We start from the raw sequence: 392,053 nt of genomic DNA, 5'->3' as shown, positions 1-392,053 counted from the left end.
GGAGAAGGGCGCCTACGGATACACCGAAAGAGTGTAGCCAAAATGAAAGCTAAAATAAAAGAGCTGACATCCCGTAGTAATGGCTGGGGTAATTCCCGAAGAAAAGAAGTCCTTCGCCAGTACATCACTGGTTGGGTGAACTACTCCAAATTGGCAGACATGAAGAATCTGCTTCTTAGAATAGATGAGTGGTACCGAAGACGAATCAGGATGGTGATATGGAAACAATGGAAACGGATACGAACCAGAGTGAAGAATCTTATCAAGCTAGGGGTTGAGAAATCCAAGGCTTGGGCATGGGCAAATACAAGGAAAAGCTATTGGCATACAGCGGATAGTTTTATCCTTAAGACCACAATCACCACGGAAAATCTGAGAAAAGCAGGCTATGTAATGCTGTCAGACCAATATCGAAAGGTTAGTATCAAAACTTAAGGAAGCGCCCAGTACGGATCCGTACGCTGGGTGCTGTGGAAGGTCGGAGCGGGAATTAATCCCGTTCCTCCTATCCGATTTGACGAATCCGGTTGATTTGCCGTCTATGGGTAAAACGTTAAGTTAAGGGAAGGATTTTTGGAGGTTACGCTGGTATTCGTGTGGTCAAGAAGCATAGAAGTCGATTATTTTATAACATTTTCCGTGGCTTTTTAGTGGTTTCAATTTACGATCTGTGGTTTTTATCGTTTAATTTTTAAAGTCAAGACATAGCGCAGCCCGTCCGCATATGCAGAATAATTTTTAGTTGCTCCTATTCAATTTTCTATCTTTTAGCAAAACGCGCCAATTCTCGGGTGGCCCACGGTCATTGAACAACAAAATAGTATGCATTTTCCCTTTTTTACAGACAGGACATCGGCGGTGTAAAAGTGGCTGTATTGTACTGACAGCTTCTATTTTTACAGTAGCCAGCTCCGCCTGTAGTTTTGGCAACTTCTCCTTTTTCCAGCTGCTGCTCAACATACCATAATGCCGTATCCTGGTAAATCCCTTGGGTAAAATATGCAGGGAAAAACGTCTGATAAATTCTGTACTCGACACCGTTAAATTGACTTTCTTGCCTGCACGACGGTAATCCTTGGCTGTAAAGGTTATACTTCTGTTTTTACGATCGACATCCGTAATCCGATGGTTGCTGATCGCTATTTTATGGGTATATCTGCCCAGGTATTCAATGACATATTTTGGACTTCTAAAAGGTTGTTTGGCATAGACCACCCACTTTTTACGGAACACTTCATTGTAAATTTTCTGAGGGATCTTTAAGCCACTCCTTCTAAGCTCTGCGATATATTTTGCCCTGAACACTTGGCTCATTGATTTTACATTGAACAAGTAGTTGCCTTTGTTCTTTACAGTTTTCCATTGTCCCGATTGGCTCTGACCACCGCCTGGCACAATGCAGTGCAGGTGTGGGTGCAGACTCATGTTCTGGCCCCAGGTATGCAGCACCGCAATCATCCCCATCCTGCCACCGAGATGCTTGGGATTGTCACCAAATTGCTGCAGGGTCTGCCAGGCAGCCCTGAACAGACTGCCGTACAGGATTTTGCCGTGGCTCAGGGCATAGCTGTTAAACTCGCTTGGAAGTGTAAACACGACATGAAAGTAGGGGACGTCCAATAGCTCGTTCTCCCGTGCCCTGATCCACTCTTCTCGCTTGTGTCCCTGACAGGTTGGGCAATGCCTGTTCCTGCAACTGTTGTAACTGATGTGGAGCCCGTGGCAACAATCGCATTTATCAATATGCCCGCCCATGGCCTTGGTCCGGCACATCTTTATGGCCTGCAGGGCACGGTAATGCCAGGAGGTCAGGCTCAAGTTTTTGAGCTGTAGCTGTTCCATTTCTAAAATGTCAGCGACCGTATGTTTGGGGCGCATTACCCGTAGAGCTTATCCAGTGGGGAAAACTTGGAACCACTGGGCAGATTGGCCACATGCAGATAGGTCAGGGTCATCTCGATATGCGCATGGCCCAAAAGTTCCTTTAGGCTGACAATATCAACCCCATATTCCAACAAATGGGTGGCAAAGGTGTGCCGCAAGGTGTGGGCCGTAATCTTTTTGGAACTACCGATTTTACTGCGGTTTTCCTTGATCACCCAACGGATGCCATTGGTGGTCAGCCCACGCGACTCCCCGTCTTTGGTGACCTGACTGTTGAAAAGATAACACTGCGGATTTTCCGTGTTGATATACGTCTTTAGTCCTCTGACCAAATATGCGCTCAAGGGAACATAACGGTCGATCTTACCTTTTTTCTTGGGAACAAAGACCGTTCTTCGATCAAAGTCGATGTCTGCCAACTTGAGGTTGCACAGTTCGTAGCTGCGAAGGCCACAGCCATAGAGCATCCCAATAATCAAACGGTGCTTAAGATACTTCGGCGCTTTTAAAAGACGCTTCATTTCTTCCTGGCTTAGAACAATCGGCAGTTTCAAGTCCCGTTTGATCTGGGGCAAAGCCACGCGCTTGGCCTCCATGCCCATGACTTTGTAGGCGGCCCTGAGCCCAAAAATGGTGTGCTTGAAGAAACTTTCGGAAGGGGTTTTGTGGAGTTTTTGGCAATGGTACAGATACGCCTCAATATTTTCCACCGAGAGCGTTTCCGGGCTTTGTTTGTAGTGCAAAGCGAGGTGGGCCAGGCACCGGAGATAATTGTTCAGGGTGCTTTTGGCCTTGCCATTGATGGAAAAGCTCTGCTCCAATCTGTTCTGGAGTGTGCGGAAGCCTGCTACTTCCTCAAAAGCGCGCTGGGCAATGGTTCTACTTTTTTTTAAACATGATATTAGATTTAAAATTTAGCTACAAATTAATAAATCTATTACATTTACGGTAGGGACATCCAATCTGAACTGTTCAGGCGGGCTTCCGACCGGTAGGGAGGATTCGTTCAACAATGGCTATACGTAATGCGGGCGAAAGTGCTGATATGAAAGTAATTACATTAAATAAACCAACTGCTAAACGGAAAGTGAAGTGGCGGTGCCGATATCTCGGCAACCCCGTTCAGAATATTTTTTTGCCAAAAGCACATCTTCTCAGAGCTTTTTAAATTCAAGGTGAAATTGAACAAGAATCTATTGCAATGGAAGTCATAAATCCGCAGGCCGCGGGTATTGACATTGGAAGCCGCTCGCACTGGGTGGCCGTCGGACAGACCGAACAGGATGTTCGGGAATTTGGGGTCTATAATCAAGACCTTTTCGGGATGGCAGATTGGCTGAAGGAAAGAAATATAAAAACCGTAGCCATGGAGAGCACAGGAACCTATTGGCAAAACCTGTTCGCTGTACTTATTTCTAGGGGTTTTCACGTGATACTCTGTAATGGCAAATTCACAAAGAACATCAAAGGGAAAAAAAGTGACGTAATGGACTGTCAGTGGATCCAAAAACTGCACACTTTAGGGTTGCTTTCCAGTAGCTTTTTACCCGATGAGCAGACAGAACAACTGTGTACCTACTGCCGGCATCGCTCAAACCTGATTCATTCAGCAGCTTCTACATCAAAGAAAATGCAGAAATATCTGCGGTTGATCAATCTCAGACTGGATGTGGTGGTTAAAGATATTTGCGGTTTAACAGGATTATTGATTATAAGAGCTATATGCGATGGAGAAAGCGATCCCCTAAAGCTGGCTGCACTTAGGCATGGCAACTGCAGAAAAAGCGAAGAAGAGATCGCTTTGGCATTACAGTCCAATGACAGGAAAGACTATCTGTTTGCCCTCCAACAAGAATTGGAGACCTACGACCATCTTCAACAGAAAATCGAACAGTGTGATGTGGAAATCGAAAAAAAACTTGCTCAGATAATAGATTCAGACCAGGACAAAAGAGAGCACTTTATTGATCCCAAACCCCACAAAAGAATAAATAAAAACACACCCAAGAACATAGATCTAAACCTGAAGTCCTATCAAATGTTCGAAGGCACAGACTTTCTGGCCATAGAGGGAATGAGCTATTCCACCGTATTGGCACTAATGGGTGAAGTAGGCTTTGACGGCATAAAAAGGTTCAAAACAGCAAAGCACTTTGCCAGTTGGCTCAGGCTCGCGCCAAACAATAAAGTTAGTGGCGGAAAAGTACTCTCCAGCAAAATCCCAAAAGGAAGCAACAGATTAAAGATTGCACTTAGAAATGCAGCCAATGCCATTGGGAATTTAAAAGAATCTACACCTTTAAGGGATTTCTTTCAAAGAATAAATTTTCGAAAAGTCAGAGTATCGGCAGTAAGTGCAACGGCAAGAAATTAGCAGTAATTATCTGGAACATGACCGTCAAAGGTGTGCCCTATCTAAATCCTGAAGGCTATCTATATTTACATCAGAAAAGAAAACTGGGATTGGTTAAGAGAATCAAAAAACAAATCGATAAATTCGGGCTGACAAATGAAGAACTAGGCCTAAATTTGGATCCAAATTAAAGCCTTCTTTTTATAACGTTAGTCAGAATTAGAAATCAAGGATTGATTCACACCCATCATATCGAATTAGCCATAAAATATTTAACAGGCGAACAGCTTGAGTATTATTATGCTGCATACCTAAACATGGAGGCGATCAACAAAAATTATGAAAAGGAGTTGGTGACCCTATTCGAGCAATTTAAAAAAGCTTATCCACATAGTGAATACACACATTTTATCGAGTCAGAAATTATCCCTATCATCACTTTTCACAGGAAACAGGATGAATCCTTCAGTGAAAATACTCATATTGTAGACGATGCCGAAAATATAAATTCTCTCAGGGAAGCCGTGAGAAAAATAAATTCCAAACGAGTGTATGTGGATATCTGGGCCACGTGGTGCAGTCCGTGCAAACGGGAATTCCACTTTAATAATAAGCTATACGACTTATTGAAAAGAGAAAATACTACCATGCTATATATATCCATAGACGAAGATGACAAAGCCGAGAAATGGATGGAGATGATGAAGTACTACGAATTGGGAGGGTATCATATAAGAGCCAACGACAGCCTCATGGCTGACTTAAGACGCCTAAGAGGCACCGATTCCTTTGGTATTCCTTGGCATATTTTGACTGATGGCAATGGGAGCATAATTAAAAAATATGTGAGTGGTCCTTCTGACATTGGAACATTGGAACGACAATTAAATAAATGATTGGATGTGTTAATACCGATTCCATGAAAATAATGGCATGATGTTTTGGATATAAATATGATGGAGTTTCTACAGAAGTGAATTATAACATCATATGAAACGTTGATATCCATGTATGAATATTTGTTCATATAATATATGGTTATTTGAATCTATTTAGTATTTTTGCACCAGACGAAACAAATTGGACCATACCCCACGGGAAAAAGGTCACAGATCGTCAACATAGACAAAGAGATTTTACAAGAGTGCTGATATAGGCTGGGATAATCGAACCAAGTTCGAGTCCCGTCCAGACCGCATAATGCTAAGAAGCTCTAAAGGAATTTAGGGCTTTTTTTAGCGAAATTCCCATCGTCATGGGATAAGAAGATGTTGTGTTGTTTCCGTACTCCGATAGCTATCGGGACGGAACGTAGTGATACCAGAGCAATTTGGTATTCCGATGAGAAGCTTTCCTTTTCTGTTTTAACAGAATCGGGATGCTTTTTTGTTTTGGGGAGATTTCTTGATTTCAACAACTTCCGTTAGCCCTTTCCTGAGGTTTAAGGATGAATTGGCAAGATATCATGCATTTCATCGGATTTTTTTGACTTTTATCCCTTAATAATTTTGTTGATAACTTTTTTATAATATCTTTGATGCTCTTAAGTAAGCCCTAACCAACTTATTTCAAGACTATCTTAATCCATTTTTTTACAAGGTGTTATTGCATGTCCTTACTTCCCTCGACATGAAATTGCAATACTTGAGCACTTGTGCTCAGAAGTTAATAATCCATTCCTCCCTCGAATGGCATTTTTATGCCCAATTATTAATTAACTAAAATAGTATATAATCCCTAAATTGTAATTAAATGAAAACTTTAAAAATTACTTTATTATTAGCATTATTCTTAACAGTTTCTAGCCAAACTGAAAAAGCCCCTTCTCAAACTAAAACGGAATCAAATAAGTACGAGCAGTCAAAAACGCAATTTGACTTGCTTGCACATTCAAGAAATGGGATACGCATTCCAACCCAGGGATAGATTGAATGTATTTCTAAAAAGTATAAGCTCTTATTTTAATTAATAAGAGCTTTTGGCGTTGGTATAAATTAAACGGTAGAGATTGAATAAATTATTATAAATTTGGAAGCATTCAAAAAAAATATTCCAACGTGTTCAGGTTAAATTTTCTAATTGCTCTTTTATTTTTTTTCGGATCATGGGTTTATTCCCAAAAAAAGTTGGAGTCGCCCGAATATGATAGTATCTTAAAATTTCAAACCCTTAGCAAAAGCAATGAGTTGTCTCTAGATGAACAATTTGCCTATGCAAAAAAAGCAGTGGAATATGCCAATGCTTTGAAGGTGGATTCTGTTACCATTAAGGCCAACCATAATTATTCTTTGCTCTGCATCTATACCGGTGATTTCGATGAGTTTAAAAGAATTAACTTCAAAACACTAAAGCTTTCAAAATCAATTCAGGATTCTTTGGCCATGGCTATAGCCAGCCATAATTTGGGTTGGTACCATCATCAAAATAGGTTTCAAAATGACAGTGCTTATTATTATTATTCTAAAGCTTATAAGATTTCTGAACAATTAGAACTTACGTCACGTCAGGTAGACATATTAATAAACATTTCTGAAATCCAAGGAGTAGAAAAGGATTATATAGGAAGTGAAGAAAGCGCAATCAAAGCCATAAAATTGGCTGGACATCTTCCTATGGACGAGTATATGAAGGAAAGTCTATGGCTCCTCTATACCAGGCTCGGTACAGGAGCAAGAATCATTAAGATTTTTGATAGAGCGCTCGAGTATCATGAGAAAGCTTTGTTGATTGCCAAAAGCATGAAGGAGGGCATCATATTGCAGCTGTCCTCAGAAAATAATATGGGGCATGTCTATAAGGAAATGGGCGATTATAAAAAAGCATTGACTCTTTATGAAGGCATTTTAGATCATAAAGAACTGTTTGATTTAGAGCCTGAGTTTTATGCCTTGGTTTTGGACAATGTGGCCTACGCAAGGTTCTTGAATGGGAACGACAATTATGAACTCTTGGAACAGATGTTTGAAAGAGCATATTTTATTTCTGACAGTCTCAACGATCCTTTGAATAAGCTCAATGTGACTATTGATCTTTCAAACTTTTACAAAGCTCGTGGCCTGCAAGAAAAAGCATTAAAATATGCCGAAGAATCGTACCAATTGGCCAATGACATTTCGTCTAACGACATCCTTTTAGAATCGATGATCCTGCTCTCTGAATTAAATCCTGGAGAGGAGGGAAAAGTCTATTTAAAAGAGCATATAAAATTAAGTGATAGTCTTTTGGCTTATGAACGGGGCATCAGAAATAAGTTTGCCCGCATTGAGTTTGAAACGGATCAAATAGAGTTGGAAAATCAACGGATTGCCGCTGCGAAAATGTGGTGGACCATTAGTTCCATTGTGTTGTTGGTGGCCTCCATCTTGGTGTATATTATTTTTACCCAGCGCAACAAAAACAAAGCCTTAAAATTCAAACAAGATCAGCAGGCCGCCAACGAAGAAATCTACAATTTAATGCTGTCACAACAAGACAAGGTTGATAATGCGAGAGCTGAGGAAAAGAAACGAATTTCGCAAGAATTGCATGACGGTGTTTTAGGACGTCTTTTTGGCACACGGTTAAGCTTGGACAGTTATAATTTCATGGAAGGCAAAGAAGCGGTTCAGGTAAGATCAAAATACATTTCTGAATTGCAGACCATTGAAAATGATATTCGGAAGATTTCTCACGATCTGAGCATAGATTTTGTGGCAGGTTCAGGGTTTATGGATATTTTAAAAGAGTTGATTGAGAAACAATGTGAAGCGTATCGACTGGATTATGAATTTAATTATACCGATGATATCAACTGGGATGTGGTTCCTAATAAAACCAAAATCAATGTTTACCGAATGGTGCAGGAATCGCTTCAAAACATCTATAAGCACGCTAATGCAAAGACGGTTAAAATTAGCTTTCAATTAAAAAAATCTGTAGTTTGCTTTCTCATTGTTGATGACGGTATTGGCTTTGATCCGAATAAGAGCAAAAAAGGCATCGGTTTAAAAAACATCAATGCCAGAGTTAAGGAACTTAATGGAACAGTAGCATTCCGCTCAAAAGTTAATCAAGGCACAACCATAAAAGTGAAAATCCCCTATACACCCTAAAACCAATGCAACACATTCATATATTAATGGTAGATGACCATCCTATCATAATCGAAGGCTACCAGAATACCTTGATGGCATCCAAGAAAGACAATCAAATTTTACGAATAGATACGGCGAATGACTGTGACACCGCCTATCAATTATTGCAGCGAGCTGCCAATGAAAAGCCATATGATATTTGCTTTTTTGATATTAGCCTGCCCAGTTCTGCCGATGGCAAATTGACTTCCGGTGAGGATCTTGCAAAAATGACCCGTGATATCATGCCCAATGCCAAAATTGTTATCTTAACAATGTTCAACGAATCTTACAGGGTGCATAGTATAATCAAACAAATCAACCCTGACGGATTTTTGATCAAGAGTGATATGACCTCTAGTGAATTGGCTGAGGCTTTTCAGCATATTTTATCCTCGCCACCATATTATAGTAGCACGGTTAGTAATTTTTTGAAAAAATCGGTTACTACTGATATTTATGTCGATGACATCAATCGGAAAATTCTACATCTTTTGTCACAGGGCATCAGGACCATTTCTTTAAGGGAACATATCAATTTATCTATGAGCGCTATTGAAAAGCGCAAAAAGCAACTCAAACTTTTGTTCTCTGTGGAGGACGGAAAGGATGAAACACTCATTGAAAATGCAAGAAAAAAGGGTTTTATATAATTAAAAGTGTTAAAACTTCTGTTTTTGTTGACTTTTGAAAACACTCTAAACCCTTGCTACGCTTGAATACTACGGTTTTTCCGCATCAAGTTTACGGTTTTTCCGTAATAAAATGTCAGATCGGTTTTCTATATTTGAATGTCAACAATAATTAATTAATCCCTCTAAGTAATTTGTTGAATTAATAGCAAAAAAAGTAAAAACCTAATAGTTGACCGTCTGGAAAGCTTTTAGGTTTTTTTAGTGAAACCCCTATCTACCGACAGGCAGGTAAAACGCAAAAGCGAAGCGCATTGGGTTTTGTTGGTTGAACTAATCCCGTTTTCTTGCGGGATGAAACCCACAACCCAAAAACGAAGTACATCCAATTTTTCAACTGCCAAATCTGTAGTTCCTCGTATACAATAACGTGAATTTCCGCTCTTTCATATCTTATTGGTACTCCAAGATATTTATAAATACTTTTCCCACTTCTATATTTATTTTTAAATCTTTTAAACTAAAAGATTAGTTTGAACTGATATTTTAGTTATATTAGCATTGTCAAGTCAGATCCATTTAATTTTTTAACGTCGTGTTAATTTTTATAAAGTATAATATCTGCATCGATTTTAAGGAGCATGAATACGCCATTTAAAATCATAGTCGGTATTAACAGGCTGCAAACTTTTAACCTGATTTATTGACTCAAGATTAAAGTATAACTAAAAACCTTCCTGCTCACGCAGGAAATTATTATGAAACAACTTACCAAAGCCGAAGAAGAGATTATGCAGGTGTTATGGCAACTGCAAAAAGCCAACGTCAAACAAATTATAGAAGAATTGCCTGAACCGAAGCCTGCCTATAATACGGTATCGACCATTGTGCGGATTTTAGAAAGCAAAGGTTTTGTGGATTATGAAAAACAAGGCAAAGGCCATGTGTATTTTCCACTGCTGGCAAAAACGGAATACAGCAACCAAAGTATCAATATGCTGGTGGATAATTATTTTCAAGGCTCGTTTAAAAGTATGGTGTCGTTTTTTGTCAAGAAAAATGATTTGAGCTTAAAGGATATGGAATCCATTTTAAAGGAGATTAACAAAAAAGACGACTAAATATGTTACACTATATTCTACAGACCATTGCGTTTCAAGTGTTCTTTTTGATCATTTACGATGTGTTTTTAAAGAACGAAACTTTTTTTAATTGGAATCGTGCGTATTTGATCGGTACGGCATTCTTGTCGTTTATCCTGCCTTTTTTAAAATTTGAGAGCATTAAAGCCATGGTTCCGGAACCTATGGTCGTGCGACTGCCAGAAGTCATCATTGGAGATGTTTCGCCAACATTTGACAGCCCTGTATTGGTGATGGGATCCCAGCAAATTACAGAGCAAGCGGCAAGTTTTTCATGGACTTACGTTTGGATTGTGGGAATGGTCTTGGCGGCATTAATTTTAGCCTATAAGATCATTATGATTGGCAGAATGCTTTACAAAAATCCGCAACGTTGGCAAGGTGACGCCCTGATTGTGTTTTTATTGAACAGCAGCGCAGCCTTTTCTTTTTTCCACTATATCTTTTTGGGAACTGATCTTTCAGCAGAAAAGAAAGAACATATTCTACAGCACGAAATGGTGCATGTCAAGGAGAAACATAGTTGGGATTTACTGGTCTTCGAGATCTTACGCATCGTGTTTTGGTTCAATCCATTCATCTATATGTATCAAACCCGACTCTCCAATTTGCACGAGTTCATCGCCGATGCAAAAGCCGTAAACTATAAAGGCAAATCGGCCTATTATCAAAGTTTGCTGTCCCAGGTCTTTGAGACCCATCAGGTCTCATTCATCAATCCATTTTTCAAACAATCATTAACCCGCCTGAACGTATTTGGAAAACAATTTACATTCCATAACGGGCAGGTCAAAAAACGAATCCTTATGTTGAGCAAATCAAAATCAAAACAAATCCATCTTATTAAGTACGCCTTATTGGTCCCTATGGTCATGGGTATGTTGATGTACACCTCGTCTTATGCGAGTGAAATAAAAGATCCTTTTCCCGTGTTTGATAATGAAGTTTTGAACCAGGAATTGACTTTTCAGGAGCTTGTGGACAAATATTATAATGAGATTTTAGAATTAGCAAGAAATGGCAATCAATCTAAAATAATCCATGATTATGGGAGCGAAAGTGAAAAGTATATTAAGTCTATGGATGAGGTAGCAAGAAGAAAAGCTTATGATAAATATCATGCAGAATTGTTCGTTGAGCAAGCCAAAAAAGAGGGGACTTACAATGATAGGGAAAAGACCTTTGTTAATAAAGTGCTTAACCAATACAATACATATGAAGCGTATTTGGCGCATCAAAAAACGGATGAAGCTATCTCTAATTGGGAAAGTGGTACAATGGGCGGTGTGTTAAGGTTAGCTGTTAAGGATATGAAAAACTTTACAGTAGCAGAGCAAAAACGTTATGATAAAAAAATGGATATGATTAAAAATGACGACTTTTTCCATACATTAATTATTACCGATGGTAAAATAACTACTTCATTGGATTTTGGTAAAAAAGAAAAGGAAGAGAAAACGGAATCCTTTGAATCTTATGATGTTGAAGTGCCTTACGCCGTAATTGACCAACCACCGTTATTCGATGGTTGTGAAGCAACTGGGTCTAAGGACCATGATAAACGATGCACCTCTGATAATATAGCGCAATTTGTCAATAAAAACTTCAACGTCGATATTGCTACAGAAAAGAACCTTAAAGGAAGACAGCGCATCAACGTCATTTTTAAAATAGGGAAGGATGGAAAGATTAGAGATGTTATGGCAAGAGCGCCACATCCTGCGTTGGAAGCAGAGGCAGTTAGGGTCATTCAATCCATGCCAGATTTCACCCCTGGAAAACAAAGAGGAAATACTGTAACAGTGCCTTATAGCTTGCCTATTTTGTTTCAGGTTAAAGATGATGCGCCAGATACAAATAAGGAGAACACAGATCAGTCTGAACAGGATTATCTTAAAGCCTTGCAATTTAAAGAACAGAACAAAATAGTGGATGAAACGGAAATCCCTTATGCCGTTGTAGATGAAGTGCCAATATTTCCATCTTGTCAAGGTTTAAGTTCGAATAAAGAACGTAAACAGTGTACTTCGGATAAAATCGCCTCCTTCGTCAATAAAAACTTCAATGCCAAACTGGCCAAAGAAGTAGGTTTGACTGGAAGGCAACGCATGACGGTTATATTTAAAATTGGTACTGACGGCACGATTTCAAACATTAGAGCAAGAGCCGCTCGTCCTGAATTGGAAAAGGAGTTAATTCGCGTCATAGAAGCCTTACCAAAAATGCAACCTGGCAAACAAAATGGTGAAGCGGTAATTGTGCCGTATAGCCTTCCGATACTTTTTGAAGTCCAATAAATACACTCTAAATATGTATAAATTTTTTCTACTTATGCTTTTCCCTTTGGGTGTTATTGCCCAACACCCTGGTTATGAAAGTATGTCCGATGAGCAACTTCAATTCACCCTTGAAAAAGAACTCTTGGATATGGAACGTAGAGGCGCCACCCCACCATTGATATTTGAAAAATTTATCGTGGAAACCGATCAATATATGATGTCTCGTGAAGCGTATTACCGATTTGTGGTCCATATGAATTATGTCGCAGATAAAATGTTGGCCATTAAAATGGAAAATGGAAGTGATGCGGCTAGCGATTTTGAAATGGCCAAAAAACTAAAAAAACAAAAGACCTATCAGGACTATGTCAATCAAAGAAAAACTGATAAGGCCAAAGAGCAATGGGAAAATAATACCCAAGATGGCATTTTAAAATTGGTGGTGGATGATTTTGACCAATTCACAGAAGCTGAACAAAAACGTTATGACGGTCTCATTATTTTACTGAATCGCGATCCTTATTTTACCCATCTAAATATTACTGATGGCAAAACCACTAAAAAGATGATGCCCAATACCAATTAACCGCCTCATGATTAAATTTTGTACTTTTTTAATAATTGCGTTGCTCACATGGTCCACACAAGGCCAGGGCACCCTCTTAAAACGCGCGGACAGCCTGTATGCCCATGGCAACTACTCTAAAGCCATTGAGGCTTATAAAACCTATGACCCGCAAGATTTGGTCTATGAAAAGATGGCCAAAGCTTATCTGGCCCTTGGTAACTATGATTTAGCCTTAAAAAACTATGACCTTGCGCTCAATGCTTTTCCTGAGGACGCACTCATTAAATATGATTATGCCAAATTGCTATCCAGAAGCAATAAGCTTAATGATGCTGCGGTGTTGTTGAGTGAATTGGTCTATCTTGATTATAGAAACCCAAATTACCATTACGAATTAGGCCTGGTATTTGAAAAGCAAGGCGATTCCACCGCGATGAACAGATTTCATTCGGCTTATGAGCTCGATCCCACCCACCAAAAAGCCATCGCTAAAATGGCCAGATATTTTTTGGTAAAGCGAAAACATGAGTCATCACTGCACTACATCAATACGGGTTTGGAGAGTTATGCCAACAATGCGGAACTGATCAATTTAAAAGCGCTCAATTATTATTGGAAAGAGGATTATAAAGAAGCTTCACTATGGTTTGAGAAATTATTGGCTCTGGGTGAAAACTCTCAGTTTATCCATGAAAAATTGAGTTTCTGCTATGCTCAACAGGCCTTGTATGAGAAAGCGATTGTCCATGCGAATCAAGCCGTAAATTTCGATCCAAAAAGCGCAACCAATCTTTATATTTTGGGACAGCTGTACGAAACTATTAATGATTATGTATCTGCGGAAAAATGGATTTCTGAGGCTTTGGACATTATGGATCAACCATTAAACGCCGAATACACCAAACTGGCCACGGTCTTAAATCGTCAAGGAAAGTATAAGGAAGCCATTGCGGCCCTTCAATCTGCCATAAAGGAGGATCCACAGGATGAGACCGCACAATTCTTTTTGGTGCGGACAAAGGACGAATACTACGCCGATAAGGATTCCAAGATTAAGGCCTACGAAGTGTTTAAGGAAAAGTTTCCCAAAAGCGTCTATATTCCTTTTGCCAATGGGCGGTTGAAAGAACTTAAGGACGAGAAATTCATGAAATCTGAATAAGTGTCGAGATGCTATATTTTACCGCAATCCCGATATCTAACGGGAGCAAAGGGTAGCGCCGAGTTCGCCATACTTTATTCTATTCGCTTTTTAAAACACGGTGTTCTTTGCGTTACTTGCGTTTTTTAGTTGTGTTCCTTGCGGTTAAGTTTATGCATAAGAACTGTCCCCTAAAACGAAAATGATTTTTTGATCGAGGCCAACCTTGTGTATTAAAACCTACTGGTCGAAATAAATTAAAGAACAGAACAGCTTCGAATGAATTTATTCTCTAAAAAAATTGTACTTTTCAGCTTCAGTACACTATGAAATGAAGCCATTATTACTTGTTTTTTTTATCCTACTGTGCTCTTGTGATTATTTTCAATCCAAAAAGGTGTCCCCCGAACAACTTTTGGAAGAAGAAATACAAGCCATCAACTGGAATGACGTGGATGTGTATCCGACCTTCACTGATTGTGAAGCGGCCACTACCACTCAAGAAAAAAAGGCCTGTTTTGAAAACTACCTTCATGATTTGCTTACGTCGCATTTAGAAAACCAAAAAATTGTGGTGACTGAAGATGTTTCGGATACTGTACTGTTAAAAATTCATATTGATAAGACTGGACGCTTTTCCATCCAAAACATTGATATGGATTCGATAACCAATGCTCAAATTCCACAGCTGGACAGCATTTTGAGGCATAGTTTTGATTCACTTCCTAAAATTTATCCTGCTATTAAACGCAGCCAGCAGGTTGCTACTGAGTTTAGTTTGCCGGTCATTGTCAACATTAACTAATTGACTTTAAATTTGAGTCCGAGGGTAATATCCGAAGAAAAGTTGCCTTGGTTTTTAAAGAATATTGCAAAAATTTGGTTGTAGCTCAGATTGGCATAAATGGCATGACTTAATTTGACGTCAGCACCCAATCCGATAATAAGCGGTAGATCAAATGCTGTTTGGTCAATATATTCTGTGTGGCTAAGGTCATTATCGTCGATATAGGTAACGGTCGCCTTGGTGAAATTCAGCGTTGCAAACTTGGCATCGCCGTACAGACTAAATCTCGGCTTCTGAAAAAACCGATACCGGTACCCTAAGGAAAGCTCTGTCGTTTTATATTTGAATTCATCTTTTTCCGCCACATGTCGCAATTGTAAATAGCCCGAATGCCTATTGTTTACACCGCCAAGCATTTCAATCTCCGCACCAACCACAGTCGAATTTACATTCTGAGGATTGCTTACAAACGGACTATTGGTGATGCCCCCAAAAACCCCTAAGCGGATGTCGGGATTAAAATTGGAGTGCATAGATACATAATCTGGATTGACAAAGCTATTATAGCGGTCTATAAAACGTGCTAAACTTGGCAAGCTCAACTTGACCTTGGAAGCATCTATGCTGTTGTCTGTAAGCTCTTTTAAGGTCGATTTATATTCTTCCTGATAGACATGGTCTGCATTTTTAGTGTTGATCAATTCCACCAATTGATGGTCCTGAGTTTTTATGAAGTAGCGATACTCATCGTCAATAATGGTCCAAAGTAAACCTAAGGGGCCTGTAACTGCAGTTTTTAATTGAACAGATTGACCATCAACAGTATGGGTTTCTTGGGCAATAATCAAAGTGGAGCTGAATAAAAAAACTGCAATAAGAATTGATTTTTTCATAAAACAGGAGTTGGATGATTGTAAATCTACAAAAAGAAATGATAGCGGACTTATTTTTTATAAGTTCTATCTTTCCATCTAAAGTCCTTAAATACAGCTAAAAGCACTACATGAATACCGAAGAGAGGATAGCATAGGGATGATAAAAAGTAATGTTTTAAATGACTTTTCTGATTGAAAAAATGGGCTGCTTTATATATCAATAGAAAATCAACGCCCAATTTTATGATGAACATATATAATAGTGGCTGAGGTTTTACAACACCAGTTAGAAACAGCAATACTAAGCCGACCAAAAGCACATTTTGACTAAAAACGATCAGCCCCACGAGTCTTCCAAAATAATTTTTATAAACACTCGATTTAGCCGCCCATCGTACGCGTTGTTGAATCAAATCGGCCCATGAATTTAATGCTGAAGTGTAAACGATAGCATCTTGGCATTTTAAATAATGCACCTTGCTGGCATTTTGTTCTGTGGCCTTTTCAAGTAAAAACACATCATCCCCACTTGCTATTTCTGAATTGCCTTGAAAGCCGTTCAGTATATTAAAAAGTTCCTTTTTATAAGCCATATTGGCGCCATTGCATAAAAATGGTTGTTTTATGCCGAAGCCGCCAATGGTTGCACCTTGCAAACTCAAGACATCCAAAAGTTGGAAGTTTTGTAAAAATCCTTGGCACTTGGCGTAGGTTATTGGTGCAACAATGAAATCGGGCTGTTGTTTTTGAATGAATTCGTCAAAGCTATCCAACCAATATTTTGGGAGCACACAATCGGCATCTGTCGTTACAATCCAATCGTATTTAGCTTGTGAAATGGCCAAGCTAATGGCATCTTTCTTTGGTGAATGGCTGGTTATTATATTTTCGATCACCCTGAAATCCATTGGAGTACTTTCAGGAATAGTCAAAATTGAATGGATCAGATGAACCGACCTGTCTTCAGAATCGTCATCCACAAAAATAATTTCAAAATAATCCTTCGGATAATTCAAATTTGCAATAGATGCCAAAAGTGCAGGAAGCATTTTTTCCTCATTCCTAAATGGAATGATAAGACTAAAACGTGTAGTTGGTTTCATCTGGCCCAACTCAAAAGTTTTGATACGGTCAAAGCCCAAGCTAAAACCCATGATGAGCATGACGTAAATTAAGGTGATGCCAATGCAGATAAAAATCATGACGTAGTTTTAGGAAATTTAAACTTAAGCACATGGTAACTGCCAATAACGCTTGGAAGTACAAAATTTAAAATCCACATGAAGGTGACAATGGACAACACAATAGACTCTGAAACGCCAATAAGTCCGAATAGATACACCGCAACGCCACCCTTAATAATCACATCAAAAATAAAGATAGAAGGAATAATTGACGATAAAATATACATGCATGCAATGGCAGACATGGCTTCCAAATAGCTCATGTCAATCCCAAATAAGACCAAGAGGTAGTAAAACTGAAAGGTAAAAATCAAATAGCGCAGTAAGGAATACAGAGCTACTTTGAGTATGATTTTGTTAGAAATACGCTTCACAAAACCAAATAGTCTATAAATAGTATTTGCCTGCTTATTTAACCACGTCGTTTTAAAGGTCCAAACCAATAGAAGCCCTATAATTCCAATCCCGGAAAGCCAAATTAGGATGCCGACATAGTTTAATTGGGGCTGATGGTGGTGTGCAAAGTATATCAATCCGACCGTCCCAAAAATAGTGGTAATGCCCATTTGTGTGCAATTTCCGAGTAAGTTCAGAAACATTATTTTTTTGCGATATTGAGGGAGATAATACATTGCCTTTGCACCATAATCACCAATACGGTTTGGAGTGAATAACGAAGCGGTAAGGGCTCCCAAACTTTGTGATTTGGCTTCAACCCATAAAATTTCGGTAACGGTACTTACCAAAGCCTGCCATTTATTGATCTCAAAAAACCAATTAAGGATGCTTAAAAACACTAAAACTACCACAGTATTCGTTGAAAAAGAACTATAATTGATCAGATTTTGGATGAATTCGACAAAACTTAAATCCTTATTTTGAAATAATCTGGAGTATATAAAGTAAAATGCCGCAACAACAAGGCTTATTTTTATTAGTACAAGCAAGAATTGTTTAGTTTTGTAGGAGATCGCGGTTAACATAGACACAAATTAAATGATAATTAGCTTATGGCGCCTTATTTTAAAATACAAAACTTAAGTTGGCTTTTACTTTTAACACTTATGACTAGCTCTTTGAGTATGGCCCAAAAAGATGTTGAAAAGTGGAAACTACAGCTCGCTTTGGGACTTAACAACCCCGTTGATCGTGGAGGAGCAGAGGGCTATTATTCTAAACAGGTCAATTTTCCGACCATTAATTTAGGGGTTCAACATATGTTTTCTAATGATTTGGGAGCGAAACTTGACCTGGGATATAATAGAGCTGCTGCGCATAGCGGATCGTTGCCCTATAAAATGAATTATACCCGCATCAATGTTCAAGCGGTTTATGATTTCAAAGATCTATTAACCTTTTTACCCCCGCCAATTTGGGTTGTGGCCCACGCAGGTCCGGGTGTGAGTATGACCAAGCCTTTGGGTGCCTATGCAAATAACACCTATACGTATGTAAATGTTTTAGGCGGATTGGAAGTGCATTACAGGTTGTCCAGATCCGTATCAATTTTTGTTGATGGAGGCTATGCCTATTCGCTTTCGGGAAGTGATAAATATAATGTGGCGACAGACGGATTTTCTTTTAACGGCGATTTAGCGTATGTTGCTTTCGGGGTATCCATATCGTTGAGCGGATGCCATTATTGTAATTAAATGATAAAGGAAAAAATTATTTTAGGAATCGATCCTGGTACTACGATTATGGGTTTTGGACTTATAAAAGTAGTTGGTAAAAACATGTTGTTTTTACAATTAAACGAACTCGATCTCAAAAAATACGATGACCACTACCTTAAGCTGAAACTTATTTTTGAACGTACCATTGAACTTATTGACACCCATCATCCGGATGAAATAGCTATTGAAGCGCCTTTTTTTGGAAAAAATGTACAAAGTATGTTGAAGTTGGGACGTGCTCAGGGCGTCGCCATGGCAGCAGGATTAAGCAGGGAGATTCCGATCACCGAATATTCTCCCAAAAAAATAAAAATGGCCATCACCGGTAACGGAAATGCAAGCAAAGAACAAGTGGCCAAAATGCTTCAAAGTTTATTGGGATTAAAGACATTACCAAAAAACCTCGACGCCACCGATGGATTGGCCGCAGCGGTTTGTCATTTTTATAATTCAGGTAAGATTGAGATTGGAAAAAGTTATACGGGTTGGACCGCATTTGTAAAACAGAATAGTATCCCAGTTCCAAAGGGAGGTGTACGAAACAATTTGATTGTTGATTTGAGAACCAAGAAAAAGTAGTTGGCAGTTGGCAGTAGGCAGTCATCAGTCATCAGTCATCAGTAGGCAGTCATCAGTCCGCAGTTGACAGTTTGCAGTCCGCAGTTGGCGACCTTCTGTTTTATTCTATTTTAATCCTTTGTGAAACTTCGTGCTCCTTTGTGCAACTTTGTGGAATAGCTTTTTTATTTTCGTAAAACGTTAACCCGCCCGTCCCAAAAACGGTGCGTTCGGGCAGGTCGTAAGTCCTTAATCGTAAATCATCAATCGTAAATCGTTATCATGTCTGGCATCTACATCCACATCCCATTTTGCAAACAGGCCTGTCACTACTGCGACTTCCATTTTTCGACCTCCTTAAAGAAAAAAGATGAATTGGTCAATGCCTTGGCTAAAGAATTGGTGTTGCGAAACGATGAATTCAAAAACCGAATAGTTGAAACCATCTATTTTGGTGGCGGTACCCCAAGTTTATTGTCGATTGATGAGTTAAGATTTTTGATTGATGAAGTTTACAAAAATTATGAGGTTTCTGAAAGTCCAGAAATTACGATTGAAGCCAACCCCGATGATCTTATTAGTGATTCGATCGTATTGAACCCAGCCGAAGTGCGTCCCCTAACAATTTTCCACGATTACAAAACCATCGGTATCAACCGCCTTTCCATCGGCATCCAATCCTTTTTTGAGGAAGACTTAAAACTGATGAATCGCGCACACAATTCAGAAGAAGCAAAAAAATGTTTGGAAGAAGCCACCAAACACTTCGATAATATTTCCATCGACTTAATTTACGGCATTCCCGGTATGAGCAACGAACGCTGGATTCAAAATATCGAGACCGTCTTAGCATTCAACATTCCCCATATTTCAAGTTATGCCTTGACCGTGGAGCCCAAAACCGCATTAGCTAACTTTATTAAAAAAGGCATCATTAAAAATGTGGATGATGATTTGGCGCAAGAGCAATTTCACATCATGATTGAAAAATTGCGAGATGCTGGCTTTATACATTACGAACTTTCCAATTTTGGAAAACCAGAGTATTTCAGCAGAAACAATTCAGCCTATTGGCAAGGCAAACCGTATTTGGGCATTGGACCTTCGGCACATTCTTTTGACGGGAAACATCGTAGTTGGAACGTTAGAAATAATTCAAAATACATCAATTCTTTAGAAAAGAATATACTTCCCATAGAAACAGAAACCCTTTCTACAACTGATAAATACAATGAATATGTGATGACAGGATTGCGAACCATTTGGGGTGTTTCCTTGGAAAAAGTAGAGCAGGAATTCGGAGAAAAATACAAAACCTATCTGCTGGAGCAATCCCAAAAACATATTATTGAACAATTATTGTATCTTGACGATGGCAAATTGCTAGTCACCAAAAAAGGTAAGTTTTTGAGTGATGGCATAGCTTCTGATTTATTTATGTTGAATTAAAGAAAAGATAACTCTCTCAGGAGATAACTCCCTCAGGGTTTCAAACCCTGAGAGAGTTTTGGAGAGAGTTTTGAGAGCGTTTTAAATAATATGGCGTCATTAGATAAAATACAATTCGGTCATTATTACCCTATTTATAATAGGGGAAACAATGGTGATGCTATTTTCTTTGATGAAGAAAATTACAGATATTTTCTTTCACTCTATCTAAAGTATATTTATCCTGTAGCAGATACTTATTGTTGGTGCTTGCTAAAAAACCACTTTCATTTTTTAATCAGGATTAGAGAACTTGATGAAATCAAGATAGAACAATTACATTATTCCACGAACATTAGAATAAACATAGAAAAAGTTAATCCGTCAAAGCAATTTTCACATCTGTTCAATGCTTACACACAAGCTGTAAATAAAAAGTATGACCGAACCGGAAGCGTGTTTGAAAAACCTTTCAAAAGAAAAATAGTATCTTCTCAGGATTATTTCAGAAAATTGATTTTTTATATCCATAATAATCCTGTTCATCACCGATTAGTGGATACAATTTCAGATTATAAAAGGTCTTCTAACCATTCCATCCTATCATCTAAGTCAACTTATATATTAAAAAATGACGTCATTGAGCTGTTTGACGATTTGCCGAATTTTAAAATATATCATTCCAGGAATCAAGATTTTGAAGATATTAACTCTTTAATTTTGGAGTGATTTTTAAGGCCTCTCAGGGGTTCGAACCCAGCCCTCTCAGGGTTTAAAAACCTAAGAGGGCTAAGTGATAAAAAAAATTGAAATACAAGTAAAATGATGAAAACAACCATACAATACCAGTCAAATACTTACGAGATAGATTTATCACAACCACTTGATATTTCAATTCCCCTGCGTGCAACCCAAGACAACGTGAATGCGTGGTATATTGACAACCCAAAAATTGAACCGGTTAAAACACGCGATTGGATTGGAAATGTAAAAGCGGGTGGTGCGGTCAATTTTAACAATATTTATTTCAATCCCCACGCTCATGGGACACATACTGAGTGTATTGGACACATTACGGAGGAATTTCACTCTATCAATAAAAATTTAAAACAGTTTTTCTTTACTGCGGAATTGATTTCTGTCGCTCCGGAAAACTTTATGAAGGACACGGTTATTTCCAAGCAACAAATAGAAATATTATTACAAGATAAAACGCCTGAAGCATTGGTCATTCGTACCCTGCCCAATACGAAAAACAAAAAAAGTCGACATTATTCTGAAACCAATTGGGCCTATTTGACCGAAGAGGCCATGGTATTCATCAAAGAGAAAGGTATCAAGCATTTGTTGATAGATTTGCCAAGTGTGGATCGGGAACACGATGGTGGAAAACTGCTCTCACATAAAGCCTTCTGGGATTTTGATGGCGAGAGAAGGATGGATTGTACCATCACAGAATTCATCTATGTTAAGAACAAAATAGAAGATGGCAGTTATTTACTGAATTTACAAATTGCTCCTTTTGTGAATGATGCCACGCCGAGTAAGCCTGTATTATATAAACTTGTAGATTAATATGAAAGCAAGTTTAAAATTGGAAAAATGGCTAATATTTGGATTGGCCATTTGTGGTCTTTACAGAAAATTAATGGGAATTGGACTTGAAGACAGTCGGGTGAATCCGTATTTCATGAGTTAATTATTTAAATATAAGTGGTTTAAACAAACTCATGATGCAATGCCGTGTTTTTATTTTTCAATCTGTATTTTGTGTATCTTTTAGTTGTAGAACATTTGACCAAACAATACGCTGAATTGAAAAAACTTAAATCTGACTTCACAATAAACGAAATTGGAAAATTCCGATTTTATAGCGGAATTGCAATCGGAATCGGATTCAGCATAGTGTTTAATATTCTATTTCGGGTAATTTTAAAGATGTGTAATGTTGGAGAAGTTATCGCGGACTTAAGCTGGTCGAACTACTATAGTTATGAATTTTCTATTTATTATCTGACTTTAATTGGTTTTGCATCCGTTGGATTTTCATTTTGTTTTACAACCTATTTGTGGATGAGCAAACCTTTTGCGTCCATCAGGAAAAAAACTATAAGATTAAGAATGGCTCAAATTAATCCAATTTGGATTTTATTCGGAACATTACTTTTTCTTTTGCGGATGTTTTGGATTTTTGCTGGAGTGGATTTGACAATTGAAAAGGACTTCGTTTATTTGGGATTTATGATTCCGATTTTTATTTATGTGTATTGTTGGAATTTAATTTCAGATATTTATAAAAGTAAAGAACCGTTTTTTATGACTTCGCTGATTATTATAATTCTCGGATTCATATTAAGCGGAATTTAGAGATTGAAATAAAAACAATTGACAGCAATGTGCATCAGCAACCAGCCCGAAAGAATCCTTCTGACAGGTGCCACTGCTCGAGTACGAAACGTTATCTCAAAACGATTTATCAAAAAGATAGCTTAATACTTCTTGCCGATTCGTTAATCGAAATGGGTTCATATAAGCAAACTATTGCACGGTTACAGAACAAACTTAAAAATTCGTAATAATGCTTCAATCATTTGAGATAGCTGAAGAATAAGGTTTTAGCTTCTGACTTTTATAAGTAAGAAATACTACCAACTATACAGTTTTTTCTACAAACTGTACATTGTTCTATCATTTATATCCCTTTCTGATATAAATTTAATTCGAAATGAAAACTAAAAACTCATGTAAAGAACATGCTCAAAGCTTTAATCTTCCAAGGGAATGATCAGTAGCCCTTTGTACACCCAGAAAATGATTCTTAAGAAGAAAAATGTTAACATTTTTGGAAGCAGAAAGACTAATGAGAAATAAATCTTTATAAAAAATGAAAAACATAACTGTCATCCCGTTAGTACTTAGTCTATTCATGATTTTTACTTGTACGTCACAAGATGAAATGGATGTCCCTGAGATGGGGGTATCCGAATTGAAATCGAATAGAAGCACACAAGAAGCAAATGAGTATTTGTATGAACGCGAAATACACTATCTCAGTACTGTTAGCAAAATCAATACCTTGAAAAAAGAAAAAGAGGATATTTTAATTGCCATTGAAAAAGGTGACAAATCTGCGGTCGAAAAGTTAGAAAGGATTCAAAAGGAGGAACGAAGGCTAAATGGATTTATGGAGTTTTTATTAAAATTACCCGACATGCCAATCAAGTTTCCTCCTAAAGGTTGTCTGGATGTTTCCAATTGTGATCCAAAAAGAGATCTGTCAAATATTGCGGGAATAATCCTTGAAGATAGTTTTAAGGAATTCCACATGGAAATCGCAGATTTTAAAAACAATAGCATGGACACAAAAACCGAAACAATAAAAAATGACGAAGGTCAGATGGTCGTGCTATTTGAAACCAGGTTAGAAGGGAGTGGCCATTTACAAATCAGTTCGAACATCGGAAAATTAGGAAAGATTACATCAGAAATTCCGATATCCATTTCTAAATAAAAATAAACTAAATTTACGTATATTGAAGCTCTCTGTTACATGAGAGCTTTTTTATGAAATACAGTGTTTTATTCCTCATTTTAATCGTTTTTTCTATTCAGAAAGTCGCTTCCCAAAACACTGAAATAGAGATTGAAAACGCATTTAACAAAGCCGTTAAAAATCATTATACAAATAAAGATAGTGCTTATTTCTATTATGAAAAAACAATTCGACTGGCCGATAAAAGCAATGATTTAACCTACATTTTTAATGGTTTTCTTTACTTGATCAATGCAAATGGATATTATCTAGATTTAGAAAATTATAAAAAAAATATCGAACGTGAAGAAAGGTTTATTTTAGAAGATAAACGGATAGCTAATTTTCCTGAGATAGAAACCTATAAAGACTATTTACTATTTGATAGAGGGAATTATCACTACAAGCTCAAACAATATGCAAATTCAAAAACATATTTTCAAAAGTTATATGACAAGATAGATGCTATCCCCGTGGAACAACGTACTGCTATGGATTTAGCAATGATGTCAAGTTTATATAGCTTTTTAGGACTTATCTATCACCATACTAATAAGTACGAATTGGCCTCCTATTCTTTTAAAAGGGATATTGCACACTTAACTAAATATAAAGACAGTATTGCAGAATGGGAGTCGGATGTCAATAATTCGAAGAAGTTGCTTGCCCAAGTGTATACTGCAACCAAGAACTTCAATGATGCCAATCGTCTCTCAGAAGAAGTGTTGGCTTTTTATAAAAAGAAACAACATAATCCTCGATTTAAAAATAATATTTTATCGTCGTTTTTATTGATTGCCAAGAACTACAGCGAGCAGGGTAGGTATGACTTGGCACTGCAAAAATTGGACGAAGTAACGGGATATAAATACGAAGAAAATCCCTATGCAAGTGAATTCGACCTGGTTTATGGAGATAGTTATTTAGGACTGAAAAATTATGAAAAAGCATCCGCTTATTATAACAATAGCCTTGATAAAGCCTTAAAAAAACACAATAACAAAAAACACCAAGACGTTGCTGCCGCCTATGCCAGGTTGGGCAAACTCTATATCTCACAGCGTAACATCAACAAGGGTTTACAGTATTACCAATTGGCTTTGATGCAATTTGACAACGAGTTTAATTCTAAAGATTTAGAATCCAACCCCAATCCTTTGAAAGTAGATTACAAAACTGCATTCATCAAAATTTTAAGAGAGAAATTAGAAGCCTTAAATACCGCCCATGACCAAGCAAAAGAGGTCAACTATCTAAAAATGGCCCATAATACTTCAAAAACCATCATTGTTACCTTAGATGTATTGCGACCAGAATTTGAAAGCAAGTTAGACAAGCAGTTTTTGATCAATGAGACCTATCCCTCGTTTCAAACAGCCGTTTCAGTAGCTTATATACTATATGAGACAACTAAGGATCCTATCTATATTGATGATGCTTTTCACTTTATGGAAAAGAGCAAAAGCATTTCGCTGTTAGAAGCACATCGCAATGCTGAAGCAACAAAATACGGAAACGTGCCCGATGAAGTTCTCGTAAAAGGGCATGAATTCAGAGCCTCTATTTCGTACTTTGAACAGCAGATTTTCAATGCTTCCCCCGATGAGATCCCATCACTGTCGGATTCATTAAGCACTATAAAAAACAATTACTACAATTATATTGGAAAAATAGAAAAGGACTATGCTACTTATTATGCTATGAAATATAACCCTGATGTATCTTCACTTAAGGAGGTGCAACAGCAGTTAGGGCACAATCAGGCGCTTTTTAGCTATTTGAGCGCTGATAAGCATTTATTCTTAATAGTGATAGATGGGCAGAAAAAAGGATTTTTAAAACTTTTATTTAATGATGAAATTAAGACGTCCGTAAAAAATCTATATAGAAAAAGTTCTAAACTTGATATTAGCGATAATTCAATTTACGAGGATAGCTATACTATTTATAAAACTATTTTAGAACCGGGCTTGCTCAAAACCCATGCTTCAGATTTGATAATTTTGCCAGACGATGTGTTATACTATATACCATTTGATGCCGTACAAACTTCAAACAGTGATAAAGCCTCATTTTTAATTCACACACATGCTGTGAGTTATGCCAATTCAGCCACGCTATATCAAAAACAACAAGACGTCAAAAAGGTAAAAAGCAATCGTTTATTGGTATTTGCTCCCACGTTTAAGGACAACCGAAATATTGAACAAGAAAGAGCTGATATGGGGCCACTCTTGTATAATACGATAGAAGCAGAAAACATTGCCCAATATTTTAATTCGAAGGTTTTTAAGAGCAATGAAGCCACCATTTCTAATTTAGAAAATGAAGTTCATTCCTATAATTTACTTCATTTCGCAACACATGCTTCAGCAAATGATGAATACCCAGACTATTCTTATCTGGCATTTTCAAAGGACAGCTCCAATTCGAACTTGCTTTATGTTAAAGACATCTATAATTACACGTTTAATGCAGATATGGCCACGTTGAGTGCTTGCGAAACAGGCTTCGGACAACTTCAGAAAGGCGAAGGTATGTTGAGTTTGGCAAGGGCATTTAATTATGCCGGCGTACCGTCTATTGTGACTACCTTATGGAAAATCAGTGATCAGAGCACCTCAGATATTATGCATGATTTTTATAAAAATTTAAGTGAAGGTCTCGATAAAAAAGAAGCGCTAAGACAAGCTAAAATTAAGTATTTGACTGTAAATGCTGACGATGTGTTGTTGCAGCATCCTTATTATTGGTCGGGTATAATTATTACTGGTAATACATCACCGCTAACATCAACCAATCATGTATTATGGGCAATCGTTGGAATTGTCGGACTAATTATAATCTTATTATTGGTTAAAAAACTACTCAAAAGAAAAGATGCCACGGACCCGTTTGCCGGAGGAGGTAGGTCCACTAATTAATAATATATTGTAGGCTGTAAAAAAAGATCAACACTAATTTTTTTAGATAAAACTATAGATTTTATTCGTGATAATTAAATTTCCCCTAACCAGTTTCATTCGAGAATTAGTGGCAAAAAAAGCTAAACCCATGTCCTGACTTACAGGTTGTGCCAATATAATTTTTTAACGTCGTGTTTAATTCCATAAGGTATCAGTCAAACTCTTTTAATAATTTTTTTGCTTCTTTGCTATTGAATTTTTCCTCTGTAATTACTTGTTGCAATAACTTTTTTGCATTTGCTTTATCTTCGAGTTTTAAATAAGCCAATGCCATATACCACGGTGTTTTATCGGTTAAGCTGTCTTTTGTTTTAAGATGTTCTTTTAATAAAGGTAAGGCCTCATAGGCCCTGTCTAACTTTAATAATGCATTTGCTTTATAGAATAAGTAATAAGGCTCTTTAGTGGAAGTATATAAATTTGTAAATAACCTTACTGCCTCGTCATAATTTCCTTTTTCATAAGCCGTAAAAGCCATTGTTTTTTCATTTTGCTCTGTTGTTCCTCGCTCTATAGGCTCAATAACGTTTCTGTAAGGTTCGAAGTAATTGTTAAAGAGCTCATTAGTATTGGCGGTATTGTTAACATTAAAAAAATAGGATAAACCTAATAATAAAACGATGCTTGCCGCGGCCAACCATTTTGTATTAAATAGTCTTCTTTTTTGAGGTTTTTTAGTTTCGAAACCAGTTACTAATTCTCTAAATGCAATATCGTCTTCGTGTTGAGCGACTTTCTTTATATTAATATGAAATTCCACCTCTTTTTTAAAGGCGTCATCACTTGATAACAAGGTGTCAAATTCGAGCTGTTCGGCTGACGAAAGCCTATTTTGAATATACTTTTCTATTAACTCGTCTTTATTCATTACTTTGGGATTTAATCATTTCCTTCAAGCTTTTTAAACATCTTGACTTTTGACTTCTGACTACACTTCCGTTTGTATAACCTGTAAATTCAACAATGTCGTCGATAGTTAGTCCTCTATAATAGAATAAGGTTAACAATTCTCTGCATTTTTTTCCTAATTTGTTAAAATGGGTTCTCAATAGTTGTTGTTCTATGGTAAGTTCTTCGTTTTCGAATTCTACAGCCACTGGTTCAATATGAGCATATTTTGATACAGTATCTGTGTTTAACGTCGTGGTTTTCTTTTTCTCTTTTAATAAATCATAAATCATGAATTTTCCGATACCAAATAGATAGGTTTTTAAGGAGCTTTTTACATTGGCTAATTTGCCATTGATGGCATGTTTTCTTAAGGCAATAAAAGCTTCTTGGTAGATGTCAATAAGATCGTCATAGTCTAAGCCGTACTTCATTCCAAAGTTCAAAAAAGCATCTTTATGGGTCGTGTAGAGTTCTTGGATCTCTTTAGGCTTTCCATGGATAAAAGATTTAATGTGTTTTTCTTCCATTTAGTATGTAATAATGAAACCTAAGATAAATAATATAAAAATACTTAGAAACTAATGTTAACCTTTAAATTCTATAACCTACTAAAGGTGAATGCAGAAAATAGAACATTATGAACTTTTCTAAAAAATCAAAGCCTGATTAACTTTAGCGTCGAAAACCACTACCGATAGTGGTTTCGTCATTAAAAATTTAAACAACAAATTAAGTTATGTCATGGCCATAATGCTATATAAACATTGAAAGTTCACTATACGCTTTGAAAACTTAAATATTAAAACTAAAAATCGATAGATAATGAAAACCATATTAAAACTCAGTACATTTTTTCTACTAATTTGTTTCTCATCTTCGTGCAGTAAAGAGGATGACAATCAAGACATACCTGAAGCAGTAACCCATGTATATGCGGTGGGACATGAGTACAATGGCGTAAATCGTACAGCTAAAATGTGGAAAAACGGGGTAGCCACTCCATTAACCGATGGAACATATAATGCTGAAGCTAAAGCCATTTATGTTTTAGAACAGATGTTTATATATTAATTATTGAAGAAACTGAAACGTCACTTGTTCCCATATTATGGAAAAATGGTGTAAAAAGTGTATTGTCTCAAGGAACTAATAGCAGTTATGCAGAATCACTTTTTGTAGTTAACAATGATGTGTTTGTTGCAGGAATTGAAGTAAGAAACAATAAATATCACGCCGTACTATGGAAAAACGGTATTAAAACTTCCCTTACGGATGGTACAAATCAGTCTGGAGCAATCTCGGTGTTTGTGGCTAATGGCGATGTGTATGTTGCGGGATATGAGATTATAAACAACAGTGAATATGCTGTTTTATGGAAGAACAATGTGAAATTAACTCTAAACGATGCGGTTAATTCAGATGCATCATCCGTGTTTGTTTCTGGAAATGATGTATATGTTGCGGGCAATGATCACAGTGGTGCAAATAAAGCTCGGATTTGGAAAAATGGGGTCCCTGTTTATTTATCCAACGGATCAAATGATGTGGTAGCAACCTCCGTTTTTGTGTCAGGCAAGGATGTTTATGCATTTGGTCAAGAATATAGAAAAGATAGTAGAATTATAAAAATGTGGAAAAACGGGACAGAAACTTCAATAAGTGATGAAAACGAATTTTCATATATTAATTCCAGTTTTGTTTTAGGAAACGATGTGTATGTGGGAGGAAATAAAAATAATGAACCCTATCCATCGAACGCAAGAATATGGAAAAACGGTGTACCAATCAATTTAACAGATGGCACCGATGATGCGAACGTAAACGGTGTTTTCGTCACAAAAAATTAAAAACAGTCATGTGGTGCCAGGAAGATGTACTCTAATTCTAACATCAGATAATGCTTTAGGGACAGTTGTGAACAATGAATTTGGAACCTTAGACGAACCATCAAATCCCTTAAGAAATTATATAAGAAAACGATAAATTTTATTGAAATACGTCATGTTTTTGATCCTAAAGTAATGGCTTTCTTGGCGCATTTTGCGGGTATTTAGAAATTGTGCAGATTACCGGAACCATCGTGTTTTCTCGCTCAGCTATCGAAAGGATTTCTGGCTATGGACTGGAATACGACACTTCATTTAATGACACATATTTGGGGATTTTATAGAAAATTGACGAAAACTGAATTTGAAAAATAGTAAGATAAATCTGTAATTCATTGAGTTAATTGTTTAAATTTAAGAAGTTTAAACAGACTTATGATGAGATGTCTTGTTTTCGTTTTCCTGTCTATATTTTGGCTGTCTTTTGGATATTCCCAAAGCATTTATCGCAAAGATGCCCTAACCATTCTTGCGGATTCCCTAACCAAGGAAGGTTCTTATAAAAAGGCCATTTCGGTTAGAAAACAAGCGTTAAAACAATATCATAATTCGTCAAAGGATTACAGAGCCTACCTTAACGCAAAGTACCATCACGCCAAATCCTGCGACTACGAATTTGATAGCTACAACTATTACAGACCAGACAAGATAATCACTCAAAAAGTGCAGCAACAATATTTGGACAGTGCGCTTCAATCGGCTTTGAAAGCCAAGGATCTATTAGATGGAATGGAGCGTCCAGATCGAATTTTTCAACATCAAATTCAGAGTAGGGTCTATCATCAAACGGCTTATTTAGGCAATTGGAAACACGCTTTGGAGCAAGCAAAATTGGGTTATGAGTTTTTGAAGGATACGCTAACAAGCTCTGACAAAAATTTTGTGGATCTGATTTATGATATTGGGTACATATACGGACAATTGGGAGATTATTCAAAATCAGTTGAAAATTATCAGATCTCATTAGATTTATATAGGAACAGTATTGGTGAAGAAAATCACGATGTTGCTCTTGCCTATAATAATATTTCCGTTCAGTACAGGAAATTGGGCCTAAGAAAAAGGGAATTGGAGTCGCTATTGAAAGCGCAGAGTATTTGGGAAAATCTCAACGATGAAAGCCTTGAAAAATTTCTACATGTATGCTATGGGAATTTGTTCTTTTGGTATTCCTATTATGGCGATTTTGAAAAAGCCGAAGCCTATATTTTAAAGAAAAATGAGTTAAGAACACGGGCTAAAAATAGAGGAACGAATTCCTTTTTCAGAAACAAGGAGGAAGTTTATAAGAGCCAATTGTCCGAATGGTATGATTTGATGTTGCATTATTCCAGAAAAAAGGATACCGCCAAATCCCTTTCGTATATAGACCATATTTTAAGGACCATTGATTCTGATAAGAAACTTCACAGTTTTGAAACCAACATTTTGAGTTCTACATTAAAGTTTTATGCATCTTTTCTTGATGATGAGAAGCCTGAAGAAGCGCTGAGGGTTATGGATAGGGCCATTGACATCCAACAGCAATATCAAGATGTGTACTATACCAAGCCTCATGAATATTTGTTGTACAAAATTAGATTGTTGTTAAAAGTTCAAAAACAATCTGAAGCTCAGTTATTATTGGAAGAATTGAATGGTTTAAATGAAATAAACGAAATCAATTCCAAATTTGAACTGGCCATTTTAAACGCTGAAACAGCACGGGCATTAAATGATAATGAGAAAGCAAAAGCATATTTTGACGATGCCTATACTCTTTTGAACGATTCCGATGATGAGGTAGAATATGTGGGAACTTCAGGTTCAGGAGCATTGGTTTCTTTCGAAATCATTGAAGGCTTCTTGACTATGGGCGATTTTTATCTTCAACTTTATGAAAGAGAAAACACTAAGGAATATCTGACAAGGGCCAGCCATCGCTATTTTTTTGCAGCAAAAATTTTCAATCAATTGTATTTGGGTCAACGCTATAATGAACGTCTGTTTACAATTTTTGATGATATCAATGAACGTTTGGTAGAAGTGGGACTGATGCAGGAATCAAAACCTATATTATTGTCCAAAATTATAAACACCATTGAAAATAACGGTTCCAAATTGACCCTGTCAAAATTTATGTTTAACAATCAACGTCAGGATATTATTGTTTCTGAACATTTTATAACTATTGAAGATGATATAAAAGCAGAACTTAATTTTTATCAGAGGGCGGTGTTGAAGGTTGATGGCAATTCTGAAGAAAAACTAGCACTGTGGAAGAGAAAAATCTACGAACTGAAAAATGATTTGGTCAAAATTCAGGACTCCATTAAACATGAGAATAAAACCTATTATGATTTAAATGTCAAAAATTTCGAAATTGCTCCGTTGCAAAACGCCTTGAAAAACGATGAATTGATTTTAAAGTATCTTCTTACAGATAAGCACCTGCATACCTTTTTGATTTCTAATAAGGGCATTGAGTTATTGTCGCCACAGGACAAAACCAAGACTCTAAATACCTTAAAAATCTGCTTGGACATTTTAAAGCAAAGAAAACCAGATTATGAGATGTCATTTAATACGATGCGTGATTTATTGTTCAATGCCATCGACTTTAAATCCTATAATAGATTAATTATAATTCCAGACGGTGCCTTGAATTATTTTCCGTTCGAATCGCTTCTGTTGGATGATGAAATGCCTTCAGTCAGTTATGCCTCCTCGTTGTCTTTGTTTCAAGAGCAAAAAAACACCAATTCAAATTTTGAACCTATTCAGGTCGGTGCATTTTCTGCATCCAATAGTAAAAGCAAACTGCCAAAGGCGTCAGATGAGGTGATGGCTATTTTTAAAATATTTGATGGAAAGAGTTATATCAATGCATCAAAAAAAGAGTTTCTTGAAAGTGTTGAGGGTTTTAATATCCTGCATTTAGCCATGCACTCCAATATACATGAATCGCATCCAGAGTTTTCGTCCTTGAACTTTTATGGTGAGACCAATAATCAATTGTTTATTTCGGAACTTTATAATGAAAGTTTAGATGCCGATTTGGCGGTATTGAGCGCTTGCGACACGGGCAGCGGTTTTTATGAAAATGGCGAAGGCGTGATTAGCCTATCGCGTGCCTTCAGTTATGCAGGTGTTCCGAGTACGGTGGTCAGTTTGTGGAAAGTAGATGATGAAGCCACCGCAAAAATCATGATGTATTTTTACGAACATTTAAAATTGGGCGAGACCAAAGATGAAGCACTTAAAAATGCTAAATTGGATTATTTGAAACATACCGACGACGATTTGTTGAAACATCCGTATTACTGGTCGGGATTTGTACTTTCAGGCAATACAGATGCACTTGTTGAAAAACAAAATTACTGGATTTACCTTTCTGTTTTACCGATGCTTGCTTTGGGATTATTCAGAAAAAGGTTATTTAAGTTTTTTAAGAAGTGATTTGGCCTCAGTTTTTTTGAATTTTTCTTCAGAATCAATATAGATCGTGAGTTCTTGTTTTGCTTTATCAAGTTGGTCGGACTTTACATAAGCCAATGCCAAATACCAATGCGTTCTGTTGGTCAAAGCGTCAGAATAGGTGAGGTGGGTCTTGAAAACTTCAATGGCTTCCGTCACTTTGTCCATAGCCAAGAGAGCATTGCCTTCATAAAGCAATAACTCCGAATTTCCCGTTTGTTCAAAAGCTTTTTGAAAAAGCGAGGTGGCCTGTTGATAATCGGCTTCACTATAGGCAATAAACGCCCTGTTTGTAAGGTGTTCATCTTTTTCTGAACGTACAATCGGAGCGCTCACATTTTTCGAAGGTTCAAAATAAGAACTGAATAAGCTGTCATTATTGATGTCTTTGTTCATGAAAAGACTAATGCTTATAGTGATGATGAAGATTGCAGCTATGGCTGAGAAAGGTTTTATCCACTTGGAGTTAAGAAATACCTTCTTTGGCGAAATCTCAGTTTCATAAGTTGCCAATTGATTTCTAAAAAGGGCATCATCTTCGGTTTCAGAAACCCGTTGCACATTTTTCAGAAAATCGACCTCTTGTTTAAAAGCATCATCAGTTTCATAAAGTTTTTTAAATTCCAGAAGCTCTGCTTCTGTCAGGTCATTAGAAAACTTTTTTTCTATTAGTGTTTCATTAATTGTCATCTTGGGGATGTTTTGATCAGGTTTTTCAGTGTTTTAAGGCAACGCGATTTTTGACTTCGTACTACCGCTTCACTTTCATAACCGTATTGTTTTGCTATTTCCTCATTGGTTAGTCCTCTATAAAAGCTCAATGTTAACATTTGCTGGCAACTTTTTCCTAATTGTTTGAAATAATGCCTCAATAGCCTTTGCTGTTCTGTCAGTTCATTAGTGATGTCAACACTGATACTTTCGTAATCTGAATCAGAATTATGGAGATTTCCATTGTAGTGACTCATAGAAGCATCAGCTTTATGCTTATTAAAAATCAAATATTTTCCAATTCCAAAGAGATAGGTTTTAAAACTGCAGTTGACCTCATTTAGCTTCCCTGAGATGGCATGTTTTCTCATGGCTAAAAACGCCTCTTGATAAATGTCAGCACTATCATTTTCTGAGATGCGATATGTTCTTGAAAAACCAAAAAATTCAGCTCTATGTCGCCCATAAAGTTCTCTGACAATCTTGTCGTTATTATCTTTTAAAGCATCCACGTAATTGTGCTCCATATAATTTTGAAGATTTTACTAAGAAAATGTTAACAATAGGTTTTTTCTCACCACTAAAGATAAATCATTCTAAATCAAATCAAAATGAAATCTAAAATTATCGTATGTCTAATTGTATTGGGTTTTGCTGTACAACAAACCTATTCACAGAGGCGACAGTTGAAATCTACCAAAGTGGTATTTGTAGTCCATGAAAAGTCGAACAAAATTGAAAGTTTAGAGCTTTTCGAAAAAGAAAGAGCAGAAATGCTGGTAAAAAAACACCCAAATAAAAAATTCTTTTTTGGGGAGTTAAAAGGCAGTTATAAAATAGCGAATAATATGGTCAGGCCTAACAAAGGAGCGGTCATTACCATGTACACCGATAAAAAGAAATTACCAGGTGATCTGTTTCTTCCCGGAGATCTATTTCTTCCCGGAGATATGTTTTTGCCTGGAGATATGTATTTGCCTGGCGACATGTTCTCACTTGATAGATCAAAGGTTAAAGTTAAGGAAGTGAATGCTTCACAAATCATTTTTAATACCCTATAACTCATGAAACCATTAAAAGTTAAAACAAAGCCGTCCCATTATTTGATATTATTACTGTGCTGTCTGGTTTTTGTGCCAGATGTCAATGCACAATTTCTAAAAAAACTTAAAAAACGGGTGGAACAGCGCGTAGAGAATGCGGTCATTGAAAAAACGGCCGATAAGGCTGCTGAAAAAGCAACCCGGTCCATGGATCAAATATTTGATATCAATCCGTTTGGAGGAAGTAAAGAAAAGGCGGATCCTTCATTGGTTGCCGATACTTATGATTTTACTTGGAAATATACACTAAAAATGTCCACTAAAGAAGGGGAGATCGTATTTGATTATTATCTAAAACCTGATGTAGCTTATTTCGGATTCACTTCTGCCATGATGAACAATATGTTCACGGTCATGGATACCGATCAAAACATTATGGCCGTATTTATGGCGTCGGAAGGTAGCAATATTGGCATGGTCAATCAGATGCCAGATGATTTGGGCATAGAGGAAACCAATGAAGTTTCCGAAAATTTCACTTTTGAAACATTGCCTGACCAGACCATAAACGGGTTTGATTGTAAAGGCGTCAAAGCGGTCAATGAGGACTATGAGATGACCATGTATTTTATAACGGATGCAGAGATAAGCTTTGATGACATTTATAAAAACAGCAAGACAAAAATCCCCGATGCGCTTAAGGATTATTTCAATGAAGACGATAAAATTTTAATGATCCATATGGACATGAAAAATCTCAAAAAGAAAAAAGAGAGTGCCACTATGGAATGCATAGGGCTTGAAGAAATTCAAAAATCGATCAATAAATCTGATTATACATTCATGTAGTAGCCAATTAAAAACCATAACCATCTAAATAATTAAGCCATGAAAAAACTACTACCTTTTTTGCTGAGCGTAACGTTTACAGTTACCCTATTTTCACAAACGACCTATACGGTTAACAGTGTTGACAATCTACCTGATAACAATATCAACGACGCGGTTTGTGCTGATGTCAACGGGAACTGCACTTTGCGAGCTGCCATTCAAAATGCAAATAAAACCAGCACGAAGGATGTCATTCATTTCAATATTCCTGGAACGGGACCATTTGTCATTGCGGTTATGGATGACATATTACCATCTATCACAAGGCCTATTATAGTCGATGGGCGTACTCAACCTGGTTATGCCAATGCACCTCTCATCGAGATAGATGGCAATGCATTGCCAACAGATAGAAATGGATTGCAGCTTGTGGGGAATTCTGAGGGGAGTGAAATTTACGGATTAAGTATTGGTGGCTTTAAACGTTTAGTGGACTATCCATTTAGTCGGGGTTATGGGATATATGCAAATACAGGGAATCATATTATTCAAGCCAATTATATTGGGATGAGGGGAGACGGGACGACCGTTAATGCCAACACGGGTGATGGTATGTATTTCAGAAATTCGGGCGGAAATCTTGTTGGGGGAGTCCAACCAAATCAGGGGAATTTAATTTCAGGAAACCGGGCGGCCGGAGTTACTTTTGAAGGTCTCGCCACAAATTCTGCCGCTACAAATAATAGGGTTCAAGGTAACTTGATCGGTACGGATATTACCGGGACTTTAAATAGAGGAAACGTTTATAATGTTCAATTTTTAAATGCCCACAACAATATTCTGGGTGGCAATACAGAGGCAGCCCGTAATATTATTTCTGGAAGTTATTCTGAAACTGATGACAGGGTAGGAACTGGAATCGCAGTTTCAGGTCCGGAGTCTTATGGTAATAAAATTATCGGAAACTATATTGGAACGGATATTACGGGAACCAAATCCATTCCCAATGTAAGAGGCGGAATTTTTGTGCTGTTTGGAGCCCATGATAATGAGATTGGAACCGATCAAGTGGGAGAAGGAAACCTAATTTCCGGAAATGGACTATTTGGTGTTTATTTTCAAGGTGATGACACTTTAGATTCTGTGAGTTCCAATACTGTTCAAGGAAACTATATTGGTGTTGATGTTACCGGAACTATCGCCCTGCCTAACGGAAGGGGCATAATCATGAATGGAGGACAAACCAATAATAATAGCATTGGTGGCACTTCAGTAAATTCTCGAAATGTGATCTCGGGGAATGATACCGGGATTTCTTTAACTAGTGGTGAGAATAACCTGGTGATCGGAAATTATATAGGATTAAACGCTGCGGGTAATGATGCGGTGCCTAATGCCATAGGAGTATCCATTAGAGCTGCTTCGACAAACACGATCGTTGGAGGTGCTGATCCATCCGATCGAAACATTATTTCTGGAAATAGCAATTTTGGAATTTCAGTTTCCGGGACCGGACACAATATTCAGAATAATTATATAGGATTAAATGCGCAGGGCACAGGAGTCATCAGCAATGGTTACGAAGGCTTAATCTTAGGCGGAACATTAACCGATACCAAGGTATCCCACAATACAATTTCAGGTAACGGAACCATTGTGGGCCGATCCATAAACGTGAGTTTTGTTTTGGCCGAGGAGGTTCATTTCTATAGCAATAAAGTAGGAACATTGCCCGACGGGAATACGGGAGTTGTCAATGTGGGCGTTGGTCTGACATTGAATAGCTCCAGTAATAATAGGATTGGAGGCACTACTGCAGCCGAAGGAAATGTCATAGGCAGTCATGGTACCAATGGCATATTAATGGTTGAAAACTCGAGTAACAATAGCGTAGGGTACAATTCTATAGGAGTAGGTTTAGATGGTACTTCCAATATTGGAAATAGCTATAGTGGCATCTTCATTACAGGTGCCAACACAGGTAATTCCATCAAGTACAATCGTATAGCAAATAACCAAACAGGCATAGAATTAAGTCCTACTTCAGGAATTCCAACTCAAGTATCCATTTTGGAGAACAGCATTTTTGATAATTCATTTTTAGCAATTCATCTAGTGGGGGCAACTAAAAATGATATTGGCGATGCTGACACAGGACCTAATAATCTTCAAAACACCCCAGAAATCAGTACGATTACATATATGGGAGGAGATCAGATAGAAATCACCTATGCCGTTCCAAGTTCCGTGACCAATTCAGCCTATCCTTTATGGATTGAGTTTTTTGGTGCAGCCAATGGTCAAGGCAAGTTTTTTATAGATTCAGATACATATACCGCTCCAGGCGTTAAAACCATAACCATGGAGCTTCCAAGTGGTTATGATCCTGCTGATTATGAGAACATTGTAGCCACGGCCACCGATGCCAATGGGAATACATCAGAATTTGGAGTGAATGTCAGTTATACCCTGTCTGTTACACAATTTGAAAATCAAATGGTCAAATTGTATCCCAACCCCGTTGCCGATAAGTTATTTATTCAATCGCCATCATCAAGACGTTTCAATTTAAAACTGGTCAATAGTTTGGGGCAGCTGGTAATGAGTCAACAAAGTCATAGTGCTTCTGCAGAATTGAATTTGTCTTCCCTATCAAGCGGTTTGTATTTTTTAAATATTGCTGATGACAACAAGAATTCCCAGACTATAAAAATTATTAAAAATTAGTAACAATGCGCGTAAAAACATATTTAAAAATAGTTATGGTCTTTGTGCTGATGACCTCATGCCAAGACCAGGAAAAGGAAGTGTCAAGTTTAAAATCTAAGTTGGAAAAGGAACAAACGTCAAAGAAAAAGAAGGCGGATGTTTCTGAAAATTCAAAACCTCTGAAAACACTCACTAAAGCAGATTTTGAGCGTTTTTTCCCAAAACAAATCGGAGATTATAATCTTATACAAGTTGGTGAAGATAAAATCAACGGGACTGGGTCAGGAACTTATATAAAAGGGAAGGACTACGGTGATTTGATAACTTATTATGTGACGGATGGACATAGAAAAGGATCGGCTGCTTTAAGGAATTTTAAAAGCAGTTACGAATCAAACACGAAAGCACCAGAGGGGAGAGAGTATATTAGAAAGGAGCGTGATGGTTTTAAAACCTTTGCCTTACTTGAACACAAATTTAATTCGTATAAAATATCTGTTATTTATAATAATCGCTTCGAGCTTACAGTGCAAGGTCATGAAAAACCAGATGAACTTTGGGAGTATTTAAAACAAGCTGATTTGCAAATATTGGATTTAAATTAAAATTAAACCCCTTAAAAAATGAGAACTCACATAATCACTTTTAAAAACTTTTTGTTTTCAACATTGCTGTGTTTCGTATTGGTTAGCTGTAAAAATGATGCTCAAAACAGTTCAAATGAAGCGACAGATGCTAACCACGTATCACGGGCCTCAAAGAGCAAAAAACAATCTGAGGAAAGAAAAGTCATAAGTGGAATTGTTGAAGTCCAGTATGACGGTCAAACAGCAAACTTTACTGACTTCGACCAAAACATGTCTACTGATGTCGTTTATCTTGATAATGGAATACAGTTTCGAATCAATACTACGAATAACCAATCCGTTTTAGTCAATATGTATGCGCCGGACTTTTTTAAAAAAATTCCCATCACTATTTCCCAGCAAACATATGCGTTGCCACCAGGAGAGAGCGGTGACGTAAAATCACAAAGTAGATTAGAAGTGATTATTCCAACTGTCCCGGAGAACAAGCGCGATTTTAAAGTTTTATACAAAGGAACAGTAACTTTAAATGAGCTTTCTGAAAACAGGCTTGTAGTCACATTTTCTGGAACAGGCTTGCCCATTGCAGATTCGAAGAACGATTTCTTCCCTTTTGAAGGAAAAATAGTTTTGGAAAGTTTCAATATTTATGATTTCCGTGAATAACAAACCAACACAACTTAAAAATGAAAATTCACTACGTGCCAAGTGGTTATGAGGGAAAATAATGGTTAAGAAAGTGTGAAAAATAAAACCTGTTATCGGAAGGTGGATTTTCAATTGCCGCGGACTAATATGATGCTTTTATTCGAATGATAGGTGTGCTGCCGATCCTAATATTTAGTAACGATAATATGGACGTTTCTATTTTTTTTAATCTCAGAATCAATATGCTCGCATTAATTGTGTTAGTCGCAACAACACCATTTTTGCTGTTTACCATCCGTAATGTCATGCTTTCAAAAGCTTCAAAACGTTGGATCAAAATAAATGGGATGATTACCACTACAGAAGGATTACAGCTGGGTGTAAAATATGGGCTTTACTATGCAAATAACTTAGGCGATCATGCCCTTGTCAGCAGTAGGATTTTTGATTCGAAGATCACCGTCTACATCAAAAGACTGGCCGCCGAATTTGATCATAAATATTTAAAATACCAAATGGTCAATATGTTCAACAATCCTAAAAGACCAAAATTAACAGTGTTTGAACCTAGCGGAACAGATGATGTTTTTTGGTTCATTAGTGTTCTGGGGATTCTTTATATGGTGAGTAGTTTGTCGGTTTTTGTGCCATTTTGGTATATAGAGGTTATGGAGTTTTTAAATCAGTTAATCAATTTAAAATAAGAATTATGAAAAAGCAAGTACACCTCAGAGTTTTAATTTATGCAATGATTTTGTTTGTTGTTCAAAATGCATTCTCCCAATGTTGGCAATCTGTTTACGCAGGAGGTTACCATGTCATAGCGCTAAATGATGATGGTACTCTATGGGCATGGGGAGAGAATAATACGGGGATGTTGGGAGATGGTACCAATATTGATAAAACGGAGCCTATTCAAATAAGTACAGATAAGGATTGGGCATACCTCTCTGTAGGAAATGAATATAATTTGGTAGTAAAAACCAACGGCACCTTATGGGCATGGGGTAGGAGTTTTTATGGACAAGTGGGTGATGGCACCACCAACAGTCTATTTGTTCCCATTCAAATTGGGGCCGAAACCAATTGGTTAAAGGTTTCTGCAGGGGTTAGTCACAGTTTGGCAATAAAAACGGATGGCACGCTATGGGCATGGGGAAAGAATGATTATGCGCAATTGGGCAATGGAACGACTAGCGCATCCAGAGTACCCATTCAAATAGGCACAGACACCGATTGGAAAGAAGTGAACGCAGGCGGCTACGACCATTCTGTCGCCATTAAAACCAATGGTACTTTATGGGCGTGGGGAAGAAATTTTTCTGGGGCGCTGGGTGACGGTACTGATGTTTCAAGAAATGCCCCTGCCCAAGTTGGGATTGACACGGATTGGAAAATTATAACCGCGTCCCACTATTCCAATTTAGCCATAAAAACAAACGGCACTTTATGGGCATGGGGAAGAAATAACAATGGAGAATTGGGAAGTGGAAATAGGGCCCATAAATTGGAACCTACCCAAATTGGTACAGAAACCAATTGGAGCAAAGTGGAAATTAGATATTCGCATGTGCAGGCATTAAAATCTGACGGGATGTTATATGCTTGGGGCTATAATTCGTCGGGGCAGTTGGGTACAGGAAACAATACACCAACACTTTCTCCAGTAGCTATTGGGACTGACACGGATTGGGCTGATATTGCCGCTGGCGACATTTTTTCGGCAGCTTTAAAAACCGATGGTACCTTATGGACTACTGGCGATAATCAATCTGGCAATTTGGGGGATGGTACGAAAACGAGTAGGAATACTTATGGACAGGTAAGTTGCACAGCATTGAGCATTGATCATCTTAATGCATTTAATTTTCAAATTTACCCAAATCCAGTCTCAACCATTTTAACCATTGAAACCCCAATTGGCGCAAATTATCAATTGAACGTTATCAATCAATTAGGCCAACTTGTTTTAAGACAAAACAAGAACATATCATCTACTTCATTGGATGTTTCAGCCTTATCTAAAGGTCTTTATTTTCTAAACATCAACTCTGAGAATGATGGAAAGCAAACGGTCAAATTCATAAAGAACTAACAAAAGTCATGAAAAAATATATTTATGTATCCATTTTTATAGCGCTCTTTTTTTCTTGTAAAGGAAACGGGCAAACTACTGAACCAATATCAAACAATGACAGTCCCAATCCAGATAGTAATTTCGTGTTCAGCGGTGATTACGACGATTTACTCACCTTGGAAATGGCATCCAGAATTACCGGGTTCGATGCATCAAAGGCCAAGAAAATGCATACCATGAAAGGGATGATGGGTGAAACCCTGGGGTATTACTGGGAAAATGGAAGAGAAGAAGTGAAAGAAAAATCGGCTTCAAATCGTAAAACAGTGAGTTACCCGCGATCTGATCTCGTTCAGTTAAAATGGGTGGACGGGGAAGCGGATATGGCATCTTTTTTAGACTTCATCGATCTTGAAGCACATCCAGAATTGGTAGAAATCAATGGCCTTGGCCAACGTGCATATTGGAACCCGGAAAAACAACATTTAGAGGTGTATTATAACGGCGTTTCCTTTACACTACAGGTCGATATATCCAATGATGACAACTTGGACAAGGAAAAGACGATCGAATTGGCAAAACTAATTATTACTGAACAATTTTAATTTCTACAGATGAAACATACATCCAAAATATCAGTTTTTTTGTTGGTACTGTCTATTTTATTTAGCTGCAAAAATGACACTAAAGTAGATGGAGAGGCAAAAATGAAATCGGTAAATACAGAAGTCTCTAAAGAGAAAAAAGACAGCCCGTCGAATTCTGACTTAGAAAAAATAAAAGAAACGCTTATAAATAAAACGCCCTTGACTGATGAACAATTAGTGCGTGCATTTCCTAAGGAGTTGATGGGTTTTCCGTTGGATGAAGTCAATGCTATCCCAGGAATGTCACAAGTTTACGGGCAATTTAATGATGGGAAAATTGCACTTTCCGTTGTCGATGCAGCAGGGAATAAAAATCCTGCCGCCATGACTTTTCTTAGTTTTTATGATTACGTGCCGCCTTCCAATGAAAAGAGTAAACTAATCAAAATTGAAAGAGACGGTTTTAAAACGATAAGTGACTACAAGTATAACGAAACAGAAATGCAATTGCTTCTTGACAATCGTTTTATGGTTAATCTTAGGGCTAAAGCCATGACGCCCGATGAGCTTTGGGAAGCTTTTGATATTGAGTCCTTAAAAAAATATAGAGAATTGAACAGATAAATTTAATCATGGAGAATTCTAAAATTAGAGGCGGTACGAGCCGACGAGAATTTATGCAGCAACTCGCTTTGTGCTATGTTGCGGCACATATTCCATTGAGTTTTTTAGGTTGTAAAGATGATCAACCAACTTTTGTGGGTTCTGGAAAGGCACCCTACAAAGTTTGGGAAGAAATGTTGATGGCTTTAAAAACGAGTCCTGATCATTTAGAAGGACGCATGAATGCGCTGATAGAGTCAAAAGATGCGGAGGCGATGTTTCACTTTGTGCGTGATGAAATTTATTTAATGCCTACCCATAAAACCTATTTACAAAACTTAGGCACCCAATTAAAATGGGGGCTCAAAGGTGTTTTGCGTTCAGGATTCGCAACGCCACGGGAAAAAGCCGAATTGTTAAACAAGATGTATCAGGCTGCTGGTATGGAGTCTAAAGTGGTTTATGAACGGACCGATATAAAAACAGAAGATGTTCCGGCTTATTTTTTTAGACCGATTCAAAGACATTTCGGACTTGATATCTCCAAACAACAATGGAAGCAATGGAAAAATGAACTTGAAGTAAAAGGAGATTCTGAATATGAAATTCCAGTATATGATGAGGGCTTTAATGAATCCACTGATCTCGCTGAAAAATTATGGGAGCTACTTCCCGAAAAAGAGACACTAAATAAATATCCTTTTGATTTTCGCTGGGATAATTACAGAACACCAACGGTGGAATTTATCTTAAATGGTGAGACAAAATTTGCCCATCTATTTGATCCAAAAGTCGCCTTTGGAGCATTGAAAAACGACAATGGCGGAAAGACCTCAAAAGCGGATCCAGTATTGGACAATGAAGAAAAGGTCAGTATTTCTATAAGCTATAGAGATTCTATTCAGCCAACCGTTGAAAGGGAATTGGTGTTTGGAGATTGGCTCGCAACACAACTTATCGGGAATCAGATTAACCTGTCATTTTTAAACGGATTGAGTTTGGAGCAACAGGCATTCACTCCAATTGGCAGTTTACGTACGTTTACCCCAGCTCTCGCTTTTCAGAGTTTTGATGAAGAACTACAGGTCATGGAAGACAACTCCTTTTTGGGCAATCCATTTACTTTAGATGCAAAGGTTTTTGATGTTTCAGGTGAGGAACCAAAAATAAATGGTAGTACGCTACTGAAAAAGCCAAGTATCGACTTACAAAAAAAAGTGACCGCCTTGAAAATTAAGGCTGTTCCGGCTCACTATCCGCTGGTGAAATTGCATGTCACGCCAACTGATGACCATGGCGACTTTGTGGAAGGTTTGTCAACTTCCGATTTCGCCATAACAGATAATGAGATCCAGGTATCAGCTTTGATGGAAAGCAATCGTCAAACACCGCGAATCTTAATCCTTTATGACACCTCTTTGAGTATGCCAAAAGCCTATTATGAGGAGAATATGGATACGTTTATCAATGCGCTTGACCAATCGATCTTAGAAAAATATCCGGCGTCATTTATTACCAAATGGAAAACACCATCAGAATTGTTCATTTGGCTTTTAAAAGCGTCAAAGACGGATTATGATCTGATTATTTATGCAACAGATGGCGATAATGACGATTCTTATGATGAAACGAATGCGGAGATCTATAAAAATGGCGCTCCGGCAATTATACTCAATGTTAATGATGAAGAAGGAAGACATAAAGTTGAGACCTTCGCAAAAATGGCAGACATTACCAATGGAATGGTGCTCAATGCAAAAGATCAGGAAAAAACTCAGGAGGCCATCATGGATTATATCTCTAAAATGGAAATTCCGCCTTATGTTTTTACATATTATGCCGTTGGTGCAACAGAAGAGCACGAAGCCAAAGTTGGGATTGATGCACATAGAATTATGGAAAGGGATCGTTTTAAGTTTATAGATGATAAAAAGGAAATCGGTCAATGTTTGATTGGGCTTTATTGTACTATAAACGTTGGGAAATCGACCATAAAAAGAGTTTTGGCAGGTTGGGATCCGGTCACACAACGGAACGTAAAACCTGATTATTCCCACTTTATAGCCGTCAAAAACACCATTCTGGGAGGTGCCACAGTTTATATTGAAGGGGAAGGACCTACTGTTTCGGCAGCCTTGTCTGATGTTTTAAAATACAGATTAACAACAAGAGAATGGGGAGAGGCACTTATGGAAGATGACCTTGAGAGGGCGAAAGAACATTTTAGTAAAGGTGGCTACATTTATCATCCTGAAATAGTGCCACTCATGGCTCCGTTGGAAAATGCCGTTACCAAAAGTAGTACGACTTTTGCCGCCGGAATTAGAATGGCCATTATAAAACATAGAATAGGGGTTGGAGAAAGCACATCAACAACTTCTTTTGATTATTTACCGTCTTCGAACTATACTACTATAGCAGAAGCGTCCGAGTCTGCGTTTAAGATGACGCTTCAAAAAACGGCCCAATTTGCTATTAGAGAAGGTCATTTTTATCCCACAAATACTTTATCTGAATTAAAAGATCTAAAACTAATTGAAAGGCAAAAAGCTATAGACGACAAATGGTTTCAGGAAAAAAGGGACGCATTTACCAATCCCTATTATTGGAATGAACGCATTTATAGGGGCGATGGGAATTTTAAGATCTTTGATGCGGCTGCTGTCAGTATGGCCTTTTGGCAGATTGATCAAAAGACGGGGGAGTTGTTGGGTATACTAGCAGATGGAACAGGAGGTGGATCCAATAGTATTGAGGAGCAACTTAAAGAGCTTAATAGGGTGATTGATATGTATATGGCTATTTTTTCGGCTATGGGCGTGTCCAATTTAGCCATTGGCATCGTAGCCACTTATGGAAAAACGCTTGTTAAGCTTTATGCCATTGTTACCGAAGTCATTATAATTATGGACCCAACTGGGATGGACGAAAAAGTAATGGCAGCTTTACAAGAATTAGCATGTAATGTCAACAAAGAAATTATGTTTTTTGCCCTTGGAGCAGTAGGAGAGGTGTTTGGAAATATAGACCTGTTGATTTCCCTTATGGGAGGCAGTGGTTTACCTGGAACAGCATGTGGATAATTGAAATTTAGACAATCAAGATATTTGGAATATCAATTTTATATTAGCATAAATTAACTCATAAGATCTATAAATAATGAAAAAAGCATTTGTAATTTTGATGGTATTAGCTGCAAACAGCGTTATGGCCCAATCGGTTGCCAAAATTGAAAATCATCCAGCTGAGTCTATGGATTTGGTGTTGTTCACATTTGGCATGGAGCATTCCGTACCAGTGGGAACAGTTTCTAAGTCAGGAGAATTGAGTTTTAGTTTTCCTGAAAATCTCAATGGCGTTTCCGAAGAAGCAAAATCAAACTTTATGTCGCAAGTTGCTTATACCTTGTTTTCCAAATGTGATAATAGCTCCCACATCTTATCTGAAGATCAAAATGGTAAAGCAGTTCCTGCGGGTTATATTTCATTAAGCACTAAAGTGAATCCTTATGCGGGTTTGCTGTTTATGGTTACTGATGAATTGATGGTGCCTTGGATTGAATCCTATGGCGAGGTTGATGCTGTATTAGGCTCCTATTTTGAACTTATTTATATAGAGTCAGAATTTAATTTTCAAGGTGAATGCACGTCCTCTGTCTCCTATTCTGAAAATAATTATCAAGCCCAATATGTATATGATTTGCAATTAAAACCAGGATTTAATTTTATTGAATATAAAATAGAAAGTGTTGAGGAGCAGAACGTGCCAAGTATGTACGAGGAAAATACTTTTGACAAAATTCAGAAACCGAGTAAAATAGTGGTATCCTCTTCACAATCAACGCCACCAAATACAAAGTGGATTGGTAAATATTTTTAAAAACAACCTCATGAAAACATGTAATAAAATTCTCTTGATACTGCTATTTGTCATTGGACATACCAACTTTGCCCAAACACCTGAACAACAAAAAATGATAGATAAGGCGACGAAAATGCGTGACAGTATCATGGAGAGCATTGGCCTTCAGGAGTTGATTGAGGAAGCAGAAGCGCAACAAAAAGAAAAAAAAATTGAGCATAAAAAAAGTGCTATTCCTAAAACGACAAAAGGGAACGACAAATATTGGAGAAACACACTAGTTAGTAATCACAATACTAAATTGATAAATTGGAATAATGGTGCCGCAGATCTTGTATTCAACTATGCGTACGACTCAAGAAACGATAAGGTCAAGTATGTGAAAGTTGGTGCCATCAAAGCAGATGGAACTGTTGAATTGAACCCAACGGATGATATACCTGAATTAAAACCTTTAAATAACTTCAAAAATAGCAATCCGTTTTATGATATCCATAATCTTGATGCTTTTCAATATACTAGCGGAGACGCAGGATTTAAGCTCAATCCCTACTTATTAGTCTATCAAAACGAACAAAAAATTGGAGTGCTCACAATTGGAAATTCTGAGAAAGTAACACTTAACCTGTTGACTTTGGGAGATATGTATTATGGAGATGAAGGTTATCTATTATCATGGGTTTATGTAGATAAAGATTGCGCGCTAAGAGCCGATGAAAATTGGACAGGCGATTTAACTAATACCGGTGAGCCATTACTTGTAGAAACCAAGGTGAGTTATGATTTAAAATTTAAAGCTGGATGGAATCTAATAAAAACTGAAGTCATAGGAACCTATTTGTTTCCAGACGCTCCAGAAGAGGACAGGTCTCGCTATAAAAAACATGAGCATACAAGTATTGCTGAGGTTCCAAAGGGTGCTATTTATTATTTTAGATCGGCAGAGCAGTATTAACTTGGATGCTTACGAGAGCTCTTCTTTGTCCCACTCGTGGGATTAAACGCCTCGGGACGTATCTCAAGGTTCTTGATTAAGATGAAATGTTCACTAAGATTTATATTTGTTTCGATGATTTTTGTAATTTTAATAATGTTCAACCTGAACATTGATTTATGAACATCGAACAACTTCGCCAATATTGTATTTCAAAAAAGGGAGTCACCGAAGATTTTCCTTTTGATGCCGATACGCTTGTTTTCAAAGTGCAAGGAAAAATGTTTGCATTAATAGGTTTGGAGAAATGGGAAGCAGGCCAAAAAGCCATCAACTTGAAATGTGATCCTGTTTATGCTCAAGAATTGCGTGCTGATTACGAGGCCATCTATCCTGGCTACCACATGAGTAAAAAACATTGGAACACAATCGATTTGACCTTGGATGAAATCTCTCCGAAATTCCTTGCTGAGCTCATTGACCATTCCTACGCGATGGTGGTCAAAGGCATGCCCAAAAAGGTGCGGGATTCCCTCAATTAAAGTGCAAAGTTCAAGGTTCAAAGTTCGAAGTTGATAATTCCAAGTTTCGAGTTTCAAGTTCAAAAAAGCCCTATCTTTGAACAATCAAAATTTTTAATTGGAATTTTATTTTTTTTAATTGGAATTTCAAGTTCTATTAATCTTCAATCGTTACTCTTATGTCGGTTTTACAAATGCTTCAAGATCGAAGCAACAACACTTGCGAACTATGTGGTTCCAAAGAAAATCTATCACAATATACCATCCCGCCATCGCTGAATGAAAATGTAGCCAATGATGTTTTGGTCTGCAAAACCTGTTTGGACCAAATTGAAGGCACTGTTGACATGGATGTCAACCATTGGCGCTGCCTGAATGACAGTATGTGGAGCGAGCATGTAGCCGTTCAAATTATGGCTTGGCGGATGCTTCAGCGTTTACGCCATGAAGGATGGCCAAAAGACTTGTTGGACATGATGTATCTTGATGACGAGGCTTTGGCCTTGGCAAGAGCCACAGGCGAGCACGAAGATGAAGCTAACAAAATTATCCATCGCGATGTCAATGGGGTTATTTTGGAGGCGGGAGATTCCGTCGTTTTGATCAAAGATTTAAAGGTCAAAGGTTCCAGTATGGTTGCCAAACAAGGAACCGCCGTTAGAAATATTCGTCTGGATCACGAGAACGCCGAATTTATTGAAGGTCGTGTTGACGGTCAGCAGATTGTCATCATCACTAAATACGTCAAAAAGAGCTAATTTTTTCAAAAGGATAGGTTGGGGTTTTATACTTTCCAAATTTCAATCTATCCTTATTCTTTTCACATATCACCTGTCTTCATCCTTGTCCTTTCTTTTAAAAATTCCAAAGCCAAAGGGCAACATCAAGAAGAGAAAAAAATACTTTCCGGTAATTACGCCATAGATTGTTATCAATGCGGCAATGGTCAATAGGATCCAAACATATTGTGTTTTCATTCTGTTGTTGTTTTTCGGTAGGCTACTGTAGTCATAGATAAAGTCATTTTCAACTCTCGGTTAAAATTTGAAATAATTGAGGGTTCTGATGCCTACGTAATCTCGGCAATGAAGACCTCATTTCTGACAATATAACTGAGTTGAACTTCTTTAAATGGATATCACTTGTCATAAATAAGTCCAACACCAATCTGGTAAAAACATCCTGATGAGGTTTCGGTACTTTAAAAGTTAGCACTTTCAAACTGCTACAATTAACTAAAACTATTCAAAAACAGTCACATTATTTCGGCAATGGATAACATACTATTAAATTAGGATAAATGTACATTAATAATACCCTTTGAAGAGTCTTAAATTTACATGATTAAAACGGAACAAATTATGAGTGTCCAATGGATGCCAATCATGACTATGGTTAGGTTTGTTGACCACGATAAATTCAATTTCATGGAGATTCTCTGTTCGTTGACGTCTTTTAATCAAATTGGATATTATCCCTAAATTAGTAAAGAATATTAAAATATCTGAATTAAACTTATAAAGTGTTTTGAAAAATGGATGTGTACCTCGTTTGTCATTGCAGTGTGACGAGTTCAATCGGGTCGTAAGAATAATTGAATTCACTTTAAGAAAATAGTTCAAAACCCGGAGTGTAAAAATTTGTAGTGGATAGTCAGAAACCAGTCTGAAGATATGCAGATACACGAATAAATAAAGAAAAGAATAGTCGTGTGAATAGGTTTGTTAAGTTTTAAAAAACAAAAATAATCGAGTGTTAACCTAGAATCACAATAACAGAAAACCCATTAATATAGACTCGTGAATTGGTGGCAAAAAAGAAGAAAAGATGATTACAGGAAAAAATTATATTGGGAATAGACAATCAGCAGAAGGTGGCAAAGTGTACAGAACTTTTAATCCGCAACTGAATATTGAAAATGAAACGGGTTTTACGGAAGCTACTTCAAATGAAATTGATGCTGCCGTTACTTTAGCTTCAAAGGCATTTGAAACCTATAAGAATATATCAGGAATAAAGAAGGCTGAATTTCTCAATACCATTGCAGAAGAGATTTTAGCGTTAGGTGATATCCTGATTCAAACCTATTGCGTTGAATCTGGATTGCCAGAAGGACGAGCCATAGGTGAACGCGGAAGAACAATTGGGCAATTGAAATCGTTTGCCGATGCCTTGGTAGAAGGATCTTGGGTAGAGGCTACCATCGACACGGCCCAACCAGAACGCCAACCAATGCCAAAATCAGACATTCGAAAAATGCTGATTCCTATTGGCCCAGTCGTGGTTTTTGGAGCGAGCAATTTTCCATTGGCTTTTTCAACTGCGGGTGGTGATACAGCTTCGGCATTAGCATCTGGCTGTCCAGTAATCGTTAAATCGCACCCTATGCATTCTGGAACAGGTGAATTGGTGTCATCGGCCATTATAAAAGCAGCGCAAAAGGCGGGAATGCCTGACGGTGTTTTTTCAAATCTCAACGGGAGTGGTATTGAAGTTGGACAACAATTAGTAAAACATCCTAAAGTAAAAGCTGTTGGATTTACAGGAAGTTATAAGGGAGGCAAGGCCTTGTTCGACTTAGCGGCACAACGTGATGAACCAATTCCCGTGTTTGCGGAAATGGGAAGTATCAACCCTGTTGTTTTACTTCCGGAAGCCTTAAAAACCAAAGGGGATACTTTAGCAAAAACCTATGCAGGTTCTATAAGCTTGGGGACTGGTCAATTTTGTACCAAGCCGGGATTGTTATTGGGGATTAAAAGTGATGCCTTATCAGGCTTTATTCAGAATCTATCTGAAGAAATTCTCAAAATTGAACCTACTTGTATGTTGCATCCCAATATTTATGAAACCTATAATAGCAACAAAAAGAAGGCAATCTCACAACATGGAATTGAAGTGCTTGCAGATTATCCATCAGATACAAAGCCAAACCATGCCAAACAAACAGTAGCCACTGTTAAAGGAGATGTCTTTTTGAAAAACACGTCTCTACATCAAGAAGTTTTTGGCCCATATTCTATCGTGGTACAATGTGAAAACGAAAATCAGTTGGAAAAAGTCATTTTAAATTTGGAAGGTCAGCTCACGGGTACTATTATGGCCGATGAAAATGAAATAACAAGATATAGTAAAGTGATTGCCGCCTTGCAAAATAAAGTAGGACGTATCATCTTTAATGGTGTTCCAACGGGTGTTGAGGTATGTCCGTCCATGATGCATGGTGGTCCTTTCCCGGCGTCTACCGATAGCAGATTTACCGCCATTGGGGTTCACGCAATTAAACGGTGGGTGCGACCTTTCAGCTATCAAGATTGGCCAAATAAATTGTTGCCAGAGGCATTGAAAAATGAAAATCCTTTAGGAATAAATCGTTACATTGACGGTATTCAAACCAAAAATAAATTATGAGTTACTTACAGGCTACCATTGTTACATTGTTGCTTTTCCAATTTGGAATAAGTTCTTCAACAGCACAAAACACTATCGTTGTTTTGGATAGTGTGATTAAAAAATATGAGGAACATAAAGGCTATGACCGGAAAACCTATCCTTTGGGATTGTACACCAGAGATTATTTTAAGGCCGAAGCTGAATTTGCCCAACAAGTATTGGATGAACTCAATAAGGTTGAAACTTCCGGGCTGAGTGAAACCCAACAAATTTCGGCCAAACTGTTGGGGTTTGTATTGCAAGATAAAATCGATTATTACAAGTTTGAACAATTTCTGAATCCGCTACTCTCCGATACCGGATTTCACACCAACTTAACCTATCAGGTAAGGCCATTGGCCAACTATGCACAGGTAAAAAGTTATTTGGATCGATTGAATGCCATCCCACAATTCGTTAGCCAGAATCTCATCAATTTAAGGGAAGGTTTAGAAAAGGGGGTGTCACAACCTTTAGTGATTTTTAAAGGTTATGAATCGACATATAACGATCATATTGTCAGTAATTTTGAAGATAGTTTTTACTATTCGCCATTTAAAAACCTACCGAACGACTTGACCATAGCACAGAGGGATTCGGTGTTGGCAGCTGCTAAAATAACTATTGAAACGAATGTTACTCCAGAATTTAGACGGATCAAAAGCTTTTTTGAAACAGAATATTTTCCAAAGACAAGAACTACATTAGGCGTCTCTGAAACTCCCAATGGAAAGGCATTTTATCAAAATAGAATTAATTTTTACACGACGAGTACCCAATATACGGCGGACGACATCCATCAAATTGGATTGCGTGAAGTGGCACGTATCAAAGCAGAAATGAAGCAAATTATCGAAGATTTAAAGTTCGAAGGAAGCTTTGCCGATTTCTTCCATTTTTTAAGAACAGACAAACAGTTCTATGCTGAAACTCCAGAGCAATTGTTGATGATTGCACGTGATATGGCTAAACGGGCAGATGCACAATTACCGCGATATTTTAAAACTTTACCCCGTAAACCTTATGGTGTGGCGCCAGTGCCTGATGCCATTGCCCCGAAATACACGGCAGGTCGTTATATTGGGACTTCAAAAGAAAGTACAGAACCTGGATATTATTGGGTGAATACCTATGATTTACCAAGTAGAACTTTATACACTTTACCCGCTTTAACTGTACACGAAGCTGTTCCGGGCCATCACTTGCAAGGCAGTTTAAACAATGAATTGGGCGATAGTATTCCGAGGTTTCGCAAAAATTTATACCTCTCAGCTTATGGTGAGGGTTGGGGCTTGTATAGCGAGTTTTTAGCGGATGAAATGGGAATGTACACCACGCCTTATGAGCAGTTTGGTCAACTTACTTACGAAATGTGGCGTGCCTGTAGGTTGGTCGTTGATACCGGAATTCATGCCAAAGGATGGACGCGCCAGCAAGTTGTGGATTATATGTCTTCAAATACAGCGTTGTCCATGCATGAAATCAATACTGAAACGGATCGCTATATTTCTTGGCCTGGTCAGGCACTGTCTTATAAAATAGGGGAATTGAAAATAAGGGAGCTGCGTCAAAAAGCAGAAAATGAATTGGGAGCCAAATTTGATATCCGGGAGTTCCATGAGATTATTCTTGAGCAAGGCACCGTGACCTTGGCTATTATGGAAGATAGGGTCAATAATTATATCAAGAAACTTAAAGAATAGCCGGAATCAATTCCATCTACTTTTAGCAAAGGAATGGCTTAAAGGGAACGGAAAGAGTAATAATAATGATATGAAACACACATTTGTCTGTATCGATGCGCATACCTGCGGCAACCCTGTGAGAGTCGTCCGCGAAGGTAATCCAAATCTCATTGGAAATTCGATAAGCGAAAAACGCCAGCACTTTTTGAAGGAATACGATTGGATAAGGAAAGGCTTAATGTTTGAACCACGTGGCCATGATATGATGAGTGGCTCAATGTTGTTTCCGCCAGATAATCCTGAAAATGATTTTGCCATTCTTTTTATAGAAACCTCTGGTTGTTTGCCAATGTGTGGCCATGGGACGATAGGAACAATAACTATTGCAATAGAAGAAGGCTTAGTGCAACCCAAAGCTCCAGGAAGGATAAGAATGGAAGCACCTGCAGGCTTGGTGGAAATTGAATATCAGCAAACGGGAACAAAAGTTGATTGGGTCAAATTGACCAATGTAAAAAGTTATTTGGCAGCTCAAAACCTTACTGTTGAATGTCCAGAATTGGGAGAGTTATCATTCGATGTCGCTTATGGAGGAAATTATTATGCCATAGTGGATGAGCAACAGAATTTTTCAGGCATACAGAATTTTTCTGCTTCAAAAATCATTCAGTTTTCGCAAGTTGTAAGACAGCGTATCAATGAGAAATACCCCAACAAATTCATCCATCCAGAGAATGAGGCTATTAGAGACGTCACACATCTGCAATGGACTGGGGCCCCAATCGATCCTTTATCATCTGGTAGAAATGCTGTGTTTTATGGTGATAAGGCGATTGATCGAAGTCCTTGTGGCACGGGGACATCGGCTCGCTTGGCGCAACTGTATGCAAAAGGAAAACTGAAAGTTGGTGAAGATTATATTCACGAAAGCTTCATAGGTAGCAAATTTGTCGGCCGGGTTGAAAGGGAAACTACTCTCAATGATAATCTTGCAATTATCCCGAGCATAAAAGGTTGGGCAAAAATTTATGGACATAACACAATAACCATTGATTCTGAAGACGATCCGTATGCGTTTGGATTTCAGGTGATATAAAATTATTAAAATGAAAAATTATTATTACGCAGTACTGATGTTGTTTTTGACAATTCAACTTCAGGCCCAAAAACCCACATTAGAAGATTACCAAAGAGCCGTGAGTTTTTTGCCCGAGAATTTAAACAATAAAACGGTTTTTAATCTGTACACTCAAGTCTATTGGTTTAAGGACAACTCTGGAATTTGGTTTGTGGACCATGACAAAAATGGTAAGACCTATAAAACTTTATCTTTTAAAAACAACAGGGTACAACCTATGTTTGACCATGATAAATTGGCACAGGAATTATCCAAACTAGCAGAAAATAAGCTTGAATCAGGTCAATGGTCGCTTTCAAACATTGAGCGGACAAAAGATGGACATCTTAAATTTAATTTTGAATCGAAGACTTATATACTTGACCTTAAAACCTATCAATTACAGATTGAAAAAGAAGAGAAGAAGGAAGAAAAGAACGAATTTGAAACCAAATCTCCAGATGGAAAATGGATTGCTTATAGCAAAGACTATAATTTATATATAAAATCAACCACGACTGGCCAGGAATATCAATTGAGCCACGATGGTAAAAGAGATTATGAATACGCCACCTATTATGGTTGGTATGATATTATAGAAGGTGAAAATGCAGAACGTCCCAAACGCTTCAGAGTAAACTGGTCCAAGGATTCCAAATGGATTGGAGCTGATGTTGTCGACTTTAGAAATGCTGAAAAAATGTATTTGTTGGATCACAGCATCGACTCGCTCTACAAATCAAAATTACTTTCCTACTATCGGGGTTCACCAGGAGATACCACTATGGTTCATGTGAAACCTGTATTTTTTAATGTTGAAACCAAAAAAGAAGTAAAAACAAATTTGCCAACAGGCACACATATAAACTCAGTAGCTATTGAGTGGATGGAAAAGTCAGGCCAACTTTTGGCTGGATATTCAGAAAGAGGGTTTCAAAAGGAATTTCTAAAACTTGTAGATCTTAATAATGAAACCGAGGAAACACTGATTGAAGAAACAAGTGAAACTAATATTGACAATTTTTGGTTTAGAAAGTTGGATAAAAAACAAAAAGTCATTTTCTTGTCCGAACGCAGTGGGTGGCGACAACTCTATATGGTCGATATGATAACGAAAGAAACAAAACCTTTAAGTCAAGGAAATTATTATATCAATTCTGTGGTCCACACCAATGAAGACAAGGAAGAAATCTTCTTTTTGGCGTCGGGCAAGGACCCAAAGATGAATCCTTATCACCAACTGCTTTATAAGGTTGATTTTAAAGGGAACACGACCCTACTGACGCCTGAGAATGCCCATCACATCGTGTCCTTTTCAGAAGATGGAAACTATTTTGTCGATAATTATTCAACGGTCAACCATCCGACCAAAACGGTATTGAGATTGGCTAAATCAGGAAAAATAGTGGCAGAATTGACCTCCGCAGATGCTTCCGAAGCCTTGGCAAAAGGATGGCAATCGCCAGAAACCTTTCAATTGACCGCAAAAGATGGAAAAACGACTATTTATGGTGCTATCTGGAAACCGACCAATTTTGATCCTACCCAATCCTATCCAATAATTGATCATACTTATACTGGTCCACATACACAGATGTTTCCAAAATCGTTTGATAGAGCATTTATGAACCAGTCGTTGGCAGAACTTGGGTTTATCGTAATGATGGTTGATGGATTGGGGACTTCTGGACGCTCCAAGGAATTTCATAATTATTCCTATAAAAATATGGGCAATAATCTTGAAGATCACGTTTTGGCCATTACCTATTTGGGAGAAAAATATCCTTGGATTGATACTGATCGTGTTGGTATATTTGGTCATTCTGCAGGAGGATTCGATACAGGAAGGGCAATGCTCGCTTTTCCAGACGTTTACAAAGTGGGTGTAGCCAGTTCTGCAGACCATGATTTTAGAATGGAAAAAGCCTGGTGGCCTGAAATGTATCAAGGTTGGCCAGTAGATTCAACCTATCATGAGGTGTCCAATATAACGAATGCAAAAAATTTAAAGGGAAAATTGTTGTTGGTGCATGGTGGCATTGATGAGAACGTCAATCCTTCGGCAACGTTTAAATTGGCAGAGGCCTTAGTAAATGCCGATAAGGAATTTGATTTGTTGATATTTCCGAGTCAACGACATGGATATCAAGGGAAGGCCAACAAATACTTCACCAAGAAACGATGGAATTATTTTGTTGAGCATCTAAAAGGAGAAACACCAATTTGGGATTTTAAATGGGAATAAATGAATAAAAGTGTTATCGTTATCGGCGGAGGCATCATCGGTTTGTGTTCCGCCTATTACCTTCAAAAAGAAGGACATCAGGTCACGATTATCGACCAATCAAATATGGACGTTGGTGCTTCGTATGTTAATGCTGGATTTGTGTCTCCAAGCCACATCATCCCATTGTCGGCACCTGGGGTCATGAAGAAAGGCTTGAAGTGGATGTTCAATCCCGCAAGTCCGCTTTATATCAAGCCCCGATTGGATCCTGATTTTTTAAAATGGACCTATGCCTTCAACAAATCCTGTACTGCCGATCATGTGAAAAAGGCAATTCCCAGTATAAAAGATTTGACGCTTCTGAGCCAGGAGTTGTACAATGACATAAAAGCAAATGAGCATTTCACATTTCAGTATAAAAAAGAAGGCTTATTGATGTTATGCCAAACTCAAAAAGCCCTTGAGGAAGAAATGGAAAATGCAGAAATGGCTATAAATGAAGGTTTGGACGTACAGGAAGTGACTCTTGAAGATTTAAAACAATTGGAACCCAATGTCAATCTAAATGTCATTGGTGGTACTTATTATAGAAGCGATTCACATTCCACGCCAAGTGAGTTTATGACTGAAATGAAGACGTATTTAAAGTCAAAAGGTGTAGTGTTCCATCCCAATGAAAAGGTTGAGGACCTCGAATTAAAAGATCGAAAAATAACGGCCCTGATCACTAAAAACCAAAAGTTGAAGGCTGACGAATTTGTATTGGCCGCTGGATCATGGAGCGCCTTGTTGAGTAAGAAAGTCGGAATCCATTTATTATTGCAGGCTGGAAAAGGGTATAGAATCAATACGACAAAACCCACTGGAATAAAATTGCCCGCTATTTTAATGGAATCTAAGGTGGCAGTTACACCTATGAACGGTTTCACACGTTTTGCAGGCACTATGGAAATAGGCGGAATCAACGATAAGATCAATAAAACGAGGGTAAATGCCATTGCGAATGCGGTTACAAAATATTACCCTGAGATAGCTTTAACTGAAATTGAAAAGGACGATGTGGCTTCGGGACTACGCCCCGTGTCTCCAGATGGATTGGCGTATATTGGAAGGTCTTCAAAATGTTCCAACTTAACGATTGCAACCGGTCACGCCATGTTGGGTTGGAGCATGGGTACTGGAACTGGAAAACTGGTATCAGAACTCATTTCAGAAAAGTCGCCGAGTTTAAATTTGGATATGTTTAATCCAGACCGAAGGTTTTAAGTAAACATCGCTCCCATTTTAACGAAGTAAATGGAGTTTATCTTTCGCTAAACCCATGAAAATACCGTTTGTCGAAAACATTGTGTGGTTTTGATATTATTTATGATATTTGGTTCATCCCCAATGATTAATAGCGCAGAATTTATTTTTTTTAACCACATTAATTGACGCTATTATGGATTTAGAAATTATCAAACACCCTGCTTTTTTTCAAGTAAAAGGTACGCTTACCAAATTCAATCTTCATCTCTTCAAAAAGGAATTTTCAAATATTTTTGATAAACGTGATTCCCTGATCATAAATATCGAAGGTCTTACGAGTATTGATCGTTATGGTGTGAATGCTTTAGCTCAGTTGCACAATGAATCTCTTGCTAAACGTAAAAAACTTTCTATAATAGGAATGGGATGCGATGACCTATATGAGCATTTCAAGTCTGAAGAAACCGCAGCCTAATCAACAGGACATGTCTGCTATGATTTTCCAATGGCCATTAATGTATTTGAATACAATAGTGAAAATGCCATTGGCGTTGCCTACGTTTCTTTCCAAATGGTATTCCCCAAACACCAAATAAGCACCGTTTTCAATCTTTGAAATATCAGTGATGACAAACTTGAGTGTTCCAGTCTCATCAGGACTAGGGTACCCATTTTGGTAGTTTAATAATGCCTTGTCCCAGCCGTAAGTAAGCCCTTTGCTCCCGAAAAACCTAAGAGAATCGTTTTTCCAATAACCTTGCATAAAGCCTTCCAAATCATGATTGTTCCATGCAATCTCCTGACTGGCCAAGATTTTTTCTATAGCAGTTTTCGCCTCGTTTTCTGATGGAAACAGATTGTTTTTGTCTTTTGAATTGCAAGAAAATACAAGTAAAATTAGGAGTGCATAAATAAGTTTCATGTTAGAAGGTATTTAGACGGTTGAATTTAGTGTAAGATATTTCTCTTAAAATGGTCTGCTGAAGAAACCTATCAGGTTTGAATATCAGTCGGCTTTGGAATTAGATTTTAAAGCGTCTTCAATCGGATATTCCTCCAATATACTTTGATGCCGCCGCCGTCATGTATTTGTAACGCAATTTTGCCATTTGCCGCGCCTATTTTATCATCGGAGAAATCGACCATTTCCACATCATTTAGCCAGCTAGTTACCTGATTGCCTTTTACTCTTATCTTTAAGTGATTCCATTCGCCGTATTTTAGCGCCGCTTCTTTTTCTAGTGAAGGTTTTATCAGCCAACCACGGCCATAGGATTCATAAATCCCACCGGTGTGAAGATTCGGAGGTGCGACTTCTATCTGCCATCCCGCTATTTTGGTACCTTCAATCTCAGATCGTATAAACACGCCGCTGTTTCCATCGGCTTCTTGTTTGAATTCCAAAGTGATTTCAAAGTCTTTATAATTATCCTTAGTGGCGAGATAGCCATACATCTTGTCTGGACCACTTTCAGAGACCAACAAGCCATCTTCTACATACCATTTTTCGGTGCCGTAGGTTTGCCATCCGTCAAGATTTTTTCCATTGAAAAGATTTTTCCCTGACTGACACCCTGTAAATGTGATACTAAGTAAAATCGCGAACAAACTTATTTTTTTCATATTTTATCTTTAATAGGTCAATGTCTTCTGCATTTCAGATGGCTTGAACCTCGATTTATAAATAAAAATGTCAGCCTAAATATTTCTTAGGCTGACAAATCTTATAATTTTCTGATTTTTATATTTCGAAACCAAATCGGGCTGGCATGATCTTGCAAGCCAATATAGCCTGATTTGAATTTACCGTAATCTGGGCTCTCTTTCCATTTTCCGGAATTCTTTTTCTTATGCCATTCGTCATCCCAAGGCACGAATGAAAGTACCTTTTCACCATTTAACCAATGTTCTACTTTTTCGGGTGTGAAAACAATTTTACTGCTATTCCATTCTCCTACAGGGTTTAGTTTTTTCATGTCGAGATCCGGCCCGTGCATGGCGTAATCGGCAGCGGTTTTATTTAGCGGTTTTAATTCCGAAAGGTTTTCGGTGTGGCCAACACTTTTATTATAACCGGTTAAATCGTGGATTTGGGCATAGTTGTCATCGTCTATGAGTTGATATTCGGGAGCCGAATCGTAGGGAGCGGGGTAGCCTTCTTTAATATGATAAAAAATGCCGCTGTTGCCCCCTTTGGGAAGTTTCCATTCCAAGTAGAGTTCAAAGTTATCAAACTCTTCGGCGCCGTAGATAATGTCCCTTCCGCCTGTGTAGTCTTGTTCCAATCCAAGTTCAGTGTCATAAGTAAGCTCGCCGTTATTGATGACCCAGCCCGGAGGCATTTTGTCTTCGTTATAGCCTCTCCAGCCCTCCAAAGTGGTACCATCAAACAAATACTGCCATTCGCCTTCAGTCTTGTGAATATCGTCTTGGGTTAGCGCTCCTTCTTCAACTTGCTCTTTGGTCTCATTTGAATCTTTACAAGCGATTATTGAAAGTGCCAATAGCACAGTCATTACCGTTTTTGTCATAGTTATAATTTTAGAATTAAATCTGTTTCATTTTTACAGGATCCCAACCTATAAACGCATTTTTCTCATAGCTTTCGTTACAGAGTAATGCTGGGGCCGCCGCGCGAAAACCAAAAAGAGGATCTTCGGCTACAGTACCATTATTTCGGATGGCATCGAAGAAATTCGCGAAATGATCATAATGTGCCCCTTTATAACCGCTTTGGGCGTTATAAACTGTGGTTAGTGGCGGTTCCATTTTTTTTCGATCAGGCTGACTTGATGTTTCTTCCTTGGCTTTTTCGGCTAAAAATGGATCATCACTTTCGCCTCCTGCATTGCGTTTTAAAGTCACACGATCCCATTCAACGTCCATCGATCCTTTGCTGCCCACCAGTTTTAAATAGGTGGTGCCACTGGTGCCATCCACAAAATTACAACGTAAAGAGAGGTTGAATGCTGGATGTTGCTTGGTATCTGGATAATCAAACATCCCTAAAAGGACATCCGGTACTTCCCGGCCATCTTTCCAATAACGCAAGCCTCCCATGGCGGCAATTTTATTGGGGCCCAGCGAATCTGTGATGAAATGCAAACTGGAAAAAAGATGCACAAAAAGATCGCCCGCCATTCCTGTTCCATAATCGAGGTAATTTCGCCATCTAAAAAAACGTAGTGGGTCAAAAGGAAGGTCTTTGCTTATGGAAATATAATTCTTCCAATCTACCGTTTTCGTAGAGGCATCCTTTGGAATTGGATATTGCCAAGCTCCGACAGGAGAGTTTCGGGCCCAAAATCCTTCGGCATAATTGAGCTCACCAATAGCACCCGCTGCCAAAAGCTCCTTTGCTTTTTCGTTGCCTAAGGATGACATCCCTTGACTGCCTACGATATACACCTTGCCTGATTTCTTCCAGGCATTGATGATGTCGTGTCCTTCATCGACACTGTGCACCATGGGCTTTTCACAATAGACGTGCTTGCCGGCATTTAGGGCATCAATGCTTATTTTTTTATGCCAGAAATCGGGTGTTCCTATGATAACGGCATCTATGTCAGCACGTTTTAATATGTCTTTGTAGTTTTTAGTGACCATCAAGTCGCTTCCCCAATTATTTTTGGCGTCGGTTAGCCTTCCATCGTAAAGATCACAAACAGCAACCAGTTCTATGTTTTGATGTTGTAAGGCCGTATTGGTATCGGCAACACCCATGCCTCCGGCTCCTATTAATGCGATTTTTAAGGTTTTAAGATTGTTGGAAGGTAAAGTCTTTCTTTCAAGAAAATTAATTGTTTCCGGTGTTTTAGCAAAGACTGACGGTGTCAATACCGCTGCAGCACCTGCTAAGCCAAGGTTTCTTAAAAATAGTCGTCTGGGTTTTTCCATTGAAGAGGTATTTATAGTTTAATCATAAGTTGAGCGCTTTTAGGAAATGCGGTGAATGTTTTCACTTGCATTTAGCTCATGGTTTAGAATTTCAATAGCACTAATATAATTGAATTTTAGTTAGGGATGTAAACAATTGGTAAATCTACGAGTTTGATGTACTCATCTTTCCGCGCTCTGAAAATCTATTTTTTATTACGAAAGAGTTGTGATGGTCAAATCCTCTGTTATACTTCTTCGATCTCTTTACGTCTTAGTGCCGTGTAACCTAACCGACAAGTATCCTTGTTTTTTTTCGAAATGTGCTAGTTGTATATACAAATCAAAACAGATGATTATTTCTTTAGAAGAATGTCGCTCTTACTTTTTTCCGAGGTATTTTTGTTTTATCCTTTTTTTTCTTTTGGATCTTTCTCTAAATTGGTTGGTGTAATACCACATTAATTGATAGGTTTTTTCAAAATCCTCTTCGCTTAATTTGGCATATTCATCACTCATTATTCTCACCATTTCCTTTTTGGGAGTCAATCTTGCAAAACTTTTCATTCTCGCCTTAAAATCTAATTTAGTGAACGACATTCTGTTTAAATCGACTAAATAAAACTCATAGGTATTGTTGTTTTCGACAATCAGAGTGTTGCCTGGTGAATGATCTTTGAAGTAGATTCCTTTTTCATGCATATCCCAAGTAAATCTGGTGAATTTCCTAAGTATTTCTTCATGATTTTTATAATTGGGCTGTATAACCAAATCGCGATAAGTTAAGTCATGTTTCAAATGTTCACATATATAGTAACTATCTGTAATACCAAATAAGTTAAATCGCTCAAAATAGGCAATGGGTTGTGGTGTTCCAATATTTTTTTTGAGTAGAATATTAGCGAATTCATATGAACGTCTGGCCTTGGATTTCCTGAAATAACGATAGGCTATTTGGTTGATGAAGTTGGGCTTTTTAAAAGATTTTATATTTAAAGTAGTACCTTCTAAATTAAATAGTTTAATAACATTTCGGTGGCCTTTGATGAATAGGATTCCATCAGTTTTAAAATTGTTTACAAACGATAGTAAAACATTGTACTTTGAAGTACTGGACGGATGGACAGTACCTTTCATATGACTATATAGTTAATAAAACAAAAATACATTTTATAATCGATTCAAGGTTTGTAAAAAATTAGCTTTAAGGACTTTGATTATACTTATTTTAATGAGGTATTCTTCAAAATTCATGATATCATGAATCTATTATTTGAATAAATACCTTCATGCTATACCTTTAAATATATGTGCTTGACTTTCATGGCTTATTACAAATTGCGATTGATCAGAAGTATATGTTTTGCAATGATTCACTTGTCTTCTCAACGCCCTTAATATCTGTTGATACGGCATAATCACCGTTAATGATCACTTTGTTATTTACTGTATTTAATGAGCTTTGAGATCCTGCAATCTAAGAGCTACTAAAAAATCATTAAAGATTCAAACTATCATTTATGAGGCAAATTTAAACTTCTGAATCCACGCTTGTGAATGAAATATACTAATTCAATAGCTTTATCTACTAACATGTAATTTTGGTCTATTAAAGTTTCGTATGGAATTTTAAGGGTTTCATAGAACACATTGGACGATGTGTATATTATAGTTTATTAAGTTTTTTTATGCTTGTAATTTGCACCATTTCAAAATGATACGTGAAAGCACGACTCTTAAAGATCTGAACATGGGAAAAGTTAAACGCCAATACCGTTATTTCACTACCAAAGTTTTGGAAGGACATAAAGCAAATGGCACTGATAGAACTCTCTTGTTCACAATTAACCGAGATCAGACCAGTATACTTGCGGATCAAAGCACATCACATGTCGACATCAGCAAAAAATCAAGCGGGCAGGCAACAAAGGAGATCTTGAGGTGGGTGCACATAACAATTAGTTATGCAAGCGGAATTTGGTGGACATTAATTACTAAATATAACGAAAAAAATCTTCAATTATACCTGAACGAATTTGTGCAAAAACTCAATTGCGGATATTTTGGGGAGCAGATCTTCAATAGGCTCGTGATTGCCAATATTACAATGATATGAAGGAAATTTGTATTGCTAAAAAATATTTTTTTAAGACTTACATAATTATACTGAAGAGGTGTTAATAAAATCAGTTCTAAAAATTTATTTATAATGGCTTTGGCTTTTATTATAAACGTTATCTTAAACGTTAGAAAACGCAGAAATAAGTCAGAATTGAGTGGTTTGAGATTGTTGAAGTGAATTACGGAGTTTGCGTAAAGTATAGAGTGTATTGTAGAAAATGGATGACAATTGAATTGATGTAAAAATGGTAAAAAAAAATGAGAGAAATCTATTTGCTAAGCTATATCGGCCTAAGATTGTATCTATAAACATATCTCCCATGATTTATAAACAGCCATTTTAGAAATCCATGAAATCAACTTTGATGGCTTCTTTAGTGAAATTTAATGTACCCTTGTTTTATGAATTATCAGTTTACGATTATAGTTCCAGTCTTTAATGAAGAAGACAATTTAATTCGAGTTGAACAAGCTTTGGTGGATTATATTAAAATTGCAAGCAAAAAAGCCAAAATCCTATTTGTAAATGATGGGTCTATCGACAAAAGCTTGGAGCTTATTGAGAATATTTGTAAAAGACAACCGGATTTTACTTTTATTAGTTTTGACAAAAACAGAGGCTTAAGCACTGCTATAAAGGCAGGATTTGATTATGTTGACACAGAATTGGTTGGCTATATTGATTCTGATTTGCAAACTGCTCCTGAAGATTTTAATTTACTCTTGGAATATATTGGTGAATACGATTTGGTAACTGGTGTTAGAGCCAATAGAAAGGATGGCTTTGTGAAAAACATGTCCTCTACTATCGCCAATAGCATTCGTAGGGCATTTACACATGATGGCATGGACGATACGGGCTGTCCGTTAAAAGTTATTAAAACTGATTATGCTAAACGTATTCCTATGTTTAATGGCTTACACAGATTTTTGCCTGCCATGATTTTATTGCAGAAAGGAAAAATTATCCAAATTCGGGTACAACATTTTCCTAGAATAGCCGGAACAGCTAAATTTGGACTATGGAACCGTTTGTTAGGACCATTAGTTGATTGTTTTGCTTATTTATGGATGAAGAAAAAGTACATCAACTATTCAGTAACAAAAAAAGATAATGAGTAGCTGGTTAATATATAGTATTGGGTTTTTAGCCCAAATGTTATTTTCCTCCAGACTGCTGGTTCAATGGCTAACTTCCGAAAAACAAAAACAAGTTGCTTCCCCATCTCTATTCTGGTTTTTAAGTTTAATTGCCTCTTTCTTATTATTCATCTATGGTTATTTAAGAAATGACTTTGCGATTATGTTTGGGCAATCACTTACTTATTTTATTTACATTAGAAATTTGCAGTTACAGAATCAATGGCAGCGTTTACCAAAATTAATACGGCTCTTTTTGTTTTTTGTACCTATTTTAATTGTTGTATTTTATTACAATAACAATGTGATAGATGTGAAGTTGTTATTTAAAAACGAAGCTATTCCATTATGGCTGTTGGGTTTAGGAATCGTGTCGCAAATTGTGTTTACCCTTCGTTTTGTGTATCAATGGATATATTCAGAAAAACACAAAAAGTCTTCGTTACCCTTAGGTTTTTGGTTATTAAGCTTAATTGGATCTGTTTTGATATTAACCTATGCCATATTTAGAAGAGATCCGGTTCTTTTTTTGGGTCATATTTTCGGAATGGTTGTTTATGTTAGAAATCTTGTATTATTAAACAAATCAATATGATAAAAACAATTAATAAGCATCCTGTATTGAGTATTTGTTTGTTTACAGCCATCATGTTATTGCCAAATTTGGATGTGATACATGTTTCAATTATGGAAGCCAGAAACTTTATTACAGCCAGAGAAATGGTTCAGGATGGCAACTGGTTATTAACCACCATGAACGGAGAAGCACGCTATGAAAAACCACCATTACCGACTTGGTTAACCGCAGTTTCTGGAATGATTTTCGGATTAAAAAGTGTTTTTGGATTGCGTCTGCCTGCTATTTTATTGGTCATGTTGCTTGCGGTATCCATTTTTAAAATATCAATGTTGCTAGTTAAGGACACCGCTCAAAGCTTGCAAAATGCCTTTATTGCCACAACTTCTTTCTATATTATAGGAATCACCATTGAAGGTCCATGGGATATTTTTGCCCATGGCTTTATGTGCTTTGCTATTTTCCAGCTGTTTTTATTGTTTGAGAAAGATAAATCCTATTGGAAACACACTTTATGGGCCGGTTGTTTTATGGGCTTCTCTTTTTTGTCCAAAGGCCCTGTATCTATGTATGCTTTATTGTTGCCCTTTTTATTGGCATACGGGTTTACCTATAAATTTAAACATTTAAAAGTCAAATCTTATTCTTATTTAAGTGTTGTTTTACTGGCACTAATCGTTGGCGGCTGGTGGTATTTGTATGTCCGATTCCAAGACCCGATTACTTTTAATGCCATTACAGAAAAGGAAACTTCTAATTGGTCAAGTTATAACGTCAGACCATTTTACTATTACTGGAGTTTCTTTACCCAAAGTGGACTTTGGACCATTCCTGCATTTATCAGTTTGTTATATCCGTATTTAAAATCTAGGGTCAAGCACTTAAAGGCCTACCAATTTAGTTTGCTTTGGACTCTTCTGGCGGTGCTGCTATTGTCGATTGTACCTGAAAAGAAATCTCGGTATTTGATGCCCGTTTTAATACCATTAGCGATCAATATTGGATTTTATATCAATTATTTAATCAGAAGATTTAAAACTATGACTGATAAACGGGAAACGTTTCCGGTGTATTTTAATTTCGGTTTGATAGCTTGTATTGGCCTTGCTTTTCCGGTGATAGCTTATGTGTTTTTAAAAGATAATATTTCCGGTCATTGGTTTTTATATAGTTTAGCGTCCTTAGTATTATTGACAATTGGTGTATTGATTCTATTTTACTTAAAAAGAAAGAATATGACTTTGGTCTTTAGACTGACTGTTCTGTTTTTTGCAGGTGTAGTTTTAACTGTTTTACCACTTTCTGAAGGTTTAACAAGCGATTCTTACAATCCTATATCAAATCTTAAAACGGAAGTTGAAAACGAAGGATTGAACCTATATAGTGTCAATTATATTGCTCCAGAAATGTTATGGTATTATGGTGGAAAGATTCCTTCCATCTCCTCACTTGATGGCTTGGATAAGCTGCCAAAAGAGCCTGAATTTGGACTCCTCACCAATGAATTGTTAAAAGGTAACACCTTAAAAGAACTTCAACAGGTGTATAACATAGAGAAAATTACTACTTATAATTTAAATCGTGTTTCTGAAGACTCCAAACAGTATAGTGATCGGCTTTTAAATGTCTATTATGTTTTTGAGAGAAAATAAAACTGCTTTTAGGCGAAAATAGATTTGGTATAATAATATTCTTATCATAAACATTTATAAAAAACCTCTCAGATTCAATACTTGGAGATTTCGAGGTCAGATAAAGAAATTGTAATAGGTCTTAATTCTTAAAACGAATGTCCGAAATTTTTGATAGACTTGTTTTGGTTTTTAATTAGGCCAAAAATTGAATTGGTTTGTTTTATGATTTCATCATGTTTACTATATAAATGAAATTGAAACAAAATATAAACAATAAAGATAAATTTTTAGTTAATCAATGTCTTAGATGAATCACTCCTCAACCAGCTTTTGACTTCATAGAAGCTCAGTATTTATTGGCGTTTTGGAGCTTGTTTTATTAGGAAAATAGTCCTTCAAAAATTAATGCTATTAAAAAACCTCTCAGGTTTTTGAAACCTGAGAGGTTTGACAATGATATTAGGTTATTAATCTTGTTGAGCTAAAGTTGCTATTGGTTTTTCTTTATAATTTTTCCATTTTTCAAAATATACCCCTTTGGGTCTGGGGCTGGTGGCAACATTTTAGGAGCAGATTTCTTTTCCAATTCGGTCAACTTTGAATACGCTCTATGCATCTTCATGTATTGCGCTTGAAATATTCTTTGATCACCATCCGACATTTCTAAAAAAATACCAGGATATGCCTTAGGGTTATCTAATAGAGTTATGGTTTTATCGCGCTCTAAAAGATATGATTTTAAATTTTGCGATTGCTCAGTTTGAAAAGTCGTGCTTAATTTTACATCATATCTTTCAATTTCATTTTCAGAAATCGAGTTATACACTTTAGCCAGTTGCGCTTTTAATATCCGGAGTTCAGAGTCATCTTTTTCGTTAGAATTAATAAATGCATTTTCAGTTTTTAAATATTCATTTTTTAATCGGTTATACTTATTTACATTGCTTTTTAAATAATTGTCTTCAAAACCGGTTTTGGTGTATAAATGATTTTGATACGGTTGGGGGAATTTTTTGCTCCGCGCATTATTATATACAAAACTACTTGTGTAGTATTTAAAATCTGAAGCTTTGTAGTCCTTTAAAGTTTCGTTAGATACATGTTTGCCATCAATCCAGATTGCAAATTCGACTTTGTTTTTCCAAGAATCAAATAAGGTTTCGGATGGTGTTTTTGGTTTTACCGTGGCAAGATTTATAACTGGGTTTTCAGGATATTTTTTAACTGTTATACGTTGTGCTTCTGTCATAATATCATAAATTGCAGCAGCTCTATTTATTTTTGGCGTCCAAATTGTATGAGTAGATTCAATGTCATCAATAATAGATTTGTACTCTGTCATCATGGCTTCTGTAGCCCCTATTTCTGTGTCCTGAATTACTACAGTTGACATTGAAGCAACTTCTTTTTCTATTATTTCTGATTCGCTAAAGCTATAAATTAATAGTGCTAATATTGGTAAGAGCAAGATGCTCAAGATCCAAGTTTTCCGTTTTGTGGTGTGTGTTTTCATAACTTTAAACCGTTTTTTGATCACGCTTGCAGCGTGGCGGGTGGATGAATAATTGATGGCGTTTGCCAACGGTGACTCTGACGCATTTGATGAGAATGCCAATAAAATGTGTTGGTAGGTTGGTAATGAAATGCCTTTGTTTAAAACTGCCTGGTCTGCCAAGAATTCGTGGTTCGTTTTTATGGCGTGTTTCACAAAGTAAATAAGCGGATTGAACCAAAAAATAACTTGAAGCAATTCGATAAACAAGACGTCAATACTGTGTTTCTGCTTGGCGTGCGCCTCTTCATGCCAAAATACTTCTTTCGGGATTTCATGTTTTTCAAATTTCTGTCTATTCAAAAAAATGTAGTTGAAAAAAGTATGGGGAGTGACCAGATCATTTAAGAGGACATGGATGACATGTTTCGATTTTTGCTTCGGATTGCGTTTGATCTTAAAAACAATCTGATTAAGGTTTTTTACAAATAATGATCCGAAAACTAAGACACCCAATGCATAAATGCTCCATAAAATAAAGGGTAAGTAATTAGTTTCTTCCACTTGGGGCACGCTCTCGGTATAAAAAACAACGGGTGCAAAGGTTTCTTTCGCCATCGGTAAAGCGGGTACCTCTATATATTGCGTAAAGGTGATCAGTGGAATGGCAAACGCTATGATGAGTGCCACCAACAAGTAGAAACGCTTAAAAACATGCATGTTTTCCTTTTCTAAAAAGAAGGTATAAAAGGCCATGAAAATCGCCAAACATGCGCCAGATTTTAGGAGATAGATAAGCATGATGTGTTGTTTTTAAGTTTGTTAATTGTTATTCGGTCTCATTCCGCCTTAACGGAAATTCCATACTATTCAAAAATCGAATGATCATGGTTTCTTTTTGATTTCGCTGTCGATGAGTGCTTTTAAATCTTCCAATTCTGCTTTGGTGAGATTGGTCGATTTTGTGAAAAACGATGCAAACTGCGTGGCGCTGTCGTTAAAAAAACTTTTGATGAGGCCGTTAACGTGTTTACTGAAATAATCCTTCTTCTTTACCAATGGATAGTATTCCCTTGATTTTCCGTAAAGTGTGTACCCCACAAAATGTTTGTCATGCATCCGTTTCAATAAAGTGGCTACGGTAGATGGTGCTGGCTTAGGATCGGGATAGGCTTCAAGAAGGTCTTTCATAAAGGCTTTTTCCATTTTCCAAAGGTGGTTCATTAAGTCTTCTTCTGTTTTTGTGAGTTCCATTGTTCTACATGTTTAGAATGTGTTCTACAAATGTAGAACAAAAAACAACATGACCAAATAAAATGTTTCTTTTTTATATGTCAAGAACCTATAAATAAGAAGTTATTTTAGAAATTGGGAAGAAAAAAAGCCACGAATTCACGAAAGTTTAAAAACATATTCGTGTATTCGTGGCCTGTAAACTTAGCGCCTCAGCACTTTTGATCCTCCTGCGAGAGAAAACGAAGACTATTTCTTACTCAACTCCGTAAAGTACTTATAAAACAAAGGAATGGTCGAAATCCCTTTCAAATAATTCCAGATTCCGAAATGTTCGTTAGGCGAGTGGATGGCATCACTGTCCAATCCGAAGCCCATTAAAATCGTTTTACTTTTTAATTCCTGTTCAAAAAGAGAAACAATTGGGATGCTGCCACCACTGCGTTGTGGAATTGGCGTTTTTCCAAAAGTTTCTTCATAGGCTTTTGAAGCGGCCTGATATCCAATACTGTCAATAGGTGTCACATAACCTTGACCACCATGATGAGGTTTTACCAAGACTTTCACACCTTTTGGCGCCAGACTTTCAAAATGTTTCTTGAACAATTCTGTGATTTCCTCCCAGTCTTGATGCGGCACCAATCGCATTGAGATTTTAGCAAATGCTTTACTGGCGATAACTGTTTTGGCACCTTCTCCAATATAACCTCCCCAAATGCCGTTGACATCCAATGTTGGTCTTATGGAATTGCGCTCGTTGGTGGTATAACCTTTCTCACCATAGACCTCCTCGATATCTAATGCTTTTTTATAATCCTCCAATGAAAATGGCGCTTTTGCCATTTGTGCACGCTCTTCGTCTGAAAGATTTTCGACTTTATCGTAAAATCCAGGAATAGTGATATGGTTGTTTTCATCGTGTAGGGCAGCAATCATCTTGGTCAATACATTGATCGGATTGGCTACCGCGCCCCCATATAGACCAGAATGTAAGTCTCTGTTAGGTCCTGTGACTTCTACTTCTACATAACTCAAGCCTCTTAATCCCGTGGTAATCGATGGGGTTTCTTTTGAAATCATGCCGGTGTCAGAGATCAAGATGACATCATTCTTCAGTTTTTCCTGATTGACTTTTACGAATTTCGCGAGGTTGACACTTCCTACTTCCTCTTCGCCTTCAATCATAAATTTGACATTGCAGGGCAATTGATTGGTTGAAGTCATAAACTCCATCGCTTTGACGTGCATATACATTTGGCCTTTGTCATCGCAGGCACCTCTTGCATAAATAGCACCTTCTGGATGTAGTTCTGTTTTTTTAATCACCGGCTCAAAAGGAGGTGAGGTCCATAACTCGATCGGGTCGGCAGGTTGCACATCGTAATGTCCATAAACTAAGACCGTTGGTAAATTTTTATCGATTATTTTTTCGCCATAAACAATAGGATAGCCTTCAGTTTCACAAATTTCAACATGATCACAGCCCGCTTTTTCGAGACTTTTCTTGACTTCGTCGGCGGTTCTTAAAACGTCCTTTTTAAATGCAGAATCTGCACTAACGGATGGGATTTTGAGAAGTTCAATCAGTTCATTTATAAATCGATCTTTGTTTTTTTCTACGTAGCTGTCTATGTTTTGCATGTTATACTATTTAATTATTTCCAATGTTTTGGAAGTTGATTTCTAAGTGAATCAAAAGTACAAAAAATGAAGTGAATTTTTCTTTAATAAAGTTATTTGTATATTCAATGGAATGTTTATATTTGCAACCCGATAATAACCTATGCAGGTGTGGTGGAATTGGTAGACACGCTAGACTTAGGATCTAGTGCCGCGAGGTGTGGGAGTTCGAGTCTCCCCACCTGTACAGAAATCAAAGCTTCTCTTTTTAGAGGGGCTTTTTTGCTTTATGATGGAATTGGTAGACACGTCACGCTTTTGGGCGTGATGCCGCGAGGTGTGGGAGTTCGTCCTGATTGCTATCGGGATCCCACCTGTACAGAAATCGAAGCTTCTCTTTATAAGGGGGGCTTTTTTTTGTTTCTAATCCCTACAGCCAGGTCAGTTTTTATGCCTTTCAATTCTATCATAATGATTGATAACCGTTGAAAAATATTCTGTTTCTGAATCCTCATACTTAAAATTAGTCTGTTACGATATGAATGCCCGTTGGCAGATTTCTGTGAGAAAAAATTATTTTTATTTAATCTCGGATATATTTGTCTGATATAAATTCCACATGTATCTTTGCATAAAATTTGTAGATATATTTGTCGACTTACCTCTTGGTGACTTGAAATGTTAGTATTCGCATTTCAGGGTGGCATTTAAATCTGCAAAAATTGCAAATAGCCATGTCATCTTTTATGGTTATTCTGCATAAATGAACTTCATGTTTAAGATGGCGAGCAGTCTCTTAAATATATCTTCTCCAAAGGCAAGGAAAGCCTGATAGAAGGTAAAATACAATACTTATTAATGTTGATTTCTCTTCATGCGCATGCGTGTGGCCGCGGCTTCGTGTGTTTTCAGGAAGATTTGGTCCATCAATAGCCTTGGCGGTTAGGTGTTGGTTTCGTGTACCGAAGGTTGGGCCCACGTGCATTAAAGATGATCGTGCCGTTTGATTGGCAATTCTTGTTTTGGGATGTTAATATTTTTAAGTGGACATTTTTAAAGGCTCAACTATTTAATGATAAAAAGCACTAAATAAAACTTTATGAAAAATTGTAAGATAATAATCTTGTTGTTTTTAATGGCCCTCCCAAATTTGTTGAGTGCCCAGGAGAAAATCACAACAGACAATTGGCTTTCCAGTCCCGGAATTATTGGGACCTTCATCTTAATAGCCATTGTGATGATTGTTGCGATCATCATATTATTCGTGAAATTAAATGGGTATATCGATACGATGAAACGTCGGCAACTCGATAAAAACCGAATGGCTTTTGATGATGAACTGGTGGCGATGGATGGGGCAGATATCGATGCCATTTTAGAGAAACGGAAAGCAGCCTTAAAGTATAAACTCAAAGGGGACGAACTGTCTGGTGGCCATGCAGCCATTGATGAAAAGGGTTTGATTCAGCGAGTTGAAAAGGATCCAAACAATGCTTTTTTTGATGAAAAGAAAAAGACATCACTTAGTCTTGAAACCCCTCAGGAATTAAAGAAAATAGTCATTTATTATATCGGTGCAGCTGCTTTTTGGTTGGTGCTGGGTACCTTGATTGGGCAGTATTTGGGAATGAAATTTCTTTGGCCCGAAATGGACTATCAGTCTTGGCTCAGTTTTGGGCGATTACGGCCAGTGCACACCAATATGGTGTTTTGGGGATGGTCATCCTTAGCGATGATTGGGCTTGGCTATTTTGTGATTGCCCGTACCTCAAACAATAACATATACAATTATAATTGGGCGTGGTATGCCTGGCGGTTGATCAATGCAACAGTACTATTGGGCAGCTTATGTTTGATGGCTGGCATCAATAATGGAGGTGGTGAATATAGAGAATATATCTGGCCGGTGATGTTGCTGTTTGCCATTGGCCTGGTGATTACGTTTTATAATTTTTATAAAACGGTTGCTACCCGTAAGATTTCCGAAATATATATTTCCAATTGGTTTATACTGGCCTCCCTTATCTGGACCATTGTATTGACCATCATTGGGTATTTGCCGTTTTACCAAGATGGGTTGGGCGAAACTGTCATCCAAGGCTATTATATGCACCAGGGTGTTGGCATGTGGTTTATGACCTTTACTTTGGGCTTGGTCTATTATTACTTACCATCGGCGTTGAACAAACCCATTTACTCCTATTCATTGGGCGTTTTGGCATTTTGGACTCAAATGCTTTTCTATACCATGATCGGGACCCATCACTTTGTGTTCAGTCCTTTGCCTTGGTGGTTGCAAACCATTGCCATCGTGTTTAGTGCCGGAATGGTAATACCCGTTGTGGCTGGGACCACTAACTTTTTAATGACCATGAAAGGAAGTTGGAGCCATATCTCCAAAAGTTATGTGTTGCCCTTCTTTTTGGTAGGTACCATATTTTATTTCGTGGGTTCTATGCAGGGAAGTGTCCAGGCGTTTCGTTTTACAAATTTTGTTTGGCACTTTACTGATTTTAACGTGGCCCACTCTCACATGACCATGTATGGCATTATTGCCTTCTTCATGTGGGCTTCCATTTATGCCATTTTACCAAAACTGACGGGAAGGGAGCCTTCACAGGTGTTTGTTGGAGCCCATTTTTGGCTCGCATTTATCGGTCTTTTTGCCTATATGATGTCGCTCATGGCAGGAGGCACCTACAAAGGATTAAGTTGGATAGATGGCGAACCATTTATCGAGTCGGTCATCTTGATGAAACCATATTGGGTTTGGCGTGCCGTTGGAGGTTCGCTCATGTTCGTGTCTCACTTAGTATTTGCCTATAACTTTTATTATATGGTAAAAGGTTATGCTAAGAAGCCGTCGGCAACACAAAAAGTAGAAGAAATAACTGTTTAATAATACGTATCACATGCTTAATTTTCATAAAGAACATAAAAACTTAGTGCTTACGGCAGGAGGTGTGTTTATTGCCTTGAGTATTCTTATCGCTATCCTACCCGCGTTTCAGATGCAGGAAACCCAACCTATTCCGGATGAACAACCTTTGACAGCCCACGAACGAGAAGGGCTTAATATCTATGTTGCCGAAAACTGTATGGCCTGCCACACTCAGCAAGTGCGTAATATTGAAATGGATAATGTATGGGGCAATAGGCCGTCAATCCCATCTGATTATTTTTATAGTAAAAAACGCATGGATTTTTGGAGGCAATCGCCTTCAATTTTAGGAAGTGAGCGTACGGGACCCGATCTGACCAATATTGGGAAACGTCAGCCCAGCGAAGATTGGCATTTGCTACATCTGTACAATCCAAGAGCCGTGGTCCCGGCATCTGTAATGCCCTCCTATCCGTGGTTGTTTAGGGAAGTTGATAGTGCATTTATGTCAAAAGATGCTAAGGTGGTCGCCGTTCCGAAGGAGTTTTTTAATAAGCCAGGTAAGAAAATAATAGCATCTTATGATGCCTTGCGCTTGGTTGATTATTTAAAATATCTGAAACAAACCGAAATGCCAAGTGGGGATATAGATGACTTTATTCCTGCATTGAAAAAAATTCAAGCGGAAAGGGCAGAAGGCGGAAACCAATCCTTGGACGGTGCCAAACTCTATTCTCAAGTCTGCGCGGCCTGCCATCAAGATACAGGACAGGGCATCGCTGGAGCTTTCCCGTCGTTGGTTGGAAGTGCGATTGTGAATGATGAAAACACCGAAACACTCATTAAAATTGTTATGCAAGGGTATAATGCCCGTACGGACTATGGAGTCATGCCGCCCTTTGGCGACCAACTTTCGGATGCTGAAATTGCTGCCATTCTTACTCATGAACGAAGTAGTTGGGGTAACGATTCGGCACCGGTCACCGAAGATGATGTGGCAAAAGTCCGACAATATGTAGAAATGGAACTAAATAAATAGACGATGAAAACGAAATTTTTATTATTTACTTGGCTATTTTTCTTGGGACAATCTATTACTTATGCTTGCGATCTTTGCAAGGAAAATCAACCCAAGGGATTTGAAAATATTACCCATGGCACTGGACCATCGGGAGACTGGGATTATTATATTATTTGGGGTGCTGTAATTATTGTGGCGTTTACGCTCTTCTACAGCATTAAATTTTTGATCAACCCCAAAGAGGATGATCCTGATCATATAAAGAATATTGTTAGAAACGAAGGATTTTAAGACTATGGAAGATAACAGGAACATCACCGTTTTTTTGGACGACGATCCAAAACCGTTCGCATCATTTGCGCCACCGGTTAAAATCGTAGTGGATACGACCAAAATACCCGATGGAAAACATAGGTTAAAAATTGTCGCAAAATCTTCAAATAATGTGGAAGGGATCCGTGAAATCCCTTTTGTAGTGCGTAACGGACCTGAGATTTCAGTTGTGGGCCTAAAGGAAAATGAGATTGTGGACGCACAGGTGCCTATTACCATAAATGCTTACGGAAGTGAGACCTCCGAGTTTTTTATCATTCGTGGTTCCGAAACGCCTAAAGCAATTCCGGCATGGGTATGGGCACTTTTGATCATCGTTTTTGCTTTTGGTTTGTACTATCTGATTATGTACTGGGATTCCGAACTTTATAAATCGTTCTTTTAGGTATGGAACGTCATTTTAAACCTTGATGACATAAGAATTATTGAAGATCCCCATGAAAACAAAGCAGCAGAAGCTAAATGATGCACTCTTAAAATGGCCGCAATAGTTTATTTAGAATTGAGATATGGCTTCAGACAAGGTCGAAACTTTTGATTTAATGCCATAAAGCCTTAACTTGTTTCTAAGTTATTTTGATGTCGAAAATCTATATTAGCTTTAAGAAAACTTTAATTCGGATAATTTTGTCCTAATTAAAATTTGGTGTAACTTTACGTTGTGATTTTGGAAGAAAAAAGATTGCTTTTTCGAAATTGCTTTCAAGTGATGATGTGGCAATCAAAATCCACAAATCATATAAATCCAGGATGATGGAAACATTAAGTAAACCAGAATTGAACCTGTTGCATACAGGAAAAAAGTTAAAGACATTACAGGTCTCTGCTTTGGGTGGAATGATCATGCCGCTACACCATGCCACCAGTGAAACGGTCATTGTGGTTCAAGAAGGACTGGCTGTGCTAAAAATGCCCAACAAAGATCATGTTTTGGGAAAAGGCGTATCTTTTATCATACCAGCACTTATAGATCATAGCTTAGAAGTTAAAACCAACTTTAAGGCCATTGCAATTATGGCGTTGGATTCTGAGATCGAGTTTCTGAAGAAATAATATAATTGCTCAAGAAAGGAATTAGGATGCCCAAAAAGTCGGGACTGATAGGATCAAGTATCAAGTATCAAGTATTAAGAAACAAGAAACAAGAAACAAGAAACAAGAAAATAAGAAACTAAAAACTAAAAACAATAAACCTTATATGAAAACAGCATCATTAATAAACAACATTCAATACCACGAAACGCGACCAACCATTCAAGTGTTGTTGGACACAGAAAACGGCAAGGAAATTCGGATTGCTTTTAAGAAAGATCAGGTGATGAAAGAGCACAAAACGCCTTTTGCCATTGTGGTGGAAATTTTTGAGGGCTGTATTGATTTTGGAGTCAACGGAGAAGTTCATACCTTAAATAGAGGTGATTTAATTTCACTAAGCGGTGGCGTACCTCATGACCTTACGGCGGTTAAGGATAGTATCGTCCGATTGAGTTTAAACAAAGGTGATAGCGCCAAACGTGTGGAAGATGTTGTGAAGGGATCTTGATGCACTAGGAAGAATATAGAACTGAGAATCAAGACCCAAGAACCAAGAACCAAGAACCAAGAACCAAGAAAAAATTATAAAAAACAATAGACTATTATGAAACGGACAGCTAATGCCGTATGGAACGGCTCATTAAAAGAAGGAGAAGGAAAATTAACAACACAAAGCAAGGTTTTGGACAAGGCACAATATTGTTTCAATTCCCGTTTTGGCGAAGGCAAGAGTACCAATCCAGACGAATTACTTGCAGCCGCTCATGCTGGATGCTTTGCGATGGCTTTAAGTCTTATTTTGGGAAAAGAAGGCTATACGCCAGACGCACTTGAAGTGTCCTCAGAGGTGACCATGGATGCTGATAAATTGGAACTTACAGGATCTCATTTGACACTCAAAGCCAAAATCCCGAATATCAATCAGGATAAATTTATGGAATGTGCCAACGCTGCCAAAGACAATTGTCCAGTGAGCAAAGCCTTGAGTTTAAAGATCACTATGGATGCAACACTTCAATAATTAACAACAATTAAACATTAGGATATGATCAATGCAAAAGAGTTAGCCCGTAAAAAAGCAGATTTAGCACCCAAACAAATAGAAGCGTGGCGAAATTTTAGCAGAACGGTTTTTGAGGCAGGTGCTTTGGATGAAAAAACAAAACAGTTGATAGCGGTTGCGGTGGCACACGTCACCCAATGTCCGTATTGTATTAAAGCCCACACCACACAGGCCATGCGTAAGGGTGCCAGCAAGGAAGAGATTATGGAAGCTATATGGGTGGCTGCTGCAGGCAGGGCGAGTGGTGCCTATACCCATGCGTCTATTGCCGTAGATGCTATGGAAGGAAATACGGAAGAACGTTTATATCCTACATCAACTCCAGAAATGGCGCGAAAAAAAGCCGATTTGGCCCCAAAACAGGTGGAGGCGTGGCGACCTTTTAGCAATGCCGTGTTTAGTGCAGGCGCACTTGATGAAAAAACAAAACAGCTTATTGCCTTGGGTGTGGCACATGTCACCCAATGTACAAATTGTATTAAGGGACATACAAAAACCGCAAAAATGAAGGGTGCTAGTAATGAACAAATGATGGAAGCTATCTGGGTTGCTTCTGAAATGCGAGCAGGTGCTGCCTATGCCCATGGCTCGATTGCGATGGAAGAAATGGTGAAAATGGACCAGTAGAGACCTTTTTAAAGTTCATTGTGACTATGTCATCCGTTTTCTGAAGCATCTATAGCATTAGGCTTTTGTTTGAAATGGCTTCAGTTTCAATATTGAAACGCTGAGCCAAGACAAAGAGATGGAGAAAAAGTAATACTAAAACATAATGCAATGAATTTAATTGAAAACATAGTAGAGTTTTTACGAAAGCCGGAAAGTGAAACCGCGGGCAAGACGCCACAGGGAACCTGCCCGGTTTGTTGGGGCTATCAGCAATACGATACCAAGATTCGGGAGGTATTCAAGGACAAACAGATAGACGTCAACAACCATAAGGGCAGTTATATGCGGATCCAAAAATTTGTGAAGAAGTATATTGACGGCATTCGACTAAAGCAGAGTGAAGTCAAAGATTGTCCCACCTGCATTCGCTATTCGGAGACGAATAACAATCCAATAGCAGAATAGTGGATCACTAGGATCGGTTTGCGGTGTCAATTTGTAGGTAATGAGAATTCATCTCAGGTGCGATCACGGTCTTCTTTTTGTACTAAAAAACTTATAGATTAAATAATTAGACCTTATGGCATCTGATACCTATGTCCTTACCTATATTAATGAGTTTGATGAAGAGTGCAAAGCACAATTCAAGACGAACGAGTATCACAGCTTAATGGAGCTCCTTTTTGATAAATATATTGAAGATTGGGGCGATTGTAAAGGGAGGGCCTGGTGCGGAACTTGCCATATACAGATTCTTGAAGGTCATCTTTCCCAAACCATGGATGCTGATGAAAAACACACGCTTTCCAAAGTCGAAGGAACCTCAGAAAACAGTCGATTGGCCTGTCAGATTCCGGTCAATGCCGAATTGCACAATCTCGTTTTTAAAATAATGGAGCGTTCCTAAGATTAATCTTGTTTTCCAAGATTTATCTGTTTTTCTCAAACTTCAATGTTTGAGGATATAGAGAAATTACAGTTCTTCGTTCTTCAGTTGATCATGGATATTTCCCTCTCACTAATAATTTGAAAAACTCACAGACTTATGGGTTATTTTGTGCAAACCTCAGGTAAAGGTGCGTTTGAACGTGTAGGTCGCACATAAATTATTGACAACGCTTCGATACAGCGATAGGTCTTGATTCAATAAGATTATGCTAATTCAATTTCAAAGAAACAAACATCAGCATTAAGATAGTGCGAAGGTAAACCTGAAGCGTCTTTTAATTTTTTAGTCCCCAAGAATTTAAACCCACAACTCTCATAGTGCTTGATTAAGCTTTCATTTTTGCCACAAGTATCCATTCTGATAAATGACTTGTTTTGCTCTTGAGCTAAACTCTTAGCCCAATCGGCAATTAGCTTTACGAAGTTGTTGCCTCTAAAATCGGGGTTTGTGGCGATTCTATGAATAAAAATAGAGGAGTCATTATCAGCATCTTCCCAAATTTGTGGGTCGCTATAGGTAATGGCCCAAACACAAGCAATTTTGTTCCCGATGACTAATTTGAATTGTCGGTTTTCGATCACTTCAGTGGCTACGAGGTCGTGATCAAATTTTGGCCAATGGTTTTCGGGGAATTTTATTTTTTGAAAATCGGTAGCCAATTTATAAAGTCTTAAAATTTCGGGAATATCGTCTTTTGTGCTGTTGGTTATTTTCATTGTTAATTGCTTAAAATTCTATTCGATTTCAAGTTCCGCTATCTTTTCTAAAATTTTGTCGGTTTGGGTAGTGTGGTTTTCATCAGACAGTAATTCCGACTGTTGTAAATCTCGCAATTTTGCGCCAAGATCAACCAATTTCCAAAATCCGAAGGAATCATTGGGATAAGGTATCTCTAAAATATCAATTTTTGACACATCCTTATATTTCTTAAGATGGCGGGGCGAATGTAATACGGCAAATATATAATCTAACAGATCCTTGGTCTCAAAAACATCCCTGTACTCGTCACGTACCTCTGGGCTGTTGGCCATGCAGACCTGATTATCGCTGTCTTTTTCCGATAGAAAGGTCAGCTTTAAGTGTTTCTCTATTGTCTTAATAGTCGTAGTGTCGAGGCCCAAGACGTTCTTGGGCCCATTCGTATTGGTTTGTTTGGGGCTGCCATTCTGAGGGGTATCGGAAAGCGGATAACCTATTTTTGGGTAAGGGCGAAGTGCATCCTTAGGCACTGAAAAAGTTGTGCTTGTCCGTACTGCTTGATTTTCGTTTTTTAAATCCATAAGATCCGGTTTTATGACACTATAAATACGTTTTAATCTTGCTTTAGGAGGCGCAATATAAATGGCAGTCGCCTATATTTTCTTACTTTCGTTTATAAACTTTAATGGGATTGGTATTTTCCCAAGTACCGGCGCTACTGCATTTGCCAGTACCGTTAAGGTTCCATCCCCAAATAATTGTGCAAGGCCTGCCGGCCTTCAGGCGTGACCTCGAGTTCTCGGGAACCTTCAATTTTTTCAAACCAGCCACGGTGGAGCATTTTCTCCAGCAACTCATCCCCGAGTTGTCCAGCCAAATGCGGTCGGCGTTCCGTTCCATCGATGCATTGGCGGGTTAATGGGCGCCGACTTTTTTTAAAATCGTTTTCCGAAATATCAAATTGTGAAAACCATGCCCATCCTTTTTTGGTGACCAGATAAACGGCCTCTGATTTCCTTAAATAACCACGTTCTTCCATAGCATCGGCGATGGCAACACCCACAGAACCTGCGAGATGGTTGTAACAGGTGCGACAGTAATTGAAATTGTTTTTGGCCATTGGTTTACCATTTGTTGAAAGATCTTGTTTCATGCCAAGTTGCGCAAAAGAATACAATTCTATTAAAAATGAACAAACTCCTACGCTAATATAATTAAAACACAAATGAGAAAGTGTTAAACAACTGGTTATATGTGTTATTGAGAGAAATGCTGTCTTCTATGATGTGCTTTGGCTTTGATTATGGTGAAATTCATAAGGTATTGACCAGACGTCTATAGGTCTAAAATCGTAGAGGAAAGCTGGTGTTAAATCTTCCATAAAGTTCAACTTTTCAATTCAGTCAAACTTGTCCGAATTGAAATAATTAATTACCTTTATAAAGGAATTGGCGACTTTTAGACTCCGTGATCTCCAGAACAAAAAATTACACTCTTGTGGCGGTTAAATCATTCAAAACTACACCGCCATGAAAGCGTTTTTTGCGCTAGATAAAGATATTATCGAGTTGGTAAATTCGCTGTAGCAACGCTGTGTCATGAACGAGATTCGTTATTGACATTTCAGTCGAAAATGAATGTCAACTTAGAGTTAGAAATGGTCTGAAATAGATATGATGGGGCGACTCTGAAATAAATTTTTAAAATTTATGATTTATGTAAAATCTAAAAAACAGTCCAAAATCAGCATTCGCAATTCTCACCGCACTCTTATTATTCATGGCGACAAACGCTTTTGCCCAGAGCGCAAAAGTGGTTGTAATGAAAGGCACAGATCAACTTCGATTTACGATTGAAAATAGTCATGCCTCCCCAAGATAAAAGATTAGTATTTCGGTGGTGATTGATGTGCACTTTGTACTGAAATTACCTATGACACTTAGAAATAATATAGGATCGATCGGTGGAAATATCTAAACAACTTGCCCTGGGTTTCGAGATATTTAAAACTACAGGGCTGTAGCCAGCAAGAGCTAAGGTTTTTGGTAGAGAACAGAAGCAACTGCTGATCTGTCCGTTAAAATTGCAATAGAATGACTAATAAAGGACTATAATCCAAAAAAACATGAAAAAACGATTGAATTACCAAGCCGTAGCTCCAGAAGCTCTAAAAGGAATGTTTGAACTTGAAAAGTATGTGGCCGGTTCGGGCTTGGAACACAGTTTATATGAACTCGTCAAACTGCGAGCCTCGCAAATAAATGGGTGCGCCTACTGCATCGATATGCATAGCAAGGATGCGCGCAGAGCAGGAGAAACCGAACAACGGTTATACGCTTTGTCGGCTTGGAAGGAAACATCTTTTTACACCGATCGGGAACGCGCAGCATTAGCTTGGACTGAAGCCATGACGCTCATTTCGGAAAACGACATTTCAGATGGGTTGTATCAAGAGGTCACGAAGCATTTCTCGGAAAAAGAACTCGTGGCACTAACCATGGCCATTGTTGCCATAAATGGGTGGAACCGATTGGCTATAGGCTTTCGGGTAGAACCGGGAAGTTATAATCCAGATAAAGCCGTATAATCTTCAATTAAAATCAAATATGAATCTTGAAAATAAAACGGCTATAGTAACTGGCGCAAGTGGCGGACTTGGTGCCGCGATATCTGCCACCTTAATTCAGAATGGGACAAAGGTTTTTGGTCTTGCACGCAATACACAGGCACTTAGTTCGCTTCAAAACAAATTGGGATCGCAATTTATTCCTGTTTCTTTAGATATTTCAGATTTTGAAGCTGTTAAAAATTGGGTCAACCAAACGTTTTCAGAAAACAAGGTGCCCGATATTTTAATAAATAATGCGGGAGCCGGTTCCTTTGGTAAAATTGACGAGATGCCCTCAGAAGAATGGCACGCTATGATCAATACTAACCTAAATGGCATGTATTATATCACTTCGCAAATTGCCGGTCTGATGAAAAAGAAAAAGGAAGGCGCGCATATAGTCAATATCGGTTCCATTCTAGGGAGTATGGGAAGGGCTGAATCTGCCGCATATTGCGCTACAAAATATGGTGTTCAAGGGTTTAGCGATGCCTTGTTTAAAGAGCTTCGCTTTTTTAATATTAAGGTCACCTGCTTCAATCCTGGCTCTATCGATACCCACTTTTTTGAAAGCTCAGGCATAGCGGCACATTCAAATATGCTACACCCTCAAGACTTGGCCAATACTTTGGTGCATATTCTACAGACGCCAGACAACATGCTCATTAGCGATATTACCGTGCGTCCGTTAAACCCTAAGAAACCCGAAAACTAGTTAACAGTGACATTTGATTTTTCTTTACGCCTTTTTTCTTGATTACATGCAGTATCTGAGTATGGCTCCTGCATATGCTGTTTCTTCTAATTCCATAAAAACACGAATCATTTCCCGCAGATTTGCCTCGTCAGCTCGCTATCGCTCGGGTCGCAGATCGTCGCAGAACTCATATCTTTAAAGTCAGAATTATTTCCGTCGAATCGCGCAGATTTTCGCAGACAATTTTTGAGGAAAGTGAACTTTTTTGATTAGTGTGGATCGTTATAAAAAACTCCTCTATTCGTTAATAAAACTCAACCACTCCTCAACTCACCACTCACCACTGAATTCCACTAATCCCTCATCCCCAGTCCCTAATGCCTTCTTGACTCAACTCTCAAAATCTGCCCCTCATCCCACTTTCCAAAATCTTCAATTATCATCTCTATTTGGCAAATTTTAACGATCCACGTTAAAACTTTCTTAAATAAATTCTTTGTCAGATGAAATTAAATTGATAATATTGCATTATGTATAACATAATACTTTCAGACATTAACTATCCAATTTTAACTAATTCAAATTGTTTAATATGAGAAAAAAAGATTCAAATGTCATTTACTTGATATTTATTTTGCTTTTTGCCTTACCGATCTTTGGTTTTGGTCAGGAAAAAGCAATTACGGGAACGGTAATTTCGTCCGGAGATCAATTGCCTTTAGCTGGGGCAACGGTCATTATAAAGGGAACGAGTACCGGAGCAACTACAGACTTTGATGGAAATTACTCCATCAATGCGAATACGGGTGATATTCTTGTATTTAGCTTTGTAGGGTTCAAAACTAGTGAGGTCACAGTCACAAACCAAACAACAATTGACGTGTCTTTAGCAGAAGATACCGCGATGTTGGACGAAATTGTAATTACAGGTTACGGCAGACAGAGTAGGGCTCAATTAACCACATCGGTTTCAAAGTTGGATACTCAAATATTAGAAACCTCAACACGTTCTAACGTAGCAACTGCCTTGCAAGGTACTATTGCGGGTTTGAGAGTAACCAATACTACTGGTCAGCCGGGCTCTACGCCACAGATTATTTTACGTGGAGGTACGGGTTTTAGCGGTACAGGTTCGCCGTTAATATTGATTGACGGAATTCCAGGATCTTTTTACGCTCTAAACTCTGATGATATTGAGTCTATTGAGGTACTTAAAGACGCTGCGGCAACCGCAATCTATGGAGCACGTTCTGCGAATGGTGTCATATTGGTAACTACCAAAACAGGTAAGGTTGGTAGATCTTCTATTAATTATCGCTATAAATACAGTTCCAACCACGAACGAAATGACCAGAAATATCTTGGTGCAGAAGACCACATCAACTATAACAGACAGTCGATTGCTTGGTATAGGGAAGTTGTGGGTAACCCAAATTCTTTCGGGGCTTTCTTAACTGGAGCCAATAGTATGGGAACTGGTAATAATGCTACCAACGATCCATTTACTACACAACTCTTGACACCTGCCAACAGTTATTTGTTGAATCAGCCGGGATGGAAATCTATTCCAGATATTTTAGACCCGAGTCAGGAAATCATCTTTTATGACGATAAAGATATTGCAGATCGAATTTATCAAAATAGCGCATCTAAAGACCATTATCTGTCTTTTGATGGCGGAAATGAAAAAGGGACTTATTATTTAGGTTTAGGGCTTTTGGATAATGATGGGTTAATCTTAGGATCTGGATTCAAGAGATACTCAGGAAAATTTAGCGGTTCTTATAAAATCACCGATAATTTTAAAGTCAATTCAAATATTCTATACTCACATTCTAATTTAAGTTTAAGTCCATTAGGCGGAGATGATACGGTATTTAGAAGATTCCAAGGCCAAGCGGCTACTTCCAGAACTTACGACAGCAATCCTGACGGAACATGGTCAGACCAATATGCGCCTGGGCAAAATCAAGGTTTTGGTAATCCACTTTATTACCAGGATAAATTTGTCAGAAAGAATTTAGAGCAACGCTTATCAGCTTCAGTGGGAATTGATTGGGATATTTTAGACGATTTGACTTTTTCGTTAAATGGTAGTCATTTCACAATCAATAATCATAACGAAAGTTTTAATAGAGCCTACAGAACAGGTAGCAATACAAGCACCTTGCGCACCAGTCGTGAAGCGGGTGTAAGCTTAGGTAGGACCTTAAGAAATCAATTGACGGGTACTTTAAACTATATGAAAAAGTTTGGTGATCATAATTTTAACGTATTGGTTGGTGGTGAGTATTTTAAGGACAATTATTTTACAACCTATTCTGGAACAAGAAATTCGCCAACTGATTTAATAGAAACACTTAATGCTGGTGCAGAAGCAGATGGTATTCCTTATAGTTTTGAAACAGAATATGTCATCGTATCCACTTTTGGACGGGTGTTGTATGATTATGACGACCGTTATTTATTCGGATTCACATATCGTTATGATGGATCTTCAAGATTAGGAAATAACAAATACGATTTTTTCCCTGGTGTATCAGTTGGATGGAATGCCCATAACGAGCAGTTCTTTAAAGATTCATCAATCAAAGATGTGATTACACGGTTGAAACCAAGATTAAGTTACGGGGTCAATGGTAACCAAGACGTTTTAAGTAACTACGGTGTTTATGGTTCTTACGGGCAGCAAGGTGTTTATAACGGTCAAACAGGGTACGCTAATTCATCCTTGCCAACCTTAGATCTCGTATGGGAAAAATCAACCACGTTCAATGCTGGATTGGATATTTCATTTTTCGATGATAGGATATCCTTTATCGCCGATGTCTATTCAAGAGACATCAAGGATAAATTGGCAAACCTGACGTTACCATATTACACTGGGTTTAGTAGTATTTTAACTAACAACGGAACCATCCGAAACAAAGGATTTGAGTTGCAGTTAAATACCGATATTATTAGAAATTCAGATCTGACTTGGAATTTAGGCGCGACCTTTACCACCAATAAGAATTATGTCATCAATCTTCCAGAAAATGACAATGATCGAAACAGACAAGGAGGTACCTTAATCTGGAATCCAAAAACAGGTCAGGAAGAATGGGTAGGTGGTTTTCAGGAAGGTCAACGATCAGGTCATGACTTGGTAGTAGCCTTTGAACAAGCCGGTATCTATGCTACTCAAGCTGAAGCCGATGCCGATAATGCTATAAGAGATGATTATATGCCTGCAAATAGCCGTAACAAGCGTTGGGCTGGCGATGTGAAATGGGTAGATCAAAATGGTGATGGTATCATCAATAACTTGGACAGAAAGGTGATTGGACGTACCACTCCTGATTTTGTTGGAGGTATTACCACAAATGTCAAGTATAAAAGATTTAATCTCTTTGTCAAGACGGATTTTGCTACAGGACATTTGGTTTGGAACCATATCAATAATAAAGGATATGGTCAAACACAAGGGAACTTGGCACAACCGGTAGTGGTTAAAGATTCTTGGACACCAACCAATACCGATACTGATTGGCCACGTTTTGTTTTTGTTAACGGCTCAAAAAACGTTTGGCGTGCTGGTGAAGGGGAAAGTGATTTGCAGTACTTCGGAAACGAAAAATTCTGGGAAAAAGGAGATTATTTGGCCCTGCGTGAAGTAACGCTGAGCTATGATTTGCCAACGGAATATTTTAACGGAGTCATTCAAAGATTCAGTATTTACGCTACAGGTTCTAACCTACATTACTTTAAGAGTATGACCGGTGATACCCCAGAAATTGGCGGTGTTCAGTATGGAGCGTTTCCGGTACCAAGAACATTTACACTAGGTCTTAACTTAACGTTTTAAATTTTAAGAATATGAAAAAGTATATTTATATATTAATTGCAGTGGTAACTTTGAGTTCGTGTTCAGACGAACTGGAATTAACAAGTCCGAGTGAACTTACTGTACAAGGGTTTTGGGATACCGAAGAAGGTGCGAAAACCGCCCATACAGGCATGTATGCAAACCTAAGGTCATCAACTGGAACTTTATGGTTGTTGGGCGAAATGAGAAGTGATATTTGGGGTGGACGTACTTTTGAGTCACCATTCAACGAAAATTTGATCGAGAATAATATCACGGTGGCTACCGCTCCTTTTGGAGGCTGGGCAGGGCTATATACCCGAATTCACAGAGTGAATGATTTTATCGCAAACTTGCCAGATGTACCATTTACCAATGAGGCTGAAAAGGGCCATTTGATGGGTCAAGCCTATGGATTAAGAGCATTGTATTACTATACGCTCTTAAAAACTTGGGGTGATGTACCTATTATTTTAGAGCCATTGAAGGACGTTGATCCAAATGGCTTAAGCAAGCCAAGATCACCACAGGCAGACGTTATGGACTTAATCAAATCTGATATAGCGGCTTCTTTAAGTTCGTTTGGAGCTGACGAGAGTTTTTGGGAAGGAAAGAAAATATTTTGGTCAAAAGCAGCAACTTTAGCACTAAAAGGCGATGTCTACATCTGGTCAGGTAATTTGCTTGGTGGTGGTGTAGCCGATTTCACAGAAGCGAAAACAGCACTTCAACAAATTTCTTCTATGGGCATAAGCTTAGAGCCAAGTATCTCAAGTTTGTGGGGAGTACCTAATGAAGAAAACGACGAATTTATTTTTGCTGTACAATATCAGCAAGATGAAGCAGAGACTTTTTATAACAGCTTAACTGGTAGAAGTACCGAAATCAATCCTCAGTACAACGATGAAGGAGCGTCCATGTCAGATTTTATAATAGATGGTGCAAATCGATACGGTCAGTCTGAAAAAACCATCCTATTATTGGATGATAATGACGACAGTAGAAAAGATGCCACGTTCATCAGATTGTATATTGATGACAACGGCGGTGCAGGTTATCCAACTTACAATGAGCCAAAATATTTTGGTTCAATATTTAACAAATTCTTGGGACGAGTTGATGGCTCAGTACGTATTTTTGACAATGATATTCCGTTGTACAGATACGCAGATGTCTTGTTATTGTTGGCTGAAGCTAAAAATTTCTTAGGCGAAGATCCTTCAGGAGAAATTAATCTAATCCGTGAAAGAGCTTTGGGCACAAATTATAATGCGGCAACAGATGCTTATGTGAACAGCAATCCAACCGCCAATGCCAACGCTATTTTAAATGAGCGTTATAAAGAGTTTATTGGTGAGGGCAAAAGATGGTGGGATTTGAGACGTGCCGGAAACAGTTTTGTAATTGATAATATTAGTTTTTTAAACCCTGGTGATGAGTATAAATTACTTTTGCCTATCACGCAGGATATGATTGGAAGGAATCCATTGTTAGACCAAACAGCGGGTTATACAGATTAGTAGAGTAATTTTGTTTGAGTTAGCCAGAAAAGAGAGTTTTGTTAATAGCTCAACTCTCTTTTTTTTTAGTGAAACCCAAAACTCAAAAGCGAAGCGCGTTGAGTTTTGATGGTTGAACTAATCCCGCTCTTTAGCGGGATCCAAACCCAAAACTCAAAAGCGAAGCGCATTGGGTTTTGATGGTTGAACTAATCCCGCTCTTTAGCGGGATCCAAACCCCTGTCTGCCGACAGGCAGGCAAAACTCAAAAGCGAAGCGCATTGAGTTTTGATGGTTGTCCCGATAGTTATCGGGATTAGCGGATCCAATCCCCTGTCTTCCGACAGGCAGGCAAAGCTCACGAGCGAAGCGCATTGGGTTTTGATGGTTGTCCCGATAGCTATCGGGATAATCCCTTTTGATTGCTATCGAGATGGCAAATCTCAAATATAAATTTTACGGAGTTAAAGATAATCCTTAAGACATTTTATAAAGTATGAAAATAAAAAACTTGATAGCTGCTACCTACGCACCTATGCGCCAGGACGGTTCATTGAATACCAGTGTCATTCCCGACTATCACCGATTTTTAGTTAGAAATAAAATATCGGGTGTATTTATGAATGGCTCCACGGGCGATTTCGTGTCCTTATCTACAGAAGAACGGAAGGAAATCACAACGGCTTGGTCCAAAAATAAATCGTCCGACCTTTATCTCATCGACCATGTTGGCGATCCAAGTTTGAAAGTCGCCAAGGATTTAGCTACTCATGCCGCAGATAAGGTAGATGCCATAGCCGTTTTAGCGCCCTATTATTTTAAATTGAACAGTATAGAAAAGTTGGTTCATTATTGCAAGGAGGTGGCCGCCTGCGCGCCAGACTTGCCATTTTATTATTACCATATTCCGGTGTTGAGTGGCGCCAACTTGAATATGCTTGACTTTTTAAAAGTAGCATCCAAAGAAATTCCGAATTTGGAAGGCATCAAGTTCACCAACAATAATTTGATTGATTTCTTGCATTGCAAACATTATGCAAATGGGAAGTTCAATATTTTATTTGGATTTGACGAGATTTTTCTTTCCAGTTTGCCATTGGGAGCAGATGGATGGGTAGGGAGCACCTACAATCACATGGCGCCCTTATACTATAAAATAAAAACCTTGTTTGAAGCGGGTAAAATGACCGAAGCGGCAGAATTACAAAGAAAAGCGATCCGTTTTGTTGAAATTTTGGACAGTCACGGCGGATTTAACGGTGTTGCAAAAGGCTTCATGAAAACCTTTGGCATTGACTGTGGCCCGAGTCGATTCCCACATACGACTCTTGGTGACGATGCTTATAAAGGCATTAAAAAAGAACTGGATGCCATTGGGTTATTAGAGCATTTGAGTGATTAATAGCAATTTTTAATTTTGAAGGAAACCAAGTTTGAATGACTATTTAAACTTGGTTTTTTATCTTAAAACAATTTTATGTGATTTGGGATAAGATTGAAAATGAACACTATAAATAGTGCAATTATTTAGGTGTTGATGTATGAATTTGCATTCCGATTAAAGACTTTTATCTATGAACGGCGATCTGTTTTTTAAGTGTGTTTTGATTTTATTTTCAGTCTGTTTTTTAAACAGTGAAGCTTCGGAGAGATCTTTTGATACCATCCCAAAAACAACCGTGTTTATTGCTGGAGATGATGCCATAGATTCTTACCGAATTCCTACGCTTATAACCAGTAAAAAGGGAACGTTGCTTGTTTTTGCTGAAGCTCGGAAAATTAGCTCTACCGATAAGACGCCGACAGATATCGCATTGAAGAGAAGTGAAGACAATGGAAAAAGTTGGTCAGAGATACAGATCTTAACAGACAGTGGGGACGATGCATTCATGGATCCTGTGGCCTTGGTGGATATGGTAACAGGGAGACTATTTCTTTTTACAACCTTATGGCCTTCGGATGATCATAGCAAGTTAAAAAACACGGCATGGGTTATTGTATCTGATGATGATGGTTTAAGCTGGAGCAAGCCACGAAATATTACCAAGGACATTGTTGCACCCAATCATTATATTGGTGGATTTGGTCCAGGTGCGGGCATTCAAATGCAAGGCAGTAGGTTTAAGAACCGACTGATTGTGCCAACACGTCAAACCGACGGAAAAATTTCTAAAAACAGAGCGATATATAGTGATGATCACGGAGAAACTTGGCAAACGGGACATGCTGCACCTGAAGGTGGAGAATATCAAATTGCAGAATCACCCCATAATATTTTGAGATACAATCTTAGAGCGGGCAAAGGTAAGCGAACCGTCTCCGTAAGTGAAGATGGAGGAGTGTCATGGAGTGCTAGCCACATTGATTTTCGCTTGCAATCGTCAGTCGACTATGGGGGCTGTCAAGGGAGTATGTTAGGTATTGATAATATGCTGTTTTATGTTGGACCAGCTGGAGGATTGGGAAGTGCCAACAATGAAGATCGGCAGAATCTGTTTATTTATCGCAGTTTAAACGGTGGTGAAACCTGGGAAAATGATTATTTGCTGTATGATAAATCCGCTGGATATAGCTGCATCACACAATTGTCAGATGGTCGCCTTGCCATTGTCTTTGAGACATCGGATAGTGACGGGTTTCCAAAAATGACTCCAGGCAACCGCCCTCCTGGATGGATGCGTTTGGATGTTATGATTCTTCCTAAGAGGATAACTGACAAAAAAACGTGGTTTTAATATTTTTCTATCTTAAAAACAATTGACAATGATATTGGACAAAATTGAAAATGCAGACCTTTATAAAAACATCCACCCGGGTGTTAAGAAGGCTTTAAACTATATTAGAAACACCAATTTCAATGATTTGCCTATGGGCAAACATGAGATTGAAGGAAATGATCTTTTTGTCATTTTTAAGGAATACCAGACAAAGCAAGTCGATGGAAATCTTCTGGAGTCACATCTCAAATATATTGATGTTCAATATATTGTTGATGGTGTCGAGCAAATGGGAGTCACGATGCACACCGGTCAAGAGCCTAAAAAGAAGTATGATACTGTTGATGATTATATGTTGTTTGATGAGCCTTATGACATCATTACAGTTAATAAAGGGATGTTTGCCATCTTTTTTCCAGATGACATCCACATGCCGGATATCACAACCGGAGATCCGTCACAGGTGAAGAAAGCAGTGATTAAGGTTAAAATTTAGAATTCTACATCCTTAAGGACTCTGTCAAAATGTGGTTCCAAATGACGGGCCAATCCCTTTCTGAATTTTTCCTTGTTACCTTCTTTAAGATAATTCAAAAGTTCACGATGCGTTACAAATTTCTTTTTGTACATATAGGTTTTGGCATCATCCAATTTGTGGTTATGCACATACTGAAAAACAGGAAGCAAGATGTTTTGAAGTCGGTGTAAGGTTTTATTACCCGACATTTCATAGAGTTTGCCGTGGAAAGCAACTTCATTTTTTAGACTGAAAATGTGGGATTCCGGTTTGCCTTTTTCCATGTCATCTACTATTTTGCTCAGTTCCTCTATGTCTTCATCTGTTTTACGAGCAAATAATAAATCGACCATGCCCATTTCCATAATTAGGCGTAGCTCAAAAATATCCTTTAAGGTATCATCGCCCACCAAATTGGTTTCCATGATCTTCTCAAAATTTTCAATAAAATCTGGTTGAGAAAGCACCATGCCCTTATGTTTTTTCGAATCGATAATGCCAATGGTGCGCAGCCTGGTCAGTGCTTCCCTGACAACAGTTCTACTGACACCGAGAGATTCGGCAAACTCCATCTCCTTTGGGATGGTATCGCCCACTTCAAGCTTGTTGGATTTGATATACTCAGTAATGCTTATTTCTACCTTGTCAACTAAGCTCAAATTGGTTATCGGTTTAAGGCCTACACGGTTTTTCATGCTAATTTATTTTGTGCAAATGTAATTTATTATTCTAATTTCCTTAAGTTTGTATTATGTATAACATATCATGTAAATATAATAGTTTACGCTGAAAAATTACGTCTAATTTTCAAGAAATAACGTTTAAATGAACTATTCATCACTCTACAAAAATACACTTCTAAAGAATGTCATCCCATTTTGGGAGAAAAATTCGATAGATTTAACCTACGGCGGTTATTTTACCTGTTTGGATAAAACAGGAGAAGTTTACGATACTGATAAGTTTATGTGGCTTCAAGGGCGACAGGCTTGGACGTTTTCTATGCTTTACAATACCGTTGAGAAGAATGAGAATTGGTTGACATTGGCCAAACACGGTGTTGATTTTATCATAAAAAATGGCATGGACAAGGAAGGCAACTTCTATTTCTCAACGACACAGGAGGGAAAACCACTCATACAGCCTTATAATATTTTTTCCGATTGCTTTGCAGCTATGGCCTTTAGTCAATATGCCATCGCATCTGGTGATGATGAGATCAAACAGCTCGCAAAAAAAACCTATCTTAACATATTAAAAAAGAAGGACAACCCGAAAGGAATCTATGAAAAATCTACCGGTGAACGACCATTAAAAAGTTTTTCCCTACCGATGATTTTGTCCAATTTGGTGCTGGAACTTGAAGGTGTTTTGGATGAAGAGGAAGTCAATAAAACCATCGATTTTAGTATCAATGAAGTCATGAATGTCTTCTTGGATAAGGAATCGGGACTTATCTACGAATTTGTCCGCCCTGATGGTTCACATGAGGATAGCTTTAACGGTCGTCTTTTAAATCCTGGACACGGGATTGAAGCCATGTGGTTTATGATTGACATTGGTGTTAGAAGGAAAGACAAACAACTTATTGAAAAAGCTGCAGACACCATTTTACGGATCTTAGAGTATAGTTGGGACGAAACATACGGTGGTATCTTTTATTTTATGGATGCTTTAGGAAAGCCGCCACAACAATTGGAATGGGATCAAAAACTTTGGTGGGTCCATCTGGAAGCCTTGGTAGCATTGGCTAAAGCTTATGAACACACGGGTAGGAAGGAACTTATGGACTGGTACGAAAAAGTTCACGACTATGCCTGGTCGCATTTTTCGGATGCTGATAATGGCGAATGGTATGGCTACTTAAACAGGCAAGGTGAAGTGTTGTTGGATTTAAAGGGCGGAAAATGGAAAGGCTGTTTCCACGTTCCAAGAGCCATGTATCAATGTTGGAAAACTTTTGAACGTATAGAAAAATAAATTAAATCAATGAAAATGGGAAAATCCATTAGACCTTATGTATTGGCAGAAACCAATTGGAAATCGGTTAAGGAAACCATTTTTACCGTTGCCGTTTTGCCTTGGGGTGCCACTGAAGCCCATAATTACCATTTGCCTTATGCTACGGATAATTATCAGGCAGAGTATGTGGCTATTGCAGCTGCAGAAAAAGCTTGGAACAACAAGGCAAAAGTCATCGTATTGCCAACCATTCCTTTTGGAGTCAATACGGGACAGATGGATATTTCGTTGTGCATGAACATGAACCCCAGTACCCAATACGCGGTTTTAAAAGATGTGGTTGAGGTCTTAAATGCGCATGACATCCATAAATTGGTCATTGTCAATTCCCATGGCGGCAACAATTTTAAACAAATGATCCGGGAATTGAGTTTAGAATTTCCAAAAGTTTTCGTTTGTTCAATCAATTGGTGGCAAGCAGCCAATGCCACTGCTTATTTTGATGAACCGGGAGACCATGCTGGCGAATTGGAAACATCAGCCATGCAACATATTGCACCTCATTTGGTATTGCCATTGGGTCAAGCAGGAAGTGGAAGTGCTAAACAGTTTAAAATCAAAGGACTCAAAGATGGTTGGGTCAGCGCGCAACGCCAATGGACCCATGTCACTGAAGATACCGGAGTGGGAAACCCGAAGAAAGCTACCCAAGCCAAGGGCACCGCATTTTTAGATGTGGTTGTCCATAATATAGCCGAATTTTTTCAAGAGTTGCATCATGCAGATCTATATAATATGTACGAATAAAAACTATAAATTTCATAACCATGAGAAAGCTAATTGCACTATTAATTACAGTATTCCTATTTAATTGCGGTGTAAAAACCCAAAATACCGCCAGTACTGATGGTGCGCCGGTATTTCAAGACCTGTTCAATACCTCTATGACTGAAGGGGTAGAATGTTACCGAATCCCGGCCATTATAACGGCACCAAATGGCGATGTGATTGCTGCAATTGACGAACGAGTTCCTGGCTGTGGCGATTTAAAGTGGAGTAAAGACATCAACATCATTATAAGACGAAGCGTTGATAATGGGAAAACCTGGTCTGATATTGAAACCGTTGTGGATTTTCCTTATGGACAATCGGCTTCAGATCCCTCCTTGATTGTGGATCATGTGACCAACGAAATTTTCATGTTTTACAATTACATGAATTTAGATACGGAGAAAGACATCTATTACCTTCATTATGTAAAAAGTGCTGACAATGGGAAAACTTGGAGCGAACCAGTAGATATCACCTCTCAGATAGCAAAACCTGAATGGCATAAGGATTTTAAATTCATAACTTCAGGCAGAGGTATTCAAACGCGTTCAGGAAAATTACTACATACCATGGTGAATCTCAATAGCGGATTACATTTATTTGGAAGTGATGACCACGGTAAAACTTGGTATTTTATCGACACACCTATCCAACCTGCCGACGAATCAAAAGTTATAGAGCTTGTTGACGGTACTTTAATGATCAATGCACGTGTCAATGGAAAGGGTATGCGTTATGTACACACATCCACCGATGGAGGAAAAACATGGACCACTGAAGAAGCTCCAGAATTAATTGATCCGGGTTGCAATGCAAGTATCATTCGATATACCGCAATTGAAGATGGTTATAAAAAGAACAGACTTCTTTTTTCTAATGCCAAATCTGAAAAAGGCCGTGTTAATATGACGGTTCGCATTAGTTACGACGAAGGCAAAACATGGTCAGAGGGCAAAACCATTTACGAGGGCCCTTCAGCATATTCGGATATGACAATTCTTGCCAATGGCGATATTGGTTTGTTTTTTGAGCAAGACGAATACACAAAGAATCCATTTGTAAGCTTTTCTTTGGATTGGTTAACGGATGGAAAGGATACCTACAGAAAGCCTAAGAAGTAATCTTATAAGTGAAAGTATCCTGCAAGGTTTTTACCTGTCCGCCGAAGGAGGACCTTGTAGGTATTGTTTAATGGGGACTGAGACCTGACAGGTTTCATCCCGAGTGCTATCGGGACTTTGAGGTCTATCCATCGTCCTAAACAAAATACTAAAGATTTGATTATTTTAGCTCCTCATCTCAAACTAGGCGAATTGGCATCTAAATATGCCTATTCTTTTAAAATATCAAATGTTTCGCATGAGTAAAACATCATTTAAAATCCATATAAAAACCATGAATTTGCTCAAGAGCGGGTTGAAAATGCTCAAAGCCTTCCTGATCTTGTTTTTATTCCTTGGTTTGGGAGAATTGATAAATTACTTTGTAGAAATACCAGTACCGGGCAATATTTTGGGAATGATTTTGATTTTTGTGGCATTGAAAGTGAAACTGATAAAACTGGAATGGGTAAAACCCGCCTCAGATACGTTGCTGAACTATTTGGTGTTGTTTTTTATTCCCTTTGGCGTTGGGCTCATGTCTTATTTTGATTTTATTAAATCGCATTGGATCGTTCTGTTGGTTGCTGCGGGAGTAAGTACTTTGATAACATTATACGTGACAGCGCTGATACAGCAAAAACTTGAGAAAAATGACAGCGTTTTATAATCTTCCAGTTTTTGGAATAGTCATAACGCTGGTTGCTTTTTTTGCTGCTCGGGCGTTACGGACAAAAATTAAATTTGTTCTGTTCAATCCAGTGTTGATAGCCATCACCTTAATTATCTTGTTCTTGGTGGTCTTTGAAGTCAGTTTTACCGATTATAATAAAGGTGGAAGGTATTTGACTTTTTTCTTAGGGCCCTCAATTGTAGCACTTGGCGTTTTGTTTTTTGAGAAATATCAATTGATCAAACATAATATCTATCCGTTTTTATTGGCAGTTTGCTGTGGCGGCATTATGAGTATTTTGTCGGTTTCATTACTTACAATTTTCATGAATGCTCCTGAGGTTGTTATTAAATCGATTGTCTCACTCTCAGTCACCACGCCTATCGCCATTGAAATAACAAAGATTACAGAAGGCATTCCATCGCTTACAGCAGGCGTCGTGATTGCGGTTGGGGTATTTGGAAATGCTTTCGGTCCAGGTTTTTTGAAACTAATAGGTATAAAAAGCGAAACCGCTATGGGCACTGCTTTAGGAACCGCAGCGCACGGTATCGGAACAGCACGTGCGTTGGAAGTAGGACATTTGTCTGGTGCCTATAGCGGATTGGCCATGTGTGTCAACGGCATCTTGACTACTCTGATTGCTCCGTATGTTGTTGTTTGGATGGTCGGATGAGTTTGGAAAATACTAAAAAGATGATTTTTATAATGAAGACAATTTCAAATATGCACCAAACTTTTATAGTGTCAATGATATTGCTTTTCTCTCTGACACTATCTTCCCAAACTATAAAAGTTGCTTGCGTAGGAGACAGCGTCACCTATGGCGCTGGGATAGAGGAGCGGGAAGAAAACAGTTATCCAGCACAACTTCAGCAATTATTGGGCTCAAATTATAAGGTAGAAAATTTTGGGTTTTCCGGTGCCACTATGCTGAAAAACGGGCACAAGCCTTATTGGGAAAAGGAAGTGTTTAAAGCTTCGCAGAACTTTGACCCCGACATCGTCATCATCCATTTAGGATTAAATGATCAAGGCAACAACAATTGGCCAAAGCATAAAGACGAATTTGAACAGGATTATCTGGATATGATTTCTGTCTATGAAAATCTGCCATCAAAACCAAAAGTCATTATTTGCAGAATGACACCTACCTTTTCAGGACATCATTGGTTTGAAGAAGGCATGCGCGAAAGTTTTAAGGAAATTCAGTCAAAAATAGAAACTATAGCCAAAAAAGCTTCTGTCGATGTAATTGACCTTCACGAACCTTTGTACCGGTTTCCAGAATATTTCCCGGATAATTTACATCCCACCAAAGAAGGCGCCCAAATTATCGCCAATAAGGTGTTCAGTGCCATCACTGGAGATTATGGCGATTTAAATTTGCCGTTGCTCTATGGAGAAAACATGGTTCTCCAACGAAATGAAACCATAAGTTTTAATGGAACGGCCAACTATAGTGATACGGTGACCATTCAATTTAATCAACAGACGAAAAGCGTAAAGGCTGATTTTAATGGGCATTGGAAAGTTGATTTTCTGTCTATGGAAGCAGGTGGACCCTATCAACTAAAATTTTCCACCGCAACTAAATCCGTGGCAATAAATAATGTGTTTCTTGGTGAAGTTTGGCTGGCTTCGGGACAGTCCAATATGGATTTCATGGTGCGAGATATGGAAAGCGCCACCACCGTTTTAAAAGACTCATTGAATGATCAAGTGTTTTTGTTTTCTATGGATGGAAAAGCCCTGTCAGGAGAAAAATTTAGTGAAGCCGATCTTAAAAATTGCAATGCGGCAGATTATTTTGAATCTTCAGGATGGACCACTTCAAACACTAAGGACCTTGAGAAATTTTCGGCCGTGGCCTATGCTTTTGCCTATTCACTTCAGAAGAAATTAAATGTTCCGGTCGGAATTATTTGTAATGCCATCGGCGGTTCACCTACGCAAAGTTGGATCAGTAGAGAAACTATGGAACAAAAGCATGAAACTGTCAACTTGTTAAACGACACGCGTTTAAATCCGATGGTGGATGCGTGGGTTGCAAATAGAATTGAACTCAATATGGAAGATCATTCCAAAACCAAAATAAATGCCAGGCATCCTTATCAGCCCACCATTTTATTTGATGCAGGTATTATGCCCATCAAGGATTACACTATAAAAGGGGTGATCTGGTATCAAGGGGAATCCAATGCCGACCAAATCGAGTTGCATTCAAAGCTATTTAAGATGTTGGTGAAGGATTGGCGCCATCATTTTCAAAATGAGGAATTGCCATTTTATTATGTCCAATTGAGTAGCTTTATGAGGACAACCTGGGGTGGTTTTCGCGATTCACAACGACGGTTATTGGACATCCCAAATACAGGAATGGCAGTCAGTTACGATGTTGGTAATGAAACCGATGTGCATCCAAGGAAAAAATGGATTGTTGGGAAGCGCTTGTCCAAAATAGCACTTCATAACGATTATAATTTTAACATCGGTTATTCTGGACCACTTTTGGATTTTGTGAACGTCATGGGCAACACCCTCGAAATTCATTTTAAACATGGCGAAGGTTTAAAAACATTCAACAATGCAAGTGTGCAAGATATTTTTATCGCCAACGATCATAAACAATTTGTCCCTGCACAAACTAAGATTGTAAACGGTATCTTGCAGCTATGGTCGCCCAAAATTGAAAATCCCAGATATGTGAAATATGGTTATACGCCGTTTTCCACTGGTAATCTGGTCAATAGTTATGGCTTGCCTGCATCGACATTTTCAAATAGTATAGAATAAATAAAAAATCAAATTCATGAAAGCAAAAATTCTCTTCCTTTTAGCAGTGTTCTTTTTATCACATGAGATTTCCGCTCAAAAATTCGACAATTTGGCAATGACCCCGCCAATGGGCTGGAATAGCTGGAACAGTTTTCAATGTGACGGCGTCAACGAAACGGTGATTAAGGAAATGGCCGATGCCATGGTTAAAAACGGATTTAAGGACGTCGGTTACGAATACATCGTGATTGACGATTGCTGGCAAATAGGCCGTGATGATAACGGGTATATCATCGTGGATAAAGAAAAGTTTCCTTCGGGGATAAAGAGTTTGGTGGACTATGTCCATTCAAAAGGATTGAAATTTGGAATCTATTCTGATGCGGGAACAAAAACCTGCGCCGGCCGACCTGGAAGTAAAGGCTTTGAACGTCAAGACGCTGAAACCTATGCCAAATGGAACGTCGATTATTTAAAATACGATTGGTGCTTTACTGAAGGACAAGATGCGATCACATCCTACACCTTGATGAGAGATGAACTTTTCAAAGCCGGAAGACCTATTGTTTTTAGTCTCTGCGAATGGGGTGAAAATAAGCCATGGGAATGGGCAAAAGATGTAGGACACCTGTGGAGAACGACTTTGGACATTGATATGGGCGCCAGATATGACGGTAATATTTGGGGGAATCTTATTGGATGGTCAGACCTGGTGGATATGCAGGTGGGCTTGGAAAAATATGCAGGTCCAGGACATTGGAATGACCCGGACATGCTGGCCGTTGGAAATAACAATATGCCAGAAAATGAAGCAAGAGCCCATTTTAGTATGTGGTGTATGTTGGCCGCACCTTTGATGGCAGGCAACGATTTGAGGGATATGACTCCTGTTGATCATAGTGTTTTAACTAATAAAGAATTAATTGCCATCAATCAAGACGTTTTGGGCAAGCAGGGTTTTAAGATAGAAGATTATGGCAATTTTGAAATTTGGCAAAAACCGTTGACCAACGGCGATATTGCAATCTGCTTTTTTAATAGAGAAATAACGAGCAAAACCTATGAGATTGATTGGTCCAAAATCAGAGTCAAGGATTTTGAAGGCGATTATAAAATAAAAGATCTGTGGCAAAATGCGATTGTTGGAGCCACGGACACCAAAATGTCTATTGAAGTGCCTTCTCGGGATGTGGTGGTGTTTCGATTGATGAAATAACATAACTAAAGACAAGTAACACCAGGCCTGACAGGTTTCGAAAACCTGTCAGGTCTCTATACCAGTTTGTTGCATTCGTGATCCCGAGCTATCGAGACGTGGCTAAGACCTCACAGGTTTCAACCTGTCCGCCGCAGGAGGAAAACCTGAGAGGTCTGTAGAATTATAAATTAAAATCTTATGGAATCTTATCTTTTCAAAAACAAATTTATTGCAGTCGTTTATTTTATAACTTTAAATCTGTTGTTCATTTTCAACGGATATGCCAATTTGCAACGAGCAAATCCTCTTGAAAACAAATATCCCATCATTCCAACACCACAAGAAATCAGTTATGGGAAAGGCGAATTGACGTTTAAAACCATTCATATTGGTGCCTCGGATTTTAAAAATGAATCTGATGGGTTGAGCGCATTCTTCAAAAAAGAAGGCATTAACGAGTCGTCCAACGGTGTGAAAATTCAAATCATTAAGGAGCAACTTCCAGTCATTAACCCAGATGAAGCTTATAAATTAAGTATTGATAGCGATATTAAAATTTGGGCAACTACTGAGAAAGGCGCATACTACGCCATAAGAACACTTCAGCAAATTTTCAGAAAACAGGGGCAAGGTGGGCTGTTTCCAAAATTGAAAATCACCGATTGGCCCGCATTTAAAGTCCGAGGATTTATGCACGATACCGGGCGGAATTTCCAATCCATAGACCAATTAAAAGAGCAAATTGAGGTCATCTCCCAATACAAATACAATGTTTTCCATTGGCACTTAACCGACGATCCGGGATGGCGTCTGGAAAGTAAACTGTATCCACAATTGCAATCGGAAGAGGCCACGTCACGAGGCAAAGGGAAATTTTATACCCAAGAGGAATTTAAGGACATTGTAGCATTCTGTAAGGCACGTCATATCACGGTGATTCCAGAATTTGATATTCCTGGCCATTCTCAGGCCTTTAGAAAAGCCATGGGGTTTGAAACCATGAAGGATGAACGCGCACTACCCACCTTATTGAACTTGTTTGATGAATTGTGTTCGTTGGCTAGTGCTGAAGACATGCCGTACATTCATATCGGTACGGATGAGGTCAGGAATCGGGAAGAATACGTGGAAGATGGATTTGTAAAACAAATCATGGATCGCGTCAAGGCCCATGATAGAGACCTGATCGTTTGGATGGAAGGTATTGAGGTAAAGGGAGATTCTACGTCCATCAATCAGCTTTGGGCGCAATTTGATCCGAGACCAGGACATCGTTTTATTGACTCCCGCGCCAATTATATCAATCATTTGGATCCTTTTGCGGGCATGTCGCGCTTATTTTTTCAACAGCCCTGCCGACAGCCTAAAGGAGATGAACTTGCTTTGGGAGGTATATTATGTGCTTGGCCCGATAATAACGTAGCGAATGAACGAGATATTCTAAAACAAAACCCTATTTATCCTTCCATCGTTTTTTACGCGGATGCGATCTGGAAAGGTAGAAAAGAAAATAAATTGGAATACTGGGCCAAATTACCTGCGTTAAACTCACCTGAATTACAGGAATTCAAAGTTTTTGAGGATAAGGTCATCGTCCATCGTGATTTCTTTTTTGAGGGCAAGGAATTTCCTTATATCAGACAAACCGATTTCCAATGGAATGTGATTGGGCCATTTGAGAATAACAATGATGTCAATTTGAAGTTTCCAGTTGAAAACACATTGGTTGCTTCCTATAATGTTGATGGAAAAGATTATAAATGGTCTGAACCCAAAGTTGGCGGCACGCTTCATTTCAAACATTTTTTCGGTTTTCCAGCATTGACTAATGAAAAAACTGGGACTTTTTACGCGACCATGGAAGTTTATTCTCCAGATGATCGCCTGCAAGATTTTTGGGTAGGTTTTCAAGGCTGGTCAAGATCTGGGGGTCGGCGTGTAGGTCCTTTTCCTGATCAAGGGCAGTGGCACACCACGAATCCTAAACTATGGGTCAATAACGTCGAAATAGCACCTCCCAATTGGAAACAACCCAATTTGGGGACAAGAACTGATGAGATTCCGTTTATTGATGAGGACTATTTTTACCGATCGCCGACAAAAATCCAACTTAAAAAAGGGTGGAATACCGTGCTCTTGAAAATTCCTCAGGATAACAATTCTTGGAAATGGATGTTTACATGTGTTCCAGTTGATATTGAAAATAATCAAGTAAGAGAGGTGAGCGACTTAAATTTCAGAACGATTTTTTAACATGGTGACCATGTAACTTTAATTTTTTTAAACCGGTTTACCTCCGCACAAAAAATCAAAATAATCGAACACAGACTGAAAATTCAGAAAGATCGAAAATATTCGCTAGGAGTTAATTGTCAAAACTTTCAATTTTTAATTGTAAACAAAAGCTAAAGTTGTGACGGACAAAAACCGACGTAAATCGGTCAGATAATGCCACCATTTTATATGAAATTTGGTGGTGGTTATGATACTATTATTCTGATCCATTTTAACATAAATTTGGCAAAATAACACGAACTACAAGGTTATATGTCGCCCTACTCCTTTGTAAAAACGTCATTAGTCGAAAATATTTACAAATGACGTGTTTATTGTATTCATTTAAGAAATCAAATTAAACTTATAATAAAATTATGACAAAAAAGGTACTTAAATTACTGTTTGTGTTTGGTATTCTATGCACTTATGGTATGCAGGCACAAATGACAGTAAAAGGAACTGTTGTAGACGCTGCAAGCAGTTTGGGACTTCCAGGAGTTAGTGTAGTAATTAAAGGCACTAGCACCGGAACAACAACAGATTTTGATGGTAATTACAGTATTAATGTACCAAGTGGGGAAGGCACTTTGCAATTTTCTTACGTGGGCTTTACTACTCAAGAGATTGCCATTAATGGTCAAAGCACAATCAACGTTTCGCTCGTTGAAGATGTGAGTCAGTTGGATGAAGTGGTAATTACAGCACTTGGAATTAAAAGAGAACGTAAATCCTTAGGATATGCCGTTCAAGAAATTAAGGGTGAAGCCCTAACAGAGGCAAGGGAGACTAACGTCGCCAATGCATTATCTGGGAAAATAGCCGGTATACAGGTGATTAAAGGAAGTAACGGTCCTGCCAGTTCATCAAAAATTGTTCTTAGGGGTAATAGTTCACTTGTTGGAGACAATCAACCGTTGATAGTAGTTGATGGAATACCAATGGATAACTTTACTGGGGCTGACAATACAGACTTCTGGAACCCTTCCCAAGATATGGGGAATGGATTGGGAGATTTAAACCCTGATGACATTGAAACCATGACCGTATTAAAAGGTGCTTCTGCGGCAGCTCTATATGGATCACGTGCTGGTAATGGTGTAATCTTGATTACAACAAAAACTGGTAAGGTAAGAAAAGGATTAGGTATTACTTTTTCTGCAACTACAGGCTTTGAAAGATTGTTCATTGAGCCGGAACTTCAAAATCATTTTGGTCAAGGTACTGAAGGTAGCTATGATGCACAATCAAAATTGAGCTGGGGTCCTAAAATTGAAGGGCAATCAGTAACAGATTGGGAAGGTAAACCAACAACCTTAAGAGCTTATGACAACCTTGGCAATTTTTATGATGGTGGGTTTAACCAAACTTATAGCCTGTCATTCCAACAGCAAGTAACAGAAGGAACATCTTTGTACACCTCTGCTAATTATTTAGATGATGACAGTAATATTCCCGGAGCAACTTTGGAAAGATTGAATTTGACCACACGTGCAGTCACAAAATTTGGTGAAACCAAAAAATGGACGACCGATGTAAAAGTTCAATACATAAATACTAAAGCTGAAAACAGACCATTAAATGGAAATAATAACAATAACGCTTTTGGTACGATAGCACAATTGCCAAGATCTATAGATATTACTCAATTTAGAAACGCTACTGATGAATTTGGAAAAATGAGATGGTTCGTTTCTGAAAACGCTGAAAACCCATACTGGTCTGCAGAAAACAGATTGAGTAACGATGCAAGAGACCGTTTCTTATTAAATGGATCTATAAAATATGACATTACAGATTGGTTGAGTGCTGAGGCAAGAGCTGGTGCAGATATTTACACCACAACTACCGAATCTAAATTATATGCTGGTAGCCCAGGAAATAATACTGGTAGATATAGCTTTGGAAAAGATTCATTTATTGAAAAAAACTTCAGTTTTCTATTGATGGCTGCTCAAGATGACATTGTTGGTAAATTTGGAGGATCTGCTACACTTGGTGGAAATCTCATGGGAAGAAGTTCTAACCATATTAGTGGAAGTTCTGGTGAACTTGTGGTGCCAAACTTATTCTCTCTGAATAATGGGGTCAATAGTCCTAGCGTTGGCCAAGGATCAACTGAGAGAAGAACAAATTCCTTATATGGAACATTCCAAATCAACTATGATGGTTACTTGTTTGTCGATTTTACAGGACGTAACGACTGGTCTTCTACCTTAAGTAAAGAAAACAGATCGTTCTTCTATCCATCTATAAGTACTTCAATTGTATTTACAGAATTATTGACGAAAAATGATGTAGATCTTCCAAGTTGGTTAACCTTTGGTAAAATTAGAGCATCTTATGCAACTGTAGGTAATGACCTTGCACCATACCAACTTTATAACAGTTATTGGATTGGTAATGATGCCAATGGCAATACAACTGCAGGAACAAACAGTACGCTTTTTAACCCTGATTTAAGAAGTGAGTTGATCAAATCGCAAGAAATTGGATTTGAGGGACGTTTCTTCAATAACAGAGTGGGCTTGGATTTTGCTTGGTACAAATCAAATGCTACCAACCAGTTAATTCCATTGCCTTTGGATCCATTGAGCGGTTACCAAAGAAAGATGGTGAATGCCGGTGATGTCCAAAATACAGGTGTTGAGCTAACTGTAAATGCAAGGATCATTGACAATCCAGAAGGATTCAGTTGGGATGCAAGCGTTAATTACTCTACCAACAAAAACACCATTGAAAGCTTAGCTGATGATGTTACCCAGTTTGGATTGGGAGGATTTGACAACTTATCAGTGTTGGCTATAGAAGGCGGTGGCTACGGTGAAATCTGGGGTACTAAATACGCAAGAGTATCAGATGAAACAAGTCCTCATTTCGGAAAAATAATTGTTGATGGTAATGGTTTACCTACTGCTACCAACGAGAAATTCAAATTAGGAAATCAGCAGCCAGATGCAATGCTAGGATTTACAAATAGTTTTAGTTATAAAAACCTATCCTTCGGATTTATGATTGATGCACGAATTGGAGGTGAGATTTTCTCTGGTTCAAACCTTATTCTTCAACAATCAGGAAATGCTGCAGTAACTGTAGTTAACGGTGAAAGAGCTGACATTGTTGTAGATGGTGTTGTAAGTGATGGAAGCGGAGGTTACACAGCCAATACTGAAGGTGTTTCTCCACAAAGATATTGGACAGCAGTAACAGGAAGATCTGGAAACTTAGGTATTAATGAGGCCAATATTTATGATGCCACCAACGTTAGATTGAGAAACATCAATATCAACTATACAATTCCAACTGCGTGGTTAGGAGATTCTGGCATACAGAATGTTAAATTGGGACTTTCTGCAAATAACGTATGGATGATGAAGAACAACTTAAATGGTATTGACCCAGAGTCTGTTTTTGCGACTTCTACCAATGCCACAGGGTTTGAATTCCTTTCACCTCCTACAACAAGTAGTGTGTTTTTAAACCTATCTGTAAGTTTCTAAAATAAATGTATCTATTAAGTTACAAAAATTATAATATATAAGTTATGAGAAAAATATTTAAAAAAACAAGCTTGGTTGGTGGGGTGCTTTTAGCATTTCTGTCCTGCTCTGAGTTTGAAGAAATTAACGTTGATCCAGTGGCGGCAAGTGCTGACCAGGTACAAATAGAATATTTCATTAATAGTTCTATTGGTGGTGCACAGCAAGATCCACATATTTCAGAGCGTATCTTTGTTCTGTATTGGGACGATGCCGGAAGAATGACCAGAGTTGGTACCTTATCTGTTGGAGGCTCAAATGATGGTTGGACTAGCGATTATTACAATGGTTATGTGTCTTCATGGTTAAATAAAATTAATACAGGTATTGAAATTGCCGACGGACAAATTGCCTCGGGTAGTTTTAGAGAGCACACTCCTAATCTTAGAGAAGTTGCCAGAATTTGGCGAGCTTACCTAATGAGTGAAATGTCTGATAATTTTGGACCTATTCCTATCGATGGTTTTCAGGGTGTAAACCCAGAGTATACGGATGTCAAATCTGTGTACTATTATATGCTTCAAGAATTAAAAGAGGCTACAAATGCCTTAGATCTTGACGTTTCGAATCCTGATAATGCTTTGAAAAAATTAGATCCTGCTTATGGATATGATTATGCAAAATGGAAAAAGTACGGAAACTCTTTAAGAATGCGTTTAGCGATGCGTCTGTCGGAAGTTGATCCTGGTAAGGCACAAGAAGAATTTGAAAGTGCCGTTGCTGATGAATTTATTAAAGTTGCGGGCGATAACTTCTCTGTTGCCGAAACAGGTGGATGGAGTGAATATACAGGGGTAATGACCAGAGAATGGTGGGACCATGAAGTATCTGCAACTCTTAATAATTTAATGATTGGTTTAGGTGGTATTCCTTCTGCAGATTTGTTATCAGCAGATAAACACGCTCATATTAAACCAGCAAATTACATGGGACTTAAGTTTGAAAACCACTTTTCATCTATGACCAATGATCCTTCTGCAGGTTTCTTCTTTGATGGATTGCACAATACAATGGATCCTAGAGCATATGATCTGTTTGTGATTCCAGGAGATTTTAATGATCCTGAATTTAATTCATATCCTTCTTGGACCAATGATGCAAGAACTACAAAACGAAATTTAGTAGATGACTCTGACAATGTTGTCAAGGAAATTGATGCTGCATTTACGTGGAATGCATACGCTGGAGGTGATTGGGGTGATAAAGGAGCTAAAAACAAAGTTTATGGATATACGGGTACATTACCTCGTTTAGCCAATAAATATAGAAATGGTACAAACAGAAGAATATTCTTTGCATCATGGGAATCTTACTTCTTGATTGCTGAAGCAGCTGTAAGAGGTTGGGCTGTACCTATGAGTGGCCAAGCGGCTTACGAGCAAGGAATTGCCGATAGTTTTGCTTATAATGGCGTATCTGGCGAGTTAGGTGATTATTTGACTTCTGAAGACTACAATAGAGTAGGGACTTCTGTAAGTTGGGGACATACTGCTGAGCCACCAGCCACTGTTGCAATGACTTATATTGATGGTTATACAAATACACCAGGTGTCCATACCTTGACTTATCCTGAAAACACCATCTATAAGAATGGAACGGTAAAAAATGATCTTTTGACTAAAATTATTACTCAAAAGTTTATCGCTCAAACACCATGGTTACCATTGGAAACTTGGAGTGATCATAGAAGACTTGGGTTGCCATTCTTTGAAAATCCTGTTATCGAAAATGCATTAACCAATATGCCTGCTTTAACTTCAGGAAATTATATGACCAATAGTATTAAGTTTTACGGTCAGAGATTGAAATACCCTTCTAACTTTGGTAGCAATATCCCAAGTGGATATGCGCAAGCCGTTGACAAACTAGGAGGTCCTGATACCGTGTTTACGCCATTGTGGTGGGCACAACAGGAATAGGAAATTAGTTTTCATTTTTTATTTTTATGTTTAGTCGAAAGGGAGAGCTTTTAAAAGTTCTCCCTTTTTGATTTCAGTCACTAAAGCTATGGGGACACTAGCTGTTGTTCAAATACAGTTTAAATACAAATAGGAATGTTTAGAAAATGATTAATAGTGAAGTACGAACTCAATAGTCCTTCTTTCGGAAATTATTCTCATTCCGAATGATATGCATTATTGGAGATTGTAAGTGAGTGTTTTTTCATTCGGAAGCGCCATAGATTTTTAATTTCCGAATTGAAGATATGGTGTCTTAATACTTAATACCAAATAGGATGTAATTAATACTAATCCTCTAAATGGAAGAGTTTAAAATCCTGTCCTTGACCTCGTCAAGATAAGACCGGCCAATGACATATCTCATGCCATCTATTTCAATGCTGTTGCCCTCAACCGCATCAATTTTATTAATAGAAATGGTATACGACCTATGAATCCTGATAAAATCGTTTGAAGGCAATAAATTGGTAAAATCCGATAAGGTGCTATGGATTAAAAATCGGCCATTGGTGGTATTGATTTTCAGATAATCCTTTAAGCTTTCAACCACTAAAATTTCATCTAAAAACACTTTTTTCATTTTTTTCTTATCAATTTTAATGAAAAGATAAGGACGTGATTTGCTGGCCTCTGTACCAGGTTGGTTGATATTCATTCTTCTGTAAACCTTATTCAACCCATTCATAAACCTCGGGAATTCAATTGGTTTTACCAGATAATCGAGGACATCAAGCTCATAGGTTTCGATGGCATATTCCGTATAAGCGCTGGTAATGATGATTAAAGGAGGCTCTTTCAAACTTTTGATAAAATTCAGACCGTCCAAGACCGGCATATTTATGTCCAAGAAAATAACATCAACCTTATGGTGCTTTAAAAAATTTAGGGCATCAATAGCGTTGTTGAAGGTCTCGGTCAATTCAATGTCTTCAATTTTTTGTAAATAATTTTTAATTACATTAACAGCTAATGGCTCGTCGTCAATAATTAAACATTTTATTTTCATGTCATTTGTTTTTAGTACTAAGTGACTTTATAGATAAAACCTTCTTTATAAATTGCTCACTTTAATTTTAAGGTTTACTTCAAAAAGATGTTGGTCGTCTTTTATGGTAAGTTCAAAATCGTCCTTATTATACCCTAAATTCAATCTTTTCTTCACATTTTCCAATCCTATTCCGCTCGAATGATTGATTTCGTTTTTAAATTCGGATACCGCCGGTAATGGATTGGTGATGGTAAAATACAGAAAATCTTCTTCAATCGTGAAATCAATGTCCACTTTAATGACGCCAATGTTTTTGCTAACCCCGTGTTTGAAAGCATTTTCGACAAAAGTGAGCAGTAATATCGGGGCGATTTCTTTATCTTCCATATCTCCTGAAATGGACATATTGATTTCAAGTTGATCATCATGGCGGATTTTCTCCAAATCCAAATAATTTTGAATGCAGATAATTTCCTTTTCCAAAGATTGCCGCTTGGACTTTGTTTCATAAAGCAAATACCGCATTAATTCTGAAAGCCTTAAGATGATTTTGGATGTTTTGTTCGACTTTTCCAATGCCAACGAATGGATATTATTGAGCGTATTGAAAAAGAAGTGCGGCGATATTTGCGATTTTAAAAACAATAATTCCGTTTCCAATTGGTCTTTCTCGAGATCGGCAACTCTTTTTTGTTCCTTTAAAAAATCTAAAGTCACTTTAATGGCCGTCACAAACGTGATGACATAAAGCTCTCCAATCATCATGTCAACCGTGTAGTTAAGTGTCAAGTGATTTATAGGTTCAGGACCTTCTGGCCAGACATTGTTACTTATCAGAAAATAAGTGAGATTGAACTTTGCAAGGACCATCAAATATATCGCTGAGATAATGAGGATGATGTAGGGGATATATCTTCTTTTAAACAAAAACTTTGGCATCAAAAAGTAAATATTAAAATAGCACAAAGTAATGTGGATTGGAAAGCCTATGAGATTTGTTTTTAATGAATATAGATAGTCATTGAAGTAACTTCCCCAACGAAATGTGTTGAACAAAAAATAGACCACCCAAAAAATGATGTGGTGCCAAAATGATATTTTGTAGATGCGTTTGGAGCTAAAGGTCATTTAAATAAAAAATTTCGTGATGTTCAGGAGAGTTAACGTGTTGTCCGTCTAAATTAATTTCAATTGTGGTTAAATTTATGAAAATTTATGGAGTGAACTCCATTTGAAAAATTAGTTTTTAATAAAAAGAGGTTCGGTAAAATAGGTGTAAAAGGATAAAGCCTAAAACACAAAAAGTATCCGATAATTTTAGAATAGAACATAAGCATGAAAAATAAATACCTAATTCTTCTTTCCGCTGTTTTGATTTTTAGCTGTAATAAGCAACCTGAAAATGTTAAAAATGAAGCATCAGCTATAAATTATGTCGATCCGTTTATCGGTACCGGCGGACATGGGCACACCTACCCGGGTGCAACCGTGCCCTTCGGAATGTTACAAGTAAGTCCTGTAAACGGGATCAGTGCGTGGGATTGGTGCTCAGGCTACCATTATTCTGATGATACCGCGATTGGATTTAGTCATTTGAGCCTAAGTGGAACGGGGATTGGCGACTTGGCAGATATTATTTTTATGCCCATTAATAAGGCGGTCGATTTAACGATAAGTCCAATCTCACGCGATAGTTTAGCATACAAGTCCACTTACAATCATAATAACGAAACCGCAACGCCTGGATATTACCAAGTGTTTTTGGAAGACCATAATGTCAATGTAGAATTGACAACAACAGATAGAACAGCTTATCATAAATACACTTTTAAAGAGGGTGATGAACAATCGGTAGTAATAGATTTGGGCTTCGCAATCAATTGGGATAAAGCGGTTGCTACCTCACTTAAAGTGGAAGACCGTTACACTATTAGCGGATACCGTCATAGTACAGGGTGGGCGCATAATCAGAAAGTATTTTTCGTGGCGAAATTCTCAAAGCCAATTGCAGATTATAACATATATGTCGATGGAGAGGTTTTTCAAGAAGGGGAAAATGAAGGTGTTAAAACATCCGCTCAATTATTTTTTGATCCTGCTGAAAAAAGCACCGAATTATTTGCTAAAGTAGCCTTGTCCTCTGTGAGCATTGAAAATGCTAAAGAAAACATGGGAGTTGATGGTTTTGATTTTGATAAAACTAAGGCAGCTGCTGATAAGTTATGGGAATCAGCCTTGTCGACTATTGTTGTTGAGACCCCAACGGATTCGTTAAAAACTATTTTCTATACGGCACTTTACCACGCCCAATTGGCGCCAGTCACATTTAGCGATAAGAATGGCCAATTCCGATTGGAGAATGACAGTATTGTAACGGCCAAAGATTATATAGCCTATTCCACCTTGTCACTTTGGGATACCTTTAGAGCAGAGCATCCGCTCTTGACGTTTATTGCCAGAGATCGAGTGTCAGATATGGTCAACTCCATGCTGGCCTATTATGAGGTCAGAGAAATTTTGCCTGTTTGGACTTTATACGGAAATGAAACGAATACCATGACGGGCTACCATTCCATTCCTGTGATTGTTGAAGCTTATAAAAAAGGCATTCGTAATTTTGATGTTGAAAAGGCCTATGAAGCGATGAAAAACACCATGATGCAGGATGAACGTGGCCTGGATCACTATAAAAAATACGGATATATTCCTTATAGTTTATTGGACGAATCGGTGACTATCACTTTGGAATACGCCTTTAACGATTGGTGTGTGGCCGAAATGGCAAAAGAATTAGGAAAGGAAGAAGACTATCAGTTTTTCTTAAACCGATCAAAAGCCTACCAATATTTATATGATGCAGGATCCGGATTTATGCGTGGAAAATCGGTAGATGGAAAATCGTGGAACGAACCTTTTGATCCCAAACATTCCAACCATAGGGAACAAACCGATTATACCGAAGGTAACGCTTGGCAACACAGTTGGTTTGTACCGCAGGACGTAGATGATTTGATCAAAATCCACGGCGGGAATGACGCGTTTTCAAAACGATTGGAGCAGTTGTTTACAGAAAGCTCTGAAATTACCGGCGATAATATTTCTGCAGATATCACGGGACTTATCGGGCAATACGCGCATGGGAATGAACCAAGCCACCATATCGCTTATATGTTCAATCATGCCAATCAGCCGTGGCGTACACAATATTGGGCGCGCCAAATTATGGATACGCAATACAATACCACTCCAAATGGCTTGAGTGGAAATGAAGACTGTGGACAAATGAGCGCCTGGTACGTATTGAGCTCCATAGGTTTATACCCTATGAATCCGGCCTCGGCAGAATACGAAATTGGAACACCGATTTTTGAAAAAGCAACAATTAAGCTTTCAGATAATAAAACCTTTGTTGTTGAAGCAGAACATGTGTCAGATAAAAACTTCTATATCCAATCCGCAACCTTGAATGGAAAGGATTTTAATCAGACAAGAATCTCACATGAAGATATCTTGAAAGGTGGAACTTTACATTTTGTGATGGGTGACCAACCCAATAAAAATTGGGGAGTTAAAACGAGTTCACAACCATCCAACAACTAACGGCTAATGGATATTATTGACGTATCAATTATTGCAGTCTATATTGTCTTAACATTAGGCGTAGGGATATGGATGTCCAAGAGAGCTTCCAAAGGCTTGGACTCTTACTTTCTCGGTGGCAATTCCATAAAATGGTATTATCTGGGGTTGAGCAACGGCTCAGGAATGTTTGATATTTCTGGAACGGCACTCATGGTAGGTTGGCTTTTCCTTTATGGTACCAAGAGTTTTATGCTCATGTGGCTCTGGCCCATCTGGAATCAGATTTTTATCATGATGTTTTTGGCCGTTTGGATCAGGCGCTCCAATATCATGACCGGATCGGAATGGATCTTGACGCGATTTGGCGACGATAGAGCCGGACGGGCATCTCACAAAATTGTGGCACTCTTTGCGGTGATTGCGTCCATTGGATTTATTGCCTATTTCTTTGAAGGCGTGGGTAAATTCATGACGGTTATTTTGCCGTGGGATTTAGCACTACATATTGGGGCTTCAGAACTATTGACTTCTGAGCAATCTTATGCTCTGATTATTATTTTCCTGACCACAGTTTACACCATAAAAGGTGGGATGTTTTCTGTTGTAGCCACTGAGGTTTTGCAATATGGCATTATGGTTTTGGCAGGAATTTTAATCGCTGCCTATTCGTTTGTGGCGTTTACCGATATTGAAATCACCAGTGTAATTACTGAGGAATGGAAAAATATTTTCTTTGGATGGGAGCTGGATACCCATTGGAGTGAGAAATATCAGGCATTTAATGATTTAGTAGATTCAGAAGGCTATAAAATGTTTGGTGCTTTAATTGGCATGAGTCTTTTTAAGGGGTTTTTTGCCAGTATCGCAGGACCAACCCCAAGTTTTGACATGCAACGTATCCTCTCAACCAAAACAGTTAAAGAGGCGGCGTACATGAGCGGTTTTACCAATCTTGTTCTGTTTATCCCTCGGTATTTATTAATCGGTGGCGTGGTCGTTATCGCGTTGGTAGTTTTAGCGCCGGAGATGGCTGCCAATCCGAATTTGGCTTGGGGCGATTTGGAGATTTTATTGCCACAAGTGGTTAATTTCCACGTTCCTGTGGGTATCAAAGGATTGCTTTTGGCGGGATTATTAGCAGCTTTTATGTCGACGTTTTCTGCTTTCGTCAATGCTGGACCTGCTTATATTGTCAATGATATTTATAAAAAATATTTTAGACCGGAAGCAACGAACAGACATTATATTAAAGCCAGTCATATTGCATCCTTTGCCGTGGTAGGCTTGGGCGTATTCATGGGATTCTTTGCGGATTCCATCAACTCATTGACCTTATGGATTACCAGTTCACTATTTGGTGGTTATGTGGCAGCCAATTTCTTGAAGTGGATTTGGTGGCGATTTAACGGATGGGGCTATTTCTGGGGCATGCTATCGGGATTGATTATTGCCAGTCTCCAATTCTTATTGGATCAGAACAAAGGGCAATTTACGGAAGGTACATTGCTATATGACTTATCACACGTATCGGCGATTTACTTATTTCCAATCATATTTGGGGTTTCACTTTTGGGATCTTTCTTAGGCACCTATCTCACAAAACCGACGGATATGGCAGTGCTGAAATCCTTTTATTCCAACGTGCATCCATGGGGATATTGGAAACCTGTTTTAAATGAATTAAGGAAAGAAGAATCTAAGATTGAACGGAATTCTGAATTCTGGCCTGACATGTTAAATTGTGCCATTGGGATTGTATGGCAATCCAGCATGATTGTACTGCCCATTTACTTTATTATCCGCGATTATCCTAAGGCATTTGTTTCTTTAGGCGTATTTTTGATAACATCGCTGATTTTGAAGTTTACGTGGTTGGATAAGGTGCGGAAGATTCCGAATTAACGAAAAGTATCAAGTATCAAGAACAAAGAACAAAGAACAAAGATTTTTTTACAAAACAAGTTAACCTAAATGTTTCCATTTCCCTTTGGGGTTAGGGGGATGAGGATTATAGAGGTGAGTGGTGAATGACCAATGAACGATGGAAAACTGAGGACTTACAAAGTATCAAGAACAAAAAATAGTGGATTAGAATAAAAAATAATAAATCATTAGTGTCCGATAAAAAATATAAATAGTTAATAGACCTATTTGAAACAAAGGATTTTACGGGATTTTGAAAATGACATTTTACTTTTTAGAAACTATTATAAGGAGAGTGATTGGACAATTTTAATTTAAATACATGTGTTTGTCAATTAGTTACAATCAAGTCTTTGTTCTTTATTCTATAAGCGCAGCGGTCTTGATTCTTTATCGAACAACAATGATAATAAATAATAATAATTAACGTATATGAGTACATTTCCTTGGCAAGATAAACCGGAAGGTTGCAATGATGTAGTTTGGAGATATTCTGAAAATCCTATCATCAATAGATATGATATTCCATCCTCCAACAGTATTTTTAATAGTGCCGTGGTGCCTTTTGGCGATGGCTTTGCTGGTGTTTTTAGGTGTGATAACAAATCGGTTCAGATGAATATTTTTGCTGGTTTCAGTAAAAATGGGATCGATTGGGACATTAATCATGAACCTATCGTGATGCAAGCGGGAAACACCGAAATGATCGAATCTGATTACAAATATGACCCACGCGTTGTATGGATTGAAGATCGTTATTGGATCACATGGTGTAATGGCTATCACGGACCAACCATCGGGATTGCTTATACCTACGATTTCAAAGAGTTTTTCCAATGTGAAAATGCCTTCTTGCCGTTCAATAGAAACGGGGTATTGTTTCCTAAAAAGATCAACGGAAAATACGCGATGTTAAGTCGCCCAAGTGATAACGGCCATACCCCATTTGGTGATATCTACATCAGCTATAGTCCGGATATGAAATATTGGGGAGAGCACCGATGCGTAATGAAAACGACTGCATTTGTTGATAGTGCATGGCAGTGTACCAAGATTGGCGCAGGCCCAATTCCTATTTTAACGGATGAAGGTTGGTTGATGATCTATCACGGGGTTATCACTACCTGTAACGGTTTCCGATATGCGATGGGGGCTGCTCTTTTAGATGAACATCAACCCGATAAAGTGAAATACAGAACCCAGCCCTATTTATTGGGTCCGGCAGAGCTTTACGAAACCACAGGAGACGTACCCAACGTGGTATTCCCTTGCGCGGCCTTGCACGATATAGAAGAAGATAAACTGGCCATTTACTATGGTGCAGCTGATACCGTCGTGGCCATGGCATTTGGAAAGTTGAGTGAAGTGGTGCAGTTTACAAAGGATAATAGTTTATAAAAATTGAGGATATTCTCCCTGATAAAACTGGCGGTATACTAATAGGAATAATAATCCGTAGGATGTTTTAGCCCCGAAGGGGCGACATACCATAGAACGGTGCGAACATACCATAGAAACGATGCCAAACATTATTAAGAGCTCTGAAGGAGCGATATACCATAGAACGGAGTGACATATCAAATAAATAATATATGCCATGATTAAAATTATAACATCTCTATTTTGCACCATGTCCATGCTGACATTCGGACAATCTAAGGGCATTCCCGTCCCCGAAAGTTATATCGCCTACCATACCAGCGAAGCTATAGACGTTGATGGAAGTGATGCCGATGCTTCATGGAATAAAGTAGCGTGGACCAACCTTTTTATAGATATTGAAGGGGTTAAAAAACCAACTTATGACACTCGAGTCAAAATGTTATGGGACGACACCTATTTCTATATTTTGGCAAAAATGGACGAACCACACGTTTGGGCAGATATTACTGAACACGACGCCATTATTTTCTACAACAATGATTTCGAGGTCTTTGTTGATCCTGATGGCGACACCCATAATTATTATGAAATTGAGGTAAACGCCCTCAACACCGTTTGGGATTTGTTTATCAACAAACCTTATCGTGAAAGCAATGTGGTTTTAAACGATTGGACCGCAACAGGAATGAAAACTGCCATCACGATCGATGGAACGTTAAACAATCCTAATGACACCGACAAAGGTTGGATGCTCGAAATGGCGATTCCTTGGGCTGTTTTCAAGAAAGCTTATTTTGAAGAAAATGTTCCTAAAGATGATTTTTGGCGGGTGAATTTCTCAAGAGTCAATTGGGATCATCAAATCACCGATGGCAAATACGGAAGAAAAAAAGATGCCAAAGGCGATTATTTACCTGAATACAACTGGGTCTGGTCCTCACAAGGTGTCATCAATATGCACGAACCTGAAAAGTGGGGCTATGTCTATTTCTCCTCAACAGAAGCAGGCGGAAAAGATACATTTGAAATCCCTAATGATGAAAAAATCAAATGGGAGATGTATAATTTGTTCCGTGCTCAAAAGAAACATTACGAGACTAATAAACAATGGGCAACTTCGGTTGAGCAATTATCGTCATCCCCAATAGTTGTTGAAGGAAAAACTATTCAACCTAAAATTGAAATCCACAGTTTTGGATGGACCATTTCAACTAAAAGTCCGTTTACAGATAAAATGCTGTTCATAAAAGAGGATGGTGAATTTCTAAGTCAATAAATTAGTTAAAGACCTGTCAGTCCCGATAGCTATCGGGACTGACAGGTCTGAAAAAAATTATATTATGAGAGTGATCAAATACATTTTTTTAATCCCACTATTTTTTGCGTGCAACAACACCTCTGAAAAAAAGGAAGAAACAAATAGGGAGGTCTCAGGTCAGGAACAAACCATTGAAAAAAAATCTGACGTAGATTTAAAAATCATTGGCTACGCTGCTGGCTACGAAGATTACGACTTTTCAAAAATTGACGCCACAAAACTCACGCATATTAATTTTGCCTTTGCCAATATTGTAGAAGGTAAAGCGGCCTTTGAATTGGAAACGGATGCGGCTAAAATCGCCACCTTAATTGGACTTAAAGAGCAAAACCCCGATTTGAAAGTCCTGTATTCTGTGGGCGGCTGGGTTTGGTCTGATCAGTTCTCAACTATGGCAGCTTATGACGAATCACGCAAGAAATTTGCAGAAAGCTGTGTGGAACTTTTGAAAAAACACGAATTTGACGGTGTTGATTTAGACTGGGAATATCCTGGGCAACGTGCAGAAGACAATGACTTCCGTCCCTCCGATAAAGATAATTTCACCTTGCTCTTGGCTGAAATCCGTCAAGCATTGGATGTGCAGGGCGAAAAAGACAACACACATTACCTTTTGACCATTGCCACAGGAGCCGATCAAGCCTATATCGATCACACCAATTTGGGCGAGGCACATAAGCATCTCGATTTTATAAATGTCATGTGCTATGATTTTTACCAGGGTTGGATGTTCCAAACTGGGCATCATGCTAACTTATACCCATCGGATCAAGAAAAATACGGCGGAAATAGTGGGGTAGAAGCCATAGATAGACATATCAAAGCCGGTGTTCCGGTTGAAAAATTGGTTTTGGGAATCCCATTTTATGGCAGACAATGGGAGAAAGTAGCACCTACTGAAGTTCCTTTATACGCCAATGCCAATCAAGGCGGATATATTATTTCCTACTGGGAGATTCTCGAAAAATTAAAATCTGGCAAGTACGAAAAAATGTACGACGAATCCGCCAAAGCATCTTACCTCTGGAATCCCACGGAAAATATTTTTATTTCTTATGATACACCCAAAGAAATCAAGTTGAAAGCAGACTATATTAAGGAAAAAGGCTTGGGAGGCGCCATGTTTTGGGAATATAGTTTAGACGAAGACCAAGAGCTATTGAATACGCTTTTTGACGCATTATATTAAACTTTACTATAAAATAAACACTAATGAAAACCAATTTCCTCTTATTTGCGACCTTAATGCTAACTATGGTTGGCTGCAATCAAAAGGAAAGAAAACAGCAAAATCTTTCGGATGCTTCGGCTTCTACCGATGGGCATTTTAAATTTGGTACTTGGATCACTTCCAATAAAAACAAAGCGGATGCCGATTATACAGCCGAATTTAAAAGATATAAGGAAGGTGGTATTGATGAGCTTCTGATTAACACATCAACCGATCCTAAGGAATTGGAACGTTTGGTGCCCTTAGCAGCCAATGAAGGTTTAAAAGTGCATGCGTGGATGTGGGCTGTGAATCGTCCAGGCGATTCTGTTGCTCAAAAACACCCGGAATGGTATATGGTCAGTAGAGACGGTAAATCCTGTTTTGATACCCGTCCGTACGTCAATTACTATCAATGGTTATGCCCGACACGGACTGAATCGAGAAATCATATTTTAAGTTTGATTGAGAAAATGGCAAAAGTAGAGGGCATTGAAAGTGTGCATTTGGATTATATCCGTTTTCCCGATATCTTCTTGCCAATCGGTTTACTTCCGAAATATGATTTAAAACAGGACACTGAAATGGCAGAATTCGATTTTTGCTATTGTGAGGTCTGCATCAGTGAATTCGAAAAAATACATCATAAAAATCCGTTGGAAAGTGAGAACACCGCTATCGATATGGAATGGAAGAATTTCAGGTTGAATGCGATTCGTAATTTGGTGAATGACGCTTATGATATCGTCCATAAACATAATAAAAAATTGACTGCAGCGGTTTTTCCTTATCCTGAAATGGCTGATCATATGGTGCGTCAACGTTGGGATAAATGGAATATTGATGAAGTCTATCCGATGATATACCACGGGTTTTATAACGAAGAAATCGATTGGATTGGTTATGCCACCCAACAGGGCGTCACAGACTTGGAACCTAAAAATGTCGGATTGAATACGGGCGTTTTTTTACCGCCATTTACATCTGCGGAAGAATTAAAGGAAGCCATTTATTATGCCAGGGACCATGGTGCAAAAGGAGTGACCTTCTTTGATGGACCGCAATTAAGCGATGCTTTTCTGCAAACCATTAAAGAAACAAAAGAAAGTTTTAAATAATTAAAAATGAAGAAATTTGGTCTCATAACGCTATTTTTTGCGATGTTTTTGCTTCAGTGCAAGGAATCTGCGGATGTATCTAACCAAGTTAAATTAACCAGTTTTGTAAATCCGTTTATAGGAACTGACGGACCGGGAAATACCTATCCTGGCGCAACCGTTCCTTTTGGGATGGTGCAATTGAGTCCTGATATTGGGATTTCTGGATGGGACCGAATTGCGGGTTATTTTTACCAAGATTCCATTATTACCGGATTTTCTCACATGCATTTATCCGGAACAGGTGCAGGCGATCTCTACGATATATTAGTGATGCCTACCAACAGCCGATTTTCAGATCGCATAGAAGCGAATCACTTTAAGCCTTTTTCAAGTTTTTCACATGAAAAGGAATCCGCCTCGCCGGGGTATTATACGGTCGATTTATTGGATTACGGCATTAAGGCCGAATTGACCGCCACCGAAAGAACTGGCATTCATAGATACACGTTTCCAAAAGACGACAGCACGCAGATTCACATCGATTTGGGTTATTCCTTAAATTGGGACAGTCCCACCGAAACGCATTTTAATGTGGTTGATGACACGACCATTGAAGGCTATCGGAAATCTACAGGATGGGCAAAAGACCAACGGGTTTATTTTGTAATTAAGGTTTCGAAACCTTTTAATTCGTATCAATTATTTAAAAATGATTCGTTATCGAAGTCGCCAGTTACAGGAAAAAACACGAAGATTATTTTAGATTATGCCACTGAAGAAGGCGACCAAATCATATTAAAAACCGGATTATCTACAGCAACTATTAAAGGGGCGTACAAATCTTTGGAAGTGGAAGCACCACATTTTGATTTTGATGAAATAAGAAGCCAGGCAGAAAGCAAATGGGGAACCCAACTCAATAAAATCAACATCACGATAGCTGACGATACCAAAAAGCGTATTTTTTATACGATGCTGTATCAGTCCATGTTGGCACCCACCTTATTGAGCGATCATAATGGCGATTATAAAGGCGCCAATGATAGTATCATGAACGCTCAAGAGTTTGATAGATACGATACCTTTTCGCTATGGGATACCTATCGCGCGGCGCATCCATTATACACCATCATGCATCCAAATAGAGTGTCGGACATGGTGAACTCCATGCTGGCCCATTATAAGGAAACAGGCTTATTACCCGTGTGGTCCATGCAAGGCAACGAAACCAATATGATGATTGGCTACCACGCTGTTCCCGTAATTGTGGATGCTTATTTTAAAGGGATTGACGGTTTTGATGCCGATTTAGCTTACGAAGCATGTATCGCCAGTGCTACAGATGCTTCCCGACAAATCGATGAGTATATGGCTTTGGGATATGTGCCAGCGGGGGAAGATGAAGATGATTGGTCGGTTTCCAAAACTTTGGAATATGCTTATGACGATTGGTGCATTGCTCAATTCGCAAAAGCCTTGGGAAAAACAGACGATTATAATACCTTTATAAAACGTTCGGAAAATTGGCGGAATGTGTATAATACCAACAGCACTTTTATGCATCCAAAATTGAAAGACGGCACTTTTATTTCAGATTTTGATCCGAAAGATTATTCGCCATATTTCTGCGAAAGTAATGCCTGGCAATATTTTTGGTCAGTTCAGCACAATATCGAAGGGCTTACGGAGGCTCTTGGTGGAAACGAAGTATTTGAAAGGAAACTCGATTCCATGTTCACTTTAAACCCGTTGCCAGAAGACATATTACCTATTTTCAGTACAGGAATGATCGGGCAATATGCACATGGTAATGAACCGAGTCATCATGTGGCTTATTTGTACAACTATATTGAAAAGCCGTGGAAGACTCAAAAGTTGGTCCGAGAGATTTTAGAAACCCAATATCAAAATGAACCAAGCGGACATTGCGGCAATGAAGACTGCGGACAAATGTCATCGTGGTACGTATTCAGTGCCTTGGGCTTTTATCCTATGAATCCTGCGCAGGGCGTGTATGCTTTTGGGTCACCACTGGTCGATTCTGCAAGCGTTAATTTAGAAAATGGAAAAGCCTTTACGGTAAAGGCTTTGGATAACAATAAAGACAATATATACATTCAAACCATTACACTAAATGGCGAGAAGATAGACCGAAATTACATAACACATAAAGAGATTATGGCGGGCGGAGAATTGGTTTTTAATATGGGAAATACGCCCAATAAAACCACTAGAAATTCAATGGCACCATCATCTAAACTATATAATTAAAAAATCAGACGATGTCAGATAGAAGGAATTTTATAAAAAAGGCTGCCTTAGGAACAATCGGAGTTAGTACAGTTTTAAGTTGTAACAATTTAACCAGTAAAGAACCTGTTGTGGCAGCTACTGTGACAAATAAAAAAGCAGTGAAGCCCTTGGTGATTTCCACTTGGAATCATGGCTTGCCGGCAAATGACGAAACTTGGAAGCAATTGAAAAATGGAAAATCGGCCTTGGATGCTATTGAGGCGGGTATGAAAATTCCTGAAGCAGATCCTGAGGTGAGAAGTGTCGGTTACGGTGGTTTTCCTGATAGGGACGGAAAAGTAACATTAGACGCCTGTATCATGGACCATAATAGCGATTGCGGATCAGTATCCTTTTTACAAGGTATCAAGCATCCCATTTCGGTTGCCAAAAAAGTACTGCAAAACACTCCTCACGTGATGTTGTCTGGAGAAGGTGCACTTCAATTTGCATTGTCCGAGGGCTTTAAGGAAGAGAATTTGCTGACGCCAGAATCAGAAAGAGATTGGAAAAAATGGATGGAAGAATCCAAATATAAACCCGTGATCAATATCGAAAATCACGATACGATTTCCATGTTGGTTATCGATGAAGACGGCAATATTTCTGGAGGTTGTACCACAAGTGGCGCGGCTTGGAAAATGCACGGCCGTGTAGGCGATTCGCCAATCATTGGTGCAGGCCTGTTTTTAGATAATGAAGTAGGCGCGGCTGCTGCCACCGGATTGGGTGAAGCGGTGATCAGAACTGCTGGAAGTGCCATGGTGGTGGAATTGATGCGTCAGGGCAAATCGCCACTTGAGGCCTGTAAGGAAATCGTGGAACGCATTTACAATAAGCATAAAAACCACAAGGACATGGAATATTTGCAAGTCGGATTCATTGCCATCAATAAAAATGGCGAGCATGCCGGTTATAGTTTGCGTTCCGGATTTAACTATGCCGTCTATGATGAAGCAAACGGCAATCGCATGGAAGATGCCACTTTTAAAATGGCTTGGGAGGAATAGCGTATCTAATGTTTTAAGCTAAACAGTACCGTAGGAGGGACATTAATAGCAATAAATAGGTGAATATTATTAGCCACATCAGGCGACATCTCGCTACAATAAATTAAATTTATGAAAATGAATGTATTAAAAAAAATGATGGTATTGATTATCATCGCCTTAATGGCTTCCTGCCAACAAAGTGGCAAGTTCAAAGTTTTTACGGAGGCGGACATCGCCATTATCCCAAAACCAGTAAACTTGCAACTGGGTAATGGTGTTTTTGAATTTAACGACCAGACCCAATTTGTGATTTCTGATGACTCGCAAAGGGAAATTGCTTCTGTTCTATTGGATAAATTTAAAACTGCAGCAGGATGGACTTTGGGTGTTTCAGAAAAAGCGCCCAGAACTAATTTTATCGAATTTATTGTAGGTGAAAATTTGAACGACGAGGCTTATGAACTGGTAGTGAGTTCTGACAAAATCACGATAAACGCAAAGACCTATTCAGGATTTTTATATGGTTTGGAATCTATCCGACAATTATTGCCTACTGAAATTGAAAGTAAAACAAAATTGGATCAGGTGGACTGGGTAATTCCAAATCTGACCATCATCGATGAGCCTCGTTTTAAGTGGAGAGGTTTACATTTGGATGTGGCACGTCATTTTTTCGAAAAGGAATACATTCTACAAACTATCGATATGTTGGCCATGCACAAAATGAACGTGTTTCATTTTCATTTGGTCGACGATCAGGGGTGGCGAATTGAAATTAAAAAATATCCTAAACTGACTGAAATAGGTGGTTTCAGAAACGATCAAGAAGATGCGCATTGGGATGGCCGTCGTGTGACGACCCCAGAAGATGACGCCACTTACGGCGGATTCTATACACAAGAAGACATCAAGGAAATTGTAGCCTATGCCAAATCAAAAGGCGTGCAGGTGGTTCCTGAAATTGAAATGCCCGCACACGTCATGAGTGCCATTGCATCTTATCCGGAATTGTCCTGTTTTGAAACACCTATTGGAGTGCCATCAGGTGGGGTTTGGCCAATCACAGAGATTTACTGCGCAGGAAAAGAATCGACCTTTGAGTTTTTAGAAAATGTCCTTTTGGAAGTAATGGAATTGTTTCCATCGGAATATATTCATGTTGGGGGCGATGAGGCAACGAAAACCAATTGGGAGAAATGTCCACATTGTCAAAAACGGATGAAAGATGAAGGCTTGGCCAGCGTGGATGAATTACAGAGCTATTTTATCAAAAGAATGGAACGTTTTATTGCTTCACACGATAGAAAGTTGATCGGTTGGGATGAAATTTTAGAAGGTGGATTGGCTCCAGAGGCTACGGTGATGAGCTGGAGAGGTGTCCAAGGCGGAGTTGAAGCTGCAAAGCAAGGCCATGATGTGGTCATGACGCCGACGTCGCACATGTATTTTGATTATTATCAAGGCCCACAAAATGAGGAACCTTTGGCATGGGGCGGTTACATCCCTTTAAGCAAGGTTTACGAATTTGACCCTGTTGTGGAAACGATGACACCAGCGCAGGCGAAACATGTTTTGGGCGGACAGGCCAATGTATGGTCGGAGCAAATTAAAACGGAATCGCATTCACAATATATGATTTATCCAAGGTTAGCGGCATTATCCGAAGCCGTTTGGAGTCCTAAGGAATCCAGAGATTGGGATGATTTTTCAAAAAGAATCTTGACCCTTTTCGAACGTTATGAGTATTTAGATATTAATTATGCGAAAAGTGCTTACCTAGTCATGGCCGATGTGCAAATTGATATGCATACCAAAGAAGCTTCCGTAAGCCTGAAAAATGAATTTACGAATGCAGATATTCGATATACGTTGAATGAAGACGAACTTTCAGATAATGCCATAAAATACACCGAACCTTTAAAAATCAATAAAACGACGACTATCCATGCGTCATTATTTAAGGACGATAAACCGGTTGGTGTGCCATTTAATACGACGGTCGCATTTCATAAGGCCGTTGGTAAAAAAGTGACATTTAAGGAAATTTATGACGACCGCTATCAAGGTGATGGTGAGTTTGGAATGGTCAATACCTTACGTGGCACCAAAAACTTCCAAGACGGCCGCTGGCAAGCGTGGTTGGCCAAAGGTATGGAAGCCGTTGTCGACTTGGGTGAAGAGACTCCAATTCATGAAGTGCTTGTGGGCACCTTAGAAAATCAAGGGCCCGGAATTTATTTTCCAACAGCAGTTAGAGTCTATGTTTCAAACGATGGAAATACCTATAAAGAAGTAGGCGTAGAAAAAAGAGCTTTTGCTAAAAATCCTGCTTCCGATTTGAAAGACTTTAAAGTGTCTTTTGATGAGCAGTCGGTAAGATATGTAAAAGTCGTTGCAGAAAGTTTAAAAACACTTCCCAATGGTGGTGATGTGTGGTTATTTGTTGATGAAATTGTAATTAATTAAAGAGTGAATTTAAAGTCGATACGAATTATATTAGTTGCCTTAATCTTTTTGAGTACAGCCAAAGAGGTTACTTCTCAAACCAGTTATGTGCCGTCCGAAAGTAATTTAGAAGCAAGACAATGGTTTGAAGAGGCAAAATTCGGCCTATTTATCCATTGGGGCGTATATAGTATTTTGGGTGATGGTGAATGGGTGATGAACAACCAAAATATTTCAATTGATGCTTACGAGAAATTGCCTTCATTTTTCAACCCCATTGAATTTAATGCTGAAGAATGGGTGAAGATTGCTAAAAATGCGGGAATGAGATACATGACCATCACTACGAGACATCATGATGGATTTTCAATGTTTGATTCTAAAGCGACGGATTATACCATTGTTAAAAAAACACCCTATGGCAAGGATGTTATAAAAGATTTGGCAGAGGCTTGTGAGAAGGAAGGAATCAAACTTTTCTTTTATTATTCGTTGTTAGATTGGCATCGCGATGATTATTTCCCGAGAGGTTCGACAGGTAATGGGATCGAAGGAAGAAATGAAGGGGATTGGAATGCTTATATAGATTTCATGAAAGCTCAATTAACAGAGTTATTGACCAACTATGGCGATATTGCTGGAATTTGGTTTGATGGCGATTGGGATAAAAAGGATGCCAACTGGCATTATGACGAGATATATAAACTAATACACGATCTACAACCGCAATGTTTAATTGGGAACAATCATCACGACGCTCTTAAACCAGGAGAAGATTTTCAGATGTTTGAAAGAGACTTACCTGGAGAAAACAAAACAGGTTTTGGGACTTCAGAATCCCATGTTGGTAAATTGCCAAGAGAGGTTTGTGCGACCATTAATGGGTCTTGGGGTTTTGACTTACAGGACAAAAAACATAAATCACAGAAAGAGCTTGTTCATTATTTAGTGAGAGCATCGGGATATGGAAGTAATTTGCTGTTAAATGTCGGACCTATGCCGAACGGTAAAATACAAGAGGAACATATTCAATCTCTATCTGAAATAGGGGATTGGTTGAAAACAAACGGGGAGACCATATACGGGACGAAAGCTGGAATTATCCCGCCAAGCAAAGACTGGGTTTCAACCCAAAGAGGAAATGTGCTTTACCTTCATGTGTTAGAAAAACAATCAAAACCTATTATCATTCCAGAGTTTAAGGCAATTATTAAATCGGCTAAATTATTCGCTAATAAAAGTAATGTGAATACCAACCAATCTAAAGATGGATTACGTATTGAAATCCCTGAATCAGACCAAAATGAAATCGATACCATTATAGAAATTACTTTCTAATAAAGATGGTATTTTTAAAAAGATTAGATAAAACAAAAGATATAAACAAATCAATTAAGGATGAAATATTTTAAGATTATTGCGGTATTAGTTTTCTTAGTCGCCAATCAAGCTACGGCTCAAGAAAAGCTAACAAAAGAAGAACGCTTGGAGTGGTTTCAAGATGCTAAACTCGGTATCTTCATGCATTGGGGCTATTATGGCGTCAACGGTATTGGCGAATCTTGGTCGTTGTACCATAAGCAAATCACTTATGACGACTATATGGCACAGGGCAAAAAGTTCACCGCCAAAAACTACGATCCTGAGGCTTGGGCAAAATTGTTCAAGAAAGTTGGGGCCCGCTATGCCGTCTTGACCACAAAACATCATGACGGTGTGGCGTTATGGGATACCAAAGTGAGCAAGTTGAACGTGGTGGAGAAAACCCCAGCCAAACGCGATTTGGTTGGTCCGTTGGTGGATGCTTTGCGGAAGGAAGACTTGAAAGTAGGTTTGTATTATTCGTTGATCGACTGGTCGCATCCTGATTATGACGTCGTATTCCCACGTCCTGATACCCGAAAGGATTATCCTCAAAAGAATCAAAATCAATTATCGCCATGGCAACGCTTTTTGAAATTTAATCACGATCAATTAAAGGAATTAGACCATAGATTCCATCCTGACTTGTGGTGGTTTGATGGCGATTGGGAGCAATCAAGTGAAGCCTGGCAAGCGGAATCTTTGAAAGATACCCTTTTGACGTGGAATCCAGAAGTAATTGTCAATTCCCGACTCAAAACCTACGGCGATTATAGTACGCCAGAACAAGGTGTTCCTATTGTAAGGCCTGATGGCGCATGGGAGTTTTGTATGACCATGAATGATAATTGGGGCTATTACCCTTCAGATACCAATTATAAGCCGATATCACAAATTATCAGAACTTTTGTGGAAGTTATCGCTTCAGGTGGGAATTTATTATTGAATATCGGTCCAAAACCTGATGGTACTATCGGAGATAAGGAAATGGAACGTTTGGAAGCTTTGGGAGAATGGGTCAACAAACACGAATCGGCAGTTTTCGATACAAAAGCTGGTTTGCCTTATGGTCATTTTTACGGTCCGACTTTATTGAATAAAAACGAAACCAAAATTTATTTGGCCCTATTTGATACGCCTAACAATTATATCTCATTAAAAGGGATTCAAAATAAGGTAAAATCCATCAAAGTGGTTGGAAACGGTCAAGAACTGAGTTTTGAAAGAAATGGTGGTGCCGCATGGAATAATATTCCTGGAATTCTAAGAATTGAAGTGCCTCAAGCAAAGAATTTGGATGCCAATGTCACCATTTTAGAAGTGGAGTTGGAAGATCCGTTGAAGTTATACCGAGGTCATGGTCAGGCGGTGGAGTTGAATTAGAAGTATGTATTTAGTATCAAGTATTAAGAATCAAGACCGCTTCGCTTTTAGAATCAAGAATCAAGACCAGTTCGTTAAATTTTAAAAGAGCTTTTTTAAGAAGAATCCCAGAGGGATTCCACATTTGTAGATTCAACGTTTGTAGGAATTCCACAATTGTAGAACAATGAATGTTATTTAGTTTCGACCCAGGTTGGGTCGCACAAAAAAGGTTTGGAATTCAAGATTCAATATTGAAAATGAACATTGAATCCATTGAATTCTGTAGCGAAAAGGTTAAACAAAAATATAATGTCAAATCTAATTTTAAAAAAGTCGTGGGTGCTGTTGATTGCTTTCATATTTGTGAACACAAATTCGGAGGCACAAAACAACGCCTATATCGCCAGTAAGGATTTAGTCGATTTTGTAAACCCTTTAATGGGAACAGATTCATCGTTCGATTTATCCAATGGAAATACCTATCCTGCCATTGCCACACCATGGGGCATGAATTTCTGGACACCAATGACCTCTAAAATGGGCGATGGTTGGACCTATAAATACCGTGAGAATAAAATTCGCGGCATCAAACAGACCCACCAACCAAGTCCTTGGTTGAATGACTATGCAGCGTTTTCCTTGATGGCGGTAACTGGAAAATTGAAATTTCAGGAAGACGAGCGCGAATCATGGTTTTCACATAAGGCAGAAACAGTAGCGCCTTATCATTACTCGGTATATTTGGCCGATTATGATGTGGTGGCTGAGGTGACTCCGACTGAAAGAGCGGCCAGTTTTAAATTTACCTTTCCAGAATCTGAAAACTCCTATATCATCCTCGATGCTTTCAATAAGGGGTCCATGGTAAAAATTATTCCTGAAGAACGCAAAATAATTGGTTACGCCCGGAATAATAACGGTGGAGTTCCAGAAAATTTTCATAACTATTTTGTGGCCGAATTTGATAAGGACTTTGAAATTAATCATACTTGGAAAGATGGATGGCAATTGGTTGAAAACACAACGAAAAGCGAAGGCGAACACGTGGGAGCAATAGTCGGCTTCAAAACCAAAAAAGGAGAAGTAGTTCATGTTAAAGTTGCCTCTTCTTTTATTAGTCCAGATCAAGCCCGATTAAACCTTTTTAGAGAAATTGGACCCGATTCATTTGAAGACACCAAAGAGAAAGCAAAACAAGCATGGGAAACCGAATTGAATAAAATTCAGATTGAAGATGATAATATCGATAATTTAAGAACCTTCTATTCTTCTTTATATCGTGTGTTATTATTCCCGAGAAAATTTTATGAGTTTGATGCTGATGATAATATTATGCATTACAGTCCGTATAACGGCAAGGTTTTACCTGGCTATATGTTTACCGATAACGGATTTTGGGACACGTTTAGAGCGGTCTTTCCATTTTTTAATATGATGTATCCAGAGCTTAATGGCAAGATCATGCAAGGCTTGGCCAACACTTATAAAGAATCGGGTTGGTTGCCAGAATGGGCAAGTCCAGGACATCGCGATGTGATGATTGGCTCCAATTCAGCACCTATTATTGCAGATGCCTATTTAAAAGGGGCAAAGGATATGGATGCTGATATCTTGTTGGAAGCGGTGTTGAAAAATGCCACGGTTGCCGAGGGTAGGCCAGTAAATTCAGTAGGCAGGGCAGGTTTGACCTATTATAATAAATTGGGCTATGTGCCTTATGATGTAGATATCAATGAAAATGCCGCCAGAACTTTGGAATATGCTTACGCCGATTTTACCATTGCTCAGATGGCTCAAAAAATGGGCCAACCTAAATTGGCTAAAAAATATTTCAAGCAATCGATGAACTACAAACATTTGTTCGATCCTTCTACCATGTGGATGCGTGGAAAGAACGAAGATGGCAGTTTTCAAAGTCCGTTCAATCCTTTAAAATGGGGAGATGCGTTTACGGAAGGCAATAGTTTACATTACACCTGGTCTGTTTTTCATGACATCAACGGTTTGATTGGTTTGATGGGTGGGAAGGAACAGTTTGCTGGAAAACTGGATGAGGTTTTTGAAATGCCACCAAAATTTGATGATTCCTATTACGGATTTACCATTCATGAAATCAGAGAAATGCAGATCGTCAATATGGGGAATTATGCGCACGGCAACCAACCCATCCAACACATGATCTATTTGTATAATTATGCAAATCAACCGTATAAAGCACAAGAAAAAGTCAGGGATGTAATGGCTAAATTGTATGCGGCTACTCCTGATGGCTATTGTGGCGATGAGGATAACGGACAAACATCAGCGTGGTATGTGTTCAGTGCTTTGGGCTTTTATCCAGTAACCCCTGGTGTTGATGAATATGTCATTGGAAGCCCGCTGTTTAAAAAAGCAACACTGCATTTGGAAAACGGCAATACTTTTGAAATTACCTCCAAAAATAATTCAGAATCGAATGTTTATATCCAAAGTGCTGAATTGAATGGAAAATCTTATAACAACACTTTTTTAAAATTTGATGCACTCCAAAAAGGAGGAAGTTTAGAATTTAACATGGGCGATGTTCCAAATAAAATATGGGGAACAGCCAAAGAAAGCCTGCCGTATTCATTAAGCATTTCAAAAAACAATCCGAAAAAATGAAACAGTTCAGATCATTATTTATTCTCTTGATTTTTTGCGGCAATTTTAATATTGTCGCACAAGAAGAACCCGCTGATTATGTCAATCCAATTATTGGCACTTCCAATTATGGCGCCACTTATCCCGGACCAATCGCACCAAGAGGTATGGCAAGTATCAGCCCGTTTAACGTTGCTGGTCCGCAAAATTTACCCTTGGAAAAAGACAGTCAGTGGTTGTCCAATCCGTATGTGCATGAAAACACGTTTTTAACGGGGTTCAGTCATGTCAATTTGAGTGGCGTTGGCTGTCCGGAATTGGGTGTTTTACTGCTGATGCCAACCACCGGAGAGTTGGAAACGGATCATTTAAAATATGGTTCCACTTACAGAAACGAATTAGCTAAGGCTGGTTATTACAGTACACAAATTGATAAATACGATGTCAGGGCGGAATTTACGGCTTCGACGAGAGTAGGGGTGAGCAAATTTAGTTTTCCAAAGGGTCAGGCAAATGTATTGCTGAATTTAGGAGTGGGACTGACCAATGAAGAAGGCGCCATGGTACAAATTGTATCCGATACCGAAATTCAAGGCATGCGCTCAGTAGGGTCTTTCTGCTATAACAGTCCGGAGGCAGCATATCCCGTCTATTTTGTTGCTAAGTTCTCCAAGCCGGCAGACAATTTTGGAGTTTGGAAAAAACCTGCGTTTTATGAAGGTGTAGAAGCACAGTGGATGACTTATAATGGAAAAACGAGAATCATGGAAAGGTCGACCAAAATGGTGGTTGGCGATAGCATTGGGAGTTATTTCACTTATAATTTCGACAAGCCAGAAACCATTGAGGTTAAAATCGGCGTGAGTTACGTGAGTATTGAAAATGCACGTGAAAACTTAGAACAAGAAACGGGAGGGAAATTCTTTGAGGATGTTTATAAAGCAACTTATAACGTGTGGAATGAAACGCTCTCTAAAATTAAGGTTGAAGGCGGAACAAAAGAAGATAAGACTATTTTTTATACTGCTTTATACCACACGCAAATCCATCCCAACACCTTGAACGATTGGAATGGCGATTACCCAGAAATTAAAACAGGAAAAATAGGGAACACCAAAGGCACGCGCTATACCGTGTTTTCATTGTGGGATACCTATCGCAATGTACACCAGTTATTATCGCTCGTATATCCGAAGCAACAAAGCAATATGATCAAAAGCATGTTGGAGATGTACGATGAAAACGGCTGGCTTCCGAAATGGGAATTGAATTCTACCGAAACCTTTACCATGGTGGGAGATCCTGCAAGTATCGTCATTGCCGATACGTACTTAAAAGGTATTCAAGACTTTGATGTCGAAAAAGCTTACGAGGCCATGTTGAAAAGTGCTGATCAGCTTGAAAACAATCCCTTGCGACCAGGCCTAAAGGACTATATCGAAAAAGGCTATTTAACAACCGATCATGGCGGCTCGGTGTCAACCACGCAAGAATACAATGCGGCCGATCATGCCATCGCTTTATTGGCAAATGCATTGGATAAAAAAGACGATTATAAGCGATTTAGACATCGCTCGTTATCCTATAAAAAGCTTTTCGATAAAGACTTAAAAATGTTGCGACCAAGACTGCAAAATGGCGAGTGGTACGAGCCTTTCGATCCAAATGAGGGCGCTAACTTTGCTGAAAACGTTGGTTTTATCGAAGGCAATGCTTGGCAATATTCGTTTATGATTCCGCATGATGTACCTGGATTGATCAAATTGATGGGTGGCAACAAAGGCTTTACGGATCAATTACAAAAGATTTTTGACACCGAGCAGTTTGACATGGCCAACGAACCCGGAATTGCGTATCCGTATCTGTTCAATTATGTGAAAGGTGAGGAATGGCGTAGCCAAAAAATGGTTGAGGAACTGCTCAGAAAACATTTTAAAAACACGGCCGATGGTCTTCCTGGCAATGACGATACCGGCACCATGTCGGCTTGGGCGGTCTATTCCATGATGGGCTTCTATCCTGTGTCTCCAGGCGACCCAAAATACACGATTACAAAGCCTCTATTCGATAAAATCACTATTCAATTAGATTCCAAATATTATAAAAACGAGGAATTGGTCATCGAGAAAGTTGGAAAGGGGCGAATCAAACAAATTTTAATCAACGGTAAAAAACACAAAGGCTATTTTGTTAGCCATGACGAATTGGCAAACGCTAAAACGCTTAAAGTCACTTTAGAGTAAATGCACATGTTCAGACCTGTCAGGTTTTAACCTGTCCGCCGAAGGAGGAAAACCTGACAGGTCTTTTTAACTCACATTTTCAAAATATAAAATCATCTAAAAATGAAATTCAAATCCCTACTCATAACATTTCTTTTTGCATCGCTCTTTTCAGCCAACGCACAAAACCCTTCAACCTACAAGATCTTCGAAAAACAACCTATAAACTTTACTGGTGACAAAGGCACGGATACTGATGCCGTCAGATTAATGGACGGACGTTTGGTCTATAAAAAGGTGACCGTTCCTACATTTGCAAATGGAACCGATGTCAAAATCAAATTGACCGTGCGTTCCGCTGGCGATCGTTGGGACAAATCCGGATCTTGTTTTGTAGTCACCGATCCAGAAAAACTATCCATTCTTTCCATTGCGGAAAAGGGCGAAAAATTCCCGACCGATTCTTATGTCGATGATAAATATGCCGGTTTCGTCACTGGCAAAAACTATAATCCTGTTGTAGAACTAATGCGATTTATGACCCCGTTTGGCGTTGGCTATTATAGCGATAACAAGGTGAAATATAGACGACCTGTTTATATTCCATCATGGGAAAAACAAGTGGTTTGGGAACATGATATCACCGATTTGGAAAGCTTGGTCACCGGAACGTTTTATGTGGGCGTCTGGATTGACACTTGGACTTCCGAAGGCTATGATTTTGATATGGAACTCACGTATTCCGATAGAAAACAGCGAAAAGTTTCCGTGTTACCCATAGTAAATACCATTCCTTATGTTGGCGGACAGCAAATCCCCGATAATTTTGCCCATAAAGACTTGGAACAGACCATTCAGTTAAAAAAGGATGCCAAAAATGTCAAACTACATTATATCACAACCGGGCACGGTGGGCATAGCGGTGGAGATGAATTCATCAAAATCAAAAACAGTGTCTATTTTGACGGCAAATTGGTATTGGATACCATTCCGTGGCGTGATGATTGCGCCTCTTTTAGACGTTTCAATCCAACTTCGGGCGTGTGGATCAAGAAAGATTCGGCTTCTTATATAAGTTCGGAAACCAGAAAATACGAAATTAAGGAAATTGAAGAGCGCATTGCTTCTTCAGATTTGTCGCGTTCCAACTGGTGCCCAGGGTCTTTTGTGGAACCGATGGTGGTGGATTTAGGCAATCTGAAAGCAGGAAATCATGATATAAAAATTAAAATCCCGGCGACACCTGTTGATGGTGATAAATTGAATCATTGGCTGGTTTCCGCGTATCTGACTTATGAATAGATAGTCTCTTTATGTGGGGTGTCTTAAAAAGTTATTACCTGATTTTTTTACGGAACCAATTTCGAAAAATTTAATATGTCGTACATAATACTATTTATGGAATATTGCTTAATTTTAACCCGTTTATGATAATGTCAATTGTCACTGGTTCGGAAAGTCATTGATTTAATGCAAGCTTTCAGATCTGCTAAAAATAATAATTAAAATTTTAATCCTTTATTTATATAAATTCTCATGACAATTTTAAAGAAATCGGCTTCAGCTGCCCTCCAATTGGCGCTTGTCTTTCTTGTAGTTTCCAACGGTAATGCCCAAGAAAAAAATCCGATAACGGATTACGTAGATTATATTATGAACGAAGGCGTTATTAGTGAAAATAAGATGGATGCGCACGCCTCATTTACTTCATTTACTTCGGAAAAGGAAGCGTTGAACAATACGCCAAAATACCATCAATTATTGGATGGGATTTGGAAATTCAATTGGGTTAGAAATCCTGCTGATCGGCCAACAACATTTATGGATCCAAACGAGGATGTGTCTTCTTGGGATGATATCAAGGTGCCGTCCAACTGGGAAGTGGAAGGCTATGGGATTCCTATTTATGTCAACCATCAATATGAATTTGCCGATTATAAAGCACCTGTTGCTGATGATATGGAATTTGTGGACCGCATTTATCCTGCACACCCTGGCAAAGTTCCCAGCGAATACAATCCCGTAGGGACCTATGTTCGTGATTTCAATATCGATAAGGATTGGGACGGCAAGGAACTATTCCTACATATTGGTGCCATGAAATCGGGAGGTTTTGTATGGCTTAACGGAAAATATATTGGCTATTCCCAAGGCAGTAAATTACCGGCAGAATTCAATATTACCAATGCGGCAAAACCAGGTAAAAACAAAATCGCCATTCAAATTTTTAGATGGACGGATGGATCGTATTTAGAATGTCAGGATTTTTGGAGAATTAGCGGGATTGAGCGAAGTGTTTATATCTATGCACAGCCAAAAGTAAGGATCCAAGATTACGAAGTAGTATCTGTCTTGGATGGCGCTTATAAGGATGGTGTTTTTGAACTTTATGTGGCCATGGAAAATCATCTTTCAAAAACCGCCAATGGCACTGTTTCTTACAAATTATTGGATGCTGATAATAAAATAGTCGCTTCAGAGAGTAAATCATTTGCAGCAAAAAACTCAAATAATGATCCGATTGCATTTTCTGCAACGCTTCCAAACGTCAAACAATGGAGTGCAGAACACCCCCATTTATACACGCTTCTGATTGAAACAAAAGATCAAAAAGGAAAAACGCTTGAGGTGACCACGTCAAGAATTGGCTTTAGATCGGTTGAAATTAAACAAGGTTTGCTGTTGGTCAATGGACAAAGGATTACCTTAAAAGGTGTGAATACCCAAGAGGCGAATCCGGAAACGGGACATGTAGTGCCTGAAGAGCTGATCATGAAGGACATCAAGCTTTGGAAAGAAAACAATATCAATGCGGTACGTTTAAGCCATTATCCACAACAAAGACGTTTTTACGAGCTATGTGATGAGTACGGTTTGTATGTGGTGGATGAAGCCAATATAGAATCGCACGGTATGTATTACGGTAAATATTCATTGACAAAAAAGCCAAGTTGGGAAAACGCGCATGTAGATAGAATGGTGCGTTTGGTAAAACGGGATAAAAACCATCCGTCGGTAATTATTTGGTCGATGGGGAACGAAGCTGGAAACGGAGTCAACTTCTTCAAAGGATATGACGAAATGAAGAATAACGACAGAACAAAACGTCCAGTTCAATATGAACGTCCCTATAAAGATTATGACGGCAGTATCTGGGACATGGATTCCAATACGGATATACTCGTGCCACAATATCCAACCCCGGCAACTTTTGAAATGATAGGCAAAACCAAAACAGACCGTCCTTATATCCCAAGTGAATACGCGCACGCTATGGGGAACAGTACCGGGAATTTTAAGGAATACTGGGATATCATTGAACTATATGACAATCTGCAAGGTGGTTTTATTTGGGATTGGGTAGATCAGTCTATATGGAAAACTGATGAAAATGGCGAACGTTTTTATGCCTATGGTGGCGATTTCGGCGAAAATATGCCAACAGATAATTCGTTTTTAAATAACGGAATTGTATTCCCGGACCGCACGCCACAACCTGCCCTGCATGAAGTTAAAAAAGTGCACGAGTTCATCAATTTCAAAGAAATGGGAATCAATCACCATGATGAGCTGCGTGTATTACTTGAAAATCTATACGATTTCACCAATTTGGATCAATTTGATTTTGTTGCAGAAATAAAAGCAGACGGAAAAGTTTTAAAAACTATTCCTATTGAGACCATTTCGGTAGAAACACATACTGGGAAACTCATCAGGATCCCTTTAAAAGACGTCGATTACAAAGAAAACACCGAGTATTTTGTTGAAATTTCGGCAAAGACAAAAGCGCCTTGGGGATTACTTCCTAAAGGATTTGAAGTCGCTCATGAGCAAATTCCTTTATCCCAAAAATATAAAAAGAAAATTACTGAGATTGGTAATACAAGCACGTTGAAAATTAAGGATTCGAAAAATAATCTTGAGATCTCCAACAAGGACTTGAACTTGGTTTTTGATAAAGAAAAAGGACAAATTACATCCTATGTTTTTGAAGGCAATGAACTATTGAAAGACGGCAATGGTCCAAAACCGAATTTTTGGCGCGCTCCAACCGATAATGACTTTGGTAGCCAGATGCAGGCCAAAAATATCGAATGGAAAAAAGCCTCACTTTTTATGAAAGTGTCAAAACTGACATCCAAGTCCAATTCAGATGGCAGCATCACTATTGAGGTGATTTATGATTTACCAGGAGTGGATACCACTTTTGAATCGCAGTATCACATTTATGGAAATGGCGTGGTCAAAATTGATAATACGCTAAATGAAACCAATTATACGGGTGACATTCCTCGTGTGGGCATGCGTATGCAACTACCAAAAAAATACGAGAACATGACCTTTTTTGGTCGTGGACCATGGGAAAATTATCAAGACAGAAAAACCTCTGCGTTTATCGATCTATATGAGTCGACCGTAAGAGATCAGTATGTGCCTTATGTACGTCCGCAAGAAAATGGATATAAGGTTGATGTGCGTTGGTCAGCGTTCTCTGATGCCGATAACAACGGTTTATTAGTTGTTGCAGCAAACCAACTTCAAGGTTTGGGCATTGGCGCATTGCATATGCCAAACGAGGATTTTGATACCACTGCTGGAATTGCTTATAGCGGTACGGATGTTTTGGAAGACGAATTTAAAACCGATGGTATTCCGCAGATCAATGCATCCAAACATATCAATGATATTAAAGAGCAGGATTTGGTCCAATTAAATATTGATTTAGGACAACGTGGCCTTGCAGGTGATAATAGTTGGGGAGGAAAACCGATGGAAAAATACCAAATGAAAGGCGAATCCAAGCATACTTATAGTTTTTATTTGATTCCATTTAAAAATGGCGCAAAAGAAGACTTTGTTACTTGGAGTAAACGCTATGGGAATCTGAAATAATCAAACAAAAACTGTTGCATCATAAGTATGAAAAATCTTCTCATCATTTTTTTACTCGCATTTGTAAGTGTTGGTTATTCGCAACAGTATTCCGACCATTATTACAAGCGAAAGGACGTATTTGAGAATACATTGGATACCGAAAATGAAATTATATTTTTGGGAAACAGCATTACTGAAGGTGGCGATTGGAACGCTTTATTTCCCGATATAAATGCCGTGAACAGAGGTATCAGCGGCGATGTTACTGATGGTATTTTATTCCGATTGGATGAAGTGACCTCCTCAAAACCAGATAAGGTTTTTTTGTTGATTGGGACCAACGACTTGGCAAGGGGAAGAAATATGGATTATGTGGTAGAAAATACTGAAAAAATCATTGAACAGATCAAAAGGCAGTCTCCAGATACAAAAATATACTTGCAGAGTATTTTGCCGGTTAATCCAAATGTAGGCGACAAATTTTCTGGACATAAAAATAATCATCAGAAAATAATTGATACTAATAAACGGTTAAAAGAGCTTGCTAAAACTCACTATATCACCTATATTAATCTCCATAGGCCTATGGGAAATGGTAAAAAGTTTTTAAAACCGAAATACACTTATGATGGGCTGCATTTAAGCAAGGAAGGCTATCAAAAGTGGAAGAAAATATTGCACAAATACGTTAATTAGAGACACAAGAACCTAATTGAAAGTTCATTTTAAAGAATAATAATATTAAAAATATATCACAATGAAAATCCATAAATCTTTGCTCCGCGCACTTATAATCTGTTTTGGATTACAGTTCATACATGCGCAAACGCTTGACCCGGTCATCGAAAATCCAGATGTCGTAGGCATTAATAAGTTGGATGCACGCGCCACTTTTTTTCCGTACAATTCTTTAGAATTGGCGAAGGAAGATGACGTTTCAAAAGCGGACAACTATATGTTGTTAAACGGTATTTGGCAGTTTAATTATAGCGATACTCCTGAAGTACGACCAGCCGATTTCTATAAGGAAGATTTCGACACCTCAAACTGGAACACTATTAAAGTACCATCCAATTGGGAAGTGGAAGGCTTTGGAATTCCTATTTATGTGAATGCCACCTACCCGTTTCAAAAGGGCGAATTGAACCCTCCGGAAATTCCAGATGGTGATAACCCTGTAGGCTCTTTCAAAAGAACTTTTGAGCTGCCTAACAATTGGAATGGCAAAGATGTGTTCATTCATTTTGGTGCGGTGAAATCGGCGTTTTATATCTGGATCAACGGAAAGAAAGTTGGCTATAGCCAAGGTTCAAAATTGCCCGCAGAATTTAATGTGACCAATTTTGTCAAGCCTGGAAAAAACAGTATTGCTTTGGAGGTGTACCGTTGGAGCGACGGAAGTTATTTGGAATGTCAGGACTTTTGGAGAATTTCAGGGATTGAGCGCGATGTGTATTTATACGCAAGACCAAAGATTCAATTGGTAGATTATTTTGCCAAAGCAGGATTGGAAAACAACTATACCGATGGTGTTTTTGATTTGTCGTTGGATTTGAAAAGCATCGATTCTAAAAAACAAAAAGGAAGCATAGATGTGGAGATTACTAGAAACAACCAATCGGTTTACAGCACTTCATCTGGGTATGAGTTAACGCCTAATTCGGCACAAAGTTTCAGTTTCAAAAAGGTAATTCCACAGGTAAAAACATGGTCGGCTGAAATTCCAAACTTATACCAGTTAAACATTGTCATTAAAGACAGAAAAGGAAATGTCATCGAGGCAATTTCCAGAAAACTCGGTTTTCGTACGTCTGAAGTTAAAGGCAGCAACTTTTTGCTCAATGGAAAGCCGATTTTATTCAAGGGCGTCAACCGTCACGAGCATGATCCTAATACTGGCCACGTCATTTCGCGTGAAGATATGCTCAGGGATATTCAAATCTTTAAGGAATACAACATCAATGCGGTAAGAACGGCGCATTACCCTAACGATCCCTATTTTTATGAGCTATGTGATGAATATGGGATTTATGTAATTGATGAAGCCAATATAGAATCGCATGGCATGGGTTACGCTTTAGATCGAACCTTAGCCAATAATCCAGCATGGTTAAAAGCTCATTTGGAACGTGTCAATCGTATGGTGGAACGTGATAAAAACCATCCATCCATTGTGATTTGGTCCTTAGGGAACGAAGCTGGAAATGGTTATAATTTTTATGAGGCTTATTTGTCTGCAAAACGAATAGACAATACCAGACCGGTGCAATATGAACGTGCCGTCCATGAATGGAATACCGATTTGTACGTTCCAATGTATGAAACGCCTGAAGACGTAGAAGCTTACGCCAAAAACGACAAAAGAACCAAGCCTTATGTCCAATGTGAGTATGCACATGCTATGGGGAATAGTATGGGCGGATTTAAGGAGTACTGGGATTTATATGAAAAATACGACAAATTACAAGGTGGATTTATTTGGGATTTCGTAGATCAAGGATTAAGAACCGTTAAAAATGGGCGGGAAATCTTTGCTTATGGTGGCGATTTCGGTCCGGAAGGGACTCCAAGCGATAATAACTTTTTAAATAACGGATTGGTGCAACCGGACAGAAGGCCTAATCCGCACATTTATGAAGTCGCGCATGTACACCAAGAGATCAAATTTTATGAAAACAATCTTGCTAAGGGCATTATAGATGTTAAAAACTGGTATTTCTTCAGAGATCTATCAAACTACAAATTAAATTGGGAAGTCATTGCCAATGGTGAAGTCGTAGAATCAGGGACCTTGGATGCTATTGAGATCGCGCCTCAAGAGAAAAAAGCGCTGACGATTCCATTTAAAACCCAACTTAAAAAAGGGGTCGAGTATTTCCTTAATGTGTCTGCCGCATTAAAGTCGGACGAACCTTTATTGAAAGCGGGTTATGTTGTCGCTTACGAACAATTTAAATTACAAGAAGGAACGTTTCAAGCTCCTGAAAGTGCTACCTCATCTGTAAGTTCAAAAACGCAAGGCGGTGTGATCACGGTTACAGGAGAAGACTTTACTATAACTTTTGATCAAAAGAAGGGCACTATCACCGATTATAACTACAAGAATAAGAGTTTATTGGAAAAGGGCCCACAAGTCAACTTTTGGCGTGCACCTACCGATAATGATTACGGTGCAGGAACCCAAAGAAGTTATAAAGTTTGGAAAGAAGCAGGTACGTCCGGAGAGGTCAGCACTTCTGTAAAACAACTTTCAAAAACTCAGGTTGAAATTACATTAACGAGAGATTTGTTCGATGGTGATGCGAAATTAATTGAAACTTTTTTGGTGGATGGCAATGGAGCAATAAAAGTAACCAACGAATTGAAAGCGATAAAAGGGGAGCATCCAAATTTCTATAAGTTTGGAAATACATTGGAACTTCCAGAAACTTATAAGAACATCACATTTTACGGAAAAGGTCCTTTTGAAGCCTATACCGATAGACAGCACGCCGCAAAAGTTGGTCTATACAAACAGACCATTGAAGAGCAGTATTTCCCATATATTCGTCCGCAAGAAACAGGAAATAAATTGGACGTGCGTTGGGCGGCAATTACCAGAGCCGATGGATCAGGAATTAAATTCATGAGTGAAAAGCCTTTTTCGGTTTCAGCATTGAATTTCCGTGAAGACGATCTGCATACTGGGGATGCTAGAGCACAGCATCACGCGGGAGAAATTGATCCGCGCAAAGAAGTGTTCGTCAATATTGATGGCTTCCAACAAGGTTTGGGAAGTATCAATAGCTGGGGAAGATTGCCATTGCCAGAATACATGCTGCCATATAAGGACTATTCTTACTCCTATTGGATGGTACCTATTGAGAAATAAAAAAATAAAATAATGAGAAAATAAACACCATATCGACTTTAGTGCAATACGCAGAAAGTCGATATTGGTTTTTATAAATCAAGTGAAATGATAAAATATGGTCTTTTATTAGCGGTGATAATGCTCGCGTCTTGTAAAAATCAAGAGCAAGACCTAAGACCGATGGATACAGATGAAAATAGTGCTCCTGTCATAAAGAAACCACAAACGCCCATTATGGGATGGTCCAGCTGGAATAATTTCCGTGTGAATATCAATGAAGACGTCATTAAAGCACAAGCAGATTTCATGGTATCTTCGGGGATGGCGCAGGCTGGATACACCTATATCAATGTGGATGATGGATTTTTTGCCGGTCGTGATGATCATGGTAATTTGCTTGTCCATCCGGTACGGTTTCCCAATGGGATGAAAGTGATATCAGATTACATCCATTCCAAAGGCTTAAAGGCTGGTATCTATTCCGATGCCGGCATCAATACCTGTGCTTCCCATTGGGATAATGATACCATTGGTGTTGGTTCCGGACTGATGGGACATGATCGAAAAGATTTGAAACTGATGCTTGACGATTGGAATTACGATTTTATCAAAGTCGATTGGTGTGGTGGCGAGTGGCTTGGGCTTGATGAAGAAACCCGTTACACTCAAATCGCCAATATCATTAAAGAGATTAAGCCCAATACGGTTTTTAATATCTGCCGATGGGAATTTCCTGGAGAATGGGCGCTTCAAATTGCCGATTCGTGGCGTATTTCAGGAGATATTTCCAACGAATTTAGCTCGATCCTAAACATCATCGACTTGAATGCCGATTTATGGAAATACGCTTCTCCCGGGCATGTCAACGATATGGACATGTTACAAGTGGGGAGAGGAATGACTTATGAAGAAGATAAAACACATTTTACCATGTGGTGCATGATGAATTCACCGCTTTTGGCAGGAAATGATTTGCGATATATGAGCGATGAAACCATTGCGATATTGACCAACGAAGAGCTTATCGCGCTCAATCAAGATTCTTTGGTCTATCAAGCGCGCCGACTGGTTGATCGTGGGGATTTGGAAGTTTGGGCAAAACCGTTAATCTCGACCATGAGCGGAAAAGTGGCGGTCACATTGTTGAACAGATCAAAAAAAACGGCAATGATCTCTTTTGATTTAGAGACTGTAGGTTTGGACCCTTCTGAAGGCTATAGCTACCGCGATTTATGGGCGAAGAAGGATTTTGGGACGAGTACGGATAAAGCATTGGGTTTTCAAGTGCCTTCACACGGAGTTGTAGTTTTGACTCTTGATGGCACATCAAAACCATTCAATGTGTTTCAGAATAAATAAGAAATAATTGTATCGTGCGTTGAGATGGCGCTGCTGCCTGCGGGGAGGCCGATGGAGCTCTATTTCCTAAGCATTTTAATCCCGTAGGGATGACACCTTTGTAGAATTAACAATTTAAAAAAAGCCTCTTAGAGGCGACATCTTAAATACCGGTGCTTCGATAATCTGTAAATGATGATTTAATGTGTTGCCCAAATGATATATAAATGTATTTAAAGTCCAAAATGAAGATTACTGATGTTTCTATAGGGCATAAAAGAAGTAAGAACTTGCTGCTCATTGCCCTATGGATGACATTGACCGTATCCGTATTTGGTCAAGAAAAAACCAGAGAGGTCTTGACTTTAGAAAAAAACTGGCGTTTTCATAAAGGCGATGTGGAAAATGCCTACGCACCCGACTTCAATGATTCAAAATGGGAGTCCGTTACTGTACCACACGATTGGGCGATAAAAGGTCCATTTAATAAAGAAATTGATAAACAGACGGTCGCTATTGTCCAAAATGGCGAAGAGGTGGCTACCGAAAAAACCGGACGCACAGGCGCCTTGCCCTATATTGGCGTTGGCTGGTACCGCAATCAGTTTTCCATTCCGAATTTTTCCGCTGAAAAAAAAGTGATCCTTCTCTTTGAAGGTGCTATGAGTGAACCCGAAGTTTTTCTCAATGGCAAAAAAATTGGCAGTTGGAATTATGGTTACAGTTATTTTTATTTCGATATCACAGATCATATCCTTGCCGACCAACAAAATTCCTTGGCTGTTAAGTTAACCAATCGAGAGCGGTCTTCACGATGGTATCCTGGAGCAGGCTTGTATCGCAATGTCAGAGTGATTGTCAAAAATAAGGAAAGTATCAAGCAATGGGGAACCTTTATAACCACGCCATTTATCTCGTCAGAGCTGGCGAAGGTCAATGTCAAGACGAATGTGTCTGGAGAGCATCTGATATTGGTAACACAAATTAAAGATGCTGAGGGGAAAATCGTGGCGACCGATACAACAAAAACGCTTTATGACAACCAGTTTGAGCAAAATATTGCCGTATCCAATCCGAATTTGTGGAGTCCGGAAACCCCTTATTTATATACGTCGATTTCTCAGCTTTATAAGGGAAATGATTTAAAGGACGAAATTTCAACACGCTTCGGCATTCGCAAAATAAAATACGAATCTGAAAAAGGCTTCAGTTTAAACGATTCGGTCATTAAATTTAAAGGCGTTTGTCTGCATCACGATTTGGGCCCGATTGGTACGGCAGTAAATACTGCAGCCTTACGTAGGCAGCTCACCATTTTGAAGGATATGGGTGCCAATGCCATCCGCAGTTCGCACAATATGCCTTCGTTCGAGCAACTCGAATTGTGTGATGAAATGGGCTTTTTGTTTTTAGCAGAAAGTTTTGACGAATGGGCAAAGCCGAAAGTTGAAAATGGCTACCATCTCTATTTTGAAACAGATGCGGAAAAGGACATTGTCAACTTGGTTCAGGCCACCCGAAACCATCCCAGCATCGTTATGTGGAGCGCCGGCAATGAAGTGCCTGACCAATGGGGAAGTGAGGGTGCTAAACGAGCCAAATGGCTACAGGACATCTTCCATCGTGAAGATCCCACCCGGCCAGTCACCGTGGGCATGGATCAGGTAGAAGCGACGATGGCCTCGGGATTTGGAGCGGTATTGGACATTCCAGGGTTGAATTATCGGGTGCATTTATATGAGGAGGCTTATAAAGCCTTTCCACAAGGCTTGATTTTGGGATCAGAAACGGCTTCGACCGTAAGTTCCCGAGGGATTTATAAATTCCCCGTTGTGGAAGCGAAAATGAAACAGTATGACGATTTGCAGTCCTCTTCCTACGATCTGGAAGCTTGCAGTTGGTCTAACATCCCAGATGAGGATTTTGTGTTGCAGGATGATAAACCATGGGTGATTGGCGAGTTCGTTTGGACCGGTTTTGATTATTTGGGAGAACCTACACCTTATGATGATATGTGGCCGTCGCGAAGTTCGTATTTTGGAATCAATGATTTGGCGGGATTGCCAAAAGATCGGTATTATCTCTATCGCAGTCGATGGAATACCAAAGACGAAACCTTGCATATACTTCCACATTGGAATTGGGAAGGCCGTGAAGGCGAAGTAACGCCTGTATTTGTCTATACCAATTATGATAGCGCCGAGCTTTTTGTCAATGGCAAAAGCATGGGCGTTCAGAAAAAAAATATGAGCTCGCCAAAAAACAGATACCGCCTGATGTGGATGGATGTCAAATATCAGCCGGGCACTATTAAGGTAGTGGCTTACGATGCGGATGACAAGCCTGTTGCAGAAAAAGAAACTCATACTGCAGGCAAACCTTATCAATTAGTATTGGAAGCAGATAGAACCCAACTCAATGCAGACGGCAAGGATTTGGCGTTTGTGACCGTATCCGTTGTAGATAAAAGCGGTATTCCATGTCCAACAGCTACCAATCAGTTATATTTTAACGTAAAGGGTGCAGGAACGTATAGAGCTGCTGCCAATGGCGATGCCACCTCATTGGAAATGTTCCATTTGCCGACCATGAAATTATTTAGTGGTAAATTAGTGGTTCTGGTGCAATCGGCTGAAGATGCAGGTAAGATTACGCTAACGGTTTCAGGAAAAGGATTAAAAACAGGAAAAATAAACATTGCAACTAAACATTAATAATATTTAATGGAATGCAAATTGAACAAAAATGAAGCAGTTAATCACAGATAGAAATCTTAAGATCATAAATTCGGTAATAATTTTTTATTTTTTAGGAATTTATATGCTTTATAGATATCAAGTGGATAGTATAATAATTGGTGTTTTTCAAGAAATGCTCACGATTCCTTTTATGCTGGCCCAAATTGTATTTGTATTTATCGGAATACACCACCTTGTAAAACATAAAATAAAAATCCTGACTTTAATTAGTGTTATTGCTTTGGCTATTTGCTTAACCATTACAATTGGTAGCTTTTTTTAGCACAATAAACTCCATAACTCAAAATTGAGGCTAAATGCTTCTGTTAAATATCGATTATATCAAAATAAACAGATCAAAAATGAAACTATTAAGAACCTTCATTCTTTTAATCAGCATGATTTTCATGTGGGGATGTAAAAACGGGAAAGTAGCCAACCAAGAACATGAGGCAATATCCCAAAAACCAAATATCATTTATATATTGGCGGACGACTTGGGTTATGGCGATTTGGGTGTATACGGACAGACAAAAATTGAAACGCCAAACATTGATGCCTTAGCAAACGAAGGTTTGTTATTTACTCAACATTATACGGCATCACCTGTTTGCGCTCCAGCGCGTGCATCATTGTTGACAGGATTGCATGGCGGTCACGCCAGTATTAGAGGAAATGATGAATGGGCAGAACGCGGTGACGTTTGGAGTTATCGTGCTATGATTGCAGATTCGACCTTGGAAGGGCAACGACAGATGCCTAAAAGTACGGTCACCATCGCCGAATTATTAAAAAAAGCAGATTATAAAACAGCAATTGTAGGCAAATGGGGATTGGGAGCACCACAAACGGAGTCCATCCCAACAGAAATGGGCTTCGACTACTTTTTTGGATACAACTGCCAGCGTCAAGCACACACCTATACGCCGGTACATTTGTATGAAAACGAAAACCGAGTGTATTTAAATAATGACACCATTGCGCCACACGAAGGCTTGGCTAAAGGCAGTGATGAGTTTTCTTTAGAATCCTATGCTAAATACACACAACCCGATTATAGTCCGACGTTGATTTTTGATAAGATGATGGGTTTTATTGATGAAAACAAAAAGGACCCGTTCTTTGTATATTGGGCAAGTCCAATCCCACATGTACCCTTACAGGCCCCTCAAAAATGGATCGATTATTACGTTAAAAAATTTGGTGATGAACAGCCGCATCATTTTATTGAGGGAGAAGGTGCTGATTATTTTCCAACCCGATACCCGCACGCTACCTATGCGGCGATGGTTGCTTATTTGGATGAAAATGTGGGCAAATTGGTCGCGTATCTAAAAAAGGAAGGCCTCTATGAAAATACGCTCATTGTATTTACTTCTGATAATGGGCCAAGCTCGGCCGGTGGTGGTGACGCCGTTTGGTTTGACAGTGCGGCGCCATTTGATAGCAGTTACGGCAAAGGCAAGGGGTTTTTGTATGAAGGTGGGATTCGAGTGCCTATGATTGCCACTTGGCCAGCTAAAATAAAGGCCGGTTCGAAAACAGATCATATGTCGGCCTTTTACGATGTCATGCCTACCTTAAACGAGATTACCAAGGTGCAAACCGACTATAAATCTGATGGCATTAGCTTTTATAATACGCTTACAAATACCGAAAAACAAAAGGAACATGAGTATCTCTATTGGGAATTTGCTGGGTATAACGGACAAGTCGCCGTGAGAATGGGCAAATGGAAAATGATCTGGAAAAACATTAAAAATGGCAATAAGGAAGTCGAGTTGTATGATTTGGATGCCGATATCCGGGAGGAACATAATATCATGGACCAACATCCGGAATTGCTGGAAAAATTTTATGATATCGTCAGAAAAGAGCATAGGGCTCCTGAAAATGAATCTTTTAGTATTGAAGGGGTGGAGGCGCTTTTTGAATAGTGGAGATATAGGATTGTTGATTAACGATTGATGATTGATGATTGCGGATTTTAGATTGAAGACTTTTAATCAGTGTTAAAAGTTGTGACACAGAGTTCCACAGAGGTTTCACAGAGATACACAAAGTGTATTTACTATATAAAAATCAGTGCCAATCATAAACAATCCGCGTCATCAGCGTTCCAAAAAGATCAGGTTTAAAAGTTGTTCCACAAAGGTTTCACAGGGTTCCACGGAGAGTATTGGCTGTTGAAACAACATTAAAATAGAAACCTCAATTGGTCAAAACTTAAGATTAAAATACATTAGAACTGCAGATATGGTCGATGATGCCTTGCAAATTTTAAAAACCGAAAAGCATTAAATTAAAAATAAATTTTTCATGAACTATTTTAAACTCTTATCTATTGTCATTAGTGTCTTGTCTATGTTAGCGTGTAAACAAGATAAAACTTCTGGAAAAACAGAACAGGTCACACATGAAAAACCCAACATCATTTTCATTATGTCCGATGATCATGCTTATCAAGCCATTAGTGCTTATGACAAGACCTTGATAAACACGCCCAATATCGATCGGATTGCTGAAGAAGGCATGCTATTTTCCAATGCAACCGTCACCAATTCTATATGTGCGCCGTCAAGAGCGGTCATCCTTACTGGAAAACACAGCCATATCAATGGTAAAATAGACAACTTAAGTGAGTTTGACACTACCAATGTGACGTTCCCGCAAATCCTGCAGAAAGCAGGCTATCAAACCGCCATGTTTGGAAAATTGCACTTTGGCAACAACCCGAAAGGTTTTGATGAATTCAAGATTTTACCTGGGCAGGGTGATTACTACAATCCGCGATTTATTACCCAAAAAGGAGATACGATCATTCAGGGTTACGTCACCGACATTACCACCGATCTGACTTTGGACTGGATGAAAAACCGCCGAGATCCAAACAAACCGTTTATGTTGATGTACTTGCATAAAGCACCTCACCGCGCCTGGTTGCCAAGTGAAAAGTATTATAAGGAATATACACAAAAGACCTTTCCATTACCGGAAACCTTATTTGATGATTATAAGACAAGAGGTACTGCTGCAAAAACTGCCGAAATGGGCATCTTAAAACACATGTCGCTCATCAATGATAATAAATTAACGCCAGAAACGGTGAAGGAACTTGGAATTGAGCAATGGAGCAAACTCGGTGAAAGCTTATACGGTATGACTGCTGAACAACGTGCCAGCTGGGATGCGGTGTATGGACCCATCAACGAAGACTTCAAAAAGCGATATCCTACCATGAACGATTCCACGCTCACAGTATGGAAGTATCAGCGCTATTTGCAGGATTATTTAGGAACTATTGCCTCGGTTGATGATAATGTAGGTCGCGTATTGGATTATTTGGATGATGAAAATCTGGCGGATAATACCATCGTCGTTTATACTTCGGATCAAGGTTTTTATTTGGGTGAACACGGCTGGTTTGACAAGCGCTTTATGTACAACGAATCGTTTAAAACACCGTTATTGATCAAATGGCCAAATATAATTAAGCCAGGTATTACCGAAGATGAAATGGTACAGAATTTGGATTTTGCGCAAACCTTTTTGGAAGTGGCAGGTGTAACTGCGCCAAAAGACATGCAAGGCGAGAGCTTGGTGCCACTTTTAACGGGCAAGAAGGAGCATTGGGATAGGGATGCGGTGTACTACCATTATTATGAATATCCTGCAGAACACGCCGTGAAAAGGCATTATGGCATCGCTACCAAGGATTATAAGATCATCCATTTTTATTATGATGTTGACGAATGGGAATTGTATGACCGCAAAAAAGATCCTAAGGAAATAAACAATGTGATCAATGATCCTGAATATGCCACTGTGGTTGCTGAAATGAAACAGAAACTTCAGGAGACCCGTGAAAAGTACAAGGATTCAGAAACGTTGGACAAGCATTATATTGAACTTTATAAGAAGTAATAGGAATTTCTATATGGATAAATAATCAGTCAATTATTGATAAATAGTTAAACTCTTTTAACAATTTGCTGTCTTGATCAAAGATGAAGTTCACTTCAAAAGAGTCGTTGTCCTTATATGACGCGATAAAGTGATCGTCAATTGTTAATGGGAACAGTTTCGTGAAAGTCTCCAGAGACATTCCTATATGTATGCCATAATTTAATTGTAAGTCGTTTGAATTCAGTCTCATATAGGTGATGCGCTCCACATATTTGTTTTTTAAAATCTCAATCACATCCGAATTTGAAGCCAATCGAATTAAGGAATCTTGTTCTTTGTCAAAATGCGAACCATCTAGGATAACATAGCTGTTTGAAGATGCCTTACTAATAGAGTCACTATCCGCATTAAAATGTGGGTTATCATTTAAGATATAGCTCTTATGAAATTTGATCATGTTTAATCGCTGTTCGTTAGCGCCGGTATTAATCGTAATAGGCGATTCTAAAAACAAATCGAGTCTTTCCTCTTTAGTTAAAGAATGGTCTTGAAGTGAATTCCCATGGACAGCCTTATCTTGACAGGACGTCAGAAAGCTTGATATAAAAACCAATAAAATGATGCTATTCCCACGTTGTTTATTGAATGAAAAACATTTAGTCATAAATTCGGAATTTTAGATAATCATGTCTCTAATATAGCTATTGTTTTAAATGAGCGCGTTATTAGATGAAGGAATTTATAGCCGACTGGAAAATTTTCTGACGCCATAGCGAGGTTGGGGATTATCGTGAAATTAGGATGATTACATCAAAAAAAGTCAAAACTACGTGTGTAGCTTTGACTTTTTTAATATAAACCCCGTGAAACTTATCTCGCTACTTCAACATAACAGTAAAATGCTCAAGTTTAGCTTCTACTATGTCCCCTGAGGTGTTCATGATTCTTATAAACTTAACTTCTCTATTGATATTAGCTTTTATAGCATCATCTTTAACTTCCGTTTTTACAGAAGTCCACTCGGCGCCATCTGTTGAAACCTCAAGCACCAAATGCTCGTAAACTGCAGCTGGCGAGAGTTTGTAGGATATATTTTTTGCCTGCGCTACATCCTGCAATTCAAAACCAAAATAAGATTGTGGCTCTAAACGGAGCACTTCCAACGGCGGATTCAACGCCAACGTTCTATCCCTTAATGTGATCGGCTGATTTTTTAACTGCTCAATATTTGTGAATAATTGATGCGGATTATAATTGGCTTCTACTTCTAAATTTTTGTGAAAGGCTTGGTTATAGGCTTTGGTTAAGTATGCAAACCCTTTATCGATTAGTGGTGAAACCACTAAAGTGCCAGTTTTAATTCCAGGTTGGTATGGGTTCTGGTTTTCGGTACGGTCTATTACATACATTTTTGCCTTAATAGCTTTGAGTGCTTGATAACTTCTTTCAAAATCGTCCGTTTGTTTTTCTTGTAATGCCGTGTACATATTCAACATGGCAAGACCTGATTGTCCAAGGAGTTGGAACTGTTTTACCCACGGGCGGATCTCATCCAAAAGCACTGGATTATCTTTACTGTTCAATAAAATATAGGAGGCTTCCACCATCGCTTGGAACTCCTTTCGGACGGTTTCAAAATTGTCAATTTGTTGATTGGCTTCAAGGTCTCTCAGGAATGCATCCGCTTGTGGTGCAAAGTTGACAGATTCATCACGTCTGTATTTATGGCCATTCGGACCCAAATCGCTATTGTGGCTTGCAAAAATCTCGAGAGCTCTATAGCTTTCGGGCATGACTACTTTTAAGGCTGTCAACCAATTTTTATCTGGTTGATATGCCGCCATATTCCAAGTGTAATCAGCTACACCATAAATAGCGATTTTAGACGCTTCGGCATGTTCCATTGGGTTGGCAACAAAACCTGAAACATCATCGGCGATATCTTTGCCATTGCCGTAGGTTGGGCCTAAAAGCAAATGATTTCTCACGTAATCAGACACAGGAAAATTCCACCATATAAAGGCCTTATGCTGAATTTTGGCGTTGATCCAATCCATCGTTTCTTGGTCAATATCCGACACGACAGTGTTGCCCGTCCACATAATCCTGATGGAAGGATCCAGTTCTTTTCCTAAGGTTTCTAAATAGCCACCTTCGGGTTTGGACCAGCCTTTGTTGTATTCGGTAGGGCACATGATTAATGGCTTGACATCCTTTTTGACGGTTACAAAGTTGTTGTGTATGAAGTTCAATAGGCCAGCCTGTTGTGTTGGGTTGGTGCCTTCTCCTGAAATGTCATCAAAAAAGATGGCGTAGGAACGAATGCCCAAATCGTACATGAGTTCAAATTTATGGAGTAGGGCCGTGCGGTCTTCATCATTCCATTGGATATCTTTTCCAGGATGAACGGCCCAAACGAAATCGACATGGTTCAATGCTGCTCTATCGATCAGCTTTTTTAATTGGACGGCTTCATCTTCGGGATAAGGTTTTCTCCAATTTGGAGAGCTATGGTAAGGATCGTCTTTTGGTCCATAAATATAGGTGTTCAATTTGTTTTGCCCATAAAAATCGATTTGACGTATGCGGTGTTCAAAACTCCAGGGCGTGCCATAAAACCCTTCTACCACACCTCGCGCAAGGACATCAGGAAAATCAATAATTTCGCCTTGTGGGAATTTGTCTGATTCTAAAAGTTCTATCAACGTTTTTACACCGTAATAAGTGCCACGTGCATCTCTGCCTATAACCGTAATCTTTTTATTGCTGCTATTAATAAAATAGCCTTCTGGGCTTTGAGGTACTTTTTCCAGGAATTTTCTATGGAATCGATCATTGATGTCTCCTACCGTAACCGTAAAACCCTTATTGGAAGTGTTGTCCTCATTAAAAAAATCGGAGAGTAAATTTTGGGTAGTTTCATCAACGTTTTTTTGCTTTAATTTAAAATGAGTGGGCGTGTCAATATAATTAGAAATTATGGTTTGTTTAAACGTAGGATTGATGTCTGAATTTTGTGCAAAGCCAAAATAGGTCATCAATAAGAATAATCCAGAAAATAAAATCTTCATAATAATAGTACTACTTGTCAATTTTTGTGTTTTAATCACGGCAATATTGGTGTTAGTAAGGTTCTTTAATCCTTTTGGAACCTCGTATTTAATTAAGTTTTTCTGCTAAAATATTCAAAGTGTTTTTTGCATCATTGAGCATGTCTTCTAAATTTTTGGATTTTGAAGTGATGTTGAATTGAGCGATGACTAAATCTAAATGATGTAGTTCATCCAATAGCTTTCTATCTAATAATTCCTTTCTCAGAATCCTAATTTTCTCGGCATCTTGAATACCTTCTCTTAGCCTTTCAAAACGAATGGAGCTTCTATTGTCAGGATATACAATGTAGGTATCGCCAGCAGGCCAAGTGATGAAACGGGAATCTTGCAGCGGATTTTCGGTCCAGCTATTATAGGACCATCGTAAAAAACCATCAAAGTCGGCGGCCATAGTGTACCAACCGATAAATGTGGCTTCTGCCGGAGCCGAGAAGGTAAAGGTATTTGGGAAGTCATCTGCACAGGAAACATAATAGGTGCTGATATAGCCATTTTCTCTTCTTATGACCAAATCGGCTTCATCAACAGGGTCTCCAAATGCGACGGACATGTCCTTTAATTCATTGGGATAAAGTTTGTAACTTTTATGGTTGTCGGCAAAAGAGACACCAAATTCCGGGGCATGGGCATTGAGCAATTGCAACATGGCCTTCATTTCTGTTGGACTCCGTTCGTCCATGGCGATTCTTGTAATGGTATTCCAGCCTTTTTGCTCCAAATGCGTTTTAAATTGATCCAAAAACGGAATCCATAGCTCGTTATAAGCTTCAGTTCCGGGAGCGGCTTTTATTTTTACTTCTTTATTTTCAGCTTCATCAAAATAGTAGAATTCATTGCCCCACGGCACCATAGAATAACAACTGATCTGATTTTTAACGCCAAGATCCATCATCATTTGCACCCAGTTATCAAAAATCGTGTAATCGTAGGTCCAAGTGCCATCAGCCTTTTTACGCCATTCGATCATTGCTTCAAATTGATCAAAAGTCTGTCCGCCCCAAGGCCTTTTGTTGAGAGATACGGTAATCACTTTCTGGCCCGCATCTGCAAGACGTTTCATGATAGGTTTTAATAAATCCCAGTGCTCATTTGACCATGGTTCAACGTCATGAAATCGTGCTACAGCATAAGGGTTTTGCCATAAGTCCAAATGGAATTTCCAATCGGATGCCGGTGGCAATACTTTATCAATCACGCGGATGGAAAAGTCCATGGTTTTGGTGTCCTGTCCTTTAATATCTATGGTGAAAGTACTCTTATAAATCCCTGCTTTGGCATTCGCTGGGACGTCGATAGTGATCCAAATTGGTCGTGTTTCTTGTTCTTTAATAGCATAAGATGTTATAGGATCTAAAGCATCTGCAGCCAACGAGGCGGCATAGTCTTCTGGTTTTCTGTAGCCACAGCCCTCGGCATATTCATCGGTAATCACGTATTTTACAAAATTTATTTTGGCAATCTCCGATGGTAAGGTTTCGCCGGAATCCGACTTAAATTCGGAAAACTTCGTATTGACTTCGGTCAAAGAATCTTTACTCCAAAGAACGACTTGTGCAGAAGTCCGTTCACCTTTCCATGCAGTTCCTGACCAGGTGTTTTGCTGTTCTATTTTCGGGATTTCGCTTCTTATAAAACGGATGTCCGTTGAGGTGACCGAAGCTTGTAATCCGTTGGGAAGAGCAGCCCAATTCTCATCGGTACTGGGCGAAGGGTCTTGGGGCTCTTCGTAGGTTTGAGCTATGGTAAAGTCTTTGTTGGCATTCTGACAACCGAGGGTCATTAGAATTGAAAAAGCGAATAAGAATTTAATGATTAGTTTCATTCTTGTTTTCAAATTTTGTTTTTGTATTTGTTTATCTGATGACAAATTTGGAATTTTGATTTGGAATTTGGAATTTTGAATTTTGATTTTGAATTTTTTCAATCATTTACTCCCCAATAGCAGGCCCTTTTAAAACTTTCTTATCACCGTTTGGAGCGGTGTACCAAACATCTAATGATCCGCCTCCGGTCGCTTCGTGATATTTTATAGTCAACGGATGCCATCCTTTTTTAAGTGCCACCATGCCGTTTTTTTCCATTGCCGAATGGTTGCCGCCATTATCCACGACGAACTTATCACCTATATACAACAAGCTACCATCATCAGATTTTGTGGCGAATTCAAACAACCCGTCTTCCTCTGCATAAAAATAGCCTTTGAACACCATGGACACATGTTCTTTGCCATCATGACCAGTAAAATCAATATTATTTACTGAGGTGAACATGGCCTTGTTTGGTAAAACAATATCATCCACGACAGAAAATTGTTTAACACCCGCCCATCGTTTGATACTTCCCGCATTTGGACTGATTTCTACAGGTTCTAAATAAGTTTGCTTTTCTATTATGGCTGATCGCGTGTCACTGTCAATGTCGCCTCTATAAGCAATCGTATTTAAAGTGACTGTTTCTGTGAATTCCAGTGCGTCTGTATATTTGTTGGATTCCTTGGTAGGTACACTGCCATCCGTTGTGTAATAGATCTCCATGCCTTCCAATGGCGCGTGCAGTTCAACAGTCGCTTTGTCCAGAAATGCAACTTTGTCCTTAAAGCCCGACACGGATGGAATGTGGTATTTGATATCCAAGGCATCCAATCGGTCGTATTGAAGCAGCATTCTTTTTTGGAAGTCCTCATGATCTTTTTGGTCTTTTGAAGTCCACGCGGTTTCTGCCAAAGCCAACATCCTCGGGAAGGCCATATATTGCAAACGTTTAAAATTGGGAATCATTTCCGACCATAAATTGGCTTGAATTCCTAAAATATGTTTAGCCTGATCTTTAGTGAATTCTTCAGGAATAGGCTCGTAGTTATACACTTTTTCAAATGGTGTCACATCATGCTGGGCATCAAAATAGTATTCAAAACACGGCGTGAGTACCATGTCGTTGCCATTGTTTGCCGCAATATCTCTCATGGTCGGAGCTCAATTGCGCCACCACATCATCGTCGCGTCTTTGGATAGTCCGCCTTCAACAATTTCATCCCAACCCATCAAGCGTTTGCCTTTTGACTTTAAGAAGACTTCAATCTCTCTGTTGAAAAAGGATTGCAATTCATGTTCATCCTTTAAGTTGTTGTCCTTAATAACCTTCTGACATAACGGACATTCCTTCCAGGATTGGATATTCACTTCGTCACCGCCAATATGAATATATTCTGACGGGAACAGTTCTGCTATTTCCGATAGAATATTCTTGGTGAATTCATAGGTCGTTTCTTTTCCTAAACAGGCTGGAGTTGAGAAAAGTTCGCCCCATCCGGCTTCGTCAGTACAGGATAAATAAGGATAATTATCAATGGCCGATTTAAAATGTCCAGGCATATCTATTTCGGGAATCACTTCAATTTGACGTTCTGCAGCATAGGCAATGATTTCTTTGATTTCGTCCTGGGTAAAGAAACCCCCGTACATTTTTTGTCCATCACGATTGTGATAGTGTCGTTCGTCAATAATATAGGAAGGATCCGTTTTTGCCAATTCGTTGCAGGCGATGTCATGGGAACTTTCCACACGCCAAGCGCCTTTTTCGGTCAATAACGGGTATTTTTTGATTTCAATACGCCAGCCTTGATCATCGGTGAGATGCATGTGGTAGGTGTTCAGCTTATAAAGTGCCATATAGTCCAAAAAGGTTTTCACTTCATCAAGACTGAAAAAATGGCGGCTGAAATCCATGTGCATCCCACGCCAAGAAAAACGTGGTGAGTCTGTAATTTGAATGCTCGGAATCACCCAATTCTGTTCTTTGCTGTTTTTGGTTTCGATACTTGGTGGAAGAAGTTGACGTAAGGTTTGCACGCCGTAAAAATAGCCAGCAGGATCACTGGCTTTAATGGTGATTTTTTTTGGAGTGACCTCCAAAGTGTACGCTTCACTTGTAATGGCATCGTCATTTACTAAAACAATTCCTCTATCTTCTCGCGTATCTATTATCGACAATGGATACCCGGCAGCATTTTCGAATAAATCGGATAAGTATTTGGCGGCGGGTTTTTGCGTGTCATTCTCGACAGAAATCTTTGTGTCTTCTGTAAATCTGAAGCTACCCTCTTTAATTAGCATTTCAGAAGGTTTCGGAACTATGGAGATTTCCTCTTCTGTAAAAGATCTTGTTTTTGTGGTTTCGCAGCTATTAAGAATGAGTAATAGCATTAATAGCGATGAGAAATTTTTCATTTTTTCATTTTTTAAGACGTTGAAATCCTTAATTTTCTGTTCGTTCAGCCTTGACGGTTTTCGTATTAATTTCTACAATTTTTTAGACATGAATTACATTAATTACACTAATCTTCACAACTCTTTTAATGAGACCTGTCAGGTTTTAGAAACCTGACAGGTCTGGAAATTGACAGTTTAAAAGTTGATTCCCAGCTAATTTGTGGAATTAATTGCTTTCAGTTTCTTGCCTCGCTTTGAGTTCAGGTTCAAGTCCAGCATAATCCTTAAAATAATTGATACCTAAATCATCCCAATGTTTTTGCATTTTTTTAAGTGCGATTTTAAAGCTGTCGTAATCTTTGTTTTCCAATTCGGTCCAGCCTACTTCAGCATAAGCCGCAATTCTTGGAAACGTTTGCCGTTCAACATCCGCATTGGTTGGCGTCCACTCGCTCCACATTTGGCAGCCTGTGCCGTAGATATTATTGTGGTATTGTGCATCCAAACCTTCAGGAATAGGGTCAAAGTTATAGGCTTTTTCCAAAGGTATGGACTCATAGCTATAATCCAAATAGGTTCTGTTGTGCAGCGAGTTTACAATGGCATACCCGTTTTTCGCAGCTTCGGTCAATAATTCCAGATCGCCTTTCCAGAAATGAACGATGGCGTTCTTCGCCAGTTCGGTTTCTGCTTCTTGGTCGTCTTTCTTTTCCTCAAAATCAGCATGGATGTTCTTGCCTAAAATTTCGTTCCAACCCATCATGCGTCGGCCGTTATCTTCAATATATTTTGAAATTTTGTTGGTGAAGTTGATTTGAAGATCGGCAGGTGACTTAATATGATGCTCTCTCATGTATTTTTGAACAGAAGCCGATTTCTCCCAAACTTCATAACCCACTTCATCGCCTCCAATATGGATGACTTCAGATGGAAACAACACAAATAATTCGTCTAAAACGTCTTTAATAAAGGTGACAACTTCTGGTTTTGTAACATCGTAGTTGTCGTACAAACGTCCAAATTTCACCGGAACCTCAATAGCTTCCCCTGCAGTGCCCAGCCAAGTATAAGCCGCAATGGCAGCACTGGAGTGTCCTGGCATTTCAAATTCCGGAACGATAGTAATGTTTCGGTCTGCCGCATAAGCAACAATATCTTTGATCTGCTCTTGGGTGTAGAATCCGCCGTGTGGCTCTCCCGAAGTTTTTCCACTGTTCCAAGTTTCAATTTCACTATCGGCACGAAAGGCACCAACCTCGGTCAAAAGTGGGTATTTTTTAATCTCAATACGCCATCCAGCATCGTCAATCAAATGCCAATGGAAGGTGTTCATTTTTAATAAGGCCATTTGATCAAGCATTTGCTTTACGAATTCCTCGCCATGAAAATAGCGGGACTCGTCCAACATATAGGCGCGCCATTTAAATCGCGGACTATCCGTAATGTTAACTGATGGCACCAAATAAGTTTTGTTTTGCGAATCTTCTGAAGTCTCAATGGAGATCAATTGTTTCAAGGTTTGCACCCCATAAAAATAACCTGCGGCATCGTTGGCTAAAATGCTTGTTTTTTTAGGTGAAACTATTAATTTATACGATTCTGGAGCTAAATCCTCATTTTTTTCAAAACTGATGGAAGCGCCATAGTTTTCAACTACAGAGGTTTTAAAACCTGAAGTATCGGTAATATAAGCTTGAAGATCTGCCGCAGCCGATTTCTGTTCTTCAAGATTTGCGAAAATTTGTTGTCCGTCTTTGATCGCAAAGGAGCCTTCATTTAATTCTAAAGATGAAGGTTTTGGAAGAATGGCTATTTCAGATGCCGTAAAAGATCTGGTTTTTTCTGTGCAACTACTCAGCGTAAAAAGTGCGATTAAAGTAAATAAAATAACTCTCATGGATGGTATAAATAATAGTTGACAAACTTTGTTTTTACAAAAAATCAATCTGAAAATGTATAAACTTATACGTGGTTTCTGAAATCATTTCGACGGATAACAGCTCCACAAGGGTGGATGCATTTTTCCTTTAGGAGTCTACTTTGAATTCTTCCAAATTGATGGCAATATTAATCTTGTGGGATAAATCCCATTTTATAATCGGTGGATGCAAAAGTCATTAAAGCTTTGTAAATATAATCGCTTACTTGTTTTTGTCCTGGAACATTGATCAAATCGGCCGTATCTTCTGGCCGATGATATTCTGGGTGTGCACCCGTGTGAACGCCAAGGACGGAAATATCTTTCTTAAAAAACGACACGTGGTCTGAGCCTCCCACTGATCCAGCATGGACTATTGGAGTTAAGCTTAAGGATTCACCTAAATTCTGCATGAACTCTACGCCTCCCGGGAAGGTTCCCGCACCATTCATATACACATGGTTATCGGTATTCAATCGGCCTACCATGTCCATGTTGATCATCAGTTTAATCTGTGAAAGAGGAACTAACGGGTTGTCCACAAAGTATTGACTTCCCAATAACCCCTGTTCTTCAGCACCGAAAGCGATAAAAATGATACTCCGTTTTAACTGACTTTTGTTAACCGCGACTTTCTCGGCGATTTCCAATAGGGTGGCGGTGCCACTGGCATTGTCATCGGCACCGTAATGAATTGTGTTTTTCTTATCTGATTTTGAGGAAGGTCCACCCATTCCTAAGTGGTCATAATGGGCACCTAAAATAATGTATTCGTTTTTTAAGATAGGATCGTTGCCTTCTTGATAAGCAACAACATTGCAGGTTTTGGCGAGCGGTTTTTCAGGTTGGCCTTTTTCAACCCGTAAACGGGCCTTGAATTTCTGTTTGTAGTTTTTAGCGAAAGGAAGAAGGCCTTGCTTTTTGAAATCCTTGACGATGTACTTAACAACAGCGCGATTGGCTTTGGTGCCTGGATACCGACCTGCATTTTTTTCGGAAGCTAAAAACAGGATATGATCTTTAATTTCGTGCTCAGTAATCTCTGCTTGCGAAAATGAAGCATGATAGGCTAAGATCAAAAATGAAAACAGAAGTAATTTTTTCATAACAATATTTATTATCCAATAATGATTTACGCTCTGTTAGATATGGCGGTTTTTTTTAAGCTATTAGAAAAGTTAAAACGGAGTGCAAAGCAAATTTATAAATTAATATGTAATACATAATACAATTAATTCTATTTTATTATATTTAGCCATATTTTTTGACAATGTCTTTAGGTGCCATTTTGATTGATAATATGACAAGCAAATTTGAGTGAAATTTAACTGGTATCCGAACAAAGAAGTAATATTTATAAGTAAATTTTCCAAATATGAAGAAAATTCAAAAATCGGCACTTTTATTAGTCATTATTTTTACCTGGATACAATCGTTTGGTCAAGAAATTTCCAAATTAGAACTCGCAGATCTTCCCAGTTTACCTGCAGAAAATGCAGCAACGGCATCCATTGGATATGCTGGAATGTTGGGAGGCGGGCATAATGGTGTGCTTTTAGCGGCTGGAGGCGCAAATTTTCCAGAAGGATTACCTTGGGAAGGCGGAAAAAAAGTATGGAGTGATGCCATTTTTATTTTTGAGAATGGCCAATGGCGGTTATCCTCAAAAAAATTACCAATGCCGTTGGGTTATTCGGCGTCCGTGTCAATTCCGCAGGGCGTTTTGTGTATTGGTGGTAATAATGAAAATCTTATAAGCGATCAGGTTTTCCTGATGGCTTATAATAGTGCGACGAAGGAGGTGGATTTTACTGAATATCCGAATCTCCCTGAGCCTTTAGCATTTTCTTCAGCTGTCCTGTATGAAGATGCAGTGTATGTGGTTGGAGGGAATAATGCTGCTGGTAGCACCAATTCGTTTTATAGGTTATCGTTAAAGGGTCAGCAACAGTGGGAGAAACTATCGGATTTTCCTGGGAGTCCGAGAGCACTTCATGCGACAGCTGTTCAAGAAACACAGACCAATAAAAAGCTATTCGTTATTGGGGGAAGAAATGAAATTGCAGGTCAGAAGTCAAAGACACTGACAACATATTTGTCTTACGACTTTAAAAGGCATTCCTGGGCAGAGGAAGGTGAGCTGCTCATAAAAGGTGCGCCGAGGGTGTTGATGGGCGCATCGGCAGAAGTAATGGGCTCCATGCATATAATGGTTTACGGTGGTAGTGACGCCATACTTTTTGATGAATTGGAAACCATTGGTTTGGAATTGGCTGCAGAGCCCACCGACAGCATAAAAAATGAATTGACTTCCAGACGTGATGAGATCTTGAATAATCACCCTGGATTTTCTAAAGACATATTGGGATACAATACGATTACCAAGAAGTGGTTTGTATATGCAACATTAGCTTCTCAAATACCTGTTACTACTCTCGCTTTTAAAAATAACGACGATTTCATTATTGTATCTGGAGAGGTGTCTCCTGGTGTTCGTACCTCGGGAGTGCAAAGCTTTAAAATTGCTGATGCCGCACATCCTTTCGGGGTTCTTAACTATAGTGTTCTCGCTTTATATTTACTGATTTCGGTCCTGATTGGTCTCTATTTTGCACGTAAGCAGAAATCCACCGAAGATTATTTTGTGGGTGGTGGACGTATTCCTTGGTGGGCGTCGGGCTTAAGTGTGTTTGGAACGCTGTTAAGTGCCATCACCTTTATGGCCATTCCTGCCAAAGCTTTTGTAACTGATTGGTCTTTCTTTTTTCTGAATATAACCGCAATCCTCATCACCCCTGTTATTGCCTTTGTGTTCATCCCATTTTTTAATAAACTAAAAATAAAAACGGCCTATGAATACCTTGAGGACCGTTTCAATTATACCGCGCGTGCTTTTGGAAGTTTATCTTTTATCTTATTTCAATTAGGGCGCATCGGCATTGTATTGCTATTGCCATCTTTGGCCATTTCCATTGTCACCGGAATCCCAGTGGAGACCAGTATATTAATTATGGGCCTACTGTGCATCTTTTACACGACTTTTGGAGGGATTGAAGCGGTAATTTGGACCGATGTCATGCAAGTGATCGTGCTTCTTGGAGGTAGTGTCCTGGCGGTGGTGTGGATTATGCTGCATACAGAAACCTCTTTTGGCGATATGATTACTTATGCTTCAGATCGGGATAAATTCAATATTGCCAATATGGATCTTAATTTTACCGAGTCCACGTTTTGGGTCGTTTTTATTGGTGGTCTTGCCTCGGCGATGGTCACGCAAGGGACTGATCAAACCATTGTTCAACGGTATTTGACCAGCTCCAGTGTCAAGGATTCCCAAAAAACTTTATATACCAATGCGGTCTTGACATTACCGGCAACCATTATCTTTTTTGGAATTGGAACCTTGTTGTTTATATTTTATTCTGAGATGCCCAACAAGCTCTCGCCAGCCATTTCCAACAACGACTCAATCTTTCCGTGGTATATCGTAAGGGAGTTACCTGTAGGTGTTTCAGGCTTGTTGGTAGCAGGTATATTTTCGGCAGCAATGTCGAGTATAAGCAGTAGTTTGAATTCGGTTTCAACAGCCTATTGCAACGATTTCCATTTACATTTCCGACCAAAAGTAAATGATCTTAAATTGTTGCGAATTGCGAGGGTAGCCACTATGGTGACTGGTGTTTTTGGTGTGCTTTTAGCCCTGTGGATGGCAAGTTCTGAAATCAAATCGCTTTGGGACCAGTTTTATCGCTTCTTGGGACTTTTTACAGGAGGATTGGGAGGCATGTTCCTTTTGGGAATGCTCACCAAAAGAGCAAATGCAAAAGGTACCTTAATGGGGCTGGTAGTGAGTGCGCTTTTAATATGGTATATCAGCGTCTATACAGACATCAGCTTTTTAATGTATTCCTTTTTTGGAGTTGCTTCTTGTTTCGTGTTCGGATATCTGTTTAGTTTGATGTTTCCTAATCGCAAAAAAGAAGAGGCTTAACTTCTGCACTATCCATTAACTTCAGGTGAATTAAAATTGGATTTGGTAAGTTTTTTATTTCAATATTTGCCATCCTGGAGAAAAATACGTGGATCTGCCACCCACTTTTATTTTCTGGATCTCAGTGCCGGTATGAAAACAAGTTGCGCCTTCTTTTCTGTTATGGATTAAAAATTCTTCTGGAAAATCAGGATGGTGGGCGTCGTTTTCAATCGCCACTTCTATAACGTGTCTCATGGCTTTAAAAATGGTTTCGATATCCTTTTCGGAGAGGTCTTGTACTTTTTGCTCAGGATGTATTTTGGATTGGTATAAGATGTCATCCGCCATCCAATTGCCGACGCCAGCCGCCACACTTTGATCCATGACTACTGCTTTGATGAACGTTTTCCGCTTGCGCAGTGACGCTTTGAAATCTTCTAAAGTGAGGTCCCTTGCATCATCGCTGAGGTTGCGAGCTACTTTGTAATCTGCAATGGAGTCTGTCAAGTCCCACCAGCCAAATTTGCGCTTGTTCTCGAAGGCAAAATGGAAACCATTTTCAAAGGTGAGCACAATATGTCCAAATTTTGGGCGGTCTTCTTTTTCTTTATAATAATTGGGACGACCGGTCATTCCGAAATGGATGACGAGTATTTTTTGGCCCGAAGTTTTTATGAATAAATACTTTCCGATACGCTGTGTTTCGGTCAGTTCTTGATTGATCAGATGCTTTTCAAAATCCGCGAGTGAGGCTTTGAGCAATCGGACATCGCGACATTCAAATGCGGTAATTCTTTTGTGCAGTGAAGTGTTGTCTATATAAACCTTATAACCTTCGACTTCTGGTAGTTCTGGCATTGTTTTTTTTTTTTTTTTTTTTTTTTTTGTCTAAATTAATTAAAATATAGATGTTAATCTGTGGGAGAGTTTTCCGAATTGCTCAAATCTATCCACCGGCTTGGTGTAGTTGACTGTCTTGCATAGTATTATGGATTCAAATTTTAATGAAGAATAAGAATCAAATAAATTCTTAAATTTGTTACTATGAAGATTTATAAACTAACTACCGTAACCGACCAGGTATTGGATGCATTTAGGAGATTAATTCCTCAACTTGCTCCAGACTGTGCCTTGCCCACAAAAAAGGACTTAGAGGCTATTGTCAATTCCGGAACGACATTGCTTTTTATAGCAGAAGAGGATAATGACATATTGGGTACATTGACTTTGGTATTTAATAAAATACCAACAGGTGATAAAATTTGGATAGAAGATGTCGTGGTAGATAAGTCGGCCAGAGGTAAAGGTGTTGGTGTGAAATTGATGGAGTTTTCCATTGCATATGTCAGGAACAAAAACATAAAAAGTATTAACCTCACTTCCAGTCCGGACAGGGTTGCTGCCAATAATTTATATCGAAAGTTAGGGTTTGTGCAAAGAGAAACCAATGTTTATAGATTGACGATTGCTTAGATAATTGCCAGGATATCAGGGTTGATAATTATAGATTTGCTTAAAACAAAATGGGTTAGACTAAATGCTTCGACTCCTTGATCCACAGTTCATCTTATAATAATATCTACACAAAAGCCCCTACTTCATGCTTGTTTAAATACTCATCAATGCCAATTTTTTCCGCCTCATTTTTAAAGTTCAATGGACTCTTTTTAAACTGTTTTTTAAAACATTTTGAAAAATACTTAGGATCATTAAATCCTGTCATAAATGCTGTTTCAGAAATCGTATACCCATTCTTGGTAATTAATACTGCTGCTTTTTTTAATCGCAATATTCTTACAAAATCTACTAAAGTATGGCCTGTTAACGCTTGACATTTTCTGTAGATAGTTGAATAGCTCATGTTTAATGGTGCAGCCAACTCTTCCATTTTGAAACTGGCATCTTCCAATCTTAAGTTGATATTGGCGACTAGATTTTCAAGAAAAATTTCGTCTTGCGATTTTTCTAATGTTACTTCTGGTCTTGAAATAGCTTCTTTGCGATATTTTGTGATAATATGCTCTTTGGCAATAAGAATGTTTTGGATTTTCAATAGTAATTCATTCGTATTGAAAGGCTTGTTGATGTATTCTATAGCCCCTGATTTTAGCCCCTCTATTTTAGAATGGGTGGAGTTTTTGGCAGTCAATAGAATTATTGGAATATGCTGGGTAAGTGGTTCGTCTTGTAGTTTCTTGCACATTTCGATACCGTCGAGTTCTGGCATCATGATATCACTTATTATCAAGTCGGGAATGTTACTTTTAGCATAATGATAGCCTTCGTTTCCGTTTTCAGCTAAAATGACATTGTACTGCTCTTGAAGAAGATCTTTCAAAAACAATTGCAAATCCAAAGTGTCTTCCACTATAAGAATAGTTTTTTTCATGATGTTCAGCTCCTTCATCTTAGATGCACTTGGCTCCTTTTCTGTTATGGGTTGTGTGGAGTCCTCCTCCAGATCGCAAATAATTCTTTCTGTATCCGAATAGGCGGATTCATGTATGGGAAAAGTAATCGTAAATGTCGTGCCGCTAACGGCTGAGGATTCTACTTCGATTTTACCTTTATGCAAGTCAATCAATTCTTTTGTAAGCGCCAAACCGATCCCGGTGCCTTTGTTTTTCTTTCCAATATTGGACTGATAAAAAAGCTCAAAGATGGTGTTCAGTTCTTCCTCTGAAACCCCTGGACCTGAGTCAGTCACCGAAAGGCGCACCATTTTTTTTGAATTGATAGGGGTAACGGTCAGTATGATGTTTCCTTCTTTTGGGGTGAATTTAAAAGCGTTGGAAAGCAGGTTGTATATGATATGTTCCAGTTTTTCTCTATCATACCATGCTTCAGTTAAATTTTTAGGGCAGTTAATCGTAAAATCTATATTTTTTTGTCTTGCTAATTCCTTAAATGATTGGGCTATCTGTTCAATGTTTTTGTATAAATTGGATTTTGTAACCATGAGCCTTAATTGGTCCAGTTCCTTGTTTCTAACCAAGGTTAGCTCGTAGGCAATTTTTGAAAGACGCTTAGTGTTGTAGGCGATAATATTAAGACGTTGTTTTAAAAGAAGATTTCCACTTTTTTCGGCGTTATGGATCATATCTTGAATTGGCCCTAATATTAAGGTGAGTGGCGTTTGAATTTCATGAGACATTTTAGCAAAAAAGTTCATTTTTAAATTGTGCAATTCACTTTGATTCTGATGACTTATCTTTTCCAAGAACAATTTCTTTTTTAAGGCATACCAGCGTCTGACACCAAAAACTCCTAAAACAAAGAGGCATGCATATAGAAACCAAGCAATGGGCTTGTTCCAAAATGGTTGTTCAATAGAGATGTATATGCTTTTCGCAGGAATGTCCCAAATGTCGTCCCTTGTGCCTGCCTTCACCTCAAATGTATAGTTGCCGGCAGGGATGTTGGTATAGGTTGCTAAACGATCCTGATGATTATAGATCCAATCGTCGTCAAAGCCTTTTAAGCGATAGGCGTAAAAATATTTAGGATATAATATATTGTCAATAGCGGCAAATCGGAAAGAAAATGAGGACTGGTTGTATTTAAGGTGCAATGAATTTACATTGGCCATGCCCTTATCAACTTGTTCTGGCAATAACACTTCGACGGGTTGGTTAAGCACCTCTATCCCATTGATTTGCAGCTTGGGCTGCGACTCTTTTTTGTTGAGATCTTTAGGATAGAAATAATTAAAACCTTTGGATCCCCCAAAATACACCAGTCCTTTGCGATCCTTAAAAGCGCTTCGCGACAAAAATATATTGTCCTGAAGGCCATCTGTGATATAATAGGTTTTTATGATGGAATCTCTGGTGTTGAAATTGACAATTCCATTGTTGGAGCTTATCCATAAATTATCATTTTCGGTATTGATGACCGCAGCCAAAGACCGACTTGAAAGCGTCTTAATGTCCTCAAATGACGAAAATAAATTCTTTTTGGTATCGTATTTCAATAGTTTCCCCGAATTATTTATAAGCCATAAGCTGTTGTAGGAACCTTCTGAGATGGATTTTACGCTTCTCAATCGATCCATTTGATCGTTTAGAATGGAAAAGTCCAGAAATGTTGAAGCCTTTAATTGATTATGGTTTTCATTAAATTGAAATAATCCTCCTTCATAAATACCAAGCCACAAGTCGCCGTTTTGAGTTTCCATCATGCTTTCAACAATAGTACCATTCAATCCATTCTCATTGCTCTCAAAAGAGGCCAGAAGTTCCAAATTGTCTGAATAGATATTCAGACAGGTATTCGAGCCTACCCAGACCCTGCCTTTGCTGTCCTTATATAGGGTTCGAACATCAGATGCTTTTTGGTTTTTTGCGTTTAACACTGGGATTTCCCTAAATTCATTCTTTTTGGAATTGTAAAACCATAAACCATTCTTATACGTGCCAATCCATAGATTGCCTCTGTTGTCTTCTGCAATGCTTTGGATATAAAACCCTTTATTGGTATCAGAATCTTTAAAAAATTGCTTCTCATTAGTATCTCCATCTCCGTTGAACGTAATTTTGGTAAGACCTGAGCCATCAGTTCCGGCCCATAGGATCCCATCAGAGCTTTTATAAATGCTCAATATTCTAGTGGGAGTAAAATTCTCGGACCCTTCGTGATAATTGATATTGTTATCTGCATTAGGCAAGATGTTCAAGTTGCCGTAGTTGGGTGTGATCCAGATGTTTTTGTGATTATCTTCATAAATATCTAAAATAGTATTGCTGCTTAAAGAGGCTTCACTGTTTACTTGTTTGGTAAACAAAAGTACCTCACCTGTAGATAAATTTACTTTGTACAATCCTCCACCATCAGTTCCTGCCCATAAAAAATTATTAGAATCCTCGTAGAGATTCAAGAACATTTCATTTTTAATATGATGTGTATTGCCTTTGAAAAAGGAATCTTGAATAAATTGTTTAGAACTGATATCATATAAAAAAAGGCCTTTTGTTTCGGATCCAATCCATAGTCTGTTGTAATTATCTGTCAATAATCTTAAACTTTCTGGATAATTATTGAATGGTGCCACCAGATATTCTTTCTTTTGGGTGGATATTGAATAGGTCATAACGTTCCCATCTGATGTGCTTAAAAACACATCTTTGTTCGGTCCCAACGAAATATCTACAATGTCTTTTAACGGATTGGCCAATTCAGGAAAGGACGTAATGCTGTCCATTTTGGAATTAGCATACTTGAATAAGCTGCCTTTGGTTGTGGCTATCCAGGTTTCATTATTTTTTGAGGTGATAACGCTTATTTTTTCATGTTTAATCATGGATGTTAGGTCCTTAAAATCACCGTTTTTAGAGTTGTATCTTGTTAGTGAGCCTTCTGTAGATAATAACCAGATATTTTCGAAATCATCCCTAAAAATGTCTTTTATCGACTCATAAAGTTGGGAGTTTGGGAAAATTTGAGCGTTGTTGATGAGCCTGTAGTTATAGCCGTCATAAATGTAAATATCACCTCTCTGCACCATCCAGATATTGCCAAAAGTATCTTGAATGATTTTACTTACAACAATGGCCTTGTTATCCGACGAAGGAGCCAAATGCGTGAAATTGACATGGTGCTGGGCCTGTGTGGAAATAACAAGTAATAAGAATAAAAAGAATGTAAATGAATGTGGCTTCAAACTGTACATAGGTCAAATCTTGGGTTTTAGGGCTCTTTTCTGGAATAGATCGATATTATGGATAACTACTAAAGTGCGCTGCTTAATTATGGTAAATATATTAATAATAAATATGCCAGAGGACCTGTCGCATAGTGGATTGCCAAATCAAAAGGTAAAATTTCGTCAAATAGGAGAAATATTTAATCACTTAAAAAATATTCCTCACAAACGCCTAAAATCTCTACCGTATTATATAAGTATTGTATCACATTTGGGAATAAGATTATTTAACGAAACATTAACGATTTCAAAATATGAGTTCAAGAAGAGATTTTGTCAAAAAAACAGCGTTGGCCGGCGCGGGTTTAATGATGCTTCCTAATATGTCCTTTGGCGCCATGTTAGGTTCGGCTGATCAAAAATTAAAATTGGCGTTTATAGGAGTTGGCCTTAGAGGCGTTAATCATTTAAACAATGCATTGCTCAGAAAAGATACGGAAATTACGGCAATATGCGATATCGATCCAGCGAGGATTGACATTGCCCTTAAAATGATCAAGGATGCTGGATTTGCGAAACCTCAGGTATTCAGTAAAAATGATCTCGATTATTTGAATCTTCTGAATTTAAAGGAGGTTGATGCCGTTGTTATCTCTACACCATGGCTATGGCACACCCGAATGGCGGTCGATTCCATGAGAGCTGGAAAATATACAGGCTTGGAAGTATCCGCAGCCAATACATTGGAAGAGTGTTGGGATTTGGTGAACACACACGAAGCTACGGGATCGCACCTCATGATCCTTGAAAATGTGAATTACCGCAGAGATGTTCTCGCCGTATTAAATATGGTGAAACAGAATGTTTTTGGTGAGTTGGTCCATTTTAGATGTGGATATCAACACGATTTACGTGGGGTTAAGTTTAATGACGGTAAAACCGCTTACGGCAAAGGTGTCGAATTTGGAGAGAAAGGAATTTCTGAATCTGCATGGCGAACCCAACATTCACTGTTAAGAAACGCTGATGTTTATCCAACACACGGATTAGGCCCTATTGCGGTCATGTGTGATATCAACAGAGGTAACCGCTTAATGTCCTTAACTTCAAATGCTTCAAAAGGTATCGGGTTGCACAATTATATCGTTGAGCATGGTGGCAAGGACCATCCCAACGCCAAGTTGAAATTCAAACAAGGCGATGTGATTACCACGACTGTTGAAACTACTAATGGTGAAACCATTATCATTACCCACGACGTTAACTTACCAAGGCCTTATTCTTTAGGATTTAGAGTTCAAGGCGCCAATGGTTTATGGGAAGATGATGGTAACCGGATCTATGTAGAAGGCAAATCAAAACCACACCGATGGGATGATGCCGATGAATGGCTCAAGAAGTATGACCATCCTTTGTGGAAAAAGTACGGAGAACACGCCACAGGAGCTGGTCATGGCGGGATGGACTTTTTTGTGATGCATTCGTTTATTGAATCTGCCAAGGAGAAGTTAGCTCCTCCAATGGATGCCTATGATGCCGCGGCATGGAGTGCAATTACACCGCTCTCGGAAGCCTCTATAGAAAATAATGGAGCGCCTCAGGAAATTCCTGATTTTACAAGAGGGATGTGGGTAAAGCGCAAACCTTATAATTGGATGAAGGATACATATTAGAAGAGCAAAAGAATACATTGAACTTTTTTAAAAATGAAAATAAACTTAAAATAGAACTTATGAAGAAACTATTATCAGCCTTTATCTTATCCTTGTTTGTTGGGTCTGTCTATGCACAGCAATCGATCATTGAGGTAAAAGGAACGATAACTGAAGCCAGTACTGGGATATCTGTTCCAGGGGCAACTGTTATAGAAAAGGGAACTTCCAATGGAACTGCATCTGATTTTGATGGAAATTTTACCATAAATGTTAGTAGTGATGCGATTCTAGTCGTGTCCTTTATGGGATTTGTGACTCAAGAGGTACAGGTCAATGGGAGGACGTCAATAAGTATAAGCTTGGAAGAAGATATTGCCAGTTTGGATGAGGTTGTTGTTGTAGGATACAGTTCTCAAAAGAGAGAGAGTTTAACAGGCGCATTGAATACAGTTAAAGGAGATGATTTAAGGGATGTTACAACCCCTTCAGTAGAAAATATGCTTAATGGAAAAGCACCTGGGGTTTATGTTGCTTCAGGGTCAGGTCAACCTGGATCACGAGGTGCTGTGGTGATTCGTGGGCAGGCCACTTTAAGTGGAACAACAAGTCCACTTTGGGTTATTGACGGTGTCATCGTAGGATCAAGTGCAGGCGAATTAAACCCGGACGATATTGAGACAATGACGATTCTTAAGGATGCTGCTTCCACATCCATTTATGGGTCTCAAGGAGCTAACGGTGTCATTGTAGTGACAACCAAGAGAGCTAAAATTGGAAAAACTACAGTAAGTCTTTCTTCTAAAGTAGGTATTAGCACGCTAAATAACGGAAACACAAATATGATGAACGGTGCAGAATTGTACGATTATTACGCTTCGTTTTCCAATGCTGATCAAATTTCATTTCCACGATGGAATGCCGATTTGCGCAACAGCAATTTCGATTGGTGGGATTTGGCCACAAAAACGGGCTTGACCCGTACATACAACGTGTCTATTCAAGGAGGTACCGAGACCTTGCGTTCTTTTATGTCCCTTGGATTATATGATGAAGAAGGTGCAGTTAAAGGTTATGATTATAAACGTTACAATTTCCGTTTCAAAACGGAATACAAACCTTTGGATTGGTTGACCATAAAACCTGCAATTACTGGTTCCATGCGCGATGTAGATGACCGTCAGTATTCAACAACGGCTATGTATTCCAACCTGCCATGGGACAGTCCTTACAATGAAGATGGAAGCTTGGTGGGACATCGTTCTAGCAGTTGGGTCAATAGTGCCAGCACTAATTACCTGTATGATCTTCAATGGAACCATGGTGCTAGCAAAAACTATGAGTTTATGGGGAATATGGATTTTGACGTCAGGTTGACCGATTGGTTGACGTTCTCTTCTGTCAACAACATTCGTTATAATACGTATAAATCGAGTGGTTATACAGATCCTCGCTCAAGCGGCGGTGAAAGTGTAGGCGGGCGTATTTCGGAATACCGATCAGATTATACACGCATGTACACTAACCAGATTTTACGTTTCAATAAAACTTGGGACAAGCACGATGTTAATGGTTTGATAGCTTATGAATTCAATGATTATCGTGGCGAATCTTTAGATGCATCGGGTACCGGATTTATTCCTGGTTTTGAAGTTTTGGACGTGGTTGCCATTCCAGAGCGTACAAAGGGTGGTATCAGCGAATGGGCTGTTCAGTCTGTTCTTTTCAACGCCAATTATGCTTATGACAATAAATATATGGGCCAGGTTTCTTTCCGTAGAGATGGAGCTTCCAATTTTGGTGACAATGCCAAGTATGGTAACTTCTTCTCCGTGAGTGGTGGATGGAATATTAACCACGAAGAATGGTTTAAAGCTGACTGGGTAGATGCCTTGAAAATTCGAGCTTCCTACGGTTCCGTAGGAAATCGTCCTAGTGCTTTGTATCCGCAGTATGACTTATATGCCGTATCCAGTGGTGCCAGCTATAACCAGAATCCTGGAGCATTGATCAGTCAAATCGGTAATAAAGATCTGACTTGGGAAAAGACATATACCAGTGGTATAGGGATTGACGCAAGTATCTTGAACAACCGCGCCAGATTAACCGTTGATTTATATGAAAAAAACACTGATAATATTTTGTACCGAGTTCCTATCACTGGTTTGACAGGTGTAACAAGCATTTGGCAGAATATTGGTGAAATGGAGAATAAAGGTATTGAGGTTTCCGTGGGTGGCGATATTATACGTAATCAAGAGTTAACTTGGAGTTTGGATTTGAACTTAGGCCATAATTCCAATAAATTAACAAAACTGTACAAAACGAAAGATGCCAGTGGTAATTATGTAGTGAGACCAATTATAGTTGGTGATGGACTGGGAATTGCCGGTTCTGCACAGCGTATGTTAGAACCAGGTCGTCCAGTGGACACGTATTATCTGAAAGAATGGGCTGGTGTCAATCCTGATAACGGATTACCAATGTGGTATGTAGTGAATAGAGACGCGGATGGCAATGAGCTGTCACGTGAAACAACTTCCAACTATTCGCAAGCAACGTTTGAAAAAACAGGAAAAGTCTCGCCTGATCTTTTTGGAGGTTTTTCGACAGCATTGAATTATAAGAAATTCGATTTTAACGCCGTATTCGGTTATGCCTTAGGTGGAAAAATTTACAACTACTCAAGACAGGAATACGATTCAGACGGAACTTATACAGATCGTAACCAGATGCGTTTAAGACCAGAATGGAGCCGTTGGGAAAAACCAGGTGATATTGCGACGCATCCAATTGCGAGATATAATAACCAAGATAAGGGCAATGCAACATCCACACGTTATTTAGAAAAGAATGATTTTTTAAAGTTACGTTCTTTGACTTTGGGTTACAATATTGACTTAAGCCATCTTAAGGTTGACAACTTACGCATCTCTTTGTCTGGAGAGAATCTGTTTGTCATCACTAAATACTCCGGTGTAGATCCAGAAATTCCAGCTATTGACGGTGCCGTTATGGGGTCCACAGGACCTGCGGTATATCCCACCACGCGTAAATTTATGCTTGGACTAAACTTACAATTTTAAAAATAAACACCATGAAAAAAATATTTATAGCCATATTGGTCGCGGCAACATTCACTGCGTGTGATATCGACCGCTTGCCTCACGGAAGCATGGATTCACAGACTATTGTCGGTGACCCTGATGCTTCTCTCGATGCCTTGCTTAACGGGATGTATGCCCAACTAAAATCTTGGTCAGATCCTATGCACCGAATGGGTGAGTACGCAGGAGACAACATGATGATTCGTGGATCGTCAACAGATGCCTTCTACGAGTTTATCTCCTACGCTCGTACACCAAATAATTATCGACTGACTCAGTTTTGGGATTCAGGATATAAAGCGATAGCACAAGCTTCTAATATTATTGATATGATTGGTGAAGGACAAAGTGCTGAGATTGATAATAAGATTGGAGAATCATATTACGTACGTGGAATGATGTATTTTTACTTGACCCGTGCATTTGGGAGACCTTATTATCAAGACCCAGAAACAAACTTGGGCGTGCCAATCGTAAATGGGACTCCTGATGATGTTCTCAATATGAACCTTGATGATCGTGCAACGGTAAAACAAAGCTATGAGCAAGCCATTGCCGATTTGAAGAAAGCCGAAGCATTAATGACTTTGGATAAATCTTCTATCTACGCATCAAAAGAAGCAGCTCAGGCCATGTTGTCTCGAATTTATCTTTATATGAGTGGCACCTACACGTCACCTAATACTGAATATGCTCAGCTTTCTGTTGACTACGCTAATAAAGTGATCAATTCTGGAAAGTATTCCTTATTGCCAAGAGCGCAATTTATGAAGTACAATACGTTTATTCCAGAGAACAATGCAGAAACTATATTTGCTATAAAGCGAGTAGCATCTGAGTTTTCAGGTTATGACCATTATTACGGCGTTGGCGGTATGTACGCCAATCTAGGAGGCATGGGCTGGGGAGAAATGTATGCCAGTGCCAAATACCTGGAACTTTTAGACGAAACTGGTCGTAATGATTGGCGTTCAGACAGTTTTCATATGGTGGATGCGCGTGCCGCATTTATCCAACCTACCTACTCTAAAAATGCGAATACTGGAGCTTATACTGAAGTGTTCCGTTTTATTAAGGAAGATGATGGCGATGTGTTAAACTACGTACAAGCGAATATTACTCGTAACGGCAGCATAATTACTGCAACGGAAGGTTCAGATAGTTACACATTGACCCCTATTGATGCCAGTCAAGAAATTTACTCTATCCTCTATAAGGACGGTAAAACTTATGAAGGTGTTATAGACAATTACATTACTCTTAACCGTGTATATCCTCAGTTCTATATTATCAAAGCGTCATTAGAAGGTGAAGAATCTCATTTGCATTCTCCCGTCATTAGCCGTTTGGGTGAAGTTTATCTAAATCGTGCCGAAGCATACGCCAAGTTGGGTAAATATGGTGATGCATTGATCGATCTCAATACAATAAGAGAGCGTTCAATTGAGGGCGCAGGATATACGGATCTGGATGAGTCTAATGCTGGGGCACGTATTGATAAAGAGCGTCAACTGGAACTTGCCTATCAGGCAGAACGGAGCTATGATGTTTTCCGTAATGGAAAAGCATTGACACGCCACTATCCTGGTCCTCACAAACAGTTTGAGGATATTTCCCCAACGGATTTCCGAGTCGTGTACTATATTCCACAAGATGCCATTAACTCTTATCCAGGAACATTGACTCAAAATCCTACACAATAATTATTCTTAGATGCAATAATTTGGTAAAGAATGAACATATCGTGAGAAGCTTGACCTAAAAACAAGCTTCTTTCGATTTAATCATTAATTAAGGTTTTGACCGAAATCAAGAACAAATTCATTATTAAATTTAAAACTTAAACTTATGCTCAAAAACGGGAGCTCTTATCTTTTAGCCTTATTTGTTTCTTTTTATCTGTTAAGTTGTAATACTAATAAATCGGTAGATCAAGAAGATGAGAAACTCGATTTATCTATTCAAATACCAGCTGGAGCCAACAGTTGGGTTGTTAATAATGTTTCCAAGAACTCAACTATGATGACTGATGGGGAAATAAATAATTGGACGGATCTAAAAACTACTGTGCGTACCTATTTCAAAACTGACACATCAGGAGAGTTGCATCTTGGGTTGAATTTGAATGTTCCTGAGGGAACCTCAAGAATTAAAGTCACAGTGGCCGATCAATCAAGAACCATAAAGATATATTCTTCTGAAAATCAAACATTTAATGTTGGTGTTTTCGATATTAAAGCAGGCTACAATATGGTCGAAATTGTCGGTGTTGAAAAATCGGGACCTGTTGTTGCCAACATTAATGAGGTGTTAATCGGCGGCCCCGCCACCAATGGGAAAATCTACTTCATAAAAGACGATTTTTATTTTGGACGTCGTGGGCCATCGGTTCATTTAACCTATGACTTGCCCAAGGAAAAAGAAATCGAATGGTTTTATAATGAAATCAACGTCCCCGAAGGTGAAGATGTCATCGGCTCTTATTTTATGGCCAACGGTTTTTTGGATGGCTATTTTGGAATTCAGGTCAATTCAGAGACAGAGCGCCGCATCCTATTTTCGGTATGGAGTCCTTTTGATACCCAAGATCCAAAAGAGATTCCCGACGATCATAAAATCATCTTATTAGGGAAGGGAGATGGTGTGACTACGGGCGAATTTGGGAATGAAGGTTCTGGAGGACAAAGTTATAAAGTGTACAATTGGAAAGCAGATACCAACTATAAATTTTTATTGAAAGGGGTGCCGGCTGAAAATAATTCAACCGATTATACAGCTTACTTTTATACTCCAGAGGATAACACATGGAATTTGATTGCCAGCTTTAGAAGACCACAAGGTAGTCGACACTTAGAAAGACTGTATTCCTTTTTGGAGAATTTTGTGCCTGCAACTGGCAACACATCCCGCAAAGCAAATTACAATAACCAATGGATTTATACGACCGATAATGAGTGGATAGAATTGACCAAGGCCAAATTTACAGCGGACGCAACGGCGCGAAAAGAGTCTCGAATGGATTATGCCGGAGGTGTTAATGGTAACCAATTTTTTATGAAAAACTGTGGATTTTTTAATAATACCACCCCAATCAATACCGAATTTACAAGAACATCAAACGGCGTGGCGCCCACTATCGATTTTTCTCAATTGATAAATCCAAGAAAATAGTTTATTAAGTTGATTTGATTATTCTGAAGGTCCGAAGAAAATTACTTTCTCGGGCCTTTTTTTTTAGTGAAACCCATGTTCCAAAAGCCGAAGGCGCATTGGAGCATGTTGGTTGAACTAATCCCGCTAGGGCGGGATGAAACTCCGGTCGGTCGACAGGCAGGCTAAACTCAAAAGCGAAGCGCATTGGGTTTTGATGGTTGTCCCGATAGCTATCGGAATAACCCCGCTTTTGGGCCGGATCTGAAACGCTTATCTGTAAACAGGCCGACAAAATCCATAGTGAAGCAGATAAAATTCTACAGGTTGTTCCAAACCATTTTGAAGGTCCGACCCGATACATGTGATAGAACAGCAAACCCTCAGGTTTGACTCTGATCAGCATCAAATTCTTTCATAACACAAGTAAAAATATTTGCACCTAAATCATCTTGAATAGCAAATCCGATATAGTTTAGCTCTGATTTTCAGATCCAATTCTAATTTTTTAAAATTTAATTTCAGTTTTTATTGATATAGATAATTTAAAATGCGAAATTGTACATTGAATTCAATAGTCTCCAACATGGGCAAATTATCCGAGAGTATAGAAACATTTTTCAAACAACCATCTGCGCCTGGAATATTGTTAATTATCGCCACTGCTTCTGCGTTGATTGTGGCAAATACCCCCTTAAATAGCTTCTATCACACTGTAATGCAATACAATTTTGGAATGGGATTTAAGGATGCCTATATATCCAAGACCTTGCACGATTGGGTGAATGATGGCTTAATGGCGTTGTTCTTTTTGATGGTTGGTCTTGAAATTAAGAGCGAACTGAAATTTGGTAGCCTCACTTCTTTTAAATCTGCCATATTTCCTGTAGCAGCAGCATTTAGTGGTGCCATGTTTCCGGCCATCATATACTTAGCGTTCAATATGGGTACTGATTATGTAAGAGGCTGGGCCATACCAATGGCTACGGATATTGCCTTTGTCATTGGTGTCATAGCGATGCTCGGCTCCAGAATGCCTTCTTGGGCTAAGGTTTTTATTACCACAATTGCTGTAGTGGACGACCTTATTGCTGTTTTGGTCATTGCTTTTTTCTATACTGATGAAATCCATTGGCATGCTTTGGGAATAGCGGGCGGTTGCACCATCATACTCCTTATTCTTAATAGGAAAAGAGTAAACCGGTTGACGCCTTATCTCGCTATTGGATTTGTCATGTGGTGGGCCATATTGGCTTCTGGCGTCCACGCCACAATTGCCGGAGTAATTTTGGCAATGACGGTGCCGTTACGACGCGAATGGGACCTGGATCAGATAAAAAAGGCATCTTTAAAAGGGTATCGGCTTTTTAAGGAAGCAAAGGATGATGCCTATACCATGACAACGCCCCAAGTTCATCATTTTCTTGAAAATATACATCGGGAGATGGAATCACCTTTGAAACGATTGGAACGAAAACTCCATGGGCTGGTTTACTTTTTTATCATGCCGACCTTCGCTTTCGTGAATGCGGGAATTGTATTTGATGCTCAGGTTTTAAACGAGGCATTTCATCTGCCAATTACCTGGGGAACGATGCTGGGACTGTTGATTGGTAAGCCCATAGGCATTATGTTTGCCAGTTGGATATTCTTGAGCTTCTTCTATAAGAAAACAAAAAAGACCCCAGAAATATGGCGTCTCCTCTTTGGGATATCGCTCCTCTGCGGTATTGGTTTTACGATGTCGCTATTTATAGTAAACCTTTCTTTTGTAGATCGGATCTTACAGGAGGAAGCTAAAATTGGGATTCTTTTAGCCTCTGGGTTAAGTGGTTTGTTGGGGTATCTCGTGCTTCGGAATGCCACTCGGAAACCAGAAGCAATTACTGAGGATAAAATCAGGTTAAATCTTTCTCACCTGCCAAAATAGTGACTGATAACTAACGCTGGGTTTTGGCATTGGGCTAGCTTTAATGACATTTGAGAAAGGCTGATCATTTCTAACTTTTTCTGATCATTTATTTGGTATGTTGTTCTTTTTAGAAAGATAAAACACCTTTTGTTAGAACAAATGCGTAACTTTAAAGAGCCTAAATAAGACACTGATCATTTTCGAATCGGTGTCTTAAGCATGTAGAATCGGGAGGAAATGGATTCTCCTTCACTTGGGTTTTTAAGAATGCTATACTCCAGACATTCCGAAAACAACATTGTGCTCCAATACTACTGCTTGAATAGGCAATAAATACTAACAAATTAAATCACATATACTATGGGTAATGATCTATTTAAAACTAAAAAGCAAATCGCTGTAAATGGTAAAAACTTCACTTATTATAGTCTTGAAGAACTCTCAAATCAAGGCTACGAGATCGATAAATTGCCATTTTCAATTCGTATCTTATTGGAGAATGCCTTGCGTAATTTTGATGACTTTTCAATTACTAAAGAAAATATTGAAACGCTTCTTAATTGGAAGCCCAAGGGTGTGGATAAGGACATTCCCTTTAAGCCTGCACGTGTTTTAATGCAGGATTTTACAGGTGTTCCTGCCGTTGTTGATATCGCAGCACTCAGGGCAGAAGTCGCTCGTAAAGGTGGAGATCCAAACAGTATTAATCCCTTGGTGCCAGTAGATTTAGTCATCGACCATTCCGTTCAAGTGGATTATTTTGGTACTGATTATTCTTATCAGCGCAATATAGAGGAAGAGTACAAACGGAATAAGGAGCGCTACCAATTTTTAAAATGGGCACAGCAATCCTTTGATAATTTTAGCGTAGTTCCTCCAGGAATGGGGATTTGTCATCAAATTAACTTAGAATATTTATCCAAAGGGGTCATTGAACGCAATGGCGAACTCTTTCCGGATACCGTGGTAGGTACGGACAGTCATACACCAATGGTCAATGGAATTGGAGTTGTGGCCTGGGGCGTTGGCGGTATTGAGGCGGAAGCGGCTATTTTAGGTCAACCGCTCTATTTTATTATGCCTGAAGTCATCGGATTGAAATTGACAGGAAAACTTCCGTTAGGATCTACAGCTACAGATTTGGTGTTGACTATTGCCAATATTTTAAGAAAACAAGGGGTGGTAGGTAAATTTGTTGAGGTTTTTGGGCCAGGACTTGATCATTTGTCGGTTCCGGATAGAGCAACTATTGGAAATATGTCGCCAGAATTTGGATGTACTATTACCTATTTCCCAATCGATGATAAAACATTGAAATACATGCGCGAAAGTAATCGGTCAGAAGAGCAGATCAAGGTTGTGGAAACCTATTGTAAAGCCAATATGCTATGGCGTGAAAATGAAGACCGTATCACTTACACCGAAGTTGTGGAGTTGGACGTTTCAACTATTGAACCTACAGTTGCGGGTCCGAAACGACCACAGGATAAGATACTTTTAAAGGATTTTAAACCTGCGTTTATTGATTTGTTAAGTTCTGGATATGAGCGTGAATATATTGAACACGAAGAGCGGGAATCAGTGATCAGATGGAAGAACGAAGGAGGGAACCAGCCTACGTCACCACCTCGGGCCATGTCTGAAGGAACGAGAATTGAAACCAGGGAACAGAACGGACTTAAAACGGTTTGGATTGATAAAGGCGAACAAAAGTATTCCTTATCCGACGGTTCAGTCGTTATTGCGGCGATAACCTCCTGTACCAATACGTCCAATCCATTTGTGATGATTGGTGCTGGCTTGGTCGCTAAAAAGGCGAGACAACACGGTATTGATGTCAAGCCATGGGTAAAGACTTCCTTGGCACCAGGTTCTAAAGTTGTGACCGATTATTTGAAAAAAGCCGACTTGTTAAAAGATTTGGAAGCGCTTCAATTTCATTTGGTAGGCTATGGTTGTACCTCTTGCATCGGGAATTCAGGGCCGTTGCCACCCGCTATTGCAAAAGCAGTAGATGATCATGAATTGGTGGTCTGCTCGGTACTTTCCGGGAATCGTAACTTTGAAGCACGGGTCCATTCGCAAGTAAAAATGAATTACTTGATGTCGCCCATGTTGGTTGTTGCTTTTGCTATTGCTGGACGCGTGGATATTAATCTGACCACAGATCCTATCAGTTATGATAAAAATCAACTTCCGGTGTATCTAAAAGATATTTGGCCAACCGATGATGAAATCAACGCAGTTCTCAAGGAAGTGCTGACTCCAAAGGATTTTCAAAAAAACTATTCCGAAATTTTTGATGGAAATGAGATTTGGAGAAACTTGGAAATTCCAAAAGGCAAGTTGTATGACTGGGATCCAGACTCCACGTATATTCAGGAAATTCCATTCTTTAAGAACATTTCCGATAAAGCGCCAGCACTTCAGAATATAGAAAATGCACGAGCACTTTTGGTGTTGGGAGACAGTATTACTACCGATCATATTTCTCCAGCAGGCGCATTTGATGAGCATTCGGCTGCAGGAAAATATCTGATAGAAAGAGGTGTAAAGAAAGAAGAATTTAACTCTTACGGAAGCCGAAGAGGAAATGATGAGGTCATGGTGAGAGGAACTTTTGCCAACGTTCGGATCAAAAACAAGCTTGCCAACAAGGAAGGTGGATATACCACACACTTGCCATCAGGTAAAGAGATGAGCGTTTATGATGCTGCAGTTAAATATCAGAAAGATAATACACCTTTGGTGGTGCTTACCGGTAAGGAATACGGAAGTGGTTCCTCGAGGGACTGGGCTGCAAAAGGGACGTTTTTGTTGGGTATAAAAGCTGTAATCGCTGAAAGTTATGAGCGTATCCATAGAAGTAATTTAGTGGGTCTAGGTGTTTTGCCACTGCAATATGAAGATGGTGATAGCGCTGAAAAGTTGGGGTTGACCGGAACTGAGACATTTACTATTTCCGGAATTTCTGAAGGACTGACACCGCACAAACTGGTGGACGTCGTGGCGGAAAAAGAAAATGGTGAACGTGTCAAATTTAAAGCCATTGCCCGATTGGATTCATTGATAGATATTGAATATTACCGAAATGGTGGAATTTTGCAGTATGTGCTCAGACAGTTTTTGGATAACAAATAGGGAGTGATGGATGACCGATGACCGATTGATGACCAGCCCGAACGTACCCTTTCTTGCCCGAATGAATCCATCCGGGCGGTTGGTACGGGTGGGTTGTTGAAGACACGGAAGACCAATGGCCGATCGATGATCGTTAAATTGGCCAATAACTAATAAAAACAAGGAATAACTAATAGCAAAAACGCCTGTCCGTTCGCAACGAAGCGAAGGCGGGTAGCTTTTGCGGAGGTGGGTTAGCCTTTGAGGAGATGGGTAGCCTTTTTGGAGGCCAGAAATTGAGATCGATAATTGAAAATACTCCTTTTTGATGACGAATACTAATAAATAATAGTTAATAATAATGCCCGTCCGAAGCTTTTAGGTTGGCGGAAGCAATAGAAACAAGAAACTAGCCTGCCCGCCCGCACCAAAGCGAAGGCGTGAAACAAGAAATCAACAGGTATTTTAAAAAATAAATAAATAATAGTGCTGACATTTTAAAACTGTTTCGATACTAATAAAAGTGATCTACATATTCAATTGATCATTTTAAAACGTATCGTTTCACTTAATTCACACCATTATGAGAAAAAATTTATTTTTAGCATTTTTAATCCTCCTTGGTTGTTGTGGCTATGCCCAAACGGGGATTTCTACTCCAGATTTCAATGCTTCTGATACTTACCTTAAAAATTTCATGACGAAATGGTCTGTCACGGGAGCTAGCATGACCATTTCTAAAGATGGAAAACTAAAATATTTACGCAGTTTTGGATTTTCCAATGTGGAGGACAATATACTAACACAACCTCATACGTTGTTTCGTATTGCAAGTATTTCAAAATCTATAACCTCGATTGGGATTATGAAATTAATGCAAGAAGGAAAACTGTCTTTAAGTGATAAGGTATTTGGGCCAGGAGGAATTCTTGAAAACTTTCCTGATATTAAAGACGCTAATATTACCGATGAACGTATTTATGATATTACAGTACAGCATTTATTAGAACATACTGCTGGATGGGATAATGCAGTAAATTGTTTTCCTAGCCCTACCACACCATACCCTTATACTTTTTACGGATGTAACCCTAAAGATGCTTCTTTGCATGTAGCAGAGCTCTATGGTGCATCTGCGCCACCGCCAGCAAGTTTGTTAATTCGATTTATGGTAGAAAATGGTGTGAATTTTACGCCAGGCACAAGACATGTTTATAGCAATCAGGGCTATTCCACATTAGGTAGGGTTATAGAAGCTGTCACGAATATGAAGTATGAAGACTATATCAAATCGGCAATATTACATCCTTTGGGGATTTTTGATACGCATGTAGGAAAAGCACTTCCTGAAGATTTCCATGAACGCGAAAGTCTGTATTATGCTGTGGGAAATGTGAAGAGTATTTATGGTACTGGTGAAGATGTGCCATGGCAGTATGGTGGTCAAAACATCCCTGAGATGGATGCTTTAGGTGGATGGACTACCACGGCGAGAGATCTGAATCGCCTTTTGATGGCTATTGATGGATATGATACTAAACCTGATATCCTTACCGCTGAAACCTTAGCAATCATGACCACGCCGTCTACAGCATACCAGTACTACGCAAAAGGTTGGGCGGTTAGAACTGATGGAAGATACTGGCATAATGGACAACTCCCCGGAACTTATAGTATTTGGGTAAGATCAATTCAGGGTTACACTTATACGATAATATTGAATAAGGATAGGAATGATGCTTATGCAAATCAGTTTCGAAACGAATTTGATAATTTGGCCAGTCAATGCATTCAATCAGTAACCAACTGGCCTGAATGGGACTTGATGGATGTGCCAACAGATAATGCCAATGCCTTGGTTGCCAATGCAAGCGCAACTTCAATTGATCTTGATTGGACCAATGGAAATGGTCAAAAGCGCATAGTGATAGCACGTGAAAAATCAAGTAAAAAAGCTTTTCCGCTTGATGGGATCAACTATGATGCCTCATCTGTTTTTGGAAATGGAAACGATTTGGGCAATGGTAATTTTATTGTTTATAATGGCACAGGAAGCAGTGTTTCTGTAACAGGACTTATTGAAAACACAGAATATGTATTTAGGGTTGTTGAATTCAATCAATCAACCAACACAGGAGATAACGCACTCTACCAATTAGGAAATAATGCTGAAATTGAAGTGGTCGCATCTGCATTAAGTATGGAAGATAACGCCTTAGCGCAATTCACAATTCATCCCAATCCTACCAAATCGCTTCTTTATATTAAGGCACCAAAGCTTGGAAATAATACCACCTATGCTATTTATACGCTTGAAGGTAGAATTTTAGAGAGTGGCCCTCTTAGTGAGGAAAACACCGAGATTAATGTGGATAAATTATCTGCTGGAATTTATTTTATAAAGGTTGCAGAAGGCAACACCAGATATAAAACCCGAAAATTTATTGTGGAATAGTGGATGTTGGTTTGCAATAGGGTTGTGTGTTTTGAGTTCTTGAGGTGGTAACGGGAGATGGATGTTCCAGGACAGATTAACAAGTAACGACCTGCCCGAACATGTCATTTTTTGCTCAAATCAATCCGTATAGGCCGGTTTTACGGCCGGGTTGATGATTGTTGAAGTGACAGTGGACTATTGATCGAAGTCAAGTTCATGAGGACTAATAATTAATTGAACATAACCAATTGACCAGCTCAACTGTATTGCTAAACACAGCTTTTAAGTACGAAAGATAAGTCATGGTGTGAATGCCAGTAGCAATAAACAATAAGAAATATCATTTATTTTGTATCCTTTATGATTTTTTGGACTCTAATCATTAGACCCCATACAAATAATGTACGCTAATAAATAATAGCATTAATATTAAAATGAATATAGCGAAACTATGGAAAATCAAGAAGTAACTATAAAATCAATTGATCATGCCACACATGATGTTTTGCATATTGTAGTTGAAAAACCGGACGGAATGGACTTTGAGCCAGGACAAGCAACAGAAATATTTGTAGATGAATCAGGATGGGAAAATGAAGGGAGACCGTTTACTTTTACATCACTCCCAGAAGATAAGGATCTTGAATTTATGATCAAAACCTACCCATCACGAAAAGGAGTCACCAATAAATTACTGTCCTTGAAAGCTGGTGATCATTTAATTGTCAATGAAGTTTTTGGCGCCATCGCTTATAAAGGTGAAGGAACATTTATTGCCGGCGGTGCTGGTGTTACTCCGTTTATTTCAATATTTAGAAATTTAAAGGCACAGAACAAGCTGGGAAATAATAAGCTCATTTTTGCAAATAAGACGAAAGCTGATATTATTCTTCAAGAAGAATTTCAAGAAATGTTAGGTGACAATTTTATCAATATCCTCTCCCAGGACAATGTTGATGGTTATGAACATGGACAAATCTCAGAGAAATTTCTGAAAAATTGCGGCCTTGAATACGACAAGCATTTTTATCTCTGTGGTCCGCCACCTATGATGGACGCGGTAGAAAAGCAGCTGTCCAATTTAAATGTGAAGAAAGAGCAAATCGTCATGGAAGAATTTTAATACTCATGAAAACTATCCAAATAAAAAGGGTTTATGATGCTTCGTCAAAAAGTGATGGCTATCGTGTATTAGTGGATAGGATTTGGCCTAGGGGCATTTCGAAAGAAGAGGCTAATTTGGATGAGTGGAATAAAGATTTGGCACCTTCTACTGAACTGCGAAAGTGGTTTGATCACGACCCAGAAAAGTTTGATGACTTCTCTAATAAATATAAAAAAGAACTGAAAGATAGAGCCGATGTGTTAAAGCAATTATTCCAAAGAGCTAGGGATCAAAAGGTGACATTGCTTTATGGTGCAAAAGATACAGAGCATAATCAGGCAGTGGTTCTTAAGAAGGTGTTGGAGAATATGTAGGAGACGGCCTGTGTCAATAAAAAAAGCTTCCCATTTCGGAGAAGCTTTTAATTTAAGGTGATTTAAATAGACTATAATTTTATCAATTTTGAAGTCAACACTTGGCCATTCTTATTTTCAACTTTAATAAGATAGATGCTTTGGTTCAAATCAGAAATGTCAAAACTGTCGGCTTGTGTAAAATCACCTTTAAATGATTTGATACGCTTACCGGTTAGGTCGTAAATGTCAAGCATATTCACTTCTTTATTGACTTTAAAAGTATGGTTCACTGGGTTTGGATAAATAGTGAATCCCGAAACACTCTCAAAGGAGTCTGTACTTAAAGTTGATGCCTTATTTCCAAAAATTCTAAACTGCCCGGCAGCAATCGTTACAGTTGCACCACTGTAAGTAGTGTTTCCCGTGGCATCCATCAAATCATACCAGGTTTGTCCCGTCGGGATTGTGGTGTTCATCGTTTGTGAAGTGACATCAAAATTTGCCAAAACAATCACTTTGTTAAGATCGCTATCAGATAAAGCGCTGTCAAAGATTTCTATGGATGGCGTCAGGTTATCAGTAGTCATTATATAGTCCCCTTTAAAAACGGGTTCATTGGTTTTTAAGGCAATCATTCGCGCCCAATCATTATAAATTTTGTTTCTATTGGTATCGGCCAACCAGTTTCCTGTCCATTGAGGTTGTGGTTTCGTATCCAATTTACAATCACCATCGTTTCCACTCGGATCGTTGACAGAGCCATCGTTACAAGTGAAAATGGAGTTTTCCATGCCCAAGTCGCCAAAATGCCAGATCATTTTCGGACCTGGAACGGTTAGGGTCACAGCACCCAATGCAGACATTCTTGACAGTGCGGTATTTAGATCTTTCACATCATGAGAACTGTTAGTGCTGTTTCCATACATTAAATTCTTGTACATCAGCCGCTCTTCATCATGGCTTTCGGCGTAACCTATCACACGTGGGCCTTGAAATTGAGGTCGTGATTTATGTCCAATGCCACTTATATCGGACGTATATCCCATGGTCAATTCATTATAAGCATAATTCATATTCCCCCACATCATGACACCTTTACCTTCATCATATCTGTAATTGGCCCATTCTTTTTCCTCATTTTCAGAACCTAAATGCTCAAAAATTACATAATGTGTCGGATCCAAGGACCAGGAATAATCAGCATATTCTTTTAAGACTGCAACACGATCGGCTTGATAAGCGTTGGTGCAGCCTTCATCGTTTTCAGTACAATTTTGTGTAAATCCCTTGGTCAAATCCCATCTAAAACCATCAATCTTAAACTCTTCAATCCAATGTTTTACAACACGCTTGACATACTCCTTTGTTCTTGGATTCGAGTGGTTGAAATCACTACCTACATTATAGCTATGTCTTGGGGTTGTATTAAAATAAGGATTCTCAGTACTTGGATCGCCCCAACCATCGCCATCAGGATCGTTCATCCACATGCGTACCATGGGATTTCTTCCAAAAGCATGATTTAATGCAACATCTAATATAACGGCGATGCCGTTCTGATGGCACACATCAATAAACTCCTTGAACTTGTTCTCGGTACCATAAAACTTATCCAAGGCCATATGGAAAGAGGTGTTATATCCCCAACTTTCGTTGCCTTCAAATTCCATCACTGGTAAAAGTTCGATGGCATTGATATTTAGATTTTTGAAATAATCGATGCGGTCAATTAGATCTTGAAAATTTCGGTTGGAGCCAAAATCCCTGATCAATACTTCATACACCACCAAATCCTCTTTTGGAGGCTTGACGAAATTGGTGACTTGCCAATTGTAGGGCGTTTGACCGGTTTGTAAAACGGTGACTTCGCGTTCCTGTCCTGATGGATAGGCTGGCAAATTTGGATAGGTGGATGCAGGAATATAAGGATCGTCAAATGGTGATAGTACCAATGTTGAATAAGGATCGGCTGTTTTTACTTCTGCCGGGGAATTGGCAATAGGGTTGTTATCATAAACCCAATATTGGTAGGTTTCTATTTGACCTGGTGTAAGACCAGTTAATTCAATCCAAAACTTATTTGAATCGGCAGTTGAGTCCTTTTTCATTAAATAGGAGTTGTCTTTTTGATAATTATTGAAACTTCCCACGACATAGACAAATTCTTTACCTGGAGCATCCAAAACTAATGTGACCTTTGTTTGATCAGTAGGGTTATAGTTTATTCCCTCTGTCATTCCATTCGGAATCGTTTGTGTAGTAACTGTTGGTGCGATGATGAGATTAATGGATTTTTCTCCAGTATCAGTTTGCCCATTTGGGGTGCCTACAACCTTGATGACGCCACTTGTTGTCAGATTTGTAAGTGTTGTACTATAAGTTGGAAATCCATTTCCTGCTGCCATTTCGTTACCGTTCAAATATACCTTATAGCTTCCTATAGTGGTAGTCCCATGAAATTTCATAGTTGCAGAAAGCTGGAGGCTTCCTCCAGGATTTACAACCACGGGGTTTGCGGTTGGATTTGTGATAGTCACTAATACCTTTCCAACTGATGTCAGAAAATCTTGCGTTTTTTTATCTCCAGTACCATCTTTTGCTTTAACCAGCATTCCCATTTTCGTGATGCCTGTAGTTCCAAAAAGAGTAGTAGGTGTGAAGGTGAAACTGTACGTCCCATTCCCATTATTGGTCAATTTTTGAACTTCACTTGAATTGGTCCAATCACCATTATTAAGAGCGTCCGCTATATGATTATTGTTTTGATCTAATCGCCAAGCCCAAAGATAAATATTGTCTGGTTGGCCAGCGTTCCAAGTTGTTGGATCAACACCTGAAACTGTAATTATTACCTCTTGGTCTTCGTTAAAAGATACAGGGTTAAGAGTGAAGGTCGCATTCTGGACCTGCCCGAAAACAGGAAAGGCTAAAAGGGCGAAAAAAAGAAATTGTAATTTTTTTTTCATATTTATGTTTATTAGAAAGAAAAGGCTATGTAAACATAGCCTTTTCTTGATTTATTAAATTTCAATAAATAACTTCAATAGACTATAATTGCTCCAAAGTAATTGTTTTAGCAACTGTATTGATCGTTAAAAAATAGGTTCCTGACGTCCCCATAAATGCAAAGTTCGAATCACCATCTTCTGCATTTATTAAGTTAGAATCTATGGTATAACCTTCATTTACATAGAACGGATAGTTTCTTCCTGAATCCCAGTTTGTGGCTTCTGTGAAGAATCTAAAATTGTTATCAGCACCTTCATTATTCTGTAGTTCAACGTTACCTGACCAAATGCCGTCACCAGAACATAAAAGCTCTACAGGTGATGCCCAACCCCATCCTGCTGAAGGTAAACCAGCACCTACTGCGTATAAAATGTCTACTTCACAAGTTCCAGTAGCTTGTGGTTCTCCTAGTGTAATTGTTTTATTGACGTCATCAATTTGCAAATTGTAGAAACCAGAAGTCCCTGTGAATTGAAAGTTGCTATCGCCATCACCTGCATTCACAAGTTGCTCATCAATTGTGTATCCAGCATTTTCGTAATAAGGATAATTTCTTCCTGAATCCCAGTTGGTAGCTTCAGTAAAAAATCTAAAGTTTGCATCGCCATCGCTAGTTAATTCAACGTTTCCACTGTAAACTCCATTTCCAACACAAGTAAATACTACAGGAGAACCCCAACCCCATCCTGCTGTAGGTAAACCAGCTCCTACAGCAAATAATTGGTCAAATTCGCATACATTATCTTCAACATCTATGCTTTCTGGAAGCACTAAAGTAAGAGCTTTAGCATTAGAATATACTTCTTCCCCACCTGTTGTTCCTATGGAGGCTTTTAATCTGAACCACACCTGTCCGGTATTTGGTTTCTCTTCGGTAGTAGGATCATTGTCTAGGCCAGCTTGTGCAGCAAGAGACAAAAGATCCCCAATAGTTACTGCAATCTCATTTCCAAAAGTACTTCCTATAACATTCATATCAGTGAAATCTCCAATCACAGAACTTTGTAGTTCATAAGTCACGGCAGTTGGCACGTCATAACTTGCACTATTCCAAGTAAAACGCTCACCCAGATTAGCAGCAGTTGCAGACGTTAAGATATAGGCATCCGAGAATGAATTTGAGAAGTCTAATGCGCCGGGCGCTTGAGCTATGAAAACGACATCATCATCGGTTTCACAAGAATTTAGCCCAATCATGGCTAAAATAAATAAGCTAAATATTTTAAAATTTTTCATGTGTTTGTTTTTTTAGTATCCTTGGTTTTGTTCTAAGTTAGTGTTGATTCCTAAATCTGTTGCAGGTAAAGGCATGAGGTCTCTGAAGGCACCGGTTGTTATGCCTTGAGGAACATTTCCTTTCCAAGGCCAAATGCCCTGATCGGAGAATTGACCAAAACGGATCAAATCTGTTCGTCTATGTGCTTCCCAGAATAATTCTCTGGAGCGCTCAGACAAAATAAAATTGAGCGTCAAATCGGCCTGATTGATATGACCTGAGGCATTCCCGTAGGCTCTTGTTCGTAAGCGGTTGATGTAGGTTACAGCATCAGCAGCAGTTCCGCCACCACCTCTTATAAAAGCTTCGGCGTACATGAGATAGGCGTCTGCCAATCTGAACATTGGGAAATCAGTATCAGGAAAATCTCCTGTAGAATCTGAACCCGGATTGCCGTTGACGTCAACATTTCTAAACTTTTCTACCGCGTACCCTTGAGTAAAGGTTGAGGTATTATTGATTTCTTTGGATTGGCCATCCGTGTAAAACAAAGCTCTTCCATCAGGAGAATTGGCTTCTCCAGGAAATTGCTCTACCAATACAGATGTGGTTCTCAGACCTCCCCATCCGCCGTTGATGCCATAATCAGCAGGCTTCATGCTGCCACCAACCGCAGCGTGAATTATAAATGTCATCCCACCAAAAGATTGGGTGTGTAAACCATCAAAGGTAATTGGAAAAATAACTTCTGATTGCGTTCCATTGGTGTCATTATCTGCTAAAAATAAATGGAAATACGGATTTGTTGAAATCGTGTATCCAGCGCCGATCACTTTATTTGTATAGTTGATGACATCAGCGTAGCGTGGTGTACCGGTATAAACTTCAGCATTCAAATAAATCTTTGAAAGCAACATCCAAACCGCAGCTTGATCAGCTCTTCCGTATTCATTCTGTCTTGCTGCCACAATATCGTTTTCAATGGCAAGCAATTCTGATTCTACGTAGTTAAAAAGGTCTGCACGCTTTATTTGTTCTGGGAGGAAGGCACCAATCGGGTCATCTTCTGTAACAAACGGAACGTTCCCAAACAAATCCATGGCATGCCAATAAGTTAAAGCGCGCATAAAACGTGCTTCTGCTCTATAATTTTGGATTTCTGAACGTAGGCTGGCGTCAACGCCCCGAGTGTCCAATTTAGCATCCGTAGTCTGACGTAAAAACTCGTTGGTCAAAGCGACTTGGTAAAATATTCTACTATACATGGTGCGGATAAACTCGTTTCCTGAAGTCCATGTTTGCGAGTGTAAGTCTTTAATTGTACCATCATTCCATCCTATAAGGGCTTCGTCGGTGGTCAATTCCTGCATTGTCCAATATAAACGTAAATAGTTGGAAAACCCTTCGTCCAACCCGGTTAAATCAGGGTTTCCAGCTGGTCCTTCCTGTCCACTGACAGAGATTCCCGCATATAACTTGGCTAAAAAAGCTTTATATGCTCCAGGCTCCTCAAAGGCCGCATCCGCTGTAAGACGATTGTCTTCTGGTTGCAAATCTAAATCGCTCTCACAAGATTGTGCAAAAAGCACGATGGTGAAGGCAAGAAAGATGTTTTTCATTGTTCTTAACATAAGAGTGTGTTTAATATTATTCATGATATTAAAATGTAAAATTCAGTCCCAATACAAATGTTTGTGGTCTTGGGTAGAAATTGTTGTCTATTCCATTAGAAATTTCTGGATCCAAACCATCATATTTCGTTATGGTCAATAAATTGGTTGCCGTTAAAGACATTCTCAAGTTTATTTTTTCGCCGGGAATTAAATACCCCAATGAAACGTTGTCCAACTTTACAAAATCTGCCCTTTCGATATAATAATCAGAAAATAGATTCTGTATTTTAAAATTTGTGTCCAAGACGCTTGAATGGGCGTTTACATAATATTGACCTGGTGCATCATTGACCGTGGTAATATTTCCTCTATCAGAAGCGACGTTGTTGTACATATAATTTCCAAAGCTCCCTCTAAACGTAAAACTAAAATCTAAGTTTTTATAATTTAAGGTATTGGTGAATCCTACGTAGGCATCAGGAGATGCTTTTTTATAGGCTTGCTTATCTGCTTCGGTAATTTGGTTATCGCCGTTGACATCAACATAAGCCCCCTCTATTGGTTTTCCATCGGTATCATAGACTTGTCTGAACACATAAAAGGTAGATGGGTCTAAGCCTTCTCTCCACAATTGTATATTGTTACCTACACCGCCACTAATGCCACCTTGAGCTATGAAAAAGTTTGGATCATTTCCTAAGCTCAACTTGGTGATTTTATTTTCTTGCAAAGTCACGTTAAAGCTCATGTCCCAATTGAAATCTTCAGATCGGGCAAGTCCGCCGTTAAGAGTAAACTCAATACCTTTACTTAACACAGATCCTACGTTGGTGGTCAATAAATCTGAAAGGTTTGATCCTGCAGCGGTTGGAATGGTTGCCAACAAATCCGTAGTTTCTCTGTAATAAGCATCCACAGTTCCGGTCAAACGCTCGTTAAAGAAGCCAAAATCTAAAGCAACGTTGTATTGTGAAGTCTCTTCCCATTTGAGGTTTTCATCAAATTCTTCAGGACGCAGGGTATTAATATATTGCGGAACCCCATTAACGTATCCAAATTGGACACTCGCGTCTGATCTACCAGGGGTATAGACACCTAAATAGCCATAGTTTTGACCAATTTCTTGTTGTCCTGTTTTACCCCAACCTGCTCTCAATTTTAAATTTGAAAAGAATGAGTTTTGTAGAAACTCTTCATTGGTCATTTTCCACCCGACCGAAACTCCAGGGAAATTACTCCATCTGTTGTCCGGCCCAAAACGGGAAGACCCATCACGTCTAAAGGATAGGGACAATAAATATTTGTTATCAAAATCAAAGCTTGCACGTGCAAAATAGGACTCTAATGCATTTCTGTTAATTATGGTTGGACGCTCCACCAATGCTCCAGAAGTTTCTGTTTCACGACGATCAGATTTGATGTAAAATTCCTGATACGAATGACCAGCAGTTAAATCAATATCTGTATTGATGGACTCTAAGCTTGTTTTATAATTAAAATAGAAATCCAACAAAGTGTTTCTGTTGAAACCTTCGTAAAAGTTTCTGTAATTAATACTCCCTGGTTTATTAGGACTGGCAGGGCTGTATTGTTTTCCGGATAACTCAGAATAATCAAGACCTGCATTCAAATTGAATTTTAAACCTTCCAAGAACGGCAGGTTATAATCGATATTGAAATTGGTAATATTCCTTTTGTTTCGGGCTCTGTTATTATTGTTATCCAATGTAAAAACAGGATTGGTAAAGGCCAGGTTTTGCCCCACATGCTGAAAGTATGATCCATCAGCGTTGTAAACACTCTGGGTTGGATCAAATCCTACTGCTGCACCAATAGCACCGTGATCGGCAAATTTGTTGTCATCTAAAATACCTTTTGTGGTTAAGGTCAATTTTAAATTATTGTTTAAAAGACGTTTGACGGCTGAAAGATTAATGGCATTCCGCTCGTATAGATCGCCCGTTAAAATCCCTTGCTGCGAGGTGTGGTTAATGTTGGCACGGAAATTAAAATTCTCATAACCTTCAGAAACGGTGATGTTATGAATGGCGCCAACGGCGGTTTGATAGATTTGTTTTTGCCAGTTGGTGCTGGAATCCCCTAATAAACTCGCATTGTAGTTGGAATCCGTAAGGGCAATTGCTCTAACCTGATCTGCAGAAAGTACATCTACATAATCATTTACCATACCCACAGACGCTTTTAAGTCGTATTCCACTTTTAGCGGTGCATTGGTTTTTCCTTTTTTCGTGGTGATCAAGATCACACCATTTGAAGCTCTCGAACCGTAAATGGCAGTTGCAGAAGCATCTTTTAAGATCACAAAATCCTCAATATCGTTTGGATTTATAGCGTTCAATTGGTTTCTTACACCTTGTACGCCACGTTGATCCAATGGCAATCCATCGACTACAATTAAAGGCGAATTGTTAGCTGATAACGATGCACCACCTCTAATTCTAATTTCTGAGCCACCGCCAGGATCACCACCTCCGGATGTGATCCGTACACCGGCAGATTTACCTGCCAGTAATTGCTCTGGAGATACGATGGCGCCTTGATTAAATTCTTTCTCACCTACTTTTTCCACAGCACCTGTTGCGTCTTGCCTTGTGGTAGATCCATATCCAATCAAGACGACTTCGTCCAATTGGGCGGTGTCTTCAATAAGTACAACGTTCAGTCGCGATTGTCCTCTATAGATGATTTCCTGCGATTGGTATCCAACATAAGAAAACACAACAACATCGCCATTATTTAAACTGATGCTGAAGTTACCTTCAAAATCTGTAGTCGTTCCTGTAGTCGTTCCTTTAATTACAATATTTACTCCCGGTAGGGGTAATGCGTCAGCTTGATCAGTTACAGTCCCAGAAACAGTGGTTTGAGACCACATGACTGAGGGTATTAAAAATACCAATAACATTAAGCTATTCATAAATGTTTTCATACACTATTTTTAAAGTTGATTGTATTAATAATTCACTTATATTTTCACTTCTTGGGTTAAACTTATGTAATTTATAATTGAATTGGAGAAATTTCGTTATCATATTCTTGGCGAAAACGTTTTCGTGTTGACAACTTTTTTATATTTTCGGGGAATAGCCTAAATATAATCAAAAAACAGGGCAATTTGTAACAATGCCATGGCTTTAGTTTGCGTTGTTGAAATTGTTGTTAATTTTAATTAGATTATTGACATTTAAAAATCATATTTTGGCAAGACGATATCATGAAGAAAAAAATTACCTTAAAACAAATAGCAAGAGAGCTGGATGTTTCAATATCCACAGTGTCTAAGGCACTGAGAGACAGTATCGAAATCAGTGAAGATACCCGACAAAAAGTACAAGCTTTTGCCAAGCTTTATAATTATAGGCCTAACAATATAGCACTAAGTCTTAAAAACCGAAAAACTAAAACTATCGGAGTCATTATTCCCGAAATTGTACATCATTTTTTCTCTAAAGTCATTCGTGGCATTGAATTGGTCGCGAACAAAAGAGGGTATAATGTGATTATCGGACTTTCCAATGAATCCTTTGATAAAGAGGTGATCAACATGCAGATGTTGGCCAATGGCAGTATTGACGGTTTTATCCTCTCCATTGCGAAAGAAACATTACAACAACAAGATTATCACCATTTCAAGGAAACCATTAACCAAGGGATGCCAATTGTGATGTTTGATCGCATCGTGAATGACATCCATTGTGATAAAGTCATCATTGACGACGTAAAAGGATCGAAAAATGCGGTATCAAAACTCCTGTCCAATGGTTGTAAAAACGTGGCTATTATTACTACAAAAGACTATGTCAGTGTCGGTAAACTCCGAACTCAGGGCTATTTGGAGGCTTTAGAGGATTTTAAAATTACTCCAGATACCGATTTGATCCTAAAAGTGGATGACGAACTGGTTTCTGAAGACCATTTAGAATCTCTCGAAAAGGAGATTGAAGGCTTATTTCACAACAATAAAAACATCGATGGTGTTTTTGCCGTGAACGAGCTATATGCCATTATTGCTATGAAAGTTGCCCGTAATTTGGGTATGAAAATCCCAGACGAGATTCAATTTATTGGCTTTACCGATGGGGTGCTTTCCAAGCATGCAACTCCCAGTTTAACAACAGTCAATCAGCACGGTCAGGAAATGGGCGAAAAGGCGGCCGGATTATTAATAGACAATCTTGAGCGTGAGTCCGAAGAAGAACAATATACAACCATTGTTATAGAAACCGAACTCGTTGAAAGAAACTCCACCAAATAAGAAATTCCTTTTCTACACTCGATAGGAAAATGATTTATGGTGAATTTGATTTAAAACTTTTGGGCTTAGAACTAAGACTGAAATTCAATTGCTGAAAACGGTTCAGGAGACGCCGGTGAGCAAGACAGTACAAAGGTTCTTCTATCCAAATGTCAACATTGAAAAGTCAAATCTATAGCCTATAGAAATTACGGCATTACTAAAAAAGTATTGCAGATTTAAAAACTTTACTATCTTTACCACATAATCAAAACTTTATTTTCACTTCTTACAAATAAGTTTTGATAAGTTTTATCGCTTATCAATAGTATTAATTTAAACATACTATGATGAAAAAGCGTACGCTTGGATTTTGGGAAATTTGGAACATGAGTTTCGGTTTTCTGGGAATCCAAATGGGTTTTGCCCTGCAAAATGCCAACGTTAGCCGTATTTTCCAAACTTTAGGAGCTGAGATTGATGATATACCAATTCTTTGGGTGGCTGCGCCGTTGACGGGTTTAATTGTGCAACCCATTATTGGTTATTTAAGTGATAAGACTTGGCATTCTCGTTTCGGACGTCGACGACCATATTTTTTGATAGGGGCTATTTTGGCTTCGCTGGCTTTGTTCGTGATGCCCAATTCGCCCGTTCTTTGGGTGGCGGCAGGAATGCTTTGGATTTTGGATGCATCCATAAATGTTTCCATGGAACCGTTCCGTGCCTTTGTTGGTGATAATCTTCCTGATGAGCAGCGTACCAAAGGCTTTGCCATGCAAAGTTTCTTTATAGGTATTGGTGCCTATGTGGCCTCTAAGCTGCCATTGATCCTCACGTATTTTGGTGTGGCCAATACGGCGCCGGAGGGAATTATTCCAGATTCAGTCAAATATTCATTCTATATCGGTGGTGCTGCTTTTTTTCTTGCCGTATTATGGACAGTCTTAAGATCCAAGGAATACACGCCTGACGAAATGAAGGTTTTTGAAGAACAGGAAAAGGAATTCAAACCTGTACGGGAAAGTTTTTCCGAAGAGTGGTACCAAAAAAACGGAAAATCACATCTGATCAAAGGCTTCATTATTTTGTTCATTGGTTTGTTGTCCAGTTACTTGGTCTATAATTTCAATCTAAAAAAAGACCTCTATGTGCTTACTTTTGGGTTGATTACTTCTGGGGGAATAGCGCTAATTGTTTCAGGGTATTTACAAACCAACAAAAAAAGAAATGGTTTTGTGAACATTATGAATGATTTTCAGATGATGCCAAAAGTCATGAAACAATTGGCTTGGGTTCAGTTTTTTTCGTGGTTTTCGTTGTTTTCAATGTGGATTTACACCACTGCGGCCGTTACTGAACATATCTATCAAACGACCGATACCACCTCTGTTGATTATAATACCGGGGCAAATCAGGTAGGCGAAATGTTTGCCAATTACAATATTATCGCGGCTGCAGTGGCTTTTTTGTTGCCTTTATTGGCAAAAGCAACCAGCCGAAAATTTACGCATTTCTTGGCATTGGTTGCTGGCGGACTCGGGATGATGTCGCTATATTTCATCACCAATCCCACAACCTTCACCATTGAATGGTTACCGATGATTGGCGTCGGAATTGCTTGGGCCAGTATTTTATCTGTTCCTTATGCCATGCTCTCAGGCGCGCTTCCAGCTTCCAAAATGGGCTACTATATGGGCGTATTCAATTTCTTTATTGTGATTCCGCAATTGGTGGCCGCTTCCATCCTTGGATTTATGGTGTCCAAGTTATTTAACAACGAACCTATTTATGCCTTATTGATTGGAGGCTGCTCGATGATTTTGGCAGGACTTCTTTCGCTAATGGTAAATGACAAAGTAAATACAATAAAACATGACTAAAAAAGCATTCATATTTGATCTTGATGGCGTGATCGTGGATACGGCAAAGTACCACTTTCTGGCTTGGAAAAAGCTGGCAGGCACTATCGGAATTGATTTTACCGAGCATCAAAATGAACAACTGAAAGGTGTCAGCAGGGTCAAATCTTTGGAAAAAATTCTCGCTTGGGGAAATAAAAGCATCAGTGATGCTGAGTTTACAAGACTTATGGGGTTTAAAAATGATGATTATTTGACCTATATCGATAAAATGGACGAAGAGGAAATTCTTCCTGATGTCACTAAAACTTTGGATTTTCTGAGAGGGAAAAAACAGCATATCGCCTTGGGTTCTGCAAGTAAAAATGCTCGGATGATCTTGGAAAAGGTGAATATTCTCGAAAAATTTGACGTCATCGTTGATGGAAATGACGTCACTAAAGGCAAACCAGATCCGGAAGTGTTTTTAAAAGCTGCGCAACATTTAAATGTTCCCCCTGAACACTGTATAGTTTTTGAAGATGCGGTGGCAGGAATTCAAGCTGCAAACAATGCCCAAATGATCTCCATAGGTATTGGCGATAAGGATACGCTGCATGAAGCCGATTATGTCTTTACTGATTTTACGGAAATGAGCATTGAATTTTTAAACGAATTAATTGAAAAGTAGTACAAAGTATCGAGTACAAAGTATCGAGTACAAAGTATTAAGTATTAAGATATAACAGTAATAAGAGAGTACAACTTCATGGCGACCATGTGAAAAACCTTGCGTTCCTTGGGGTTGAAAATAAATTAAAACACTAAACGTCATTCCGAACGAAATAAAGGAACCCTATAATAAGACAGTACCATTATTTCAATCCTCGGAATAGCTTAATAATTATAAAAAATGAATCAAGATTATATCGTACCAAACAACTGGTCCATCATTGAAGAGGGCTTTGAAGCCGATCGTGTCAAATCTTCTGAAAGTATTTTCAGTATCGGTAATGGCGCCATGGGCCAACGCGCCAATTTTGAAGAGCATTATTCGGGAAAAACATTCCAGGGCAGTTATGTGGCCGGTGTTTATTATCCCGACAAAACGAGGGTAGGATGGTGGAAAAACGGGTATCCAGAATATTTCGCCAAAGTGCTCAACGCTCCAAATTGGATTGGTATCAATGTCACGATTAACGGTGAAGCCTTGGATTTGGCAGCCTGTAAAGAGGTCCGGAAATTCAGAAGGGAACTTAATATGAAAGAGGGTTGGTTGTCCAGAAGTTTTGAGGTGACCCTTCAAAATTCTATCGAACTTATGGTGGAAACCAAACGTTTTTTAAGTCTAGATATGGATGAGGTTGGCGTCATTCAGTATAATGTAACGCCTTTAAATAATGACGCTCAAATTGTTTTTGAGCCTTATCTCGATGCCGGAATCACCAACGAAGACAGCAATTGGGATGATAAATTCTGGAATATCTTAAGTGTGGATTCTGAAGCTGATCAAGCATTTATTGTATCGCACACCATGATCACCAATTTTCATGTGTGCACCGCTATGCAAACGCAGTTGAGTTTAAATGGGAACGCTTTAAATGCCAATAAGACCATAGACAAAACCGAAAAAACCATCACTTTTGAATACAGTTCAAAAGTAAACAAGGGAGATAGGTTGACCATGACCAAATTTGGAGGGTATACGGTGGATCGCTATCACGATAAAAACGACTTAGTTTCGGTGGCAAAGAAAACGTTGAACAAAGCTTCAAAACTTGGATTCGATCAGATGCTTGAAGACCAAAAAGCAGCATGGGCTAAAATCTGGAAAATGTCAGATATCACTATTGAGGGCGATGTCCGAGCGCAACAAGGGATTCGTTTTAATATTATGCAGCTCAACCACACCTATTTGGGTAAGGATGCGCGTTTAAACATCGGTCCGAAAGGATTTACGGGTGAAAAATACGGCGGTAGTACCTATTGGGATACTGAAGCTTATTGTATTCCTTTTTATATGGCTACCAAAGATCAAGAGGTCGCCCGGAATTTGTTGACTTATCGCTACAATCACTTAGAGAAAGCCATTGAAAATGCTGAAAAGCTCGGCTTTACAGACGGGGCGGCACTCTACCCAATGGTAACGATGAACGGTGAAGAGTGTCATAACGAATGGGAGATTACCTTTCAGGAAATCCACCGTAACGGTGCCATCGCTTTTGCCATTTTTAATTTCCACCGCTACACCGGCGACTTCAGTTATATCCCAGAAAAAGGATTGGAAGTCTTAATTGCCATTGCACGTTTTTGGAAGCAACGCGCCACGTTTTCTACTTATAGAAATAAGTATGTCATCTTGGGGGTAACAGGTCCGAATGAATACGAAAACAATATCAACAATAACTTCCACACCAATTATATTGCACAATGGTGTCTTAATTACACTTTGGAAATTATTTCTAAAATGAAGGATGAATACGCTTCAGATTTAAAGCGTGTTGTAGACAAAACAAATCTGTTGGACAGTGAATTGTCAGATTGGAAAGAGCTTGCCTCAAATATATACTTTCCATATTCCGAAGAGCATCAAGTGTTTTTGCAACAAGACGGGTTTTTGGACAAGGAGTTGATTACGGTAAAAGATTTGCCAAGATCAGAACGTCCAATCAATCAGACTTGGTCTTGGGACCGTATTTTGCGTTCGCCGTACATTAAGCAGGCAGATACGCTTCAAGGATTTTATTTCTTTGAAGATCAATTTACGATGGAAGAGCTGGAACGTCATTTTGATTTTTATGAGCCGTTCACGGTTCATGAAAGTTCCCTTTCGCCATGTGTGCACAGCATTCAGGCTGCAAAATTGGGTAGAATGGAACAGGCTTATCAGTTTTATTTACGCACTTCAAGATTGGACTTGGACGATTATAATCACGAGGTGGAAGAAGGATTGCACATCACCTCCATGGCAGGAACTTGGATGAGTATTGTTGAGGGTTTTGGTGGGATGCGTGTGGTCGATAATAAGCTGTCTTTTGAGCCTCAAATTCCTGAACAATGGGATTCCTACTCATTTAAAATCAATTTTAGGAATCAGATCCTTGAAATACATGTAGGTAAAACCGAAACTAAATTTGGATTGGAAGGCGATGAAGCTATGGATATTTTAGTCAACGGAAAAGTGGTGACCATAAATCCGGATGCCATAGTAACCGTCTAAACCTTCCTTATCCGATTTTAATATAAAAAATGAGAAAAAATGAAGAACTTATTGAGCATTTTAATACTACTTTTAAGCATGACACTTTTTTCGCAAGTTGAAAAGATTGAGCCTCCTTTTTGGTGGTCGGAAATGCATCATCCAGAACTTCAATTGATGGTTTATGGTAAGGATATCGCGCAGTATGACGTGGCTTTTTCGAACACAATTCAAATTACCAATATTCAAAAAACTGAAAACCCAAACTATCTGTTTGTTACCATCAACACCAAGAATGTAAGTCCTGGGACCTATGAAATCCAATTTTCAAGGGACCATAAAATTGTGAGTACCAAATTATACGAGTTTAAATCGCGTCGTGAAAATTCTGCCCTAAGAAAGGGCTTCGATTCCAGTGATCTGATTTATTTGATCATGCCGGATCGGTTTGCCAATGGAAATCCTGATAACGATAATACCGAAGATACTCTCGAAAAAGTGAATCGAGAGGAGCTTTCAGGACGTCATGGTGGCGATATTCAGGGCATTATTGACCATTTGGATTATTTGGAAGACTTAGGCGTGACGGCCATATGGAGTACGCCACTTTTGGAGGACAATGAGCCCATTTATTCCTATCATACCTACGCGCAGAGCGATTATTATAGAATTGATCCGCGCTTTGGAACCAATGAGGATTATAAACGATTGGCATCAGAAATGCACAAGCGTGATATGAAACTCCTCATGGATTATGTCACCAATCATTGGGGAAGTAAACATTGGATGATTCTTGATTTGCCATCAAAAGATTGGATTCACTATTGGGAAAATGGCGAAAACGGATTTCAAAGAAGCAGTTATAGAATGACGACGCAATTTGATTCAAACGCCTCTAAAGCCGACAAAGAAGCTTGTATGAACGGTTGGTTCGATACGACTATGCCTGACATCAATCAGAAAAATCCTTTGGTGTTGAACTATATGATCCAAAATGCCATTTGGTGGGTAGAGTTTGCTGATCTGGACGGCTTTCGTGTAGATACCTATTCTTATAACGATAAAGAAGGGATTGCCAAATGGACCAAGGCCATAATGGATGAATATCCTAATTTCAATATCGCCGGCGAAGTGTGGATGCACAATCAGGCGCAAATGGCCTATTGGCAAAAGGACAGTAAAATTGGAGCCATAGATAATTACAATTCCCATTTGCCAACCGTCATGGATTTCACCCTTCACGATGCCATTTTGGAAATGTTCGCAGAAGATGAGCAAGGATGGGATAAAGGGATGGTCAAAGCGTATGAGAACTTTGTGAATGACTTTTTGTACCCAGACATCAACAATATCTTTGTGTTTGCGGGCAATCATGATACCAATCGGATCAATGGAATCTACGGATCGGATATCAACACCTATAAGATGATCATGACGCTTATTGCAACGGTTAGGGGGATTCCTCAGGTTTATTATGGTGACGAATTGGGGATGGTTGGTAATAAGGATTTGAAGGGTGATGGTGATATCCGTCGTGATTTTCCTGGTGGATGGGAAGGTGATCCTATGAATGCGTTTACCGCAGAAGGAAGAACTGCCGAACAAACCGAATATTTTGAATTTTCAAAGAAAATTTTTAATTGGCGAAAGTCGAAATCAGTCATTCATACTGGTAAAACGATGCAGTTTGTTCCAGAGCATAATGTCTATGTGTATTTTAGATATGACGCTGACGATAAAGTGATGGTGATCATCAATAATAATCCTAAAGCTCAAACTTTAGATTTGAAACGCTTTGCTGAAATGATTGGTACGGCCACTAATGGGAAGGATGTTTTGTCGGAAGAAAGAATATCATTGGAAGATAGGTTGACCATTGACGGAAAAACATCGATGATCATTGAACTTTAAATTTTCAAAAAAATTCACTAATTCCAATTCGCAATCCCCTAAGTTTTGCTATAAACCAACCTGCAAGGTTTCCATAAATGACCTGCCAGGTTTTAGAACCTTGTAGGTCTAAACAAAAGACATGAAAAAGATAGTATATATATCCCTCCTTTTAGTCCTCTTACTTTCTTGTGAAACTAAGAAAGACAAGAAGGTCATCATCAAACCTGCGGATACTTCCAAGGTTCAAACAGAAACCATTGAAGGCGATTTTGCTGGAGGTACTTTGCTGCGGATAGATGATTTTCCATCCAATTATATTCCGCCAAGAAAAGTGGATATATGGTTGCCAGGAGGCTATTCCAACAGTAAAAAATATGCAGTATTGTACATGCACGATGGGCAAATGTTGTTTGATAGCACCATCACTTGGAATAAGCAAGAATGGAAGGTGGATGAAACCTCCAGTCAATTGATGAACGACAGCATCACCAGAGATTTTATTGTGGTAGCCCCTTTCAATATCAACGATTTGCGTCATAGTGAGTATTTTCCACAAAAGCCTTTTGAGTCCTTGCCTAAATCGGTTCGGGATTCTCTTTTTGAGCAGGCCAAAAAGGACAATTTTAAGTTTGATAACGTGACATCAGATAACTATTTGGGGTTTATAGTTAATGAGTTGAAACCTTATGTGGATGCCAATTATTCGGTGTTGACCGATAGGGACAATACGTTTGTAGCAGGGTCGAGCATGGGCGGATTGATTTCTATGTATGCTATTTGCGAATATCCGGAAATTTTTGGAGCCGCTGCTTGCTTATCAACCCATTGGCCGGGGACTAATCCTAATGACGGCGAATTATTGGCCGATACATTTTTTGAGTATATGAAGGCCAATTTGCCATCTCCAAAAAACCACCGATTCTATTTTGATTACGGCACGAAGACATTGGATAGGTTCTATCCAAAATACGCAGAAAGAGTCAACACGATTTTTAAGGATAAAGGTTATGACCAATCAAATTTTAGAAACCTAAAGTTTGAAGGTGCAGAACATACAGAAGTTTCTTGGCAAAAACGATTGGATATTCCATTGACGTTTTTGTTGAGAAGGACTGAATAGGACGTTATCAGACCTAACAGGTTACAAAAACCTTAGAGGTCTTGAAAATTCTTAACCAGTCTGCCGACATGGTGGCAGAAGGGTGAAAAAACAGCCTGATTTAAAATGGTGTAAAACTTCTGAATAAACCTGACAGGTTTTAAAAACCTGTCAGGTTTGAGCAAAAACTTGAATTTTGAAAGAGAATTACAAATGAAAAAACACATATTAGTAATATTCCTATTCTCATCACTCATGGGTTTTTCACAGAACCCAAACCGATCTTTTGAATCCATCAATTACGATAACAACGTTTTGGAAATAAAAGTCAACGATGGTGTTTATAAAATTATTCCCTACAGTGAACGTATTTTTGAAACCACATTCATTCCCAACGGCGAGACTTTCAATGAAAATTCACTCGCTGTAGTTTTTAAACCAGAAACAGTAGAATCAGAATTGCTTAAGACCGATACGTCCTTTGAATTGAAAACACCAGGAATTTCGGTTAACATCCAAAAACAACCTTTTCAAATTTCTTATACATACAAAGGTAAACCCATCATTTCTGAAAAAATGGGCTATGTCAAAAACGACAGCTTGGAAACTATCCAGTTCAACCTCACAAAAGATGAAATTCTCTATGGTGGCGGTGCAAGGGCCTTGGGCATGAACCGTCGCGGTCACCGATTGCAACTTTATAATCGTGCGCATTATGGTTATGAAACCCATTCGGAGTTGATGAACTACACGATGCCAATCATGATGTCATCAAACAAATACATGGTCCATTTTGATAATGCACCGATCGGATTTTTGGATTTGGACAGTAAGAAAGATAACACCCTAACCTATGAAACCATTTCTGGTAGAAAAACCTACCAAGTCATCGTGGGTGATTCTTGGACAGATTTGATCGATAATTACACTGATCTAACAGGGAAACAACCAATGCCGCCACGTTGGGCCTTGGGCAATTTTTCAAGCCGTTTTGGCTACCATTCCCAAAAAGAAGTTGCAGCCACTGTTCAAAAGTTTAGGGATGAACAAATCCCTTTGGATGCAGTGATCATCGATATTTTTTGGTTTGGAAAGGACATTAAAGGCCATATGGGAAATCTTGAGTTTTTAAAAGACTCCTTTCCAAATCCGACCCAAATGATCAAAGAATTAAAGTCTGACCATGTCAACACCATTTTGGTGACAGAACCATTTGTTTTGACCACTTCCAAGCGTTGGCAAGAAGTTGTCGATAAGGATGTCATGGCAAAAGATTCTGTTGGAAATCCCTATACGTTCGATTTTTATTTTGGAAATACGGGATTGATCGATATCTATAACCCGAAAGGAAAAGCTTGGTTTTGGAATATTTACAAAGACCTCGCTGATATGGGTGTGACCGGAGTTTGGGGCGATCTGGGTGAACCTGAAGTTCATCCCTCAAAACTACTTCACGCTACAGGAACAGCAGATGAGGTCCATAATATTTACGGCCACGATTGGGCCCGGTTGATTGCAGATGGCTATAAGGCTGATTTTCCTAACCAGAGACCTTTCATATTGATGCGTGCAGGATATTCAGGATCGCAACGTTTTGGCATGATTCCATGGTCTGGAGATGTTAACAGAACTTGGGGCGGCTTACAAAGTCAACCCGAAATTGCACTGCAAATGGGCATGCAAGGTTTGGGATATATGCACTCAGATCTGGGCGGATTTGCAGGCGACAATCAGGATGCTGAACTTTATACACGTTGGCTGCAATATGGCGTTTTCCAACCTATTTACCGTCCGCATGCCCAGGAAGAAGTCCCTGCAGAACCTGTTTTCTGGGACTCTAAAACTAAGGCTTTGGCTAAGAAATCCATCGAATTGCGCTATAAATTGTTGCCCTATAATTATAATCTGAGCTTTCAAAATCACAAGAAAGGCACGCCACTAATGCGACCGTTATTTTTTGAAGACGATTCAGAGGCGCTCAAAACCGGTGCCTCGGAATACTTTTGGGGCGATGATTTTCTAATCGCACCAATTCTTAAACCTCAAGTTACTGAAAAGGAAATTTACTTCCCTAAAAACAGCAATTGGTTTGATTTTTATACCAATGAAAAGTTTGAAGGAGGAAAAAGAGTCACCGTCAAAGTTGCAGAAGATATGATTCCAACCTTTGTGCGGAGTGGTGCTTTTATTCCTATGGCAAAACCCATGCAAAGTACCAAGGACTATGATGGGAACACGTTTGAATTGCATTACTATTATGATGCTTCAGTTTTGGAAAGTGAAGGTCAGTTATATAATGATGATGGATTGACGGCTAAGGCCTATGAAAAAGGACACTATGAACTGATGACATTTTCATCAAAAGTGACCGCGAGAGAAATTGAAATTGAAATCGCCCGCCTGTCGGACGGGCAGGAAGCTGAAATTGGTTCCGATTTCCAATCGCAAACAAAATCTGTTGAACTTGTCCTTCACAATATAAGTTTAAAACCAAAATCGGTTAAAATAAGACGCAAAAAATTGAATTATATTTATAATAAAGATCAAAAGATCGTCATCATTCCATTAGAATGGAACACTTCAAAAGAATTAAAACTAAACATCAAATTAAATTAATTACCATGAGAAATTTCATTTTGGCAATCTTCAGTTTTACGCTGATTGTTGCTTGTAAAGAAGAAAAGAAAGTTGAAGCCTTCATTGAAGAAACGAATCAGGAAGAAATTCAACCCATATCTGATGACGTGTTGGAAACTGCCGTTATTTATGAGGCCAACATTCGACAATATTCACCTTCCGGTCATTTTGATGAATTCACAAAAGACATTCCGCAGTTAAAGGAATTGGGTGTGAAAGTGATTTGGTTGATGCCAATCTTTCCAATCAGCGAAACCAAGCGTAAGGCTACCGGCGGTGCAGACAGTAAATTTGCCTCCGATTTCCCAGAAGCGGAACAGTCAAAATACCTGGGAAGTTATTATGCCGTTTCCGATTTCACGAAAATAAATCCGGAGTTTGGAACCATTGAGGATTTTAGAAATTTGGTGAAGACGGCGCATGACAATGGCATTTATGTTATTTTGGATTGGGTACCAAACCATACGGGATGGGATCATGAATGGATAAAAACAAAACCAGATTATTATACTAAAGATAAGGATGGTAATATTACACATCCCGTAGATACGGATTGGACGGATGTAGCCGATTTGAATTATGACAATAAGGAGATGCGTAAAGAGATGATTGCCGACATGCAATATTGGTTAAGGGAAGAAGGTGTTGACGGATTTAGATGCGATGTTGCAGGTTCAGTTCCGACAGATTTTTGGCAAGAGGCCATCCCGCAACTCAGAAGCACAAAAGACATCTTTATGTTAGCTGAAGCCTGGGAACCTGAATTGGCAAAAGATGGCTTGTTTGATGCGGTTTATGGATGGGATACACATCACACCATGAATGCCATAGCTCAAGGGAAAAAAGGTTTACAAGCCTGGAAGGACCGATGGGCCGAAATTGAGTCCATCTACGAGAAAGATGACATCATCATGAATTTTGTGACCAACCACGATGAGAACTCATGGAATGGAACTATCAATGAGCGTATGAAAGACGCCGCGCCATTAATGACGGCGTTTAGTTATGTCATCCCAGGAATGCCATTGATCTATTCCGGGATGGAGTATGATATGGACCACCGATTGAAGTTTTTCGAAAAGGATTCCATTCCTAAAACAAAAGGAAAGATGTGGCCTCTGCTTGAAAAGCTAGGGACTTTGAAAAATACGAATCCTGCATTGAACGGAGGGAAAGATCCAGCAACCTATAAGGATTTAGAAACCACTAATGACAAAGTACTGGTATTTCAACGGAGTAAAAACAATATTACAGTCACTTTCGTAGGGAATTTTTCGAATATAGAGCAATCGTTCTCTGCGCCCATAAAAGGAAGCTTCACAGATTATATGACTAATGAGTCTATCGAAATGAACGACAATGTGCTTGTTTTGAAGCCTTGGGAATATCGAATCTTAACAAATTAATTATGAGGAATTTTTTATGGTGTTTTCTTTGTAGCTTCGTTTTAATAAGCTGTAAAGAAGAGAGTAAATTAATGACAATGAATGAGAAAAAAGAAACGCCTTTTGTATGGGAAGGTGCAAACCTATACTTTTTGTTGACGGATCGTTTTAATAATGGCGATACCTCCAACGATGTAAATTTTGAGCGGACCAAAGAAACCGGCAAATTAAGAGGCTTTGAAGGGGGCGATTTGAAAGGCATCACACAAAAAATAGAAGACGGTTATTTTACCGATTTGGGTGTCAACGCAATATGGATGACGCCCATTGTAGAGCAAATCCATGGAGGTACTGATGAAGGTACAGGCATTACATACGGCTTTCATGGCTATTGGACCAAAGATTGGACGGCTATTGACCCAAATTTTGGTACCAAGGAAGATTTAAAGGCCTTGATTGCGGCGGCACACAAACGGGGGATTCGTATTTTGTTGGATGCGGTGATCAATCATACAGGTCCTGTGACCCCAATTGATCCTGTATGGCCAGATGAGTGGGTACGTACAGATCCCACCTGTGATTATACGTCCTATGATTCGACCATTTCATGTACGTTGGTTAAAAATCTTCCAGATATTAAAACAGAAAGTGATGACCCCGTTGACTTGCCACCACAACTTGTTGAAAAATGGAAATCGGAAGGGCGTTATGAACAGGAAGTTGCCGAGCTGGATGCTTTTTTTGAACGTACGGGCCATCCCAGAGCACCACGCTTTTATATCATAAAATGGCTAACGGATTATATTTCTGAATTTGGAATTGATGGCTATCGTGTAGATACTGTAAAACATGTTGAGGAAACCGTTTGGGCAGAATTTAGAGCAGAATGCGATTTCGCGTTTAACGAATGGAAAACGAACAACCCTGAAGATGTGTTGGATGATAACGAGTTTTACTTGGTGGGAGAGGTCTATGGTTATGGTATTTCGACGGGAAAAACCTATGATCTAGGTGGTACCTTAATTAATTATTTTGATAAGGCGTTCAACAGCTTGATCAATTTTGAATTCAAATACCACGTGGCAAAATTTGATTATGAAGGCCTGTTCAATAAGTACACGAACAAGCTTGATGGTCCCTTGAAAGATTTTAGCGTTTTAAATTATTTATCGTCTCATGACGATGGCGAACCTTTTGATGCGACACGGGAAAAGCCGTTTGAAACGGCCACAAAACTATTGTTGAGTCCAGGAACTTCACAGACGTACTATGGCGATGAATCGGCAAGACCATTGGTTATAGAAGGCACCGTCGGAGATGCCACCTTAAGATCTTTTATGAATTGGGATCAGCTGGCATCTGACGAAAACACCAAATCGATTTTAAAACATTGGCAAAAACTGGGAAGGTTCAGAAACGATCATCCTGCTGTAGGAGCCGGTATTCATCAAATGATAACCCAAAGTCCGTATGTGTTTTATAGAAGCTACAAAAAGGATGATTATGAAGATTTGGTTATTGTAGGTTTAGACCTTCCAATAGGTGCCAAAACGCTAAATGTTACTAATTTGTTTGAAGATGGTACGCCCTTGCGTGATGCCTACTCTGATCAAGATGTGGTTGTTGAAAATGGTGAAGTTAAAATGGATTCTGATTTTGATATCGTCCTATTGGAACTCAAATAACTTTGATGGCATAAAGGAAAGCTTTTTCCATAGACTGATTTTATCCAAATAATGACAACTAATGAATCGTGGAGTTTTACTTATAACCCACGATTCTTTATTTTACAACATCCCAAAAAATGCGTAAATTTGAGAAGATGTAGAGTTATGAAAGATATCAATGATGGTTTGGATTCACCATTAGCGCTCAAAATAAGTTTCGACAAGCTTTTGGAGCGTTATGAGGCACTTGCTCAAAGTGATGATCCCTTTATGGTCAAAAAAGCGCAGCGTGTGTTGCGGGCAGGGAATTCAATTCCTGAGCTAAGGGCTGGTTTTAGTGATCCTCAATTGTTGGAAACCTATCAGGAGGAAATCCAGATCATTCTTGAAGACTCTTTCAGCGAGGTTCTTACATTAAACGAAATCAAGACCGCCTCTATGCCGCTGCACGATTTGAATTTCAACGCCTCCGCCCGCTTCAAATCCATCGTTGAAAATGCCGGTCCGGATTTTCAACTGAAAATTTCCAATATGCCTGAGGATGATCATTACAGGGTGGCTTGTACGATCATTTTATATTTTTATTATGGATATCAGATGAGCTTTAGAAGATCACTGTTTTATGAGATTCCGGATGCCAAGGGGATTTTAAGGACTTATAAGATCTTGTTCAACGCTGATTTTGCCGAGGTTGTTAAAACAGAATCCGCGCCTGAGATTACAGAAGAAGATTACCGATTGTTGTTGGGTAATTTTGAGGATATTGATTTATGGCGTGAGAAATTTCCTCCCCAAAGTTATATTTATAAGGGATTTACAATTAACAATATTTTTGACGTTACCGATGATCGGGCCATTTCTGATATCAAATCCACTTTATTGATCTCTGGAAAACGAAAGAATGATAATTTTATTGATGACTTCCAAATCACGTTTGAATCTTTGTTCAATATTAAAAACCTGAAAGTGGGTTTTGTAATTTATAATAAGGAAAGTCAGACTTTTGAACGTGTTGATGGAAAATTTATTGAGAGTTATCTGCTTACGGAGACTGCCATAGTGCCATGCCAGAGTGCGCTTTGTGGGGAATCTTACAAATCACTTATTACCGAGAAGGAATATTTTTCAGTTTTAGATGTGGAGCAATGTTATCACAAATCGCATGAGCCATTTTATAAAAACCTGTATGATCAGAACATCAAAAGTGCCATCTTCGCGCCCATCTCCAGCGAAGGAGAATTGATGGGTGTATTGGAGATCGTTTCCCATAAAGTAGGTGAGCTCAACAGTGTTAATGCCAATTTATTGAGAGATGTCATGCCTTTTATTGTGTCTTCATTGTTGCGGTCAAAGGAAGAGGAAAAACATTTGATAGAGGCTGTTATTCAGCAAGAATGCACGTCCATCCACCCGAGTGTATCCTGGAGGTTTGAGGAGGCGGCCCGGGTTTTTCTTGATAAAAAGAGAACCGAAGGCAAGAACGTCGCTTTTGAAGAAATTACTTTTAAGGATGTCTATCCGCTCTTTGGGCAAATTGATGTTATGGGTTCTTCGGAAACAAGGAATGAAGCGACCCGACAGGATTTGTCCCTGCAACTGAGTTTGTCCAAAGAAATAATTAAAGCACAATTGGAATTTGAAAACCTACCTATCTATGAGCAATTGTTGCATCGGTTAGAAATCTTTTTGAATACCTTAGACCACCATTTCATAGTCGATAGTGAGCAAGAAATTAGCAGTTTTTTTGAAAACGAAATTCATCCTCTGTTTGAGTTTATTGAACAAAAAAATGAGGTGCTCTGCAAGGATATTGAGAGCTACTTTGCTAAAATAGACAAACGTTTAAGCCTTATTTATTACTATCGTAAAAAATATGACGACACCATTGCCATGATCAACAAAGATATGACGCATATCCTTGATCATAAGCAGGTGGAAGCGCAACAAATGTATCCGCATTATTTTGACCGTTATAAAACGGATGGTGTGGAGCACAATATGTATATTGGTGAATCCATTACAAAAGAGCATGGTTTTCATGAAATCTATCTCTATAATTTGCGATTATGGCAACTCCAGGTGATGTGCGAAATGGAGAATGAATTTTATAGAAATAGACGGGAATACCCTTCAACGGTCAATGTGGCATCAATGGTTTTAGTGTTCAATAAGCCTTTGACCATCCAATTTAGAACCGATGAAAAGCAATTTGATGTCTATGGTACCTATAACGCAAGTTATGAAGTGATTAAAAAGCGTGTGGATAAAGCCTTCGTAAGGGGCACCAATGAGCGTGTGACAGTAAATGGCAAATTGACCATCATTTACTCTCAAAAAGAGGACGAGCAATCTTATTTGCAATACATAAAATTTTTACAATTTAAAAAGGTATTTGGTTCGCCCATTGAATTGCTAGAACTCGAAGATCTTCAAGGTATTGCTGGCCTAAAGGCTATACGTGTGCCTGTCCTTTACAATCACCATAAAGAAAACCATTATTATACCTATAATGATTTGATGAATGAAATCGAATCCTAAACAAAATAGTTATGGGATGTTTTCTGCTCAGGTTCTATGATGTTTATCGCCTGATCGCCTGATTTTAAAACCTTATCAATATTGGCATTTGGAGAGAACTTAAAGGAAACTGCAAAAGCTATTACAGATATAATCATGCCCACCATAAAGACGGTATAGGTCACTCTTAAAATGCGATACTTCCGATCCAGTACCTTTCCTAAAAAGTAAAGATCCTTTGTCAACGAACTATAGACGTAATTTTTATCTTTTAAAAGCTCAGTAATTGCCCATTCGAAATCTTCCAGTTTCATCTTATGAAAATTACCAAAAAAGGTCAGATTCACTTTTTGGTTCTTTACATCTTCTTTTGTGAATTCGCCGCTGGTAATGTTTGGGCGTGTTGCGATGATAGATAGAATCATCGAGGTAATGCTGGAGAGCATTAAGATAATAGTAGGTACAATTAAAAATTGATTGGCTGGATTGTCAAATTTTGAAAATAGGGTAGAGAGCATTAATGAGATAATAATGGCATTGACTGACAACAGGATGTTAGCTTTTGTATCTGCAATATCACTTAGTTTAATATGGTTTCTCAAAGACGTCCTATAAAACGATTGAATGGCGCGCTCCGGACTTGAATCCTTGGCTTTTGCTTTATATTTCGCCTTCATTTGTTCTTTCTTATGTCTCTTTTTTTCTTTCCTTTTAGATTTGATCAACTCTGCCAGATTGGCCTCCTTTTGTTGCTGCCAATTTCTTAAGGCATAATCGGTATAAAATTGATGTCTTTGTGACAATACTTCGATATTTTCAGCCAGCCATTCTGAAGTTGTATAGGTTCTAACACCTTGCAACTCCAATTCTTTACGCAAAAACTCACTAGCCTCGTTGAAATAATCTTTTCCAAAATGAGAGGCATCAGCATCTCTTATTATTTTTTCGAGTTCGGATTTTGGATCATCCTTGAACTTAGTGGCCATGATACATTTGTTCACAGCATCAATAATAGGTTTGTCCACCTGTTGCTCTTTCAAAAATTTAGTTGCTATCTTGACGCTTTCCTCTTCATGATTTTCTCTCATCTCGGTGTAGCCGGTATCATGAAGTAAGGCAGCAAGTTGAAGAATTAAAGAATCTTCAGCAGAGATGTCAGAATTTGTAATAATCTCATTCGCGCTCCGCAACACGCGTTTTGTATGTGTGAAATTATGATATAGAAACGTATTGGGTAAGTTTTCCTTAAAAAGATTGAATACAAAGTCCTCAGTTTTTACGATGATATCTGCCATAAATTTGATATAAAAAATTATCATACAAAGTACTAAAAATAAAGTAAGGAAAATGGATTCATTGACTACTATTTGTAATGCAAAACGTTAAAGCCCGACCAAATCCGTATAATATTTTTTAACTTTAAGAAAAATACTTAAACGATATGATGACATGGAAAAATGTGATGGAATATGCCGTAAAGGGTAATCCTAAACCAGAAAGGAGAGTTGAAAAATCAGAAGCTGAATGGCGTGAAATTCTGACCCCAGAGCAATTTAGGGTGACACGAAAAAAGGGAACGGAAGCTCCTGGAACAGGAGCCCATTGCAATGTTTTTGATGAAGGTCAATACAATTGTTTGTGCTGCAATACGCCGTTATTTGACTCCACTATAAAATTCAAATCCAGTTCGGGATGGCCAAGTTTTACCCAGCCCATTAAAGAGAATGCCATAAAATACGAGAGAGATACTTCATTTGGAATGGTCAGGGTAGAAGTGATGTGTAATGTGTGTGATGCGCATTTGGGGCATGTGTTTCCTGACGGACCAGAACCAAGTGGATTGCGATACTGTGTCAATTCTGAATCCTTGGTCTTGGAGACTTCCAAAAATGAAGTCTGATCAATCAATAGGAGAACTGTGTCCTACTGAACATTTAGAAATGATGACCATTGGTGGTGGCTGTTTTTGGTGTATTGAGGCAGTTTTTAACCAAATTAAAGGGGTGGAGAAAGTGGTGTCCGGTTTTATGGGTGGGACGGTTCCAGGTGTACCGACATATCGAGAAGTTTGCTCTGGGCTGACAGGACATGCTGAAGTGGTTCAGATCAGTTTTAATCCTTCTGTAATTGGTTATCATGATTTATTGCAGATTTTTATGACGAGCCATGATCCAACCACTCTGAATGGGCAAGCTGATGATTTCGGAACGCAGTACCGCTCTGTTATTTTTTATCACAATGAAAAACAAAAACAAATTGCAAATCTGGTAGCCAAAGAAATGGCACCAAATTATGACAGACCGATCACGACGGAAATTAGCCCCGTAGAAATTTTTCATAAGGCAGAAGACGCTCACCAAAATTATTATGCCAACAATCAAACCGCTGGCTATTGTACTGCAATCATAGTCCCTAAGCTAACCAGATTACGGAAAATGTATGCCGATAAAACCGTCCAACCTGCAAGGTTTTCTTCCTTCGGCGGACAGTTGAAAACCATAGAGTTATAATTAAAAAACATCAGAAAAATGGAAGTGATTCACGATAAAGAAAAACAGCAATTTACCATGGAAGTTGATGGCGAGAATGCAACAGTGGACTATTCCATAAAGGACGGAAAGATGCATTTGGAGTATAGTGAAGTACCATTTAATATCCGCGGTCAAGGCATCGGTAAAATACTTGTCGAAAAAACTTTTGAAAAATTGACTGAAGAAGGCTATCAAGCCGTTGCTGTTTGTGGTTATATAAAGTCGGTCGCCAGAAATAGTGAAAAATGGAATGCCATTATAAAATAGGTGATAAAAGCATTCAGGATTTTTGATCTGAAATTTAAATAGACCTGTCAGGTTTTGAAAACCTGACAGGTCTTAAGAAAAAATACAATTAATGAAACTCAATATAAAAGATAAATTCACCACACAACTACCAGCAGATCCAAATTTGGAAAACAGCAGGCGACAGGTCACTGAAGCGTGTTTTTCTTATGTAACTCCAAAACAAACCTCTAATCCTCAGTTGATCCATGTCTCACCTGAAATGCTCCATAAATTAGGTCTAACAGAAGCTGATGCTAAATCTGAGGAGTTTTTAAAGGTCATGACGGGCAATAAGGTTTTGGAAAACACCACGCCTTATGCCATGAATTATGGCGGACATCAATTCGGAAATTGGGCCGGACAATTAGGCGATGGCCGTGCCATTAACTTATTTGAAGTAGAACATGAGGGTCAAAACTGGGTGGTGCAATTGAAGGGTGCCGGAGAAACACCCTATTCCCGATCTGGAGATGGATTGGCTGTCTTGCGTTCATCAATTAGAGAGTATTTATGCAGTGAGGCCATGCATCATTTGGGTGTGCCCACAACCAGAGCTTTGTCATTGGCCTTGACAGGCGATCAGGTGCTACGTGACGTCATGTACAACGGGAACCCAGCGTATGAAAAAGGAGCTATTGTGAGTAGGTTATCACCAAGTTTTTTGCGATTTGGAAGCTATGAGATCTTTGCCGCCAGACAAGATCACAAAAATTTGAAGATTTTACTCGACTTTACCATAAATCAGCATTTTTCACATTTAGGGAAACCGTCTAAAGAGACCTATCTCCAATTTTTTTCGGAGGTTTCTGAACGCACTTTGGAAATGATCATCCATTGGCAACGTATTGGTTTTGTGCATGGGGTTTTAAATACCGATAACATGTCCGTTTTAGGGTTGACCATTGACTATGGGCCGTATGGATGGCTTGAAGGTTTTGATTTTGGTTGGACGCCAAACACTACTGATCGTCAGCATAAACGTTACAGATATGGCAATCAGCCCAATATGGGATTGTGGAATTTGTATCAACTTGCCAATACACTTTTTCCGTTGATCGACGATGCGAAAGCTATGGAAGCTATTTTGGAGAAATATACGACCGATTTTGAGTTACAATCCTTAAAGATGATGCGATCGAAATTGGGACTGCAATCTGAGGCAGCGTCAGATCAATTGTTCATCCAGGATTTGGAAGATTTATTACAATTAACGGAGACTGATATGACCATGTTCTTTCGAAACTTGGGTGATTTTGAAAAAAATGAATCTGCTAAAGGCATTAGCCTTATTAACGAAGCATTTTATAATCCTACAGAACTATCAGATACAATACGGCAACAATGGAATGCTTGGTTTGTGCGCTATGCGGAAAGATTACAAAAAGAATCCATATCAGATTCAAATAGAAAAGTTCAAATGAACACTGTTAATCCGAAGTATGTTCTTCGAAACTATATGGCTCAACTGGCGATTGATAAGGCAGATCAAGGTGATTATGCCCTCATCGATGAACTATTTCGATTGTTGAAACGGCCGTATGACGAACAACCTGAACATCAACAGTGGTTTGCAAAGCGTCCAGAATGGGCCCGACACAAAGTAGGTTCTTCCATGTTGTCCTGCAGTTCATAACAACACAACAAGAGTAACAATAAAAATTAATTATCAATTCACATACAAACAATGAGCACAAATAAAAAAGCATATATAGCCGGTGGCTGTTTTTGGGGAATGGAAGACTTGTTTCGAGTCCGCCCAGGAGTCATCGACACGGAAGTTGGTTATATTGGTGGAGAAAATGAACATCCAACATACAGAAACCATCCAGGACATGCAGAGGGTATTGAAATCACCTATGATCCTAATGTGACCACTTTTAAACATATTTTGGATTATTTTTTCAGAATCCATAATCCTACAACCGTTGACCGACAAGGGAATGATATGGGTTCAAGTTATCGCTCTGCCATTTTTTATCAGAACGAGGAAGAGAAGGCGGAGGCTAAAGAAGTTATAGAAATTGTGAATGCTTCCCATAGATGGGATGGCGAGGTGGTGACCACCTTAGAGCCGTATTCCAAATTTTGGCCAGCAGAACCAGAGCATCAAGATTATCTGTTGAGAAAGCCAGACGGTTACACCTGTCATTACGAACGTTTTGATCAACCGTTTATTTGATTTCAAGGTTAGTCTTTGCGCGCATGGCAGTTCTTGAAAATTAAAATATAAAAAAAGTGAATATGAAAGCTATATGGAACAATAAGATTATTGCAGAAAGTGATGCCACGGTAGTCATAGAAAACAATCATTATTTCCCGCATGACAGTATTAAAAAGGAATATTTTAAACCGAGCGAAACCCATAGCACTTGTCCGTGGAAAGGCGAGGCATCTTACTATACTATCGAGGTTGAGGGTAAACAGAACAAGGATGCCGCTTGGTATTACCCTGAAGTTTCCGACCAAGCTATAACCATCAAAAATCACGTTGCTTTTTGGAAAGGTGTTGAAGTCAAATCATAGCTCTAAATGGACATAAAAATTTCAAAGATTGGTTTTGGCGGTGGTTGCCATTGGTGCACTGAAGCCGTTTTTCAGTCTTTATTAGGTGTTGAGAAAGTGGAACAGGGTTTTGTGGCTTCTACAAAACCAAATAATAGTTTCTCTGAAGCCGTTATCGTTCATTTTAATAGCAAATGCATCACACTGAATACATTGATTGAAATACATTTGTTGACGCACAGCAGTAAGTCCAGCCATTTCATGCGAGAAAAATACCGTTCTGCTATTTATACTTTTGACAATGGTCAACAAGAGGCTGCAAATTCTTTAATGGTGAAATTTCAAAAGAAATTTAATGATGAATTGATTACGAAAGTATTGCCATTTAAATATTTTGAGCCATCAAAAGAAAATTTCATAAATTACTATTTCGAAAACCCCGAAAAACCATTTTGTGAAACCTTTATCAGCCCAAAATTGAAATTGCTAGTAAGGCAATTCTCAAAATTTGTGGATCATAAAAAGATTGCTCATATAAAAAATTAAACAAAATTAATATGCAAAGTACAAAGCTCAATATACAGAACGCCAAAGGTCTTCAGCTGCAAGCTTATTTAGAACTTCCACCGAATCAAAAACCGAATAACTATGCCATTTTTGCCCATTGCTTTACCTGTAGCAGTAGTTTAAAGCCAGTAATAAATATTAGTAGGGCTTTGACCGCACATGGTTTTGGCGTCGTCCGCTTTGATTTTACGGGATTGGGCCAGAGTGAAGGTGAATTTGCGGACAGTCATTTTTCGGCCAATGTGGATGATCTTTTAGCGGTCAACAACTATATGAAAGAGCATTATGAAGCACCGTCGTTACTTGTAGGGCATTCGCTTGGTGGTGCGGCTGTTATTGTTGCTGCGTCACAACTCGACAATGTCAAAGCCGTAGCCACTATTGGCGCACCAGCAACGACAGAGCACGTAAAAAGACATTTTTCGCACCAGTTTAATGAGATCGCTGAAAAAGGTGATGTAAAGGTCAATATTGGAGGACGACCTTTTAAAATTAACCAAGAGTTTGTGGATGATTTTGATAAAACGGACTTGCCGAAAATTACAAAGCAACTTCGTAAACCTATCCTGATTATGCACGCACCGTTTGACAAAGTTGTGGGAATCGATAATGCACAAGAACTCTTTATAAATGCCTTCCATCCCAAAAGTTTTGTAAGTCTGAATGATGCAGATCATTTATTGTTGAAGGAAAAAGATAGTAATTATGTAGGTCATTTGATAGGGGCTTGGGTACAGGGATATTTTGACACTAGCAACCATACTATTTTAGATACGGAAGGCGAGCAATTGGTGGGACATTTGAATCTTTTGGAAGATAAGTTCACAACCTACTTGCAAACGGAAAAGCACAGTTTTATAGCAGACGAACCACAATCTTTTGGAGGCGATGATTATGGGCCCTCACCTTATGATTTTTTGAGTGCCGCGTTGGCCTCCTGTACGGCAATGACCTTAAAACTTTATGCCGAGAGAAAGAAATGGGATCTGCAAGAAGTGTTTGTCTACATCACTTATTCCAAAAAACATAGTGATGATTTGATGCAAGATATGGGCAAACCAGCCCGTTTTGACCATCTTCTGAAGAAACTCAAATTCGTTGGCAACTTGGACAATTCACAACAAGAACGGTTAAAAGAGATAGCCTCAAGATGTCCAGTTCATAGAACTTTATTAAGTGAAATTGTAATTGATACTGAAATCATTTCATGATAAATATTTTTAAATCAAGTGATATGTCCATGAAATAAATTAATTTGAATGTTTTAAAATCGGAGAGCATTTTTAAACATAAGCCAATAATTAATGAATCCAATTAAAAACCTTTTATTACTATTTTTATTTGCCTATTTATTGAATGCGTGCGCATCTTATAAGGCCCAGTATTTAAATAAAGAGGATCAACAAAATATATTTCCCGAAAAGGAAGTGGACAAGGTTTTTTACTTGGTAGGTGATGCTGGCTTATCTCCTATGAATGGGATGTCGCAAGGATTGACAGCATTTCACCAATATATTTCTGATAAAGACACCAAAGACGATTATACCTTGTTTTTGGGAGATAATATTTATCCTTCCGGTCTTCCCCATATAGAACATAAGTATCGAGGTGCTGCAGAAAACATGCTCAATGCCCAGATTAAATCTGTTGAAAATTTCAATGGTCAAACCATTTTCATTCCCGGTAACCATGAATGGTATTCCGGTGGGGTGACAGGTGTACGTTTGCAGGAACAATACATCAAGGAAGCGCTTGGTGAAGACAGTTTTTTTCCAGAAAACGGATGCCCACTCAAAAGCATTGAAGTAAGCGATACCATTCAATTGATAGTTATAGACACCCAATGGTATCTTGTAAATTGGGACCGACATCCTACCATTAATGAAGATTGTGTTATAAAAACCCGAGAACGGTTGATGCTCGAGTTGGAAGGTGAGATCAAGAAGGCCCAAGGCAAGACTATCGTATTTGCGATGCACCATCCTATGTACACCAATAGTACCCATGGAGGTCAATTTGCGTTGGAAAAACATTTGTTTCCCCTTCAAAAGAAAATTCCCATGCCGGGCTTGGCGTCTTTAGTAACTCAAATTAGGTCGCAAGGCGGTGTTTCCATACAGGACAGATATAATGAGTTGTATAATAATTTGATGAATCGGTTGGAAAACTTGGCGACTGAAAACGGCAATATCATTTTTGTGTCAGGCCATGAACATACCCTGCAATACATTGACAATGGCAATATCAAACAAATTGTATCGGGCTCTGGCTCAAAAACGGGTCAAGTTAATTTAAAGGCACACGGCGTATTTGCCTATGGGCTTCAGGGTTTTGCTGTTTTTACAATATTTAAGGATGGCAGTTCATGGGTGCAATATTTTGGTTCAGAAAACAATGAACCGCACTTGTTGTTTCAAAAAGAAGTCTATCCTCCTACAAAATATTATGACCTTTCCACATTGGAAGACAGGTTTCCCAAAGAAGTTGAAGTTTCAATTTATACAGACGAAGAAACAGATAAATCATCGGTCTATAAAATGCTTTTGGGAGATCGGTACAGAAGTGTTTATAGCAAGCCCATTAAGGTTCCGGTAGCTACATTGGATACACTTTATGGTGGCTTGGAAGTTATGCGCGCTGGAGGTGGTCATCAGACAAAATCCTTGCGACTCAGAACTAAAGACGGAAGAGAGTTGAATATGAGGGCATTGCGGAAAAGTGCCACTCAGTATTTAGAAAAAGTACTCTTTAAAAACACTTATGTTGCTGATGATTATGAACGTACAGAAATTGAAAGTCTTATTCTTGATTTTTATACTGCTGCACATCCATATGCCTTCATGGCCATTCCTGATTTGGCTCATGCCGCAGAAATATACCATACCAATCCAAGAATATTTTATATCCCGAAGCATAAACATTTGGGAAATTTCAACACCGAATATGGAGGTCAGCTATATATGATTGAAGAACGTCCCGAAGAAAATTATACGGATGAGCGCAATTTTGGATACGCCGATGATATTGAAAGCACCTACGATATCATCGAAAAGGTGAGAGAAGACGAGAAGTATAAGATAGATGAAAATGCCTATATCAGAGCACGCTTATTTGATATGCTGATTGGCGATTGGGACCGACATCAAGATCAGTGGCGTTGGGCACAATTCAACCAAGAAAATGGCGATAAATTATACAAACCCATTCCAAGAGATAGAGACCAAGTGTTTTCAAACTTTGACGGGGCCTTGTTGGATATTGTCCGGGCTATTTCCGGATCATCAAGACAACTTCAGGTGTATGATGAAGAATTGGCAGATATCAAATGGATGAACAGTGCCGGTGTAAAATTGGACCGGGTGCTATTGCAGCAATCGAATAGGGAAGCATGGATAAAACAGGCCAAGTTCATTGAGGATAACGTATCCGATGAGGTCATTGAAAAAGCATTTGGCAAAGTGCCCGTTGAGGTTCAGGATAGTATTATAGAAGATATTAAAGTAAAATTGAAAGGGCGGCGCGGCCATATGCAAGATATTGCCAACAGATATTATGATTATTTGAATGAACTGGTGGTGTTGACCGGAACAGATAAAGACGATTATTTTGAAATTACCCGCTTGGGCGAGGGGTTAACACAGGTGAAAATTTCAAGACTCAAAGATGGTGGAAAAAGTGAGCCATTTGTTGATAAGATTTTCGATAGAAAAATCACCAAGGAACTATGGATTTACGGATTGAACGACCATGATCAGTTTGAAGTGAACGGAAAAGGCGACAATCTAATCTTTACTCGAATTATTGGTGGTCAAGGCAATGATATTTACAATATCAAAACGGGGAGGCGTATTAAGGTTTACGACCATAAATCAAAGGAAAATACTGTTCTTGCTAGAAATGGGGCACAACTAAAATTTACGGATGTGTACAATCTGAATCTTTTTAATTTTGAAAAAAACAGGACTACGGGTACAGCGCTTACGCCAAGCCTGAGTTATAATCCTGATGATGGAATATTATTGGGAGGCTCAGTAGTTTATAGCGTTAATGGATTTCAGCGCAATCCATTTTCGCAACAACATGCTTTTAATGCCAAATATGCTTTTGACACCGGAGGCTTCAAATTAAATTATGAAGGAGAGTTTGCCAATTTCTTTTACGATTGGAATTTGAACGTTGGGGGAGCAATAACCAATAACTCATATACCACTAATTTCTTTGGCTACGGGAATGAATCCATTTACGATGCCGATGGTTTTGATTTTAACCGAGTCAAAAAAAGCATATATAGCGGTCATATAGGCATACTCAAGCGATCGGCATTTGGAAGTGATTATGGATTTAGAGCCATTTTTGAAGGTATTCAATTGAAGGATTCTCCAGATCGGTATATTACCACTTTTCAGCCCGCAAGCAACGAAGAATTCTATGAAAGACATTATTTTGGTGGATTGGAGGCAGAATACGACTACTTTGCCGCCGATAATAGAATAAACCCGAGTAAAGGCATGGTATTTAAACTTAATATTGGCGCCAAAACCAATGTTCAGGATCTTGATCAGGTATTTGGCTATATCAATTCCAATATTGGTTTCTATAATGCCCTGACTAAAGACAATACCTTGGTCCTTAAAACTGATGTTCGTGCCCAGCTCCGTTTTGGAAATGATTTTTTGTTTTATCAGGCGGCCACCATCGGGGGGGAATCTGGTATGAGAGGTTACAGGGCAGAACGTTTTACAGGAAAAAATGCAATGGTTGCCAGTGCTGACCTGCGCTATAGTTTTCCTTCTGTTAAAACGCGTTTGCTACCTCTGCAATTCACTGTTTTTGGAGGAGGAGATGTAGGGCGTGTATGGTGGAAAGGTGATTATTCCAAAAAATGGCATAACGATTTTGGTGGGGGCTTAAGAGTAACCGCTGCCCAATCTCTTTCAGGAACATTCAACCTTTTTACAGGTGAGGACGGGTCCCGATTTTCATTTGGGCTTGGTTTTAATTTTTAAATAAGTCATTTAATGAAATGGGCAGTCTTAAAGTAATCTATGAAAAAGCATTTTTATAATCTTCTGGAATACATTATCAAATTGGAGAGCAATATTGCTTTCTACCCTTCCCTGATCAGCTTGGTTGGTTTGCTGTTTGCTTTTTTTATGTATTATCTTGAAAGTTGGGGCGTTTCTGGATATCTCATCGAAAATGCACCTATTTTGGTGATCAATAATATTGATACCGCAAGAGATCTTTTAACCACTTTTATTGGAGGATTGATTTCAATTATGGTATTCAGTTTTTCCTTGGTGATGATTTTGCTCAATCAGGCTTCCAGCAATTTTTCGCCGCGTCTGCTTCCAGGTCTGATTTCTAATAGAAGACATCAAATCATATTGGGGATTTACAATAGTACGTTATTGTACTGCATTTTTACTTTAGTCTCCATAACGCCACATGGCGATAAGTATCAGCTTCCAGGATTCTCCGTGCTATTGGCCATTATCTTTATGACGGTATGTTTAGCTGCTTTTATATATTTTATCCATTCCATATCGCAACAAATACAGGTGGGGACAATAATGGATAAGATTTTTGATAAGGCCTATGAACGTTTAACTACACTTATAGATAATGAGAAATCCACGGAAATAGAGTTTCCGGACACTTCAAACTGGAAGACGGTTGAATGTGCAAAATCAGGTTATTTCCAAGATGTGGGGTTAAACTCCTTAGCAGAATTTGCTCAAGAAAAAAAGGTGAAAATTGAAATTGTTCAAATTAAAGGCACGTATATCTTGAAAGGGTTGCCGCTACTTAAGTATTCCGGTGCCGAATTGGATGGAGATGCTAAAAATGAAATTTTGGCATGTTTTCATTTTTCAAAAAATGAGCTTGTTGAGGAAAATTATGTATTGGCATTTAAGCAAATTACAGAAATAGCTTTAAAAGCAATGTCGCCCGGAATTAATGACCCGGGAACAGCCATAAATGCTGTCGATTATATGACCGAATTGTTCACGCTTCGAATGAAAAAAAGAGATAGAAGTTATTTGTTTGATGATGACGGTGATGCTTACGTGAGTATTAAAACAGTGAATTTTGAGGACTTGATGTACAGTGTCATGGCTGCATTGCGAACTTACTGCAAGCACGATATAATAGTTGTCCAAAAACTATTTATGATGTTGGAGTATTTGTTGTTGGAAGCGGATACTTGGGATGATAATTATAAAAAAACCATTGTCAAAGAAGTTCAGAATTTATATCAGGACGCTATTGAGAGTCAAAAAAATGAAATCGATTTAACATTAATAGAGAATCGAATGTCAAAGTTAAAATCCTTGAACGAATCAAATTTTAAGATTTAATTACTGTAGGGGTTTTCATTTTACCTCTATTTGGATACCTTTGAAAAGCTTAAAAAAACATCATATGACCAATGTTCAAGAATTAGTTGAGCTCATTGCTTTAAAGGAAATAACTCCTACCCAGTTTGAAGGTTTTAGTAAATCTGTGGGGAGCCCTAATGTCTTTGGGGGCCAGGTTTTGGCACAGGCACTGAATGCTGCAACAAGAACGATAACCAATAATCGTGTGCTCCATTCAATGCATTCTTATTTTTTGGAAGCGGGTAATTTGGAGTTGCCAATAGTTTATAACGTTAGTATAGTACGGGATGGTGGTAGTTTTTCAGTAAGACGGGTGACCGCTGAACAAAACGGACTGACCATTTTTATCCTTTCCGCCTCTTTTCAGATGGAAGAACAAGGGTATAGTCATCAAATTGAAATGAATAGGTCAGTTAAACAGCCAGAAGAGTTAATGAGTTGGACAGAGATCTTAGAGCAATTTGGGGAGGTTATTCCAAAGAAAACCAAGGGATTTTTAGAGGCTGAGCGTCCTTTTGAATTCAAACCGGTTGAACTTGTAAATCCTTTCAATAAAGTAGACTTGCCAGCATTTAACAATATTTGGTTTAAATTAAAAGGAGATGCGTCACATCTGGATATGGCATTGAAACAGCAAATCCTCACTTATGCTTCAGATTATAACATTTTGGCTGCGGTCATGAATCGTCATGCCAGTAAGGCGCATTGGGGAAACACACAAACGGCGAGCTTGGACCATTCAATGTGGTATTTTAGGGACATTGATTTTGATGATTGGTTGTTGTATGCCATTGAATCGCCAAACGCATCAGGTGCCAGGGGATTTGCACAAGGAAATATCTTTACCAGAGATGGAAAGCTTATCGCTTCAGTGGCACAGGAAGGATTGTTGAGACCGAAATAAACTGAAAAAGACTCAAAATTTCAAATTCAAAAATCCAAAAAGAAAATCGTGAAAAACGAGCTTGCCCGTACGCCAGCTTGTCCGCAGCTTTTGCGAAGGCGGGAAGCTCCTGTGGAGGTGGGAAACAACAGAAACAACAGAAACAACAGAAACAAGAAACATCCATAATTCGTGAATCAACCCTTAAAAATAGGTCATAGAGGTGCCAAAGGATATGTTGCAGAAAACACCTTAGAATCCATTCAAAAAGCATTGAATTTGGGTGTTGATGGTATTGAAATTGACGTCCATTTATGTCAAACAGGAGAGTTAGTGGTGTATCACGATTTTACATTGGAACGATTGACCGATGGGACTGGCGAAATTGCCATGAAATCTCTTGAGGAGCTTAAAGCGCTAAAAATCGTTGGTCAATTTAAAATTCCGACCTTATTGGAGGTTTTAGATCTGATTGATAAAAAATGTATGTTGAATATTGAGCTTAAAGGCGAGGGTACGGCATTCGAAGCCTGTAAAAGCATTCAATTATATACTGAAACAAAAGACTGGAAGATTGATGATTTTATAGTGTCCAGCTTTAACCACGACGAATTGAAAAGTGTTTATAATATCAATAAAAATATTCCTTTGGCAGTATTGACGGAGTCAGATATTGAATCGGCTACCAGCTTTGCCGAATCCATTAAAGCTAAGGCCATTCATCCACATTGTTTTTTATTGGATCAAAGTACGGTGCAACAACTTCAGGAATCAGGGTATAAGGTCAATACCTGGACTGTGAATGACATTGAGGCCATTGCATTGATGAAAACTTATGGGGTAGATGGCATTATTTCTGATTATCCTGATAGATTATGAATGTGAAAGATATCATCATCATTGGAGGAGGAGCTGCGGGTTTTTTTGCAGCGATCAATATTGCAGAACGTCATCCGAATTTAAAAGTTGCCATTCTCGAGCGGGGCAAAGAAGGACTTCAAAAAGTTAAGGTTTCTGGTGGTGGACGTTGCAACGTGACCCACGCCGAATTTGTGCCCTCAGAATTGGTCTTGAATTACCCTCGGGGAGAAAAGGAATTACTGGGTCCTTTTCATCAATTTATGACGGGAGACACCATCGATTGGTTTGAAAAACGAGGTGTGGCACTAAAAATCGAAGACGATGGACGCATGTTTCCTATTACGGATTCGTCTCAAACCATCATCGATTGTTTTTTAAATGAAGCCAAAAAGCATAAGGTTGAGGTGCTCTATAATGAGAGTGTCAAAAAAATAGAACTGTCATCTCCAGATAAGACCAGGGATTTGGATCATAATTTTAATGTAGAAACCCAGTCGGGAGTGTTCTATTGCAAAAAACTGGTTATCGCAACCGGTAGCAATCCTAAAATATGGAAGTTGTTGGAGGATTTGGGACACCGTATTTCGCCAGCTGTTCCGTCGCTTTTCACTTTTAATATCAAAGATGGGCGGATCAAAGATATTCCGGGAGTGGTGGCGCAAAATGTAGAAGTCAAAGTTGTGGGATCCGATTTGTGTTCGGAAGGACCTTTGCTCATTACCCATGTGGGCATGAGTGCTCCTGCCATCTTAAAGCTTTCGGCTTATGGGGCTATTGAACTTGCTAAACGAAATTATAAATTCGAAATCGAAATCAATTTTATCAAACAGTCATTTGAAACGTGTTTGGGAAGTTTAAGGGATATAAAACACAACTTCGCCAAGAAAACCGTGTATAAGTCAGCACAATTTGATTTGCCAAAGCGTCTTTGGCACAAATTGATCCAGGCTTCAGGCATAGATCAGGAAATGCGTTGGGCAGAATTGAATAAACAACAGTTGGAGAATTTGTCCACACAATTGACCCAATCCGTTTTTCAAGTGGATGGGAAAAGCACTTTCAAGGAAGAATTTGTGACCGCAGGAGGCGTTGATTTAAAAGAAGTCAACTTTAAGACCTTTGAAAGCAAGCTTCACAAAAATCTTTATTTTGCAGGTGAGGTCATTAATGTTGATGCCGTGACAGGTGGTTTTAATTTTCAGAATGCTTGGACGGGGGCTTATTTGGTTTCCCAAGCCATTTGAGTAAGTTTATTCTTGAAGTACATGTCCGTATTTTAAAATGATGGACTTGAACTCTTCAAAGTCATATGGTTTGGTTATGACATGATTCATGCCACAAGCCATAGCTTTACTTTGAATTTCGTCAGAATTTAAAGCGGTCAATGCCAAAATTGGAATGTCTGGATTAAACAATCTAATATGTTTTGTGGCTTCATAACCATCCATATCTGGCATGTTAATATCCATTAATACCAAATCAAAATCCTTGTCTTTCACAAGACAAATAGCTTCCCTTCCGTGGCTAGCGGTTTCAGAAAAGCAGCCAGGTATTCTTTCAACATTTTTTTTGGTCACCATTAAATTAATGTTGTTGTCATCTACAATTAGAATCTTGGATGGTGCATCCTCAAATGGTTGGAATTGCGGTTCGTCCTGAATAGTCCCTCCCGCAATTTCGAAGTCAATATCAAAGTAAAAAGTGCTCCCTTCATTTACTTTGGATAAAAATTTAATTTCAGTATTATAGCTTTTGAGCAAGGTTTTGACAATGTAAAGGCCTAAACCTGAACCAGTACTGTTCTTTTCTAAAAACGTTTTGTTTTCGAACGCATTGAAGATGATGTCGCGATGTTTGTTTTGTATTCCAATCCCTGAATCTTTAATCTCAAAGAGTAAATTTACGTGCGTATCGGTTCTTCTTTGCTCAGTGACATTTATGGCCACAAAGCCTTTGGAGGTATACCTAATGGCGTTATAGGTAAGATTGATCAGGATTTGGCTCAGCACGACATTGTCAACCAATAAATTCTCACCCCAATTGGTTTTTTCAATATTGGTGTAAAGTTTCAAGCCTTTTTGATCTGCCGAAATCTTGATGGAACTCGACACCTTCTTGACCAGTTCTAAAATATTAGTAGGTTTTAAATGCAAGCTCTTCTTTTCGAATTTTATGGTAGAAATTTGTAAAACATTATCAATAAGCACAGAAATATAATGGCTGGAAGAAAGGAGTGCATTAAGATATGTTTTCGATTTTTTTGGATCTTCTTCTTGATCAATTAAGGTGGCAAGACCATTGATTCCGTAGATTGGAGTCCTTAGCTCATGGCTTAAAATGGAGAAAAACTCAAGCCGCTCCTTGTCTATGATCATTAATTTTTTATTCGACTCTTTGAGTCGTGAATTGATGGTCTTCATGCGTTTTCTATTATTGTGATAGTAATAGAAGAATACCCCTAATACGGTAAGTAACAAACTCAGTACAATAGTGGCCATTAAAAACGCGTTTGATGAGGCTTTGTGGTGTTCTCTTTTAATGTTGGCAAGTTGTAGTTGCTTTTCAGTAGAGATAATTTTATAGATTAGGTTACCATTTTCTGAAAGCCTGTCCTGGAAGTTCCTAATAGCGATGTATTTTAAAGAATCTGAGATCAGTAAGTACTTATTTGCCGAGTCCAGCTGCTTTTTTCGTTCGTTGAAATATCTGAATTTGTAATAATTTAATGTTGCCATTTGGCTGATTGGCGCAAGGTGCTCTTTTCCATTAACCCGAAATTGTGTGGGGTCAATTTTAAAGAGAAGTTCATAGCCTTTGTCATATTGTTTAAGATTAATCATTGCTACAGATAGATAGTAACGAAAGAGTTCAACTAGTTTTATTTTTTCTTTCTTATCTTTTTCAGTCAAAAAATCATATGTATCTAATTGCTGTAAGGCGATTTCTGAATTGCTTAAGACAATGCCATACTGTTTGAAAAAATAATTTTTTCGAACTTGTGACTCCAAATTATAAAAATAGTTAATGCTATTAAGTTGTTTTGAATGCCTTAATGCTATTGGAATAAGGCTGTCAAACTTTTTATAGTTTTTTCCGTCTACATAAGTTCTTGCCAACATGGCCAATATATCGTCAATTTCCTGCGGTTTCTTAAGTGAATCATAAATCCGATACGCATCCATATAATGCATTGTTGCAGTTTCATGACTTTCAATACTCGAATAAATATGTCCTAAGGTTTGATGTGTATTGGCAAGGGAAAATGGTAATTTATTACTTTTGGCGTAAGCAATATCCTCATTTAACAGCATAGTGGCTTTGTAAATACTGTCTGTAGCACTAATAGGATACTTAGGCTGATCACTTCTGGGATTTTGATCTATGGTTGATTGAGAATAGCCGAAAACAGGAATATGGGTAGTCGCTATTAATATCAAAATTGATTTTAATAAATTCATGATTTGGGGGGAATATGTCTTTGTACTATAAAATTATGCTATAATCTCGACAAAACTACAAATTTTATCGATAACATGTATCAATGTTGTATAGAAATAATACCATTATTGTTTTTGGTTTTTCTTCGACCTTTTACATTTGAAATAAATATATTGGATATATTAAATTGATATTGCAAGGCGAAAAATCTGATCGAGTTGGACCATAAGACCGTTTAGATTTTGGATAAACACCAAAACGTCAAAAACGAACTTTAAAAAACCACATTGCTTATACCTCAGAAGAGATTGCCACCCACTGTAGTCAGGCATCTGAGAAGTATAAAAAAAATGATGGATGAGACGTTGGAACGTCTTAAAAATGGATCTCTAAAAACCTATTCGCTCTAAGAGGTGTTAAAAGAAAATGGTAGATAATCTTCAATTTTATGAAGGTGCCAAACACGAACTCTATCAAGCAAATTATTATTTCGATAACTAAACAAAGGAGATGGGTTTTTGGAACATTTGGAAGATCAAATAGCGATTTTGAATATGCCATTTGCATTTCAAATGAGATATAACGAGGTAAGAATAGTTAATCTTGATGACTTTCAATACACTATTCACTATACGATAAATGGCAATGATATTGTCATTCTGAATATTATAAATCAGGTTCAAGATTTTTAAACATGTCAAAATTCATCGCTCTTTTAAAAGGCATCAACGTAGGCGGGCACAAAAAAGTCGCCATGGCAAACCTGCGACAACTCATGACCAAAGAAGGATTTCAGAATGTTCAGACCTATATCCAAAGTGGGAATATTATTTTTGATTCGTTGCATAATGCAGATGTCATATCGAATAAAATCCAAAAACTTATCCATTCGCATTTCAAATTCGAAGTTTTGGTTATAGTTAAAACACCTCAGGAAATATTGGACATTTTTGAAGCTTGTCCGTTTTCGGTTGAAAAAAAGGAAAAGAGTTATTTTATCATGTTTAACAGTTTGCCCAACAGTGAACTGGTTGAGGAAGTATCCAAGATATCTTATGAACATGAAGAATTCGTCATAAAGAATAAATGCCTCTATTTTTACAACAATGCGGGTTATGGACAGGCAAAATTCAATTGGACTGCTTTTGAACGAAAATTAAAAGTAACAGGAACGGCCAGAAACTATAATACCATGGTACAATTGATAGCATTAACAACCAGCGATAAAAATGACGGTTAGATTTCCTATTTTTGCAGCTTTAAGCATCAATTTTAGATATGTTTTTAAAAAAGACTGTATCAAAATATAAATAACAAATGACCGCACGCGATTTTATACCCCCAGTATATACTACAAATGTAGAAAAAGGAAGTGTGACTTGGGAATCTCCCAGCAATATTGCTTTGGTGAAATATTGGGGCAAGAAAAAGGATCAAATTCCCGAAAATCCTTCTATTAGTTTTACACTGAATCATTGCAAAACTATGACCACACTCGAGTTTTCTAAAAAAGAAGATCTTGAACATTTTGAGTTTGAAGTGTATTTGGATGGTGAAAAAAAAGACGATTTCAAACCTAAAATTCAAACTTTTTTAGAAAGGGTAGAGGTGTATCTGCCGTTTTTAAAACAATATCGATTTATAATTAAAACAGAAAATACTTTTCCCCACAGTTCAGGCATCGCTTCTTCAGCAAGTGGTATGAGCGCTTTGGCCCTGTGTTTAATGAGTGTTGAAAAGCAACTGATAAATTCTGATGTAATTATAAGCGCAGTCGAAGAAGATCTTGATGACGAATATTTCAACCAAAAAGCATCCTTTTTAGCGCGCTTGGGATCAGGAAGTGCGTGCAGAAGTATTGAAGGTGATTTGATAGTTTGGGGAAAAACAAAGTCGATTGAAGGAAGCACAGATTTATTTGGGATAAAATATCCATATAAGGTCCATGAGAATTTTAAAGAGTATCAGGATACGATTTTATTGGTTGATAAAGGAGAGAAGCAGGTGAGCAGTACGGTGGGGCATAATCTAATGCACAACCATCCTTATGCGCAAATTAGATTTGAGCAGGCCCATCAGAATCTTGAATCTCTTAAGGGGATTTTGGAATCAGGTGATTTGGATGCTTTTAACGCTATAGTTGAAAGTGAAGCTTTGACCTTGCACGCGATGATGATGACCAGCATGCCCTATTTTATCTTGATGAAACCCAACACTTTGGAGATTATCAATAAAATATGGGAGTTCAGACAAAAAACAGGGTTACATATCAGTTTTACATTGGATGCGGGAGCTAATGTGCATGTGCTTTATCCAAATAAGGAAAGCCAGGAAATCCTGCAATTTATTCAGAGCGAGTTGGTTGCATATTGTCAGAATGGACATTATATTTGCGACCAAATTGGTTTTGGAGCAAACCAAATACAATTTTAATACGTATATTTGTTGAATATTTTGCATAAACTGCATACTGCGAACTGAAGACTATAATATGAAGGGACCTCTATTTTATTCTAAAATCCTGCTTTTTGGCGAGTATGGTATCATTAAAGACTCCAAAGGTCTGTCTATTCCATACAATTTCTTTAATGGTGCGTTAAAAACTGACGGACTCGATTCTGAAAATGCCATAAAATCCAACAATAATCTCAAGAGATATGTTGAATATCTAAAAAACATCAGTCCTGAATTGGTGACTTTTGATCTGGACGCCCTGGAAAACGATGTAAATGCCGGAATGTATTTCGATTCTTCAATTCCACAAGGTTATGGGGTTGGGAGCAGTGGTGCCCTTGTAGCTGCTATATACGATAAATATGCACACGATAAAATTACCGTTTTAGAAAATTTAACCCGTGAAAAATTATTGGTGCTTAAATCCATTTTCTCTGAAATGGAATCGTTTTTTCATGGTAAATCCTCAGGATTGGATCCGTTGAATAGTTATCTGAGTATTCCTATTTTGATCAACTCAAAGGATAATATCGAAGCAACTGGAATTCCTTCACAAAAGAGTGATGGAAAAGGAGCCGTGTTTTTGTTGGATAGTGGCATGATTGGAGAAACTGCGCCGATGGTCAGTATTTTTATGGAAAACATGAAGCAAGAAGGTTTCAGAAGAATGCTTAAAAACCAATTTATAAAGCATACGGATGCTTGTGTGGACGACTTTTTAAAAGGCGATTTTAAATCGCTGTTTCTCAATACAAAAAAACTTTCAAAAGTGGCCCTGAACCATTTCAAGCCGATGATTCCTCAACAGTTTCATGCGCTTTGGAAAAATGGCCTCGACACCAACGATTATTATTTGAAACTATGTGGTTCTGGTGGTGGAGGTTATATCCTAGGATTTACTGAAGACATTGAAAAGGCGAGGCAGTCACTTAAAGATTACAAACTAGAAGTAGTTTATAATTTTTAAACTCATGTTCTTTCGAGACTTCTGGTGCTGCTCTTACCAAATTGCTCTAAACATATGTTTATGCTGACCAGAAAACAAAAACACCTGCTGCTCAAGTTTTTTAGCATGTTTTCTGTCATAAGGGGCTACAATATTTTAATTATTGTCATTGCCCAATACTTGGCATCCATTTATATTTTGGCGCCCGATTGGCCTTTGCGGGAAGTAGTGCTCGATTTGAATCTGTTTATGTTGGTTCTCTCGTCGGCCTTTACCATTGCAGGAGGCTATATCATCAATAATTTCTACGATTCGGAAAAGGATCTGATCAATCGTCCCAATAAATCCATGTTGGATAGATTGGTGAGCCAGAACACAAAGTTGTCGTTTTATTTTGTGCTTAATTTCTTGTCGGTAGTGATGGCCAGTTATGTGTCATTCAATGCCGTCATTTTCTTTTCATTATATATTTTCGGAATCTGGCTGTATTCACATAAATTGAAAAGATTGCCCTTTATTGGAAATCTAACCTCCGCTATTTTAACGATCACACCTTTTTTTGCAATCTTTATTTATTACAAAAATTTTGAAACCGTGATATTTTTTCATGCGATGTTCTTATTCTTAATAATTTCAATGCGGGAGTTAACAAAGGATCTGGAGAACATAAAAGGAGATCTCGCCCAAAATTATCATACCATTCCAGTGGTTTATGGAGAGCATGTGTCAAAAGCGATGTTGACTTCCCTGGCACTTTTTACCTTAATACCAAGTCTCTTGCTCATCGCTTATTTTGATATTGGCCACATGAACTATTTCTTTTATTTTAGTACGTTCTTGCTCCTTGCATTCATTGTATTGTTATGGAGGTCAAAGACAAAATTACATTATCTTGTACTGCACAACATTCTAAAATTTATCATAGTTGCCGGGGTTTTTAGCATTGTATTGATCAATGTTGATGTAGTGTTGAATAGGATTTAGGAAATTCGTAAATTGAATGCTCTGAAATAGAGATATATTAAAGTATCTTTGCCTAAAATTTCAAGTCATGAGTAGACATCAAGGGAGTAGTGGAAAAGGAAAGTCATCAGGGAGAGGTCAGGATAAAAACAATGGATCAACTTCAGGTAGAGGGCGTGACCATGCTAAAGGCAAGAGTTTTTCTAGAGGAAATGCCCCCATGAGAAAAGTTACCAAAGATATTTCGAAACCAGCTCCAGATAAAAAAGCATCGGTTAAAAAGTCTAAACCAGACGAAATAAGGCTTAATAAATTCATTGCCAATTCTGGTATTTGTTCTCGTCGTGATGCTGATATGCACATCGCTACAGGAAGTGTGACCGTTAACGGAAAGATTATTACCGAAATGGGATATAAGGTCAGGTTAGACGATGATGTCCGTTTTGATGGGGCACGTATCAATCCTGAGAAAAAGGCCTACGTTTTACTCAACAAACCGAAAGGTTTTGCAACGACAACAAGCGAAGGAAAAGGTAGGACAGTAATGGATTTGGTAGCTAATGCTACGACTTCACGCATAAAGCCTATCGGGCGTTTGGGTAGAAATTCGTTGGGGTTGATCTTGTTTACCAACGATGAGGCGTTGATGGAAAAGTTTACCAACTCCAAAAATGGTGTTCCACGTTTGTTTCAAATTGAATTGGACAAAAATCTAAAGTTTGAAGACCTCAAGAAAATCCAGGACGGATTGAAAATTGATGGTAAGTTGGTGACGGTTGAGGAAATCAGTTATGTTGTTGGCGAATCAAAAAACCAAATTGGTCTAAAAATAAAAAACACCGGAAGTAGCATTATACGTTCCATCTTTGACCATTTAAAATATGATATTATTAAAATTGATTGTGTGGCCATTGCAGGCTTAACAAAAAAAGATATACCCCGTGGGCATTGGAAACATCTTACGGAGCAGGAAGTCAACACGCTGAAGATGCTGTCTTGATATGCGATTCAGGTTTCAAGTTTCCAAGTTCTAAGCTCCAAGCTTTCAGCGTCCAAATGCTACTGAGGGGCAAGAGATTGCTCTAAACATCTTAATAATCCAACTAAGTCTAACGACGTCAAAAGCTTCATTCATATTTTTTAGTCATTGCATCTTGTTTTATAGAAATTTTATAGTTCTTTTGCACTTTATTTAGCTGAACCCTTGAACCGTGTTTCTATGTTTGGGCTTTTGGATTTTAAGAAGTCATTTCCAAAAGCAACTTATCAGATAAGTCACCAAATTTTAAAGCGTACTTCTAAATTATCTGAATGGAAACACCTTATTATCGTGTCTATTCCATCGCATCAACAGATCCAAGTTTGATACTTTCATTATTTATCAGGAATTTATTACTCTAATTGAATTTTTTTTCAGATTTTTAAACCTTAATAAAGCATAATGAATACAAAATATATTGATCTCATCAATCAAACTTTTTATTTTCCACAAGATGAATTTAAGCTGGAAGACAAGACTCTCCATTTTCATGATATAGATTTAATGCAATTGGTTGAAGATTATGGTACCCCTTTAAAGTTTACCTATCTCCCCCAGATTTCAAATAATATTGGTCGTGCCAAGGATTGGTTTGCCAAAGCTATTAAGAAACACAAATATAAAGGCAAATACCATTATTGCTATTGTACCAAAAGTTCGCATTTTAAACATGTATTGAATGAAGCCTTAAAAAACGATGTTCATATTGAAACCTCCTCGGCTTTTGATATTGACATTGTCGAAAAACTTAAAGAGGAAGGTAAGATTAACAACAAGACCTATGTTATCAGTAACGGATTCAAGCGTGCTCAGTATATCACCAATATTGCACGTCTGATCAACAACGGTCACAAGAACTGTATTCCGATTATTGATAATTATGAAGAAATTGATTTGCTTTCACAGGAAATCAAAGGCAAGTTCAACATTGGTATCCGGATAGCTTCGGAGGAAGAACCGAAATTTGAGTTTTACACCTCCCGGTTGGGCATAGGCTACAAAAACATTTTACCATTTTATAGAAACCAGATCAAGGACAATAAGAAGGTGAAACTGAAAATGTTGCACTTTTTCATCAATACAGGCATCCGTGACAATGCTTATTATTGGAATGAGTTTTCTAAATGTTTGAAAGTGTATGCCAATTTAAAGCGTATTTGTCCGTCTTTGGACAGTTTGAACATCGGTGGTGGATTTCCAATTAAGAATTCATTGGCCTTTGATTTTGATTATGAATATATGGTGGACGAAATCATTAATCAAATCCAGGAATTCTGTGAGCAGGAAGAAGTAGAGGTGCCAAATATCTTTACAGAGTTTGGAAGCTTTACGGTTGGTGAAAGTGGTGGCGCTATCTATGAAGTGCTTTATCAAAAACAACAGAACGATAGGGAAAAGTGGAATATGATCAATTCATCGTTCATCACGACGCTCCCTGACACTTGGGCCATCAATAAACGTTTTGTGATGTTGCCAATCAACCGTTGGTACGATACTTACGAAAGAGTACTTTTGGGTGGCTTGACCTGTGACAGTGATGATTATTACAACAGTGAACAGCATATGAACGCTATTTACCTTCCTAAATATAATAAGGAAAAACCTTTGTATCTTGGGTTTTTCAATACGGGCGCCTATCAGGAAACTATAGGTGGATTTGGTGGATTGCAGCATTGTTTAATACCTTCGCCAAAACATATTCTGATTGATAAGGATGAAAATGGTAAGTTAACGACCAGAATCTTTGCGGAGCAGCAAAAAAGTGAAGACTTACTAGATATTTTAGGTTATAATGACACGAGCGAAAGCTAATAGTTTCTGAAAAACTAAAACATAATATGACTAATTGCCTTTTACCTTTAAAATTATAATAATTATTGCAAAATGAACAGTAATATAACGTATGCAGGAATACCAGAGGAATATTCCAAATTAGAAACTGCTAAAGTCGTACTGATACCTGTGCCTTACGATGGCACAAGTACATGGCAGAAAGGTGCAGACAAAGGCCCGAAAGCTTTTTTGGATGCTTCTGAAAACATGGAACTTTATGATATTGAAACGGAAACTGAAGTTTACAAACAAGGCGTTTATCTTGCAGATGCCGTGACTGAAAATTCATCTCCTGAAAAGATGGTGGATGCGGTGCACCAAACTGTAAAAAAATATATCAAGCGCAATAAGTTTGTAACCGCTTTTGGTGGAGAACATTCAATTTCTATTGGTACCATTCGCGCTTTTAATGAATGTTTTGATAACTTGACTGTACTTCAAATTGATGCACATGCCGATTTGCGTAAAGAATATCAAGGCAGCAAATGCAATCATGCCTGTGCTGTATATGAAGCAAGTCAAAACACCAATTTGATTCAAGTAGGCATTCGCAGTATGGATGCTATTGAAACCACTGTGATGGACAAAGAGAAAACCTATTTTGCCCATGACATGGTCAATGATGAGTTCTGGATGGACAGCGCTATTGATCAAATGACGGACAATGTGTTTATCACCATAGACTTGGATGCTTTTGATCCATCCATCATGCCATCAACCGGAACTCCTGAACCGGGAGGTCTGTTTTGGTACGAGACCTTGGATTTTTTAAGAAAAGTATTTGAAGAAAAAAATGTGGTAGGATTTGACATCGTTGAGCTTTGTCCAGATCCAAAGGAAAAATCTTCCGACTTTTTGGCTGCCAAATTGTATTATAAAATGTTAACTTATAAATTCTTGGACGATAATGTAGAAGATGGTTACGAAAGTAATTTTAATGAAACAGGTTCAAGCACAAACAAATTTTCTAAATTCGATAATGATGACGACGACTAACAAAGGAGAAATTTCTAAATTTATTGAAAAATACTATCTTCATTTCAACGCTGCGGCATTGGTAGATGCTGCCAAAGGATATGAGGCCCAATTGGCAAAAGGTTCCAAAATGTTGGTGTCTTTGGCAGGAGCAATGAGTACCGCGGAGATAGGTAAGATATTTGCTGAAATGATCCGCCAAGATAAAGTTCAGATAATTTCAAGTACAGGTGCCAACCTTGAAGAGGACATCATGAATTTGGTGGCGCATTCACATTACAAGCGTGTACCAAACTATCGCGATTTGACTCCACAAGATGAGTGGGATTTGATGGAGAAAGGTTTGAATAGGGTTACAGATACATGTATTCCTGAAGAAGAGGCTTTCAGACGTTTACAGAAGCATATTTTTAAAATTTGGAAAGATGCCGAAGATAAGGGAGAGCGTTTTTTTCCACACGAATTTATGTACAAAATGTTATTGAGCGGTGTGCTTGAGCAATACTATGAAATTGACATAAAAAATTCTTGGATGTTTGCGGCAGCAGAGAAAAATTTACCTATAATTGTACCAGGTTGGGAAGATAGTACTATGGGTAATATTTTTGCCAGCTACGTTCTAAAAGGAGAATTGAAAGCCAGTACCATGAAATCTGGGATAGAATATATGACATTCTTAGCAGATTGGTACACTGAAAATTCTCAAAACGGTATTGGATTCTTCCAGATTGGTGGTGGCATTGCGGGAGACTTCCCAATATGCGTGGTGCCAATGTTGTACCAGGATATGGAGCGAACAGATACGCCATTTTGGAGCTATTTCTGTCAGATCAGTGATTCTACAACAAGCTATGGATCGTATTCAGGAGCCGTACCCAATGAAAAAATAACCTGGGGTAAATTAAATATCGATACCCCAAAATTTATAATAGAAAGTGATGCTACTATTGTTGCACCACTTATATTTGCCTATATATTAGACATGTAATTATGAGTAACAAAAGAGACAATCTAAAACGCGTAATCGTCGATTTTAAAAAATTGACACCAGAAATTCTCTCTTTGTTGGTTGAAAAGTATCCTGATGGTTATGATGACGATAATATCATAACATTTAAGAACGCCAACAACGAAATCGTAGAAGCTGTGGAGGTGACAACAAGCGATACCAAGTATTTGGTGAAAGTGAGCACCAAGCTGCAGTTGACCATGGAAAACTACGATGAAGATGATTATGAAGAGTTTGCAGAGGATGATCCAGACGCAGTACAAGACCCTGAGCTTGGTGAAGACGATCCGGATTTGGAAATGGACGATGTGGATTTAGATGATGACTTAGACTAGTTGTAGATTAAAATACAAGCACATGAACTATTTCCATAGATCATGATACTATATTGACTTAAAAGTTGCCTTAACGGGCAACTTTTTTTATGCGCAACATTAAGATGTAATCGAAAAAATTTGAGTGAAACATTATCACGTGTCAAAAAATAACGTAACTTTAACATACACGCTATTAATAATCAGGTGAAAACAAACTACTTATGGCAACACAATTTCATCTCGCCTTACCTTGTGTAAGCATAAATAAAACGCGATTGTTTTACAAAGATATGCTTGGAGCAGAAATTGGACGCTCCTCTGTAAAATGGGCAGATATCAATTTATTTGGAAATCAAATTACATTTACCGAATGTGGGCCTTTTAAATTTGAATCTAAAAGTTATAATTTTAATGGCGATATTTTGCCTTCTTTCCATTTTGGTGTGATATTGAAAAAAGAAGAATGGGACAATATGCTTGAGGCGTTGAAATCTAAAAATGCCTCCATCGTTTCTCAGGTGAAGTTTTTGGAAAACAAAACAGGAGAGCATCAGTCATTCTTTGTCAAGGACCCAAATGATTTTACGGTAGAATTTAAATGTTTTACCAAGTCATCAGATATTTTCAACGGTTAATTAGTCCATTCCTATAGGCGTTATTCTCAATTGATGTCCACGTGCAGACTTCGTCAGGATGAGGTTGCTAAAAGTCCGGACTTGATGTGGCAAACTTCCGAAACTTCAAGAGTTACTATCCTAAATTGAAAATATTATGAAAACAAAATTTATATTGGCACTACCTGTTTTATGCCTTTTTCTATTGTCCGCTACACCTTTCCCCTTAAACACCTCAGTTTCTTATTTCACCTCTCAAGATCTAAAAATAGATGGCGTTTATGATGGCAATGAAGGCTATGGATATAATTTTATTACAACACGAAAAGATGACGGCTCAGAATTTACCATGACCTTTCAAAAGATTGAGGAAGCGGTCCTAAAGGAATTTGATCTGGATGCTGAATTATTTTTAAATCAGAAATTTGAGGTGACCTATACCGTAAAAACGGTGGTAACAAAAGATGAAAATGGGTTTGAAGATGAGGTCGAGGTTTATACCATAACACATCTAAAAACACTGTGACAAAAGCGTTGCTAAATTTAAAAGACTGCCTTTTGGTGGTCTTTTTTTATGAAAACTTCCCAAATGAATACGGAATACACAATCAGATATTCCAGTCCGACGATCCATAGGTTTTCTGCGTTTTGTGTATTGACATAGGCCAAATAGCTAAGAATAATCATGAATGACCACACCAAGGGAAATTTGAAACTGGTAAATACAGATAAGATGACCAAAGTAGCCAAATACCAGGGATGGATGGTAGTAGAAATGAAATAATAAATACTTGCCGCAAAAAGCATGCTTACTAGGAGTTGTTTCGTGCTTGTATTTTTTCTGAAAAAAGTTAACATTAGAAGTGAGACAACGGTTATAATTGGAATAAATTTACCAATTATGGCAATTTCGTTGTAGCCTGTAATCGTGTATCCAATCTCTCGTGCAATATAATAGAGACTTGCGTTGAATTCGAACCTGCTGAACCAAAGTCCCACGGTTTCTGCATAATTATGTATAAAGTCTGAAGAATAGAATGGTGCAAATAAAACTAAGGTAGTGATGCCTATGATACCATAAAAGCCTATAAGTTTTCCAAAGTTTAGTGGTGAGGTGGTGGAGCCTTGATTTGTTGAGTTTGTGATGTCTATGGCCGTGTTGTTCTTGGTAAAATACTGAAAAAATAGCGGAAGGAACAATAGCGGGATCAATTTTACGGATACAGATAGCGCAAAGATGATTGCGGCAGTCTTCCATTTTCCCAAATGCAAGAGATATAGGCTTAAGATAAGAAAGAATATCATAATGCCTTCAAAATGTAAACTTCCGGTCAGTTCAATGATGATAAATGGATTAAGGATGTACCAGAAAATATTGTGCGCAGGCATTTTCAGACGCTGTAGAAGCTTCGTTCCAACATATAGCGTTCCTATATCTGCCACAATAATAAAGATCCTAAAAACGAGGGCTGAGCCTAGAATGCTCTTTCCGGAGAAAAGCGCGGCAATCATAAAAATGAATTGTTTTACAGGTGGATAATTGGTAAAGTGGCTCGCATTAAGTGTACCCATGCCCTGATAAAGTTCTTGGGCCTGCGCGATTGGAAATTTACCAATACTTATAAATGATTCTGGGGTAAAGAGATAAGGATTAAAGCCTTCGATGATCATGCGTCCGTCCCAAATAAAGCGATAGAAATCTTGCGAGAGATTTGGGGTTGCCACTAGAAAGACGACTCTAAGAAAGATGGCGAAGATTGCCAAAAGTCTAAAGTTTTCTGAATGTTTGTTTATCAACCGATAGAATAAAACAAACAGAAGTGTGTATAATACGATGAGTTTGGTGTATTCTGTTCTCACCAAATCATAGGCAAATATGGCGTAAAGAATAGCACTTACAAGTGCTAAAAGAATGGGCGACCTATTTAATCTTAGAACTGCTGGATTGAACATTAAGCGCTATAAAAAGTCCGTCTTCAACAAGGAAGATCTGGATTTGGTTGACGTTGCAAGATAAGCTGTTTATTTTGATGTCATATAAAAAGATCTGAAGGGTTTTTACTTTGACGACATCGATTTTCTTTTATTTTATTGGTCTCAAATAACGTTAAGACTTAATACATAAGTGCAACTAACTTTAGCTTTTAAAAATTTAGACATGTTCCAAAGCTACTGGAATCACGAATTTCACGGATTCTTTCCCGGAAAGTTGTAAAAAGTATTATGCTAACTATTTTACGAACCTGACTGCCGCCAGGCAGGTGCAACAGACTTTCAGTCTGTTTTTAAAACTCCAACCAGAACGTTTTTTGGACTGGTATGGCAGTTTAGTCTGTAGTAGTTTAGTTTGAGACAATACCGAAACAGTATTATTCAGACCGATTTTAAATTTTAAAGCCCCCATAAACAGGGCTTAATGTTTTTAATCTTGGTTCTTTCTTCTATTAGTGCAGCGGTCTTGGTTCCTTTTTCGGAGAATATTTATTTTAAGCTTATAATTTTGTTGACCGGCGAATTTGCGTTAGCGATAGAAACGGCATCCTTTTTATGCCAGTGGCTGACCGTAGGAATGCCGCTGGTGTAAAAAGATATAGTGGATAGCGCGACCTGAGGCCCAGCCTGATTTTGTTGGTTATGTGGCTAGTGTTTTGGCCGAAAGGGAACGCCCAAATGAAAATCCAACTATACCTTAGAGGTCAGTGATTGGAAGAACACATACCCGAACCCTACAAAAAGCATGAGGTGGAATGGGAAGAGACCAAAATCTCCGCCCTGATCGCCAATAGCAAAGGCTAGGTAAAGACCAAATCCGAAATAAAGCATCAGTGCACCTTCAAAAATGACGTTCATGGAAACTTTCTTGCGTAGATATTTATTGCCTTTCCAGCTATCTTTTAAGGAGCTGATATTAAACTTAGGCGTCCTGATGAATTCACTTCGCTTTCCAATATGCCCTTCAATAACGGCAATGGAATTATGGAGTGAAAAACCCATGGCAATGGAGAAAAACGTAAAAAACAAAAACACATAGCTGAAGAAGTTTTTAAAACCGGCGCCATAGATCTCCCGGTACATCATCCAATAGCACACAAAAAAGATGATGGTGCTCATTACGAAAAAGCTCATAAAATAAAAATAGAACCTCAAATGAGCATATTCATTTTTGATATACAGCATTGGAATGCTTAGTATGGCAACCAAAAAAACATTCAAAAACATGGTGCTGTTCAATAGATGCAACAGACCGTGAAGTTTGGTTTTTAGTGAAATGTTTTTGGAGGTCAAGACACGCCACATCATTTTTCTGAAATTCTCAGCACCACCTTTGTTCCATCGGAATTGCTGTGAACGTGCTGCACTAATGACCACGGGCAATTCGGCAGGCGTTTCAACATCTTCCAAATATTTGAATTTCCAGTTTTTAAGTTGTGCTCTATAGCTTAAATCCAAATCTTCCGTAAGTGTATCGCCTTCCCAGTTCCCGGCATCCAGGATGCAAGCTTTGCGCCATACGCCAGCGGTACCGTTGAAATTGATGAAATGGCCCTTACTGTTTCTACCGACCTGCTCCAGTGTAAAATGGGCATCTAAAGCAAAAGCTTGAATTTTTGTTAGTACCGAGTAATTTCTATTGATATGTCCCCAGCGGGTTTGGACCACGCCGATATGTTCATCCTTAAAATAAGGGATGGTTTGTTTTAGCCAGTTTGGTTTGGGTAGAAAGTCGGCGTCAAAAATGGCAATATATTCACCCTTTGCGATTTTTAAACCTTCTTTTAAAGCGCCTGCCTTAAATCCACTGCGATCGGTTCTTCGGATATGTTGGATATCCAAACCTGTCTTTTTTAGCTTTTCAACGTGTTCGGCGGTAGTTATAACGGTTTCATCAGTAGAATCGTCAAGAACTTGAATCTCCAATTTATCTTTAGGATAGTCCATTAAGGCGATGTTGTCCAAAAGTCGCTCCATAACGTACATTTCGTTATAAACCGGGAGCTGAATGGTCACAAATGGCACTTCTTCCGGATTGGATAAATCAAAAACTTCCGAGGTATCCTTGTTTTTTTTTGCAGATAAATAATTGAATAACAGATTGAGTTGCGCTAGCGCATATAATAAAATAAGGAGTAGAGCAATGGTGTAAACAACTATGATTAAGGTTTCTAGAATCATTTCTTAAAACTATATTTAAAAACCCAACCTAGGATTTTTACGCCCGCAAAGATAGTACCTTTTATGGTTCCTGATACTTTTGAGACCCCAATTCTTTTTTTATATTTTACAGGAATCTCAATATAGGTCAAATTTTGTTTTAAAGCTTTTAATTGCATTTCAATGGTCCATCCATAAGTTTTGTCCTGCATCTTCAAATCTAGGAGTTTTTGATATTTTATAGCTCTAAATGGACCGAGATCGGTAAAATTTGCGCCAAATAGAACACGCATTAAAAAGGTGGCCAACCAGTTTCCAAAATGCTGTTGTGGAGTCATGGACCCTTTTTCCTGTAAGCGCTTGACTCTTGAACCTATTACAAAATCGATGTTATCTTCAAGTATCGGCGCGACTATTTTCGTTAATTCTTCTGGGTAATCGCTATAATCACCATCCATAAAAACGATGATTTCAGGTTTCTCAGACAGGGTGGAAATATACTCCATTCCCTTTAGGCAGGCATAGCCGTAGCCCATTTGAGATTCGGTTAAAACGGTTGCTCCCGCGTTTTGGGCAACTTCAGCAGTTTTGTCGGTAGAATTGTTGTTGACGACAATGACTTCATTGACAACAGATGGGATCTCGTTGATAACCAGACCAATGGATTCTGCTTCGTTATATGCGGGGATGATGACTTTGATGTTGGGCATTTGACGTTTTAAAGTTGGGGCAAAAGTAAGAATAGTTTATTGAAATTGGGTATAAAGGTTACACAGAGGAACGCAGAGTTTTGCACAGAGACTCACAGAGGTTTTATTGGAGTGACAATGAGAATCTTGTAAGAAGGCAATAACGAATATCAAACTGAAAACTGAGACTGAACATGGGACTGAAACTGCCTGCCCGTCCGCAGCTATTACGGAGGCGGGAGTACTGCCAACTGAGGACTGAAAACTATCTCTGATTCACCAAATCCATCAAATCCACATCATTCCCCAATAAAACATCATTGCTGTTGATTCGTCCTTTTAAGGAGTCGTTTTCCAATTTCAGAACACCTCTTGGGCAAACCGCGGCGCAAATACCACAACCTACACAACTGCTTCTAACAATGTTTTCTCCTTTTTGGGCGTATGCTCTAACGTCAATGCCCATTTCACAATAGGTAGAACAATTGCCACAAGAAATACATTGTCCACCATTGGTCGTAATCCTAAATCTTGAAAACAAACGCTGCTGGAATCCTAAGACTGCAGCCATCGGACAACCAAATCGGCACCAAACGCGGTTTCCAAAAATAGGATAGAAGCCTACGCCAATCACCCCTGAAAATATCGCACCGATTAAAAACCCGTAGGAGGATTGAAGAAAATAAGTATTGAATAAAAATACATGTTTGGTGCCGCTAAAATAATGCATGCCTATGATCGCCATGATGATTACAAAATATCCAATGGCACCATATTGCGCGTCCTTAGCCAATTCTTTACGCTTAAAAATCATGACCAATGCAAATACGAATGTTAATAGACCGGCGACGCTAAGGAGAAAAACATCTTTTGTCAACCAATACTTACTGGAATCATTACCTAAATAGGAATAGATCACTGCGGTAGTCATCAGGGTTACAAAAACCACGACACTATGGACCACCCAACGTTCAATTTTCCAAGCCACTTGAGTTTTGTCACTCAGGTGTCTGAAGGGGTCTCCAGCAGTTTCCGCAAGTCCACCACACCCACAAACCCAAGAGCAGTACCAACGTTTTCCGTATTTATAGGTCAAAATAGGTGTAATGACGAATATGGAAACGATTCCAAAAATCAATAATGCTAATCCGATATCGCCCGCCTCAATCATCGAATCCACGCGGTATTTGTCAAAATTATAATAGTTAAGCGGCCAAATATTTTTTAAGTCGTAATACGGTAGACTGAACGTATCTGAATTTAGTCGCGCCATAAACTCGGGGATCAAAAAAGCAAATGCCAATTGAAAGAACATCACAGATACCGTTCTTAATTGCTCGTATCTATTATGACGGTATTTCAGCATAAACTTATAGCCAAAAACTAAAATGGCAACCGTATAGAGTGTGCCATAAACAAACCATTGGCTTGCCGGTCCGCCGTTCAAGAATCGGCTTAAAGGATCAAATAGTGCCACCAATCCGCTATTCGCTTCACCTTTAGCTGCCAATCCAAGCCATTCGGCTTTAAAATAGAGGACGATATAAAATAGCGTGAGTACAATGCCCAATATCCATCCCCAAAAACCTCGTGATGCAATGGATTTAAACCAGACACCGTCATTTTGAATCCCTGCTTGTTTTGTTAGATAGGCGTTGTTTGAAAATATGATGGTTCCTACAGTAATCATAACCAACGATAAGGATAGGAACAGAGTTTTATTGGGGAAATCGACATTGAAAAAGGCCAATATCATAATAAAAAGACCGATAACTCCAATGGCGACTCCAAATTTTTGCGTTTTGGAAAGTGCTTGCGAATCGGGTTTGGCAAGAGACATGCTCGGATTTAATTTATTGCTCATGATTGATTTTTTATAGGTTAGACCTGTCAGGTTTTTTAAAACCTGACAGGTCTTGATATAATAGCATTAGATCATTTTAAACTGTACAGAATAGCTGTTTAGAATCTCAGATTCGAAAGTTTTATAAAATTCAGGATCGAAATTGGCTTCCCTCAGGTGTTCCATGACATAATCTGCTGAACGTTTTTCGGTCAGCCATCGGTCGAAAATGTCGTGTTTCATTCGGATGCCGAAGGTGTTGATGCCTAAAAACTGATTGGAGTTTTTTTCATATTCTATGGTAATGCATTTGCTGTCGTCTTCATGTTTCCAATGAAAATGTTTATTGCTTTCTTTTGGTTCCGGAAAAACCCAACCGTAGGTTTGATATTCGATATTAAAAAACTTAGCAGAATTGAACCAATGTCCAGGATTATATTTCATCTTATTGCCGCAAATGGTTTGGGCCACTGTTTCGCCCATCATTCTACCCGTGTACCAAACTGCTTCAATGGCTTTTCTATGACCAATAGGCTCACGCTGTTGGGCACAATCGCCAATGGCATAGACATTTTCTATATTAGTTTCCAAAAAACGATTGACCAAAACTCCTTGGTCAGTTTCAATATTGGTTTGTTTGATCATATCGATATTTGGAGAAACACCGGGAGTCAACCCAACCAGATTACATTTAATAACTTCACCCGTTTCTTCAATAATCACGGCATTTACACGTCCATTGTCGTCCGATTGAATTTCTTTTAGATTCGATTTTAATCGCAGATCAATTCCGTGGCTTAATATATGTCGGCTGATCATTTTAGCATCGCCAACAGGCAAAACATTATCCCAAAAATGATCTTCACGGACTAAAAAAGTAACTGGAATTTTTCGGGTGTGCAACATTTCGGCCAATTCCACACCAATCAAGCCGCCACCAACGATTACGGCATGTTTACAAACTTCTTTATTGGGGGCGAGTGTTTCCAGCAAGTCCACATCCTGCTTGCTGTACAGACCTAAAACACCTTCCAGATCCTGACCTTTCCAGCCAAATTTGTTGGATTTGCTACCCGTGGAAATTATTAATTTATCATATTGGAGCGTGTCGCCATTCTCAAAATATAAGGTGTTGCTTTTTGTTTCAATGTTTTTAACAAAGCCAAATATTAGATTGATCCGATTTTTTTTCCAAAACCAATCCTCATAAGGCTTGGTATGCTCGTATTTCATATGTCCCATATAAATATACATAAGAGCTGTACGTGAAAAGAAATGTTCAGTTTCGGCAGAAATTATGGTGATTTTATGATTGGAAAGTTTTCGAATATGTCTAGCTGCAGTAACGCCAGAAATACCATTTCCGATGATGACGATATGTTCCATTTTGAGCCTTTAGAAATAGTTTGTCGTAGGTTTCTTGTAAAACTTAAATTTTTAATTTCAGTTTGTTTAAATTTAGGAATAAATAAATGGTATGGGAATAGTTTTTCGGTTTTTATGTTTAGTGTCCCTTTGTTTTATGCTCTCTTGTAGCGCGACTGTTGAAAGACCAGGAAAAATTAATGGTGTGAGTTATGTGGCTTCAAGAGATAGCATTGATCAGCAGCATGTTGACCCTGTTATCAACCTGGGTGCTAATTACGCAGCTATTATGCCTTTTGGGTTTATCAAGGATTTGGCCCATCCGGAAATTACCTTTAATAGCGATAGACAGTGGTTTGGTGAAACCGAGAAAGGCGTCAAACAATATGTCCAACTCTTACATAATAACCAAATTAAGGTCATGTTGAAACCGCAGATTTGGGTCTGGCGTGGCGAGTTTACGGGTTTTATAAAAATGACGCATGAAGCCGATTGGAAGCTTTTGGAAAACTCATATTCGGATTTTATCCTTGCCTATGCAAAAGTAGCCCAAGAAGCCAATGTCGAAATGTTCTGCATTGGCACAGAATTGGAAAATTTCATTGATGAAAGACCTTCTTATTGGAAGCAATTGATTGTGGATATTCGTGAAATATATAAAGGGAAATTGACCTACGCCGCCAATTGGAATGAGTATGAACGCACGCCATTTTGGGACGATCTTGATTATATTGGCATTGATGCCTATTTTCCGGTGGATTCGAAACAGTCGCCAACTTTGGAAGATACAAAAAAGGCTTGGCGGAAGTATAAATCTGTAATGAAAACCTATTCTATAAAACACAAAAAACCGATTTTGTTTACTGAGTTTGGTTATAGAAGTATTGATTTCGCGGGAAGAGCGCCCTGGACGGTTGATCGAGTGGATAAGCAGGTCAATCTTGAAGCTCAGGCCATTTTGACCCAAGCGCTGTTTGAGGAGCTTTGGGATGAAGATTGGTTTGCTGGCGGTTTTGTATGGAAATGGTTTCATAAGCATAACGCCGTTGGAGGAAGGGACGACAACCGATTTTCGCCCCAGAATAAACCTGCTGAGGAAGTCATTCGGACATTTTATAAAAAATACAAATTATGAGAACATTGGTTATTGGAGATATTCACGGCGGATTGAAAGGCTTGAAACAACTTTTGGATCGGGTAAAGGTTGTGGAAGAAGACCGATTGATTTTTATGGGCGATTATGTGGATGGTTGGAGCGAATCGGCACAAGTCATCCAGTATTTGATGGTGTTGTCACAATTGAAAGAATGCATTTTTATAAAAGGAAATCATGATGTGTGGTGTGAAAAATGGTTGAGAACCGATAAACCGGACAAAATTTGGTTAGATCACGGCGGGAGGGGAGCCATAGAAAGTTATGGGAGTTTTTCAAGTGATGAGAAGAAATTACACCTGAGGTTTTTTGAGCAAATGAAATTGTACCATTTGGATGAACAGAACCGGTTGTTTGTTCATGGAGGTTTTACATCCAAGCAAGGTGTTGAGAACGAAACTTCCGAAAGCAATTTTTATTTTGATCGAACGCTTTGGGAGATGGCTTTGGCTTTGGATAAAGAGATCGATGAAAATTCTGAGTTGTTTCCAAAACGTCTAAAACTTTATGACGAAATCTATATCGGGCATACGCCGACACTTTATTTCAATTCCGACGAGCCGCTACAGGCCATTAATGTTTGGAATGTGGATACCGGTGCCGCATTTTATGGCAAGTTGTCGGCGATGGATATCGATTCAAAGGAGATTTTCCAAAGTGACGCCTTAATGGAACTATATCCTAACGAAAAAGGAAGGAATCAACGTTCCTTAAATCAGATTTTGGGAAAATAAGAGTTTTTAACCAAGATGCTTTTTGTAATACGTGCACAATTTGTTAGGACCGGCACCCATCCACTTCATGATATAAATGGTCCAAAAGTGGTACTGAACTTTCCAGATACCATGTTTTCGATATAACCTAGCGGATGTTGTCAACTTTTTATTGATGACGACAAATTGTTTTCTGGTGAAGAGTTCGTTAATCAACATATTGTCTTCGTAAATGACATATCGTTCGTCAAAACCACCAATTTCATCAAACAGATTTTTAGTGATAAATTGACTTTGGTCCCCACCTCTACATGCACGCCAGTGGAATTGCGTCAGCCAACCCGCCAATTGCAACCACCAGTGATTGCTATCAAATTGCATCCTAAAACAACCCGCTTCATTGCCTTTTTCAACTTCAGTGAGAATTTCTTGATCAAAGTTTTTAGGTGGGAAAGAATCGGCATGTAAAAAATAAAGAATCTTGCCTTTGGAAATTTTTGTAGCAGTATTCATTTGTTTTGCCCGACCTTTTTCTGAGCTTATCAATAAGACTTCTGTTGTGTCTGGTTTCATCTGGAAACTATGACGAAGCTTAGAAGGAGGGTGTTGAGAAATAAAATATTTAATTATTTTTTGAGAACCATCCGTGCTTCCACCATCCACAATAATAATTTCGGCAACATTATCCGCAGTTGAGTTGTCCAACAAATGCTGGATCAATTTAACGATGGTTTCCGCTTCGTTGAGAATGGGAATTACAATGCTAATCATAGATTTAATTGCCGAAATGAACAGAAATAAAAGATGTCAAACTAAAGGTATTCATTTTAAACTCTACTGCTCATTCAAACTCCAATTGTATTTTTTAAAAGTATAACGTGTTTTTGGATTCATTTTGATATTGCTGTATTTATTTATAAAACCAATTAAATCTTTCTTTCCATCTACTTTAAAATCGGAAGTATAAAAACTAAATATTCTTGAAAATTTCGGATTGTTAGGAGTGATTTCATTTAGGTCACTGTTGATAAACTCTCTTGTTGCAGCATCCAACTGTTCATTTATTTTCGCGGCAGTGTAGGCTTCGTTCTTTAACTTAGGACAGGAATATGAGGCACAGTTAATAGCAAAATGGATTCTTGGTTCGTTCATTTTTCGTAACACTCCATTTTCAATGGCATTAAGTGACAATTTTTTATCTCCAATTTTGATAAAGTTCTTGGTGAATGCTCCGTTGATGTCCTTTATGCTTTTAATTGGGTGGTTTTGGAGAATTAGTTCGACGGTTGCGGCATTGTATAAATTGATATAATAGGCTAATAATTCCTGAACGCTCCATTCTTCATTAGGTATTATTTTTGAAAGGTATGTCAAGTAAGCTTCAAGTTTGTCTTGTTCGGTTTTAAAACCCCGATAATTGACGAATCCAGCATCATTGACATGTTTTTTCAACAACTTATCCCATGGACTATGATCTACATTAACAACTGAGTGGGCCACTGCAGAGGTTATTTTATCGCCTACTGTTTTAATAGGTTGACCTTGGCTCCCAATCCCTGCGGCTGAGGTCAAGTTGCAACTGCTCAAGGTGAAAGCTATCAACATCAGAGCGGTAAAGTCAATAAGAGATTTCACGGTATTGATTTTTAGATACGGTATGCACGATGGAAATTATTTTTTAGTTTTTATAGGATAAATGGTTTGCTTGACAAAAGTTTTTGGAAAATCATCTTCATCATCAAAACCAAGTTCAATGTCCCTTCCGTCGTGTGGCACATGATGTAAGTTGAAAATATAATCCCAAATACTTAAAGTCAATCCATAATTCACACCATACTTTTTATGCTTGGGCAATTCTTTGACGTGATGCCAAATATGCATCTTCGGATTATTGAAAATGTATTTCAATGGACCGTAATTCCAGCCTAAATTGGCGTGGTTCAAATGCCCAATGACGATGGAGAAAAAGTAAACGATGGAAACATCTTGCACATTAAAGCCGCCAATAATAGCCACGGGAATGTACAGTATAGAATTATAAACCACAGGTTCCATCCAGTGGTAGCGTAAATGTGCGGCAAACCCCATTTCTTTAACGCTGTGATGTACTTTATGGAAATTCCACAACCACGGTACACGATGCAATAGGATATGAGTATTCCATTGCACAAAATCGATGATCAAAAAGAAAATCAATAGGCCTAACCATTTTGGTAATTCGTTCACACTAAAAACCTGTAAACTGTCTACATGCCAACCGAAAAGCCCAAGTATATCATTAAAAAACTCTGCGGCCGTATTTGACAGTGCGATAAGGACAATCAAATTCAGCAAGAAGAAATTGAAGAACATATAAAAAGTGTCCAACCAAAAATCCTTTCTGAAAATGGATTGGTCTTTGCGCCAAGGGAACATAATTTCCAATAACCAAACGATTAGGGAAATTCCAATTAATCCGTAAAAGTAATTGTCCCAATGGTAAACATGGGTTAACTCATATTTGAGGTAATTCCAGTATCCAGAGTAGGATTTTAAAATGATGTCAATGTATTTTTCCATATCTCATTCCTGCGAATCCCGATAGCTATCGGGAAGGAATCTCATAATTTAAACGTTAAAAACACCTTTCTTCTGAAAGGCAAATTCCAAATAACTTATATTATAGTCGTATTTTTAATAATTGCTTACGCATATTTCCTTGTCCCAAAATAGGAATGTCATTTGCTGATTTCACAGCGCTTTCTGCTCTAAATAAAATCTCTGAATTTTCATTTGAAAAAATTATTGATGGCTTATTGAAGTTTTCAGGTTTCACCATAGTTTATTTAGTTGGGAGACCTTTCAGGTTTTCAAAACCTGAAAGGTAAACCTGAAAATACTTTACAAACTCTTAATCGATTCCCTAAACAATAAAATCATATCCGGTTCCGTAAATTCCTGCGCAGGCAGGAATCTCATAATTCAAACGATTAAAACGACTTTCTTCTAAAAGGCAAATCTCACATGGTTAGTATTATAGTTGTGTTTTTAATAATTACTTACTTACGTCTATTCCCTTTTTCCAAAAATATGAATTCTGTTTTTCGCTTTTACGGAGTTTGCGAAATGCTGTTTGCATTCAGCCGATAAACCTTTCAGGTTTCAAAAACCTGAAAGGTCTCTGTCTCGGATATTTTACAAACTCTTAATCAATTCCCTAAACAATACAATCATATCAGGCTCTGCCTTTTCTGCCATGGCGACAATTCCTGCGCAGGCAGGAATCTCTTTTCTTATGCTTTCAGGTTTTCAAAACCTGACAGGTCATGTCTCAAAATTCACAAACTCTTTATCAATTCCCTGAACAACACAATCATATCCGGTTCTGCTTTTTCAGCCATGGCAATAATTTCCGAAATATCCACAGGTTTCAGATTGCTTGGATCACATTCATCGGTCAAAACTGACACTGCTGCTACTTTTAATTTTAAATGATTGGCCACAATAATTTCAGGGACCGTACTCATCCCAACGGCATCCGCACCTATGATTTTTAACATGCGGTACTCTGCTCTTGTTTCCAACTGAGGTCCGACTACACTTGCATAAACGCCTTTGTGAAGCGTGATGTTGTGGTTTTTGGCAATTTGCTCAAATTTGGAATTGATTTCCGCGTCATAAGGCGCACTCATATCCGTAAAGCGCTCGCCCAATTGTTCTACACCTTTAAACGCTAAAGGAGAACTCCCTTGCAAATTAATGTGATCTTCAATGAGCATCAATTCTCCTTTCTTGAAACTGAGATTGATGGCACCGGATGCATTGGATACCAGAAGCGTATGAATACCCAGTTTTTCCATAATGCGGACAGGGTAGGTCACATCTTGAAGGGAATAGCCTTCATAAATATGAAAGCGACCTTGCATGATGATGGCTTTTTTGCCTTCGATAATCCCGTAAATCAATTTGCCCTTATGAAATTCGACCGTTGCCGTCGGGAAATTCGGAATATGGTTGTAGCTCACTTCGTGAAGAATTTCAACGGCATCAATTAATTGACCCAATCCGGTACCGAGGATAATGCCTATTTCTGGGTTTTCAAAGCCCTTTTTTTGTAAGTATTCAGTAGTTTCGTTGATGAATTTTATCATTTTATATTGTGAAATTTTTTTAATTGTTCATAATCTCTCATGTCTTCAAAGGTATCGATATCATTCAATTCTTTCAGCAAATGGACTGTGCAATTTTGAAGGTCATTCAATGTGTCTTTCAGAACTGTCGAAGTTCCCCATTCTTTATTTTTAAATACTTGGTGATACAGGTTTTTCATTCCCAAGAGGTAATACCCACCGTCTATTGCTGGCCCAATGACCACATCATTAAAATCGAGTTGTGAAAAGGCATTGTTCACGAGTTCTGCGTCCAAGTCTAAAAGATCACTGCCGATAATAGCGACTTTTTCGTACCCCATGTCCAATAGATCAAGAAATGCATTTTGCATCCGTTGGCCTAAATCATCCCCATTTTGCAGTTTTTTTCGAAAAATGTCAGCATCCCAAAGATCCTCCTTTTTTATGTTTTCAGAATAAAAGACATAGCGATCAGCTTTGACCACTTTTGCAATTGAAGCGGTATGATTTAAAAGAAACTTATAGACTTCCAAAGCATTTTCATCCCCAATAGTTTTTGCCAATCGCGTTTTGCATTTACCCAATTCAGGGTTGCGGGTGAAAATGATCAGTGCTTTTTTGGAGGTGGGGAAATGAAAATCGGTGGCCATTTCATTATCGCCATCCGTTTCTTTTTTGGAAAGTAATGCCATGCTTGGGAGATCAAAATTTAATGTTCAGAATTCAAAGTTCCCGCCTTCGCTTTGCTAAGTCGGGCAGGCCCGCCTTTGCTTTGTTAAGTCGGGCAGGCCCGCCTTCGCTTCGATGTAGACGGGAAAACAAAGTTCGGGAAAAATGGTTGAAAAGAGATGGGAAGGATGTTGAAAATGAAGTTCAAAATGAAATTGAAATTGAAATGTGTTGTTTGTAAAGCGTTTGTTCCTAAATAAATTTTTTAGCACTTTAAACTTCCCTGATTAGCGTTGACCGGTATTCTTCAAAAATCAACATTCTCCAATCGTTAATCGTTAATCAAACTTCGTCTCTATCCTCTCCTCACTACCCACTAAAACCTACGTCACACTCCCCTGACAACTACTTCCTGCGCCGGCAGTACAGCCATAACAATGTTGAGAAATCATAATTGTTCTTCCTTCCAAAAGCTCTTCGTTATAGTCCGAAATATGTTTGACTTTGCTGTTTACTGGCAAATTCAGCATCTGATTAAAATCGCAATCATACAAATAGCCATCCCAAGAAATAGAGAGGGTATTGGTACACATCACACTTTTTACGGTTTGCGGATTGTAAGCTTCCACCAAGGCGTACATATAATCTTCGTAGTTTTCGGAAGCTATCAAATAATCCAAGAATCTGCTGATTGGTAAATTGGTAATCGTAAATAAATTATGAAAATGAATACCAAAATCGTCCATCAAGGCCTTTTTAAAATCTTTCTCCATACTGGCTTGATTGCCTGGTAAGAATGCCCCCGACGGATTATACACCAAATCCAGTCGCAAGCTGCTATCTGGCATCCCATAACCAATGGCATTGAGTTCTTGTAAAGCTTTTATCGATTTGTCAAAAACACCATTGCCACGTTGTTTGTCCGTTTTTCCTTTGGTCCAATGTGGCATGGAAGAAATGACATGGACGTTGTGCTTTTTGAAAAACTCAGGTAAATCGTAGTATTTTTTATTGGCCCTGATAATGGTCAGATTGGAACGCACAATAAAATCCTTAACGCCAACTTTAGAAGCCTCTTCCACAAACCATCTAAAATCGGGGTTCATTTCTGGTGCACCTCCTGTCAGATCCAAAGTATGTGCCCCTGTGTTTTTTATAACTTCGAGGCATTGTTGCATCGTCTCCCTAGTCATGATTTCCTTACGGTCTGGACCGGCATCCACGTGACAGTGTTCGCAAACTTGGTTACACATATAACCGACATTGATTTGTAGGATTTCAAGTTTTTTGGCTTTTAGAGGAAACTGGCCGGTCTCGGCGATTTTATCCTTGAATTTTGGTAAATTTCCATTTTGAAAAATTCCGTTGGATAAGATTTCTAGCTGTCTTTTACTGTTTGCTAATTCACTATTTCTTTTATGTAGGGATTTGATCATTTATAGGTTTAAAATTTAAGGTTTAAAATTTAAGGTTTAAAGTTCAAAGTTCAGGATTCAAAATTAACAGTTCAGGGTTCTAACCCTCGTAAGATCCACAAACTTTTAAATTTCTATCGTCATGCTTTTTTAAAGATTCCGATAATAATCGCGATGAGCGATTCGCACAATCCCGATGAACTATCAGAATTGGTTCTCTACTCACATCTCTAATTTATTGACTTTATTCATCATTTGCACCCCATGGACCAAGGTCGCGCCACCTTTAATTGCGGCTCCAACATGTAAAGCTTCCATCATTTCCTCTTTTGTGATGCCCCGTTGCAAACCATCTTGGGTGTAGGCATCAATACAATAAGGACATTGTTCGGTATGGGCAACCGCTAAAGCAATCAATGATTTTTCACGAGCAGAAAGTTTTCCTTCTTCGAAAACCTTAGCATAATAATCAAAAAACTTGTTGCCAAGTTCTTCACTCCATTCTGTGATTTTTCCAAATTTCTTTAAATCTGCTGGGTCGTAATAAGTTTTTTGCATGGGTTAATTGTTAGTTGTACTTACAGTTTTTTTAAGATACAGTTTTAAGTCGAAGAAAATCAATTAAGATTACAGCTTCAGTGTATTAATTTTAAGTCGGTGGATACGAGATCAATAGACGGTTTTATCCTCTTTGCTGATCCATTTGTGAAAAGGTTCCAGAGCGATGTCACGCGATAATTGTTCAAAAGGAATACTTCGTTTGTGATATGGCAATTCGATTTCCTTATAGATAAAGGCATCATCAAAATCAATATCTGCTGCATCTTGATGGCTACACCCGTAATAAACCTTATCAGGTCTGGCCCAATAAATGGCACCAAAACACATGGGGCAAGGCTCGCAAGAGGTGTAAATCACACAACCTTCCAATTGGAAAGAATTGAGGTTTTTGCAGGCATCACGGATGGCTATAATCTCTGCATGCGCAGTGGGATCGTTATGGGAGGTGACTTTGTTATTGCCACGCCCTACAATTTTCCCGTCTTTTACTATGACACAACCAAATGGACCGCCATCGTTATTTTCCATGCCTTTGAGTGCTGCATTCACAGCCTCGAGCATGAATTTGTTTTTGTTATTTTTATTCATTTATGTGATTTTTAATCTACAAAAGTCTCCTTGAGAATGGCTTTGCAGCTGGCAATTTCTGTTGCGGTTAATTTTTCAAATGTCTTAATGATTCTCAGTTTATCAATAGTTCTGATTTGCTCAATGGCAATCATTTCTTTTTTTCCATTGTGATTTACCGGAACTCTTGAGGGGTATTTTTTTAAACTCGAGGCCATTGGTACAATAACGATGGTATTCAAATAGTTGTTCATTTCATTTGGTGAAATAATAACGCATGGTCTGGTTTTTTGGACTTCACTTCCAACGATCGGATCCAAGTTGACCAAAACAATCATGTATTGGCTTAGTTCCATTCGTTAATAGTTTCGTCTTCAAAAACAGAATCCATCAACAATTTGTCGTCACCCTGAGCATTCATTTTTTTAAACGCTTTCTCCCATCCTTTTCGAGGTTCATCGATAGGTCTGAGGATTATTTGGTCATCTTCAAGAATCAATTGCACTTTGTCCTGAATATTATATTTTTCCAAAATGGTCTTGCTCAAGCGAAGTCCTTTTGAATTTCCAATTTTTATGATTGCTGCTTCCATAACTTTAAAATGTGACTACAAGGTTATTACATTTTGTTATGGGAAACAACACTTTTAGAACATATTAAAACGGATATCCTATTGCAAAGTTCAAAATAGGCTTGCTCACGTCAAAATTAAAACGTTGTCCTTTTGGAAGTGAAGGATCGTGGAAAGGAGCCGCCAAATCAAAGCGGATGACAAAGCTTTGGATGTCGATACGAAGTCCGACGCCTGCACCCATGCCCAATTCGCTTAAAAAGTTTTTGGAGAATTTATCTTTGCCATCAAAAACCGGATTTTCTTTTGAGTTCCAGATATTTCCCGCATCGGCAAAAACGGCACCTTTTAAGAAGGAAACAATAGGGAATCTGTATTCTAAGTTGGCTTCCAATCTGATATTGCCCGTTTTGTCAAAGTAACTGTCGCTGGTATTATTAGTGTCTTCATCAACATTATAGGTGCCCGGACCTAAGGAGCGGATTCTAAATGCCCGAACACTATAAGGTCCGCCAGCGTAATATTGTTTTACAAAAGGGATCACATTCGAGTTGCCGTATGCTAGTCCGTATCCCGCAAAAACACGGGCGGCAATAGTTTGTTCTTTGGCAAAGTTGAAATGGTAACTTACATCGACATCGGCCTTAGCGTATTGGGCATACTCCATACCAAAAAATGTTTTTGGTACATCAGGGCCTTGATTTTTCCCAAATAAACTGATCGAGTTTCCTGCCACATCCAATGTGAAATTGAGATATTTCTGATGTGTTTTTTGTTGATCGACCATTTCGTTATAGGTAAAGGAATAGGTAAGACCCGAAATAAATTGTTGTTCAAAACTGCGTTTCAAAAATGGATTGTCATTTAGGATTTCCTCAAATTCTGGAGTGGTCTTCATAAGATCTGTATAACTTACCGAGATTGGATTGATTTGATGGGTCACGTATCTATTGGCATCCCAGGCATAACCGAAGAGTGCAGTCCCAGAAAGTAAGGTGTATAATTTTCTCCGATCCTGAAAGTCAAAGCTCACCGAGGTTTTGGTTTTTGGAATGGAATATTTAAAAAAATCGTCGTTTATTTTAACAGGAAAAATAACTCTTGGAAAAATTAATTCGTTTTTCAAACCGAGTTCCAGACTGCTATCTCCTGGGGTCTTCCCACCGCCCAATTGTGCCTCATATCCTACTTTTGCCGTAGTGTTATAGGTCTCTCCGCCGCCAAAAACATTTCTGTTGCTATAGGTCAATGCCAATGCTGGTCCTGTAAAACTATTGGACTTGGTAACCACTTGCAGTTCGGCCGTAAATGCACGTTTGTTTAATGGCGATAAATAAATATTGGCTTCCAATAATCCTAAGTTGTCCGTTGCTGAGGTATCGATTTCCCTATATTGGATATTGACATATTTGTAGGCGCCAATTGTTGAGAGTCGCCTAGCGGTATTGCGGGAGGTTTCCGGATTGTAAAGTTGGCCTTCTTCCAACTTTATAAAAGGATCCAAATATTTTGGTTTAAAGAACATTTCCTTCTGAACGAAATTTTTCTCGTTATAGCGAATGATGTCAGTTTGGATAGAATCGGCTGTTTCGTAATCAGGATACACATTGATTTTAGAAATCTTGTAAGGAACAGTAGCTTTTTTGGGTACTGCCTTCTTTAATTTGAGGAATAAATCGAAACCTTTATTATCATAGCGATTGGTATCGGCCTCAAATATTAGAAAACTGTCGTTGAAATTATAGTAGCCTCTTTTCTTAAGATTTGCATCAATGCGAAGTCGTTCCAGCTTCATACTGTTCAAATCAAAACGCATGCCTTTTTCAAAAGGTGAATCTCCAACCAGTTCTTTGATTTCTCCGTAGATTGGAATAGGCAGGGAGTCTAATTGATACGTCTTCATGCGGTAGGGTTTGGGTACTTTTACAGTATAGCTTACCGATGCTTTTTTGTCTGATTCTTCAAACTCTGAAGTTGCTGCACTATAGAAAAACCCCCTGTTTTCAAGACGGTTGAGCAGCAGATCCTCCACATCAAAAGTTTTTACATCCGATTGATATACGGGTTTTTCACCGAATTTTTTATACAACCAACGGTTGATGAACCCTGGATTTTTCTTTTGGTTTTTGTAATAATATCTAAGGCCCAGATACATCCCAAAAAACTTTGAATTGGGTTCCGGACCAATCACTGATTCCAATTCTAATCTTAGGCCCTCTTCATTCTTGATAATGGAATCAGAGACTATGGTCAGGTCGGCACCTGTATATAACCGTTCGTTTTCAGGAATATACTTGGCAATACCACAGGAGTAAAAGCTTCCGGAAATGAAGAGTGTAATTGATATATATTTTAAATAGAATTTCAAGTCTTTTTTATTTGAGTTTTTATCGGCTACTTTTAAAGTATTAGAATCAATATATTTTTAATTTTTTTTCTTTTCCATACTATCATCAACTGCTTCTTCTTTTATTTTTTGGGCTTCTTCGGCAGCTTTTAATTTGGCTTCTTGTTTTTTTTCTGCTTTGGTCGAGGACTTTAAGAGGGCCTCCCAAAGTTCACTAAACTTATTGAATTCTTGGGTGAAGATCAGGGCAATACCGCTCACTATAACTTGTCCATCAATAACATTTTCAAATTCGTTTCTATGGAAGCCTTTCAATCTATAACGGCCATTTTCCGTTAGTATATATTCAATACTGACATTTCCAATGATTGGTGTTTCTTCGCCAGTAGAACTGCTGCCCTGAACATCAACCTCACTTCCTACACTGACGATCAAACGGTCATTGAACATTTTTTTCTGGGCTGCAATATCCAATTGCGTGCGATCTTGAGGCGTGCTGCCTTGGTAATCGGTATAACTATCCAGTCCGAAATTAAGCTCAAAACCAGAACTGCCCAACAATTTATCAGAGAACATATTGAGTTGGTCAGAAACTGCATCATTTAAATTATTCCGTGCAATGGATGCGACACCTCCAGTACTTCCATCACTTCCAGGGTCAGGGTAGAACCGGTTCAATACCAATAACGAAAATACTTGCCGGTTCAGCTCATCTTCCTGTTGATTGAGTTGCTGCACCCTACCATACACTTGGCCACCGATAGCGCCTTGTTCGTCTTTAGGCATGTCCAGATTAAAATTGATTTTAGGTTCCATCAGTTGCCCATCAATATTGAGGTACACATAAAAAGGAAGCACTTGACGGAATTTTCCTTTGGCGGATTCATCTAAATTGGATGTTGTAGGTGCCATCAAAGCTGAGGCTGAAGTTTTGACTTCATATAGTGCCTTGACGTCCAACTTGGCATCAAATGGATCGCCAGACCAGGTGATGCGACTCCCTGAAACAAGATTGAATTTACGGTTGACAAGATTGTAAAGATTCAATTCATAATGACCGCTTTGAACTTCATAAACACCAGAAAGGGTGATGTTCCCATTTGGTTTCATGCTGAACGTCAAATCCCCTTCACCGGATACCTGAAAGTTGTCTCCTGTAGACTCATCAATGACGATGGTCACCGCGGCGTCCTGCCCAATCTTCAGCAGTGCATTTATGTCAAATCCAGTTATGGTTGCCGTTTTTTCTTCAGTTCGGGTTAATATGGCATCTGGGTTTTCACGATTCACGAAAATAACAACGCCATCTCGCTCCTCGACATTGACCGTTGCAGATGGCATGACGTATGTGACATTGGTATCTGATCCGACGGTTGCTTTTAGATCTATTTTCGGAATCTGTAAATCGCCCGTAATTTTGGCGTCTGCATCAAAGGTGACTTTTCCGTAAAGGAAATCATTGTCTTCTTTTGTAGCATTGAGTACTTGAAAATTATCCGCATTCACTTGCAAATCGAAGGTGGGATTGATAAAAGAGTCCGTTCCTATTTTTCCTGAGGCAATTAAGGTGTTTTGGTTTTCATCTCTAATGGTAAACTTGTCCATAGAAAGTCCTTCATTATTGATGTTTAATGTTTCATTGGCAAGTGTGAATGCCGAATTGAACTTCTTTATCTTAAAATCGGCATCATTGAAATTTAGACTGCCTTCATATTTTGGTTGATCGAGTGTCCCGGTCAATTTGAAGTTGCCTGAAAAACTGCCATCGGTTTCCGTAATTTCACCTTGGGAGAACCCTGTGAGAGCTGTCATATTGAATTGATTGATATTCAGATCCAAATCGAGGTTGGCACCACCTGGAAATGCAATATAATCCCCTTTTAAATCCAAGTCAATTTCGCCTCCCTTCATATCCACATTGAAATCGTAACTGTCGCTTCCAAGTGATTTGGCATCGAAACTCAGATTGCCCATATCAACTTGCATAAAACTTAATTTTGAAATGTTTAAATCGGCAATAATTCCGGTGTTTGTAAACGGGTCCACCAGAACAAAATCGCCATTGAGGTTGCCCGTTGCCAATTCTTCATCTGGATTTAGGTAATTTAAAAATTCGCTTAGTTTGAAATTCTTAAAGTCTACAGCGATATGTTCCTTGGAGATGGAAGGCAATTCATCTGTAATCTCAAAGGATTGGTTGTTATTACTGAAAACGAACTCATTAAATTCCATTTTTTTGTCGCTGATTAGAATTTCGTTGTTCTCTGGTGTATGCCAAGGAGTTTTGTTTAAAATCAGATCATCAGGGTTGACATGAAAACGTAATTGTTGTCGATCACCTGTAATTTTACTAGTAATTTGCGTTAATATATCTTCTTTATGATATGCAAGGAAAGCCAAAGAGAGTTCGTTATTGGCTTGGTCTCCAGTTAGTTTTGTTTTTTGAATATTAAACGGGCCCGCCTTAATTCTGTTGAATCCTAAATCGAAGGTAAACTTATCTCTATCCGTATCCATAGAAAACGCTAAACTGTCCAGCTCATAACCGCTATAATTGATATGCGGTGCCGTAATCCTGGCCGTTAATTGTCGCTCTCTTTCTTTGAAATCGACGTCAAATTTAACCGTGTCCAACTTTTTTACATTTACCAAAAAGACGTCGTTTAAAATGGGAGCTTGGATGATTTTTCCTCGTAATTTTAAATTGACCGGATTAGCAATACTGTCCGGCACCTCTTCATCGCGATAGAAATAACTCAACACATGGCGTCTTAAGGCTTTGCTGAAGGTTTCAGGCTCTGTGTTGGATTGCAATAGGACATCCACCAATTTATTTTTGATGGATACCGAAGTCGTGTCTTTTCTCACGTGGGCAAGAGCGTTCAGATCTCCCAACAAATAGGTTTTATTATCGTACACTACAACGCCTTCATCAACAATGGCTGCGGCGTCGTAAGCTGTTCCATTCCCTTTAAAATCAACATATATTTTCATGCCCGTTTTAACGTCACGTTGCATGAGTCCTAAGGCTTTCAGATCGGCACCAATAATATTCAATTCTAGGTTGGCTTCTGGTGAGACGGAGTCCAAAACTACCGTGGCATATAAGTCCATGTTGAGGTTATAGTCCTTATATTTTGAGGTAACTATTCCACGTCCGTTTTTGACGTCTCCAACAAGTTTTAGGTCGTTAATATCATAATTATTGTATTTAAAACTAGATACAGTCGCTTCCATATGGGCGTCGAGGTCGTTGATGTTTTTTCCCTTTCCGTTGGTTTTTAGATTTAAACTTAATGTGCCCAATTGTTCATTTTGGAGCAACTCGTCCAGTTTATAGTTTTCTATGGAAAGATCCGCGTCAAATTCTAAAATTATACCATTCTTAAAATTCCCATCAACAGAAGCGATGCCTTGTGTGGTGGTCAAGGTTGCATTGGCGTACATATCGTTGGGGTTTCCTTTAATGTTTCCAGCCAATTTAATCTCCTCAGGCAGGCTCACACCCAGTTCTTTTTCATTTACAAACTGAACAATATCGGAACGGGTTGGAATGGCTGAAAAATTAGGAATGTCGAATTGGATATTCTTAGGATCTGTGACATTTTGAATCTTTCCGTTTGCCGAAATCTGCGTATTTGCCCAATTAACATTCATACGGTTAATGTTGATATCCGATAAATAACCGTTTGCTTTCGTGTTTCCGGTGAGCAAATGTTGACTTAGGGTATGGAGATATGGGTTTTTATTGAGTTCCGGTTGAACCAGAAACACATCTTTTAAAGACACTCGAAATGTGGGAATATCAATATCAATCTGCGATTTTTCGGGTGATTCGATCAATGCCGATAATTTTGGGTAATCGAGTCTTAGATTGGCGTTCAAACTGTTGTTGTTTAAAACTGTTCTTAAATCAGAAACTTTTAGGGTATTATCATCGGCACTAAACTTAAGACTCAATTCTTTCAGATTAAATCCTGAAATCTCCCTGAAAGTGGAGTTTTCAATATGAAGTTCGGCCTTTTTATCCTTTAAGTTGATGGTGTTGGCTTGAAGATTCAAATCTTCCAAAACAATCGCATTCGGATTGAAACTACCGGTTTTTGCTTCCGCGGAAGCGACAAAATAGCTGAATTTGTTATTTTCTAAATCGACTGTACCAATAGCAAGTCTCAGTTCTGGCCATTCAAAAGCTTGGATATCCTGCTTGATGTCTTGGGTGACTTCCACCACTTTTTGGGTGACTGCATTGGTCTCGGTTTCAGTATTTAAGACAATGGACGAGTTTTTTAGACTAAAGGTGTCCACTTCAAAGTCGCTATTGGCCAAATCTACTTTCGGGATTTTAGCGAACAGTTCGTCAATATCAATATCTGCCGCAATTCGATCGCCATACGATTGGTAGTCAGCATACACCTTGTTCAATGTTAGATTCTCTACAGACAGTGAAGGCAAGGGCGCAGGATTTTCTTCAGGGATAATGGGCACCGGGGTTTGGATGAATTTGATGCGGGCGTCAGAAAGCTCCAAGGCAGAGGCTTCAAATATCATATGCTCCAAGTCGGTGGTTTTCATAGCCGCATTGAGTGTCCCGATTTTGAATCGGCTGTCAATACCGGCAACGGCATCATCAAAAACAATATCGAAATCCTTGAAATTGAGCTTTCCTATAACAATATTTAAAGGAGCAGCGGTAGTGTCAGTGGCTACGGTTGGAGAGCTGGTCGTAGCAAAGGCATCAATCAAAAATTGGAAATTATAACCAGCGATAGAATCCTTACGGATGATATTGGCACGAAGACCTTTCCAATGCAGCGCATCAACGCCAATGCCTTCGCCACGGATCATCGCCCAAAGAGGGACATTGGCTTCCAGCGATTTAGAATAGACCAAGGTGTCACCTTTAGTATCCTCCAAAAATAAACCATCAATTTGAAGATTTCCGTCGAAAGTGAGAAACAGGCGGTCAATTTCAACTTTGGTATTGGTTTTATTGGAAACGTAAGATGTGGCTTTGTCAACAATGATGCCTTGACCCCACGGGCTTCTAACAAATAAAGTCAACAGAAAAATGAACACGAGAACGCCCAGAATAATTCTTCCGATTATTCTCAGGGCCCTATATTTTCTTTTTTTAGGTTTGATTTTATCGCTGTTGCTCTCTTCCAATAAGTATGATCTAGGATTACAAATTTATCATATTAGCGGATGTGACGTGTCTCTAAACGCGATTATTAATAACTCTAATCTCAATATTGGGTAAAATTAACAACTATTGCCGGCTTTAATGGTCTTAAGTTGACATTGTGCTAATTATACTACATCAGCAGTTTTCGCACATATCCATATACAATAAACCAACGAATGATAGAATGACGATAATTAAGAGATCAAGTATATTACTTGTTGCTGCCTTGACAGCTTTTTATGTATCGTCTTGTGAAGATGATAAAAAAAAGGAAGAGTAAATGAAAATTGAAATCAAATGGTAGAAATGGAAGCCAAAGAAGCTAAAAATGAAAGAGGAAGCAAGAGCCCATAGTATTGCAGGACATGTCATGATGAATAAAGATTTGTCAACTTTGGCAGGCGCCATGCAAGTTACTGATTTGACAACTTTGTTGTGTGATCCTGGTGTATACACAGTATTTTCACCAACCAATCAGGCTTTTGAGAAATTGCCACAAAAAAACCTGATAATCAACAATGCCGAAAAATAAAGAAATGTTAAGTGAGGTCTTGACCTATCATTTGGCTCCTGGAGTGATTACTTCAGATAAACCGGCAGATGCATTGATGGTTCTGGTAAAAAGTCACAAGTTACTTTAGGAAACGTGTCCGCTACAAACGGAATCATTTATACTATAGATACGTAATTGATGCCTAAAAATTAATTGGTGTATTACATTTATAATTGAAGACCTTAGGTTAAGTTGGGCCTTTTTGTCTGAAGATACTGGGATGATTGACTGGTTGCCATAGAGTGATCAATCTTTTGAAAAAACTAAAAATCATTAACGTATAAAATCCAGTATATTGAATAGTGTAGCATACATATTCTGACGGATAAGAAGGGTGCTGTGGAAACAAAGAATAAAACTCGAAGAATAATGTATATTGTGCGAAATTAAAATACTTCTCATTGACTAAACAAACGGCACTCTTTTTTATTTTCCAATTCTATATTGCAATTGGCCTCTGCCAATCACTAACCGGAAAGGTTGTAGGCATCATGGATGGCGATAGTTTTAAACTCCTTACGCTTGATTCGACAGTAGTTAGAGTGCGATTGGCCAATATTGATTGTCCAGAAAAAAAGCAGCCTTTTTCTGCAAAGGCTACACAATTCACCGCCGATGCCATTTTCGGAAAAATGGTGACCATCAACATCCAAAAAACAGATCGATATAGACGTTATATCAGTAACGTGACTTATAATGACTCCTTAAGTTTGTGCCATGAATTGGTCAAAAACGGTTTGGCTTGGCATTATATAAAGTACTCAAAGGATAAAACATTGCAGGAAATGGAAGATAAGGCCAGAGCTGCTAAAGTGGGACTCTGGCAAGATCCTCAGCCCATAGCACCTTGGGAGTGGCGTAGTTCTAAAAAGAAGAAAAAAATAAAATCTGAATGAAACTATTTAAAATTCTCCTTTTTATAGGGGCGATGGCTTTTGCCTGTGAACTCTCGGCGCAAACTGTTTTTGTGACCAAAACTGGAGAAAAATAACATAAAGACAGTTGTCATTATCTAAAAAACTCCAAAATGGAAATTGCCTACAAAAAAGCCATTGAACTTCGTTATAAGGCTTGTTCTGTGTGCAAGCCAAATGCACAGTGGAGTCCGTTAAGTATTAGATCTACATCAACAAAATCTACCACCACACCAACCATTAAAACTACCACAAGCACGCAATGCACTGGAAAAACGAAAGCCGGAGCACGCTGTAAACGAATGACCAAAAGCGGGAACGGGCGCTGTTATCAGCATTAAAGTCAATCTATTTTAGATTCACTAAATGTTATTTTGTTGTGACTATTAATGATTGCTTAAAACACTGAACATTGTACACTGAACACTGAACACTTAATGTCACTGATTAGAGTTGACCGTTATTCCATCTTCAAAAATCAAAAATCAACATTCTTCAATCGTTACTTGTTAAGTGAACTTATCCCTAATCCCTAATCCCTCATCCCTAATGCCTATAACACTTCCTCACGTTCCAATTGTTCCCTTCCTTTATTTGTCGCAATCACACTAATGATCAAAATCTGAAGGGCATGATAAAACATTAACGGCAATAACATAATGCCCACAATACTCGTTTGTCCAAATAAAGCTTCAGAGAAAACCGTGCCGTGAACCAGCGACTTTTTAGTGCCACAAAATTGATTGGTAATTTGGTCGGCATGATTGAATTTTAAGAGTTTCCCAATCCAGCCAGTTAGAGAATACACTAAGAAAAACAGAATCAGTACCAAGGCCACCATGGCTATCATTTCGAGTAAGCTGACGCTACTGAAAATATTGTCTTCAAACGACTGTACGAAGCTTTTATAAATGATCAATAATATGATGGACTTGTCAAATTTATTTAGTGTGCGTTTGTTTTTCTGTGCCCACGCTCCAAGAAAACGTCTGAGCAACAGTCCCAATATCAATGGAATGACAATCTCGGTGATCAGTTGGAAATAAATAGCAGAAAAGTCAAAAGCAACATCCGTTTGTGTCACAAAGGGCAGCATCCATAGAGGTGTCAGGATAATGCCGATAATTCCTGAAATGCTGGCATTAAAGATGGCACCCGGTAAGTTTCCTTTGGCCATAGAGACCATCACCACAGAAGAAGATACGGTAGAAGGCAAAGCTGCCATAAACAAGAAGGCCAACCAAAGCAATTCATAAGAGGTGTCTTTTACCAAAGGGAAAAATGGAAGGATTATCAATGGGAATAATACAAAAGTTGAGGCTTGCACCGAAATGTGCAGTTTCCAGTTTTTTAGTCCATTTCTAATCGCTTCAGAACTTAAGCTCAAGCCATAGAAAAAGAAGATAAAAGAGATGCCCAGACTGCTGATCAGATTCATTGGTACGGGACTGTCCGAAGCGCCGAGTTGCGGAAAGAAATAGGCAATGACAATACTTATGACAATGGCGATGACAAAGGTGTCTATGGGTGATTTTTTGAGCATTTAAGTCATTGGGTTTAGTGCAAATATAAGGAGCCTAAGCGTTATGGATGTGATAAAAGATCAAAGATTCAGGACGTTTGATAACCTTAGCATATTTTGACAGGAAATAAATTTATAGTTAAAACTATATTCAGTAAACTATGATGACAAAAAGATTTCCACCAATATTCCTCATTACAAGTCACTCATAAATTTAACAACCTCCACCTCAAAAACATCCAATGGAATCCGATGTTCCAAATCGTGCCTGATGCTGATTTTATAACTCTGTTCCTGCAATAATAATTCGCCCAAAAAGTGGAGCGTAGCTTTAGGATTGACGACAGGGTCCTTTGAACCTATAACGATATGAATTCGGCCATTATTGGTCTCTGGTGTGTCAGGTACATTTTGAACCACACTTCTCTCGGCCAACGCAGGATTGAATACCAACGCTGGAAGTTGTAGTAATTTTGATAGATAATAGCCCGCGAATCCGCCCATGCTGCTGCCCATGACCACATCTATTTTGACGTCTTTATATTGGTTGTACAGCCATATAATGCTATCTGGATTGTTTTCATAATCTATGGATGGCGCTTCAACATTGGCGTAGCGTTCTAAAATTTCTCGTTTTTCGGGAATTAGACTGCCATTGAGACCGTGGATATATAGGATATTCATTTTATCTGATATTTGATTTCAAACTAAGGAAATATTATGGTTCTTTTTGTAAATTATCACAAGTTTTTACGTTTTTGAACGGTTTAATGAGTAATGCGAGTTTCCCAATTGGTTATCTTTGGGGTAAATCTGGTTCTCATGTCAAACCTTCACCGATTTAGATTCCCAAAGACAGTGGTATCTGTAATCACCACACTGTATATCGTTTTAATGTTGGCGACTTATTTGGTGTACTTCAATGAGCCTTTTATAGACTGTGCCAAACGAATCTTCGTCGCCCAATCCATTGCCTTGATTTTTCAAGTGGTACTGAATTATGCCAACTCACGTTCGCAAAGAAAAATTGTAATTCTTGCCACATTATTCATAAGCGCCACGCTTTTTTCAGGAGTGCTTTCAACCTTTTTTAATTTGGAGTTCATGTGTCGCTATTATGGGTTTTGAAGCTGTGATGTTTGTATCATGTACTGCGACACGTTTACTTTCTTAAATTGCCGGTGATTTCCAACAGCACTCATTGCCATAACGACATCAATTTTGGCAAAATAAACATGAACATCACTTTTAGATAACCATTTTCAATTCCCTAATTTAATAGAAAGCCAACGTTCTAATGCGTTTGTGAGTTTTTCTCTCTCATTTGGAGTCATTTCTGTAATGTTCGCATTGCCATGATGTTTTCCGTTCATCATAAACCATAAAGCATCTACTTTATCAGATTTTGGTACAGCTGAAGCAGACCAGGTGTCTAAAGTTCCATAAATGTGTACGATTTTATTGCCGTGTTTAGGAAGCCATGCATTTAGGGCTTTCAAAGATTTATCATTAAACGGAACTTTCATATGATTAGGTGTGAACGCCGCATGCGGATTTTTATCCGTAGGCAATTCGTCCAAAAGTCCTTTGAATTTACTGGTGTCATAGCCGTAATAGCCAAACTCATTTGCGGATTGATAATAATGGGAGGCATAATCCGTCATGGTCTGATCACTAAAAAACGTGATGTCAGACACTTTGGTTAAGTATAAAAATGAATCATAAGCAGAAGCGGTTTCATCAGGAATTGAATCACAGTCTGAGCCGTATTGCCAGAATGAAAATGGATATTCCATAACTGAAAACTCAAAGGCTTTTTCGATGTTTTGATAGGTGAAGCTTGCCTTAGCCCCCACGCTATAAGCTTTCATAAGCGGTAGCATCTCAGCTTTGTTTTCTAAAACATGTCTTTGGAATTTTTCAATTTTATCACGACAATCGGCTGTTCCGACTGTGTCTAAGAACTTATAAACACGTTGCTCCTCAAATGACTTGTTGATTGGTCCCACATAATTCACGCTAACATCAACATCGTCTGGATAAAAATAGCGGTAGAATAAGGTTGTTGCACCGCCTTTGCTACGCCCTGTAGAAACCCATTTGGTTGGATACAAATTTCGGAATAGGGTGTTGATGTGATGTAAATCGGCGGCAACTTGCTCTAAGGTCAGATATTGATAATCAATTTGAGTAGGATTGCTTTTTCCGAAATAACGATGCTCAATTCTAATTTGATTGGCATCAATGTAATGAGTCAATTCGTCAACTCTGTTACTATTAGCGGTGTACCCTTCCGTAATCATCACTGTGGGCAGCTTAAAATCTTTATGGGACAGATAGGCTCTTTGATAAAAATGGCCTTTAGAAGGATCTTTATGGTCTATAGGTTGCTTGATTTTTAGTTCATAAGCCGCTTCGTAATTATCGGGAGTTTCAATTTTTGTAAAAATAACATCAGGCAATTCATAAAGGAGTTGTTCCAATGTTTCTGATTGCGCATTTAAAAATGGTATTAATCCGAAGATTAAAAATAAGGTGACTATCGATTTTTTCATAATTGAATTGTAGTAATGTAGTAGATGTGTTTTGGTAAAATTAAGGACTACTTGGAAAAGAACAAGGTCAAAAATTAAATTAGGTATAAACTATTATGCTATTGTTGGTGTTTTTCATCAATAATATTTCAAATAAGGTATTTTTATTTCACGAAACAAACTAAAACTAATTTAAAACTTAGAATCCCTAATATGTTGAATTCATGATTGAGACCTTTCAGTCCCGATAATTATCGGGATAAAACCTGAAAGGTCTTTCAATATAGATTACGCTTCAATTTTATTTTCAACTTCATCTTCATCTTCAATTTTATTTCCCTTCGGCTTATTCACCCACCAATATAATGGCGGAATTATAAGTGGCGCAAACAATAAGGTGCTCGTCAATCCCCCGATAATTACCGTCGCCAAAGGTCTTTGAACATCCGAACCGATGCCGCTTGAAGTGGCCGCCGGCACCAATCCGAAGATAGCCAAAACAAGAATGGTCAATACTGCTCGCAATTGCTCCTTTGACGTTGCCGTAATCATGGTTTTGCTCAACGGATCTTTTGCGGAGGCTCTGTTTAATGCGGATACCAATAATACGGTTGCCATCACAGAAATCCCCAAAATTGAAACAAAGCCAACACCAGCAGAGACGTTAAAATAATAGCCTCTAAGCAACAGTGCCATTACACCACCACCCAAGGCAAAAAGAATACTACTGGCGGTGATTAACGTATGTTTGAAGTTTCTGTACAACATAAATAAGAAGGCAATCACTAGAACTAAGGTCAACGGAATTGTAAACGCCAATTGCTTTCCTGCACGTTCTAAATTTTCATATTGTCCACCATAGACAATCTCATAACCTTTGGGAATCTCTATTTGCGCGTTTATTTTACCCTGTAATTCCCTTACATAACCGCCTTGATCCCTGCCTTGGATATTGGCACGCACCGTCACCATACGTTTATTGTTAAGTCGGTAAATATTCGTTTGTCCTTCCACATAACCAATGCCTGCCAATTGATCCATAGGCACCAATGCCCCAGTAGCCGAAGGAATCAGCAGTGTCTTTAGATCATTGATGTTTTCTCTAAACTCAGGAAGGTAGCGCACCACAATATCATAGCGTTTGGCACCGTCATACAAAACTGAGATTTCTTTACCACCAATTGCGGCTTCAATCATATCTTGAATATCTACTACGTTAATCCCATACCGTGCTGCTTGCTCCCGATTGATGTCGATAGCTATTTGATCTTGCACATTTTCTTGTTCGATATCTACACCTTGACTGCCCTCCATCTCCAGCATGATTTCTGAAATAAGTTCGGCTTTTTCACGCATCATGATCAAATCATCACCAACTATGGAGACGGCTAAATCGGCGGCACTGCCCGTTACAATTTCCATCACTTGGTCAATAATAGGTTGTCCTGAAGCAAAGGCAACGCCTGGGAATTCATGCTCCAGATCGCTGCGCATTTTTTGCACCAATTGTTTCTTTGAAAGCGTATCACTCCAAGTAGAATAATCCTTTAATCCGACTAAAATTTCGTTTCTATTGGCAGGAAACGGATCCGTACCATCGTCGTTCCGTCCGGTTTGCGTAATGACATAGGACACTTGCGGGAACTTGGAAATCACCTCTCTGATTTTAGGGGCGTATTTCGCATTTTCTGTAATGGTAATTCCTGCTGGGAAGTTTGCTTGTAAGAAAATCGACCCTTCATCTAATTCCGGTAAAAATTCCGAACCTAACTTCGTTCCAAAAGAAATCAAAACAAGTACAATAGCAAACCCAATCACCACAGTTTTTTTGTAATGTGTTGTAAAAACGTTCAAAACCTTGACATACTGTTTCTCTAAAAACGTCAAGACAAAGTTTTTAGGTTCTTTAAATTTCTTGTCGGGTTGGGACATGGTTTTGCTGTACACATACGAAATGATCACGGGAATGAAAGTCAGTGCTGCCAACATGGAGCCCAAAACGGCGAAGGATAGCGTTAATGCCATTGGCGAAAACAGTTTACCTTCTACACGTGTCATTAATAAAATCGGTAGATAAGCCAAAATGATAATCGTTACTGAGAAAAAGATTTCACGACCAACTTCTTGGGCAGATAATAGGGTGATTCTAACAATGCCACTTTTCCGTTCTTCTGGGGTTGAGGTACGATATTTCCGAATGAGATGTTCGGTCATAACCACGGCGCCATCCACAATAATTCCGAAATCAATGGCGCCCAACGAGAGGAGGTTGGCTGGAATGCCTGTAAATCGCATGATAATAAACGCGAATAACATCGAAAAAGGAATGGTCAAAGCCACCACCAAAGCACTTCGGACACTTCCCAAAAAGAAAATTAGGATAATGACCACAATACTCACCCCTTCAAACAAGGTCCATCCCACAGTATTTAAAGAGTGGTCAATTAAAAATCCGCGATCATAAAGCGTTCGGATGGTCACATCTTGCGGAAGTTCGTTGGCTTGTAAGTCGGCAATTCGCTGTTTGAGTTCTACGAGGACTTCACTCGGGTTTTCAAATTTCCGAAGTAAAATAATACCTTCTACGCCATTATTCACCTCGATATTTTCATCAGGTACCGAATAGCCTAAAACACCACTCGGTGGCGGCGGCGCAATTTCTACACTCGCCACATCACGGATAAATATCGGAACGCCTTTAACCGCTTTTAAGACGATATTTTCAATGTCTTTTTCGTTTTTGATGGCACCCAAACCGCGCACGGCAAAACCTTGACCACCACGTTCCATGATGTTTCCTCCGGTGTTAAGATTGTTGGCAACCACCGCCTCTTCAATGTCAGAAAACGACAGATCGAACTTGCGGAGTTTATCCGGATCAATAAGAATATGAAACTGTTTTAACGGACCTCCAAAAGTGGTAATATCGGCAACGCCGTTGGTTTGAAGTAAATACGGCTCAATGACCCAATCTTGTAAATCCCTTAATTCCGTAGGCGAATAGCTTGGCGGTGCTTCTACCACATATCTAAAAATCTCACCCACGGCGGTGGATAGTGGCGCCAATTCGGAGATGACGCCTTCTGGTAATTCGGCACTTGCCAAACGTTCCATCACTTGCTGACGCGCAAAATAATCGTCCGTATCGTCCTTAAACGTCAGTTGTACCACAGAAAGTCCAAAAATAGTTCGGCTTCTTCGGTCAATAACATTAGGTACGTCTTGCAGCACCCTTTCTAAAGGAATGGTGACTTGCTGCTCCACTTCTTCGGCAGCACGCCCTTGGTATTGCGCTACCACAATCACGTTGGTATCGGCAATATCGGGATAGGCTTCAATTTTAAGTTCAGTAAAGCTATAATACCCGATGGCCATGATGAGCAGACTTAAAACGACTACTAATGGGCGGTTTTTATGTGAAAATATGAGGAGATTTTTAATCACAGGACATATGATTTATAAATTATAGATATTTGATTTAAAGCGGAAGTCAATGGTTTTACTTACCAAAGATCGACCCGGTGGGTGATGATGAATCCGCCACGGTATTGTTCTCTAAGAACACTTAATGTTGTTTTTACTTTTTCTTCAGAATCAACAAAGGTGATGAGCATGGAGGCTTCATCAAAGGAAAATAATCGGGAAGGTTGTTTCAGCCGATGATGTCTGCCAAAACCCGAATATCCCATCACGGAGGTTGCACCTGCAATCCCATTGTCGATGAGTAAATTCATAATAAAGTCGTGTAAGGGTTTGACGCCTTTGAGTTCGTCTTTATCGATGAAAATTTGTGCTTGTAACATGCTTTTATTTTTTAATCTAAACCTGATTATTAGCTATTCAAGTTTTTGTGTTTATGCTTTTGAAGGGTCTCGACTGCGCTCAACATGACATTCGAATTACTGCGTAAGCTAACTTCATTCAAAATATATTTTGATTTCGTTAATGCTCGACCTGACAAATAAATTTTAGTACCCGAACGATAGACCTTTGAGTTGTAAAACACCTTCAATGGCAACTTCATCAACAGCAGAAATCCCATCAAAAATGATGATCCGATCGCCAATATGTTGACCGATTTTGACTTCTTTACGCTCAAATTCGTTTTCGGACGTTTTTATAAATACATAATGCTTGCCTTGAACGGTCACCAATGCATTCTTGTGCACGCTGACATTATGGTCGTCACTCAAGTCAAAACTCACATTGGCGAACATGCCCGATTTAAGTTTTTTCGAGGAATTGTTTACGATAATTCGCGCTTTGACCATTCGTGTGCTGTGATCGACCACGTCGGCAATGGCATCCACTTTCCCGGTGAATTCGGTGTTTGGGAAGGTATTGAATCGAATATCGCACGAGTCACCTTCTTCTATGTTTCCAATTTGATTTTCAGGAATATCACAGATGAGGAATGCTGTTCCCGCTTTTGCTTTTCGCAAGACATCTGGTGAAAACCCTTCGGAAATCAATTTGGATTCGTGTTCGGTCAAGGCGGCTTTCTCATTGGAAAGTAAACTTTGTTCCATCGTTAAGGCGCTTTCAGCATCCATCAGATCCTGACCTGTTGCGACGCCGTGGGCAGTCAGATCCTTGGTGCGTTCCAATTCCAACTGACGCTGCTTGAGGTTGACGTTGGCAATTTGATTGATGCTGATCTGTAATTGATTCAGCTGTGTATAATGGATCGACATTTCAGGGTTTTCGAACAAAATAAGATTTTGGCTCGCACCTTCGCGTGATGGCAATACGGTGGCAGCTACGTTTGCCGGTGCCGTAAATTTCGCCGAAAGCGTATCGTTATTGAGATGCTCAGTCTTGAAAAAATCCAAGTGTGCAGCTTCTGGAAACTGAATGGTCATCCCGCCATTGGTGATAATGGGTGAGGCTCTATGAATCTGTTCTGTTTTGGTTTCGCTGCCACAGGAGGACAACAAGAGTAAAACAAAAGCGGTGAAAATTGTGTGTTTCATTATTGGGCTAATTGATTGATTAAACCTGCTACGTACAGCAGTTGTATATGACTTTGACGGTATTGCTCTAAAACATCGTTGTATTGTTCCTGGGTTTCCAGCCAACTACTTTGGGCTTCCAAGAAATCGATGATGCTGGTACCTCCTCGGAGATAGGCATACTTTATATTATCTAAAATGGTTTGTGATTGCTCCAAAACCGATTGATAACTTTCTATATTTTGCAACTGAACTTGATATTTGTCGTAGGCTGTAATGATTTCAGTTTCAAGCTGTGCCTGCAAAGTGTGAAGTCGCTGCTCTGCCTGATCTCTTTGGATGAGCGATTTTTTGATTTCACCTTGATTCCGATCAAAAAATGGCAAATCGATGGACGCAGCGAATCCAACATGAGGAATCTTATGTTGTACGTTATAAATCACGCCAATTTCAGGTTGTGGATAAGCCATGCTTTTTTGCAGATGGAGATTGCTTTCAGAAACGTCAATCATGGATTTGGCAGTTTGAATATCACTTCGAAATTCTATCGATTGTTGTAGCAATTCATTTAAAGAAGTCAGTCCATACTCTCCTAAATCTTCTGATGTATCAATTTGAATAGTATCTTGAATCCCCATGAGAAACTGAAGTTCCTTTTTTCTGTTTGCTAATTCTTGACGCTCTGTTGTGTATTGCAAGGCGTATTGTTTGGCTAATAGTTCCGTTCGAAACACATCGGTTTGGGTGATCACTTGATTTCTGTACCGATGTTGATTGATGATGACCAAACTGTCAATATTGTCTTTTGCAGATTTAATGAGTTCCAATTGCTTTTGCGCGGTCCAGACTTCGTTCCATTTTTGTGCGACTTCAAAAAGAATGTCACTTTCTATTTCGGTGTATTCTTTTTGAGATAATTGCGCGCTTTTCTGAGCGACATCAATTTTATTTTTGCGCTGCCCCATAATTTGGAAGGTTTTGGATAATTGCCAAAGCACTTCCCGGTTTTCAGGATTGCCATAATTCGTGCTATTCTCAAAATCGGATGAATTCGCAATCTGAATGGTTTCATTGCTCAGCACCAGATTCGGGCGTAATTCAGCACTAAGAATGTCACTTTCGGCAATAGCCACATTAAAATGCTCAGATTTCAAAATCGGATTGTTGTGCTTTGCCGTTTTCAAGACCTGCTCCAAAGTGAATGGTGTTTGCGCATGTAGAGACTGTAATCCTCCGACAGCGATAGCTAAATAGAGAAATATTTTAAAAATGAACTTCATGTCAGCTTTTTAGTGAATTTTCCTGCGGATTGCATAGAACTACAAAGATTGCCCTCATTTCTCTATTTGTCAGTTAGAGAAGTCATAGAAAAATATTAGAATTTCATTAGAAAAAGGATTGTTGTCGCTTAAAAGCGTTATTGTGATGTAAATGCATCATTGCAAGGAGGTACGGCGGAGCAATCTGTGTTGGATTAAAGCGTCATTGCGAGGAGGCACGACGAAGCAATCTGTAAGTTACGTTGTCGAATTTATTTTTGTAATACGAATCAAATTGAGATAAGTTTCCATATAATTCAACTTTTTTTGCTATTTTTGCCTAAGTCTAATAACAAATTGAATGGAACCGAAATTCGATGTGGTATTTCTTGAAGAGGCTATTGACTTTATGTCCAAATTAGACGCAAAAGCAAGAAATAAAATCTACTATAATTTGGATAAAGCAAAATTCGAAAATGATCCAAAGCTTTTTAAAAAGTTGGCAGACGATATTTGGGAAACCTAACGTAGTGGTTCGGTGCAACCAATTCAGAACACTTTATCAAGGAATTCAATACAGACTTTTTGCGTTTTGGGACAAAACTGACAAAACCGAAACGCTTGTACTATCAACCCACGGAATGATTAAAAAGGTAAGTAAAGTACCAAAAGCAGAAATAGAGAGAGCTATGAAAATCAGAGCTGAATATTTTGAACAATAAAAAGTTGGTTATGGAAACTAAAAAGAAAAAATTGAAAATGATGACCCTTGACCAAATGAAGGACAAGGACATCGGGAAGGTTGGAACCCCAGAAAGAGATGTGTATGAATTTGACTTGCGAATGGAAGTGCTTGGCGATATGATAAAATCTGTCCGTAAAGAACGAAATTTAACACAAGAGCAACTCGGAAAATTAATCGGAGTTCAAAAATCTCAAATCTCTAAATTAGAGCGAAATACCAAAAACGTAACTATAGAGACGATTTTAAAAGTATTTAAAGCATTAAAAGCTAATGTCCGATTTAGCGTAGAAATGAACGATTCTGAATTTAAAGTAGCATAAGAGTAATTTTGATAATAAGTAATATTAAAGCCATTTTCAGTTTGTGCTCATCTGAGCGATCCTGAAAAATTATCAAGCGAAATTTGTGTTTATAATGGTTCGTGCCAAAATTCCTTTCTGCTGTTTGGTTGGCGCAAAGGCTGATGTAAATACTCGTTGCCCCAAGAATGTTTTTATAATTCTGAACTTGTATTCTGAAATCTTCACAATCTAAGTCTTGATTCCCTGCCCGACCGGTAGGTGGGTTGATTCTAACAGCGAAGCTGTCTTAATTCTAATTTGGAAAACTAACATAAAAATCCGTCCCTTCACCTAACTTAGAAGTCACTGAAATCGTCCCTTTATGCAGCAGGATTATTTTCTGGGTCAATGGCAAACCAATTCCATTGCCATCGGCAAATTTCTGATTGTCACCCCGATAAAAAGGTTTAAAGATGTTTTTGAGATCAATTTCTGAGATCCCGATCCCATGATCTGAAAATGTTAACTCAATGCTTTTGTCTTTAAAGAAAATAGAGACTTTAGAATGATGATCTTCCGAGAATTTACAGCCATTTTCAAAGAGATTTGCAAAAGCGACTTTCAGTAGATATTCATTCCCGTTGATGGAGATTTGCGCATCGTTTTCAAAATCGTTTTCAAAGTGAATGTCGATCTTATAATTTGGATTGGCTTGTTGCACTTGCTGCCTGGCATCCAATAAGACTTCGTCAATGCGTACAGATTTAAACGATATTTCAGAAGGATCGTAACTCGCTTTTGCCATATCCAAGAGACTGTTGGAAAGCCGCACAATCTTTTTGGCATCTTTTAAACTGTTTTCGATCGCTTGTTTATAATCTTCACTATTACGTTCTTTTCCGAGCGATAATTCCAGCTCGGTAATGATTGCCGCTAAAGGTGTTCGGAGTTCATGTGAAATGTTTGACACAAAACGTTTTTGAGAATCAAAGGATTGTTCCAGCCGATCCAACATGGCATTAAAAGTTTGTGCGAGCTCTGACAATTCATCTTTATTGTCTTTGGAAGGTAATCTTAAATCGAGGTTGGTAGCGGTGATGTTTTTCGCTTTTTCAGTCATCTTACTAATCGGCTCGAATGCTTTTTTTGAAAAGAAAACCCCAGCGATATAAATAAAAACAATGGAAATAACAAAAACCGAAATACTGGTTTTAAGTAGGCTGTTCAATTTGTTATAGCCGTATTGGTCGTACGAAGTAGCGGTGATAATGTAGTCTTGGCCTTCAAACTCAAATCGCAGTCCTACCACCTGCCAACCTTCTTGGTAGAATTTAATTTCGCCTTTTTTGTAGATGTCGTCAATCATGGGCTTAGTTTCCTTGACCAAATCGATATCCACGGCATCATGGTAAAGCAAATTGAATTCCTGATCGTAAATGGCCACTTCAACTTCATTAAGAACTTGTCGATTACTACGGTAGATATCCTGTAAGGTCTGTGCATTAACTTTAGCGTTAAAGACCAAATTGGCTTTGGTGATCGCTTCTTTTTTAAGCAGCGCATAAAACTCACGTTCGCGGCTTTCCTGAGTGGAATAATAAATGACCGCCGCAAACGCCAATAGAATGGTTGCTGTGATCAAGGTAAATAATAAGGCGAGTCGTGTTCTGGTTTTCAAAATATTGATTAAAAATTTAAGACACTAATTTCAATAATTGTCACGAATCTATTCGCTTCTTTAATATGAAATATTATTCATTTCACGAATAATACCGACTATACATCTTCCCGTTTCAATACGAAACCCATTCCAGATTTGGTGTGGATGAGTTTGTGCTCAAATTCTCGGTCTATTTTTCTGCGTAAATAATTGATGTACACATCAATAAAATTTGTGCCGGTATCAAAATGCGTATCCCAGACTTTTTCGGCAATTTCAGTTCGCGATAGCACACGCTCCGGATTTTGAAGCATATATTCCAAAAGCTTGAATTCTTTGGGCGTCAAACTGATATCCTGTCCGTTGCGCTTGACCATTTTTGTGTGCAGATTCATTTCGAGATCGGCATAATTGAGAATGGTAACGGAACTGTTATTACTGTTATCGCTTCGATTGAGTAAGGCTCTAATCCGTGCTATGAGTTCTCGCATTTCAAAGGGTTTGACCAGATAATCATCAGCACCCGCATCAAAACCCTCCACTTTATCATCGGTGGTGCCTAAAGCGGTCAACATGATGATGGGCATGTTCGGTTTGGATTGTCTAATAAATTTACACAAATCAATCCCATCCATTTTTGGCAGGATAATATCCGTAATGATGAGGTCGTAATCGTTTTGAAGTGCCAGTTTTTTTCCTGAAATTCCATCATAGGCCAAGGTTGGCGTAAAGCCATGTTCTTCCAAGCCTCTTTGCAAAAGCTCGGCAACACGTAAATCGTCTTCAATAATTAAAATCCTCATGGATGCAAATTTACAAATTCATTGTTGCTTTGACATGGGAACAAAATAATACTTATTTGATTGTAGTCATAGTATTTTATCGACTCAAAAAATCAAAATTCTTTAAAGTGTTTCCTAAAAAGTTAAGTAGGTTTGCTGAGGTTTAAATCGGATGCGATTTTTATTCACAACCATTATCATTTAATGAAGCAAAACAATTACCTCTATATCATCAAATTGGCAGTCCCCATCATCATTGCCAATGCCTCCGTGCCCTTATTGGGATTGGTGGATACTGCGGCGATTGGTCAAACCGCATCAGCTTCCGATTTAGGTGCCATAGCTCTTGCCGCACTGATTTTTAGTTTTGTGTATTGGGGGTTTGGTTTTCTTAGAATGGGCACCACCGGGTTTATCGCCCAAGCCTCAGGCGCAGAAGATAGGGATGAGCTCCACGCTTTAGTATTCCGATCTGTTTTTCTTGGGGCTGCCATAGGTTTGGTACTTGTTATCTTGCAGAAATTAATTGGCGAGCTATCGGTTTACTTACTGAGTGCAAGTGATGACATCAAGGAATTGGTCAAAGATTATTTCTACATCCGTATTTGGGGTGCGCCTGCAACCTTGATTACATTTTCATTATTGGGAACGCTCATCGGTATGGGGTGGACGAAGCGATTGCTATGGGTACAATTGTTTCTGAACGGTTTAAATATTGCGTTTAATGTCACATTTGTGGTTGGTTTCGGAATGGGAGTGAAGGGCATCGCACTCGGAACGGTTTTGGCAGAATGGTTGACTCTATTTTTTGCGGGCTATGTGTTGTTTAAAAAACTCGAGTTGAATCGACCTTGGGAGCGAATTCAAGAATTGAAGACACAAATTTTTGACATGCCTAAGTTGATCGCCCTATTTAAGGTGAATTCAGATATTATGATACGCACCTTGGCCTTGTTGAGTGGTTTTGCATGGTTTGCCAATGAAGGCGCAAAGTTTGGAGATCATACGCTTGCTGCCAATCATGTGCTGTTGCAGTTTGTAACGCTATCTGCGTTCTTTTTGGATGGCTACGCACATGTGGTCGAAATGCTGGCGGGGAAAGCTTTTGGAGCTAAAAACAAATCACTTTTTGTGCTTCAGGTCAAACAATCGACGGTCTTGGCTGGAGCCTCTGCCGTATTACTTGCATCGCTTGTTTTCATTAGTGGGAATACAATTATTCCCTTATTGACCAAAGATCTTCAAGTGCAAACCATCGCTTCCAATTATAAAAATTATGCGGTGTTTTATATTTTGTTTTCCTTTATAGCCTTCCAGTTGGATGGGGTCTTTATCGGGGTGACCCGAAGTAAGGAAATGCGTAATGCAACTTTATTATCTATGATTGCCTTTATTGGTTTGGGAATGATATTGGTGCAGTATTATGGAAATACTGGATTGTGGGTGTCGTTTATCTTTTATGTGGTAGTAAGAGGTTTTGCCTTGGGACTTTATTATCCTGGGATTCTTCGAATGTTGGAGGTAAAATAAATTTATAATTAGAGACGCAATGCATTGTTTTTAGTGGAGACGCAATGCATTGCGTCTCTGCCCCCATTGAAAACCAAAAAACCCGAACGTTTGTTCGGGTTTTTGATGGTGGTGCCTCCAGGAATCGAACCAGGGACACAAGGATTTTCAGTCCTTTGCTCTACCAACTGAGCTAAGGCACCAGTCTCGTTTAATGAGGTTGCAAATATAGAAGCATTTTTATTATTCGCAAAACTAAAAGATATAAAAATTGCTTTCGTAAATTTGCAGCTTATAATTAAACTATGAATTTAATTGTTGATGTGGGCAACTCGTTTGTCAAATTTGCTGTTTTTCAAGAAGATGAACTTTTAGAGAAGATCACTACAGAGTTGTCTGATTTTGAAAAAACACAAAAAGAAATTTCAAAAAATCACCCCAAGATCAAGAAATGCATCTTGGCTTCGGTAGGAAAATTGTCAAAAGAGGCCATTATCAAGCTCGAAAAACAATACAAAGTCCTCATTTTAGATTCTAATTTAAAGTTCCCATTTCAAAACCGCTATCAAACGCCTACTACTTTGGGAGTAGATCGCATGGCGCTGGTATCGGCATCAGTGAAACGGTATACAAATAAAGATGTTTTGATCATTGATGCTGGTAGTTGTATAACTTACGATTTTATAAATAGACAAAACGAATATTTGGGAGGTGCAATTTCTCCAGGAATCCGTTTGCGGTATAAGAGTTTGCATAATTTTACGGCGAATCTCCCGTTATTGGATACTGAGATGCCGGAAACCCTCATCGGGGACAGTACTAAAGGCGCAATTCATTCTGGTGTGGTCAATGGAATAGTCAAGGAAATTGATGGAATAATTGATGAATATCAAGCGAAGTATTCAGATTTAACAGTTATTTTAACAGGAGGTGATGCCAATTTCTTGTCAAAGCAATTAAAAAATAGCATATTTGCCAACTCGAATTTTCTTTTAGAGGGTTTGAACTTTATTTTAGAATATAATACACACTAATGATAAAAAAACTTGTAATAGTTTTCATCACCGTTTTCGCTCTTCAGGCGCAGGCGCAAGACGGCTCAGCATCTCCTTATTCTTTTTACGGTATTGGAAGTTTAAAATTTAAAGGGACTGTGGAAAACAGAAGTATGGGCGGCTTAAGTATTTTTACTGACAGCATCCACGTCAATTTTCGCAATCCATCCGGTTATGCGGGCAATAACCTCAAGGTATGGAACAATGAAAATAGACCTGTAAAATTTACGGTGGGTGGAAGTTCAAGCCATTTAAACCTAAAAACAGATGATGATAGTCAAAACGCCAACTCAACAACTTTTGATTATATGGCGCTTGCCGTACCTATGGGTAAATTCGGATTGGGATTTGGATTGGTGCCATACACTTCGGTGGGCTATAAACTGGAATCCTCTAATACAGCTGGCGATTTAGATCAACGTTATAGAGGCCAAGGTGGACTTAATAAGGCATTTGTGGGTCTGGGATACCAAATCACCCCAAAGTTGGGTATCGGAGTAGATGCGAGTTATAATTTTGGAAACGTTCAGAATAGCGCTCTTCAGTTCAGATATCAAGATGGAGAGCCACTGCAATATCACTCCAAGGAGAACAATCGTTCAGATTTGAGCGGTATCAATCTGAATTTTGGAATGAACTACAAAACTATGATCACAAAGAAACTCCAATTGACCACAGGGTTGACTTATACGCCAAAAAGTACGATTAGCTCAGAGAACGAGCGCTATTTCTCTACTGTGGTTGTGGATCCGTTTACAAATCAAGAATTGGTAATAAGTAGTGTTGAAGCTGATTTGGATACCCAAAACTTAAGAACAACAGATTTAACCTTGCCCACTCGAATGTCTTTCGGAGCGGGTATAGGCGTGCCACAAAAATGGTTTGCCGGGGCCGAATATACTTTTCAAAAAACCAGCGAATTTGACAATCCTATTTTTACCATTGGAAATGCTGAGTTTGTTGATGCTTCAACAATTGCAATAGGTGGATTTTATATTCCCGATTATAAATCGTTCTCAAGTTACTGGAAACGAGTCGTTTTTAGAGCTGGTATGCGATTCGAAAACACGGGCCTTGAGATAAATAATCAAACAATTAATGAGTTTGGCATGTCTTTTGGGATTGGGTTACCAGTTGGAGCAGATTTCTTCTCGAATGCCAATATCGGTTTCGAGTTCGGTAAAAGGGGAACTACCAAAGCAAATTTAATTCAAGAAAATTTTATGAATTTGCAAATTAGCTTATCTTTAAACGATAGATGGTTCAACAAAAGAAAATATAATTAACAGGATAAATTTAATATGATGAAAACACGATTTACTTTATTACTTCTTGCTTTGTTCATGGGATTCAATATGGGATTTGCACAGCAAGATGAAGAGTGTATGCTCAACTTGACCATAATGAGTGATTATGCGAAAAGCAAAAAGTATGATGAAGCCTACGAACCATTTATGAAGCTTCGCAACAAATGCCCAAAATTCAATTATGCAATCTATTTTTATGGAGATAGAATTTTAAAAGACAAAATTGAAAGGGCTTCTGGAGCTGAAAAAGTAAATTATATCAATGATTTAATGAAGCTTTGGGACGAAGGTCTTGCTAATTTTCCGGATAAATTTACAGCCGGAGGCAATCTTCAGGATAAGGCTATGTTAAAGCTTGATTATAAGGATGCATTGGGGTTAAGCAACAAACAAGTGTATGATGCCTTTGACGAACTGTACAAAAAGTCACCTGAGAGCTTTACCAATCCAAAAGGTTTATATGCTTATTTTTCTTCTATAGTAGATATGCATGATGCCAAGGAGGTAGAAGTTCAGGACGTCTTTAATAAGTACGATGATGTCACCGATAAAATTGGACAAGAGATTGATAATTACACTGAAAAGCTGAATCCGCTTGTTGAAAAGGAAGAAGCAGGACAGGAATTGGACAAAAAAGAGGCGCAGTATAAAAGACAATATGAAAGCTACTTAGAAGCTTATGATAAGATTTCAGGTAGCATTGACAGTAAACTTGGTATTTTGGCCAACTGCGAGGTATTGATCCCATTGTATAAAAGAGACTTTGACAAGTTCAAAACTGACGCTGTATGGTTGAAACGTGCCGTAAGCAGAATGTATAACAAAGAGTGTACTGATGATCCTTTGTATACTGAACTGGTAAAAGCTTACGATGAGTCTTCACCATCTGCCGATACAAAATTCTTTGTTTACAATTTATTGATGAAACAAGGTAAGGAAAGAGAAGCAAAACCATATTTGGATCAGTCTTATGATCTCGAAAAAGACCCATTGAAAAAATCCAAATTGGCTATGCGTTTTGGAAAGAGTCTTAGAGCTCAAGGTAACTTTGGGGCAGCTAGAAATTATTTCCAAAAATCAGTCGAATTGAATCCTTCCAATGGTAGAGCACATATTGAGATTGCTCAAATGTATGCTGCCAGTGCAAACAACTGTGGGGATACTACTTTTAATAAAAGAGCTGTATTTTGGTTGGCCGCTGCAGAAGCTAGAAAAGCAGGTAGAGTGGATGCCAATTTAAGATCATATGCTGAAGGTTTAGCAGCAAATTACGAAGGAAAAGCACCACAAAAATCTGATATTTTCACTGAAGGAAATAGTGGAGAAACCATCAGAATTGGATGTTGGATTGGGTTAAGTGTTACCGTTCCAAAAATATAAATGAACTATAAATCATCATATCATTTATTCTACATAGTCACAGCCTTTGCTGTGACTATGTTTTTTTCATGTAAAAACAACTTTAAAGAAGTACAGCAAATAGGAGTTCGGCAAAATGAACCTATCGGTATTGCGGAAAATATAAATCTGAAATATACCGATTCCGGGCGCTTAAAAGCTAATCTGCTGAGTCCGAAAATGCTGGATTTTTCCAACAGGGATTTTTCGTATAATGAGTTTCCCGATGGCGTCGTCCTCCATCTTTTTGACGAACGCAACAAAAAAAGCATCATTGTTGCTGACTATGCAATTGTGTATAACAATACTGACTTAATTGATTTAAGAGGCAAAGTCCTTATTACTACTGAAACTAAGGATAGTATTTTTGCTGAACAGTTATTTTATGACCAAAAACGCGATTGGGTGTTTTCAAACAAATCTGTACGATATGTGTCTCCTACCAAAATAGTTACCGGAAATGCATTTGACTCTAACCGCGATTTTACAAGTTATGGTATTAGTGAGGTTACAAGTACGGTCTATTTGGATGACGACTCTACTTTGTAATTCAAGATTGCAAAGTTAGGTAAGATTATTTAAGCAGCTCCTAATCCTAATGTTCAGAGAGTTTTCCACTTTCAATAAGTCGTTTCAAAAAAACCATTAATTTCATGTTCAGATAAATAATTGATTATCTTTGTCGCTAAATTATAATGACCATGAAAACGATTCATAAAGTTATTCAATACGCTTACCTATTCATCGCTATTTTTTTTATATATGAGGCGGTAAGATTGTGGAACGTAGAGAACGGCAAGGCCATCATGTTGTTGGTGTTTGCCCTTATGGCCGTTGGAATGTATTTTTTCAAAAAGCATTTCAGAAAGAAAATGAACAATAACCAATAATTTATGGACAGTAATGCGCTTATCATTATTCTGTCACTTATTTTATCAGCTTTTTTTTCCGGTATGGAAATCGCCTATGTGTCGTCGAATAAGATTCACATAGAAATTGCAAAAAAGCAAAATGATTTCTTGGCCAAAACTCTCACGAAACTTACTGCAAAACCCTCCAAATTTATTGCCACAATGCTTATTGGTAACAATATTGCTTTGGTGGTCTATGGGTTTTTAATGGGCGATAAATTGGTTGCATGGTTTAAAGACATTCTGCCCACGGATTACGCCTTTCTGAACTATATGCTGCAGGACCTGAGCCTTCTTACTCAAACGGTCATTTCAACTCTGTTGATATTGATTACGGCCGAATTCTTGCCAAAAGTATTCTTTCAGATTTATGCCAACTCACTCCTTAAAATCTTCGCTGTACCGGCTTATTTTTTTTATGGCTTATTTTCTTGGGTTTCTGATCTTGTCATTTGGATTTCTAATATGATTCTCAAACGCTTCTTTAAAACAGGAAAGGAGGATGTGCAATTGGTGATGACCAAAGTAGAATTGGGCAATTATATCAGTGAGCAAATGGAGTCGGTGGAAGAACATGATGAGGTGGACAGTGAGATTCAAATTTTCCAGAATGCCCTTGATTTTTCTGATGTTAAAGCAAGAGAAGTCATGTTGCCACGTACCGAAATCATTGCCGTAGATATCAATGAACCTATTAAAAACCTGAAGGCCCTATTTACTTCTTCAGGCTTATCAAAGATTTTGGTGTATAAGGATTCTGTTGATGATATTGTTGGGTATGTTCATTCTTTTGAACTGTTCAAAAAACCAAAAGACATCAAATCGGTTGTCCGTGGCGTGGAATTCGTACCAGAAACAATGTTGATCAATGATGTGTTGAACGTTCTTACAAAAAAACGTAAAAGCATTTCTGTGGTCATTGATGAGTATGGTGGTACTTCCGGAATTATCACAGTGGAGGATATTATTGAAGAATTGTTTGGAGAGATTGAAGATGAACATGATACCATTGAATTGATTGAGGAAAAAATTGACGAGAACAGTTATAAGTTTTCGGCCCGATTGGAAGTCGATTATATCAATGAGGCCTATAAATTAGACCTTCCAGAGGGCGAAAACTATGAAACTTTAGGAGGATTGATTGTTGATGAAACTGAGGAGATTCCACATGTAAATGACCAGATTCAAATAGAAAATTATTTGTTTACGATATTGGAAGTCTCCAACACAAAGATCGATTTGGTGGGACTAAAGGTGCTGGCTGAAGATTAGAATTTAGGAAGGCCGTATTCAATATGCCAATTATCAAGGCTATTTAGGCATCGACAATATCAACAATCAACAATCGTTTGGCATTTATCTTCGGTCGTCGGTCATCCGTGTTTCCAGTTAGCGTTTCTTCGTAATTCAGTTAACTCCTGCATCATGTTTATTCACAATAAATGAGCCACCAAGTGGGGACAATCATAAACAATTCAAGATTAATTTAATAAAATGGAGTTCTACTTTTATTATTTGATAGAAATTGGTATTTTCGCGCACTTATATTTTCTAACTTATACAATAAAATGGCAGTTTTAAATAAAATTAGACAACGTTCTATTTTCCTCATTGTAATTATCGCATTAGCCTTATTCGCTTTTGTGCTTTCTGATTTGTTTCGAAACAGTAGTGCTTTTGGAGAATCACAAGATACCATCGCCACTATTAACGGTAACGACATTAATCGTGAGGACTTTATGATGCGTGTTGAGAATATGCAACGTCAAATGGGGCCTAGCAGCACTTCAACACAAACTATGAATAGGGTTTGGGACCAAGAATTAAGACGTGCCGTAATGGAGAGTCAGTTTGAAGGATTGGGACTTTCAGTTGAAAAAGATCAAATGAGAAATCTTTTGAGAAACAATTTTGCTGAGTTTCCGGAATTCATGAATGAAGCAGGGATTTTCGATGAGAACAGATTGAATGAGTTTATAGCAAATTTAAAGGCTATCTCACCTGAGAGAGCTCAGCTTGGAAACTTCCAGATCAATTATAACGAGTGGGTTAATAACGAAAGTGCAATTGCTATTGGTGCTAAGGAGCAAACGTATTTTAACTTGGTTAAAGCTGGTGTAGGAGCAACACTTGCTGAAGCTGAAGTAGAATATGCTATGGAAAGTGCCACTGTTGACGTTAAGTTTGTAAATGTCCCTTATACTACCATTGAAGATAGCTTAGTTAAGGTTTCCAAATCGGAGATTTCAGATTATATCAATAAACACAAAAAGAAATTTGAAGTTGAAGCTTCCAGGGATATTGTTTTTGTTCAGTTTAGCGAGGTTGCGTCTTTAGATGATGAAAACGCAGTTAGAGATAATGTGGCTGCTTTGTTGAATACAAGAGTGGAGTACAACGAAGTTTCTAAATTGACGGATACAGTCTTAGGTTTGAAAGAAACTAAGGATATTGAAGGCTTTATTAACGCAAATTCTGATGTAAAGTATACGGATAGTTTTGTGACGAAATCGAGTTTACCGGATGTAGCCCAAGACAGTATTTTTAACCTCAGTGTAGGCCAGTATTATGGTCCTTACAAGGATAATGGCATGTTTAAGATCACTAAAGTAGTTGAAGAGAAGTTCTTGCCAGACTCCGTGAAGTCGAGACATATCTTGATTCCATTTGTGGGATCTCGTGCTGCAGATATGGAAACAACCCAAACAGAAGCAGAAGCAAAAGCTACCGCTGATAGTTTGTTGAATGTCATCAAAAAAGATCGTTCTAAATTTGTTGATTTATTGGATTTTTCTATTGATAAAGTCAGTAATGAGAAAGAGGGTGTTTTAGATTGGTATGCATACAATTCTATGGTTCCTGAATTTAGAGACTACACTTTTGAAAACAATACAGGGGATATGGGTGTTGTGAAAACCGACTTTGGCTTCCACGTCATCGAAATCTTAGATCAAAAAGCGAAGAATCGTATGGTCAAAGTAGCTACGCTTGCCCAAAAGATTGAGCCTTCTGAAAAAACGATTGATGATGTATTCAACAAAACCTCAAAGTTCGAAATTGCACTTCAAACGAGCGACTTTCAAGATGTAGCAAAAGAAAATGATGTAGAGGTAAGACCTGTTAATAATATTAAGGAGCTTGATGAAAATATTCCTGGTTTGGGAAGTCAAAGATCTATTGTGCGTTGGGCTTTTGAAAAAGGAACAAAAGTAGGAGATTACAAACGTTTTTCAATTCCTGGAATTGGATATGCCGTGGTGCAAGTCACTGGTGTTAACAAAAAAGGATTGATGACTCCTGAGGCTGCCTCGGCTAGCGTGATTCCAGAAATCAGAAAAGAGAAAAAAGCAAAATTGATCCGCGAGAAAATTTCTGGCTCCACTGTAGAAGCTGTGGCGCAAAGTCAAAATGTTGCAGTGTCAACTGCAAACGGCGTGAACATGAAAAACCCAACCTTGTCTGGTGCTGGTTTAGAGCCTAAAGTAGTAGGTGTAGCTTTCGGTTTGAAAGAAGGTGAAACTTCTAAATTGATTGATGGTAATAAAGGTGTGTTTATGGTTGAAGTGACCAAGAAGACCGCTGCTCCTAAGTTGGACAATTATCAGGCCATTGCCAACCGTTTGAACAGTGCTCGATTAAATGCTGCCCAAATTAATGCTTATGAAGCTTTAAAGGAGGCCGCGGACATAGTTGATAATAGAGCTACATTTTATTAGTAGTATTTTAATAATTTATTATAAAAGGAGGTCTCAAAGTTTAAGACCTCCTTTTTATTTTATAATACCTTAAACTTCACTGCTATCTTGGTGATAGAACTCAGTGATCATCACAACGATGGTCATTCTAAAAAAATCTGAACGTGATTGTCTAGGTTGCTGATTCAAATCAATACAACTAGATGAATTGAATTTGTCGAAAATATTACAAGGGTATCGCAAATAGAGGGCGAGCATTATTGCCATTACCATTAGGCGATTATCTATGGGGATTTTAAACTACGCAGTAATTCCAGAAAAGACCCATAGAGGTCAAAAAAACATAAAAAAGAATTTCATATAATATTTGTGAAAACTTGAGGTAAGGACCCATATTTGAAATCGAGATTTACAATAGGCTTCGAGTTCTCAATGTTTCAAGTATTCAGTCTTAATACTCTATACTTAGTACTCAATACCCTATACTTAGTGCATTATACGTTTATTCCAAGACTATGTCCCCTGTCTGCCGGCATTCTGGTTGATTTCATTAATCTTGATTCTTTCTACTGCAATACCATAGTTCCATAAGGAATGATGGTTTCAAATCCTCTTTCGTTAAAGTAGGCCTCTGGTTGATCTTCAGATGCAACCAAAACAAAATCGCCACCCCAAGCCCCAAGACTTTTAATACTACCCTTAAAATTCTTAAACAAGGTTTCTTTGACTGGTTGTTGCTTAATGATTTTTGAGATAATGGTTTCATGACTTTGCATTAAAAACTGAAAGGTTTCTAAGTTGTCACAGCTGATCATATCGTTGGTTATGGCATTGATTTCAGTCAGTGCTTGATCGGTATTGTTTTTATTCTTTTGATAGGCAGCAATGCCTTCCCTGCTATTTTGTTTTTTATTGAGAAAGACAAAATACAAATGGTGTTTAAACGCTGGATTGAAACTCCGTTCAATAACTGTCCGTCCATGTTTTGCAAGTTGATAGGTTATAGGTACATTGTGTATGGCACAGGCTATATCATAACCACTACCTCCAAACGTATCTTTTAGCAATCCATAAGGATCAATATTTGCCCATTGTGAAATATTATTGAGAAGCGTGGAGGAGGTCCCGAGCCCCCAATTCATGGGAAAGTCCATTTGGGTCTTCACTTTAAATCCCGGATTAACAGTTAAGAAGGATGGGTTTTGTTTTCTTGCCGCGTTTAGAATTTGCAATAACCGATCAGTAATGGGATGATGTCCCGTATCAGCGAATTGCAGTCCATCGTTTATTAAAAAGTCGGTTTCAAACCATAATTTTCCATCTGCATCAAAACTTTCCCACTTTAGGATCTTTTTTTCATAAGGTTCTATGGTAAACGATTGCCCGTATTTGGTTGGTATGGCCAGAGCAAGTGCGCCATCAAGAACAAGATATTCACCTGTAATCAATAGTTTCCCGTTGCTATAAAATTTTTGAGGATTCAATTTTTTATCGTTGGATTTTGGTATTTGGACTTTGGTGTTTTGTATTTGGAATTTGAAATTTACTATTTGGTTTTTTGAGTGCAACTAGTTGTTGGCCAATAACCTCAAGTTGCTCAGGGCTGCTTCTACTGAACTATGTGTAACGGTATTGTTTTTGAAATATGCTACCATTTTCTCCTTTTCTTTTACAGTGGCATTGAGTTGATTGAGTATATTCATTAAGTGCATTTTCATATGGCCTTCTTGAATTCCTGTAGTGGTCAAAGAACGCAATGCAGCAAAATTTTGTGCCAAGCCTGCAGCGGCCACAATCTGCATCAATTCTTTTGCCGTTGGCTGTCCTAACATTTCCAAGGCTACTTTTACCAAAGGATGTAAATTGGTCAATCCGCCAACAGTACCAAGTGCCAATGGAATTTCCATCCAAAATTTAAACACCCCATTTTTTATTTCTGCATGAGACAAGCTGCTATATTTTCCATGTCTTGCGGCGTAGGCATGAACACCTGCCTCAACAGCTCTAAAATCATTACCCGTAGCAAGAACAACTGCATCAATACCATTCATAATGCCTTTGTTGTGTGTGACGGCTCTGTAAGGCTCTATCTCAGCAATCTTAATGGCTTGTACAAATTTTTGTGCAAAGTCTTCTGAAGACATCGATGTGTCCTCATTTAGGTCTTCAACGGGACAAGAAACTTCAGCTCTTACCAAACAATTGGGCACATAGTTGGATAAAATGCTCATCACGATTTGGATATGGCTTTCTGCCTCAGAAAAGTGTACACAATGAAGCGCTTCAGATTTAAAAGTCTTAGCAAACTGTTCTAGGCAAGAGTTGATAAAGTTTGCGCCCATGGCATCCAATGTTTCAAAGGTGGCATGAAGCTGATAGTAATCCTTTAAATCTTTGGTCTTGTTCTTTAACTCAATGTCCAGAATACCTCCACCTCGTTTTTCCATACTTCTGGTAATTTGTTGGGTGTCTTCTATAAGCTTCGGTTTTACGCTGGTAAAGAACTTTTGTAATTTCTCATAATCTCCATGGTACATAAAATGGACTTGACCAATTTTAGTGGTGGAAATCACTTCGGTTTTAAATCCGCCACGATCCAACCAAAACTTGGCAGCATTACTTGCTGCCGCCACTACAGAGCTTTCTTCAATAGCCATGGGGATGGTATATAACTTACCATTGATTAAAAAGTTGGGTGCCACACCAAAAGGCAAATAATAATTGGTGATGGTGTTTTCAATAAATTCATCATGAAGCTGTTGCAACTTCTTGTCAGTGTTCCAATATTGCTTAATGGCTTGTGTGGCGGCGTCTGCATCCTTAAAATAAGTGGCAGTTATCCATTTAATTTTGTCTAGTTTAGATAGTTTTGAGAAGCCGTTAATTGGTTTGCGCATAAGTAGAGTTTATAAATGCAAAGATACTATTCTTGCCATGAATATAAAGTCACAAATTTTAGCTTTACGTTTTTAACAATTAAAGTTTAGTGTTTTTGCATTATTTTTAGTATCCTTGACAGCATTTTATCAAAAATAAATCTCTTAATGAAGTATTTGAAAAGTTCCTTGTTTGTCTGTTTTTTGGTAACTGTTTTAGCCTCAGCCCAGAACAAGGAAATCACTCTCGATGCCATCTGGAATGGAACGTTTAGAACCGAAGGAATGCAGTCTTTACATTCCATGAACAACGGAAAACACTACGCCGTATTAAATTTTGAACAAGGTTCGACAGCAATAGATGTTTATGATTATAAAACTTTATCCAAAGTTGAGACCTTAGTGAATTCATCCAATTTAGATGCCATTAAGTACTTTTCAGATTACAGCTTTAGCAAAGACGAAAGTAAAATCATTTTGGCTACTGAGGTGGAACCTATTTTCCGCCGATCGACTTTAGGTATATTCTACGTTTATGACATCAAAACGAAGACCTTGGTAAAAATAGCCGATGAAAAAATACAGGAACCCACCTTATCTCCTGATGGGAAAAAAGTAGCCTATGGTTATCATAACAACCTGTACATCAAAGACTTTGAGACCAACCAAACGATTCAAATCACCTTTGATGGAGAAAAGAATAAAATTATCAACGGTATTACAGATTGGGTATATGAAGAAGAATTCGCTTTCGTTCGTGCCTTTGAATGGAATGCCGACGGTACTTATTTGGCCTTTATCAGATTTGATGAGACCGAAGTACCAGAGTTCTCAATGGATGTCTATGGACAAGGCTTATATCCTGAGCAGGAGGTATTCAAATATCCTAAAGCAGGTGAGGCCAATGCACTTGTTTCGCTTCATATTTATGATTTGAATTCGAAAAAAATCAATGATGTCCAACTGTCAAAACCTTATTCAGATTTTTATATTCCGCGCATTGAATGGACTAACGATGCCAACGTGCTTAGTGCCCAATACAGCAACAGACATCAGAATGAACTTGATTTATGGATGATCAACGCCAACAATATGAGTTCTAAATTGGTGCTTGCCGAAACGGATAAAGCGTATATCGATGTGACGGACAACCTCACTTTCTTAAAGGATAACAGTTTTATTTGGACGTCTGAAGCCGATGGTTTCAATCATATCTATCACTATTCAAAAGATGGTAAATTGATCAATCAGGTGACCAAAGGACCATGGGAAGTGACTGATTATTATGGATTTGATGAAAAGAACAATACCGTATTCTATCAGTCTGTTGAAAACGGTTCCATCAATAGGGATGTTTATTCGATTAGAATTGACGGGAAGAATAAAAAACGCCTCACTCAAAAGGAAGGCACCAACTCAGCCGATTTTAGTGCCGATTTTACTTATTTCATCAATACTTTTTCAAGTGCAACAAAAGCTCCAGAATATACCTTGCATACCGCAAAAGATGGAAAGCTAGTGAAAGTGATCAAAGAAAACTCGACATTGGAAAAGAAATTGCAAGCCTACAATCTTCCTAAAAAAGAATTCAGCACCATAGCCGTTAACGGAAATGACTTGAACATGTGGATGATCAAGCCAACCGATTTTGATGCCTCCAAAACCTATCCGTTATTTATGTTCCAATACTCTGGACCAGGTTCCCAATCTGTTAAAAACTCATGGAATAACGCCAATGATTATTGGTATTACTTTTTAGCCCAAAAAGGATATATCGTTGCGTGTGTAGATGGCAGGGGTACTGGATTTAAAGGCGCCGATTTCAAAAAGGTAACGCAAAATGAATTGGGCAAATATGAAGTTGAAGACCAAATTGATGCCGCAAAACAATTAGGTGCCAGAAATTATATCGATCAAGATAGAATAGGAATATGGGGATGGAGTTACGGCGGATTCATGAGCAGTAACGCACTCTTTAAAGGTAATGATGTCTTTAAAATGGCCATTGCGGTGGCACCGGTAACCAGCTGGAGGTATTATGACACGATCTATACGGAACGCTATATGACGACGCCCCAAGAAAATCCTTCTGGTTACGATGACAACTCTCCAATATTTCATGTAGACAAATTGAAAGGCAACTTTTTATTGATCCATGGATCAGCAGATGATAACGTCCATGTTCAAAATACCATGCAAATGGTAGAAGCGTTAATTCAGGCCAATAAACAGTTTGAATGGATGATATATCCAGATAAAAATCACGGTATTTACGGTGGAAATACCCGACTGCATTTATACACCAAAATGACTAACTATATTAAAGACAATTTATAAAAACTGAACTTATGAGTCAAGAAAGAGACCCAGGATTAATCGCCCATTTAGCGAAGCAAGGCGTAGACGAAACAATGGTAATGGGGCACCCTGCTGGATTGTTTATATTATTCTTTACCGAAATGTGGGAACGCTTCAGTTATTACGGAATGCGGGCTTTATTAACGGTTTTCTTAATCACAGAGATAAGCAAAGGAGGTTGGGAATGGAGTAATGCGGATGCAATGCGGCTTTATGCTTGGTACACTGGTTTGGTTTATTTGACTCCTCTTATTGGAGGATTGATAGCCGATAAGTTGACAGGTTTTAGAAAGGCGATTTTATTGGGTGCATTGATTATGACTTTGGGTCATGCCTCTATGGCTTTCGAGATGGTTAATCCCACCTTTTTTTATATAGGACTTGTATTAATGATATTTGGAAACGGTTTGTTTAAACCAAATATATCCTCTATGGTTGGAAACTTATATCCAGATACAAGTTCTAAAAAGGACGCGGGTTATACTATTTTTTATATGGGTATTAACGCTGGTGCATTTTTAGGCATGTTGTTGTGCGGCTATATTGGTGAAAAAATCGGATGGCATTATGGTTTCGGTTTGGCTGGAGTTTTTATGTTGTTCGGGATGTTACAATTCTATTTTGGAAGTAAGATTTTTGGTGTTATAGGTGAACAGCCCAAAAAACAAATACCTACCGATTTTGAAGAGGTCGAAGAAGAGGTCGAAGAAGAGCTGACACCTGCTCACATCGTAAGGGATCGATTGGTAGTTGTAGGTGTACTGATGGTAGCCAGTATATTTTTCTTTTTTGCCTTTGAGCAAGCCGGAGGGTCAATGACTGTTTTTGCGAAGGATTATACACAAAGAGTTTTGGAAGGCAACACTGGAACTATATTTAAATGGGTGGATGCGATTTTGACAATTTTCCCAATATTAATTGTGACCTGGGTCCTTTATGGATTGGGAAAGAAAATCTTTAAGGATTATCCATTGACCATCATTTTTACCGCAATTTCGTTTATTATCATATGGGTTTTGGGTGTTTGGAAAGTGTATAGAGAGTTTAGCTTGGAGCACACCGAAGTCACTGTGTCTTGGTTTCAAATTCTGAATTCCTTTTTTATTATTACTCTCGCCTCTTCATTTAGTAAATTATGGGAAAAAGTATGGAATCCTTCAGGTCCAGTCAAATTTGCTATGGGCTTGACATTGGTAGGCGTTGGTTTTGTGGTATTATCATTGGGCGCAAGTAGTATACCCCAAGGGGCAAAAGTAGCCTCAGTAAGTATGATATGGCTGATACTATCCTATTTTTTCCATACCATGGGAGAATTATGTCTCTCACCAGTAGGACTATCTTATGTATCTAAACTATCACCGAAGCGCTTAGCTGGATTATTGTTTGGAGCGTGGTTTACCGCTTCTGCCATCGCCAACTTCATTGCTGGAATGACAGGGTCATATATTGATAAAATTTCAGAAACGTATTCAATGTCCATCTTTTTCTTGATCATTGCGGCGATACCAATTTTTGCAGCGGTCATTCTGTTAATACTGAATCCTAAATTAAAGAAAATGATGCATGGAATTAACTAGTTTTAATTCTATAAGCCATAAACTATAATAAGTTTGGTGCGGGTGCATGAATTAAGGGGCATCAAGTTTTTATTAAAAAATACGGAAAACAACTGAAGTTGTCATTTTGCACATAAACTTAGTACATCCTTTGAAAAAAGAAATGTTTTATGAAGTGGAGCTTTATTAGGGATGTTTCTTTTTGAGACTTGAAAATGTGGATTATTTGTGATATTGACGGATTCACAAAAATTAATACACTATTTTTAAAATCTAAAATAATCTAAAATCTTATGTCAACAACTGTATCTCAACCCAAAAATCGCAAAGAACTCTTTGGTCATCCAGCTGGTCTTTTTGTATTGTTTTTCACTGAAATGTGGGAACGTTTTTCCTATTATGGAATGCGGGGGATTTTGGTTTTATACATAGCTACGTCTGCCACAGCAATTGATCCAGGGCTGGGGTGGAGCAACAAGGACGCTATTTGGCTCTATGGCTGGTACACCATGCTGGTTTATGTAGCGTCCATTCCTGGAGGTTGGATTGCGGATAAATTTTTAGGACAAAAGAAAACCGTGCTCTTTGGTGGACTATTGCTATGTTTTGGTCATGGTATTTTGGCAATTCCTCAAGATTGGGCCTTTTTTACTGGCCTTATCCTTATTATATTGGGTGTTGGCGGATTAAAACCTAACATCTCAACCATGGTGGGTGGCCTATACCAAGAAGGCGATATTAGACGTGATAGCGGATTTACAATTTTTTATATAGGTATCAATATTGGAGCGTTTTTGGCCAGTATTACTGTTGGTTTTGTAGCCTATTATTACGGATGGCATTATGGGTTTGGTCTTGCGGGAATCGGAATGCTGATTGGTCAAATTGTCTTTGTATGGGGTCAAAAATTCCTTAAGGGTGTTGGGGAGTTTTCTGGAGGTGAATCGGCAAGCGAAGCAGAACGATTGGCTAGAAAAAAACCACTCACTAAAATTGAAAAAGACCGCGTTATCGTTTTGCTGATATCATTTTTGATTGTCATTGTCTTTTGGGGTGCTTTTGAGCAAGCTGGAGGATTGATGAATCTTTATACAGATTCCAAAGTTGATCGTACGGTTGGCCTGAGCTGGTTGGAAGAAATTCCCGCTGCTGTATTCCAATCGCTCAATGCGGGTTATATCATTATTTTTGGAACCATTGTAGGTGGTTTTTGGATTTGGTGGAAGAAGAAGGGAAGAGAGTCTTCATCCTTATTTAAAATGGCTGTGGGTACCATTATTATGGGCTTAGGATTTGTATTTATGATGTTTGCATCCAAAGAGGCAAGTGCAGAAGCTTTTGGAAAAGCAGCCATGTTTTGGATATTTTTGGCATACCTGTTCCATACTATAGGTGAGCTATGTACCTCTCCAGTTTCTTTATCATTTATAACGAAATTGGCACCCCTCAAATATGCATCAATCATGATGGGCGTTTATTTTGCCGCTACAGGTTTTGGAAATCGATTGGCAGGAAGTATCGGTTCGTCTTCGCAATTGGAGCCGTTTCAAGGAGAAATGATCGTAAGTAAACAAGAGGTCATTCCATTTATTTCCAAGGATTCCATGAAAATCAGAAATGAGCAAAAGAAGATAGTCACCATTTATGACTACCCAATCAATGAGGATAAGAATTTCAGTATCAAAGCCGAAGTTTATGCCGAAAATGATCAGGTCATGTATAAAGATGTAAATAGCGGAACCATCTTGAATAATCTCTTTGAACTATCCCAAAAAGCCGACGCCAATACAAACGAATTATTGACAACACTTAAAGAGGATGGCATTACCGCCTCAAATCCTTATCACGCCAGATTAGTATTTGAAAAAGATAAGGATAAGGCGCAGAATTTAGAGAATAAAGGGGATGGTAAAAATTATGGAGTATCATTTGTTTTAGAAGAAGATCAAAGTGCACAAGAGTATGCCACATTTATGTGGCTAACAATCTTCACGGTATCCTTTGGTCTGTTGCTGATTGTGTTCTTGAAAAAACTTAAAAAATTGACCCATGGTGCTGAAGATCATGAACATGAAATCAAGGACAATGAACCTTTTGAACTTGCAGATCCAGACATTAATAACTAATATATTGTGTAGCAAATTATGAATACTGATATTGAAAATCTCTTTAAAGACACAGTTCTCGGACACCCAATAGGCCTATTTATTCTCTTTTTTACAGAGATGTGGGAACGCTTTTCTTTCTACGGAATGCGTATCCTTTTGATCTTGTTTTTAACAGCACCCTTAGTGAGCGATAACCCGGGTTGGGATTGGCCACGTGAGCACGCCCTTTCGTTAATTGGTACCTACGCCTCGCTTTTGTATTTAACTCCTATCATTGGAGGTTGGATAGCCGATAAGTGGACAGGATACCGCATGGCCGTTGTTATAGGCTGTATCATTATGACGCTTGGTCACGCAGCAATGGCAATGGAAACTACGATGTCATTTTATTTAGGTTTGGCTCTATTGGTACTTGGAACCGGATTTTTTAAACCAAATATCACTTCGATCATTTCGGAAATGTACAAAACCAGAGAATCTAAAAAAGATGGCGCTTACACTATATTTTATATGGGTGTTAATGCGGGAGCTTTCTTCGGAATGATGCTTTGTGGATATTTGGCTGAAAATTACGGATGGGCCTACGGATTTGGTCTGGCAGGGATTTTCATGTTTCTGGGCATGCTTCAGTTTTTATTGGCGCACAAAATATTTGGGAAAATTGGCGCAGCACCATCAAAGAAGATTGATGTGGTTTTACATGATGCCGAAGATGTCAATGATCCGGAGGTGATAAAGGAAGAGGTTGAAGTGGCTACTAAGTTGAATCCGTTTACCACATTTGATAAAATACTCATAGCCTTATCATCAGTTGGCGGATTGATTTATCTGTTTAATGATCCAATTGAGAAAATTGGAGGAAGCACGATGTTGCCTTTTCAGTTCATGGGATGGAGTGGCTCAAATGTGGTCGTAATTGCCGCGTTGATACTCTTTCTAATATTATTGATTATGCGTATCTCTCGCTATATTCCTATAGTGCGCGATCGATTGGTAGCCGTTTCAGTTTTCGCTTTATTCACAGTGTTCTTTTTTGCTTTCTTTGAACAGTCTTTAGGATCGATGACCTTGTTCGCAAGTGATTATACCAATCGTGATTTAACTGGAAATACGGCAACAATATTCAAAATTGTTGATGGATTATTGACCACTATTCCGTTAATTATCATCACCTATGTTATTTTCTTGATTTTCAAAAAGACCTTCACCAAGATTGGGGCTTCAAATATTGTGTTGGCTATTGCCTTCCTTGGCTTATGGATCCTCGTTATTTACCGTATTTACGACAAATCTTTCTCTGAAGAATTGAAAGTTGACGCCACTTGGTTCGGAATTTTAAACTCGTTCTTTATTATTACATTGGCGCCCATTTTTTCAAAATGGTGGGAAAGCAAATACAATCCGAGTGCGGCCATGAAGTATGCCTTAGGTCTGGTGTTGTTGGGTGTTGGATTTGCGGTATTGGCCTACGGGGCATCGGATATTCCATCGGGAGCACAAACAGCTTCCGTAAGTATGATCTTTCTAATATTGGCCTACCTGTTCCATACCATGGGTGAGCTTTGTCTATCACCATTAGGATTGTCGTATTTAAGTAAATTAGTCCCAGCACGTATGATCGGTTTCATGTTCGGGGTTTGGTATTTGGCAATTGCCGTTGGTCAGAAGTTAGCCAACACTATGGGAGGTATGATTGATAAGATCTCAGCAGAGTATTCTTTGGGAACTTTCTTTTTGATTTTCGCTGTCATTCCAATTGCGGTCGGTTTTGTATCGATGGTATTGAATCCTGTCCTCAAAAAACTGATGCACGGGGTGAGATAATCGAAAATTTGTTAAATAAACGTCAAATGCTCCAACTTTGGAGCATTTTTTGTAGTTTCCACTTAGATTTGCAAAAAATGAATAAAATGAAGAAGTTAGCATTTATAGGGGTCTTGACATTGTTAATGTCCTTTAATGGTATCGCGCAACAAATTAACTGGGTCACTTTTGAAGAGGCCTTGGAGCTCCAAAAAAAGAAACCTAAAAAAATCATGATGGACGTTTATACCAATTGGTGCGGCCCATGTAAGATGTTGGACAAAAACACTTTTCAAAATCCTGATGTTGCCAAATATGTCAACGCTAATTATTATGCCGTAAAATTTAATGGGGAGGGTAATGATGTTGTCAAATACAAGGGTAATACTTATACCAATAAGGGCTATAAGCCAGAAATGGCCAGCCGTCGGAACAGTGTACACGATTTGACCTATGCGTTTCAAGTAAACGCCTACCCAACCATCATGTTTTTTGATGAAAAAGGTGATATTATTACACCGGTTAGAGGTTATCAAAATCCGCAGCAACTGGAATTGTACCTTAAAATGTTTCTGAACGACAAGCATAAGGAAATAAAAACCCAAGAAGAATTCAATGCCTTTTATACTGCTTTTAAGCCTGAGTTTAAGGGGTAAATGGATTGTAAATATAATACTCTCAATAAGTTGAAATGCGCTGAATTTCATATCGGTACTAAGAAAATAGAATTCATGAATTCAATCCTGGGGATTGAAAGTGTTATCTTGAATGGGAACAAAGTCTCCAATAAATTTTCAATTTTTGGAACTTCCCATAATTTTACACGGAATTCAAGTGTACTAACTTTAAAATCCAAGTACCGACAATTTTATAAAAATGAAATTCAACTTGAACTAGAGGAAAATGGAAAACTAATAGAAACTATAACAGTTTTAGCCGACAAAAAGCAGAGAATCTATACGATGGTTTTTGGTCTTGCTTTGGGAATTGGGATATTCAAATTTTTAGATTTTATCATTTAGAAAATAGGTATTGCATATCTGCTATTAATCCTAAAAAATTGAGATTGTTCATTTAAAATCTGAATAAGCCTTGATTCTCCCAATAGAGTTATTGGGACTAATGGGTGGCTTATTTTCAAATTAATCAATCATTTGAGATTTTTTGCTCCCTTTAGGGCGGGGCAAACAAAAATCGGTTATATGATTAAACAAACCTTGTTGTGATAAGCTTTAAGACGCAATTGTCAATCAATAGTCCTCAATCTTATTTTTTCTTTTTTACAAGGATAGACTTTTATTGATAGAACTTGTTCTGCGTATATCCCCGGAATCTGCGGGAAACAATACGACAATAGAATTACTGTTTTCTCAACACATACGCACCCTCTCTACCAGTCAAATGAAATGGAATATTTCGTTTCATACAACTGAGTTCCCATCGTAGAACATAGCTTTTATAATTGCTGCCATCTGCAACAACCAATTGCGGATTTATAGAGTCCAATAATCGGTTTAGATTTATTTTTGGTGAATCTCTCAAAATTACAACCTTCGGATCGAGTTGTGGAATCCTATAAATTCCCGCACTATCAACAATCAAAATTCGTGTAGTTCCCAATTCATAGATGTTCTCCAAATTGTCCTTCTTGATTTTATTAATCGCATTACCGATTTTATAATTCTTAATGACATGGTCCCTACTCGAAGTAAGGCTGTCAAAATTATGCGCTACGGTTAAAGTAGCGTTCTTCTTTATACCAATAAGACTATGTCTGCTTTTGTGAAAGACCACGAATTCTTCATTTTGGTTTTTCTTCTTTTCAAAAATCAATACGGATTGAAAAATCAATACCGCAAACATCGCGATGGTCACACGTTTATAGCCTGGTTTTTTTGATAATACAACCAAGGTCACAATCAGAAAATAAGCAGTTAGTACTTGAAGCAAGCTAAATGATAAGTCCGAAAAAACGAAGCGTTCCTGAAGTGAGACCCATCGGACAAAACTGTTCATTAAATTGATGATGCCACCATAGATATCGGCAAGCCACAACGGAAGTAGATTAAATGATGCCAATAAAATAACAAATATACCCATCCCCAGAATTAGTCCTAAAAAAGGAATTATCACCAGATTGGATAGGAAAAACAATCCTGGAAATTGATGGAAATAAAACAAACTTACAGGGACTACTCCAAACTGTGCCGCTAGTGTCACTGTAAATATGTCCCATAACTTTCGAATAGGTTTTAATTGTGGTTGCCATAAGTCCGCCAATAGTGGTTGAAAACCCACAATGGCAATGACTGCCAAATAACTCATCTGGAATCCTACATCAAAAAGAAAAAGAGGCTTGAAAAGTAAAAGGAACAACATGGAAATGGCAAGCGAATTGAAAATATTGGAAGGCCGCTTTAGATTCATTCCAATAGCCACAACACTGAACATCATCACTGCTCTGGTAACCGATGCCGATAACCCTGCAACCACAGCAAAACCCCATAATATGGACAAAATCAATAGAGTTTTTATAAGTTTCCCACGCCTGAAATACTCCAAAGGCCTGAACAATGAATTGAGAAGCAGTAGGACAATACCAACGTGCAATCCGGAAACGGCTAAAATATGGATAGCACCTGCCCTGGAATAGCTATTATAGATTTCTGGACTGATATCTTGACGCTGGCCCAGTAACAGAGCGTTGATCAAAGCGAGTTCGTCTGGTTTGAAGTTGTATGACTTTAGTTTTGAATTGATATGGGCTCGCAATTGGGCGGCATAGCCTAAAATCGTGTGTGGGTCTGATGAAACGCGCAAAAGTTCATCTTGTTCTGTAAAGATTTGGTGATAGATATATTGTTTTTCAAGATATTTTTTATAATCGAATTGGTTGGGATTGATCGGGGGATTCAAATCGGTTAGAGGTGATGTGGTTGCAAAAATATCGTCCACTTTAAAAGCTTGGAGCAGACTATCTCTTTGAACATTTAAAAGTGTTTTTCCGATAAGTTGCTGATCGTTTATGTTTAGGATGTCAACAATATATTTGTCGTGATAGACACTTGGTTTAAGGATTTCCCTAATTCGAAAGTTTATCGTTTCTATCGAATCATTAACAGGATCAATATGCCGGGTGTAGTGTTTCTTGAACGATTTTTGGTCGTGCAATTGATAGGTTAATACACCAATTGCAATAAAGGTAAAGACCGTTAGAATTGTAAAGCCGTAGGATTTGACCAAACGCTTTTTTTCGCCAATCAGAAATGCGGCAAGCCCTAATGCTAAAGTTACAGTGAGCGGCAAGCTATAGATAATGGGAATGTCAATATAATGCGCAAAAAGAATGCCTATTATAAGGCAGAGGATAATCTTTATGATTGCAAAATTTAGTAACTTCATAAGTCTAAGTTACTAAAAATAAGAACTATAAAACACGTCTTGCCTGTACGAAGGCGAAGTACCAATATTTTTCTGCGAGATTGGAAACTATGACGCCACTGCTCGTGCTTGCATGTATAAATTCAACATTTCCATTACGGGCTTCTGTGACAATTCCCACATGGTTAACATTCCGACTGTTCTTTTGTGTAGCAAAAAATAATAAATCGCCCTTGGTCACTTGTTTCAAGTCAATCCAATCCCCTGTTATGGATAAATCTCCAGTCGTTCGTGGCAAAGAAATATTCTCACTGTTGAAGGAGGTCACTATTAGCCCAGAGCAATCCATGCCTTTTTTTGTAGTACCGCCATATTTGTATTTCACACCGTCAAATTTGAGTGCATAATCCACAACTTTATCTGCTTTGGAAGAGTTTAAATCCGATTTACGAGATCGGGAATCGATTTTTTCGGTCTTTGACTTTGTGGTCGCAACTCGTTTTGAGGATTTACAGCTGCTAAAAGTGATCAATAAAAGAAGGAGTAGGGCAATCTTTTTCATTGGTTATAATGGTAATTTTTTATAAAAGTATTAATTTATTACAACTTTGGGTAAAAAGTTCACTATTTACTTGAAATAACTGCTATATCACACGTCTTGCCTGTACGAAGGTAAAGTACCAATATTTTTCTGCCAAGTTGGAAACGATGACTCCATTTTTAGTACTTGCATGGATAAACTCTACATAACCATCTCTTGCCGTCGTAACAATTCCGACATGGCTAATGGTCTTGCTGTTTTTACGAGTGGCAAAAAACAAAAGATCGCCCTTGCTGACCTCTTGTAGTTCAATCGATTTACCCAAAAGAGCCATGTCTCTTGAGACCCGGGGTAATGAAATGTTTTCGCTGTCAAACGTAGTAACCACCAAGCCAGAGCAATCCATGCCGTCTTTTGTTGTGCCACCACGTTTGTATTTTACACCATCAAATGCAAAAGCATAATTTACTATTCTGTTGGCTTTGGTGTCGATAATTTTTGGGAGTTCACTTTTAATATTCAGACCAATCGGAGTTAAATCCACCGGTGTTAATTCATAACTATGGGTCTCAATAGAGACAATGGGATTTGAAGTGGATGTTTTCTGATTGGTTTCAACTCTGTTTGCTTTGGATTTGGTCATCACCATGCCCTTTGGAGCATTACAACTGCTCAATGCGATGAACAAAAGTAGGATTAAGACATTTTTTTTCATTAGGTGATATATCGTTTTTGAAAAAGTATACATTTATTCCCACCAGTGGGCTTTGATCCTCCGAAGCTTGCCTCGATTGAAATTCACATTTTCTTAACCATGAGTTCTGAACTTGCCCCGGGGTTGTTTAATAAACGCTGAGGAAATTTCGAAAGTATAAAATTTTTGGAAAAAGCTATTGGACTTTATGTTTTTTAATGTCGTTAAAAATCAACTCTGCTGTTTTTTCGCTCGCACCTTTTCCTCCCAATGTCTTTTCTAAGTGAAAATACTCCATAAAAAGTGTTTCTCTTTTCTCGGGTCGTAAAATATCTTCTAACTCCTTTTTGAGACGTTTGGAGTTAAAATCTCCTTGAATCAATTCAGTGACAACAGGTTTGTCCATAATTAGGTTGACCAAGGAAATATATTTTAAATTAATGACGCGTTTTGCTATTTGATAAGAAAGCCAGCTTCCTTTGTAGCAAACTACTTCTGGGACCTTAAACAAAGCGGTTTCTAAAGTTGCCGTTCCTGAAGTCACCAGGGCAGCCGTTGCTAAACTCAAAAGATCATAGGTTTTATTATTTACGAATGAAACATTTTCTTTTTTAATAAAGGTTTTATAAAAATCGTAGTCTTGACTTGGAGCACCAGCTATAACAAATTGATAATCTTCAAAGTTCTTGACAATGCTTAACATCACCGTGAGCATCTTGCGAATTTCCTGTTTCCTACTTCCTGGCAATAAAGCGATGATTGGTTTATCGGTAAGCCCACGTTTGGCTCTAAACTCATATTCACTCACTTGCTGACGGTCGGCAATAGCGTCAATTAACGGATGGCCAACGAATTCCACCGGATAATGATGTTTATCTTCATAAAACTCTTTTTCAAAGGGTAAGATGACATACATTTTATCGATATCACGTTTGATGGCGTGAATCCGGTTTTCTTTCCATGCCCAAATTTGTGGTGAAATATAATAGTGGGTACGGTATCCTCTTTGCTTTGCCCATTTGGCAATACGCAAGTTAAAACCAGGATAGTCAATAAAGATGATACCATCGGGGTTGTAGCTTTCAATGTCTGTTTTACAATAGGCGAGATTTTTGGTAATGGTTCTCAAATTCATGACGACCTCCAAAAAGCCCATGAATGCCAAATCACGATAGTGTTTAACGAGTGTAGGACTCACCTTTTGCATCAAATCACCTCCCCAAAACCTGAATTGGGCATTGACATCTTGTCTTTGCAGTGCTTTCATAAGGTTGGCACCATGTAAATCTCCGGAGGCTTCGCCAGCTATGATGTAGTATTTCATCTTTTAAGAATCGTAATGTTTAGGTCACAAACAAGTAGAAATCGAAAGGCTTTTATTAATTGTAATTTAATAAAAAGGTGGCAATCGTTACAACTATGGTAGCCATAATTACGCCTCTTGCCCTATAGTCGCGTCTTTGTTTGATGAACATGAAAAACACCACAAGATTCAGTAGCGCTCCCATGCTAACCAATTTGCTGAAAAATCCTTGGGCCAAAGATTGTCTATATGCCGTAACGATGTTTTCGCCACTTCCAAAAATAAGAATGGCAATTATAAACCCGATAGCGTTGGCAAGTAATCCTACAATGAAACCGATAAATACTTCTTTTTTAATCATTTAAATTCCAAGAGTTTAAATTTTGAATGGAATGGTGCGCGGTCAGATCAAATTGAACTGGAACCAAAGAAACATAACCGTGCTGTAAGGCCCATTCGTCGGTGTCTTCACCTTCATCTAAATTAACAAATTTTCCAGCTAACCAATAATAGTCACGCCCACTCGGATTTTGACGTTTGGTGAATTCTTCTTCCCAATTCGCTTTTGCTTGACGGCATATCTTGATGCCCTTGATTTTATCTTTTGGTAAATCAGGTATATTAACGTTGAGCACCACGCCTTCAGGAAGTCCGTGTTCCAATACATTTTCAGTAATTGTTTTAACATAACTCTTAGAAGCTTCAAAGTCGGCACTCCAATTATAGTTGCACAACGAAAAGCCAATCGCCGGAATGCCTTCAATACCAGCTTCTATGGCGGCACTCATTGTTCCTGAATAAATAACGTTGATGGAAGAGTTGGAGCCGTGATTGATGCCCGAAACGCAAATGTCAGGTCGTCGTCCCAAAATTTGCTTGACCGCCAATTTCACACAATCTACTGGAGTGCCAGAGCAACTGTATTCGGATTGTGGATTTTTATCGATTTTCACTTTTTCTACATAAAGTGTTGAATTGACCGTAATGGCATGGCCCATCCCACTTTGTGGACTGTCTGGTGCTATGACTACAACCTCGCCAATCGTATTCATAACTTCAATCAAGGTCCTTAATCCCGGTGCCGTAATCCCATCATCATTGGTCACTAAAATCAATGGTTTCGTGTTCATTCTGCAATAATTTTTAGATTGCTAAAATACATAAATTAGACGTTAAAATCCCATTCAGAGTGGTTTAACAAAAAATTAGTAGCCAATGGTTTTATTGGCATGGTTTTTTCTTTTACTTTAGTAAAAAATAATCAGAGGGTCTATAACGGTTAGACCTAATCAATGCCGCTAAAAATATGAAAGATATCATGAAAAGGAATTATAAGATTTTATTGCTGGCGCTTATGTTGGCGTTTGCGTCATGTAGTTTCACCACTAAAACTTTTGAAGATCCAGACAAGGATAAATTATTGATGCAGTTAATAACCTATGTACTTGAAGAAGGCCATTATAGTCCTAAGGAAATAAATGACCAATTCTCCGAGAATGTTTTTAAGGCTTACCTGGATCAATTGGACCCGTTTAAAAGATATTTCTATGCCTCGGACATTAAGGAGTTTGAAGCTTATAAACATAAAATTGACGATCAGTTAAAAAATCAGGACTTGACATTTTTCAACCTGACCCATAACCGTTTGTTGCAACGTATAGAAGAATCACAAGCAATGTACAGAGAGGTTTTGTCCAAGCCTTTTGATTATACCATTGATGAAGAGATCAATACGGAATATAAAAAATTGGCATATGTCAATTCAAAAAAGGAAATGAGAGAGCGTTGGAGAACCCAGCTTAAGTTTTCTGCCATTGCCAATTATGACGATTTGATTTCACAGCAGGAAAACACGTTTTCTGATAAGAAAAAGGTTGAGAAAATGAGTCATGTAGACGAATTTGATTCTGAAGGCTTTAATCAAAATGTTTTGGTTGATACTGAGGTCAAATCTGAGAAAAAGGTTAAAAAATCACTTACGGAACTAGAGGCGGAAGCAAGAAAAGCGACGCTCAATTCGCTAAATGAGCTTTATGATTATATTGATGAACGGAAACGAGACGATTGGTTTAGCGTTTATTTAAACGCTATTGTTGCCGAATTTGATCCGCATACATTTTATTATGCACCAGAAGATAAGGAGCGTTTTGATGTGGCCATGTCGGGGAAATTTGAGGGCATAGGCGCAAGACTTCAAAAGAAAATGGATGTCGTGACTATCGTGGAGATTATTAGCGGTGGACCGGCATGGAAAAATAACGAATTAGAGGCAGGAGATCAAATTCTTAAAGTACAACAAGATGATGGTGAGCCTGGCGTCAGTATTGTGGGTATGCGTTTGGAAGATGCCGTAAAATTAATTAAAGGGCCAAAAGGTACCAATGTTATCCTAACTGTAAAAAAGGTAGATGGCACTATTGAAGAGTTGACCATTACCAGAGATGTGGTAGAGTTGGAGGAGGTTTATGCAAAATCGACTACCGTGATTAAGGACGATAAGAAATTTGGTGTGATCAATCTTCCAGGCTTTTATGTCAATATGGAAGATTATAAGAAACGGAATGCGGCTACAGATGTTAAGCTTGAAATAGAACGCTTAAAGGAAGAAGGTATTGAAGGGTTAGTTTTAGATTTAAGGAACAATGGCGGTGGATCATTGCAAACCGTCATTGATATGGCCGGATTGTTTATTAAGGAAGGTCCAATTGTTCAGGTAAAAACCACTGGAGGACAAAAGGAAGTGTTAAAAGACAAAGACAAATCCATAACCTGGGATGGCCCATTGGTGATTCTAGTAAACGAGAATTCTGCTTCGGCCTCCGAAATTTTGGCTGCTGCCATGCAGGACTATAAACGAGCCTTGGTAATTGGTAGTAAACAAACTTTTGGTAAAGGGACCGTTCAGACCGTCTTGGATCTCAACCGAATGGTGAGAAACAATACGAGTGGGGATATGGGAGCTTTAAAATATACCATACAGAAATACTATCGTATCAATGGTGGATCAACCCAATTGGAAGGGGTGAAAAGTGATGTGGTTGTTCCTGACCGTTACAGTTATATCGCCTTAGGCGAAAAGAATCAGGATAATCCGATGGCTTATGATAGGATTGATGCCACTGATTATAAGATATGGGATCACAATGTGGATTATCAAATGGCCATTGCCAACAGTAATGCACGTATTGCTAAAAATGAACAGTTAAAGTTAATTGATGAAAATGCCAAATGGGTCAAAAAGATTAGAGACAAGGAGAATTACTCCCTAAACTATGACACGTACAAGGCTGCACTAAAACTAAACGAAGAGGAGGCAAAGCACTTTGAGCGTTTAACCGATTATAAAACAAACTTAACCTATAGCTCTTTGCCTTACGAAAATAAACTAATGGCTAAAGATAGTGTTTTGAGAGAAAAACGTGATCGCTGGCATAAAGCATTGAGTCAAGATGTGTATGTTGAAGAAGCGTTAAATGTATTAAGCGATTTAAGAAGCTCTTATAATATTAAAAAAGTTGTCAATAACGTGAAGGAGTAATCCTTCTGGAATCCATATAAAAAAAGCTCCAAGGTTGATGTAACTTTGGAGCTTTTTTTATATGAATGGTTATAGGTTTTTTTAGAGAACACTGGCTATAAAACAGTACAATATTAATTCTGCCTTAGGGCATTCATTTGTTGATTGATATGATCAATCTCATTCAGCACTTCATCTCTTCCAAGGGCAGAAGAGGATGAGGTGATAAAGTATTTAGGAGTTTCTTCCCATGTTTTAAGGAGTTCTTCTAAATAAGCAGCAACATTACGTTCGATGGCTTTTGGTTTGAGCTTATCGGCCTTAGTGAAAATAATGGAAAACGGAATGCCATTTTCGCCCATATACTGCATGAATTCAAGATCTATTTTTTGGGCCTCATGTCTGATATCCACCAAAACAAAAGCCAATACCAATTGCTGCCGTTCCTCAAAATAGTCAGTAATAAATCTTTGGAACTTTTTTTTGGATGTTTTTGAAACACGCGCATAGCCATATCCAGGTAAATCTACCAAAAACCAATTCTTATTGATTAAGAAATGATTGATAAGTTGGGTTTTACCTGGTCTTCCGGATGTTTTTGCTAAATTTTTATGATTGGTCAGCATGTTTATCAACGACGATTTGCCAACGTTGCTACGACCTATAAACGCGTACTCAGGCAATGGGTCCTTCGGGCACTTGGCCACTTCGGAGTTGCTCATTATAAATTCAGCAGATTTGATAATCATGTTATGTTTGAATTTTAATCTTCAGTTTTCAGTCTCAGGTCTCAGTCACTCGTCCTCAGTTCCAAAACTCACCACGCACACTTTGCCTATACGGTCTGCTCTACCTGCGTTTATTTTAAAAGATCTATTTATGATTGCTTCTTATTACTTGGACAGTTTTGATAAAACTTAAATATAAATTTCACGAGAGTTACACAAAGAACCCAAGTTTTTTCCGATTTTGCATAACTCATAACTCATAACTCATAACTCTGAACTCTGAACTCTTCAGTCACCCGTCACCCGTCATCACTCACTTCTTCAATTTCAACCTCAAAGTTTCCGCTTCTTGAGCCATTGTTCAAGTATCGCATTGAACTCATCGGGATGTTCCATCATAGCGGCATGTCCGCATTTATCTATCCAGTACAAGTCAGAATCTGGTAGAAGTTCATGAAATTCGACGGCAACTTCAGGTGGGGTTACAATATCGTTCTTTCCCCAAATGATGCATACGGGCAGATCCATTTTAGGTAAATCCTTGGCCATATTATGACGGATGGCACTTTTGGCAATGGCTAAGGTCTTAATCAATTTATTTCTGTCATTGACAGTTTCATAAACTTCGTCCACAATTTCTTTGGTTGCCACTGCAGGATCGTAAAAAACATCTTGAGCTTTTTTCTTGATCACTTCATAATCACCGCGTTTGGTGTAGCCTCCCCCCATGGCGCTTTCGTATAAACCGGAACTTCCGGTAATAATCAGGGCTTTTACTTTCTCAGGATAAAGTTTTGTATGGTAAAGTCCGATATGGCCACCAAGCGAATTGCCCAATAAAATAACATCATCAAATTCTTTATATTCTATAAAATCATAAAGATATTTAGCAAAACTACGTACGTTGGTTTTTAGTAAGGACATCGAATAAATGGGCAATACAGGAACGATGACTTTGTAGCCCTTGGCACTAAAATACTGGATAACACCATCAAAATTACTAAGACCGCCCATTAATCCATGAAGAATTATTATGGGTTGACCTTCACCTACTTCAATATAGCTGTACTTTTTTTCTTTTTTTAAGAGATGTCTCATTAACGGTTGGTAGTTATGCTTAAAAAACAAATATAGTTATTTCAATCAAATTTTATTTCATTTTGGCCAGTTTCAAGGCAATACTTCTACATTATTTGTTTACATCCAATAAATGCTTTTATCCCACTTTTTAATATTCTGAAAAACAAGCGCTTATTTATTCCTTCTTTCATCCGTTTGTCGAAAATACCGCTCAAAATCAAAAACTTATCAACAAAAGTGGTAAATTGTGGTAAAAGGTGGTAATATTTTCAATATATTTGAATCGTAGTCGTTAGTTAAACAAACAAAAGCTTTTGAATTCATTAATAGGAACATACGAATGTAAAGTTGATGCCAAAGGTAGGCTTATGTTGCCTGTTGCCATCAAAAAACAGCTGTTGCCTGCGCTTCAAAACGGATTTGTTTTAAAAAGAGCGGTTTTTCAACCATGTTTAGAATTGTATCCAATGACCGAATGGGAGACTTTGATGCAAAAAATGAACAAACTTAACCGCTTCAAAAAGAAAAATAACGATTTCATCCGAAGATTTACCGCAGGTGTGAAGGTGGTGGAAGTGGATAGTACTGGCAGACTGTTGATCCCTAAGGATTTAATGGTTTTTTCAGGTATTTCAAAGGAAATTGTGGTGTCTTCCGCCATAAATATTGTGGAGATTTGGGATAAAGATAAATATGAACAAGCTATAGATGATGCGGCTGATGACTTTGCAGATTTAGCCGAGGAAGTTATGGGACAAGATGATGACGAAGATGGACTATCATAATCCGGTATTACTAACGGAAGCAGTAGATGGATTGAATGTCAAACCGGGCGGTGTGTATGTTGATGTGACATTTGGTGGAGGGGGGCATGGCCGTGAGATTCTAAAGCGCTTAGGTCCAAAAGGAAAACTATTCGCTTTTGATCAAGATAAGGATGCTCTTTTAAATACCATAGATGATTCTCGGTTTAAGCTGATCAATGAGAATTTCAGGTTTTTAAAGCGCTTTTTGCGCTTTTATGGAGCCAAGAAAGTAGATGGGATTTTGGCAGATTTTGGTGTCTCTTCCCATCAGTTTGACGTTGCTGAACGCGGATTTTCAACACGTTTTGAAGCGGATTTGGACATGCGAATGGATCAGGACAGCAAATTGTCAGCGTTCCATGTTATCAATAAATATGATGAGGAGCAGATCAGAGATGTGTTCTTGCAGTATGGCGAGTTGCGCCAGGCTCCAGCCATGGCGAGGCTTATTGTGGAGGAAAGAGCAACTAATGAAATCAAGTCCAGCGAGCACCTAAAAGAGGTCTTGAAAAAATTTGTAAAGCATAAAAATGAACATAAAGTGTTGGCGCAAATCTATCAGGCCATACGGATAGAAGTGAACCAGGAAATTGAGGCTTTAAAGGAGCTGTTGCTCCAGGTGCCTGAAGTTTTGGTCACAGGAGGTCGCTTGAGTTGCATATCGTACCATTCGTTAGAGGACAGATTGGTCAAGCGTTTTATTAGGAATGGATTGTTTGAAGGTGAGCCAGAGCGCGATGTTTATGGAAATTTTGAAGTGCCTTTAAAGAAAGTTGGCGGTTTGATTGTGCCATCAAAAGCGGAGATAAAAGAAAATAGCAGAGCGCGAAGTGCAAAGCTTCGGGTTGCGGAAAAAATATAATTAATCTGTAAGGTGGTATTGGACGACCTACAGGGGTTTCAAAACCTTTCAGGTTTGAAGAATATATAGTCTAATTAAAAAGGAGATTCCTGCATTCGCAGGAAGTAAGATGAAAAACAACATCTATCACATATTAAGAGGTAAGTTTTTGGTCAGTGATGATTCGTTTAAGAATTGGAGGATCATCATTTTCATTTCTGTGCTGGCGATAATTATGATTGCAAGTTCGCACAGTGCCGATAAAAAAGTTCATGATATAGCACGATTGAACAATGAAGTTAAAGAATGGCGCTCTGCCTTTGTAGATGGAAGGTCAAAGTTGATGCGTCTCAAAATGGAATCTGGAATCATCCAAAAAATGGCAGAAAAGGGGATTGCGCCATCTCCAAATCCGCCAAAGAAAATAAAAGTAAAATCAGAAAAGAAATAAGTGGCAGTCACTGAAAAGCACATATTGAACCGATTGTATTTTGTAGCAGGCGTCATGTTTGTCTTTGCATTGGCCGTGGTGTTCAAATTGTTTACCATTCAGATGGTGGATGGTGATAAGTACCGTGACTTAGCGGAGAGACGTACCGTTAAGAATGTCACCATTCCTGCCAACCGTGGCAATGTGTATGCTTCTGATGGAAGTTTGCTGGCCACGTCCATTCCAAAATATGACATCCGATTTGATGCCTTGACTCCAACCACTAAAACTTTTGAGAATTTCTTAAAGCCATTGAGTGATTCTTTATCTAAATATTCTGGAAAATCATCAGCGTATTATGAAAAGGAATTGCGCAAAGCCAGAGCTAATAAAAACAGATATTTTCTGTTGGCAAGAAATATTAGTTATACGGATTATGCGCGGATTCGAAACTTTCCATTATTAAGTCTTGGTGCTTTTAGGGGTGGGCTCATTGTAGAGCAAACTACCAAGCGCGAACATCCCATGGGGGGCATTGCGCAACGTTCAATTGGTTATGAACGTATAGATAAGGACGGCCATTATGTGAGGGCCGGAATTGATGGTGCTTTTGGCGAAATGTATCTGAGGGGAAAGGATGGCCACCGTATGAAACAAAAAATTGGTAAGGGCCAATGGAAGCCAATTACCGATTATAATGAGGTGGAGCCAAGAGATGGTTACGATGTTTATACAACAATAGATGTCAATATTCAAGACATTGCACATCATGCCTTGTTGGAACAGCTCGAAAAATATAAGGCAGACCATGGGTCTGTCATTGTCATGGAGACCAAAACAGGTGAGATCAAAGCGATTTCAAATCTGGGTCGAAATTCGGACGGGCATTATTACGAACGTTTAAATTATGCGGTTGGCGAAAGTAGTGAGCCTGGATCTACATTCAAGATCATGGCGATAACCGCAGCGCTGGAAGACAAGGTGATTGATACCAGTGATGTGGTCGATACCAAAAAAGGTGTCTTAAGTTTCTATGGAAAAAAAGTTAGAGACGCCAAGCATGGTGGCTATGGGGAAATCACTATTGCAAAAGCCATTGAGGTCTCGTCCAATACAGCAATTGTAGCAGCCATTGACAAAGCTTATAAGGATCAGCCCAGTAAATTCATCGATCGTTTGTACGCTATGAATTTGAACAATAGCTTGGATTTGCCAATTATTGGTGAGCCAGATCCTATAATTCCGGATCCAAGAATTAAAAACGGACGTTGGAGTGGTATTGCCTTACAGTGGATGGCTTATGGTTATGGGGTGTCATTTACACCTCTGCAGACCTTGACATTTTATAATGCCATTGCCAACAACGGCGAAATGGTAAAACCTCAATTTTTACGAGAAGTTAGAGAATTTGATAAAACGATTGTGCCTTTCAAAAAGGAGGTTATCAATCCGAAAATCTGTTCCCAGGAAACCGTTGATAAGGTTAAAAAATTATTGGAAAATGTTGTTGAACATGGTACGGGGAGCAAATTGTATTCGCCTAATTTCTCAATGGCAGGAAAAACCGGAACTTGTCAAAAGGATTATGCCAATAAGGATAAATTGAGTTATATCTCTTCGTTTGCTGGCTTTTTTCCTGCTGACAATCCTAAATATTCCTGTATTGTCGTCATTCATGAACCAGATAAAAGTGTTGGTTATTATGGTGCTGATGTGTCTGGTCCTGTCTTTAAGAAAATAGCTCAAAAAATATTTACGGACACACCTATCACGGACGAGGTTGAAACTTTGGATTTTCAAAATTCAATTGTGAAAAAGGATTTTGAAAACTATTACGAGGTTGCCCAAACATACAAAACCATTATGCCTGATGTTAGGGGAATGCCAACTATGGATGCATTGGCGCTTTTGGAGAATATGGGATTAAGGGTGAAAATTGAGGGTGTGGGTGTAGTCAAAAAACAATCTATTGAAAAAGGGGTCAAAATAAAACGGAATCAAGAAGTCTATTTGGATATATAATGGTACAGTTAAAAGACATATTGTATAGGGTCACCATCAACGCTGTTGTTGGCAGTACAAGCGTGCAGATTGGTGCCGTGCATTTTGATTCTCGAAATATTTCCCAAGATGATGTTTTTGTTGCCATTAAGGGCAATATAACAGATGGCCATAACTATATAGACTTAGCGATTGAAAAGGGTGCCATTGCCATCATTTGCGAAACTCTACCAGTAAACTTACATAATGGCGTTACTTATATAGAAGTAGAAAGTGCGAGTAGAGCCTTAGCGTTTATGGCAGCTAATTTCTATGGAAATCCCTCACAAAATTTAAGATTGATTGGTGTCACCGGAACCAATGGCAAGACCACGGTCGCAACATTGCTCTATCAATTATTTAGGAAAGCCGGATTTAAAGTGGGACTATTGTCGACCGTTCGAGTGATGGTTGATACTAAAGAATACCCAGCAACACATACCACACCAGACTCCTTGACCATCAATAAGTATATAAGTATGATGAGTGCCGCTGGTGTCGAGTTTTGCTTTATGGAAGTGAGTTCTCACGGTATCCACCAAAACAGAACAGAAGGGCTTCATTTTGAAGGTGGTATTTTCACGAACCTTTCGCACGATCATTTGGACTATCACAGCACTTTTGCGGAATACCGAGATGTTAAAAAATTATTTTTTGATAATTTATCCAAGGATGCATTCGCACTGGTCAATATCGATGATAAGAATGGCTTGGTCATGCTTCAGAATACCAAAGCAAAAAAATACACCTACGCTTTAAAGACATACGCCGATTATAGGGCGCAGATTTTAGAAAATCAATTTACGGGCTTATTGCTTAAGATCAATGATAATGAAGTATGGACGCGCTTAATAGGCAATTTTAATGCCTACAATATTTTGGCCATCTACGCTGCCGCGGACTTACTGGGTCTTGATAAGGTGGAGAATTTGCGATTGATAAGCGAGTTGGAAAGTGTGTCTGGACGATTTCAATATTTGATTTCTGACAAAAAAATAACCGCCATCGTTGACTATGCCCATACGCCAGACGCTTTGCAGAACGTATTGGAAACCATCAATAGCATTCGCACCAAAAACGAAGAATTGATAACAGTGGTTGGTTGCGGTGGAGACAGAGATAAAACAAAACGCCCTAAAATGGGAAATATCGCATCCACTTTGAGTACAAAGGTCATTTTTACAAGTGATAATCCAAGAAGCGAAGTCCCGGAAACCATTATAGAAGACATTGAAAAAGGGGTGGAACCGCAAAATTTCAAAAAAACGATGTCCATTACCGATAGGAAACAAGCCATTAAAACCGCCTGTCAAATTGCGCAACCCAACGATATTATTCTTATTGCAGGAAAAGGCCATGAAACCTATCAGGAAATTAAAGGGGTAAAAACCGATTTTGACGATTATAAAATAGTTCAACAATTTTTGAAACAACTCGGAAAGTAAGAATTAAGTACAAAGCATTAAGAGAAAACTAAAAACTTTAAACCAAAAACAAGAAACCAATAAAAGATGCTCTATTACCTCTTTGAATATTTGAAACAACACGTTGATTTTCCTGGATCTTCCCTCTTCGGATTCATTACGTTTAGGGCGGCCATGACAATTATCGTGTCGTTGCTTATATCAACAATATATGGGAAGCGCATAATTAAGTTTTTGCGAAGACAGCAAGTGGGGGAGACCATCAGGGATTTAGGATTGGATGGACAGGTTGAAAAGGCCGGAACACCAACCATGGGAGGTGTCATTATCATTATTGCAACCTTGATTCCAGTGATTTTGTTCGCTAAAATTGATAATATCTATATCATTCTGTTGGTTGTAACCACGCTTTGGATGGGTGTTATCGGATTTCTGGATGACTATATTAAAAAATTCAAAAACGATAAAGAAGGGCTAAAGGGGAGATTTAAGGTATTGGGACAAGTTGGTTTGGGGATTATTGTGGGTGCTACGCTATATTTTCATGAGGATGTTACCATAAGAGAGAAACTTCCTACGATACAGCAGAAGGAGATCTTGGCAGATAACCCAAACGTAGAAGCGGCAAAATTGTTTCAAATGGAAGAAAAATCGACAAAAACGACCATTCCATTTGTCAAGGAAAATGAATTTAATTATGCCAGTTTAGTGACTTGGATCAGTCCTGGTTTAGAGAAATATACTTGGATTATTTTCATTTTGGCAGCAATTTTTATTATTACCGCAGTATCAAACGGAGCAAATCTTACCGACGGAATTGATGGATTAGCGGCCGGAACATCGGCCATAATTGTGCTCACCTTGGGAATTTTTGCCTGGGTATCAGGGAACATCATTTTTTCGGATTATCTCAATATTATGTATATCCCAAGGGTGGAAGAAATCACCATATACATTGCGGCATTTGTAGGGGCGCTTATAGGTTTTCTTTGGTATAATGCTTATCCGGCCCAAGTGTTTATGGGTGATACGGGAAGTTTGACCATAGGAGGAGTTATCGCCGTCATTGCCATAGCTGTGCGTAAAGAGTGGCTGATTCCTGTGCTGTGCGGTATTTTTTTAGTGGAAAATTTATCAGTGGTCATGCAGGTGGGATGGTTTAAATACACCAAAAAGAAATATGGCGAAGGACGACGAATTTTTAAGATGGCTCCATTGCATCATCATTATCAGAAATCTGGATACCATGAAAGTAAAATAGTCACACGTTTTTGGATTGTCGGGATTTTACTCGCTATCGTATCGATTGTGACGTTGAAAATCAGATAGTCCAATTCCTGCGAAGACAGGAATCTTAGCGTTCAAAAGATGATTTTGAAAGTCAAGAGCAATGAGTAATAAATAAAGTTAGTAAACAGTAATGTTTTAAAACTCTCTTCTTGTCCAAATCCAGGGAGTTTTAAAATCGAAATTTAACAATAATCAATCGCAAATCGTAAGTCGCAAATCGTAAATGAAAAGATTGGTCATTTTAGGAGGTGGAGAAAGTGGAGTAGGAACCGCGCTTTTAGGAAAGGCAAAAGGTTACGAAGTGTTCCTTTCGGATAAAGGAAAGATTAAAGAAAAGTACAAAGAAGTTCTTATACATAATGAGATTGAATTTGAAGATGAACAGCATACAGAATCTAAGATTCTTGACGCCGACATCGTCATGAAAAGTCCAGGGATTCCTGATAAAGTGGCTTTGGTGAAGCAAATAAGAGAGAAAGGGATTCAAGTGGTTTCTGAAATTGAATTTGCATCAAAATTTACTAATGCAACTATTGTGGGAATTACAGGAAGTAATGGTAAGACGACAACGGCCAGCTTGACCCATCACATTCTGAAACAGGAGTTGGAGGTAGGCTTGTCCGGCAACATTGGTAAAAGTTTTGCATTGCAGATTTTAGAGCATGATTATCCAAATTATGTACTTGAAATCAGCAGTTTTCAATTGGATGATATCGTCGATTTTAAACCGCACATCGCTGTTTTGCTGAACATCACACCAGATCATTTGGACCGATATGATTATAAGTTTGAGAATTATATCGCATCAAAATTCAGGATTGTCATGAATCAAACCAAAGACGATTACCTGATTTACGATGCCGATGACGAGGTGATTGTAGAATGGCTCAAATCACATAAAGTTCAATCCACATTATTGCCGTTTTCATTGACCAAAACTATTGAGAATGGCGCGTATTTAGACAAAGAGGAAATAAAAATAACGATAGATAACAATCAAATAATTATGTCAACAACAAATTTAGCTTTAGAGGGGAAGCACAATATTAAGAACCAAATGGCTGCTTCAACTGTCGCACATTTATTAAAAATCAGAAAACAGACCATTCGTGAGAGTTTAGAGAATTTTCAAGGTGTTGAGCATCGATTGGAGAAGGTGTTGAAAATTAATAAGGTCCGATATATCAATGATTCAAAGGCCACCAATGTCAATGCAACTTATTTTGCTTTAGACAGCATGGAGTCGCCAACCATTTGGATTGTTGGAGGTGTTGACAAGGGAAATGATTACAGGGAATTGTTTCCATTTATCAATGAAAAGGTAAAAGCCATCATCTGCCTTGGGGTTGACAATGAGAAATTATTGAATACTTTCGGGAAAATGGTCGACACCATCGTTGAAACACAATCTATGAATGAGGCTGTTAAGATGGCATACAAGCTAGCCGAAACTGGTGATACTGTACTGTTGTCTCCTGCATGTGCAAGTTTTGACTTGTTTGAAAATTATGAAGATAGAGGACGCCAATTTAAAGAAGCAGTCAGGAATTTATAAGTTCTTTTTAATGTCTATTTTACTTGCAGGGCATGTGCATTTTTGCAGTACGTAATGTTGGACAAAATGAGCGAATTTAAATTAGAGAATATAATATAACACGAACAGGGTTTTCCATTAGGAAAGTGTCAAATAACAATGGACGCAATTTATAAAAACATAAAAGGAGATCGATTGATTTGGGCAATTGTCGCATTATTGGCAATTTTCTCATTCCTTCCTGTGTACAGTTCTTCCAGTAATCTGGCCTATACGGCAAGTTCAGGTAGTACGTTCTCATTTTTTGTAAAGCATTTTATGCATTTGTTCTTGGGCTTTGCCATTATGTATGGTGTCCACCGGGTGCCTTATCGTTATTTCAGGGGCCTGTCCATAGTCATGATGCCCATCGTATTGATCTTGCTGGTATTGACCATGTTTCAAGGAAATACTATCGAAGGGGCAAATGCAAGCCGATGGATCCAGATTCCAATTGTCGGGATGTCGTTCCAGACTTCTACATTCGCCGCTGTGGTATTGATGGTGTATGTGGCCCGCTATTTATCTAAAATTCAAGATCGAGAGATTACATTCAGCGAATCTATTTTGCCCTTATGGTTGCCTGTTTTTTTAGTGTTGATATTGATTCTACCGGCTAACTTCTCAACTGCGGCCATAATGTTTTCTATGGTCATGGTATTGACGTTTATCGGAGGCTATCCAATTCGTTATCTATTGGTAATTGTTGGGACTGGAATTTTGGTGCTGGGGCTGTTTGTGTTGACTGCGAAAGCATTTCCTGAGGTGATGCCAAATCGTATTGATACTTGGATGAGCCGTATTGAGAATTTTTCGAATGGTGAAGACACAGAAGCCGATTATCAAATTGAAAAGGCAAAGATTGCAATTGCAACTGGAAATATAGCAGGATTGGGGCCTGGAAAAAGTGTTCAAAAAAACTTTTTACCACAATCGTCTTCCGATTTCATTTTTGCCATTATTGTGGAAGAATATGGTTTGATAGGCGGGATGGTGATTTTGGTAGTCTATTGTTGGCTGCTTTTTAGGATTGTGATCATCGCACAAAAAGCCGATACAGTGTTTGGAAAATTAGTGGTTCTGGGTGTCGGTTTGCCTATTGTGTTCCAGGCCTTCATCAATATGGCGGTGGCGGTAGAATTGTTCCCAGTAACTGGGCAGACTTTACCGTTGATCAGTAGTGGTGGGACCTCTATTTGGATGACTTGTATGGCTATTGGCATTATTTTAAGTGTCAGTGCAAAACGTGAGGAATTAAAGGAGCAGGAAGAAGGCTTGGATAACCCATTGGAGATCTTGAGTGAGGCAATTTGATGGGCTTGCATGGTAGTTCATCAACTTGCAAGGTTTTAAAAACCTTGTAGGTTTAATAAAAGAATAATTTATCATACTGCAGCTTTTATTTAAGCTGTTGGAATTTGAAAAATAAGTGGTTAAAAAAGAAACATATAAAATCATACTCTCAGGAGGCGGTACAGGAGGTCATATTTATCCTGCCATTGCTATTGCCAATGAGCTAAAATCGCGATTTCCGGATGCAGAGTTTCTTTTTGTTGGGGCTTCGGATCGGATGGAAATGGAGAAAGTGCCACAGGCAGGTTATCAAATTGAGGGTCTGTGGATTTCAGGAATCGAGCGTAAGTTGACGTTGAAAAACATGGCTTTTCCAGCAAAGCTAATCGCCAGTTTGCTGCGGGCAAGAAAAATTATTAAAAGGTTTAAACCTGATGTGGCTATAGGAACGGGTGGATTTGCAAGTGGTCCATTATTGCAGATTGCAACCTTCAAGGGCATACCAAGTTTGATCCAGGAGCAAAATTCGTTTCCAGGCATAACCAATAAAGTATTGGGCAAAAAAGTAGATAAAATTTGCGTGGCCTATGATGGATTAGAGCGGTTTTTTCCAAAAGGAAAATTGATAAAAACAGGTAATCCAATTCGACAGGATTTACTGAAGATTAACGAGAAGACTGAAGAAGCTAAGAGTTTTTTTAAACAGAAGACAGGTAGGCATACCTTGCTTGTTTTGGGAGGTAGTTTGGGTGCGAAAAGAATCAATGAGTTGATTGAAAAAGAATTGGAGTTTTTTCAAACCCAAAATGTTCAGGTGATCTGGCAATGTGGAAAATTATATTATGAGGTGTATAAAAATTATGATGCTACTGAAAATGTACAAGTACACGCCTTTTTGAATAGGATGGACCTAGCTTATGCCGCGGCAGATTTCATCATTTCAAGAGCGGGAGCAAGTTCTGTTTCTGAGTTATGTGTGGTAGGAAAGCCGGTCATTTTCATTCCATCGCCCAATGTGGCCGAAGATCATCAAACCAAAAACGCCATGGCTGTTGTTGAAAAGGATGCTGCATTATTGATAAAGGAAGCCGATCTGGAGGTCGATTTTGAAAACCGATTTGCCCAATTGGTGGCATCGCCAGAAAAACAACAAATATTAGGTGAGAATATAAAGAAGTTAGCTTTGGTAAACGCGACAAAAGATATTGCGGATGAAGTTGAGATTCTATTGAAAAAAAATGGAATAAGGAATAAAGAATAAAGAATAAAGAATAAAGAATTAAGAATTAAGAATTTAGAATTAAGAATTAAGAATTAAGTTTTGTCTTAGACAAGAGACAAGAGACAAGAGACAAGAGACAAGGGACAAGAGACAAGAGACAAGAGACAAGAGACAAGAGACAAGAAACATGCTTGCCCGTCCGTAGCTTTCGTGAAGGCGGAAAACAACAAACAAGAAACAACAAACAAGTAACCTTGAATTTAAAAACAACAAATAACGTCTATTTCATCGGCATCGGAGGTATCGGAATGAGTGCGCTTGCGCGTTATTTTATTGCCGAAGGAAAGTCGGTTGCTGGTTATGACCGTACTAAAACGGACATCACAGTTGCATTGGAAGAGCTGGGTGCAGAGATTCATTTTGAGGATGCTATCGAGAAAATACCATCGGCATTCTTGAATCCGAAAGATACTCTAGTCGTTTATACGCCTGCAATTCCAAAAGGGCATTTGGAGTTTAATTATTTCAAGGACCATGATTTCGAATTGTTAAAGCGTTCTGTCGTGCTTGGTGAAATCACAAAAAACACATTTTGTTTGGCCGTTGCTGGAACGCATGGTAAAACAACCACTACAAGTATTTTAGGACATTTGCTCTATGAATGCAATGTGCCTGTTACTGCATTTTTAGGCGGTGTGAGTGAAAATTACAATTCAAATTTCATCTTAAAAGGCACTGAAGTTACTGTAGTTGAAGCCGATGAGTTTGATCGTTCGTTTCTGACTTTGTCGCCCAATATGGCAGGTCTGACCTCAATGGAACCAGATCATCTTGATATTTACGGTGAACCGGAAGAACTTGAAAAGTCATTTATTGAGTTCACAAAAAAATTAAAACCAAATGGCAAGTTGTTTGTCAAGAATGGTTTGCCAATTGAAGGCATTACTTACGGGATAGAAGATGATTCTGATTATTCCGCTCAAAATATAAAGATTATCAATGGCAGTTATGAATTTGACGTAAAAACGCCAAATGGAACGCTACACAATTTTAAATTTGACCTACCTGGCAGACATAACCTGTCGAATGCACTAATGGCCTTGGCGATGTCTGTAGAATATGGTATCCCTCACCAACAGCTCGCCAAAGCTTTAGCATCTTACAGAGGGGTAAAACGACGCTTTACCTATCAAATCAAAACGGAAGATTTGGTGTTTATTGATGATTACGCACACCATCCTGGAGAGATTAATGCAGTCCATCAGGCCGTTAGGGAAATGTATCCAGGAAAAAGGGTGTTGGCTATTTTTCAGCCACATCTGTACAGCAGGACTCGTGATTTCGCAGATGAGTTTGCAAAGAGCCTGTCGCAATTTGACCAGATTCTATTGCTCGATATATATCCTGCAAGAGAATTGCCAATGGAAGGGGTCACCTCTGATTGGTTATTGTCAAAAATTAAAAATGAGAACAAGAAATTGGTCCAAAAATCAAAATTGATTTCGGAGGTGTTAGCCTCTGATGCTCCCGTTATTTTAACTATAGGAGCAGGAGATATTGGAGAACAAGTAAAACTTATAAAACAAGCCTTAGAACTTGAGAATAAATTATAATCATATAAAAATCATTGGATTGCTTTGCTTGGTGGTCTTTCTTTTTGCGTTTTCCTCAGCTCGGAATTCGGTAAGAAAAGTGAGTGAACCAAATATTAAATTTTTGGGTGATGACAATTTGTTTGTAACGCATGACGCTGTTAGTAAGTTGTTAATACAAAACAAGGAAAGTATTTCCAATAAGCCTAAAGAAACAATAGCTTTGAACGAATTGGAGTCTGCCCTAAACGCCAATGACATGATTAAGCGCGCGCAAGTGTACATCAGTGTTGATGGCATATTGACCGCTGAGATCGAGCAAAAGAAACCTATAGCAAGAGTCAGTACAAATGCATCTTATTATATTGACGATGAGGGTTTTTATATGCCGTTATCAACAAATTACTCGTCAAGAGTGCCTTTGGTAACTGGTTTTGTAACTAAAAATGAATTGTATAATGTGTATGTTGTTGCTAAAAAAATTCAAAGTGATGAGTTTTTAAAAAACCACGTCACCGAAATTCATCAGAAGGAAAATGGAAACATTGATCTAAAATTCAGACTGAATGATTTTAGAATAAAGTTGGGGTCATTGGACCGATTGGATAAGAAGATAAATAATCTTAAGGCTTTCTATCAAAAAGCCATGAAAGATGGCACTTTAAATAATTATAGTGCCGTTAATCTCAGATTTGATAAACAGGTTATAGGTACCAAAAAGTAAAGAATGGAAAATAATAAAATTTCAGTAGGATTGGATGTAGGTACGACGAAGATTGTAGCTATGATCGGTCGTAAAAATGAATATGGCAAGGCCGAAATTTTAGGAATTGGAAGAGCTAAAAGTTTGGGGGTGCACAGGGGTGTGGTCAACAATATCACGCAAACCATTCAATCCATCCAACAGGCGGTTCAAGAAGCAGAAGCTGAGAGCGGCGTTAAAATTGAAGAAGTAACTGTCGGTATCGCAGGACAGCACATCAGAAGCTTGCAGCACAGTGATTATATCACACGTTCCAATTCTGAATTGGTCATTGATGAAGAGGATATCGACCGTTTGATCAACCAGGTTCACAAACTGGTCATGCTCCCGGGTGAAGAGATCATCCACGTATTGCCTCAAGAATATAAAATTGACGGTCAGGCTGAAATCAAAGAGCCTATCGGAATGTATGGCGGCCGATTGGAAGCCAATTTTCATGTGGTTGTAGGTCAGGTGTCATCCATCAGAAATATTGGGCGTTGTGTGAAAAGCTCAGGCTTGGAGTTGGAGGGCATTACCTTGGAGCCTTTGGCATCGGCCAACGCGGTGTTGAGTCAGGAGGAAAAGGAAGCTGGTGTGGCTTTGATTGATATAGGAGGTGGTACTACGGATTTGGCTGTTTTTAAGGATGGCATAATCCGGCATACTGCAGTCATTCCATTTGGTGGAAACGTCATTACTGAAGATATTAAAGAAGGCTGTTCCATCATAGAAAAACAAGCTGAATTATTAAAAATAAAGTTTGGTTCCGCATGGCCAGGAGAAAATAAGGATAATGAAATCGTGTCCATTCCTGGTTTAAGAGGAAGAGAGCCAAAGGAGATCACACTTAAAAACCTGTCAAAAATAATTCACGCACGGGTTGTCGAAATTATAGAGCAGGTATATGTTGAAATAAAAAATTACGGTCACGAGGAGCAAAAGAAAAAACTTATTGCAGGAATTGTTTTAACTGGTGGTGGCGCACAGCTTAAGCATTTAAAACAGTTGGTGGAATATATTACAGGAATGGATACCAGAATAGGTTTCCCCAATGAGCATTTGGCGGGTGATAGCGATGAGGAGATTGCGAGTCCGCTCTACGCTACAGCAGTAGGCTTGGTTATGGACGGTTTAAAACGTCAGGAACGCAAGCGTATTGAGAAAGCGGAGGCGGCAGAAGAGGAAGTGGCATCACCTTCAGTAGCAACAGAAGAAGAGGAAGTGGTCAAGCCAGTCAAAAAAGAGCGACGATCATTTTTAGATAAATTAACAGAGCGTGTCAAAGATTTTTTAGATAACGCCGAGTAGTGACAGGGGATGCCCTGTCACAACGGACACGCCCTATCACAGCGGGCGTGCCGTAGAGACAGGTCGCAACTGTCCGTACGAACAAGAATTAAAGTAAAAATATTAATTAAGAATCCAGAAAAAACCCAAAACATTATGAGCAATAAAAATGAATTTGGAAATATCGCATTCGATTTGCCAAAAAACCAATCCAATGTCATTAAAGTGATAGGAGTGGGCGGCGGCGGCGGTAATGCCATTAACCACATGTTCCAACAAGGAATTAAAGGTGTTGACTTTGTCATCTGTAACACCGACTCCCAAGCACTTCATAACAGTGGTGTCCCCAATAAAATTCAGTTAGGTGTTAATTTAACTGAAGGTCTTGGTGCAGGTGCCAACCCAGAAGTGGGGGAACAAGCCGCACTTGAGAGTTTGGAGGATATCCGTAGAATGTTGGACACCAATACAAAAATGGTATTTATTACGGCTGGAATGGGTGGAGGCACCGGAACTGGAGCTGCCCCGGTCATTGCTAAATTGTCCAAGGAATTGGAAATTCTTACCGTGGGAATTGTGACGATGCCATTTCAATTTGAAGGAAAGATAAGAAACGAACAAGCACAGAAGGGAATTGAAACATTGAGGGCCCATTGTGATTCTTTGGTGGTCATCAACAACAACAAACTTCGGGAAGTTTATGGAAACTTGGGCTTTAAAGCTGGTTTTTCAAAGGCTGATGAGGTGTTGTCAACCGCTTCAAGAGGTATTGCAGAAGTGATCACACATCACTACACGCAAAATATTGATTTGCGCGATGCTAAGACTGTTTTAAGCAATAGCGGAACGGCCATTATGGGTTCTGCTACAGCATCCGGAAAGACGCGTGCTCAAGATGCCATCATGAAGGCTTTGGATTCACCATTATTAAATGACAATAAAATTACTGGAGCCAAAAACGTCTTGTTGCTCATCGTTTCAGGGGTCCAGGAAATTACTATCGATGAAATTGGAGAGATCAATGACCATATTCAAAATGAAGCAGGCCATGGCGCAAATATCATCATGGGTGTTGGAGAGGATGAAAAATTAGAAGAATCTATTTCCGTGACCATTATTGCTACCGGATTTGATATTGAACAACAAGATGAGATTTCAAATACGGAAACCAAAAGGGTCATTCACGCCTTAGAAGATGACAACAATGATGTTAAAGTGAAAGAACGGGAACCAGCAATTATAACGCCTGATATTGTTCTTGAAAAGGAGACTGAAAAAGTAGTGGTCCATACTTTAGTGGAAGAAGAAGAAAAAAATGATGTTAACAAGGGTTTGATCCCGACCACAGAATTTATTAAAAATCTCAATGTTGTTTATGACGAAGTTTTAGACAGCGTTGATGAGGATGATTTTGTCATTACTCCTATTGAACCAGTGAAATCAGAGGAACCAAAAGAAATTTTCGAGGAAGACGAACAGATCACATTAACCTTTGATTTGCCTTTGTTCAATCAGAAAACTGAAGAGCCTCCAAAAAAAGAAAACCGAATTCTTTTTGAACTGGATAACGAAACAAAAAACATGAAGGTTAACGATCATGTGGAAATTATTCCAGTAACCCAGGCTGACGAATCTGGCGAAAAACGGTACGCTCTTGATGATTTTATGACTTATGAGTCATCAATCAACAAGTCGAAGGCAAAACAACAGCCTAAAGTTGAGGAGGATATTGTATTTGAAAAAAAAGTGATCCCAACCCAAGATGACGTTGTGGCTCCTGGCGAAGTCGATCCAATGAACAGTCCGATCTCGGATATGTTAAAAGAGCGTGCTGATGAAAGACGTCGTAAAATGAAAGATTTTAATTACAAGTTCAGTTCGGCAAAAGTTGATGAAATTGAAAAAGAACCTGCCTATAAGCGACAAGGTGTCAATCTCGATGATAATAAATATTCTTCTGATCTGAAGGCTTCGAGAATGTCTGTTGGTCTTGATGACAACGAAGATATTCAGTTGCGAAGCAATAATTCATTTTTACATGATAACGTAGATTAATAGCAAACATATCCCTGCGAAAGCAGGGATCTAAACATTGAATTATTAATCAGTAGTAGAATAAAAACCAGTTAAAACTATTTACAAATATCCCGCAATTCTCTAATGGAACACTCCTTACTTTTTATTATCTTCGCAGCATCAAAAAATTAAACCATGAGTTTGCAGGAAGATTTAACGACTGCCCTAAAGGCAGCAATGAAGAGTAAAGATCAACAAGCTTTGGCGGCATTAAGAGCCATTAAAGCCGAAATCCTACTTGCACAGACAGAGTCAGGCTCAAAGGAAGAAATAACCGAAGAACAGGAAATAAAGATCTTGTCGAAGTTGGTGAAGCAGCGTAAGGATAGTGCAGCTATCTATACCGAACAAAACAGAAATGATTTGGCAGAGCCAGAATTGGCACAAGCAGAAATCATCAGTCAGTTTTTACCGGCACAGTTAAGCGAAGCAGAGATTGAAAAAGTAGTTGTGGAGACCATCCAAAAAATTGGTGCGGAAGGTATGAAAGATATGGGCAAGGTGATGGGAATTGTCAATCAACAGTTGGCAGGACAGGCTGATGGGAAGACAATATCGACGATTGTAAGGGCTAAATTGGCTTAAAAATAAAGGTTCTTTGAGATAGCATTATAAGGAATGTAATCTATAAAGGAGAACGACAAATGATAGTACAGGTTAGGTTAACCTAAAAGGAGATCCTTGCTTTCCTGTCTGCCATGAGGTTGGAATTATTGTATTTTGATAATTGAAAAGATTGTTTAAGATATGCTTTATGGCGTGAAATTGATCGATAGTATTATGTGTTATACCAATAATATGACAAAACTTTTGAAGGACCAGTCAAGTAAGACGGAAATAATAGAATAACCTAATTAGTTTAAAAAGAGATCCCTGCTTTCGCAAGGATTAATGGCCACGTAGCTCAGCTGAATAGAGCACTGGATTTCGGCTCCAGCGGTCGTGGGTTTGAATCCCTCCGTGGTCACGAATAAATAGTTCAATAAGAAAAAACGCCAAGCTTGCTTGAGCGTTTTTTCGTTTGAACTATTTTCAAAGCGGAACGCTTTGGGATCTACAATCCCTTTGGCCAAGCTTGCTTGAGCGTTTTTTCGTTTGAACTATTTTCAAAGCGGAACGCTTTGGGATCTACAATCCCTTGCCAAGCTTGCTTGAGCGTTTTTTCGTTTGAACTACCTTCATCCCGACGGAGTTCGGAACGAGCTCTGAGGAATGTCTAATCCCTTTGGCCAAGCTTACCTGAACTCTGTTCTATTGGTTTAAGCCCAAGGTATTCAGCAATCCTTTAAGGTGACTACGATCCGTTGATGGTCAAAATAAGAGACGCAATCAATAGATATGCTGTTGATTGCTTCTTTGTTTGTTATGTCATGATCTGGAAGTGACTATATTTAAATAGTTTATTGAGGTAATGACATCGGCACTTCCATCAAAAGTATTTCTGAATTTTCAAGAGCTTCCAGTTTAAAGGAATCCGTATCGCTAATACCCAAGCCATCTCTTTTGTCTAAGACTTGGTCTCCTATTTTGGCCTTACCTTCAAGGATGAACACGTACACGCCATTACCTTCTTTCTTAACCTTGTATTCCTTGGCGATTCCTTGATCAAATTTCGCTAAATGAAACCAGGCATCTTGATGGATCCAAACGCCTTCATCATCCTTGTTTGGAGAGACGATTTGCTGAAAATCGTTCGGTTTTGCATGATCTGCCACTGTTATTTGTCCATAACGCGGTGTGACATTCATCTTATTTGGAATGACCCAAATCTGCAAAAACTTTACCGGCTGGTCCGGATTGTTGTTAAATTCAGAATGCATCACACCTGTACCAGCGCTCATGACTTGAATATCACCGGCTTTAATGATGGTCTCATTTCCCATATTATCCTTATGCTTAAGGTCGCCTTCTAAAGGAATAGAAATAATTTCCATATCTCTATGCGGATGGGATCCAAAACCTTGACTTTCCGAAACTATGTCATCGTTTAATACTCGTAATACACCAAAGTTCATGCGCTCTGGATTATAATAATTGGCAAAACTAAAGGTGTGTCTTGATTTAAGCCACCCGTGATTTGCATTTCCTCTTGTGTCTGCTTTATGATATATAGTCTTCACTTTTTTTATTTTAATTAATTATTATTTGTTTCTATTTGTTTTTGTAAATATGGTGATCTGTTCAAAATTTGTAGTACTTCGCGCGACCTTAAATAAAGGTCTTCCATAGTTCTGCTATTTAATACCTTCTCTTAATCATTTACGGAAAACGCTTATAGGATATATTGAATTGGTTAAAATATAGTTATAAAACTTTGTTTTTTAGCGACTTACCCATTAGGTTCATGACCTATTTTCTTGCATAGCTGTGCTGATTCTTTTAACGGGTTATGGCGTTATAGACTTTAGATATGTTTTATTTTAATTATTAAATCAACGAACAGAATAGTAGAAGTTTTAAGCCTTATGTTCTGTCCATCTCATTACTTTACTCATTTCTTAATACTGAGTGCTCCCGAAGGGCATTTTGACACTTGGTCAATTAATGCTGCTGTAGTTGCATTTTCTGGCTTTATCCAGGGTCTTTCTTTTGGATTGTACACTTTGGGCAGTGTTTTTACACAGATTCCCGAGTGGATACATTTTTCAGCTTTCCATAAAATAGTGATCTCTCCGTTTGAATACTCTTTTGTGTCCATAATTTAATCTTTTATAGTTTTTTCAATTCTCCGGTCTGGTATAATCCACATAAGCGCAACACCTAAATAAATAGTCAGGCTGACAATGGGTAAAAAGAATGATGATACAACACCTATGAGGTATAATAAGGGTGATAGATTCAACTTTTTGTCCTTGCTGTAAACCTTGCCAATATTAGATTCATTGCCTTCGTTCCGTATGACGCAATACACCAAAATCTTGAAGGCCAATGCTGCCATCAGCAGCACTATCCCGTAGATAGCCGTTGGATTATCTTCAAAATGGTTTTTCCCCATCCAATCCGTTGCAAACGGAAAAAGTGACAACCAAAAGAGCAAATTGAGGTTTGCCCAAAGGATTTTCCCGTTGACCTTGTTGACCGCTTGCAATAAATGATGGTGGTTGTTCCAATAAATTCCTACATATATAAAACTTAACACATAGGTGAGAAAAACCGGAAGTATGGGTTTTAAATCTTCAAAACTATAGCCTTCTGGTGCGCTCATTCCTAATACCATAATGGTAATGATAATGGCCAATACACCGTCGCTAAAAGCTTCCAGTCTCCCTGTTTTCATAATCGACGTGGTTTTGGCAACGGGACATAGTCGTTTTCATCCCCAACTACTTTTGGGAAGGCGTCTAAGTTTTGATCTTCCCAATCCTTCTTGGCCTTTTCAATGACCTCTTTACTGGAATTCACAAAATTCCAATGGATAAAACGCTCTTCTTCAAATGGGATCCCACCAAAAATATACACCGTGGTCTCTGGCTCCATTTCAAAGGAACACAAGGTACTATCTTTGGCTACTAAAATTTGTTTCGGACCGTAATTATAACCGTCGGCATTGATACTGCCATTTAAGATATATAAGGCGCTTTCGCCGTATAGGTCGTCGCCAATCGTGATCTGCTGCTTATCTGTACTTTTTATTTCTATAAAATACAACTCACTATGCACCGGAACGGGTGATGTTTTGTCGAAAGCCTTGCCAGCAATCAATTTGAATTGTGCGCCTTGCTCGCTCCAGGTTGGAATATCTTTTTTTGCAATATGCACAAAGCTGGGTTCTGATTGCTCCAAATGCTTAGGCAATGCCACCCAAATCTGGAGTCCGTGTAACGTTTTTTCAGTATTTCGCAGATATTCTGGTGTTCTTTCAGAATGAACCACTCCTTTACCTGCGGTCATCCAATTAACGGCGCCAGGTTTGATCTCGATATCAGATCCCAAACTGTCTTTATGTTGGATGGAACCTTCAAATAAATAGGTCAGTGTAGACAAGCCAATATGGGGGTGTGGTCCCACATCAAGATTCTCATCCTTATTCATTTCTGCCGGACCCATATGGTCAATGAAGGCAAAAGGACCCACGGTCCGCTTTTGTCTGAATGGCAATAACCGGCCTACCATAAAATTGCCGATATCGGCAGCACGTTCTTCTATAATTAATTTGATGTTCGACATAGTCTATCTTTAATTTTTAAAATGCTGGTTCATAAATCGTGTTTAGGCCAGGACATCAGCTATGCTTTTATCCTTATTGAATCTGCTTTTGGCGTAAGGACACAGTGGAATAATTTTGAGGTCATTTTCGCGCGCATACTCTACGCCGGCCATGACCAGTGCCTTCGCATAACCTTTTCCGCCAAACTTATCCTCTACGCCGGTATGGTCGATGATGAACTTTTCCTTACCTGCCCAGGTAAATGTCATTTCTCCAGCTTCTTCATTATTATCATAAATAACGAACCGTCCTTTTTTACCGTTATCTTCTCGTTCTATTTTTGTCATAATGTATAGTGTTTATCCGTTATAGTTTTTTTTATGGTGATGGTGTCTTACAAGTCTTCTATATAAAGAACTCTCAATTTTTTATCCGATTGAGTTTTTTCAATAATCCCATCAACTTTTTATAAAAATCGGCAACGATGAGCTGATCCTGAAGCTAGAAGTGTTCAAAATCGCCTTGATTTGTACTGACTTCCAGTTGATGCTTTAGGACCTTTATGGAAATGTCAAACTGATCGGCTCCCGAATTGTAGGGGACTGGGCCCGTTGTAAATCCGTTGGTTCCAATATACTCAGCGAGGTACCACCAATGGTTTTTTCTGGGCGTCATTTTAAGGCGAATTTTCCCTATGATCTGCAAGAACAGATGCAGCGTCATTTTCTTACTGACATTCTCCTTATATGAAAGTTGGGGCAGTAGAGGTTGATTTTCCATTCTACTTTTATTTTGGATGAGAATTCATTTGTACCTTTAAAATTCCTATAAAACGTAATAACGTATCGTTTTAATGCTAAAAGTTAATCATTCTCCTGCATTTTCACGCATATTTTTTAAGGCTTTTGCCCAATTCTGCAATTTGGTCAACATGACATTTGCCGATTTCTCTAAAGTTTCATTAGCCTCAAAAACATCGTTGTCATTAATAAATTGGGCAAAAAACGGAATGTTGACGGCCTGTGGTATTGGCATCATCCCTAAGGCGGTTACTGGCAATTTTAACTCTTGAACGGCTCTTGTCCCTCCAGAAATACCACCATAACTCACAAACCCCATTGGTTTATCACTCCATTCCACCGATAGATAATCAAGCGCGTTTTTCAATGTGGCCGGGTAACCAAAATTGTATTCTGGGGTCACGATCACAAAGGCATCTGCACTATCGATGGTTTTGCTCCATTTTTTGGTATGTGCATTGATGTATTTCTGTAATCGTGGATGGTTGGGTTCATCCATCAAAGGGAGGTCTATTTCTTTTAGGTCCAATAGTTCCACTTCAAAATCAGGGTGTTGTTTTGCGATTTTTAAGAACCAATCGGCAACAATGGGCCCTTTACGCGTTGGTCTGGTGCTGCCAATAATGATTTTTAGTTGGTATTTCATGTGGAATTATTTATAATTATTATTTATTGTTGTTTTAGGATGATTGGTTACCGATGAGGTTTCATCGTCGATTTTATGACAAGACTTAGCCTCTAGTCTTCTAAATAGCCAAATTTCCCTAAATTGAAATCGTTGAAAGCTTCCATCAATTCTTGTCTGGTGTTCATGACAAAAGGGCCTTGCGCTGCAATGGGCTCGTTGATGGGTTGGCCACTTAAGACTAAGACGATGGCATTATCACTCGCTTCAATTTGAAAAGTTTCGCCATCATTGGCCATGAGTGCCAAATGGTCTGTTGGTGTTTCTTTATTCCCGTTGACCGTAATATTGCCCTCGATGACCAGAAGTGCCGTATTGTATTCAGCCGGGAATTGAAAGTCGGCATTTCCACCTTTTTTCAATTTGGCATTGAACATATGTACTGGAGTAAAGGTCGAAGCTGAGCCTTTTGTGCCTTTATATTCCCCTGCAATCACTTCAATCGTACCGGCGTCATCCGGCAAATTGTACCGGTTAATATCCTCATATTTTATGGCCTGGTATTTCGGATCGGCCTTCTTATCTTTGGCGGGAAGGTTGACCCATAGTTGAACCATTTGAAAATCGCCTCCTTTTTTGCTCCATTCAGCTTCGTGATATTCTTTGTGCAATATGCCTTTGGCTGCGGTCATCCATTGAATGTCTCCTTCACCAATAACGCCGCCACCACCACTGCTGTCGTGGTGAGCTACTTTGCCCTTATAGGCTATCGTCACCGTTTCAAAACCTTTGTGCGGATGGACACCCACCCCTTTTGGAGTATCCGAAGGAGGAAATTTATAGGTTGAATTATAATCCAACATGATAAAAGGACTCATCCGTTGCATATCCAAGCGAAAACCGCTCGGTATGAAGTTATGCACCCGAAAGCCATCACCAACAAAATGCGGCTCTCGTGGACTTGCTACTAATTCTACTGTTCTTGTTTTCATTTTATCGGTATTTTAAGTATGATAGGTTTTAATTCGTGAAGCTCAATTTTTAAAAATCGAGAAGCAATGTCTTAAAATTTGATGGTCGTCCCGATAGCTACGGGGTTAATCCAACTGAAAAGTGGGATTTTCCAATTTCATTCCCGAGGCTTTACCTTGTGGTGGTTTGTTTTTTTGGATAGTACCAAATTACCACTAACGACCAATTGGTGAGGTTGAGCGCAGTCTAAACGCTTTATCTTCAAGTTTAAGGATAACACCGCATAGATTCATTGGACTGCTTGAGCTTCTATGAATATTTTAGCCACTAATTCACTAATAACTATTGTTTTATGATATTCTTTACCAACTATTTCACGAAATAGACTTTCAATCTCCAATATAAGACTTTGGATTTCCAGTATATGGTGGATTGTGCCTAATGGCCTAATGGTCACGTTGAGCGCAGTCGAAACGCTACATCAGCGGGTTCTAATACCCTTATATTCTTGATTTTGCTTATTGACTGCGCCCCAGGTGACTAAACAGATTGGCATTTTAATTTGGGATTAATAGATCCAAACTCTGCCTTATATGTTTTATTGATATTTGACTGCCTGTTCGCAGACAGTGAATTTCGAACCTCACTCAAACTACTGTTTGATAAATTGCAAATTGGCTATCAACCTCACTTTATCACTCACCACAATACTTCCTGCTTCGGTTACGGCGTTCCAGCTTAGGTTGAAGTCCTTACGGTTAATACTTCCCTCAGCTTCAAAACCTGCCTTGATCTGACCGTACGGATCTTCAGCGATGCCATTAAAATCGACGTCAAGAGTAATTTCCTTCGTGATATCTCTAATGGTCAAATCGCCGACCATTTTTTTGCCATCAAAAGATTTTGACTTAAAGGTAAGTTGTGGGAATTTCTCGGCATTAAAAAAATCATCCGACTTTAAATGCGTATCTCTATCGCTGTTTTTTGTATTGATGGAATCGATTTTTGCACTGAAATTGAAATTGGCATTTTTAAAAGTGTCATCTGCTGCTTCAACCTGCGCATCAAATTTTTCAAAGCTACCTGTGACTGTTGAAATCATCATATGCTTTACTTTGAATTCGATTTCTGAATGTGTTGGATCTACTTTCCAAGTTGTTTTTCCTGTTTCCATTATTTTAAGATTTATATGTTAAACATTTAATTTGATACAAACTTACGGTACTTTATACGGCTGTGCATTGATGTATGATAAGAAGTGATTGGATTGGTTATCAGTTCTATGATAAAGTCTTGAACGATACGCCTTTGGCCTGATTCGAAACGATTTACTTTCAAGTTTAAGGTTAACACCGCATAGTTTCACTGGACTGCTTATGTTTCTATGAATACTTTAGCCACTAATTCACGGATAATTATTGTTTTCGTATGTTCTTACCAGCTATTTCACGAAACAGACTTTCAATCTCCTAACATAAGACTTCGGATTTCCAGGACATGGTGGTTATAGGGGGCTAGTCTCTAATGGCCTAATGGTCACGTTGAGCGCAGTCGGAACGCTTTATTCTGACCTGAGATCTTCGATCCTTGCCAGGCTGTTGGTTCTGTCCAATCTAGAGATAGTAGTTGCCTGAAAATGGAAATAATAATAAGGTAACTGATTACCAAGACAAGGAAGATACACAATGTTCAGCGATGCGGCATTGATGTGGGATAAGGAATTAGTTCCTGAAGTTTTTCCGCGCCAATTCTTTACGGACACGGCTGAGGCTTTCCGGGGTGATGCCTAAATATGAAGCCACCATGATCTGGGGGACTCGTAAAAGTATGTCGGGATACATTTCAATAAACTGTAGGTAACGTTCCTCGGCACTTGCACCCAATAACATAATGATCCGATTCTGCAATTGGCGGATGTGGTTATGAAGTAATTTATTATTAAATTCTACGAATTCAGGAATTTTTTCTGAAAGCGTATTGATAAATTTCTCATCAATCATTATCACTTTGCTGTTTTCCAAGGCTTGTATATAATAGGCAGAGGATTTGTTAAAATAGGTGCTTTCCCTATCGGATACAAACCAGTTTTCCGGAGCGAATGATATCGTGTGCTCTTTGCCTTTGCTGTCTATGGCGTATTGTCTTAACAGACCGTCTTCTACAAAAAACGTATGCTTGCAATGTTCATTTTGTCTCAATAGAAACTCCTCCTTTTCAACTTTTTTGATCGTGCAATTTTCAATCAGTGGTAAAATATCTTGTTCATCAACATTGAGATTTGAGCTTAGATATTGTATAAGTTTAAGGCTGTCCATGTTGTATTGAAATTTTGATTTTGATGACCGATGATCCAAAGGTGAATCAAATTTACATTTTTAAGCCTAAGAATCTAAAAATAATATCATGGTTTGGGATTTATTATTTAGTTAAAGATTAAAGCCCGACTTCCAATTGCTATCGGGATTATCTACAGCTACCTTAGTTTCTATAAATAGGTTAGCTACGGTCCAATAGTTATCTGGACCACGAATAGTGCAGTGTTTTCTCCAATTCTTTTCCATCAATTTCACGAAGCAGGCTTTCAATCTGCCCATATAAACTTTAGATTTCCAATCCATAGTGGATTGTTTATTGGGAAATTTTATATCGTTCAGTCGATATCGACCTCGCTAAGGACTAGGATCATTTGGCAATAAAATCATCATTGGTTTGATTTATCCATAACGGGCAGTCAAAGCTATCCCGAGACGTATTGTCTAATAAAACGATTGGGTGTTAGAGCTCATTGCGTTCAATAGATTCATAGATCATGTCAGTGGTCGAAAACATGAACAAAACTCACAACTGTATGGCGCCATTTGCTGTCAATTGCCTTTATTTGTGTTGTGGGAACGATATTGACAATTACCGAAATTTTGACGGAAAGCCAGTTCATTTTGGGCATTTTTATTTTTTTGATCGCTGCGATGCTCGTCTTTTATGGCCTAAAGACGATAGAATTGGCCTATGTGCTAAAACACAAAAGACCTTATTTTGTCTATTACCCAATTTTTCTCAAAAAACTCAACCCGAAACAAAAAGCCATCCTACAAGAACAATTTCATTTCTTTAAAAAATTATCACCAAAACATCAAGTTTATTTCGAACATCGGGTTTCGGTATTTATCAATTCCAAGATGTTTATTGGACGTGAAAACCTGGTGGTGACCGATGAGATGAAAGTGCTGATTGCCGCTACGGGGGTGATGCTTACCTTCGGATTTAGAAATTATTCCATTGGATTGATCGAGAGGATTTTTATATATCCTGATATTTTTTATTCACCTCAAAACGCCTCCTATCATAAGGGGGAATTCAACCCAAGGTTAAAATCGTTGGTGCTATCATGGAAGCATTTTATAAAAGGTTTTAAATACCATGATGATAATGTGAATTTAGGCATTCACGAGTTTGCCCATGCCATTCATCTTAACAGCTTGAAAAAGCGGGATGTGAGTGCCACCATTTTTTCTGATGGGTTTCAAGGCCTTATGGACTTGCTCACTAAGGATGAGGCCCTTAGGAAAACGCTGATTGCTTCTGATTATTTCAGGGCGTATGCATATACCAATCCCTACGAATTTGTGGCGGTCATCATTGAAACCTTTATAGAAACGCCACAGGATTTCAAATTACAATTCCCCGAAATCTACAATAGAACACGACAGATGCTCAATTTTAGGTTTGCAGGGTATTAGATAATAGAAGTGAAACAAATATTAGAAACGAAATACGACTTGTAAGACATGCTGCCAGTGATTGTTCGCGTAGGTATGGTTTTTAGCATTAAAAGCAAACTTTCCAGTAGTTTGTAGGCGTATGGCTATATCTTCATCGACCCAAAACTGTGCACCGCCTGACAAGTTTATAGAGCTATTTAATTCAGAAATTTGAAATATACCTAAACCTCCCATGGCATATAGGTCCAACCAATCGTTTTCAACAAAATGGTCTGAAAAATACCATTTAAAGTTGAGGTTCGTAGAGAAGTAAGTTAGATCTTCATTTGGGACTCCGTTGTCCAGAAATTTTCCAGCATCAAATCCATTCAGGCTTATATCTAATTCAGCCGCAAACCGATCTTCCCATTGTCTTTCGATAGCGACTGCAATAGGGAACTTGAAAGCATATTGATCAAGTTTTTCCACGGGATTTCTTGTGCCTAGGTTGCCAAGGGCGTTAAACCCAACACTTGCTTTCCAATCATTCTTGAAATTATGAAATCTTTGGGCATGAACGGTATATCCAATAAGAGAAATGAATAAACAAATAACTAACTTCTTCATAAAAAAAACTTTGTTCAAAAATACTCTTTTACTTCTTAAGTACAAAGTTTAGATAGTAGGTTTTTATCAGTTTAATTTTTCTTGACTAGTATTTTGTGTTTTAAAATATGAATCCTGTAACTTTTGTTAGAAATAAGTAAGTTTAAACGCAATAGGATTGAATGTAAAAAAGTGAAGGTCCTGTGAACGAATCGGCCAATTTTTGGATGGTTGATTTTAAAACAGAAATAACTTCTCATCATCCGAGAAAAACTGTTGGTGTGGAATGGCCGAAATTCTGTGAAAAAGACGCTTGATAATGCTAAAAAGGATTGGGAGTATTTTTGATTTGAAAGGCTTTTCAGCAATTCTCTATTATGTTGCAGACCTATGGACAGGCAATCATAGATGGTTTTCATATCCATTAAACCAAATAAATGGGCATGATTATTTATTTGAGAGGAAAAAATGGCGATACGAATGGAATCTTCGAACCTAGGAACATTTATACCATCAATTTCAATTTTGTTTTCCAGTATTAAATGACTATCAACAAGTCCACGGTGTTTGTGGATTAAAATGTCACTATGCAACTCTATGGCCGCCAATCTGTTAGGGTTTATTTGTCGAGATAGGTGACGATAATTTTTGGGTTGATAGTTGAACCCCACATTTTCAGTGTAGCCTTGTTGCTCTAAAAGACGATACGCTTTGTGTATTTGCGTTGGAGGAATTAAAATATCCATATCCCCAATCATTCGTTCCGATTGGTCTTTGAATATTTGTCCAGCAAGTAAAGCCACACCTTTAATAAAAACATAATCGATATCTTCGTTCTTGAAAATTTCTGAAATTTCACGTGCTTCAATTAATAAAACCTCATTTCTGCCCCTATTGATTGCGGCGATTTCTTCCAAATACTCAGCTAAATCGGGTGGAATGAGTTCTAATAACTCCTTAGTCTTAAGTTTATAGTAGAGTGCGGGCAACATTAAGTGCTTGCTAGCTTCAACTACGATGTTGTCCCAATTGATCACTGTTTGGTTAAAATACTTAGCTAGCTCGGCTTGATTGTTGTTGAAACACAAGATGTCCGCAATCAGTTGCATGGTTGAATATAGAGCGCTTTTTGTCACCATTTATAAGTATTAGGCCAGCTTCAAATTTAAGGAAACAATTGTGGAATGGGGTGACATTAGGAATCGAATAATTTTTTAAATTGGGAAACAGCAATGCTATTGTCTGAGTAGGTGAGCTCATAACAGGAAACTTCCTTTAGCCAATCCAAAAAAAGCCTGGAATTTGAAGCCAAGGGAGATAGCCATGACTCTGGGATCAAGGTTTCCAAAACTTTTTCAATCCTGATTGTTTTCATTTCTGATTTGGCATTCGCATCATAATTGACCATGACGATTTTTTGACACGGGAAATGTGATGCGGCCTTACCAAAGTCGGCCATAGGTGGAATGTACTTAAGTTTTACATTCTTTGAGGTACTGGTATAAATAGGAAATTGCTCAAAATCCTGAAACATGGGTTTCAAAGTGCTAAAAGCACCTTCTTTAACTGAAATGCCCGATGGGAAGCGGTACAATTCTTGGTTTTCTGCTGACAAAGGCGAGAAGTCGTCGGCCAAAACATCAAGGCCATTGGCCATCAAAACGGCGGCTAAGGTACTCTTGCCGTTTCCGGAATCGCCTATGATCATTATGGCTTCCTTATCGTTGCACACGGTGGACGCATGGAAGGTGGCAATCCAATCGGATTCAGTTTTATTATAAAGGCTATTGATGATCTGGAGTGCGAACTGACCTTGTAGTAAATGATAGTCTGTTAACGGATAATCCGCAATATATAGCTCATTTTTAAATAGATAAATATGATTTAAATCGTTGTAAAGATGGAAATGGAATGTTATAGACCCAGATTGAATTGTTGCTAAGTGGGCCCATTGCGGATGAATACGTTCTCTGATTTTTTCAGAACCAAAGCTTATTTTAATAGTAGTGTTTCCAAAACGGTAAACCTCCACTATAGCTTGGTTGGACATTAGTAGAGATTTAGGATTGTTTAGTTCAATTTCTTGCTTTTGATTTGAGCTGATTAGTAATTCGGTAATTTCATTATAGTAAACTTCTGCTTTCTTGAGTGATATATTGTAAGTGCTTTGTAATTGGCTTACAAAATGTTTTTGAGTAGGGCAATCCAAGTATCGCGCTACAATAGCCCATAAAGCATCTGAAATGACAATATATTGATTAGAAGGTTCAAACCATAGAATAGAGTTGTTGTCTAATTTTGCAATGTGTTTGGGGCTTAGATCAGTTTTCAAATTTTCAAATAAAAATAATTTAATCCCATCCTTCCCAGCCGTCACCTGGGTCCTTAGGTTGATCTGGGGATTGAGCCTGTGCTTTTTTAGGATTCAATATAACAAAAGTGCCAACGGCGGTAAGGGCTGCGTATTTGCCCATGCGCTGCAAAGCTTCTTTTCGTGTTATTTCAGTTTTATAATTTTTCTTTTTCATGCTTCAAATAAATAGTGATCTTCTTAAGAGATAAATAGTTTCAGTTAAATCTGGGTGATGTAGTTTATTGATGAACCTGTATTTTTTTTATTTTAGAACCTGTTGTATTGTTGATTTTTATGATATAGATTCCTGACGACAGGCCGCTTATATCAATTCGGTTTAATGATTGATTGTTATAAAGAACAACGTTTCGCAATAAACGTCCATTCAGATCATAAATTTCTACTTTGGAGTTTTCATAAATCTGACCTTTTACTATAAGATGGCCTGATTTGTACGGGCTGTAAATTTGTAGATCATCAAAATGAGAACTGTCCACACTTAGTGTGCTATTCGTGAATCTCAACGAGAATCTATTTGATCCTGACAGGTCACTGTCTGGTGTAAAAATATGATCTCCGTTTTTAAGGAGAGTAGAGGTGTTGGCAATATTATCCTCAAAATAAACATCAACCTCGTAAGGCAGAGGTAGTGGATATGGAGTGTTTATGCCACTTATTGTTAACTGTTCACCTGCCGTAGCTTTGATGCCAATAGGAACCACAACCTCAGAGTCTAAAATGCTATAAGGTAAAGTTTGTATAGCAAATGGAATATTGTATTCAGGATTGTTGTTTTCGACCAATTTGGAATATATCGAAAACGGATGGTTACCTAATACTCCGGAATCATAGCCAAGATCGAAACCTAGTGTGCCTGCTATGTCAAAAAAGATATCCGTGTGATAATATTTTGAGCCACTTGTCATCGTTAAGCGTATGCTGGCTTGAGAATCTTGCGCGGCATATCTATTAAGTATAAAATCATCGGTGTCTCCAGGAGCTCTTATGGCAGGGTTGAAGCTAATTGTACCTCCAGTAGTTTTGGCAAGTACGTAAAAACCTTGTCCAGGAGCTATCAAACGATTACCACTGCTAACTATATTCACGGTCTCCCAAACTCCAGGGTTGTGTCCAGTGTATCCATATATACCAAACAAGGTAGGATTGAGTTCATTTAAATTGTCGTTAATGAATTGTCTCATGCTGATATAGGAAGGATAAGGATTTCCAATAAGGTTCCATAGTGCATATTCGTTGTTTGTATTTAATATGGGAATACTAACTACACCTGTGTTTATATCTCCAGTAAACGTAAATGGTCCGCCAGAAGTTGAAGGAGCAACTACAACTGAAGCCGCTCTATAGCCGACGGCGGGTGTTAAAATGGTGTTCGCGTTGTTGACGGTATCATAAGTTTCATAGTCACCAGTTGTTTTGTTAAAGGGGCCAAAGCCTTTTTGAGTGCGGTCACTGGGATTACTAACGATATTAGGGTTAACAGCTGCAAATGCTCCAAAAGTCTGGCCGGTAAGTGGTGCTGATATTAAATCTTTTTGACTACCAATGCCATTTCTGTTAACATGCCTGTTATATCGTATTGTGCCTGTACCATCAACCGATGTAGGGATTAAACTTGAATATAAAGTTGAAGTGGACTGTAAAGTGATCAAACCGTTATTGGTGAAAGTGCCATCAACTATCAAGGCGTTACCTCCTGCTATTGTAGCGGTGCCTCCTGCTACAAGTTCTATATCTCCTTCCACATAGTAGTAATAGTTGCCGTCGATGTCAATATGCGCATATTTTCCATCAGGTTGTGGGTTTGCGCCCGCAGGAAGTGTGTGTAAAATTGGAGTGTTTGTATGTTCTGTTGGTACAACTGTCGTGGCATTAATGCCAATACCACCAAAGTAGCCCGAACTAGCATTGCCACTAAAGCTAATTGGATATCCAGCATCTCCATAACCGAAAAACCCATTACTATTAGACATATACATGCTAAAATAAATACCTTTTGCAGAGTTTATTTGAGATTTTGGAATGGCGATTTCTAACGCTGTTGAGGAAGTGCGTTGTGTATAACTTGTAGGATTGGTTCCAGGCGCCCCGTGGTTTGACCAGCCATTGCCTTTATATATATAGTGGTAGGATTCTCCAGCAACACCACTGTTTCTTATGGTAATTGTATGATTAGCACTATAAGGAAAAGTAGGTGTTCTACCATTCAAAGTCCTTCCTACAGTAGAACCGGTGCCTGGATACCCTATTAAGTTTGGTTGAGGGTCTGTATCAAGATATATTGTAAAATAATCTTGTGGAGTAAAGGTTGCACCGTTTGTTCTAAACGCTCCAAAATACATTTTCGTCTCGTCAAATGTGACGTAATAATCAACGTTATCACCCCCGGTAATTTTTTCATTGGGATTAAAATCGCTGGCATTCCCAGTAAAAGTAACTGTATGGTGGGATTGCGAAAAAGAAAAATTAATGCTTATAAGAAGGATGACCAATAGCATCCAAGGATTGTAGTTTTTTGCCATAATATACTGTTAATTTGGGTTATACCGTTTGTTAACTTGTTTGCAAAGATATTGAAAGTTAAATCATTTTTAGCGTCTATCTTTACCGTTTGTCGATAAAAAAAATAAACTGAGGTGTGATTTCGGTAGTTCTCTTAAAATCAGTCTGTTGAACTTTTAAAGTTGGAGTCTTAATATACAACTATTTTCTTAATCTTCTCCATAGAACCAGACCTTAATTTTACAATATACATCCCGTTGGATAATATGGAGAGGTCCAATGTCTTGTTTTTGTCTTGCCCATCAAGTTGTCGGCTGTGCATGAGTCGCCCCTGGGTATCGTACACAGAGACAAGGGTATCTGACGTTATGTTCCCTTTGATGTGTAGCATGTGGGCACCATTGGTCGTGTACAATTGATGTTCGCTCAGCCCATTGCCGCCATAGGACAAGGTGGAATTTACGAGATGTAAAAAGAAACGACCAGTACCGGATAAATTGGCATCTGCTATAAAGCGATAATCGTCCAGATTCAACAAGGTGAAGGTCTCTTCCAGTTGATCTTCCAAATAGACTTCCGTTTCCTCTGGTAGTAAGGCCTCAGCCATGCTTACAGTAATGTGCTGACCTTTAGTAGCGTTCAGTCCTAAGGGAATGTCTGTATCATTGGCAAGATCGTTGTAGGCCAGTGATTGGACAGCCATGTCAAGACCGGTAGTGTCTTCCAACAAATGTGAGAATATCGAAAAGACAGGCGCCTTGCCCCCATAAATGCTGGCGTCATATCCTGGGTCCAGGCCTTTTGTGGAGTGCTGATTGAAATAAAATTCGGTGTTGTAATTATGGATGCCGCTGCTCATATTTAATCTTAAATAACCCACCTTGTCATCGATTGAGGGTTGGCCAACACTAAATGTGTTCAGCTTGCCTAAGCTGCGCATCTTTGGGGTAAAACTGATGGTCCCGCCACCATCTTTGGAAGCGACCATAAATCCTTGGCCGGGAGCTAGTTTTGTTTGGGGATGTAGCGTAAGATAGGCGAGGTTATAAACCTTCCAGCCCAATGAGGCATCGCCATTATAGCTATAGATCCCAGATGAGGTCAAGGCGAATTGCTCCGCATTGGCTGTTAGAAAATCGGACACCTTGAGGTACGAAGGGTAAGGGTTTCCTATAAGGTTCCATTCGGCTAAGGCCGGTCCTGAATGTGAAATCTCTTTTTTGATGGCGTTAGTGTTCACAGTTCCTTTGAATGTGAAGTGGCCATTGTTGGTTGATGCTGCTTGGTAGCCTGTTGCAGCTTCAAATGGCGCCTTGTCTTTTTTTGAATAGTAGGCGAATGCCGCATTTGCTTTGTCAAACGGCCCAAATAAAAACCTTGAGTTGGTCTCATTGCTGACAATATTTGGGTTTGCTGTTCTAAACACATCATAGGTTTCTCCCGTTACGGGAGCTGAGATAAGAAGTTCATTGCCTGAACCTGACAGCATGGTTTTGGTTTTCATCTGACGCTCGTAGGTGACCGCTCCGGCCACTTCGCCCGTCACGATCAGGCTCGAAAATTCGTCTGATCCAGATTTCAAGGTCACATTATTTGCGGTAAACAAATTGCCATTGACGGTAATGGCTCCCGATTTTTCAATGACAATTCCAGCGCCAGGATTGACTTTTAGGTTTTTGACCTGTACTTGGTTGGTTTCCGTATAGATGCCATTGTAAATAATGACGTTTTCATCTCTTGTTCTTGCAGTGGGGGCATGGGGGATCCAGGTCCCATTACTGTATTGTAGGCCATCGTAGATGACGTTGCCTGCCAGGCGAATTCCCGTATTCTCAAGCCCCAAAACTGTACCCAAACCGCCTTCAATGTCCAAAGTGCCCAAAGGGCCCAACATTCCGATATTGGCGGCAAAGCCATAGAGTCTGAACGTTATGGTGTCACCTGGAGCCGATCGTAGTGCCGTTTCGATGGTTGGGGATTGTCCTGAGTTGCTGACCTTGTCATGCGCATAGATATCAGATTTGAAATCGTCCAAACTGGTTCTGATTCTTATTTTTGCAGGCCCGTTGCCCGTAAAAAAATGAGAAAATCCATCCGGATCTCTGTCAAAGTTAATTTGTAATTCAGTGATGTTTATGATATAACCTGGATCGGCGGCAACCGACCATTGGATATAGTCCCTACTGTCCAGTTTTTTGTCGGAAGTCCAGTTGCCGCTACTAAACGTTGGTCCGCCGCTAACGGTCAGACCTGGACCTCGGGATAATGGTTCAGCAGTGATGTTGGGGACCGTAGCAGTTGCAGGTGTCTTGGTTCCTGAAAAAGCGGCAATGTCTTGACCCAGAACAGGCAATGCCATTGATAGTAACAAGCATATGACAATCATCGGTTTCATCAGAATTCTAATAAGCATCCACTGAGTTTTGTGCAAAAGTATAAGGGATTTATTTAAGTTGATATTAAAATTTTGAAAAAATCGACATAAAAGTAGCGATAAAGAACTAATGTCCAAAACACTTCCATCTTTTAATGCGCATTTACAAATGCTATTCGATAACTAAAGTAAGCGGAAATAAGGACTTTGTTCTGAAAGACAGATAGATAAATAATCCACGATGCTTATATTCGGTGCTACCGTTTTATCCTAATGGTTGAATGCAAATAACTTGATTGGACCTAGCTGTAAATTGCATCGACGATGGTCATTGGCCTCAACACTACATCGAGTTCCGTTGGAACGACATCTCTAATTTTAATTAAGGTCATTCCTTTTGAAATATGCGATGTTGATACCAAGTGCAGCGTCTTCGAGATTCATTACAGCTGCTTTAGTTTCTATAAATATTTTAGCCACGTCCTGATGGCTTTTAGGATTACGAATAATTGGGGGTTTTTCATATTATTTTATGGCTATTTCGTGAAGAAGACTTTCAATCGTCCAAAATATAACCATGAATTTCCAATCCATAGTGGTTTGTTTCGCCGGAGCCAGATTTTCGAGATTGGTTGGGTTGGAAGTCCGCAGGAATTCAAATTGATCGGTTAGAAAATGCGCCATCTTAGATTTAGAGGTTTTCAGAAGTCGTGATTTTGTCTCACACTTTCATATCTTTGAACACCCGAATAATCTAAAAGTGAATTTCATGCCCTGGTACGTACTCATAACAAAGCCCAAACACGAACTTAAAGTCGCTGAACGTCTGCAGGAAAATGGTTTCGAGGTCTGTTGTCCCACGCGAATAGAAGTCAGACAATGGAGTGACCGTAAAAAGAAAGTCACAGTGCCACTATTGCCGTCCATGCTGCTCATTAATGTTCCTGATAAGGAGCGTTCTCAGGTTTTTACGGTTCCCGGTGCGCTACGTTATCTTTTTTGGTTGGGAGAACCTGCGGTGGTGCCTGAAAAAGAAGTGCAAGTGCTCAAAGATATTGCCAGTCAGAAACATCAGGTTCTGTCCACCGAGAAAATTGAAATTGGTCGTGAAATTGACTTAAAAGACTTTGGATTGACCGCCAAAAAAGGCACGGTGAAATACATTTCTGGAAACCAATGCTGGGTAGTTTTGCACAAATTGGGCTATGTGATTAAGTTGAAAATTAAATGATTCTGTCAGCCTTTTTATAAATTAATCCTATTTTTGCATCTTTTTGAGCTTAAATTCGGTTAATTTGCTTAAAAATCAATTTACTTAAAAGTCAGGTGGTTGCACGTGGTTCTGGAGCTGCCGACAGCGAAGCTATGAAGTTATTTAAAACTCAATTATATTTTTAAAATGAAAAAAATTGCACTTATTACCGGAATTACGGGACAGGATGGAGCTTACCTAGCTGAATTTCTATTGAATAAAGACTATGAAGTCCATGGTGTCAAAAGACGTTCTTCTTTGTTCAACACTGATAGAATAGATCATTTATATCAGGATTCGCACGAAAAGGATCGGAATTTTTTCCTGCATTATGGCGATCTGACCGATAGTACCAACCTTATAAGGTTGATTAAGGATATTCAGCCCGATGAGATCTATAATCTGGCGGCTATGAGCCACGTGAGTGTATCTTTTGAAGTTCCTGAATATACAGGCAATACAGATGGTTTGGGAACTTTGCGGATCTTGGAAGCTGTCCGTTTGTTGGGCATGGAAAAGAAAACACGGATCTATCAGGCCTCTACATCAGAGCTTTACGGGAAAGTGCAGGAGGTGCCACAATCGGAAACCACCCCATTTTATCCGCGCTCGCCTTATGCAGTGGCGAAAATGTACGCCTATTGGATCACGGTCAATTACCGTGAAGCATATGGGATGTACGCCTGCAATGGTATTTTATTCAATCATGAATCGCCCATTAGAGGTGAAACCTTTGTCACCCGAAAAATAACACGAGCGGTTTCTCGAATTGCCCTCGGTTTGCAAGATAGGGTCTATTTAGGTAATTTGGATGCGAAAAGAGATTGGGGACATGCCAAGGATTATGTCCGCATGATGTGGATGATTCTTCAGGCCGATGAACCTGAAGATTGGGTCATTGCTACCGGAAAGACCACGTCTGTAAGAGATTTTGTAAAAATGGCATTTGCAGAGGTGGGTATAGATGTGGCATTTAAAGGCTCAGGAGTGAAGGAAAAAGCCTTTGTAACGGCTTGCCATGATCAGAAATTCCAATTGCCAATAGGAACTGAAGTGGTAAATGTCGATCCTAAATATTTCAGGCCCACTGAGGTGGATCTTTTAATAGGAAACGCTTCTAAGGCTAAGAATAAACTCGGTTGGGAGCCTCAACTGAACTTGCAGGATTTGGTCAAAGACATGATGAAAAGTGATGTCAAGCTCATGCAGAAGGAACAATATTTGAAAGAAGGAGGTCATAAGACCCTCAACTATTATGAATAACCATGGATAAAAACACGAAAATATATATTGCAGGCCATAACGGGATGGTGGGCTCCGCCGTTTGGCGTGCTCTCAGCCGTTTGGGATATGATAATTTGATAGGAAAAAGCAGCAAGGAACTCGATTTGCGAAACCAAGATGAGGTAGCTCGTTTTTTTAAGCACGAACGTCCGGAAGTGGTGATTGATGCCGCCGCCAAGGTGGGTGGGATCTTGGCCAACAGTGAACATCCTTACCTGTTTTTGATGGAAAATCTGCAAATTCAAAATAATTTGATCGACAGTGCCCATCATCATGAGGTCAAAAAATTCATTTTTTTGGGGAGTTCCTGTATTTATCCAAAAATGGCCCCTCAACCTTTAAAGGAAGAGTATTTGTTGACCGGTAGTTTAGAGCCCACCAACGAATGGTACGCCATTGCGAAAATTGCAGGGGTAAAGGCTTGCGAGGCCATCCGACGACAATTCAATAAAGATTTTGTCAGTTTAATGCCAACCAATCTTTACGGGCCTCATGATAATTTTGATCTGAGAACGTCGCATGTATTACCCGCCATGCTCAGAAAATTCCACGATGCAAAAGCGAATAATGAGCCAGTCGAATTATGGGGCAGCGGGACGCCCATGCGAGAATTCCTTCATGTTGACGATATGGCACAAGCTGTGGTACATGCCCTCGAACATGTACTTCCTGAACATCTCTATAATGTAGGCACCGGAAAAGATGTCACCATTAAAACCTTGGCACACACCATCCAGAATATTGTGGGACACCAAGGAGCCATTCATTGGGACCGTTCAAAACCCGATGGTACGCCACGTAAACTTATGGATGTATCCAAATTGAGCGATCAAGGATGGCAGGCGAAAATTGACTTGGATGCCGGTATAAAAATGACCTACGACTGGTTTTTGGAAAACCAAAAATCTATAAAAATGAATGTATTATAGAAAGACGAGATCATGAAGAACCGAGGTTTTTTGTAAATTTCGCATTTGAAAAAGAATAGAGACTGAAGATTGAAGATTGATGAATGTTGATTTAAGACCCGCCCGAACGTGCCTTTTCCTGCCCGAATGATTTCGTTCAGGCGGGCGGTACGGGCGGGTTGTTGAAGTTAGACTGAAGACTGAAGACTGAGGACTGAGGACTGAGGACTGAAAACTGAAAACTGAAGACTACTTTAGATTGCCAGAAATGAATGAATTAAAAATAAAATAAAAGCATGAAAATTAAAAACATCTGCTGTATTGGCGCAGGTTATGTAGGAGGACCTACCATGGCGGTCATCGCACAGAAAAATCCCGACATTAAAGTTACTGTTGTAGATATCAATGCAGCTCGTATTGCCGCCTGGAACGATAAAGACTTGGACAAATTGCCAATTTATGAACCGGGCTTGGATAAGGTGGTTGCTGAGGCTAGAAACCGAAATTTGTTCTTCAGCACAGATGTCGATGCGGCCATTGAAGCGGCCGATATGATTTTCATTTCAGTCAACACACCTACCAAAACTTACGGTCAAGGGAAGGGGATGGCTGCCGATTTAAAATATATTGAGTTATGTGCACGGCAAATTGCAAAGGTTGCCAAAACCGACAAGATTGTTGTAGAAAAATCGACACTCCCAGTGAGAACTGCCCAGGCCATTAAAAGCATTTTGCACAATACCGGAAACGGGGTCAAATTCCAGATTTTATCTAATCCGGAGTTTCTGGCGGAGGGCACTGCCGTTCAGGATCTTGTTGCCCCAGATCGGGTGCTTATTGGTGGGGAGCAAACCAAGGAAGGACTGGAAGCTATTCAGGCCTTGGTGGATATTTATGCCACTTGGGTGCCTTTGGAAAATATCCTGACCACAAACCTCTGGTCGTCCGAATTATCAAAATTGACCGCTAACGCCTTTTTGGCACAACGCGTATCGTCTATCAACGCCCTTTCAGAATTGTGTGAGGTGACCGGAGCCGATGTCAATGAAGTCGCCATCGCCATTGGTAAAGACAGTCGGATCGGGCCTAAATTTTTAAAGGCTTCGGTAGGTTTCGGAGGGTCTTGTTTCCAAAAGGATATTTTAAATCTGGTCTATATTGCAAAGTCTTATGGATTGAACGAGGTGGCCGATTATTGGGAACAAGTCATAATAATGAACGACTATCAAAAACGTCGTTTTGGATCCAAAATCATCCAAACCCTTTACAACACCATTTCTGGTAAGAAAATCGCCTTCTTGGGTTGGGCCTTTAAAAAGGACACCAACGACACCCGGGAGTCGGCGGCCATTTATGTGGCAGACCAACTTATGGAAGAGCAGGCCAATATCGCAGTCTATGATCCTAAAGTGACGGCACAACAGATGCAATCCGATCTCAATTATCTCAATACACGTCCTGAAGATGATAATGAAAGTCAACTCACGGCCGAACATGATCCTTATGAGGCCTGTAAAGATGCGCATGCCGTTGCCGTTTTAACCGAATGGGACGAATTTAAAACCTACAATTGGCAAAAAATATATGATGAGATGAAAAAACCGGCTTTCGTATTTGACGGACGCGGGATTTTGGATAAGTCAAGCTTGGAAACCATCGGATTCCAAGTATATGCCATCGGAAAATAACACTAAGACCATGTCAAAAACAATATTGGTTACCGGAGCGGCCGGATTTATCGGCTTCCACGTCTCTAAAGTCCTTTTGGAAAAAGGGCACAGGGTCATAGGGCTTGACAATATTAACGATTACTATGATGTCAATTTAAAATTGGCGCGTTTGGACGTGTTGGGAATTGACAAAAAAGAAGCCGCCCAAGAATTGAATTACACCTCAAGCACCACTTATGGCGATCGAATGATTTTTGTTAAAATGCATTTGGAAGACCGAAATGCCTTACCAAAGCTTTTTGAAACTTATGCTATCGACGTCGTTTGTAATTTGGCCGCTCAGGCCGGAGTGCGATATTCCTTAGAAAATCCCGAAGCCTACGCCGATAGTAATCTGACCGGATTTTTAAATATTTTGGAATGCTGTCGCCATTATAAAGTTCCCAAATTGGTCTATGCCAGCAGTTCCAGTATTTATGGCAATAGTGATGCGGTGCCTTTTGAAGAAACAGCCATTGTGGATCATCCCATTAGCTTGTATGCTGCAACCAAAAAGGCCAACGAATTGATGGCACATGCCTACAGTCATTTATACGGCTTTGAGACCATTGGTCTACGCTTTTTTACGGTGTACGGCCCTTGGGGAAGACCCGATATGGCCATGTTCTTGTTTACGGAGGCCATCATCAACAACAAACCCGTCAAGGTGTTTAATAATGGCGATCTCTCCCGTGATTTCACCTATATCGACGATATCGTCGCCGGGGTAATCACCACCCTATTGGATACTTCAATCAATACTTCAAAATACAAACTCTACAATATAGGCAACAGTCAGCCGGTCCAACTTTTGGAATATATTGAGGCCATAGAAAAAGCCCTGGGCAAAACCGCCATCAAAGAGATGATGCCCATGCAACCTGGTGATGTCAAACAGACCTATGCCAATGTCAACTTATTGAAAAAAGACTATAACTATCAACCGAATACGGAAGTAGCGGAAGGTATTGCGGCTTTTGTGGCGTGGTATCGGGGGTTTTATAATAAATGAATTAGAATTAAGACTGCTTCGCTGTTGGTATTTAGTATAGAGTATCAAGAATCAAGAATCAAGAATCAAGAACCAAGAACCAAGAGCCAAGACCCAAGAGACGTTTGAAATATAATTATGAAATACTGACTGTAGATTGCTTGACCCTCTGCAATACCTCGCAGATACGGAAACTCAATGAGTAGCGTCATTGCGAAGCCGTAGCAAACTCATAGATGGGTTACCCCTTTGGCGCATACTAAATACCCCTCTCTGCCTAGTAAAAGGTAAGATCGTCCAGAGTTCCTTCGACCTTGATTAAGCTTCTTAATTTTGCCATTATTTTTAAGTTTGTGAGGACATTATCTATTTGTCCTCGGATTATACAATTTGTTTGTTTTAGAACCAGTCCTGGGTGCGTAAAACATCGGACTCTGTTTTATATATCCAGTTTTGAATCCAAGGCTAAATTATAGGTAATACCCTGAGGTGATTTGTCATTGTTGCCGTAATGGTGCAATGTCTCTGAAGAGGAATGATTTTTTGTTCTTTCCCTATTTTTACGATAATCCGTACTATTCTGCTTCTTTTTGATCTTTTCGTCACTATCTCCATCTGTGCCGTTTGTTGCCTTTTGTGCCAAAATGCCCATGTTATGAATATACATGGAGTATCTCTATGAGCTTGACCCATCCTGACGATTGTACTTATGGTTTGTGGATTTGTTGTTGACCAGTCCTAAAAATAACTATACAGGTTATTGAATAAATCCTGATATAATTATACAATTAAATAGGAGTATAAATAAATAGGAGTATAAAACCTTAATTCTCCTCCTTCCCAAGGAGGAGTGGATGCAATTACCAAAGAGGAATTGCAGGCGAAGTGGTTCGTTCTAGTGGTTATTAGCTTTTTCCATCAACAAAATAAAAGCGTTCAATCAAATTATAGCAGTATTCCAAAATTCTCCTCCTTTTCAAGGAGGAGTGGCTGCAATTTCAGAAAAGAAATTGCAGACGAGGTGGTTTGTTCTATCCATTATTGCTTACTTCCAAGCAACAACCTCCACCATTTAACCGTATTAAATCATTGCAGCCCACCTTAATTCTCCGCCTTAATGGACGCTATTTCGAGTCTTAAAGAAGGAAACATCTTTTACGGTCCGAGTGTGAATCAGGTGCCACGTAAAAATTTGGCGCTCGATTTTGACGATGACCAATGTGACCGGCAGATCCTGTATCGGCTTTCATTGGGAGTCAGCACGGCCACCATTGAATGCTGAAAGCGACATTTGAAAGAAATTTTTGATGTATTCGACTAGGAAGACCAGAAACTACTGGTGCAGGCGCGAGCTTGGATTCATATAAAAATTTGATGGCTTTGTCCTTAATTTTGATGCTAATTCCCTCATGTTTGCTGATTTGGCACTATTAATTTAGTTACCGTTAAACAGCTCTAAAAAAGTGATGTCCTATCGAAGAAAACATACAGGCCAAATTCTTATCACCAACTCTTTGGCTCTGTTGTTTATCTCTCTTTTTGCTTATGCTGCCTTAAACAAACCTTTTAGCTATTCCGTTTTTAAAGATCAGTTGTCTCAAGTGCATCCAATAGCCCAGGCTGCTACTTTTCTGGCGTGGACGATTCCTTTGTTTGAACTTATGGTGGTGGTCTTGCTGCTATGGCCATCACTCAGACATTGGGGTTTTTTTTCGTTTTTGGGATTGATCCTGTTATTTACTGGGTATCTCATATACACGCTTTATTTCAGCCTCTATAATCCGTGTTCATGTAGGGGTGTTATTTCGGGAATAGATTGGCGGAGCCACATCTTATTTAACTTGTTTTTTATTGGTTTGGCGGTGCTCGGCATCTTGCTTGAGCCTTCTAAATCATCAGAAAAACAACAATAATACTACGTAGTGACAGGGGGAAGGTCGAAAACCTGTACAATAGAGTAGATCGTTAATTTAAATTTTAATATTATGAAAACTAAAGTTTTAAAAAGCGTATTGCCTATTATTGCAATAGTGTTTGCGATGGGTTTGGCATTTGCAACAGAAGCTAAGAGTACTTCCCAAACTGGGTATTACGATGATCCGTTTATCCCTGGTGTACAATCAGTAACGACTGATTGTGTTAAACACCCATTTGGAGATTTATGTAAGACACAGGAAGGCTATCAGCTTTACGCTACGCCTGAACTTGGCTCTATCGAAAACAATGAATTGAGAAAGAATAATTAATGCATTGCCTTTGATCAGAAAAGGCGTCCTTATCGGATGCCTTTTCTTGTTGTGTAAAAACAAACCAGCATTATGCCTTTCTAATAAGAGGTTATTTGCCTCAACTGTTCTTCATTGCACTTTCGCATTATATTAATGGTCGAATGAGTTTATAATTCTAAATATTTACGGATCAAAGATTCTAATTGCGATAGTTCAATTTTATTTTCTACAATTTTTCCTTCAGTATCTAATAACCACATCGTGGGCAGCACTTTTATTTGATACAATGAATGATAACTGACAGTAGCGTCTTTACCTCCATCCAAATACTGAGGCCAATCTGCATTGGCTTTATTCAATATTTTTTTAATATTATCTCTTGATTTATCCCCATCTGCAGCAACCCCAATTATTTCAAAGCCTTTTTCTTTGTACTTATCATATATAGCTTTTAATTGTGGCATAGCAGCTATACAGGGCGGACAACGTGTAGACCAAAAATCGATTAGAATGACCTTACCTTTCATTTTAGAAAGGTCAACATACTTCCCGTCAAAAGCGGTGAAAGCCATTTCGATAGGTTTGTTGGTCGAATTCTTTTCCCAGGCTTCGATTGCTTTTAAATTGTTGGCTAAACCTAAATGTAATGCTTCAGTTCCTTTTCGATTGGATAATAAATTGTTTTTTTCCAATTCAAAAATAAATCTATCGGTGTAGTCCTTAGCCAGCTTGGGGGAGAAACCTCTAATATCATCAAGTATTGCTTGTATAAATTTGGCTAAGGTGACAGAATCGGGATAGGTATCCCGAAGTTCTTCTAAACGCAACTGCATGGATTCCCAATAAAACTTTTCAAAAGAATCCCAGTAATCCTGTTCATTCGAATCCTTAATTAAATAAGCATAATTATTACTCGCCAAGATATAATCCCGGTTGAATAACAAAATTGCAATTTTCACTTTGCGTTCGTCTGGAGCGTTTGAGTTAAGGATTTTATTCACATATCCCTTCCCTTTGTTCAGCCAACGCTTTTTAGCCTTTTCATCTACCGGCAATAAACGGTAGGCTTTTGCCCAAGCATTTGTGTCTCCTTTTCTAGGTAACTTGGATATAATCTCAGCCTTTTCCTTATCAATTTTTTCAGGTATGAACCTTGGGGCGAAATACGAGCTGAGAAATAATTGCAACGCCTCATCATAATGCGGATTATCAGGATATTTATCTAGAAAATCTTCAGCTAATTTAGAGCGACTGGCATAGAGTTTGTCTACATATATTAGATATTCCAGAAGGTTCATATTATCTACTTCATTACATTCTTCTGGAGCTTTGCAAAAAAAGTTCTTCATTTGATTCAAATATTCCCAATCTTTTTGTCCATTTGATTCTGGATTATTTTGCGCATATATATTAGATATTAAACCTATATATAGAATCGTAAAAATGTAGTTTATTTTTATTTTCATAATGTTCATGGTGTCGTTTGTATATTAAATTCGAAATTTTCAGTAACCATAAGACACTTGTTTTCTGTTGTACTACATAGCTGATAGTCATAATAGCCTTTAACAACAGTGTTATCTGATCTTATTTTTATTTTTTGTTGAAATTGGCCTGCCTTATCAAAATAATTTACCTGTACCTGAAAAATGGGATCATACTTCTGTCTTGATCCTATGGGTATAACAGGTCCTAAAAGCTTATATCCAGTATCTGGCTCAAATAGGAAAGACGCAGGTAAGGGGCCTAATTCATAATTTTGGATATTACTGTAGATATGCCAATTATCAGGGATAGTGATGGTAAATGTTAGTGTCGCTTCATCACCCTTCTTTAGGATGGTTTTTGACACCATATATTGAGCTTTAGCAGGTGAAATAGTTTGGGCAGATAACGTCAAATTAGTTAGGATGGACAGCATAAATAAGGTTTTCATATTAAAGATTTTTATTATTAATAGCCTGAATTTTGAGGTTTCAAATTTGGATTTAGTCTTAGTTCAGTTTCCGGAATGGGTAATAGGACATTTGTAGGCCTCCAGTTAGGTTTGATTGCCCTTAAAGCCTCATCCGCTCGTCCTATCCTGTTGAGGTCGAACCATCGATGGCCATGTTCTGTAAATAATTCCACTCGGCGTTCCTGATGAATGGCATCAATGAGTGCCATGGCATCAGTAGTTGCTATATCATTCAAACCTGCTCGATTACGAATAGTATTTAAATCGTTTTGGGCATCTGAAATAGCGCCTAAATGAGCGCGAGCCTCGGCACGTATTAGATATTGCTCTGCCAATCTGAAAATGATGGAGTACTCTAACGAATTGGCAGTGGTGTTAATCGTTTCTTTATACTTATAGGGATAATAGATGGTAGTTAAACCATCTGTGCTGGTAATGCTATTTATCCAATTAGTTGCTCTCAGGTCACCCGTTTCAAAAGCTGTCAATAAACTATCGGAAAGTCCATAACCTTGAGTGGGCACAAAATTTATTACCAATATTTGCCCCTCTTGGGTGTTTTTTATATTTTTCCCTTCGGGTTTAAATTGCCATATGGTTTCTGAGGCGTGTTTTAAAAACACCTTTTGAACGTCTGTTTCTAAAGTGAAAGTACTGATCAACTTACTTGATGTCTCTTCAGCCTTTTCCCATTTTTGGGTGTATAAATACATTCTAGATAACAAGGCATTTGCTGCTGACTGATTTGGTATCACCCGTTCTTTTGAAGCGTCTGAGCTGTCCAAAAAAGTAATTGCATTATTAAGATCAGCTATTATGTGTTCGTATACTTTTTGTACCGGCATCCGGATTTCCTTGCTATTCGATGCATGGTCAGTGGTAGATACATATGGTATGTCACCAAAAAGTGCTACCAATAAACTATGCATGTATGCGCGTACAAAAAATGCCTGCCCCTTATATTGGGCTTTAGTCTCCGGCAATAGTGTGGTTGAATTATCTATGCCTTCAATGATATCATTAGATGCATAAATAATATTATATGCGTGATTCCACCAGCTGGATATTGTAATGTCGTTCGCAAATACATTATGATTATATAGGTTTAATTGATTGTTGTTGTTTCCGTAATATTCTAGCTCGTCAGTATAAATGCCCAAAGCTATACTCAATCCGAAATTTCCTGAAACCATTCCTCCTTCCCTCATTTTATAATATATATTAGCCAATGCAGACTCTATTGTAGCGTCACTCTCAAAGATGCTTTCTGTTATTATAGTATTGTTAGGTGGATCGATTTCTACAAATGACTCACATGAGATCATGCCAAGTATCAAAAAGCAGGCGAATATTTTAGTTAGCATCTTTGGGTTTTTCATATCCCAAGTGCTTTTTAACTTTTTCCTATATCTATTATCTTTCATATCTATAAAATTTGAATTAAAAACTTAATTGGACTCCTAGAGTCAATTGTCTAAGTGGAGGCAAGATGGCATTGGAAGTTTGTTCTGGATCCGCCACGTCCAATCCGGTAATGGTCAGTATGTTTTGACCTTGTACATAAACAGTAAAATCTAGGTCAGATGGCATGTGTTTAGGTACTTTATAACTAAGCAAAACATTTCGTAAACGAATAAATGAACCGTCGGAAACTGCTGCGTTGCTCATGCTCTGGTTTTGTCCTCCTAAACCGGCACCGGGATATCTTCCAAAAGTTGCGCGCTGTATCGGTGCCATATCGCCTGTTTGCTGCCAGCGGTTAATTAAATTTACGGAACCATTTTCCCTTAGGCCCGCCGATGCTCCGCTTGCTAAACTGTTGTATGCTTTTTGCTTTTTGAATTGGAAAAAGAATTCCATTGACAAATTCTTGTAACTAAAAATATTTCCTAATCCTCCATAAAATTTCGGTGCAAAATCTACAATCCACTGTCTGTCCTCCGCACTGATATTTCCATCGTCATTATAATCTTCAAATTGATATAAGCCTGTGTCAGGATTAACCCCTAAGGCATGATATAGATGCACAATGGTTAAAGGTTGGCCTATGATATATTTATTTGAAAATGTAGAGCTTTTTAAATCTGGAAATTTCAAAAGTTTATTTTTAGCTTGAGTAAAGTTAAATGTGGTTGTCCACTGTAAGTTTTTATTTATGATTTTTACAGCACTAAATTCCATTTCGAATCCTGTATTTTCAACAGTAGCTTCAAAATTACTTACCAAGCTATTAAAACCTGTAGTAGCTGCTAAGGGGACGCCGATGAGTTGGTTGGATGAGCGGTTGCGATACCATGATGTATTAATCAGTATTCGGTCTTTAAAAAGGCCGAATTCGAAACCTAATTCTATTTTTTTATTCGTTTCCCATCTAAAATTAGGATTAAAAACCCCAGTGGGTTCTAATACCGAAGTGCCGTTGTAGTCAAAGCCCGTGGTACTATAGGTCCCTAAAAACCTATAGTCCCCAATATTGTCACTGCCAGTGGTTCCATAACTCCCTCTGATTTTACCAAAACTTAACCAGGTATTCTCATTGAATAAGGCCTCTTTTGAAAAGCACCATGCCGCACCTACAGCTCCAAAATTGCCAAATTGTTTATTCGGTCCAAATCGAGAAGAGCCGTCACGCCGCCCCGTCAGGTTAATAAAGTATTTAGATTGGTAGTTTAGGTTAATTCGCCCGAAATATGCCATGTATTTGTATTCACTATAGCTGTTTTGAAGTGCTTCTAGCGAACTTGCAGCAGACGGGTTAAGTATTAATTGGTTGTTCGGGAATCCTCTTGCTCTTTGCACTGATTGGGTTGAGGTTTCTTTCTGGAATGTACTACCTATTAATATATTTGCACGGATATTTTTCCATTGCTGTTCCCAATTTAGTTGAGGTTCAATAATCCAGGATTTTCGTTGTCCTTTATTGGTTGTTAGAGAAGAAAAGCTCGAATCAACCCCATCATTTGGGTTTAATGCTGAACTCGGAAAGATGATATAAGATTCTAAATCATAATTGTTAAAACCAAAATTGGATTTGAACTCTAGGTTGTCCATTAATGAATACGACACAGTCATATTTGCCATTAAGGTATTTATTAAGGCATTATATTGACGTTTAAGTCTGGCAAGAGGATTTGCCCATGTTCCATTCTCCCAATTTAAGTTGCCGTTATTATCAAATAGCTTGGGTGCGTTTGGTTCGAGGGTGTTCGCCAAAACGGTAAAATCGGCACTAGGTAATTGATTGTCTTCGAACGTAAAACTGGCAGTGCTAACTAGTGTGAAGCGTTGATTAGCAGACTGGTGGTTGATAGCATTATTAATGGACGTCTTTTTATAATTGGAATCACCCGGAAATACTGTCGTCTCCTTTAGGTGTGTGGCTCCAGTTAAGAATTGTGTGTTTTCTTTCCCGCCAGATACAGACAATCTAAAATTATTTCTAATGGCAGTACCACCTATAAGATTTTTTTGCCAATCGGTGTAGCGCGTTTGACTCCAACTTTTTAGATCGGGCCAAATAAAATCGAAGTTAGGATTTTCCAAAAAAGCTCCAAATCCATCGTTAATAATGGCCTCTTTTCGTATCTCAAGGTATTGTTGAGTATTCATTAGTTTTCTAAAGCCTGTCACTTGTCCGAGTGAGGTACTCATGTTCGTGTTTACTATAGTCTTTCCTTGTTTACCTTTTTTTGTAGTAATTAATACCACACCGTTGGCGCCACGAGACCCATATATCGCTGTGGCATCCGCATCTTTTAACACTTCAATACTCTCAATACTATTAGGATCAATAGCATTTAAGGGGCTTACAAGAGAACCATTAATACCCGCAGAAACATCAGGAGCTTCTAAGGATTGGGAGCCGTAGGGAACACCATTTACTATAAATAATGGGTTTGTACTTCCATTTATAAAGTTTTTTCCACGAATTTCGATGCTGTAACCCCCTCCAGGTACGCCGGTAGATTGTACAATATTTACCCCTGAAAGATGACCTTGCATAGCTGCGAGTGGATTATTGATAGGTTGGGTCTCTATCTCTTTAGCGGTAATCCTGGATATGCTTCCGGTTTTCTCACGGTCAGTAGTAGTATAGTAACCAGCGTTAATTTGTACTTCACCTAATGCGGTAGCATCCTCCTGTAAGGTGACATTTATGGTTGTACGATTTTGAATGGGGATGGTAACTGTAGTATACCCCAAATAGGATATTTGGAGCGTGTCTGTGGCCTTGGCGGTGATGCTGTAACGCCCGTCAAAATTTGATACTACACCTTTTTTGGTGTTTTTAATAAGAACATTGGCGCCGGAGATAGGCAATTGGCCATCGGTAACCTTGCCAGAGACCAAGAGGTCTTGGGCTGTGAGGGGCAGGGTGAACATTAAGAAAAGAAGATTGCAGCCAAAAATACGCCGCCATCTTACTGATTTATGATTTTTTGTCATAGTTTTGTAATGGTTAAAGTGATTGATTAATTTTAACTTTTGGCCTGCTCCAATGTCGTCGAAAACTTGGGAGTGGGCTTTTTTACCGTAATATATTATCGGTAGGGTTGATTATTAAGTATAAAAAAGAGTGCAGTTATAGGCTTTGCAGCATAAATATGTTTAATTATACCGCATAACTTTTGGTGGCATCGGGCCGGCCAAAAAAGGCATGCTGGTCCTGGCGCGGCCATATCCACGTTTGACTAACTCATTTTATACCTACCGACAGGCGATGCTGCGGAAACCGTCGTGCTATTAATCCGGGATTAAAAAAGATTGATTGAGCAAGGGGATTCTAAGAGGTTACAACCGGAATCAAAAAGGAAAGGTGCTTCCCCAAGCTTTTAGGTTAAACTGGGTTTTTTGGCTTTTGGGCATAGATAAGATCAAAGAGTGACAGTCCTGGCCTATGGTACCCAAGCTGGTTGAAGTTTGGAAATCTTTGTTTTTTCATACCTTTTAGTAATTACCTAATTAAACACAATTTTGTAAGTAGAGTATGCGCATAAAAAAGGCGCAGAACTCAACTTACTGCGCTGGCGGTACTGGTATACCTTGTGTACAGATAAGAGAGCCCACGCCTAGGTCGTGAGCAATCTGCTTATCCTCTCGTACACGTTAAATTACCAGTTTTCCAGCGCGAGATTCAAAGCGAATGCTTCTAAATTTTATAGAAATGCTATCGCAAAAATAAATATTGCATTCGGTTTTAAGGGAATGCAAAGCGAATATATAAAATATTAACATAGTAACCTACAGGTTACCAAAAAAAATTAATGATATGGTGAATTTTATGGAATGAAAGCTATCAACTTTAATTCAGAAAAAAAGAAATTTGGAGACCATGTAAGACGACTTAGAGAGCGTTTAGAAAGTTCAGACTATGAGGGGAGGTCTATTTCACAACAAGAGATTGCTGATAAAACCTCCCTAATAACTAAGAAGACTCTTGGAAAAATAGAAAGAGGTGAGACAAATCCAAAATTTGAGACTCTTATTGCTCTTACAATTTTATTGAAGGTTTCTTTAGTTGAATTGATGGATTATTAGTAAGGATGTTAGGGCGGTTCTCGTTATTGTTGGAAAAAACAGTCCGCCGATCCTGAAACCTGGCGGGCTCAAGCGTTCCGCTCGAGCCTGAGTTATTCGGGTTGGTATTGGTGTTTTCCACTTATGCCATTGTTGATGTTTTCCACCAACAACGTTAGGCCTTTATTGAGAATGGGGACGTCATTTATTAATTGGAAGGTTGTATCTAAAGATTACTAACAATTGATTATTTTTAAATTTAGATATTCCCACAATCGCTTAGGCTAAAGATGGGCAGGAGTGAATGCTTCGCATTTGCCGCGTCGCTCCTTCGTCACTCTCTGCCTGGACGGCAGACAGACATGGAATGACGCTTGTGTGGGAACGACTGGATACCGTTGATTTCTTGATAAAAGGCCACTTTTAGGAAGTAACATTGTGCTCCATTTCCGATTGGAGCAGCGGAGGCGTCAAGGTTACTGTTGCCGTGATGTAATCAATAGGTTAGTTTCTCATTGGACTTAACCTTAGATTCTTTCTATTAATTATCGTTGATTGATGCAGTGCTGCAGCAATTTGAGAAACATACAAATGTGTATAGATATGTTACTTTTTTTTTCACATAAGTATGATGTGTATAGAAAATCCAATTATCTTTACACGTATATAGGTGCAAAATAATAGACAATGAATTGGAAACTCCAAAACCTGCCTTATTCTGTTGACTTAGAAACTCTAAAGGTGCTTAAGCTTTTACCGGAAGCACATAGGGCTTTAGCCGAATTAAAGGGAGTTGCCCAATCAATTCCTCGACAGGATATTTTAATAAATACGTTGGCCATACAGGAGGCGAAAGATAGTTCGGAAGTAGAAAATATTGTAACGACCCACGATGAGATTTACAAAGCCAGTATGGGTATAGAGAGTGTGACCTCTAGTCAGGCCAAAGAAGTGCAGAACTATATAGTGGCCATGAAAACAGGTTTTGCTACCGTAGCTAAGAATCATTTTTTATCCATAAATCACATTAAGCAAATTCAGCAAATACTGAAAAAGAATAATGCGGGGTTCAGAAAGGTGCCTGGAACCACACTTAAAAACAAACAAACTGATGCTATTGTTTATACGCCGCCCCAAAGTCATGAGGACATTGTAAAACTCATGCAAAACCTGGAGGTCTTTATTAATGTAGAAGAAAATTTACCTATAGACCATCTTATTAAAATGGCGCTGTTCCATTTTCAATTTGAAAGTATTCATCCATTTTATGATGGCAATGGGCGTACGGGAAGAATTTTAAATATTTTATACCTTATACAATATCAATTATTGGATACTCCTATTTTGTATCTGAGCAAATATATTATCCAACATAAAAACCAGTATTATCAGTTGCTGCAGAAGGTGCGCGATACTGGAGAATGGGAAGACTATTTATGTTATATGCTTACCGCCATCACCGAAACGTCAAAAGACACTTTGGAGAAAGTGAGGAATATCAAAAAAGCCATGGCAGACTATAAGATGCTCTTGCGTGACAATTATAAATTTTACAGTCAAGATTTATTGAATCATTTGTTTAAGCAGCCATACACCAAAATAGAATTTTTGCAAAATGAGCTACATATATCTCGTATAACGGCGGCCAATTATTTAAATCAGTTGGCTACTGATGGACATTTGGTAAAACATAAAATTGGACGTACCAATTATTATGTCAACCATGCAGTACTTAAAGCCTTGAATTAACTTTAAATGGGATGGTTTGCATTTAGAAGTCAGAGAAATGTTTGGAGATTCTGAAGGCACTATTTAAACGTGTTGATACGAGTAGAGACGTGACAATCTCATGGTATTGGCGGTGCAACTTAAAGATTACGAACAATTGATTATTTTTAAATTTAGGTATTCCCGCAATCGCTTAGGCTAAAGACGGGCAGGAGTGAATGCTTCGCATTTGCCGCGTCGCTCTCTGCTTGGACGGCAGATAGACTCGCATTGACGCTTTGTTGTACTCCTTGATTGGGTGTGAGATGTGGCTGGACCCCCAGCCCCTAAAGGGGAAGAGATGGGAAATGGCTTTCACTTGTCAGGGTGAGCGCAGTCGAACCCCGTTGTTTGTCATTAATTGTATTGTTGTGTAACAAGCCCTTCGACTGCACTCAGGGTGACAGCGCTATGTCAGGGTGAGCGCAGTCGAACCCCATTATTATAAGGAACTGTGTTTTTGTGTATGATGCTCTTCAACTGTCCTTTGTGTCCACTAAAAACAGGTTGTTCAGGGTAGTATGCGTTCTAAGTATGAATAAGAAGTAAATAATTAAATGCTGACCTCAATTAATTTTAAATTATCTTTATGGAACGTTTGCAGTCCGCAGTCCGCAGTCCGCAGTCGGCAGTTGGCAGTCGGCAGACGGTAGTTATACTATTTATAACCAATAATAATCAACAATTAACAATTATAAACCTGAATTCTTGACATCTTATGCCTAACACCTCTCTGCCCGTCCGTAAGAATTTGGCGAAGACGGGACATCTAAAAACCGCCATCACCGCCGCCCTGGAAGCCGGAAAAGTCATTTTGGACATCTATCATTCCGATGATTTTGAAGTGGAACTTAAAAGCGACCACTCCCCGTTGACCAAAGCCGATGTGGCCGCTCATCATGTCATCCTATCGCATTTAAAGCCGACCAACATTCCTGTGCTTTCAGAAGAAGGGAAATCCATCCCCTACGGCGTGCGAAAGGAATGGAAGCAATTATGGATGCTCGACCCCATAGATGGCACCAAAGAATTCATTAAACGCAATGGCGAATTCACTGTCAACATCGCTCTGATTGAAAATCGGAAACCTGTATTGGGCATCATTTTCGTTCCCGTTACAGGGGATTTGTATTTTTCCTGGACGCCACTCAGGCAGGAAATTGAAATTGAACTTGCCCGCCCTTCGGACGTGCAAGCGATCCCTGGCGCATATAAAGTCAACGTCAATCTCACTAATTATAATTTGGATGATGTTATTGCTGAAGCCGTAAAATTACCATTACCCAGAACAAACAACATATTTACCATTTTGGCCAGTCGCTCACATCCCTCTGAGGCCACAGAAACGTATATACACCAGCTAAAACAAAAATACGGTGAAGTTGAGGTGGTTACCAAGGGCAGTTCATTAAAGTTTTGTCTGATTGCAGAAGGTCAAGCCGATTGCTATCCAAAATTTGGACCTACCATGGAGTGGGACACTGCGGCGGGACAGGCCATTTGTGAACAGGCCGGGATAGAGGTTTTGGATTGGATTTCTAAAGAGAATATGATCTATAATAGGGAAGACTTATTGAACCCTTGGTTTATAGTACAGAAACAAATGCCAATTTAAAATGGGAATTCCTCATTATTGTTGTAGTTTTGCAGCCGATTAAAACGCTTTTTTAGCGTTTTATGTTTTATTATAAGCCATTGGTCTTCATTGCATTAAATATTTTAATGTGAGTGAGAGTGGCGAAGCCATTTCAAGAGTTGGTTGTTTCTGATCTGGTTAGCGATATCATAAAATAAACACTTTATATAGGTTTAATAATTAGCTTTCGCTGTTTGGCGATAGGAAAATCATTGATAAGGTTTTTTAACGCTATTTTTAAATTTTAATCAAATAATTGGACTAAGTAAATGAAAAATTTCGCACTTATTGGAGCCTCAGGTTATATTGCTCCAAGACATATGAAAGCTATAAAAGAAACGGGTAATACCTTGATTGCCGCACTTGATCCGTATGATGGTATTGGTATTATGGATAGTCATTTTCCTCAGGCCAGTTTCTTTACGGAGTTTGAGCGTTTTGATCGCTTTGTGGATAAATGGCGAAGGGATAGCGGGAATAAAATTGACTATGTATCTATCTGTTCTCCAAATTATTTACACGATTCGCATATTAGATTTGCATTGCGTAGCGGTGCTGATGCTATTTCTGAGAAACCATTAGTGCTCAACCCATGGAACGTAGATCAGTTGAAAACGATAGAAAATGAAACGGGTAAAAAGATCAATAACATTCTTCAGTTGAGATTGCACCCCACTATTATCGCGTTAAAAGAGAAGGTTGCCAGGGAATTGGAACAGAATCCAAACAGAGTATATGATATTGACCTGACCTACTTAACTTCAAGAGGAAAATGGTATTTTGTGTCCTGGAAAGGCAATGAAGCAAAATCAGGAGGGATCGCCTCCAATATTGGTGTTCACTTTTTTGATATGTTGTGTTGGATTTTTGGTGATGTCTCGGAAAATATTGTGCACTCAAAAACACCAGATGCCAATGCTGGCTTTTTAAAATTAAAGCATGCCAATGTCAGATGGTTTTTATCGGTAAATTTTGATTATATTCCAGATGCCGTTAAGAATAAAGGTCTCACAACTTATCGTTCCATCACTGTTGATAATGAGGAGATAGAATTTAGTGGAGGATTCACCGATCTGCATACCAAGAGCTATGAAGAAATATTAAAAGGCCATGGTTTTGGATTAGAGGAAGCTTATGGCTCAATTAATACCGTTTCTACAATTAGAAACCTTGAAGCTATTGGACTGAAAGGCGATTATCATCCATTTTGTAAAAAAATTATATAATTTATTTACGCTGCTTATGATTTTCTGTTGTTTTAAATCCCTAACCCACCCGTACCGAAAAGGCACGTTCGGACGAGTCCCTAATCCCTAATACTATGAGCGATTTTTTTGTACACGAATCAAGTTATGTTGATGATAATGTAGTCATTGGTAAGAATACCAAAATCTGGCATTTTTCACACATTCTATCATACACCCGTATTGGTGAAAACTGTTCTTTTGGTCAGAATTGTGTGGTTGGGCCAAGAGTGACTATTGGTAACGGCGTAAAAACGCAAAACAATATTTCTATATATGAAGGAGTAACCATTGAGGACGATGTTTTTTTGGGGCCTTCCATGGTCTTTACAAATGTCATCAACCCAAGAAGTTTTATTGTAAGACGTGAAGAATTTAAAAAAACATTACTAAAAAAAGGTTGTTCAATTGGTGCCAATGCAACCATTGTGTGTGGTAACACTATAGGTGAATATGCCTTTGTTGGGGCTGGCACCGTGGTTATTCATGATGTCCCAGATTATGCGTTAATTGTTGGCAATCCTTCCCGTCAAATTGGTTGGGTCAGTAGGGCTGGGCATAAATTGAACTTTAATGCAGATAATCTCGCAACCTGCCCAGAGACTAAAGAAAGATACCTCATTGAAGAAAATAAGGTAAAGTTGTTTTAACTTTAAAGTTATAGCTTTAAAAAGAAAATATAGAACAATCTGAGTTAGTAAAATAACATTTTAACCGTTTAACGAAACATATTATAGTAGCAAGTTTTATTAAAGAAAGCCAATGAAATTGAGCTTATGAATGATGGATGTAGAGTAATTGCCTATGATCATGCAAAAAATACGGTGATAGGGATTAAACGAAGAAATATATAGATACAAAAAAAAGTCAAATAAATAAGATGATTTTAAATAATAAAAAAATATTGGTTACTGGAGCCGACGGCTTTATTGGAAGTCATTTAGTTGAGAAATTAATTGATGATGGACATGAAGTAAAAGCGTTTGTTTATTATAATTCTTTTAATTCTTGGGGATGGCTTGATAGTTTTCCGAAAGAAAAACTAAATAAAATTGAGATTTTTTCTGGAGATGTACGAGATCCAAATGGAGTACGGACTGCTATGAAAAACTGCGATATTGTTTTTCATTTAGCGGCATTAATAGCCATTCCTTATTCTTATCATTCTCCAGATAGTTATGTCGATACAAATGTAAAAGGCACTTTAAATATAATTCAAGCGGCTAAAGATTTAGGAGTTGAAAGGGTTTTGGTAACATCTACTTCAGAAGTTTATGGAACTGCACAATATGTTCCAATTGATGAAAAACATCCGAAACAGCCTCAATCACCCTATTCAGCTTCGAAAATTGGTGCGGATTGTATGGCAGATTCATTTTACCGATCCTTTGACATGCCTATAACTATTGTGCGACCTTTTAACACCTACGGACCAAGACAATCTGCGAGAGCAATTCTTCCTACAATAATTACTCAGCTACTAAATGGGTTTGATGAAATTAACTTGGGAGATTTGACTCCTACTAGAGATTTATTATATGTTAAAGACACGATCAACGGTTTTATTAAAATTGCTGAAACCGACAGTTTAATTGGACATGAATGTAATATAGCAACAAGCTCTGAAATTTCTATGCAGAAAATGGCTGACGCCCTAATAGAACTGATCAACCCTAATGCAAAAATTATTCAAGATGAAGATAGAATGCGACCAGAAAAATCAGAAGTGTTTCGATTGTTTGGAGATAATTCGAAGCTCATAAAACATACCAACTGGAAAGTTGAACATAGTCTTGAACAAGGTTTACAAGAAACAATTGATTGGTTCTCTGATAAAGAAAATTTAAAACACTATAAAGCAGATATATATAATGTTTAACGACGTTGTGAATTTTATAAAATCTCAATTTCCTAATCGCGATTTCATTCCGCTACACGAACCACGTTTTATTGGTAATGAAAAAAAATATCTTTTAGACACTATAGATTCGACGTTTGTTTCTTCAGTAGGTGCCTATGTTGATAAGTTTGAGAATATGATGCAGGATATTACCAAAACCAAAAAGGCCGTGGCGGTTGTTAACGGGACAGCGGGAATCCAGGTTGCTTTGCGTTTGATTGGAGTGAAAAGTGGAGATGAAGTTTTAACTCAAGCCCTTACTTTTGTGGCGACAGCCAATGCAATTGCATATAACCAAGCCAAACCAGTTTTCTTAGATGTTGATCGGGACACAATGGGGTTGTCTCCAGATGCAATTCAAAACTTCTTAGAAGAGTATGGTGACCTTCGAGAAGATGGCTGCTATAACAAGAAGACTGGAAATCGTATTGCTGCTTGTTTACCAATGCATACTTTTGGTTTCCCAGTTCGTATTGATGAAATAATAAAAATATGCAGTCTTTGGAAAATTCCAGTAGTAGAAGATGCGGCAGAATCTTTAGGAAGCGAATATAAAGGGCAGCAGACTGGAAGTTTTGGAGAGGTAGGTGTTTTCTCTTTTAATGGAAACAAAATTGTAACTAGCGGAGGAGGTGGAGCAATAGTTACAAATAATACTGCCTTAGGAATTAGAGCGAAATATTTAACCACTACGGCAAAGCAGCCTCATGCCTACGAGTATGTTCACGATAGTTTGGGATATAATTATAGGATGCCGAATCTCAACGCAGCTTTGGCTTGTGCACAACTTGAAAAGCTTAACTGGTTTCTTGAGAAAAAGAGGGAGTTGGCAAAAAGCTATGAAGAATTTTTTAAAGGATCAGATACTGTATTCAGGACAGAATTGCCGGAAACAAAAGTTAATTATTGGTTGATGTGTGCGGAACTTGAAAATAAAAATGCCAGAGATCTGTTTTTAAAAGAAACCAATGAAGCAAAGGTAATGACAAGACCAATCTGGGAATTGATGTTTAAATTACCTATGTATAAAAACTGTTTTAAAGATGAACAAATTAATGCCATGTTTTTGGTGGATAGAGTTGTAAATATTCCAAGCAGTGTTAAATAAAATCAGATAAAATGCTAAAAAGTAAATACTATACCGAAAATGAATTGTCAGATTTTGGGTTTAAGAAAATCGGAAAGAATGTAAAAATTTCATCGGACGCAAGAATTTATGGACAAGAAAACATTTCCCTCGGAAATAATGTGAGGATTGATGATTTTGTAATTTTATCAGCTACACATGGCTTTATAGAAATGGGGAATAATGTTTTTATAGCTAGGGGGTGTCATTTGAGTGGTTTTTTTGGAATTGTTCTAAAAAATTTTTCAAGTATGGCAGCCAATACAATAATTTATAGTGCTTCTGATGATTATTCAGGAAACTATCTTACAGCACAATCAATACCTCAAGAATATACTTCACACATTGGAGGCCTAGTGACCATTGGTAAGCATGTTATTATTGGGGCAGGAACTGTTATTATTGGAGGTTGTCATATTGCAGAAGGCTGTAGCATTGGATCAATGTCTTTAGTAACAAAAGATTTGGAAGAATGGAGTGTTTATGCTGGAATACCTGCCAAAATATTAAAGAAACGAAGTAATAAGTTGCTTGAGTTGGAGAAGAAGTTAATTAATGATAGACCTGAATTCGGATAACGTGAAAAAATCTAGCCATGTACTGTTAACGACTGTTTTTCCTGCGTCAGAAAGCTATTTGGATGATTTTTTTATTTCCTTACAGAAGCAAACCAATGCAGATTTTGATGTTTTGGTTATTAATGATGGTATTGAGAATTTTGAAATTTACAAAGCTAAATATACCAGTTTAAATATTATTGAAATTAAAGCCGCCGAATCTCCAGCGAAAAATAGAGAAATAGGTATTAATACGGTATTAGAATTAGGGTATAAGTATATTGTATTTGGTGATAGCGATGATTATTTTTCGGAAAATAGAATTGAAAGATCTATTGAATCTTTAGAGGAGAACCATTTGGTTTTTAATGAATTAACTGTTTTTGGCGAAAGTTTTAGAAGCGAAAACTTTTTAGAAAAGAAAATTAAAAACTTAGATAAGATATCAGAAACAATATTCGATGGTAATGTTTTTGGCCTTTCGAATATAGCGGTTCGATCCGAAATAATTTTAAGTCGATTGGATTTTGATGAAAATTTAATCGCTGTAGATTGGTTCTTTATAACGACTTTAATCATACATAACAATTATAAAATAAAGTTTTTAGGAGACGTTCAAACACATTACAGACAATATAACAACAATACTATTGGAATGTCATTGCTGTTAACAGACCAAAAATTAGAACTGGGAATTAGAGTAAAGGAAATACATTATTCAGCTTTAATTAGATATTGTAAAAACCATGCTTTGGAAAAATATACATCATTATTTGAAAATAAACTTAAGCAAATTCAGAATCTAAAAATAAAATTGAAAAATGATGCCTTTAAAAGGAGATATATGAAATTAATAAATTCAAATATTGAATCAATTTTCACAGGCTGGTGGAGTGAAATAATAAATTTAGAAACCTATTTTAAATATGAAAATAAAAATTAATAGTTCGAAAGAAATATTTAATTATTCAGAACCCTATATTATTGCTGAAATTGGAGCCAATCACAACGGAGATATGGATTTGGCAAAAAAGATAATTGATAGTGCCAAAGAATGTGGCGCAGATGCAGTTAAATTTCAATCATGGACACCAAGCTCGCTTGTCTCTAAAAGTGAATATGATAAGAACCAATCCTATGATGATGGTGATGGTGGCAAAAAGCATTTTGGTTCATTAAAAGAAATGGTCGAAAAGTATGCTTTAACAGAAGGTCAGCATTTTGAATTGAAGGACTATTGTAAAACTGTGGGAATTGATTTTTGCTCATCGCCATTTTCCAAGAACGAAGTCGATTTACTTATAAAACTGGAAGTGCCTTTTTTAAAAATTGCGTCAATGGATATTAACAATTTAGAATTGTTAAAACATATGGCAAAATATCAAAAACCAATTATCCTATCCACAGGAATGTCGACTATTTCAGAAATAGAAAGAGCAGTAAAAACAATTGAAAATGAAGGTAATACACAGATTATTATTTTGCATTGTATTTCAATATATCCTCCAAAAAATGAAGATATTCATTTAAATAATATTAAAATGTTACAACAGACCTTTAATTATCCAATTGGATTCTCTGACCATACAATCGGAACGTCCATTCCACTTGCAGCAGTAGCACTTGGAGCTTGTGTAATTGAGAAACATTTCACGTTAGATAAGGATATGCCGGGTTGGGATCATCAAATATCTGCAGATCCGAGAGAGCTGAAGGAGATTGTTAGGGAAAGCAAAAATATACAACAGTCACTTGGAAGTTTTACTCGAGTTGTCTCCGCAGATGAAGAAAGTAAAAAGCTTAAATTCAGAAGAAGCATTGTTGCAGGTAAAAAATTGAGAAAAGGAGATATGATTAAATTGGAGGATCTTGAAGTAAAACGCCCAGGATCTGGTATTTCTCCTGATGAAATAAAATATGTTGTTGGTAGAACTCTGAAAAATGATGTAGAGGCAGATACTTTATTAGGATGGGAGAATTTAAATTAATATAATGATGGAACTTAATGATATTCTAATTTCTGAAGACAGTGATATTCTATATGCTCTCAAAAAACTGAACAATATAAGAGAGGTAAGTGGGCTTATTTTATTTGTTCATGATAAAAGTGAGAGAATTGTAGGATCACTCACTGATGGGGATATTAGAAGATCTCTTGCTGAAGATGCTGATATCAACAAATCTGTAGGCCTAATCTGCAATAGAAATTTTGTGTTTAAGTATGATAATAAGGGGTTTTTAGATTTAAAACCATATAAGAATGGAGTTATTAAGATTTTGCCTATCCTAAACGACGAGAAGAGACTGGTGCGGATTATAGATTTGGAAAAGTCAGTCGCAGCATTACCAATAGAATGTATGATCATGGCTGGTGGTAGAGGCAAACGTCTCAGTCCATTAACAGATGAAATTCCAAAGCCCATGTTGCCATTAGGTAATATGCCAATAATAGAACATAATATTAATCACCTAATAAGGTATGGCATTAAGAAAATTTATATCTCTTTAAATTACTTAGGAGAGCAAATTCAGGACTATTTCGGAGATGGAAGTAAGAAGGGAATTAATATAGAATATGTTTGGGAGGATAAATTTCTGGGAACCGCAGGATCATTGGCATTAGTAGATGAATTTAAATCGGATAATATACTTTTAATGAACAGTGATTTATTTACAAATGTAGATTTTGAAGCAATGTATATTGATCTCGTTAAATTTAATGCAGATATGGTGGTAGCTTCTACAGTATACAAGGTGGACGTACCATACGCTGTTTTTGACACAAATGAAAATCAAATACTAGACTTTAAAGAAAAGCCCACTTATGTTTATCATTCTAATGCTGGGATATATATATTGAATAAAAGATTGATTGATAAAATTCCGAAAAACGAATTTTATGATATCACTGACTTAATGGAAAGCGTTGTAAAAGATGGTGGAAAATTAATTCATAATCCAATATTGGGATTTTGGATCGATATTGGCAAACCTGATGATTACATTAGAGCTCAAGAATTAGTAGAACATATAAAATAAAAATGATAGTAATAATACCAGCCCGAGGTGATTCAAAAGGATTACCAGGTAAAAATGTCAAATTACTGAGTGGTAAACCTTTAATAGCCTATACTATAGAAGCTGCATTGGCATCCAAATTAGTGAGTAGAGTTATTGTTTCTACTGATGATTCGAATATTGCTGAAGTTGCTAAGAAATATGGTGCCGAAGTTCCTTTTCTTAGACCAAAATATCTCGCTGAAGACGATTCTTTAGCGGTAGACACTTATCTATATACCATCAATCGTATTTGTAAAGAGGAAAGTATTATCGTAGAAAATCTCATTGTACTGCAACCTACCTCGCCACTGCGAACTAGTCATGATATTGATAATGCTATTAAATTATTTAAAATAAATAATGCGGACTCAGTTATTAGTTACACACAAGAAATGCATCCTATATCATGGCATAAAAATATTGATAGTGATCAAAGAATTATTTCGTTACCAAATGAAAAGCTACAAAATAGACAAGATTTACAACCAACATATTACCCTAACGGTGCCATATATATATTTAAATTTGAGTTGCTGAAATCTAAAACGTATTATACTGAAAACTCATTTGCATATATAATGCCTAGAAATAGATCTATCGATATTGACTATATTGATGATTTTGAATATGCGGAATTTCTGATTTTGAAAAATAAAAAATAAAAAAAAATAAAGGAATTAATTGCAACAAGTTTTAATTTAGGACGCGGTATTAAATATAAATTCACTGAAATATAATAATGACCGAAAGACTAAGCAGTAATTATTTAGATCCTGAAAATATATAAAAGATGACTATACATGCTAACGATTAACATAAGCCGTATAAGAAATCTTCCTATTGAAAATAAAGACGATTGTCTTCTTGATATTCCAAACAGCATAAATCGAGATAAAAAATTACATATTTCAGATTTTTATAATCAAGATGACATATATAAAGAAGCTCTGAATCTTTATAAAGAATTTATTGATCAAATTGTTTCTCAAAAAAACATCCTATCATATAACGTTAGTGGCCTACCTATTTACTGGTTGTCTGACACAGGGAGTAAGCACCCAATATACCATTGGGGGAAAGATTTTTTTTTATTATTAACACTACTAAAATATTCTTCAGAAACCATTCAGGAAGAATATCGACAACTCACATTAATTTTACCTAATGAACTTTTATGCTCTGAAAACTCTATAAGAAAGCTACTTGTTAGATATAAATATGACATTTCATTTCAGTTATTATTTTTATCTCCTACTGAGACTAAATCTAATGTTAAATGTGTTTTAAGAAGTTCATTATCTGTAATTAAATCAATTTTACTCTACCGAAATAACAAAGAGTATAAAAAAGCGAGCTCAAATAATTATTATATAATTAATTCCTTAAACAACAACCTGGATTATAATGGTCAATATTTAGAATTAAAAAACCTATATAATTTAGAGAGTAAAGATCTATCAATTATTCCCGTATTAGAATGGCGGCATCAACACAGTCCTGCCCTTGAAACACCACAAGAATTCATTGATAAAAAACCGAATTTATTTGAAATATCAAGTACACTATTTAAGATACTAAAAGTTTTTTATAAGATTAAAAGGGCAAAATTCAATGGAATTAAAATAGATGGCATTGATTTTACACTTGACTTTTTAAAAGAAGATTTATTAGCAACATTACAAAACAAAAGTGACTTAGTTTTTTTACATGTATGGTTAGGTAATTTTTTTAAAGCCCAAAATGCTGCGTTTCTGTATTCAGATGAATTATATCCTTATGGTAAAACCATTAGTAACGCAATTAAGCATTCTCAAAACCATAACGCGTATTCTTATGGTATTCAGCATGGTAACTTTAGCGAAGTACATACCGTCTATATGATAACTGATAAAGAAATTGAGGCTGGACTTCCATTGCCTAATAAATTTATTGTTTGGGGAAACTACTATAGAGAAATGTTCAAACAAAATAATAGCTTAAACAATGACTATATTCTGTCTTTAGGGAATCCTAAATATATAAATTCAGAAAAAACAGTTGAGCATAAAGAAGGATCAATTACTATTAAAAATATTTTATGGTGTTTAACGACATTAGATTGCTTCATCGCTGAATGGAATATAATTAAAAATAGGGTAACACTTCCTAATATTAAACTAACAATTAGATTACACCCAGGAGGGCACATTAGTATTAAAGATGTATTTGAAGTACTTAAAGACACTGAATATATCATAAGTAGTGAGAAAAGCCTAATCGACGATTTTAGGATGGCTGATTTAATATTAACGAGTGCTCATTCCACGGTTTTTTTAGATGCATTAATTACTAAAAACAAAGTTGTAAGATTAATTACCAATAGATGGATTGGTTCAAACAACATTCAGAGCAATTACATATTTAATGTTAAGAACAGTGAAGAGCTAAATCATTTGTTTCTTAAATTGGAGAATGTGCCAAATGATAAGGAATATAAAGACGATTTTATAGAAGTCAATAATAATAAATGGCGAGAATTTGTAAATCAAAATGATTAAAACATTTATAAATAGAATTTATTTAAGGATATATGAGAACGGTAAATTTCTCAGTCAAAAAAATAAATATGATTCCTATAGAAGAAAATACAACATTTCCGAAAACTTTAGATTTAATGGAGATAACATATTATTTTATGGTGATGGTAAGATTCAATGTGGAGATGGATTCTATATCGGGGAGTTATCCACTATCCAGTCCTCTCAGGGTTGTATAGTTTCAATTGGAAACAATTGCAGTATCAGTCATAATGTTCGCATTTACAAGCAAAGTAAAATTCCTGATCAAGACTTTTCAATATCGAATAAAAATAAATTAGAGAATGTTACCATTGGTGATTTTGTTTGGATTGGTGCAAATGTTTTTATTAATCCTGGAATTTCCATTGGTAATAATGCAATTATAGGTGCCAATTCAGTAGTCACTAAGGATGTAGAACCCATGACAATTGTTGGAGGTGTTCCTGCCAAATTTATCAGGAATAAAAACATTCTTTAATGTTAAAAAAATTATTATCCCACACAATCCTTTATGCATTAGGGCCACAAATACCAAAACTGGCTAATATTGTTTTACTGCCAATTATCACCAAATATCTTACGCCATTGGATTATGGTGTCTACGGTACTATAATGGCATATAACGGTTTATTAATGGGGTTGCAATCCTTAGGTTTGGATGTGTTATTAGTCAATTCGTTTTTTAAAAAACCAAACCGATGGAAAAATTACTGGAGAAGATATAGTGGCATTTTATATTTATGGAAACAGCTATTTACTCTAATTTACATCATTATTTTATATTTAATTATTCCTGAAGAAGTGGGGAGTAATAAGACTTTATTAATAGTTCTGTTGGTTATTCCAAATTACCTGTTTTCTGTGGTGAATTCTTTAGGAGGTAGATATTTTCAAATAGCCCAGAAGCCACAAAGAATATTTATAACAACAGCTATCACAGGCACAGCTACCATTATTATCAGCTATTATTGTATTGTAATTTTAAAAATAGGTTATATGGGCTGGTATTACTCAGCCGCAGCGGGCGCCTTTATTATGTTTTGTTCATATTTTTGGCCAATTATGGTTCAATTAAAATTGTATCCTATTTTTAGTTTAAAAAAGTCGTTTGTAAAAAATGCACTTAAGATTGGTCTGCCAACTTTACCTCATAATTACTCAGCCTATTTACTTAATTCTTCCGACCGTTTGGTAATGGATCAATTAAATGTATCCATTAATAATATTGGTAAATATAATATGGCATACATCATCGGAAATTACTTTGAAATATTCGGAACAGCTGTAGGCATGGCTGTTGGTCCCTATTACACGAAATTATTCAGTAAGGAAAATCCTGAAGCCGAAAACCAAGCCAGAGACCTAACTTTTTTTTTACAGATAGGTTTTATATTACTTTCTTTTACAGCTTCATTATGGGCGAAAGAGATTTTCAATATATTAATTAGTAATGAAGAGTTAAGTAGCGTATACTATATTGCGATTATTATAATTATGGGATATTCCTACCGACCAATGTATTGGGCATCTATCAACAAATTATTCTATTTAGAAAAAACAAATCAATTATGGAAAGTGTCTACTATAGGTGGGGTTTTAAACGTAGGCTTGAACTTAATATTTATTCCTATTTACGGTTTTGAAGCTGCTGCAATTACAACATTCATTAGTTTGTTATATATTGGTTTCGCTGGATTCTACTTGAAAGATTATAAGCAAAACAATAAATTAAACTACTACCCCATAAGATGGTTACTCTTGATTTTGATGAGTTTAGTAACTGTTTATATTTTGAAGGATATCTCTATATTCCTAAAATCATTTGTGACGTTAGTAATAATCATTTCATTTATCATCTATTTCATAAGTAACAAGAATAAGTTAAATAGTATTGAATTATGATTACTATAATTGATTATAAGGTAGGTAATATAACTTCAATACAAAAGATGTTAAAGAAGGCAGGATATGCTGATGCTATTATTTCTGGACGGGTTGAAGATATTCAAAACGCCTCCAAACTGATACTGCCTGGAGTTGGTCATTTTGATTATGGCATGAAACAGTTGAAATCTTCCGGTTTGACGGAGGTCCTCAATCAAAGAGTTTTAGACGATAAGGTACCAATTTTAGGAATATGTCTCGGCGCACAATTAATGACTAACGGGAGTGAAGAAGGAAAGGAAAAAGGTCTGGGATGGATTGACGCGGAAACTGTGCGATTTGATAAAAGCAAATTACCCAGTAATTTAAAAATCCCAAATATGGGTTGGACTGATGTTACCTTTAAACAAGACGTGCCTTTATTTAGAGATATGCCAACAGATTCACGATTCTATTTTGTACACACCTACCATATGGCTTGTAATCATGCAGAAGATATAGCAGTGACTGCAACTTATGGACATGAGTTTACCGCAGGTATTATAAAAAACAATATAATTGGCATGCAGTTTCATCCGGAAAAGAGTCATAAATATGGTATGCAATTATTGCGTAATTTTATAAACAACTATTGATGAGACGCATTAGAGTTATACCTATATTATTAATTCAAAATGGTGGCCTTGTAAAGTCAATTAAATTTAAAAACCATCAGTATATTGGTGATCCTATTAATGCCGTTAAAATATTCAATGAGAAGGAAGTTGATGAAATAGTTATTCTGGATATCTCCGCCACAAAAGAAAAACGAGCCCCTAATATTTCACAAATTAGGGAAATAGCTGGAGAAGCTTTTATGCCATTATCCTACGGAGGTGGTATCACGACGATAGAAGAGGTAAAAGAAATACTTTATGAGGGTGCAGAGAAAGTGATTCTCAACACGACAGCCTTTAAAAAACTTGATTTGATCTCTCAAATTTCAGAACAATTCGGTAGTCAGAGCGCTGTTGTTTCTATTGATGTTAAAAAAGATTGGTTAGGAAACTATAAGGTATATTTGCAGAACGGATCAAAAAAAACACAGTTGAGCCCAGTTGAATTTGCCAAACAGGCAGAACAGGCAGGAGCTGGAGAACTTATTTTAATGGCCATTGATAGAGACGGAACCTATGAGGGTTTTGATACTGCTCTCGTTGAAAAAGTAACTGCAGCTGTCAACATTCCTGTAGTGGCCTGTGGTGGTGCGTCTCATTTGGATGATTTTGTGAATGTGGTCAATAATGCTGGTGCATCTGCCGTTGCAGCCGGAAGTTTGTTTGTTTATGCATCAAAACAAAGAGGCGTGATGATTAATTACCCTAAACCCAATGTTTTAATAAATAATGTTTTTACCAAAATAAAATGATAATAAAAAATAGTAAATACCATCCAAATCTGTTTGACGAAGTACCCTACCAGATGTGTACAAAAACAGTCATGGATACAACCGATCCAAGGATAACATTTGATAGCAATGGTATCTCCAACCATTATTATGAGTATCAAAAAGCTGCTGAAAACGATTTATTGGAAGAACCAAAGCGTACGCAAGTTTTAGAAAAGAACATCGCTGAAATTAAAGCCAATGGAAAAGGGAAGAAATATGATTGTCTAATTGGCCTAAGTGGCGGGGTCGATAGCAGCTATGTTGCATATCTGGTCCAGCAATATGGACTACGACCTTTAGCTGTACATTTTGATAATGGCTGGAACTCAGAATTGGCCGTGCACAACGTCAATAGCATTATTGAAAACACCGGATTTGATTTACATACTATAGTAGTTAATTGGGAAGAGTTTAGGGATTTGCAATTGTCATATCTTCATGCTTCTGTTATTGACATAGAAGTAGTGTCAGACCACGCCATTCAGGCCACAATGTTTAAGCTTGCATCAAAATTTGATATTGATTATATCATTAGTGGTACCAACATAGTCACTGAATTTATCTTGCCAAAGGCCTGGATTTATACCAAATTGGATTATACGAATCTTAAAAACATACATAAACAATTTGGCCATATTAAGTTGGATACTTATCCAAGGGTTCCATTTAGGAAATTAATTAAATATACTGGTTTTAAAAAATTAGTTCCAATTTCTATTTTAGATTTTGTAGATTATAATAAGCAAGATGCTATAGCTACTATAGTTAAGGAGTTTGATTGGCGTGATTACGGTGGAAAACATTGCGAATCGCTTTGGACAAAATTCTATCAAAATCATATTTTACCAGAAAAATTTGGTGTGGACAAAAGGAAAGCCCATTTGAGCACTTTGATATGTTCTGGTCAAATCACCAGAGAGGAGGCTCTAACTGAGTTGCAAACTCCTATTTATGATGAAGCACAATTAGTCATAGATAAGGAATATGTGCTAAAAAAACTTAATCTCTCTGTTGATGCTTTCGAAGATATCATGAAAAAACCGCCAGTGTCTCATGAGTTTTATGGTACTAATGAGAAACTCAAAAAACGTTATATCACTCTTTTAGAGAGTACAAGTGCGTTTAGAAAACTGTTTAAATAACTATATGTCCAATCAGAATGTTTTAATTATTTCTCCTGAACCCTGGGGAAAGTCTAAAATATCTAAACATCACTATGCCTTGGCACTTGCTGAAATGGGTGCGAACGTGTACTTTCTAAATTTGAATGTTCAGGGTAAAAGCCCCACCGATGAGATTTGCATTGACCACAAGAATATTGTGCTTACCAATATCAATATTTCAAACTACGTCAACAAATTTAGATTTCATTTTAGATTTTTATATCACGTTATTTTGGCTCTAAAGATCAAATCTTGGACTAAAAAGCATCCGAAGTTGGATTTCTTGATTTCATTTGATTGTAATGGTGTTTTTACAGATCTTTCTTTATTTAATGCAAAGCGTACTATCTTTTTTCCGGTAGATCAAGTGAATGTTAAGTATAGAGAAGCTTATAATGGTTTTGATGAACTAATATCGATTTCTCCAGTAATCCTTCGAGCCTTTCCCAATTTTTCATCTAAGAAATTGTTGCATCATGGTCTCAGTCCCTTTTTCTCACAAAAGGATTACAAGTATAAGGAGGTTTCAAAACCAAAACACATTGCGTATGTAGGTAATTTGCTTATAGGTCCCATTTTGGATAAGTTGGTCCTAAAGAAAATCGTTTCAAATCATTCAGAGCTGCAGTTCCATTTTTATGGCGCGTATGAAACAGCCGATACGAATCTTGGGGTGGACACGTCTCCAGATACTTATGAATTTATTGATTTTTTAAGTCAGAGTGAAAATTGTGTGCTCCATGGTATTGTAACACCTGAAGAACTGGCTGCAGCATATCAAAATATTGATGCCTTTTTAGTGTGCTATGATTATAAGTTTGACAAGAATGAATGTTCGAATTCCCATAAAATCATGGAATATCTGTCTACAGGAAAACCCATAATTTCCACGAGGATTAGTATGTATGATAATGAAAACCTCTTTCCAATGTTGACTACATTTGATAACTCGCGCTTTCCTGAATTCTTTGGTCAACAAATAAAAGATTGGGATAATATATCCAACATCTCGCTATTTGAAAAAAGAAAGGCCTTTGCCAACAAAAATAGCTATGATAATAATGTTTTGAAAATCTTAAATTGAGTTGAGAATACTTTGATGAAATCCTTTTTATAAAGGCACAATGTTAAGATAAATAGCAATGAACTTTAGGAAGAAAGTGTTAGCTCTCAGCATAATTTCTATAATCAAAACACATAGCAGTAATTTTTAAGGAATGTATTCTGCCAACTAAAGTTAACGTAATTAATTAAGTTGCTTTAAAATAATGATATGAGAATTCTTTTAACAGTAGATCCCGAGATACCTGTTCCTCCTACCAACTATGGAGGTATAGAAAGAATAGTAGATGGCTTAATAACAGCATTTAGCAATCAAGGACATGAAGTGTATTTGGTTGCCCATCCAGATTCGAAAAACAAGAATATAGTGAAACTTTTTGGATGGCCAAAGTTACATTCTAGGGGCATTCTTAATGTTTTAAGTAATACTCTATATCTTACGAAAGTAGTTAGAGAAATTAAGCCCGACATCATCCATAGCTTTAGTCGCCTGCTTTATTTATATCCTTCTTTTTTAATTGCTAAGATTCCTGTCATTCAATCTTACCAACGTGAAATAAGTGAAAAATCAAGTGTCATGGCTAGCAAAATTGCTGGTAAAAAACTTTCATTTACCTCTTGTGGTGAGCACATGATTAAAAACCATCCAATTAGACCTAAGTGTACAGCAATTCATAATTTCACGAACACCAATTTTTTTGTTCCAAATAATGACGTGAAGAAGGAGATTTTATTTTTTTTGGGACGTATAGAAAATGTAAAAGGGACTAAAGAAGCTATTGAGGTAGCACTTATGACGCAAGAAAAGTTGGTGATTGCTGGAAATATCTCTAGTGGCTTTGAGGATTATTTTGAATTGTCTATCAAACCATTTTTGGATAATCATTTGATAAGCTATGTCGGCCCTATCAATGATGATAAAAAATTAGAGCTGTTTCAGAAATCTAAAGCCTTTCTTTTTCCAATTAAATGGGAAGAACCTTTTGGAATTGTCATGGCAGAGGCACTGGCTTGTGGGGTTCCTGTCATCGGCTTTAATAGAGGCTCAGTGCCAGAAGTTGTTAAATCTGGAATCAATGGATTTATAGTTGAAGATGTGAACGGCATGGCCGATGCTGTTAACAGATTGAATGAAGTTAATTTGGAAACTGTGAGGAAGGATGCTGTAAAACGATTTTCTGTTGAATCGATTTCTTCAGAGTATATAAGACTATACGAGCAAAAACTGCATGGCTTACCAAAGTAAACGGTTGAACTATGGTTAATGGTTCTCATCTAAGTATCTTCGAATTTTCAAATCTGGATTTTTATTTTGGAAATGATGATTTCGAGAACGGAGTATCAAATGAATAAAACATCTGAAATTTTATTTATTACAACGGGGAATTTAGCGACAAATCCTAGGTTGGTAAAGGAATTTGAAACATTGAAAAACAATGCTAAATGTCACGTTATGTACTTTTTGAGTGACGATTGGAGTATGGCCTTGACTAAAGAAATCAAATTAAGAAACCCTGAAGTCAATTTTATAGAAATAGATCGAAAAAAAGTATTTCTGGAAACTCTTGTATCCAGAGTCATACACAAAATGGCAATTGTATTCAATGGTTTTTTTGAAAATAACACCCAAATTTGTGCCTTTGCCAATAATGATAAGGCACCACAATTGTGGTTCAGATCAAATCGATTATTCAGAAATGTAAATCTATCGAGAGTAATTGCCCACAATTTAGGAGCTTTTTACCCGGCCTATAAATTAGCCATTAATTCTTCTATAAAGTTACAATTGGATATTGAAGATTACCATCCGGGAGAAGCATTGTATTTTAACAAAAAGCATGAATATCAGAACAGAATCGTAATTATGCAGTCCGCTTTCAATATTGCCGATGCAATAACTTATGCTTCACAAGGTATTAAATTAAAATGTGAAACTATTTTTAGCTTTAAGCAACAGACAAAAAGAGCCGTGATTATTAATTCTTTTAGATCGGTTGATTTTGGAGAACCAATCGCGACTAATGAAAAGCTTAACTTCGTTTGGTTCTCACAGAATATTAGTCCAAAAAGAGGATTGGAAGAGGTCTTTGAAGTTGCGAAGGAGTTTTTAGACATCAAATTTCACTTGATAGGGAATCCTAACCCGAGTTTTATACAACGGATGGAAATCTCAGATAATGTAGCCATACATCCTCCGATGAGCCAACATAATTTACATAAGTTTCTATCTAAAATGGATGTTGGTTTAGCATTGGAAAATAGAGACGCGGATGGAAATCGAGATATTTGTTTGACCAATAAATTTTTAGCCTATGCTCAAGCGGGACTATTTATACTAGCTACTGATACTTTTGGTCAAACTCATTTTTTAAAGAAATTAGGGAAGCAAGCAGGTATAATCATAGAAACATCGTTAAGCGATGAAATTCGCCAATTGGACAGAGAGTTATTACAACTCAGATTCAAAGTTGAACGCTGGAAGCGGGCAAAGGCATTTTCTTGGGAAACCCAAAGTAGTATATTGAAAGAGATTGTTAAATGAAAAACCTTTTGATCATATATCCGCATTGGCATCCTGCAAATTTAGCCGGTGTTCATAGACCTCGATTGATTGGTAACTTTTTGCCGCAATTTGGTTGGCACCCAATAATTCTTACGGTCAAAGAAGAGTTTTTTGAGGAAGTACCTGACTTAGATTTTAAAAGGACATTTAAAGATCATTTTGAGGTGCATCGCGTTAATGCCTTTCCATTAGGTAAAATCAGAATATTTGGTGATATTGGGATTCGGTCTTTTTGGCAACTTTATAGAGGTGCCAAAAAAATTATCGCAGCAAAGGAAATTGATTTCATTTGGATTCCGATACCATCTTATTATCCTTCGTTATTAGGAAGAATGCTCTATTCAAAATATAAAATTCCGTATGGAATTGATTATATTGACCCATGGGTGCGAGACATGAAAAACTATCCGAGCTCAGGGTTGCGACAGAGACTGGCCTTAAAAGTAGCCCAATTTTTGGAACCCATTGCAGTGAAAAGGGCAAGTTTGATTTCTGGGGTAGCAAAAGCCTATTATCAAGGTGTTTTGGACAGAAATGATAAAGTCGCAAACAAAGTAGATGTGGCCATGCCTTATGGTTTTGATCCTACGGACCACGATATAAAGTTAGATATTGAAACGCCATGGAACCATGAAAAAAATGTAATTCCCTACATCTATGCTGGCGCGTTCTTGCCCAATTCAGTTTCTTTTTTTCATAAGTTTTTTGCTGTCATTAAGGGTTTTAAAGATAGTAATCAATGGAATGATCATATCAAACTTTACTTTATTGGTACAGGACTATATCCTGGGAAAACAATTCAGGAGCTTGCAAATGACTATGGTCTATCCGATGTTGTTATTGAAAAAAGGGACCGATTACCATTTTTAAATATCCTATATTATTTGGGTCAGGCACAAGGGGTGTTGGCCATAGGAAGTCCTTCACCGCATTATACAGCCTCTAAGATTTTTCAATCCATTTTAAGTAAACGCCCCGTTTTCGCTTTTTTCCATGAGAAAAGTACGGTTGTTGATATTTTAAGAGAATGCAATGCTGACCAGTTTTTAATGACCTATGATGAAAATAAATCTGATAAAGATTTGAATGCAAGGCTTGAAAACTTATTAAGGAGCTATTTCTTAAGTGAGGTTAATTGGAACGTTAAGTTAGAATCTTTGGAAAAATACAGTGCAAAGGCCTCAGCTAAATCATTGGTTGGTGGTATAAATAAAGCTTTAGAGATTAGAAATGTATAAAATATCATTCTTACAATCACATCCTATTCAATACCATTCACCGCTTTATGATAGAATGACACAAAGTAAATTAATCGATTTAAAGGTTTACTATTGTACTGATTATGGTTTGGCTAAAGACGGAATGCGCTTCCATCCTGAGCTCGGCGAACTCCCCAATTGGGACGTGGATTTAGTTGCTGGGCATCCGCACGAGATCTTAGAAAACAAAGCATTTAAAAAGGGGATGTTCAATGGTTTTTTTGGTTTGATGAACTTTAGTATCTATGGCAGACTTAAAGAAGAAAGGCCTGATGTTCTCGTTATAAATGGTTGGAATTATTTTACAATGGTCTGGGCTGTTTTTTGTTGTAAGTTGTTAAAAATAAAAGTGTACGTTCGGGGAGATAACTCAATAGAAGGAGATAAAAGATTAGTGGGTTGGATGAGAAAAATAAAACATTTTCTATATGGGATGTTTCTATTTCCATTATATACCAAAATCAGTTATGTAGGCACACAGAATAAATCTTTTTTTCAGTCTTACGGGGTAAAGGAAGAACAGCTTCTTCATCTACCGCATGCCATAGATAATGCCAAATTTGAAAGTTATTATCAGGCACATAAAAATAACAATGAAGAAATACGCAACAAATTGGGTATTCCAAATAAGTTTAATGTTCTCTTTATTGGAAGGCTTCATCCGGAAAAACGGATTTTTGATTTAATTGAGGCCGTTGGAAAAATTAATGAAAGAGTACATCTCACCATTGTAGGTGATGGTAAGTTGTATAATGAAGTCAAACAAGCTTGTGAAGTATATCCACCCAACACAATTAAAATGGTGGGTTTTAAAAATCAAGGGGCTTTATTGGATTATTACCTAACGGGAGATCTTTTGGTATTACCAAGTCAGTTGGAAACATGGGGATTAGTGGTTAATGAAGCCATGAATTTTAATTTGCCAATAATATTATCAAACACTGTAGGATCTGTTGTGGACTTGTGTAGGGCTGAGAATGGCTATGTTTATGAGATGGGAGACATTAATGACTTAAGTTCAAAAATTGATTTCCTAGCTAAAAATCCAGAGATTGCAAAGAGAATGGGAACAAGTAGTGGAGAGATAATAAAGGAATATTCTTACGACTTTATTATTGAAAATTTGATTAAATCCTTGTAATATAAAAATCATTAAAGGTTTCATAAAAGTAAAGTATGCATATTTTAATATTAGCGACTGAATCTCATTTTTTTATATTTAGTCCACGGTCTTTATAAATGGGTTAAATGGTGCGCAACTACTAATATGTGGTCATGGTCGGTAAAGTGTTTATTCATAATGGAGTTTTTCTTAATCATTTAGTTTTGATTTAAAATCGTTTTCAAAATGAGATTAGCCTATATTACAAATACAAGTTTAAAAGAATCGAGTGGAGGGGGCTCTGGGGTTAATTTTGCAACTTATAATCACCTCAAGGATTCCTTTGACACGGATTATTATTTAATAAACCCCAAGCCTGATGTTATGTCTAAAATTAAGTCAGTCCTACGTAAAAGGTTTCATTTAAAAAGAGATTATCATCATTTTTCGGAACGACGACTTACTGATGTAGGCAATCAATTTGAGGATAAAAAAGGTGAGTTTGATGCCTATTTTTTTCATGGCTTTACGCAATGGATTTCCACCCAACCCGATAAGCCCTATTATTGCTTTAATGATGCCTGCTTTGCTACTTATGTTGAAATCTATAATGATAAAAATGAGTTTAAGAAAAAAGACTTAGATAGAATTTATAAAAAAGAAGCGAATTGGCTAAAGAATGCTGAAAAGGTTTTTTTTAGATCAGAGTGGGCTTTAAATGAGACCAAAAAAGCCTATAATCTGGGTGGTAATAACTTTCTAAATGTTGGAGTGGGGGGGTTCATCGATATTCCTAAAGAAGATAAATACACCAAAGGATTTAATTTTTTATTTATTTCAAGAGAATTTATTCCGAAAGGAGGAAGAGTTGTAGTTGAAGCATTTCAGACATTAAAAAAATCTTATGACTTCATCAATTTGTGGATTGTTGGAGAAGATCCAGGGGAGAAAATTAAAGAGGTCAACGGAGTAGAATATCTAGGCTTTTTTAATAAAGCAGATAAGAAAGATAAGAAAGATCTCATTAAGATTTTCGAAAATACATTTGCCTTAATACATCCAACGTTGAAAGATACTAATACATTAGTCATAAATGAGCTGTCCTATTTTGGATGTGTGTCAATTGCATCAGATAGATTTGCCATTCCAGAATATTTAATTGATGGTCAGACAGGATATCTAATAAAAGATCCAAGAGATCCCAATGAGTTGAGATTTTGGATGGAACAACTGATAATTAATCCCGAAAAGTATCAATCTATGAGAGTAAAGGCTCGGTCTAATGCGTTACAAAACAATACTTGGGCTATAGTTGGGGCACGAATTATTAAAGCAATTAACAATTATTAATGTAATGAATTTACTAATTCTACATTACCGGCCAAAGGAGCTCTACCCACCTTTATTAAATCTTCTATCATTTTTAGACGAACAAGATGTGGATTATAAATTAATAACTACTAAAAAACTAAGAACTTCAAACTTTAGCATAGTTAACAAAATATTAACCACTTTTGACTATTTCAACTACACCATAAAGGGTCTTGGTTTACTGATTTTCAAACCTAAAAATATATTATATTTTGAATCAATAAGTGTCTCTCCATTGGCAATATTTCAAAAAATATTTCAATTAAATAAATATAATATTTTTGTCCATTACCACGAATATTTTTCCATGGCAGATTATAAAAAACAATCTTTATTTGAGCGTTTGGGAAGAAAATACGAACTGCCAATTTTAAAAAGTGCTAGGTGGGTCTCACATACCAATAATGATCGCCTTAATTTTTTTAAAAATGATTTTCCTACCCTAGACATTTCAAAACTACAGGTTATGCCCAATTATCCATCACGATTATGGTCGATCGAGAGCTCTAAATATGCTTCAAAGGAAAATGTAAAAGGGAACAATACAATTAAACTTTTATATATAGGTTCACTTTCGTTTGAAGGAATGTACTTAAATGAAATATTGACACAATATGGAAATAACAATAAATTTGAAATTACATTTTATTCACATACATCAAATAAAAAAATTATTAACACTTTGAATTCATATAAAAACGTCGAGTATAAAGGAAGTATTAATTATATTGACATTCCTAGTTTAAGAGGCCTATACGATGTTGGCCTCGTTCTTTATAAGGCAAATTCTTTAAATGTTAAATATTGTGCGCCAAATAAAATCTTTGAGTATTTAGCTTTAGATTTAGATGTCTGGTGTTCTGATAAATTAATTACTGCTCAAGATTATATTATTGAAAAAACATTTCCAAAAATGCTATTAGTTGATTTTGCAAATTTGGACACATTCCAATTTCGAGAAGCTTTGAGTAAGAAAGGATTATATTACAAACAAAGTCCATACTTTTGCGAAGAAGTATATGCTACTTTATTAGAAAAATTTGATGAAGATATTAATACCTAATTACTGCCTCGACGATAGCTTTGTTGACAATGTTTCTTTTACTTTGAAACAAATGGGTCATGAGGTTATTCATATGGGAACAATCTCTGTAAGTAAATCCTATTCCAAAATTTATCGTGCGGTCAAGGATATCCAGAGTAAATTATTCCCACAATTATCAAATCAAGAAAAGTTCATTTTAGAAACCATTCATACTACAAAGATTGACTTGATGATTTCCTTGACACAAAGTTTGGATGAATCTGTCTTATATGAATGTAAGAAAAAAGGAATTGTTACGGTGTCTTGGTGGGGTGATCCTGCCGCAAACATGACTAAAAGAGGTGTGCTCTCAGAATATTGGGATTTTGTTTATATAAAAGACGCTTATGCTGCCCATAAAGTGAAGAGTTTAGGAATTAATGCAGAACAGCTTTTGGAAGCCATGAATCCTGTCTGGCATAAGCCTACACATCAGCAATCTAATAATGAATTGGTCATTGCTGGTTCTTTTTATGATTATAGACAGTTTATTACAAAAAAGTTAATTCAGGACGAAGTTGAATTAGGTTTGTATGGTCCGCCGCCGCCAAATTGGGCGTACAAGGAAATTATACTAAATCACACGAAAAAATTCATAACTAAAGAGCAAAAATCTAAAATATTTGGAAGTGGCTTAGGTGTTTTAAATACTAGCCCTATGAGAGAGTTTGACTCTGTTAATTGTCGAGCTTTTGAAATTGCAGGTTGTGGCGGTCTCCATATTTTGGATAGCAGAAAATCAATTGAAGCTTGTTTTGAACCAGGTAATGAGGTATTAATTTTCAATTGTTATGATGAATTACTTGCGATTTTGGATAAGGCTAAAAGATTTCCAGACGAAATGAAAAAAATTCGGGAAGCGGGTGCCAAAAGGGCACATAGTGACCATACTTATGAAATTAGATTAAAATATATACTATCAAAAATTTAAAAAATGTTTATACCCATATCACAACCGTCCATTACACAGTTAGAGATAGACTATGTTACAGATGCAGTCAAGTCCACCTGGGTCTCCAGTTTAGGCAAATATATTGATCGTTTTGAAGCAGAGTTTGCCGATTTTTGCGAATCTCGTTATGCTGTTTCCGTAAGTAATGGTACTGTAGCTATTCAATTGGCATTAACCGCTCACGGCATTGGAGAAGGCGATGAGGTCATCATGCCCAACCTGTCGTTTATTGCCACTGCAAATGCTGTTTTACATTGTAATGCCACGCCAGTTTTTGCAGATATCGATGAGTTTAATTTGTGTATTGATCCAAAAAGCATAGAAGCTTTGATCACTCCAAAGACAAAAGCCATAATGCCAGTCCATTTGTATGGGCATCCGGCTCAAATGGATGTCATTTTGGAAATAGCCAATAAACATGGCTTGTGGGTTATTGAAGATGCCGCTGAGGCGCATGGTGCTAAAATTCACGGGAAACGCGTAGGCTCCTGGGGGCATTGTGCGACTTTTAGTTTTTATGGCAATAAAAATTTAACCACTGGAGAAGGAGGCATGATCACCACGGATGACGAAGATTTTTACAATCGTTGTAAGTATTTGAGAGATCATGCCATGAGCAAAGAAAAGCGGTATTGGCATACCGCAGCCGGTTTTAACTTTAGACTGACCAATGTTCAAGCAGCGCTCGGCTGTGCACAATTGGAACGCATTGATGACTTTATGAAAAAACGTCAAGTAATCTTTGATTGGTACACTAAGTACTTGGGCAAGATTGATAGTGTCAATTTAAATAATACCGAATCATGGGCTGAAAATGCCTATTGGTTAATCTGTTTGGAAAATAAAAATTGGAACTGGAACACACGCGAGAAATTTATGATTGAACTCAAGAAACGTGGTGTGGATTCACGTCCATTTTTTTATCCGATGTCGCAAATGCCGTACTTGAAGGATGTTAATAATACCCCCGTAACGGATCGAGTTTACCAACAAGGTATTAACCTTCCAACCTACTATGACCTCAAGGAAGAACAGGTTAAGTTTGTGTGTGATGTCATAATCCAATTGCTGAATGAGTAATCATTTTGGTAAACTAGTGGAGTCTTTTATACGCCCTATTTCTGGAGGGATAGGCAGAAGACTGCGCTATATGTATTATAGGAAAAAATTTAAATCGTGTGGTGAAAATGTCATTATAGATGAGGGGGTGTATTTCGAAAACATTCATACTATAAGTGTTGGTAGTAACGTGTGGATAGATAAGAACACCATTTTATTGGGAGGTGCTTTTAATTCTGACCGAAGAAAGGTTCATAAGACCGGGGAAAACAAAATTCCTTGGGGCGATTTATTATTAGGAAATGGTGTTCATATTGCACCATTTAGTTTAATACAATCCCATGGAGGCGTCTCTATTGGAGAAAATGTAACAATCGCCTCTGGAAGCAAAATTTACAGTCTTTCTCATCACTATAGAAACCTCAATGATAAGAACGATCAGAAAAGATATTCATTTTCAACAATGGCGGATAAAGATGATCAATTTATGATTGTTGGTAACGTAGTTATTGGTGATAGGGCTGCCATTGGTTTGAACTCTGTTTTATTGCCAGGCAC

Annotated in this window: 311 protein-coding genes, 3 tRNA genes and 3 pseudogenes (1 of these 317 only partly in view); 217 read left to right on the top strand and 100 right to left on the bottom strand. The window is 38.3% G+C overall.

Going from position 1 to position 392,053, the window contains the following annotated elements:
• A partial coding sequence (locus G6N06_RS02055) for a group II intron maturase-specific domain-containing protein (protein ID WP_308469741.1) occupies positions 1 to 435 on the top strand: 435 nt, incomplete at its 5' end.
• A 303-nt stretch (positions 436 to 738) separates the two neighbouring features.
• On the opposite strand, the gene G6N06_RS02050 is transcribed toward G6N06_RS02055, so the two are convergent.
• Positions 739 to 1,878: an IS91 family transposase gene (locus G6N06_RS02050; protein ID WP_163514372.1), complete on the bottom strand. Its 1,140-nt coding sequence runs from the start codon at positions 1,876 to 1,878 to the stop codon at positions 739 to 741.
• The gene (locus G6N06_RS02045) at positions 1,878 to 2,705 is read right to left on the bottom strand and encodes a tyrosine-type recombinase/integrase (protein WP_240337937.1); all 828 of its coding nucleotides are present in this window, start codon (positions 2,703 to 2,705) and stop codon (positions 1,878 to 1,880) included. The genes G6N06_RS02050 and G6N06_RS02045 overlap by 1 nt, the downstream gene beginning before the upstream one ends.
• Positions 2,706 to 3,085: 380 nt before the next feature.
• On the opposite strand from G6N06_RS02045, the gene G6N06_RS02040 reads away from it, so the two are divergent.
• From G6N06_RS02040 to G6N06_RS01995, 10 genes are all read left to right on the top strand, one after another.
• On the top strand, positions 3,086 to 4,258 hold the full coding sequence (locus G6N06_RS02040; RefSeq protein WP_240337936.1) for an IS110 family RNA-guided transposase: 1,173 nt from the start codon (positions 3,086 to 3,088) through the stop codon (positions 4,256 to 4,258).
• 212 nt (positions 4,259 to 4,470) lie between these two features.
• A complete protein-coding gene (locus tag G6N06_RS02035) occupies positions 4,471 to 5,133 on the top strand; it encodes a TlpA family protein disulfide reductase (RefSeq protein WP_240337935.1) in 663 nt (220 codons plus the stop codon).
• Between the two features lie 856 nt (positions 5,134 to 5,989).
• Positions 5,990 to 6,163: a hypothetical protein gene (locus G6N06_RS02030; RefSeq protein ID WP_163514371.1), complete on the top strand. Its 174-nt coding sequence runs from the start codon at positions 5,990 to 5,992 to the stop codon at positions 6,161 to 6,163.
• A 260-nt stretch (positions 6,164 to 6,423) separates the two neighbouring features.
• The gene (locus G6N06_RS02025; RefSeq protein ID WP_163514370.1) at positions 6,424 to 8,328 is read left to right on the top strand and encodes an ATP-binding protein; all 1,905 of its coding nucleotides are present in this window, start codon (positions 6,424 to 6,426) and stop codon (positions 8,326 to 8,328) included.
• Between the two features lie 5 nt (positions 8,329 to 8,333).
• Positions 8,334 to 9,002 carry a response regulator gene (locus tag G6N06_RS02020; RefSeq protein ID WP_163514369.1) on the top strand — a complete coding sequence of 223 codons (669 nt, stop codon included), beginning with the start codon at positions 8,334 to 8,336 and terminating at the stop codon, positions 9,000 to 9,002.
• A 737-nt stretch (positions 9,003 to 9,739) separates the two neighbouring features.
• Positions 9,740 to 10,102, top strand: coding sequence for a BlaI/MecI/CopY family transcriptional regulator (locus G6N06_RS02015; RefSeq protein WP_163514368.1), 363 nt, complete (start codon positions 9,740 to 9,742; stop codon positions 10,100 to 10,102).
• A 2-nt stretch (positions 10,103 to 10,104) separates the two neighbouring features.
• Positions 10,105 to 12,420, top strand: coding sequence for a M56 family metallopeptidase (locus G6N06_RS02010; protein WP_163514367.1), 2,316 nt, complete (start codon positions 10,105 to 10,107; stop codon positions 12,418 to 12,420).
• A 13-nt stretch (positions 12,421 to 12,433) separates the two neighbouring features.
• Positions 12,434 to 12,988 carry a hypothetical protein gene (locus G6N06_RS02005; RefSeq protein ID WP_163514366.1) on the top strand — a complete coding sequence of 185 codons (555 nt, stop codon included), beginning with the start codon at positions 12,434 to 12,436 and terminating at the stop codon, positions 12,986 to 12,988.
• 7 nt (positions 12,989 to 12,995) lie between these two features.
• Positions 12,996 to 14,132 carry a tetratricopeptide repeat protein gene (locus G6N06_RS02000; RefSeq protein WP_163514365.1) on the top strand — a complete coding sequence of 379 codons (1,137 nt, stop codon included), beginning with the start codon at positions 12,996 to 12,998 and terminating at the stop codon, positions 14,130 to 14,132.
• 310 nt (positions 14,133 to 14,442) lie between these two features.
• The gene (locus tag G6N06_RS01995) at positions 14,443 to 14,916 is read left to right on the top strand and encodes a hypothetical protein (RefSeq protein ID WP_163514364.1); all 474 of its coding nucleotides are present in this window, start codon (positions 14,443 to 14,445) and stop codon (positions 14,914 to 14,916) included.
• Here the strand turns inward: G6N06_RS01995 and G6N06_RS01990 are convergent.
• Genes G6N06_RS01990 through G6N06_RS01980 form a run of 3 tightly spaced genes read right to left on the bottom strand, consistent with a single transcriptional unit; the run spans position 14,913 to position 17,904 of the window.
• Positions 14,913 to 15,791 carry an outer membrane beta-barrel protein gene (locus tag G6N06_RS01990; RefSeq protein WP_163514363.1) on the bottom strand — a complete coding sequence of 293 codons (879 nt, stop codon included), beginning with the start codon at positions 15,789 to 15,791 and terminating at the stop codon, positions 14,913 to 14,915. The two genes, G6N06_RS01995 and G6N06_RS01990, sit on opposite strands and share 4 nt — an antisense overlap.
• Before the next feature lie 50 nt (positions 15,792 to 15,841).
• Entirely contained in the window at positions 15,842 to 16,975 is a 1,134-nt protein-coding gene (locus G6N06_RS01985; RefSeq protein WP_163514362.1) for a glycosyltransferase family 2 protein, read from the bottom strand.
• A complete protein-coding gene (locus G6N06_RS01980) occupies positions 16,972 to 17,904 on the bottom strand; it encodes a lysylphosphatidylglycerol synthase domain-containing protein (RefSeq protein ID WP_240337934.1) in 933 nt (310 codons plus the stop codon). Before G6N06_RS01980 ends, G6N06_RS01985 begins: the two co-directional genes overlap by 4 nt.
• A 117-nt stretch (positions 17,905 to 18,021) precedes the next feature.
• Here G6N06_RS01980 and G6N06_RS01975 point away from each other — a divergent pair, with 117 nt between their 5' ends.
• The 8 genes from G6N06_RS01975 to G6N06_RS01945 all read left to right on the top strand — a co-directional run bounded on the left by G6N06_RS01975 (position 18,022) and on the right by G6N06_RS01945 (position 27,075).
• Positions 18,022 to 18,609: a cell envelope biogenesis protein OmpA gene (locus G6N06_RS01975; RefSeq protein WP_163514360.1), complete on the top strand. Its 588-nt coding sequence runs from the start codon at positions 18,022 to 18,024 to the stop codon at positions 18,607 to 18,609.
• Positions 18,610 to 19,212, top strand: a complete 603-nt coding sequence (gene ruvC, locus G6N06_RS01970) for a crossover junction endodeoxyribonuclease RuvC (protein WP_240337933.1) — start codon at positions 18,610 to 18,612, stop codon at positions 19,210 to 19,212.
• A gap of 261 nt (positions 19,213 to 19,473) precedes the next feature.
• A complete protein-coding gene (hemW, locus tag G6N06_RS01965) occupies positions 19,474 to 20,640 on the top strand; it encodes a radical SAM family heme chaperone HemW (RefSeq protein WP_163514359.1) in 1,167 nt (388 codons plus the stop codon).
• A 90-nt stretch (positions 20,641 to 20,730) separates the two neighbouring features.
• Positions 20,731 to 21,348 carry a hypothetical protein gene (locus tag G6N06_RS01960; RefSeq protein ID WP_163514358.1) on the top strand — a complete coding sequence of 206 codons (618 nt, stop codon included), beginning with the start codon at positions 20,731 to 20,733 and terminating at the stop codon, positions 21,346 to 21,348.
• Positions 21,349 to 21,444: 96 nt separating this feature from the next.
• On the top strand, positions 21,445 to 22,194 hold the full coding sequence (locus G6N06_RS01955; RefSeq protein WP_163514401.1) for a cyclase family protein: 750 nt from the start codon (positions 21,445 to 21,447) through the stop codon (positions 22,192 to 22,194).
• 1 nt (position 22,195) lies between these two features.
• Complete coding sequence (locus G6N06_RS19995; protein ID WP_262890094.1) at positions 22,196 to 22,318, top strand: hypothetical protein; 123 nt, start codon at positions 22,196 to 22,198, stop codon at positions 22,316 to 22,318.
• A gap of 1,185 nt (positions 22,319 to 23,503) precedes the next feature.
• Positions 23,504 to 24,130 (top strand): hypothetical protein, encoded by a 627-nt coding sequence (locus G6N06_RS01950; RefSeq protein ID WP_163514357.1) that lies wholly within the window; start codon positions 23,504 to 23,506, stop codon positions 24,128 to 24,130.
• Positions 24,131 to 24,183: 53 nt separating this feature from the next.
• On the top strand, positions 24,184 to 27,075 hold the full coding sequence (locus G6N06_RS01945) for a CHAT domain-containing protein (protein WP_163514356.1): 2,892 nt from the start codon (positions 24,184 to 24,186) through the stop codon (positions 27,073 to 27,075).
• Positions 27,076 to 27,268: 193 nt separating this feature from the next.
• On the opposite strand, the gene G6N06_RS01940 is transcribed toward G6N06_RS01945, so the two are convergent.
• Both G6N06_RS01940 and G6N06_RS01935 read right to left on the bottom strand, forming a co-directional pair.
• Positions 27,269 to 27,985, bottom strand: a complete 717-nt coding sequence (locus G6N06_RS01940) for a tetratricopeptide repeat protein (protein WP_163514355.1) — start codon at positions 27,983 to 27,985, stop codon at positions 27,269 to 27,271.
• Positions 27,978 to 28,535 (bottom strand): RNA polymerase sigma factor, encoded by a 558-nt coding sequence (locus tag G6N06_RS01935; RefSeq protein ID WP_163514354.1) that lies wholly within the window; start codon positions 28,533 to 28,535, stop codon positions 27,978 to 27,980. Before G6N06_RS01935 ends, G6N06_RS01940 begins: the two co-directional genes overlap by 8 nt.
• Before the next feature lie 295 nt (positions 28,536 to 28,830).
• Here G6N06_RS01935 and G6N06_RS01930 point away from each other — a divergent pair, with 295 nt between their 5' ends.
• The 4 genes from G6N06_RS01930 (at position 28,831) to G6N06_RS01915 (ending at position 33,332) form a co-directional block, all read left to right on the top strand.
• A complete protein-coding gene (locus G6N06_RS01930) occupies positions 28,831 to 29,079 on the top strand; it encodes a hypothetical protein (RefSeq protein WP_163514353.1) in 249 nt (82 codons plus the stop codon).
• A gap of 62 nt (positions 29,080 to 29,141) precedes the next feature.
• Complete coding sequence (locus G6N06_RS01925; protein ID WP_163514352.1) at positions 29,142 to 29,855, top strand: hypothetical protein; 714 nt, start codon at positions 29,142 to 29,144, stop codon at positions 29,853 to 29,855.
• 212 nt (positions 29,856 to 30,067) lie between these two features.
• The gene (locus G6N06_RS20100; protein ID WP_163514351.1) at positions 30,068 to 30,178 is read left to right on the top strand and encodes a DUF4260 family protein; all 111 of its coding nucleotides are present in this window, start codon (positions 30,068 to 30,070) and stop codon (positions 30,176 to 30,178) included.
• A 91-nt stretch (positions 30,179 to 30,269) separates the two neighbouring features.
• Positions 30,270 to 33,332 (top strand): CHAT domain-containing protein, encoded by a 3,063-nt coding sequence (locus G6N06_RS01915; protein WP_163514350.1) that lies wholly within the window; start codon positions 30,270 to 30,272, stop codon positions 33,330 to 33,332.
• Here G6N06_RS01915 and G6N06_RS01910 read toward each other — a convergent pair.
• Together G6N06_RS01910 and G6N06_RS01905 are read right to left on the bottom strand one after the other, a co-directional pair.
• Positions 33,309 to 34,040: a tetratricopeptide repeat protein gene (locus G6N06_RS01910; RefSeq protein WP_163514349.1), complete on the bottom strand. Its 732-nt coding sequence runs from the start codon at positions 34,038 to 34,040 to the stop codon at positions 33,309 to 33,311. The two genes, G6N06_RS01915 and G6N06_RS01910, sit on opposite strands and share 24 nt — an antisense overlap.
• The gene (locus G6N06_RS01905; protein WP_163514348.1) at positions 34,037 to 34,588 is read right to left on the bottom strand and encodes an RNA polymerase sigma factor; all 552 of its coding nucleotides are present in this window, start codon (positions 34,586 to 34,588) and stop codon (positions 34,037 to 34,039) included. Before G6N06_RS01905 ends, G6N06_RS01910 begins: the two co-directional genes overlap by 4 nt.
• An 84-nt stretch (positions 34,589 to 34,672) precedes the next feature.
• Between G6N06_RS01905 and G6N06_RS01900 the strand changes: the two genes are divergently transcribed.
• The 14 genes from G6N06_RS01900 (at position 34,673) to G6N06_RS01835 (ending at position 49,220) form a co-directional block, all read left to right on the top strand.
• Complete coding sequence (locus G6N06_RS01900; RefSeq protein ID WP_163514347.1) at positions 34,673 to 35,122, top strand: hypothetical protein; 450 nt, start codon at positions 34,673 to 34,675, stop codon at positions 35,120 to 35,122.
• Between the two features lie 3 nt (positions 35,123 to 35,125).
• Complete coding sequence (locus G6N06_RS01895) at positions 35,126 to 35,953, top strand: DUF4412 domain-containing protein (RefSeq protein WP_240337932.1); 828 nt, start codon at positions 35,126 to 35,128, stop codon at positions 35,951 to 35,953.
• A 39-nt stretch (positions 35,954 to 35,992) separates the two neighbouring features.
• On the top strand, positions 35,993 to 38,662 hold the full coding sequence (locus tag G6N06_RS01890) for a beta strand repeat-containing protein (RefSeq protein ID WP_163514346.1): 2,670 nt from the start codon (positions 35,993 to 35,995) through the stop codon (positions 38,660 to 38,662).
• A 5-nt stretch (positions 38,663 to 38,667) separates the two neighbouring features.
• On the top strand, positions 38,668 to 39,249 hold the full coding sequence (locus tag G6N06_RS01885) for a hypothetical protein (protein WP_163514345.1): 582 nt from the start codon (positions 38,668 to 38,670) through the stop codon (positions 39,247 to 39,249).
• Between the two features lie 18 nt (positions 39,250 to 39,267).
• On the top strand, positions 39,268 to 39,897 hold the full coding sequence (locus G6N06_RS01880) for a hypothetical protein (RefSeq protein ID WP_163514344.1): 630 nt from the start codon (positions 39,268 to 39,270) through the stop codon (positions 39,895 to 39,897).
• Between the two features lie 224 nt (positions 39,898 to 40,121).
• The gene (locus tag G6N06_RS01875; protein WP_163514343.1) at positions 40,122 to 40,583 is read left to right on the top strand and encodes a hypothetical protein; all 462 of its coding nucleotides are present in this window, start codon (positions 40,122 to 40,124) and stop codon (positions 40,581 to 40,583) included.
• 5 nt (positions 40,584 to 40,588) lie between these two features.
• Positions 40,589 to 41,974: a T9SS type A sorting domain-containing protein gene (locus G6N06_RS01870; protein WP_163514342.1), complete on the top strand. Its 1,386-nt coding sequence runs from the start codon at positions 40,589 to 40,591 to the stop codon at positions 41,972 to 41,974.
• 8 nt (positions 41,975 to 41,982) lie between these two features.
• Positions 41,983 to 42,561 (top strand): hypothetical protein, encoded by a 579-nt coding sequence (locus G6N06_RS01865; protein WP_163514341.1) that lies wholly within the window; start codon positions 41,983 to 41,985, stop codon positions 42,559 to 42,561.
• 9 nt (positions 42,562 to 42,570) lie between these two features.
• Complete coding sequence (locus tag G6N06_RS01860; RefSeq protein ID WP_163514340.1) at positions 42,571 to 43,167, top strand: hypothetical protein; 597 nt, start codon at positions 42,571 to 42,573, stop codon at positions 43,165 to 43,167.
• A gap of 8 nt (positions 43,168 to 43,175) precedes the next feature.
• Positions 43,176 to 46,229: a hypothetical protein gene (locus tag G6N06_RS01855; RefSeq protein ID WP_163514339.1), complete on the top strand. Its 3,054-nt coding sequence runs from the start codon at positions 43,176 to 43,178 to the stop codon at positions 46,227 to 46,229.
• Between the two features lie 76 nt (positions 46,230 to 46,305).
• Entirely contained in the window at positions 46,306 to 47,025 is a 720-nt protein-coding gene (locus G6N06_RS01850) for a hypothetical protein (protein ID WP_163514338.1), read from the top strand.
• A 10-nt stretch (positions 47,026 to 47,035) separates the two neighbouring features.
• A complete protein-coding gene (locus G6N06_RS01845) occupies positions 47,036 to 47,962 on the top strand; it encodes a hypothetical protein (protein WP_163514337.1) in 927 nt (308 codons plus the stop codon).
• Positions 47,963 to 48,120: 158 nt separating this feature from the next.
• Positions 48,121 to 48,483: an MmcQ/YjbR family DNA-binding protein gene (locus G6N06_RS01840; RefSeq protein WP_163514336.1), complete on the top strand. Its 363-nt coding sequence runs from the start codon at positions 48,121 to 48,123 to the stop codon at positions 48,481 to 48,483.
• 158 nt (positions 48,484 to 48,641) lie between these two features.
• Complete coding sequence (locus tag G6N06_RS01835) at positions 48,642 to 49,220, top strand: PhnA domain-containing protein (RefSeq protein WP_163514335.1); 579 nt, start codon at positions 48,642 to 48,644, stop codon at positions 49,218 to 49,220.
• Between the two features lie 69 nt (positions 49,221 to 49,289).
• Here the strand turns inward: G6N06_RS01835 and G6N06_RS19680 are convergent, their stop codons facing one another.
• Complete coding sequence (locus G6N06_RS19680; RefSeq protein ID WP_205334707.1) at positions 49,290 to 49,439, bottom strand: hypothetical protein; 150 nt, start codon at positions 49,437 to 49,439, stop codon at positions 49,290 to 49,292.
• 850 nt (positions 49,440 to 50,289) lie between these two features.
• Here G6N06_RS19680 and G6N06_RS01830 point away from each other — a divergent pair.
• The 6 genes from G6N06_RS01830 to G6N06_RS01805 all read left to right on the top strand — a co-directional run bounded on the left by G6N06_RS01830 (position 50,290) and on the right by G6N06_RS01805 (position 58,646).
• The gene (locus G6N06_RS01830; protein WP_163514334.1) at positions 50,290 to 51,873 is read left to right on the top strand and encodes an aldehyde dehydrogenase (NADP(+)); all 1,584 of its coding nucleotides are present in this window, start codon (positions 50,290 to 50,292) and stop codon (positions 51,871 to 51,873) included.
• A complete protein-coding gene (locus G6N06_RS01825) occupies positions 51,870 to 53,597 on the top strand; it encodes a DUF885 domain-containing protein (protein ID WP_163514333.1) in 1,728 nt (575 codons plus the stop codon). The genes G6N06_RS01830 and G6N06_RS01825 overlap by 4 nt, the downstream gene beginning before the upstream one ends.
• 70 nt (positions 53,598 to 53,667) lie before the next feature.
• Positions 53,668 to 54,675 carry a 4-hydroxyproline epimerase gene (locus G6N06_RS01820; RefSeq protein WP_163514332.1) on the top strand — a complete coding sequence of 336 codons (1,008 nt, stop codon included), beginning with the start codon at positions 53,668 to 53,670 and terminating at the stop codon, positions 54,673 to 54,675.
• A gap of 10 nt (positions 54,676 to 54,685) precedes the next feature.
• Positions 54,686 to 56,941: a S9 family peptidase gene (locus tag G6N06_RS01815; RefSeq protein WP_205334706.1), complete on the top strand. Its 2,256-nt coding sequence runs from the start codon at positions 54,686 to 54,688 to the stop codon at positions 56,939 to 56,941.
• On the top strand, positions 56,942 to 58,189 hold the full coding sequence (locus G6N06_RS01810; RefSeq protein ID WP_163514331.1) for an NAD(P)/FAD-dependent oxidoreductase: 1,248 nt from the start codon (positions 56,942 to 56,944) through the stop codon (positions 58,187 to 58,189). It begins immediately after the preceding gene.
• Positions 58,190 to 58,364: 175 nt separating this feature from the next.
• The gene (locus G6N06_RS01805) at positions 58,365 to 58,646 is read left to right on the top strand and encodes an STAS domain-containing protein (RefSeq protein WP_163514330.1); all 282 of its coding nucleotides are present in this window, start codon (positions 58,365 to 58,367) and stop codon (positions 58,644 to 58,646) included.
• Here the strand turns inward: G6N06_RS01805 and G6N06_RS01800 are convergent, their stop codons facing one another.
• The 5 genes from G6N06_RS01800 to G6N06_RS01780 all read right to left on the bottom strand — a co-directional run bounded on the left by G6N06_RS01800 (position 58,647) and on the right by G6N06_RS01780 (position 63,184).
• Positions 58,647 to 59,093, bottom strand: coding sequence for a YybH family protein (locus G6N06_RS01800; RefSeq protein WP_163514329.1), 447 nt, complete (start codon positions 59,091 to 59,093; stop codon positions 58,647 to 58,649).
• 107 nt (positions 59,094 to 59,200) lie between these two features.
• Positions 59,201 to 59,794 (bottom strand): 3-keto-disaccharide hydrolase, encoded by a 594-nt coding sequence (locus G6N06_RS01795; protein ID WP_163514328.1) that lies wholly within the window; start codon positions 59,792 to 59,794, stop codon positions 59,201 to 59,203.
• Positions 59,795 to 59,895: 101 nt separating this feature from the next.
• The gene (locus G6N06_RS01790) at positions 59,896 to 60,702 is read right to left on the bottom strand and encodes a 3-keto-disaccharide hydrolase (RefSeq protein WP_163514327.1); all 807 of its coding nucleotides are present in this window, start codon (positions 60,700 to 60,702) and stop codon (positions 59,896 to 59,898) included.
• Positions 60,703 to 60,718: 16 nt separating this feature from the next.
• The gene (locus tag G6N06_RS01785; RefSeq protein ID WP_163514326.1) at positions 60,719 to 62,068 is read right to left on the bottom strand and encodes a Gfo/Idh/MocA family protein; all 1,350 of its coding nucleotides are present in this window, start codon (positions 62,066 to 62,068) and stop codon (positions 60,719 to 60,721) included.
• 360 nt (positions 62,069 to 62,428) lie between these two features.
• Complete coding sequence (locus tag G6N06_RS01780; protein WP_163514325.1) at positions 62,429 to 63,184, bottom strand: lipopolysaccharide kinase InaA family protein; 756 nt, start codon at positions 63,182 to 63,184, stop codon at positions 62,429 to 62,431.
• Between the two features lie 1,386 nt (positions 63,185 to 64,570).
• Between G6N06_RS01780 and G6N06_RS01775 the strand changes: the two genes are divergently transcribed.
• The 3 genes from G6N06_RS01775 to G6N06_RS01765 are packed head-to-tail and all read left to right on the top strand — an operon-like array spanning position 64,571 to position 67,537.
• Entirely contained in the window at positions 64,571 to 65,290 is a 720-nt protein-coding gene (locus G6N06_RS01775; protein WP_163514324.1) for a glycosyltransferase, read from the top strand.
• Complete coding sequence (locus tag G6N06_RS01770) at positions 65,283 to 65,903, top strand: lipid-A-disaccharide synthase N-terminal domain-containing protein (protein WP_163514323.1); 621 nt, start codon at positions 65,283 to 65,285, stop codon at positions 65,901 to 65,903. The genes G6N06_RS01775 and G6N06_RS01770 overlap by 8 nt, the downstream gene beginning before the upstream one ends.
• Complete coding sequence (locus tag G6N06_RS01765) at positions 65,900 to 67,537, top strand: ArnT family glycosyltransferase (RefSeq protein WP_163514322.1); 1,638 nt, start codon at positions 65,900 to 65,902, stop codon at positions 67,535 to 67,537. Before G6N06_RS01770 ends, G6N06_RS01765 begins: the two co-directional genes overlap by 4 nt.
• A 472-nt stretch (positions 67,538 to 68,009) precedes the next feature.
• On the opposite strand, the gene G6N06_RS01760 is transcribed toward G6N06_RS01765, so the two are convergent.
• The 3 genes from G6N06_RS01760 to G6N06_RS01750 all read right to left on the bottom strand — a co-directional run bounded on the left by G6N06_RS01760 (position 68,010) and on the right by G6N06_RS01750 (position 71,885).
• Positions 68,010 to 69,812 (bottom strand): M56 family metallopeptidase, encoded by a 1,803-nt coding sequence (locus G6N06_RS01760; protein WP_163514321.1) that lies wholly within the window; start codon positions 69,810 to 69,812, stop codon positions 68,010 to 68,012.
• Positions 69,813 to 69,896: 84 nt separating this feature from the next.
• Positions 69,897 to 70,265, bottom strand: coding sequence for a BlaI/MecI/CopY family transcriptional regulator (locus G6N06_RS01755; protein ID WP_163514320.1), 369 nt, complete (start codon positions 70,263 to 70,265; stop codon positions 69,897 to 69,899).
• 228 nt (positions 70,266 to 70,493) lie between these two features.
• Entirely contained in the window at positions 70,494 to 71,885 is a 1,392-nt protein-coding gene (locus G6N06_RS01750) for a dipeptidase (protein ID WP_163514319.1), read from the bottom strand.
• A gap of 144 nt (positions 71,886 to 72,029) precedes the next feature.
• On the opposite strand from G6N06_RS01750, the gene G6N06_RS01745 reads away from it, so the two are divergent.
• The 11 genes from G6N06_RS01745 to G6N06_RS01695 all read left to right on the top strand — a co-directional run bounded on the left by G6N06_RS01745 (position 72,030) and on the right by G6N06_RS01695 (position 79,713).
• Positions 72,030 to 72,111: transfer RNA gene (locus tag G6N06_RS01745), tRNA-Leu, on the top strand.
• 852 nt (positions 72,112 to 72,963) lie between these two features.
• The gene (locus G6N06_RS01740; protein ID WP_163514318.1) at positions 72,964 to 74,763 is read left to right on the top strand and encodes a cbb3-type cytochrome c oxidase subunit I; all 1,800 of its coding nucleotides are present in this window, start codon (positions 72,964 to 72,966) and stop codon (positions 74,761 to 74,763) included.
• 13 nt (positions 74,764 to 74,776) lie between these two features.
• Complete coding sequence (locus G6N06_RS01735) at positions 74,777 to 75,784, top strand: cbb3-type cytochrome c oxidase subunit II (RefSeq protein ID WP_163514317.1); 1,008 nt, start codon at positions 74,777 to 74,779, stop codon at positions 75,782 to 75,784.
• Positions 75,785 to 75,787: 3 nt separating this feature from the next.
• Positions 75,788 to 76,057 (top strand): hypothetical protein, encoded by a 270-nt coding sequence (locus G6N06_RS01730; protein ID WP_163514316.1) that lies wholly within the window; start codon positions 75,788 to 75,790, stop codon positions 76,055 to 76,057.
• A 4-nt stretch (positions 76,058 to 76,061) separates the two neighbouring features.
• Entirely contained in the window at positions 76,062 to 76,484 is a 423-nt protein-coding gene (locus G6N06_RS01725) for a cytochrome C (RefSeq protein WP_163514315.1), read from the top strand.
• A gap of 365 nt (positions 76,485 to 76,849) precedes the next feature.
• Positions 76,850 to 77,152 carry a cupin domain-containing protein gene (locus G6N06_RS01720; protein WP_240337931.1) on the top strand — a complete coding sequence of 101 codons (303 nt, stop codon included), beginning with the start codon at positions 76,850 to 76,852 and terminating at the stop codon, positions 77,150 to 77,152.
• A gap of 145 nt (positions 77,153 to 77,297) precedes the next feature.
• Positions 77,298 to 77,642 carry a cupin domain-containing protein gene (locus G6N06_RS01715; protein WP_250067847.1) on the top strand — a complete coding sequence of 115 codons (345 nt, stop codon included), beginning with the start codon at positions 77,298 to 77,300 and terminating at the stop codon, positions 77,640 to 77,642.
• A 96-nt stretch (positions 77,643 to 77,738) separates the two neighbouring features.
• Entirely contained in the window at positions 77,739 to 78,155 is a 417-nt protein-coding gene (locus tag G6N06_RS01710; protein WP_163514314.1) for an OsmC family protein, read from the top strand.
• Positions 78,156 to 78,179: 24 nt separating this feature from the next.
• The gene (locus G6N06_RS20095; protein ID WP_205334705.1) at positions 78,180 to 78,824 is read left to right on the top strand and encodes a carboxymuconolactone decarboxylase family protein; all 645 of its coding nucleotides are present in this window, start codon (positions 78,180 to 78,182) and stop codon (positions 78,822 to 78,824) included.
• A gap of 150 nt (positions 78,825 to 78,974) precedes the next feature.
• The gene (locus G6N06_RS01700; RefSeq protein WP_163514313.1) at positions 78,975 to 79,271 is read left to right on the top strand and encodes a hypothetical protein; all 297 of its coding nucleotides are present in this window, start codon (positions 78,975 to 78,977) and stop codon (positions 79,269 to 79,271) included.
• A 115-nt stretch (positions 79,272 to 79,386) separates the two neighbouring features.
• Positions 79,387 to 79,713 (top strand): 2Fe-2S iron-sulfur cluster-binding protein, encoded by a 327-nt coding sequence (locus G6N06_RS01695; RefSeq protein ID WP_163514312.1) that lies wholly within the window; start codon positions 79,387 to 79,389, stop codon positions 79,711 to 79,713.
• A gap of 245 nt (positions 79,714 to 79,958) precedes the next feature.
• On the opposite strand, the gene G6N06_RS01690 is transcribed toward G6N06_RS01695, so the two are convergent.
• The 3 genes from G6N06_RS01690 to G6N06_RS01680 all read right to left on the bottom strand — a co-directional run bounded on the left by G6N06_RS01690 (position 79,959) and on the right by G6N06_RS01680 (position 81,607).
• Positions 79,959 to 80,471 (bottom strand): GNAT family N-acetyltransferase, encoded by a 513-nt coding sequence (locus tag G6N06_RS01690; RefSeq protein WP_163514311.1) that lies wholly within the window; start codon positions 80,469 to 80,471, stop codon positions 79,959 to 79,961.
• Positions 80,472 to 80,489: 18 nt separating this feature from the next.
• On the bottom strand, positions 80,490 to 81,035 hold the full coding sequence (locus tag G6N06_RS01685; protein WP_163514310.1) for a type ISP restriction/modification enzyme: 546 nt from the start codon (positions 81,033 to 81,035) through the stop codon (positions 80,490 to 80,492).
• Between the two features lie 155 nt (positions 81,036 to 81,190).
• A complete protein-coding gene (locus tag G6N06_RS01680) occupies positions 81,191 to 81,607 on the bottom strand; it encodes a hypothetical protein (RefSeq protein ID WP_163514309.1) in 417 nt (138 codons plus the stop codon).
• 972 nt (positions 81,608 to 82,579) lie between these two features.
• Between G6N06_RS01680 and G6N06_RS01675 the strand changes: the two genes are divergently transcribed.
• From G6N06_RS01675 to G6N06_RS01645, 7 genes are all read left to right on the top strand, one after another.
• On the top strand, positions 82,580 to 83,041 hold the full coding sequence (locus G6N06_RS01675) for a carboxymuconolactone decarboxylase family protein (RefSeq protein ID WP_163514308.1): 462 nt from the start codon (positions 82,580 to 82,582) through the stop codon (positions 83,039 to 83,041).
• A 19-nt stretch (positions 83,042 to 83,060) separates the two neighbouring features.
• Complete coding sequence (locus tag G6N06_RS01670; RefSeq protein ID WP_163514307.1) at positions 83,061 to 83,777, top strand: SDR family oxidoreductase; 717 nt, start codon at positions 83,061 to 83,063, stop codon at positions 83,775 to 83,777.
• Positions 83,778 to 84,351: 574 nt separating this feature from the next.
• Positions 84,352 to 87,606 carry a SusC/RagA family TonB-linked outer membrane protein gene (locus G6N06_RS01665; RefSeq protein ID WP_163514306.1) on the top strand — a complete coding sequence of 1,085 codons (3,255 nt, stop codon included), beginning with the start codon at positions 84,352 to 84,354 and terminating at the stop codon, positions 87,604 to 87,606.
• Positions 87,607 to 87,617: 11 nt separating this feature from the next.
• Positions 87,618 to 89,126, top strand: coding sequence for a RagB/SusD family nutrient uptake outer membrane protein (locus G6N06_RS01660; protein WP_163514305.1), 1,509 nt, complete (start codon positions 87,618 to 87,620; stop codon positions 89,124 to 89,126).
• A gap of 475 nt (positions 89,127 to 89,601) precedes the next feature.
• Positions 89,602 to 90,507, top strand: coding sequence for a dihydrodipicolinate synthase family protein (locus G6N06_RS01655; RefSeq protein ID WP_163514304.1), 906 nt, complete (start codon positions 89,602 to 89,604; stop codon positions 90,505 to 90,507).
• Between the two features lie 172 nt (positions 90,508 to 90,679).
• Positions 90,680 to 91,840: a sialidase family protein gene (locus G6N06_RS01650; RefSeq protein WP_163514303.1), complete on the top strand. Its 1,161-nt coding sequence runs from the start codon at positions 90,680 to 90,682 to the stop codon at positions 91,838 to 91,840.
• Between the two features lie 28 nt (positions 91,841 to 91,868).
• Positions 91,869 to 92,318 (top strand): NanQ anomerase/TabA/YiaL family protein, encoded by a 450-nt coding sequence (locus G6N06_RS01645; RefSeq protein ID WP_163514302.1) that lies wholly within the window; start codon positions 91,869 to 91,871, stop codon positions 92,316 to 92,318.
• Here G6N06_RS01645 and G6N06_RS01640 read toward each other — a convergent pair.
• Positions 92,315 to 93,034, bottom strand: coding sequence for a FadR/GntR family transcriptional regulator (locus G6N06_RS01640; protein WP_163514301.1), 720 nt, complete (start codon positions 93,032 to 93,034; stop codon positions 92,315 to 92,317). The two genes, G6N06_RS01645 and G6N06_RS01640, sit on opposite strands and share 4 nt — an antisense overlap.
• A 130-nt stretch (positions 93,035 to 93,164) precedes the next feature.
• Between G6N06_RS01640 and G6N06_RS01635 the strand changes: the two genes are divergently transcribed.
• The 10 genes from G6N06_RS01635 to G6N06_RS01590 all read left to right on the top strand — a co-directional run bounded on the left by G6N06_RS01635 (position 93,165) and on the right by G6N06_RS01590 (position 108,613).
• Positions 93,165 to 94,319 (top strand): n-acyl-d-glucosamine 2-epimerase, encoded by a 1,155-nt coding sequence (locus G6N06_RS01635; protein WP_163514300.1) that lies wholly within the window; start codon positions 93,165 to 93,167, stop codon positions 94,317 to 94,319.
• 15 nt (positions 94,320 to 94,334) lie between these two features.
• Positions 94,335 to 95,108: a creatininase family protein gene (locus G6N06_RS01630; protein ID WP_240337930.1), complete on the top strand. Its 774-nt coding sequence runs from the start codon at positions 94,335 to 94,337 to the stop codon at positions 95,106 to 95,108.
• 20 nt (positions 95,109 to 95,128) lie between these two features.
• Positions 95,129 to 96,253, top strand: coding sequence for a sialidase family protein (locus G6N06_RS01625; protein WP_163514299.1), 1,125 nt, complete (start codon positions 95,129 to 95,131; stop codon positions 96,251 to 96,253).
• A gap of 238 nt (positions 96,254 to 96,491) precedes the next feature.
• On the top strand, positions 96,492 to 96,902 hold the full coding sequence (locus G6N06_RS01620) for a CidA/LrgA family protein (protein WP_240337929.1): 411 nt from the start codon (positions 96,492 to 96,494) through the stop codon (positions 96,900 to 96,902).
• Positions 96,886 to 97,581, top strand: a complete 696-nt coding sequence (locus tag G6N06_RS01615) for an LrgB family protein (protein WP_163514298.1) — start codon at positions 96,886 to 96,888, stop codon at positions 97,579 to 97,581. Before G6N06_RS01620 ends, G6N06_RS01615 begins: the two co-directional genes overlap by 17 nt.
• A 32-nt stretch (positions 97,582 to 97,613) precedes the next feature.
• Positions 97,614 to 99,701, top strand: a complete 2,088-nt coding sequence (locus tag G6N06_RS01610; RefSeq protein WP_163514297.1) for a GDSL-type esterase/lipase family protein — start codon at positions 97,614 to 97,616, stop codon at positions 99,699 to 99,701.
• A gap of 16 nt (positions 99,702 to 99,717) precedes the next feature.
• Complete coding sequence (locus G6N06_RS01605) at positions 99,718 to 100,899, top strand: glycoside hydrolase family 27 protein (RefSeq protein ID WP_163514296.1); 1,182 nt, start codon at positions 99,718 to 99,720, stop codon at positions 100,897 to 100,899.
• 180 nt (positions 100,900 to 101,079) lie between these two features.
• Positions 101,080 to 103,134, top strand: a complete 2,055-nt coding sequence (locus G6N06_RS01600) for a family 20 glycosylhydrolase (RefSeq protein WP_163514295.1) — start codon at positions 101,080 to 101,082, stop codon at positions 103,132 to 103,134.
• Positions 103,135 to 103,532: 398 nt separating this feature from the next.
• Positions 103,533 to 106,655 (top strand): SusC/RagA family TonB-linked outer membrane protein, encoded by a 3,123-nt coding sequence (locus tag G6N06_RS01595; protein ID WP_163514294.1) that lies wholly within the window; start codon positions 103,533 to 103,535, stop codon positions 106,653 to 106,655.
• Between the two features lie 44 nt (positions 106,656 to 106,699).
• Positions 106,700 to 108,613: a SusD/RagB family nutrient-binding outer membrane lipoprotein gene (locus tag G6N06_RS01590; RefSeq protein WP_163514293.1), complete on the top strand. Its 1,914-nt coding sequence runs from the start codon at positions 106,700 to 106,702 to the stop codon at positions 108,611 to 108,613.
• A gap of 337 nt (positions 108,614 to 108,950) precedes the next feature.
• Here the strand turns inward: G6N06_RS01590 and G6N06_RS01585 are convergent, their stop codons facing one another.
• Both G6N06_RS01585 and G6N06_RS01580 read right to left on the bottom strand, forming a co-directional pair.
• Complete coding sequence (locus G6N06_RS01585) at positions 108,951 to 109,661, bottom strand: LytR/AlgR family response regulator transcription factor (RefSeq protein WP_163514292.1); 711 nt, start codon at positions 109,659 to 109,661, stop codon at positions 108,951 to 108,953.
• Between the two features lie 45 nt (positions 109,662 to 109,706).
• Positions 109,707 to 110,771 (bottom strand): sensor histidine kinase, encoded by a 1,065-nt coding sequence (locus tag G6N06_RS01580; RefSeq protein ID WP_163514291.1) that lies wholly within the window; start codon positions 110,769 to 110,771, stop codon positions 109,707 to 109,709.
• A 207-nt stretch (positions 110,772 to 110,978) separates the two neighbouring features.
• Between G6N06_RS01580 and G6N06_RS01575 the strand changes: the two genes are divergently transcribed.
• From G6N06_RS01575 to G6N06_RS01470, 22 genes are all read left to right on the top strand, one after another.
• A complete protein-coding gene (locus tag G6N06_RS01575) occupies positions 110,979 to 113,243 on the top strand; it encodes a GH92 family glycosyl hydrolase (protein WP_163514290.1) in 2,265 nt (754 codons plus the stop codon).
• A 6-nt stretch (positions 113,244 to 113,249) separates the two neighbouring features.
• Positions 113,250 to 115,127, top strand: coding sequence for a sodium:solute symporter family protein (locus tag G6N06_RS01570; RefSeq protein ID WP_163514289.1), 1,878 nt, complete (start codon positions 113,250 to 113,252; stop codon positions 115,125 to 115,127).
• Between the two features lie 453 nt (positions 115,128 to 115,580).
• On the top strand, positions 115,581 to 116,546 hold the full coding sequence (locus G6N06_RS01565) for a glycoside hydrolase family 130 protein (RefSeq protein WP_163514288.1): 966 nt from the start codon (positions 115,581 to 115,583) through the stop codon (positions 116,544 to 116,546).
• Positions 116,547 to 116,745: 199 nt separating this feature from the next.
• Positions 116,746 to 117,807 (top strand): carbohydrate-binding family 9-like protein, encoded by a 1,062-nt coding sequence (locus tag G6N06_RS01560; protein ID WP_163514287.1) that lies wholly within the window; start codon positions 116,746 to 116,748, stop codon positions 117,805 to 117,807.
• 64 nt (positions 117,808 to 117,871) lie between these two features.
• Positions 117,872 to 119,038, top strand: coding sequence for a glycoside hydrolase family 18 protein (locus G6N06_RS01555; RefSeq protein WP_163514286.1), 1,167 nt, complete (start codon positions 117,872 to 117,874; stop codon positions 119,036 to 119,038).
• Positions 119,039 to 119,061: 23 nt separating this feature from the next.
• A complete protein-coding gene (locus G6N06_RS01550) occupies positions 119,062 to 120,177 on the top strand; it encodes a family 10 glycosylhydrolase (RefSeq protein ID WP_163514285.1) in 1,116 nt (371 codons plus the stop codon).
• 6 nt (positions 120,178 to 120,183) lie between these two features.
• Positions 120,184 to 122,430, top strand: a complete 2,247-nt coding sequence (locus G6N06_RS01545; protein WP_163514284.1) for a GH92 family glycosyl hydrolase — start codon at positions 120,184 to 120,186, stop codon at positions 122,428 to 122,430.
• An 11-nt stretch (positions 122,431 to 122,441) separates the two neighbouring features.
• Complete coding sequence (locus tag G6N06_RS01540) at positions 122,442 to 123,461, top strand: isoaspartyl peptidase/L-asparaginase family protein (RefSeq protein WP_163514283.1); 1,020 nt, start codon at positions 122,442 to 122,444, stop codon at positions 123,459 to 123,461.
• A 117-nt stretch (positions 123,462 to 123,578) separates the two neighbouring features.
• On the top strand, positions 123,579 to 125,909 hold the full coding sequence (locus G6N06_RS01535) for a glycoside hydrolase family 20 protein (protein WP_205334704.1): 2,331 nt from the start codon (positions 123,579 to 123,581) through the stop codon (positions 125,907 to 125,909).
• A gap of 48 nt (positions 125,910 to 125,957) precedes the next feature.
• Positions 125,958 to 127,226 carry an alpha-L-fucosidase gene (locus G6N06_RS01530; protein ID WP_240337928.1) on the top strand — a complete coding sequence of 423 codons (1,269 nt, stop codon included), beginning with the start codon at positions 125,958 to 125,960 and terminating at the stop codon, positions 127,224 to 127,226.
• A gap of 60 nt (positions 127,227 to 127,286) precedes the next feature.
• A complete protein-coding gene (locus G6N06_RS01525; RefSeq protein WP_163514281.1) occupies positions 127,287 to 128,633 on the top strand; it encodes an alpha-L-fucosidase in 1,347 nt (448 codons plus the stop codon).
• Positions 128,634 to 128,924: 291 nt separating this feature from the next.
• A complete protein-coding gene (locus tag G6N06_RS01520) occupies positions 128,925 to 131,258 on the top strand; it encodes a GH92 family glycosyl hydrolase (RefSeq protein WP_163514280.1) in 2,334 nt (777 codons plus the stop codon).
• Positions 131,255 to 133,480 carry a GH92 family glycosyl hydrolase gene (locus G6N06_RS01515; protein WP_163514279.1) on the top strand — a complete coding sequence of 742 codons (2,226 nt, stop codon included), beginning with the start codon at positions 131,255 to 131,257 and terminating at the stop codon, positions 133,478 to 133,480. The genes G6N06_RS01520 and G6N06_RS01515 overlap by 4 nt, the downstream gene beginning before the upstream one ends.
• A gap of 102 nt (positions 133,481 to 133,582) precedes the next feature.
• Positions 133,583 to 134,761, top strand: coding sequence for a PNGase F N-terminal domain-containing protein (locus G6N06_RS01510; RefSeq protein ID WP_163514278.1), 1,179 nt, complete (start codon positions 133,583 to 133,585; stop codon positions 134,759 to 134,761).
• 234 nt (positions 134,762 to 134,995) lie between these two features.
• Positions 134,996 to 138,352 carry a glycoside hydrolase family 2 TIM barrel-domain containing protein gene (locus tag G6N06_RS01505; RefSeq protein WP_163514277.1) on the top strand — a complete coding sequence of 1,119 codons (3,357 nt, stop codon included), beginning with the start codon at positions 134,996 to 134,998 and terminating at the stop codon, positions 138,350 to 138,352.
• A 27-nt stretch (positions 138,353 to 138,379) separates the two neighbouring features.
• The gene (locus G6N06_RS01500; protein ID WP_163514276.1) at positions 138,380 to 139,030 is read left to right on the top strand and encodes a GDSL-type esterase/lipase family protein; all 651 of its coding nucleotides are present in this window, start codon (positions 138,380 to 138,382) and stop codon (positions 139,028 to 139,030) included.
• Positions 139,031 to 139,091: 61 nt separating this feature from the next.
• Positions 139,092 to 142,205 carry a beta-galactosidase, LacZ type gene (gene lacZ / locus G6N06_RS01495; protein ID WP_163514275.1) on the top strand — a complete coding sequence of 1,038 codons (3,114 nt, stop codon included), beginning with the start codon at positions 139,092 to 139,094 and terminating at the stop codon, positions 142,203 to 142,205.
• An 87-nt stretch (positions 142,206 to 142,292) separates the two neighbouring features.
• Entirely contained in the window at positions 142,293 to 143,546 is a 1,254-nt protein-coding gene (locus G6N06_RS01490) for a glycoside hydrolase family 27 protein (protein ID WP_163514274.1), read from the top strand.
• Between the two features lie 290 nt (positions 143,547 to 143,836).
• Positions 143,837 to 146,239, top strand: coding sequence for a DUF4982 domain-containing protein (locus G6N06_RS01485; RefSeq protein WP_163514392.1), 2,403 nt, complete (start codon positions 143,837 to 143,839; stop codon positions 146,237 to 146,239).
• A gap of 31 nt (positions 146,240 to 146,270) precedes the next feature.
• Complete coding sequence (locus tag G6N06_RS01480; RefSeq protein ID WP_163514273.1) at positions 146,271 to 146,546, top strand: hypothetical protein; 276 nt, start codon at positions 146,271 to 146,273, stop codon at positions 146,544 to 146,546.
• A gap of 79 nt (positions 146,547 to 146,625) precedes the next feature.
• Entirely contained in the window at positions 146,626 to 148,200 is a 1,575-nt protein-coding gene (locus tag G6N06_RS01475; protein ID WP_205334703.1) for an arylsulfatase, read from the top strand.
• Between the two features lie 382 nt (positions 148,201 to 148,582).
• Positions 148,583 to 150,187, top strand: coding sequence for a sulfatase family protein (locus G6N06_RS01470; protein WP_163514272.1), 1,605 nt, complete (start codon positions 148,583 to 148,585; stop codon positions 150,185 to 150,187).
• A gap of 25 nt (positions 150,188 to 150,212) precedes the next feature.
• Here G6N06_RS01470 and G6N06_RS01465 read toward each other — a convergent pair whose 3' ends face one another.
• The 7 genes and pseudogenes from G6N06_RS01465 to G6N06_RS01435 form a co-directional block, all read right to left on the bottom strand.
• Positions 150,213 to 150,833, bottom strand: a complete 621-nt coding sequence (locus G6N06_RS01465; RefSeq protein WP_163514271.1) for a hypothetical protein — start codon at positions 150,831 to 150,833, stop codon at positions 150,213 to 150,215.
• A gap of 214 nt (positions 150,834 to 151,047) precedes the next feature.
• Positions 151,048 to 153,261 (bottom strand): beta-N-acetylglucosaminidase, encoded by a 2,214-nt coding sequence (locus G6N06_RS01460; RefSeq protein ID WP_240337927.1) that lies wholly within the window; start codon positions 153,259 to 153,261, stop codon positions 151,048 to 151,050.
• A 67-nt stretch (positions 153,262 to 153,328) separates the two neighbouring features.
• On the bottom strand, positions 153,329 to 155,104 hold the full coding sequence (locus G6N06_RS01455; RefSeq protein WP_205334702.1) for a DUF4091 domain-containing protein: 1,776 nt from the start codon (positions 155,102 to 155,104) through the stop codon (positions 153,329 to 153,331).
• Between the two features lie 106 nt (positions 155,105 to 155,210).
• On the bottom strand, positions 155,211 to 155,945 hold the full coding sequence (locus G6N06_RS20090; protein ID WP_371865794.1) for a PA14 domain-containing protein: 735 nt from the start codon (positions 155,943 to 155,945) through the stop codon (positions 155,211 to 155,213).
• A gap of 48 nt (positions 155,946 to 155,993) precedes the next feature.
• Positions 155,994 to 157,484 (bottom strand): annotated as a pseudogene (locus tag G6N06_RS01445) (beta-N-acetylhexosaminidase); the annotation flags it as partial.
• Positions 157,485 to 157,716: 232 nt separating this feature from the next.
• Positions 157,717 to 159,387, bottom strand: coding sequence for a beta-N-acetylhexosaminidase (locus G6N06_RS01440; RefSeq protein WP_163514267.1), 1,671 nt, complete (start codon positions 159,385 to 159,387; stop codon positions 157,717 to 157,719).
• Positions 159,388 to 159,557: 170 nt separating this feature from the next.
• Complete coding sequence (locus tag G6N06_RS01435; protein WP_163514266.1) at positions 159,558 to 160,514, bottom strand: M20/M25/M40 family metallo-hydrolase; 957 nt, start codon at positions 160,512 to 160,514, stop codon at positions 159,558 to 159,560.
• 269 nt (positions 160,515 to 160,783) lie between these two features.
• Here G6N06_RS01435 and G6N06_RS01430 point away from each other — a divergent pair, with 269 nt between their 5' ends.
• A complete protein-coding gene (locus G6N06_RS01430) occupies positions 160,784 to 163,399 on the top strand; it encodes a sodium:solute symporter family protein (protein WP_163514265.1) in 2,616 nt (871 codons plus the stop codon).
• Positions 163,400 to 163,453: 54 nt separating this feature from the next.
• On the opposite strand, the gene G6N06_RS01425 is transcribed toward G6N06_RS01430, so the two are convergent.
• A complete protein-coding gene (locus G6N06_RS01425; protein WP_163514264.1) occupies positions 163,454 to 164,239 on the bottom strand; it encodes an Fpg/Nei family DNA glycosylase in 786 nt (261 codons plus the stop codon).
• Between the two features lie 186 nt (positions 164,240 to 164,425).
• On the opposite strand from G6N06_RS01425, the gene G6N06_RS01420 reads away from it, so the two are divergent.
• The gene (locus tag G6N06_RS01420) at positions 164,426 to 164,854 is read left to right on the top strand and encodes a GNAT family N-acetyltransferase (protein WP_163514263.1); all 429 of its coding nucleotides are present in this window, start codon (positions 164,426 to 164,428) and stop codon (positions 164,852 to 164,854) included.
• 106 nt (positions 164,855 to 164,960) lie between these two features.
• Here G6N06_RS01420 and G6N06_RS01415 read toward each other — a convergent pair whose 3' ends face one another.
• Complete coding sequence (locus G6N06_RS01415) at positions 164,961 to 169,049, bottom strand: two-component regulator propeller domain-containing protein (RefSeq protein WP_163514262.1); 4,089 nt, start codon at positions 169,047 to 169,049, stop codon at positions 164,961 to 164,963.
• A 287-nt stretch (positions 169,050 to 169,336) separates the two neighbouring features.
• On the opposite strand from G6N06_RS01415, the gene G6N06_RS01410 reads away from it, so the two are divergent.
• The 9 genes from G6N06_RS01410 (at position 169,337) to G6N06_RS01370 (ending at position 185,879) form a co-directional block, all read left to right on the top strand.
• On the top strand, positions 169,337 to 170,695 hold the full coding sequence (locus G6N06_RS01410; protein WP_163514261.1) for a Gfo/Idh/MocA family protein: 1,359 nt from the start codon (positions 169,337 to 169,339) through the stop codon (positions 170,693 to 170,695).
• Between the two features lie 59 nt (positions 170,696 to 170,754).
• Entirely contained in the window at positions 170,755 to 173,760 is a 3,006-nt protein-coding gene (locus tag G6N06_RS01405) for a SusC/RagA family TonB-linked outer membrane protein (protein ID WP_163514260.1), read from the top strand.
• Positions 173,761 to 173,771: 11 nt separating this feature from the next.
• Positions 173,772 to 175,484, top strand: a complete 1,713-nt coding sequence (locus tag G6N06_RS01400) for a RagB/SusD family nutrient uptake outer membrane protein (RefSeq protein ID WP_163514259.1) — start codon at positions 173,772 to 173,774, stop codon at positions 175,482 to 175,484.
• 145 nt (positions 175,485 to 175,629) lie between these two features.
• Positions 175,630 to 176,952 (top strand): DUF3472 domain-containing protein, encoded by a 1,323-nt coding sequence (locus tag G6N06_RS01395; RefSeq protein ID WP_163514258.1) that lies wholly within the window; start codon positions 175,630 to 175,632, stop codon positions 176,950 to 176,952.
• 565 nt (positions 176,953 to 177,517) lie between these two features.
• The gene (nhaA, locus tag G6N06_RS01390) at positions 177,518 to 178,861 is read left to right on the top strand and encodes a Na+/H+ antiporter NhaA (protein ID WP_163514257.1); all 1,344 of its coding nucleotides are present in this window, start codon (positions 177,518 to 177,520) and stop codon (positions 178,859 to 178,861) included.
• Positions 178,862 to 179,203: 342 nt separating this feature from the next.
• Positions 179,204 to 181,984: an aconitate hydratase gene (locus G6N06_RS01385; protein WP_163514256.1), complete on the top strand. Its 2,781-nt coding sequence runs from the start codon at positions 179,204 to 179,206 to the stop codon at positions 181,982 to 181,984.
• 562 nt (positions 181,985 to 182,546) lie between these two features.
• Positions 182,547 to 184,418 carry a serine hydrolase domain-containing protein gene (locus G6N06_RS01380; protein WP_163514255.1) on the top strand — a complete coding sequence of 624 codons (1,872 nt, stop codon included), beginning with the start codon at positions 182,547 to 182,549 and terminating at the stop codon, positions 184,416 to 184,418.
• 433 nt (positions 184,419 to 184,851) lie between these two features.
• Positions 184,852 to 185,523, top strand: coding sequence for a ferredoxin reductase domain-containing protein (locus tag G6N06_RS01375; protein WP_163514254.1), 672 nt, complete (start codon positions 184,852 to 184,854; stop codon positions 185,521 to 185,523).
• A 5-nt stretch (positions 185,524 to 185,528) separates the two neighbouring features.
• Complete coding sequence (locus tag G6N06_RS01370) at positions 185,529 to 185,879, top strand: DUF488 domain-containing protein (RefSeq protein ID WP_163514253.1); 351 nt, start codon at positions 185,529 to 185,531, stop codon at positions 185,877 to 185,879.
• Between the two features lie 71 nt (positions 185,880 to 185,950).
• On the opposite strand, the gene G6N06_RS01365 is transcribed toward G6N06_RS01370, so the two are convergent.
• The 4 genes from G6N06_RS01365 to G6N06_RS01350 all read right to left on the bottom strand — a co-directional run bounded on the left by G6N06_RS01365 (position 185,951) and on the right by G6N06_RS01350 (position 194,649).
• A complete protein-coding gene (locus tag G6N06_RS01365; protein WP_163514252.1) occupies positions 185,951 to 188,827 on the bottom strand; it encodes an alpha-amylase family glycosyl hydrolase in 2,877 nt (958 codons plus the stop codon).
• 82 nt (positions 188,828 to 188,909) lie between these two features.
• A complete protein-coding gene (locus tag G6N06_RS01360; protein ID WP_163514251.1) occupies positions 188,910 to 190,106 on the bottom strand; it encodes a SusE domain-containing protein in 1,197 nt (398 codons plus the stop codon).
• Between the two features lie 12 nt (positions 190,107 to 190,118).
• Positions 190,119 to 191,717, bottom strand: a complete 1,599-nt coding sequence (locus G6N06_RS01355; RefSeq protein ID WP_163514250.1) for a RagB/SusD family nutrient uptake outer membrane protein — start codon at positions 191,715 to 191,717, stop codon at positions 190,119 to 190,121.
• A gap of 28 nt (positions 191,718 to 191,745) precedes the next feature.
• Positions 191,746 to 194,649 carry a SusC/RagA family TonB-linked outer membrane protein gene (locus G6N06_RS01350; protein ID WP_163514249.1) on the bottom strand — a complete coding sequence of 968 codons (2,904 nt, stop codon included), beginning with the start codon at positions 194,647 to 194,649 and terminating at the stop codon, positions 191,746 to 191,748.
• A gap of 285 nt (positions 194,650 to 194,934) precedes the next feature.
• Here G6N06_RS01350 and G6N06_RS01345 point away from each other — a divergent pair, with 285 nt between their 5' ends.
• The 10 genes from G6N06_RS01345 to G6N06_RS01300 all read left to right on the top strand — a co-directional run bounded on the left by G6N06_RS01345 (position 194,935) and on the right by G6N06_RS01300 (position 212,213).
• Positions 194,935 to 195,975 carry a LacI family DNA-binding transcriptional regulator gene (locus tag G6N06_RS01345; protein ID WP_163514248.1) on the top strand — a complete coding sequence of 347 codons (1,041 nt, stop codon included), beginning with the start codon at positions 194,935 to 194,937 and terminating at the stop codon, positions 195,973 to 195,975.
• Positions 195,976 to 196,304: 329 nt separating this feature from the next.
• The gene (locus G6N06_RS01340) at positions 196,305 to 197,837 is read left to right on the top strand and encodes an MFS transporter (RefSeq protein ID WP_163514389.1); all 1,533 of its coding nucleotides are present in this window, start codon (positions 196,305 to 196,307) and stop codon (positions 197,835 to 197,837) included.
• Positions 197,830 to 198,486, top strand: a complete 657-nt coding sequence (pgmB, locus tag G6N06_RS01335; RefSeq protein WP_163514247.1) for a beta-phosphoglucomutase — start codon at positions 197,830 to 197,832, stop codon at positions 198,484 to 198,486. Before G6N06_RS01340 ends, pgmB begins: the two co-directional genes overlap by 8 nt.
• A gap of 222 nt (positions 198,487 to 198,708) precedes the next feature.
• Positions 198,709 to 201,015: a maltose phosphorylase MdxK gene (gene mdxK / locus G6N06_RS01330; RefSeq protein WP_163514246.1), complete on the top strand. Its 2,307-nt coding sequence runs from the start codon at positions 198,709 to 198,711 to the stop codon at positions 201,013 to 201,015.
• Positions 201,016 to 201,054: 39 nt separating this feature from the next.
• Positions 201,055 to 202,905: a glycoside hydrolase family 13 protein gene (locus tag G6N06_RS01325; protein WP_163514245.1), complete on the top strand. Its 1,851-nt coding sequence runs from the start codon at positions 201,055 to 201,057 to the stop codon at positions 202,903 to 202,905.
• Between the two features lie 121 nt (positions 202,906 to 203,026).
• Positions 203,027 to 204,007, top strand: coding sequence for an alpha/beta hydrolase (locus G6N06_RS01320; protein WP_163514244.1), 981 nt, complete (start codon positions 203,027 to 203,029; stop codon positions 204,005 to 204,007).
• 192 nt (positions 204,008 to 204,199) lie between these two features.
• Positions 204,200 to 206,602, top strand: a complete 2,403-nt coding sequence (locus G6N06_RS01315; protein ID WP_163514243.1) for a glycoside hydrolase family 31 protein — start codon at positions 204,200 to 204,202, stop codon at positions 206,600 to 206,602.
• Positions 206,603 to 206,607: 5 nt separating this feature from the next.
• Positions 206,608 to 208,029 carry an alpha-amylase family glycosyl hydrolase gene (locus tag G6N06_RS01310; protein WP_163514242.1) on the top strand — a complete coding sequence of 474 codons (1,422 nt, stop codon included), beginning with the start codon at positions 206,608 to 206,610 and terminating at the stop codon, positions 208,027 to 208,029.
• Between the two features lie 2 nt (positions 208,030 to 208,031).
• Positions 208,032 to 209,693 (top strand): alpha-amylase family glycosyl hydrolase, encoded by a 1,662-nt coding sequence (locus tag G6N06_RS01305; RefSeq protein WP_163514241.1) that lies wholly within the window; start codon positions 208,032 to 208,034, stop codon positions 209,691 to 209,693.
• Positions 209,694 to 209,840: 147 nt separating this feature from the next.
• The gene (locus G6N06_RS01300) at positions 209,841 to 212,213 is read left to right on the top strand and encodes a GAF domain-containing protein (protein ID WP_163514240.1); all 2,373 of its coding nucleotides are present in this window, start codon (positions 209,841 to 209,843) and stop codon (positions 212,211 to 212,213) included.
• On the opposite strand, the gene G6N06_RS01295 is transcribed toward G6N06_RS01300, so the two are convergent.
• Positions 212,210 to 213,487 carry a Pycsar system effector family protein gene (locus tag G6N06_RS01295; RefSeq protein WP_163514239.1) on the bottom strand — a complete coding sequence of 426 codons (1,278 nt, stop codon included), beginning with the start codon at positions 213,485 to 213,487 and terminating at the stop codon, positions 212,210 to 212,212. The two genes, G6N06_RS01300 and G6N06_RS01295, sit on opposite strands and share 4 nt — an antisense overlap.
• A 146-nt stretch (positions 213,488 to 213,633) precedes the next feature.
• Here G6N06_RS01295 and msrB point away from each other — a divergent pair, with 146 nt between their 5' ends.
• The 13 genes from msrB to G6N06_RS01230 all read left to right on the top strand — a co-directional run bounded on the left by msrB (position 213,634) and on the right by G6N06_RS01230 (position 227,451).
• Entirely contained in the window at positions 213,634 to 214,092 is a 459-nt protein-coding gene (msrB, locus tag G6N06_RS01290) for a peptide-methionine (R)-S-oxide reductase MsrB (protein WP_163514238.1), read from the top strand.
• Positions 214,082 to 214,702 (top strand): peptide-methionine (S)-S-oxide reductase MsrA, encoded by a 621-nt coding sequence (msrA, locus tag G6N06_RS01285; RefSeq protein WP_163514237.1) that lies wholly within the window; start codon positions 214,082 to 214,084, stop codon positions 214,700 to 214,702. Before msrB ends, msrA (G6N06_RS01285) begins: the two co-directional genes overlap by 11 nt.
• A gap of 18 nt (positions 214,703 to 214,720) precedes the next feature.
• Positions 214,721 to 214,990 carry a GNAT family N-acetyltransferase gene (locus G6N06_RS01280; protein ID WP_163514236.1) on the top strand — a complete coding sequence of 90 codons (270 nt, stop codon included), beginning with the start codon at positions 214,721 to 214,723 and terminating at the stop codon, positions 214,988 to 214,990.
• 91 nt (positions 214,991 to 215,081) lie between these two features.
• Entirely contained in the window at positions 215,082 to 216,644 is a 1,563-nt protein-coding gene (locus tag G6N06_RS01275) for a protein adenylyltransferase SelO (RefSeq protein WP_163514235.1), read from the top strand.
• Between the two features lie 51 nt (positions 216,645 to 216,695).
• Complete coding sequence (gene msrA / locus G6N06_RS01270) at positions 216,696 to 217,190, top strand: peptide-methionine (S)-S-oxide reductase MsrA (protein ID WP_163514234.1); 495 nt, start codon at positions 216,696 to 216,698, stop codon at positions 217,188 to 217,190.
• A 62-nt stretch (positions 217,191 to 217,252) separates the two neighbouring features.
• Positions 217,253 to 217,534, top strand: coding sequence for a DUF427 domain-containing protein (locus G6N06_RS01265; protein WP_163514233.1), 282 nt, complete (start codon positions 217,253 to 217,255; stop codon positions 217,532 to 217,534).
• A gap of 6 nt (positions 217,535 to 217,540) precedes the next feature.
• On the top strand, positions 217,541 to 218,059 hold the full coding sequence (locus tag G6N06_RS01260; protein ID WP_163514232.1) for a peptide-methionine (S)-S-oxide reductase: 519 nt from the start codon (positions 217,541 to 217,543) through the stop codon (positions 218,057 to 218,059).
• Positions 218,060 to 218,070: 11 nt separating this feature from the next.
• Complete coding sequence (locus G6N06_RS01255) at positions 218,071 to 219,291, top strand: bifunctional alpha/beta hydrolase/OsmC family protein (protein ID WP_163514231.1); 1,221 nt, start codon at positions 218,071 to 218,073, stop codon at positions 219,289 to 219,291.
• A 93-nt stretch (positions 219,292 to 219,384) separates the two neighbouring features.
• Positions 219,385 to 223,086 carry a metallophosphoesterase gene (locus G6N06_RS01250; RefSeq protein WP_163514230.1) on the top strand — a complete coding sequence of 1,234 codons (3,702 nt, stop codon included), beginning with the start codon at positions 219,385 to 219,387 and terminating at the stop codon, positions 223,084 to 223,086.
• A gap of 39 nt (positions 223,087 to 223,125) precedes the next feature.
• On the top strand, positions 223,126 to 224,442 hold the full coding sequence (locus G6N06_RS01245; RefSeq protein WP_163514229.1) for a DUF2254 domain-containing protein: 1,317 nt from the start codon (positions 223,126 to 223,128) through the stop codon (positions 224,440 to 224,442).
• A gap of 64 nt (positions 224,443 to 224,506) precedes the next feature.
• Positions 224,507 to 225,367, top strand: coding sequence for an acyl-CoA thioesterase (locus tag G6N06_RS01240; RefSeq protein ID WP_163514228.1), 861 nt, complete (start codon positions 224,507 to 224,509; stop codon positions 225,365 to 225,367).
• A 171-nt stretch (positions 225,368 to 225,538) separates the two neighbouring features.
• Positions 225,539 to 226,225, top strand: a complete 687-nt coding sequence (locus tag G6N06_RS01235) for a glycerophosphodiester phosphodiesterase (RefSeq protein WP_163514227.1) — start codon at positions 225,539 to 225,541, stop codon at positions 226,223 to 226,225.
• On the top strand, positions 226,222 to 227,451 hold the full coding sequence (locus G6N06_RS01230; RefSeq protein WP_163514226.1) for a BaiN/RdsA family NAD(P)/FAD-dependent oxidoreductase: 1,230 nt from the start codon (positions 226,222 to 226,224) through the stop codon (positions 227,449 to 227,451). Before G6N06_RS01235 ends, G6N06_RS01230 begins: the two co-directional genes overlap by 4 nt.
• 6 nt (positions 227,452 to 227,457) lie before the next feature.
• On the opposite strand, the gene G6N06_RS01225 is transcribed toward G6N06_RS01230, so the two are convergent.
• Positions 227,458 to 229,665 (bottom strand): response regulator, encoded by a 2,208-nt coding sequence (locus tag G6N06_RS01225; RefSeq protein WP_163514225.1) that lies wholly within the window; start codon positions 229,663 to 229,665, stop codon positions 227,458 to 227,460.
• Between the two features lie 674 nt (positions 229,666 to 230,339).
• On the opposite strand from G6N06_RS01225, the gene G6N06_RS01220 reads away from it, so the two are divergent.
• From G6N06_RS01220 to G6N06_RS01170, 11 genes are all read left to right on the top strand, one after another.
• On the top strand, positions 230,340 to 230,885 hold the full coding sequence (locus tag G6N06_RS01220; protein WP_163514224.1) for a DUF1697 domain-containing protein: 546 nt from the start codon (positions 230,340 to 230,342) through the stop codon (positions 230,883 to 230,885).
• Between the two features lie 77 nt (positions 230,886 to 230,962).
• The gene (locus tag G6N06_RS01215) at positions 230,963 to 232,078 is read left to right on the top strand and encodes a diphosphomevalonate decarboxylase (protein ID WP_163514223.1); all 1,116 of its coding nucleotides are present in this window, start codon (positions 230,963 to 230,965) and stop codon (positions 232,076 to 232,078) included.
• Positions 232,079 to 232,136: 58 nt separating this feature from the next.
• Complete coding sequence (locus G6N06_RS01210) at positions 232,137 to 233,066, top strand: mevalonate kinase family protein (protein ID WP_163514222.1); 930 nt, start codon at positions 232,137 to 232,139, stop codon at positions 233,064 to 233,066.
• A 60-nt stretch (positions 233,067 to 233,126) separates the two neighbouring features.
• On the top strand, positions 233,127 to 234,029 hold the full coding sequence (locus G6N06_RS01205) for a geranylgeranylglycerol-phosphate geranylgeranyltransferase (RefSeq protein ID WP_163514221.1): 903 nt from the start codon (positions 233,127 to 233,129) through the stop codon (positions 234,027 to 234,029).
• A 67-nt stretch (positions 234,030 to 234,096) separates the two neighbouring features.
• Positions 234,097 to 235,008, top strand: a complete 912-nt coding sequence (locus tag G6N06_RS01200; RefSeq protein ID WP_163514220.1) for a pseudouridine synthase — start codon at positions 234,097 to 234,099, stop codon at positions 235,006 to 235,008.
• A 441-nt stretch (positions 235,009 to 235,449) separates the two neighbouring features.
• Positions 235,450 to 236,859, top strand: coding sequence for a type III PLP-dependent enzyme domain-containing protein (locus tag G6N06_RS01195; RefSeq protein WP_163514219.1), 1,410 nt, complete (start codon positions 235,450 to 235,452; stop codon positions 236,857 to 236,859).
• A gap of 72 nt (positions 236,860 to 236,931) precedes the next feature.
• Positions 236,932 to 237,876 (top strand): agmatinase, encoded by a 945-nt coding sequence (gene speB / locus G6N06_RS01190; protein ID WP_163514218.1) that lies wholly within the window; start codon positions 236,932 to 236,934, stop codon positions 237,874 to 237,876.
• Positions 237,863 to 238,843, top strand: coding sequence for a deoxyhypusine synthase family protein (locus tag G6N06_RS01185; protein ID WP_163514388.1), 981 nt, complete (start codon positions 237,863 to 237,865; stop codon positions 238,841 to 238,843). The genes speB and G6N06_RS01185 overlap by 14 nt, the downstream gene beginning before the upstream one ends.
• A gap of 2 nt (positions 238,844 to 238,845) precedes the next feature.
• Positions 238,846 to 239,199 carry a hypothetical protein gene (locus G6N06_RS01180; RefSeq protein WP_163514217.1) on the top strand — a complete coding sequence of 118 codons (354 nt, stop codon included), beginning with the start codon at positions 238,846 to 238,848 and terminating at the stop codon, positions 239,197 to 239,199.
• 203 nt (positions 239,200 to 239,402) lie between these two features.
• On the top strand, positions 239,403 to 239,816 hold the full coding sequence (locus G6N06_RS01175) for a VOC family protein (RefSeq protein ID WP_163514216.1): 414 nt from the start codon (positions 239,403 to 239,405) through the stop codon (positions 239,814 to 239,816).
• 136 nt (positions 239,817 to 239,952) lie between these two features.
• On the top strand, positions 239,953 to 240,321 hold the full coding sequence (locus G6N06_RS01170) for a hypothetical protein (RefSeq protein WP_163514215.1): 369 nt from the start codon (positions 239,953 to 239,955) through the stop codon (positions 240,319 to 240,321).
• A 17-nt stretch (positions 240,322 to 240,338) separates the two neighbouring features.
• Here the strand turns inward: G6N06_RS01170 and G6N06_RS01165 are convergent, their stop codons facing one another.
• The 5 genes from G6N06_RS01165 to G6N06_RS01145 all read right to left on the bottom strand — a co-directional run bounded on the left by G6N06_RS01165 (position 240,339) and on the right by G6N06_RS01145 (position 247,865).
• The gene (locus tag G6N06_RS01165; protein WP_163514214.1) at positions 240,339 to 241,748 is read right to left on the bottom strand and encodes an MptA/MptB family glycosyltransferase; all 1,410 of its coding nucleotides are present in this window, start codon (positions 241,746 to 241,748) and stop codon (positions 240,339 to 240,341) included.
• Positions 241,749 to 242,477: 729 nt separating this feature from the next.
• Positions 242,478 to 243,968 (bottom strand): cellulose synthase family protein, encoded by a 1,491-nt coding sequence (locus tag G6N06_RS01160; RefSeq protein WP_163514213.1) that lies wholly within the window; start codon positions 243,966 to 243,968, stop codon positions 242,478 to 242,480.
• Positions 243,965 to 244,657, bottom strand: a complete 693-nt coding sequence (locus tag G6N06_RS01155; protein WP_163514212.1) for a glycosyltransferase family 2 protein — start codon at positions 244,655 to 244,657, stop codon at positions 243,965 to 243,967. The genes G6N06_RS01160 and G6N06_RS01155 overlap by 4 nt, the downstream gene beginning before the upstream one ends.
• Before the next feature lie 244 nt (positions 244,658 to 244,901).
• Positions 244,902 to 246,500, bottom strand: a complete 1,599-nt coding sequence (locus G6N06_RS01150; protein WP_163514211.1) for a 4Fe-4S binding protein — start codon at positions 246,498 to 246,500, stop codon at positions 244,902 to 244,904.
• A gap of 66 nt (positions 246,501 to 246,566) precedes the next feature.
• Complete coding sequence (locus G6N06_RS01145; RefSeq protein WP_163514210.1) at positions 246,567 to 247,865, bottom strand: NAD(P)/FAD-dependent oxidoreductase; 1,299 nt, start codon at positions 247,863 to 247,865, stop codon at positions 246,567 to 246,569.
• 91 nt (positions 247,866 to 247,956) lie between these two features.
• On the opposite strand from G6N06_RS01145, the gene G6N06_RS01140 reads away from it, so the two are divergent.
• Entirely contained in the window at positions 247,957 to 248,979 is a 1,023-nt protein-coding gene (locus G6N06_RS01140; protein ID WP_163514209.1) for a glycoside hydrolase family 113, read from the top strand.
• Positions 248,976 to 249,731 carry a metallophosphoesterase family protein gene (locus G6N06_RS01135; protein WP_205334701.1) on the top strand — a complete coding sequence of 252 codons (756 nt, stop codon included), beginning with the start codon at positions 248,976 to 248,978 and terminating at the stop codon, positions 249,729 to 249,731. Before G6N06_RS01140 ends, G6N06_RS01135 begins: the two co-directional genes overlap by 4 nt.
• Before the next feature lie 6 nt (positions 249,732 to 249,737).
• Here the strand turns inward: G6N06_RS01135 and G6N06_RS01130 are convergent, their stop codons facing one another.
• From G6N06_RS01130 to G6N06_RS01070, 13 genes are all read right to left on the bottom strand, one after another.
• Positions 249,738 to 250,481, bottom strand: coding sequence for a TIGR04283 family arsenosugar biosynthesis glycosyltransferase (locus G6N06_RS01130; RefSeq protein WP_163514208.1), 744 nt, complete (start codon positions 250,479 to 250,481; stop codon positions 249,738 to 249,740).
• 63 nt (positions 250,482 to 250,544) lie between these two features.
• Positions 250,545 to 251,345, bottom strand: coding sequence for a DUF547 domain-containing protein (locus G6N06_RS01125; protein ID WP_240337925.1), 801 nt, complete (start codon positions 251,343 to 251,345; stop codon positions 250,545 to 250,547).
• 36 nt (positions 251,346 to 251,381) lie between these two features.
• Complete coding sequence (locus G6N06_RS01120) at positions 251,382 to 252,269, bottom strand: sterol desaturase family protein (protein WP_163514207.1); 888 nt, start codon at positions 252,267 to 252,269, stop codon at positions 251,382 to 251,384.
• Between the two features lie 100 nt (positions 252,270 to 252,369).
• On the bottom strand, positions 252,370 to 252,528 hold the full coding sequence (locus G6N06_RS01115; protein ID WP_163514206.1) for a hypothetical protein: 159 nt from the start codon (positions 252,526 to 252,528) through the stop codon (positions 252,370 to 252,372).
• 499 nt (positions 252,529 to 253,027) lie between these two features.
• Entirely contained in the window at positions 253,028 to 253,840 is an 813-nt protein-coding gene (locus tag G6N06_RS01110) for a purine-nucleoside phosphorylase (RefSeq protein WP_163514205.1), read from the bottom strand.
• Positions 253,837 to 254,511: a TIGR04282 family arsenosugar biosynthesis glycosyltransferase gene (locus G6N06_RS01105; protein WP_163514204.1), complete on the bottom strand. Its 675-nt coding sequence runs from the start codon at positions 254,509 to 254,511 to the stop codon at positions 253,837 to 253,839. Before G6N06_RS01105 ends, G6N06_RS01110 begins: the two co-directional genes overlap by 4 nt.
• A gap of 360 nt (positions 254,512 to 254,871) precedes the next feature.
• On the bottom strand, positions 254,872 to 255,924 hold the full coding sequence (gene arsS, locus G6N06_RS01100; RefSeq protein ID WP_163514203.1) for an arsenosugar biosynthesis radical SAM (seleno)protein ArsS: 1,053 nt from the start codon (positions 255,922 to 255,924) through the stop codon (positions 254,872 to 254,874).
• Between the two features lie 201 nt (positions 255,925 to 256,125).
• Complete coding sequence (locus tag G6N06_RS01095; RefSeq protein WP_129017385.1) at positions 256,126 to 256,461, bottom strand: arsenosugar biosynthesis-associated peroxidase-like protein; 336 nt, start codon at positions 256,459 to 256,461, stop codon at positions 256,126 to 256,128.
• A 111-nt stretch (positions 256,462 to 256,572) separates the two neighbouring features.
• Complete coding sequence (locus G6N06_RS01090) at positions 256,573 to 257,052, bottom strand: nucleoside deaminase (RefSeq protein WP_163514202.1); 480 nt, start codon at positions 257,050 to 257,052, stop codon at positions 256,573 to 256,575.
• A gap of 11 nt (positions 257,053 to 257,063) precedes the next feature.
• Complete coding sequence (locus G6N06_RS01085; protein WP_163514201.1) at positions 257,064 to 257,387, bottom strand: type II toxin-antitoxin system PemK/MazF family toxin; 324 nt, start codon at positions 257,385 to 257,387, stop codon at positions 257,064 to 257,066.
• A complete protein-coding gene (locus G6N06_RS01080; RefSeq protein ID WP_163514200.1) occupies positions 257,378 to 257,623 on the bottom strand; it encodes an AbrB/MazE/SpoVT family DNA-binding domain-containing protein in 246 nt (81 codons plus the stop codon). The genes G6N06_RS01085 and G6N06_RS01080 overlap by 10 nt, the downstream gene beginning before the upstream one ends.
• 64 nt (positions 257,624 to 257,687) lie before the next feature.
• Positions 257,688 to 259,970: a translocation and assembly module lipoprotein TamL gene (gene tamL, locus G6N06_RS01075; protein WP_163514199.1), complete on the bottom strand. Its 2,283-nt coding sequence runs from the start codon at positions 259,968 to 259,970 to the stop codon at positions 257,688 to 257,690.
• 57 nt (positions 259,971 to 260,027) lie between these two features.
• Positions 260,028 to 265,118 carry a translocation/assembly module TamB domain-containing protein gene (locus G6N06_RS01070; protein WP_205334700.1) on the bottom strand — a complete coding sequence of 1,697 codons (5,091 nt, stop codon included), beginning with the start codon at positions 265,116 to 265,118 and terminating at the stop codon, positions 260,028 to 260,030.
• A gap of 347 nt (positions 265,119 to 265,465) precedes the next feature.
• Here G6N06_RS01070 and G6N06_RS01065 point away from each other — a divergent pair, with 347 nt between their 5' ends.
• From G6N06_RS01065 to G6N06_RS01055, 4 genes are all read left to right on the top strand, one after another.
• Entirely contained in the window at positions 265,466 to 265,669 is a 204-nt protein-coding gene (locus tag G6N06_RS01065) for a fasciclin domain-containing protein (RefSeq protein WP_163514198.1), read from the top strand.
• The gene (locus G6N06_RS19990) at positions 265,656 to 265,778 is read left to right on the top strand and encodes a hypothetical protein (protein ID WP_262890093.1); all 123 of its coding nucleotides are present in this window, start codon (positions 265,656 to 265,658) and stop codon (positions 265,776 to 265,778) included. The genes G6N06_RS01065 and G6N06_RS19990 overlap by 14 nt, the downstream gene beginning before the upstream one ends.
• A gap of 313 nt (positions 265,779 to 266,091) precedes the next feature.
• Complete coding sequence (locus tag G6N06_RS01060) at positions 266,092 to 266,586, top strand: thermonuclease family protein (RefSeq protein WP_240337924.1); 495 nt, start codon at positions 266,092 to 266,094, stop codon at positions 266,584 to 266,586.
• A gap of 131 nt (positions 266,587 to 266,717) precedes the next feature.
• A complete protein-coding gene (locus G6N06_RS01055) occupies positions 266,718 to 266,945 on the top strand; it encodes a hypothetical protein (protein WP_163514197.1) in 228 nt (75 codons plus the stop codon).
• Between the two features lie 212 nt (positions 266,946 to 267,157).
• Here the strand turns inward: G6N06_RS01055 and G6N06_RS01050 are convergent, their stop codons facing one another.
• Entirely contained in the window at positions 267,158 to 268,147 is a 990-nt protein-coding gene (locus tag G6N06_RS01050) for a bile acid:sodium symporter family protein (RefSeq protein ID WP_163514196.1), read from the bottom strand.
• 174 nt (positions 268,148 to 268,321) lie between these two features.
• Positions 268,322 to 268,810, bottom strand: a complete 489-nt coding sequence (locus G6N06_RS01045; protein WP_163514195.1) for a YqiA/YcfP family alpha/beta fold hydrolase — start codon at positions 268,808 to 268,810, stop codon at positions 268,322 to 268,324.
• A gap of 138 nt (positions 268,811 to 268,948) precedes the next feature.
• Between G6N06_RS01045 and G6N06_RS01040 the strand changes: the two genes are divergently transcribed.
• The gene (locus G6N06_RS01040) at positions 268,949 to 269,254 is read left to right on the top strand and encodes a hypothetical protein (protein WP_163514194.1); all 306 of its coding nucleotides are present in this window, start codon (positions 268,949 to 268,951) and stop codon (positions 269,252 to 269,254) included.
• Between the two features lie 134 nt (positions 269,255 to 269,388).
• On the opposite strand, the gene G6N06_RS01035 is transcribed toward G6N06_RS01040, so the two are convergent.
• The 5 genes from G6N06_RS01035 to G6N06_RS01015 form a co-directional block, all read right to left on the bottom strand.
• A complete protein-coding gene (locus G6N06_RS01035) occupies positions 269,389 to 270,681 on the bottom strand; it encodes a S28 family serine protease (protein WP_163514193.1) in 1,293 nt (430 codons plus the stop codon).
• Positions 270,682 to 270,948: 267 nt separating this feature from the next.
• The gene (locus G6N06_RS01030) at positions 270,949 to 274,104 is read right to left on the bottom strand and encodes an efflux RND transporter permease subunit (RefSeq protein WP_163514192.1); all 3,156 of its coding nucleotides are present in this window, start codon (positions 274,102 to 274,104) and stop codon (positions 270,949 to 270,951) included.
• Between the two features lie 59 nt (positions 274,105 to 274,163).
• Positions 274,164 to 274,463: a DUF190 domain-containing protein gene (locus G6N06_RS01025; protein WP_163514191.1), complete on the bottom strand. Its 300-nt coding sequence runs from the start codon at positions 274,461 to 274,463 to the stop codon at positions 274,164 to 274,166.
• 165 nt (positions 274,464 to 274,628) lie between these two features.
• On the bottom strand, positions 274,629 to 275,633 hold the full coding sequence (locus tag G6N06_RS01020; protein WP_163514190.1) for an efflux RND transporter periplasmic adaptor subunit: 1,005 nt from the start codon (positions 275,631 to 275,633) through the stop codon (positions 274,629 to 274,631).
• On the bottom strand, positions 275,633 to 276,892 hold the full coding sequence (locus tag G6N06_RS01015; RefSeq protein ID WP_163514189.1) for a TolC family protein: 1,260 nt from the start codon (positions 276,890 to 276,892) through the stop codon (positions 275,633 to 275,635). Before G6N06_RS01015 ends, G6N06_RS01020 begins: the two co-directional genes overlap by 1 nt.
• Before the next feature lie 340 nt (positions 276,893 to 277,232).
• Here G6N06_RS01015 and G6N06_RS20170 point away from each other — a divergent pair, with 340 nt between their 5' ends.
• The 3 genes from G6N06_RS20170 to G6N06_RS01005 are packed head-to-tail and all read left to right on the top strand — an operon-like array spanning position 277,233 to position 277,936.
• The gene (locus G6N06_RS20170; RefSeq protein WP_323026705.1) at positions 277,233 to 277,397 is read left to right on the top strand and encodes a hypothetical protein; all 165 of its coding nucleotides are present in this window, start codon (positions 277,233 to 277,235) and stop codon (positions 277,395 to 277,397) included.
• A complete protein-coding gene (locus tag G6N06_RS01010; RefSeq protein ID WP_410173192.1) occupies positions 277,348 to 277,593 on the top strand; it encodes a type II toxin-antitoxin system RelE/ParE family toxin in 246 nt (81 codons plus the stop codon). The genes G6N06_RS20170 and G6N06_RS01010 overlap by 50 nt, the downstream gene beginning before the upstream one ends.
• 10 nt (positions 277,594 to 277,603) lie before the next feature.
• On the top strand, positions 277,604 to 277,936 hold the full coding sequence (locus G6N06_RS01005) for a helix-turn-helix domain-containing protein (RefSeq protein WP_163514188.1): 333 nt from the start codon (positions 277,604 to 277,606) through the stop codon (positions 277,934 to 277,936).
• 274 nt (positions 277,937 to 278,210) lie between these two features.
• Here the strand turns inward: G6N06_RS01005 and G6N06_RS01000 are convergent, their stop codons facing one another.
• Positions 278,211 to 279,575: a HAMP domain-containing sensor histidine kinase gene (locus tag G6N06_RS01000; RefSeq protein ID WP_163514187.1), complete on the bottom strand. Its 1,365-nt coding sequence runs from the start codon at positions 279,573 to 279,575 to the stop codon at positions 278,211 to 278,213.
• Positions 279,576 to 279,673: 98 nt separating this feature from the next.
• The gene (locus G6N06_RS00995) at positions 279,674 to 280,360 is read right to left on the bottom strand and encodes a response regulator transcription factor (protein ID WP_163514186.1); all 687 of its coding nucleotides are present in this window, start codon (positions 280,358 to 280,360) and stop codon (positions 279,674 to 279,676) included.
• 183 nt (positions 280,361 to 280,543) lie between these two features.
• Here G6N06_RS00995 and G6N06_RS00990 point away from each other — a divergent pair, with 183 nt between their 5' ends.
• On the top strand, positions 280,544 to 281,869 hold the full coding sequence (locus G6N06_RS00990) for an MATE family efflux transporter (protein ID WP_163514185.1): 1,326 nt from the start codon (positions 280,544 to 280,546) through the stop codon (positions 281,867 to 281,869).
• Positions 281,870 to 281,975: 106 nt separating this feature from the next.
• Here G6N06_RS00990 and G6N06_RS00985 read toward each other — a convergent pair.
• Positions 281,976 to 282,051: transfer RNA gene (locus G6N06_RS00985), tRNA-Phe, on the bottom strand.
• Between the two features lie 102 nt (positions 282,052 to 282,153).
• On the opposite strand from G6N06_RS00985, the gene G6N06_RS00980 reads away from it, so the two are divergent.
• From G6N06_RS00980 to G6N06_RS00950, 7 genes are all read left to right on the top strand, one after another.
• Complete coding sequence (locus tag G6N06_RS00980) at positions 282,154 to 282,882, top strand: type III pantothenate kinase (protein ID WP_163514184.1); 729 nt, start codon at positions 282,154 to 282,156, stop codon at positions 282,880 to 282,882.
• Entirely contained in the window at positions 282,882 to 284,189 is a 1,308-nt protein-coding gene (gene bamG, locus G6N06_RS00975) for a BamG family beta-barrel-assembly machinery protein (protein ID WP_163514183.1), read from the top strand. The genes G6N06_RS00980 and bamG overlap by 1 nt, the downstream gene beginning before the upstream one ends.
• Positions 284,190 to 284,204: 15 nt before the next feature.
• Entirely contained in the window at positions 284,205 to 285,590 is a 1,386-nt protein-coding gene (locus tag G6N06_RS00970) for a tetratricopeptide repeat protein (RefSeq protein ID WP_240337923.1), read from the top strand.
• Positions 285,591 to 286,157: an LPS export ABC transporter periplasmic protein LptC gene (gene lptC, locus G6N06_RS00965; protein ID WP_163514182.1), complete on the top strand. Its 567-nt coding sequence runs from the start codon at positions 285,591 to 285,593 to the stop codon at positions 286,155 to 286,157.
• 152 nt (positions 286,158 to 286,309) lie between these two features.
• On the top strand, positions 286,310 to 286,498 hold the full coding sequence (locus tag G6N06_RS00960) for a hypothetical protein (RefSeq protein WP_163514181.1): 189 nt from the start codon (positions 286,310 to 286,312) through the stop codon (positions 286,496 to 286,498).
• 3 nt (positions 286,499 to 286,501) lie between these two features.
• Positions 286,502 to 287,791, top strand: coding sequence for a hemolysin family protein (locus G6N06_RS00955; protein ID WP_163514180.1), 1,290 nt, complete (start codon positions 286,502 to 286,504; stop codon positions 287,789 to 287,791).
• A 296-nt stretch (positions 287,792 to 288,087) separates the two neighbouring features.
• Positions 288,088 to 290,235 carry a peptidylprolyl isomerase gene (locus G6N06_RS00950; RefSeq protein ID WP_163514179.1) on the top strand — a complete coding sequence of 716 codons (2,148 nt, stop codon included), beginning with the start codon at positions 288,088 to 288,090 and terminating at the stop codon, positions 290,233 to 290,235.
• Positions 290,236 to 290,780: 545 nt separating this feature from the next.
• Here the strand turns inward: G6N06_RS00950 and G6N06_RS00945 are convergent.
• The gene (locus G6N06_RS00945; RefSeq protein WP_163514178.1) at positions 290,781 to 291,698 is read right to left on the bottom strand and encodes a GYDIA family GHMP kinase; all 918 of its coding nucleotides are present in this window, start codon (positions 291,696 to 291,698) and stop codon (positions 290,781 to 290,783) included.
• A gap of 84 nt (positions 291,699 to 291,782) precedes the next feature.
• Entirely contained in the window at positions 291,783 to 293,111 is a 1,329-nt protein-coding gene (locus G6N06_RS00940; RefSeq protein WP_163514177.1) for a hydroxymethylglutaryl-CoA reductase, degradative, read from the bottom strand.
• Positions 293,112 to 293,258: 147 nt separating this feature from the next.
• On the opposite strand from G6N06_RS00940, the gene G6N06_RS00935 reads away from it, so the two are divergent.
• From G6N06_RS00935 to G6N06_RS00915, 5 genes and pseudogenes are all read left to right on the top strand, one after another.
• Entirely contained in the window at positions 293,259 to 295,427 is a 2,169-nt protein-coding gene (locus G6N06_RS00935; protein ID WP_163514176.1) for a S9 family peptidase, read from the top strand.
• Between the two features lie 11 nt (positions 295,428 to 295,438).
• A complete protein-coding gene (locus G6N06_RS00930) occupies positions 295,439 to 297,025 on the top strand; it encodes a peptide MFS transporter (RefSeq protein ID WP_163514175.1) in 1,587 nt (528 codons plus the stop codon).
• Between the two features lie 272 nt (positions 297,026 to 297,297).
• Positions 297,298 to 298,539, top strand: a pseudogene (locus G6N06_RS00925) (peptide MFS transporter); the annotation flags it as partial.
• A 609-nt stretch (positions 298,540 to 299,148) separates the two neighbouring features.
• Positions 299,149 to 300,936, top strand: coding sequence for a peptide MFS transporter (locus G6N06_RS00920; RefSeq protein WP_163514173.1), 1,788 nt, complete (start codon positions 299,149 to 299,151; stop codon positions 300,934 to 300,936).
• 86 nt (positions 300,937 to 301,022) lie between these two features.
• Positions 301,023 to 301,571 (top strand): thioredoxin family protein, encoded by a 549-nt coding sequence (locus tag G6N06_RS00915; protein ID WP_163514172.1) that lies wholly within the window; start codon positions 301,023 to 301,025, stop codon positions 301,569 to 301,571.
• A 703-nt stretch (positions 301,572 to 302,274) separates the two neighbouring features.
• Here the strand turns inward: G6N06_RS00915 and G6N06_RS00905 are convergent.
• The 6 genes from G6N06_RS00905 to surE all read right to left on the bottom strand — a co-directional run bounded on the left by G6N06_RS00905 (position 302,275) and on the right by surE (position 307,964).
• Positions 302,275 to 304,317: a ComEC/Rec2 family competence protein gene (locus tag G6N06_RS00905; RefSeq protein WP_163514171.1), complete on the bottom strand. Its 2,043-nt coding sequence runs from the start codon at positions 304,315 to 304,317 to the stop codon at positions 302,275 to 302,277.
• Between the two features lie 25 nt (positions 304,318 to 304,342).
• Positions 304,343 to 304,858, bottom strand: a complete 516-nt coding sequence (locus G6N06_RS00900; protein WP_163514170.1) for a C40 family peptidase — start codon at positions 304,856 to 304,858, stop codon at positions 304,343 to 304,345.
• A gap of 82 nt (positions 304,859 to 304,940) precedes the next feature.
• Complete coding sequence (locus tag G6N06_RS00895) at positions 304,941 to 305,552, bottom strand: C40 family peptidase (protein ID WP_163514169.1); 612 nt, start codon at positions 305,550 to 305,552, stop codon at positions 304,941 to 304,943.
• 175 nt (positions 305,553 to 305,727) lie between these two features.
• Positions 305,728 to 306,855 carry a lipid-A-disaccharide synthase gene (lpxB, locus tag G6N06_RS00890; RefSeq protein WP_163514168.1) on the bottom strand — a complete coding sequence of 376 codons (1,128 nt, stop codon included), beginning with the start codon at positions 306,853 to 306,855 and terminating at the stop codon, positions 305,728 to 305,730.
• Between the two features lie 55 nt (positions 306,856 to 306,910).
• Positions 306,911 to 307,195, bottom strand: a complete 285-nt coding sequence (locus G6N06_RS00885) for a hypothetical protein (RefSeq protein WP_163514167.1) — start codon at positions 307,193 to 307,195, stop codon at positions 306,911 to 306,913.
• Complete coding sequence (surE, locus tag G6N06_RS00880) at positions 307,188 to 307,964, bottom strand: 5'/3'-nucleotidase SurE (RefSeq protein WP_163514166.1); 777 nt, start codon at positions 307,962 to 307,964, stop codon at positions 307,188 to 307,190. The genes G6N06_RS00885 and surE overlap by 8 nt, the downstream gene beginning before the upstream one ends.
• A 188-nt stretch (positions 307,965 to 308,152) precedes the next feature.
• On the opposite strand from surE, the gene G6N06_RS00875 reads away from it, so the two are divergent.
• Positions 308,153 to 310,372: a carboxy terminal-processing peptidase gene (locus tag G6N06_RS00875; RefSeq protein ID WP_163514381.1), complete on the top strand. Its 2,220-nt coding sequence runs from the start codon at positions 308,153 to 308,155 to the stop codon at positions 310,370 to 310,372.
• Between the two features lie 113 nt (positions 310,373 to 310,485).
• On the opposite strand, the gene yihA is transcribed toward G6N06_RS00875, so the two are convergent.
• Both yihA and G6N06_RS00865 read right to left on the bottom strand, forming a co-directional pair.
• The gene (gene yihA, locus G6N06_RS00870) at positions 310,486 to 311,097 is read right to left on the bottom strand and encodes a ribosome biogenesis GTP-binding protein YihA/YsxC (protein WP_163514380.1); all 612 of its coding nucleotides are present in this window, start codon (positions 311,095 to 311,097) and stop codon (positions 310,486 to 310,488) included.
• A gap of 315 nt (positions 311,098 to 311,412) precedes the next feature.
• Positions 311,413 to 312,177 (bottom strand): alpha/beta fold hydrolase, encoded by a 765-nt coding sequence (locus tag G6N06_RS00865; protein ID WP_163514165.1) that lies wholly within the window; start codon positions 312,175 to 312,177, stop codon positions 311,413 to 311,415.
• Between the two features lie 296 nt (positions 312,178 to 312,473).
• Between G6N06_RS00865 and mraZ the strand changes: the two genes are divergently transcribed.
• The 15 genes from mraZ (at position 312,474) to G6N06_RS00790 (ending at position 329,745) form a co-directional block, all read left to right on the top strand.
• Positions 312,474 to 312,944 carry a division/cell wall cluster transcriptional repressor MraZ gene (mraZ, locus tag G6N06_RS00860; RefSeq protein WP_163514164.1) on the top strand — a complete coding sequence of 157 codons (471 nt, stop codon included), beginning with the start codon at positions 312,474 to 312,476 and terminating at the stop codon, positions 312,942 to 312,944.
• Entirely contained in the window at positions 312,931 to 313,827 is an 897-nt protein-coding gene (rsmH, locus tag G6N06_RS00855) for a 16S rRNA (cytosine(1402)-N(4))-methyltransferase RsmH (RefSeq protein WP_163514163.1), read from the top strand. The genes mraZ and rsmH overlap by 14 nt, the downstream gene beginning before the upstream one ends.
• Positions 313,828 to 313,936: 109 nt before the next feature.
• Complete coding sequence (locus G6N06_RS00850; RefSeq protein ID WP_163514162.1) at positions 313,937 to 314,257, top strand: FtsL-like putative cell division protein; 321 nt, start codon at positions 313,937 to 313,939, stop codon at positions 314,255 to 314,257.
• 54 nt (positions 314,258 to 314,311) lie between these two features.
• Positions 314,312 to 316,258, top strand: a complete 1,947-nt coding sequence (locus G6N06_RS00845; RefSeq protein WP_163514379.1) for a PASTA domain-containing penicillin-binding protein — start codon at positions 314,312 to 314,314, stop codon at positions 316,256 to 316,258.
• Positions 316,258 to 317,721, top strand: a complete 1,464-nt coding sequence (locus tag G6N06_RS00840; protein ID WP_163514161.1) for a UDP-N-acetylmuramoyl-L-alanyl-D-glutamate--2,6-diaminopimelate ligase — start codon at positions 316,258 to 316,260, stop codon at positions 317,719 to 317,721. The genes G6N06_RS00845 and G6N06_RS00840 overlap by 1 nt, the downstream gene beginning before the upstream one ends.
• Before the next feature lie 66 nt (positions 317,722 to 317,787).
• Positions 317,788 to 319,029 (top strand): phospho-N-acetylmuramoyl-pentapeptide-transferase, encoded by a 1,242-nt coding sequence (gene mraY, locus G6N06_RS00835; RefSeq protein WP_163514160.1) that lies wholly within the window; start codon positions 317,788 to 317,790, stop codon positions 319,027 to 319,029.
• A gap of 184 nt (positions 319,030 to 319,213) precedes the next feature.
• Positions 319,214 to 320,545 carry a UDP-N-acetylmuramoyl-L-alanine--D-glutamate ligase gene (gene murD, locus G6N06_RS00830; RefSeq protein WP_163514159.1) on the top strand — a complete coding sequence of 444 codons (1,332 nt, stop codon included), beginning with the start codon at positions 319,214 to 319,216 and terminating at the stop codon, positions 320,543 to 320,545.
• Between the two features lie 138 nt (positions 320,546 to 320,683).
• Positions 320,684 to 321,877, top strand: a complete 1,194-nt coding sequence (locus G6N06_RS00825; protein ID WP_163514158.1) for an FtsW/RodA/SpoVE family cell cycle protein — start codon at positions 320,684 to 320,686, stop codon at positions 321,875 to 321,877.
• 115 nt (positions 321,878 to 321,992) lie between these two features.
• Complete coding sequence (murG, locus tag G6N06_RS00820; protein ID WP_163514157.1) at positions 321,993 to 323,117, top strand: undecaprenyldiphospho-muramoylpentapeptide beta-N-acetylglucosaminyltransferase; 1,125 nt, start codon at positions 321,993 to 321,995, stop codon at positions 323,115 to 323,117.
• A gap of 215 nt (positions 323,118 to 323,332) precedes the next feature.
• Positions 323,333 to 324,691 (top strand): UDP-N-acetylmuramate--L-alanine ligase, encoded by a 1,359-nt coding sequence (gene murC, locus G6N06_RS00815; protein WP_163514156.1) that lies wholly within the window; start codon positions 323,333 to 323,335, stop codon positions 324,689 to 324,691.
• Entirely contained in the window at positions 324,675 to 325,394 is a 720-nt protein-coding gene (locus G6N06_RS00810) for a cell division protein FtsQ/DivIB (RefSeq protein ID WP_163514155.1), read from the top strand. The genes murC and G6N06_RS00810 overlap by 17 nt, the downstream gene beginning before the upstream one ends.
• Before the next feature lie 3 nt (positions 325,395 to 325,397).
• Complete coding sequence (gene ftsA / locus G6N06_RS00805; protein WP_163514154.1) at positions 325,398 to 326,723, top strand: cell division protein FtsA; 1,326 nt, start codon at positions 325,398 to 325,400, stop codon at positions 326,721 to 326,723.
• A gap of 135 nt (positions 326,724 to 326,858) precedes the next feature.
• Positions 326,859 to 328,757, top strand: coding sequence for a cell division protein FtsZ (gene ftsZ, locus G6N06_RS00800; RefSeq protein WP_163514153.1), 1,899 nt, complete (start codon positions 326,859 to 326,861; stop codon positions 328,755 to 328,757).
• Between the two features lie 156 nt (positions 328,758 to 328,913).
• Positions 328,914 to 329,363 carry a GatB/YqeY domain-containing protein gene (locus G6N06_RS00795; RefSeq protein WP_163514152.1) on the top strand — a complete coding sequence of 150 codons (450 nt, stop codon included), beginning with the start codon at positions 328,914 to 328,916 and terminating at the stop codon, positions 329,361 to 329,363.
• A gap of 308 nt (positions 329,364 to 329,671) precedes the next feature.
• Positions 329,672 to 329,745: transfer RNA gene (locus G6N06_RS00790), tRNA-Arg, on the top strand.
• A 433-nt stretch (positions 329,746 to 330,178) separates the two neighbouring features.
• On the opposite strand, the gene G6N06_RS00785 is transcribed toward G6N06_RS00790, so the two are convergent.
• From G6N06_RS00785 to G6N06_RS00735, 11 genes are all read right to left on the bottom strand, one after another.
• Positions 330,179 to 330,898: a pirin family protein gene (locus G6N06_RS00785; protein ID WP_163514151.1), complete on the bottom strand. Its 720-nt coding sequence runs from the start codon at positions 330,896 to 330,898 to the stop codon at positions 330,179 to 330,181.
• 371 nt (positions 330,899 to 331,269) lie between these two features.
• Complete coding sequence (locus G6N06_RS00780; RefSeq protein WP_163514150.1) at positions 331,270 to 331,476, bottom strand: (4Fe-4S)-binding protein; 207 nt, start codon at positions 331,474 to 331,476, stop codon at positions 331,270 to 331,272.
• A gap of 3 nt (positions 331,477 to 331,479) precedes the next feature.
• On the bottom strand, positions 331,480 to 332,055 hold the full coding sequence (locus G6N06_RS00775; RefSeq protein WP_163514149.1) for a TMEM175 family protein: 576 nt from the start codon (positions 332,053 to 332,055) through the stop codon (positions 331,480 to 331,482).
• Positions 332,052 to 332,945, bottom strand: coding sequence for a pirin family protein (locus tag G6N06_RS00770; RefSeq protein ID WP_163514148.1), 894 nt, complete (start codon positions 332,943 to 332,945; stop codon positions 332,052 to 332,054). Before G6N06_RS00770 ends, G6N06_RS00775 begins: the two co-directional genes overlap by 4 nt.
• Before the next feature lie 42 nt (positions 332,946 to 332,987).
• The gene (locus tag G6N06_RS00765) at positions 332,988 to 333,272 is read right to left on the bottom strand and encodes a GNAT family N-acetyltransferase (RefSeq protein ID WP_163514147.1); all 285 of its coding nucleotides are present in this window, start codon (positions 333,270 to 333,272) and stop codon (positions 332,988 to 332,990) included.
• A gap of 154 nt (positions 333,273 to 333,426) precedes the next feature.
• Complete coding sequence (locus G6N06_RS00760) at positions 333,427 to 333,705, bottom strand: DUF5996 family protein (RefSeq protein ID WP_163514146.1); 279 nt, start codon at positions 333,703 to 333,705, stop codon at positions 333,427 to 333,429.
• 87 nt (positions 333,706 to 333,792) lie between these two features.
• Positions 333,793 to 334,371 (bottom strand): NADPH-dependent FMN reductase, encoded by a 579-nt coding sequence (locus tag G6N06_RS00755; RefSeq protein WP_163514145.1) that lies wholly within the window; start codon positions 334,369 to 334,371, stop codon positions 333,793 to 333,795.
• Between the two features lie 92 nt (positions 334,372 to 334,463).
• A complete protein-coding gene (locus G6N06_RS00750) occupies positions 334,464 to 335,342 on the bottom strand; it encodes a pirin family protein (RefSeq protein WP_163514144.1) in 879 nt (292 codons plus the stop codon).
• Positions 335,343 to 335,974: 632 nt separating this feature from the next.
• Positions 335,975 to 336,496, bottom strand: coding sequence for a YceI family protein (locus G6N06_RS00745; RefSeq protein ID WP_163514143.1), 522 nt, complete (start codon positions 336,494 to 336,496; stop codon positions 335,975 to 335,977).
• Between the two features lie 547 nt (positions 336,497 to 337,043).
• Positions 337,044 to 337,637, bottom strand: a complete 594-nt coding sequence (locus G6N06_RS00740) for a Crp/Fnr family transcriptional regulator (protein ID WP_163514142.1) — start codon at positions 337,635 to 337,637, stop codon at positions 337,044 to 337,046.
• Positions 337,638 to 337,748: 111 nt separating this feature from the next.
• The gene (locus tag G6N06_RS00735) at positions 337,749 to 337,940 is read right to left on the bottom strand and encodes a hypothetical protein (protein ID WP_163514141.1); all 192 of its coding nucleotides are present in this window, start codon (positions 337,938 to 337,940) and stop codon (positions 337,749 to 337,751) included.
• Between the two features lie 318 nt (positions 337,941 to 338,258).
• On the opposite strand from G6N06_RS00735, the gene G6N06_RS00730 reads away from it, so the two are divergent.
• Positions 338,259 to 339,059: a zinc-dependent peptidase gene (locus G6N06_RS00730; RefSeq protein WP_240337922.1), complete on the top strand. Its 801-nt coding sequence runs from the start codon at positions 338,259 to 338,261 to the stop codon at positions 339,057 to 339,059.
• Between the two features lie 21 nt (positions 339,060 to 339,080).
• On the opposite strand, the gene G6N06_RS00725 is transcribed toward G6N06_RS00730, so the two are convergent.
• From G6N06_RS00725 to G6N06_RS00700, 7 genes are all read right to left on the bottom strand, one after another.
• Positions 339,081 to 339,647: a hypothetical protein gene (locus tag G6N06_RS00725; RefSeq protein ID WP_163514140.1), complete on the bottom strand. Its 567-nt coding sequence runs from the start codon at positions 339,645 to 339,647 to the stop codon at positions 339,081 to 339,083.
• A 71-nt stretch (positions 339,648 to 339,718) separates the two neighbouring features.
• The gene (locus G6N06_RS00720; protein WP_163514139.1) at positions 339,719 to 340,765 is read right to left on the bottom strand and encodes a nucleotidyltransferase family protein; all 1,047 of its coding nucleotides are present in this window, start codon (positions 340,763 to 340,765) and stop codon (positions 339,719 to 339,721) included.
• A gap of 56 nt (positions 340,766 to 340,821) precedes the next feature.
• Positions 340,822 to 341,958, bottom strand: a complete 1,137-nt coding sequence (locus G6N06_RS00715; RefSeq protein WP_163514138.1) for a phosphoenolpyruvate carboxykinase (ATP) — start codon at positions 341,956 to 341,958, stop codon at positions 340,822 to 340,824.
• A 19-nt stretch (positions 341,959 to 341,977) separates the two neighbouring features.
• Complete coding sequence (locus G6N06_RS19670; protein ID WP_205334699.1) at positions 341,978 to 342,154, bottom strand: hypothetical protein; 177 nt, start codon at positions 342,152 to 342,154, stop codon at positions 341,978 to 341,980.
• Positions 342,155 to 342,218: 64 nt separating this feature from the next.
• Entirely contained in the window at positions 342,219 to 344,519 is a 2,301-nt protein-coding gene (locus G6N06_RS00710) for a T9SS type A sorting domain-containing protein (RefSeq protein WP_163514137.1), read from the bottom strand.
• 170 nt (positions 344,520 to 344,689) lie between these two features.
• Positions 344,690 to 346,912, bottom strand: coding sequence for a T9SS type A sorting domain-containing protein (locus G6N06_RS00705; protein ID WP_163514136.1), 2,223 nt, complete (start codon positions 346,910 to 346,912; stop codon positions 344,690 to 344,692).
• Between the two features lie 486 nt (positions 346,913 to 347,398).
• Positions 347,399 to 347,557 (bottom strand): hypothetical protein, encoded by a 159-nt coding sequence (locus G6N06_RS00700; RefSeq protein ID WP_163514135.1) that lies wholly within the window; start codon positions 347,555 to 347,557, stop codon positions 347,399 to 347,401.
• Between the two features lie 85 nt (positions 347,558 to 347,642).
• Here G6N06_RS00700 and G6N06_RS00695 point away from each other — a divergent pair, with 85 nt between their 5' ends.
• The 5 genes from G6N06_RS00695 (at position 347,643) to G6N06_RS00675 (ending at position 353,038) form a co-directional block, all read left to right on the top strand.
• Positions 347,643 to 348,104, top strand: a complete 462-nt coding sequence (locus G6N06_RS00695; RefSeq protein ID WP_163514134.1) for a UpxY family transcription antiterminator — start codon at positions 347,643 to 347,645, stop codon at positions 348,102 to 348,104.
• A gap of 168 nt (positions 348,105 to 348,272) precedes the next feature.
• On the top strand, positions 348,273 to 349,388 hold the full coding sequence (gmd, locus tag G6N06_RS00690) for a GDP-mannose 4,6-dehydratase (RefSeq protein ID WP_163514133.1): 1,116 nt from the start codon (positions 348,273 to 348,275) through the stop codon (positions 349,386 to 349,388).
• Between the two features lie 2 nt (positions 349,389 to 349,390).
• Complete coding sequence (locus G6N06_RS00685) at positions 349,391 to 350,338, top strand: GDP-L-fucose synthase family protein (RefSeq protein WP_163514132.1); 948 nt, start codon at positions 349,391 to 349,393, stop codon at positions 350,336 to 350,338.
• Positions 350,339 to 350,613: 275 nt separating this feature from the next.
• Positions 350,614 to 352,005 carry a UDP-glucose 6-dehydrogenase gene (locus tag G6N06_RS00680; RefSeq protein ID WP_163514131.1) on the top strand — a complete coding sequence of 464 codons (1,392 nt, stop codon included), beginning with the start codon at positions 350,614 to 350,616 and terminating at the stop codon, positions 352,003 to 352,005.
• Positions 352,006 to 352,015: 10 nt separating this feature from the next.
• A complete protein-coding gene (locus G6N06_RS00675) occupies positions 352,016 to 353,038 on the top strand; it encodes an NAD-dependent epimerase/dehydratase family protein (protein WP_163514130.1) in 1,023 nt (340 codons plus the stop codon).
• Positions 353,039 to 353,456: 418 nt separating this feature from the next.
• Here the strand turns inward: G6N06_RS00675 and G6N06_RS00670 are convergent, their stop codons facing one another.
• Positions 353,457 to 353,684: a hypothetical protein gene (locus tag G6N06_RS00670; RefSeq protein WP_163514129.1), complete on the bottom strand. Its 228-nt coding sequence runs from the start codon at positions 353,682 to 353,684 to the stop codon at positions 353,457 to 353,459.
• A 450-nt stretch (positions 353,685 to 354,134) separates the two neighbouring features.
• Here G6N06_RS00670 and G6N06_RS00665 point away from each other — a divergent pair, with 450 nt between their 5' ends.
• The 3 genes from G6N06_RS00665 (at position 354,135) to G6N06_RS00655 (ending at position 355,263) form a co-directional block, all read left to right on the top strand.
• Positions 354,135 to 354,299: a hypothetical protein gene (locus tag G6N06_RS00665; RefSeq protein WP_163514128.1), complete on the top strand. Its 165-nt coding sequence runs from the start codon at positions 354,135 to 354,137 to the stop codon at positions 354,297 to 354,299.
• A 184-nt stretch (positions 354,300 to 354,483) separates the two neighbouring features.
• Positions 354,484 to 354,930, top strand: coding sequence for a MauE/DoxX family redox-associated membrane protein (locus G6N06_RS00660; RefSeq protein WP_163514127.1), 447 nt, complete (start codon positions 354,484 to 354,486; stop codon positions 354,928 to 354,930).
• A 72-nt stretch (positions 354,931 to 355,002) separates the two neighbouring features.
• The gene (locus G6N06_RS00655; RefSeq protein WP_163514126.1) at positions 355,003 to 355,263 is read left to right on the top strand and encodes a DUF6520 family protein; all 261 of its coding nucleotides are present in this window, start codon (positions 355,003 to 355,005) and stop codon (positions 355,261 to 355,263) included.
• A 149-nt stretch (positions 355,264 to 355,412) separates the two neighbouring features.
• Here G6N06_RS00655 and G6N06_RS00650 read toward each other — a convergent pair whose 3' ends face one another.
• Genes G6N06_RS00650 through G6N06_RS00635 form a run of 4 tightly spaced genes read right to left on the bottom strand, consistent with a single transcriptional unit; the run spans position 355,413 to position 361,648 of the window.
• Positions 355,413 to 356,711, bottom strand: coding sequence for a TlpA family protein disulfide reductase (locus G6N06_RS00650; RefSeq protein WP_163514125.1), 1,299 nt, complete (start codon positions 356,709 to 356,711; stop codon positions 355,413 to 355,415).
• A gap of 5 nt (positions 356,712 to 356,716) precedes the next feature.
• Positions 356,717 to 357,181, bottom strand: coding sequence for a protein-disulfide reductase DsbD domain-containing protein (locus G6N06_RS00645; RefSeq protein WP_163514124.1), 465 nt, complete (start codon positions 357,179 to 357,181; stop codon positions 356,717 to 356,719).
• A gap of 17 nt (positions 357,182 to 357,198) precedes the next feature.
• Entirely contained in the window at positions 357,199 to 358,626 is a 1,428-nt protein-coding gene (locus tag G6N06_RS00640) for a RagB/SusD family nutrient uptake outer membrane protein (protein WP_240337921.1), read from the bottom strand.
• A gap of 16 nt (positions 358,627 to 358,642) precedes the next feature.
• Positions 358,643 to 361,648, bottom strand: coding sequence for a SusC/RagA family TonB-linked outer membrane protein (locus tag G6N06_RS00635; RefSeq protein WP_163514123.1), 3,006 nt, complete (start codon positions 361,646 to 361,648; stop codon positions 358,643 to 358,645).
• Between the two features lie 840 nt (positions 361,649 to 362,488).
• Between G6N06_RS00635 and G6N06_RS00630 the strand changes: the two genes are divergently transcribed.
• From G6N06_RS00630 to G6N06_RS00495, 28 genes and pseudogenes are all read left to right on the top strand, one after another.
• Positions 362,489 to 362,740 (top strand): helix-turn-helix domain-containing protein, encoded by a 252-nt coding sequence (locus G6N06_RS00630; RefSeq protein WP_163514122.1) that lies wholly within the window; start codon positions 362,489 to 362,491, stop codon positions 362,738 to 362,740.
• Between the two features lie 666 nt (positions 362,741 to 363,406).
• Positions 363,407 to 364,468: a Fic family protein gene (locus G6N06_RS00625; protein ID WP_163514121.1), complete on the top strand. Its 1,062-nt coding sequence runs from the start codon at positions 363,407 to 363,409 to the stop codon at positions 364,466 to 364,468.
• Positions 364,469 to 365,204: 736 nt separating this feature from the next.
• A complete protein-coding gene (locus G6N06_RS00620; protein WP_163514120.1) occupies positions 365,205 to 366,101 on the top strand; it encodes a 3'(2'),5'-bisphosphate nucleotidase CysQ family protein in 897 nt (298 codons plus the stop codon).
• Between the two features lie 290 nt (positions 366,102 to 366,391).
• The gene (locus G6N06_RS00615; RefSeq protein WP_163514119.1) at positions 366,392 to 367,348 is read left to right on the top strand and encodes a Gfo/Idh/MocA family protein; all 957 of its coding nucleotides are present in this window, start codon (positions 366,392 to 366,394) and stop codon (positions 367,346 to 367,348) included.
• A gap of 95 nt (positions 367,349 to 367,443) precedes the next feature.
• A complete protein-coding gene (locus G6N06_RS00610; protein ID WP_163514118.1) occupies positions 367,444 to 368,016 on the top strand; it encodes an acyltransferase in 573 nt (190 codons plus the stop codon).
• Between the two features lie 230 nt (positions 368,017 to 368,246).
• The gene (locus tag G6N06_RS00605) at positions 368,247 to 369,245 is read left to right on the top strand and encodes an NAD-dependent 4,6-dehydratase LegB (RefSeq protein ID WP_163514117.1); all 999 of its coding nucleotides are present in this window, start codon (positions 368,247 to 368,249) and stop codon (positions 369,243 to 369,245) included.
• Entirely contained in the window at positions 369,238 to 370,374 is a 1,137-nt protein-coding gene (locus G6N06_RS00600) for a LegC family aminotransferase (RefSeq protein WP_163514116.1), read from the top strand. The genes G6N06_RS00605 and G6N06_RS00600 overlap by 8 nt, the downstream gene beginning before the upstream one ends.
• 11 nt (positions 370,375 to 370,385) lie before the next feature.
• Positions 370,386 to 370,970, top strand: a complete 585-nt coding sequence (locus G6N06_RS00595) for an acyltransferase (RefSeq protein ID WP_163514115.1) — start codon at positions 370,386 to 370,388, stop codon at positions 370,968 to 370,970.
• Position 370,971: 1 nt separating this feature from the next.
• Positions 370,972 to 371,892, top strand: a complete 921-nt coding sequence (locus tag G6N06_RS00590) for a glycosyltransferase (protein ID WP_163514114.1) — start codon at positions 370,972 to 370,974, stop codon at positions 371,890 to 371,892.
• The gene (locus G6N06_RS00585) at positions 371,876 to 372,937 is read left to right on the top strand and encodes an N-acetylneuraminate synthase family protein (RefSeq protein ID WP_163514113.1); all 1,062 of its coding nucleotides are present in this window, start codon (positions 371,876 to 371,878) and stop codon (positions 372,935 to 372,937) included. The genes G6N06_RS00590 and G6N06_RS00585 overlap by 17 nt, the downstream gene beginning before the upstream one ends.
• A 7-nt stretch (positions 372,938 to 372,944) precedes the next feature.
• Entirely contained in the window at positions 372,945 to 373,988 is a 1,044-nt protein-coding gene (locus tag G6N06_RS00580; protein ID WP_163514376.1) for a nucleotidyltransferase family protein, read from the top strand.
• A 2-nt stretch (positions 373,989 to 373,990) separates the two neighbouring features.
• A complete protein-coding gene (locus G6N06_RS00575; protein ID WP_163514112.1) occupies positions 373,991 to 374,671 on the top strand; it encodes an acylneuraminate cytidylyltransferase family protein in 681 nt (226 codons plus the stop codon).
• A gap of 138 nt (positions 374,672 to 374,809) precedes the next feature.
• On the top strand, positions 374,810 to 376,546 hold the full coding sequence (locus tag G6N06_RS00570) for a hypothetical protein (protein WP_163514111.1): 1,737 nt from the start codon (positions 374,810 to 374,812) through the stop codon (positions 376,544 to 376,546).
• Positions 376,547 to 376,880: 334 nt separating this feature from the next.
• Positions 376,881 to 377,024, top strand: a pseudogene (locus G6N06_RS20085) (DapH/DapD/GlmU-related protein); the annotation flags it as partial.
• A gap of 20 nt (positions 377,025 to 377,044) precedes the next feature.
• Positions 377,045 to 378,469 carry a lipopolysaccharide biosynthesis protein gene (locus G6N06_RS00560; RefSeq protein WP_163514109.1) on the top strand — a complete coding sequence of 475 codons (1,425 nt, stop codon included), beginning with the start codon at positions 377,045 to 377,047 and terminating at the stop codon, positions 378,467 to 378,469.
• Positions 378,466 to 379,086, top strand: a complete 621-nt coding sequence (gene hisH, locus G6N06_RS00555; RefSeq protein ID WP_163514108.1) for an imidazole glycerol phosphate synthase subunit HisH — start codon at positions 378,466 to 378,468, stop codon at positions 379,084 to 379,086. The genes G6N06_RS00560 and hisH overlap by 4 nt, the downstream gene beginning before the upstream one ends.
• Entirely contained in the window at positions 379,086 to 379,859 is a 774-nt protein-coding gene (locus tag G6N06_RS00550) for an AglZ/HisF2 family acetamidino modification protein (RefSeq protein ID WP_163514107.1), read from the top strand. Before hisH ends, G6N06_RS00550 begins: the two co-directional genes overlap by 1 nt.
• Entirely contained in the window at positions 379,856 to 381,022 is a 1,167-nt protein-coding gene (locus G6N06_RS00545) for an N-acetyl sugar amidotransferase (RefSeq protein WP_163514106.1), read from the top strand. Before G6N06_RS00550 ends, G6N06_RS00545 begins: the two co-directional genes overlap by 4 nt.
• A 4-nt stretch (positions 381,023 to 381,026) precedes the next feature.
• Positions 381,027 to 382,127 carry a glycosyltransferase family protein gene (locus G6N06_RS00540; protein WP_163514105.1) on the top strand — a complete coding sequence of 367 codons (1,101 nt, stop codon included), beginning with the start codon at positions 381,027 to 381,029 and terminating at the stop codon, positions 382,125 to 382,127.
• 189 nt (positions 382,128 to 382,316) lie between these two features.
• Positions 382,317 to 383,351 carry a glycosyltransferase gene (locus G6N06_RS00535; RefSeq protein WP_163514104.1) on the top strand — a complete coding sequence of 345 codons (1,035 nt, stop codon included), beginning with the start codon at positions 382,317 to 382,319 and terminating at the stop codon, positions 383,349 to 383,351.
• 99 nt (positions 383,352 to 383,450) lie between these two features.
• Entirely contained in the window at positions 383,451 to 384,647 is a 1,197-nt protein-coding gene (locus G6N06_RS00530; protein WP_163514103.1) for a glycosyltransferase family protein, read from the top strand.
• Positions 384,644 to 385,906, top strand: coding sequence for a glycosyltransferase family protein (locus tag G6N06_RS00525; RefSeq protein ID WP_163514102.1), 1,263 nt, complete (start codon positions 384,644 to 384,646; stop codon positions 385,904 to 385,906). The genes G6N06_RS00530 and G6N06_RS00525 overlap by 4 nt, the downstream gene beginning before the upstream one ends.
• Positions 385,899 to 387,068 carry a glycosyltransferase family 4 protein gene (locus G6N06_RS00520; RefSeq protein WP_163514101.1) on the top strand — a complete coding sequence of 390 codons (1,170 nt, stop codon included), beginning with the start codon at positions 385,899 to 385,901 and terminating at the stop codon, positions 387,066 to 387,068. The genes G6N06_RS00525 and G6N06_RS00520 overlap by 8 nt, the downstream gene beginning before the upstream one ends.
• A 207-nt stretch (positions 387,069 to 387,275) precedes the next feature.
• Entirely contained in the window at positions 387,276 to 388,379 is a 1,104-nt protein-coding gene (locus tag G6N06_RS00515) for a glycosyltransferase family 4 protein (RefSeq protein ID WP_163514100.1), read from the top strand.
• A gap of 4 nt (positions 388,380 to 388,383) precedes the next feature.
• Entirely contained in the window at positions 388,384 to 389,463 is a 1,080-nt protein-coding gene (locus G6N06_RS00510) for a glycosyltransferase family protein (RefSeq protein WP_163514099.1), read from the top strand.
• Positions 389,444 to 390,415 (top strand): CgeB family protein, encoded by a 972-nt coding sequence (locus tag G6N06_RS00505; protein WP_163514098.1) that lies wholly within the window; start codon positions 389,444 to 389,446, stop codon positions 390,413 to 390,415. Before G6N06_RS00510 ends, G6N06_RS00505 begins: the two co-directional genes overlap by 20 nt.
• A 3-nt stretch (positions 390,416 to 390,418) precedes the next feature.
• The gene (locus G6N06_RS00500) at positions 390,419 to 391,516 is read left to right on the top strand and encodes a DegT/DnrJ/EryC1/StrS family aminotransferase (protein ID WP_163514097.1); all 1,098 of its coding nucleotides are present in this window, start codon (positions 390,419 to 390,421) and stop codon (positions 391,514 to 391,516) included.
• Positions 391,509 to 392,053, top strand: the 5' portion of a protein-coding gene (locus tag G6N06_RS00495; protein ID WP_163514096.1) for an acyltransferase. It continues 91 nt past the right edge of the window; only the first 545 of its 636 coding nucleotides appear in the window; it begins with the start codon at positions 391,509 to 391,511; its stop codon lies off the right edge, out of view. The genes G6N06_RS00500 and G6N06_RS00495 overlap by 8 nt, the downstream gene beginning before the upstream one ends.

The organism is Gelidibacter japonicus (genome assembly GCF_010725055.1).
Taxonomy (GTDB): Bacteria; Bacteroidota; Bacteroidia; order Flavobacteriales; family Flavobacteriaceae; genus Gelidibacter; species Gelidibacter japonicus.
The sequence above is the reverse complement of the archived record's forward strand: the minus strand, read 5'-3'. Positions and strand labels throughout refer to the sequence as shown.

Coding starts and splice junctions, on each gene's coding strand:
- G6N06_RS02050 (WP_163514372.1), bottom strand. CDS start 1,878: ATGCGCCCCAAACATACGGTCGCTGACATTTTAGAAATGGAACAGCTA.
- G6N06_RS02040 (WP_240337936.1), top strand. CDS start 3,086: ATGGAAGTCATAAATCCGCAGGCCGCGGGTATTGACATTGGAAGCCGC.
- G6N06_RS02030 (WP_163514371.1), top strand. CDS start 5,990: ATGAAAACTTTAAAAATTACTTTATTATTAGCATTATTCTTAACAGTT.
- G6N06_RS02020 (WP_163514369.1), top strand. CDS start 8,334: ATGCAACACATTCATATATTAATGGTAGATGACCATCCTATCATAATC.
- G6N06_RS02015 (WP_163514368.1), top strand. CDS start 9,740: ATGAAACAACTTACCAAAGCCGAAGAAGAGATTATGCAGGTGTTATGG.
- G6N06_RS02010 (WP_163514367.1), top strand. CDS start 10,105: ATGTTACACTATATTCTACAGACCATTGCGTTTCAAGTGTTCTTTTTG.
- G6N06_RS02005 (WP_163514366.1), top strand. CDS start 12,434: ATGTATAAATTTTTTCTACTTATGCTTTTCCCTTTGGGTGTTATTGCC.
- G6N06_RS02000 (WP_163514365.1), top strand. CDS start 12,996: ATGATTAAATTTTGTACTTTTTTAATAATTGCGTTGCTCACATGGTCC.
- G6N06_RS01995 (WP_163514364.1), top strand. CDS start 14,443: ATGAAGCCATTATTACTTGTTTTTTTTATCCTACTGTGCTCTTGTGAT.
- G6N06_RS01990 (WP_163514363.1), bottom strand. CDS start 15,791: ATGAAAAAATCAATTCTTATTGCAGTTTTTTTATTCAGCTCCACTTTG.
- G6N06_RS01985 (WP_163514362.1), bottom strand. CDS start 16,975: ATGATTTTTATCTGCATTGGCATCACCTTAATTTACGTCATGCTCATC.
- G6N06_RS01975 (WP_163514360.1), top strand. CDS start 18,022: ATGACTAGCTCTTTGAGTATGGCCCAAAAAGATGTTGAAAAGTGGAAA.
- ruvC (WP_240337933.1), top strand. CDS start 18,610: ATGATAAAGGAAAAAATTATTTTAGGAATCGATCCTGGTACTACGATT.
- hemW (WP_163514359.1), top strand. CDS start 19,474: ATGTCTGGCATCTACATCCACATCCCATTTTGCAAACAGGCCTGTCAC.
- G6N06_RS01960 (WP_163514358.1), top strand. CDS start 20,731: ATGGCGTCATTAGATAAAATACAATTCGGTCATTATTACCCTATTTAT.
- G6N06_RS01955 (WP_163514401.1), top strand. CDS start 21,445: ATGAAAACAACCATACAATACCAGTCAAATACTTACGAGATAGATTTA.
- G6N06_RS19995 (WP_262890094.1), top strand. CDS start 22,196: ATGAAAGCAAGTTTAAAATTGGAAAAATGGCTAATATTTGGATTGGCC.
- G6N06_RS01950 (WP_163514357.1), top strand. CDS start 23,504: ATGAAAAACATAACTGTCATCCCGTTAGTACTTAGTCTATTCATGATT.
- G6N06_RS01945 (WP_163514356.1), top strand. CDS start 24,184: ATGAAATACAGTGTTTTATTCCTCATTTTAATCGTTTTTTCTATTCAG.
- G6N06_RS01940 (WP_163514355.1), bottom strand. CDS start 27,985: ATGAATAAAGACGAGTTAATAGAAAAGTATATTCAAAATAGGCTTTCG.
- G6N06_RS01935 (WP_163514354.1), bottom strand. CDS start 28,535: ATGGAAGAAAAACACATTAAATCTTTTATCCATGGAAAGCCTAAAGAG.
- G6N06_RS01930 (WP_163514353.1), top strand. CDS start 28,831: ATGAAAACCATATTAAAACTCAGTACATTTTTTCTACTAATTTGTTTC.
- G6N06_RS01915 (WP_163514350.1), top strand. CDS start 30,270: ATGATGAGATGTCTTGTTTTCGTTTTCCTGTCTATATTTTGGCTGTCT.
- G6N06_RS01910 (WP_163514349.1), bottom strand. CDS start 34,040: ATGACAATTAATGAAACACTAATAGAAAAAAAGTTTTCTAATGACCTG.
- G6N06_RS01905 (WP_163514348.1), bottom strand. CDS start 34,588: ATGGAGCACAATTACGTGGATGCTTTAAAAGATAATAACGACAAGATT.
- G6N06_RS01900 (WP_163514347.1), top strand. CDS start 34,673: ATGAAATCTAAAATTATCGTATGTCTAATTGTATTGGGTTTTGCTGTA.
- G6N06_RS01895 (WP_240337932.1), top strand. CDS start 35,126: ATGAAACCATTAAAAGTTAAAACAAAGCCGTCCCATTATTTGATATTA.
- G6N06_RS01890 (WP_163514346.1), top strand. CDS start 35,993: ATGAAAAAACTACTACCTTTTTTGCTGAGCGTAACGTTTACAGTTACC.
- G6N06_RS01885 (WP_163514345.1), top strand. CDS start 38,668: ATGCGCGTAAAAACATATTTAAAAATAGTTATGGTCTTTGTGCTGATG.
- G6N06_RS01880 (WP_163514344.1), top strand. CDS start 39,268: ATGAGAACTCACATAATCACTTTTAAAAACTTTTTGTTTTCAACATTG.
- G6N06_RS01875 (WP_163514343.1), top strand. CDS start 40,122: ATGCTCGCATTAATTGTGTTAGTCGCAACAACACCATTTTTGCTGTTT.
- G6N06_RS01870 (WP_163514342.1), top strand. CDS start 40,589: ATGAAAAAGCAAGTACACCTCAGAGTTTTAATTTATGCAATGATTTTG.
- G6N06_RS01865 (WP_163514341.1), top strand. CDS start 41,983: ATGAAAAAATATATTTATGTATCCATTTTTATAGCGCTCTTTTTTTCT.
- G6N06_RS01860 (WP_163514340.1), top strand. CDS start 42,571: ATGAAACATACATCCAAAATATCAGTTTTTTTGTTGGTACTGTCTATT.
- G6N06_RS01855 (WP_163514339.1), top strand. CDS start 43,176: ATGGAGAATTCTAAAATTAGAGGCGGTACGAGCCGACGAGAATTTATG.
- G6N06_RS01850 (WP_163514338.1), top strand. CDS start 46,306: ATGAAAAAAGCATTTGTAATTTTGATGGTATTAGCTGCAAACAGCGTT.
- G6N06_RS01845 (WP_163514337.1), top strand. CDS start 47,036: ATGAAAACATGTAATAAAATTCTCTTGATACTGCTATTTGTCATTGGA.
- G6N06_RS01840 (WP_163514336.1), top strand. CDS start 48,121: ATGAACATCGAACAACTTCGCCAATATTGTATTTCAAAAAAGGGAGTC.
- G6N06_RS01835 (WP_163514335.1), top strand. CDS start 48,642: ATGTCGGTTTTACAAATGCTTCAAGATCGAAGCAACAACACTTGCGAA.
- G6N06_RS19680 (WP_205334707.1), bottom strand. CDS start 49,439: ATGAAAACACAATATGTTTGGATCCTATTGACCATTGCCGCATTGATA.
- G6N06_RS01830 (WP_163514334.1), top strand. CDS start 50,290: ATGATTACAGGAAAAAATTATATTGGGAATAGACAATCAGCAGAAGGT.
- G6N06_RS01825 (WP_163514333.1), top strand. CDS start 51,870: ATGAGTTACTTACAGGCTACCATTGTTACATTGTTGCTTTTCCAATTT.
- G6N06_RS01820 (WP_163514332.1), top strand. CDS start 53,668: ATGAAACACACATTTGTCTGTATCGATGCGCATACCTGCGGCAACCCT.
- G6N06_RS01815 (WP_205334706.1), top strand. CDS start 54,686: ATGAAAAATTATTATTACGCAGTACTGATGTTGTTTTTGACAATTCAA.
- G6N06_RS01810 (WP_163514331.1), top strand. CDS start 56,942: ATGAATAAAAGTGTTATCGTTATCGGCGGAGGCATCATCGGTTTGTGT.
- G6N06_RS01805 (WP_163514330.1), top strand. CDS start 58,365: ATGGATTTAGAAATTATCAAACACCCTGCTTTTTTTCAAGTAAAAGGT.
- G6N06_RS01800 (WP_163514329.1), bottom strand. CDS start 59,093: ATGAAACTTATTTATGCACTCCTAATTTTACTTGTATTTTCTTGCAAT.
- G6N06_RS01795 (WP_163514328.1), bottom strand. CDS start 59,794: ATGAAAAAAATAAGTTTGTTCGCGATTTTACTTAGTATCACATTTACA.
- G6N06_RS01790 (WP_163514327.1), bottom strand. CDS start 60,702: ATGACAAAAACGGTAATGACTGTGCTATTGGCACTTTCAATAATCGCT.
- G6N06_RS01785 (WP_163514326.1), bottom strand. CDS start 62,068: ATGGAAAAACCCAGACGACTATTTTTAAGAAACCTTGGCTTAGCAGGT.
- G6N06_RS01780 (WP_163514325.1), bottom strand. CDS start 63,184: ATGAAAGGTACTGTCCATCCGTCCAGTACTTCAAAGTACAATGTTTTA.
- G6N06_RS01775 (WP_163514324.1), top strand. CDS start 64,571: ATGAATTATCAGTTTACGATTATAGTTCCAGTCTTTAATGAAGAAGAC.
- G6N06_RS01770 (WP_163514323.1), top strand. CDS start 65,283: ATGAGTAGCTGGTTAATATATAGTATTGGGTTTTTAGCCCAAATGTTA.
- G6N06_RS01765 (WP_163514322.1), top strand. CDS start 65,900: ATGATAAAAACAATTAATAAGCATCCTGTATTGAGTATTTGTTTGTTT.
- G6N06_RS01760 (WP_163514321.1), bottom strand. CDS start 69,812: ATGCTTATCTATCTCCTAAAATCTGGCGCATGTTTGGCGATTTTCATG.
- G6N06_RS01755 (WP_163514320.1), bottom strand. CDS start 70,265: ATGGAACTCACAAAAACAGAAGAAGACTTAATGAACCACCTTTGGAAA.
- G6N06_RS01750 (WP_163514319.1), bottom strand. CDS start 71,885: ATGCAAAACATAGACAGCTACGTAGAAAAAAACAAAGATCGATTTATA.
- G6N06_RS01740 (WP_163514318.1), top strand. CDS start 72,964: ATGAAAAATTGTAAGATAATAATCTTGTTGTTTTTAATGGCCCTCCCA.
- G6N06_RS01735 (WP_163514317.1), top strand. CDS start 74,777: ATGCTTAATTTTCATAAAGAACATAAAAACTTAGTGCTTACGGCAGGA.
- G6N06_RS01730 (WP_163514316.1), top strand. CDS start 75,788: ATGAAAACGAAATTTTTATTATTTACTTGGCTATTTTTCTTGGGACAA.
- G6N06_RS01725 (WP_163514315.1), top strand. CDS start 76,062: ATGGAAGATAACAGGAACATCACCGTTTTTTTGGACGACGATCCAAAA.
- G6N06_RS01720 (WP_240337931.1), top strand. CDS start 76,850: ATGATGGAAACATTAAGTAAACCAGAATTGAACCTGTTGCATACAGGA.
- G6N06_RS01715 (WP_250067847.1), top strand. CDS start 77,298: ATGAAAACAGCATCATTAATAAACAACATTCAATACCACGAAACGCGA.
- G6N06_RS01710 (WP_163514314.1), top strand. CDS start 77,739: ATGAAACGGACAGCTAATGCCGTATGGAACGGCTCATTAAAAGAAGGA.
- G6N06_RS20095 (WP_205334705.1), top strand. CDS start 78,180: ATGATCAATGCAAAAGAGTTAGCCCGTAAAAAAGCAGATTTAGCACCC.
- G6N06_RS01700 (WP_163514313.1), top strand. CDS start 78,975: ATGAATTTAATTGAAAACATAGTAGAGTTTTTACGAAAGCCGGAAAGT.
- G6N06_RS01695 (WP_163514312.1), top strand. CDS start 79,387: ATGGCATCTGATACCTATGTCCTTACCTATATTAATGAGTTTGATGAA.
- G6N06_RS01690 (WP_163514311.1), bottom strand. CDS start 80,471: ATGAAAATAACCAACAGCACAAAAGACGATATTCCCGAAATTTTAAGA.
- G6N06_RS01685 (WP_163514310.1), bottom strand. CDS start 81,035: ATGGATTTAAAAAACGAAAATCAAGCAGTACGGACAAGCACAACTTTT.
- G6N06_RS01680 (WP_163514309.1), bottom strand. CDS start 81,607: ATGAAACAAGATCTTTCAACAAATGGTAAACCAATGGCCAAAAACAAT.
- G6N06_RS01675 (WP_163514308.1), top strand. CDS start 82,580: ATGAAAAAACGATTGAATTACCAAGCCGTAGCTCCAGAAGCTCTAAAA.
- G6N06_RS01670 (WP_163514307.1), top strand. CDS start 83,061: ATGAATCTTGAAAATAAAACGGCTATAGTAACTGGCGCAAGTGGCGGA.
- G6N06_RS01665 (WP_163514306.1), top strand. CDS start 84,352: ATGAGAAAAAAAGATTCAAATGTCATTTACTTGATATTTATTTTGCTT.
- G6N06_RS01660 (WP_163514305.1), top strand. CDS start 87,618: ATGAAAAAGTATATTTATATATTAATTGCAGTGGTAACTTTGAGTTCG.
- G6N06_RS01655 (WP_163514304.1), top strand. CDS start 89,602: ATGAAAATAAAAAACTTGATAGCTGCTACCTACGCACCTATGCGCCAG.
- G6N06_RS01650 (WP_163514303.1), top strand. CDS start 90,680: ATGAACGGCGATCTGTTTTTTAAGTGTGTTTTGATTTTATTTTCAGTC.
- G6N06_RS01645 (WP_163514302.1), top strand. CDS start 91,869: ATGATATTGGACAAAATTGAAAATGCAGACCTTTATAAAAACATCCAC.
- G6N06_RS01640 (WP_163514301.1), bottom strand. CDS start 93,034: ATGAAAAACCGTGTAGGCCTTAAACCGATAACCAATTTGAGCTTAGTT.
- G6N06_RS01635 (WP_163514300.1), top strand. CDS start 93,165: ATGAACTATTCATCACTCTACAAAAATACACTTCTAAAGAATGTCATC.
- G6N06_RS01630 (WP_240337930.1), top strand. CDS start 94,335: ATGGGAAAATCCATTAGACCTTATGTATTGGCAGAAACCAATTGGAAA.
- G6N06_RS01625 (WP_163514299.1), top strand. CDS start 95,129: ATGAGAAAGCTAATTGCACTATTAATTACAGTATTCCTATTTAATTGC.
- G6N06_RS01620 (WP_240337929.1), top strand. CDS start 96,492: ATGAGTAAAACATCATTTAAAATCCATATAAAAACCATGAATTTGCTC.
- G6N06_RS01615 (WP_163514298.1), top strand. CDS start 96,886: ATGACAGCGTTTTATAATCTTCCAGTTTTTGGAATAGTCATAACGCTG.
- G6N06_RS01610 (WP_163514297.1), top strand. CDS start 97,614: ATGAAGACAATTTCAAATATGCACCAAACTTTTATAGTGTCAATGATA.
- G6N06_RS01605 (WP_163514296.1), top strand. CDS start 99,718: ATGAAAGCAAAAATTCTCTTCCTTTTAGCAGTGTTCTTTTTATCACAT.
- G6N06_RS01600 (WP_163514295.1), top strand. CDS start 101,080: ATGGAATCTTATCTTTTCAAAAACAAATTTATTGCAGTCGTTTATTTT.
- G6N06_RS01595 (WP_163514294.1), top strand. CDS start 103,533: ATGACAAAAAAGGTACTTAAATTACTGTTTGTGTTTGGTATTCTATGC.
- G6N06_RS01590 (WP_163514293.1), top strand. CDS start 106,700: ATGAGAAAAATATTTAAAAAAACAAGCTTGGTTGGTGGGGTGCTTTTA.
- G6N06_RS01585 (WP_163514292.1), bottom strand. CDS start 109,661: ATGAAAATAAAATGTTTAATTATTGACGACGAGCCATTAGCTGTTAAT.
- G6N06_RS01580 (WP_163514291.1), bottom strand. CDS start 110,771: ATGACCTTTAGCTCCAAACGCATCTACAAAATATCATTTTGGCACCAC.
- G6N06_RS01575 (WP_163514290.1), top strand. CDS start 110,979: ATGAAAAATAAATACCTAATTCTTCTTTCCGCTGTTTTGATTTTTAGC.
- G6N06_RS01570 (WP_163514289.1), top strand. CDS start 113,250: ATGGATATTATTGACGTATCAATTATTGCAGTCTATATTGTCTTAACA.
- G6N06_RS01565 (WP_163514288.1), top strand. CDS start 115,581: ATGAGTACATTTCCTTGGCAAGATAAACCGGAAGGTTGCAATGATGTA.
- G6N06_RS01560 (WP_163514287.1), top strand. CDS start 116,746: ATGATTAAAATTATAACATCTCTATTTTGCACCATGTCCATGCTGACA.
- G6N06_RS01555 (WP_163514286.1), top strand. CDS start 117,872: ATGAGAGTGATCAAATACATTTTTTTAATCCCACTATTTTTTGCGTGC.
- G6N06_RS01550 (WP_163514285.1), top strand. CDS start 119,062: ATGAAAACCAATTTCCTCTTATTTGCGACCTTAATGCTAACTATGGTT.
- G6N06_RS01545 (WP_163514284.1), top strand. CDS start 120,184: ATGAAGAAATTTGGTCTCATAACGCTATTTTTTGCGATGTTTTTGCTT.
- G6N06_RS01540 (WP_163514283.1), top strand. CDS start 122,442: ATGTCAGATAGAAGGAATTTTATAAAAAAGGCTGCCTTAGGAACAATC.
- G6N06_RS01535 (WP_205334704.1), top strand. CDS start 123,579: ATGAATGTATTAAAAAAAATGATGGTATTGATTATCATCGCCTTAATG.
- G6N06_RS01525 (WP_163514281.1), top strand. CDS start 127,287: ATGAAATATTTTAAGATTATTGCGGTATTAGTTTTCTTAGTCGCCAAT.
- G6N06_RS01520 (WP_163514280.1), top strand. CDS start 128,925: ATGTCAAATCTAATTTTAAAAAAGTCGTGGGTGCTGTTGATTGCTTTC.
- G6N06_RS01515 (WP_163514279.1), top strand. CDS start 131,255: ATGAAACAGTTCAGATCATTATTTATTCTCTTGATTTTTTGCGGCAAT.
- G6N06_RS01510 (WP_163514278.1), top strand. CDS start 133,583: ATGAAATTCAAATCCCTACTCATAACATTTCTTTTTGCATCGCTCTTT.
- G6N06_RS01505 (WP_163514277.1), top strand. CDS start 134,996: ATGACAATTTTAAAGAAATCGGCTTCAGCTGCCCTCCAATTGGCGCTT.
- G6N06_RS01500 (WP_163514276.1), top strand. CDS start 138,380: ATGAAAAATCTTCTCATCATTTTTTTACTCGCATTTGTAAGTGTTGGT.
- lacZ (WP_163514275.1), top strand. CDS start 139,092: ATGAAAATCCATAAATCTTTGCTCCGCGCACTTATAATCTGTTTTGGA.
- G6N06_RS01490 (WP_163514274.1), top strand. CDS start 142,293: ATGATAAAATATGGTCTTTTATTAGCGGTGATAATGCTCGCGTCTTGT.
- G6N06_RS01485 (WP_163514392.1), top strand. CDS start 143,837: ATGACATTGACCGTATCCGTATTTGGTCAAGAAAAAACCAGAGAGGTC.
- G6N06_RS01480 (WP_163514273.1), top strand. CDS start 146,271: ATGAAGCAGTTAATCACAGATAGAAATCTTAAGATCATAAATTCGGTA.
- G6N06_RS01475 (WP_205334703.1), top strand. CDS start 146,626: ATGAAACTATTAAGAACCTTCATTCTTTTAATCAGCATGATTTTCATG.
- G6N06_RS01470 (WP_163514272.1), top strand. CDS start 148,583: ATGAACTATTTTAAACTCTTATCTATTGTCATTAGTGTCTTGTCTATG.
- G6N06_RS01465 (WP_163514271.1), bottom strand. CDS start 150,833: ATGACTAAATGTTTTTCATTCAATAAACAACGTGGGAATAGCATCATT.
- G6N06_RS01455 (WP_205334702.1), bottom strand. CDS start 155,104: ATGAAACTAATCATTAAATTCTTATTCGCTTTTTCAATTCTAATGACC.
- G6N06_RS20090 (WP_371865794.1), bottom strand. CDS start 155,945: ATGCTGCTTCAATACGACCGATTGGATGCCTTGGATATCAAATACCAC.
- G6N06_RS01440 (WP_163514267.1), bottom strand. CDS start 159,387: ATGAGAGTTATTTTATTTACTTTAATCGCACTTTTTACGCTGAGTAGT.
- G6N06_RS01435 (WP_163514266.1), bottom strand. CDS start 160,514: ATGAAAAAATTACTTCTGTTTTCATTTTTGATCTTAGCCTATCATGCT.
- G6N06_RS01430 (WP_163514265.1), top strand. CDS start 160,784: ATGAAGAAAATTCAAAAATCGGCACTTTTATTAGTCATTATTTTTACC.
- G6N06_RS01425 (WP_163514264.1), bottom strand. CDS start 164,239: ATGCCAGAACTACCAGAAGTCGAAGGTTATAAGGTTTATATAGACAAC.
- G6N06_RS01420 (WP_163514263.1), top strand. CDS start 164,426: ATGAAGATTTATAAACTAACTACCGTAACCGACCAGGTATTGGATGCA.
- G6N06_RS01415 (WP_163514262.1), bottom strand. CDS start 169,049: ATGTACAGTTTGAAGCCACATTCATTTACATTCTTTTTATTCTTATTA.
- G6N06_RS01410 (WP_163514261.1), top strand. CDS start 169,337: ATGAGTTCAAGAAGAGATTTTGTCAAAAAAACAGCGTTGGCCGGCGCG.
- G6N06_RS01405 (WP_163514260.1), top strand. CDS start 170,755: ATGAAGAAACTATTATCAGCCTTTATCTTATCCTTGTTTGTTGGGTCT.
- G6N06_RS01400 (WP_163514259.1), top strand. CDS start 173,772: ATGAAAAAAATATTTATAGCCATATTGGTCGCGGCAACATTCACTGCG.
- G6N06_RS01395 (WP_163514258.1), top strand. CDS start 175,630: ATGCTCAAAAACGGGAGCTCTTATCTTTTAGCCTTATTTGTTTCTTTT.
- nhaA (WP_163514257.1), top strand. CDS start 177,518: ATGGGCAAATTATCCGAGAGTATAGAAACATTTTTCAAACAACCATCT.
- G6N06_RS01385 (WP_163514256.1), top strand. CDS start 179,204: ATGGGTAATGATCTATTTAAAACTAAAAAGCAAATCGCTGTAAATGGT.
- G6N06_RS01380 (WP_163514255.1), top strand. CDS start 182,547: ATGAGAAAAAATTTATTTTTAGCATTTTTAATCCTCCTTGGTTGTTGT.
- G6N06_RS01375 (WP_163514254.1), top strand. CDS start 184,852: ATGGAAAATCAAGAAGTAACTATAAAATCAATTGATCATGCCACACAT.
- G6N06_RS01370 (WP_163514253.1), top strand. CDS start 185,529: ATGAAAACTATCCAAATAAAAAGGGTTTATGATGCTTCGTCAAAAAGT.
- G6N06_RS01365 (WP_163514252.1), bottom strand. CDS start 188,827: ATGAAAAAAAAATTACAATTTCTTTTTTTCGCCCTTTTAGCCTTTCCT.
- G6N06_RS01360 (WP_163514251.1), bottom strand. CDS start 190,106: ATGAAAAATTTTAAAATATTTAGCTTATTTATTTTAGCCATGATTGGG.
- G6N06_RS01355 (WP_163514250.1), bottom strand. CDS start 191,717: ATGTTAAGAACAATGAAAAACATCTTTCTTGCCTTCACCATCGTGCTT.
- G6N06_RS01350 (WP_163514249.1), bottom strand. CDS start 194,649: ATGAAAACATTTATGAATAGCTTAATGTTATTGGTATTTTTAATACCC.
- G6N06_RS01345 (WP_163514248.1), top strand. CDS start 194,935: ATGAAGAAAAAAATTACCTTAAAACAAATAGCAAGAGAGCTGGATGTT.
- G6N06_RS01340 (WP_163514389.1), top strand. CDS start 196,305: ATGAAAAAGCGTACGCTTGGATTTTGGGAAATTTGGAACATGAGTTTC.
- pgmB (WP_163514247.1), top strand. CDS start 197,830: ATGACTAAAAAAGCATTCATATTTGATCTTGATGGCGTGATCGTGGAT.
- mdxK (WP_163514246.1), top strand. CDS start 198,709: ATGAATCAAGATTATATCGTACCAAACAACTGGTCCATCATTGAAGAG.
- G6N06_RS01325 (WP_163514245.1), top strand. CDS start 201,055: ATGAAGAACTTATTGAGCATTTTAATACTACTTTTAAGCATGACACTT.
- G6N06_RS01320 (WP_163514244.1), top strand. CDS start 203,027: ATGAAAAAGATAGTATATATATCCCTCCTTTTAGTCCTCTTACTTTCT.
- G6N06_RS01315 (WP_163514243.1), top strand. CDS start 204,200: ATGAAAAAACACATATTAGTAATATTCCTATTCTCATCACTCATGGGT.
- G6N06_RS01310 (WP_163514242.1), top strand. CDS start 206,608: ATGAGAAATTTCATTTTGGCAATCTTCAGTTTTACGCTGATTGTTGCT.
- G6N06_RS01305 (WP_163514241.1), top strand. CDS start 208,032: ATGAGGAATTTTTTATGGTGTTTTCTTTGTAGCTTCGTTTTAATAAGC.
- G6N06_RS01300 (WP_163514240.1), top strand. CDS start 209,841: ATGAAAGATATCAATGATGGTTTGGATTCACCATTAGCGCTCAAAATA.
- G6N06_RS01295 (WP_163514239.1), bottom strand. CDS start 213,487: ATGGCAGATATCATCGTAAAAACTGAGGACTTTGTATTCAATCTTTTT.
- msrB (WP_163514238.1), top strand. CDS start 213,634: ATGATGACATGGAAAAATGTGATGGAATATGCCGTAAAGGGTAATCCT.
- msrA (WP_163514237.1), top strand. CDS start 214,082: ATGAAGTCTGATCAATCAATAGGAGAACTGTGTCCTACTGAACATTTA.
- G6N06_RS01280 (WP_163514236.1), top strand. CDS start 214,721: ATGGAAGTGATTCACGATAAAGAAAAACAGCAATTTACCATGGAAGTT.
- G6N06_RS01275 (WP_163514235.1), top strand. CDS start 215,082: ATGAAACTCAATATAAAAGATAAATTCACCACACAACTACCAGCAGAT.
- msrA (WP_163514234.1), top strand. CDS start 216,696: ATGAGCACAAATAAAAAAGCATATATAGCCGGTGGCTGTTTTTGGGGA.
- G6N06_RS01265 (WP_163514233.1), top strand. CDS start 217,253: ATGAAAGCTATATGGAACAATAAGATTATTGCAGAAAGTGATGCCACG.
- G6N06_RS01260 (WP_163514232.1), top strand. CDS start 217,541: ATGGACATAAAAATTTCAAAGATTGGTTTTGGCGGTGGTTGCCATTGG.
- G6N06_RS01255 (WP_163514231.1), top strand. CDS start 218,071: ATGCAAAGTACAAAGCTCAATATACAGAACGCCAAAGGTCTTCAGCTG.
- G6N06_RS01250 (WP_163514230.1), top strand. CDS start 219,385: ATGAATCCAATTAAAAACCTTTTATTACTATTTTTATTTGCCTATTTA.
- G6N06_RS01245 (WP_163514229.1), top strand. CDS start 223,126: ATGAAAAAGCATTTTTATAATCTTCTGGAATACATTATCAAATTGGAG.
- G6N06_RS01240 (WP_163514228.1), top strand. CDS start 224,507: ATGACCAATGTTCAAGAATTAGTTGAGCTCATTGCTTTAAAGGAAATA.
- G6N06_RS01230 (WP_163514226.1), top strand. CDS start 226,222: ATGAATGTGAAAGATATCATCATCATTGGAGGAGGAGCTGCGGGTTTT.
- G6N06_RS01225 (WP_163514225.1), bottom strand. CDS start 229,665: ATGAATTTATTAAAATCAATTTTGATATTAATAGCGACTACCCATATT.
- G6N06_RS01220 (WP_163514224.1), top strand. CDS start 230,340: ATGTCAAAATTCATCGCTCTTTTAAAAGGCATCAACGTAGGCGGGCAC.
- G6N06_RS01215 (WP_163514223.1), top strand. CDS start 230,963: ATGACCGCACGCGATTTTATACCCCCAGTATATACTACAAATGTAGAA.
- G6N06_RS01210 (WP_163514222.1), top strand. CDS start 232,137: ATGAAGGGACCTCTATTTTATTCTAAAATCCTGCTTTTTGGCGAGTAT.
- G6N06_RS01205 (WP_163514221.1), top strand. CDS start 233,127: ATGCTGACCAGAAAACAAAAACACCTGCTGCTCAAGTTTTTTAGCATG.
- G6N06_RS01200 (WP_163514220.1), top strand. CDS start 234,097: ATGAGTAGACATCAAGGGAGTAGTGGAAAAGGAAAGTCATCAGGGAGA.
- G6N06_RS01195 (WP_163514219.1), top strand. CDS start 235,450: ATGAATACAAAATATATTGATCTCATCAATCAAACTTTTTATTTTCCA.
- speB (WP_163514218.1), top strand. CDS start 236,932: ATGAACAGTAATATAACGTATGCAGGAATACCAGAGGAATATTCCAAA.
- G6N06_RS01185 (WP_163514388.1), top strand. CDS start 237,863: ATGACGACGACTAACAAAGGAGAAATTTCTAAATTTATTGAAAAATAC.
- G6N06_RS01180 (WP_163514217.1), top strand. CDS start 238,846: ATGAGTAACAAAAGAGACAATCTAAAACGCGTAATCGTCGATTTTAAA.
- G6N06_RS01175 (WP_163514216.1), top strand. CDS start 239,403: ATGGCAACACAATTTCATCTCGCCTTACCTTGTGTAAGCATAAATAAA.
- G6N06_RS01170 (WP_163514215.1), top strand. CDS start 239,953: ATGAAAACAAAATTTATATTGGCACTACCTGTTTTATGCCTTTTTCTA.
- G6N06_RS01165 (WP_163514214.1), bottom strand. CDS start 241,748: ATGTTCAATCCAGCAGTTCTAAGATTAAATAGGTCGCCCATTCTTTTA.
- G6N06_RS01160 (WP_163514213.1), bottom strand. CDS start 243,968: ATGATTCTAGAAACCTTAATCATAGTTGTTTACACCATTGCTCTACTC.
- G6N06_RS01155 (WP_163514212.1), bottom strand. CDS start 244,657: ATGCCCAACATCAAAGTCATCATCCCCGCATATAACGAAGCAGAATCC.
- G6N06_RS01150 (WP_163514211.1), bottom strand. CDS start 246,500: ATGAGCAATAAATTAAATCCGAGCATGTCTCTTGCCAAACCCGATTCG.
- G6N06_RS01145 (WP_163514210.1), bottom strand. CDS start 247,865: ATGGAACATATCGTCATCATCGGAAATGGTATTTCTGGCGTTACTGCA.
- G6N06_RS01140 (WP_163514209.1), top strand. CDS start 247,957: ATGGGAATAGTTTTTCGGTTTTTATGTTTAGTGTCCCTTTGTTTTATG.
- G6N06_RS01135 (WP_205334701.1), top strand. CDS start 248,976: ATGAGAACATTGGTTATTGGAGATATTCACGGCGGATTGAAAGGCTTG.
- G6N06_RS01130 (WP_163514208.1), bottom strand. CDS start 250,481: ATGATTAGCATTGTAATTCCCATTCTCAACGAAGCGGAAACCATCGTT.
- G6N06_RS01120 (WP_163514207.1), bottom strand. CDS start 252,269: ATGGAAAAATACATTGACATCATTTTAAAATCCTACTCTGGATACTGG.
- G6N06_RS01115 (WP_163514206.1), bottom strand. CDS start 252,528: ATGGTGAAACCTGAAAACTTCAATAAGCCATCAATAATTTTTTCAAAT.
- G6N06_RS01110 (WP_163514205.1), bottom strand. CDS start 253,840: ATGATAAAATTCATCAACGAAACTACTGAATACTTACAAAAAAAGGGC.
- G6N06_RS01105 (WP_163514204.1), bottom strand. CDS start 254,511: ATGGCATTACTTTCCAAAAAAGAAACGGATGGCGATAATGAAATGGCC.
- arsS (WP_163514203.1), bottom strand. CDS start 255,924: ATGATCAAATCCCTACATAAAAGAAATAGTGAATTAGCAAACAGTAAA.
- G6N06_RS01095 (WP_129017385.1), bottom strand. CDS start 256,461: ATGCAAAAAACTTATTACGACCCAGCAGATTTAAAGAAATTTGGAAAA.
- G6N06_RS01090 (WP_163514202.1), bottom strand. CDS start 257,052: ATGAATAAAAATAACAAAAACAAATTCATGCTCGAGGCTGTGAATGCA.
- G6N06_RS01085 (WP_163514201.1), bottom strand. CDS start 257,387: ATGGAACTAAGCCAATACATGATTGTTTTGGTCAACTTGGATCCGATC.
- G6N06_RS01080 (WP_163514200.1), bottom strand. CDS start 257,623: ATGGAAGCAGCAATCATAAAAATTGGAAATTCAAAAGGACTTCGCTTG.
- G6N06_RS01065 (WP_163514198.1), top strand. CDS start 265,466: ATGAAAGAGGAAGCAAGAGCCCATAGTATTGCAGGACATGTCATGATG.
- G6N06_RS19990 (WP_262890093.1), top strand. CDS start 265,656: ATGCCGAAAAATAAAGAAATGTTAAGTGAGGTCTTGACCTATCATTTG.
- G6N06_RS01055 (WP_163514197.1), top strand. CDS start 266,718: ATGGAAATTGCCTACAAAAAAGCCATTGAACTTCGTTATAAGGCTTGT.
- G6N06_RS01050 (WP_163514196.1), bottom strand. CDS start 268,147: ATGCTCAAAAAATCACCCATAGACACCTTTGTCATCGCCATTGTCATA.
- G6N06_RS01045 (WP_163514195.1), bottom strand. CDS start 268,810: ATGAATATCCTATATATCCACGGTCTCAATGGCAGTCTAATTCCCGAA.
- G6N06_RS01040 (WP_163514194.1), top strand. CDS start 268,949: ATGTCAAACCTTCACCGATTTAGATTCCCAAAGACAGTGGTATCTGTA.
- G6N06_RS01035 (WP_163514193.1), bottom strand. CDS start 270,681: ATGAAAAAATCGATAGTCACCTTATTTTTAATCTTCGGATTAATACCA.
- G6N06_RS01025 (WP_163514191.1), bottom strand. CDS start 274,463: ATGTTACAAGCACAAATTTTCATCGATAAAGACGAACTCAAAGGCGTC.
- G6N06_RS01020 (WP_163514190.1), bottom strand. CDS start 275,633: ATGAAACACACAATTTTCACCGCTTTTGTTTTACTCTTGTTGTCCTCC.
- G6N06_RS01015 (WP_163514189.1), bottom strand. CDS start 276,892: ATGAAGTTCATTTTTAAAATATTTCTCTATTTAGCTATCGCTGTCGGA.
- G6N06_RS20170 (WP_323026705.1), top strand. CDS start 277,233: ATGGAACCGAAATTCGATGTGGTATTTCTTGAAGAGGCTATTGACTTT.
- G6N06_RS01010 (WP_410173192.1), top strand. CDS start 277,348: ATGATCCAAAGCTTTTTAAAAAGTTGGCAGACGATATTTGGGAAACCT.
- G6N06_RS01005 (WP_163514188.1), top strand. CDS start 277,604: ATGGAAACTAAAAAGAAAAAATTGAAAATGATGACCCTTGACCAAATG.
- G6N06_RS00995 (WP_163514186.1), bottom strand. CDS start 280,360: ATGAGGATTTTAATTATTGAAGACGATTTACGTGTTGCCGAGCTTTTG.
- G6N06_RS00990 (WP_163514185.1), top strand. CDS start 280,544: ATGAAGCAAAACAATTACCTCTATATCATCAAATTGGCAGTCCCCATC.
- G6N06_RS00980 (WP_163514184.1), top strand. CDS start 282,154: ATGAATTTAATTGTTGATGTGGGCAACTCGTTTGTCAAATTTGCTGTT.
- bamG (WP_163514183.1), top strand. CDS start 282,882: ATGATAAAAAAACTTGTAATAGTTTTCATCACCGTTTTCGCTCTTCAG.
- G6N06_RS00970 (WP_240337923.1), top strand. CDS start 284,205: ATGATGAAAACACGATTTACTTTATTACTTCTTGCTTTGTTCATGGGA.
- lptC (WP_163514182.1), top strand. CDS start 285,591: ATGAACTATAAATCATCATATCATTTATTCTACATAGTCACAGCCTTT.
- G6N06_RS00960 (WP_163514181.1), top strand. CDS start 286,310: ATGAAAACGATTCATAAAGTTATTCAATACGCTTACCTATTCATCGCT.
- G6N06_RS00955 (WP_163514180.1), top strand. CDS start 286,502: ATGGACAGTAATGCGCTTATCATTATTCTGTCACTTATTTTATCAGCT.
- G6N06_RS00950 (WP_163514179.1), top strand. CDS start 288,088: ATGGCAGTTTTAAATAAAATTAGACAACGTTCTATTTTCCTCATTGTA.
- G6N06_RS00940 (WP_163514177.1), bottom strand. CDS start 293,111: ATGCGCAAACCAATTAACGGCTTCTCAAAACTATCTAAACTAGACAAA.
- G6N06_RS00935 (WP_163514176.1), top strand. CDS start 293,259: ATGAAGTATTTGAAAAGTTCCTTGTTTGTCTGTTTTTTGGTAACTGTT.
- G6N06_RS00930 (WP_163514175.1), top strand. CDS start 295,439: ATGAGTCAAGAAAGAGACCCAGGATTAATCGCCCATTTAGCGAAGCAA.
- G6N06_RS00920 (WP_163514173.1), top strand. CDS start 299,149: ATGAATACTGATATTGAAAATCTCTTTAAAGACACAGTTCTCGGACAC.
- G6N06_RS00915 (WP_163514172.1), top strand. CDS start 301,023: ATGAAGAAGTTAGCATTTATAGGGGTCTTGACATTGTTAATGTCCTTT.
- G6N06_RS00905 (WP_163514171.1), bottom strand. CDS start 304,317: ATGAAGTTACTAAATTTTGCAATCATAAAGATTATCCTCTGCCTTATA.
- G6N06_RS00900 (WP_163514170.1), bottom strand. CDS start 304,858: ATGAAAAAGATTGCCCTACTCCTTCTTTTATTGATCACTTTTAGCAGC.
- G6N06_RS00895 (WP_163514169.1), bottom strand. CDS start 305,552: ATGAAAAAAAATGTCTTAATCCTACTTTTGTTCATCGCATTGAGCAGT.
- lpxB (WP_163514168.1), bottom strand. CDS start 306,855: ATGAAATACTACATCATAGCTGGCGAAGCCTCCGGAGATTTACATGGT.
- G6N06_RS00885 (WP_163514167.1), bottom strand. CDS start 307,195: ATGATTAAAAAAGAAGTATTTATCGGTTTCATTGTAGGATTACTTGCC.
- surE (WP_163514166.1), bottom strand. CDS start 307,964: ATGAACACGAAACCATTGATTTTAGTGACCAATGATGATGGGATTACG.
- G6N06_RS00875 (WP_163514381.1), top strand. CDS start 308,153: ATGAAAAGGAATTATAAGATTTTATTGCTGGCGCTTATGTTGGCGTTT.
- G6N06_RS00865 (WP_163514165.1), bottom strand. CDS start 312,177: ATGAGACATCTCTTAAAAAAAGAAAAAAAGTACAGCTATATTGAAGTA.
- rsmH (WP_163514163.1), top strand. CDS start 312,931: ATGGACTATCATAATCCGGTATTACTAACGGAAGCAGTAGATGGATTG.
- G6N06_RS00850 (WP_163514162.1), top strand. CDS start 313,937: ATGAAAAACAACATCTATCACATATTAAGAGGTAAGTTTTTGGTCAGT.
- G6N06_RS00845 (WP_163514379.1), top strand. CDS start 314,312: ATGTTTGTCTTTGCATTGGCCGTGGTGTTCAAATTGTTTACCATTCAG.
- G6N06_RS00840 (WP_163514161.1), top strand. CDS start 316,258: ATGGTACAGTTAAAAGACATATTGTATAGGGTCACCATCAACGCTGTT.
- mraY (WP_163514160.1), top strand. CDS start 317,788: ATGCTCTATTACCTCTTTGAATATTTGAAACAACACGTTGATTTTCCT.
- murD (WP_163514159.1), top strand. CDS start 319,214: ATGAAAAGATTGGTCATTTTAGGAGGTGGAGAAAGTGGAGTAGGAACC.
- G6N06_RS00825 (WP_163514158.1), top strand. CDS start 320,684: ATGGACGCAATTTATAAAAACATAAAAGGAGATCGATTGATTTGGGCA.
- ftsA (WP_163514154.1), top strand. CDS start 325,398: ATGGAAAATAATAAAATTTCAGTAGGATTGGATGTAGGTACGACGAAG.
- ftsZ (WP_163514153.1), top strand. CDS start 326,859: ATGAGCAATAAAAATGAATTTGGAAATATCGCATTCGATTTGCCAAAA.
- G6N06_RS00795 (WP_163514152.1), top strand. CDS start 328,914: ATGAGTTTGCAGGAAGATTTAACGACTGCCCTAAAGGCAGCAATGAAG.
- G6N06_RS00780 (WP_163514150.1), bottom strand. CDS start 331,476: ATGGACACAAAAGAGTATTCAAACGGAGAGATCACTATTTTATGGAAA.
- G6N06_RS00775 (WP_163514149.1), bottom strand. CDS start 332,055: ATGAAAACAGGGAGACTGGAAGCTTTTAGCGACGGTGTATTGGCCATT.
- G6N06_RS00770 (WP_163514148.1), bottom strand. CDS start 332,945: ATGTCGAACATCAAATTAATTATAGAAGAACGTGCTGCCGATATCGGC.
- G6N06_RS00765 (WP_163514147.1), bottom strand. CDS start 333,272: ATGACAAAAATAGAACGAGAAGATAACGGTAAAAAAGGACGGTTCGTT.
- G6N06_RS00760 (WP_163514146.1), bottom strand. CDS start 333,705: ATGGAAAATCAACCTCTACTGCCCCAACTTTCATATAAGGAGAATGTC.
- G6N06_RS00755 (WP_163514145.1), bottom strand. CDS start 334,371: ATGAAATACCAACTAAAAATCATTATTGGCAGCACCAGACCAACGCGT.
- G6N06_RS00750 (WP_163514144.1), bottom strand. CDS start 335,342: ATGAAAACAAGAACAGTAGAATTAGTAGCAAGTCCACGAGAGCCGCAT.
- G6N06_RS00745 (WP_163514143.1), bottom strand. CDS start 336,496: ATGGAAACAGGAAAAACAACTTGGAAAGTAGATCCAACACATTCAGAA.
- G6N06_RS00740 (WP_163514142.1), bottom strand. CDS start 337,637: ATGGACAGCCTTAAACTTATACAATATCTAAGCTCAAATCTCAATGTT.
- G6N06_RS00735 (WP_163514141.1), bottom strand. CDS start 337,940: ATGGATTGGAAATCTAAAGTTTATATGGGCAGATTGAAAGCCTGCTTC.
- G6N06_RS00725 (WP_163514140.1), bottom strand. CDS start 339,647: ATGAAGAAGTTAGTTATTTGTTTATTCATTTCTCTTATTGGATATACC.
- G6N06_RS00720 (WP_163514139.1), bottom strand. CDS start 340,765: ATGGTGACAAAAAGCGCTCTATATTCAACCATGCAACTGATTGCGGAC.
- G6N06_RS19670 (WP_205334699.1), bottom strand. CDS start 342,154: ATGAAAAAGAAAAATTATAAAACTGAAATAACACGAAAAGAAGCTTTG.
- G6N06_RS00710 (WP_163514137.1), bottom strand. CDS start 344,519: ATGGCAAAAAACTACAATCCTTGGATGCTATTGGTCATCCTTCTTATA.
- G6N06_RS00705 (WP_163514136.1), bottom strand. CDS start 346,912: ATGCTTATTAGAATTCTGATGAAACCGATGATTGTCATATGCTTGTTA.
- G6N06_RS00700 (WP_163514135.1), bottom strand. CDS start 347,557: ATGGCGCATTTTCTAACCGATCAATTTGAATTCCTGCGGACTTCCAAC.
- G6N06_RS00695 (WP_163514134.1), top strand. CDS start 347,643: ATGCCCTGGTACGTACTCATAACAAAGCCCAAACACGAACTTAAAGTC.
- gmd (WP_163514133.1), top strand. CDS start 348,273: ATGAAAAAAATTGCACTTATTACCGGAATTACGGGACAGGATGGAGCT.
- G6N06_RS00685 (WP_163514132.1), top strand. CDS start 349,391: ATGGATAAAAACACGAAAATATATATTGCAGGCCATAACGGGATGGTG.
- G6N06_RS00680 (WP_163514131.1), top strand. CDS start 350,614: ATGAAAATTAAAAACATCTGCTGTATTGGCGCAGGTTATGTAGGAGGA.
- G6N06_RS00675 (WP_163514130.1), top strand. CDS start 352,016: ATGTCAAAAACAATATTGGTTACCGGAGCGGCCGGATTTATCGGCTTC.
- G6N06_RS00670 (WP_163514129.1), bottom strand. CDS start 353,684: ATGTATATTCATAACATGGGCATTTTGGCACAAAAGGCAACAAACGGC.
- G6N06_RS00665 (WP_163514128.1), top strand. CDS start 354,135: ATGGACGCTATTTCGAGTCTTAAAGAAGGAAACATCTTTTACGGTCCG.
- G6N06_RS00660 (WP_163514127.1), top strand. CDS start 354,484: ATGTCCTATCGAAGAAAACATACAGGCCAAATTCTTATCACCAACTCT.
- G6N06_RS00655 (WP_163514126.1), top strand. CDS start 355,003: ATGAAAACTAAAGTTTTAAAAAGCGTATTGCCTATTATTGCAATAGTG.
- G6N06_RS00650 (WP_163514125.1), bottom strand. CDS start 356,711: ATGAAAATAAAAATAAACTACATTTTTACGATTCTATATATAGGTTTA.
- G6N06_RS00645 (WP_163514124.1), bottom strand. CDS start 357,181: ATGAAAACCTTATTTATGCTGTCCATCCTAACTAATTTGACGTTATCT.
- G6N06_RS00640 (WP_240337921.1), bottom strand. CDS start 358,626: ATGAAAGATAATAGATATAGGAAAAAGTTAAAAAGCACTTGGGATATG.
- G6N06_RS00635 (WP_163514123.1), bottom strand. CDS start 361,648: ATGACAAAAAATCATAAATCAGTAAGATGGCGGCGTATTTTTGGCTGC.
- G6N06_RS00630 (WP_163514122.1), top strand. CDS start 362,489: ATGAAAGCTATCAACTTTAATTCAGAAAAAAAGAAATTTGGAGACCAT.
- G6N06_RS00625 (WP_163514121.1), top strand. CDS start 363,407: ATGAATTGGAAACTCCAAAACCTGCCTTATTCTGTTGACTTAGAAACT.
- G6N06_RS00620 (WP_163514120.1), top strand. CDS start 365,205: ATGCCTAACACCTCTCTGCCCGTCCGTAAGAATTTGGCGAAGACGGGA.
- G6N06_RS00615 (WP_163514119.1), top strand. CDS start 366,392: ATGAAAAATTTCGCACTTATTGGAGCCTCAGGTTATATTGCTCCAAGA.
- G6N06_RS00610 (WP_163514118.1), top strand. CDS start 367,444: ATGAGCGATTTTTTTGTACACGAATCAAGTTATGTTGATGATAATGTA.
- G6N06_RS00605 (WP_163514117.1), top strand. CDS start 368,247: ATGATTTTAAATAATAAAAAAATATTGGTTACTGGAGCCGACGGCTTT.
- G6N06_RS00600 (WP_163514116.1), top strand. CDS start 369,238: ATGTTTAACGACGTTGTGAATTTTATAAAATCTCAATTTCCTAATCGC.
- G6N06_RS00595 (WP_163514115.1), top strand. CDS start 370,386: ATGCTAAAAAGTAAATACTATACCGAAAATGAATTGTCAGATTTTGGG.
- G6N06_RS00585 (WP_163514113.1), top strand. CDS start 371,876: ATGAAAATAAAAATTAATAGTTCGAAAGAAATATTTAATTATTCAGAA.
- G6N06_RS00580 (WP_163514376.1), top strand. CDS start 372,945: ATGGAACTTAATGATATTCTAATTTCTGAAGACAGTGATATTCTATAT.
- G6N06_RS00575 (WP_163514112.1), top strand. CDS start 373,991: ATGATAGTAATAATACCAGCCCGAGGTGATTCAAAAGGATTACCAGGT.
- G6N06_RS00570 (WP_163514111.1), top strand. CDS start 374,810: ATGCTAACGATTAACATAAGCCGTATAAGAAATCTTCCTATTGAAAAT.
- G6N06_RS00560 (WP_163514109.1), top strand. CDS start 377,045: ATGTTAAAAAAATTATTATCCCACACAATCCTTTATGCATTAGGGCCA.
- hisH (WP_163514108.1), top strand. CDS start 378,466: ATGATTACTATAATTGATTATAAGGTAGGTAATATAACTTCAATACAA.
- G6N06_RS00550 (WP_163514107.1), top strand. CDS start 379,086: ATGAGACGCATTAGAGTTATACCTATATTATTAATTCAAAATGGTGGC.
- G6N06_RS00545 (WP_163514106.1), top strand. CDS start 379,856: ATGATAATAAAAAATAGTAAATACCATCCAAATCTGTTTGACGAAGTA.
- G6N06_RS00540 (WP_163514105.1), top strand. CDS start 381,027: ATGTCCAATCAGAATGTTTTAATTATTTCTCCTGAACCCTGGGGAAAG.
- G6N06_RS00535 (WP_163514104.1), top strand. CDS start 382,317: ATGAGAATTCTTTTAACAGTAGATCCCGAGATACCTGTTCCTCCTACC.
- G6N06_RS00530 (WP_163514103.1), top strand. CDS start 383,451: ATGAATAAAACATCTGAAATTTTATTTATTACAACGGGGAATTTAGCG.
- G6N06_RS00525 (WP_163514102.1), top strand. CDS start 384,644: ATGAAAAACCTTTTGATCATATATCCGCATTGGCATCCTGCAAATTTA.
- G6N06_RS00520 (WP_163514101.1), top strand. CDS start 385,899: ATGTATAAAATATCATTCTTACAATCACATCCTATTCAATACCATTCA.
- G6N06_RS00515 (WP_163514100.1), top strand. CDS start 387,276: ATGAGATTAGCCTATATTACAAATACAAGTTTAAAAGAATCGAGTGGA.
- G6N06_RS00510 (WP_163514099.1), top strand. CDS start 388,384: ATGAATTTACTAATTCTACATTACCGGCCAAAGGAGCTCTACCCACCT.
- G6N06_RS00505 (WP_163514098.1), top strand. CDS start 389,444: ATGAAGATATTAATACCTAATTACTGCCTCGACGATAGCTTTGTTGAC.
- G6N06_RS00500 (WP_163514097.1), top strand. CDS start 390,419: ATGTTTATACCCATATCACAACCGTCCATTACACAGTTAGAGATAGAC.